We start from the raw sequence: 457,167 nt of genomic DNA, 5'->3' as shown, positions 1-457,167 counted from the left end.
GGAGGCCCAGACGTGTCAACTCCGCATCACGGTCGGGGCCTTGCAACGCGGTCATGACCGCAGTCTCGAACTTTGCTTCCTTCTCATCGGTGGGCAGTGCTCGCACCTGTGCCTGGTCCAGTTTTGTGACCGCACGATCGAGTTTTGAGTAAGCAACGAGCAGAACCCCGAGAGGACTCGTCGCGTTCTGCAGTGCCGGTGCCGATAGCTGGCGCAGCAGTGGTGCCCTCCGGGAGATGCGGTCACCGAACGCGGTGGTCAGTGCATCGGTCACGTCACTCAGCGCGCGTAGCTTCGTCTTGACGGTCTGCAGCAACCGACCAGAAAGCTCCGCGGGGGTCGGTGCGGAGGGCACACGCCGGGGGTTCCAGAGTTGATGGGCACGCTCAGGAGGGATCTGGTCGGTGAACGGATCCTCCCAGAACATCGGCACGTTGTACGGATACGGACTGTTCGGGTCCTGCAGCGCGCGAGCTACGCCAAGCAAGGTGTATGTATGGGCGAGGTTTACGGCAAGCGTAGCCTTCGCCGCATTTCGGACGATACTGACGGCGGGTGCTTCTGTCAGGGCAGGGCTGTCCAGTACCTCCTCCGGAGGGAACAGCCATACCAGCCGCTGCAGGCGACCGCTGGCGAGGATGCGGGCGAGGTGGCGTCCGATGACTCGCGTCATGTGTTCGAACGTGACGGTGTCCCACACATAGACCTGCATCGACTGCGTGCGGTCGTGAGCGGTGCACTCGTCGATGAGAGCAGCGAGATCGTCAAGCAGTCCTGACAGCGCGCCCCATTCGGCATCCGCAGACTTCCGGTCTGTATGGTGCACTCGACTCCGAGCGATGCTGGAGGGCTGCCAGCCCGTCTGCATCCACGACCAGGAGAGACCGAAAGACAGACTGAGGGCGCTACCTGGGTCGAAGTCGGCGGTGATGTAGATACGTAGGCGCGCCCAGGCGGGAATCGCTGCGGTCGTGTACAGAGAAGCGTCGAGGGGCACGACGCTCGTCCCATCTAGGGCCCGCGCACGGCGACTAACGATCTGTCGCTGCCCACGAAGCCGATGATGAAGATCGAAGGTCTCGTCTGTGGTGTCGAGCCCGGCGAGGTCAGTGACCGTGGATGTCCCCCGGTTACGGAGAACCTGGAATGCGCCTCTCGTGAGGAACGGGATTCGCGACAGATGCTGTTCTGTTTCAGCCTGAGGCAAGCAGTGCCGGGGGTCCCATGCGGAACCGCTGGTACCAGGCGTGCTGGCGAACTTCTGCCCGAGGTTCTCGCAGCCCTGGCAAGCAGGAGTAACCGACCAAGGCAGATCAGCGAAACGTTCGCCGAGCACGTGCGGGATATCGGTGCGGAGAACCCTGCGGACCTGTGCGAGGAACGTCCGCATCGGAACCGTCTCGAGGTCCTCATGGAACCCGACATATCGCTCCGCGGCCGACGCTCCCGCATCAGCCGCCACGTGCAGCGCAGATTCCGACTCGCTACCCGGCCAAATCGCCGGGTGAGCGCTCACGAAGTAGCGGTCGTCCAGGCCAACGTCTTCGAGGAACGCCGCGAGGGTCAGCGCGTAGTACGCGAGCTCGGCGAAGTACCGTGGGCCAGGTTCGCTGGTGAGCTTGACGTCAACGACTCGCAAGCCCAGCCGCCTGTCGTCCGCTTCAATTGCGACAATGTCGCCACTAACGCTGACGCCCTTGTCTCCGAGCAGGGACTCACCAGCTCGGACTACTTCGATGACGTCGGGACGCACGCGCCTGAACTGCAACGGTCCGGCCGTCTCAGCGAACGTGATGTTGTCCAACCCGTGAGCATTGCGGAAGGTCGGAGTGTCCGCTCGGAACTCAGTCTCAATGAGAAATTGCCCGGCACTCACACCCGCGACAAGGAGTGGTTCAAGCGGTGACGTGCTGTAGCTCAGGCCGGGCTGAGTTGTGCTCCCAGTGACGGCAAACGATCCGCCAAGCAGGTTTGCCGCACCGAAAGCTTCCTGAAGATCGTGAACCTTCGCCTGGCCCCATTCGTCACCGGCATCTTGAATACCACGGAGGGCGGGGCGAACCTGCCGGTGTGGCAGGTTCAACGCCTCGCGCTCGCGGATGAAGGTTCCACTATCTGGATGCATGGACAGGCGGAGCTGTCGTTCGCAGCCGGAGCCAACGAACTGTGTGATTGTTGTCTTCGCAACGCGAGGCATAGTCGTACCTTGTAGCCGGCGCAGGGTCCATTCCCCGCGAGTGGCTCCACTCTATGCGCGCGCTATGACACCTCGGACACAGCATTGTCGAGGGTTATCACTTCGTCATCCGTCGGGCGGTCGTCGTCCAGGAACGCCGCTACCGCAAATGCTCGTCGAAGGTTTGCGGCATCCGGCTCTGCTAGCTGGAGACTCTCGACCCACCGACCCGTTTCGGTGGCAACCCAGTTGAGGACGGATGATGAGCGCGTGGGATCGTGACGAACGGGTGCCAGCTCGTCCTTGGCCAGCACAAACACGGCGTCCCAGACGCTGGACCCCTGGTGACGGTGAAGGCTCATGTCACTATCTCCTCGGAGCGGAAAGACTGTCACATGGCGGAGACCAGTTGCTCTGAGCGCACCGCCCAACGCTGACCAGGCACCGGGCGATCTGTGCTGGAAGGTGAAGATCAGGCGCCCTCCGGGTCTAAGGATGCGCGCAGCTTCACGGAAGCAGTCGCGCAGGCCAGCTTCGAAGAGCGGGGCATGGTCCTTGCCGCGGCCTTTGGTCGCCAAGCTCGCCGTAGACGGGCCGCCGGGGTCGAGGATGGCACCTGCCGCGGCAAGCCACGGAACAAAGAAGTCCGCCAGCTCCGAATAGTCAATGTTGTCGAGGTACGGCGGGTCAGTGAGGACTATGTCGACGCTGTCGTCGGGGATATCCGTGAGCGTTCGGCTGTCGGTGTTGTACACATGGATGGTTCGTTCACCGTCTGGAAGCGGTGACTCGACGAAGCCTGTCTTGGCATACTCGCGTGGGCTCTTCGCGTAGGAGATTGCGTTCGCGACTTTACGCAGGGCGTTTGGGAACGTACCGCGTCCTGTGCCTCTCAGCCAGGGATTGAGCTCCACTGGCCTGGTCGAGTGAGCGAATGCGCGGAGGGAGAACAAAGGGGTCACCTGGCGCCAGCGTTCGGTATAGCGGGTGAGGTTGCAGTTCGACGTGAGGTGATTGGAGAACGCGAGAGCATATGGCAATCGGTGCTCCTCGGGGAGGACATCGATTGCTGCGAGAAGCCGGTTGGCGTGCAGGAGTTGGCGGTCATTGAACAGCTGCGTGTAGGACGTGTAGCCGTAAGCGGTCAGCCGGTTGTCGCTGCGCCCGAGGCGGGGGATGATGCGAGTCGGGAGGAGGTTTCGTTCCTTGACAAGGTCCGCTTGCGCCGTGGTCAGATTCTTGAAGTCAAGCTCGCTCGGACCATGAATGATCCGTTCTCGCATCGGGACGGCGCGTGCGGAAGGAGAGCCAGCGGCGATTGATTCGACGGCAAACAGTCGGAAAGATGGGCGTTCACCGGTGCGGCGGGCATGTTCGATGAGCGCCTCGGAGTGCCCGCAATGGGGACAGGTGGCGACGCCACGGAGGACGGGGCCGACGGAGATGTTCGTGGTTGTCCCGCAGGAACACTCGAGTGTGGTTGCGGTCGCCCTGATGCGGTGGACTTCACCGCACGTTCGGCAGAGGACTATCTGGTCGTCTCCATCGAGCGCAATCCGGTAATGCGGGTGAGCGTCGAACACCACATCGCAACGTGCGCAGGCCACTTCCTGGACCCAGAAGTAGTGCAGGCCGATGCGATGGTCGCCTTCGGGCCCGATGGTGGCGTACAGCGTCCGTTGGGCTTCAAGACGGTTCGCGAGGTCCTCGAATGCATCCCAGGGGTCGGGATAGCGGTGTGCCGTCAACTCGAACTCGGTGACGGCACAGGCCACAGGGTCGATGTCTGCCCCCACGACGTGTGCGCCCAGTCGTGATGCTTCGTACAAGCTGGTGCCACCCCCGATGAAAAGGTCAGCGACTGTAGCGCCGGTCAGCGGACTGCCCTGCTCGAACATCGCCCAGAAGTCGTCCTCCGTGGACGTCTGTGACCCAACGAGGAGGGCACGCATCGCGGTGCCGAAACGTCTCGCGAACCACTTATGCGCGAGGTACACAGGCCGAGGTCGGTGTGATTCACGGCGTGCGAGTTCCGCGAGCTCAACTAGCGGCAGCGCCGCACTGTCGAGAAGGGTCGGCGCAGGAGCGGGGCAGTGAGTATTCATCGGTTACTCCATTGTGAGGGGTCGCTCACCTATGCGCGTCCTGTCCTTGTCGTGGATCACCGCAGAGGCCGACCCATACCGGTTGGCCGTGGCATCAGGGCTCCGAGCTGTCTTCTTCGCTGCGTGCGGCCCGTCGAAAGCGGTCGCAAGAACCCTCGCAGTTTCAACCACGCCGCAAGCCAGAAGCGAAGACCGTTGGAACACTGCTTTGGGCATGGGAACGCGGGTTGGCAGATTGGTGCCGCCCTCCCCAACGCTGAGGGACTCGTCGGCATGGTGTCGGTGGTTGCTAGGCTCCGCATCATGCGCGTCAACGGGGTTCGATGCTTCGCGGCCGTGGCAACAATTGGAGCCCTGGCGCTTGGTGGAGGGTCACGAATCAGAGCTCTCGCGCTGTGGCCAGCCCTCTTCCTCGGCACGCTCTCCATTGCGCCGTTCTCGCGGATCTACATGACCGAGGATCGGAACGGAACTGTTGCGATTCGGCGACTGGGCCTTGGGCAGTATGTCGTGGCGCTGTTGGCCGCACCGATTCTCCTCATCGCCGTGTTCGCTGTCACTGCTCTGGTGAACCTCGTCTTCCCAGTAGGGGCGATCTATGTTCCGCTTGTTGCCGGCGGAATCCTCTTCATACTGAGCCTCTGGATCCTCGCCGGTCTCGTGGTCAGCCTGCGAGGGCGCCAGAGGGGTGCAAGTCTGCACGAAACAGGGCCCGAGACGCCAAAAGGACGCCGGTTCGCAATCAGCAACCTGGCACAGAGGCCCGGGACCTATTGGACTGCCCTCACTCTCGCCCAGCAGGTCATCGAGCAGTTGCCGCGTGGTTCCGTTCTGTGTGCCGTGGCAAGTGACGAGAAGCTTGCTGCTGTGTACGTCCGTCGAGGTGGATTCACGGCGGGGAGACGCATGCGGGTCTACCGAGTGATCTCGTAGAGAGGCGCGGTCAAAGAACCTGTACCAAAGTACAGGTTCCTACACTGTGGTCGGCCGCGTGCTCGCTTGAGCTTGAATGGTGCCTGTACCCGAGCCTGACCTCACCAAGCTTCGCGAGATCTTCATCACCCGCCGGCATCAGTCGGGCCTGACATTCGACCAGCTGGCGGAGCTGTCGGGGATCGGTAGGCAGACGCTGCTGAACATCTCGAGCGCGAAGTACAACGGCGACCTGCGAACTTGGCTGCGATTGAGCAAAGCGTTCAATGTCAGCTTGGATGAGCTGCTCGCAGACGTGTGGCCCTGACTTAGTGGAGCTGGCCCCAGACTGACTCGCTCGTGTCGACTATCGTTGATGCGGCCGAGGCTGTGCCGCGGTCATCGATGGTATAGGTGACGATCACCTTTGCCTTGCTCTGCATGGTGACCCATTCCTGGCTGAGGGCACCGATCCACTTGTCGCCGTCGAACGTAGTCAAGTAGCGGAACGTGACCTGGCTGTCGACATACGACGGCGGCAGGTACTCCGCGATTTCCGTGTACTTCACGTTCTGGCCCGCGTGGGCGCCTACCTGCAACCCGTCGAGCGGGATGGTGCCGGCGCTGAGTGCTTCCTTCGCTGCGGTCACCGCGGCCTGCTCCGCACCCGCCGTCAATGATGAGACCAGTTCTTGCACCTTCGCGTCGTCCTTTCGTGCTGCAATCGTGGTGCTTTCTCCCGGCATCACAGCCACCTCATCCTCGGCGATGAAGAACGGGAACGGCATGTCCGGTTTCGCGACGCCGTACGTTCCCGGGAACAGCGCGACGGAGCCGCCAGTACTATCGGCGCCCTTCACGCCGGCACGAACCCCCTCCATCTCCGGCAAGGCCACAACTCCGGTAAACGCGGTGGCTCCCGGGACTTGTTCACCCTCGTTCGTCCGAGCAACCGTCAGCACGCCAGTGAACGTCTCGCCGTTAAGCGTGAACGAGTACGGCACGTCCGTCTGCACGACGCCATCCGTCGCGGCGCCCCAATCGCTCACTTCCTCCACCTTGATGGCAGTGATGGGGCTGGTTGCCGCCTCAACATGCTTCACCGCAGCCACGACGCTCTCATCAGAGTCGTCGATGAGCTCGCCCAGCGTCTTCGCATCCGACGCGGACACTGCCTGCAGGAATCGCTGGGCAATGGCGGAGGGGCTCGCGCCTCGTGGGATGGAGATGGCGATGATGATAGCCGCGAGGGCGAGAAAGGCCACGGCTACTCCGCCGATGATCCACGGGAGAGCTCGGCGCTGGCGCGTGTTCGACGTTGACATAGATCCCTCATCATTCGGCCATTGGGCACCAGTAATGCTGCACGGTGCGCGGCACAGCATCTTGTACTCAAGACAGTACAAGATGCTGTACTCAATCTGAAGACGGACCACATACCCGCATCAGGGAGAAGGGTGCGCGTCGTTTGCGACGACCGTGACGGTCAGGTCATCGACGTTCAAGAGCACCGCGTTCATCGGCTGCCCGTCGCATCCGAGAGAGTAGACCTGACGCTCGTCCTTCACCGGACCGATGGCGGGGACGTGCATGTGTCCGTGAAACAGGAGCGCCGGGCGGACAGCGTCCCACACGCTGGTGATGAGTGCTCTGTGCTCCGCTGACGCGCGGAGCGGGCCCGCGGGGAAGCCGTAGGGGTTGTCGCGGAGGATCGCGTCGAGAGCTTCAATCCCACTGCCGTCCACCATGTCGTGGGTGAGCATGATGTGTATGGGGTCGCCCATAATTGCTTCTGCGGCCATGGCGGGCGTGACTGCCTCATCTGGCCACCATGTTTCCCCAGGCGTCCTCCATTCCTGATCCACGGAAACGGCCCCTCCGAGGCTGAGGAAGACGCGATTACGGACAAAGAGCCACTGTGGCCGTTGGAGCAGGTGCACATGGCGTGAAACCGGAACCGCGCCGAGCCACTCCCTCATCTGTGGAGCGATCTTGCCCCAGGGTTCATGATTGCCGAGGGTGACGTAGATCGCTTCGATGCCATACCTGTCACAGATGCGGTCCACCACTGGCAGGATGTGAGCATCTGGCCAGAAATCGCCGAGCTGGAAGATTGTCTTCACTCGGGCGTCAGTGGCCCGAATGGCGCGGATGATCTGCTCGATGTGGGTGGTGTTCCCATGCCAGTCGCCGGCTATCGCAACGACCTCGTCGTCGAGGTGAATGTCTCTCATTGTTTCTCCGTCCGTCGGCGCCGGTGATGCAGCATCCCATGCGCCACGGACATGCGTCGTCGCACTTGCGTCAGACGATTGGCGGTTGGGGCACGTATTACCATCGAGCGATGCCGATGCTGATCGATACCGAGGAGCGCCGTCGCGAGCTCGCGGAGCATGCGTGGGACCTGGTGAGCGAACAGGGGTACGCTGCGGCGTCCGTCCGTGCCGTGGCATCGCGCGCTGGCAGAAACCCAGCTTCCGTGAGGCATGTCTTCCCGGGGCAAGAGGCGCTCTACATTCGACTCTCGCGAATGCTCGGATCGCGCATGCAGCATGAGCTTCGGCGCATGACGGTCAGCGCTTCGAACCCCGGCCAGGCGCTCATCGCCTCCCTGCCCCGAGACGCCGAGACGATTCGGCTGTGGCGCGTTCGACGAGAAGTCGTCACGCACCGCCCGACGGATCCCTCGTCGATACTCGTCGAGCGAATGATCGCCCAAGCGATCGAACGCGTCGGAGCTGCATGCGTCGCGCGGAATATATTCTTGCGGCCATCTGAGGCGGCCGTCACGCACGGGCTGAAGGCTATCTTCGAGGGACTCGTAGAGCAGCTCGTCGCACCCGAGCCCGTCATCACTCGAACGCAGGCCGCCGACGCAATCACCCTTCACGTCAAGCTGATGGAACGCCCACGGACGCGTCGCTGAGCTCGCCACTGCCGACACTCGGCTATGAATGCTGCCGGGTCACGTTCCTGCGGGGCAGATCACGTCTGGGTTGACGTCATGCAGTGCGGGATGGACGTCAGTGATCCCTGAAACATATGCGAGCACGTAGCTCGCCGGCGCCCTGAGCGCATGCGCCGCCCGGACGAGGGCCCCTTGTTGCTCAGCCGTGACCGGGATGACGTGAAGCCCGCCGCGAGCATCCTCGAAGCCGTACTGGCCGGCAATCTCAAGCGCGGCCCGAGCATCGCGCTCTCGAGGAATGTGGAAGATTTCGTTGCCCAGATGGAGGGCGCGCAGGGTGAACTTGGACACAGGGCTGGGTGAAAGAGCGTCGAGTTCGGTGGCTGTGAGGAAGGTGAACGGCATGAGGGTCATGCATGCCTATGCGTCTCGCGTAGCTCGATCGAGCGCTCCGGGGCAGACTTGGTATGCGCTGACGGTCCGTGTGGCTTTCGAGGGTGGGGTTGCCCAGTGTGGCCCAGGGGGTTGCCCAGCTCAAGATCGAAAAATATCCCAGGTCAGCATGCAGAAATTGAAGGGTTGCCCAGGTTGCCCAGTGCGGGGTGTAGATATATAGGGAGATTGAGAGATATATCTCCCCTTACTACTACTTACTTTTACCTTACGTAGAACACTTACTACTGGGCAACCTGGGCAACCCCTCTCGATCTCAGTCGGGAGTATGGCAAACTCCAGCCCAGGGGTGGTGGGCAACCTGGGCAACCATGATCTGGACCGGTTTTCAACAGCGGAGCATCTAACGAGCGTCGGGTGGCGATGTGCCCCGAGTGTCGCGCGCTCGTGAAAGCCCAAATCTGCCAGAAGCGCTGTGCGCCTCTCTAACGCGCTCAAATTACAGGTGGCTACCCGCGGCAAGTGGGTGCCAAAAGCACCTCAGGTGAGCGCTGAAGGCTTCCGAGAGGCATTAGCGAATCCCGGGGGTGGTAACTCGGAGAAGATCGGCGTTCTAGATGGGAATTCCCCATGCTGGTGAACGGCGGCCTCCGCCCGCCGCATGCTGGGATTCTGCGCATCGCCGGGGTTGCCCAGTGTGGCCCAGGGGGTTGCCCAGTCTGAAATCAAACAATACCCCAGGTCAGCATATATAAATTGAAGGGGTTGCCCAGGTTGCCCAGTGCGGGGTGTAGATATATAGGGAGATTGAGAGATATATCTCCCCCTTTACTACTACTTACTTTTCTCTTACGTAGAACACTTACTACTGGGCAACCTGGGCAACCCCTCTCGATCCCAGTTGGGAGTAAGGCAAACTCCAGCCCAGGCCTAGTGGGCAACCTGGGCAGGTCACATCGAAGATCCGCGTGATTCCGCGGAAGTGAGAGATCGACGTTTTATCGCGATCGTGCTCAGGTTCGCGCACTACGGGCGAGATCACGTCTCTGAGCGGAGTGCGATGCGCGCAGAAACCACGGTCAGAGATGAGTCCTAGTCGTCGAGCAAAACGGAAAGTATGGTTGTCGCATGGCAAAAAAGATCATCCACCAGCTCGTCGACGACCTTGACGGCACCGTACTGGATGCGGGAGAAGGCGAAACCGTTCACTTCTCGCTCGATGGCGTGGCGTACGAGATTGACCTGACGGACGAAAATTCAGCAGCGCTACGCGACGCATTCGGGAGTTTCGTCGCAGCTGCCCGCCGAGTGGGTCGCGAAAGCTCCACACGTGTAACCGCCTCAACGCGCAGGACTGGCCGCACGGATCTTGCAGCTGTCCGGGCTTGGGCGAACAGCAACGGCTACTCGGTGTCGGACCGCGGTCGCGTTCCAGCAAGCGTGCTTGACGCCTACGACACCGCTCACTGACGGCCAGAGCGCCCCCTCACGCCGCGTCGGTCGCCGCGGGGATGAGGAGCGGGAGGCGTGGCCGGTAGTTCTGCAAGCTCGTGGGCGACTTTGTCCGGCGGCGTACCTCGACTGAGCTAGCCTTCGTCGCCTCGTTCTTGGCCCACGTGCGAATGAGTCGACCATTCGCTGACGCCATGGCCAGGGCCGCGAAGAGGGCTGCGGCTGCGAATCCTCGTGTGCGACGCAGCGCAGTGTTCTCGAGGTTCTCCTTGCCCTTGTCTTTGATGATGCTGTTGTACCGCTCGATATCGGACCGGTCAGAGCCGTAGACATTGCGCCACTCGCGCGTGCCGTAGCGGAGATGTTGTAGGTAGCGGACGTTGTGGTCTGGAGCGACCTTCACGCTCGACATGGTGCAGATGCGGTCCGGGTGCGCCGGCGGTCGAGTGATGTCCGGCCGCGCCCGGTCCGCTGCCTTGGGGTTTATGCGCCGCAGCGGGCACGTTACAGTGGGGGAGAGGCCGAGGGCAGGGCACTGAACCGGGTACGCGCCATGCTCGTCCGGCTTCTCTTTGCGTTGCACCTCATAGAGTGGCCGCTGTTCTTCAACGCGACGCAGGTAAACGTCGTCGCTGATTTTGCCCGCGTTGCGGTCCTTTGTCGCGTTGACCAAGCCTGTCGGCATCGCGGGGCAGTACATGCGTCCTTCCACGATGATGGCTCCACCCACGTGCCCTTGCATGCCGAGTGTGCTGTGGCGGTCATCGTCGGCGACGCGATAGTCAGTGACAGGTGAGTACCCCAGCGCTCTCACGGGAAGCGCGAGGTTCTCCGGCTTCTGCTTCGCGAAGTAGTCCTTATCGCCTGTTACGCGACCAGCGGGGTAGCCACGGTCAACGATGGACGCGAGCATGGCGACCGTATCGTCTGCCACGTTATCCACAATGGGTGTGGATAACTTCATCCCGACCGCGAGGGTCGGAAACGGGAGCGGCACGGTAGGGTCGTTCGTCGGCTGGGAAGGGACCATGACGGCGATATTCAGTGCATAGCCCCACGTATTTGCTCGCGCGCGTTCCCGTCCGTCGTCTTGCCCACGGTGGTCCGGAGCATGGTTGTACCAGTCGGCGTCCATCTCCATGATGAGTGAGTCCGGTTCTGCTCCCTGACCCACGCCGTTCTTGCGCTTCCATGCGCGGCGCCCACGCGAGCTCACCGCGGGGAGCTTCGTCTGGTCGATAGAGATGTCACCCTGCCAGGCTGAGCGGGCATGCTCGGGAAGCTCGCGAATGGACATGTCGAGGATGGCATTGCACAGCCAATCCAGCCGTGCGCGACGCAGAGCCACGGTGTCCGCGTCGCGAAGCGACCGCTGGTAGTCCCGTTCAGCTGTGTTCATCAGCTGACGTCGTGCGGGATACGGGTCAACGAGTGCCAGAAGCCGGTGCAATGCCGCCTCCGCACGGTCATACCACTTCTGAGACTCGACCTTCCAGGTATCCGCCCGGCGAATCGCCCCCAAGCCGAGCGCCTCACGACTCGCCGGGGCGAGCCGCTGGTAAAAGACGTTGCTGAGCTCCGTCGTCAGCTGCGGAGCCTGCTCATTCCTGAGAAGCAGCATCGCTGCCAGGAGTGCTTCCAGAGAGAGGACGGCAGGGCGGCCCCCGGCACCGGCGCGGTCCATCTTCTGCCAGGTTTCCAGCATCTGTGGGATACCCACGGCGCGCATTGCGTTCAGCACGGTCTGGACGTCCTCATGGGCGAACGTGCTGTTGCGCGGACTGCGTGCATGCAGTGCCCGCTCATCGAGTACCTGGGTCATGAGTGACGCCCATACAGTCGCGCCATCACGGCGTCCGGTTCCTCGTGCGGCAGCGAAGCAAGCGCGGAGTAGCGCTGAAGGTTGCTGGTGCTCGTCCACCCCGAGTAGGCCAGCATTTCCTGCACACTCGCTCCGTGTTCGAGCAGGTCCACGGCCCAGGTTGCCCGCAGTCGACGCGCGCTCAATCGTCCGGATGGGAGATGAGCGAGAAACTCTCGGATGGTGATGCCGGGGTTGCGGTGTCGCTTGCGGCCCGGGAGCACGACGTACCCGTCCGATGCCGGCAGATGTTCCGCAACGGCAGCGCGCCACTCCGGGAGAATGGGCGCGGTTCGAGCCCGGTCGCCGGGGACGTGAATCAGCGTTGGCGTCACGCTGTCGCGCGTGAGCATGCCCATTTCAAGCGCCGTGAGACCGGCACCGCGTCCCAGCAGCAGAATGCGCATCGCGTTCAGCCGCCTGTATTCGGTGCTGTAGGTCTGCACGTCGGACACCAACTCCGCAAGCTCCTCTCGCGAGTACGCGGTGGGGCCGTCATCGGGAGTACGGAGCGTAGCCGGCCGCGACCCGGTGACATGCTCCACAACCAGCGCGAGGGAGCGCGACATTATCGACCGCGTCGCAATGCTCGCCGCGCCCTCCTGAGCGAGAAACTGGGCGACATTAGCGGCGGTGAACAGCGCTGGGATGGACAGCTCGCATGCAGCGACCTGCCAAGCCCACACCACGAACTCATGCGCCGTCTTTGCCATCCGCTGCGCCTGGGTGAGCGAGTCAGGAAGTACCGGCGCTATCGCAGTCAGGACCACGTCACGAACCTCATTCCAGTGGGTGTCATCGCGCGGCCGATAGGTCTGCAGGTTCAGACGAGACGGCGACGCATGGTTATTTATATAACCATGCGCGGGCGACATACGATGGGGCGCATGGTCGGAGTTCCCCGCAGAAGCCCGGCGGAATTGACGCCCGGCTGGCCCGATGGCGTCGGTGTCACCGTTGCAGCTGAGGTCGCTCGCCTCATTGCTGTCGCCGTTCGGGATGCGGTCGCCGAGCGCGGCCTTCGTCCACTCGCTCGCGAGCTGGGGCTCACGCATTCGACGCTCATTGGCGTCATCGAAGGCCGAGCCTGGCCGAGCGTGCAGCTCGTCGCTCAGCTCGAACACGTCTTGGGTCAACGTGTCTGGCCGGACGTTCGGGTCGTGGGGGCGCATGTCACTCCTGGGTCGATGGGCAGTGAGTGACTATGCATGTCGTGTCGCGAACGCCGCCTTGCGGGTGCTGATGTGCGGCTTGGGTCGGCAATCATCAGTGATGATGCCGATCTGTGGCAGTACGGCTGTAGTGCCATGTGACTGTCGCTCCAGGCCACAGTGCCGTCAGGCGAATGTCCGTGGTTATTAGTACAACCAATGCATGACGGAATTGGTTGGCGAACACCTGCTAAACGAAGCGCTTGGCTTGGGGGCGGAAACGCCCTACTCGCCGAACGAGATTCGGATCGCGGTGCGACCGTTCCTGCACTGGTGCATCGACGTCGCCGCGTTGGATGCTGAGCTCACCCCCCTGCTCGATCCACGAGTGATCGAGAGGTTCATTCAGGAGGGTATCCGGGGCTACACGGGCGCTTCCGCAGGGAACATACGTAGCCGTCTCCTGCGTTTGTCGGAGGCTGCATCCCGCCGCAGTCAGGGGCGAGTCTTCCGCTCTCGGGCGCTTCCGCCTGCCCGTCCGCTGCGGCCCTATTCCGACATAGAGATTGCTTCCTTGCGGAGCTGGGCCGGCGCGCAAAGTACCGCAGAGCGGCAGCGTAATGCCGCTGTGCTACTCGCACTCGGGCTGGGAGTCGGACTGTCAGCAGCGGAGATCGCTGAGACACGCGCCCGCCACGTCCAGATCATTGACGGCGTGTGCATCGCCGTGCCCGGCGAACGGGCTCGTGTGGTCTGGGCGCAGAACGAATGGAGTGGTGTGCTCGTCGAAGCAATGGAGCCTCTCCAGCCTGACGACTACCTCTTTCGTTCTCGTCGTACATCCAGCTGGCCAAACGTCATCACGAACTTCGTCGGCTCATCTACCCAGGAGCTGCGTCCGCAAACGCAGCGTATGCGCGCAACGTGGATCGTCACCCACTTGAAAGCAGGGACGAAGGTTTCCATCCTGCTCCGCGCCGCAGGTGTCGATTCCCTCGAAGCTTTCACGCGCTACACGGTCTTCCTGCCGGAACCAACACCAGAGGAAGCGCGAGAGGCGCTCCTCCTGGAAGGTCACGAGTGGATTGTGCGGTGAGAGCCTGCTGTGCCTCGAGTCGTGACGGGACCTCCGGGAAATGTCCATTCGGGCCCAGCGTCACCACAGCGTGCTGACCGCTAATGGCGGGACGGTGACAGACGGTAACGTGAACCCAGTGACTGGGGGTCTTGAAGCTTCTTTGCCTTCATCCGCCAAGGTGTCCTTGGCCCGCACGAAGCGCAAATCGTTCCATCACAATCTGATGGTCGTCCGCGGCACGAGGTGCCTTCTCGGACACCGTGGTCCAGAGCACGTCCCAGTCGACCTTCTCGTAGTTGTGCGCGAGGAAGTCACGTTGTCGAATCATCCCTCTGTAATTCGGAGCAGGGTTGGCGAGGATGAACTCCGGGCTGAGACGTTTCGCTTGCTCCCCGAGGCGAATCAGCACCCCAAACGATGCCATCCGGTTGATCTGGTCACCCGCGTCGTAGGCTTCACGCCCCTGCGCGGCAACCGTCGCGAGGACCCTGAACTCAGCGCCGATATGCTCCAGATGCCTGGCAGTGGCCCCATCCGATGGCTGCACGCTACCGCGGGGATCGGCCAATCCTCCCTCAGGTTCGGATCGAACGTGCCTTGCAAAGCGACCTGAGCGGGGCTCGCGTTCTTGCCCCTTCACAGTGCTTCCGCCAGCGGCCGGAGGGAGCGGCCGAGATCTGATCCGGCGGATACCACCTCGACTGCAGGGCCGAGAAGCTCTTGCACTTCATCTTCGGCATAGATCAGATCGAGTAGTTCGACGTGTTCGTCCGGCACCACGACGAGGTAGATGGTCGCATGTCCACCGCCGCGCGCTGCAACAGACGGATCGGTCAGCCCATAGCGAGTGAGAACAGCGCGCAGAGCACGTTCCTGATATCGGATGTAGTCCAGATGGGAAGCGGTCATACTTCCCTATGCGCGTGGTCACGAGATCGTGAGACGTGTATGCCCGAACCGGCTCACTGAGACGCTCGTGCAGCAAAGGGCTGCGGGGGTACAGGGGTGTGTTCGCGGAACGAGCGCTCCTTACCCGCGCTTGCCGGGATGGGATCCCACGGGGTCGCGAGGGACCAGTCGTCGTAGTGGAGCGCCAACGGGATGTCTGTGAAGCCTGCGACATATGTCATCACGTTTGCCTCCGACGTGCCCAGGTTGTATGCAGCATGAAGGAGGAGGCCACGTTGGGCCGTAGTGACAGAGACGTCCCACTGATCTCCATTCGCATCGGCGAGCAGATACGAGCCGGCGGGATACAGAACTTCGCTGCTCTCCGCGCATACCCCATCAGCCGTGAACCTCTCAGCGATTCGCCGGGCGAGATAGAAGACCGCGCCCCCCACCAGCAAAGGGCGATCTGTCGTCATCTCAAGCAGGTCCGGCGCCAACCTCCGGAGCTCGTCGTGGGTGAAGAACGGGAAAGCCAGCTCGCAATACCTCATGCACCTTCTATGCGCCCCGATGGGGGACAGCTGACGATGTGCTCGTGCTCGTTACATGCCGGTGGTCATGTTTCAGGCCTCGGGGGTAGGTTCGGAGCGGCCGATTCGTGAGCAGCGGGGCAAGTTGGCGAGGATGTCAGAACGACCCGCAGATTGCGATCAGCCCTGGTGTTGCTGTGCCTCAGGCGCGGCAACACCAGCCCCGGCCGTCCTCGGCTGTCCCAGAAAATGAGTCTCGGTTAGCGGTGGCGCTGGGACGTGTACAAGGTCTAGGTTCGCCGGACAGTCCACCGGATCACGCCGGCATCGTGGTATCCCCCCAATGCGGCCACGAGACAAGGACTGTCTGGGAGCCGCGCAGTTCGACGGGTCCTTCCGGCACGGCTCCCTCTTCACGCCCGCTGGGCTGCGAACGTATGAGTCGTGTCTGGGGCGGACGATAGTGGCTTCGTCAGCCCGGTGACGAGATCGACGTGGCCGTGATGCTCGGAGCCGGGGAAGCGCACGGGCGGACGCACTGCGGTGGACCGCGGGCCTTGCCGGTGCACCTCTGTACACGGCTCCGGAAGCTGATGCGATCCGGAGCTTCAGGTCGTCCCGATGCCGCAGCACGGCGACGGGATCCAAGAGGACGCACTTACGAGCCGACTTTCCTGACGACTTCCTCGTCGGGCGGCAAGCGCTTTGAGTCACCATCGTGACGCCACTTCGGGTTCCTCCTGGTGGTGAGCAGAGCGTCTCCGGACGCTCACTGGGCTCGCTCGCTGGAGTACGCGCAAGTTCGACTTCGTGGTCGCGGCGACTCTCATCACACCGGCCATTCACAAAACGCCACGTATGTACGATAACTACTCTCCCTTCCGTCACCGGATCGTGTACCGTCCGGCCGCGACAGGGAACCACCCGTGCTGATCTGGTGTTTTCACGTACGTCGCGAGGCACGTGCAGCCCGGGGTGGATCCGTAGGGATAGTCGTCAGGAGCGGCGCGGCTAGAAATCCGACCGTGTATCACGGTATGTTTTCGGCACGAGCGCGTCAGCGCTGTTAGGAGAGAACTATGCGAATGAGAAACAGGTTTGGAGTGGGGTCGGTAGCCGTCGCGGCGGCCGCCGCGCTGGTGCTGGGTGCTGGGATTGCGGTTCCTGCCCACGCTGAAACGAGCAGTAGCATCAGCGCTGCAACCCGCCAAACAACGCCAGAAGAACTGTTCGAGGCGATCTACTTCCACAGCGGCCCCTTGGGGGCACAGTTTGCTGAGGCCACTGGGTTGCCTTACACCCCCGAATCGGCGGACCAGGTGAAGGTGCAGCGCGAGATCGTGGCGCAGATTGTCGACAACGACCCCGAGTTGCTGGACCACATCTTCGAAGCCGCAGCTAGCCGCAACCTGCCTAAGGTGAGAAGTGCCGTGGAGGAGGGCGCGCGGGCGCTGAGCGATGTTCTTGAGCCAATGACTGAAAGCCCCGAGTTCGAGGCCGCCTGCCTCGTGGTGCCGGTCGTCGCGTTCGTTTTCATCTCGGCATGGGTCTACGTCAACGTTGACAACGTACCGAACCCAGCCCAGCCGGCCCCACAAGCATACGTCGCGCGGATCCCCGACACGAGCGCTGGACTCTCGTTGGATCGAATTGCGCTTGAAGCCGCGACCGTCGCTAGCAAGTGAATAGCCAAGCGTGACAATCAGGACCCAAGCTGGGGCGGGCGAGGCAAGCGCCTCGCCCGCCCTCAAGATGTATTGCGGACTCCTCGTCCTCGTCTTCCTTGTTGGCGGCCTCTATGTTGGGCGCTCAGCAATTCAGGATTCGGCGATGCGACTCCCATTCGACACGCTGATCCAGACTCGCGATGTTCTTCCTCAGGGGTGGGCCTTCTTCACTCGCAGCCCGCGGGAATCATACGCCACGTATTGGCAGGAGACAGATGCCGGCTGGGAGGTTGTTGGCCCAACTGCGGGCGGGGAGGCAGGACGTTTGTTCGGATGGCAGCGCTCCGCTCGCTCAGAGGCACTGTTTGGTGCATCTCTTGTCGCTGAAGCAAGTCGATCGCAGCAAGCCGAACTGCTGCCGTGCGAAGACTTGGACGATGTAAGTTGCATCAAGGCGGCATCTTCGATTCCTATCGATCGCAGCATGTACGACAACTGGGGATTGTGTGGGGAAGTAGCGTCGATATCGCGGGAGCCAGTGCCTTGGGCTTGGGTGTCATCAGGGGCAGACGTGCAGATGCCCGCGCACGTGGTGCGATTTACTGTGGAGTGCTGAAATTGCGTATTCTTGGCCGAATCGACAACTGGACAAGCCGTCGAATTGGAGCGTTCGTTAGTCAGAACCCGTTCACCAACGTCTATGGAGCAGCAAGGAGCATCGTTGCGCTTTCAGGGTTACTGGTGCTCATACTCAACCCCGCAGACATTCTCTTTGTTGCGAGTCCAGCCACCGGGACGGGTGTCACGTGTCCTTCGATCCCGTCGCTCTACTGCGTGATTCCGGATTCCGGGGTCGCAAAGATCATCGCGATAGTCGTCCTATTGGCTGTGATTTCCGGAATTCTGCCGCAGGTGACTGCGCCGTTGCACTGGTGGGTCGCATTCAGCTATCAGGCGTCGGCGACGACCTTGGAAGGCGGCGACCAAATTGCAGCTATCATTACTCTTCTTCTGATTCCAGTTGCGATTCTTGATCCTCGCTGGAACCACTGGATTCCAGTGGGGCGAACGCATCGCGGAACTCAGTATCGGCGCGCGACTGCTCTACTCTTCCTGCTTCTGATTCAGGTACAAGCTTCAGTTATTTACCTCGTGGCAGGGGTTGCCAAGTTCGCGGAACCTGAATGGCAAGATGGAACTGCAATGTACTACTGGCTCACGCATCCAGTCTTCGGTAGCCCCGAGTGGCAGAGTGGAATCTACCTTCTAGTGCTTTCTGGCCCTGTTGTCGTGACGCTGGTTACGTGGGCCGTGCCAGTGTTGGAGATAGTTGCGGCGGGCGCCATATTCATGCAACAAGAGGGGAAGTATGTGGTCCTTGCATTGATCATGGCGATGCACGTTATGATCGCGGTGTCAATGGGGCTTCCGGCATTCTCACTTGTCATGATCGCACTCGATTTGCTGTACTTGTGGCCTGTGTCCAAGCCGTTTAGATTCTCGTGGCGAAGCCGTAGTGGCGCTCAGACTCCGAGTGTGTCGTCCGGGTTCACTCGCTTGGACTCTCGCGCGTACCAGCCCTGAAGGTAAAACTGCAACGCCCCTAGTGCAATCAGGAGCCATCCTTGCCATGAAGAAACATCGATGACAACAACGATAATGCCAGTAATGAGCAGGAAGGCGGCGAACGGATACATCAGCCATCGCAGTTTTACTAGAATCGTGAGGAACATGTTTCCATTGTAGCTAATCCGCAGGCATAACGGGGGTGTTTCCTCGACGCACTGCTCAATGTGAAGTTGGTCGCAACTGGCACGTTCGGTGAGGGAAGTTCTCTGAATTAATGGGCAATTAATCGGGATGTCGCTCGATGAGGAACTTCCAAGCTCCGGTTGAAACAAGCGGAGCTGCTGCGATAGGTCCGTCGCGGATGAAAGTGGGTTTCATTCCGAAGGCCTCGGCGTGATGCAATCAATGCAATGCGTGTGTGCGAAGCAGTTGTCGATTAGCTTCACACGCGCGCACGACAACCTCGCCACTGCAGCGACGTTCGGGTGACCGTACTAGCGAGAACCTGGTGTGGTGAAACTCTGGGTCCAGCGTTGCTCAATTTCGGATGCGGCGAGTCCGAAGTGCTCGAGGTTCGCTTTGACTCGCTCTGCGTCTCGATAAGCGTTGTCGAGGCATACTGCACTGGCGAACCCTCGAACTGCGGTTCGAAGCGACTCGAGCCTGGCGAACGTCATCACTCGCGCAGTCTTTCGAGGAACCGCGTCCCACATCGGGGTCCGCGACGGATGTATAATGATCGGCAACTGCTCGAAGCCTGGGTACTTGTCTTCGAACCAGTCCGCCGAGTGCGAAACCTGTTCGAGATACTCGCGCGAGACCTCAGATGCTTGGGCTTCGCTCTTGCACTCGATCACCCAGTAGCGGCCTTTGCCAATTGCCCACAGGTTGTCGGGTCCAATGCCAGTCTCGGCGTCGGGGCGTCCCGAAGTGAAGCCCAGCATCGACCCAAGCTGCTCCAGCGCTGCTTCGAAGCGCTTGTGGCTGTTCGTCGCCGTGCTGGGGGTGAGATCCAACAGCATCGCATCTACCGCGACTTCTAGCTGGCGCGGAGAGGTGAAAGTTCGCGCGAGGTAGCCGGCGGAGGCGTCTGCCTGGTCTCCCAAGGCGGTCAGTCGTGGGGCGGTCGCTCCAGGGACTTTCAGGATGTAGGGCGAATCCAGCCGCGCGTTCTCTTGGAGAGTGCGGGCGCCGACCGGGTCCTCAAGATCGAGATAGGCGGCGGCTCGCTGCTTGGTCCACGCCCGAAAGCGGGGCTCCTTGATGTCGGCAAAGCGTGCCCGTAGGACCTCGACTGCCTTCGCTTTGCGGCCCGCGCGCACATGTGCAAAGGCATCGCGCTCGGCTGACAAGAGGGCATCGAGCTTCTCTGGCTTCTCGTAGGTGAGCCCCTCCACGGCATGGCGGCTCGCATCAGTCCAGCCCTTGTCGCGCGCGAGGAAGGCCTCTATGGCCTCGTCGAAGAACTGCATGGATGCTCCACGGCCTCCTGCCGAGAACTGGGTCGACAACTCGTACTGCGCCCTGGTGCCGGGGGAGAGCATGTCGCGATCGGCAGCGGCGTACAAGCGGCCGACCAAGCGGGCGTCTAGGAGGATGACGGCGCAATAGTCATCAGTCGCGCGTACCCCACGACCCATGCCCTGCTCGATACGCTGCACCTGTTGAACGCTCATTTCAGGCGTGTCACCGATGGCAGCTGCTTCCACTCGCTCCATTGGCGAGTACCGTTCAGGGAGCCCATCGATGACGAGTACTCGGCAGGCGTCTCCCGGGAGGTCGACGCCGTCGTAACGCGCGACTAACACGACGAGGCCGACGTGGCCCTCCTTCAACCGTCGCACCGCGTCCTTGACGGTGTCCTTGCTGTGGATTTCGTTCGTGTACTGCTTCCACCCATTTGCTTTGAACGTCGAAGGGGCGATGACGACCACATTGTGAGTCTGGGCGAGGCGCGCCGCGCTCTCACGAACGTCACTAACCGTGACCGCACGGCTTGTCTCTACGGGAGTCAGGATGATCCGGTCGCCGATGTCGCTCGCAGATCCAGGCGTGATGGGGTTCAGGACGCATTTCTCGTCCACGCCCATCTTCGTGACCAGGACACCATCATCTGCCAGCGTCGCGGTCATGTAGATCCGTCGGCGCGCACCAACATATGACGGGGAGACGCTTAGATCCGGGTAGGGGAGGCGAATCTCCACTTCCGTGCCTGTGAATGCGACGTCGCACAGTGCAAGGTGCTCGCGGATCAAAGGCCAGCGAAACTGGTGCTCACTGGACTCCTTCTCCGTCACCTTATCGAGAATCGCGTAACTGCTCTCCAGGTCTTTGGACCAGGCCCAGTATGGGACCGGAACTGCGTGAGATGCTCCGCCCGAGTTGATGTCGGTCCACCCAGAGAGAGACTGCTGCTTCAACGCATCTGCGAAACGTGCGCGCAGCTTCTGGTATGCGCTCGTGCTGCTCGGCAAGAGCAACGAAAACTGGGCCTCGATGGCAGGAATGCATGCGTGAGCGTCATCGATGATGATCGTCCCCACGTCGATGCGCCGCACACCTCCCTCAAGCCCGAACTTGCTGCGCCCGTTGTAAATGGTTTGTGCAGTGCACACAAGAACAGCCTCCCCGTGGTGGAAGGCGGGGTCCCGCGGGTCGTCAGTCCAACGAATCCCGAGCGCGTTGGCCGTCTCTGCTACCTGCTCCTGCAGTTGGGTGTTGGGTACGAGGTAAGCTGCTGGACCTTTGCCCTCGTTGAGTGAACTGCGGGCGATGACGAGGCCGATGACGGTCTTGCCGCTACCAGTGTTCAACTTCAGAACGAGATCGCGCTCATCGCGATTGTTGAACCATTGATTCCAAACCTCAGTCTGAATGTCGTGGGGGAACTTGAACTCCGATCCCAGGGGCTTGGGAAGGGCACGGAATAGCCTCTTCGGGTCGAGGGTGGTGGCGGCGGGGTCCGCCGTGGTAAAGCCATCAAAGATCCCCATGATTCCTCCGGTTGCGAGCGCCTTGTCTGTCGTTGGATCAACTCCGCCTGGCTTGATGCCACGCCATCGGGTGTTGTGCGATGTGCAGCGCTCGTGTTGTAGTGCCGCGGTGGCGGCGATCCGGATTCCTTCCCTGTCATCATCCTGTGGGTACCCGCCTAGCTCAGCCAGGAACGGACGGTACCGTTCGCGCGTCGACGCTGGCACTCGCCACCACGAACCCGCGAACAGGCCGCTAGCTCTGCATGCGCTCATGCTAGATGATTCGGCAGGCTTGCGGTAAAACCGTGGACCATGTATGGTTTTCCTCGTCGTTGGTTGAGATTGTGTTCATTTTGTCTCAGATGCATCCCTGTATGTCGGTTTTGCCTGACTCGTTGGTGGTGCGCGCAAGCGGTGAGTCTTCTACAACAGATTCGAGAGCCTTGTATTCGATGACAGTCCTGGCGACCCTGGCGCCATGTTCGCGTACCCGGCCGGGGGCATGGAGAACAACCGCGCGAGTGCTTGCGGCGTACGGCATCGCCCCGGTGCAATACTCCTGCCGCGAGCAGCCCGCGCGACTCAAGGTATAGCGTCATGGCGATAACGAGGGGCGATAGTGCTTACTCCGAGCTGGGCCCCAAGGGCAGAGCTTCGGCAGAAGGGTTCGGATCGGGACTTGAACTCGGAAGATTCAGAAGCGCAGCGTCTGTTGAAGCCTCCGGCTCGCGTGGGTTTCTCGACGTTCTAGGCCCGGCTGAGGGGCGCTACTTTGGCGGCGGCTTCCGCCGGGTCGCGCACGAGGTGCGAGATGTCCGGTCAACATTGAGCAATAGCGAAGTTCTCGTCAACGGCGTAGGGTTTGCGCGATATCCGGATGACTGGTCGTTGGACGCTTCGGGCGCTCCCCGGGCGGTACATCTCAGCAGTTTCGATGCAATCTTGCTGACCGCGGAGCTGCTACTCCGAGGGTCGTTCGACACGAGCCCGCTCCGTGAACTGCTAGATCGCTCGGTCGAGCGTGTCCAAGTCAAGGCTCCAGCGCAGGTGGCCGTCGCGACAGGTGGGATCGCGCTCAATGCCCGATGCTTTACGCCGAAGGAGGGCGGCGCCGGCCCGCGCATCGTAGCCCGAATCGGTCGGTTCGCTGTTGACCTGGTGCTTGGCAAGGACACGTCCCCCTTGGGGGCGGTTGATCGCCAAGTGCATGGCGTGGTGAACCGTGATCCGCTCCTGCCAGGCGAGGTCATCGATGAGGGAACCGGCTGGGTCAGTGCGCGCCAGGAGTTTGCGGCTGCGCCGCGCTCCCTCACATGCCTCGAGGAGCTCGCGATGTTCGGGCAGCTCAGCCAGGTGACGGCATACCTGATCAAGCAATCGGATCGCGCTGCGCTGCCGAACCTGTGGCTACGCCGATTGTCGTTGACACGTTCGCACGCCCTGCCGGCACCAGTCATCGAATCCATCACCGCTGTCGTACGCGACAGGGTGCTCGTAGTAAATGGCGAACGCGTCAACGATCTCAGGCTCGTGTCAGCCACCAGTTACGGTGCGCGGGCTGAGGCGTCATTCGGGTTCCGCGTGCCATGATGCTCAGGCCTGTGTTGCGTGCAACCATGGTTGTGGCGCCGCCGCAGGCGTTAATCGACAGAGGGAGTGGAGTGGCAAAGCAGGAACGCGCGATTGCAACGCGTGAAGCGCTCATTACCGCTGCCGGTAAGGTGTTCGCCCGCCTTCATTTTGAAAGCGCACGAGTGGCCGATGTGCTTGAGGAGTCGTCAGTAACACAAGGGGCCTTCTACTTTCACTTCCCCGAGGGGAAGAAGCAAGTCGCCGAAGTGCTGATCCGACGACAGGATGAGCAGTTCATCCAGCTTCGTGATTCTCTGGCTAGCTCTGGTCTCGATGGTCTCTCCGCAATCCTTGCCCTTTCCGACGCTCTGGGGCAGGCTCTTCGGTCTGATCCGGTGGCGCAAGCGGGAATCCGACTGGTGACGCAGGCATCAACGACGTTTCCTGGTATCGCCAAGTTGCCGGATCCTGCCTGGGTTGACGCCATCAGCGCCTTCCTTTACCAGGCTCGGGGGGAGGGCAACCTCCGCGAAGGGGTTGATGTTCCTCAGGCTTCGCGGGCGATCGTGTACATGTTCACAGGCGCGCAGATGAGCTCGTTCGTCAATGACGCCTGGTCTGATCTTCCATCGGCTCTCAGAGATATCGAGCCGTTCGTGCTGCGGTCACTTGCGGTCGACGACTTCGTCCCGCAGAACCGCTCGACTCAGGCCTAGGTTCGTGACGGGAGCACGTCGATCCTGATGGTTGGATCGAAGCCGTCGCCGAGCTCCTCGGACCCGGTGATCTGGAACGCTGTGCGTACGCCCGTGCGGCTTTCACACTGGAGCGTCAGCATTGTCGAAACGGCTGTGCGGGCCGCAACTTCGGTGCCGGAACGTGATGACAGCCAGCCTCGCGCACGGGTCCCTCCAGCGCCGGTGACTTCGGCGGCTAGGCGCACGCGCGGCGCATCGGACGCAACGTACTTCGGGCCTGACGGGAAGATCGACTGGTGCCGGTTGACCCGAGAAGACGACCACCGGGCCTTTGCCTTGAGGAATGGGAGCGCGAGCCGCAGCAGCCCGACAGGTGCGTCAACGCCGGCTGCGACTGAGATATCGCTCAACTCTGATGAGTGCTGAAGCGCGATCACATCGCCAGTGCCAACGAGGATGCCCGATCTGGGGCCGAGTCCCACGGGCAGCCGCTGAACACGGCCGCGCGGCGTTACGAAGTTCCCCCCGGCGACGGCCAGCGCTGGCGCCGCGAAGACCGCGTCCTGGCTCGCAGTGACACCGGGAGACTTCACAGTGCCGCCCGAAGGAAGCGTGACCAAGAGCGCAGAGACGGGCGAATCAACTCTCGCGATCAGCGCGCCGATCAACCTCTCCGCGTACAAGGTGCCAAAGCCCGCGCCCGGCACAAGGGCAACGCCCGCAGATTGAGCGCGGGCGCTCAGCTCCCAAACAGCGATATGTGTACTCGCCTCGTTGGAAACGTCAACGTAGTGCGCCCCCGTCCGGACGCACGCGAGCGCTAGCGGAAGTGCTGTGTCGGTGAACGGGCCCGCCGCATTTATCACCCCAGCCACACGGTCGGCTGGCGAGAGAACCGTCGCCGGCTCACCCACTCGCTGCGCCGCCCCGGACGCCGCAGCTAGGTCGGCCACGCGTGGCTCGCTTCGCCCCGCCACGATGAGCGGGACTCGCCGGCGTACGAGCAATTCCGTGACGGACCTCGCTACCGCGCCTGTGCCGTAGACGAGTATGGGTGAATCAGCGGCCATGGGTCGCGCGACTTCCTCAGTGATTTCGACTACAGGCTCACAACAGGTGAGTACCTGACGAGAGCAGCATGCGCAGCGGCGACGTTCGCGCCATGACGTTCGTTCGCGAGGTGCCGGCAGGGTGGCCTGCGCGATCGTTCCCTAGATTAAAAACCGTCACACACGAACGATATCAGGCTCGAATGCGTATGCTTCCGGTGGGGACATGCGTCGTGGGCGAAGCATCGCCCGAATGCTGCCACGACACTTCTGGCGGTGGGTCCAGGGTCCCACGACCGAGCGCGCTGAGCGCTGGTGTTGAACTGAAAGGAACCTTGATGCCGAGAACTTCCCTTGCGCTGCGCACGCTCCTCGCGCGCCCGCGAAGCAAGCACGATGAGGGCGGCACCGAAAGTGTCGAGGGTGCCCACCTGCTGGCCCATTTCGGGGACTTTCTCTCCAGGCGCTCCGCCGACGCGATCAAAGACGAGCATCGGGGTCGCTACCTTCGTGTGGTTGACGTGATACCGCGTGGTTACTCTCTTAGGGCGTGAGGAACGAACCGGTGACAACTGATCGTTAGCGCTCAGGGGCGCTGGCGGGGAGGATGTCATCATGCCTGGTCCCTATCCCCAAGAGTTCCGCGAGGATGTCGTCGCGGTCGCTCGCAGCCGTGAGAGCGGCGTCACCATCAAACAGATCGCCACCGACTTCGGCATCAGCGAAGCGACGTTGCAGAACTGGCTCCGCCAGGCCGACATCGAGGAAGGCAACCGTCCCGGTCAGACCGCGGCGGAAGCGGCGGAAGCGCGTGAGTTGAAGAAGCGGATCCGCCTGCTCGAACAGGAAAACGAGGTGCTCAGGAGGGCTGCGGCATATCTGTCTCAGGCGAACCTGAAACTCGGTGGCTCCCCAAAATGACATACCCGCTCGTATCTGAGCTCACCGACGCGGGGATCCCCGTGACGGTGTCGTGCCGGGTCCTCAAGCTCGCAAGACAGCCGTACTACCGGTAGCGCAACGCTCCGATCCGAGACGCCGACGTTCTCCGCGCGCACCGCATCAATGCCCTGCATGACGCGCACCACGACGACCCGACATTCGGATACCGATACCTCGCCGACGAGGCCCGACGGGCCGCGTGGCGGATGAGTAGACGCACCGCGTGGAAGCTGTGCTCGCAGGCGGGGATCCTCTCGTCCGCGCAGCGACGCCGGCGCGGGAAGAGGAAGAAGGCGGGCCCGCCCGTGTTCGACGATCGCGTGCAACGCATGTTCCGTGCCGATGCCCCGAACAGACTCTGGCTCACAGATATCACGGAGCATTGGACGGGCGAAGGCAAGCTTTACTGCTGCGCGATCAAGGACGTGTTCTCGAATCGCATCGTCGGCTACTCGATCTCGGATCGCATGACCGCGAAGCTCGCCGTCGACGCCGTCCGCAACGCCGTCACCCGCCGGACAGAGGTCGCCGGGTGCATCCTGCACGCCGACAGAGGCAGCCAGTTCCGAAGCCGTGCCATGGCCCGGGAACTGCGCCGCCACGACATGGTCGGCTCGATGGGCAGAGCCGGCGCAGCCGGCGACAACGCCGCGATGGAATCGTTCTGGTCACTGCTGCAGACGAACATCCTGAACCAGCAACGGTGAGCGACGCGCCAAGAGCTGCGGCTAGCCATCGTGGTCTGGATCGAGCGGAAGTATCACCGTCAGCGAGCGCAGGACACGCTCGGCGGGTTGACGCCCATCGAGTTCGAAGCCAAACTAACCGAGCCGCTCACACTCGCGGCCTAAACCGAAACTTTCACCGGTTCGTTCCTCACGCCCAAGCAGTCGAGGTCGACGTCGACACTCGGCGAACGCTGGTGGTGAGCCAGTTCTCGCATCAGTTTTCGGGTCGAATGCTGGCGAGCGGAAGGACCACTGGGTGAGTCAGATGGGCGTCGTAAATTATACGAGCGTCAATCGAGAAGACTGATCTGAGCAGATCCGTGGTCATGACCTCGGAGGGTGTGCCCTGGGCAACGACGCGGCCTTCGTGAACCACCACGAGTTCGTCCGCGTAGGCAATCGCCTGGTTGAGGTCGTGCAGCACGAGCACGATAGTTCGTCGTTCAGCCGCGTTCAGGTCTCGCAGCAGTTCGAGGACGTCGAGTTGGTGCGAGATATCGAGATATGTTGTCGGCTCGTCGAGGAGCATCACCGGAGCTCGCTGAGCGAGCAGCATGGCGATCCACACGCGCTGGCGCTGTCCTCCTGAGAGCTCCTCAACCGGACGGTCGGCGAGGGTGTCGACGCGGGTGGCCTCCATCGCCCGACGCACGGCCTCCGCATCGTCGGCGGTCGGCGGGCGAAGTGGTTGCTGGTGAGGAAAGCGTCCGCGTCCGACGAGATCGGTCACCGTGATGCCTACCGGGGCGAGTGAGGATTGCGGGAGCAGCCCGAGCCTTCTCGCGAACTCTTTCGGCGCGTAGGCGCGGACGTCCTTACCGTCCAGGACGACGCGTCCGTCGGTTGGGCGCAGCAGGCGGGCGAGGGCTCGTAGGACGGTCGACTTTCCCGAGGCGTTGGGGCCGATGATGACCGTCACCTTGCCCGGAGGAATGGAGATGTCGAGGTCACGGCTGACCTCGCGTCGGTCGTACGCCAGTCTCAGCCCGGCTCCGGAGAGCGTCCCGAGGAAGGATTCCTCACGGCCCCGGTGCGGTGTCTGCCTTGTTGTTGATGGATCGTTCATGTGTTTCGTTTCCTTCGTTCGGCGTCACGTCTGTCATCTCGTCCGTGAGCTCGAGCAGTCCTCTGATCAGCGCGCGCGCACCGAACCTGAAGGAGCTCTCCGGGTCTCGAGCTTCGCTTCGGCGGGCCGAGGCCGACAGGGCGGGAAACCTCTCGTCTGCGGACATCCGTGCGAGGTCTCGCCGTCGACCGCCGCTCGCATTCACGATGTCCGTAACCGCGAGTGTGTGTTCGGCGACCGTTCCCAGCAGCACCGAACTGCGCGCCAGCGAGAGACCGTAGGCTCCCGCGACCGACTGCTGATGCGCATCCATGGCCCGGACGACAGCGGGGGACACCTCGGCGGATGTGCGCACCAGGAAGCCTGCGATCCCGGGGTTCTCCAGGGCGAGGGCGCGTAGCGAGAGTGCGACGTGCATCAGGTGCTCCGCGAGAGACTCCCCCTGCGGAACGGGTGCCTCCCACGAGGCGAAGATCGCTTCGGCTGTGATCACCTGAATGTCGGCGATCCCCTCGGTGTGCTTGTACAGCGCCCGCACGCCCACGCCGAGCTCATTCGCGACATCGGCGAGCGTCGCCTTCGGGAGTGTGAGTCTCCGTCCGGCGTCGGCGATGGCCTCGCGTGTGATCTTCCGGGGGCGGCCGCGACGAGGTTGAGCGGGTTTCGGCTCCATGGTCTTCATCATTCCAGCCGGGATGCCGGACACGATGATCGCTCGCGGCCGGCATCCCGTTCGGATCATCCCTGCAGCGCCGGGACGATCTGATCGACGATGACGCTCTGGATCACATAGGGGATCGAAAGCGGCGAGGGGTTACGAAGAGCCGTGCTGTCGGAGAGGTCCATCGCGATGTATCCGCCGTTCTTCACCGCGGAGAGCTCCTGGAAGAGCGTCGAGGCCTCCCAAAACGTGCGGGTGTCGGATCCGAAGTATCCGATCATCACGATGTCGGCGTCCAGTGCCGCGATGTTCTCCTCCGAGACGCCCGCGGAACCGGAGCCATCGCCGAGACCAGGAAGCGCCGCCGCTGCCCTGCTGAAGGTCATTCCGAAGGCGTTCATGACCTCGACGCTCGCGTCGGCCGGATCATTCATCACCTTGATCTGATCGGGTGTGCCGAGGGAGAGCGTGTAGTCGTGCCCGTCGGTCACGGAGTTCTCGGCAGCTGCCGTGGTGAGTTGCTTCTCGACGAGATCGATGCGCGCCTCCGCCTCATCTGAGAGGCCCAGCGCGGTAGCGATCGCGCGCGTCTGATCGCGCCAGGGCAGCTGTAGGTAGTTCGCTTCGGACGGGCCGAGCACCGGCGCGATGGCGGACAGCTGATCGTAGTACTGACCGAGCTGCGAATACGTCGTCGCGATGATGACGTCGGGGTTCAGCGCCGCGATCGATTCGACATCGAGCTCTGCGCCGTTCGCGCCGGTTGTGGTGGTATCGATGATCTCCGGCACTTCATCGAGTTCCGGCGCAAGCCACGGCGCGACTCCGTCCGGGGTGGCGAAGAACTTGGCGATAGCGATGGGGGTGATGCCGAGGTCGACGGAGACGTCTGTCTCGAGCAGGCCGAGCGTGACGACTCGCTCGGGCGGGGAATCGAGCTCGAGGGTGCCGTAGGCGTGCTCGATCACGATGGCGTCCTCGCTCGCTGTGGTCGGCACCGGCTCGGGGATGTTCGCAACGCATCCAGAGAGGGTCACGGCGGCACTGATGGTGAGCGCGATCGCGCGCATCGCGCGGTGCTGATGGCCTTGCATGTGTCTTCCTTCGCACTTAGAGGTAAGGTAAGGGCAACCTTATTGCACAAATAGATGGAACAGGAATGATCGAACCCACCGAAGGTGTCTACGGCGGTCGACACCGCCGCGTTCTCGAACATCCCGATCACCGTGCGGGCATCAACCACGGCACGATGACGATCGCGGCGATCACCGACATCACCCCTTCACTGACACGCGTCGAGGCCGCTCTGGACCACGAAGGAGATGCGTCGAGATGGCTGGTCACGAATCCGGCCATACGGCTGGAGCTTCCCGATCCGGAGGGCTCGTCCACGGTGTCCCGCGTCTACACGGTTCGCTCCTACCGAGAGGAGGGGGAGCGGCGCGTCATCGAGGTCGATATCGTCAGGCACGAGGGAAGCAGTCCCGTGATGCTGTGGTTGTCGGGCGCGCGCATCGGCACTTCTGTGAGAATCCTCGGGCCCCGTCCTCACTTCTGCCCGCCTTTCATTGAGGAGCGTCCCGCGCTGCTGTTCGCGGACGAGACGGCCATCCCCGCGCTCGTCACGATTCTCCGCGACTGGCCGGAGGATCGCATCGGTCTCATCTGGGCCGAAGCGCCTGACCGTAGGGTGCTCAACGAACTCCCCTTCCCGAACGGGGTCGAGATCCACTGGCTTCCACGCGCGGAGAGCGAGCCGCCGGGGAGCACCGGTCGCCTGGTCGATGCGGCACTCGAGGCGAGCGCCGCACACCCCGAGCCGATCACCGTGTGGGCATGCGGTGAGCATCAGGAAATGCGGCGGATCCGCAATCACTTCCGACGCGATCGCGGGATGGCACGCGACGAGGTCCAGGTCTTCGGCTACTGGCGGCGCGGGCGCACGAGCTCCCAGATCGACGAAGCCCGTCTGCAGCGGTACGAGGAGGCCCTCGCGCTGAACCCACGGATGACCGTGCTCGATGACTTCGACGTTGACGACTGAGCCGTTGAGGCCGGCTCGTCACTCTCCTCGCACGCCCCTCACTGTCGCGGCATCCTTCGCCCTGCTCGTCGCGGCGACCCTGGTAGGCCTGTTCGTCGGTGGCCAGTCGACGATACCTGCCGAGGTGCTCGGCGCGCTGACGGGCGATGCCGAACTGCGCATCTGGGCGATCGTGGTCGAGATCCGTCTGCCCCGCACGCTCGCCGCGGTGATCGCAGGGCTCGGGCTCGGGCTCGCGGCATCCCTGCTGCAGACGGTGACCCGTAACCCTGTCGCGGACGCCGGGCTGCTCGGAACGAATGCGGGTGCCACGGTCATGATCGCGATCGGCATGGCGACAGGACTTGCCACCGACTTCGCTGCCCAGGGCGCGTGGGCCTTGACCGGAGCGCTCATCGCGACAGCTCTTGTCAGCGCCATCGGCCTGGGCGGAAAGATATACTCGCCGACCAGGCTAATCCTCTTCGGCGTCGCGCTCGGCGCCGTGCTGACGGGGATCACGACCGGCATCATGCTGGCCGCGCCTGACGCGTTCGACGGCATGCGCAATTGGCTGTCCGGCTCGATGGTGGGGGTGCCGTTGGAGTCCACGCTGCTCGGAGCGCTCATGATCGCTGCTGCCCTCGCACTCGCACTGTGCATCGCGCGGCCTCTGGAAGTCACGCTGATGGGCGACGACCTCGCACGAGCACTCGGCACGCGTCTCTTCATGACCCGCTCCCTCACCACCATCGCGGTGGCCATCGCCGCGGGGACCGCGACAGCGCTCGCCGGCCCGGTCGGATTCGTGGGACTCATCGCAGCGCACTCCGCAGCCCTCGCCGCGAACCGACTGGGCTTGAGCGCCGCGGGCCGGCACCTCACTGCCGCTGCATTCTGCGGCGCGATCCTCCTCCTCGCAGACCTCGTCGGCCGTGTCGCGCTGTGGCCCGGAGAACTACCGGCGGGGATCGTTGCCGCGATCCTTGGAGCGCCCTTCCTTCTGTGGATCATCCGCCGAACCCGGAGCCTGACATGACGCCCGCCCGCATCTCCGTACACTCGGCCGTGGCCGTCATCGGTCTGGTAACGCTTCTCCTGGGAGCCCTCCTCGGCAGCTACGCGGTCTCACTCGAACACATCTGGGGCGTTCTCACCGGGCAGATCCAGGGCTTTGAGCGCACCGTAGTCCTCGAATGGCGCATCCCACGCGCCGCAGCCGCCCTGCTCGTCGGCGCATGCCTTGGTCTCAGCGGTGCGATCCTGCAGACGGTTACCAGAAACGCGCTCGCCTCGCCCGACCTGATCGGAATCTCGGGTGGCGCATACACCGCGGTGCTCATCCTCGTCGTCCTCGTCAGCGCGGATTGGGCGTACGTTGCGCCCGCCGCGCTGATCGGCGCCCTCCTGGCCGCCGCGGCGCTGTTCGCCGTGTCCGGATCACGATCGCAGCAACGAGGAAGTCGATTCCTGCTCGCGGGTGTTGCCTTGGCCGCCCTGCTGGGCGGAATCAACAGCTGGATCGTCGTGTCGGCCTCGCTGGAATCGGCGATGGCCGCAGCGACGTGGGGGGCGGGATCCCTCGCCGCCTCAACCTGGAGCACCGTGTGGCTCTCGGGAACGACCCTCGCGCTCGGCGCCGCGCTGTGCGCTCTTACCGTGCGCCGACTTCGTGTGCACGCACTCGGTGACGACCTCGCCGCGAGCCTCGGGGCAGCGCCACGCTCACTGCGCATCCAGCTGATCGCGATCGCCGTCGCGCTCGCGGCGATCGCCACCGCCATATGCGGACCGATCGGACTCCTGCCCCTCGTGGCACCCCCAATCGCGCGAGCGCTGTCGCGCACCTCAGAGACGCCGCTCGCCCTCTCCGCCATGCTCGCCGCCGTGCTCCTGGCGATCGCAGACCTCATCGCCCAGCACATTCTTCCAGGAGGGCCTCCGGCAGGGTTGGTGACGACGGTGCTCGGAGGCGTCTACCTCATGCTGATGCTGCTTCGGCGGTGAGTCGATGTGAAGTCGGCGGTGAGTCGATGTGAAGGCTGAACGCATCGTCCTCGGCTAACTCCCTGACACCCGCTCAGCGCTGGTGTCCCAGGTGAGGTTGTCGAGTGGATGATGATGCAGCTATCGACTCAGCAGAGGCTTTTGGCACTAGACCTAGGCGCGCGGGGTTCTCTCGACGGCAGGCCAGACGACGAGTAGGAACGCCCCGATCGAGCCGAGGAGAAGCACGAGAAGGAACCATGCCCATGCCGAGCGATTGCGGGGTCGTGCAAAACCTCCAGCGAGAATCGCGAGGGTTATCCACATTGTGGACTCGAGTCCTGCGACGTACTCAATTCGCATGTGCGTGAGGTCATGCCCCGCACGCCTCACCGCATATTCCCTGGGTGCTCGCGAGCCTTTGCTACGGCGAACACCCTGATGAGTCCCCGGGCCAGAGTCGTCAGCTTCGGTCGCCGTGGTGCACTGTAGGTCATCCTTTCCGGCGCCACCCGCATCCCTGCCGCAGCATAGATCTCGGCCTGTCGAGAGCATCGTGCATCTGGTTGCCGAGTGACTGCCTGTGGCGAGCCCCCGGCAGGACCGCGCCTCCGAGTAACTGCGCCTTCTCGTGCAGGTCACGTCTACGCGAGGGTGGAGGCCTGGTATACGACCGCAGCTCGACGGGCTTCTCGTGATGAATTCGGGGTGATGAGTGAGGTGAGGTGTGGGAGGCAGGAGTCGGCGAAGGCGATGGCGATGATGCTCAGCAGCGTTTCCGCAGCGGACCCGCCGGTACTCCTCGGAGCGGCCTGCTCGATGGCTGCAACCATCCGGCTGCAACCGACGGCACGCGATTCCGCTGAGACGGGTCCGTCGAGCTCGAGACTCTCCCAGAGTAGGAGGCGTGTGAGTTCGGGGTGCTCGCTCGCGCGATCGTGCAGATCGCCTGCAAGAGCGCCGAGTGCGGCACCGCCACGGCCCGAGAGGTCGATCCCGTCGAGTAGTCGGTTGACTTCAGCGTCGAGTACCGCAGCAAAGAGGCCGGCTTTGTCGCCGAAGTACTGATAGATCCGTTCTTTGTTGACGCCGGCATCGCGCGCGATCGCATCGACGCGAGCCCCAGCGAACCCTGACCGCGCGAAATGTTCGGTCGCGGAGGTAAGAAGCTTCCGGCGAGTCTCCGCTGTATCCCAAGCCATCATCTGATCCTAGTCCAACTGAACGGTTGGAATGTGTTAGCGTAAATCCAACTGAACGTTTGGAGATGCTCATGCGACCGCTGCCCCGACCTGTGCAGGCCCTGGTGACGTGGGCGGTGATCCTCCCTCTTGTCCTCGGGGTGTCGGCTCTCATCGCCCCGGTGACCGTCGGCTGGCCGGATGCAGTGAGGACCGCCTTGGTGATCACGATTGTCGTGCCGCTTGCGGTCTTCTGGGCAGTGCCCCTGCTCGCTCGGGCGGTGCAGCGACTGAGGGGCACTCCAGCCGCCGTGATCGACGCGTCGTGCCCTGCCTCCGGCCCCGCGGGCATAGCCGCGACTTCCCCTTCGATGTGCTCCGCCGATCCGGACGATGGTTCCGCGCCTGGACATGGAGCTCGACAGTGAAAGCGCTCGTGTTGGGTGGTCGCGGAGCCGTGGGAATGGCTGCGGTCGCCGCGCTGCGAGAGCGTGGGCACGAGGCCCGTTCAGCTGGCCGCCGCCCTCACCCGAGAGGAATCGTCATCGACGCGACCACCCGGGCTGGACTCCAGGTCCTGGCCGAGGAAGCTCGGCACATGGACATCGTGCTCGACCTCAGCGGGCTAGAGGTGGAGGATATCCAGCAAGCGGTCGGATTGACGCCACTGGTCGACGTCTCTGCAAGCAGCGCCCATTTGGGGCGACTGTCGGCCAGTGTTCCCCACGGAGGTTCCGTGCTCCTCGGCGCCGGGATCGCGCCTGGAGCGAGCACCGTCCTTGTCCGCGCCCTCGATCCCCAGCCCGGTGACGAGATCGACGTGGCCGTGATGCTCGGAGCCGGGGAGTCGCACGGGGCGGCGGCACTGCGGTGGACCGCGGGCCTTGTCGGTGCACCTCTATACGCGGCTCCGGAAGCTCATGCGATCCTGAACTTCCGGTCGTCCCGACGCCTCAGCACGGCGACGGGATCCACGAGGACGCACTTACGAGCCGACTTTCCTGACGACTTCCTCGTCGGGCGGCCTTCCGGGGTCGAGGTGCGCAGCTGGCTCGCCCTGGACAGCCGGACCGCGACGCTTGCGCTCCGGCTGCTCGGTACCGCCCCTTCACTGGCTCCGTTGCTGAACCGCGCTCCGCACATTGGCGGGGAGCGGTGGAGCGTCACTGCGGTGCATCGACGGACAGGCCGAAAACTCGGAGTCTCTGGCATCGGACAGTCCGTTGCCACCGGCCGTCTGGCCGCCCTTGCCGCCGAACGCATTGTTCTGACAAACGTGCGCGGGGCACTGACCATGGATGCGGTGCTTCACCCACGAGATCTCGAACTCGCCGGGGGGATCCGGCTGCACGCAGGAACTCACAGCGGCCGATAGAGATGGCTATCCGGCGCGCGCGGACGGCTCCTGCTTCCCAAATCGCTGACACCAATGCTCCAGGGCGCGAGGGTAGGTTCAGAACGGCCGATTCGTGAGCAGCGGGATAAGTTGGCGATCTCGTCAGAGCGACCCGAAGATCGCGATCCGCCCTGGTGTTGCTGTGCGCGAGGCATGGCAACACCAGCCTGGGCTGTGAGGGACTCCGCTCGGTTAGGTCTCAAGCTGGCAGGTCAGGGGGCTAGTGGCCCGCCACTGTTCCAGTAGGCGAGGAACGCCACCTGCCGGCGGTCGATGCCGAGTTCGGCGGTGAGGTAGCGGCGGATGCTCGTCGTGGCGTTCTTCTCGCCCGCGATCCAGGCGTAGGAAGCGGGGGTCCGCACCCATTCCGCGCCCTCGTCCTGTCCCCACGCGCGGATCGCTGCCTCAAGTCCGTCGTGCTCGGAGGTGACCCGGTCGACCACTTCGATGCGTAGGGCCGGTGACGGGGAGGGCAGCAGATTGTCTGCGGGGTTGCGAACGTCGACGAAAACCTGTGCGCGAGTGCCGTCTGGAATCTCAGTGAGGATGTTCCTCATGGCGGGTATGGCGGACTCGTCGCCGACGAGAACAATCGTCTCGGGGCGCATGGGCGGTGTGTAGTGGATGCCGTAGCCGGTGTATCCCGCGCGGATGTCGGGACCGGTGATAACAAGGGCGTCGCCGGCGCGGCAGGTGAGTGCCCAGCGTGAGGCGGGACCGGCCGGCTCGTGGATGAAGACGTCGACGTCGAGTTCGCGGTCTTCGGGGCGGATCGCGGCGGGTGTGTAGGTGCGCAGCACATTCCGGCGGTCTTCGGGGAGTGCCTTCCAGCGGGTGTACCAGTGGGTCGGGTGTGGTGTCGGTTGGTCAAGGAGTCCGAAGTCGGCCGTGGTGCCGTCCGGCATGGGGAGCACGAGCTTGATCCGCTGATCAAGCCCCCAGGGTGCGAAGTGGCGGAGGTCGTGGCCGGTGAGCGTGATGCGGACGAAGCCGGGGGATAGTCGCGCGGTGCGCAGCACGGTCACGGCGAACGCGCTGTACTCCCAGGGGTGCGTAGTCATCGTCACTGGTCGTTCTTGTGGGTGAGGGTGGCGCCTCCGCGCGGCACGACGAGCGGCCCGCCCGAGATGGGATCTGGGATGACGACGTTGGGCAACCCGTACACCTGCTCTACCATTTCGCTGGTCACGACTGCTTCAGGCGTCCCCGTGGCGAGGATTTCACCGTCACGCATGGCGATGATGTGGTCGGCGTAGCGCGCCGCCTGGTTGAGGTCGTGAAGGACGGCGATGATCGTGCGACCTTCCCGGTTGAGATGTGCGAGCAGCTCCATGAGTTCGACCTGGTGTGCAATGTCGAGATACGTCGTTGGCTCATCCAGCAGGAGCAGATCCGTCTGCTGGGCCAGCACCATGGCGACCCAGACACGCTGGCGTTGTCCTCCGGAGAGCTCATCGACGCGGCGTGCGGACAGGGAGATCGTTGCCGTGGCCTCGAGTGCCTCCGTCACCGCTGCCTCGTCCGTGGCGGACCATTGCCGCAGCAGGCCCTGGTGTGGATAACGGCCCCGAGCGACGAGGTCGGCGACGGTGATGGCGTCGGGCGCGATCGCCGTCTGGGGAAGGAACCCGAGTCTGCGGGCGACGTCCTTGGCACTGTAGGAGTGGATCGCTTTCCCGTCGAGGACGATCTGGCCCGCGCGCGGTGCGAGCAGCCGGGAGAGCCCGCGAAGCAGGGTTGACTTCCCGCAGGCATTGGGGCCGATGATGACGGTGAACGAGCCGTCGGGAATCTCCACGTCTAGCTCGGAGATGATCGGGTTGCCCTCGTAGCCCAGTGACACCCCGGAAGCGGACAGGCGCGGGGCGGTCGAGGTTCGAGACAGTGTCGTGTCGGCGGATTCAAGCACGGCGGCGGATCTCCTGGATGAGGGTGGCGACGAGGTAGATGCCTCCGATGGAGACGGTGACGACTCCTACGGGCACAGTGACCGGGAGGACGTGTTGGGCGACCAGATCGGAGACGAGCAGTAGCGTCGCTCCGACCAGACCGGAGAGTGTGAGGGACAGATAGGGTGTACCTGCGAGACGCCGGGCGATCTGTGGGGCGGCGAGGGCGATGAACGCGACCGGTCCGACGACGGCAGTGGCGATTGATACCAGCACCACAGCGATCAGCAGCGCGAGCGTGCGCACTATGGATGGCCTTGCACCGGTGACCTGGGCAACGTCGTCACCGAGATCGAGCTGGCGCAACCTTGGAGTCAGCGCGATCAGCAGCATCGTCAGTGGCGCGGCGATCGCAACAGCCCCGACGAGCGGCGCCGCGGTGACCCCGTTGAGCGACCCGGCTCCCCAGGCGGACGCGAACATCGCCGTTTCCAGCTCGATGGTGAGAAGCATCCACGTGTTCACCGCGGACAGGATCGCTGCGACGCCGATCCCGATGACGATGAGCCGGAAGCCCTGTACCCCACCCCGAGCAGCGAACGCCCAGATCAGTGCCGCGGTGAGAAGACCCCCGGCGACTGCACCTGCCGTCATCATCGGCCAGCTCGCGGAGAGCAGGACGCTGGTGAGCAGCATCCCCGTGAAAGCCCCGTTCGACAGGCCAAGGATGTCGGGGCTTGCCAGAGGATTGCGAGTCACGGTCTGGAAGAGCGCGCCAGCAATTCCCAAGACGGCGCCGAGCACTATGGCTGCGAGTGCCCGCGCCATCCGCCAGTCGAACACGATGGTGCGATCAAGCGGCTCGCCACCGCCGAGGAGGACGTCGATCACCTGCGTGGGTGTGAGGGGATAGCTGCCGAGTCCGAGCGCCCAGGTACCGAGCACGAGGATCGTGATGACCAGCGCCACCGCAAGGATCGCGCTGCGAAGTCTCACCGGCAGTGAGGATCGTCCGAAGCGGATCACCGTGCGGCGGTAGCCCATGTCCAGCGGGGCGCCGATGCGTGAGGAGGTCATGACAGCGTGCTTGCTTTCCGCCGACGTGCTAGCGCGATGAGGACAGGCGCGCCGACGAGCGCGCTCATGATGCCGACGGGGACTTCCGCCGGGGCGATGACGATGCGCCCGAGAATGTCCGACAACAACAGGATCACCGGTGCTAGGACGACGGACGCGGCAAGGATCCGCCGTTGATCAGGGCCGAACACCCATCGGGCAACGTGCGGGACCATGAGACCCACGAACGCGATCGGACCGGCGATCGCGGTCGCGGTTCCGGCGAGCACGGTGACGGTGGCGATGACACCGATCCTGATCCCGGCGACGTTTGCGCCCTGCGCCTGTGCCACGTCGTCGCCGAGCGCAAGGGAGTTGAGCCCGGGAGCCAGCGCGAGCGCGGTCAGCAGCGCGATCAAGAGGAGCGGGAGCGCGGGCAGGAGCACGTCGAAGCCACGTCCCAGCAGTGACCCGGCGTTCCACGAGCGCATCTGATCGAAGGCGTCGGGGTTGCTGAGAGTCATGCCAGTCGTCATGCCGGAAAAGACGGCACCGAGTGCCACGCCGGCGAGAGTGAGGCGAATCGGGTCCGCGGCGCCCCGGCCGGCGGAGCCGATGACGTACACGGCCGCGGTGACGATGAGGGCACCGAGGAATGCCAGCCATACGAACTGCGAGATGTCCCGGAGCCCGAAGAACGCCACGCCGACCGCAACGGCGAAGGCTGCGCCGGCGTTCACCCCCAGGATTCCCGGGTCGGCGAGCGGGTTCCTGGTGAACGCCTGGATCAGCGCCCCCGAGACACCGAGCGCTGCCCCCACCAGGAGGCCAGTGACGGTGCGGGGTATGCGCAGTTCCACGACCACGTAGCGGGCCTCGGATGTTCCGCCTCCGCTGAGCACATCCGCGACGGTGGACACAGACAGCGGGTTCGAGCCCACCGCAAGCGACAGGACCACCGCCACAAAGAGGAGCAGGAAAAGTGCCGCGAGGCCGAGCCGTGCTCGGCCTCGCGGTGTTTCAGAGTTCGCCACGACGGCACGGCTGTGCCGTTCGCCCAGGAGCGAGGTCACTGCTGTGCTTCGAGGAACTTCTCAAGGTCGTCGAGGACCAGCGCGCCGCCCTTCGGGCCAACGCCGGAGACCCAGTAGCTCGTGTCGACGAGCGTGACGGACGGGAACTCGCCGAGATTCTGCGTGATAGCGGCAGGGATGGTCGAGGTGTCATTCACGTCTGAGGTCACCACGAACAGGTAGTCGGCCTTGGCATCGGTGATGTTCTCTGGAGAGATGTCCGCCTGGAGTCCGTCCTGCCAGTCCTGATCGGGAATCGTCAGTCCGACGCACTCGATGGCGCTTCCCGCGAAAGAGACGGGACCGTACAAGCTCATGGTCGTCTCATCTCGCGGACGCAAGAGGTTGGCGGTCTTGCCGTCCACGGTGAACTCGTCCGCGATCTCCGCGCACCGGTCGTTGTATCCCGCCAGGAGCTTCTTGGTCTCGTCGACCTCACCGAGGGCCTCGCCGATCAATTCCACGTTCTCCTGCCACGGATCAGCCTGAGTGGCCATGAACACAGTCGGTGCAATGGCTTCCAGTTGCGCGTACAGCTTCGAATGGCGTGCCTCTGTGCCAAGGATGAGGTCTGGCTTCAACGCGGCGATGGCCTCCAGATCAGGCTCAGGTACCGTACCGACGGCCTCAACGCCGTCGACGCCCAAGTAGGCGGGAACGCCAGCGACGTTACTCGCCACGGCCGCGCCTACCGGGGTCTTACCCAGAGCCACGGCAGTGTCCAGCTGCACCGGCTCCAGCACCACGATGCGCTGCGGATCATCCGGCACCACGGTCGTCCCACGCGCGTGCTCCACACTGTGCGTGCCCGATGCCGTCGGCTCAGTGGACGACTCAGTGGTCCCTGCCTCAGCTTGTGAGCATCCCGCCAGGAGGAGTCCCGCCACAATGGTGGCCGACACGACCAGAAGACCTCTGCGGTATGTGGAAGACAGCATATGAAACCTCTCGAACAGACGGGGAAGGGCGCAGTAATCGCAACAGCCCCAACTCGTTATACTTAGGTGAGGCTCACCTAAGTATAACGATCATCAGATGAAGGGCACTACTCGGCCCATCTGGTGCAGCGCCAATCAGCATCATCCACTCGCTCCATCTCGCAGCTCGCGTGCGATACGACACGGGCGAGCGCCTGACGGGTGACATCTCCGAATTAGGCTTCGGAGGAACCAAGATGAAGACCCTCGAGAAGGAGTCCTGCCTGGGGGACCGGCTCGCCACCGACATCCCCGACGTCGGTGACGGCACATATGGCAAGACGCGCAATCGGGAAGTGCTCTGCTCAGAAGTCGTTGATGGTGGGCTTGCGTACCACTCAAGCGAACTCGTGTCTCCCGCGGTCGCGCGCACGGAGAACTGGCAGCTATCAACTGCTTCGAGGGTCGGCTGGTACGAGTAGGTCACGCAGTACGTGTTCGGTGCAGACGGCTCCAGCAGAGTCCGTCTCGGAGCCACCGGTGGCCTCTCGCCGCTCGACTACACCGACAAGAACCACGGCTCCGCAGTCGGGGAGGGCGACCACGATCACGCCGCAAGTCACTCCCGCAACGCCGTGTGGCGCGTGAACTGGGCGCTCGGCGGACCGGACGGCAAGGCCGTCGAGCATCTGGTGCACGCCCCGAGCGCAAGCGTTCAACGGAGAGTGCAAGAGGTTGTCCGCGACAAGTCGCTATCGAGCTCGTCTCGGCGGCTGGCGGCAGTGTCTGCAACTCGAGCCAGTTTCAGGCGGCGTCAGAACGCCCCACCCCGTCAGCCTCAGGTGGAGAGGTTGGCTTTGACCCACTCTCGTAGGGTTGTCGTCGAGATACCATGGTGGGCATTGAAAGTGTCCGCCTTGTCCCAGGCGACGCCGCGTCCCAGCGCGAATGCTGCGCGGTACTTTCGAGTCATGTTTTCGGGATCGGCGGCTAGCTCCGCCATAAGGGCTGGCGCGGACGATACCTGTAGTTTGAACGGGCGACCGAGTACCTCCTCTAGGGTCTCAGCCAGTTGGCCGTAGGTGATCGTGTCGCCAGCAACGTAGACAATCTCATTCTGAATGCGCGGCTCGGCGAAAAGGATCTCCGCGGTGAGTGCCCCAATGTCTTCCGGGGTGGTCACCGTTACCGCGGTTTCGGCTGTCCCGAGTGCGATGACGGTGTCGTTCGGGAGATCGACCATTCCGGACCCCGGCTCGAAGAGGTAATTCATGAACATACCTGTAGAGATGATCACCCACTCGGTCTGATGTTGCGACCGGAGAAGGTCTCGCACGTCGAGCTGGGAGTCGAAGATATCCTGGGGACTACCTCGACCGATGACGTCGAAGTCGACGCCGAACTGCCACGGGAAGTATCGCGGGAGTTTCGCCAGCAATGCAGCCTGTGCGACCTTCATCGGGGCATCAAGGCCAGCTGTGATTCCGGTGCAGCCGATAACGGTGTCGTAGTTCGAGAAGAGCTCGGCAAGGTCGTCGATTGTGCTTTCCACCAGATCCCCCTGGACAATGCCGATCCCGAGTTCGCGGATCTCGGCAACGTCGCGCCGTTTCGACGACGCCGCGGAGCCGAGGGTGGAGCCCCGTAGCAATACGTCGACAGAGGATCCCTGAACATCCCTTGCTCGTCGGACGACACTGCGCAGAACCGGCATACCCAGTTCCCCTGCCCCAATGATGAGGATGTTACGCGAGACGCCGTTCCAGGTCGTTTGACCCATCATGTGCTCCTTCCTCCGGCCCCTCACGCGAGAGAGACCGGACACACCCTCGAGAGTAAACTTTGACATTACTGACAAGGTCAAGTGAGCATCGGCGGAGGACAGAAGAGATGAGGATCAGCGAGGCAGCGGCTGCGGTCGGAGCTCCGGCGCGTATGCTCCGCTACTACGAGCAGCAAGGGCTCATCGAGGCATCTAGGTCACCTAACGGATATCGCGACTATTCCGAGGCCCAGCTCGAGCAGGCTCGTCGCGTCCGCGCTCTCATTGAGGCGGGCCTCTCCACACGGATGATCAAGATTGTGCTGAGTATCGAACGACCCGAACCAGGCCGGGAGTCACAGCCTTGTAGTCGCGCCTTGGCGATAGAGCTTACACGTGAGCTGCAGGTCGTTGAAAGCCGCATCGCGTGTCTCGAGAAGAGCCGGGATGCGGTCATCGATTACATCGCACGCAGCGCGCACGCGGACCTGCTGGCCCCACGAACGGGCGTGCTACGCACGCTGGCCGAGGCCCCCGAGTAACCTACACAGGCCGCGGCCCGCCTGAGGGGCGGCGACAGACTGTCGGCCCTTGATGCTGCGACCTGCAAGAGCCTGACGCCAACGACGCGGCTCAGAGATCTCCTTGTTCGGACTACACGGTGCCGCTCGCCATAGCGTGAGGTTGGGATCGACTTCGGAGCCGCCACGCACGAAAACCTAGAGGAGCCAGCGCGTCCATCCCAGAGCCGAGCCTGAAATGAGATTGCTGGCGACATGTGCTGCGGCAAGAGAAGCAAAGCCGATTGCCCAGGTGATCCATACTCGGCCGTTGGATCTGTGGACGCGCACGCTGGTGAGCACGATGATGACGAGAAGTGCAACAGGAGCAACCCACCCGAGGATGTCCCCGGCGTAGCCCATTTCGTAGTTGCAGCTGTTTGTGTAGCCGCACTGTTGTCCCATGTGCAGGAAGTTGTGCCACCAGGCTAAGGTCCCGCCGGCGGCCAGAAACACCACGGACGCGGCAACCGTCAGCAGGGTGAATCTGACGGTGTGACGCGTCTGCGGTGCTTTGGCGTGTGCCTCGGACATGCGCCTCAGCTTAGCCCCGCCCTGATAACCCGACTCCCTCCTGGCACCAGCGGTCGTACGAGTATCAAATAGGAGGGGAGTCGCTACTGACCGTGGAGGTCGCCGTGGTCGACGGTGTGGACCTCATGCTCGCGATGGACGCTGGTCGGCTCACGCGGACCGATCCCCGGGTTCTGAATCAGGAGGACGGGGCGTTCCGGGAGACGTTCATGGTCGCCCGTGCCCTGCATTCTTTTCCATGACCCACAAGGCCAACTCAAGGAAGAGGATGGAGACGAGCATGACGCCTAAGCGACGCACTGTCGTCACGCCGCTGGCGGGCTTCAAAGGCTGCGACAACATGCGCGGGCACCGCACCGCGTGAGTTGAGCCGGGCCGTGGAAAGAAGTGTGCGGTTGCCGTCATCGGCTGCTGGCGGTGCCGACGCTACTTCGCCAGCAGCCAGACGCGTTGGAGAGGAAGATCTGTGCGGATCTCTTCAGGCAGCTTCTCGTATGTGCGAAGGACGGCGTTGAGGACATCCAACGAGTTCCATAGGCGGACGCGAAAACGCTCACGCTGCAGCGATTGCCGCGCGGGGCCCGAGACGCCGTCCCATGCCACGAGAAGGCCCTGCTCGGCGCCGACGTGGTGCATTGTTCCCAATAAGTCGCGAACGACGGAATCGGAGACTTGTCCACCGGACTTCACTTGCACGATGAGCTTCGGTGAGTCCATGCCCAGGATTCCGCTACCAGCAACAATGTCGACGCCACCATCGGCACCACCCGTGGATGCCTCGCAGACGAAACCTTCCGCTTCGAGCACGGCTGAAACGAGGGCTGTGAGCTGATGCCCTGTGAATGTCTCAGAGATGTGGGTCAGTATCTGGTCTCGTGCTTGCTCAGCGATGTTCGGAGCATTCTCCGGCTCGTCAACATCATCGCTCGGCGCTGGCCCTGACTGCAGTGACGGGGATGGTTCGTACGGCAACTGGCCCGGGTCGGTACGAGTGGCCATGAGGACTTCAAGCCGCTCCACGGCGTGCCCGCGGCTGGGCGCGAAGATCGTGAGTGCGCTTCCCAGCGTGAACCGTAGGTCTTCCTTGATGGCCGAGCGTGGCAGGTCGGTTACAGTCCACTCCACCCGAATGACATGCCGTCGGCTAGGGTCTTTCTCCTCGGCCTGATAGGCGTACCCATGAGTGACTCGCCCGATGGCGACCTCGCCTGTCGTCTTCAGCGGCAGGGCCATAATGTCGCCGGGTTCAATGCGTCCACGGAGTGCCCAAAGTTGGCCGGTGTAGTTCGCCCGTAGCGCGGCAGAGCTGTTCGGAAGCGCACCGTCGACGACCTTCTGAACGTCTCCCCGTGACTGGCAGCGAGTCAGGTCTGGGATTTCGTCCCAACCACCACCCGTGATACCTCCGGCCAAGGCCCATGCGTCGCGTTCGCCGTACTTCCCGGTGCGCACCACCCATGCTGATGTCATCGTCAACCTCCCATGATGAGCATGGCATGCCCGAGGCAGCCAGGTCCGATCGTGGCGCGTAGGAGAGCGCTCCGCATGTGGGCCTGCGCTTCGCGACCTCTGGGTCCCAAGGTGCTGGTCCAACCGCTGGATGCAGCACGGAGTAGTGCGCCGGAAAGCCGGCACTCAAAGTTGGCCCCTTCGGCCGGGAAACTGCTGTGCGGATGAAGAGCGCGAGTGCCTGTGCGTCTCCATCCAGACGCTCACCCACCGGTGATCGTGTCAACAACATCATGAGGGAACTCAGCTAGCGGATGCCCGCCGTGAGGGTTTCGATCTGTTTCGCGTCTTGCTCGGCCGTTTGGGGGAGCCCGGTTGCATCGGGGCGGGTCTGCCACGGCTGCGGCCCCCGTTGGGGCCGATACTCGACTCCGAGCGCCTTGAGGCGCTGGAGGTGACCAGACAGGGCATTTTGGAACTGGTCATAGTAGGGGGTGCCGTCGCGCCAGAGCGCGTCGGCGATGGCGCACAGCCGTGGGAAGGCCATGTATTCGAGCGTGCGAATCGAGTCGATATTCTCAGTCCAGATGTTTGCTTGCCCACCAAGAATCAAGTGGTGGGCGTCGGGAGAGAGCCCGTCGGGGATGGGCTCGAACGAGTAGGTGCGGTGCAGGTCGACAACGGATCCGAAGGGGATGGGTTCGTTCGGGTCCTCTGACTGCCGGTAGTCGAGGTAGGTGGTTGTCGTCGGGGCAGCGATCACGTGGTGCCCGCGTTCCGCGGCGATCCGTGCGACTCGTGTGCCACGCCATGCGGTGATGGCGACGCTAGTGGAGATGTCTGTTTCGAGGAGCTCGTCCCATCCAACGAGCCGGCGGCCGTGGGCTTGCACGTGCTCGGCGATCTTCTGTGTGAACCAGCCTTGCAGTTGCTCAACGGAGGAGAGTCCACGGTGCTCTAAGAGTTCCTGGGTGCGGGCATCTGCGCTCCATTGGGTGGTGGGGCATTCATCGCCCCCGATGGATATGTAGGGGCCGGGGAAGATGCTAAGCACATGGTCGACGACGGAGAACGCGAACTCGATCGTTGCCTCTTCCATATTGAGGACATGGTCGCTGACTCCCCACCGGGTTCCGACCGCGACGGGTGAGCCAGTGACCCCGAACTCGGGGTAGGCGGCCAGGACAGATTGCACATGCCCAGGGAGGTCGATCTCGGGCATGATCGTGATCGCACGCTGCGCGGCGTAGGCGACGATCTCCCGAAGATCGGCGTCGCTGTAGTAACCGCCATGAGGTCGACCGTCAGAGGCGGCGGTCTCGCCGGCACCCAATGGCGTCTCGGTGCGCCAACTGCTCACCTGGGTGAGGAGCGGGTACCCGGGAACTTCCATCCGCCACCCCTGGTCATCCGTGAGGTGCAGGTGCAGAACGTTCATCTTGTGCAGGGCGAACAGGTCGATGAGGCGGAGCAGTTCGTGCTTCGGGAAAAAGTGACGTGCAACGTCGACGAGAACGCCCCGCCAGGGGAAGCGTGGCTCGTCCTCAATGGTCACCGCTGGGATCGTGTACGCCCGCTTCGCGCGTCCCGCTCGGAAGACCTCCGGGGGGAGGAGCTGCAGGAGCGTGGTCGTTCCAAAGAGCAGACCTTCGGCGCTGCCCCCTGTGATCTTAATGCCACTGTCTCTCACAGTCAGCGTGTAATGCTCTGGGGCGAGGAAGGCGTCAACCTGCAGGTGAATCGAGCCCTGATCCGGTTGGGGCACTGCGCTTGGCGCTCCCAACGGTAGCCATTGGGTCAGCCAGTCGACGGCCATGGAGCCGGCGTCGTCGGCGATCACAGGCGTCAAAGGACTCAGCACGAATTCTCCGCGTTCGGCGCGCATGGATCTCGGGCGGGGGATCACGCTCTGCACTGTCGTCCGTCCTTTCTGTGGGGTCGTGTCGGCGTCGACGGATTTGTATCTAGTTGAAGATATTACGACAGATCGACATGGGAGCTGGCTGGTGCCCAGCGTTGGTGGCGCTTGCAATAAGTTCCGATCTGTGTTTTATTCAGTGACACGCGAACGAAGGAGTGAGTGGTGAGCAGCACGACACGGGCACTTCCTGCCCATCCGATCAGGGAACTTCGAGTGACCCGCTCGCTGTCGCAGGAGAAGACGAGGGCGCAGAACAAGACGGTTCTTCTGCAGTCGCTTTTCCGGGACGGCGCGAGTACACGGGCGGAACTCGCCCGTCAGCACGGTTTGTCTCCTGTTGTCGTGTCGGACCTCGTCACCGAGTTGCTGGTCGACGGGATTGTGGAAGACATGGGGGTGCGACCCAACCGGGGGGCGGGGAAGCCCGCCACGTTGTTCTCGCTTCGGGATTCTGCATTCCAAATCGTCGCCGTCAGCATCGCCGATGAGGAACGGTTCGTCGGCGTAGTCACAAACCTGCGAGGGCACGTCTTGCACCGGGCGGAAGCAGAGGTGGGAACCAGAGACGCGGAGGGGGCGCGGGTTCTCGTCGCGGACCTTGTGGCCCGGCTGGTGGAAATGGCGACGGCGCCCGTGCTGGGGGTCGGGATCGGCACACAAGGTGTGGTCACCAACGAGCAGGTCGTGCGGGTGAGTAGTGCCTTCGGATGGAGCAACGAGTCGCTTGTCGATGATGTGCGTCGCACTTACTCCGGCCCCGTCCATCTCATCAACGATGCGCGTGCGGCTGCGTTGGCGGTGCACACCTACCGGGAGACGCCCGAAGATTCTCTGCTTCTCATCACCTTGGATCGAGGCGTGGGGGCGGGGCTCATCATCGGTGGTGCCCTCGTCCAGGGAACGCATTCGTTGGCGGGAGAGATTGGTCACATCGTCATCGACGAGAACGGGCCGCGATGCCCCTGTGGGCAGAATGGCTGCCTCGACCTGGTCGTGTCCGTCCCGCATCTTCGACGCCGGATGACCGAGTCCCGCTCTTCCGCGGCACTGGAGAGTGCAGCACGCGTTCTGGGCCGCGCTCTCGCCCCGATGATCGCCGTGACGGGAGTGTCCGACATCTACATTGCCGGTGCAGTGGACGTCGTGACGTCCTCGTTCCTCCACACTGTGCGGGAGACCGCGTCGACACGAGTGTTCGGGATCCTCGCCGACACGGTCTCCGTCTCGGCGGCACCCGGTGGCGAGGATCTTGTGCTGCTCGGGGCGGCAGCAACAGTGCTGTCGGCAGAGCTCGGCGTGTCTTGACATCCCTACCGCAGCACCCCATGACGTACCAAAACCATCTGTCCTCATAGCAACCTTCGCTGTACATCGATTGCACCCGCCTCACACCAAGGAGTATTCATGCACGCACGCACGATCCGACTCGCTTCTGCCGCATCCCTGGGAGTACTTCTCCTCGCCGGTTGTGCTCCCGCCGGCGCGAACGACGCCAGCTCCGAGGGCACGCTCACTTACTGGTCGATGTGGACCGAGGGGGAACCCCAGGCGAAGGTCATCCAGACCGCGATTGACGACTTCGAGGACAAAACCGGTGTCACCGTTGATGTTGAATGGCAAGGTCGAAAAGTTCTCGACCAGGTCACAGCAGGATTGGCGGCGGGCACCGCTCCGGACCTCGTCGACCAGTCGTTTGATCGCCTCGGGCCGGCACTCAATTCTCAGAACGCGCTGCTGAGTCTCGACTCCGTCTGGGCTGCGAAGAACGCAGACGGTGACACCGTCTCCGACGCAGTTGATCAGACCTATGTGGAGAATCTGCCGACCTTCGGGGGCGACGCGGCGGACTACCTTTTCCCGTACACCGTGTCCACGATCTCCCTGTTCTACAACGGTGCCAGCCCTTACGTGTCAGCGCCACCGGCGACATACCAGGACATCCTCGACAGTTGCGCCGCAGCGAAAGCAGACGGTGTCGGATGCATTGTGAGCGACGCCGATGCGATCTGGGCGGCCGAATACTGGTTCGACTATCTGTACAACCGCAATTCGAACGACGCGAGCTTCGCGGATCTCACCTCAGACGAATCCGGCAAGCTGTGGGACGACGCTGCAGCCCAGAAGACGGCCGAACAGATCGCTGAGCTGATCTCGCTCGGGTACATGGTGCCAAGCTATGACGCGAGCCAGTATCCCGCGGGCGGCAACAACTGGGCTCAGGGGCAGGGAGATCCTTCGTCTCTGCTGTCACCCAGCTGCCCGTCAGGTAGAAGACTCTGGATGCCGGGAAATTGGCGCCGACATACTCCCAATTGGCGCTGACGAGTGAGGGCGCTGACGCACTGTCCATCGTTCCGTTCGGGTTCGCGGTGCCCCAGGCAGCAAAGAACAGTGACGCTGCGAAAGACTTCATCGCCTTCTTCTCCACGCCGAAGTACGAGGGGGCAATCGCGACCGATGCGGGAAACCTGACTGCAATCAAGGACGGTCCGGCGCCTACGAACCTCGAGAGCGTCCAGACGCTGCTCAACAACGTTCCTACGCGCACGGTGTTCGATGGCGTGTCTGGGGAGTACTTCGCGAAGGTCTTCGATCCCGCGTTCGGCGATCTCTGGCTCGGCAAGTCCACTCCCGCACAGTTCCTCTCCACGCTCGAGGGAACGCAGGCGCAGTTCTGGGAGACTCAGCCGTGACCGTTCCTGCCGCGCCTCTGGTGAGGGGTGCGCACGTTCGCTCGCGTCGTACTGCTCGTCAGGGGCCTGCATCACCCTTGGAGCGTCTGCGTCGGCCCATCTTCTGGCCCTTCGTGACCCCGGCGCTGCTGATCATGGTTCTGTTCTACCTGGCACCCATCGTCTTCGTCGTGTGGTTGAGTCTTCACCGGTGGGCGGGGTACGGCCCCATGGAGTATGTCGGTTTTGCCAACTATGTCACGATCTCGAAAGATCCTACGTTCGTGACATCGATCGTGAACACGCTGAAGATTCTGTTCATCGTCGGCATCGTCACTTTCGCCCTGGCATTCGCGCTCACCATGGCCCTACGCCGCATGCGCGGTCGTTTCTTTGCTCGCTCCGTACTCTTCTTCCCCAACCTCATCAACTCCCTCGTCTTCGCCGTCTTCGCGGGAATGCTTTTCAACCCTCAGGGCCTCGTGAACAACGTTCTCGCTGCCTTGGGGGTTGATACTCCACCGAAATGGCTTGCCGCCGACAATCAGTTCACACTGATCATGGTGATCCTCGCGTGGGGAGCTACCGGCTACTTCACAAGCATCATCATGTCTGCTGTTGACCAGATCCCGGACTACTACTACGAGGCCGCACAGTTGGATGGGGCTGGCCCCCTGCGACAATTCTTTACAGTGACTTTGCCTCTCTCGTGGGATGTCGTCACGGTGTGTGCCGTGCTGTGGACGATGAGCTCCGTCAAAGTCTTCGAACTGATCCTGGTCTTCGGCGGGAGCCGGGCCTCAACCCCTAACGCGGGCAACTGGACGACGTCCCTGTACGTGTATCTCAGCGCGTTCCAATCGAATGGTGGTCGCGCTTTCGGTGTCGCGGCTGCCGCAGCTCTGGTCAGCTTGCTCATGGTCGTCGTGCTCACGTTTGGTCTTCGACGTGCGATGCGCCGCGAATCCCTGGAGTTCTAACACGAATGATTCCCACAACAACGCAGCTCGACACGCACGCGGTCACCACGGCCCAGAACAGGACCCGGCGCCCTCTCGGTCGGCATCGTATCTCGCCCGCCGCGGTTCTGGGGCGGACCTTCATCTGGTTGCTCGTGGGCTTCAACATTTTCCTCGTCGTCTGGCTCGGTGTGAACGCGTTCCGATCGACCGCCGACTATCTCAAGAGCCCCCTGGGGCTCCCCAGCCCGCCAACGACACGGAACTTCGCCGCAGCGTGGGATGTGGGAAGTTTCGGAACGGCGTTCGTCAATTCCGTGACCGTCACAGTGCTCACGGCCTTGATCTGCCTCGCCATCTCCGCCCCGGCCGCCTACGTTCTGAGTAGATCCGCCCGCCGAATCTCTTCTCGGCTGACTCTGGTTTTCGTGCTCGGACTGGGAGTCCCCAGCCAGGTGCTGCTCATCCCCATCTATGTCGGTCTCGCCCAAACTCAGCAGGCCACGGGGATCCCGCTGCTCAATAGCTTGCTCGGTCTCACGATTGTCAACGTCGCCCTCAACGTCCCGTTCACGGTGTTCCTTCTCACCGGCTTCTTCGCATCCCTGCCGGGCGAAATCGAAGAGGCTGCCGCGCTGGACGGCGCGAGCGCCCTGCGCACCTTCCTTCTCATCATGTTGCCGCTCGCACGCAACGGGCTCACCACGGCGGGCATTCTCGCGGCGATTGGAACATGGAACGAGACTATGTTCGCCCTCGTACTTCTCACCGAACAGCCCAGTCGTACCCTCCCTATCGCACTGATTCAGCTCATGGACTCCGCTACCTTCAACGGGGCGGATTGGGGCATGGTCTTCGCCGGGATCACTCTTATGGTGTTCCCCATGCTGCTGGTGTACACCTGGCTTGGCCGACGCATCGTCGAAGGCATGACGGTTGGAGCGGGGAAGTGACACTCGCCACTCACCGCGAACGTCCGACAGGGGCGAGCATTCTGCTTCTCGTCTTGCCTCTCACCCTGCTCGAATGCTCGGCCGCTCCGACCCCGCCCGGCACGGACGACGCTGCGGGCCCGGGGGAGGGGCTCTCTCTGTCCGTCATCGTAGACCCCGCTAACCCGGACTCCCGGTCCCAAGTCGTTGTCGCCCTCAGCATGGCCTCGCAGTTCGACGCCCAGGGGCTCACCGTCAACTTCGTCCCGGCTACGCCCTATCCGGGTACCAGCGATGACTGGATGAATCTTCAGTACGACTGGGGTCTGAACAGAGAGGGCGTAGCGATCCTCCCTCTTCCAGATGACCCGACCGACAACAGCACGATGGCCGACCTCGCAACACTGCGAAACGCGGACGGCACCGTGATCACCCAATGGACCCTCAACGCACTCGCTCGGCACGCCAACTTGTCGACGTCGCAACTCACGCGACTGTTCAACGCATCGCTCGGCGCGCCACCTATCGCGGTGATTCAACGCATCCGCGCCGAACGAATGGCGGACTTCCTCGTCAACACGAACATGAGCGTCGCGGAATTCGCAGCCTAGTGAGCCCAGACACCGAGGGCAGTTGAACTGCCCTCGACCCCTCGCGCGCAGGATCACGGATCGGAGTTCTGGCCCGGAATATCAGCGATCTGGAGCATCTGTGCCGGAGACAATTACATCGAGATCCATGCACCTATACGATGCTTAGCACCTGAGTTAGCACTTCCGTCCCTACCACGCGTTGGGCTGGGAGCGGGGCTGGGCGGATCAGCAAGGGCCAGATGGCTCGCTGGTCTTGGATTCCCTAGAGCTTTCGACAGCGGCCAGAAAAGTTCCACCCGTGGTTGGCATCGCACTGACGAGGCGTCTTCATAGCGTTGAAGTGGATCGAGATTCACTGTGTGAAGTCGGAGGTTGTCGTGAGCATTCAGGTGCGGTCGTTGAGCAAGCGGTATGGGAAGAACTGGGCGGTTCGAGATCTCTCGTTCGAGGTGCTGCCGGGCCGGGTGACCGGGTTCCTCGGGCCGAACGGTGCGGGCAAGTCGACGACGATGCGTTCGATCGTTGGTCTGGCTCGGCCGACCTCGGGTGATGCGCTGATCGGTGGGCAGCGGTATGCGAGCCTGCGCGCGCCGCTGCGCGAGGTTGGCACCCTGTTGGATGCGAAGTCCGCGCACCGCTCCCGGCGAGCGGTCGATCATCTGCATACCGTCGCAACGACGCACGGGATATCCCGACAGCGCGTCGACGAGGTGATCGGACTGGCGGGGCTTGAGAGCGTCGCGAAACGCAAGGCCGGGAAGTTCTCGCTCGGCATGAGCCAGCGGCTCGGGATCGCGGTCGCGCTGCTGGGCGATCCGCACACGCTGATCCTCGACGAGCCGGTGAACGGCCTCGATCCCGAGGGCGTGACCTGGATGCGCAACCTGCTCACGCGTCTGGCGGCGGAGGGGCGCACCGTGTTCCTGTCCTCGCATCTGCTCAGCGAGCTGGCGCTCGTGGCCGAACACGTCGTGGTGATCGGGCGCGGTGAGTTGATCGCCGATGCACCGATCTCGGAGTTGACCGCGAAGGATGAGCGCGTGCGTGTGCGCACCGGACGGCTCGGCGAGTTGCTGCGGCTGCTCGCCGGGCCAGGCGTGACCTCGACTTCCCGTGACGCGACGTCGGCGGAGATCACGGGGGTGCCGGTCGAGACGATCGCGCAGCAGGCCGCGGCTGCCGGGATCGTGCTGCTCGAACTCGCGCCAGTTCAGCGCACGCTGGAGGAGGCGTACACCGAACTGACGAGCGATGCCGTCGAGTATCGGGCCGGTTCCGACCGCGGGAGCGCCTCGTGACGATGACAGCGACGGAGCGCGTTCGGATGACGCCGGGTCGTGTGATGCGGGCGGAGTGGGTGAAGTTCGGCACGCTTGTCTCGAATCCGCTCACGGTGCTCGTCGCGTTCCTGCTGATCGCGGCGCTCGCGGTGGTGCTCGTCTGGGCGCGCAGCACCGAGTCGGCGGTTCCGACGATGACGGAACTGCTCACCGGGGCGTCGTGGGCTCAGATGCTCGTCGCGGTGCTCGCGGCCGTATTCGCCTGCACCGAGTGGTCGTCCGGCACGAGCCAGGTGACGTTTCTCGCCGCGCCGACCCGGTGGCCGGTGCTGGTCGGCAAGGCGATCGTGATGGGCGTGACCGCGTTCCTCGCCGGTTCCCTCGGAGCCGCGGCAGCACTCATCGCCGGCGCTGCCGGTGGCGTCGATGTCGAGGCGGACCTTCAGCTCACGACCCGGCTCGTGTTCGGCACCGGCGTCTATCTGGCAGGGATCGCGATCCTTGCCGTCGGGATCGGCGTGATCGTGCGCAATCTGATCGCGGGCATTTTGACGGTGATCGGATTCATCTGGGTTTTGCCACTGGCGATCACCCTCATCCCGTGGGAGCCGCTGCAGCACATCGTCCCGTATTTGCCCTCTCCCGCCGGCGGCCTGCTGATCGCCGCCGAGAACCCGGTCTCGAATCTCACCCCCTGGGGCGGCGGCCTAGTGCTGCTCGCCTGGGCGGCCGCCGGACTGGTCGCCGCTGCACTCGTGCTCCGTCGCCGCGACGTCTGAGCCGGAGGAAGGAACTCACCATGAATCGTGGAACCACGCACACCACAGGGCGCTCCGCCTGGGTTGGCGCGATCAGCGCGGAAGTCCTGAAGCTCTGGTCGCTGCTGTCCAATCGCATCCTGCTCCTGGCCGCCGTGATCATGATTGTCGGCTCCGGCGGCATGCTCTCGCTCGGCATGGTGGCACGACTCACCGATGACCGTTTCGCGGGGCAGGAGATCGCGGCAACGCCGATGATGTTCGTCGACAGCGTGCTCTGGGCGCAGGTCATCGTCGCGATCGTCGCCGTGCTCGCCGTCACCAACGAGTACACCTCCGGCCAGGTCCGGCTCTCGCTCCTGGCGCTGCCGACCCGCATCCCCTGGTTGGCTGCCAAGGCGTTCGTGCTCGGCATCGCCGGGTTCCTCGTCGGCGTCGTCGGCTCGGCGATCGCACTCGGCATCTCCGCCGCAGTGCTCACCGGCACCCAGGTGCACTACGAGATCGCCTTCGACGAGACCGCCGTCCTGAGCCTCAAGTCTGGACTGTATCTCGCGGTGATCACGATCCTCGCCGTCGGCGTGACCGCGCTGGTCCGACACGTCGTCGCCGGGCTCATCGCTGTGCTGGCGCTGCTGATCGTGCTGCCGCCGGTGCTGTCCTCGATCCCTGGGATCAGCGATGCCGCCGACTTCCTCCCGACCATCGCCGGGCGCCGCCTGATCTCCGATTTCGAGACCGTCGCACAGCTCGCCCCGTGGGCCGGCTTCGGCGTGCTCGCCATCTGGGCCGCCGCCGCGCTCCTCCTGTCCGGCGTGCTGCTGAAGACCCGCGACGCCTGACCCTCGGAACGACCAAGAAAAGGACTGAATCCCATGAACCCCGTCGACCTCATCGGACCCGCCATCGCGATCCTCGCCGGCCTGCTCATTCTGTGGTGGGGCATCGCATGTCTGACCGCGCGGTTCCCGCGCAATCTGGTGCTCGGCTACCGCACCCGCGCCGCACTAACCAGCAAGGCCGCCTGGGATGCCGCGCACCGCGGCTACGCTCCCTTCCTAATCGGCGGCGGCCTCCTGCTGGCGCTGTCCGGCGCGATCGCGATCATCCTGGTCCTCGCAGACGCCACTGAGCTCGTCGGACCTGCGATCACGGTCGGGATCATCGCGCTCCTGGCCGGGCTCATCATCGGCGGGATCCTCGCGCACGGAGCGCTACGTCGGCATCTCACGCAGACTGAATAGATGACGACGCGATCGGCACCTCGCGGGCTGGAGAGGGGGCGGGCATGACCGAGAGTCAGAGCATGCGCCTCGCCGACTTACAGCGACCGCCGTGGGCGCCGCTGGCCTGGCTGCGGCGGCATCCGGTCGTAGTCGATGTGATCGTGGTGCTCGTCGCCTGCGTTCCGTCCTTGGTTGCGATGATCTACCGCTCGGGCGACCTGGGCTGGTGGGGCTACCCGCTGCTCGCGATCACGGCCGCCGCGCTGCTGTTGCGCCGCCGATGGCCGCTGACGATGCTCGTCGTCGTCGCGATCTCCTGCGCCGCCAGTCCGCTGGCCCAGCCGGGATTTGGCTACCCGATGATCCCGTTCGCGTTCGCTCTCTACGCCGTCGCTTCGCTCCAGCCCCCGACCCGTGCGTTCATCGGGTATGGCGTCGGCCTCGCTTCAACGGTGCTCGCGACGATCCCGTACTCGCTGAGCGGCACGACTCCGCCACTTGTCGCGCTCCTGGACCCGTTCGCGCTCATCGCCCTGATCATCGGGCTCGTGGTGCGAGGGCAGCGTGAGCGCCGTATCGCACTCCACAAACTCGTGAACGAGCGCATCGAGAACGCCGCGAGCGCGGAACGTGCGCGGATCGCCGCCGAGATGCACGATGTGGTGGCGCACTCCATCTCCGTCATGGTCGCCCTCGCCAACGGTGCCGACGCAGGGTGGAGCGCCCACCCGGAACGAGCCCGCGCCGCAGTCGGCAAGATCGCCATCGTCGGCAGGGACGCGCTCACTGACATCCACCGCGTCCTGCACATCCTCCGAGGCGCGGATGCCGAGCTGCACGACAGCCTGCACGAGTCCGGGCTGAACCTGCCTACCTTGGAAGCACTCGCCGCGACGTATCGAGACGCCGGCCTCCCCGTCGAGCTGACTTGGCACGGTCGCCAACTGCCGGACGACCCCGCGTTGCGGATCGCCGTCTACCGCATCGTGCAGGAAGCCCTCACGAACACGCTCCGCCACGCGACCGGCGCGAGTGGAGCCACCGTGACGGTCACCACGACGGAGGATGAGGTCGCCGTCGAGGTGACCGACGACGGAGCGCCGTCCCGCGGCGAGCGCGCGACCGGGCACGGACTGACCGGCATCACCGAGCGGGCTCGTCGCCACGGCGGGGACAGTGCAGCGGGCCCGCTGCCCGGTCGTGGCTGGCGCACTCATGCGACTCTCCGCATCGGAGGGGCAGATGCCTGAGTCGCCCGGCATTACCGTGCTCGTCGTAGACGACCAGCCGCTCGCCCGCGAGGGCAACGCGCTCGTGCTCGATTCCGCTCCCGGCATCCGCGTAATCGGTGAGGCCGCCGACGGTCACGAGGCTATCCGGATGGCGGCCGACCTCGAACCCGACATCATCCTGATGGACGTGCGGATGCCGGGCATGGACGGCATCCAGGCCACCCGCGGCATCATCGACCGCGGGTTGCGCAGCCGCGTGATTGTGCTGACCACGTTCGACCTGGACGAGTACGCCTTCGGCGCGCTCCGCGCCGGAGCCAGCGCCTTCCTCGTCAAGACCGCGACCCATCAAGAGCTCGTAGGCGCCGTGCGCGTGGTGGCAGGAGGCGCCGCGATCGTGACGCCGCGCATCACCCGGCAGCTCATCGACGCCTACACCGGCCGGGATCGGCCCGTCGCCACCGATCAACCCCTCTCGGTGCTGTCTCCCCGAGAGCGCGATGTGTTCGAGGCGATCGCGGCGGGGCTCTCCAACAGCGAGATCAGCGCAACGCTGCATCTGTCGCCCGCGACCATCAAGACGCACGTCAACCGCATCTTTGCCAAGCTCGGCCTCCGCGACCGTGTGCACGCAGTCATCTTCGCCCACCAACTCGGACTTCCCATCGGCTCTGCCACAGACCCCTCGACCCTGACTTAGCCCGCGCTATCTGCTGCTCTCCAAGCTCCCATCCGACTCACGCCTTCATCACCTGCTCCTCTGAATGGGCGCGGGCTACGACCCGTATTGGATGGTCTTGCGTCGAGGTGCGAAACACCCGGTCAGGTCGACGATCTTGGGCCGAAAATGTAGGTGGGATTGCGGCGAATACCACATGCAATCTCTGACGCCACTACCGGGCATCAGCGGTGGGGGAGGTGAACTGTTCCGTTCCCCCTCGCACGAGATCGTGAATAGTTGTTCTGCCGCATGATCCCGCGGATTCTGCGGCGCACGCCTGTGGATACCTCCACCGCGATACCCCGACCTACAGGTTGCTTAGCACTTTCGTTAGCACTTTCGCGCTGATGTGGTCCTGGGTCACGGACCGGCTTCGGCGCTCAGGCGGCAGGCAGGGCTGACGTATGACGGCTTCAAACCGCGACGCGGGTACGGCATCTGGGCTGATGTGTGGGGTACGGGTCAATCGTCTCCGTTCGTATCGCGGAGTGCCATGATGACGGTTGCGACGAGTGGGGTGGCGATCGTGATGAGCAGGATCGGCAGCCAGGGTACGGTCAGCGCCCATGCCCCCTTCTCGACGACAGCGTCGGCCGCGATGCTTGCGGCGATTGTGACCCCAAGGATGATCCCGGCGAGGCTGCCGGTGACGCTCCCCAGCACGCCGACGATGAGTGTGGTGAAGCCGCTGATCCGGCGGCGGCTTCCGCGGGGCGCTCCGACATCTCGGAGGACGCGAAGGTCGCGCCGCATGTCGGTCAGGGCGATGCGAGCTGTGCCGATGGTCGCAGTGAGGGCGATCAGGGCTGCGCTGACTGTCAATGTGGTGAGCGCGGTTGAGAGTCCGGCATTGACGTAGTCGCGAGCGGTGGCGACATGGTGGACACCGAGTAAGAGCAGCCGGCCTCGGAGTTCATCGACTTCGGTCTCCGCGAGCACGGTGGTCGCGGTGGCGATCATCCCGACGCGCTCGACCACGGGGCCGTGATCGGAGAAGGGCTTCTCGGAGAGCATCTCTGGCGGGATGAATGCCGCCCATTGCTGCGAGGGCCAGTCCATGACGATCGCATCCGCGATCAGAGTGTCGATGGTGATAGGTTCTGGCGGGTTCTCGTAGAAGTTTTCGCCGCGGTCCCGGGCTTGATCCAACTGCTCTCGCCATTGGGTGAGGCCATCGTGGTCGTCTTCCATGATGCCGAGGTGGGCGGTGCCGTCTGGCCAGAGGTCGATGGGGCGGGTGAGGACGATCTGGCCGGAGCGGAGTGCTTGGGCTGCTTCCTCGGCGCCGGGCAGCCCGAGGCCGGTGACCAGGGTGCCGTCGTCGACGACGAGGTTCGTGTGGTCTGTCGAGTCCCAAGTGGGCTGTTTGTTGATGTCGGAGAGCGGCTTGTCAATCAAGCAGTTCATCCCGTTCACGTCGGCTCGGCCGTCCTGATCGGGGCTGCTGGCGTTGTACTGGTTGTATTCCTCAGTGAAGTCCGCCCATACGGGACACTCGGTGTCCGGGTCGATGAGCAGGCGCGGGAAGGCGTCGCCGTTGAGGCTGAGCATGTCGACGTCGATGAGCTCGGTTCCGGGAAGGAACTCAGCGAGTACATTGGCGATCCGTGCCCGCTGTTCGGCCCCGGTGACGGTCGACTCCGCGCCAGCGCTGCTTTCACTGCTTGAGGTCTCGAACGGGTTCTCACTTCCCGATGAGTCCGTGTAGAAGCCGTCGTAGATCATCACGGTCCCGGTGGCGGCGCGGGGATGCCATTCCGCGGCGGCGGTGGCGTACTGGGTGGCGGTGACGACCGAGACAGCGACAGCGAGGGCGACCGCGGCAGCGATCCCGGTGATCGTGGGAATCGTCCGGTCAGCGCGACGGGCCGTGTCACGGATCGCGATCCGCTCGGGAGTGGGCGTGTGACGCGCGATCCTGCTGAGCACGGGCAGAAGGCCGCGGACAGCGAGGATCAGCACGATCGTGGCGAGCGGCCCGACCAACAGCAGCCAGACGCGAACACCGGTCACCGCCGTCACCACGAGAAGAGCGATGGTCAGAGCCGAGAGAACCACGATGAGTACGCCTCGGGTGCGGGGCTCGCGGTCCGTCACCTCGGCAGTGTCACGCAGGGAGGCGACGGGGTCTTCTTGGGCGGCACGTCGCGCAGGTCCACGCGCAGCGACAAGGGCGACAAACACACCGAATGCGAGTAACAGAACCAGATCGATGCCCGGCACGATCAGGTTCGGAAAAGCTGTGCTTCCTGCCGATTGAGCGACGGCGACCACCACCCCGGCGACAGTAACGCCGAGCAGCACGCCGATGACCGAACCGATCACTGCAACGATGAACGTGCTGCGGAGCATGACCCCGACGATGTCGCGCCCGGTCGCGCCCTGCGCGGCGAGCAGCCCGTAGTCCCGGCGAGACTGTCGAGCGCCGATCGCGAACACCGGCCCGATCAAGAGCGCGACGAGAGTTCCGCCGACCAGCACGGCTACGGTGACGAGAATCGCTACGCCCAGGCGGGCGTCCGCTTCGACGGCGGCTCCGTCCCGGTACATGGGCACGTCCGTCGCGGCGGGAGGGTCGAGGACCACATCGCGACTGATGGTGACGAACCCGGCATCGTTCAGTGCCAGCACGCCCGACCAGCCCATTGGCGCGCCGTCCACGAACCACACCGGTCGTGCGCCGTCGAGATAACTCGACCCTTCCACCAGAAGCGACGCCTCGGCGAGCGCAATGTCGAAGCCGAGGGGGTTGTTCTCGTGGATGCCGACAAGCGTCAGCGATGTCATACGATCGGCAGAGTCGGCGCTGCCCTCGAACGGGTCGCCGACGGACAGATCAAGCCGTTCTGCGACTGTGCGGCTCACTGACACCTCACCGCGGGTGTCTGGGAGGCGGCCCTGCCAGATGTCGATCACTCCATTCAGGAGTGGATCAGTCAATGGTCCTTGCAGAGCCACCATCCCATCGGTGAGGGAAGCGCCCGACCGCAGCACGACGACTCCAGTGTGCGTCTTGAGCAGGCGAGTGTCTGAAGGAAGAAGGTCTTGTAGTCGCGTTTCGACCGCAGTGACGGGAGCGTCTGCGCCAGCGGTGATTCCCGCATCCGCGCGCGGTGTTTGCTGCTGTACCTCGTCGCCCCACCACTGCACACGAGCGGCGGCACTGTCGCCCAGGGTGCGCTGGGCGTAGCCGGCGTCGCTCACCTCTGCCGAACGCCACAATACGTCCACGGCCGTTCCGGCGCCAACCGTAATCGCGATGACCAGCACCGCGAGCACGAACCGCGGAAGATTCCGGCGGATGTCCCGCCGCGCGAGGCGAAACATCAAAGATCGGCGACCACGGCGACCGCTTCCCCTGGTCGCATCATCCCGAGCGACCACGCTCACGACGCGGCACCAGATGCCTGGTCACTGATCGGGCCAGTCAACGACTCAACTTTCACCAAGGGAGCGGTGCCGGCGACGATGCGACCGTCTTTGAGGAACACGGTCCGGTCGGCCCACGCTGCATATCGCGGATCGTGAGTGACCAGGATGCCGCCGCACTCCGGTCCAATCTGAGCGCGCAGAAGCTCGATCACCTCCTCGCCGAGCACCGAATCGAGTGCCCCCGTCGGCTCATCCGCCAGGATCAACGACCGTGTCCCGATGACCGATCGCGCGATCGCGACCCGTTGACGTTGCCCGCCCGAGAGCCGATCCGGGAACTCACTACCCCGATCCGCGAGGCCCAGCCGTGCCAGCAGCGCCGTGGCCTGAGCGGACGCCTGCCGGGGCGCGACATCATCCAGTTCCAATGGAAGCGCTACGTTCTCCCGCACCGTCAGCGATGACACCAGGTTGTAGTCCTGAAACACCAGCCCGATCGATCGACGGCGCAACCGGGCGCGTTCGTCCGGCGACGCCGTCGAAAGGTCGACACCTGCGACGACAACACGACCTGACGTGGGTGTGTCCAACGCACCCGCCAGATTCAACAGATTCGTCTTTCCCGACCCACTCGGCCCCATCACCGCGACCAACTCGCCGTAATCGACACGCAGGTCGACCCCCTGCAATGCGTGCACCTGCGTGCCGCCCGACGAATGCGTGCGTGTCACATCCTCGAACTCGACCAGCGCCGAGGTCACTGTCGCGCCCCGGTGGATCGTGCGGTCGGTACTTCTTTCTGATCGTTCCCGGACGTGGGGGCAACCAACCGACGATCGCGCATCACCGTGGCCTCGACGTGATCGAGCCAACGAACCTCCGCCTCCGCCTGGAAGATCAGCGAGTCCAACAACAGCAACCAAGCCCGGTCACCCGAGCCGGATGCTCGACCATCGGCCTTCAACCGGGTGTACTCATGCAGCATCCGCATCGACTCCGTCCGCTGACTCTGCACGACCCGGGCGACGTCCACGTCCGCCGCTGTCACCGCAAGCGTCAACTTGATCGCCAGCTCATCGCGCGCCGGACGCGAACGTTCCACCGGCGACTCCCACCACGCGCGCACCGCGGCGACCCCGTTCTCAGTGAGCCCGAACACCTCCGAATCCTCGTCCGGATGCGGGACCACCAGCCCGTCCCGCTCCAGACGCTGGAGAGTCGTATATGCCTGCCCGATGTTCAACGGCCACGTCGCGCCCGTCCGCGCCTCGAACTCAAACCGCAACTGATAGCCATTCATCGGACGCTCGGCCAGCAGCACGAGGAAAGCTTTAGGGATCGACATACCTGCAACTCCTTACTCAGTAAGCATCGCGGACTAGCTTACCCGGTAAGTATCGATTTCGACGACGCACATTGCCCCAGCGTCAGCTCCCGTCCCTCGTTGGTCACTACCTGTTCTTCTGAAGGGGTGCAGACTACGAGCCGTCGAGCGTGCGTGCGCAAACCCTGAATCACCTGGTCAGACCACTTATTCTGAACTGAAAGTGTAGGGGGATTGCAGCGTTGACAACGTGACTGTCGCCACAGCGCGTATGTCTGGAACGCCCTCGAGGGCCACTGTAGGAGGTAGTACTGCACGTAACTGAGCGTTCTCATCCCTCAGCGCGGATACGGTGTCCTTGAGCACGTCGACGTGAGCGTTGGCAGCAGACAGCTCCTGCGTTAGCGTCGCGATGTTCTGATCGCGTTCGAGAAGGGTCTGCTCGCGTGCTGCGATTGGGTCGTCTCGACGTTCGATGTTTGGTTAGCCCAGCCCCATACGGTTCCCCCGATGCTCAAGAGTGCTGTGACGAGCATGATGATCCCCGTCCAGAAGTTGGAAATCGACGCACGCAGATTGAAGCGAGCGCTTCACTGTTCGGCTCTTGTCATGCGTCACAGCGTAGGGGGGGTGCAGAGCAGGCTGCTCAGCTATCGGGACGTCGGTTTGCGCCGATCAGAGGTGTAATTCGCGCCGCGATCTGGGTCGACCGAGGCCCTGCGCTCCGTGTTCACCATCCTCAAGGCACGAAAGCGCGTCTTCACCAATCCCATGACAGATCTGCCGACGGTGAGCGCGCGGCAGACAATCCCGATGCCGCTCGATCCCGCCGCGATCCGCGCAGCGCTGAGCCAAGCGGCGCGGGTCCACCTGTGAAGCCTGCGGATTCGAGATGTCTCTGGCGGAGGCCGAGCGTGGCCCCGCGCACGATGAATGCCCGTTCTGACATAGGTGCACGCCCAGCCTTCGCGAGCGACGCGGGCGCTTCGCGCACGTCGACCGCGCGGGACACAGGAACTCGTTCCCGTCGTCGCGCCGCGCGGCACTTTGCAGGGCTATGGTGCCTGCTCGCAGGAGCAAGCCACAAGCACAATGAAACGCGGGGAGCTGTTGAGCGAAGTGCGGGCCCGCACTTCGCTCAACCTCCCATGATGAATAGGGCATGCCCGAGGCGCGCATGTCCGATCCCGGCGGATCGGAGAGGGCTCCGCACGTGGGCCTGCGCTTCGCGACATTGTCGGTCCCAAGGTGGTGGGTTCGACCGCAGGGATGCAGCACGGAGTAGTGCGCCGGAAAACCGGCGCTCAAAGTTGGGAAAGCGGGCCCCTTCGGCCAGGAAAGGGCGCGATTTGAGATGCTGGCGTAGCCAGTGCGGAGAGGGCTGCGCGGGAGTTTCCCAAACACGCCACAGACGGTGTGTTTGGGAAACTCAACGCATCTATTTGGCAAACTGGCCCCGTGTTTCTTGGGAAACTCGGGGCCAGAGTTGTTCTTACTGGGGCTAGCAACGCCGCTTGGGTTCCAGGGTGAGAATCGGCGGTCGGGGAAGCTCGACGTGGCGCCGGACATAGCGCGCTGGCATCCTGTGCGGGCGCTCGCGACACCCCAGATGCTGACGTTTGCGCTGCAGGACGGACTTGAAAACATCAGCGCTGCCCAGTCGGCCGAGACTCCTTGTGGGCGCGAGGCTCGCTGCACTGTTGGTAACGGGCACCAAGGACGAAGCACTGGAGCGACCGCTGGAGAGCCTTGGGAAACAACAACCCATAGTTCGGAAACTCGCGTCACGATCCCTGCGTCACGGAATGCCACCGGGTGAGTGCGCAGACGTGTGTGTCGGATCACACGCCCGCCACGAGATGTCTTGTGCTTGGTGCACGCTCTTGCCCAATGGTCGGAGGTTTGGGCGGGAGGGACATCGCATGGGCTGGGGTGCGCCGGGGGGTGCATCCCAGCCCACTCCTCATTGGGTTGACGGTCAGCCTCACCTCGCGAGGACAGATTCTCTGGTTTCGCGTCACGATTCGAGCGAGGGGAGATGCCCTATGCATAAGACGACGTTTGCAGTACTGTGACACGCAGCTGCAACGTTTCATCGAGTGAACATCCGACACCCCCGACTCAGGAGCTCTAGCAATGAACGCAGTACCTTCGTGGCGCAGTCGCGCCAGGAAAGCGACCAAGTATCCGCCCGGGCCCCGACCGGCCCCCGCCGCCCACACAACCGCGCGGCGCTTCCTGTCCGCGCTGACCGCCAGTTCTCTCGCCGCTATGACACTCATCGGCGTTGGTCTCGCGATGCCCGGCGCTGCGTACGCCGCTCCGGGGGACCCTTTTGACCCTGCGGCTCCTGTGGTGTTTATCGCCCAGGGGGCCCCTTCCCAGCTCCAGCGAGCAGAGACAACGGGCGATGGATCTTTCACCTTCAGCGCTGAAGGTGGTCCTGCGCCGGTGTCATATAACGCGATCGGATTCAATCCGGCGGACAACTTCATTTACGGCATCGTGGCCGCAGGTCAGGGAACCGCGGCGTTCCCCGATGGGGCGCTTGTTCGGGTCGGTCAGAACGGCGTGACGACCCGCGTCGGTTCTGTGGTGTACACCCACCCCGTTACCAACTCGGTGCGCTGGTACGCGGGCGCGTTCAACCCAGCAAACGGGTACTTCTACATCTCGGACTCGGGACCGAACACGACCGTGCGGGCCATCCGAGTGAGCGATGGCGCAATCATGCAGACCATCAATCTTGGTCAGGCTCCCGGTGTCCAGGATTTTGCGTTCAAAGACGGGTTCGCTTGGGGTGCGAACAACTCGGGCGATGTCCGTCGCATCAACCTCTCCACGGGAGCAATCGACACCTTCCCCAACGTGCTGGCTGATGCCTCAGGCGGCTACGGTGCGGTCTGGAACTTCGGCAATGGGAATCTGGGATTCTCCTCGAACGTTGACGGCATCGTCACGCAGCTCCAGATCACGAATGGCGCGACCGCAACTCCGTCCTTCGATGTGATCTCCACGGTACGAGGCCCGATCTCAAACCTGAACGATGGCACCTCTATCCTGGGGCTTCCGGCGGACCTGGAGATCGAGAAGACCGGGCCTGCTGTCTTCGAGTCTGGTGATCGCCTCACTTACGAGATCACCGTGACCAACAACGGAGCCGGTGTCTCCAGCGGATGGACCGTCACAGACACTCTGCCGGCTGGCCTGTCGAACGCAACTGTGGTCGGCAACGTGACGAGCAGCATCACCGGCTCGGAAGTCACCGTCAGCGGCGGACGTCTCGGCATCGGAGAGTCTGCGAGCTTCCGGGTCGAGGCCGATTCGAACGTGGCACCGGGAGCGTGCATCACCAACGTTGCGTCGGTCTTCGGAAACGAGGAAGACCCTGACGAGTCGAACAATGAGGCAACCGCAGAGTCCTGCGATCAGCTCCTCCTGGTGGAGAAGACGTCCGACGCGACGGCCGACTCGCGCCCCGGCGACGTCATCAACTACACGGTGACGGCGACCAACGCTGGAGAGGGGCCGTTCACCGCCGCCAACCCGGCGGTCGTGTTTGATGACCTTTCCGGTGTGCTGGATGACGCGAGCTACAACGGGGACGCACAGGCGTCCGTATCGGGTTCGCTCGGATATCAGGCGCCGTTGCTGTCCTGGTCTGGTGCGCTTCCGGTCGGCGGCTCAGTCGTCATCTCCTACTCGGTAACCCTTCAGCCTGGTGGTGACGGTGATGTCGCCAATGTGACCTGGGTGCCGGATGACCCTGGGGTGACGACGCCACCCACCTGTGATCCTGCGACTGACGGCATCGACGATGTAACGGGCCAGGCCTGTGCGACTGAGCAGTTCGATCTTCCGCGTCTGACGATCAACAAGATCGTCGACCGGACCGATCTGCCCGCGATCGGTGAGCAGGCAACGTTCACCATCACCGTGCACAACGACGGGCCAGGCGTGTACACGGCGACGAGCCCGGCGACGGCGACCGATGACCTCAGCGATGTCCTTGACGACTCGACATTCGACGACGCTTCCCTGACGGCAGATGTCGGCTCTGTGAGCCGTACGGGATCGACGATTTCATGGAGTGGGGCGCTCGCCGCAGGCGAGACCGCGACAATCACCTACGCAGTGACCTACACGGGTGAAGGTGACCAGATCCTGCGCAACCAGGCGTGTATCCCTGCCGACGACACGCTCCCTGGCGCGGCGAGCTGTGCCGATGTACAGGTTCCGGGTGCGCTGCTGACGCAGTGGAAGACAGCAGAACCGTCGTCCTCTCCGGTCGTTGCGGGCTCGACCATCACTTACACGCTCCACTTCAAGAACGATGGAAAGTCGGCGGCAGATGTTGATGCCGTCGACAGCCTCATCCATGTTGTTGACGACGCTGCGGTCAGCGTGGAGCCGACATCGGCCGACGGCTTGACTGCCGTGCGAGCCGGCGTCCAGATCTATATCACTGGATCCGTGCCCGCGGGCGAGACCTACACGGTCACCTACACCGTGACGGTGAGGCCCGATCTGCAGCGTGGCGACAGCGTGGCGACGAACTTCCTGCTGAAGCCGGGGGAGACCCCGCCGACGGACGGACAGTGCACGCCCACAGACGCACAGCTGCCCAACTGCACGAGCACGCCGATCACGGGTATTACCTACGCCAAGTCCGTGGTGGCATCCGAGTCCCCGGTCCGGGCAGGGACCGAGCTGACCTACACGATCACCGCCACGAACATCGGTGCCACGGTGGTCGACGTGGAACGTGACGACTACCTCGCGGACGTTCTCGATGACGCCACGGTTACCGGCGTGCCGTCTTCGGACACGCCGTCGGTGAGCGTGAACGGCCCGACCGACGATGTGGTCGAGATCCGCGGCACACTGGCGGTGGGTGCGACAGCGACCGTGACGTATACCGTGACGGTCAAGGAGGCATCGCAGCGTGGCAACAGCTCGGCGAACAACTTCCTCATGGCGCCCGGATCCACACCGCCTGAGGAATGCCGCCCGCCCTTCCCGCCGCCCGGACCATGGGTGCCTGGTCGGCCTTTCCCGACCGCTCCGCCTTATCGGTGCACGGTGACGCCGATCCAAGGCTTCATGGTCGCCAAGTCGGCTGACCAGGCCTCGGTGCTCCCGGGTGACATGGTCACCTACACGGTGACGGTGACCAATACCGGCGCGGTGGACTACACGACTGATGCGCCGGCCTCGTTCTCGGATGACCTGTCGGGTGTGCTGGATGACGCGACCTACAACGGGGATGCCAGCAGTGGTGCCACAGTGGCGGGTGATACGTTGACGTGGTCTGGACCGTTGGCCATCGGCGAGACTGTCCAGGTGACCTACTCGGTGACGGTGAACGATCCGCTCACCGGTGACCAGAACCTGGCGAACGCCGTCGTGCCGACGGGACCGACCGGCGAATGCGATCCGGAAGGCGAGTGCGCCACCAACACGCCAGTCGCGTCGTACATCGTCTCCAAGACTGCGGACCAGACTTCGGTACTCCCGGGTGACGTGGTCACGTACACGGTGACGGTGACGAACACGGGTGACGTGGACTACACGGTTAGTGAGCCTGCGTCGTTCTCGGACGATCTGTCGGGTGTGCTGGATGACGCCACGTACAACGGGGATGCCAGCAACGGTGCCACGGTGTCCGGCAACACGCTGGCCTGGTCTGGACCGTTGTCCGTTGGGGAGACGGTCGACGTGACTTACTCGGTGACGGTGAACGATCCGCTGACCGGTGACCAGAACCTGGCGAACGCAGTGGTCCCGACGACTCCGGGCGGCAGTTGCGACCCGGAGGGTGAGTGCACGACGACCACGCCTGTTGCGTCGTACACGGTCTCCAAGACTGCGGACCAGACTTCGGTACTCCCGGGCGGTGTGGTCACGTACACGGTGACGGTGACGAACACGGGTGACGTGGACTACACGGTTAGTGAGCCTGCGTCGTTCTCGGACGATCTGTCGGGTGTGCTGGATGACGCCACGTACAACGGGGATGCCAGCAACGGTGCCACGGTGTCCGGCAACACGCTCACCTGGTCTGGACCGTTGCCCGTTGGTGGATCGCGTACGATCACCTACTCGGTGACGGTTGACAGCACGGTGACGGGGGACTTCACACTCCGCAACGCCGTCGTGCCGACCTCGCCAGGTGGCGGATGTGCCACCGACGGGGAGTGCACGACGACAACCCCCGTGCAGGCGCTCAGCGTTGTGAAGACGACATCGGCGACGTCTGTGCTTCCGGGTGAGGTTATCGACTACACCATCACGGTCACCAACATCGGGCAGCTCGACTACACCGATGCCGCGCCCGCCTCGTTCTCGGACGATCTGTCTCGCGTTCTCGATGACGCCACGTACAACGGCGACGCGACCAGCAGCAGTGGCGCCGGTATCGGTTACGAGGCTCCGACACTGTCATGGTCCGGACCGCTGGCCGTGGGGGAGACGGTGACGGTTACCTACTCCGTCACGGTCAACGACCCGGCGAGCGGCGATGGGCAGCTGAACAACACGGTTGTCACTCCCCCGAACACGGGCGGCAACTGTGAGGAAGGCTCCACTGATCCTTCGTGTGTGGCCAATGTCCCCGCCGGCTCCTACACCGTGCTTAAGGAGGCATCCCAGGAGACCGCGCTCCCGGGTGATGTCGTGACATACACGATCACGATCACGAACACGGGTCAGGTCGACTACACCGACGCGGAGCCAGCCTCGTTCTCTGATGACCTTACGCGCGTGCTGGACGACGCCCGTTACAACGGAGACGTTTCTGCAGGCGGTTCTGTGGATGGTTCGACCCTTCGTTGGTCCGGACCGCTGGCCGTAGGCGAGACGCTCCAGGTGACTTACAGTGTGACCGTGGACGACCCCGTACGTGGGGACTTCCAGCTGCGCAATGTCGTGGCACCGACCTCTCCGGGCGGTGCCTGCGTAGAGGGAGGTTGTGTGACGCAGACTGAAGTTGCCTCGTACACCGTCAGCAAGACCGCTGACACGAGCGACGTTGTCCTCGGTGGGCGCGTGACGTACACCCTGACTGTTTCCAACACCGGCCAGGTCCCGTATACGACTGAGATGCCGGCATCCGTCAGCGACGATATGTCTGGTGTGCTCGATGACGCCACGTACAACGGTGACGCCTCCGCGGGCGCCGAAGTCGCAGGCGACACCCTGCGATGGTCCGGTGCCCTCGGGGTTGGCGAGTCCGTCACGGTGACGTACTCGGTGACCGTCAACAGTCCAGCCACAGGAGACGGTGTCCTGCGCAACGCTGTCGTCAGCGATGGCCCCGGTGGCGGATGTGCGGAAGCAGGCGGCTGTGTCACTGAGACGCCAGTGGCAAGCTTCACCGTCGCCAAGACGGTGTCGACACAACGGGCAACTATTGGTGAGCGCGTGACGTTCAGCATCCTTGTCACCAACACGGGTGCGATGGACTACACAGAGGAACGCCCTGCCACCTTCACCGATGATCTTTCGTCCGTGCTGGAACATGCCCGTTACAACAACGACGCGACGAGCGGGGCCGTGTACGAGCAACCGGTGTTGTCATGGGCTGGTGCGCTGCCTGCGGGCGAGAGTGTGACGATTACCTACTCCGTGACCACACGGTCGGCCGGTGAGATGCGCAACGTGGTGGTGACCCCGCCTGAGGTGGGGGCGAACTGCTCGCCCGACTCGGACGATGCAGATTGCCGCACGGTGACCACGGTGACGCCGCCACTGCCCACGACAGGAACGACGATCTGGACAGGCGGTGCGTTGCTCGGAATCGCGGTACTCGCGCTCGGGTTCTGGCTCATCGCGCGCCGTCGTGCCCGGGAGGTGAACTCCTGATCTGGCGCTAACGCGCTGATGGTGACGGGCACGGTGCTTCGACCGTGCCCGTCACCCTTGTGTATGTCAGGCGGAGTCCCAGAGAGAACTACGAGTGAACGACGATCCATTCGGTCTAGAAGCATCCGACGATGATCTGCTGCGACAGGTGCGTGCGGGAGACAGCACCGCATTCGGTGAGCTTTGGAGACGCCATGCCGGCGTAGCGATGTCGGTGGCGCGGAGCTTTTCGACCCTTTCTGCGGAGGACATCGTCTCCGAGAGCTTCGAACGGCTTCTGACCGCGCTTCGTCAGGGTAAGGGCCCGCGAGGTGAATTTCGGGCCTATCTAATCGCCACTGTTCGCAACACCGGGCGCCAGCACTACAACAGGCACATCGCTCGCGCCGAATACTCCTACTCGGAAATCCAAGACGCCGCCGACCCAACGGCGGCAACTACTGAACAAGTCATGATCACCATGGAGGAGAACAACGCGGCAGCTCAGGCATTCGCCACACTCCCTCCACGATGGCAGGGGGTGCTCTGGTACAGCCACGTCGACGGGGTGCCGCCACGCGAGATCGCTACGCGATTGGGACTGACCGCGAACGGCGTTTCAGCGCTCGTCGTTCGAGCCAAGCGAGCATTTCGGGACGCGTGGCTCTCAGCTCAACTCACGCGCGCCAGCAGTGAAGAGTGCCGTGCAACGATCAGATCGCTCGGCGCATACACCCGCAACGGACTCTCCACGCGAGCACGGGTAAAGGTCGAAGCGCATCTGGCCGACTGCGATCAGTGCACTCATGCGCTTGCTGAGGCGCGGCTCGTTGCCCGCAATCTCGCCCTCGTGCTCCTTCCCGCGGTGGCAGGCGTAGCGGGTGCCTCGCACTATTTGTCGACCATGTCCCCGCCGCCTGTGCCCGAACATCTCGCGTCACAGCTCCCCGCCACGCCCACACAGGGCGACATCAGAGGCCCACAGCCCACACCCGCGTCAAGACGGGCGTCACTCGCCGTAGCGGCACTCGTTATCGCGGGTGCGGGCGGGATGATCGCGATCTCGGCGCTGGTTCAGAACTCAGCAGACCGCCCGGACGCTGCCTCCGCGGCAACAGATTCGACTTCCCCGGCGCCTCCACCGGCAGAATCCACAGAGACTCCCCAGTCCCGCACACCAACTGCATCGCCGGTCCCCGCACCATCAAAGAGCGAAGCCCGAACTGAGGACGAGCAGCCCCCGGGCACTATGCCGACAACGAACCCGACGAGCGCGCCGGTGCCGCCTACCACTCCACCGACGATGACGCCCACACCGGTTTCCCCACCGGCTGAACAGCCAGCCACCATAGAAGCACCGGACGCTGAAATAGAGCAGAGCGATCCCCGGCTCTACCCCTGGCTGTCAGGTACCTCGTCGTACCCGGGAGCCAAGATCACCGTGATCGATACCCACGGGAAAGCCATTGCACAGACCACAGTGGATGCTTTCGGCGACTGGTCTGTTCACCTGTCGAGCAGTAGTCCCGGAGACCACAGCGCAGCTGTTTTCCAGACAGTGGGTACGGCTGTCTCCGCGCCCACTCCGCGTCTGGAGTACTCCCTGGCCGCGCCACCTATCCCCGACACACCCCGCGACCACAGCGTCGTGAACGGAACGAGCTTTCGGTTTCAGATGTCAGAGAACCCCGACACTATAATCCAGAGAAAAACCTCGGCGACACACGTTATTCAGACTCTTACTGTCCCTGCATCCGGTCTCTGGAACGAGTACTTCACCCTCCCGCCCGGGCACCAGTCGATCCAACTCCGCTACGCCGATGCATCGGGAAGAAACTTCGGTCCGTGGAGCTCCACCACACTCGACGTAGAGAAGTAGAAGCGGAGTCTGGGGTAGGCCCGAAATATCCGGCGATTCCGCGTCGCGGAAGGTCAGAAACCCCATCCGTATGATGGTGGTGCGCAGGGCGGGTGAATTGCGCGACCCGCCACCTAGGAGGAAGCTCCCCAACCCCAATTCCGGGCTGACGCGCGGCGGGAGGCGCCCCTCGGCCCCACCGCTCAAGCCTCGATCTGCGCACGACACAGTTATCGGTGGCACCGCGAGATTCAGAACTCGAGTGTCCCAGAGTTTGTCGTCCTTGTCACGAGCTTAGGACCGTGACCGGTGGCGTGCGACGATCATGCCGGCAACGCCCACCAGGAGTGCAAGCACCGCAAGCCCGAACGGCGGATCCATCGACGCGACTCCGGTAACCGGGAGATGCGGCTTCGTGCTCGCGGACGACGTCGATCGTTGACTCATCGGACAGCCGGACGAACTGCATTATGGACCAGGGCACGGGTGCTAGAGGGCGACCCAGGATCCCCTGGCGCGCAATCCGTGTCTTCCCGTCCGGCAAGTCAGGGTCGAGACTGAAGGCTCGCAATCAGCTCCTCGACGCGTCCCTTGATCTCGTCACGGATCACGCGCACCGGCTCGATTCCCTGCCCCGCAGGGTCGTCGAGCTTCCAGTCTTCGTAGCGCTTGCCCGGAAAGAACGGGCAGGCATCGCCGCAACCCATCGTGATGACGACGTCCGACTCCTGGACGGCCTCGGTGGTGAGCACCTTCGGTGCCTGCGAGGCGATGTCGATCCCGACCTCGGCCATCGCGTCGACAGCCGTGGGGTTGATCTGGTCGGCAGGGATGGAGCCCGCGGAGAGCACCTGGATGCCGGGGGCGAGCTCGCGCAGGAATCCGGCGGCCATCTGGGAGCGGCCGGCGTTGTGCACGCAGACGAACAGGACTGTGGTCATGATGGTCGCTTTCCGAGGGTGGTGAGGAGGGTTTCGACGCGTGCAGCGATGTCGTCGCGGATGGCCTCGATGCCGGCGGGGGAGGCGAGCGCGGGGTCGCCCACGGGCCAATCCTCGTAGCGGACGCCGGGAATGACGGGGCAGACGTCACCGCAGCCCATTGTGATGACCACATCGGCAGCCCGCACCGCGTCATCGGTGAGGGGTTTGGGGAACGGGTCGGATGTGGGATCGATCTCCTCGATCAGCGCACGTACCCGGGGCTGAACGCGTCCCGCCGGAGCTGATCCGGCGGAGCGGGCGATGACGCGCCCGCCCGAGCGCTCGGTGAGGAGCGCCGCGGCGAGCTGTGAGCGTCCGGCGTTCGCGACGCAGACGAACAGAACGTGCGGCGCGTCCGTCGTCGTGTCGCGCGAGAGGTCGTCGAGGCGCTGGCGGGCGAACTTCTCGGTCAGCGGGACGAGTGGGCGCGAGACGGTGGTGCGGCGGGCGAGGCCCGCGTAAGACTCGCGAACCACGTGCACAACGAGCTGCGGATCGAGTGCCGGGTGGTTGTCATGCATATCCGCGGCGATGCGGGTGAGCTCGGCATCGACATCCGCAAGGCGGGTGTCGGTGGGCTGGTCGGCGTCTACGGCAGTGGGCGCAAAGGAATCCAGCAGCATTGTCACCGCTGGCCGCAAGCTGGGCGTGATCCGGTAGTACACCCACGTGCCGCGCCGCTCGGATTCGAGCACTCCAGCGTCACGCATGACCTTCAGATGGTGCGAGATGGTGGGCTGTGAGACGTCAGCGAGGGCTTCGAGATCGCAGACGCACGCCTCGCCGCGAGAGTCTGTCGAGATCGCCGAGAGCATGCGCACGCGCAGCGGATCGGCGAGCGCCTTCAGAATTGCCGCCAGAGCACCGGCGGCCGGTTCACCCATGGCGTGCATCGTGGTGGGAGTGCATCCTTCGGTCACGCGAGAATCTCCGACGTCGCCCGGGCGCTGGTCGCGGAAGCGAACGGATCGGTTCGGAACCAATGACGGGCTGCCCACAGGGAGACGTAAACGAGGCCGACAAGAACCGGTACTTCGATCAGCGGACCGACGACGCCGGCGAGAGCCTGGCCCGATGTGGCCCCGAACGTCGCGATCGCGACGGCGATGGCGAGTTCGAAATTGTTCCCGGCGGCGGTGAAGGCGAGTGTGGAGGATCGAGCGTAGCCCAGCCCCACAGCCCTTCCGACGCCGATACCGAGGAACCACATGATCGCGAAGTATGCCAGCAGGGGAAGAGCTATGCGTGCGACATCCCACGGACGGGAGGTCACCTGGTGCCCCTGTAGCGCGAACAGCAGGGTGATGGTGAACAGCAGTCCACAGAGTGCCCACGGTCCGATCTGTGGCAGGAACTTCTCCTCGTACCATTCCCTGCCCTTCGCCCTCTCGCCGATGAGGCGCGACGCGAAGCCCGCGACGAGCGGGACACCGAGAAAGACCAGCACGTTGAGGGCGATCTGCCAGACCGAGACGTTCAGGCCCTGACTGCCGAGTCCGAGCCAGCCGGGGAGCACGGTGAGGTAGAACCAGCCCAGGAGCGAGAATGCGAAGACCTGGAACACGGAGTTGATGGCCACGAGCACGGCCGCTGCTTCGCGGTCCCCGCAGGCGAGGTCGTTCCAGATGACCACCATCGCGATGCAGCGGGCGAGTCCGACGATGATGAGTCCCGTCCGGTACTCCGGGAGCTCAGGGAGGAAGATCCACGCGAGTGCGAACATCAACGCGGGGCCGACGAGCCAGTTCAGGACAAGGGACGAGACGAGCAGCTTCTTGTCGCCGGTGACGGCGGCCACCCTGTCGTATCGGACCTTCGCGAGCACGGGATACATCATCACGAGGAGTCCCAGTGCGATGGGGGCCGAGATTCCACCGACCTCAAGGCGGGCGAGCACCTCGGAGACGCCAGGGACGAATCGTCCGAGCAGGAGCCCCGCAAGCATGGCGAGCGCGATCCACAGCGGGAGCCAGCGATGGAGCGTCGATAGGTGCCGCCGCGCCGTCGTATCTCCGCATACTGCCGACCCCTCAACCTCTGCCGGGCCGCCTCCTTGTATTGACATACGTCTATATTGAAGAACTTCGATGCAAACCACAAGTGAAGCCCTGCGAGTCCGTTGCCGGACGAACCGGGATGGGCCGCGGATCGGGTCCGGTGCGCGCAGATTGGCGAACTGGCCTCGTGCCCCGGGGGCACGAGGCCAGAGCCGCCACGTGAGCAGGTGTGCTCAGGTGGCGCTCGGCTATCGGAATCTGCGCCGGTGGCCGACCTGCTGTGTCAGGAGCTGATCTCGTCCTTCGAGAGGAAGCTCGTCAGCGCGGCGTTCACCTCGTCGGCGTGCGTCCACAGCAGTCCGTGCGGGGCGCCGTCGACCTCGACGTACTCCGCCTCCGGCACCGCCTGGTGGAAGCGGCGCGCGGTGGCGTCGATCGGGAGGATGTTGTCCTTGGTGCCGTGCAGGATCAGGGTCGGCTTGCCCGATGCGCGGACGGCCTCGACGTCGCCCCGGAAGTCCTCGATCCAGGACGGGACGACCGCGTACGCGGCGACGGGTGCGCTGGTCACCGAGAGGTTCCAGTTGGCGTCGACGACCTGCTGGCTGATGCGGGTGCCCAGGTTCTCATCGAGGTTGTAGAAGTCCTGATAGAACTGCGTGTACCAGGAGTAGCGATCGCTCTTGGCGGCTGCGGCGATGCCGTCGAAGACCTCCTGCGGGACGCCCTCGGGGTTGTCGTCGCGCTGCACGAGGAACGGCTCGAGCGATGCGAGGAAGGCCAGCTTCGCGACCCGATCGTGTCCGTAGGTGCCGACGTAGCGGGCGAGCTCGCCGGTGCCCATCGAGAAGCCGACGAGGACGACGTCGCGCAGGTCGAGGGTTTCGAGCACGGTGTTGAGGTCTGCGGCGAAGGTGTCGTAGTCGTAACCCGTGCCCACCTTCGAGGACTGACCGAAGCCGCGGCGGTCGTAAGTGATGACGCGGTAGCCCTGGCTCAGCAGCTCGCGGGTCTGGCGCTCCCAACTGTGCCCGTTCAGCGGGTAGCCGTGGATCAGGACGACTGGCTGCCCCTCGCCCTGGTCCTCGTAGTAGAGCTCGATCGGGGTGGTGTTCTCGGTGCCGACGGTGATGAATCCCATGATCTTGTTCCTCTCAATCACGAGCGAGAACGGTCGTTCTCACCTGATGCGTCGACCATATGAGAACGACCGTTCTCTTGTCAAGTAGACTGAGCGCATGACCGAATCGGAAGCGCGGGAGAAAATCCTCGCTGCGGCGGAGGACCTCTACTACCGCAAGGGATACGCGGCCGTGGGAATGGACGAGCTGCGCACCGCCGCCGGCGTGTCGCTCCGGCGCCTGTACGCACTCTTCCCGTCCAAGACGGACATCATCGCGGCTGTGCTGCAGCGCAAGCACGAGGAGTGGGAGTCCGGGCTGGCCGCGGCGGTGAGCGCGGCGGGGGAGGAACCGCGGGCTCGCATGCTCGCCGTCTACCGTCACCTGGAGGACTGGTTCTGTGCCGATGACTTCCGCGGCTGCGCCTTCATCAATGCGTTCGGAGAGCTCGGTGGCACCCATCCCGAGATCGCGCAGATCGTGCGAGAGCACAAGGCGTCGTTTCAAGAGCAGATGGCAGCGCTCGCGGCAGAGGCCGGAGCGTCTGCTGCGCTCGCCTCGCAGCTCTCCATCCTCGCCGAAGGTGCTCAGACCACAGCGGCGATATCGTCGGACCCTCGCGTGGCGACGGAGGCACGGGCCGCAGCCGAGACGCTGATCGACTCCGCACTCGCGCGCTAGTTGCCGGATTCGACGGGGGCAGGGGAATGCAGATCACGGGGCTTGCCCATCTCGCGCAGTGTCCCCGCGCCGGTCATCCCGCCGCCGGCGCGCTGCGGTCCCAGCCGAGGAAGAGGCGGCCACGACCGAGCGCGAAATCTCGATAGCTGATCCGCAGGCTGGGGATGCTGAAGTCCGTCACGAGTCGTCTGTCGAGGTCGATGTCGATGTGACCGGCGCCGGCCCGGTCGCGGTTCGGTGCCAGTGTGACCCGGGCGGTTCCGTCGTCTCGGACATCCACCGCACTCATCCGATGACTGTCGATCGATCGGCCCCAGATCGGCAGTTCTAGTGGGAAGGCCAGGCGCGCGGCGAGTGCGCGCCAGACGATCATCCGCGGGTCGTACCGGAGTGTCTCCTCGCCGTCGGTGACGGCCCCGAGAGAGGCGATGTAGGCGGCGACGACCTGCCCCTCGGCGCCCACGACCTCATAGGAGTCGATCCACGGCTCCGCATGCAATCGGTAGACGGATCGCACATCGCCGAGGATGACATCCGCGGTGCAGTCGACGACGCGTACCGACCGGTAGTCCGTCAGAAGGGCGACGACTTCCAGGAGATCCAGCTTCATTTGGCGATGCTAGCCCGTGCTGCGCTCGGCGGACGCTGGGCAGGCACCCCTTCGGCGGAGACGTAGCTCCCCGCCGAAGGGGTATGACTCAGGGGACGAGGCCCGCGATGGCGGGCTTGAAGCCGAGTCGCCGGTTCTCGCAGCACCCGGGCCGGCACACGTCGAACCAGGGACCGATCGTCGTGGTGTTCTTCCGCTGCTCGACGGGGCGTCCTTCGAGGCGCTCCTGCACGAGGTCGACGAGCGCGCCCACGAAGGCGGGGTGCACGCCGGGGGTGGGGGTGCGGGTCACCCAGAGTCCGCGGTTCTCCGCCGTCTCCGTCGCTTCCTCATCGAGGTCCCACATGACCTCCATGTGGTCGCTGACGAAGCCAAGCGGGACGATGATCACGGCGGTGCGGTCGGTGAGCGCCTCGATCGCGTCGTTGATGTCGGGCTCGAGCCACGGCTGGGATGCGGGACCGGAGCGCGACTGGTAGACGAGCTGCCAGGAGATGTCCGGCGCCACTCGTGCGACGATCTCCCGCGCGGCGGCGAGGTGCTGGGCGGCGTATCCGCCACCGGGGGAGTCCGGGAACAGCGACGCTCCGGAGAGCTCCGCATCCAGGGTGGGGATGCTGTGTGTGGCGAAGAGGACCTCGATCTGGTCGCGGCTGTTGCCGGCGGCAGCGGCCTCGCGCAGCGCGGAGGCGAGTCCTTCGACGAACGGTTCGAGGAATCCGGGGTGGGAGAAGAACTGCCGAACCTTGTCGATTCGCATGTCCTCCTGAAGTCCGGATGCCTCCAGCGCGTCCGCCCAGTCCTCCCGGTACTGCCGGCAGGACGAGTACGACGAGTACGCGCTCGTGGGAATCGCCAGCAGGTTCCGGACGCCGTCAGCGGCGGCCGCCGTCAGCGCCTCGTCCAGGTACGGCGCCCAGTTCCGGTTGCCCCAGTAGACGGGCAGATCGACCCCCGCTGCCTGCAGCGCATTGCGGAGCGCCTCCAGCAGCCGTCGGTTCTGATCGTTGATGGGACTGACGCCGTCGAAGTGACGATAGTGGTGCGCGACCTCTTCGAGACGCTCGTCGGGGATGCCGCGGCCGCGCGTGACGTTGCGCAGGAACGGGAGGACATCGTCCTGGCCCTCGGGTCCGCCGAAGCCCGAGAGCAAGATCCCGTCGTAGGCGAACGGCTGGGTCGTGTGCTCCGGTCCGTCGGCGGTGGCGGGGGTGGCGCTCGCCACCCGGGCTCCCGGATCGAAATGAGCGTGTGAGGCCGGCTCCGGCTTGCGCTCTCGCGGCGCCTGCTCGCCCGTCTCGGGCGCGGTGCCCCCGCGAGGCGACTCGTGGTCTTCTCTCATGGCATTCCTCCGGTTGAGTTCCTGCGCCATCATAGCCTTCATCTGATGAAGGACTGCTCCACGGCGCCGGGTCGGCCCTCTCGACGGGATCGGCCTTCCCGGTCCCGGCCTGGGGCGCGCGGTTCCTGTCATGAGAGACTGCGGGACGAAAGGGGCGGCGCGGTGTCGGTCGACGCGGCACTCGCCGCATGGACTGTGCGATCCCGGGGAGGCCCCGCCGAAACCCGGGAGAAATGAGAGAGCCATGAGCGAGCCTCGACCGATTCCCGTCACTCCCCGGCGCTGGACGCGCCCTCTCTATCTCGTTCTGGTCGTCGCGGCCCTGGCGGCAGTGATGTTCGCCTGGTTTCACACCCCGGTGGTCGAGGTCGCGTCGGCCACGGCAGGGGAGAGCACGACGATCCGGTGCGCCAACGCCGGCCCGTCGCGATGGGACCCGCCCACGGTGAGCCGCGGCCAGGAGCTCGCTGACGGAACGGGCCCCGCCATGCAGTTCCTGAACCAGCAGATCATCAAGAACGACATCGAATCCCTCCGGGTGGACCTCGCGTGCGGGCGGGCCCGCGACGCGCACACGAACACCCTGATCGTGACCGCTTTCGCATCCGGTGCCGTGCTGTTCTTCGGGCACTCCGCGCTCTGGGTGCGCCGCACACGCTCGCAGCCGGCGACGAACGCCGCGTGACCCCGGCACCGGACGGCGGCCCGAGGAGATCGAGACGACGGGCGCTGCTGGGCTGGAGGGGAATCGCCGTTCTTCGCACGGGCGTCCAGCCGGGCGGGACGTCCGTGAAGATGGGCGTATGACAGACCTCGATGCGGTCCTCTCCACGGGTGATTCCGGTGAGCGCACCCCGGGCGGCGACCCGTCCGCGGCAGCCCCGGCCGCCGTGCGCACAGAAACCGGGGCGACTGCCGAGAACCACCGTGTCGCGGTCCTCGTCCTCGAGGGCGCGAAGCCGCTGGATGTCGGAATCCCCTCGCAGGTGTTCGCGCATCGGGCGAGCATGCCGTACGAGGTGCGGGTGTGCGGAGCCGAGCCCGGTCTCGTCACCGGCGGAGACGGCCTTTCGTATCACGTGGCCGAAGGGCTCGAGGCGCTGGAGCATGCGGACACCGTGTTCGTGCCCGGGTACCGCGAACCGGCGAACACGGAGCCGCCGGCCGCGGTGGTCGCTGCTCTGCGCGCCGCCCACGCCCGCGGCGCTCGGCTGGCCGCCATCTCGACCGGAGCCTTCGCGCTTGCGGCCACGGGCCTGCTCGACGGACGTCGTGCGACCACGCACTGGCACTACACGCGCGCTCTGGCACAACGGCACCCGCTGATCCGGGTCGATGAGAACGTGCTCTTCATCGACGAGGGCGACGTGCTGACGTCCGCGGGGGCCGCCTCGGGCATCGACCTCTGCCTGCACCTCGTCCGGCGTGATCACGGTGTGGCGCTCTCGAACCGGGTGGCGCGGCGCCTCGTGGCTGCGCCCTACCGGAGCGGAGGACAGGCACAGTATGTCCCGCGGAGCGTGCCGGAGCCGCTCGGCGATCTCTTCGCGGAGACCCGCGCGTGGGCTCTGGGACGGCTCGACGGCTCGCTGACGCTCGCTGATCTGGCGCGCAACGCGAACGTCTCAGAGCGCACTTTCTCCCGCCGGTTCGTCGAGGACACCGGCTACACCCCGATGCAGTGGGTCCTGCGGGCACGCGTGGATCTCGCGCGGGAACTGCTCGAACGCTCCGATCTCGGCGTTGAGCAGATCGCTCACCGGGTGGGCCTGGGCACGGGCGCGAACCTGCGGCTGCATTTCCAGCGGATCCTCGGCACATCTCCGACGGAGTACCGGCACACGTTCTCGGCCTAGGCCGACCCGGTGGCGGAATCCTCGCGCCCCGTGGCAGGAAGCGTGGCGTGATACTTGCGCATGCTGTCCTGCAAGCCACTGTCCCGGTCCGTCGACTGTCCCGAGCATGGAAGGCGGCACAGGAAACGAGAGGACAGCCATGACCCGTATCGCCATCAACGGCTTCGGACGTATCGGACGAAACACCCTGCGCGCACTTCTGGAGCGCGACACCGACCTCGACGTCGTCGCCGTCAATGACCTGACCGCGCCCGATGCCCTCGCTCAGTTGCTGCGCTTCGACAGCTCGCTCGGCCGTCTCGGCCGGCCGGTCGACGTGGAGGGTGACAGCCTGGTCGTCGACGGTCGCCGCATCCAGGTTCTCGCCGAGCGCGAGCCCGAGAACCTGCCCTGGGCTGAACTCGGCGTGGAAGTGGTCCTGGAGGCGACCGGACGATTCACGTCAGCGGAAGCCGCCCGGGCCCATCTGCGTGCCGGCGCGAAGCGCGTGCTCGTAAGCGCCCCCTCCGATGGGGCCGACGTGACCCTCGCCTATGGCGTCAACACCGAGCAGTACGATCCGGCGGCGCACACGATCGTCTCCAACGCCTCGTGCACGACCAACGCTCTCGCCCCGCTCGCGAAGGTCCTCGACGACCTCGCCGGGATCGAGCACGGCTTCATGACGACCGTGCACGCCTATACCCAGGAGCAGAACCTCCAGGACGGTCCGCATCGCGATCCGCGCCGCGCTCGCGCCGCCGGGGTGAACATCGTGCCGACCACGACCGGTGCCGCGAAGGCCATCGGGCTGGTGCTGCCGGGTCTCGACGGCAAGCTGTCGGGCGACTCGATCCGTGTGCCGGTTCCGGTCGGCTCGATCGTCGAGCTGAACACCACCGTCGCGCGCGAGGTCACTCGCGACGAGGTCCTTGCCGCCTATCGAGCCGCGGCTGAGGGTCCGCTGGCGGGCATTCTGGAGTACTCGGAGGATCCGCTGGTGTCCAGCGACATCACCGGGCAGCCGGCATCGTCGATCTTCGACTCGGCTCTCACGCGCGTGGACGGCAAGCACGTCAAGGTCGTCGCCTGGTACGACAACGAGTGGGGCTTCTCCAACCGGGTGGTGGACACCCTGTTGCTGCTCGCCCAGTCCTGAGCTGTGTGGTCCGGGGCGCTCGCGGGTGCCCCGGACCGTCCTGGGATCAGCGCAGGCCGTCGACGCAGGTGGCCCCCGGGCGTACTTCGTGCCACAGCTCGTACTCGGACCCGTGCTCCGTCTCGATCTGCCACGGCGGAAAGTCGATGTACTCGTCCATCGCGAGGGCCCACGATGCGTCGGGCCTCGTGGATCGCGGATCGTCCGCGGGGATGTCATCCTGGGTCGTCCAGGACTCGGCGGGGTGGGTCTTCGCCCACTCATAGATGAGCTGGCCCGTCTGCGACCAGTCCCGCGCGTTCATGTTGTCGGCGACGGAGGTGGGCATCGGCAGGCGGTCCGAGGTCCGGTAGTCGTACGTGCAGGAGTACGTCTTCCCGTCCTCGCCCACGTAGCTCAAGGGGATCGTCACGTTGGTGTGGAGCCACGGACGCTGACCCACCACGAGCATGGTGGCAACGATGGTGATGACGCCGGCGCTCGCGATCACTGCGGCCAGCCACCAGGCGCCGCGCCGCCGGTGCGTGGTCCTCACGGGCGGGGGTGCGGAATGCGTCACGAGCGGCTCCTTTCGATCGCGCGTGCCTTCCCCCATCGTGCACGTACCGGCCGCGGCACGCCAATCCGCCGGCACTGGCTCGCAGATGCGGTGGCTCGCACGGAACGGGTGACAACGCCTGTGCCGCGGGTGAGACGCACCGTTCATTCCTCGCTGACTTCTCTGCCCGCGGCGTCCGCGTAGCGGGAGGCGAGAAGCTCGAACGCCGCGGCGAGCTCGGGAGGGCCGACGACCCGCATCGGCGCATCGAACCGGCCGAAGGAGGCCGCGAGTGCGCTCCACGACCACGAGCCCGCGTACAGCGTGCAGCGCGCAGAATCGAGCGCGGTCACGATTCCGTCGCCCGCGAACGGGCGAACGTCGTCGGCGGGCAGATCGAGGATGACGGTGCCGTGGCACGCCCATTCGTTCACGTGGTTACCGCGGAACCGCGCCGCCACGAACTCGCCCGCGTCACCCCCGGGCACCGCGCGAGGGGTGAAGCGCGGGCCGTTGGGCGTTCGCGGCGCCAGGCGATCCACGCGGTACAGACGCCAGTCCTCGCGATCCCTGTCCCAGCCGAGAAGGTACCAGCGCCCGTCGGAGGCGATCAGCTGCACGGGTTCAGTGCGGCGCGGCGGAGTGTCATCATCGGGATGTCCCGGAGACGCGTAGTCGAAGCGCAGTACCTCGCGCGATCGTATGGCGCGCGAGACCGCATCGAGCACGGCGGGCGCGGCGGTCACGGCGGGGCCGCCGCCCATGCGTGGCAATGCTGTGACTTCGACGGCATCGAGCCGGTGGCGAAGCGGAGACGGCATGACCTGGCGGATCGTGGCGAGGGCACGCAGTGCAGCATCGTTCACCCCCGCGCCCGTGGTGGAGACAGTCTGCAAGGCGATGGCGATTGCTACCGTCTGGTCTTCGTCGAACAACAGCGGCGGCAGCTCACTCCCTGCGGCGAGACGGTAGCCGCCGTCCGGTCCCCTTGTTGCGTCGATGCGATAGCCCATCTCCCGCAGGCGGTCGATGTCTCGACGCACGGTGCGCGCGCTGGTGTCCAGGCGGGCGGCGAGCGCGGGGCCCGGCCAGTCACGGTGCGTCTGGAGCAGCGACAGCAGCGACAGCAGCGCGAGCAGGCGCGAGGTGGTGGTCATGAGACGACCGTATTTCCCATCGAGGACAAAAACTGACCTATATGGCGAGAAGAGTGAGGTCTGCGGGCCGGTGCGGCTCGCGAACCACAGGAGTTGCCATGAGCCTTCAGACCACCACCCACCTCAACTTCCGCGGAGATGCGCGAGAAGCGCTGGAGTTCTACCAGTCCGTCTTCGGCGGACATCTCATCCTCAACACATATGCCGATTTCGGCATGCCGGCAGACCTGCCGGGAGCTGACCGGATCGTGTTCGGTCTGGTGACCGCGTCGAACGGGTTCCGCGTCATGGGGTACGACGCCCCGGGCGCGGCCGGGGGAGGCATCGTCGGCGGCGGGGCGACGCGCCGGGAGAACAACGCCACGATGACCGATCAGGCGCTGTTCGTCTCCCTCGGATCCGACACCCTCGACGAGCTCCAGGGGCACTGGAACCTCCTGAGGGAGGGCGCGACCGTCGTCGAGGCCCTCGCCGCGTCCGCGTGGAGCAGCGGGTTCGGCATGCTCACCGACCGATTCGGCGTCACATGGAGCTTCAGCGTGAGCGTCTGACCGATCCCGGGGGAGGCCGCCTTCCTCCGGGGGGCTCCTCCGGTGGGCGCCCGGACCCCCGGCCCGGGCGCCCGGCGGTAGGCTCCGACGCATGACGGACGACGTTCGCAACCTGCACGACGCTCTGGCCGCGGTTTCGGGTCCCTGGCAGCCGCATCGGCTGGTCAGCGTCAACGACTACGACGTGAAAGTCGTGAAGCTGCTGGGTGAGTTCGTCTGGCACACGCACCCTGACACCGATGAGCTGTTCCTCGTCGTGAGCGGCGAGCTGACCATCCAGCTGCGCGATCGTGATGTGGTGCTGGGCCCACAGGACGTGTTCGTCGTGCCACGCGGCGTCGAGCACTGCCCGAAGGCGTTGGAGGAGGTGCAGGCGGTGCTCTTCGAGCCGAAGGGCACCGTGAACACCGGCGATGCGGGCGGAGAGCTCACCTCAGAACTGCGGGAGCTGCCCTGAGGCATCACGTCTGCACTCGCGTGAGACGATACGGGCATGCTGGAACTTGCGCTCTTCGATCTCGACGGCGTCATCCGGCACTTCGATGAGTCGCTGACGCTGTCCATCGAACGTGAACACGGCCTGCCGTCGGGGTCGATTGCGGACGCCGCGTTCTCCGGCCCCCTGATCTCCGCGGTCACCACGGGGCGTGTGTCCCGCGCGGAATGGGTGGCCGATCTGGCCCACCGCATCGGAAACGCGTCGGCGGCAGAGGCCTGGGCGGCTCAGTGCCCAACGGTGGATACGAGCATGCTCGAGCTCTCCGACCGCCTGCGACGGGGAGGAACCCGCACGGCGATCCTCACTAACGGCACGGACACCATCGGTGCCGAGGTTGCGGCACAGGGCATCGACACCCACTTCGACGCCATCTTCAACTCGGCGCAGATCGGGTTCGCGAAGCCCGACATCCGGGCGTTCGAGCACGTCATGTCGGCCCTGGCGGTGGACGCCGCGCGAACGTTCTTCACCGACGACTCACCCTCTCAGCTCGCCGGCGCCACGGCGCTCGGGATGATCACGCACCACTTCCGGGCGCAGGGTCCCCTTCTCGACGCGCTCCGTGACGCCGGAGCACGCATCTGATCCGACGCCGCAGCCGCGGCGCCTCGTCCCGCGTTCCCACCAGCCCTTCGTGCTGAGGACGGTCGTTGTGCATTGCCGACACGCCTGCGCGAGTGAAACACACCATGTTGTGTTCCAATACCCGCGCAACCACAAGATATAGACTTTCGTGTGAGCGTTGAGGGGGTTGTGGTGCCCGTGAGACGCGATGCGGAAGGTCGGAAGGGTGGTCAACCGTGACGGTCGGCGAGAACGGGAGAAGCGTTCGAGGGGCGGCGAAGGGTGCGAAGCGGTGAGGCTGACATGGCGTCCCGGCAGCACACAGCCGTCCGGCCAGGTGGAGGCACTGGAGATGCTGCGCCGTGAGTTCTCCGGCCGGCCCCTACACGATGTCCGCGTGGCACTCGCCTCCCGCTGGGCCGCCATCGACGCGGGGTCGCGTCTGGCGGAACCGGACCTCACCCGCGTCGCCGTTCTCATCAGCGGCGGGAAGCGCTTCCGGCTGGAGCCCGACGGCCGTCTGGTGATCGAGGACTGACCCGTCACGGAGGGAAAACGCACCTCCGGAGCACGTGAGAAGGGCGTTCTTCATCTCTCACCGCGGGCGGGAGCCGAGATTCTTCCGCGTTGCGCGTCATAGTCCGGGTGGACTCGCGTCTCTTTTGATGCACACCACGCACGGTGTGCCGTTCGCCCGTGGGGACGCGGCGGACGACGTACTGGGGAGGGCATCATGGCGGAGACTTCGCTTCTTGTATCGCTGCACGAGGTCAGCGCGCTCATCACGACCGTCGGGGTGGTGGCGGGCTTGCTGGGAGCACTGGGCATTTTCGTGTTGTTCGTGCTCGGTCACGCCGAGCTCAGTCTCGTGCCGCTGGGATTCTGGCTGATCGGGGCGCTCGCGTGCGTGCCGGGGCTGGCAGCTGGTGATGTGACACCGCTGATCCTCGTGTTCGGCATCGGGATTGTGGCGATCACCGCGGGGGTCGTCGTCGACACCGTACGTCGCCGTGCGCGTCAACGACGGGCTTCGGTCTGGCTGTGGAGCCACGACAGCGGCTGGTGATCCCGGGGCCGGATCGGGCGATGCGCGCGGCAGGCGTGAACCGCGGATCTACCATTTCAGGTGATGTCTGCTTCTGCCCCTGTCTCCGCTGACGTCGCCCTGGGCGACCTCGGTGCCCTTCTGCTGGATGCGGGGGTGTCGGTCACCGACGTGCGGGGCACGCTGGAGCGCGTGCGAGAGGTCACCGCTCCCCGCACCGAGCTGACGTTCGCCGTGTTCCCGGAGCATGTGTTCGTGAGCAGGCCGGGTGTTCCGGGCGCCACGACGATCGCCGCGGGCAACGGCCCGGGGCTCACCTTCCGCCAGACCGCGCACGCGTCACGCCTGGCGAGGAGGCTGGAGACCGGGCAGGTCGGGCTCGATCAGGTGCCCGACCATGTCAGCCGGATCCGCGCCTTGCAGCGTCGTCATCCCGCACTCCAGATGGCGCTCGGTGGCGCTCTGCTGGCGGCGGGCCTGGCGGTGCTGTTCCGCTGCCCGTGGTGGGCCATCCTGCTCGCGCTGTTCGTGGGGGCGCTCGTGGCGAGCATCGCCATCGTCACGGAGCGAGTGCGCGCCGCATCGGCGATCGTCCCCTTCGTGGCTTCGCTGATCTCAACGCTGATCGTGGGGGTGATCGCCGCCAGTCTTGATTTCGGCGCGGTGCCGCTCTTCGCCGTCTGCGCGCCGGTCGCGCTCCTCGTTCCCGGAGCGCTGATCACCAACGCGCTGCTGGAACTGACCTCGGCCGACATCGTGACGGGAGCATCCCGGCTGGTTTACGGACTGATCGTCCTGGCATTCATGGCCGCCGGCATCTACCTCGGAGCCGCACTCACCGGGCTGAGCGTGGATCCGGAGTCGGCCGCGCTCGTGGGCGAGACCTCGCTGGTCACCGGCCACGGCGGCTGGGAATCCGTGCCGCCGCTCGCGTGGAGCTGGATCGGCGTGGTGGTGCTCGCCATCGGGATCGGTCTGAGCTTCGGCTCGGGCTTCCGCCTCACCATCGCCACGGTCATCGTCATGATCTGCACCTACGGCGCGCTGATGCTGCTGAGCCCGTTCACCGGAAGCACCATCGCGACGGGCGTGACCGCGGGTCTGCTGTTCATCGCCGCTCGTGTGCTGGAGCGGGTGACCCTCGCCGTTCCCGCCACGGTGTCGTTCCAGCCGGCGTTCCTGCTCCTGGTTCCCGGCACCGTCGGCCTCGTCGCGCTCGCGTCCTTCGATGCCACGGCGCTCGCGGCCGCTCCGATGATCTTCATCAGCCTGTGTATCGGCACCAAGGTGGGTGCCCTCATCGCCGACGCGCTGCGGATCACGCGGCCGGTTCCGGTGACCACGGCCACGGGATCGATCACCGTCATCCGCTGACGCGAGGTGGACCGCGGTACCATTCTGGTATGGCGATGACCGTGCGACTCCCCGAAGATCTCGATGTCAAGCTCACCGAGATCGCTCGTGAGCGCCACACGTCCAAGCACGCGTTGCTCATCGAGGCCGCCGAGCGCTTTGCAACCACCGAGTCGAAGACGGCGCGGGTCGTGCGTCTTGCCGACGATATCGGGTCTCGCTACGCCGACGTGATCGAACGACTCGCCGACGCCTGATGGTCGAGTACCTCGAACCGGAGCAGGCCATGGCCGTGGCCGCACGTTTCGGGCTTCACGTTCGAGACCACGGGCTCTTGTTCTCCGCACTCGCTCGGCCGTCGGCCAGCATGTTCGGAGAGGACGCGTACCCGAGCATCGAGGAGAAGGCCGCCGCGCTGCTCAGCTCGCTGAGCCAGAACCATGCGCTTTTCGACGGCAACAAGCGGATCTCGCTGATTCTCACGTTCGTCTTCCTGGAGCTCAACGGGTATGACGTCGTGTTCGGTGATGACGACGCGTTCGACCTGGTGATGGCGGCCTCGCAGAGCCAGCAGGACGTCGGTGCGCTTGCAGCGCGCATCGCAGAGAACATCCGCCCGCGCGAGTGAGGGTCGGCATCCGCCGGATGCCGACCCCCGTGTCACGTTGCGAAGGCGCGGACCACTCGGCCCAGAACTGGATCACCACGGGCGCGTCCCCTATATCGGCGCGGCGTCCAAGCCTGCTCTGTCGACAGCGAATCTCACGATATGTCCTCTCTCTCGGGTGTGCACCAATCTCCGGCCGCTCACCCGTGAGGCGTTCGGGTCTTGCGGATTCGGCAAGGCGTGGTCGGCAGCGGGAGCGGACCCGTCTTAGGGTGAGAACTCCGAGAGGTCTGCTGGAGAGGGAACGATGACGAGCGAAGGTGTCGCCCCGGAGGTCTCAGATGACCGGCCCCTCTCGGTGAGAGTCCCCGCGACTGCGGAGGCTGTGCTGCCCGGCATCGGATCAGACCTCATCTGGCGCCGCGCGGATCGAGGCGACCTCGTCGCCCTGTTCGAACTCGATCGTGCCTGCGGGGCGATCGACCATCCGCGGATCGTGCACGCGCTGGACGTCTTCGAGGAGGCGTTCGCGCGTTCCGGCTTCGACCCTGCGCAGGACACGGCGCTCGCCGTCGATGCCACGGGCCGGGTCGTGGCATACGGCGAGGCCTACCGGGAGCCCGAAGCGGCGACCGCGGTGAAGGTCCGTCTGAACGGGCAGGTCCATCCCGATCGTCGCGGCGAGGGAATCGGCACGGCGCTCCTGGCCTGGCAGGAGGCGCGCGGCCGGCAGCTGCTCGCCGGGTCTCCTCACACGTTGCCGGGCTGGTTGAACGCCGGAGTCGAGTCTGCGGCAGCCGGTCAGCTTCGTCTGTTGCAGCGCGCGGGCTTCGCCCCCGCGCGCTGGTGGTCGACGATGAGCCGCGATCTCGCGGAGCCCATCCCCGTCGTCGCGATGGAGGCTCCTCTGCACATCGCGCCATATGAGCCCGAGTGGTCAGAGGATGCTCGAATGGTGGTCAACGATGCGTTTCGTGATCACTGGGGCACGCAGCCCATCACCCCGGAGGAATGGCGTTCCTTCGAGCGGCTCGACGCGTTCAGCGCGGAGCTGAGCTCGGTGGTGCTCGCCACGGACGCCGATGGCGCGAAACAGGTGGTCGCTGCGCTGTGGACCATGGTGAACCAGGAGGAGTGGGAAGCGAATGGCTTCAGCTTCGGGTACATCGAAATGCTCGGCGTCGCCCGCACCTGGCGGGGTCGTCGCATCGCGCAGGCGCTCCTCGCTCACACGTTGACGCAGTTGCGGGCGCGCGGGCTGGAGCGAGCGGTGCTCGATGTGGACAGCGACAGCCCGACCGGGGCTTTCGGTCTGTACGAACGGGTCGGGTTTCGAGAGTTCGACACATCGGTCACCGTTGTGAAGGTGTTCTGAGCCGAGGAACGACGCCGACTTTCAGCGATCCGCTCTGAGTTCCGCCTCTCCTTCTCCGGCAACGCGCTTCGTGCGCCCCCCCCCGGACATGGGATCGTGGAGTCCGTGACCCTCCCCGCCCCGCGCCACATCGACCCGTTCGCCGTTCCCTCGCTGCGGTGGGGGGTGATCGGCACCGGGTGGATCGCGGGGTATTTCGTGGACGCACTTCGCGAGCACACCGGTCAGCGGGTGAGCGTCGTCGCCGCGCGTGACGCCGAGCGCACGGAGGCATTCGCCGCCGCACACGGGATCGAGCGGGTGCTGACGCCGCCCGAGGCGGTCTTCGACCTCGCTGACATCGACGTGGTCTACATCGCGACCCCGCACGCCTCCCACCGCGACCTCGCTCTCCGCGCGATCGCGACGGGAAAACATGTGCTCGTGGAGAAGCCGTTCGCCATGACCGCCGCCGAGGCGGCCGAGATCGCGGCTGCTTCGCGCGCCGCCGGGGTGCTGGCCATGGAGGCGATGTGGACCAGGTACCTGCCGCAGAGCGACGTGCTGCGCCAGCTCATCGCGGAGGGTGAGCTGGGCGACATCACCCAGGTCGTCGCCGACTTCGGCTCGGCGGCCTCCTACGATCCCGCCAGTCGGCTGTGGGATCCCGCGCAGGGCGGCGGAGCACTTCTGGACATCGGTGTGTACCCGATCTCCTTCGCCTCCTCCATCCTCGGCACCCCGGAACGGGTGCAGGCTTCCGGGCTGATGACCCCGGATGGCATCGACCTGCGAGCCACCGCGCTCCTCACTTCTGCCGGAGGTGCTGCCGATGCCGTCGTGTCCACCTCGCTCCTGGCGAAGACCCCGGCGTCGGCGATGGTGGTCGGCACCCTCTCTCGCGTGGACGTGCTCCCGGCGTTCTTCGCGCCATCGGGTCTTCGGCTGACACGCGGTGAGCAGAGCGAGGAGTGGATCGACGATCGCTTCTCGCAGCGCTACGACGCCCTCGGATATCAGGCCACGGCGCTGGCGTCCTTCGTCGCGGAGGGCCGACTCGAGTCGCCGCTGCATCCGCTAGACGAGGTGACCGCCGTGCTGGGCACGGTGGAACGGATCCGCCACCAGCTCACCGTGACGGACGTTGCGTTTTAGCCGGCGGTTCCTGATCGATCCGGCGTGACAGGATCGACCCATGGGTCAGGGGGAGAAGGCCACCGGGAAGAAGGCCACGTCCGGCGTCAGCGCGCTCGGTGCGTGGGGCATCGTCGTGCTGGTGGGGGTGGGGATCTGGGCGGTGTTCTTCGGGCTGCCCGCCGGCATCCAGATGCTCAAGACGCCCGCCATTTCTGAGGATTTCGGTCTGGAGGATGCGGTGGTCGCGCTCCGGCTCGACGCCGATCATCAGTCGTATCTGACTCTCGTGAACGACGCCGGTGAGACGCGGTCGGTGCGACTGGACGAGCGCGGATCCGGCGACTCCCGCGTGCTGTGGACCCAGGACGGGCTGAGCACCGGGGGACCGGACGAGGAGTACGTCCTCGGTGCCGACGGCCTCACCTCCTTTCCTCTGGATCAGACCGTCGAATCCTCATCGGAGCGCGATCGCGTGGCCACCGCCGGCGGATTCGCCGTGCTGACCGGGTCGGCCGAGGGCGCCCAGCTGTCTTTCGTCGACGTCGAGGCTGGCCGCCTCACGGAGCGAGACGCCGGCTACACCAGCGCGATGCTCACCAGCTGCGATGGGGAGGCGGTTCTGGTTGACGGCGACCGCGGCATTCGTGCGGTCACTGCTGCCACCGACGACTTCAGCGGCAGCCGGGCCTTCACCGGCGTGGGCAGCGTCACGTGCGATGGCGACCGCGTGTACGGCCTGGACGAGATCGTCGACCACGCGGACCACTCGACCCAGGTCCTGCGGATCTGGGATCGAGCTACCGGCGAGCGCCGCGAGGTGGAGATCCGCTATCCGGAGTCCATCAACGCCTGGATCTCGGGGACGCCGTTCGTCTGGGAGGGGCGTCTGTACTGGGCCGCGTGGTCGATGCTGTGGTCGGTTCCCGTCGGAGCGGAGCTCGGCGACGCGGTGGACGTGACCGAAGTGGCGGACCTCGGCGGGTTCATCGATGACGCCAATGTCGTGGCCGGGACAGATGAGGGCGCGCTCGCGGCCGCGGGTGGCCGGGTCTACGGGGTCGCCACCGAGGAGAAGTTCATCAATCCGCGCCGGGGGAGTGCGTACGACCGGCTCGACCGGATGGTGATCTTCAGTGCTGATACCGCGAGCGGCGATCGTCGCGTGGAGCTGGAACTGCGCGGCATCGACTTCCCGAAGCGGGATCTTCTGGTCGAGGCCATCGCAGTGAACCCGCAGTGGGCGGCGGAGCGCTGAGTGCGCTCTACGAGATGTCGTCGCGTTCCGCGATCCGGCGTTCCCGCGAGCGGCTGACGGTACGGATGCCGTAGCCGAGCGCCGTGGCACCGGCGGCGATGGGCACTGCCGGTGTCGATGCGGGGTCATGAAATCATGACCGGGCGCCGGATCCAGGAAACATTCGCCGGATTCGTCATGGATTCGGTGCAGCGTCATGAACTCGTCGCCAGCGCGCGGGCCCGGCGGACTGACGCGCGGCGGTTCGTGAGTGTGCGTCGCGTGTCCCGAAACGATGACCCGGTCACCAATCCATGATGAATCCGCCGGATTCATCATGGATTCGAAGCACGGTCATGGCGTGGAATGACGGGTTCTCTGATGGCTGCGGCTGGAAGTTGGCTGCGGGTGGAACCGGCCGGCCACGCAGCGACAGGAGACGCCACCTGCCCTGCGCGAGATGCGCAGGAGACGGCACCGGCCCCGCGCGAGATGCGCGGGGCCGGTGGCGTGAGCGTTCGGGTCAGGCGATCCACACCGTCGTGTCAGCGGGAATCGCGCCGTCGGTGAGCGGCGCCGTCGTCAGCACCACGTTCTCGTCTGCCAGCGGGAAGGGTTCGCCGCCGAAGGTGGTGATGACCTCCCACCCGTTGGGACGGCGGAAACGCAGCACGTCGTCGCGGCCGGTCTCGATCCACTCGAGGTCCTCGTCGGTCTGCAGACCGTGCCGCAGCTCCAGCGCCTTCCGGTACAGGTTGAGGGTGGAATCGGGGTCCGCGTCCTCCACCGCGACGGCGTAGTCGGCGAACCACGACGGCTGCGGCAGGTGTGCACCGCCGGGGCCGAAGCCGAACGAGGAGCCCTCGGCGGTCCAGGGGAGCGGGACACGGCAGCCGTCCCGGCCGAGTCGGTCGTACTCGGAGCCGCGGAAGAATCCCGGGTCCTGGCGCTGATCGGGGGCGATCTCCGCCACCTCGTGAAGACCGAGCTCCTCTCCCTGGTACAGGTATGCGCTGCCGGGCAACGCGAGCATGAGCATCGTCGCCGCCCGCGCCCGGCGGATACCGCCCTCGCGGTCCAGCCAGTCAGCCGGACCGCCGGCCTCGACCCACTCTGTGCCCTGCTTCACCGGGCGCCCGTTCAGCGGCTCCAGCCCGTAGCGCGTGGCGTGACGGGTGACGTCGTGGTTGGACAGCACCCACGTGGTGGACGATCCGGTCGCCACCGCCTGGGCGAGGTTGTCCGTGATGATCCGGCGGAAGGAGGCCGCATCGAAGTCGGCCACCAGCAGGTCGAAGTTGAACGACTGCCCCAGGCTGTCCGGGTGCGCGTACTTGGCGCGCCGCTCAGGGGTGCTCACCCAGGCTTCAGCCACGGCTGTGCGCGGCGGATCGTAGGAGTTGAACACCGCGCGCCACTCGGCGTACACCTCGTGCACGTCGTCACGGTCGATGAGCGGGTGGTTCCCGTCCTGCGGCATCGCGTCAAGCTCCGCCTGCGAGGGCAGCGGCTCGCTGAGATCCTTGGTGAGCATGTGCGCCACGTCGATGCGGAAGCCGTCGACTCCCCGGTCCGACCAGAAACGCAGCGTCTTCACGAAGTCGGCGCGTACCTCCGGGTGGTCCCAGTTGAGGTCGGGCTGCTCCACGGCGAAGTTGTGGAAGTACCACTGACCGTCCTCGACGCGCTCCCACGCCGATCCGCCGAACACCGATCGCCAGTCCGCCGGCGGCAGCTCGCCGTTCTCGCCCCGGCCCTCACGGAAGATGTAGCGCTCGCGGGCGGCCGATCCCCGACCGGCGGCGAGAGCCTCCTGGAACCACTCGTGCTGGTCTGAGGTGTGGTTGGGGACGATGTCCACGACCACCTTGATGCCCCGCTCATGCAGCGCCGTCACCATGTCGTCGAAGTCGTCCAGGGTCCCGAGGCGAGGGTCCACGTTGCGGTAGTCCGCCACGTCGTACCCTCCGTCGGCGAGCTCCGACGGATAGAACGGGCTCAGCCACACCGCGTCGATGCCGAGCGCGTGCAGGTAGTCGGCACGCGAGACGATGCCGGGGATGTCGCCGATGCCGTCACCGGTCGCATCGGCGAAGCTGCGGGGGTAGATCTGGTACACGGCGGCCTGACGCCACCAGGGGGCGGTGGTGGGTGTGGTGTCGGACATGACTGCTTTCTCGGTTGTGCTCCGGGGGAGGGAGCGCGGACAGGGGCGCGGGTGATCCGATCACCATCGGATCACCCGCGGGGTGGATCAGCCCTTCACGGCTCCCTGGGTCACGCCCTCCATCACCCATCGCTGGGTGAAGAGGTACGCGACGATGGCGGGGGCCATCGCCATGAGGTACGAGGCGAAGGACACGTTGTAGTTGTTGCTGAACTGGTTCTGGAACAGGTTCTGCCGCACCGGAAGCGTCTGCAGCGCCGGGTCCGAGATGATCAGCGAGGGCATCATGAAGTCGTTCCACGCGTAGAGGAACGCGAAGATGCCCACGGTGGCGCTCATCGGAGCGAGCAGCGGGAAGATCAGCCGCCAGAACGTCTGCCAGGTGGATGCGCCGTCGATGCGCGCCGCCTCCTCCAGCTCCATCGGAATCGAGCGCAGGAACGCCGTGAACAGGAGCACACTGAAGCTGAGCTGGAACATGGTCGCAAGGATCAGCACGCCCAGCGGGTTGTCCAGGTGCACCAGGCCCGTGAGCTGGATCTGCGGCAGCGCCACCACCGGGAACGGGATGAACATCGCCGCCAGCAGGTAGAAGAACGACCAGCGGAACAGGCGCTTGTCCCAGTTGCGCACGATCGCGTACGACGCGAACGCGGAGAGCAGGATGGTGAGGATCACGGTGCCGGCGGTGACGAACATCGACACCGCCGCCCCCACCGGGAACTTGGTGAGGTTCCACGCCTCGACGAAGCCGTCGACGGAGAACGGCGCGGGCAACGAGAAGGCGTTGCCGTCCACCGCCTGCGCGCTGGTCTTGAACGCCATCGATACGGTGACGTACAGCGGCAGCAGCACGGTGACGGCGCACAGGATGAGGATGATCGTCCCCGACCAGTTGACGCGCTCCATCGCCGCGCGGGGCGACTTTCCGGGCTTGCCGCCCAGGACGATCGTGCTGGTGCTCGGTGCGGGTGCGGATTGAATGGCCATCAGAGTGCGTTCCTTCCGCGCGTCAGCGACAGCTGGAGGAGGGAGATGAGGATGGCGACGACGAAGAAGATCGTCGCGTTCGCCATCTGGTAGGCGTAGTCACCGCCGTTGAAGCCGGTGATGATCGTCATCGCGACGCTGCGCGTGGACGTACCCGGGCCGCCGTCGGTGAGGCCCTTGATGATGTCGTAGGCGTTGAGGAAGCCCTTGAAGCCGAGGATGAAGTTGATCACCACGTATCCGGCCACCAGCGGCACCGTGATGCGGGTGAGCTGCTGGAACTTGCTGGCGCCGTCGATGTCGGCGGCCTCGTACACGTCGCCGGGGACGGAGAGCAGTCCCGCGATGTAGATGAGCAGCGTGCCGGGGATGGCCTGCCAGGCGGTGACGATCACGATCGCGACCCACGCGAAGTCCGGGCTGGAGAGGATGCTCGTCTGCAGCCACTCGATGCCGGTCGCCTCGCCGAACGCCGGCAGCGAGTTCGAGAACAGGAACTTGAAGACGTAGGAGATGATGATGCCGGAGATCACCATCGGGATCACGAAGATGGTGCGCAGGCCCGTCTTGAAGCGGATGCGGGAGGTGAGTCCCACCGCCAGCAGGAAGGCCAGGACGTTGACCACGATCACCGTGGCGATGGAGAAGCCGAACGTGAAGAGGTAGCTCTGCACGATGGCGGGGTCCCCGAACGCCGCGATGTAGTTGGTCAGCCCGTTGAAGCTCCAGTCGCCGATGCCGATGGAGTCGGTGAAGCTGAAGAAGATGCCCATCACGCCCGGGACGGTGATCGCCAGGGTGAACAGGATGATGCTGGGAAGCAGGAACAGGTAGTAGATCGGCTCGACGCGGCGCGTGGAGCGCGGCGGCTTGGTCTTGCCCGCCGTGACGATGGTGGACGTCGTTGTCATTGCTCCGTCTCCTTCTTCGCGGGTGCGCGGAAGGCCAGCCGTGCCCAGTCCGCATCCAGCGTGCTCAGCGTGTTCTTCACGCTGCCGCCGAGCGCGATGGTCTGCGCGTAGTTCATGACCGGGATGGTCTTGGGGACGAGCACCGAGGCGCCCTGGTAGACCTTGCCCTCGTCGACGTAGGGGATCATTCCCGCCACGCGCGGATCGGACGGTGGTGCTGCGGTCTTTGTCGGCGTGAATCCGAGCTGTGACTCGTTGTAGGCCTCGATGATCTCGGGCTGGTAGAGGTACTCCAGGAAGTCCCGCGCCGCATCCTTGTGGTGCGATCCCTCCGGGATCATGGCCGCGAGGTCCAGGTTGACGCGAACGGCGAGGTCGTCGGGGTCATCGGTCATCGGGAGCGGGAAGGTGCCGAAGTTGCCGTCGGGGGCCGTCTTCGCGATCTCGCTAAAAGCCCACGGTCCCTGCAGATACATCGCGGCCTTGCCCTCCGCCATCGCGGTGTTGCCGTCGTTGTAGCCGCGGCTGCGGGCATCGGCGTTGATGTAGGTGCCGAGCAGCTGCTGCATCTTGTCCATCGGCTCGGCGAAGTCCTTCGAGAAGGAGACCTCCGAGTCCGGACCCACGTCGGCGCCTTCGGCGGCGAGGTCGTTGTAGAAGTCGACCACGTTCAGGGAGCCGCCCACCGCGTAGTCGAACCAGCCCTGGCCCACGGTCCAGGCGTCGGCGGAGGCCAGCGTGGCGTAGAACGGATCGATGCCCGCCGCCTTGAGCTTGTCGCACGCGGCGATCAGCTCATCCCACGTGGTGGGAACCTCGATGCCGTTCGCGTCGAAGATGTCCTTGTTATAGATGACGGACGCCGCCATCACCGAATAGGGCAGCGCGCTCTGACGGCCGGCGCAGACGCCGTACTGGTCGAGCAGGGACTGATAGGTGTCGGTCATCTGCGAGGCGGCCGTCGTCTCGCTGAGGTCGCTGAGCGTGCAGCGATCGATGAACCGCGCAATCTCCATGTTGTAGTTGGCCAGCATGAGATCCGGCGGGTTGCCGCGCACGAAGCTCGCCGAGACCACGTCCACGCCGGAGGTGTCGATGACGACCTCCACCTTGTCCTGCGACGCGTTGTAGTCGTTGACCACCTGCGTCATGAACTCGATCGCCTCGCGCTTGCTGAACGTGAAGCGGATCGTCTCCGTCCCGTCGCTCGAGCAGCCGGCGAGCAACGCCGCGCTCACCCCGATGCTCACCCCCGCAGCGATCGCGCGCATCGCGCGTCTTCTGCTTCCTGTCACCGTCGTCTCCGTCCGCTTCTTTGCGCCCGTTCGGGGCAGAACCTTCGGATATTAGATTTACTAGCGAAATCAATATCTGGAAGGCATCATGACAGAACGATCCCGGAGAGGTCAAGACCCGTGAACCCCCTTGCCGCTGCACCCTCGCGCCCTGCACGCCTCGATTCCGTGCTGGCGTTCGCCTGGGATTCGGGGGAGTTCACCGCCTCGGACGCCATGGCTGCCACCGGGCTGACGCGGTCCACTACGATCGAGGCGCTCGACGAGCTCGTGGATCTCGGCCTGCTGATCGAGCTGCCCAATGCGCGCGAGGTGGGCGAGTACAGCAAGGGGCGGCCCGCGCGCCGCTTCAGCCTGGCTGGTGACGCCGCGGTGCTGGTCGGCGTCGACGCGGGCGAGCGGCACATCACGGTGCGGGTGGCGGATCTGCGCTCGCAGCCCCTGGCCACGCTGTGCATCGAGGTGGATTCGGACACCGACGCCGCTGATGCGCGCTCGACGCTGCTGGTGGACGCGATCGACACGGCGCTGTCACGCGCACATTGCAACCGCTCCGACGTGCTTGCGGTGTGCATCGGCGTGGCCGCGCCGGTGGGCGTCGACGGTCGCTCCCCCCAGCACCCCCTCGGGTACTGGGGGCGCACCAATCCCGGTTTCGTCGACGTCGTGGACTGGGCGCCCATCGTTCGCATCGACAATGACGCTTCACTCGCCGCCGTGGCCGAGGGATCGGTCGGCGGAGCCGTCGGGAGCGACAACTACATCGCCCTGCTGGCGGGCGGTCGCCTCGGCGCGGGCGTCGTGGTGGACGGACGCCTGTTGCGCGGGACTCACGGCGGTGTGGGGGAGATGGTCGCCTTCGACAATGTTGTGGGGGTCGGCGGCTCGGACGGTATCGGAACGAGACTCACGCGGTGGGCCGTCGATGCCCGCGCGCATGGCGAGTACGCGGTCGACGCTCCGCTCGCGCGCCTCTCCGTGGAGGAGCTGACCGGTCGCGCGATCCTCGACCTCGCGGCCGCGGGGGACCCGGACGCCCGCGCGCTGGCCGAGAGGGCGGGCGTCGTGCTGTCCCGGATCGTCAGTGTGATGGCGGGGATGTTCGACCCCGCCCGGTTCGTCGTGTCCGGTGCGATCTCCGCCGGCATCGCGCCCGTCGTCGATGCGGCGCGGCAGCATCTGCCGAAGGACATGCACCTCCCCGCGCCCGAGCTGGTGATCTCCCCGCTGGGTGCCGACGTCGTGGTGCTCGGCGCGCTGGCTGCTGCCTCCGTCGCCGCCCGGGACCGCGTGCTGGATGTGTGGGTCGAGCGTTCGCCCGTCGGCTGACGCCGCTTCCGCTTCATAGCGCGCACGTGGACCCTTCGGCGGCCGAAGAGGCGCCGTTTGCGCACGATGAATGGACATCGTATCGATTCGATTCAGGGTTGACGATGTCGGCCGCGGAGTGGTTGAGTAGACGCAATCGGCGTTGATTTGCAATCCGAATCTACTGGGACAGCGCCGTCGACGAGAAGGAACATTGTGACCACGGATCTGAAGGTCGGCGTGATCGGCCTGGGCTGGGCGGGCCAGCAGCACTTGGACGCGTACAGCACCATCGACGGTGTCGAGATCATCGCTGTGGCGGCGATGGAGCAGGATCTGCTTGCCGCCGCCGCGGAGAAGTACGCGGTGGCGAACACGTTCGCCCGCTGGGAGGACCTGCTCGAGCTCGAGGGGCTGGATGCCATCAGCGTGGCCGTGCCCAACTTCCTGCACGCGCCCATCGCCATCGCCGCGCTGGAGCGGGGAATCCACGTGCTGAGCGAGAAGCCGATCGCGCGCAACGGTGACGAGGGTCAGCAGATGGTCGACGCGGCCCGCGCCGCGGGCCGCGTGCTCGACGTGGCGTTCAACCACCGTCGCCGCGGCGACATCCAGGCGCTGAAGGGCGCCATCGACCGCGGTGAAGTGGGACGGCCGTACTTCGCGAAGGCGGCCTGGCTGCGCCGGCAGGGCATTCCGATGCTGGGCAGCTGGTTCACCAACCCCGCACTCGCGGGCGGCGGCCCGCTCGCCGACATCGGCGTGCACGTGCTCGACTACGCGCTGGACCTGCTCGGCGAGCCGGAGGTGCTGGCCGTGTCGGCGAGCACCTACTCCGAACTCGGTCCGCGCGGCCTCGGCGGCAACGCGCAGTACAGCGCCGCGGCCACCGACCATGCGTTCGGAGTCGAGGACTTCGCCACGGCGTTCCTGCGTCTCGAAGGTGGCGCCACCCTTCTCATCGAGGCGGGCTGGGCCAGCTACCGCAACCCGGACGACGAGATGAACTTCCTCGTGTACGGCACCGACGGGGGCGCCGAGCTGCGCGTGGCGGGGGACCCGGGCGAGCTGCGCATCTTCCGCGACAACGGCGCCGAGAACGCCGACTACTCGCCCGAGGTGGGGGAGAGTGGCATGCACCTGGGCGTGGTGATCGACTTCGTCGCCGCGGTCCGCGCCGGGGAGGAGGAGTGGAAGCGTCACGACGGTTCGCTCGCCCTGAAGCGCACGCGGGTGATCGATGCCTGCTACGCATCGGCTCGCGAGGGCCGGGAGGTGCAGCTGTGACCCGCACGGAGAAGCTGAACATCCTGGTCTGGAACGAGGGTGTGCACGAGGCGCGCAATGAGCCGGCCACGATGGCGGAGATGTACCCCGAGGGGATGCACGGCGCGATCGCTGCGGGTCTGCGCGCCCACTACCCGAACGCCGACATCTCCACCGCCACGCTCGTCGACCCGGAGCACGGTCTCTCGGAGGAGACGCTCGCGCGCACCGACGTGCTGCTGTGGTGGGGGCACATCGCCCACGACGAGGTCAGCGACGAGATCGTCGAGCGTGTGCAGCGGCACGTGCTCGGCGGCATGGGGCTGATCGTGCTGCACTCCGGCCACTTCTCGAAGATCTTCATCCGCCTGCTCGGAACCACCTGCTCGCTGAAGTGGCGCAACGAGGGCGAACGCGAGCTGGTGTGGACCGTGAAGCCCTCGCACCCCATCGCCGCGGGGGTCGAGAGCCCGCTGATCATCCCCGAGCAGGAGATGTACGGTGAGCTGTTCGACATCCCCGACCCCGACGACCTGATCTTCATCAGCTCGTTCACCGGGGGTGAGGTGTTCCGCTCTGGTGTGACGTTCACGCGTGGCAAGGGGCGGATCTTCTATTTCAGCCCGGGCGACCAGGAGTATCCGGTCTACCACCAGCCCCAGATCCATCAGGTGCTCGCCAACGGCGTCGGCTGGGCCGCCCAGCCGGCTCTGCACCGCGCCGAGCCGAGCGTCGCCAATGCGGCGCGCGACTGGTACGTCTGAGTCTTCGCTCTCCCGAGGACGAGGGAATGCCGCCGCAACGGGGTCGAAACAGGCGTTTCGTCGCCGTTCGGCGGCGTTTCCTTTCCGGCGCTGTGCCGGCGCGGTGTCAGCCCAGGGCCAGCGGAAGCACCGCGCACGCGACCACGAGCGGGCCGGCCAGGCAGCCGAGGAGGATGTAGCGGTGCCACGGGACGGCCACGCCGAGACTGCTGAGACGCGAATGCCACAGCAGCGTCGCCAGCGATGCCCACGGTGTGATCAGCGGGCCCGCGCCCACCCCGATGAGCAAGGCGGCCAGGCGGGCAGGTGAGCCCGCCGTGGCCTCCAGAGCCAGGTACGCGGGCAGATTGTTCACCAGATTCGCGCTGAGCATACCCACTCCCGCGACCTGCCAGAGCGAGAGCAGATCGTCCCCGCTGCCGACGACGGAGGCCAGGAGTGCGGCTGATCCCAGCTGCTCCAGCACGGCCACCGCGAGGAACAGTCCGGATGCGAACACCACGAGCTGCCAGGGGACCAGCGTCCACCGCACCGTGCCGGGCGCTCGCCGGGTGAACACGGCGAGCATGAGCATGGCGGCGAGCGTCGCGGGCAGCCACGGCGGGAGGATGACCAGGAGGGGCATCATCACGACCAGGACCACGCTGCACAACCGCAGCAGCGTGAGATCGCTGACGGCGACCGGTCGTGCAGGGACGAACGTGCCGCGCAGCGAGCGTCGGCTGATGATCCAGAGCAGCCCGACGGTGACGAGGACCGCGACGGCCGCGGGCCAGAACATCAAGGTCACGAAGGTGCCCGCGTCGCCGCCGTCGAGCGTATGAGCCGCGAGCAGATTGGTGAGGTTGGACACCGGGAGGAACAGTGACGCGGTGTTGGCGAGCCAGACGGTGACGAAGGCGAACGGCAGCGGTCGCAGTCCGTTGGCGCGCGCCACGGAGATCACGACGGGGGTGAGCAGGACCGCAGTCGTGTCGAGCGACAGGAAAGCGGTGACCAGGACGGCAAGAGCGACCACCAGCAGCCAGAGCACGACCACGCGCGCGCGGGCCCACCGTGCCAGCCGGGAGGCCAGCGCGTCGAAGACGCCGGCGAGGGCGGCGAGCTCGGCGACGATGGTGACGGAGAGCACGAACAGCAGGACGGGCCACACCCGATCGGCGACGAGCAGGGCGTCGGCTGTGGGCAGAACTCCGGTCGCCACCGCGGTGAGTCCGGCGACGAGCAGCACGCCGCCGACGAGGGCAAGGATCACAAGGATCAATCATGAACCCCGCCGGCGTCGCCGCGAAACAATGGCCCCGCGAAGCGGGGGTGCCGCGAAACGAGGAGAATGTCGCCAACCGAGGACCAAACCACGGTTTCCGTCCTCTTTCGGCGACATTCTCCTCGTTTCGCAACGCCGAGCGTCGGGTCAGAGCACGCGTGGAAGCATCGCGGCGGCGGCCGCGACCAGGAGAGCCAGGTAGGTCCAGGCGTGGACGCGGTCGGGGATGCGCGGCGGGCGGCGCCGCAGCAGGATGATCGTCGGAATCGCTCCGAGGAGCAAGAGGGAGGCGGCGCCCGCGTCCACCGCACCGATCATCAGCATCCCGCCCGGCACGGCGGCAGCATTCGCGGTGAGGAAGACGACCGTCGCGGGGATGCTCACCGCGAGGGTCAGCGGATTCGCCAGTGCCGTGGCGACGCTCATCGCCAGCCCTGACCTGCGCAGGAGGGGAACCGTCATCACGCTGCCACCGACACCGAGGAAGGCGGCGACGGTGCCGATCGGAAACCCGAGCACATCGGGGATCGCGCGGCTTCGCCGATCCGTCGACGCGGCGGGACGCAGGAAGCCCGGTCGGACGAGCACATCGACGATGGTCACCGCCAGGTAGACGACGAACCCGACCGACGCGATGCGGGCGGGGAGGTGCAGTGCAATGGCGGCACCCGCGGCCCCACCGGCACCGAGCAGCACGAGCAGCAGCCGGCGCCCCCGCAACCGGCCGAGCACATCCCGCGGTGTTGCGAGAGTTGCGACGGCGGCGCCCGTGACCATCACCACGGCGGACGTCGCCACGGCGACGCGCCCGGCGTCTGCTCCGGCGGCGAGCTCCACCCACATGATGACCGGCACGGTGACGAACCCCCCGCCGAAGCCGAAGAGCACCGTGGTGAGACCGGTGAGAACGCCGATGAGGAGGAGAAGAAGCATCACTGAACCCAGTACACCGGGATCCGGATCGTCTGGCATTCGAATGACGGGCGGAAACATGTGAGTTCCGGCGCCTATGCTCAAGGCGTGCGTAACGTGTCGCTCTCCGTGGTCGATCACCTCCCGGTACCGGTGCTGCCAATCGCCACCGACTACCCGCCGGGACACCTGCTGGACTGGCATGAGCACCGCCGTGCGCAGTTCCTGTATGCGGCCACCGGAACCATGCTGGTGGATACCGACGACGGCGCGTGGACCGTGCCCGGCGAACGCGCCGTGCTCATCCCGCCGCGCACCCCGCATCGCGTGAGGATGCTCGACGTGCAGACGTCCAGTCTCTACATCGAGCCGTCGGCGGTTCCCTGGTGGCCGGCTTCGTGCCGGGTGGTGGGAGTCGGCCCGATGCTGCGTGAGCTTCTGCTGGCAGCCTCCGACCTCCCCGCGGGCTACGTCCCGGAGGGCCGGGACGGAGCCCTCATCGCCCTCATCCTGCATGAGCTCGCGACGCTTCCCGAGACGCCGCTGCACGTTCCGCTGCCGGTGCACGCGCCGTTCGCCGCGCTGTGCCGAGCCTTCGTCGCGGACCCCGATGCGGCGGTCACCAACGCCGTCTGGGCCCGTCGCGTCGGGATGAGCGAGCGCGCGCTCACGCGGCGCTTCGTCGCCGAGACCGGGATGAGCCCCGCCGCCTGGCGCACCCGCGCACTGCTGCTGGCCTCGATCCCGATGCTGCGTCATCGCAGTGTCTCGCAGGTGGCGGCCGATCTCGGTTACGCGTCACCTTCGGCGTTCTCGGTGGCGTTCACTCGTGAGTTCGCCGCGACTCCGTCGAGTCTGAGCGCCCGCCGCTCCTGAGGAGCGCGGGCGCTCGGGCCGTCAACGCGCTGTGGCGGCGGACTCTTCGGCGGACAGCTGCACGACGCCCGTGGTGAGGACGGGTGTCAGCACTTCGCGTACCCGACCGGTCAGCAGCACGGTGGCTGTGGCGGGCCGGTCGGCCACGGAGAATCCCGCCGACAGGACGATCTCGCCCGGCTCCACGATCCGGCTTCGAGACAGCCCCGTGAAAGCGAAGCGGTCCGCGTGCAGGGTGAATGCGACTCGTGTCCGCTCGCCCGCTGCCAGCGCGACCCGGGCGTAGCCGACCAGCTGCTGCACGGGCCGGGTCACCTGAGCGACGGGATCGGAGCTGTACAACTGCAGGACGGTCTCGCCGGCGCGATCCCCGGTGTTCGCCACCTCGACTGAAGCGACCACAGTTGCGTCCGTGGCGATCTCGGCGTGATCGGTCGAGAGGTCGCCGAGCTCGAACGTGGTGTACGACAGGCCGTGTCCGAAGGGGAAGGCGGGAGCGATCGAGAGATTGCTGATGCGATCGCCGTCCTGCCCCAGCGGTGGAGCGAGATACGTGTGGGGGAGCGCGGTCGGCTCCGCCGGGATCTGGACGGGGAGATGACCGCTGGGGTTCACGTCGCCCGAGAGCACCCGCGCCAGTGCTCCGGCGCCTTCGACGCCGGGCATGAACGTCTGCACGATGGCGGCGGCGCGACCGACGAAGCCGCCCAGCGCATAGGGGCGACCGGACAGCACCACCAGCACCACGGGAACGCCCGTCTCAAGGATCGCCTCGACGAGAACGCGCTGATCACCTGGGAGCTCGAGTGAGGGCGCATCCGACCCTTCGCCGGAAGTGCCCTTGCCAAACATCCCGGCATGATCTCCCACGACCACGATGGCGACGTTCGCTGCGCTGGCTTCGGCGACGGCGCGGGACAGCTCTTCGGGGTCGTGTGGCAACTGCAGGGGTACGCCGCGCGCCACGGTCACCTCGGTGACGGGGAAGAGCTCGCGCAGTGCATCGGGGAGGGACTGCGCGTCCAGGCCGAGGCCACGCTCCGGATGGCGGGGCAGAACGTGCACGGGGAACGAGTATGCGCCCATCAGGGCGCTCGGATCGTCCGCGCACGGCCCGATCACCGCGATGCGGGACGTCGCGCGCGACAGCGGGAGCGCACCGCCCGGGTTGTCGAGAAGAATGACGGACTTCTCCGCCAGCTCTCGTGCAATCCGCCGGTTCTCCGCGCTGTCGAGGTCGTGATCCGCGGGATCGGCGGGGGCCCATCCCTCATCCAGCAGACCGAGTTCGATCTTCTGACGCAGCACCCGACGCACAGCCGTGTCCACGTCCGCTGCTGTGCGCTGCGGGGTGGAGTCGCCCGCCGAGAGCTCCAGGAAGGCAGAGATGTCGGGGAGCTCCACATCGAGCCCCGCGCGCAGGGCCAGACGGCCGGCTTCGGCCATGGTGGCCGCCACGCCATGCTTGGATTTGAGGAAGGCGATGGCCCAGTAGTCCGAGACCACGGTGCCCTCGAAGCCCCATTCGCCGCGCAGGAGATCGGTGAGCAGCCATCGGTCCGCCGCCGCCGGAACGCGGTCGGTCTCGGTGTAGGAGTTCATCACGCTCCGGGCGCCGGCCTCACGCACCGCCATCTCGAAGGGTGGGAGCACGAGGTCGCGCAGTTCCCGTTCGCCCATCGACACCGGTGCATGATTGCGGCCGCCGCGCGAGGTGGCGTGCCCGGCGAAGTGCTTGAGCGTGGCGATGACGCCCGCGCTCTGCAGGCCCGAGACGTACGCCGCTGCGAGCGTGGCCACCACGTACGGATCCTCGCCCATGGTCTCCTCGACGCGCCCCCAGCGATAATCGGTCACCACGTCGAGCACGGGGGACAAGCCCTGATGCACGCCGACGGCCGCGAGGTCGCGCCCGATGGCGGTGGCCATCTCCGCCACGAGGTCCGGCGAGAATGTCGCGCCCCACGCGAGTGCCGTGGGGTAGACGGTGGCGCCCAGCGTGGTGAAGCCGGTGAGGCACTCCTCGTGGACGACCGCCGGGATGCCGGTGCGCGTGTTCTCGATCAGGTGGCGCTGTGACTGCTGGACCCGGATCATCCCCTCCCGTGCGCTCACCGGCGCCGTGCCGAACACGCGGGTGAGCTGGCCGATGCCGTGACGGGTGACGTGCTCGAAGGGGGACCGCCCGTCCGAGAAGACGTCCTGCATCGGGGCGATGATGTCGTCCGAGGTGCGCTGGTCAGCCCAGAATCCGCCCAGCTGGGCAACCTTCTCCTCCGGGCTCAGTGCGGCGATCACCGCGTCGAGCCTCGTCTCGATATCGACCGCGGGGTCGCGCCAGATCTCGCCTGACATGGGTTCTCTCCGTCCTTCGCTTTCACCGATCGCCCGCGATGACTTGCGCGACGGGGAAGATCGTGGATACTGATATGCAACGTTGTAAATCTATGGCGGAACAGCATCGTTCTGTCAAGGAAGATTGCGATCCCGTCGGTATCAGGCGGAGTTTTCGTGATCGACACACTCGACGTCCGTCGTCGCCGCCGCCGGCGAAGAACTCACCGTCGAGGCATCACTTCAAGGAAGAAAGTGCAATGACCGATCGAGCCCGAGGAACCGCCCTCGCATGAAGAAGCTGCTCTACAACCAGCGTCTCGCGCCCTACCTGTTCATCCTGCCGTTCCTGCTGACGTTGCTCGTCTTCTGGCTGATCCCGGTCGCACGCTCGGTGATCATGAGCTTCCAGGAGGTGCTCTACGGCGAGGCGACGTTCATCGGAACCGCCAACTATGAGCGGCTGTGGAAGGACCAGGTGTTCTGGAAGGCGATGTTCAACAGCCTTCGCTACATGGTGCTGACGCTCATCCTGCTCGTGCCGATCCCGATGATCCTCGCTGCCATCATCAATGCGAAGGTGGGCAGCAGCCGGATCAAGAACTTCTTCAAATCCTCGCTGTTCGTCCCCGCGCTCACGTCGGTCGTGGTCGCCGGCATCGTCTTCCGCCTGATGTTCGCCGAGACGGATTCCGGTCTCATGAACCAGATCGCCGACTTCTTCGGCTTCGGCCCGGTGCGCTGGCTCCGGGAAGACCTCACCGGTCTCGGCGCGCTGCTCCTGCTCGCCCTCTGGCGGTGGGCCGGTGTCAACACCATGTACTTCCTCGCCGGCATGCAGGCGATTCCGACGGAGTACTACGAGGCGGCATCGATCGACGGCGCAAGCAAGATCCAGCAATTCTTCAACGTCACCCTTCCCGGACTCAAGCCCACCATCGTCTACGTCACCACCATCAGCGTGTACGGCGGTCTGGCGATGTTCCTGGAGAGCTTCATGCTCTACGCCGGAAACAACTCCCCGAACAACCAGGGGCTCACCATCGTCGGCTACCTCTACCGCAAGGGCATCCAGGAAAACGACCTCGGCTTCGCCTCCGCCGTGGGCGTGGTGCTCCTCGTGCTGGTGCTCGCGATCAACCTCACCCAGCTCACCGCGACGGGAACGTTCAAGAAGGAGTCCACACGATGAGCCGGCCCACCCTCACCGACATCGAGACTGCCGCGATCCCCGCAACCCGGCGCCCGCCGCTGAGTCGTCGCGCCGTCGGACTCATCCAGAGTGCGTTCCTGATCGTCATCGCTCTGATCTCCCTGGTGCCGGTGTTCGCGATCTTCGTGGGCACGTTCCAGGACGGCAACGATGTGATCCGCAACGGCATCTCGTTCGCCATCGACTTCTCCGAGCTGAGCGTTGACAACTACACGATGCTCTTCACCGACTCGGGACTGTACTTCCAGTGGTTCTGGAACAGCCTGGTACTGACCATCGTGCAGGTGGTGGGAACACTGCTGGTGAGCTCGTTCGTCGCATACGGATTCGCGATGTACGAGTTCCGCGGCAAGAGCCTCGGCTTCATCCTGGTGATCATCCTGATGACCATCCCGTTCGAGATGCTCATGCTGCCGCTGTACGTGCAGGTGAACGACCTGGGCGCTGCCGACCAGTACTGGATCGTCGTGCTTCCCTTCCTGGCGCAGGCGGTCACGATCTTCTTCTTCCGTCAGTACTTCCTCGGGATACCGAAGGAGATCCTGGAGGCCGGACGCGTGGACGGAGTGTCCGAATTCGGCATCTTCTTCCGGCTGATCATCCCCATCGCGAAACCCGCTTTTGCGGCGATGGCGATTCTCAACGCCATGACGATCTGGAACAACTTCCTCTGGCCGCTGCTGGTGCTGCGCTCGCCGGAGAAGTTCGTGCTGCCGATCGGTCTCAACACGCTGCTCACGCCCTACGGCAATAACTACGAGCTGCTGATCATCGGATCGTTCTTCTCGCTGATCCCGATCCTCATCCTCTTCCTGGCATTCCAGCGGTTCTTCGTCGAAGGAATGACCGCCGGAGCCGTGAAGGGCTGAGGGCCCGCGCCATCGGCTTATCGACCCCCCCTTGCAGTACCCCCAACACACAGTCAGGAGTATCACTATGCGCATTCGACAGATCGCCACGGCGGCCGTCGTGGCCGGAGTCGCCGTCGGAGTCCTCTCCGGTTGCGGCGCCTCCGGAGGTCCCGCCGGCGGAGGCGACGATGCCGCCGCGGGTGGCGCCACGAAGCTGGACATGTGGGTGTTCGCCGAACTCCACGGCCAGGTCTACGAGGAGATGGCCGAGAAGTGGAACGAGGAGAACCCCGACAAGGCCATTGATCTCGACATCACCGTCTACCCGTACCAGGACATGCACGACAAGCTGCTGCTCGCCGTGAACTCGGGGCAGGGCCTTCCCGACCTGGCCGACATCGAGGTCGGCAAGTTCCGCAACTTCGTCAAGGGTGACAAGCCGCCGCTGGCCGATCTCACCGCGGCGGCGCAGCCCTACGTGGACGACATCGTGCAGGCCCGCCTGGACCTGTACAGCCGGGACGGAAAGATCTACGGCTACCCCACGCACGTGGGTGCGTTCGTGGCCTTCTACAACACCGAGCTGCTCGAAGCCGCGGGAATCGACTACACCACCATCAAGACCTGGGACGACTTCGCGAAGGCCGGCACCACCTACAACTCGTCGACGGGCAAGGCGTTCAGCGTGGCCAGCACGGGAGTCTTCTTCACCGAGCCGCTGGCGATCGCGCAGAACGGCGGTCAGCTGTTCACCGACGACGGCCTGGGGGATGTGGACGTCACCAGCCCCGAGGTGGTCAAGACCATGGAGATGTTCCAGGGGATGAAGGAGGCGGGCGCGCTCTCGACCATCCCCGGCGGCAGCCCCGACAACGAAGAGGCCTTCGGCGCCATCAACAAGGGCGACTTCGCGGCGATCGTGTACCCCGCCTGGTACACCTCGCGCTTCGTGGACTACATGCCCGACCTCGAGGGCAAGATCGCGATCGCCCCGGCGCCGCAGGTTCCGGGCTCCGACGTGCTCACCATCGGTGGTGGCGGGACGGGAACCGCGGTGATGGACAAGAGCGAGAACAAGGAGCTGGCGAGCGAGTTCGTGGCCTACGCGAAACTCTCCCGCGAGGCCAACGTCGCCGTGTGGGAGGTACTCGGCTTCGACCCGGTGAACATGTCCGTGTGGGAGGACGAGGCCGTCACGCACAACCCGGACAACAAGTTCAACAAGTACTTCCAGACGAACCTGTTCGACGTGCTCAACTCGGTGAAGTCCGGGATCGGTCACTTCCAGTCGTTCTCCAACCAGAACCTCCCCAAGGTGGACAACCAGTTCCGCACGGTGACGCTCAACGAGATCTACGAGACCGGCACACCGGCGAAGGAGGCGCTCGAACAGGCGCAGTCCGACCTGAAGAACGAGCTGGGTCAGTAACCAGCCACCCCGAGGTGCGGGCGGGCGACGCTTCGTCCGCCCGCACCTTCTTGACTCCCCACGAAGGAATGAACCACCTCATGCTCACCGCTTCCCTCACCGTCGACCCCGCATTCGTCGTCGGCCCCGTCCGTCGTCGCACGTTCGGCGCTTTCGTCGAGCATCTGGGTCGGTGCGTGTACACGGGCATCCACGACCCCGACCACCCCCGAGCTGACGCGGACGGGTTTCGCGAGGATGTGATCGAGCTGACGCGTGAGCTCGGGGTGTCCACGGTGCGGTACCCGGGCGGCAACTTCGTCTCGGGCTATCGCTGGGAGGACGGCACCGGCCCGGTGGCGGAACGTCCCGCGCGGCTGGATCTGGCCTGGCACTCCATGGAGCCCAACACCGTGGGCGTCGACGAGTTCATGCGCTGGGCCGCGAAGGCCGGGGTCGAGCCGATGATGGCGGTGAACCTCGGGACCCGGGGAGTTCAGGAGGCGCTGGACCTGCTGGAGTACTGCAACGTGCCGGCGGGCCCGGCGTGGGCGGAACGACGTCGCGCGAACGGCACGGCCGACCCGCACCGGATCCGGATGTGGTGCCTCGGCAACGAAATGGACGGTCCGTGGCAGGTCGGTCATAAGACGGCCGAGGAGTACGGCCGCCTGGCGGCGGAGACCGCGCGCGCCATGCGCATGATGGATCCGGGACTGGAGCTGGTGGTGTGCGGCTCTTCGGGATCGGCGATCGCGACCTTCGGTGAGTGGGAGCGCATCGTGCTGACCGAGACGTACGAGCAGGTGGACTACATCTCCGCGCACGCCTATTACTGGGAGGAGGACGGCGACCTCGCCTCCTTCCTCGCCAGTGCGGTCGACATGGACCACTTCATCGATTCGGTGACGGCGACAGCCGACGCGGTGCGCGCGGCGGGCAAGCACACGAAGACCATCAACATCTCCTTCGACGAGTGGAACGTCTGGTACCAGCACCGCGCGGAGTCGCAACCGCCCACCGGCGATGACTGGCCGGTGGCGCCCGTGCTGCTCGAAGACCGGTACAACGTCGCCGACGCGGTGGTGGTCGGCGGGCTGCTGATCTCCCTGCTGCGCCACAGTGATCGCGTGCACGCCGCGTCGCTGGCGCAGCTCGTCAACGTGATCGCGCCGATCATGACGGAGCCGGGTGGGCGGTCCTGGAAGCAGACGATCTTTCATCCCTTTGCGCTGACCTCGCGGTTCGCCCAGGGTGATGTCCTTCGCCTCGCCATCGAATCGCCCCGTATCCCCACGACCAAGTTCGGCGAGGTCGACGCCATCGACGCGGTCGCCACACACGATCCGTCGACCGGCGAGGTCGTGATCCTCGCGGTGAACCGGTCCACGACCGACGAGCTTGCGCTGGAGGCACGCCTCGGCGGATTCAGAGCGCTGCGCATCGTGGACTCACTCACGCTGTCCCATCCCGATCACACCTGGAGCGCGACCGCGGACGACGACAGCTCGGTGGCGCCACGGCCGAACACCACGACCGGGATCGCCCACGACCGCCTGCACGCCGTGCTGCCACCCGTGTCCTGGTCCGTCATCCGCCTGGCGCCGGCCGACTCCTGATCCCAGCCGAGACGCACCACTGCGGGGTCCGTTCACGGACGGGCTCCGCCGTGGTGCGTCTCGGCGTGCGGGTTCGGCGGTGCGGCGACGATAGAGTGAGAGGACGTCCGCAGACGCGTGGGGAGTGATGCGATGGAGCCGACGATGCACGACGTCGCACGTCTGGCGGGAGTGTCGATCAAGACGGTCTCGAACGTCATCAACGACTATCCGCACGTCCGTCAGCAGATGCGCGACCGCGTCCGAGCTGCGATCGCCGAGCTGGGTTATCGCCCGAATCTCTCCGCCCGTGGTCTCCGGTCCGGACGCACGGGAGTCATCGGGCTGGCTGTTCCCGCTCTGAGCGAGAACTACTTCGCTGAGCTCGCAGACGCGGTCATCCGGGCCGCGGACACCCATGGTCTGGGCGTCGTGGTGGAGCAGACCAGCGGCGATCGGGAGCGCGAGCTCCAGGTGATCAGCGGAGGCCGGCTCCGTCTGACCGATGGTCTCCTCTTCAGCCCGTACGCGCTCGGTCAGGCCGATGCGGAAGCCCTCAACACCGGCTTTCCGCTGGTCCTGCTCGGAGAGCGCATCTTCGGTGGACCGACGGACCACGTCACCATGAACAACGTCGCCTCCGCGCGGGCAGCCGTCGAGCATCTGCTGGAGATCGGGCGTCGACGAATCGCGATCATCGGAGCCGAGGCCGATCCCACCATCGACACCAGCTCGGCGACCCTGCGTGTCGCGGGGTACGAGGAGGCGCTGGCCGCGGCGGGTGTCGAGCTCGATCCCCGCCTCGTGCGCATGGCTCCGCACTGGAACCGGACCGCCGGCGTGCTGGCGGTCCGTGAGCTGATCGCATCGGGCGTGCCCTTTGACGCCGTGTTCGCCCTCAACGACGCTCTGGGGCTCGGCACGTTGCGGGCGCTCGGCGAGGCGGGGCTCCGCGTCCCCGAGGATGTGGCGGTCATCGGGTTCGACAACATCGACGAAGGGCGCTTCTCCATGCCCTCGATGTCCAGCGTCGACGCCGGGAGCAAGCAGATCGCACGCGACGCCGTCGCCCTCCTCATCGAACGGATCGAGGAGAAGGGCGATCGGCGTCCGCCACGCACGGTGCAACCGGGCTTTGAGATCGTGCGGCGGGAGTCCACCGGCTTCCCCGGTCCCGCGACCGACGCCGTGCCCACGATCTAGGCCGGAATGGCCTCCCGCTCGGAATTGCGCGCTGCGGCCACGGCCGCGTCGATGGCGGCCTGCACACGCGCGGCCGAGCGCTTTCGCTGCCGACGGATGAGCCACCATGCCAGCACGGTGAGCAGCAGGACCCCGAGATGGATCCACGGCGGGGTCCACACCGTGACGGCGGTGGTGCTCGTGCGCAGGGCGACGTCGATCTCATCGGAGCCGACCGGCTGCGGCTGCAACGTGATCTCCCCGAAGCCGAGCAGCAGCGGCCAGACCGGTAGCGACGCCTCGGCGTGCGCCGTCTGCCCGGGGAGGATCTCCCGCCCCGTGGCGATATCGGCACGGACGGGAAGCATCCCGAACGGACCCGTCAGTGTGACGGTGCTGGAGGCCGCGAGGCGTACGTTGCCGCGATTGGCGATGTCGAAGGAGAGGGCGACCGCGCCGGGAGCGAGCGGGTTCGCGGAGGGACGGTACTGCACGTCCACATCCTTCGCCGCCAGCGATGCCACGACCTCACCGCTGACACGGAGGTGAAGGCGCACGCCCACGCGCGTCGACAGGTGAACCTGGGTCTGGGCGTCCGCCAGCAACTCGGCCACGATTCCGGCCGGATGATCGCCCGGCGCGGCATCGGAGGGGACCGCGATGCGGATCGGGATGATGATCGAGGCGCCCCCGGCGACATCGATCGTGAACCCGCCGCCGTCGCGCGGCTGCGCCGCAGCGACATCGCCGAACGCCACCCAGGAGCCGCCGTCGGTCGGGGCCTGGTCGCTCGGGAGCAGATCGAAGCTGCCGCGGTCGGTGACCACGCCGTCGCTCGCATACACCGCGAAGCGCGCCGCGTCGGCGCCGTGGTTGGTGAGGGCGAGGTGCTCGTCGACCGTCGCACCGGGGTCGACGTGCTGGCGGAGCGATACCCGGCCGTCGGCCGCTTCGGACGAGGCGGGTTGCAGAGACCAGGTGGTGCCCGCGGGCGGGTCGGCAGCCGCATCGTCTGCGGTTGCGGGGCCGGCCCCGAGGAGCACCCCGAGGCCGACGAGAAGGACGGTGATCGCGGTGGCGATACGTGTGGACATGGGAACTCCCCGGCGCGGCCGATCGGTGTGGGGACCGATCGGCCGCGCGTTGTCGGGTTCGCGGTCAGTCGACCGGGAACAGGGAAACGGACAGGACGCTGGTGTACTGGCCCGGCTGAACGTCGACCGGGACCTCCAGCCTCAGCTCGGCGTCGAGCTTGGCCTGTCCGAAGCGCCCCGCGGCGTTGGCGCTGGCGAGTTCACCCGGTGTCGCCAGGCCGAGCCCGCCGTCGAGCACCGAGGCGACTGGCGCTCCGGCGGTCACACCGTCACGCGGCGTGAGCACCCGAGGTGTCCACCCGAGGTGGCCCGCGTCGATCGTCCGACCGGCTGACGTGAACGCCCGCGCCTGTGCGGCAACGGTCCATCCGCCGAGACCCGCCTGCTGCGCGGTCCGCGAGTCCGTCACCTCGACTTCGGGCAGCGCTCCGGTCAGGCGCAGGCGATCACCGGCGTTCTGAGGCGCCGACAGTGCCACGCCGTCGCCGAAGTCGGCCACGGTGAGCGCGAGCACGCCGTTCTCGCCCTCGGCGATGGACGCCGTCACGGGGATCCCGGAGCTGGTGTCCGCCGTGAAGAGCTTCGGCAGGTAGTCGATCAGCGCCTTCTGCCAGACATCCCAGCTGTGGGGGCCGGGGATCGGCGGGTTGAACTCATGCGCGATGCCCCGCGACTCCAGGGCATCCACCAGGGTGAGGGTGTTCTGATAGGTGAAGTCCTGCATGTCGCCGGTGTAGATCGACAGCAGCTTCGTGCCGGCATTGATCGCCGCTACGTCGGCGTTCGCCGGTGGGGCGCTGAAGGCGGAGAAGCCTGCGATGTAGGCGAACTGACCCGGCTTCGCCCACAGGGTGCCGAGCGCGTGCCCCGAGCCCATGGAGAGTCCCGCGATGCCCCGTCGCTCCGGGTCGGAGCTCACGTTGTACCCGGCGAGTGAAGCGGGGACGATCGCGTCGGTGATCTCCCGCGGGAAGTCCACTCCGTTGCCGTTCGCCATCACCACGACCATGGGCACGATGTTGCCGAGCGCGTAGTGGTTGTCCAGGATCTGGGCCGCGCGGCCCACCTGGATCCAGTCGCTCCACGTCTGCCCGCCGCCATGCTGCAGGTACAGCACCGGGTAGGCCTCGGCGCGGTCGGGGTCGTAGCCCGGAGGCGTCCAGACGTACGCGGAACGGCTCTCGGCGTTCGCGGTGCTGGTGTAGCTCATCGTCGTCACCTCGCCACGCAGCTCGGGAGCCACGTCCCGTGTGAACTGCGCGCGCAGCGTGTCGCCGTCGACGTAGAAGGTGCTCCAGTTCGGCTCGGAGTTGACCACCGTGGGGTTGCCGGTGTCCTTGCGGTCCACGCGGTCGCCGGTGAGGCGGTAGTAGTACGAGCCACCCTCCAGGCCGGCCACCGTGAGCCGCCAGCGGTCACCGTCGCGGACCATCGGGATGCGCAACCAGCCGCCGGCCGGTCCCCAGTTCGCCCACACGTTCACGTTCTTCGCGGTGGCGAACTCCGCGGTCTCGAACGTGACCACGCCGTTCTCCTCGATCCACGGGGTGGGGGTGGTGCCGGGGGCAGGCAGCGAATGAGCCTCCGTCAGCGCGCTGTGGCCCTCACTCATGCCGTGCTCGTCCACCGGTGTGAACACGCGCGACGCGAAGTCGTGCAGGGCACGCTGCCAGGTCTCCCAGACATCACCCGAGGCTGGGTCGGAACCGTCCGATTCATACTCGACCCCCGCGGCGTCGAGCTTCGCTGCCAGCGCGACGTTCTGGTTGTACGAGCGGTCGGTGACGTTTCCGACGTACAGACGCAGCAGATCGGTGCCCTCGTTGATGAGCGCTGCGCGGGAGGCGCTGATGCTGCTCAGGAGACTCCCGGAGAAGGACCCGACCTTCGAGAAGGTGCCCGGATCGGTCACCATCAGGCTCAGCGCCTGCGTGGCGCCGCGTCCGATGCCTGCGATGGCCCGGTCGGCGGCATCGGTGGATGCGTTGAACTCGTCCTGCACGGCCGGGACCAGGCTGTCGAGGATCTCGGTGCGCACATCCGACGACGTCCCGTCGGCCATCACGACGATCATCGGCTCCGCCTGCTGCTCCACGGTGAGGTTGTCCAGGATCTGGGCGGCACGCCCCACCTCGGTCCACTCGCTGTACGCCTGGCCGCTGTCCTGCAGCAGGTACAGCACCGGATACGGCTCGGCGCGACCGGGATCGTAGCTCGGCGGCGTCCACACCTGCGCGGACCGCTCCCCGTCCTGCACCACGCTGTCGTAGGTGAATGTGGTCAGTTCACCGCCGGCGGGGACGTCTGCCTGCCAGGCCGCCGATGCACCCTCGACGAAGAACGTGCTCCAGGTCGGCTGTGCGGTCACGGTCTGCGCGGTGTCGGGGTTGCGGAATCCGACTTCGGTCTCGCTTCCCGCGATAGTCGCCTCGTACTGGAAGTAGTACTGGCCGGGCGCGAGCGGGCCGATGTTGGCCACCCAGTTGTTGCCGCTGCGATCCAGGTTCAGCAGTGACATCTCGTGGCCGGGTCCGAAGTTCCCCTCCACTCTCACGGTGGCGGGGGTGGTGCCCACGGCGGCGAGAACCGCGCTGTGGGGGACGGTGAAACGGTGCACCCCGTCCGCGGGCTGCGAGATCCACGGATCGCTGCTGCCGTCGGTGTCAGCGAGTGCGGGCTGGGCGACGAGTAGCGCGCCGCAGCTCACCGCCGCGACGGTGAGCGCGGCTGCGATTCGTCGCCTCCGGTTCGCGGTGTCTCTGCGAGTTTTCATCAACGTTGATTCCTCTCGTTCCTCATGAATTTACAACGTAGTAAATTCGGCACTCACAGAATGGCGGCGTCCCGCGCCGGTGTCAAGGGTCGCGAAGGCCCTGGAGGAAAACGAAGGACAGGGGATCCCGCCCGAGGGTGGCGGGATCCCCTGTCCTGCTGCGGGTGTCAGCCGTTGATCACCTGCGGTACCGCCACGGATTTCAGGCCCTCCACGCCGAACTCCAGGCCGTACCCCGACTGCTTCACCCCGCCGAACGGGATGAGCGGGTGAACCCCGCCGTGCGAGTTGATCCAGACCGTTCCGGCTTGCAGCCGGCTCGCGATCTCCCGCGCCCGATCCCGGTCGGCAGTCCACACCGATGCGCCGAGGCCCACCGACACCCCGTTCGCGAGGGCGATGGCCTCCTCCACATCGCGATAGCGGACGATCGGCAGTGCCGGGCCGAACTGCTCCTCCAGCACCAGCGGGTTCTCGGGTGCGATGTCGGCGACCAGTGTGGTCGGGTAGAAGTTCCCGGGTGCCTGCCGGTCGGGATCCCCGCCCATCACGATGCGTGCTCCGCTGTCACGTGCGGCCTCGACGAGGCGGTCGACCACCGACCACTGCATCCGGTTCTGCAGTGGCCCGAGAACGTTGGCCTCATCGGTTCCCACACCCATCGGCATGCCCGCGGCCACCTCGTGGAGGGCTTCCACCACGGCGTCGTAGACGTCGTCGTGGACGTAGAGCCGTTTCAGGGCGGCGCACGTCTGACCGGTGTTGATGAACGCGCCCCAGAACAGGTCCTCGGCGATGGCTCGTGGGTCGACGTCGGGCAGTACGATGCCCGCATCATTTCCCCCGAGTTCCAGGGTGAGCCGGGTCAGGTTCGGCGCGGACGCCGCCACGATGCGCTGCCCCGTCGCCGTGGATCCGGTGAACATGATCTTGCCGAAGGCGGGGTCCGCCACCAGTGCGGCACCAACCGCGCCGTCGCCGGTGATCATCGTCAGGACGCCGTCCGGGAGCACCTCGTTCATGACCGCGGCCAGCGCGAGTCCGCTGAGCGTGGTGTACTCCGACGGCTTGGCGACCACCGCATTGCCCATCCGCAGCGCGGGCGCGATCTGCCAGATGGCGATCATCATCGGCCAGTTCCAGGGTGTGATCGCTCCGACGAGGCCGATCGGCCGGTAATGCAGTTCCGCGTATGTCTCTCCGTCGTCCACGACCGTCTCCACCGGCAGCGGCGTCGCAGCGGTGGCACGCAGCCAGGCCACGCACGCGCCCACCTCGAAGCGGGCGTTCGGTCCGTTCAGCGGCTTCCCCTGCTCGCGGGAGAGCAGGAGGGCCAGCGCTTCGGCCGACTCCTCGACCGCATCCGCTACTCGTGACAGCGTGGCGCATCGGTCGTCGTCGGACAGTGCTGCCCACGCCGGCTGAGCGCGGCGCGCGCGCTCGATCGCCGGTGCCAGCTGGGAGGCATCGCCGGCGGGAGCGCGGCCGATCACCTCGCCCGTGGCGGGATCGAGAACCTCGCGCGCGGGGTGGTGGGCCGAGGCGACGGCATCAAGCAGGTCGTCATAGGTGTGCATGGCTGGTGTCCTCCGTGTGGTGGTCGATCGCGGTCGTGCGCGTGCTGCTGGGCGAGCAGCCGAATTCCGCACGGTAGACGCGGCTGAAGTGGGCGGGGTCGGTGAAGCCCCAGTCGGTGGCGATGCTCATCACCGAGCGGTGTGCCAGCGCGGGGTCGGCGAGACGCACACGACACTGCTCGAGACGGCGTCGGCGCACCCACGTGCTCACCTTCCGCCCGTTCTCCTGGAAGAGGGCGTGCAGCAGGCGGGGCGAGATGAAGTGCGCCGCGGCGATGTGCGCGGGATCCAGATCGCTCTCGCGCAGGTGCTCCTCGATGTAGAGCAGCACCTCCTCGAACAGCTGCCGGCGGGGATCCGCCGCGGCGGGAGCGTGGGCGAGTTCCTGTGAGAGCAGGGCGACGATGAGCTCGACCGTGCTGCGGGCGAGGCGCGAGCCGACCGGACCCGTAATGGTCCCGGGGTCTGCGGCGAGGGAGCGAAGGAAGCCGGTCACCAGCGAAGCAGCGCCGCCCGCTCGGTGCAGCGGCGCTGCCGTGAGGTGGGACACGGCATCCAGCGGCAGTTCGATGCGATCGGCAGGGATCATCACCACGAAGTTGCGGAACGGGCCGTCGAAGGCCAGCGAGTATGGCCGCGAGGTGTCGTAGATGCTCAGCGAACCCGGCTCGAGAAGAGTCTCACGACCGTCCTGCACCAGGATTCCGCGCCCGTTCAGCTGCATCCCGACCTTGACGCAGTGCCGTTGCTGCGCGGCGATGAGGGCGGGTGTGCGCTCCACCTGGTGCGCTGTCGCCTCCACGAGCGAGAGGTGGACGCCATCGCGCTCGGCATGACGGATACGGCCCGCGAACGGGTCGGGGTGGTCGGAGGTGACCTGCAGCGGGACGAAGGAGTCGTTCACCGCGGTGCGGAACTGGGAGAAGTCCAGCAGAGGCTCCCGGACTGTCGTGGTCACGGGATCAACGCCTCAGGTCGGCCAGCAGTCGCCGGGCTGTGGTGATGCCGGTCTCGATGGCGCCGTCCACCACCACGCCGTTCCATCCCGACGCCCAGTCGGCTCCGGCGAATCGCAGCCGCGTGCTGGTGTCCCGGAACAGGCTCCAGCCATGGAGGAACTGCCCCGATCGGGGCGTTGCCCAGGTCTGTCCGGACCAGGGGTCGGCCACCCAGTCATGACCGGTCGTCTCGATCACCTCCAGATCGGGACGCCAGGCGCGGATGATCTCCTGCACGCTCTGTGGGTCGTGCAGGTCGATGCGCGAGTGGTCCGGCCCGAATCCCACGAGGATCGTGGTGTCGTCGTCGAGAAAGTACTCGCTGCGGATCAGGGCCAGGGGGTGTCCGGTGGGTGCGTAGGCGATCAGGGAGTGATGGCCGCGGACCTTGATCCAGATCTTGAAACCCGTGGAGTTGAACCCGGCGTCGATCACCGCACGTGCCTCCGCGGGAAGCTCCGGCACGAACGCGATGCGGTCCAGCGCTCCCAGCGGTGCCGTGACGATCACGGCGTCGGAGTCCACGACCGTGCCGTCGGCGAGGGTGACGGCGGCGCCGGATTCGGTGTGAGCCACGGCGGTGACGGCGGTGTTCAGCGTGATCGGGGCGCGGAGGTCGGCGGCGATGGCCTCGTAGATGCCGCGCATGCCGCCCACCAGCTTGTACCGCAGGGTCTGCTCGTCCAGCAGGGAGAGCCGGTGATCGCTGAGAGCTGCCCAGTGCTTGGCCATTAGCGGGGACGCGCTCGCGGTGTGGCCGTTGTACCCGGCCGACCAGTACGCATCAGCCAGGTCGATCTCCTCCTGGCTGAAGTCGCCGTCGCGGAGCGCGTCGAGCACGCCGCCCTCATCGGCGGCGCGGAAGCGATCGATCAGGTCCGCATCGGCGCTGTCGAGGATGTGCAGCGGGTCGTGCGGGAAGGGGAAGAACTCGCGGGAGCCGGCGAAGATCTCCGTCTGAGGGCGTTCGAGCTTCGCGTCCAGTTCGGCCTCCGTGCCGGAGTGCACCTGACCGGCGCTGATCCAGTAGGCGGTGTCGGCCACGGGGCTCGGGTGGATCGAGCGGTCGTAGCGCGCGATCTCCGTCCAGATGAACGGCTGCATCCAGTGCACCCAGGTGGCGCCCATCTCCAGCGCGTGTCCCAGGCGTTCGTCCGTCCAGGCCCTGCCGCCGATGCGATCGCGAGCCTCGAAGATCGAGACGTCGACGCCGTTCGCCTCCAGTTCGCGCGCGGCGACCAGACCGGAGAAGCCGGCGCCGACGATGGTGACGTGAGGGGAGCGCATCGAGTGCATGGAAAACCGCCTTTGGTTCGTTCTCAGTGGAGCCGAGACTAGGACTATCCAAATGGATAGTCAAGCGATTTCCGCGGGCGTTCGACGGCCTCTGACGGTGTCAGCTGGTGCGCGCGACCTCCGCGATCAGGCGTCTGATGCGTGCGAGAGCCCGCTCGATGTCCGCACTCTCGCCGAGCACCAGCTCCTTGAGCACCATGCCGTCCAGGGCGAACCAGATCGCGGCGATCAGATCGTCGTCGTGAATGCCGAGCTCGTGCATCCGCTCGGTGGTCGCGCGCCGGTACGCCTCGTAGTAGCGCGTGACGTGCTCGCGCAGCTCGGGGCGCCGGCGCGATTCGAGGAGCAGTTCGTACTGGAACGCCTCGACGCTCATGTCCCGGCCGGTGGCCGACTCGATGCCGGAGGCGAACTCCGCCGCCGTCATCGAGGGCGTGCGCATGCTGGTCTCACGCAGGCTCTCCTCCACCGCGTACTCCAGGGCCGCCGTGATGAGCTGGTCACGGGAGCCGAAATGGTGGCGGACCAGGCCGTGGGAGACCCCCGCATGGGCGGCGACGGCGCGATAGGTGAGTGCTCGCAGCCCCTGATCGGCGACGACCGCGATGGTCGAGCGCAGCAGGGCTTCACGTCCAGGAGAATTGACCACGACATCACCCTACGGGCGCGAACTCACCCTGCGAGTGTGGTCAACAGCCGTGCGGAAACGGACAACGCCCGTGGTGCGCGGCGCACGAGACTGACGGCACCCCACCTGCACTCGATGAACACTGGAGTTCCCATGAGCGCCTCGCCCGATCTGCTGACCGCCGCCCCCGCCGCCACGCGCCGTCGCCTGGGCGCGCCCGCGATCACGATGATGATCATCGCCGCCTCTGCGCCACTGACCGTGATCGCCGGGGGAGCGACGACCGCGTATTCGGTGACCGGCTCGGTTGCGATCCCCATCGCCTACGTCGTCCTCGCGATCGCCCTCGCGACGTTCGCGGTCGGGTACGCGGCGATGAGCCGATTCGTGACGAACGCGGGAGCCTTCTCCGCCTATGCTGCGCAGGGCCTGGGGCGGCCCGTCGGCGTGGGGGCTGCGCTCATCGCCCTCGTCTCGTACAACTGCATGCAGATCGGCATATACGGCATGTTCGGCTTTCAGGTCTCCACGCTTCTCGCCGAGAAGCTCGGCTGGGACGTGCCGTGGTGGATCCCCGTGCTGGTGTGCATCGCGGTCGTCGCGGTGATGGGCGTGAATCGCGTCGACCTCTCGGCGCGCGTGCTGGGTCTGTTCGTGCTGCTCGAGTTCGCGGCCGTCCTGGTGTTCGACATCGCTGCGTTCGCGAACCCTGCCGAAGGCTTCACCGCCCGGCCGATCTCGCCCGCGGAACTGTTCACGCCGGGGATCGGCGCGGTTCTGGTCTTCGGCATCGCGGCCTTCATGGGCTTCGAGTCGGCCGCCATCTACGGCGAGGAGGCGAAGGATCCGAAGCGCACCGTGGCGCGGGCGACGTTCAGCGCCGTCCTCATCATCGGGGCGTTCTACGCCCTCTCGTCGTGGGCACTCGCGCTCGCCGTGGGATCGGACAAGATCACCGGAAGCGGCATCACACCGGAGGAGGCGGGTCCGCCGTTGTTCTTCGGGTTCATCGGAGCTCAGTTCGGCAGCCTGATGGTGGATCTCATGTCGGTGCTGTTCATCACGAGCCTGTTCGCCGCCCTGGTCTCCTTCCACAACGCCGTGGCGCGGTACCTCTTCTCCCTCGGTCGCGAACGCGTGCTTCCCGGGCGCCTCGCCGCCCTCCGCCGTCGTCACGGCGCCCCGTGGGCCGGGTCTCTTACCCAGAGCGCGATCGCGGTGGTCGTGGTTCTCGTGTTCGCGGCCTTCGGGGCCGGTTCGGAGCTGGGTCCGCTCTTCCCCGTCGTGACGCTCTTCTCCTGGCTGACGAACACCGGAGCGCTGGGGCTCGTGCTCCTGATGTTCGTGGTGGCTCTCGCCGTGATCGGCTTCTTCCGCCGGGACGCGCGTGACGTGGGTGCGGGAAGCCGCCTCATCGCTCCGGTCGTGGCGGGGGCGGCGCTCTTCATCGTGCTGGTCCTGATCCTCGTGAACTTCAACGTCCTGCTCGATCAGGACGAGCCCACCGCGGCCACCTTCGTCTTGCCCGCGCTCGTCATCGTGCCCGGATTCGCCGGGATCGCGTGGGCGCTGCGCATCCGGCGCACCGACCCGGCGGCGTACGAGCAGATCGGCCGCGGCGGCTCCGTGGCGGAGTAGCCCCCCGGTTTCATTGCGCGCACCTGGCTCCAATTCCGCGCGAATAGGGTTCAATCGCGCGCAATGAACGGGGTTCCGGCTCAGGCAGCGAGCGTCACGCCGACGTAGGCAAGGCCGGTCACCAGCAGCGTCGACAGGGTTGCGAGGGCGAATGAGCGGGCGCCCACGCGCAGCAGGCTGCGGAGACGAACGCCACAGCCGAGCCCGAACATCGCGGCAGCCAGCAGCGTGGTCTGCACCGCACCGCCGACCGCGAGAACGGGCTCGGGCACCGGAACGAACGACCGGACGAGCACCATCAGCATGAAGCCGATCACGAAGGCGGGAACGATCGGGGGAAGGTGTCTGCGGGACGGCCCGTCGGTGCGGTGGAGGCGGCTGAGACGGCGCTCCCGGACGCTCAGCGCCGCCATCACCGGGGCCAGCAGCAGCACCCGGGCGAGCTTGACGACGACCGCCACCGTGAGCGCTCCGCCGCCGATGATGCCGCCCGCCGCGACGACCTGCGCGATCTCGTGGATCGAGCCGCCCGCCCACATCCCCGCAATTCGGGGATCGAGCCCCAGCAGCGCGGAGGCGAGAGGGATGAGCCCGATCATGAGCGTGCCGAAGATCACGACCAGCGCCACGGCTGTGACAGTATCCTGCTCGGCCTCATCGTCCGGATCCGTGACCCCGGCGGCACCCGCGACCGCGGCGGCTCCGCAGATCGAGAAGCCGCAGGCGATGAGCAGCGTCAGACCGGCGGGCACTCGCAGCAGGCGTCCGAGCAGCAGGGTGCCCAGGAGCCCGCCCGCGACGATGCCCGCCACCACGATCAGGACGGGTACGCCGAGGCCCGCGATGTCCGTGAGAGCCACCTGCAGCCCGAGAAGCACGATGCCCGCACGCAGCAGCTTCTTCGCGGAGAAGTCGATGCCGCCCGTGAGCGCCGTCGGGATCGGAACCGTGTTCGTGACGACCACGCCGAGGACGATCGCGACAATCAGGGCGCTGGCACCCGGCACGACACGGCTGACCGCGTACGACACGCCTGCGGCGAGGAGACACACGCCCACTCCGGGAAGGGTGGACCGAACGACGGGGGAGATGGTCATGACTCCAGGCTTGTGCCGACGGGGGTCGGGCGGCAGTCCGCGTTCGCGTTCAGGTCACAAGCTATGGTTGTGACCGAAGGAGCGAACATGGCTGCAGAACCCGACCTCGACGCCGTACGTGCGCTCACGCTCGCCGCGACCGGCGGCAGCATCTCCGCTGCCGCCGCGCACCTGGGCATCAGTCAGCAAGCGGTGTCCGCGCGCATCCGGGCGCTGGAGTCGTCACTGGATGCCGTCCTGCTCGTACGCTCTGCCCGAGGGTCCCGATTGACGACGGCCGGTGAACTCGTGGTGGGGTGGGCGGCGCCGCTGCTCGCCGCCGCCGATGACTTCGCCGCGGCCACCGCGGCACTCCGCACCGACCGGCGCGGCACCGTCCGGGTCGCGGCCAGCCTGACGATCGCCGAACACCTGATGCCTGCCTGGGTGGCCGCGTGGCGTGTCTCGACGGGCGACGACGGCCCCGCCATTCGGCTGGAGGCCGCGAACAGCACGGCCGTCATCGAGGCGGTGCGCTCCGGCTCCGCGGACCTGGGCTTCGTCGAGACTCCCGTCGCCCCCGGCGATCTCGGATCCGTCGTCGTCGCCCGCGACGCCATCGTGGTGGTGGTCCCCCGTGGGCATCCGTGGGCGACGCGCGGTCGAGTGTCTGCCGCCGACCTGGCGGCCACGAGCCTCGTGGTTCGAGAAGTGGGAAGTGGCACGCGACAGGCGCTGGAGGACGCGCTGGCCCATGCCGGTCACGGCGACTTCGCGGCTCCTGCCGCGGTGCTCTCGACGACCCTCGCCGTTCGCAGCGCTGTGATGGGTGGGCTCGCCCCGGGCGCCCTCAGCGCCCTTGCGGTGGCCGATGACATCCGTGCCGCCCGGCTCGTGCCGGTGCCGATCCGTGGGCTGCGGATCGAACGTCCTCTCACGGCTGTGTGGCTGGGGGCCGAGCCCTCCGCCACGGCGCGCAAGTTCTTGGAGGTCGTCGCCGCCGTAACGGCGTCGGGCTGACGCCGTGGCGGGCGCTCCGAGTTTGACCGGGCTCCCGAGGGACTGGCACTTCGTCATATCCGCAGCGATCACCGATCGGGCCGACGAGGTCCATATGCCCGTACGGGCATATGGACCTCGGCGTCCCCGCGCCCGCGAGAGCATGCCTGCCGGCCGTCCTCCCGCGTTCGCTCCATGACGCGGGGTGAGCGTGCCGCAGGACGGTGGCTATCCGCGCCCGCGGAGATCCGCGAGACCGAAACGTCCGGCGTCGGGCAGTGCGGCACGGATGGCGTCGGTGTCGAAGAGTCGACGAGGGGCGAGATCGTCGGGCAGCTCGTCGGCGGGAGGTGCCGCCTCCACAACGCCCTCGGCGAGCATCATCGCCTGGGCCTTGGCCAGCAGCGGTACGCGCATCGTCCACTCGGCCAGCTGCGCGAGGACGTAGTGGAAGGCGATGGGTGCGCGCAGAACCCACACCCGTCGTCCGATCGTGGCGGCCACACGCCGGACGGCGTCGCTGAGCATCAGGGTCTCGCCGCCCCGCACCGCCACCGTGCTCCGCGGGAGCCGGCCGTCGATGGCGGCGACGGTGACGTCGACGAGCTCTTCCACCGCGATCGGTGCGATCGGCTTCTCGTGGAGACCGACCGCCGCGAACAGCGGCAGGGTCTGGACCGTGCGGCTGAGGTGGTCCACGAGGTGGTCCCCGCGGCCGTAGATCATGCCGGCCTTCAGGATCGTGTAGTCCAGCCCTGATGCACGAACCAGCTCCTCTGCCTCCCACTTCGACTGGTGGTACCCGGAGTTCGTCCCTGGCCGGGCACGGAGGAAGCTAAGCAGAATGAGCTTGCGCACCCCGGCTCGCCGCGCGGCGTCGATCACGGCGGCAGTGCCGTCCACGTGCACGCGCTGGAACGTCTGGGAGCCGATCTCCCGGTTGATCCCGGCGAAGTGCGCGACCACATCGCACCCCTCGAAGGCGCGCGCCAGCGATTCGGCATCGGTGACGTCCACGCCGCTCCGGCGCGATGCCAGCACGACCTGTTCCTCCGGGTAGCGACCCGCCAGATGCCGGCCGACGAAGCCGGTGCCGCCGGTGATCGCGATGCGAGGCGATCGTGAATTACTGAACATGTTCAAAAGCGTACGCTCCGCGCCCTCCGGAGGCAACAATCTCCTTGACCGGTGCGCTGGGCCGGCCTCTCGCGGTACTCGCCTGAGTCAGCTGGGCAACGGTGTGCCGATGAGCCCTTCCGACACCTCCCAGATGCGCTCCGCATCGGTGACGCTGCGCAGCGGCCGGTAGAGGCGCTGCTCCGCGGGCATGCCGCCGAGGTGCCCGAGGCCGCGGGGGCCGAAGAGCAGACCCCCGCGGCCGGATGTGGCAGCCAGCAGGGCGGGAAGGGCCGCCGTCTCCGGCGTTCCGACGACCAGTCCGCGTGCCGAGGCCCAGCGGATCATCCGGACCTCCGGCGTGTCCGTCGCGCGACCGAGCTCAGGTCGCGCCGACAGCAGGCTCGTGGGCGCGACTCCCGGGTGGGAGAGGTTGCTGGTGATGCCCCAGCCGCCGCGCGCGCTCCGGCGGTCCAGCTCCAGGGCGAACAGCCCGAGCGCGATCTTCGACTGCCGGTAGGCACGCATGCCGTCATAGGAGCGCGTGCTGTTCAGATCGTCCCACGCGATCGTCCCGCGGCTCGCGGCCACACTCACCTGCGAGGTGATTCGTGCGCGGCCTGCGCGAAGAAGGGGGAACAGCTGGGCTATCAGCGCCACGTGGCCCAGGTGATTCGTCCCCAGCTGCACCTCGAAGCCGTCGCCCGTGCTCTGCCGCGCCGGCGGTGTCATGACGCCCGCGTTGTTGATCAGCAGGTGGATCGGCTCGCCCCGGTCCCGCATCATCGCACCGAACGAGGCGACCGATGCCAGCTCTGACAGATCCAGCTGTTCGCTACGCACCCGTGCGGCGGGGACGGCGGCGCGGATCGTGTCCATCGCGGCCTCTCCCTTCGCGGAGTTGCGCACGGGGAGCACGATGTCGGCGCCCGCTTCGGCGAGGCGCGTGGCGATACGGAGGCCGATCCCATCGCTCGCGCCCGTGACCACGGCGCGCTGGTGGGTGAGTGACGGCAGATCGAGATGCGAGTTCATGGCTCTCATCCTGTGCCGGCACTTCCGCGTCATCCAGGACTTCCCAGGTCGTGGATACGCCGCCGCATGGATGCGAGGATCGTGCTGATCGAGGGGAGATCCGATGACGGTGAACAGAACGGCTCTGGCCGAGTTCCTGCGCACTCGGCGCGGGTCGCTGCAACCAGAAGACGTCGGGCTGGCGCGAGGTTCGCGGCGGCGCACCGAGGGGCTGCGACGCGAGGAGGTCGCGGGGCTCAGCCATATGTCGCCCGACTACTACGCCCGGCTGGAGCGTGGCGACGGTCCGATCCCTTCCGAGCAGATGCTCGCCGCGATCGCCCTGGGCCTGCACCTCAGCGTCGACGAACGCGATCATCTGTTCCGGCTGGCCGGGCACCAGCCACCTGCGCGCGGCGCCGACAGCGAGCATGTCAGTCCCGGCATGCTGCGGATCCTGGATCGGCTGGCCGACACCCCGGCTGAGGTGGTCACGGAACTGGGAGAGACCCTGCGGCAGACACCGCTGGGCGTCGCGCTCACGGGCGGTACGGCACTGTTGCGCGGGCCGGAGCGAAGCCTCGGGTATCGGTGGTTCAGCGATCCTCGCAGCAGGGACCTGTACGAACCGAGCGAGCACGAGTTCCTGTCCCGCCTGTGGGTGTCGGGGTTGCGCGAGGTGATCGCCCGGCGCGGCGATGACTCGCGCGCCGGGCAGTATGGACGCGCCCTTCGTGAGCTCAGCGCGGAGTTCCGGTCCATCTGGGACCGGCAGGAGGTGGGGTTGCGACCCCGCGCCGTCAAGCGGTTCCGCCACCCGCAGCTGGGCGAGATCGTCCTCACCTGCCAGACCCTGCTCGATCCCGAGCAGGCGCACGCCCTGCTGGTCTACACTGCGGCGCCAGGCTCGGAGAGTCAGGAGAAGCTGCGGCTTCTCGGGGCGATCGCACCGCGGACGCCGCTGACCGTCGCGTGACGCCTCGCACGGCTGTCCTGCGGGATCGCGGGCGGAGGGTCATGGCGCGACTCCCCATCCCGGTGAGGGCGTGCGACCTCTACTCCCACGAGGCCGCATCGGGGTCGATGCCGTGGGTCCGCGCGCTGGCGTCGATGATGGTTCGCAACCACGAAGCCAGGCCGGTGCGGATCGCGTCGTAATGGGCGGCGTACTCCGGATTGGCTTCATACATACGGCCGAGGACGACCTGCATGCGCCGGGTGATCGGGAAGTAGGCCGAGAACACCGCGCGGTGCTGTTCCACGAGAACGTCCGCAGCGGGGCTCCCCGGCTCGACTCCGGCGTCCATGGCATCGGCCAATGTCTGATCGAGCGCCGTGGCCCCATCGGCGACGGCCTGCCACTCCTTTGCGGTACGTGACGCAGAGCGTTCGGCATATTGCCTCCACTCGGGAGTATCGCCGTAACGGTGCCGCGCCTCGACCGGCCACTGCGGATCCCACCCCGGCCCGAACGTCGCGGTCTGTTCCTCAGGAGTGAGGAGCAGACCGCGTTCGTGGGCAGCGGCCATTCGGGCCAGGTCATCGCTCAGGGCGTTGAGATGCTCGATCCGTGTCGCCAGCTGGTCTTGCTGGGCACGCAGCGCATCGACAACGGCCGCATCCGGATCGTCGAGGATGCTCCGGATGGCGTCCAGGCTGAGCCCCAGCTCGCGGTAGACGACGATGCGCCGCAGCCGCTCCAGGTCGGCCTCGGCGTAGAGCCGGTACCCGGCAGCTGACCGTGACGACGGCTTCGCGAGGGCGATCTCATCCCAGTGATGCAAGGTCCGCACCGTCACGCCCACGCGGGCCGAGGCCTGACCCACGGTCAGATCCACGGCGTCGCGGTGATCAGGCATGCGCTCCATTCTTCTCCCCGTCGGGCTCTGGCGCGGTGATGCCGATCGCTTCGAGGTTCCTGGCGGTCTGGCTGGCGGGGTCGAACGGCTTCGCGGCAGTGAATACGACTCGAACGCGCTCCGGCGTGATCACGTCGACATCGCGGGTGCCCCACGGCGTGTCCCGGGGCTCACTCACCACGCCCGCGCCGTGGGCGCGGCACGTGGTCACCAGGCCGTCGACCTGGCTCAACACGCACGCGAAGCTGAAGCTCACCGCCGGCACCCGATCCGGAACGGACGTGGTCGGGACCAGCAGGACATCCTGGAACGCCCATCGGCGCAGGTGCACGAGCTGGCCCGGCACGCTGAACAGCTCGAAGAAGTCCAGGCCGCGGGTCCAGAAGTCGACGGACGCGGTCAGATCGGCCGTCGGGATCGTCACGAAGGACGGCATCCCGTAGATCCCGTGGAAAGGCTCGGGGGCGACCGCGTCGGGACCGGGGGCGGGGACCGGGCTCACCTCGAAGGCGTTGTAGTAGGTGCTCATGGACTCCACGCTCTGCCCTCACGCAACGTGAGGGTCAAATCGGGGAGCTCGCCGGCCACCTGTCGGCCGGTACCGCTAGGCGGGCGTGTCACCTGCTTCGCCGTCCTTCGGAGCAGCGAAGGCCATTCTCATGTGATCGCTGGTGAGGAAGTCGGCCACCCCGATCATGATCAGGCTGAAGACGATCTGCTCGGTGACCATCCACGCGGGATACAGTCCCGGAATAGCCGCCATCACGAGCGTGATGACGGGGAAGATCTGCGAGAACAGCCGCAATCGGAGATAGGCCCACCGCCATCCGCGCGCAGCGCGCCACGCGAAGTAGAACAGTGTGACCGTCATCGCGAAGACGATGAAAGTTCGCATCCAGACCGCGAACGGCACGGATTCCCCGGCGGCCGCCTGGGCCACGGCGAACACGACCGCAGCGGCACCGAGCACGAGCTCGGCCACCAGAAGCCACATGATCCAGGTGAAGGCGCGGCGCGTGCGCGGGTGCGCGCGGTGCTCCGGGGAGATGAGGACGCCGGCCTGACGTCCGCCCGCGATGCGGTCGAGCCGGAGCAGGAGGTCCTCGAGGGTCATGCGGCCGAGCCTAACGCCGTCAGGCGACCGCGGCGACGTCGGCGGTGCTGTCGCTCACGGCTCGCCGGAGCGCGACGAAGAAGATGATGAGTCCCGCGGTGATGAGGATGTGACCGAGGCCGGCGATTCCGGCGATCATCCCGCCCGCTTCGCGACCCAGGACCGTGAGGATCCCATGCCAGACGAGCATCGCGGAGGTGAGCACAACGCCGGCGTTGTAGAGCCAGAAGAACCAGGCGAACAGCTTCGGACTGCGAGACAGTGAGAACACCTTCTCGATGACGAGCACGATCAGCAGCACGATGAATCCGAGGGTCAGCAGATGCGTGTGGGCGAGCCCGAGCTGTGTGGCCGCGCCCTCGGGGAAGTCGTTCGCCTTCGTGAATTCCCGGTAGAACAGTCCGGAACCGACTCCGATGAGAAGGTAGCCGAACGCGGCGTAGAGCAGTTTCTTCATGGGACGTCCTGTCTTGCGGTGAGGGAGGGGAGCCGTCATCCACTTCAGCAGCAGGGCGCACCCGCCGCATCGTGAACACGGGTGAACTTCGCCTCATCATTTCGGACGAGGGCCGCGCGCTTCGTCCTGATCTGCTAGAGTTGTGCGTTCAGGCAACTGAAGTCGCGTTTCTCCCCCGAAGATCTTCGGACCGGCTTCATGGCTCGTTTTACTTCGAGTGGGTGTTCCTCGGATCACCTGCCCCGCGGCACCAGAGTCGGTGCACGCCCCGTCACTTTGATTGGCTGTTTTCATCACTTTTCCTGCATTTCCTCCTCCGCCGACGTCTGCCCAGCTGGTGTGGCGTCAGGCCGACCACGACGTTCACGTCGCGACCCTGCACGGCGAATTCGCCGGCTTCGTCGCTGAAGACGCCGGACGATTCGTCACGCACGACGCCCACGCCGTGCCGCTCGCGTACGCCGCCACCCTGGCGGAGGCTCGCGATGCGCTCGATGCCGCCCACGCTCTCGTATCCGCGACATCCACTCCCCCGGCGAGCGCTCATTCGCGTATCGCCCGCAAAGCTCCGCGGCGGCATCGTCACGGTTACGGGGATCGCACACGCGGTCCCAAGCACAGAAGGAATGACGTTATGGCCACTGGCACCGTCAAATGGTTCAACTCCGACAAGGGCTTCGGCTTCATCGCTCCCGATGACGGCTCTGCCGACCTGTTCGCGCACTTCAGCGCGATTGCGGGCAACGGCTACCGCAGCCTTGAGGAGAACCAGAAGGTGGAATTCGACGCCGAGCGCGGCCCCAAGGGCATGCAGGCTGCGAACATCCAGGTTCTCTGAATCTTGAGACAGCGGGAGGGCGCGAGTATTCGCGCCCTCCCGCTGTCGTATTCCGGGACGTATTCGATCGGCGGCATGTGCTGCCACGTAGCGTGAGGGGGAAGCCGCCGGCACATGCCCGGCGCTTCCGCACCAGTCGCGCAACGGGGCTGCTCACAGAATCGATGTCCTCATCTCCTCCATCACCGCCGACCCGGTCAGCACCCTCGGTCCCATCCGTCAGACGTATGCGCGAAGCGAGGACTTTCCCCCGATCGCTCGCGCCTACACCGAACTGGCCCAGGTGGTGCGCGAGACGGGCCTTCTCCGCCGCAGCCGCTGGTTCTACGCGCTGACAGCGCTGGCCATCGCCGTCGGCTTCGGTGGCGCGATCACCGGTTTCATCCTGCTCGGCGACAGCTGGTTCCAGCTGCTGATCGCGGGTGCCCTGGGCATTCTCTTCACGCAGGTCGCCTTCCTCGCGCATGAGGCGGGGCACCGGCAGATCCTCGCCACGGGGCCCGCGAACGACCGCCTCGCCAGCGTGCTGGCCGCGGTCGTCGGCATGAGCTACTCCTGGTGGAACAGCAAGCACAGCCGCCACCACGCCAACCCCAACCGGGTGAGCAAGGACCCGGACATCGACGTGGACACGATCTCCTTCCTCGAGGTCGACGCGGTGCAGGCCCGCGGGCTCCGCCGGTGGATCACGGCGCGGCAGGGATGGCTGTTCTTCCCATTGCTCACGCTGGAGGGGCTGAACCTCCACTCCCAGAGCCTGCGTCACCTGCTCTCTCGCGGTCCGGTCACGGATCGCTGGTCGGAGCTCTCGATGATCGTGGCACGGTTCGCGCTGGTGCTGATCCCCGTCTTCCTGGTGCTGCCGCTCGGGATGGCGTTCGCTTTCATCGCCGTGATGCTCGCCGTGTTCGGCGTCTACATGGGAGCCTCGTTCGCGCCGAATCACAAGGGCATGCCGGTGATCGCCCCGGACGCGAAGCTCGACTTCTTCTCCAAGCAGGTGCGCACCTCGCGCAACATCCGCGGGGGATGGTGGGCCACCATCCTCATGGGTGGCCTCAATTACCAGATCGAGCACCACCTCTTCCCGAGCATGGCCCGCCCCCAGCTCGCGCGCACGCGTGAGATCGTGCGCGAGTACTGTGCAAAGCACAGCGTGCCCTATGCCGAGACGTCGTTGTGGCGCTCGTATGCGATCGTGATCGACTACCTCAACACGGTCGGTCTCGCTGCGCGCGATCCGTTCGACTGCCCGATGGTCAGGCAGTACCGCCGCGTCTGATCGGTCACGGTCACGGCAGTGAGGACGACGCGTCTGCGCTCAGGTCGACGGACGTGATCCCGTAGTCGTGACGCAGTGCCGAGCGCGCCGCGTACCAGCCGGCAAGACCGTGAACACCCGGACCCGGAGGCGTCGACGACGAGCACAGATACACCCCGGGCACCGGTGTGCGCCACGGGTCCGCCGACAGTGTCGGACGTGCCAGCAGCTGCCGCAGGGTGACCGCCCCTGCGCTGAAGTCACCGCCGTGATAGTTCGCGTTGTACTGGGAGAGTTCCTCCGCGGTGGTGACGCGCATGGCGACGATCCGTTCCCGAAAGCCCGGCGCGAAGCGCTCCAGCTGGGCGAGCACCGCCTCGGAGACGTCCACGTCGGACCCGCGCGGGACGTGCGTGTAGCTCCAGATCGCCTCTGTCCCCGCGGGATTGCGGGATGGGTCGAACCGGGCGGTCTGCGCCAGCAGCACGTACGGCCGCTCGGGGTGACGTCCGCGTGCGACGTCGCGTTCCGCGCGTGCGATCTCGGATCGATCACCGCCCACGTGCACCGTGGGCGCCTCTGCCACCCGCGGATCCCTCCACGGTGCAGGTCCGTCCAGCACGAAGTCCACCTTGGTGGCTCCGTTCCCGTACCGGAGATTCAGCAGGCGGCGCCGGTAGGCGGTGGGAAGCGCCCTTCGGGCGATCCGTGCCAGGCCCCGCGCGGACGTGTCGAAGAAGATGGTGCGATACCCGGCGAGCTCGCGCACATCCTCGATCTCGCGGGAGGTCTCGATCCTCCCGCCGTGCGCACGCAGATCGGCCTCGAGGGCGTCGCTGATGACCCGCGAGCCCCCGATCGGCACCGGCCATCCGCCCGCATGTCCGAGCGCCCCCAGCACCAGGCCGACCGCTGCGGTGGACAGGCGCGGCATCGGTCCGATGCTGTGCGCCGCTACTCCGGCGAGGAGGGCGGGTGCCGCGGAGTCCCGGAAGCGCACGTCCCACAGCGCGCTGCCCTGCTCCAGGACACGCGCAGCCAGCGTGGCCGCCGCCACGACGTCGCGCGGTACCCGCAGCATGCTGCCGCCGAGGGCCACGTCGGTGACGCCGTCCAGCGAACGGAGCAGCGGACGGTACAGGTTCCGGTAGGCGTCGCCGTCGCGCCCCAGTTCGGCGGCGGTCCGGTCGAGATCGCGATAGGCCATCGCCGCAGGCCGGCCGTCGAGCGGATTCGCATACGACGCGTCGGGGACGGCGAATCGCACGCGACGCTCCAGCTGGAATGCGCGGAAGAACCCGGTGGCCAGGGCCATCGGATGGATGGCGGAGCACACATCGTGCAGCACCCCGGGCTGAACGATCTCCATCGTGCGGGTACCGCCGCCGATCGTTCCGGCGGATTCGAACACGGTCACCGCCAGCCCGGCCCGAGCCATCGTGACGGCCGCGGCGAGGCCGTTGGGTCCCGATCCGACCACCGCGACACCCTGATCCCGCGTCACGAGGAGGCCTCCTCCTCCGCCGCCGTGGCCCCGAGGATCCCCACCCGGTACGCCACCTGGATCGCCTCCTGACGGTTGGAGACACCGAGCTTGCGGTACGCGGACTTGAGCTGATCGCGCACGGTGTGCGGGCTGAGGAACAGTGAGCGGGCCGCGCGCACGGCGTTTCCGGCGATGTCGACCTCGCGGAGGGCGCGCACTTCGGCGGGGGACAGCGCGCGGAAGTTGTACGGGGTGGCGATGGCCGCCTCCGTCGCGTCGGCGGGCCCGGACGACGGGCGGATCACGGTGGTGCGCAGTCCGCAGGTTTCCGCCAGAGCCGCCGCGTGGGTGGTGAGGTCGCTGGCCGCGCCGCCTTCTTCGGTCGCGGCCTCGGCCTCCGCGCCCACCAGGAGGGCGTGGAGCTGACGACGGGAGTCTCCCCGTCGCGTGGACTGCACCGCCACGCCGGCGGCGATGTTCGCGGCGCGATGCGGGTCGCCTTCGGCGAGTGCGCGATACGCTCCCACCAGGTTCTCGCCCGCCGGGAGATCGGTCTCGAAGTGGATCATCGAAAGCCGGAAGCTCAGCCGGGCGCGCAGTTCGTCCAGCAGCAGCTGCCACTCGGACAGCAGCGGGGCGTGTGGTGATCGCAGCTCGAGATGGCGCTTGAGGCGAGCCAGCGCGTCGTGGGGACCGATCATGGACTCGATGAGGACGGTGTCCAGCCACACGACGTACGGCCAGAACTCGAAAGCGAGCGCGTCGTCGCTGAGCAGGTGGGCCACCACGCCGGCGGCATCCTCGTACCGGCCGGATTCTCGCAGCCACAGCGCCCGGGCGACCGCATGGGGAGCCGTGGCCGAGGCGAGGTCGTCGGCGGTGCGCTCGGCGAACGCGGACTCGCACGCACGGAGACGGATACCGGCGGTTCGCATGTCGCCACGCCAGGCGGCGATCAGCGCGGACATCGCCATGGCGCGCAGCACGGCGGAGGTGACCCCCGTGGTGCTCGTGGTGGTCACTCGCCGGGTGATGGCCTCGGCCCGGTCGAATTCGCCGAGGTAGAAGAGCCCCGATGCCTGCTGGTTGGCGGCCGATGCGAGGGTGCGTTCGGCACGACGAAGCTCCTCACCCGACAGGTCGGTGAGGATGTCGTCGATGCGATCGCTCATCGTGCGGATCAGCGCGGGTTCGCCCGCGAAGCACGCCGCCGTGAGTCGCGCCGCGGAGGCGACCACCCCGTGGGGTCCGTCGTCGGCGGTGAACGGCTCCATATCGATCATGATCCGCTGCAGCTTCGCGAGGATGAGTCCTTCACGCCCGCGGGGCCGGTACATCTCCTCGAAGGTCTCGAGGGCGCTGAAGAGCGGATAGTCACGCATGACGTCACGGGGAATCTGCGGAAGGAGCGGGGCGAGTGGACCGCCGGGGGCGAGCATCGCCTCCGTGAAGTCCGCGTGCAGGATTCTGTCCACCTCGTCCCAGCGGCCGAGCTCACCCGCACCTCGCAGGGCCAGCGCCGGGTCGTACGCGTGGAGGAGCGCGATCATGCGGTCCGCCTCGACGCTGTCCGCAACGGTGGAGCCGTGCTCGGGCATGCGGCGAACGTGTTCGCGTACGGCATCGTGGTGCCGGTACCAGACCGTGCCGTCGGCATCTCGTCGCGACAGCAGCAGGTCGGTGGACAGATGCGGCAGCACCCGCGGAGAGGCGATCTCCGTGGCGGCGACGCGGCTCCACACCTCGGCGGACAGCTCCCCGGCGAAGGCGACGGCGTGGATGGCAGCCGCACTCGCCGGATCGGCCTCGCGCAGCCGCCGTCGCAGCACGGCCCGGGGGAAGCTCTCATTCACGTGCGCCGAATGGTCCTCCGCGTGCAGACCGTGCGGCATCGCCAGGGCCGCCTGGGTCGCGGCCGGCCACCCGCGCAGCCGGCGGTGGACCCGGCGGGTGATGCGCGCGGCGGCGTCGGCGTCGGCGTCGGGGCGCATCCGCCGCACGAGTTGTGCCACCTCGGTCTCCGTGAACGCGAGTGCCGCATCGTCGAACACCCGGGCCGCCAGCCGCGAGCGCAGCGGATCGCTGCCGAGTCCGGACAGGTCCCGTCCGCAGATCAGCATCCGCACGCGGGGAGCCGCCTCGAGGGCATGGGTGACGAACTCGGTGAAGCGCGAGTCCGGGCGCCAGATGAGGTGGTGATCATCGATCACCAGGAGGAGCTCGTCGATCTCCGCTCTCGGATACCACGCGTTGCGTTCGGTGAACGGATCACCCGGCGCCGGTGCGGTGAGCTGGCCGGGTCGCACGACACCGGCCCTCGCCAGGGTGTCGACGATGAGGTCCCAGGCGGTGTCGCATTCACGCTGGTCCCTGCTGAAGGACACCCAGACGGTTTCCGTACCGCGGCGTGCCGCTTCGTGCGCGATCTGGCTGGCGAGGACTGTCTTTCCCATACCGCCGGCGGCGTCGAGAACGGTCAGCGGGGCAGGCTGACTGAGCGCAGCCTCAACGAGTGCCGAGCGATGGACTTGATCGGCGCGGAGGTGCGGAACGAAGTGTGCGTGAGCCATGGCGGGGGGACCTGGTTCTGGGAGGGGCGGGGGCCCGTCGGGGGTGCGGGGGCGGGCCGAGGACACGGAGGGTGCGGGCGGTGCCGGGCGGTCCTCCTCGGGTGCAGGGCCGAAGGAGGGCGCGGCGGTGCGTCGCTGACCTGCGACATCGTGGCCTCGGAGTGGATCCGTGACGGGCGGGCGACGCGTGCATACGAGCAAGAGGCGCAGTCGGGTACGCGCCCCGGGGACCACGAACCATAGCCGATCGTCCCCCCAGACACTCTTCACACGCTTGCCGGATCGGGTCGATCCGGTCGGTCATCGCCCCGTCCTTTCACGCGCGCAATGGTATGCGCACCGTGAGATGCTGCGAGCCGGACTGGGGGATTCCGCATCTCCAGTTATAGCGACCCCAGTGCCCGATTCCCGACACCGCGTCAAAATCCCCCACTCGTACCCTCACTTCTCGGTTCCCCCAGTAATCCCCCCACTGCCCCGCGCGGTTGGTGTGCATGCTCCATACGGTGGGGATCAGCTGCCTCTCAGGAAAGCGCGCGCCGGATCCGACCCGGTGGTCGCGCGCGGGGCTGCTTCCCACCCACGCAACCAGGAGGGGCGTCACATGACGCGACAGACCCACGCGAAGCTCAGCGAGCTTCATCGCAAGAAGGGCAGAAGGGCGGTCGCCGTCGGCGCCGCCACTGCCACGATCATCGCGACGGCCGGAATCCTCGGTCCTGTCGCGTTCGCCGACGACCAGACGGTGACGTCGGTCTCGGCTGCCCACGGTCACGGCCTCTGGGCCGACGTGGTCGGCCTCGATGTCGCAGGCACCGCCTCCGCGCTCGCGCAGTGGACGCCCGACGGGTCGACCAGCCATGACCAGGACGCTCTGAACCTCAACCTGCTGGGTGTCGAGGTGGACCTCGGCGGCGGGCTTCAGCTTCCGCTGATCGCGCAGCCGGGCGAGCCCGGACTCCTCGACCTCGGCTCGCTGGGGCTGCTCTCCAGTCGTGCCGACACCCCGTTCCAGAGCGTGTCCGAGGTGTCCTCGGGCCTGCTGACCTCGGACGGAGCCCTCGCGATCGACGCCGCCGAGGACCCGGACTTCCAGCCGGCCACGCTCAACGTCAGCGATGTGATCGAGCAGCTGCTCGGCGCCACGGTGCGCGAGGAGCTGCTCAACACCGCATCGGTCGAGATCGGTGCTCTGGGCTCGCACCTGAAGCAGTCCGGCGCCGACATCACGAGCGAGTACATGCTCAGCGCGGTCTCGATGGACCTGCAGAGCAACCTGATCGCCGGCCTCACCGACACGGTGGATACGACGCTGGAGAGCACGTTCGGCGTACTGAGCAACCTGCTCGACCTCGATGGCGGAGCACTCGCGGGTGTCATCGGCACGCTCACCGGTGCCCTCGACGCAGCGCTGAAGCTCGCCACCCTCGGCGCCGGCGGCGTTTCCCTGGATGCCGCAACTGTCGACCTCGACCCGCTGTTCGAGTCGGTCCGCACCGAGCTGCTCGCCAACCCGCTGACCAACGCCGATGAGTCGCTGTCGATCAGCCTGGCTGACGGCTCGATCCACATCGACCTGGCCAAGATCCTGCTGGACGCCACTGGCGCAACCGACCTGAACTCGCTGCCGGCCAACACCGAGGTGCTGTCCGGCACGGTGGTCAACGCGATCACCTCCGGTCTGCTCGACCTCCTCGTGGGCTCGAGCGAGAACTCGCTGATCGGCAAGATCGTCGCCCTCATCAATGACGGCATCTACGACTCGTCGATCAACATCAGCCTGACACTGGACGGCGGTGCGCTGCTGGGCTCCGGAACTCTCGCGCTGCAGGGTTCGCTGGGCTCCCTTCTGGGTGTCCCGGGCTACCCGGCCGTGACGCCCGTTCCCAGTGGCGGCAGTGGTCTGCTCGACATCGTCCTGCCGCTGGTGAGCAACATCGTCGCCGGTCTCGCCGGTGTGGTGGGCCCCGTTGTGAGCCCGATCCTCGACGGCCTGCTGGCCAACCTGGCACCCACGCTGAGCGCCGTTCTCGACCCGCTGGTCACCGGCCTGCTCGATGACGCCGTTGGCCCGGTGCTGTCGAACCTCGTGGCGCTGACGATCAACGAGCAGCCCACCGCGGGCGACTTCGGTGGCGACAGCCGCACCGTGCGCGCGCTGGCCCTCAGCGTTCTGCCCAACGCGGCCCAGCCGCTGGTGTCGGTGCAGCTCGGATCCGCGACCGTTCAGGCCGACGCGGACGCCCCCAACCCGGGTGACGTGAACACGAACGCCTCCGCTTCGGCATCGGCCTCGGGTTCCGCGAACGGCGACAACGAGGCGGCCGCACAGGGCGCAGCGCAGGCTGCCGCGATGGCCGACGCGTCCACCTCGGCCAACGCCGCGGCGACGGCGAACGCCGAGGCCGCCGCCAGCACGGCAGCCAACGCCGACGCGTCGAACGACGCATCGGCCACCGCCGGCGGTTCGGCCCAGGCCGCCGCCGAGGGTGCGAACGACTCCGCGTCGAACACCTCCTCGAACGCGAGCGCTTCGGCTGCCGCCAACGGCAACCCCGACGGTGGCGCAGCGGCCTCGGTCGCAGCGCAGGCGACGTCGTCCAACGACGCCAGCGCCGACGCCGCCGCGAACGGTGCGGACGCTACGGCCGCGGCTGACAGCACTGCTGCGGCTGACGCTACGGCTGCGGCTGACAGCACGGCTGCCGCTGACAGCACGGCTGCCGCTGACGCTACGGCTGCGGCTGACGCTACGGCTGCGGCTGACGCTACGGCTGCGGCTGACGCTACGGCTGCGGCCGACAGCACTGCTGCGGCTGACAGCACTGCTGCGGCTGACGCCACGGCTGTGGCTGCGGCGGACGCTACGGCTGCCGCTGACAGCACCGCTGCGGCTGCGGCTGACGCGGCGGCTGCGGCGGACGCTACGGCTGCCGCTGACAGCACCGCTGCGGCTGCGGCTGACGCCACGGCTGCGGCGGACGCTACGGCTGCCGCTGACAGCACCGCTGCGGCTGCGGCTGACGCGGCGGCTGCGGCCGACGCTACGGCTGCCGCTGACGCCACGGCTGCGGCTGCGGCTGACAGCAGCGCTTCGGCCAGCAGCAGCGCTGCGGCTGACAGCAGCGCTTCCGCGAACAGCAGCGCTTCCGCGAACAGCAGCGCTTCCGCGAACAGCAGTGCTTCCGCGAACAGCAGCGCCTCGGCGTCGGCGTCGGGATCGTCTGCGAACCAGAACGCGAACGGCAGCTCCTCGGGCCTTCCCACCACGGGTAGCGGCGACTTCACCGCCCTGTGGATCCTGGGAATGCTCCTGCTCGGCGCTGGTGTGTTCGCCCTGGTGGCTCGCCGCCGCCAGGCAATCGGGGCCGCTGAGTAAGGACCCTTCGGGTCCCAGCGGTTGGGCCGGTGACTTCCACGGGGGGAGTCACCGGCCCTCCGGCATCCCGCGGGCGGCTGCCGTCCCCGGTCACGTTGAAGGAGCACCATGACCGACCACCTCGTCATCGATGCGGGGAGCGACTCGTCGACGACCCCCGCTGAGCCCGGGGCCGACTCGGCCGTGACGGCCGTGACGAAGCCTCGCTCCGAACCGTTGCAGCGCTCCGGCACGCCGGCGCCGCCGCGCCGATGGGTGCGCGCCGTCGCGTTCGTCGCGGTGCTCTTCACCGCCTGGCACGTCTTCGCTTCCTTCCTGTGGATCGCGCCCCCGTCTCCATTGCGGGAGGTGGTGCCTGGGAAGGCGCTGTCGTCGTACATGCTGCCGTTCTTCGGACAGTCCTGGAGCGTCTTCGCTCCCGAGCCCATCAACGGCGACTACCACTTCAACGTCCGCGCGGTGATCGTCGAGGGCGGCGAACGGGTGGAGACGGGCTGGGTGAGCGCCACCGACGTGGAGCTCTCCATGATCCGCTACAACCTCACGCCGCCGCGTGCGGGCATCCAGTCCAGTGAGCTGGCATCGGACTTCAAGAAGGCGTGGGACGCGTTGGGCGATCAGCAGCGTGCGATCCTGGCCGAGCGCTACGTCGGCAACGCCGATCAGCTGCGCGCCGACCTGGAGGGTTCGATCACCGAAGGCGAGGGGGCATCGGTCACCGCCGACCAGGTCGATGCGTATCTGCAGCAGGAGCAGCGATCCGTCGCCTACGCCACCCAGGTGGCGCGGGCGATCTGGGGGCCGTCGGTCGAAGAGGTGCAGGTGCGTGTGAGCCGGCAGAACATCATTCCCTTCGGGCAGCGGCACAATCCGGAAGCGAAGAGACCCGAGCCCAAGATCTCGCTCGACGGCTGGCGCGAGCCCCGGGTGAACCCGGGGCAGAACGAGGACAACTTCGCTCGGGTCTTCCGGGAGCAGTACGAGAGGATGCGTCAGCAGTGAAGCAGATGATCCTGCCCGCGATCGCGCACGTCTGGCGCTTCGTGACGGCCGCCGTCCGCGCCGCGGTCAACACGTTCCTGGAGATGCTGGGTTCGCTCGTCGAGATCGGCGAACGCTGGCTCTTCAGCAGCAAGAAGGCGCTGCACGGGCTCGCCGTCACCCGTATCCTGCTGGGCAGCACCGCCTTCGGCCTGTTGCTGGCGAACTTCAGCACACGGCTGTACACGTTCGGGTCCGGATCGGCCTGGAACGGCGAGCTGGCCGAGCCCCGGAGCGACTTCGTCAAGATCTGGCTGTTCAGCAGCTTCCATCGCGTCGCCGGCAACGACCTCGCATTCACCGCCCTGTACATGCTGCTGATGATCCTGGCCGTGCTGTTCGTGCTGGGCTGGCGCTTCCGGCTCGTGCTGCCGGTGTTCTTCGTGCTCTGGGTGAGCTTCATCGAGATGAACGACATGGTCGGCGATCAGGGCGACAACATGTTCCGCATCACCCTGATGATCCTGTTCTTCACCGATCCCGCGGCGAAATGGTCGCTGGATGCCCGCCGCCGCGCCAAGCGCGAGTGGTTCCCGCCGGGGACATCGGGCGCCTACATCGGGACGGTGCTTCACAACCTCGGCCTCGTGGCGCTGACGGCGCAGGTGTGCTTCGTCTACGCGGCCGGTGGTCTGTACAAGGCGCAGGGACAGCCGTGGGCCGGCGGATGGGCGGTCTACGATCCGCTGCACACCATGCGGTTCGGCACCTGGCCGGTGCTCAGCGATCTGATCACGCAATGGGGTCCGATGGTGACGATCGCCACCTGGGGGTCGATCATCATCCAGGTCGCGTTCCTGCTCATGTTGCTGAGCACGTTCACCCGCCGCATCGCCCTCATCGCGATCCTGAGCTTCCACATCGCCATCGGGGTACTGATGGGCCTGCCGTGGTTCTCGTTGACGATGATCGCCATCGACTCGATCTTCATCCGGGAGAAGAGCTGGGCGCGCCTGGATGCGGCGGCCCGGCGTCTCTGGCGCGGTACCGCGCCGAAGGAGGCTGCGGACGGTGCGGGGCAGGACGCGGCGCCCGCCGCGACAGAAACCGTCGGCGCGCGCTGAAGCGGGCCCGCGGGCACGGGTTGACGTGCTTCCCTGCTGAGTGCGGGTCCCCCGGGGCCGCAGCTCGTCGCCGTGCCGTTATGCGGGCGACCTCGTGCCGAACACACGTCCATCCATGCCCTCGGGGACTGTGACCCCGAGGGCATGGAGCGTGTGGACGGCGATGTCCGCGTGCGTGACCCCAGTGCCGGAGGCGGCGTCGATGCCGGGGCCTGACGCCGCGATCCACGCGGTGCGTTCGGCATCGCTGTCTCCGCCGTGGTGTCCCGCGTCGCGGTGGCCGTGATCGGTCACCACGATGACGGTCCATTCTTCGTTCACGCGGTCGGGGCGGGCGTCGATGGCGGCCAGCAGCACGCCTACCTGCTCGTCGGCGCGCTCGATCGCCTCGCGGTAGCGGTCGGTGACGCCCTCGGCATGCGCGACCATGTCGGGCAGGAGCAGGTACGTGAAGATGGCGGAGTGGCCGCGGGCGAGAAGCTCCCGTGCCGTGCGGGAGGTCACCACCTCGTCCATCACGGCGATGGCGGTCAGCGCGGCATCGTCCGTACCGTCTTCGATGCCCGCGGGCAGGTCGGGCCGGAACCCGCCGGGCGCGAACACGGGGCCACCAGAGGCGTCACCCACGAGCGGAGCCCACGCAGCAGCGGCGAACGTCGTCACCGCGGGATCATGGGCACGGATGCGGGAGAGGAAGTCCGGATACTGCTCCAGCCGGTGGCCATGCAGGTCGTTGTCATCGATGCCATGGCGATCGCGATGCACCCCGGAGGCGACCGTCCCCCAGACCGGAGCGGAGATCGTGGGATTGCGCTCGTCCACCCGGACGTCCTCCCAGAAACCGGCGTCGCCGATGGCGGCGATGTGGGGCACGTGTGCGTCCCGCAGCACGTCGGCGCGCACGCCATCGACTCCGACCACCAGCACATGCCGCGTCATCTGCACCCTCCTCATCCGATCCGCGCCCGCCGGACGTCTTCACGTCCTCTCACGCGGGGGCCGCTGCCCCTCGATCATCGCGCGAGAGCTGCGAGCCGCGGCGGAGCAACAGGCGAACTCACCTGATTCTGCTGTCCTCGTGTCCGCCACGCAGTAGCGTGGCGGACACGAGGAAAGGGAAGCGCATGCCTGACTACGAGATCGTCGAGATCGGTGCACCGGAACGCTGGCACGAGTATGTGGGCGGCTTCCGGCCGGAGACGACGTGGGCCGGCCGGCACGTGGTCGATCACGATCTGCAGATGCAGTACATCGGGATGACGGCGAACGCGCTCCAGCCGGGGGACTCGGCCACCTACTGGCACCGTCACGCGCGCATCGAGGAACTGTACGTGTTCCTGCACGGGCACGGCCAGATGGGCCTCGACGACGACGTGATCGACGTCGGCCCGGGGTCGGTGGTTCGGGTGGGTCAAGGGGTGTGGCGCACGTGGCGCGCGCGGCCGGACAGCGCGGAGGAACTGCGGTGGCTGTGCATCCGATCCGGTGGCGGCGAGCTCCCGCATCTCCCCGACGACAGCGAGCGAGCCACCGACCGACCCCTTCCGTGGTGACGGAGTCGTCTTCCGTGGTGACGGAGTCGTCGCGGATTCGCGTCTGCGGGGTGCGCGGCACCAGGATGAGGGAGTGATCCCGACCGCCGTCCGAGGCCTCCGTCTCAGCCGCCAGGAGTGGGTGCTGATCGCCATCACCTTCCTGTGGGGCGCCACCTTCCTCGTCGTGCACTTCGCCGTCACCACGACGGGACCCTGGTTCTTCGTCGGCGTGCGGTTCCTCGCCGCGGGGCTCATCGCCGCACTCGTCCTGAATCGCGGACTTCGGGGCCTGCGTCCGCGAGAGATCGCCGCGGGCGCCGCGATCGGCGTGATGGTGTACCTCGGGTACGGGCTGCAGACCGTGGGGCTGCAGACGATCGACTCCAGTACCTCGGCCTTCATCACGGCGTTTTATGTGCCCCTCGTTCCGCTGCTGCAGTGGGTGGTGTTCCGCAAAGCTCCGCGGTGGACGGTGTGGATCGGCGTCGTCCTTGCGTTTACCGGCCTGATCCTGGTGGCGGGTCCGTCGGCGGCGGGATTCTCGCTGGGGCAGGGTGAGGTGGTGACGATGATCAGCACGCTCGCGATCGCCGCTGAGATCATCCTGATCAGCGTGTTCGCCGGACGCGTGGACGTCGGGCGCGTCACCGTGGTGCAGCTGATCGTCGCGAGCCTGCTGGCCTTTCTCACCATGCCGGTCACCGGAGAGGCCGTTCCCGCGTTCTCCTGGGTGTGGCTGCTCGCCGCGGTCGGTCTGGGGGCGATGAGCGCGGCCATCCAGTGGGCCATGAACTGGGCCCAGCGTTCCGTGTCGCCCACTCGCGCCACCATCATCTACGCCGGCGAGCCGGTGTGGGCGGGGATATTCGGCCGCCTGGCTGGGGAGCGCCTGCCGGCGCTCGCCATCGTGGGAGCCGCGCTGATCATCGCGGGCATGGTCGTGAGCGAGCTCAATCCCCGCCGCCGTCGTCCGAATTAGCCGCGAGACTTCTCTGTGGGCGAGAATGCCCGCGTTGCGGCGCTTCTCGCGCACAGACGGAAGTCTCACGTGTCGACCGAAGGGGAAGACACGGCGTACGGGGCGGGAACGGCGGACGGAAGTTTCGCGGGTCAGCCCCGCAGACGGACGCGAACGGTGCGGTCGTCGAGGTCGACGATGTCGCCGTCGCGCAGTTGCCGGCCGCGGCGCATCTCGATCTCGCCGTTGACGGCCACGAGGCCTTCCGCGATGACCTCTTTGCTCTCGCCACCGGATTCGATGAGATCCGCGAACTTCAGGAACTGGCCGAGACGGATCATGCCGCCGTCCACCTCGACGTCGGGGATGTCTGCGGGACTGGTCACTCAACGATCGTATCCGCCGTCGACATAGGCTGGTCGCATGGAGCGTGTCCCCTCGCCGAGCTGGCGTCCCGAGGTGGCCGATCTCGTCCGCAGGTTCGATCGCGACGGCGAGATCGTCGTGCGGAGCAGCCGGACCTGGATCCTCATCCGCTGTGCTCTGGTGCTGCCGTGCGTCATCCTCGTCGCGCTCGGCGGCTTCCTCGATCCGTCGATCGGCATCGCGCTGATGTCCGTGTTCGGCGTCGTCTGCCTCGTGGGCATCATCTGGATCCTGCGGCTGGCGTGGCCACGCACCCGTGCTCGCATCGATCGCGCGGGAGTGCACTATCGCCGCCGAACGGTGCCGTGGTCGCAGATCCGTGAGGCCACCACGGGCGTGGTCTCCGGCCGGGGCGGGGTGCTGTCTTCGACCTACGTCTGCCTGGTGCTGGTGGGTGACGGCCTGCACTCGGGGCCCGAGGTCCGGATGGCTCCGTTCCTGGATCCCGACGGTGCGACACTCGCGGCGACGCTGAACATCCTTCTCCCCGAGCTCCGCACTGCCGGAGGTCCGCCCTCTCGTCCGACGGTGTGGCCCGCTCAACCCGGCGGCCGGAGCGCCTCCTGACGCGAGAAACCCCTGCAGGTCCGAGAGAGCCGGCAACGCGGGGATCTCAGACTCGCAGGGGCTTCTCGCGTGCGGGTCAGCCCTCGAATGTCGCGGGGTGGGGGCCGGTGCGGCCGTGCACGTCGAGGGCGTCGATCGCGGTGAGCTCGTCATCGGTGAGGTCGAAGCCGAACACGGCGAGGTTCTCGGCGATCCGCGCGGGGGTGACAGACTTCGGGATGATGATGCGTCCCTGCTGCAGGTGCCAGCGCAGTACCACCTGAGCGGGGGTGACGCCGTGGGCGGCCGCGGCGGTCAGGACGGGCTCGGAGCCGAGGGCGGCGCCCTGCGCGAGCGGGCTCCAGGCCTCCGTGGCGATGCCGTGCTCGGTGTTCGCCGCGACCACCGCCCGGTTCTGGAACGCCGGGTGAAGCTCCACCTGGTTGACGGCCGGAACGACCTCCGCGGATGCGAGCAGGCGATCCAGGTGCTCGGGCTCGAAGTTGGAGACGCCGATGGCACGAACCCGGCCGTCGGCGTGGATCCGCTCCAGCGCACGCCAGGTGTCGCGATAGAGGTCCTGCGCCGGAGCGGGCCAGTGGATGAGGTACAGATCGAGGGCATCGACGCCCAGCTTCGCCAGCGTCGTGTCGTAGGCACGCAGCGTGGCGTCGTATCCCTGGTCGGAGTTCCAGACCTTGGAGGTGAGGAAGAGGTCGTCGCGGGCGATCCCGGACTCGGCGATGGCGCGGCCCACGCCCGCTTCGTTGCCGTAGATGGCGGCGGTGTCGATGGAGCGGTAGCCGGCCTGGAGCGCGGCGGTCACGGCGGTGGTCGTCTCCTCGTCGGGCACCTGGAAGACGCCGAATCCGAGTTGGGGCATGGACACGCCGTTGTTGAGCGTGATCGTGGGGATGTCGATGGACATGGTTCTCCTTGTGGGATGAGCTGGAGGGGATGAGTTAGACGGTGGCGGGAACGGCGGGAGCCGGTGCCGTGCGCGGAGTGCGGGCGGTGAGGGCGGCGGCGACCATCACGACGAAGGCCACGATGGTGATCGCAGCGCCGATCCACAACGGCGAGGTGAAGCCGAGACCGGCACTGATGCCGAGACCGCCCGCCCAGGCTCCCAGGGCGTTGCCGATGTTGAACGCGCCGATGTTCGCGCCGGAGGCCAGCGTGGGCGCCGTCTCGGCGTAGGCCATCACGCGGCTCTGCAGGCCGGGAACGGTGCCGAATCCGAAGCCGCCCATCAGTGCGAGCAGCACGACCACCGCCGGCTGCCAGCTGGCGAGGAGTGCGAACGCCGCGAGGATGACGACCAGTGCACCGATGAACCAGAGCAACGTGGCGTCGCGGTGCTTGTCGGCGAGACGGCCACCCAGCGCATTGCCCACGACGAGGCCCGCGCCGAACAGCACGAGCAGCCACGGCACCGCGCCGGCGGCGAAGCCGGACACCTCCGTCAGCGTGTACGCGATGTAGGTGAAGGCGCCGAACATCCCGCCGAAGGCGAGCGCCGTGACGATGAGGGACAGCCAGACCTGCCCGGAGCGGAAGGCGGCGAGCTCGCGACGAAGGCTCGGCGCCGACGTGGGGCCGGAGGCAGCGGGCACGAGAGCGACAACACCGGCGAACGCGATCACGCCGATGGCGGCGATGGCCCAGAACGTGGAACGCCAGCCGAACTGCTGGCCGAGGAACGTGCCGAAGGGCACCCCCAGGACGTTGGCCGCCGTGAGACCGGTGAACATGATGGCCACCGCCCGGGCCGCACGATCGGCCGGCACGAGGGAGGCGGCGACCACCGAGCCGATGCCGAAGAACGCACCGTGGCAGAGGGCGGCGATGATGCGACCGACCAGGGCGATGCCATACTCCGGGGCCAGCGCGGTGATGACGTTGCCGACGATGAAGAGCACCATCAGCCCCAGCAGCACGGTCTTGCGTGGCAGCCGGGTGGTGGCGGCGGTGAGGCCCAGGGCGCCGACCACCACGGCGAGGGCGTAGCCGGAGATGAGGCCGCCCGCGGCGGCCTCGCTGACACCGAAGTCGCGTGCGACCTCGGGCAGCAGGCCCATGATGACGAATTCCGTCAGTCCGATTCCGAACCCGCCGATGGCGAGTGCGAGAAGTCCGAGAGGCATGTGTGGAGCACTCCTGTAAGATAGTTGCAAACGCGGGATATTGCGTTGCGAGTAATAATGATTGCACACGCAACTATCCAGCGCAAGCAACTACTTTGAGGAGGAGTGTCATGGGGATCTCCGACGACGCCGTCGAAGTCCGCGCCCAGGGGTGGCGCACGCTCGCCGCTCTGCACGGCCGCATCGAGTCCGAACTTGAACGGGCGCTCGGTGCGCACGCCGAGCTGTCGGTCGTGGAGTACACCGTGCTGGATGCTCTCAGCCGCCAGGCCGGCTGGCACATGCGGATGCAGCAGCTCGCGCATGCCACGGCCCTGAGCCCCAGCGCCACCACGCGCCTCGTCACCCGGCTCGAGGACCGGGGCCTGCTCACGCGCATTCTCTGCACCGACGATCGTCGCGGCATCTACACCGAGCTCACCGCCGAAGGATGGAAGCTCTACGAGCACGCCAAGCCCGTGCACGACGAGACGCTGGAGGACGTGCTGCGGGTGGCGGGTGAGGAACCCGAGCTCGCACCGCTGGCCGCGCTTCTCGCGGGGGAGCGGGTCTGAGCGTCTCGGATCGCGGCGGGGTCGTCGCCGGTCACTGAAGCGGCACCGGTGCTCAAGCCGGTGTGCTGCCCGGTCGCGTGCTGAGCGGTCGGGTGACGGTCGTCGCGCTCGGGGCGACCCCAAGAGTGGGGTCTTTCTGCCATGGCAGTGCCCTCGTCGCGCCGCTGCCGCGCGCTTGCCTCCTATTCTCAAAAAGTCCCCACCGCGAGAGCGACTCGGCAGCCTGCCCGAGGCTTGTCAGCGGTCCCGATGGTCGCCTCCAGGCTGAGCACACCTCCACGGTTCGTCAGCAGCGAGCGCCCCGGTGGCGGGATGCGCTCGGCCTCTGCGGCGCCGTCTCCAACGGCGCGCCGTATGAGCCGGGCGGATGCCGAGGTGGCCTGAGACGAGGAAGCGGAGGGACGCGTGGCGCCGCTCAGACGGCGGCCTGTCCAGGTCGCGATCATCGAGCGGCGGCTGTTTCAGCGTCTCGGGCTGACGAGCTATGTCCAGGGGCTGGTGCGCTTCACCGTGGTGTTCAGCGGTGATGATGCCCAGGAGCTGCTGGAACGACTCGAGAGCGAGATCGACACCGCGGCACCCGGGATCGCCTTCTTCGACCCCGTGGACGCCGGTGCGCCGGATCTCACCACGATCACCCGACTGAACGCGGCAGGGTTCCGGGTGATCGTCCTCGCCGACTTCGATCACACGCGCCATGCCCGATCCGTTCTCGCCGCGGGTGCGCGCGCTCTGGTCAGTCCTCGCGACAGAGAGGAAGACGTGCTGAACGCCATGTCCGCCGTCGTCGCCGGTCGAAGCTGGGTCACGCCCCGCCTGACCGAGCGCCTCGCGGTGGGAGAGCCTGCGCCGCCGAAGCTCAGCATGCAGGAGGAACGCGCTCTGGTCCTCTACTCCTCGGGCCTCACGATCGGTCAGGTCGCGGAGCAGATGAACATCGGATGGGAGACGGCCCGGCAGTACCTCGACCGTGTCAAGCTCAAGTTCCGCAACGCGGGAACGCCGGTGCGCACCAAGGCCGACCTCATCCGCGTGGCGATCCGCGACGGCTTCGTGCAGTAGGAGCCACGGAGCCTCACCCGGTGCTCGCTAGTGTTGCACCTCGGCGCGCTGGGCGATGCCGCGCCGCCTCCCCAGGCCGTAGTAGTGCCGGAAGCTGTAGATCAGCGGGTGCCACCGGCTCGGGTCGATGTACGACGTTCCGGCGAGTGTGATGGGGTCATCGACATGCACTGCCGTCGACCGGGCGTGGACGACGACGAGCCCACCGTCCTCCTCGTCGACCCGTGTGGCCCGTGCTTCGATGTGCACGGGCAACTCGGCGACTCTGGCTGGCCGGACCGTCGTCGCGGCGAGCGGGTGCCAGCCCACCTCTTCGAACTTGTCGTGCACGTACGTCGTGCTTGCAGGCTTCGCCGCGGGCACCGGCGATGCTCCTGTCGTCCGCCCCAGTGTCTCGACCTCTTGCCAGTGGGAATCATCGGGCAGGTTGATCACCAGCTCGGGGCGCTCGCGCAGGTTGGCGACCGTGTGTCCTTCGGCGCCGAGCCCCAGTACCAGGAGGTCATCGAGCGCCCAATACGACGACACCGGCGCCAGGTTGGTCGTACCGTCCATGTTCACCGTGGAGATCACGGCGACGGGAGTGCCGAAGTAGAGGACTGACGGCGTGATTGTTCGATGGCGGCGCATGGCACCCATGGTTGCAGCCGGGGAGTTCGGCGCTGACCGAAGTGTTCTCGCGAGAGACTTGCTCCATGGACGACCGGGCGAATGGGCGGGCTCTGGCGAACGTGGCGGCCGTGATCGCCGAGCCGAGTCGGGCGACGATGCTGCTCGGGATGCTGGATGGGCGTGCGTGGACGGCCACCGAACTCGCAGCACACGCGGGCGTTGCCCGATCGACCGCAACGGAGCATCTTCACCAGTTGGTGGCCGGAGGGCTCGTCGAAGAGCGGCGTCAGGGGCGGCATCGCTACGTGCGGTTGGCTGATCCTCAGGTGGCCGCCCTCATCGAACAATTGGCCTCCGCCACCTCGCCGGCGGCACCGGCGGCCTCGCTGCGCGGCGTCGAGAGAGACCAGCGCCTTCGCGCGGCGCGCACCTGTTACGACCACCTCGCCGGGGCTCTGGGAGTGCGCGTCTGTGACGCCTTCACCTCCCGCGGGTACATCGACGTGACGGCATCTCCCTCCCTCACCGCGGAAGGCGAAGCGGCGTGCTCTCGTCTGGGCGTGCCCCTGGGCGCGTGGCCCCGCACCCGACGACCACGTGTCCTCCTGTGCCTGGACTGGACCGAGCGCCGGGACCACCTCGCCGGCGCTCTGGGGGCCGCGATCCTCCGATCCTTCGGTGAGAACGGCTGGGTCCGTGGCGATCGCACCACCCGGGCGATCCGGGTGACGGACGCGGGAAGGGCGGCGCTCGCAGAGCACCTCGACCTGAGCTTCGAGCCCGAGGGCCGTTAGGGCATGTGCTGCCGGGAGGCGTCGCGGAACTGCGTCGGTGAGGTGCCGTTGATCGCCCGGAACTGGCGGGAGAAGTAGAACGCGTCCGAGTAACCCACCTGCGCCGCGATCTCCGCGACCGACAGGTCCGTGGTCACCAGCAGCTCTCGCGCGCGTGCGCTTCGCAGCCGCTTGAGGTAGTCCACGACGCTGTATCCGGTCGATGCCTTGAACAGCGCGGAGAAGTGCGAGGTGCTCAGCTCCGCCAATCGTGCGAGCTCCGAGACCGGCACGGCTGAGGCGAGATTGTCGCGCAGATACTCCTGCACCACGTGGATGCGATCGGCGGTGTGGCGTTCGCGTCGCAGCCGGTCCGCAGCGAGGATCGCCAGCAGGTGCCAGGCCGCTCCGGCCGCGCGCAGGAGAGTCCCCGTGGTCTCATCCGCTTCCAGCAGGGCGACCGCCTGCTCGATGAGGGCCACGGCGGTGAACACGTCGTGCAGATGCACGACCGGATCGTCCTCCGGGCCGCGAATCTGGGCCACGAGCTCGGGGACGTCGGTGCCCGTGGCGTGCAACCACCAGATGGTCCAGGGGTCGTCTTCATCGGCCAGGTAGGAGTGCGCCCGATCGGGCGGCAGCACCACGGCGTCACCGGGGCCCACGGGCACGCGCCGGCCGTCCTGCATCACCCAGCCTCCGCCGTGCGTGCACACGATGACGATGGCCTCCGCGGCGCCGGACGGCCGGATCCGCCCGTGCGCCGCTGCGCGCGGGAAGTAGCCGGCGTCGGTCACCAGCAGGCGCTGCGTCACCGGCAGCGCCCGTGCCTGGCGGGACAGCGGCACCGGGAGCACGCGCAGGCGCTGACCGGGGAACCCATCGCGGCGGAGCATGCGCCGACGATAGCACTTGTCGGAGAATCGTCCAGGTATGCCGGAGAAACCAGCATTCCTTCGCCGTGTTGACCGCGGATATCGTGGCGACATGCTCACAGGAGAGATGACGCCATCAGCCGATCGGACAGGTCGCTATGTTCCCGTGCCGCCACGTGATGGTGTTCCCGATCGCCTCGCCATCACCCTGTGGGACTTCTCCTGGTATGTCCGCACCGGGGCGGGTGAGCCCTTCGAGAACCTCGACCGGGCGGCCGCGGAGGCCGTCGAGCGCGGCTACAACACCATCCGCATCTGCGCCATGCCGTTCCTCCTGTTCGGCTCGGGTCTCGACACCACGGCAGTGGAACTGGACCGTCTCGGCGGCGACTACGCGCAGAACGTGCGCTGGTACGACGTCGGCTCTCCCACGGTGATCGATGGGCGCGCGCACCTGCGCGAGCTGTTCGAGGTGTGCCGGCGTCACGGACTGTTCGTGATCCTGTCGTCGTGGGAATACCAGCAGTCATCGTCGTTCGCGGCCAGCTCCGACTGGTGGGATGCCCTGCGCGCCGTCGATCCGGAGGAGCGCGCCGAGCGTTTGGCGGAATCGTTCGCCGCGCTGATCGACTTCCTCGCGGAGCACGGTCTGGACGATCGCATCGCGTTCACCGAGCTGCACAACGAGGTCCAGATCGGCCATCTGAGCGACGGGCTCACCAGCTGGCTCGTGGATGACGCCCGCACCGTCGTCGAACTGGAGCCCCGCCTCACCCGCGGACTCGCCCGCTTCCACGAGCTGCAGCCGGATCAGCCGGTGACGGTCAACTACGCGCATGTGCCGGTGGCGTCGATGCGTGCCATACCGCACAACATCGATGTGCTCGTCGTTCACCCCTACATCTACGGCGTGCTCGACGAGGTGACGCAGGCGTTCGATCTGCGCGGCTCGCTCGCCGACTTCCCGCGAGCCGCCGTCGAAGCCGCCGGGATCCTCCGCGCCGACGCACCCGACGCGGAGAGCTGGGTGCTGCCGCCGGAGCGGGCGTGGAAGGCGGAGGCGACCATTGTCGGCAAGCCCGAGATCTTCCTGCACGACTGGGTGGACGCCGAGGCGTTCGACCGGTTCCTCTACGAGCGCTATCAGGGGCATCGCGTGGAGATGGACCGTGTGTTGCGGATCTGGCTCGACGTCGCGGCCGATGTGTCGCGCTCGCGCGGTGTCCCGCTGGCTTTCGGGGAGGGGTGGATCGGCTACACCCCGCTGCACGGCACCTTCGAGGAGGGGCCGGTGGGCAGCGAGTTCTGCCGACGAGCGGTGCGGGAGTCCGCTCGCGTCGGGGCCTGGGGCACCATCGTGTGCTCCAACGCGGCTCCGCATCATCCGATGTGGGCCGATGTCGCGCTCCAGATCGAATGCAACCGGATGTTCACCGAACATCTCACCCACTAGGCGCACGCGCCCCATCCATCGGTCGTCGAGGAGGACACCATGGCACCAGAACTGCAGGTCACACGTCGCACCTTCCTCGCGGGTGCGCTCGCACTGGGAGGCGCATTCGCCCTCTCCGGCTGCGTCACCGGAGGCTCCCCGGGTACGGGCGGCAGCGGCGGCGCCGCCAGCGGCACCCTCACGCTCCAGTCGTCGCTGTCCGATCCCGCCCCCAAGGCTGCGCTCACCGCCGTGATGGACGCGTACACCGGCGGCAAGGTCACCCTGAACACGGTGGCGATCGAGCAGTTCCGCGCACAGCTGTCCACCTACCTCTCCTCCAGCAATCCCCCCGATGTGCTCACGTGGTATGCGGGGTCGGTGGCGCGGGACTACGCCAGCAAGGGATATCTGCTGGACCTGTCGGAGATGTGGACCGGCAGCGGCGCGGCCGCGAACTTCTCGCCCGCGCTGAAGGCGCTGTCGACGGACGACAGCGGCAAGCAGATATTCCTGCCCACCTCCTACTACTGGTGGGGCGTGTTCTACCTGAAGGACAACTTCGCGAAGTGGGGCGTCTCCGAGCCCAAGACCTGGGACGAGTTCATCGCCATGTGCGACAAGCTCAAGGGGATGGGCATCAACCCCCTCGCCAACGGCATCGGCACCACGCCGTGGATGGCATCGGGCTGGTTCGACATCCTCAATCTCCGGGTCAACGGCGCCGCCTTTCACCGCGAGCTGCTGGCCGGAAAGCACTCGTTCGACAGCGCCGAGGTGCGCAAGGTGATGTCGTACTACGCGCAGCTGGTGCCGTACTTCGACCCCAACATGACCTCATACGCCTGGCAGGATGCCGTCACGCCGTTGGTGCAGGGCAAGGATGCGATGTACCTCACGGGTGCGTTCATCAGCCAGAACATCACCGACAATCCCGACAACCTGGACTTCTTCAGCGTTCCCGTGATCGACCCGTCGGTGCCGACCGCCGAGGAAGCCCCCACCGACGGCTACTTCGCCAGCGCGAAGACGAAGGATCCGAAGGGGACCATCGCGATGCTGTCGTACCTGGCCAGCCCGAAGGCGCAGCAGGAGTTCATCGAGAAGGCCGGCTCCTCGAATCTGCCGACCTCGCCGGATGTGGACGCGACCCAGTTCAGCCCGCTGGTGCAGAAGGGCCTGAAGATGCTCAACGAGACGGAGGAGATCACCCAGTTCTTCAACCGCGACTCGTCCGACGCGCTGCAGACCACCGCGGACACCGCCCTGACGAAGTTCCTCGCCAAGCCGGATGATGTCGACAGCATCCTCAAGGAGTGGCAGACGGCCGCAGAGAAGGTGTGGAACTCGTGAGCCGCCCGGTGGGCGCGGCGACCGCGACGATCGTGGCCGGACGCCGGCGGCGAAGCGCAGTCCGTCGTGTCCCACCGATCATCTGGGGTTTCCTCCTCATCCCGCTGGTGGTGGAGCTGGCCCTGGTGTTCTGGCCGGCGGTCAACAGCTTCTACATCTCGCTGACCAAGTGGAACGGTGCCGGTGCCCCGGAATGGGTCGGTTTCCGCAACTTCGAGAACCTCGCCACCGATCCGGTGTTCATCCAGGCGCTGCTGAACAACGTCTACTGGGTGGTCGGGTTCGGCGGTGCCTCGGTGGTGATCGGGCTGCTCCTGGCCCTCGCACTGAACCGGCCGCGTCGGGGCGTGGGCTTCTACCGCAGCGCCATCTATCTGCCGATGGTGTTCTCCCTCGCGGTCACCGGGTTGTTCTGGCGGCTGCTGTACCAGCCCGACGGTGCGGTGAACTCGGCGCTGGACGCCATCGGGCTGGGCGATGTCGCCCGCCAGTGGCTGGCCGATCCGAGCACTGCCCTCACCGCCGTGCTGATCGCCGCGGTGTGGCGGCAATGCGGCTACATCATGGTGCTCTACCTGGCCGGCCTCAAGGGCGTGGATCCCACGCTCGAGGAGGCGGCCCAGGTGGACGGCGCGAATCGCTGGCAGCGGTTCTGGCGCATCGTGATGCCGCAGATGAAAGGCGTCAACTCCGTGGTGTTCGCCGTGACGGTGATCGACTCGCTGCGCACGTTCGACATCGTCTGGACCATGACGCGAGGCGGGCCCTACAACTCCACCCAGCTGCTGTCGACATACATGTACCAGACGGCCTTCTCCACGGTCGATCTGGGCTACGGATCGGCGATCGCCGTGATCATCTTCCTGCTCGCGATCGTCTTCATCATCGGTTACCTCGCCAGCGCCGCACGATCGGAGGACTGAGATGAGCACACACACCGCCACGCTGCACCAGGTCACGGACACCCGCCCCCGTCGTCGCGCATCCTGGGTGTTCCACGCCGTGATGGCCCCGGTGTCTCTGCTGTGGATCGCACCGCTGATCTTCGTGGTCTTCGTCGCCTTCCGCTCCTTCTCCGACATCACGGCCAACGGCCTGGGCGGCCTGCCGCACTCGTTCTCGCTGGACGGGTTCGTCACCGTCTTCACGCAGGGGCTCGCGGGCAACGCGCTGTGGAACAGCGTCATCGTCACGGTGTTCACCGTGCTGCTCTCGCTGCTGCTGTCCTCGTGGGCGGCGTTCGCGCTGAGCCGCTACGAGATTCCGCTGCGGCGCACCATCCTGTTGATCATGCTCGCGGGCAACCTCCTCCCCGCGCAGATCCTGCTGATCCCCGTCGCCCGCATCACCGAATCGCTCGGCATCGCCGACACCCTCTTCGCGCTGATCGTGGTGCAGGTCGCCTTCGGCATCGGGTTCTACACCTTCGTGCTCTACGGGTTCATGCGCTCGATCCCCGCGGAGATCTTCGAGGCCGCTCGTGTGGACGGCGCCGGGGAGCTCCGGGTGTACCTGCAGCTCGTCCTGCCTCTCACCCGCCCGTCACTCGCCGCGCTCGGAGCGCTGGCCACCACCTGGGTGTGGAACGACCTGATCTGGGCCCTCACCGTGCTGCGGACCGAGTCCAAGTTCCCCATCACCGCGGAGCTGCTGAACATCCAGGGCGGGTTCGTCAGCCAGTGGAACGTGGTGGCGGCCGGGGCCATGATCGCCGCACTCCCCACCGCGATCGTCTTCTTCATCTTCCAGAAGCAGTTCGTGTCGGGCCTCACGCTCGGCACGGGCAAGTGATCCACCGAAGGAGCACCATGCCGCAGTGGCACCTGCGCACCCGCCGCACATCGTACGTGCTCAGCACGACTCCGGACGCGTCCGGTGCGGTGTCCGACTACTGGGGCCCCGCGCTCGCGGACGGGGAGGACCCCGAACCCTGGTCAGAGCCCGACCGCTTCGTGGGCTATGCGGCCGACGCGGACGCTCAGCCGCTCGAGTACGCCAGCGACGGTCAGCGCCACACCGCCTTCAGCGAGCTGCTCGTCGACCGTGGCGATGCCCGTACCGGCGCGCGGTGGGAGCTGCATGGGACGCCGCAGTGGAACTCGGGCCCGCAGGGTGACGAACTGGAGCTGGCGTTCCGGGACGAGACGGGAACGCTGGAGCTGTACCTGGGCTATCGCAGCTCTCGCGAGCACGATGTGATCCGCCGATGGATACGCGTCGCGAACCGCGGTTCCGGCACCGTCACCCTGCCACGGGCGTTCTCCGCGGCCTGGAACGCCCCGGTGGGCCAGCACGTGCGCATCGACTATCTGGCGGGGTCGTGGGCGCGGGAGTTCCAGCAACGCAGCACCGAGGTGCACTGGGGTACCTTCAGCATCGGCAGCAGGCAGGGTGTCACAGGAATGAGCTTCAGCCCGGTGGTGTGCGTGAGCGCGCTGCCGGACGACGACGATGTCGCGACACGGTCGGGCACTCACGTCTACGGCGTGGCGCTGGACTGGAGCGGATCGTGGCGGCTGCAGGTGGAATCGGCCGCGGTCGGCTCGCATGCGCGGGTGTCGACAGGCGTGGACGACGACGTCACCACGATCACCCTGCTTCCCGGCGAGGAGTTCCGCACCCCCGACAGCCTGGGAGTTCACGCCGCCGGGATGACCGAGCTCCCCTCACGATGGCACGAGTTCCAGCGAGGGCTGGCACGAGAGCGCGGTCCGCGGACGCAACCGGTCGTCTACAACTCGTGGATGGCCACCACCTTCGACGTGGACATCGCCCAGCAGCTGGAGCTGGCACGCCGGGCGGCGGCGATCGGGGTGGAGACCTTCGTGCTGGATGATGGCTGGTTCCGCGGGCGCACGTCCGATCGTGCGGGTCTCGGCGATTGGCAACCCGATCCGGCCAAGTTCCCGCGGGGCCTCAGCGAGCTGGCGGACGGCGTCGAAGCGCTGGGCATGAGGTTCGGGCTGTGGGTCGAGCCCGAATGCGTGAATCCCGACTCCGATCTGTTCCGCGCTCACCCCGACTGGGTCTACCGCGCCGAGGGGCGTCCGCTGCTGACGATCCGCAATCAGTACGTGCTCGATCTCGGGCGCGAGGAGGTCGCGCTGTGGGTGATGGCCACCCTCCGGGAGCTGCTGTCCTCGGCGCCGATCGGCTATCTCAAGTGGGACATGAACCGGCCGGTGACCGATGGCGGGCGTCCCGGCGACCCGCACGGGCGGGAGTGGAGCGTGCAGCACACGCGGAACTACTACCGAGTGATGGACATGCTGCGTGCGGAGTTCCCCGACGTCGTCGTCGAGGCGTGCGCGTCGGGAGGAGCCCGCATCGACAATGCGGTGCTGCAGCGCTCCGACGTGGTGTGGACCAGTGATCAGGTGGGTCCGCGCGACCGGCTGGTGATTCAGCACGGATTCCTCAGCGCCTACCCGTCGTGGACGATGAGCTCCTGGGTGGCGGAGGACGATGGCCATCGCGATCGTGAGGCGGCGTCGCTCGGCTACCGGTTCGCGGTGGCGATGTGTGGCGTCCTGGGTATCGGGCTGGACCTCTCCCGGACATCCGACGAGGATCTCGACGAGTGCCGTCGCAGGATCACCGCCTATCGGGGAATCCGCGACATCATCCTCGCGGGCCACGTGCGTACGCACGGCGATCCGCGTCGAGGGCTGTACAGCGTGGAGTACTCGACGGATTCCCGGACGGTGCTGTTCGTGTTCGACCGGGACCGTGACCGGACCCGGGATCGCGACGCGGCGCGGGTGTACCCGGCGGGGCTCCGCGCTCGTACCCGCTACAGCGTGCTCGACGGGTACGGGCGAGCGACCGGCACGCGGATCACGGCGGAGGAGGCCGTTGTTCGCGGAGTGCCGGTGGCCTTCACGTGGGCGCCGGACGCCGACATCCTCATCCTCGACGCCAACTGACGATGATCGTCCAGGTGCGCGAATAGGTCCGCTGCAATTTCAGTGCACTATGCGCGTTGAGATCAGTGAAAAGTCCAGGCGCATCAGACGTTCGGCCATTCAGCCGGGCGGGCGGCGCTCCTAGCGTATGAGCATGCAACCTGACATCCGCATCGACCCCTACCGCACCGAGCCGCCCGCGCATCTGCGCGCGCAGCTCGAACGGGGCGAGGTGATCGCCTGGGAGGACGAGGTGGTGCTGCCCACCTATCTGCCCGATGCCCCGTCGCACCTGCCGATGTTCCTGGACCAGCGGGTCTATCAGGGCTCTTCGGGGCGGGTCTACCCGCTGCCGTTCATCGAGGGCGTTGCCCGGGACAGTGCGGAGCGTGCATGGCGCGTGGTGCACCTGGAGAACGCGTACCTGCACGTGACCGTGCTGCCCGAGCTGGGCGGGCGGATCGCCACCGGTTTCGACAAGACCACCGGATACGACTTCCTGTACCGCAATGACGTCATCAAACCCGCGCTCGTGGGACTCACCGGGCCATGGATCAGCGGGGGGATCGAGTTCAACTGGCCGCAGCATCACCGACCTGCCACCTTCCTGCCGGTGCAGTTCTCCATCGAGGAAGGTGCCGACGGATCGCGGACGGTGTGGTGCTCCGATCACGATCCGTTCACCCGCATGGCCGAGGCACACGGCATCCGGCTGCACCGGGACACCACGGCGATCGAGATCGCCGTGCAGATGCACAACCGCACCCCGCTGAAGCAGACCTTCCTGTGGTGGGCGAACGCCGCGGTGCGTGTGCACGAGGACTACCAGTCCTTCTTCCCGCAGGACGTGCACTACGTGGCAGATCACGCGCGTCGGGCGATCACCGCCTTCCCTGCGGCGGATCGTCCGTACTACGGCGTCGACTATCCGGCGCGGGGCCGCGAATGCCCGGGCGCCGACCGTATCGACTGGTACCGCAACATCCCGGCTCCCACCTCGTACATGGTCGTCGATACCGAGGAGTCGTTCTTCGGTGGCTACGATCACGCGGCCGGCGCCGGCATCGTGCACTGGGCGGATCGGCGAATCTCTCCCGGCAAGAAGCAGTGGACGTGGGGGAACTCGCCGTTCGGCCACGCATGGGATGCGCACCTCACCGACGACGGTGGACCCTACGTCGAGCTGATGGCCGGCGTGTTCACCGACAACCAGCCGGACTTCGCCTGGCTCATGCCCGGCGAGACCAAGCGCTTCGAACAGTTCTGGTACCCGATCCCCGCCATCGGTCCCGCACATGCGGCGACCCCGCGGGGTGCGCTGAACGTGGACGCGTCCGGCGACGACCTCGTCGTCTCCTGCGCCGTGACTTCTCCCGCAACCATCGTGCTGCAGGTGCTTGACGCCGGCTCGGTCGCCGCCGAGGAGCGCGGGCACCTGACACCCGGTGACGTCATGCAGGTCCGTGCGGCGAGCACCGGCGCCGATGTGCGAGTGCTGGCGCGTGATGATGCCGGCGAGGTCATCGCCGAGTGGCGTCCCGCCACGGGAGAGCCGGTGGAGCCGTGGGTGGCCACCGCGCCCGCGTCGGCGGAGGAGATCGCCAGCGTGGACGAGCTCTACCTGACCGGACTGCATCTGGAGCAGTACCGTCATCCCACACGCCGCGCCGAGACCTACTGGAACGAGGCGCTGCGTCGTGACCCGGACGACGCCCGCACCAATCTGGCGCTCGCCGAGCTGCTCCTGCGGCGCGGGTCGTATGGGGAGGCGCGCGATCACGCCGCGCGCGCCATCCGTCGTCTCACCGCGCGCAACGAACGGCTGCGCGATACCGAGCCCTACTACCTGATGGGGCTGATCTGCGAACGGCTGCGGGATGACGATGCGGCCCTGGACTGGTTCGCGCGCGCCGGCTGGGACGTCACCTGGGCCGCCGCCGCGGGGCTACGGGCAGCGCGGATCGCCCTGCGACGCGGCGATCTTCGCGGCGCGCTGGCCGATGCCGAGGCGCTCGCGGTCACGCGTGCGGACGATGCCGCGCTGGCCGCCGTGCGCGCCGTCGCGCTGCGGGGGCTCGGTGACGACGAAGGAGCCGAGGACGTCATCGCTCGCGCCGTGCGCGTCGCTCGCGGCGACGTGCTGCTGTCGTTCCTGACGGACGGCGCCGTGCCGGACGATGCGTGCCTCCGGCTCGATCTCGGGCTGGACCTGCGCGATCTCGGACTCCTCGATGATGCTGTCACCGTTCTTCGGGCGGCCACCGCGCCGGCCCCCACCAGCGCAGGAAACCCGGCGCCCGTGGCCTGGTACGTGCTGGCCGAGGTGCTCGACGACCGCGGTGACGTGCCCGGAGCCGCCGAAGCCCGTCGTCAGGCGCGAAGCGCGGACAACCGGTGGTGCTTCCCCGCGGGGCTGGATGCGCACGACGCCCTGCTCAGCGCCCTCGCCGCGGACCCGGCCGATCCGGTGGCGGGCGAGCTGCTGGGAATGCTGCTGTACGACGCCCATCGCCGAAGCGAGGCCGTAAACCGGTGGCGTGACGCGGCACGGCTCGGCGATGGCGCTCGTCTTCACCGCAACCTGGGCCTCGGGCTGTTCGAGGTGGAGCACGACCTCGCCGGTGCCTGGGCGCACTACCTCCGCGCGGCGGAGACGGACCCCCGGGATGCGCGTCTGCTGTTCGAGCTGGATCAGCTCGCCGCCCGCCTCGGGCACGCGGTGAGCGAGCGGCTCGATCGGCTCCGAGCGCGGATCGATGTGGTCGAGACGCGCGATGATCTGACGGTCGAGTACGCCCGTCTCCTCACCGCCGCGGGAGATCCGGGTGGCGCGCTGGAGCTGCTGGAGAGTCACCTGTTCCAGCCCTGGGAGGGCGGCGAAGGGCGCACTCTCGCGGCCTGGGATGAGGCACGTGCCGCTCAGGGCCTCACGCTCGCGGATCCCCCCGCCAGCCTCGGTGAAGCGCGTCCGCAGGTGACCGCGCCGGTGGCTCAGCACGAGGACGGCAGCACGGACTACTTCGCCACCAGCCTTCCCGATGTCCTGCTGTTCACCTACGACCCCCGTGCCGAGCACGCATGACCCTGCTCCTGGTGCTTCGCTCCGGCGACCTCGTCGCTACGGTGGCCCCCGAACTCGGCGGACGCATCCTCTCCCTCACGCGGGAGGGGAGTGAGGTGCTGTGGCGCAACACCGACCTCCTCGGTCCCGATCTGCAGCCACGCGCAGCGGTGCCATCCGAGCCCGCGGCCGGTTTCGGTGACTGGCGGAACTGGGGCGGGGACAAGTCCTGGGTGGCACCGCAGGGGTGGGAGGGGCCGGAGCAGTGGCATGGTCCGCCGGACCCGACGTTCGACGGCGGGGCGTTCGCGGTCAGCGACGAGCACGCGGATGCCGTCGGCCTGGTGAGCGGCGACGACCCTGCCACGGGGCTCAGGATGCGGCGGGACATCGCCCTGCACGGTGACGGTGTGACCGTGCAGACCACGCTCACCAACGTCAGCGCGGTGAGACGCAGGTGGGCGGCCTGGGAGGTGGTGCAGCTGCCCATCGACGACGATGACCTGCGCTCCGGCTCGGTACGCGTGTGCACGTCGAACACGCGACCACCACGTGTGCTGCGTCGTCTGGTCGGCGACCTGCCGGTCTCGGTCAGCGATGGGTTCACCGAGGTCTCGATCGCGGAAGCGGTGGGCAAACTCGGATTCCCCGACTACGACGGGTGGATCGAGTACCGCCGGGCCTCGGGAACCGGGCTGCGCCTGTCGAGCGCGCTCCACACCGGCTCCCACCCGGACGACAGTCCGGCGCAGCTGTGGATGCAGACCCCGGTGCCGCAGCCGATCGCCGAGCTGGGCGGGTTCCATGCCACGGCGGCGCTGCTGGAGCTGGAACTGCTGAGCCCGCTGGTCGAGCTCGCTCCGGGGGAGAGCGTCACCCTCGCGGTGCGCTGGACCCTGTTCTGACTCCACTTCGGCGCAGGCGCGGGAACCAGCAGTTGACACTGTCGCGATAGCGGCGGAAGGGCTCACCGAAACGTGCTTCCAGATCCGCCTCCTCGCCGGGACGCACCAGCCAGTTCCAGATGAGAGCGCCGGCCAGCGCATACAGCACCACGAGCCAGGACCCGAGGATGAGTCCGGAGGCCACGCCCTGGCCGATGCCTGCCACGGCCATCGGATTGCGCACGACGCGGTAGGGTCCGACGACCACCAGATCGCGAGCGGCGGCAGCGGGCAGCGGAGTCCCCTCGCCGAGGGACGCCATCACGGCCGCCGACCACAGCCCGACCGGAGCCGCGGCGGCGAACAGGACGACACCGGCGATGCGGACCCAGCCGGGGACGGGAAGATCCAGTCGCCAGCGCTCCTCGATGAAGCGGATCGCGATCGGCACCAGCCAGAGCAGCACCGCCCAGAACACCACGATCTGGGCCGCCGTGTTGAGGAGGTGGTGCCGCGCGCCGGTGCCGCGTGCGGGCCGGATGCGAAACGGCCCCTGGAAGATCCACTCCGCCGGCACCCGGTTCAGCAGCAGGACGACGCCCGCGGCCACCGATCCGGCGCTGGCGGCGACCATGAGGAGGGCGCCCCATCCGGCCTGCGTGGTGAGAGTCGCATACAGCGCCATGCCCGCGGTGACCAGCAGCGTCCACGGCGTGATGATCCAGGCGCTCCAGCGCGGACCGCATACGGCGAGCAGCGATCCGCCCACGAACAGCGGAATGTCCGCCAGCGCGATCAGCCCGGCATCGAGATCGCCGAGCGTCGCCGCGCGCACCGGCGGGATCGTGAACACAGCGATCCACCACAGCGCGCCCGCCAGGGCCTGAACGGCGAAGTAGCCGCGCGCCCACCGCGCGTCGATCATCGACACGTCGAAGCGGCGGACGCCCACCCTCAGAGGCCGAACCGCGTGCGCCAGTGGCGCAGGAACGCGGCGCCCGCTTCGTCGTGGATGAGGTCCCCCTCCACGATCACGCGATAGGGCTTGTCGAGCACGCCGTCCGACGGGCGCACGTCCACGTGCGCCACCTCGAATCCGTCGGCGTGCAGCTGGTCGGCCATCTTGTAGTCGGAGCGGGAATCGCCCACCGAGCGCCAGGTGCGCGGCAGGGGTCCACGCTCGGCGAAGTGCTCCAGGGCGCGAACGGCGCCGCGGTCCTTGTCCAGCAGAACCGACTCGATGTCGGTGGAGATGACGGTGGGGTCCACCCGGAACGGTACGGCGCCCGTGTTGTCGGCCTGCTCCCGCTCGCCGTAGCGCAGGCCGACGCCGCGGCCGGTCAGCAGTGCGTAGGCGTCGTTCTGGAACGCCGACTGCGCGGCGTAGTACCGGGCGGAATCGACGTCGGTGCGCTGCTCGACCGAGATCATGGCGCGCTTGGTCTCATCGAAGAACATCGTGTCGCCGTAGGTGCCCTCGGCGAGCTCGCGGATGGCGGCGATGTCCGCGGGGCGGAAGGCAACCGACTCGTCGACCGTGATCTCACCGAGCCCGTTCTCGTCGATGGGCGCCCACACCGCGCCCTTCTCGAACACCCCGAACATCCGGGCGCCGGGAACGCGCAGCGCGTCGGCCAGGCCATGCGCCATCAGCGGCGCCACCACCTGGGCATCGATGAAGGCGTCGGAGCGTCCGGTGACGAAGGCGATGGGAACGCCCGCGGCGGTGAGCGCAATCAGGTCGTCGATGATGGTCGGGATTGCGATGGTGCGGCTGACCGGCGAGGCGATGGGGCCGTCCACGTCGAGCAGGAGTCCGAGATCGGGTGCGTCACTCACGCTCCCACCCTAGAGGTTGCCGATGCGCGATCTCTCGCGGGGGTCACGCCGCGGACACGAGCGCCGCCGCCGTGCGCAGACAGCCGATGAACGCGTGGCGAGCGGCGTCCTCGTCTTCGCTCTCGCGCCAGGCCGCCAGCAGGCGCGTGGTCGGGGACCCCGTGATCGGCACCACGGTGATCGAGGGCGGTGCGAGCTGGCGCACCGACTCCGGGAGGATGCTGGCGCCCACGCCGGCCGCGACGAAGGCCAGAGCGGTCTCCTGGTGCACCACCTCCTCCACCACGCGCATGGCGCCGGCGGCGATCCCCAGGGTGTCGTCGACGCGCGCCACGAACCCCGCCATGAGCGTGCGGGGGTACGAGATCATGGGCACGTCGAGCACCTCGGACACGCTCACCTCGGCGCGGACGGTGAGCGGATGATCGCGCGGCAGGCACATCACCAGTCGCTCCTCGAACACCACCTCGGTCGCCAGCACGGGACCGGAGACGGTGCGGGGAAGATCATCACGGACGATTCCGATGTCCAGGGTGCCATCGCGCAGCCGCTCGAACTGCTCCCCGGAGGTCAGCGGGAACAGCGAGAGGGAGACGCGCGGGCGTTCGGCCCGGAAGCGACGCGTGACCTCCGGCAGAACCGTGTAGTTGGCGGAGCTGACGAATCCGACCGCCAGTTGCCCCGCCATTCCGTCGACGAAGTCGCGCATCTCGGCGCGGACGCCGTCGACCTCATCGATGATCCGTCGCGCGCGCTCCTGCAGGTGACGCCCGGCGGGAGTGAGGGTGACGCGCCGCGTGCTGCGCTCGAAGAGCGGGACGCCCACCTCCTGTTCCAGCCGGCCCACCTGGACGCTCAGCGGAGGCTGTGACATGTGCAGTCGGCGAGCTGCCCTCCCGAAGTGGAGCTCGTCGGCCACCGCGAGGAAGTAGCGCAGCTGACGGAGTTCCATGCCGGCACGATACGCGCCTCGTATTACCGAGACGTTTCGGGGCGATTGCGAGCAAAACGCTATCAATCGGTGCTGGAAAAGGTATTTGACCGGGGGTTGTTCCGGCGGTTTCGCTGAGGGGGAAGGACTCGATGAAAGGCCGCCACCATGACCGCACAGACCGCTGCTGACACCCGGATCGACATGCTCTACCTGAGCGAACCCGAGGTCATCGCCGCCGGGGTGAAAGACATGGACCGCTGCATGGAGGTGATGGAGGAGGTGCTCATCCTGGTCGCGAACGGCGACTACCGGATGGCGGGCAACTCCGCCAACTCCCACGGAGCCCAGATCAGCTTCCCGCAGTCCTCCCCGTTCCCCACCATGCCGCTGGATGCCGCCGACCGACGGTTCATGGCGATGGCGGCCTATCTCGGCGGGCGCTTCGACACCGCCGGCGTCAAATGGTACGGCTCGAACGTCGACAATCGCGAGCGGGGACTGCCGCGCTCGATCCACCTCATCGTGCTGAACGACAAGGAGACCGGCGCGCCGTTCGCCATCATGTCGGGCAACCTGGAGAGCGCCTACCGCACGGCGGCGGTCCCCGGCGCGGCAGCGAAGAAGCTCGCTCCGGTGAACGCCACCTCGCTCGGCATCATCGGTCCCGGTGCCATGAACAAGAGCGCGCTGCACGCGATGACGGCCGCGCGGCCCACGCTGCACACCATCCGCATCAACGGCCGCCGCCGCTCCACGGCGGAGGCCTTCGCCGACTACGTGCGCGAGCACTACCCGCAGTTCACGACGATCGAGATCGCCGACACCGTGGAGGCCGCGGTGCGCGACAGCGACATTGTGTCCGAAGCCGTGACAGGGCTCGTCGGATCGGAGAACTACCCCTACATCGACGGCGACTGGATCAAGCCGGGAGCATTCCTCAGCCTCCCCGCGAACCTGCGCATGGACAAGGAGTACACCCTGTCCGGCAAGGCGCGGCTGATCGCCGACGCGAAGAAGATCTACGAGGCGTGGGCCGAGGAGTATCCGTCGCCGTCACATGAGACCGCTTTCGGCATGATCGGGCTGTACTGGCAGGACCTGATCGATGCAGGCGAGCTCGACGAGTCCCGGGTCGTGAACATCGGCGACGTCTTCCAGGGCACGGCCGCCGGTCGCGAGTTCCCGGAACAGCCCGTGCTGTTCAGCGTCGGGGGAATGGGCGTCGAGGACGTCGCGTGGGCGAAGACGGTTTACGAGAACGCCCTTGAGCTCGGCATCGGCACCCAGCTCAACCTCTGGAACACGCCGGATCTGGCCTGATCATGCACGGTTCTGTTTCCGCCCGCGCGGAATCCGCCACCTACGCGGTCATCGGCGCAGGCCTCACCGGGGCCTCGGCCGCCTGGCGACTGGCTCAGTCGGGTGCCGATGTCATCGTGCTGGAGCGCGACGTCCCGGCGTCGCCAGCGGGCAGCTCCCACGGGTCCGCGCGCATCTTCCGCTACGGATACCGGGATCCGTTCTACGCCGGCCTCGTGGTGACGGCGCGTCGCTCCTGGGACGAGCTGGAGGCCGCGAGCGGCCGCCGCCTCATCACGCCCAGTGGTGCTCTGGACTTCGGGACGGTGCGCGATCCGCGTGGCCTCGCCGGCGTCCTGGACGACGTCGGCGTGGAACACGAGTTGCTCGCTCGCGACGAGGCCGCGTCACGCTGGCCGCACCTGGACTTCGACACCGACGTGCTGTGGCACCCCGGCGCTGGCGTGATCGACGCCGAGGAGTCGGTGCTCGCGATGCTCGAGCTCGCGACGGCCGCCGGCGCGCAGGTGCGCACGGGCTGGGAGGTGGTCTCGGTGGCGCATCGCGGCGGCGGGTACGTGCTCACCTCGGCCACCGGGGAGACGCTGTACGTCGAACAGGTCATCGTGGCCGCCGGCGGGTGGCTGCCCGCCCTGCTGCGAGACCTCGATCTGCCGAGCACCTTCGCCCGGTCCCTCCCGGAATTCGAGGTACGCCAGGAGAACGCCTTTCACTTCCCCTACCGTGCGCTCGCGGACCAGGGGGAGCCGGCACCCGGGGAGTCCACGTCCTGGCCCACCTTCATCTACAAAGGCGAGAGCATCCAGACCTATGGCCTCCCGGGTGGCCGGGACGCGCACTTTCGCGGACAGAAGGTCGCGGAGTACAACGGCGGCAGGCGGATCGTGTCCGCCTATGCGCAGGACGGCGTCGTCGACCCGGCGAACCGGGCGCGTGTCGCCCGTTTCGTCGCGGCCTTCGCGCCGGGTCTGGTCGCGGAGCCGTACGCGGAGACCACGTGCCTGTTCACCAATGTCCCGCGCGACGACATGATCATCGACCGCGCGGCCGGCATCACGGTGGTGTCGCCGTGCTCGGGGCAGGGAGCGAAGTTCGCGCCGCTGTTGGGTGAGATCGTGTACGACCTCGTCACGGGCAGGGCGTCCGTGAGCGAGCGCTTCCGCGCGACCGGTCAGCGATTCGCGGCGGTGGTGTGATGACGACACACGCCGACGCCAACGCCCTCCTCGCCGAGATCGCCGTCATCGGCGTCGACGCCGAGCGTGGCGGATACTCCCGCCCGGTGTTCTCGGAGGCAGAGCGGGAACTGCGCTCGTGGTTCCGCCGCCACGCCGAGCAGCGCGGGCTGGCGGTGGAAACCGACGGCAACGGGATCCTCTGGGCGTGGTGGGATGTCGAGGGCTGCGACCGCACGGACGTCATCGTCACCGGATCGCACCTGGACTCCGTGCCCGGCGGCGGCAACTTCGACGGCCCGCTGGGTGTTGCCAGCGCCCTCGCCGCCGTGGACCTGCTGCGCGAGCGCGCTGTGGAGCCATCGCGGCCGCTTGCCGTCGCCGTCTTTCCCGAGGAAGAGGGGTCGCGGTTCGGCGTGGCCTGCCTCGGCTCCCGTCTTCTCTCCGGCGCGATCACTCCGGAGCGGGTGCGCGCGCTGACAGACGGATCAGGTCGTGACTATGCGTCGGTGTCCGCAGAGGCGGGCCTCGATCCGCGTGCCCTGGGCGCCGACTCCGCTCGCCTCGCCGCGATCTCGGCCTTCGTCGAGCTGCACGTCGAACAGGGGCGCGGGCTCATCGACCTCGATCAGCCCGTCGCGCTGGCCGGCACGATCATCGCCCACGGCCGCTGGCATGTGCGCGTCGAGGGGCGCGGCGACCACGCCGGTGCCACCCGCATGGCGGACCGGCAGGATCCCGTGGTCGTCGCGGCCGAGACGATTCGCGCCCTGCGGGTGCACACGCTCGTCATCGACGATGCCCGGGGGACAGTGGGGCGGATCGCGGTGACCCCCGGCGGAACCAACGTGATCGCGTCCGCGGTCGATCTGTGGATGGACGTGCGTCATCGCGAGGAGGACGCCGTGCGGCGCATCGTCAGCGAGGTCAGCGCCGCCACCGAACGCGCCGCCGACGCCGAGGGCTGCATCGTCACCGTGACGGAGCAGTCCTTCTCACCCACGGTCGCCTTCGACCCCGCCCTGCGCGATCGCATGCAGGGCGTCCTTCCCGAAGCTCCCGTACTCGACACGGGTGCGGGCCATGATGCCGGTGTGCTCGCGGAGGTCATCCCCACCGGGATGATCTTCGTCCGCAACCCCACCGGGTCTTCGCACACCCCCGCGGAGACCGCCGAGGCGGCAGATGTCACGGCGGGCGTCGCGGCGCTCACCGCCGTGCTTCAGGACCTGCTCACCTCATGACACCCGCCCGGAGCGCCCGAACGCTCCCGGGCCACCCGACTCGCCTCACGAAAGGAACGACATGGACATCACCTCACAGGTGAATACCGGCTGGATGCTCACCGCAACCGTCGCCGTGACGCTCATGCTCCCCGGACTCGCGCTCTACTACGGCGGGCTCTCCCGCACCAAGAACATCCTGAACACCATGATGATCGTGCTCGGCGGCTTCGCCGTCACCGCGGTGCTCTGGGTGCTGTTCGGCTACGGTCTGACGCTCGGGAACTCGATCGGCGGCGCCGGCCTCCTGGGGGATCCCACCGACCTGTTCGGCATCCAGTCGCTGCTCGGCGCCGAGACACCGGAGGGTGCCGTCCCCGCCATCCTCATCGCCGTGTTCCAGCTCATCTTCTCCGGTCTCACGGTCGGGATCATTGGCGGCGCGGTCGAGGGCCGCATGAAGTTCTCGGCCTGGCTCATCTTCTCCGGCCTCTGGGCCACCCTGGTGTACTTCCCGGTGGCGCACTGGGTGTTCGCGTTCGACTCCGCCGACGGATCGACCACGGGTGGCTGGATCGCCAACGGGCTGCACGCCATCGACTTCGCCGGCGGCACGGCGGTGCACATGAACGCGGGTGTGGCGGCCCTCGTGCTCGCGTTCTTCCTCGGCAAGCGCCGGGACTTCCCGCACGTCGGCCGGCCGGGCAACCTCCCGATCGCGGTAGTGGGCGCCGGGCTCCTGCTGGTGGGCTGGTACGGGTTCAACGGCGGGTCGTCGGGAGGCATCAACGACAGTGCCGGCGTCGCCGTGACCAACACGCTGATCGCGGCCTGCGCCGGACTCCTCGGCTGGATCGTGATCGAGCGCATCGTCCGCAAGGCGGCCACCTCCCTCGGCGCCATCTCCGGCGTCCTCGGTGGCCTGGTCGGCATCACCCCCGCGGCGAACTCCGTCTCACCGGGGGGTGCGGTCATCATCGGCCTCCTCGCCGGAGTCGTGGCCTTCGCAGCCCTGGGGCTCAAGGAGAAGCTGGGATACGACGACGCCCTGGACGCGGTGGCGATCCACATGTTCCCCGGCATCTTCGGAACCCTCGCCATCGGGTTCCTCGCCGACCCGGCATCTCCCGCCGGCGCCACCGGCATCTTCTTCGGTGGCGACTGGAGTCTGCTCGGCACGCAGGCGCTCGCGATCGTCGCCGTGTTCGCGTACACATTCATCGTGACGGCTCTCATCGCCTGGCTGCTGAAGATCACGGTGGGGCTCCGCGTCAGCAAGAGCACGGAACGCGCGGGTCTGGACACCACGCTGCACGCCGAGACCGCCTACGACCTGGACGACGTGCGCTCCTGAGCGCCGCGACCGAGACAAGGACACGATCATGAAGCTCATCACCGCAGTTCTGCAGCCGAGTGCGCTGGAGCCGGTTCGCACAGCGCTCGCGGAGGTCGGGATCACCGGAATGACGATCTACGACGCGAAGGGACACGGCGCACAGGCCGGAAAGGTGGAGGTGTACCGCTCTCAGCGGGTGCGCGTCGACTTCCTCCCCAAGATCTCGCTGGAGATCGTCGTCGCCGATGAGGAGGTGGACGCCGCCGTCACAGCGATCCAGGACGCAGCCCGCACGGGCGCCATCGGCGACGGGAAGATCTGGGTCACCGACGTGCTGCAGGTCATCCGCGTCCGCACCGGAGAGACCGGACCCACCGCGATCCGCTAGCTCCTCCCGTTGCCCGCGAGGCTTCTGCCTGGGGCGAGAATCGCTTCGCGCGGTTCTCGCCCCCCGAGGTCTCGCGGGGTATTCGTGTGCGGGTCGGTCAGAGGCGGGCTTCCCCCAGGCGCCAGTACCCGGAGAAGGTGATCCGGTCCTTCCCGACGCCGTGCTCCACGAGCAGGCGGCGGATCTCCTGCACCGCCAGACGTTCGCCGCAGACCCAGGCGTAGTCGATCCGGTCGGCGAGTTGCGCCTCGCGCACCGCGGCCACGAGGCGATCGCCTGGCCGCGCGTCGCCGCGGAGGACCCACGCGACATCCCCGGCCAATGACTGGATGTCGTCGGGGTCGCCGATCTCGACGAATACGCGGGTGTCATCGCATGACGTGTCCTCGAGGATCCGCGCGATGGCAGGCAGTGCGGTCTCATCGCCCACGATGACGCGCGTGCGCGCCTGCGGCAGTGCGGCATACAAGGCGGTGCATTCGCGGACGCCGAGCACCGAGCCGGCCCGAGCGCGCAGGGCGAATCGCGTGCCGGGGCCCTCGTCCCCGTGCACCACGAAGTCCACATCGATCTCCTGCTGCTCCGGCCGGTGTTCGCGCAGCGTGTACCAGCGCAGGTCGGGCCTCTCGTGGTCGGGGATGTCCGCCACAGCGGCGCGGATGTTCTCGCCGCCCTCCGGGGGAAGGCGCAACGGCGCAGCCTCATCGCGCGGCATCAGGAGCCCGAGGTATTCGTCCGGACCGATCGGCGCGTAGTCGGCGAACTCCGCCGCCGTGAGCGTGAGGCGACGCATGTGCGGGGTGAGCTGGCGGGTCCGCGTCACGGTGGCGGGGAAGACGCGCGCGCCGATGCGGCGGGGCCGCTGCGGGGCGCGGGCGGTGCGGGTGGGATCAGTCACGACGGGCTCCTTCTCTGAACAGCAGCCACAGGAAGAACCCGCCGCCGAGGGTGATGGTGACCGCGCCGACGGGGATCGGGGCGGGGAAGGCGTAGAGGGCGAGCAGGTCGCTGGCCAGCAGGAGCACGGCGCCGGTGAGCCCGGCGACGATCAGGCTTGTCCGACCGCACAGCAGGCGTGCGATGTGCGGCGCGACGAGTGCGACGAAAGACACGGGGCCCGCCGTGGCCACGGCGATCGCGACCAGCAGGGTGGCGCAGCTCAGCAGCACCCATCGTGCACGTGTGAGCCGCACACCCAGCGCGGTGGCCAGCTGGTCGCCGAGCGGCATCATCCTCACGGCGGGCGCCGTGGTCGCGATGATCGGGACCAGCACCACCAGGGTCGCGGCGGCCGGGAGCAGATCCGACCAGCCGCGACCCTGGAGCGAGCCGACGAGCCAGGTCTGTGCGGTCGTCGCACTGGCGACGAAGACCTGTGTGAGCACGTAGTCGACCACGGCCATCGCGATCGCCGAGAGTGCGACGCCGGTGAGGACGAGCTGCACCCCGTGCAGACCCGATCGCGCGGTGAGCAGCATGATGACGCCCGCCATGACGACCGCACCCACGATCGCCCCGAGGGCAGCCTGGTCGATCGACCCGCCCCACACGAGGAACACCGTGACGGCACCCACCGATGCGCCGCTGCTGATGCCGATCACGTCGGGGCTGGCCAGCGGATTGTGGGTGAGGGTCTGGAAGACGGCGCCCGCGACGGCCAGGCAGATGCCCACCACGATGGCCACCAGAGCGCGGGGGAGCCGGCGGCCCAGTACGAAGAAGCCGTCGAGGCGCGCGGGCGGATCGCCGAGGAGGGTGCGCACCAGCGCCTCCGGCGTCACCACGTACTCGCCCACCATGAGCGCGGTGACGCAGAGCGCCATCAGCAGCAGACCCATCGCCACGGCGCACAGTAGTGCGCGCCTGCTGGCGCGCACCGACCAGCGCCGCCGCGTCAGAACGAGGTCGTCGGGCAACAGTGCGGTCATGACAGCCCCGCCCGTCGTCGGCCCACGACGAAGGCGATCAGCAGCGGCGCACCCACGAAGGCCATCACGATCCCGACCTGCACCTCGGCGCCGCGCCCGATGAGCCGCCCCACGGTGTCGGCGAGCAGGAGCAAGGCCGGTGCGACCACGAGTGCGAGCGGCATGACCGCGCGCAGGTCGGGGCCGACCACGCGTCGCAGCAGGTGCGGCACCACGAGGCCCAGGAACGAGATCGGGCCTGCGATGGCCGTTGCGGTCCCGCACAGCACCGTGACGGCGATGAGCCCGAGAGCCCGCACCAGTCCGGGGCGGACGCCCAGGGCGATGGCGCTGTCATCGCCCAGCGACATCAGGTTGAGCACCGGTGCCAGCAGCAGGGCCAGGACGGCACCGACGATGACGAATGCGACCAGCCCCAGCACCTCCTCCGCGGGACGCGCTGTGAGCGAGCCCACCCGCCAGAAGCGGAACACGTCGAGAATGCGCTCGTCGGTGAGGACCAGCGCCTGGGTGGCACCTCCCAGGATGGCCGAGAATGCCACTCCGGCCAGGACGAGACGTACGGGGGACGCTGCCGCGAAGCGGGAACCGGAGAACCAGAAGATCACGGCCGATGCTGCAGCGGCACCGGCCAGTGCCAGCCACACCGTGCCGCCGACGCCGAGGGTGCCGAACATCGCGAGCCCCGCCACGACGCCGAAGGACGCCCCGGCGTTCACGCCGAGCATTCCCGGGTCCGCGATCGGATTGCGGGTGAGTGCCTGCATCAAGACTCCCGCGGCGCCGAGGGCCACGCCGCACAGCAGGCCGGTGATGGTGCGTGACACGCGCAGCTCGCCCACGATGTTGAGGACGTTCTCATCCCCGGTGCCGACGAGCGAGCGCACCACCTCGTCGAACGGGATGAAGCGGGCGCCCACCGCCAGGCTGAGCACGATGGCGACTGCGAGGAGAATGATGCTGAGAAGCGTCGCCGGCCATGGCCAACGCAGCCCGGTGCGATCACCGGCCTCGGCGCGCCTGCTGATCAGGGACGAAGAGCTCATATTTGGTTAGCCTATCCAAACCTTCATAGGATGAAGTCCCATGAAGACAATCACCCTGCGCCGCCTTCGAACCTCCACCGTGCTCGCCGGCATCGCCGCACTCGCCCTGCTGGCCGCCGGTTGCAGTGCCCCCGCGTCGGGCCAGCCCGAAAAAGCCGAGGCGACGACGACGGGGTACACCGTCACGCACGCGATGGGGGAGGAGGAGTTCGACCAGGTGCCCGAGCGCATCGTCGTGCTCGACTCGCCGCCGCTGGATGCGCTGGTCGCCCTCGGGATCACGCCCGTCGGCGCGCCGGAGATCGGTGCGGGTCGCGGCTTCCCCGCCTATCTCGCCGACGAGCTGAGCACCACCGAGCCGGTGGGATACATCGCCGAGCCCGACATCGACGCCATCGCCAACCTCGCCCCCGACCTGATCATCGGCTCCAAGGTGCGCCACGAGGCCCTCTACGAGGAGTTGTCGGCGATCGCTCCCACCGTCTTCTCGGAGGACACCGGCACCAACTGGACCGAGCAGGCAGAGCTCACCGCCGCCGCCGTCAACCAGACGAAGGAGATGGATCAGCTCATCGCCGGTGTCCAGGAGCGCGCGAAGAGCGTCGGCGAGACCGTCGGTGCGGCGGGCAAGACCGCCTCGATCGTGCGATTCCGCTCCGACAACTTCCGTTTGTACGGCCCGGGAACCTTCTCCGGCACCCTGCTCACCGACATGGGCTTCGACCTCGGCGCCGATCGCGACTGGAACGAATACTCCATGATGGAGCTCAGCCCCGAGCTGTACGAGCAGATCGACGGCGACGTCGTGTTCTACACGAGCCCGGGCGGCGACCCCGCCGCCACCACCGAGCAGAAGATCACCGGCCTCTGGGGCGGGCTGCCGGCGGTCAGTGCGGGCAACGCGCACTCCGTTGACGATGACACCTGGATGGTCGGCATCGGTGTGGTGGGTGCCGGACTCGTCATCGATCAGGTCGAGAAGCTGCTCGGCTGACCCGCTGTTCCGCCCGTGTGCGCGATACCGCGCTCACGGGCGGCCTTCCCGAAGGAGATCATGTCCTCATCCGTTCCCGCGCTCGAGGCCCGGAACCTGGTGGTCGCCTACGACCAGCGCATCGCGATCGACGGCATGGACCTCGAGCTGCCCGCCGGTGCTTTCACCGTGATTCTCGGGCCGAACGCCTCGGGGAAGTCCACCGCGCTGCGGGCGCTGGCCCGCGTTCTGAAACCCGCCGCCGGGCAGGTGCTGTTCGACGGGCGGGCGCTCGCGGAGTACGGCACGAAGGAGCTGGCCCGCCGCATGGGCCTCCTCCCGCAGGACGCCATCGCACCCGACGGCATGCGCGTCGCCGATCTGATCTCCCGCGGACGCTATCCGCACCACACCCCGCTGCAGCGCTGGACGGCGGCGGATGCCGTGGCCGTGCGGGAGGCGATGACGGCCACGCGCACGGCGGAGCTCTCCGAGCGCGCCGTCGATGAGCTCTCCGGCGGTCAGCGTCAGCGGGTGTGGGTGGCGCTGCTGCTGGCACAGCAGGCCCCCGTGATGCTCCTGGACGAGCCGACGACGTTCCTCGACATCGCGCACCAGTTCGAGCTGCTCGATCTGCTGCGCACGCTGAACGGCGAGGGCAAGACCGTGATCGCGGTCCTCCACGACCTCAACCAGGCGGCCCGGTACGCGGATCACCTCGTCCTCATGAAAGAGGGACAGGTGGTGGCCACCGGCTCTCCCGCCGAGCTGATGACCGCGGATCGTATCCGCGAGGTGTTCGGCATCGACTCCGTCGTGATCCCCGATCCGGTCACCGGCACCCCGCTGGTGGTGAGGCGCTGAGGCGCCGGCGCACGCTGGTGCCGCGCCCCCATCGACGTGACCTCAGCGATCGGCGGGGAGCGGGATGAGTGCTGTCCTCATCGAGCCCTCAACCATGCTGACCGTCACGGGGACTCCGCTCAGCCGCTCGGCGAAGGCGAACACTCCGGAGGCGAGGTGCGCCAGGAACTCCGCGTCGGCCGCTTCGTCGCCGTGTGCCGGGGTGTCCTCGAGGCGGAGTCCGCACTCGATCGCTTGCGGACGCCAGTGCGCCGGCACCGGGACCGCCTCGGTTGCGAGCAAAGGCTCCATGTCCAGCGCCATCACGCCGTCCGACCAGCAGGTGAGGCGATCCAGCGCGTTGACATTCGTGAAGTGCGAGACGATCGTCGTGCCTCGCGACAGCGGGCGCATGAGAGCATCCAGGGTGCCGAGATAGCCGTTGTGCTCCATCATGAGGGTGGCCGCCGGCGTCTCGATGAAACCGGCGAGCATGGTGGGACGACCCGCCAGCTCCGCGTTCCACTCCTCATCCGCCCGCGCGGCCAGCCCCTCGATCCCGATGGCCGATTGTCGCTCGGCGCCGCCCAGGGACTCGATGATCTCCGTGGCCCCTCGATCGCGGATCACGGCAAGGCAATAGGCGTCGCCGAGGAAGAAGTCGTCCATCCAGGCGTAGTCGCTCGGGAGTGCGGTCATCGCAACATCGTAGATGTGCGCCGCCTGACACAGCGAGGCATCGACCCCCCGCGTGGGGGTTCTTCGTCAGTGCATCCGCGCGAGGGTCTCGGTGACGCGCGAGGTGGCCAGAACGTGCGCGTGCGCCTCGGGAGCCAGAGTCCGCAGGCACTCCAGCATCGCCTGATGCGTCGTCGGGACGTCGATCGTCGAGGGCAGAAGCGGCTCGTGATGCGCGATGCGGTTGCGCAGGGTGTTGATCGCGGCGATGTCGCGATCGATCAGGCGGCGGGAGGTCCGGCGCGGATAGGCGCGGTGAAGGTAGGGAACCCACACCGTCTTCTCCATCGCCGCAGTGGTCAGCTGACGCCAGAACCCGAACGACAGCTCCGCGATCACCTTGCCGGGGGTCGCACGCCCGTAGCCGCTTCGGGCGATCGCCTCGTCCACGCTCTTGCGGTTCGCCTCGTTGACGTCGGTTCCGCGTTTGATGCCGTTGATCTCGCGGGTGCGCCAGATCGGGGTGACCGCGGGGGAGTCGGGATGCAGCAGCCAGTGGGTGGGGTGCGGCCAGGACTGCATGATGGCCGCATCGTAGGCGTTGCGCAGCGCGACCTCGAAGTGCGAGATGTCGTGCATGATGACGTGCGAGAGCTCTGCGTTCCACTCGTACAGTCGCAGCGCCGCGCTGCGATCACCGGAGCATTCATCGACGTAGCGCTGGAAGCGCGGCCCGCTCAGCCAGGAGTCGATCCAGAGGTCGGACATGCAGCCATCGTCGCTCACCGGCGATGAGGGCCGAAGGCCCCTGTGGACAGAGCAGAGCCCCGGCGACGTGGTCGAGATCCAGCGGTCCACTCGGGGCTTGTCCCGTCATCGTAGACCACTCGCGTGCACGGCGCAGGGGATCCACAGACGGAATCGGCCCGCCGGCCTCGCCGACCGCGTAGCGTGGGAGCATGGCGACCAAGGACCTGACCCTCTCCGACTTCGAGTCGACGGTGAACGACAACGAGATCGTGCTCGTCGACTTCTGGGCATCGTGGTGCGGTCCGTGCCGCATGTTCGCGCCCATCTACGACAAGGCCTCCGAGGCGCACCCCGACGTGGTGTTCGGCAAGGTCGACACCGAGGCCGAGCAGCAGCTCGCCGCCGGGTTCCAGATCACCTCGATCCCGACACTGATGGCCTTCCGCGACAACATCCTCGTCTTCGCGCAGCCCGGAGCACTGCCCGAGCCTGCGCTCGAGCAGGTCATCACCGCAGTGAAGGGTCTCGACATGGACGACGTCCGCCGCCAGATCGCCGAGCAGGAGGCCGGGACCGCCGACGGGGCACAGGTCTGATCTTTCTCCGAGAGCGGATGAACGCCGCGCGGATGGCTCCTGCGCGGCGTTCCCCTTTCCCCGGTGGCCGATCACCACGTCACGCGGCGTCATCCTCGTCGGCAGCGGCCCCGCCCGCGCCGGGGGTTCCTAGGCTGGATGCATGACTGAGACGATCACTGTGGGCCCGCTCATCCTCGGCGGCAATGTCTTCGGGTGGAGCGCAGACCGCGACACCTCCTTCCGCATTCTCGACGCTTTCGTGGACGCCGGCGGCACCACGATCGACACCGCTGATGTCTACAGCGCGTGGATCCCGGGCAACTCGGGTGGTGAGTCGGAGACGATCATCGGCGAGTGGCTGGCCGCGCGGCCGGGCGTGCGCGATCGCGTGCAGATCGGGACCAAGGTCTTCTCCCTGGAATCGCGCCCCGGGCTGTCAGCGGCCAACATCGCCGCGGCGCTCGATGACTCGCTTCGTCGTCTGCAGACCGATCACATCGACATCTACTTCGCCCACCGCGACGACCCGGACGTGGAGCAGGCCGAGGCCTTCGGCGCCTTCGACGCGGCTGTTCGCGCGGGCAAGGTCCGCACGGTCGGCGTCTCCAACTTCGAGCCGGCGCGCATTCGTTCCGCCGCAGCCGTCATCGCCGAGAACGCGCTCACCCCGATCTCCTTCGCACAGGACCAGTACAACCTGGTCGAGCGCGACGCCGAGACCGAGCTGATTCCCACCCTGCTGGAACTGGGCATCGGCGAGGTGCCGTACTTCGCCCTCGCAGCGGGCTTCCTCACGGGCAAGTTCCGTCCGGGCGCTGACGTCGACACGGCGCGCTCGAACTCGGCACGGTACCTCGACGACCCGCGCAACCTCGCGCTGCTGGAGGTGCTGGACGGTGTCGCCGCCGCGCACGACGTGCCGGTGACCGCGGTGAGCCTCGCCTGGCTGCGTTCGCGTCCGTCGGTCGCGGCGCCGATCGCCTCCGCCCGCACGCCCGAGCAGCTTCCGGCACTGGTCGCCTCGTTCGACCTCGCGCTCACCGATACGGAGCTCGACGCCCTCACGGCCGCGTCCGCTCGCTGACGCGACACGCCCGCCGACCCCGTCGGCGGCGATACGGCAACAGGCCCATCCCGAGGCTGGTCTCGCGGGTGGGCCTGGTTGCGCCGGCCCGCGGGCCTGGCGGCTGTCGCCTACCCTGAGGAGGTGTCCGAACCCGTCCAGAACCCGACCGGCCGCGAGCACGCGGCATCCCCGATGACCGTCCCCGGTGCCCCTGCCCCGCAGGCACTGCTGGAGCGCGAGCTGCGCAGCCGGCTGCGCACGTCGACGATCCTGAACGTGATCCTCGGGCTGGTCTCGCTCGGCCTGCTGATCGCGGTGATCCTGCTGGCGCTCCGTCCCGCGGCCCCCGAGGCCGCACCCGCGCCGCAGGCGACGGCCACGTCGGCTCCCACTCCCAGCAGCAGCACCGCGGCCGCGGGAAGCGATGCGGCGCCGCTGGCCGAGCAGGTCGCTCGCCGCACCGCAGACGACCCGATGGCGTTCGGTGACATCGACGCCCCCGTCACCATCGTGGAGTGGGTCGACTACCGGTGCCCGTTCTGCGCAAAGTACACGAACGAGACGATGCCGGCCATCATCGCCGACTACGTGGACACCGGCGCTGTGCGCTACGAGGTGCACGACGTCTCCTTCTTCGGCGAGGACTCGACCGCGGCGGCCGTGGCCGCCCGCGCAGCGGCTGCACAGGGCCGCTTCGGCGAGTTCCTCCGTGTGCTCTATGCCGCCGCTCCCGCCTCGGGGCACCCCGACATGCCGCGCGAGACCCTCGTCGGCTTCGCGCAGAAGGCGGGAGTACCGGATATCGCCGCCTTCACCGCGGCGCTGGACGATCCCTCCCTCGCCGCCGCTGTCACCGCCGACACCGCTCGCGCGCAGCAGATGGGCGTGACCAGTGTGCCGTTCTTCGTGATCGGCGACGAGGTGCTCTCCGGTGCCCTTCCCGAGGCCGACTTCCGCAAGGTCATCGACGCGCAGGCCCCATAGCCCGGTTTCGTATCCCATTCGGGCTATTCGTATCCCATTCCGGTCACGTTTCGGTCACCATCCGAGACGGGGCTCTGTGATATGGGAATCGCTTCCACTAAGTTGGGACCACAATCCCCAAAGGTGCGCGACAGGAGTGCACCCGAAAGAACGGTAAGTAATGAGCACGACAGGCACCGTCAAGTGGTTCAATTCGGAGAAGGGCTTCGGCTTCATCTCTCCCGACGAGGGTGGCGCTGACGTGTTCGCACACTACTCGGCCATCGAGAGCAGCGGCTACCGCAGCCTGGAGGACAACCAGCGCGTCGAGTTCGACGTCGCCCAGGGCCCCAAGGGTCTGCAGGCGGAGAACATCCGCCCCCTCTGAATCTCGGATTCGCCCCGAATCTCAGATCCGATGCGCTCGCCCGAATGCGGCGAGCGCATCGGCGTCTTCGGCGTGTCTGACGGCACGGCGCGCCGCGTCCAGCGCGGCCACCACGTCGTCCGCGTTGCGCGCTCGCGCGAGTTCATCGCGAGCGGATGCCAATCGGATGCGAGCCTCGGCCGATGACCCCGCCGCCACCGCTTGCTCGGCGCGCCCGATGAGCATGCGTGCCGTCGCCAGGGTCCCCGGCAGCGCGTTCTTCGCGCCGTCGAGTCGCGCCCGGGCCGTGCGTGCATCGCCGGCGGCCAGGTCCAGCCGATCGCGCACCCGGGTGACGCCCGCGATCACCGCACTGGGCTCGGTCGCTGCACGCGGCTCCAGCGCGTCCACCGCGGCGGTCGCCGCCTCGGCCGCCTCGCCGAGCCGTGCCGCTGCGACGGGCGGGACCTCGCGCTGAAGCGCCACCACTCGACGGATCTCCGCGCGCACCGAGGCGATCTCTGCCGGTGCCGCGTTGGCTGCGGCGCGCGTCTGCTCGTACGCCTGATCCGCCGACTGCATGGCGCGCTCGGCATCGCGCAGCGCGCGCTCGGCGTCCGTGAGGCGTTCGAGGATGGGCTGAGTGGGGTCGGTGCGCATCTCCTCGGCCGCGAGCAGCGCCTGCTCTGCGGCCTCGAGGTGCCGGCGTGCGGCTCCCAGCGGTTCAGTGGTGTTCTTCGCCTCGTCCTGGGCGAATCGCTCGGCCAGCTCTCGCTCGCGCACCCCGGGTTCGCCGAGCTGCTCGGTGACCTCGGTGATGCGCCGCCGCAGCGCCGTGATCTGGCGCGGCGCATCGGCGTTGCGACGCAGCCAGGCGGCGTGCTGCTCACGCGCGGCTTCGAGCTCCGCGACAGCACTCTCGGCCTCGGTCCGCAGCCGTTCCGATCGCTGTCGGAGCGTGGGGACCGCGGGCGGTGCATCGGAAAGCTCCCGATGGCGGGCAAAGCCGTCGTCGCGCACCTGCACAGCCCGCAGGCGTGCACGGGCCAGCAGAGCCGGCTCTCTGCCGCCGTAGACGGCTCCCGCGAGGCCCAGCTCGATGTCCGCCTCGGCGATGGCATCGTCCAGGCGCACCAGCGCGCCGCCGGCATCTTCGCGCGCGGCCTCTGCGGCGACCGCAGCCGAGGGACGACGCCGAACGCGTCGCACGATCCAGGTGAGGGCGGTGATCGCCACGGCCGTGCCCCCGAAGATGATCAGTGACGGGTAGATCGCCTCCCACATGTCATTCCCCCAACAGCAGTGCGCGCAGCTCCAGCGCATCGTGTGCGACGGCGATCGCGCCGTCTGACTCGTCCGGCTCGCTGAATCCCCACGACACGAAGATCACCGGAACACCGGTCTCCGCGCCGCCGTCGACGTCGTGATGACGATCGCCGACGAGCACCGGACGCGAGATGTCGGCGCCCTGCGCTTCGAGACGCAGCAGCGCCTCCCGGATCACGTCGGTCTTGCTTGCGCGGGTGCGCTCATCCGGAGACGAGCCCACCGTTGCGGTGAGGTGTCCGTCGAGGGCGAAATGGTCCATGAGGGCCACCACCTGCGGCTCCGGCTTGGAGCTGGCGGTGGACTGGGGAATCCCGGCAGCGGCGATGTCCGCCATGAGGTCCGCGACACCGTCGTACAGACGCACGCCAGTGGCATATCCGTCGCGCTTGTTGAGCGTGCGGTAGAAGGTGACGGCCCCGGTCGCCTCTTCCGAGGTCATCCCGAGACGCTCCTGGAAGGACTGGTACATCGGCGGGCCGATCCAGTGGATCAGGTCGTCGTGCGTCGGGGGTACGTGGCCGAAGTGCTCGTGGGCCTCGATCAGGCGGCGGAGGATCCCCTCGGACGCGTCCACGACGGTTCCATCCACATCCCAGAGCACGCAAGACCAGTTCGCCACCTCCCCAGCGTAGCGGCGGTCATTGCGCGCGCATGGATCCACGGCGGGGCACAGGGTTGCGCGCGTGGGGGAGCACCCGATGGTGTTGGGATCATCGCGAGAGCGAGGCGAAGTACTCGCTCAACGTGTGTGTGCCGTAGAGGCTTCCCACCGAGTCCGTCTCCATGCCCTCCAGGAAGAAGCGCGTCAGCGAGCCGGTCCGCGGGCTGATCCGGTCCGCCGTCCAGACAGCCGCCGTGGCCACTGGTCGCGGAACGCTCATGTATCGCGGTTTCCGTCCCGCGGCGGCGAACGCACGGAGCACGATGTCTCGATAGGTGAGCGCCTCGGGGCCACCGACGTCCCACGTGCCTCGGCCTGCATCGAGACGCGTCACACAGAAGTCAGCCAGATCAGCCCCATGGATGGGTGTGAGGACCACGTCCCCGTCTCCGAGGCCGAGTGCCACGCCGCGCCGGGCAAGATCGTAGATCTCGGTGAGGTCGGAGAAGTAGCCCGACGGGTTGACGATCTGCGCCGGCACCGGGGACCGTGTCAGAGCAGTCATGAAGGCGTGCTTCGCGCGGCTGACCGCGGACGTGCCGCGCGCGGCGTTCATGACGCCAACGTAGAGGAACGAGGACACGCGAGCCTGCTCGGCCAGCTCGAGGTAGCGAAGGTTCACGAGGAAGTCGATGTCCCAGGGATCCGCCTTCTGCCGAGTGACTCCGAGGGTTGAGATCACGTGATCGACCCCATCCATCGTGGTGTCGCGCACATCGTCGAGTCCGTCGGGTGCCAGTACCCATTCGTCCACCAGTCCGTCCAAGGCTGGTGCCCCGAACCGTCCCGGGCGGGTGGCCCGCTTCATGTCTCGGACCACCGCACGCACGAGGAAGTTCTCTTCATGCAGTCTGGCGATGATGTGCCGGCCGACATATCCCGTCGCGCCGGCGACGAGAACGCGCCTTCTCGTTTGAGTCATGACGGTTCCGTTCCGCTCGCCTGCGGGGGCGCGTCCAGCTCGAGCCACATGCCCAGGGCCATCAAGACCTCGTTCACCGGCGTGCTCTCGTCGACCGCTCGCTGAAGCAGCAGACCGTCGAGCAGTGCGGCCAGCAGTGCGGCGACTCCGACCACCCGCTCGGTCGGCCAGTGCGGACGCTGTCGCGCAACCCATGCCGTGAGAGCGGCGCGTGCGTCGACAAGTTGCGCTCGAAACGACTCGCCGAGAGCGGGGTCGTGTCCTGCTCCCGCTACCAGCTCGGTTGCGAGCTTGACTCTGCGATCGTCGGACGCCAGGGCTGCGATGGCTGAGCGCAACGAAGCGAGCGCGCTCGTAAAGTCGTCGCTCTCCAGGAAGACTCCGATGATGGGGCCGATGGCGATCTCTCCCGCGTACTGGGCGATCGCCACACGCAGGCCCGCCAGCCCGCCGAAGTGATAGTGGATAAGGCCTGCGTTCGATGAGGCCAGGGCGGCAACCGCACGAGTCGTCACCGCCTCCCAGCCGCCATCGGCGAGCAGGTTCGTACCTGCCAGGACGAGGGCTTCTTTCGTGCGTTGCCCACGCGGCGAAATTGGCCGATCGGCTAAATTGCTCATGTGGCCAACTTTAGCACCGTTCTTGGCGGGCCCCGCGCTGCGAGGCCCGCCAAGACGATCAGCCCCGAGCGGAAGCGAAGCGCCGGGTCACGTCTTCCCAGTTCACGATGTTCCAGAACGCCTTCACGTAGTCGGCGCGGACGTTCGCGTAGTCCAGGTAGTACGCGTGCTCCCACACATCCAGCTGCAGCAGCGGAGTCACCCCGAGCGGGGCGTTTCCCTGCTGGTCGAACAGCTGGAAGATCACCGGACGCTGGCCGAGGTCATCCCACGCGAGCACGGCCCACCCGGACCCCTGTACGCCAAGGGCGGTGGCCGTGAAGTGGTCGCGGAACCGCTCGATCGAGCCGAAGTGCGACCCGAGCGCCTCGGCCAGCTCGCCCTCGGGCTCGCCGCCGCCGTTCGGGGAGAGGTTCTCCCAGAAGACGCTGTGGTTCAGGTGTCCGCCGAGGTTGAACGCGAGGTCCTTCTCGAGCTTGTTGATGTTCGCGAAGTTCCCCGACTCGCGGGCTTCGGCGAGCTGCTCCAGTGCGGTGTTCGCACCGGTGACGTATGCCTGATGGTGCTTGGAGTGGTGCAGCTCCATGATCCGCGCGGAGATGTGCGGAGCGAGAGCGCTGTAGTCGTAGGGGAGGTCGGGGAGGGTGTAGACGGACATGTCCGTTCCTTTCATCGGTTGTCGCGAGCCGGATGGCCCGTGGCCAGGAAACGTCGGTGAGATCAGATCGGATCGCCGACGGCTCGGAAGGTGCGGTCGTGGTAGATCAGCGGAACGCCGCCTCCGGGCTGTTCCGCGGTGTGGATGTCGAGGACTTCGGACACCACGAGCATGGATGAGCCGACCGGCACCTGCTGCAGGCTCCGGCAGCGCAGGGCCACCCGGGCCTCCGCGAGGTGTGGTTCACCGGTCGCCAGCGTCGCCCATCCCTGCTCCGGCGTGAATCGCTCCCCGCCCGAGACGGCGAACGCGCCGGCGATGGCGGCATGCCTGGCATCGAGGAGATGAACCAGGAACGACTCCGCCGCCAGGATGAGACCCGCGCTGCCGGTGGTGCGCGTGACGGAGAACACGAGGGCCGCCGGGTCGATGGCGACCGAGGCGACGCTCGATGCGGTCAGCCCCACCGGCCCCTCCGGCGAGCGTGCGGTGATCAGCGCGATGCCGGCGGGGTGCTCGCGGAACGCGGCCTTGAAGTCGGTGGCGAGGTCGACGGTGGTGGGGGTCATCGTGCGTGCTCCGTGGTGCGGGCGTGGTCGAGGAGGAGGTCGCGGTCGACGATCTTGGTGCGTTCGCGACCGCGTTCGGCGCCGAGCAGGCGCTCGGCCGTGTCGATGCGCAGCCACCCGTCCCAGTCGACGACCCCGGCGAGGCGGTCACGTAGTCGCGCTGAGCCCTCCGGCCCGACGCCGGCCTTCCCGCCGAGGTCTGAGATCAGGCTGTCGACCGTCTCCGCGGCGTCCGACTTCGTCGAACCGATCAGACCGACGGGGCCGCGCCGGATCCATCCCGTCGCATACAGTCCCGGGATGGGCGATCCGTCCGCGCCGAGCACTCGCCCGGCCGCGTTCGGCACGCGGCCGGTGGCCTCGTCGAACGGAACGCCCGGGAGGGGGGAGGAGCGGTAGCCGATGGTGCGGTACACCGCTCCGACCTCGTGGCGCATGATCTCGCCGGTGCCCGCGATACGCCCGAGTTCGTCCGGGCGGGTGCGCTCCATCTCGATCCCGGTGACGCGATGCTCACCGAGGATGCGTGCGGGCTGCTGATAGAAGTGGAGGTGGATGCGGCGGGAGGCGGTTCTCGTGGCGGGGTCGATCGCAGCCCATTCGGACAGCGTGCGCACGACGATGCGGCGCTGGGAGAACTGGGCGATCATGCGCTCCGCGTGCTCATCGAGCACGAGCTGGGCGGGGTCCACGATCACATCGACGTCCCGGCGGGTGCCGAGCTCGCGCAGCTCCAGCGGGGAGAAGCGCACATCTGCCGGGCCGCGACGGATGAGCAGATGCAGGTCGGTCACGGGATTGTGGACGAAGCCGCGCTCGACATGGTCCGGGATGTCCGTGTGGGCGAGGTCCTCGGCGTGGGTGATCAGCATGCGGGCGACGTCGAGCGCGACGTTGCCCGCGCCGATCACGGCCACCGCCTGGGCATCCAGAGGCCACTCGCGCGGAGCATCGGGGTGGCCGTCGTACCAGGCGACGAAGTCCGCCCCGCCGAAGGATCCGGGCAGCTGCTCGCCCGGGATGCCGAGGTCTGCATCCCGATCCGCCCCGGTGGAGACGATCACCGCGTCGTAGGCGGCACGCAGCTCGTCCATCGATACGTCGGTTCCGACTTCGACGTTGCAGAGCAGACGGATTCCCGGGTGCTCGAGAACCTCGTGCAGCGCGTCCTGGATCTTCTTGATGCGCGGATGATCCGGCGAGACGCCGTAGCGCACCAGGCCGTAGGGCGCCGGGAGCTTTTCGAACAGATCGATCTGCACGTCGGGCACGCGGGTGCGGAGGATGTCAGCGGCGTACACCCCGGCGGGGCCCGCGCCGACGATCGCGATCACGGGGTTGGTCATTCGGTCTCCTGGGGTGCGAGGGCGGCGACGAGCGGGTGATCGCGCGGGATGAGACCGGTCTTGGCTGCTCCGCCGGGGGAGCCGAGACCGTCGAAGAACTCCACGTTGGCCTTGTAGTACGCGGACCACTCGTCCGGCAGGTCGTCCTCGTAGTAGATGGCCTCCACCGGGCACACCGGTTCGCAGGCTCCGCAGTCGACGCACTCGTCGGGGTGGATGTAGAGCATCCGCTCGCCCTCGTAGATGCAGTCGACGGGACATTCGTCGATGCACGCGCGATCCTTCACGTCCACGCAGGGCAACGCGATCACATAGGTCACGCAGACCTCCCTCACGATGATCCGGGACCTTTCGGGTCCCACAACGGCTACGCTAGAACCTCAAGTGAAGTTGAGGTCAAGTCAAGGGAACGCCATGGAAGCCGCGCATCGTCCGGACGAGCTGCTGAGCGTCGGCGAGATGAGTCATCGCACCGGTGTCGCCGTCTCCGCGCTGCACTACTACGAGCGGCTGGGGCTCATCGCATCCCTGCGCACGTCGGGAAACCAGCGTCGCTACCCGCGCCACATGCTCCGCCGCGTGGCGCTGATCTCGGTGGCCAAGCGGCTCGGCATCCCGCTGGAGAACGTCAAGGAGGCGTTCGAGAGCGTGCCGCTGTCGAGCACGCCCACCCACGAGGACTGGCAGCGGGCGTCGCGGCGGTGGAAGAAGGTGCTCGAACAGCGGCGCCAGGGAATCGAACGCCTGGAACAGGAACTCACCGGCTGCATCGGATGCGGCTGCCTCTCCATGAAGGCGTGCAGCCTGCTCAACCCGGATGATCAACTGGGCGACTCGGGCTCGGGCGCCCGCCGCATCCCGGTCTGATCAGAACAGCGTGGGGGCTCCGGAGTCCACGCCCTTCATGGCGTCGTAGTCCAGCAGCAGCACCTCGATGCCGCGGTCCACCGCAAGAGTCCGCGCCTGCGGGGCGATGGACTGCGCCGCGAGGATGCCGCGCACGGGGGCGAGCACCGGGTCGCGGTTGAGGAGTTCGAGGTAGCGGGTGAGCTGCTCGACGGCGTCGATGTTCGCCTTGCGCTTGACCTCGATGGCGATGTGGTTGCCGTTGATGTCGCGCACCATGTGGTCTACGGGCCCGATGGCCGTGGGGTACTCGCGACGCACGAGCTGTGCGCCGTCCTCCACCAGGCCGATCTGCTCGGCCAGCAGCCGCTGCAGATCCGCTTCGACGCCGTCCTTCTGCAGCCCGGGGTCGACGCCCAGGTCGTGGGCCGAATCATGGATCAGCTCGAAGATGCGCACCGTGAGCGCGTCGCCGGACTTCTTGTGCACCACGCGCCAGCGTTCCACGACGCCCGCGGCGGTGTCGTCGTCATCGAGATCCTCGACGGAGAACGAGCAGGGCGGGCTCATCCAGTTGAGCGGCTTGTAGGAGCCGCCGTCGGAGTGCACGAGCAGTGAGCCGTCGCCCTTGTGCATCAGCAGACGCGTCGCTTCGGGCAGATGGGCGTTGAGCCGACCGGTGTAGTCGACGCTGCAACGGGCAATGACGAGGCGCACCGGAAAAGCCTACGTCACCGTCGTCGCTCAGGAGCCGACGGCGAGCTCGAAGTCCTCCTCGACGAGGGCGGCGTTCACCGCTGACCCGGTGAACGCGCCGGCGCCTGCCACGAGGGGAACCGTAGCGAACGGGACCACCACGTTGCCCGCCGCCCAGATGCGGGGGTGGCTGGTGCGCTGCATCGCGTCCACGATCAGCGCGCCGCCCTGCTCGCGCGGGGCGCGCGTGAGCTCCAGGCCGTCCAGGAACGCGTCACGGGTCACCGGAGTGCTCGCCGTGAACACGGCGTCGATCGGATGCTCGGCGCCGTCCGCGGTACGGACCGACCGAATCGCCTCGGCACCGCCCACCACCTCGACCACCGGTTCGGCCACCAGCCGTACGCCGCGTGCCTCAAACCCGCGGATCGTGTTCTCGTCGAGCTCACCGAGGCCCGCGGTGAACACCGTCACGTCTTCGCTCCACTGACGCACGAGCCGGGCCTGGTGCATCCCCGCCGGCGAGGTCGTGATCACGCCGAGCCGACGGCCGCGCACCTCCCAACCGTGGCAGTACGGACAATGCAGCACGCTCGCGCCCCAGTTCTCGGCGAGTCCCGGGATCTCGGGCAGCTCATCGCGCACACCGGTGGCGACGATCAGGGCACGCGTGGCGATCGTCTCGCCGTCGGCGAGCTCCACGATCACTCGCGCCAGGCCGCCGTCCCCCTCGCGCACGTCCGTGACCGAGCCGGTGTGGAACTCAACGCCGTAGCCCTCAGCTTCGGCTCGTCCTCGGGAGAGGATCTCAGCCGGCGATCTCCCGTCGTGTCCCAGCACGTTGTGCATGTGCGCGGCGAAGCGATTGCGGGGCTCGCCCGCGTCGATCACGAGTGTGGCGCGCAGGGATCGTCCCAGTGCCTGCGCGGCGCTGAGCCCGGCTGCTCCGGCTCCGATGATGAGGGCGTCCCAGATGCGCTGTGTCATGGCACCAGTCTGCGCGCCTCATGCGACAACGGCACGTCTTCTTGCAGTATCGGCAAGAATGGACGGGTGGAAGAACTGCTGAGGCTGGGACCGCGCCTCCGGGCCGCCCGCAAGGATCGCGGCTGGACGCTGGACGAACTTGCTGAACGTGCCGAAACGTCCGCCAGCACGCTCTCGCGCCTCGAATCTGGAAAGCGCCAGGCCAGCCTGGAATTGCTCATCCCGCTGACGCGGCAACTGGGAATCCGGGTCGACGATCTTCTGGAGCCCGCGGATCGCGATCCGCGGGTGCGGCAGGTCGCCGTGCGGCGCGATGGGATGACCGTGGCGCCCCTCACGCGCGAGGAGTCGGAGGTGCGCGCCTACAAGCTCACCTACCATCCGGGTGCGCCGGAGCGGCCGCTTCAGGTGCACGACGGTCACGAGTGGATCTACGTGCTCTCGGGGCGGCTCCGCCTCGGGCTCGGGGATGCGGAGTTCGTGCTGCATCGCGGAGAGGTGGCGGAGTTCGCCACGACGACGCCGCACCGCATGCGGGCGGACGGATCCCAGCGCACGGAGGTCATCAGCATCTTCAATTCGATCGGCGAGAGGCTGCACCTGCATCCCCTGGAGTGACGCTGGAGCAGGGGAATCCGCCGGTGAAGCGTGGATGCGCCGTCTCGTTGCGTAAACGTGATCGAAACGCTGATTGCGCGATCAGTCTCGATCACATACAGTCGTCTCATTCATGAGGCTAATCGATTAGCTAACCTAGCAAGGAGTCGAGCAGCCACGGTCGAAGGAGATGACGTGAAGCGCAGGATCATCGCCGCGGGAGCGGCTGCCGTTCTCGGTCTGGGGTTGGCCGGATGCGGTGCATCGGAGGGCGGTTCGGCGGACGGGACCGGGGGTGCGGGAGGGTCGACGACGATCACCTACGCCATCTGGGACGACACCCAGAAGGACGCGATGCAGCAGATCGCCACCGCGTTCGAGGCGGAGAACGAGGGCGTCACCGTCAAGGTGGAGGTCACACCGTGGGACAGCTACTGGACCAAGCTGCAGACGGCCATGACCGGCGGCGGCGGTCCCGACGTGTTCTGGATGAACGGGCCGAACCTCGGTCTCTACGCCTCGAACGGTCAGCTCGCTGAGCTCACCGATCTGGACACCTCGAAGTACCCGCAGGGCATCGTCGACCTGTACACGCTCGACGGCAAGACCTACGGAGCGCCGAAGGACTTCGACTCGATCGCGCTCTGGTACAACAAGCGCCTGTTCGAGGCGGCCGGTGTGGCCGAGCCCACCGCGGACTGGACCTGGGAGGACATGCAGGAGGCGGCGAAGAAGCTGACCACGGCTGATGTGAAGGGCTTCGCCTCGGTGGCCGCATCCCAGCAGAACGTCTACCCGGCCATCTACTCCGCCGGCGGCGACCTGATCGCCGGAGGCAAGAGCGGGTTCGCCTCCGCCGACGCGCAGAAGGGCATCGAGTTCCTTCTCTCCTTCATCAACGACGCCACCTCGCCCACCCAGGAGCAGATGACCGACACCGCCCCCACCGAGATGTTCGGCTCCGGGAAGGTCGCGATGATGTTCAGCCAGAACACCAACGCCAACTTCTTCCTGAAGAGCGCCGAGGGGGAGAACATCCAGGTCGCGCCGCTGCCGAAGGGTCCCGCGGGCTCGATCTCCGTGATCCACGGCCTCGCCAACGTCGCGGCGGCCAAGGGCAAGAACGTCGACATCGCCGTGAAGTTCGCCGAGTTCGCCTCGGGGAAGGCCGCCGCGGACATCCAGGCGAAGGCAGGCAACGCCCTTCCCGCCTACGAAGGCACGCAAGATGCCTGGCTCGCCGGCTTCAGCTCACTGAACATGCAGGTGTTCCTCGACGCGGCCGAGACGGCCGAGCCGTACCCCTCGACGCTGGCCGGCGCCGACTGGCACACGGTGGAGGATGAAACGCTGACGCAGATCTGGACGGGTGCCACTCCCGTGGCCGAGGGGCTGACGAAGATCTCCGACGCGCTCCAGGCTTCGCTGGACGGCGAGAACTGAGGCCTCCCGCATGACCGGAATCTCCTTCGCGGGGCGGGGCTCGGCGCAGCCGGGCGCCGCCCCGCCGGGCCTGCGCCGCGACCGTGGTCGCGCGCCCGGCCAGTCCGGGTGGTGGGCACTGCTGTTCGTGGGGCCCGTCGGCATCGGGCTCGCGGTCTTCTATCTCTGGCCCATCGTCCGCACGGCCTGGATGTCGCTGACCGAGACCGGCCCGTTCGGTGGATCGACTTTCACGGGACTGTCGAACTACGAGAAGCTGTTCTCCAACCCGGATCTGCCGCAGGCGCTGCTGAACACCCTGATCTACACGCTCATCGCCCTGCTCGTGATCCCGATCGCCATGGTGATCGCCGCGCTGCTGAACACCGCGGGGCTGAAGGGGCGGGGCATCTATCGCACGCTCTACTTCCTGCCCGTGGTGACCATGGCCGCCGCCGTCGCAGCGGTGTGGAAGGTCATCTACAACGGCGACTACGGCGTGCTCAACCAGCTGCTGGGCTTCTTCGGCATCGCGGGGACCAGCTGGCTCACCAACCCCGCCACGGCGCTGGGGGCGATTGCGGCCGTCGGCATCTGGTCGGGCATCGGCACCACGCTGGTGATCTTCCTGGCTGCGCTGCAGGGAGTGCCCGGACACCTGTACGAGGCCGCGCAGCTCGACGGCGCAGGGCCTGTGCGCCGCTTCGTGTCGGTCACGGTGCCGATGATCTCGCCCAGCGTCTTCTTCGTCGCTGTGACCACCGTGATCGGCGCCTTCCAGGCGTTCGATCTCATCTACGTGATGGTCGCCAAGACCAGCCCGGCCATGCCGCACGTGAAGACCATCGTCTACCTCTTCTACGAAGCCGGCTTCATCGACCACAACCCGGGACTGGCGGCTGCCATCGCCTTCGTCCTGCTGCTGATCATCCTGGTCGTGACCGTGCTGCAGTTCGGCATGCAGCGAAAGTGGGTGCACTATGAGTGACACGCTCGCCACCGCAACGCTCGTCACCGGAGACCGGGTTACGCCCGGACCACCCCGACGGCGTCAGCCGTATCTGATCCACGCGATACTCATCGTGGGCGCCATCATCATGGTGTTCCCGTTCTTCTGGCAGCTGATGACGTCGTTCAAGACGCTCGCCGGTGCGACGGCCGTGCCCCCGCAGGTGCTGCCGAACCCGTGGGACTTCAGCAACTACGCTCGCGCGTTCGAGGCGATGCCGTTCGGGCAGATGTTCCTCAACTCGGCGATCATCACCGTGTGCCGCACGATCGCGCAGGTCATCCTCTGCACCATGGCGGGCTATGCCTTCGCCCGCATCCCGTTCCGTGGTCGCGGCTTCGTGTTCGTGCTGTTCCTGTCGGTGCTGATGGTGCCGGGACAGCTCTTCCTGCTGCCGCAGTACGAGATCATCCAGAGCCTGGGGCTGCTGGACTCCCTGCCGGGCATCATCATCCCCGGGATGTTCGCCGCGTTCGGCACGTTCCTCATGCGCCAGTTCTTCCTGGGGCTGCCGGTGGAGCTCGAAGAAGCCGCCCGCATCGACGGGGCCAACCAGTGGCAGATCTTCCAGAAGGTGATGCTGCCGCTGGCGAAACCCGGCATCATCGCGCTGGCGGTGTTCACCTCGCTGAACTCGTGGAACGACCTGCTGTGGCCCCTCGTGGTGACCTCGACGTCGGAGAACATGCCGCTGTCGGTGGGGCTGGCCACGCTGAAGGGGATGAACTTCACCGATATCCCGGTGCTCATGGCAGGCTCGGTGCTGGCGACCATCCCGATGGTGATCGTGTTCATCGTGCTGCAGAAGCAGTTCATCCAGGGCATCGCCTTCACGGGCGGAAAGGGCTGACGTGACCGGTTCTCAGCGTCCCACCCTGCAGACCGTCGCACGCGAGGCCGGGGTGTCCTCAGCCACCGCGTCGTACGTGCTGCGGGGGATCGAACGCGGTGCGTCGGCCGAGACCGCGGCCCGTGTGCGCGCGGTGGCGGAGCGGCTCGGCTACCGGGTGAACACCGCAGCGCGAGCGGTGCGCACTGGCCGCACCGGCGTGGTCCTGCTGTCGTTGCATCGCGCGTTCGATCCCTGGGCGGTGGCGCTCACCGACGCCGTCAAACGCGCGGCGCGGGAGACCGGTCGCTCCACGATCGTGCTGCCGGGCGAGGCCCGCGGAGAGGACTGGTACGACTCGGTGGCGGAGCTCCGGCCCGACGTCGCATTCATCGAGGTGCTCGATGACCTCCCCCAGACCCGTGCGTCTGCGCGAGAGCTGACCGCGGCGGGGCAGCGCATCGTCGTGCACCACGAACTCATGCCCTCGGAGGGCTACGACGTCATCCGTCCTCGCCCGGAGCCCGGTGCCGCGCAGATCGTGGCGCACCTGGCCGAGCAGACCGACGACATCGCGTTTCTCACCACCGAGCCGCACAGCCTCGCCGACAACTCGCGCGCGCGTCCCTATCTCGCGGCTGTCAGCAGCGGCGTCATCCGCCCGCGTGCGGTCACGGTGTACGACGGCAGCCGCGCGGACGCGTTCCGCCAGGCGGTGGCCCTGCTGCAGAGCGACGGCGCGCCGCGTGCTGTCATGTGCCACACCGACGATGCGGCGCTGCAGGTCATCCAGGCCGCCTACTTCCTCGGAAAGCGCGTCCCCGATGACGTGCTGATCGCCGGCATGGACAACACGCAGGACGGGCAGGAGTCCACGCCGTCGCTCACCTCGGCGGGCCCGGACGATGCGTTCACGCGTGAGGCCCAGCTGATCATCGCGGCCGCCGACCGGCCGCCCGGGACGGGGCGCGTCCACGAGTTCGACTGGTCGCTGCGTGCCCGAGCCTCCACATCCATTCCCGACCGCGCAGCGCACGCGCGAGTGCACGGAGAGTCAGAGTAAATGTCACCCTTCCCTGCGGCCGCTGAGGCCGCGATCAGACGCGTGCTCGGAAACGGCGCAGCCACCGTCGACGTCAGCATCGAGGAGTCCTCGCCGGACTTCTTCGAGGTCTCTGCCCGCGACGGGCGCACGGTGATCCGGGCATCGTCTCCGGCCCTCTCCCTCGCGGGTCTGCGCGCCTGCCTTGCGACCACGGGCGACCAGTTCGATGAGATCCTCACGGGTGCGCGCGGGGCCGTGCCGCATCCGCCAGCGCAGCCACTGCGTCGCGTCTTCACGCTTCCTCACCGGTTCTACGGCAACGACACGGAAGACGCCTACGTCGGGCCGTACCGCGACTTCGCCGCGTGGGAGGACCTGATCGACGGCATCGCCGCACGCGGCTACACCGAGCTCTTCGTGCCGGTGGGGACGGAGAGTGCCTACGTCGATCTGCTCACCGCGTACGGGTACTCGCGCGAGGAAGCGCTCGCCTGGATCCCGCTGCCCAGCCATCAGCCCTGGTGGCTGCTGCAGAACATGTCCGGATATCCCTCGGGGATGAACGAGCGACTGCTCGCACAGCGCACGACGCTGGGACGACGGATCGTCGAGCGACTGCAGGAGCTCGGGATGCGCGCCGTGCTCCCCGGCTATGGCGGGACGGTGCCTCGCGACTTCGGCGAGCGCAATTCCGGCGCCCACGTCACGGTTCCCTCCGGCGACTGGCAGGGCTTCGACCGGCCCGGGTGGCTGGATCCGTCCGATCCGATGTTCCCGGCCCTCGCCGCGACCTTCTACGCCTCCTCCGCTCGCCATCTCGGTGCGGTCACGATGTACAAGACGGATCTGCTGCACGAGGGCGGACAGCCCGGCGACATCGATGTGAGTGCGGCAGGCGTCGCCGTTCAGCGCGCGATGCTCGCGGCGGCGCCGGAGTCGACCTGGGTGATGCTCGGCTGGCAGCACAACCCGCCGCGCGAGGTGCTGGCCGCCGTCGAGCGGGATCGGGTGCTGGTTGTGGATGGTCTGTCCGATCGCTACGAGGACACGGATCGTGAGGAGGAGTTCCTCGGGACCGACTACGCCTTCGGCGGGATCTGGAACTTCGGCGGCGACACGGCCATGGGTGCGCAGGCGAGCACCTGGACCCAGCGCTTCACCCGCTGGCGGGATCGGCCTGGTTCACACCTGCGCGGAGTCGCCGCGATGCCCGAGGGCGGGTTCAACAATCCGCTGGCCATGGACCTGCTCGCGGAGTTGAGCTGGCGTGCCGATGCCGTGCAGCTGGAGCCCTGGGTCACCGAGTGGGTCCGGCAGCGCTACGGCAGGCCTCACGCGGCCGCCGAACAGGCCTGGCGCCGGATCGTCCGCACCGCCTATTCGCTGCCCGACGACAACGGCTTCTCCGAACCGCACGATTCGCTGTTCGCTGCGTGGCCGTCGTTCACCGTGGGCACCTCGTCCTCGTTCTCTCCCGCGCAGGACACCTACGACCTGCCGGCATTCGCCGCGGCGCTGCCGGTGCTGCTCGCTGCGGCCGAGGAACTGTCAGCGCACCGCGCCTACCGGTTCGATCTCGCCGACGTCGCCCGTCAGGCCGTCACGAACACCGCGCGCCAGCTGCTTCCGGTTCTGGCGGAGGCCGCGGCGACCGGAGAGCTCGCGCGGTACGACCATGCCACCGACCTGTGGCTGTCGGCGATGGATCTGCTGGACCGGATCGCGGGAACACAGCAGCTGTGGTTGCTCGGGCGTCTGCTGGATGAGGCTCGCGCGGCAGGCGAGGATGAAGCCGAGAGTGATCGGCTCGAACGCAGTCAGCGCCTGATCCTCACGAGCTGGGGTCCGGAGCGCGCCGCCACCCAGGGTCAGCTCTCCGACTACGCGGGGCGGGATGCCCAGGGCCTCGTCGGGACGCTCTACCGGTCACGCTGGTCGGCCTTCCTCGCGGCGGCGCGGCCGGGAAGCGGCGCCGCGCCCCTCACCGAAGCGGAATGGTGGGCTCGCGACCAGAGCTGGGTGGACAGCGTGGACCGCCACGGAATCCACAGCACGGCGGAGGGGGACATCATCGCGCTCGCGGACGAAGCCGTCGTGCTCCTGGCGTGCGTGCAGGACGCCACACGAATGATCTCCGCCGCGGCGGGGGAGGACGGGAAAGACAGATGACACTTCGGATCGGTCTCATCGGCTACGGCCAGCGGGCGCGGCTGGCCCGCGAGCTGGAGCGGGACGGCAACGCCGCCGCCGTGGTCGCGGTGTGCGAGGTGAGCGAGCGGGGAGCGGCCGATGCGCGTGCTGCATACCCGGACGCACTCGTCACCGCGGAGCTGGACGAGCTGCTGGCACTCGATCTGGACGCGGTGATGATCTTCACTCCCGATGATCTGCACGCCGCTCCCGCGATCGCAGCCCTCGAAGCGGGAGCCGCGGTGTTCGTGGAGAAGCCGCTCGCGGTGACGGTGGCCGATGCCGACCGCGTGCTCGAGACGGCGCGCCGGACGGGCTCCCGGCTGTACATCGGCCACAACATGCGTCACATGCCGGTGATCACGCTGATGAAGCAGCTGATCGACGACGGGCGCATCGGTGACGTGAAGGCGGTGTGGTGCCGCCACTTCGTGGGGCACGGCGGCGACTACTACTTCACGGACTGGCACGCCGACCGCCGGCGCACCACGTCTCTGCTGCTGCAGAAGGGGGCGCACGACCTCGATGTCATCCACTGGCTGGCCGGCGGATACACCCGCAGCGTCGCGGCGATGGGGGACAACGTGCTCTACGGTGCCATCGCGGATCGCCGGGATCGCTCCGGCGAGCGTATGGGCGACTGGTTCAGCCTCGACAACTGGCCGCCCGCCTCCCTCACGGGCCTCAACCCGGTGATCGATGTGGAGGACATCTCCCAGCTGAACCTGCGGCTGGACAATGGTGTGCTGGCCTCGTACGAGCAGTGCCATTTCACACCCGACTACTGGCGCAACTACACGATCATCGGAACCGAGGGGCGCATCGAGAACTTCGGAGACGGTGCCGGCGAGCGTGTGGGGCTGTGGAACCGGCGTCATCGCGGGTGGGCGGAGCCGGACGAGTCCTTCGAGATCCCCGACGCCGAGGGCGGTCATGGCGGAGCGGATGCCCTTCTGGTGGCGGAGTTCTGCCGCTTTGTCCGCGAGGGCGGGCGCACGCAGACCTCGCCCGTGGCCGCTCGTGAGGCCGTGGCCACGGGTGTGCTCGCCACGGAATCGCTGCGCGCCGACGGGTCGGCGCGTGCGGTGCCCGCGCTGGATGCCGATCTGGTGGCCTACTTCGAGCGGGGGCAGACCGCCTGAGTCACCTCGTGATCGTGTCGAGCGCGGAGAACAGCCCCAGCTTGTTTGCCGCATCGCGGGCGATGAGCAGGCCGATGATGGCGAGGATCCACGCGGTGGTCTCGGCGCCGGATCGCTGCATCCAGCCCGCGATCGTCTCCAGGGGGCGTCGCATGGGGCCGGCGGCCACGGCACGCAGCACGAGCAGGACCACCGCCGGAAGGATCATCACGGCGCAGTAGGCGACGAGACCGAGGCCGCGTGCGAACAGCGGCAGGTCCGCCTCCGCCATCATGGTCATGCCCACGATGTACGGGAGCATCGTGGCGACTTCCACGATGCCCGCCGCCAGGGCGATGCCCATCACGGCGAGGGGGGAGGTGCGTGCGTCCAGCAGCGCGTCGCGCCACCGCAGCAGCCGAGGCGCACGCGGCGGGGTCGTCGGCGTCGTCGGTGCTGGTGCGGGCGGCAGCAGCGGGTCATCACCGCCGGCGGTCGCTGCCGTGGCTACGGCTTCCCGCTCCCTCTTGCGTTTGCCTGTGGGCATCAGGATGCCGATCAGCAGGAGCGCCGCCCCCGCGATCAACCGCAGTACCAGCCCGGCCGTGGAGTCGAGGAACCCGGAGGCCACCGATACGAGGTTCACCAGGCCGAGCGAGAAGAGCACTCCCACCAGCAGGTAGAACACCGAGATGGTGACCAGGTACAGGGCGATCCTGCCGGTCCGCAGCCGCCCGGGTGCCAGGAGCAGAAACACCGGGATGAGCAGAGTCCCGATGCTCAGCCCGTCCAGCAGGGCCAGGCCCAGCAGCGGGAGCGAGAGTGAGGCGTCGAGGAGTGCGTCCATGCTCCCAGCGTCCGCCGTCGCGCGCGCCCGCAGATCCGGCATCGGATCGAATGCCCCTCATCCTTTGGTCGGAGGTGCGCCGCCGGGCCGTGTGCTTGCATGGGCGAGTGGGCACAGGGATCAGCGGCTGGTACGCGCGTCACCAGGCGCCGGTGGATGCCGCGGGCATCGCGGGCATCACCGTTCTTGCGGCGTCGCTCGGAGTCCGCGCCCTCTGGGACGTGTTCTCCGTGCTTCCGGCCGAGCCCGATCCGTGGTGGGGGCTCGTCACGGCGTTGCCCGGATGCCTGCTGATCCTCGGCAAGCTGCGCGCTCCGATGGCGATGCTCGTTCTCGGGTCGGTGCTCTGGCTCATCGATCTGGTCACGGTGGGCAGCCTCGGCACGATGGTGATGCTCATGGACCTGCTGTGGAACGCCACTCGACGTGCCGATCAGCGGGGACGGCGACGGATCCTGGTGACCGTGGTGATCGGGGTGGCTGCGCTCGTGCTCATCGGCGGTGTGCGCTCGGGAAACGTCCAGCTGGCGGTGATGCTGGCTCTCGGCCTCGGTTCGCTCTTCGGCGTCACGTTCGCCACCGCCATGTCGCTGGGTCAGGCGCATGAGCTGGCCGACCTGCAGGCCCGCCTGCGCCGGGAGGATCAGGCGCGCGCCCGTGTCGAGCTGGAGTCGCAGCGGGCGAGTGACCGGCGTGCCATGGCGCGCGAACTCCATGATCTCGTCGCCGGTCACGTCTCCGCCGCGGCACTGCGCGCCGAAGCGGCGCTGGTGGCCGACACGGATCTCGACGGTGCGCGCACGGCCCTGCGATCGGTGCGCGGCGCCAGCCTCGATGCCCACGCGGCGCTGCGGCGGATGATCGACGTGCTCGCTGATCCGGCCGCTGCGCCCGAGTCAGGGGCGAGGGAGCTGGCGAGCGTGATCGGTGCGGCGCGGGACCAGGGGCTCACCGTGACTGCCGACATCGCGGCCGCGCCCGCGCTGCCCGAGTCCGCCGGGCGCGCGCTGGCACGAGTCGTGCGCGAGAGCCTCACCAATGCGTCGCGCTATGCCGGAGCGGGCATCGTCGAGGTGGACGTCACGGCCGACGTCGACTTCGCACGTGTGCGGGTGGTGTCACCGCTCGCGGCGGAGCCGGTGCCGCGGCTGCCGGGAGGCGGATGGGGGCTGCGGTCCCTGGATCAGGATGTCCGCGCGCTCGGTGGTGATTTCCGCGCCGGGGCGCAGGGGGAGTCGTGGGTGGTGGAGGCGTCGGTGCCGTGCGCCGCGGTCGCAGCGGAGGAGTCATGACGGTTCGGGTGCTGATCGCGGACGACCACGCGGCCATTCGGGAGGGTCTGCGCCTCATCCTCGAGGCACAGGGCGTCGAGGTCGTGGCGGAGGCCGCGGACGGAGCGGTCGCCATCCGCAACGCGCGTGCGCTGCGTCCGGACGTTGTGCTGATGGACCTGCGTATGCCGGGCACAGACGGGATCGCCGCCACGGCGCAGATCGTCGCCGAGGCACTCGCGGACGTGCTGGTCCTCACGAGCTTCGACGAGGATGAGCTGGTGCTCGGCGCTATTCGTGCGGGTGCCGTGGGCTTTCTGCTGAAAACCACGGACGGCCCCGCCCTCGCCGACGCGGTGCGGCGGGTGGCGGCGGGTGAGGGTGTGCTGGATCCGGTGGTCACGAGACGGGCCCTCGCCGCGGTGTCCGCGGCGCCCGAGCCGGTCGCCGCCCCGGAAGGGCTCACCGTGCGTGAGAACGAGGTGCTGGCCGGCATCGTCGCGGGGCATTCCAACGCCCGAATCGCCCGTCAGCTGGGCATCAGCGTGCCGACGGTGAAGACCCACGTGTCCAACGTGCTGGCAAAGCTCGGCGCGGAGAGTCGCACGGAGGCAGCCGCGATCGCTCGCGACCCCCGTTCATAGCGCGCAATCGGCTCCCAAACCCGTGGGATGGGAGCCAATCGCGCGCAATGAAACTAGTTCTTGATGGGCTTCGCGGCGTTCGACGCGAGGCCGGACACGAGAGCGAGGCCGGCGATGATCAGCAGCGTGTTCAGCAGCCCGATGTGGTCGGCGATGAAGCCCAGCACTGGCGGGCCCGCGAGGAACGCCACGTAGCCGATGGTCGACGCCGCGGCGACGCGGGAGGCTGCCTTGGACGGATCGTCGGCGGCGGCCGACATGCCCAGCGGGAAGCCGAAGGAGACGCCGATGCCCCACAGCACCGTTCCGACCATCACCAGCGGCATGTTCGGTGCGTAGATGAAGATCAGGAGGCCGACGACGGCGAGAGCGGCCAGCGTGCGCAGCGTGGCAACTCGGCCGAACCGATCGACCAACGGGCCGCCCAACATCCGGGCGATGGTCATTGCGCCGGAGAAGACAGCCAGGCCCACGGCGCCGAGTGAGGGTGAGCCGTCGTGACCCTCGACGATGCCGAGCGCGAGCCAGTCGTTCGCGCCGCCCTCAGCAAAGGACATGCCCAGCATGACGAGGCCGAGGCCGTAGGTACGCGGTTCTGTCCACGCCGATAGCGCCACCTTGAGACGCGCGCCGAAACTCTGGTGCCCCGCGCCTTCGTCGGGTGCCGTCTCAGCATCCGTCGTGGCAGGGATGTTCGCGACCGCCCACAGCGCGCAGGCCACGATCAGAGCGCCAATGACGCCGGTGTGCACGCTCACCGGGAGACGGATGCCCTCCGCGATGGCGCCGAGTCCGGCACCGGCAAACGTGCCCAGGCTGAAGAAGCCGTGCATCATCGGGAGGACGGTCTTGCCGCCGTGCTTCTCGACGCCGGCGCCCTCGACGTTCATGATCACGTCGCAGCAGCCGTTGCCGAAACCGAACAAAGCCAGACCCACGATCACGACGCCGAACGAGTGGAACACGTCGACCCCGAGACCGATGGTGGTGATGCCGGCGGCTGCCACCAGCAGCAGTCCCAGCATCGCCCGGCGCGCGCCGAAGCGGAGCATCAGGACGGACGACACCGACAGTCCGATGATCGAGGCGATGCCGCTGGAGACCAGGAGCAGGCCCACCTCGGACTTCGTGATGCCGAGGCCCTCCTTGATCGCGGGAACGCGCGATGCCCAGGTCGCGAAACCGAGGCCGCAGGCGGCGAAGATCACGAATATGGCCGCGCGCCAGCGCACGAACTGCGAATGGGTGAGGGTGACCTGCATAGGCAACACCCTACATCGAATCGATTCGATCCTGAAAGTCGTCGTGTGAACGCTCGGGCTACACTGGCGGAATGACGCGCAAGCCGACGCTCGCAGACGTGGCCCGCCGAGCGGGGGTGTCCGCCTCGACCGCATCCGTGGTCTACAGCGGCAAGGTTGCCGTCGCGGAGACCACGAAAGACAAGGTGCTCGCCGCCGCCGCCGAACTCGGCTATGCCGGGCCCGACCCGCGCGCCGCCTCGCTGCGGCGCGGTCGCAGCGGCATCGTCGGGGTCGTGGTCGGCTCCGACCTGCGCAGCGCATTCGCGGATCCCATCCTCACCGTCACCATGGACGGCGTTGCGGAGTCCATCGCCTCGTCCGGGGCGGGCATCCTGCTGCTGCGTGATGACCCGGAATGGGGCGGTCCCACACTGGCCACGGCGCCCATCGACGCGGTCGCGCTCATCGGCTGCAACCCCACGCTTCGTGACTCGCTCGATGCCGCGCGCTCCCGCGGCATTCCGATGGTCGTGATCGAGGGAGACGCGGGACCCGACGTTCCGCAGATCACGATCGACTCGCTGGAGGCCCAGCGTCAGCTGGCACGTCACGTCCGCTCCCTCGGGCATGAGCGCGTCGCGCTCGTCACTCTGCCGCTGAGCCGCCGGACCGGGATGTCGGTGGCCGGTGCCGCACACGCCGTCCAGGCCGAGGTCGACGTCACGCGTGAACGTCTCGAAGGGGCCCGCGAGATCTTCCCCGACGCGGTGGTCGTCAGCACGGCACGCTCGACCATCGACAACGGCTATGAGGCTGGCCGGCTCCTCTTCGGCTCGGGCGAACGCCCCACGGCGGTGCTCGCGCAGAGCGACATGCTGGCGGCCGGCGTGCTGCGCGCCGCCCTCGACGCCGGGCTCCGCGTGCCGGAGGAGGTCTCCATCACCGGCTTCGACGGCATCACGGTGGACGGCATCGCGCCGTACCGGCTCACCACCATGGCCCAGCCGGCACTCGACAAGGGTCGCGCTGCCGGTGAGGCCCTCGCGCGCCTCCTCGCCGACGAACCGGCCGCCTCCTTCCGCTTCACGTGTGAGTTCATCGAGGGCAACACCACCGGCCCGGCCCCCGTCTGACCGCGGGCGTCCTCCGTCCTGGGTGCCCACCGCCCTGCCCCTCGTCTGGGCTGAGGCCGGCGGCGGTACGGGTGTCGTCAAACGAGGGGATTTCGCTCAGATGAGGACGGAATCTTGGACAGAGTCCTTGTTCGGCGTCATTCTCCTGTTTTCGCGACGGTTCTTCGCGGGCCGGAGGGGCAGTGGTGCTTCAGCAGGCCGGCACGGGCTGAGTTCGGCGGCGACACGGGGTCGTGAAACAAGGAATTCTTCCTCAAACGAGGACGGAATCCTGGATGTGGTCCTTGTTTGGCGCCATTTTCCTGTTTTCGCGACGGTTCTTCGCGGGCCGGAGGGGCAGTGGTGCTTCAGCGGGCTGGCATGGGCTGAGTTCGGCGGCGACACGGGGTCGTGAAACAAGGAATTCTTCCTCAAACGAGGACGGAATCCTGGATGTGGTCCTTGTTCGGCGTCATGTTCCTGTTTTCGCGACGAGTCGCTGGGGGACCAAGGGGGAAGCGGTGCCTCAGCGGGCTGGCTTGGGCTGAGTTTGGTGGCGGTGCGGGTGTCGTGAAACGAGGGGATTTCGCTGAAATGAGGACGGAATCCTGGACCTGGTCCTTGTTTGGCGCCATTTTCCTGTTTTCGTGACAGTTCTCCGGGGGCGGGGTGGGGCAGGGATGCCTCAGCGGGCCGGTATGGGCTGAGCTCGACGGCGGTGCGGGGTCGTGAAACGAGGGGATTTCACTCAACTGAGGACGGAATCCTGGATGTGGTCCTTGTTTGGCGTCATTTTCCTGTTCTCGCGACAGTCCTCCGGGGGCGGGGTGGGGCAGCGGTGCCTCAGCGGCTGCGCTTCCGCTGATGTCTGGCCTGATACCGGGGTCGTCGGTCGAGGAGGTTTCGACGAATCGGGGACCGATGCCGATGCCGATGCCGATGCTCGATGCCGTCGCCGAAGCGATGCCGATGCCGGTGCCGGTGCCGGCGCCGGATGCCGGATGCCCGATGTCCGATGCCAACGCCTGATGCCGCTGGCGACGTCCGATGCGGATGCCGTCGCCGAAGCGATGCCGATGCCGATGCGGTCGCCGTCGCCGACGCGATACGGACGGGGCGGCGAGCTTCGGACTACTCGTACTCCGACATCCGCTGGTCGAAGGTCTGCACGTCGCTCTCGCTCAGCAGCTTCTCGGCGCGCAGCATGATGGAGAGCCCCTCCAGAGGCACACCGGTGCGGTCGTGATCGGCCTGCCTCTCGGTGCGGAACCGACCCGTCGTGTCCTTGGACAGGTCATAGAGATCGCCGTAGAACCAGCCGCCCGTGTCGTAGTCGTAGGAGGCCCACTCCCATTGCGCCTGAAGATCGGGATCGGTGGAGCCGAACATCTTCTCGATGATCGACGGATCGATGGTCGACTCGGCGGGATCGTTCACCGGGTAGAACTGCGACATGCCGTAGGGGTACAGCACCTCGTCAATGGTGTTCATCATCTGCAGCTTCAGCGAGTTGTCGGTGATGGCCTCGTTCGTCGACCAGATCGTCGAGGTGTACGTGCGCAGCATCGACTCCCCGCCGTAACCATTGCGCTCGGGTGAGATGTCCTCGGGCACGGGCTGCTCGACCCAGGTGACGCCATAGTCCGCGCTCAGCCTCCCGCGTACGGCGGCGAGGATCTCCTCGGTGCGGGCGCGCACCTCCTCGAGCGAGGGCTGAGCCTTGATCTCGGAGGCCGACATCCCCTTCACGCCCGGGTACTTCTCCCAGAACTTCTGCTCGTCGCTCTTCTGCCCCTCGTAACTGCCCTGAGCCGCGGTGCGAACCGCGCTCACTCCGCCGATGGTGACCACGTTGAAGACCAAGGCGATCGCCAGTGCGATGCCGCCGAGCCGTCGTGCATCCTTGAGGGCGATGGCGGCGATGATCACGCCGACGATCAGCAGCTGGATGACCACCACGTTGAGGTTGAACAGGAAGTCCGTCGCCGAGACCGCCAGCGCGCCGAGGAGCACGACCGCCCATCCGATGGCCACGACCAGCGCGGCCACGCCCACGCGAGCGAGGGGACGAGGCCCGTTGGCCATCGGGGGTGGCGCCGCCACGGGACGCGCCAGCACGTCCAGGGGCGAGACGAGGGCGTGACGGGCCTTCTCTAGCTCGGGATTGCGCGCGCCGCGATAACCACCGGGCGGGGGCACGGGAGGGGCACCCTCGGAACTGGTCACATAGCGGGTGCCCGGACGCTCGGGCCCATCCGGCACCGCGACGGAGGACCCGCCATCCGGCCTCTGCCCGGCAAGAGGCACGGGTGGCATGCCGACCGCAGCGGACGGCGGGGCCGGGGCCGGTTCCGGGACCGACTCCGATGGCACGGAGCTCAGCGGTGCGGCGCTTGCCGGGTCAGGGCGCGCTGGCGCACCCGGTGTGGTCGCTGACTCCGCACGCGATCGTGCACCGGAAGCACCGGAAGCGCCCGAAACATCACCCATGCGGCCCGCGCCCTCGATGCCTTCCGGACGCGGATCGGAGTCGTTCACCATGGCTTCTCCGTTCCGCCGCCGCCCGTGCCGTCGTCCCCGCGCTGGTCACGCTCCTGCTGGCCCTCTTCGAGCTTCCGCTGCAGTTCGTCCAGTTGTTCCTGCGACGGCTGGTCCTGCTGCTTCTCCTCGTCCGGCTCGGTGGGCTGCTGCGGGTCCTGTTCGCCGTTCTGCTGCCTGTCCTGCTGCTGCTGATTCTGCTGCTGCTTCTCCGACAGATCCTTCTGCTGCTGCTCGAGGGTGTCCGACATGTCGCGGTTCGGGTCGGGTGACTGGTCCTGCGCCTCGTCGCTCTTGCACTCTTCCGGTGTCTCCGCGTTGACGGTGAGCGCCTCCGCGTAGAAGGCCTGCGCCGACTTCAGGTCGCCAGCCTCGGTGGCGGCGTCTCCCTGGCGCTCGATCACGAACGCCAGGTTGATGCGCACGGCGCATACCTCCAGGCCGCGGGCCAGGGAGAGGGCGTCCTCGAATTCCGCGCGAGCCTCGGGCAGCTTCTCCGACAGCGCGTATCCGTCACCGGCGTTGTACGGCGCCTTGTAGGGCTCGAACCAGTTCAGCGGCTTCTGCCAGCCGGCGTTGCGCACGGTGCCCTCGCCGTCGCCGCCGACGTAGTCTGTGATCGCGAAATGGGCGAACACGAACATGCTGAACAGCTTCGCCACCAGTACCAGTGCGGCGATCGTCAGCGGGAGCGTCCCGATCGCGACCCAGAATCGCACGCGCCGCCGGGTCCGGTTGCCGCGGATCAGCGCGTCGGCGGTGGAACGGGGATCCGTCATGATGCACCCGCCTTCGTCGCGCGAAGTCCGCGCATGCGCGTGACCAGCAGCGCCGCCCGCGCCAGCTCGAAGGCGAGCAGAGCCACCACGGCCAGCGCGAAGACCCAGAACAGCTCGGTGACGTTGCCCGTGCTTCCCGCCTCCGAGTAGTTCGTCGACGACTGCGGCGCGTCCGGCAGCGTGATCGCCGTGTCGGCGGTGCGGTGCTCGTACTCCAGACCGAGATCGGATCCGATCTGCTGGAGGTTCGCCTCGTCGATCACCGACATGGCGTTGGCGCCCTGGTACTCGATGTAGCCCGGGTCCTCGCCGTCGGCGCGGCCGGAGGTGATCTTCATCGGCCCGCCTTCCGCGGTGCCGTACCCCAGCACGCGCCCGCCGTCGACGTACTTCTTCGCGCCCGAGAACGACTCGACCGATTGGCTCACGGTCTGCTCGCCGTCACCCAGATAGAACAGCATGCGCGAGCGATCGCGCCCCGACTCCGCCTCTGCGGCGCTGCGCAGGGTCTGCTGCACGAGCTGCGCGGCGATTCCCACCGAGCTCCCGCGCGACTGCCCGGTGACCTCGGGACGCAGCACATCGATCGAGCTCATCAGCGCGTTCGCGTCGGTGGTGAACGGCAGGCGCAGAACCGGTTCCGCATCGAAGGTGATCAGGGCGAAGCGCGCACCCGGATAGGCATCCACGATGCTCTGGACATCCTGACGGACGCCCTCCAGTCGTGGCTGTGCGTCGCCCCAGTCCTCCGCGACGATGCTTGCCGTGGTGTCGACGGCGATGAGGATGTCCGTGTTGGTGGTGAGCGTCTGGGTCTGCCCGCCCGGCACCGCCGGACGCAGCAGCATCACGAAGCAGAGCAGGACGAGCAGGGTCCGCTCGGCCCACAGCCAGCGCCGCGCCGCCGTCGGTGCGGTCACGATGTTGCGCACCGCCACGAACACGCCGCCGCCGACGAGGACGATCAGCACGAAGACGTTCAGGACCGGGTGGAAGATCACAGCCGCACCCTCCACATCAGTGCCACGAATCCGATCGACAGCACGGCCAGCACGGCGAGCGCGAGGTTGGGCGAATCGCTCCAGATGATCTGCACCTGCCCCTTCAGCTGCGTGGCCGCCTGCTGCTGGACTTCCGTCACGATGTCGTCGACGGTGGTGGCATCGCGCAGTTCGTACGCCTTGCCCCCGGTGAGCGTCGCCGCGTCGGCGAGCTCCTGTGTGATCGCGGCGTCCTTGCCCGCGACCGGGTTGATGGCGAACACCCGAACACCCATCGACTTCGCGAAAGCCGCCGCCTCAGGAACCGACACGATGGACGCGCCGTTCACCTCGTTGTCGCTCGCGAAGATGATGGTGCGTGATCGCTCCTCTTCGACATGATCGAACCGCATCGCGCAGGCGGTGAGCCCATCGCCGATCAGCGAAGCGCCCGGTCCGTTGAGCGTGCCGCTGTAGTGCTCCGGCACGCTGTCCGTGTAGTCGAAGCTGCGACGCAGGCTCTGCAGGTGCTCACGGATGAAGTCGTAGTCGTCGGTGAGCGGGAAGACCTGCACCGGTGACGAGTTGAAGATCGTTAGTCCCAGCCGCTCACCCTGGAAGCCGTCGAGTAGGTTCTCGAAGACGTCGATGATCTCCAGGTCGACCTCGCTCATCGACCCCGACACATCCAGGCACAGCATGATGTCCCGGTTGGTGCTCACCGGCTGGATGGTCTGCGCGGTCATCGGACGTGCCGCAGCGATGCCTCCCGACAGCACCGCGAGCGCGCCGAGCACGAGGATGCCCGCAAGCGCGATCCGCCGCGTGCGCACCGCCCGGGAGAACGAGGGCAGCGCTCGCAGACGTTCCGCGCGCGCCAGCTGGGCGCCGCCGCCGCTCGCGCGCCGGGAGGTACCGGCCAGGCCGATGGCCACGCCGATGCCGATCGCGACCACGAGCACCCCGGCCACGATGAGGAGCATGAAGGGCCAGTTCAACGCCATGACCGCACCACCGTTCGCGCGGCCTCTGCGCCGGCCACCGGGTCCACGGGCGGGCCGCTGCGGAAGATGCTGGGGTAGTAGTGGCGGCGAAGCGCGTCGATCAGAGATGGATTGACGCCGAGCTGCTGCAGATCCTGCAGCGAGAGCACCGGGGCTTCCAGACCGCTGTACTCGTTCACGTAGCGGCGCACGAGCCGGCTGAGCCGGACATTGGCCTCGCGCGGCGGGAGCGTGCGCTCGCGGTAGGCCCGCTCGATCGCGTCGATCTGATGGAGGTAGTCGCCCTGCAGCCGCGCCACGACCTCGGGCAGGGTGAGCTGCACCTCCGGCTGATCGGCGATCGCATCGGCGACCCGCTTCGGGCGCGTGAGCAGCACCAGCAGGATCGCCGCGATCACGATGAACAGAATGATCCCGAACGCCAGCAGCAGCCAGCCGCCACCGTACTGGGTGGGCGGGTAGAGGTCGTCAGGAGCGGGCACGCGACCTCCGATTCAGCATCTGCAGGATTTCGCCGACGGCATAGTCCTGATTGCGGAGCACGGTGTGATCGATCTCCCAGCGCTTGAAGAACTCGCGGCGGTGATCCTCCGCCTGCTCACGCAACTCGGTGAGCTCAGCCAGTACCTCGGCGTCCCCGTTCACGAAGTCGGGCACCCGCCAGCCACTGACCACGTCACTGCGCACCGATGCGGACCGGTGCGCCAGCACCACGTCGGCATCGGCCACGGTGATCCACAGCAGATCGTGCTGCAGGCGCAGCCGACGGATCAGTTGCTCGGTTCGTTCGGTGAGCGGATCCTCATCCGCGATGACCACCACGATCATCCGCTGTGCGATCGTGCGCGCCACGAAGTCGAGCAGATTGTCCACAGAACCGGGCGCGGTCGCAGCCGCGGTGGTCGTCTCGATCGTTCGGAGCATGTGCTCCAGCGCGGCTTCGCTGCTTCCCGTCTGCATGCGCCGCACCCGATCCGCATCGCCGGAAACGAGGCCGACGTCATCGCCGTGGCGGACGGTGAGATAGCCCAGCGCTCCCATGGCGAGGATCGACAGCTCCTGCTTGGGGGCGCCATCCTCCGCCAGTGCAGCCATGGTGCGACCGGTGTCCACCACGAACAGCACGGTCTGTGCTCGCGTGGCGCGCGTGCGCTTGACCACGAGGTTGCCCAGGCGAGCCGATGCACGCCAGTCGATGTCGCGCACCTGATCACCGGTCTCGTACCGTCGCAGGTCCTCGAAGTCGAGGCTGCGCCCGTGCAGCAGCGACTTGTAGGCGCCGTCGAGCTGGTGCATCGACGATCGCCCGGAAGAGATGAAGAGCTTGCTCTTCACCTGCGGGAGGAGACTGGCCATGGGAGGTTTCGCGTCCGGTTACGGGGTGGGCACGGCGCCGAAGATCGCGTCGATCAGGTCCTCGCCGCGCACGCCGTCGGCCTGACCCTCGAAAGTGAGCAGCACACGGTGGCGAAGGATCACGTGACGCAGTGACCGGACGTCCTCGGGAATCACATAGGCCCGCCCCTGCAGCAGTGCGAACGCGCGGGCCGCCTGCAGGAACGCGATGCTCGCCCGGGGGCTCGCTCCGTACTTGATGTAGCGGGCGCGGTCCTCGCCGATGTACGGCGCCGGGTTCCGCGTGACGTACACGAGCGAGACGATGTAGTTGCGGATGGCCGGATCCACGTGCACGCGGGAGGCGATCGACTGGAGGTCGCGCACGTCGTCGAGGGTCACCTTCCCGTCACCCGGATGGTCGGGGTCCAGAATGCCCGCATCGATGCGATTCAGCACCTCGAGCTCCTCCGCGGGGCTCGGGTAGTCGACGATCTCCTTGAGGAGGAAGCGGTCCATCTGAGCCTCGGGCAGCTCGTACGTGCCCTCCTGCTCGATGGGGTTCTGCGTCGCGATCACCAGGAACGGCCGCGGGAGCTTGTGGAGCTCGCCGCCGATCGTGGTCTGCCTCTCCTGCATCGCCTCCAGCATCGCGGACTGGGTTTTCGCGGAAGACCGGTTGATCTCGTCCAGCAGCACGAAGTTGGCGTGCACCGGCCCCAGCACCGTGCGGAAGGTGCCGTGCGCCGCGTCGTAGATCTGGCTTCCGGTGATGTCGCTCGGCAGCAGGTCGGGCGTGCACTGGATGCGCTTGAAGTCGGCTTGAACGGTGGCCGCCAGGGTGGAAGCGGCCGTCGTCTTCGCCAGGCCCGGCACGGACTCCAGCAGGATGTGGCCGCCGGCGATCAGCGCGATCAGAAGGCTGGTGCGCAGCCGCTCCTGTCCCACCATGCGCGCCGAGTAGGCATCAGACACGATCTTCAGGACGTCGCGCGCCCGCGCCATCTCCTGCTCGGTGGGTGCGGCGGCGGACTGCTGCATCGTGATCCCTTTCAGTGCGCGGGGACGGCAGACACCTTTCCCCCTTGACGACCACGCTACCCGCACCCCGCCCGGGACGCATGCGGTTGCCGCTGTGGTGTTGGTGTGTGTCGGTGGGCTCGCGGCGGCTTGCATATCGCAGACGCCCCGCCGAGCTGGGCTCGACGGGGCGTCTGCGGTGTATCCGGGATCAGCGCGCGGCGGCGCGTGCCTGGGCGATGAAGTCCGTGACGGTGAACATCACCTGCGGACTGGTGATGGTCGACGACATCGAGGCGCGCAGGCCCACCGAGCCCGCCTTCTGGAAACCGTCCGTCTTGTCGGTTCCCGTCAGCTGCCATCTGGTCGGTTCCGTCGTGCCATCGATCCACGCCTTCGCCGACACCGTCGTGGTGCCCGTTCCGGTGACCATGACGGAAGCGTGGATCAGCGTCCCGGGGTTGTACTTCCCCGGCAGCACGTAGCTTGCTCCGCCCAGCGCCGCCTCGTCCCGGAGGATGTAAAGGCGAGCTGTGCCGTTCGGCTCGATCCGCACGCGTGCCTGGTAGGCGCCCGTATCCGTCTGCCGCCCGACCACGGTCAGGGCGACCGCGCCCGTGCCGGCCGGAACGGCGTCGGCACGGAATGCCGTCGACACCACGACCGAATCGGTCTGCACAGCGGACAGCAGCGCCGAACGCGTCCAGGACGGGGCGACGGTCATGGTGCCACCGATGCCGTTGGCTACGGCGAAGGCCGAATCACCGCCCAGCGTCTGCCACACCCCGCCGGTCGCCGCGGTGCCCCACTGTCCGGCCTCCGAGCGTGCGAAGGAGTCCTGTCCCAGCACGTCGCCCGGCGGCAGTGCGGTGACGGAGACCACCTGCGAAGTCTCCGAGGTCGCGCCGGTGTTGTCCGTCACCGTGAGCTTGACGGTGTACTGCCCCTCGGCGGCGTAGGTGATGGCGGTCCTGGTGACGCCCTCATCGTCCTCGCCCCACTGACCGTCGCCGAAGTCCCAGGAGTACTTCACGATCGGGCCCTCGACGTCGGAGGACTCGCTCGCATCGAACGCCACGTCCAGGCCAGTGGTGGTGGCGGTGAAGGCGGCGACCGGCGGGTTGTTCTGACCGGGCACGACCAGCGGCTTGCCGTCGGTCACGGAGTAGTCGTCGAACCGGATCACCGATCGCGGCACGGTGGACAGCGAGCTCACCGAGCCCATCAGCCCGACGGCCCCGGGAGTCTGCAGCTCGTTCGTCGAGTCGATCGCGGCGATCTGCCACGTCACCGGCTCCACGGTCGACGCGTACCACATCTTGGCCCCCAGTTCTGTGGGCGAAGAGCCCCGGACGCTCACGGAGACGAAGACGTCGGTTCCCGGCTTGTAGTCGGTCAGCACGACGCTCTTGCCGCCCAGCGGAGTCTCGCCCTGCAGCAGGTACAGACGCACTGTTCCGCCTGGCTCGAACCGCACGCGCGCGGAGTAGTTCATGCCGTTGACCACGCGTCCGAGGACCGTCGCGCTCACCACTCCGCCGACGGGTGCCGCGGGCAGCGACACACGCACCGTGGAGATGGTGTCGGCGGCGGACACCGACTTCAGCAGCCCGGTGCGCGTCTGCGCTGCGGCGAGCGTCATCGTGGCGGCCTTGCCGTCCACATCGAACGACGTGCTGCCGTTTGCCGTCGCCCAGGCACCGCCGGTGTCGGCGGCACCCCAGGCCGCGGTGGTCGTACGCTCGAAGGCGTCTGCGGCCACCACGTTCTCCGCGATGATGCCCGTCTCGTCGACGGTGACGGTCTGCGTCACCTTGTTCGTGGCGCCGGAGTCGTCCGTCACGGTCAGGCTCACCGGGTAGCTGCCTGCCGCGGCGTAGCGGTAGTCGACCTTGGCGCCCTCACCCGTCAGGCCGTTGCCGAAGTCCCACGAGTACTTGACGATGCCGCCGTCGGGATCGACCGACGTCGTGCCGTCCACGGAGACGAGCCCGTCGGTCACGGAGGACGTGAACGCGGCCTTGGGGGCGACGTTGCTTCCCGCCGAGGTCGTGGCGGTCATCTTCACCCACGAGCTCTGGGCGCTGTTGCCGTACGGGTCCGTGGCGGTGATCCGGTATTCGTACGCCGTGCCCGGGGTGAGGCCCACATCACGGAAGGTCAGCTGCGGCCGGTTCCAGCGCGTCGAGGTCGCCTTCGTCGTGTAGACGGGGGCTGCGACGCCCTTGCGCGTGACGGTGTAGGTGAGCTCGGCGTCGTCCGGGTCGAAGTTCCCCGTCCAGGTGAGCAGCACCTGTCCCCGCTTGGGGCTGCTCGCCTTGAGGGCGAACGATGCCGGATCGGTGAGCACGGGACCCTGTTTGTTCGGTGCGACCTCGCGGGTTCCGAATCGGACGATGCCCTGCTGCGGCGTGTTGTTCACGGCGAGGAACTCGCCGCCGTAGATGACGTAGTCGCCCCCGCCGGTGACCGTCCAGGTGGCCTGGCGCTGACCGGTGTACGTGCCGATCGTGAAGGCGGGGTTGAAGTGCATCAGCTTCGCGGCCGGCTGACCCGGGAAGCTCTTGTACCCGTACCGCGACTTGGTGAGGGTTGCCTCGGTGGGGCGCATGTCCCAGGCGAACGCGTGGAAGAAGGTCTCGGGGCTCGTGCGCAGGTAGCCGGTGGGCACGGTGTCGCAGGAGTGCTGGTGGGTGGCCTTGTACATCAGGCCCCGGAAGAGCGCCACGTCGTAGGAGTCGCCGTGGCAGTCCTCCATCGTGATCATGGATCCGTCATCCCAGCTGGCGTAGAAGGTGCCCTCGCTGCCCGCGCCGGTGGCGAACTGGTACGAGGATCCGTACACGCCGCGATCGTCGGACGCGAGGCCCATGAAGCCGTCGGACGATCCCGCGTTGTAGATGATCGAGTTCATCGCCCACGGACGCAGCGCTCCGGTCGTGGCGTCGAGGGCGGCGATGCCACGACCCGGGTTGGTCGAGCCGTTCGTGCGCTCGAAGCTTCCGGCGACGACGACCTTGGACCGGTCGGGGGAGACGACCACGCTGCGCGCGATCCCGTTCCCCGTGAGGGTGGCCTGGAAGGGCAGGACCTTGCCGGTGGTGGCGCTGACCGCGCCGACCCGGGTGCGGGCCACATTGTTCAGCGTGCTGAATCCGCCGGCCAGGTACACCGTGTCGTCCGTGGCTGCGATCCCGTACACCGCCGCGTTCGTGCCCACGTTGAGGGCGTTCACGGCGCCGGTCGCGGTGTCGATGGCGGCGAGACGGTAGCGCTGCTGGCCGCCGATCTGCGTGAACGCGCCGCCGACGTAGAGCGTCTTCCCGTCGGGCGACAGCTCCGTCGCGTAGACCGCCCCGTTGACCGGCAGGTTGAAGTTGGGATCCATCTCACCGGTCTGGAGGTTGTAGCGCAGGAAGTTCTGACGCGGGGTCTCATCGACCCCTCGTGCCGCACCGGCGGGCCGCGCCTGCGTGAACTGCCCGCCGGCGTACACCCAGTCGCCGACGACGGTCTGCGACCAGACGACGCCGTTGATCTGGACGGTGGGCAGCGGATCGGCGGAAACCGTCGCGGGAGACGGATCGCCCGCTGCCACCGGCGCCGTCTCCGCTGCCGCGGACGTGGGATTGTTGATGTTGACGATCGTCCCGGCGGCCAGCGCCAGAACGATGCCGAGTGCGGCGCCGAGATGCCGTCTCGGGCGCGCGACAAGTCGCATGTGAGCCACTGCTGTGACCTTTCCCCAGGGTTGTGAAAATAGCCGCGTCCCCACACGGCTGCGACGACTCGGGCGAATCGTCGATCGGATCGTACGTGTATGTGAGGGTCCTCATTTAGTTGTGCATCCACCATGTGGAGAAGTGCCGGAGGAGGCCGCGTGCTCCGCCCGAGGTGACGATCTGCGGCGGGCCATCGTGTCCGTCTTTTACCGCGATCCTGGTTTTTTCGCCGGAGACAGGCAGCCAGCCTGTAAAATGGTCGTACCCCGCCCGCCTGTGTCGACGTACTGCCGACCGACGAGTCCGGAGGTCGCCCATGCTGCTTCTTCTCACCGCGTTCGCGGTGGTTCCGTTGATCCTGCCCGCGGTGATGAAGCGCTGGCGTTCTGATGGCTTTCTCATCGGAGCGGCGCTGTCCGCTGCCGCGTTCGTCCACGCCGCCGCGCAGGGACCGTCCGTGCTCGCGGGCGGCGAGGTGGACGAGAGCCTGACCTGGATTCCGGAACTCGGCATCTCGCTCTCGATGCGCATGGATCTGCTCGGCTGGATCATGGCGCTGATCGTGACCGGCGTCGGCGCGCTGGTGCTGCTCTACTGCCGGTGGTACTTCGCGGGAAAGGAAGCGCGGGGCCTGGGCCTGTTCGGCGCGGTTCTGCTGGCCTTCGCCGGTGCGATGTACGGGCTGGTCCTCACCGACGATCTGATCGTTCTGGTGATGTTCTGGGAGACCACGAGCGTGCTCTCCTACCTGCTCATCGGCTACTACCACAGCCGCTCCGCCAGTCGCCGTGCGGCACTGCAGGCGCTTCTGGTGACGACACTCGGCGGACTGGTGATGTTCGTCGGCGCGGTGATGCTGGTCGTCCAGTCCGGCACCACCAGCATCACGGCGATCCTGTCGGATCCGCCCCAGAACGCCTGGCTGGGCCTCGCACTCACGCTCATCCTCGTGGGCGCGCTCAGCAAATCGGCGATCTTCCCCTTCCACTTCTGGCTTCCGGGAGCCATGGCCGCCCCCACGCCGGTCAGCGCCTATCTGCACGCTGCGGCGATGGTCAAGGCCGGCATTTACCTGCTCGCCCGCTTCGCCCCGGCGTTCGCGGACGTGATGCCGTGGCGGCCGGTCGTCGTGATCCTCGGCATCGTCACGATGCTGCTCGGCGGTGCGCAAGCGCTGCGGGAGACGGACCTCAAGCGCATCCTGGCCTTCGGCACGGTGAGCCAGCTCGGCATGCTGACCGCGATCCTCGGCTACGGCACGCGCGACGCGGCGCTGGCCGGAATGGCGCTGCTCATCGGGCATGCGCTCTTCAAGTCGGCCCTCTTCCTGGTGGTGGGCGTGATCGACCGCCAGCTGTCCACCCGCGACGTCTACGAGCTCTCCGGTCTCGGTCGTCAAGCGCCCGCCCTCGCGACGGTGTCGATCATCGCGGTGGCCTGTATGGCAGGACTTCCGCCCACGATCGGCTTCGCGGGCAAGGAGGGCGCGCTCGCCGCCTTCTGGGATGAGGCGTTCGGCGGATCGGTGTGGGGATGGATCGGCCTGGTCGGCCTCGCGGTGGGTTCGGCGCTCACCGTGGCCTACGGCATCCGCTTCGTCTGGGGCGCGTTCTGGAGCAAGCGTGATGAGTCAGGCGTGGCCGTGCCCACGATCTCCTGGCCGCGGCCGCCCTTCGGCTTCGTGCTGGCCCCGGCGATCCTGGCCACGCTGAGCCTCGTGGCCGGCCTCGTCGCGCCTCTGCTCGATCACCCCCTGGCGCTCTACGCGGACACGGCGCCGCGCTCGTCGAGCGGTATTCCCGAACCGGCATATGACGCGCATCTGTCCCTGTGGCACGGATTCGAGGCTCCACTGTTCATCACCATCGGCGCGATCGTGATCGGTGCGCTGGTGTTCTGGTGGAGCCGGGCCGCCACCTGGGATCGTCGTCCGCACCTGCTGCCGTTCACGGGCGTCGATGCGTATGTCGGCACCCAGCACGCCGTCGACCGGCTCTCCGTGCTGGTCACCGCACTCTTCCAGCGGGGTTCGCTTCCCATCTACGTCGGCACCATCTTCGTGGTCTTCGTCGGCGCCGAGATCCCCGCGCTGCTCGCGTCGCCATCGTGGCGCGGTGCGATCGATGCCTGGCAGCATCCCGTCCAGCTCGTCCTCGCCCCGGTGATGATCATCGCCGGCATCGTGGCGGTGCGCGCCCGCAAGCGCTACACCGGCGTGGTCCTGGTCTCCGTCACCGGCCTCGGGATGGTTGTGCTGTTCGCCACGATGGGTGCCCCGGACCTCGCACTCACCCAGGTGCTCGTGGAGACCGTGACCCTCGTCACCTTCACCCTGGTGCTCCGCCGTATCCCGGCCCGGATGGGTGATCGCCACGCCAGCGTCTGGCCGGTCACCCGCGCCATCATCGGTGCCGCCGTGGGTCTGACCCTGGCGTTCATCGTGGTGGTGGCCACCGACGCCCGGAGTCTGCGGCCCGTCTCCGACGACTTCCCCGCGCTCGCCTACGAACTCGGCCACGGCAAGAACGTGGTCAATGTGGCGCTGGTCGACCTGCGCGGCTGGGACACCATGGGGGAGCTGTCGGTGCTGGTGCTGGCGGCCACCGGTGTGGCGTCGCTCGTGTTCGTCACCAACCGCACCGATCTGCTCTCGCAGGTGCGCGCCGTGCCCAAGGCGCGCAACCGCAAAGCCAGGCTCCGCCCGTTCGTCGAGACCACCACCGGCAGCATCGCCGTGCAGAATCCGAGCAACGCTCTCGCGCCGCGCGCCTGGCTGGTGGGCGGTTCCACGATGGACCCCCGGTCCCGCTCGATCATGCTCGAGGTGATCGTCCGGCTGCTCTTCCACACGATCATCGTGGTCTCGGTGTATCTGCTCTTCGCCGGGCACAACCTCCCCGGCGGCGGCTTCGCGGGCGGTCTGGTCGCAGGAATGGCGCTCGTGATGCGCTACATCGCCGGTGGCCGGTACGAGCTCGGCGCCGCCGCTCCGACCGATGCGGGACGACTCCTAGGCGTGGGCATGCTTCTCGCGGTGGGGTCGGCGCTGATTCCCATGCTGTTCGGCCAGGCGGCACTGACCTCATCGTTCTGGAGTGTGGATGCCGGCTTCCTCGGGCACATCGAGTTCGGCTCGTCCACCATCTTCGACCTCGGTGTGTACCTCGTGGTCATCGGCCTGGTGCTGGACGTGCTGCGCAGCCTCGGCGCGGAAGTCGACAGGCAGCTGCACGAGAACGACGACCCGGCTGATGACGTGGTGATCGCATGACCGTATCCGGAGTGCTCATCATCGTCATGGCCGTGCTGGCCGCGGCGGGCGTCTACGCGATGCTCGAGCGCAGCCTCACCCGCGTGCTCATCGGCTTCCTGCTGCTGGGCAACGCGATCAATCTGCTGTTGCTCATCGTGATGGGAGCGCCCGGGATCTCCGCCTTCTACGATCCCGACAACCCCGCCAGCGCGGACGACATCAGCGATCCGCTGCCCCAGGCGCTCACCCTCACCGCCATCGTGATCACGTTCGCGGTGAGCGCGTTCCTCCTCGCCCTGATCTACCGCTCGTGGCAGCTGGGGCAGGCCGACACCGTCGAGGACGACGAGGAGGACCTTGCGGTGCGCGAGCGCTCGGACGCGGAGGAAGACGTCATCCACGACGACGCCGACCTCAGCGCCGACGACGCCACCACCGACTTCGTGGGCGTCGACACATCGCCCATCACCATCCTGCACAGCTGGGACGTGCCCGGAATCGACGAGGACGCGCCGGTCGACCGGCCCGTTCCCGTCACGAAGGCCGATGACGACGACTCGCGGGAGGGGAACGCATGACCGCTCACGCGCTCGTCCCGATGGTGGTGATCCTGCCGCTGCTGGGCGCTGCCCTCACGCTGGTGTTCGGTCGCCAGCGACGTACGCAGATCCTGGTCTCCGTCATCACGCTGTCCGCGGTCTTCCTGGTGGCCGCTGCGATGCTCATCATCGTCGACCAGGGAGATATGCCGCTTGCGGTATCCGTCGGCGGCTGGCCGGTGCCGTTCGGCATCGTGCTCTACGTCGACCGGCTCTCGGCGCTGCTCGTAGCCGTCTCCGCGGTCGTGCTGCTCGCCGTCCTCCTGTTCTCCGTCGGACAGGGTGCGGCGGATCGGGATGAGGACACCCCGGTGTCGATCTTCTTCCCGTCGTATCTGATCCTCGGCGCCGGCATCTTCGACGCGTTCATCGCCGGCGATCTGTTCAACATGTACGTCGGCTTCGAGATCCTGCTCGTGGCCTCGTTCGTCCTCATCACACTCGGCGGCACGGCGGCGCGCATCCGCACCGGCGTGGTCTACATCGTGGTCTCGCTGGTGTCGTCCATCCTCTTCCTCGCCGCGATCGCGATGATCTACGGCGCCGTGGGTACGGTGAACCTCGCGCAGCTCGGCGAGCGCCTGGCCACGCTGCCGCAGGAGACGCAGACCGTGCTGCACGTGATGCTGCTGGTGGCGTTCGGCATCAAGGCCGCCGTGTTCCCCATGTCGTTCTGGCTGCCGGACTCGTATCCGACTGCGCCCGCGCCGGTGACGGCCGTGTTCGCCGGCCTGCTCACGAAAGTCGGCGTGTACGCGCTGATCCGCACAGAGACCCAGCTCTTCCCCGACAATGACATGTCCCTGGTGCTGGGCGTCGTGGCGGTGGCCACGATGGTGGTCGGAGTGCTCGGCGCCGTCGCGCAGGCGGAGCTCAAGCGCATCCTGTCGTTCACGCTCGTCAGCCACGTGGGTTACATGGTGCTGGGTATCGCGATCGGAACCTCGGCGGGCTACGGCGCGACGGTCTACTACACCGTGCACCACATCATCGTGCAGACGACGCTGTTCCTCGCGGTGGGGCTGATCGAGCGGCGGGCCGGGTCCACCTCGATCCTGCGCGTGCGGGGCCTCATGACGGCCGCTCCACTGCTGGCCGTCCTCTACTTCCTCCCGGCGATCAACCTCGGTGGCATCCCGCCGTTCTCGGGGTTCATCGGCAAGTACGCCCTGTTCGTCGCCGCAGCGGACGTGGGCACACCGCTGATGTGGGTGATGATCGCCGCCGGCGTGATCACCTCCCTCCTCACGCTGTACGCGCTGATGCGCGCCTGGAACCTCGCGTTCTGGCGCGAAGAAGACGACGCGGCCGAGATCGAGCCGCGCATCCGGCACCTGGGCGACGCACCCGCGGCCGACGACGCGTCCGAACAGCGCGCGAACTCCCGGATCATGACCGCGGCGACCGCGGGACTGGTCGCCGTCACCATCGCGCTGACGGTGTTCGCCGGTCCCCTCTTCGAGCTGTGCGATCGGATCGGATCGGCACTCACCACACCCGTCACGCTCTCGCAGCTCGAGGAGGAGGTGCCCTCATGAGTCCGGAGACCCGTCGCACGTTCGGCCAATCACTCTGGCGGCAGCTGCCGTTCTTCGTCTGGCTGATCGTGGTGTGGATGCTGCTGTGGGGAGAGTTCTCCGCGTTCTCACTGGTGAGCGGCGTCATCGTGGCCTTCGTCGTCACGCGCATCTTCCTGCTGCCGCCGGTCGAACTGTCCGGGCGCGTGAACGTCTGGTACCTCGCGGTGCTGGCCGTGACCTTCAGCGTGGCCGTGGTGGCGGGTTCGCTCCATGTGACGCTGCAGGTGCTGAACCCGCGCCGCTATCCGGGCACCGCGATCATCGGCGTCCAGCTGGAGACGGACGACGACCTCATCATGACCCACGTGGGCGTCACGGCCTCCCTGATCCCCGGCTCCCTGGTGGTACAGACCGATCGCACCAACCGCATCCTGTACCTGCACGTGCTGGACATCGACGATGAGGAGAGCCTGCGCAAAGCGAAGGCCGAAGTGCGCAGGTGGGAGCGGCGCATCGTCCGTGCGGTGGGCTCCCGAGACCAGATGGACGCATTGCGACGAGCGGAGGCGAAGGCATGAATCCCCTGCTGATCGTGATCATTGTGGTGTTCGGCATCGCGGCGCTGCTGACGCTCGTGCGCATCGTGCGCGGACCCTCCATCCTCGACCGTGCCGTCGCGTCGGACGTGCTGCTCACCGAGGTGCTGTGCGTGCTGGGTGCGGAGATGGCCATCAACCACCACACCCGCAACCTGCCGGTGTTGCTGATCGTCGCCGCCGTCGGGGTGTTCGGCTCGATCGCCGTCGCGCGATTCGTCGCCCGGAGGGAGAAGCCGTGAGCTGGGACATTCTCTGGGACACCGCCGCTCTCGTCCTGATCCTGATCGGAGCGCTGCTGTGTCTGGTGGCCGCCATCGGTCTGCTGCGCTTTCGCGATGTGCCCACCCGCTTGCACGCCGCCACCAAGCCGCAGGTGCTGGGCCTCGTGCTCATCGCGCTGGCCGTGGGCATCTCCGTGCGGTCCTGGCCGGCGGTCGGGATGCTCGTGGCGATCGTGCTGATGCAGTTCGCCACCGCTCCGCTGTCCGCGCACATCATCGGGCGTCAGGCCTATCGCAACCGCACTCTCGACCAGGACTCGCTTCTGGTGGACGAGCTCGCCGACGCGCAGTCCTCGGACAACGACGACTGACACGAGACGTCCATCTGCGGGTGAGAATCACCGCAACGCGCCGAGTCTCGCCCGCAGAGAGAGCTCTCGCGGCACGATGGAGAAGACGACAGGGGGAAGAATGAGCGCGCAGCCAGGATGGTACGACGCTGAGCAGCCGGGACTCCAGCGGTGGTGGGACGGTGCGGGGTGGACGGAGCACGTGCGAACGACACCGGCACCGCCGGCGCCTCTCGGGTCGCCGGCACCTGGGTTCGGGGCAGGCCCGATATCAGCGACCGGCACCGCAGCACCGGATATGAGGATCATCCCGGGCTGGTACCGGATGCCGAGCACCGGCGAGGTGCGCTGGCACACCGGCACGATCTGGTCGGGCTATTCGCTGCGTGACGGCGTTCCCAAGCCCGATCGGATCACCGGCTCGCAGCGCTCGTCGCAGGGCCTGATCCTCGCGATCCTCTACCTGATCGTCGGGATGATGCAGACATCGCTGGCGATCAGCAACCGCGGGTTCATCGCGAGCGGCGGCCTGTTCCTGGTGCTCGGCGCGTTCTGGCTCTATGGCGCGCTGCGGGCTCGCAAGCGGGAACGGGCACCGCGACCCGTGGACGCCGCAATCGTGCTCGATGCTGTTCGCCCTCTGCCGGGCGAGGCCGAGGCCGCCGGCGCAGGCTGGTATCCCGGCGATCAGCCCGGCCGCACACGGTGGTGGACGGGAGCGCGTTGGTCGCAGTACGTCGCCAAGAACGGCGAGGTGGAGCCGATCTACGGCGTCGAGCGCTCGCTTCGCATCGCAACGCGAATGGGCATGTGGCTGACCATCGCGGGCGCTGTCCTCCTGGCGCTGGGCATCGTGCTCCTGAATGCGACACGGGCCGACGGGATCGCCATCTTCATCGCCTCGATCGGCGGTGCGTTCCTGGTGGCCGGTGGGCTGCTGTGGATCATCTTCGGCTACCGTTCCCGCGCACTGGAGCGCTCTCAGCACCGCCCCGTCCCCTGAGACGCCCGTCCGTGGGCGAGAACCGCCAACAACGCGCTGTCTCTCGCCCACGCGGGGAAGTCTCGCCGGATCAGGGCCGCAGGATGAGGGTGTCCGTCGCGGCCGCGGCGACGGCGTCGGAGCTGAAGGCCCAGGGGCGCTGTACGCCCACCGACCAGTCCGGTGTCTGATCCACGTAGTTGGGATGGAAGGCGTGGCCGCTCGCGCCCGTGAGGTGGATCCACGTGGATTTGTCGAAGTCCGAGACGTCCAGCACCATCCGCATCGACGGCACCGACGTGGTGGCGAAGCTGGAACCGAGGTTCCACCCCGTCGCGTCCACAACGGACGAGCCGCCGCCAACGGCGTACGGGCCGCGGTTGAAGAGCCATTCGATGGGAGCGATGCCCGACTTCCCGAACGTCGCGCTGGTCAGCGTGATGGCGTGCAGCGAGCCCCAGTTCCACTTCGTGACGTCCTCACCCTGCAACGCGGCGAGTCGGTCGTAAGCGCGGTTCGCCACGGCCGTGAGCACGGCGTCCCGGCCGGTGGCCCCGGAGACCGGGTCCACCCACCAGGGTGAGTCGGGCTGCTCCAGCAGCGTCGAGACCACCTGGAACATCCGGCCCTGACCGCTCACCGGCGCGGGGGCCGGTTCGTGATCCCGGAAGAGCGCCGTTCCGAGGGTGTCCCACAGCACGTTCGCGTATGCCGCAGCGGGGGAGTCGATCGAGTTCTGTGCGTCCCACTCGCCCAGGAGCGCAACCGCCGCCTGCGGGCCCTTCCGGTCGATCGGCAGGTCGGCGATGGCGGATGCCAGCTGCGGGCCGAGCCAGAACTGCTTGTCGTTCTGGATCTCCTGCATCCGGCTCGCGTCCATCTTGCCTTCGGCGAGCGTCTGGGTGATCAGCTCGGTGATCCGCGCTGCCCGGTAGCCGTGGTCCCAGTCCTGGCTGAGGAAGTACGGGTAGCTGTCATCCACGATGGCGTTGTTCGCGGTCACGATGAAGCCCTGCGCAGGGTTCTTCACCATCGGCATCTCATCGAAGGGGATGTAGCCGGTCCAGTCGTAGGAGCTGTCCCAGCCCGGAGCGGGCACGGATCCGTCACCGGCCCCGCGGATGGGCTGCAGCCCCGGAGCCTGGTAGCCGATCGTGTTCTCCTTGTCGGCGTAGATGAGGTTCTGGCCGGGAACGTCGAAGACCGATGCTGCCGCGCGGAAATCGTCGAAGTCCTTCGCGGTGTTCAGCACGAAGATCGCCTTCGCGGTGTTGCCCGGCTGAAGGGCTGTCCATCGCAGGCTGACGGCGTATGCGTCACCGGCGGGGGCTCCCGCGATGTCGGCATGCTCCGCGATGGAGGTGAAGTCGCCGGTGAGGCCGGAGAGGATCGGGCCGTGCACCGTGGAGCGGATCGTCAGCGGCACATCGGCGCCGCCGGCGACCGTGATGACGTCCTGCTTCTCGGTGATCGGAACCAGTGCGCCGTCGCGCCAGTACTGATCGCCCTGCAGCCGTTCGATGTAGAGATCGGCGACGTCGGTGGTCAGGTTCGTGAAACCCCACGCCACCTGGGCGTTGTGGCCGATCACCACACCGGGAAGCCCGGAGAAACTGAACCCGCCCACATCGAACGGGCATTCCTCCGACACGGTGGAGCACCGCAGCTGCACCTGGTACCAGACGCTGGGGAGCGCCGCGCCGAGGTGCGGGTCGTTGGCGAGCAGCGGAAGACCGGTGTCGGTGAACTCGCCTGCGACCACCCAGGAGTTGGATCCGATCCCCTCGCCCGGGTCGCCCAGCAGCGCGTCGGCGGCTTCGATGACTGTGCCGACCTCGCTCCACTCGATGCCGGTGTCCGACACCGACGGCACGCGAACGGCACCGGTGCTCTTCTGCTCGGGCAGCGGCGGCACGATCGTGGGGTTCTGATCGAACGGGTAGGCGGGGTAGAGCTCGGCGATCTGCTCGGGCGTGAAGTCCTGCGCAAGGATGGCGCGATCGGTCTCATCCTCGATGTTGGTGCGCAGATCCCACGCCATGGCCTTGAGCCAGGCCACGGAATCCGCCGCCGTCCACGGCTCGATCTCATAGTCCGGGTTCTGCAGGCCCAGCACCGCGTACTCGAGCGACACGTCTGCACCGTGGTGCTTTGCCAGGTACGCGTTCACGCCCTTCGCGTACGACTCGTAGTAGCTGCGGGTGGTGTCATCGAGCGCCGCCACCTCCTGCTCCGCGATCTCGTGCCAGCCCAGTGTGCGCAGGAACTTGTCGGTGTCCACCTGCGATTCGCCGAAGAGCTCCGACAGGCGCCCGGATGTGGTGTGCCGGCGGAAGTCCATCTCCCAGAAGCGGTCCTGCGCGTGCACGAACCCCTCGGCGAAGAAGAGGTCGTCGGTGGTGTCGGCGGTGATCGTCGGCACGCCGGCCGCGTCGCGTTGCACGGTGACCTCGGCCGACAGCCCGGACAGCTGCACCTCACCGCGCACCTGCGGGAATGAGCGCTGGATGGTCCAGCTGATCAGCACCCCCGCCACCACGATGATCGCGACGACGGCCGCCAGTAGTATCCACAGCGTCCGGGTCACGATGATGCGGGCGCGCCCTCGGGTACGCGTGCCGCCAGGTGTCTTCGCCATTGAGAACTTCCCTCCCCGCTGCTCCCCACGAACAGCAGTGCGCCAGGGGCGCCCATTCTCGATGTTAGCGATCACGGGCGCCCCCGGCGACTTTGTGCGTTCAGTTCCCGGTGGTGCGGGGCTTGCTGGCGGCGGACTCGTTCCACAGGCGATCGAGCGCCGTCACCACGTAGGTGTACGTGGTTCCGGCGATGGCCGTGGCGTCGACCCAGCGCTGGACGGTCCCGCCCTGGGTGCGCACGGTGGCGATCAGGTTGCGCGCGTCATCCGTGTCGATCGAACGCACCGATCCGGCGACGCGGTAGATCGCGAAGGAGGTGGCCTTGGTGCGAGCGGGACCGGTGTCCTGCCACTGCAGCTCCACGCCGCCGGCGGAGGCGGCGGCACGGGACAGCACCGGCTGGCGGACGGCGACCGCGGGTAGGTGCGGCATCGTCGGGATGATCGCGGGGTGGGCGTAGTGGTCCTCGCGAACGCGGGTCATGGCGCCCAGGGCGTTGGTGCGGACATCGCCGGACGAGTAGTAGACGTTGCCATGCACCGGCCGGCCGCTCGCGGTCAGCTGGGCATCCAGCGCGAGGTGGTTGCTGAGCTCGGCAGGGTCGGTGAACGCTCCGCTGGTGACCTTGTAGACCGCTTCGCCGATGTACAGCTGCGTGTTCGACGCCTTCGCCACATCCGCCCACCAGGGCGCGAGCTTCGCGTAGTCGGCGACGGCGAGGCCGATCTGCCAGTAGATCTGCGGGTTGATGTAGTCGAGCCATCCCTCCAGCACCCACTTGCGGCTGTCGGCGAACTGCCCGTCGTACGACTGGGAGCCGTTGGTGTCCGAGCCGAGCGGGTCGGTCGCGCGGTTGCGCCAGATGCCGAACGGCGAGATCCCGAACTTCACCCAGGGCTTGGTCTGCTTGATCCGCTCGCTGATGGTGCGGACGAAGGTGTCGACGTTGTGGCGGCGCCAATCGCCGATATCGGTGAATCCGCCACCGTGAGCAGCGAAGGTCGCCGCATCCGGGATGGTCTGACCGGCCACCGGGTAGGGGTAGAAGTAGTCATCGAAGTGAACGCCGTCGATGTCGTACTTGGCGACGGAATCCAGGATGGCGGCGTAGATGTGCTCCTGCACCTCCGGCAGGCCCGGGTCGAAGTAGAGCTTGCCGCCGAACGCCCACACCCATTCGGGGTGCACCCGCGCGGGGTGCTCCGGCACCAGGGCATCGCGATTGGTGTCCATGGCCACGCGGTACGGGTTGTACCAGGTGTGCAGTTCGAGGTTGCGGGCGTGCGCCTCCTCCACCATGAAGGCGAGCGGATCGAATCCGGGGTCACCGCCCTGCGTGCCGGTCAGGTACTTCGACCAGGGTTCGAGAGGACTCGGCCAGAACGCGTCGGCGGTGGGCCGCACCTGGATGAAGACCGCGTTGAGGCGGTAGGAGACAGCGAGATCCAGCCACCCGATGAGCTCGGCCTTGAGCTCGTCGGCCGACAATCCCGTGCGCGATGGCCAGTTGATGTTGACGACGGAGGCGATCCACATCGCGCGCAGCTCGCGCTTGCGGACGGTGGTGCCGGGCGTCACGCCGGCGCTCGTGGAGTCATCCGCGTGGGCGACGGACAGCGGACCGATCGCGACGCTGAAGAGAGCGCCGGCGGCACCCGCGGTGGCCAGTGTGAGGAACCCGCGGCGGTTCATGGTGGGGATCGATGGGGGCGTCATTGCAACTCCGTAGATGAGGACTGGTTAATCTTTTTCAGATCATCCCGTGATCGTGGGAGTAATTTTCACACGGTCTTGGGGCAACCGCAACGCGTGCTCTCCTGCGCCTAGGCTCAGAGCATGGGTTTCGTCCGGGGTGCCGCGCGGGTCATCAGCGGGATCGGGTTGGCCGGTGTGGGAGTGCTTCACCTCTGCTGGTCGGCCGGATTGAACTGGCCCGCGAAGAACCGCGCTCGCCTCGCCTCAGCCACCGTGGGAAACGCCCGCGCGATGCCGGCGCCCGGGCCCACCGCGGTGGTGGGGGCGGTTGCGCTCGTCGGAGGAGTGGTGACGGCGGGCGCGCTCGGCGAGTCTCGCCTCATCGTGTCGGGGCGCCGGCTGATCGGCCTGGGGTTGCTCACACGCGCGGTTCTCGGCGGCGAGGTCGCGCTGCGGGTGCTGGGCATGGGGCCGGCGGATCCGCGCTTCCGCCGACTCGACGCGCGTGCCTACCGGCCGCTATGCGCTGTGCTCGGTGCCGCCGTCCTGCTCGGTTCCCGGCGCACGTCGTCTCGCCACGATCGGTCGGCGACCGCGTAGCGAGACGACGCGCGCGAGGCGCAGATCAGCCGATCAGACTCGGGGCGAGGTCGCGCATCGTCCGGCGACGCGTCATCCGCGAGACCCCGAGGATCGCAAGCACCACGGCTCCGATCAGCCACATGAGCAGCACGCCGATGTCGCTCCACACCCGGTCCCAGCCGCCGGAGCCGTACATGATCTGGCGCATCGCATCGACCACGTAGCCCATCGGGAGGATGTGGTGCAGCGATGCCAGTGGGGCGGGCAGCGTCTGCCACGGGAACGTGCCACCGGCGGTCACCAGCTGCAGGACCATCAGGATGAGGCCCATGAACTGGCCGACCGATCCCAGCCACACGTTCAGCGCGAGGATGATCGCCGTGTAGGTGGCCGAGGCGAGTACCAGGAGCCCGAGCGCCGCCGCCGGGTTCGCGAAGTTGAAGCCGAGCGTGATGGACAGCACGGCGAACAGGCCGACCATCTGCACGGCGCCCAGGAGTGCGGGCGTCGCCCAGCCCGCCAGGGTCACGCGTACCGGCGAGTGCAGTGCGGTGACAGCGCGGCGCGAGATCGGCTTCACGATGAGGAACAGGGCGTAGATGCCGATCCACGCGGCGAGCGCTGCGAAGAACGGTGCGAGGCCGGCGCCGTAGTTCTGGGCCTGCGTGAGCGTGGTCTTCGCGATCTGCACGGGGGCGCCGAGTGTGTGCGCTTGGGCGGAGCGGGTGGCGTCGTCGCTGTTGGGGATCTGCTCGACACCGGCGGCGAGGCCGTCGCGCAGAGTGACCTCCCCGTCGTGCAGCTGGGTGAGGCCGTCGGCAAGCGTTCCCACGCCGTCCTTCAGCGTCACCGTTCCGGTGTGGAGCGTGACGGTGCCGTCGCGGAGGGTGGCGGCACCGGTGCTCACCTGGGAGGCGCCGTCGGCCACCTGGCTCGCACCGTCGCGCAGCGCAGCGGCGCCGTCGGCGGCGGTCACCGCCCCGTCGTGGAGCTGTGAGGCGCCGTCGGCCACCTGGACCGCGCCGCTGTTGAGCGTGTCGATCTTGTCGCGCGCCCCCTGCACCTTGTCCACGGCGTTCGTCAGCTCGGTTCCCACGGGGTCGAGGGCCGCCAGCACGCGATCGATCTGATCGGCGGTGAGGCCCTGCTCGGTGAGGCGTGTGCGGATGTCCTCACGCACGGCGGGAAGCTGATCGGCCGCGTTCTGAGCCGCATCGCCGATCTGGTCGGCGATGTCGGCGAGCTGACCGGTTCCGCCGGCCACCTGGCTCGCACCGTCCGCGAGCGTGGCGAGCCCGTCACGCAGCTGCACGGTGCCGTCGGCGAGGGTTCCGGCACCATCGCGCACGCTGGCGGATCCGCTGGCCACCTGGCTCGCGCCGTCCGCCAACGTGGTGGCACCATCCGCAAGGGCCTGCGAGCCGTCGACCAGCTGCTGAGCTCCATCGCCGAGCTTGCTCGTGCCGTCCTGCGCCGTGACCAGACCATCGACCAGCTGGGTGGCGCCGTCCGTGGCGTCGACCAGCTTGGTGCGGATCTCGTGCAGCGCATCGAGCATGGTGAGGCCGGCCTCCGACACCACCTTCTCGGTGACGGTGCGCTGGATGGTCTCGATCGCCGTCTTGCCGATCGTGGAGGCGAGGTAGTTGTTGGCGTCGTTGGTGCGCAACACGAGGTCGGCGGGGTGGGGATCATCGGTGGCGATGGATGCGATGCCCTCGGTGAAGTCCGCGGGGATCTCGACCGTGAAGTCGTAGGCGCCGGCATCGAGGCCGCTCTCCGCCTCCGCGGCGGACACGCGGTGCCAGTCGAAGGTGTCGGAATCCAGCAGCTCCTTGGCGACCTCATCGCCGATGTCGCGCTGTTTGCCGTTCACCTCGGCGCCGTTGTCGTTGACCACCAGGGCCACCGGGACGTTGGTGAGGTTGCTGTACGGGTCCTGGTTGGCCCAGAGGTACAGCCCGCCGTAGAGGATGGGGACGCAGAGCAGCGCGATGAGGGCGATCACCGACATCTTGGTGGAGAACAGCCGACGGAACTCGGCTGCGATCATCTGGGGCATTTTCATCGTGCATCCTCCGCGTCGTCGCCGGCCGTCTCCGGTCGCGCTGCGGACAGGTCGTTCGTCTCCCCGGAGGACAGATCCTCCGGGAGCGGGGTGTGGGGGTGCGGAAGGGCTGCCGCGTCTTCGGCGGCGTCATCCATCGCGGTGGCGAGCTGCTCGTCGAAGTCGAGCGCACCGAGGGCGTCGGTGGCGTCGTCGGTGGCGTCGTCGTCTGCGGAGGCGTCCTCGGGCGAAGCCGCCGTGGCGTCTTCAGGATCGGGGAGCGCTTCGCCGACGTCGCCCGCACCGGGAGCGTGCTCGGCGACGGCCTCCTCCTCGTCGGGTGGGTCGCCGGCATCGGTGAGCGCTTCGTCGAAGTCGACGGCACCGAGAGCGTGCTCGGCGATCGCCTCCTCCTCGTCGGTGGCGGCATCGGACACGATCACCTCGGTCTGGCTGAAGGCGGCGAGAATGGCATCTCGCTCGTCGTCGGCCAGCCCGACCGTGTCGGTGCGGTCCTCGTGGAGCACCTGCCAGGACGCGCGCCCTGCGATCACGAGGACGGCGAAGTCGCGGCGGGCGAAGTCCTCCGCGACGGCCCACCACGTCTGCGGACGGCCGCCGTGACGGTCGGGCGACACGATCACCAGGCCCTCGACGCCCTCCCGCTGCGAGGCGAGCTCAGTGAGCAGACGAACGCGTCGCGACGGCTCGACACTGCCGATCGGCATCATCGTGAGGTCGGCGAAGCCGTGCTCGCCCATCCACTTGCGTGCGGAGATCGGATTGGACGGCAGTCCCGCGAACATCAGCTCCTCCGCGACGACTCCCACCGTGATGACGTTGGGATCGGGGTCGCTCACATCCGGCGCGTCGATGAGGGCGACCTTACGGCGCAGCTCCCCGGCGCGGTGGCGGCCGTTGATCAGCACCTCTCCGGCGTCCGGCTTCATGCGTCCGCTGGCGATGAGGCCGAGCACCGTGGGGCGCTGTTCGGTCTCGGCTTCCACCAGCACTGCCTCACCGGTGGCGTATCCGGTGGTCGTCGGGGCCAGGATGGGGGATCGCTCCGATCCCTTCGCAACGCCGATCAGCTCGATCCGCAGCGGGTCGGTGGACGCCCGGCGGGCGCGAAAGAGGGGGCGGCGCTTCATGCGCGAACCTTCGTTCCGGTGGTCTCGGTGGTCGATGTGGTTGATGCAGATTCTGCACGGTCGGCAGACTCTGTGGCGTCGTACTCGCGAACGAGCGTGTCGACCTCGCGCCAGGACAGGCCTGCTGCACTCAATGCTGCGCGGGTCGCCAGGCGGGTGGCGTCGGCCTCCTGGGAGTCCACGTGGGTGATGACGCCACGGGCGGCCTCCTCGACGAGACGCGCCGTGAGGTGGGGCGGCAGATCCTGACGGAGCACCCCGCGCTCCGCGCCGCGCTCGCAGATCTCGATCAGCCGACGACGCAGCGGCAGGATGGCCTCGGCCGTCTGCGCGACCAGCTTCTCGTTCAGGGCCAGAGCTGCGGCCGCGTGGACGTGGCGGGCCTGCGCCCACAGTGCCGCAGCGAGGTGAGCCAGCGCTGCCCGGGGATCGTCGTCCTGCACGGTCTCAGCGATGCCGTTGAACTTCTCGGCCCCGGCGGCGATCACCGCGGCGACGATCGCATCGCGGTCCTCGAAGTGCCCGTACAGCGCGCGCCGGCTGAGTCCCGCTTCGCGTGCGATGGCGTCGACGGACGCCGCCGGGTCGGAGGCGAGAACGCCCACCGCGGCGGCGAGGATGCCGGCGCGGTTCTCCTCGGCGTCGCGTCGGCGCGGGATCGAAACGGTGCTCATGTACCCAGCGTATGAATCTGCACAGTCCTGTGCAAGTTAAAGTGCACTCACTTGTGCAACTTCTCGGCAACCTCCGAGCGAAGCCGCTCCGTCACCGCTCCTCGCGGATGAGGAGCGCCGTCTCAGACGCGCTTGGTGTCGCGGCGGAACATCAGCACTGCCAGTCCGGTGAAGACGATGAACCAGGCGAAGAGGTTCACCCAGGCCATCGGGTCCAGCGGCGCTCCGATGATCGCCTTCTGTGAGAGATCGGCGATGCCCCACAGCGGCGTGAAGGTGGCCGCGGTCTGCAGGCCTTCGGGCAGCAGTGCGAGGGGGACGAACAGGCCGCCCATGAAGCTGAGGATGGGCAGGAGCGGGCCGAGGTAGCGCATCGCGTTCTGGGCCGGGAAGGCGTAACCCACGGCCAGGCCGAGGCTGGTCATGCTGAGCGCGGTGAGCCAGGCCAGCAGCGCGGCGGGAATCAGGTGGTCGAGCGGCGCGGTGATGCCCAGGATGGCACCCGCGATCAGCGTGACCGCGACCGCGATGGCCCCGAGCGCGAGGCCGGTGATCACCTTGATCAGCATGTAGACCAGCGGATTGAGGGGGGTGAGCCGCAGCTGACGACTCCACCCCTGTGCGCGCTCGGCGGCCACCGAGACGCCGGTCATCGACGCGGCGACCATCGATCCATAGACCGCCATGGAGATCATGATCGGCACCGCGGCCGAGATGCCGCCGTCCGCGACCGGCACGTCCGTGGCCGAGTAGCCCTTGTTCGGCAGGGCGATCGCGAACAGCATCGCGATGGGGAAGATCAGCGTGAAACCGACCACCGAGAAGTTGCGGAACACGCGCTTCAGCTCGATCCCGAGGAACGTCCAGCTGAACCCTCCCAGCGGAGGAACCCGGCGCGTGGTGGGATCGATGCGGTCCCTGCGCTGCGAATCGATGGACATTCAGGCCTCCTGCTGCTCGTCGCCGGTGAGGGCGAGGAACGCCTGCTCGAGGTTCTGGCTGGTGATGGTGACGTCGCGGGCCTCGGTCTGCGTCAGCAGGTGTCGGGCCACGATGTCCGAGTCGGCGGCACGGATGATCACGCGATTGCCCTGGACCTCGACTGAGTCGATGCCCGGGAGGGCCGCGAGTGAGGCGGGATCAGCGCCCGGGAGCTCCGCCTCGATCGTGCGCCCCGAGGCCATCGCCTTGATCTCCGCGGTGGTGCCGTCGGCGACGATCTGACCCTTGCGGATGAGGATGATCCGGTTCGCGTAGCGGTCCGCCTCCTCCAGATAGTGGGTGGCAAACACCACGGTGCGCCCGCGCTGGGCGTCGGTGTGGATCGCCTGCCAGAACGAGTGGCGGCCCTCCACATCCATGCCGGTGGTCGGCTCGTCGAGCACGATCAGTCCCGGATCGCTCAGCAGCGCCATCGCGAATCGCAGCCGCTGCTGCTGCCCGCCCGAGCACTTGCCGACCTTGCGGTCGGCGATCTCGCTGATGCCCGCACGCTGCAGCGCCGAGTCGACCGAGGTGGAATGGGCGAACAGTGACGCCGTCATCCTCAGCGTGTCCCGGACAGTGACATCGTTCAGGAGCCCGCCGGTCTGCATCACGGCCGACACAAGGCCGCGGCCGATGGCGGCGCGCGGTGTCTCGCCGAACAGCTCGACCGAGCCCTGATCCGGCTGGGACAGCCCCAGCAGCAGGTCGATGGTGGTGGTCTTTCCCGCGCCGTTCGGCCCGAGGAAGGCGACCACCTCGCCCTGCTCGATGTGCAGGTCGACACCGTTGACAGCCGTGAAACCGCCGAATCGCTTCACGAGTCCGCGAGCTGAGATGGCGGGTGGGGCCGCGGTGTCCATGGCGCGCGAGACGGGCGCGGGGTTCGTCATGACTCCATCCTCTCTCCGTGGCGGGCCTTCGTTGTGCGCTCGGCGGGCTGGGGAGATCGAAAACGCATCGCGCGGGGGCCTGCGCGATGCGAAATGCATCTCCGCTGAGGTGCGGAGCGGGTCACCGAGGTGCGGCAGACTCCACGCCCGGGTGCGTCGGGTCCCGCCGAGGTGCGGGGCTTTGTTCCGGTGCGGCAGACGGCGCGCGCCGGGCCGTGTCGGAGGTGCGTGACACGATGGAAGGCCCGACCTGGAGTTGTCTCATCCACGCCCTGAACCGCCGTGCGCGAAGCGCTGTTCGCCGACCCGTGAGGCGGCGCAGACGTACCGCGATTCCCCCGATCGCTGTCATCGTGGGGATCATCGTGGCCGTCGCGGTGCTCGGTGGGATGCGAGTGGTGCTGCCGGAACTGATTCCGGACGCCGGGCCGACGTCGTCGGTGGGTGCCACGGCGCCGGCCGACACGGCGACGACGCCCGCGGGCGAGCCCGGTGGAGGGCCCTCGTCGCCGACGGGCGCGGCCACGCCGAGCGCCGACGGCTGGGCGAGCCAGCATTCCTCCCCGGCCGAGATCCTCGCCGCGCTCGCGGTCCTCGACACGATTCCGGCCGGTCCTGCCCTCTCCTCGGGTCTGCCATATGACCGTGACGCGTTCGGTCAGCGCTGGGCCGACACCGACCACAACGGCTGCGACACCCGCAATGACGTGCTGCGCCGCGACCTGCACGATGCGGTGGCGAAACCCGGTACCCGCGAGTGCGTCGTGCTCACCGGAGTGCTCGATGACGCCTACACCGGCGAGCGTATCGAGTTCCGCCGTGGCCAGGGCACGAGCGAACTGGTGCAGATCGACCACATCGTCCCGCTGGCGTGGGCGTGGCGTCAGGGTGCCGATGGCTGGAGCCCCGAACGCCGGCTGGAACTGGCGAACGACCCGGCCAACCTGCAGGCCGTCGACGGTGCGGCGAACCAGTCGAAGTCGGCGTCGGGACCCGCCCGCTGGCTCCCCCCTGACGCCGCCTATCACTGCACCTACGCCACACGTTTCACCCAGGTCGTGGCCGATTACGGGCTCGCTCTGCCCGCTGATGACCGTGCCGCCGTGCGCGCGGTGCTGCTGCACTGCTCCTGACCGTCCCGCCGGGGCGTTATTGAATCGTGACCTTTCTCTTCCAAGAAATCTCGTGACAGCGAACGCGCGCCTCTGTACGTTGAGTCGTCATGAGACGTTATAGAACGTGTCATGACGAATTTCACTGGAGAAAGGGTCACTCTTGACTGCCACCGCCCCCTTCGTTGACGCCGAGACGATCGAGCAGCAGCTCACCGCAGCCCGTGCGGCCGTTGCGGCGCGTCCGAGCGTCGCCCGCATCATCCTCACCGCGTGCGGCGGCTCGTACGCCAACATGATGCCGATCGAGTACTTCCTCGACACCCGTGCCGCCTCGGTCGAGTCGCGGGCGATCAACGCCGCCGAGTTCACGTCGCGGAACTCGTCGCGCATCGACGCCGACACGGTTGTGATCCTCTGCTCGCACTCCGGCACCACTCCCGAGACGGTGGCCGCCGCCAAGCACGCCCGTGAACGGGGCGCGCTGACGATCGCGTACACGTTCGACCCCGCGTCACCGCTCGCCCGGGAGTCGGAGTACGTGATCGCGTACCAGCACGGTGAAGGTAAGAGCGAAGCGCACATCGGCCCGACGCTGCTGCTCCGCCTCGCCGCCGGCATCGTCGACGACCGCGACGGCACGTCCCTCTCGGCAGACACCGACGCCGCCGTCGCGAGCCTCGCCGAGCGCGCGCCCGCTCTCCGGCAGGCCTATGCCGACCGCGCGAACGACTGGGCGTTCGCGAACCGTCGCGAGGAGCTCATCTACACGATGGCCTCCGGTTCGAACTACGGCAGCGCCTACTCGTTCGCGATCTGCCTGCTGCAGGAGATGCAGTGGGTCCACTCCGCCTGCATCCATGCGGGTGAGTACTTCCATGGGCCGTTCGAGGTCACCGACGTCGACGTTCCGTTCATCGCGCTGCTGGGCCTGGACGCTACGCGCCCGGTCGAACAGCGCGCGATCGATTTCGCGACCGCCCACTCCGGCAACGTCCTCGTCATCGACGCGAACGAATTCGGTCTCGACGATGTCGCCGAGAGCATCCGCGGCGACTTCGCTCACATCCTGTTCAACATCGTGCTCCGCACGTACGCCGACGCTCTGGCCGACCACCGCGGCCACCCCCTGAGCGTTCGCCGGTACATGTGGCGCATGGAGTACTGAGAAGAAAGGCACGCAACGATGCGTATCAAGACCCGGATCGCGACGGCCGCCCTGGCGGTCGCCGCGCTCACCCTGCCGCTCGCGGCCTGCTCCGGAGGAGACTCCTCCGGAGGTGGCAGCGCCGGCGGCCAGGTGGAGCTGAACTTCTTCCACCGCTGGCCGAACGAGCCGAAGAAGACCTACTTCGACAACCTGGTGAAGGAGTTCGAAGCCGAGAACCCCGACATCACGATCAAAACCGAGAGCGTCCTCAACGACAACTACAAGGACAAGATCAAGGTCGTCGCGGGGTCCGCGAACGCGCCGGACGTCATGTTCACCTGGAGCGGTTCGTTCATCGCCGAGCTCGTGAAGGGCGACGCCCTCATGGACCTCGGCCCGTGGCTGGCGGAGGACACCGACTTCCGCGACAGCTTCTACGAGAGCCAGCTGCCGCCGTTCGCGGAGGGGGACGCCCAGTACGGCCTGCCGATCGGCATGCACTCGAAGGTGTTCTACTACAACACGGAGATCTTCGACGAGTACGGTCTCACCGCTCCGAAGACATGGGACGAGTTCCTCACGGTGCTCGACACCATCGAGCAGAAGTCGGGCAAGCACGCGATCGAGTTCGGTGCGGTCGACACGTGGACCATCGCGCACTACCTGGGAACGCTCAACCAGCGCGTCGTGGACCCCGCGGTCTTCGTCGCGGATCAGGATCCGGCGAAGGGGGAGTTCACCGATCCCGGGTACGTCACGGCGCTCGAGCGACTCGCCGAGATCTCGAAGCACGTCAACGCCGACTTCCTCGCGATCGACCATGAGATGGCGCGAAACGCCTGGATGTCGGGGGAGGGCGCCCCGCTGTTCTACGCGCAGAGCGCTGAGATCGGCTACTTCACGGACGTCGCGTTCGACTATTCGGTGTTCAACTTCCCCGCCGTCGCGGGCGGCAAGGGCGACCCGGATCAGCTGACCGGTGCGCCCGAGGGCTTCGCGATCTCGAAGAACACGAAGCACCCCGAGGAAGCGAAGAAGTTCCTGAAGTTCATGCTGAGCAAGGCCAACGGCATCGCCTACACCGAGACCACGGGCGAGCTCAGCGCGGTGCAGGGAGCGGTCGACGAGGCCGACGTCTCTGACACGACGAAGGAACTCGCACAGCAGATCCTCGACGCGAGCGAGATGACGGCCTGGCTCGACAACGCCTACGACCCGCAGATCGTGGCGACCTACCTCACCGAGACGCAGCTCATGCTCGGCGGACAGCAGACGCCCGAGGGCGTCATGGAGAAGGTGCAGGAGACCGCGAAGCGCGTGCGCGACGCGTCCTGAAACCCGGGCCGCCGGCGTCCCTCCTGCCGCCGGCGGCCCGCCCCGGACACCGCTTCGCCGATGGCGAAGCCCATACTGAAAGAGGAATCGACGATGAAGCCTCGCCTCCGTGCTCTCGGCAGCTGGCTCTATGTGCTGCCGGCCCTCATCCTCATCGCACTCTTCGTCTACTACCCGCTGCTGGCGAACCTCGTCTACAGCTTCTTCTCGTTCCGCGCGGGTTCGGGCGGCATGAGCCCCGTCGGGTTCGACAACCTCACCCGGCTGATCACCGATCCGATCGTGCACACGGCGCTGCTGAACAACGTGATCTACGCCGTGGTCTCGATCATCTGCCAGGTGGGCGGCGGCCTCGTGCTCGCCGCATGGCTCACGCACCTGCTCGGCCCTCGTATGGCCACCTTCCTGCGCAGCGTCTACTTCATGCCCGCGGTCATCTCGATCACCGTGATCGCGCTGATGTTCACATTCATCTACAGCTCGCGCGGCGGGCTGCTCAACGCCTTCCTCGAACTCATCGGGCTGGGCGGGTTGCAGACGGCCTGGCTCGCCGACGTCGACACGGCCATGGGGGCGGTGATCGCCGTCTCCCAGTGGCAGAGCATCGGCTACATCTGCATGCTCTACATCGTCACGCTGCAGCAGATCCCGGCGGACTACTACGAGGCCGCCGCGCTCGACGGCGCCGGCCGCATCCGTCAGTTCTTCAGCATCACCGTTCCGCAGGCGAAGGAGATGATCTTCGTCGCGATGATCCTCACCGTCTCGGGGGCGTTCACGGTCTTCAACGAACCGTTCATCCTCACGGGAGGTGGACCGGGAAACACCACGCAGGTGCTCGCCACCTACATGTACAACCAGGGGTTCTTCCAGAACCAGATGGGGTATGCCTCGGCCATCGCGACCCTCATCTTCCTCATCACCCTGATCCTGTCGCTCGTGCAGATGATCTCGTTCCGCACGGGAAAGGACTGAGCCATGTCGACGACCACTATCTCGACGATCCACGACAAGCCCAAGCGCACGCGGGAGCACGTGTGGAACAGCCCGGTCTATCTGCTCCTGGCCGTCTACGCGATCGTGATCGCCTATCCGCTGATCTGGATGGTGATCTCCTCCTTCAAGACGTCGGCGGAGATCTACGGTGATCCGTGGGGTCTGCCACAGACCTGGCTGGTGCAGAACTACGCCCAGGCGTGGGAGAAGGGCATCTCCGGATACTTCGTCAACTCCCTCGTGGTCACCGTCGTCACGACCATCGCGACGGTGCTGCTGGCGGCCCTGTGCGCGTACGGCATGGTGAGGATGGCCAATCGGGTGGCAGGCGTGGTCCTCATCCTGGCCATGGGAGGCCTGGTCGTCGCGCCCCAGGTGAGCCTCATCCCGCTCTACCAGATGCTCGATGCGCTGGGGCTGCTCGATACGCTGTGGGCGATGATCCTGCCGTACGTGGCTTTCCGCCTGCCGATGGCGATCCTGCTGATCCGGTCGGTGTTCCTCGCGATCCCGCTGGAGCTGGTAGATGCCGCCACCATAGACGGATGCCGCTCGCTGGGGGTGTTCCGTCACGTGTACCTCCCGCTCAGCCGCTCCATCCTCGTCACGGCCGGGGTGCTCACCGCCTACTTCGCGTGGAACGAGTTCCTCTTCGCGATCGTCTTCGTGAACTCGGATTCCAGCCGCACGATCCCCGCCGGCCTCATGTCCTTCCGCGATGCCCTCTCGACGGAGTGGGGCGTGCTGCTGGCAGGACTCGTCATCGCGGCGCTGCCGATCATCATCGTCTTCCTGCTGCTGCAGCGGTACTTCGTCGCGGGCATCGCGGCCGGAAGCGTCAAGGGATAGGAACCACAAACGATGTACTCCTCCGATCAGCTGCGCGAACTGCTGAGCACGGTGCCGGCGCCGTCACTCGTCGGCATCGGCGACAACGTGCTGGACTGCTACCTTCACGAGGACCTGGCGTATCCGGGAGGAAACGCGCTCAATGTGGCCGCCTACTCCCGGCTGTTCTTCGGCGGGGACGCCGGGTTCATCGGGATCATGGGGGACGACCGGTTCGCGGATCACCTGCGGGGCGTGCTCGATGAGATCGGGGTCGACCGGCAGAGGGCGCGCACCGCGCACGGGTGGAACGGCATGGCGTTCGTCGCCCTCGACGACGACGGTGATCGTCGGTTCGTGGGTTCCAACCGGGGCGGGGTGCAGCACGAGCTCCGGCTTCGCATCACCGAACAGGACCACGACTACATCGCACGGTTCACGCGCATGCACACCTCCGTGTACTCGGCGATCGATCGCGAGCTCGCGGGCATCGCGGAGCGCGGCACGCGGATCTCCTACGACTATTCTGACGACGCGCGTCGTGACGATGTCGCGGCATCGGCACCGCACGTCGAGGTCGGCTTCTTCTCCGGGGGCTCCCTCTCCGAGGGTGAGCGCGACGATCTCGCAGACTTCGCTCTGGCCAGCGGAATGGGGATCGTGGTGATCACGCGCGGCGCGCAGGGGGCGATGGCCTACGAGCGCGGTCGTCGCACCGCGGTGGGGGTGAAGCCGGTGACCGCGGTCGACGCGCTCGGCGCCGGCGACGCGTTCATCACGGGGTTCCTCGCCGCCACCGCCGCGGGGGCGGAGCTTGATGCCTGCCTCGACATCGCCGCCACCACCGGTGCCCTCGCCTGCACCCTGCGCGGGGCCTTCGGATATCCTGTCGGAGCGGGAGAGGACGCGCGGGTACAGCTCGTGAAGCGTCATCCTGTGGGCCGACGAGAGGCGCGCAGCGCGTCGTAGGGGAGGGGTCGCCGTGGTGATCGGATCGACGGCGTCGTTGCACGAACAGGTCCGCGCAGCCCTTGCGCAGGAGATCCAGGACGGTCGCTACGACGACTCGGGGCGCATTCCGTCCGAGCCCGAGCTGTGCGAGCGTTTCGGGGTGAGCCGGATCACCGTGCGGCGCGCGGTGTCCGACCTCGAAGAGCTCGGGATCGTGCGTCGTCGTCAGGGCGCGGGCACGTTCATCACGAAGCGCAGCGACGTGCTCGGAACGATGGCGATCGGTGGATTCGCCGATCAGATCTCCGAGGGCGGCGAGAAGTCCCGGGCCATCATGCGTGCCGTGACGACGACCGCGGACGCGGCGCGGGCGTCGGCACTCGGCATCGCGACAGGTTCCCCGATCTTCGTGCTGGAGCGCGTGTTCCGCATCGACGGGCTCCCGCTGGCCCTGGACCGCAGCGTCTATTCGCTCGATCGATACCCGGGCTTCGCCGAGCGGATCTCCGATGACACCTCCACCTACCGCGTGCTGCGGGAGGACTACGGGGTGCACTTCGCCGAGGTTCGTCGTGAGGTGCGTCTCGGCTACACGACGGCGCAGACCGCCGAATGGCTGCAGCGCCCCGAGCACGAGCCCCTGATCGTGATCGAGAAGGTCGCGCTCGATCGTGACGGCGCCGTCATCCACACCTCCCACATCGAATCCGTGCCCAGCCGGGTCACGCTTCGCACCGTCGCCTACGAGGAGCGCCCCGCCTGACGCCGACCGAGACGGGGAAGCGGTCCGCCCTGATCGTCCTCGTCTCGCGTCATGCGCGCCGGCCGGAACCCCCGTGTCCACGACCCGATCGGGAACGTAGGCTCGAGGCATGGTGGATGCACGGTACGAGCGGGTCATCGGCGACTGGACCGGAGCGGACGAGTTCGTCGACGGGTCGGGAGCGGTGAGCGGAGTGCTCTCCATCGCCCCGGGGCCGGGCGGTGTGGTGATCGACTACGTTCGCCGGGGCGGCGGTCACGACCTGGCGGCGCATGCGGTGATCTCGGGCGAGCGGCTGTGGTGGTTCGACTCCGACGGCGCGAGTCCCGATCAGCCGGGTGAGGCCGGCTGGCAGGATGACATGCTGGTGCTCGACCGAGAGCACGACGGCGTGCGACACGTGCTCGGACTGATCGCGCGCTCCGACCGCATCGACCTGCACCTGGCGACAGCGGCCGCCGGCGGCGGGCTCGCACCGGTGATGAGTGGCAGCTACTCCCGGCGAGCGCTCTCGTAACGGCGTGGGCCGCGTGCGTCCGCGCATCAAGGTGGCTAGCGTGAGGGCATGACGACGATGTCCCCTCCCCAGCACTGGCGCACCAACACCGTGGACGGAGTGCTGCGACGAAGTGCTGCCCGCACGCCGCTCGTGACTGCTCTTCGCTTCGAAGGCCGGGAGTGGACCTATCGAGAGCTGGACGACGCCGTCAGCCGTGGGGCCGCCCTGTTGCGTGCGAGTGGATTGGCGCCCGGGGATCGGGTGGTCACCTACGGAACGAACTCCGATGCGTACGTCATCGCCTTCCTCGCGATCGCGCGGGCCGGGTTCGTGCATGTGCCGGTCAATTACGCGCTGCACGGCGCCGAGCTCGCCTATCTCGTCATGCAGTCGGGCGCGCGTGCGGCGCTGGTCGATCCCCAGCTGCGGGCACATTTCGATGCGGTGCGCGCGCAGACCGCCGTCGAACAGGTGCGCGCGCTGCGCGACGAGGAGGACTCGTTCCTCGCGGCGGCCACGGCGGGTGAGGTCACGGACATCCCGGCGGATGTCGACGGTGACGATCTCGTTCAGCTGCTGTACACCTCGGGCACCACCTCGCAGCCGAAGGGCGCGATGCTCACGCATGCCGCGCTGGTTGCCGAGTACTCGTCGGTGATCGTGGCACTCGACCAGAAGCCCGACGATGCCCCGCTGGTGTGCATGCCGCTGTATCACTCGGCCGCGATGCACGTGTTCATGCTGCCCTATCTGGCCATCGGCGCCACGATCCGGCTGCTTCCCGCCCCCGACATCGCGCGGATCCTCCGGACGGTCGCGGAGGAGCGCATCGGCTCGCTCTTCCTCGCGCCCACCGTCTGGGTGCCGCTGGCCAATCATCCCGACCTCGAGACGGCGGACCTCTCGTCGCTCACCAAGGCGCAGTACGGGGCCTCCATCATGCCGGTCACGGTGCTGGGCCGACTGCGCGAGCGCTATCCGGATCTGGGGTTCTACAACTGCTTCGGCCAGTCGGAGATCGGACCGCTCGCCACGGTGCTGCGTCCCGAGGAGCACGAGCAGCGACCGGCGTCCGCGGGGCGTCCGATCCTCTTCGTGGAGACGCGCGTGGTCGACGAGAACGGTGCCGACGTGCCCGACGGCGAACCCGGCGAGGTGCTCTATCGCTCGCCGCAGCTCGCGCTGGGCTACTGGGACAAGCCCGAGGAGACCGCCGAGGAGTTCCGCGATGGGTGGTTCCACTCCGGTGATCTGGTGGTCCGCGACGAAGAGGGATACCTCACCGTGGTCGACCGGATCAAGGACGCGATCAACACGGGGGGAATCCTGGTCGCCTCCCGCGAGGTGGAGGATGCGATCTACACCCACCCCGCGGTCGCCGAGGTCGCGGTGATCGGTGTGGCCGACGAACGGTGGATCGAGGCGATCGTCGCCTGCGTCGTGCTGAAGCCCGATTCCTCCGTGACCGAGAGCGAGCTCATCACCCACGTGAAGGACCGGCTGGCGTCGTTCAAGGTGCCCAAGGCGGTGCGCTTCATCGAGGCGCTGCCACGCAACCAGAGCGGGAAGATCCTCAAGCGGGAGCTGCGCGACGGCTGATCCGTGCTTTCGCTCACCGTGAACGCTGCTGACGCCGCGGCCGGCCCGGGAGAGGATGAGCGCATGCGGATGCTTCTTCTCGGTGGGACGGCGTGGCTCGGGCGGGAGATCACGAGGTCCGCGCTCGACGCGGGTCATGAGGTCACGTGTCTCGCTCGCGGCACGGACGTCGTGGACGGCGCCCGGCTGGTGCGGGCGGATCGCGAGGATCCGGCCGCGTACTCGCCGGTGGCGGAAGAACAGTGGGATGTCGTCGTCGACGTCTCCCGGCAGCCGGGTCAGGTGCGGTCGGCGGTGGCTGCGCTGGCGCCGAGAGCAGACCGGTTCGTATTCGTGTCGACGTGTTCGGTGTACGCCACGCATGCCGCAGGCGGGCAGAACGAGGACGCGCCGACACTGGCTCCGCTCGACGCGGACGCCATGGCGTCGTTGGAGGAGTACGGTCACGCGAAGGTAGCGTGCGAACAGGCCGTCATCGGCGGATTCGGCGCCGGGCGATCGCTGGTGATCCGCCCAGGACTCATCGGCGGACCGGGGGACGGCTCGGGTCGCTCGACATACTGGCCCTGGCGTTTCGCGCATCCGTCCAACGAGGCCGGTGCCGTCCTCATCCCGGATGCACCCGACCAGCCCGCCGCCGTCATCGACGTCCGGGACCTCGCCGAGTGGATCGTGCGGGGCGCTGCCGCGGGGCTCTCCGGTGTCTTCAACGCCACCGGCGACGTCGTCACGCTGGCAGAACACCTGCGCGTGGCCCGCGATGCTGCCGGTCATGAGGGGGCGGCGGTCGCCGCGCCCGCGGACTGGCTCGTGGCCCACGAGGTGCACGGCTGGGCGGGGCCGCGCTCGCTGCCGATCTGGCTGGACGACGCCGCCGACATCGGCATCCACCTTCACAGCAACGAACGGGCGAAGGCCGCTGGCCTGCTCCTGCGCCCGCTGAGCGAGACCCTCGGCGACGTGATCGTCCCGGACAAGCCGGCGTCCGGGCTCACCGACGGGGAGGAGCGCGCCCTCCTCTCGGAGCTCCTGCCCTCGGGGGCCTGAGTCCCCGCGACGCCACCGTCGGCGGCGGCGGGGCGATGCGGTGCCGGTGCTGGCCGTCGGCGGGGTGGAGTGGGGCGGTGCTAACCGTCGGCGGGGCGGTGCCAGCCGTCGGCGGCCGAGGCGGTGGCAGCCGTCGGCGGGGTGGAGTGCGTCTTGGGCGACGACGGCCCGGCGACCGGTGGCGAGAGCTGACGACGGTATGTCAGCAGCCGGGTGCGGGGGTGGTGGTGCAGGTGGTGCGTACGGTGGCGGTGTGTGCGGCGAGGATGCGTATGGTCGGTCCGGGGGTGGTGGTGGTGATGGTGCCGCGGACCGGGCGGGGGATGCCGTCGGGGAAGGTGACGGTGGCGGTGTAGGAAGTGGTGACGGTGGTGGGGTACTGGCCGCGTGCCGTGTAGGTGTGGGAGACGGTGGCGGGGTTGTCTGCAGTGTGGGTGGGCGCGGTGTTGTCGCCGTGGTCGAGGGTGTAGCCGGTGGGAGTGAATGTGACGGTGACGGGGTGGGTGAGGAGGGTGCCGGTGAGGGTGTGTGTGGTGGTTGTGAGGGTGATGGGAAGGGGTGTGTTGGTGAGGGCCATGGCTTCGTTGGGTGCGGTGGCTGTGGGGTCGTGTGGGGTGAAGCTGATGAGGTCGGTGTTGTAGATGGTGTCGGGGTAGGTGGGTTGTGTGGGCGTGGGTGTGGGTTCGGTGGGTGCGGGTGTGGTGCAGCCGAGTGGGGTGAGGTTGTCCCAGCAGAGATCTCCAGGTCCGGGCGGCGCCGGTACGGGGTTCGGAGTGGTGTTATCACCGCCGCCATCGTTGCCCACCTCGGGGTTGGTCGCATCGGGTGGAGTTTCGGTCGGTGAGCTGGGGACAGGCTCCCAGCCTCCGCCCGTGATGTCGACCTGGTCGCCACCATTGTCAATGCAGAACCCACGGCGGCAATCGGAGGACTGTGCGGAGGGCACCTCCACCGAGGGTGACGTGGACATGGCGACGGCGATAAGCACAAAGGAGCGAAGCGCTCTGATTGCGGAGGCTCGCATCACGGTGTGCTTCCGTCACAAGCTGGACCCCATTCACGAGAGGATGTATCGCTCACCAGCCATCCCGTGCTGGTGTCGCCACGTACCATGACTGCTTCGAGTGCTTGTATCTCCTTCTTTCCCGGAGGTACCCACTCGGTGCCTGTTGCATCGTAGAAACGGACATCTGCTCCTGCTTCGCAGATGTCAAGCGTGATCTGATCCGCCGCAGGAGGTTTGCTTTCGCTGGAGACCGCCAGCGAAACGTGCGAGGCACCTGTCATCGAGAGCCCCATCTCGATCAGCTTGCTGAAGAAGTCTGTTTCAAACTCGCGCTGCTCACCCGTGGTGAAGGCGAGTGCCTGCTCAACAGTCCCGGGATCGCTCAATACGATCGCGTTGCCCGCGTCGACATAGGCGAGGTAGCTCGCGATCGCCGCCTCCACATCCGCGTCCGACACCGGCGCCGGTGTGGCGGGGTGATATGTCGGTGTCACTGGGGCCGACGTCGGCACCGTCGGTCCCTCCGCCGCACACCCCGCGAGCATGAGTGCCGCTGACGCTAGGCACAACGCGGGACCGAACCGGGGGCGAGGTCGTGTCAGCATCCCCCGAAGCTAGACGTAACTGCGGGTGTCGGGCCGGGCCTGTCCACAGCATCGCGCCGGGGGAGGAGCCATCACCCGGCTGCGGGGAAGGCTTCGCCGCCGCCGGCGGCCAGGGCATCGGCCACGATGCGAAGGTGCTCCTGCAGCAGCTCATCGGGCATGGCGGGAAAGCACTGTTCCCAGTAGGGCAGGATGGCGCCTCGCCCCTGCATCATCCCGAGCGGCCGGGCGTACGCCCACAGGTGAAGGTGGGCGGAGCCGTCGTTCCACCGGGAGAAGTGGCACCGCGCCACCGACGGGATGGCCTTCGTCGCTTCGGAAACGCGCTGCAGCACCGGACCCAGCGTGGTCAGGACATCGAGGGGCGCGTCCTCCAGCCGGACGTGCTGCCGGGGCGAGATGGCGCCGACGAACGGCAGGCCGGTGCCGCCGTCGAATCCCGCGCTCACGCGCCAGAGGTCGTCCTGCCAGATCGTGTACCGGGAGGGCTTGCAGTGATGGCACTCGGCGGGGTCCGCTTCGCCGCCGCGGGGCTTCTCGGGCACCAGCATCTCGGCCAGCGGGCGCAGAGCGAAGGCGGCGATGCTCGGTGCCTGTCCGCTGTCCGGGACGCCGGTGGCATCCAGGGTCTGCCCGATGGGGGCCCAGCGGTGCCAGGCGGTGTCGGCGGGGTGCTGCTCGAGGTCGCTCATCGGCCCATGCAACCACATGCCGACCACAGAGGCGGACCGGGCGCGTGCCCGATCCGCCTCTGTCGTCATGCGTTCAGTCGGTGCCGGCGTCGAACGCCGCAGCCTCGCCCACCGGGTCGAACTCGGCCGCAGCGGCCTTCTGCTCGGCCGTGCCCTCGGCGATCTCCTGCGCGTCACCCGTGGTGTACCCGCCCACGAGCTCGCCGGTCGGACCGCCGATGAGGCCCAGCGTGGCGTACTGCTCCAGGCGCGAACGGGAATCTGCGATGTCGAGGTTGCGCATGGTCAGCTGACCGATGCGGTCGACCGGGCCGAAGGCGGCGTCCCCGACGCGCTCCATCGAGAGCTTCTCCGGAGCGTAGGACAGGTTCTTGGACTGGGTGTCCAGGATGGTCCAGTCATCACCACGGCGCAGGCGCAGGGTGACGGTGCCGGAGATCGTCGATCCGACCCACTTCTGGATGGACTCGCGCAGCATCAGCGACTGCGGCTCCAGCCAGCGGCCCTCGTACATGAGGCGGCCGAGACGGCGGCCCTGCTCGTGGTAGGTGGCGAGGGTGTCCTCGTTGAGGATGCCGTTGACGAGGCGCTCGTATGCGATGAACAGCAGAGCCATACCCGGAGCCTCGTAGATGCCTCGGGACTTGGCCTCGATGATGCGGTTCTCGATCTGGTCGCTCATGCCGAGGCCGTGGCGGCCACCGATGCGATTGGCCTCGAAGACCAGGTCGACGGGATTCGCGAACTCCTGGCCGTTGAGGGCGACAGGGCGACCGGCCTCGAACGTCACCGTGACGTCCTCGGTGGCGATGGCCACCGACTCGTCCCAGTACTTGACGCCCATGATCGGGTCGACCGTCTCAAGCGAGACGTCGAGGTGCTCCAGGGTCTTGGCCTCGTGCGTCGCGCCCCAGATGTTCGCGTCCGTGGAGTACGCCTTCTCGGCCGAGTCGCGGTAGGGGAAACCGTGTGCGACGAGCCACTCGCTCATCTCCTTGCGCCCGCCGAGCTCCGAAACGAAGCGTGCGTCGAGCCAGGGCTTGTAGATGCGCAGGGCGGGGTTGGCCAGCAGGCCGTAGCGGTAGAACCGCTCGATGTCGTTGCCCTTGTAGGTGGAGCCGTCGCCCCAGATGTCGACGCCGTCCTCCTTCATGGCGCGCACCAGCAGCGTGCCGGTGACCGCGCGCCCGATGGGAGTGGTGTTGAAGTAGGTCTTGCCGCCGGAGCGGATGTGGAAGGCGCCGGTCTGCAGCGCGACGAACCCCTCCTCGACCAGGGCGGTCTTGCAGTCGATGAGGCGCGAGACCTCGGAGCCGTACTGCGTGGCGCGGCCCGGGATCGACTCGATGTCGTCCTCGTCCGGCTGACCGAGGTCACCGGTATAGGTGCACGGCACCGCGCCGTTGTGGCGCATCCACGCCACTGCGACGGAGGTGTCGAGACCTCCCGAGAAGGCGATGCCGACGCGCTCGCCGACGGGAAGGGATTCGAGGACCTTGGACATGCCGTCCAGTCTACCGGCGGCTCGACCGCTCATTTTCGCCGTTGGAGCGGCGATGTCGGAGGCTTCGGGCATCATCGTGACCACCGATGACGAGGGGGAGAGCATGCCGGGGCGGATGACGAAGAGCCAGATCGCGGACCTCCAGCGCGTGCAGCGACGACTGAGCGCGCGCGGGCGCACACTCCACGAGGCTGAGGTGCAGGATGTCCTCTCGGTGATCGTCGCCACGCGCATCCGCGTGCTCCTCACAGCCCTCGCTCTGGCGCTCACCCTCATCGCCGCGCTCGGCGCTCTGGCAGTGAGTGGCCCTCCCGCCGATGCGGTGCGTTTGCCGGGCCTGCTCTCGGTGTTCCTCACCGTGTTTGTCGTGGGCCTGTTCGCCTACGTCGCCACCTGGGGGCTGAGCCGGGTGCTGGCGGTGGAGGAAGCGGTCATGCACGTCGAGCTGGGTGCGCGGGAGGATGCCAGAGTCCTGGCGGGGCTCAGCCCGCGTCGGCGGCGTGCGGCGGCCCGGTTCCTGGCTTCGGCCACACCGCCGTGGCGGCCACCCGGCGCATCGTGAAGCACATCAGGCACGGGCGCGGTGACGGCGGACGGCCGCGCGATTGGCGCAGCGCACCGAGCAGTACCGCTGCCGGCCGTTGCGGGTGACGTCGACCACCACGTTGCGACAGGGGGCGGCCTCGCACCGTCCCAGCCGTGACATCCCCCGCGTGGTCAGATGCAGGGCGGTGCCGACAGCGAACACCGCGGCCAGCACGTGGGCCAGTCCCTGGTCGCTGCTGCGATAGTGGAGGTGCCAGCCCTCGTCGTCGTGATCGGTGAGGCGGGGAAACGCGCTCGCCGCCGCCATCTGCGCGTTGAGGATGGCGGCCCGCTCGGCGGGGACATCGGCATCCACCACCCGGAGCCAGGCATCGAGGACATCGCGCACATCGGCGTGCTCCGTGGCTGAATGCTCGAAGGCCATGGTCATCCCGAACTCGCGCGTGCGCTCCTCGACACCGGCCGCGTCTGCGGGCCAGTCGTTGGCGAGCGACGCCGCCAGCAGCACCGCGTACTCGCCGTAAGGGTTGAGTTGCATAACGGCATTACATCACGCTTGTCCCATGATCGCAGCAGAACCCCTCACCTCCCCGATCCGCACCCACGAGCACGGCTGGATCACCGAATCCCGCCACCGGACATCCGAAGGCCTCGTCATCTACGTGCGCTGCGTCGACTGCGACGCGCACCGCATCGACATGGTGCCGTCGGCGGCCGCCACTCCGGCAGCGCTCTCCACGGTGGTCACGGGAGCATGACCCGTTCATTGCGCGCGATTGGCTCCAAAACCGGCCGTGAAGGAGCCATGTGCGCACAATGAAACGAGGTTGACCCTGACCCCGGGGGCAAGGTTTAGCGTGTGGGCATGAGGATCTCCGAAGCCGCCGAACGCGCCGGCGCCACGGTCAAGGCCGTCCGGTACTACGAGCGTCTCGGGCTGGTCAGTCCGGAGCGTGCGCACAACGGCTATCGTGTGTACGACGCCCAGCACGTCGCCACCGTTCGCGAGCTGCGGCGCCTGGCCGAGCTGGGCATTCCGGCATCCCGCGCCCGCCCCTTCGTCGACTGCCTGCAGACCGGCCACGAACACGGTGACACCTGCCCTTCGGCGCTCGCGGAGTACCGCGATACCATCGCCGATCTCGACGCGCGCATAGCCGCTCTCCGCGAGCGGCGGGTCCGGCTCGCCGACCGCCTGCACGACGCGGCCGAAGGCCGCACTGCGGCACACGGCGCTGCGGGGAACGACGCTGCGCGAAACGACGCTGCGCGAAACGGTGCTTCAGGAAACGACGGCGTCGGGATGCGCGGTGCCGAGGTCCGCCGCGCGGGAGGCGCCAGCGCGGATGCCGAGAATCACGCCGCGGGAAGCGACGGTAGCGGAGGGCGCGGTGCGAGGGAGCGCGGTGCGCGAAGCGACCGCGACCAGGGCGATGAGACGCAGCTGCCGTCCGGTCTACCTGTCCCACTCGACGACGGCGGCGCCGATCACCTCCCGGGACTCGCTCTGCCTGCGCTGTCGCTCGTCTCCACAGCCGGGGGATCGGTGGACGTGTCTGCGCAGGACAAGGCGCGATCCGTCCTGTACTTCTATCCCCTGTCGCGGCGTCCCGGCATCGATCTGCCGGAGGGCTGGGACACGATCCCGGGGGCGCGCGGATGCACCGCCGAGGCGTGCGACTTCCGCGACCACGCGGCTCTCCTTCGAGAGGCCGGAGTCCGCACCGTGCACGGCATCTCGAGCCAGCACCCGGAATACCAGGGGGAACTCGTGGACCGTCTCGGGCTGCCGTTCTCGATGCTGTCCGATGCCCGATTCGAGCTCGCAGACGCGCTGCGGCTGCCGACGATCTCCGCGCCGGGGTGGCCGCGGCTGCACGCGCGCCTCACACTGGTGGTGCGGGAGGGCCGGATCGAGCACGTCTTCTATCCGGTGTTCCCGCCGGACCGCCACGCCCATCAGGTGCTCACCTGGCTGCGTGAGCACCCGGTCTGAGCCGGATCAGCCGGTGCCTTCCACGCCGGCCGAGCAGGTCTGCTGCTCCGCCGTCTGCCCGGATGCGCTCCACCCCAGTTCCACCGGACCGGTCGGCTCGGCGGACGGCACGTCCGTTCCGGGCTGCGAGCCCTCGTCCGTGCCGGGCTCGGACTCGGTCGGCGTCGAGCCGTCGGGGCCTGCCGTAGCCGCCTCCGTCGGGGCCGTCTCATCGACCACCCCAGCGCCGGTGCGCGACAGGACGATCGGCTGGTTCGCGGCGATGGCAGCCATCAGCGATGCGGCGGTGGCCGAGTCCGCCGCGAGGTCACTCGTATTGGGGATGTCCACCACCGGGTACGAGACGAACACGAAGTCGGAGAACGGGACGTCCTTGACGGCGAGGGCCAGCTGCACCATCCGCACGGGATCGGCGAGTCGGTCGTCGGTCTGGATGTTGCGGGCCACGACGGAGGCCAGCTTGAGCAGGGTTGCGGGGTTGGAGAGCACCTCGGTGCTGCGCAGCTTGTTGATGAGCCGTGACATGTACTGCTGCTGATTACTGATCCGCGCGAGATCGCTCTCCTGGTTCAGCCCATGCCGGGTGCGGAGGAACTGCAGTGCATCGCCGCCCGAAATCGTGTACTCGCCCGGGGGCAGGTCGAGATTGGTGTGCCGGTCCTTGATGCCGTCGCCTGCCACACACACCGTGACGCCGCCCACGGCGTCGGTGATCTTGATCACGCTCAGGAAGCTGAGCTTGGCGGCAAAGTCCACGCTGAGGCCGGTGAGCTCTTCGACGGTCTTCGCCACACACACCAGGCCGCCTGCCTCATAGGCGGTGTTGATCTTGGCTGTCCCGCCGGCGTCCACGTTGCCCTCTTCGTTGGTGCACTCGGGGCGTTCCACGAGAAGATCCCGCGGGAAGGACAGCACGGTGACGCGACGCGGGGCCTCCGAGACGTGGACGAGGATGTTCACGTCGTTGAGATGGTGTGCGGCCTCTTCCCCCGAGCACCGGTCGGCGCCGATGAAGTCCCTGATCGACTCGTCGCACTCGTCGGTGCCGATCACCAGCATGTTGAACGCGCCGGGGTAGGCGGCCAGCTCGGGAGGTGCGATCGGATCGTTCTGCAGGCTCACCGCGTTGTCGCGGATCGCGCCCGTCAGATCGTTGTAGTTGTAGACGATCACGCCGACAGCCGCGAGGGCGATCGCGGCGACACCCGCGAGGACGCGGACCAGGATGCCGGTGAGCGCGCTGCGCCGCGGCAGGTTGGCGTGCCGTGCAACGGTGCGACGACGGGAGCGGCGGGCGGATCGGGCCATGCCGCAACACTACCCGCGATGACTGACCGATCCCGGGCAGACCATCTCCACCCGATCTCCACCCGCGGGTGGTGGGGTGGGCACTGCGACGACGGGAACCTGGATTCACGGCCGCATCGGGCCGCCTCGAAAGGTTCGCACATGTCTCCGCAGCTCCTGTTCAACGGGTTCGTCATCGTCCTCCTCATCGGTTACATCGGCTATCGCCAGACGCAGTGGCGTGCCTTCGAGCCGAGCCGGATCTGGCGCGGGCCGATCGTGCTGGCCGTCGTCGGTCTCGGCTCCCTCGTCTCGACCACCACGGCGATCGGCACCCTGGATGTCGCGGTCCTCGCTCTCGAGCTGGCCATCTCCGGAGGCATCGGTGCTCTGATGGGCGCGATCGCGAGGTTCCGTCCGCTGGAGGCCGAGGATCGCGTACGTGATCCCCGCGCCCAGTGGGCCTCGCGGACCGGAGCCGTGGGCATCGTGCTCTGGGTGGCGATGATCGCGGTGCGTATCGGAATCGACGTGCTGGCAGGCATGGCCGGCTCGCACCTCGCGAGCAGCACCGGGGTGATCCTGCTGGCGTTCGCAGCCAACCGAGCGGGTCGCGCGATCACCATGGGCGCGCGTCTGCAGAAGCTGGCCCACGTCGGCGCATGATGGTTCCATGACCGAGCGCCCTCTGCTGTGGAGCGCCGCCATCACCATCGCCGTCGCGGCGTTCGTGGGAGCGGCGCTGCTCTCGGCGACGTCGCCCGCGGGAGCGGTGGCCGGGTTGGTCGCGGTCATCGCGTGGCCCATCGCGACCGTGCTGCTGCGCCTGGGGCGATCCAGGACGGGGGCCGCGTTCGCCGTGGTCGCCGTGCTGAGCGGCTCGCTCGCCGGCGGGCCCAGCGTGGGGCTCTCGCTCGTCCCCGCCGCGGTGTGCACGATGCTCCTGATCGCCCGGCTTGAGCTGCCAGTATGGCTCGGGCCGGTGGCCGCGGGGGTCGGGGTCGTCCTGGTGTGTGGGGGCATCGCCCTCCTGTCCCCGCAGCTCGGCGTCAGCGCGATGCTGACCATGAGCCTCGGGCTCTCGGTCGGCGTGCTTGGCGGCTTCCTCCGCCGCACCACGCGCCTGTCCGCGCGCGAGGCGGAGAGGGCGCGCGAGGAGCGCATCGTCGCCCGGGAGGCCGAAGCCCGCATCGCTCTGGCCCGCGACCTGCACGATGTGCTGGCGCACTCTCTCGGCGGACTCACGGTTCAGCTGGATGCCATCGACGCGCTCCTGGAGGCGGACAGGATCGATGAGGCGAGGACGCGCGCGACCGAGGCACGCCGGCTCGCGGCGCAGGGCCTGGCCGACGCACGCGGGGCCGTCGCGGCCCTGCGCGAGGTCCCGCGGCTCGATGACGCGGATGTCGACCCGTCGGAAGCCCTCGATGAGCTCATCCGTGCGCACCGTTCGCTGGGCGCAACGGTGTCGGTGACGGAAGGCGGCGAACCGCGCCCCGTCCCGCACGTCGTCGCCACCGCACTGGTACGCGCGGTGCAGGAATCGCTGAGCAATGCGCGTCGTCACGCGCCGGGAGCTCCCGTTGCACTCGGCATCGACTGGCGACACGATCGTGTGACCCTGCGGGTGACGAGCCCGCTCCCCGCGGAGCGGCAGCCACGAGGCGGCGGGTACGGACTGACCGGGATGCGCGAGCGCTTCGACGCTCTGCCCAGCGGCGGGCATGCGCGGGCAGAAGTACGGGAGGGAGAGTTCGTGGTGGTTGCGGAGGCCACGCTGTCCCCGGGAATCGACGAGAAGGGCGGACGATGACGACGACACCGATTCGCGTGGTGATCGCCGACGACCAGGACCTGGTGCGCGACGGCCTCAGCACGATCATCTCGCTGCTGGCGGACGTCGAGGTGGTCGGGCAGGCCGCTGACGGGGCCGAGGCGGTGGCACTGGCGGTGGCGGAGCGACCCGACGTGATGCTGATGGATCTGCGGATGCCCGTGATGGACGGCACCACGGCGACGCGGCGCATCACGGCCGATGCGCCGGAGACCGCGGTGCTGGTCCTCACCACCTACGCCGACGACGACTCCATCCTCGGAGCGCTCCGCGCGGGGGCTCGCGGCTACCTCACCAAGGACGCCGGCCGTGAGCAGATCGCCGCCGCCATCCGTGCCGTGGCGGGCGGGCAGGCCACGTTCGCCGCCGACGTCGCGGCGCGTGTGGTCTCCGCGACGACCGTCACCGCTCCGGCTCCCGCGGCAGAGCTGCGCAGTCGTTTTCCCGAGCTCACACCGCGGGAGGCAGACGTGCTCTCCCTCCTCGCCGACGGACTCAACAACGCCGAGATCGCTCGTCAGCTGTACGTGGGGGTGTCCACGGTGAAGACCCATATCAATGCGATCTTCGCGAAGCTCGACGTGCGCGATCGCGCTCAGGCGATCACTCGCGTCCGCACCCGTTCCTGAAGGCCGTCCGGTGTCCGGACGCGATGCCCGGCACTCAGGATGCGGGCGCCGCGATGGCAGCGGGCGACTCCGCCGGCTCTGCGGTGGCCTCGACCCCGGTCTTGCGTCGCGACCACCAGATCGCCAGCGAGGCGACCGCGATCACCGCCACCGAGATCCCGACGACGTACCCGGCCACACCGATGTAGCCGTTCGGCACGGTGTAGGGATTGAGGAACGGGTAGGGGTACCACCACGGCTGGCCGGTGACCGGGTTGGTGATCTGCTCCCCGCGGATCATCGTGTAGATCACCCAGACGATGGGAAAGCCGACCACCACCCACAGGGAGCGCCAGCTGATCGGGCGGACGCCCACCCGGAGGATGAGCTCCAGCAGCATCATCGCGGGGCCGGCGACGTGCAGGACCTCGTTCGACCACGCGACCGTCCCGCCCGGCTCCAGAGCGATCCCGCGCAGCATCGTGTTGTAGACCACGCCCGTGATGACCATGTAGGTGCCGACCGAGAGCAGCAGTACGCTCAGCGCTCGGGGCTGGAATTCACGGCGACGTCCACGGCTGAGCAGCCAGAGCCCGCACACCAGCAGCGTGATCGCGGCGAGGACGTTGGAGAGGATCGTGAAGAAGCTGAAGAAGTTCGTCAGCACGGTCAGGAAGTCGCGATCCTTGTCGATGGCGAATCCCAGCGTCCGGATCAGCTGGGCGACGATGGCAGCGACGATCAGCGCGGCCATCGCGAGGCGCAACAGGGCCCAGAGCAGGCGCGGGGTCGTGCGGACGGTGGCGGGGGACGACGGCGGTGTCACACGCTCACACTAATGGAGCGAGCCCGATCCGCATCGGGATCGGGCTCGCTGATGTCGTCAGGCGGCGATTCGCTTCACTGCGCCGTCGTGGCGGACGTGATGGTCACGGTCTCGGCAGGGGCGCCGTCCTGGCGTCCGCCGGCCACGCCCTTCGCGGCGATCGCCTGCACGACGGCGACACTGGCCTCGTCCATGTGACCGAACACGGTGTAGTCCGGCGGAAGGCCCGTGCTGTCGTCGTAGACGAGGAAGAACTGCGACCCGTTGGTGTCCGGGCCGGCGTTGGCCATCGCGACGGTGCCCGTGGGGTACGACATGTCGGGGCTGGTCTCGTCGGCGAACGAGTACCCGGGCCCGCCTGCCCCGGTTCCGCTGGGGTCGCCGCACTGCAGCACGAAGATGCCCTGCGTGGTGAGACGGTGGCACTTCGTGTCGGCGAAGTACCCCTGCGTGATCAGCGAGACGAAGCTGTTCACGGTGCACGGCGTCTTGTCGCCATCGAGGGTGATGGTGATCTCTCCCGCGGACGTCGTGAGCGTCGCGGTCTTCGCCAGCTCGGGCTCGCTGGACGGTGCGGAGGCGGGCTTGGCCGGCGTGCCGGAAGCGGGGTAGGAGCACGTGCCGCTCGGCGTGGCCGCGGCACTCGCGCTCGCGCTGTCGTTCGCGCTCGCGCTGTCGTTCGCGCTCGCGCTCGCGGCCGGCTTCGCCTCGGGGGCGGAGTTCGTTGAGCACGCGGCCAGGCCGGCCAGCAGCACGGCCACGACGGGAAGGACCAGGAGACGTTTGCGCATGCGTCGAGCGTACTGGCCGCGGCGGGACCACGCAGAAACCTGTGGATGATGCATGGCACGCGCCCGCGGCGTCGTCCCCGCGGCGTCCCCCTCGCAGCGTCGGTAGGCCCGCGAGACTTCCGCGTGTGGGGTGAGAATCACCGCAGCGCGCTGATTCTCACCCACAGAGGGAAGTCTCGTGGGTGAACGAGGGGAGCAGGTGCCGGATCAGTCGAAGATCGGCAGCAGCACCGACGGGGTGGGCGCGGGGGTGCTGAACCGGCGTCGTCCGGGGATGCCGCTGCGTTCGTCGATGGCCAGCGACACGACTTCGTTCGAGCGCTGGCCGGCGACGAGGAGGGTGTCGGAGACCAGGATGTGGTGCCGCGGCCAGTCCACGTGACTTTCGACCGTAGCGATCGACTCCACGCGGGAACCGTCCCCCAGGACGCGCAGCGCGGCGATGGCGTTGATGCCGCGCACTCCCGCATAGAGCAGACCGGCGTCGGCCGAGGCCGAGAGTTCTCCAGGGAAGTCGGCTCCCACGCTCGCCTCCGGGGAAACCGGCGCCGCTGAGACGATCCGCCACCGTCCGGTGGCATCGGGGGCGAGGACGTAGACCTCGCACGAGTACTCGGTGACCACGTAGAGGTGTCCGCTGGGGTGCCAGACGGTGTGGCGAGGGCCGGTGCCGAAAGGCAGGACGACCTCCTGCTGGAGCTGACCGTCGCGCCACAAGCGGACCAGGTCGAAGCCCAGATCGGTGGTGGCCACGAGCCCGCCCGAGACATGACGCGCCTGGTGCGCGTGCGATGTGCGGGGAGGGGCGACGGGGTCCGGATCCGTGAAGGTGACCGCCGATTCGATCCCCTCGGGCAGCACCGGCTGTTCGGGCAGCAGGTGCGCGAACTCGTCCCCGACGGCCCCGCGCAGCGCCGCGGTCGCGGCAGCGAGTTCCGCGGCCGTCGTGGCGTCGGCGCCGAGATCGTCCGGCAGACGCGGGGCCCGGGAGTCCGCGTACGGGTCGACGGCGGCCGCCCCGAATTCCGGGGCTCCGGGAACGCCGTCGTCATCGAGCCGGTAACGAGCGACCGTGCCGTCGCCGTAGCCCGTGGCGGTGAGCCAGCGCCCGTCCGGCGATGCGACGACATGACAGGTGACGTCGCCGGCGGGCTGCTCGGTACCGATCGGTGCCAGGGTGGCAGGTCCGGTGCGCGTGAACGCGCGCACGCCACCCGAACCCTCGAGCGCCGCGTAGACGACGTCGAGGGTCGGGTGCTGCGCGAGCCAGGACGGGGAATCGACCGCGACGGCCGTTCCCGCGAAGCTCAGCGGACCACCGGCGGACGGGGCGTCGGCATCGCCGGCGAGCAGGACTCCGATGCCGGCACCGTCTCCGTCCATGTCCGCGGTGTAGCCGCCGAGCCAGAACCGCATGTCAGCCGATCAGGTCGTGACGCACGATCACGGCGTCGCGGGACGGGCCGGTGCCGATGACGGAGATGCGCGTACCGCTCATCTTCTCCAGCGCCAGGACGTAGTCCTGCGCGTTCTGCGGCAGGTCCTCGAAGGTGCGCGCCGTGGAGATGTCCTCGGTCCAGCCCGGGAAGTACTCGAAGATGGGCTTCGCGTGGTGGAAGTCCGTCTGGTTCACCGGCATCTCGTCGAAGCGGACGCCGTCCACGTCGTACGCCACGCACACCGGGATCTGCTCGATACCGGTGAGGATGTCGAGCTTGGTGAGCACGATGTCCGTCAGACCGTTGACGCGCGTCGCGTAGCGGGTGACGGGGGCGTCGTACCACCCCACGCGGCGGGGCCGGCCGGTGGTGGTGCCGAATTCGAAACCGCGCGAGCGCAGCATGTCGCCGTTCTCGTCGAACAGCTCGGTGGGGAACGGACCGGCGCCGACACGCGTGGCGTAGGCCTTCGCGATGCCGACGATGCGGTCGAGACGGTTGGGACCAACTCCCGAGCCGGTCGCAGCGCCACCCGCAGTGGCGGAAGAGCTCGTGACGAACGGGTAGGTGCCGTGGTCGACGTCGAGCATCGTGGCCTGACCGCCCTCGAACACGACGACCTCGCCGCGCTCCAGTGCCTGATCCAGCAGCAGCGACGTGTCAGCCACCATCGGGCGCAGCCGCTCGGTGTACGACAGCAGCTCCTCCACGATGGCTTCCGCGTCGATCGCCTTGCGGTTGAACATCTTCACCAGCAGGTGGTTCTTCTGGTCGAGGGCGCCCTCGACCTTCTGGCGCAGGATGTTCTCGTCGAACAGGTCCTGGATGCGGATGCCCACGCGGTTGATCTTGTCGGCGTAGCTGGGGCCGATGCCGCGACCCGTGGTGCCGATCTGGCGCTTGCCGAGGAAGCGCTCGGTGACGTTGTCGAGCGTGCGGTGATAGGGCGTGATGACGTGGGCGTTGGCGCTCACCTTGAGCTTGGACACGTCGACGCCACGGGCGGCCAGCGCCTCCAGCTCGCCGAAGAGCACTTCGATGTCGATGACGACGCCGTTGCCGATGACCGGCGTCACGCCGGGCGACAGGATGCCCGACGGCAGCAGGTGCAGCGCGTACTTCTCATCGCCCACGACGACCGTGTGGCCGGCGTTGTTGCCGCCGTTGAACTTCACGACCCAGTCGGTGCGTTCACCGAGCAGGTCCGTGGCCTTGCCCTTGCCCTCGTCGCCCCACTGGACGCCGACGATCACGATTCCTGGCATTTGGGATCACCCCCGTAAAGGGACCCGAGCGGGTCCACCCCATCCTATCGGAGGCGCGTTTTCGCTTCTGTTCGCGCATCCCGGCGGGGTAGCGTCGGGGGCATGCAGCTCGGAATGCACTTCGCCCTGACCGATGCCCTCGCTGAGCGCCTGCAGGCCGCCGCGGGGGACGACGAGGCGCTGCGCGCCTTCATCGCGGAGGTCGAGGAGGCGGGGGTGCCGTCGTGCGGGACGGACAAGGCGTGGGATCCGATCTCCTGCGCGCTGGCTCCGGCGTCGGCTCCGGATCGTGACCCCGAGGAGTGGCCCGCGTACGGGGTGATCCTCGGCGACGAGGATCTGCAGGAGGACTCCGACGAGCTGCTGGTGACGTACCTGTCGGCCGAGCACGTGCCGGAGGTGGCCGCGTGGCTCGACACCCTCGACGAGGAGACGTTCGCTGCCGCCTACGCCGTGATGCCCGAGGAGCTGCGCAACCCGGAGTACGGCGATGAGGAGCGCGACTACGCGTGGGGGCACCTCGACGAACTGCACGCGTTCCTGACCGAGGCCGCGCGCGCCGGATCGCACGTGGTGTTCCACGTCGAGCACTGAGCGACCGCTTTATGCTGGGGGCATGAGCCAGATCGAGGATCCCACCGCCACGCTGCTGCGGCTGCGGGCGACCATCGACAACATCGATGCCGCGCTGATCTTCATGCTGGCCGAGCGCTTCCGTGCTACCCAGCAGGTCGGGGTGCTGAAGGCCACGCACGAGATGCCCGCTTCGGACCCGGCGCGGGAGGAGCAGCAGGTCGCTCGCCTGCGGGAGCTGGCCGAAGCCGCACATCTGGACCCCGAGTTCGCGGAGAAGTGGTTCAACTTCGTCGTGGCCGAAGTCATTCGCCACCACACCGAGGCCGGCGCTCCGAGCTGACGGCCGTCACGGCGTGATCGCGCCGTCGTGGTGCGGTCGGGGCCGCCGTTGCCGCGCGTCTGACACCCCTGCGTCGCGAAACGAGGGCATCGTCGCGAAAACAGGACGGATCCTCGTCGCGACTCCTCTTTTCGCGACGCCATCCTCGTTTCGAGACTTGGTTGACGCTCGGGGGAGGACTCTCAGGCATTCATAGCCGCTCGCCGTCCCGGTTCGGAGGGGCCGGGCGTACCCTGACCGCGTGCAGGGCAGGACGAGGTCATCGGAGGGCGCGGCGCGGGTTCCCAGCGCCCGGGTGGTGCTCGCCGCGGGGCTGGTGGCGCTGATCGCCACGACGGTGAACGCCCTCGGAGCGTGGATTCCGTCGCTCTGGGGCGACGAAGCGGCCACGCAGCTCTCCGCCACCCGGCCGTTGCCCTGTCTGATGGCGATGCTCGGCAACATCGACATCGTTCATGCCGTGAATTACATAACGATGCACTTCTGGATCCTGATGGCGGGGAGCAGTCCGTTCGCTCTCCGCTTCCCCTCTGCGGTGGCCATTGGCCTGTGCGCGGGAGTGGTCGTGTGGATCGGTGCGCGGTTGAGGTCCCTGCCCTTCGGGGTGCTCGCGGGCGCCCTGACTGCGGCTCTGCCGCGCCTCACGCACGCGGCCGTCGAGGCGCGTGCCTACGCCTTCGACGCGCTCTTTGCCACGGTGCTGATGGCGATCATCGTGGAGGTGCTGCGGCGTCGGCGGCCCTCCGTCTGGTGGTGGGTGGCGTACGGCGCCATGCTCGCCATCGCGACGGTCACGTTCCTCTATGTCGGGCTTCTGGCGCTCGCGATCGGGGTCGTGCTGTGGTGGCGCGGCGTGGATCGACGCACCTGGGCAGGGTGGGCACTGTCCTCCATTGCGGGGCTTCTGCTCGCGTCCCCCGTGGCGTGGATCGCGTTGCATCAGCGCGGGCAGATCGCCTTCCTGGCGACCGCCGGCCACACCAATCCGCACGCCATCCTCGTGGAGATGTGGTTCGTGGTGGATGCATATGCGTGGATCGCCTGGGCGCTCATCGCCATTGCCGTGGTGGGGTGGGTGCGGTCGCGTCCCCGGCGAGGGTCTCCGATCGACCCGGTGAGCATCGCGCTGCCATGGGCGGTGCTCCCGCTGGCGCTGGTGCTCGCCAGCGATGCGGTGCACCACGATTACACGCCTCGCTACCTCACCTTCGCGGGGCCTGCGGTAGCGCTGCTGCTGGCATCGGGTATCGCGGAACTGGCGCGTCTTCGTGTTGGCCGCGTCCCGGTGGCTGCGCTGTGCGTCACGGTGCTGGTCCTCTGCGTCACGGTGCCCGTGTGGTCGGGGCAACGAGGGCCGTGGTCCAAACGCGGCTCGGACTGGAACGACGTCGCCGCCCTGGTCAGTGCGCAGTCGCAGCCCGGAGACGCGATCGTCTTCGATGAGAGTGTGGATCCGTCGTGGCGCCCGCGGCTGGCTCTCGACACCGACCCGGCTGCGTTCGCGCAGCTGCGTGACGTGCAACTCGTCACCCCGTATGCCCAGAGCCCCACCTGGCACGCGCAGACCCGCTCGACCGCGGAGGCGCTCGCGGCAGGTGCGCTCGAGGGCGTGTCACGCGTGTGGGTGGTCGAGGCCGTCGTCGACGGCGTGGTGGGCACCGACGAGACCTCGGATCTGCGTGCGGCGGGATACGAGATCGTCGAGCACCAGAGGATCAACGTCTCCGATGTCTCCCTCTGGGTGCGCGTCGGCTGATCTCTCCCAGTCATCCACAGGATGTGAGTTATCCACATGGGGATATGTGGATAACTCCGGTGGCCGTACGAGTGCCTCGGAAAAGCGCGCGGAACTACGCCCGTGTAATTCCATCCCCAGGTGTGGACAGTCCTGTGGAGAAGTGGATCATTCGCCGAAACGACGCGGAACGGCGCGGCATGATTCTGCTCCTCGCGGGTTAACGCGGCTGTTAACGACGGATGTCCGGTTCGCGGCGAATCCGCGGCCCGGCCCGGGGTGCCGTGCCGGAGTAGCGGCGTATGGCTGCGGAGGTTGGGGCGTCCGGTTAACCGCGGGAGCGCTGTTGTGTCATCGGCGGAGTTAACCGGGCGACGGCAGCGTCCCCGTGGCCCGCTCGCCGGCGGTGCTCACCCGGCGCGGTTAACCGGCTCGCCGTGTCATTCCGTGGTTAACGCACCGGCAGCACCATTCTCATGGTCTCTCCACTGGTGATGTTCGCCCGGCGGCGTAACCGGCTTGGCGCGGTTCCTCGCGCGGTTAACGCACCGGCGGCGTCCGCGTTCCCGCGATCATGTCACCGGTGGCGTTCGGCCCCGCGTGGTTAACCAGCCGATCGGGCCGCGCGGCTCGCCAGACCGACCGCGATCGGAGCCAGCGCCGCGGCGATCACCCACGCGGATGGGGCGGAACCGGCGAGCAGCGCCAGCACCACGGCGGCAGCCGCGATCACGGTGGCAGCAGCCGCCCAAGGGGCGCGCACGCCGGTGGCCGGAGAGGGGCGTCGCGCTTCCCGTCGTCCCACCAGCGCCACGAGCGCAGCGACGGCGATCACGACGCCGGCCAGCCACAGCGGACGCGTCGCCCACCAGTCGGTGCTCAGCGGTGCGGGAAGGTCCATCGGCAGGAGGAGGAGCGAGCCGGCGAGTGCGACCACCACCAGCATGTGCCAGGAGTAGATGGTCATTGCGCGGGCGTTGACCCAGGTGATGACGGCTGATGCGCGTCCGTCGGCCACGCGGCGCAGGGCGGTGCGCAGGAGCAGGAAGAGCGACAGCTGGGCGATGCCGAGCAGGACCAGCGCGCCCATCGGCGGATTCAGCGCGGACAGCAGATCGGCGGGGTAGAAGCCGGTGAGCATCGTGATCGCGAGCGTGAGCACCGCTCCGGCGCCGACCATCGCGACGCGTGACGGCCGCACGCGATCGAAGCGCTGATCGGCCAGGGAGAAGCCGATCTGCTGCATCAGGAGCCACACGAAGGCCATGTTGACGAGGCCGATCGCCGCAGCGCCGGTGGCGACGCGCACGATGTCGACGGTCACGGCGCCGGCGGCGAGCACGGCGAGGGTGAGGAGGCGATGGCGCTCATGCAGGCGGACCATCGCGGGAACCAGTGCGCTGCAGCCGAGGTAGACCGCCAGGAACCAGAAGGGCTGCCCGATGCGGAATCCGGCCACCGACACCACCTCGGCGGGAACACCGGAGATGACGAGGGCCGCCAGGAAGACCGCGATCGCGGTGATGGCGCCTCCGGCGGGAATGAGGAGCCGCCGGACCCGCGCCGCGACATAGTCCGACGCCGTCGTCCCCCGCTCTCGCAGCCGGGTCCACTGAGTGAAGCTCGCGAACCCGCCCAGGACGAAGAACAGCGGCATGATCTGGACCACCCAGGTGAGGGCGGGGAATCCGGCCCAGTGCTCCATCGCGTTCTCCAGGAGCGGGGCTCCGGTCTCGTCGCGGCCGACGCCCACCATGAACGCGTGCAGCAGCACCACGATGCCGAGCAGGACCGCCCGCACGGCATCGACCGAGCCGTCACGAGATGACGCCGGACGAAGCGCTCCGATCGCTGCCGCCGTGCTCGCGCGAGGTGAGACGGGGCGCGCCACCGAGACGGACGGGGAAGCGATGAAGGGGGAGACGAGTGCCATGCAGACACTGTCTGATCCGGGTGTCCGCCAGCGCGTCCCGCCCCGGTCTCGATCGGCCCCCTACCGGGGTATGACGTTGACCCCGTTCATAGCGCGCAAATTGCTGCTATTCGGCTGGAATACGGCCCTTTTGCGCGCTATGAAGCGGCTTTGCTCAGTCGGCGGGAGCGACGAGCCCCGCGTCGTAGGCGAGGATCACGGCCTGCACCCGATCCCGCAGATGCAGCTTGCTGAAGATCCGGCTGACGTGCGTCTTCACGGTCTGCTCGGCGAGGAACAGCTGTGCGGCGATCTCCCCGTTGGACAGGCCCTGACCCACGAGGATCAGGATCTCGTGCTCGCGTTCGGTGAGGTCGTTGAGGCGCAGGGTGTGCCGGTTCACAGCCGGGCGCGTGGCGGCGAATCTCTCGAGAAGGCGCTTGGTGATGCGCGGTGCGAGCAGCGCATCGCCCGCCGCCACGATCCGCACCGCCTGGACCAGCTCGTCGGGAAGGGCATCCTTCAGCAGGAAGCCGCTGGCACCGGCCCCGAGCGCGTCGTGGACGTACTCGTCGGCGTCGAAGGTGGTAAGGATGAGGATCGCGGGAGCGGTGCGACCATCGCGCTCGGCCGCGGCGAGAATCTGTCGCGTCGCCTCGATGCCGTCCATCGTGGGCATACGCACGTCCATCAGCACCACGTCCGGGCGTAGCGACCGCGCCTGCGCGGTGCCATCTGCCCCATCGCCCGCTTGACCCACCACGTCGATCCCGCTCTGGGCCTGCAGGATGGCGGCGAAGCCGGCGCGCACCATCGCCTGGTCGTCCACGATCAGCACACTCGTCATCGGCTTCCCTTCGTCCGAGTCCATTCTGATTTCATCGCGCGCAAAAGGACCCCAAACCCGCGCCGAAGGAGCCAAGTGCGCGCAATGAAACGGGGATCACGCCCGCGGGAACGTGACACGCACGCGGAAACCGCCGGCGGCGTCCGCGACGGGAGACGCGGACACGGTGCCGCCGAGCGCGAAGACGCGCTCGCGCATGCCGCGCAGCCCCTGGCCGGCGCCGTCCGAGCGAGCGGCAGCGGGGTGCTCCGGGGCGTCATTGGTGATGGTCACGATCCGATCACCGGGCTCGTCCTGCCAGTCGATCCGTGTGGCGGCTCCCGGCGCATGGCGGGCGGCGTTGCTCAGCGCCTCCTGAACCACGCGATAGACGGTGAGCCCGAACACCGGATCCGACTGCTCGGCCTCGCTCAGCTCCCAGCGTCCGCTCTCGGTGACGGGGGCGAGATCACGGGCGCGGCCGATGAGGGCGCTCAGATCGGCGAAACCCGGCTGTGGGGCGCGCTGCACGCTCGACTCCTCGTCGCGGAGCAGTCCGAGGATCGTGCGCATCTCGGCCATGGAGGTGCGGGCTGTCGCGGCGAGATCGTCGAATTCCGCTGCGGCCTCGTCCGACAACCCCGTGAGCCGATAGCGCGCGGACGCGGCGCGGATCTGGATGGCCGACATGCCGTGTGCCACCACATCGTGCAGCTCCCGGGCGATGCGCGCCTTGTCCTCCACCGCTTCGCGTCGGGCGTGCTCGGCGGCGGTCATCGCCTGCTGCCGGGTGAGCTCGGCGCGGATGAGGGTCCAGTTGCGGAGCATGACGCCCACGCCCACCCCCAGCAGCGACACCGATGCGAACACCACGAGATCGGCTACGACGGTGCCCACGGCCACCCGCTGGCCGTACTCGCTCGCCGTCATCAGGGCGATGAAGTTCGTCAGCGCCCACCCGCTCGCAGCCACCCACCAGCGCGCTCGCATCCCGACGATGATCCAGGTGAAGGTCAGCGCGATCATCGTGGGAACCGCCACCGGCCACGGCGCTGCGGTCTCCGGCGAGGCGAGCGCGGTCAGCGAGGCTGCGGCGAGCACAGCAGCGGCGGTCGCCCAGTGCGGGGCGATGAGAGCACCCGGGATCGCGGCGGCGAGCATCGTGGCGAAGATCACGATGGCCCCGGCGGGCGTGCGGTACTCCGTCGCGCCCAGCGTTGCGGTGACGGCGAGAAGGGAGATCGCGGCGGCTGCGGCGAGGATCCAGATGATCAGCGCCCGCCGTCCCGGAAGGACGCGGTCGGTCATCACGCCCCAGCGGCGGAGGGAAGCAGCGGTGTCGTTCATGCTGCTCCCACGCTAGGCGCCGGGCGGGCGGCGCGCATCACCCCGTGGTAGGGGTCACCGACGCGCCGTGGCGGCGCTGCTCTCACGGGCTCGGCGACCCAGCAGCACGGCGGCGATCACGCCGCCGACGGCACCGAACAGGTGTCCCTGCCAGGAGATCCCCTGCTGTCCCGGGAACACGCCCCACAGCACCCCGCCGTACGCGCCGAGCACGAGGACGCCCACCACGATCTGCAGGGCGCTGCGGGCGAAGACGCCTCGCAGCACGAGGAAGGTGATCCATCCGAAGATCAGCGAGGAAGCACCGATGTGAACGCTGTTCGGCTGGGCGATGAGCCACGTCCCGACACCCGCCACGACCCAGATGATCGCGGTGGCCTCCGCCCACAGAGCGAGGCCGGAGAGGGCGATGACGAAGGTCAGCACCAGGGCGGGGCCGGAGTTCGCGAGCAGATGCTGCCACCCGCCGTGCAGGAGCGGCGCCCACAGGATGCCCCACAGCCCATCGATCTCGCGCGGCTGGATGCCGTAGTAGTCGAGGCGGTTGCCGAGGACGGTGTCGACGATCTCGACCGCCCAGAGCAGGGCGACGAATCCGGCGCTGGCGATCGCCGCAGTGGCGATGCGCCCGCGGGCGGATGCCGTTCGGGCGGGGGTGAGCTCGCTCATGCTGCCAGCGTAGGGCGTGGACCTTCGCGTGACCCAGACGCGGGATCACGATGCAGCGGGGTGGCCGGTGGGGTCGCTGCGCAGAGCGGCTGTGGCGATGACCATCGCGGCCACCACCAGAACGCTCACCGCGAGGATCACACCCCACCAGTTCCCGTCGTGGAAGGCCAGACCGACCAGCCAGCCGAACAGGCTGGATCCGCCGTAGTAGGCGAGGTTGTAGAGGCTCGACGCCTGGGCCCGTCCCGTGCGCACCAGGGCGGGCACCCAGCTGGAGGCCGTGGCATGTGCCGCGAAGAAGCCGGCGGTGAACAGCAGCAGACCCGCGATCACCGCGACCAGGGCGGGGATCGCTGTGAGCAGGAGCCCACCCAGCATCACGCCGGCCGCGCCGAGCAGCACCGTGAAGCGACCCCGCCGCAGCGCGATGCGCCCGGACTGCGCGGACGACCACGTGCCGGAGAGATACGCCAGGAACAGGAGCGACGACACCGCCACGGGGAGGAAGAACGGCGGCAGCTGCAGCCGGAATCCGAGGTAGTTGTACACCGCGACGAAGCCGCCCATCAGGAGCCCGCCCTGGCAGAACAGGGCAACCAGGCGTCGGTCGCGCAGGCATGCGAGGAGCTTTCGCCCCAGGGGCACATCGCGCTGCGAACCGCGGACCACGGGGACGAATCCGCGCGGCGTCGGCGCGGTCACGAAGAAGACGGCTGCGGCAACGGCCGCCAGCAACGACACCACGAGCATGCCGATCCGCCACGTGAAGACCTCACTCAGCGGCCCGGACACCAGCCGGCCGCACAGCCCGCCCAGCGACGTCCCCGAGATGTACGTCCCACCGGCGACGGCGGACGCGAGTGGTGACACCTCTTCGGCGAGGTAGGCGAGTGCCACCGCCGGAATCCCGCCGAGGGCCAGTCCTTCCGCGAAGCGCAGCGCGAGCAGCGCCTCGAACGTCGCCGAGAACGGCACCAGGACGCCCAGCACCACCGCCGCGACGATGGAGACGCGCATGGTGGTGCGCCGACCACGCCGATCCGCCAGCAGCGACCACGGGATCACGGCGATCGCCAGTCCGAGCGTGGCGAAGGACACCGACAGGGCGGCATCGGCCGAGGAGACCCGCTGGTCTTCCGCCAGTTCGGGCAGCACGCCCTGCACCGAGTAGAGCTGTGAGAACGTCGCGACCCCGGCGGCGAAGAGAGCGAGGATCATCCGGCGGTACCCGCGGCTGCCGCGCTCGTGACCGGTCCAGATCGGGCCCGTCATCCCAGGCTCCGCACCACAGACCACATGGGATCAGGCTAATGCGCGCTCAGTCGCGGTCGTGCACGTTGTCTTCGCTGCCCGCCTGGTCGTCGCCGCCCGCATGGTGGTCTCACAGCAGGTCGATGTGTCACACGACGGGACGACTTTGTGAGACCAGCGGTGTCGGCGGTCTGACTCATTGTGGCGATCTCGTCGAGGATCCGCAGAGCCTGAGACCAGGGCGAAGCCGGGCGGGCTGCACTGGCACCGCAGCCCACCACGCAACCACGGAATCACGGGGAGTCGGGGGAGAAGAGGGCGGTGACGGCGGCGGCGGCTTCACCGGCGGCCCCGGCGCGGGCGAGCTGACGTAGGCGCACGGTCGGGCGGTGCATCAGGCGGCCGAACGCGTGCCGAAGCGCCGCCTCGATCTCATCTGCGCTGTCTGCGCTGCGACCGCGCAGGCGAGCGATCTCGTCCTCCATGACTTCGGTGACGAAGGCTCGCATGTCGCGCAGCGCGGGAACGACGTCACGCTCCGCGCGAAGCGCGGCGAACTCCGCCGCAGCGGTACGCACGATGTCTCGGGCCTCCAGCTCGGCGCCCAGTTCCGGAATCGGCGCGTGCAACGCGATGGTCTCCAGATCCAGGAGCTCGATGCCTGCCTCCTCGCCGACGTCGGGCGAGATGTTGCGTGGCAGTCCCATGTCGATCAGCACCCGCGGGCGGGTGGTGCCGCCGAGGTGCTCGCGGGTGAGGACCGGTTCGCTGGTACTGCTGCAGGCCACGACGACGTCTGCGCGGCTGAGCTCTGCGGCCAGATCTCCGGCGGGAATTGGGCGGAGATCGTGGCTGGCAGCGAAGACCTCTGCCCTGCCGGACGGTGAGAAGACGCCGATGTCGTCCACGCCGCGCACCCGCAGGGCGGCCAGGCTCGCGCCGGCATAGGCGCCGGTGCCGATGAGCACGACGCGCGCCGTGCTCCAGTCGGTCACCCGGGTGTCGACGAGGGTGAGGGCGAGCTGCACCAGGGAACGCCCGCGGGTCTGCAGTCCCGTGCGGTTCTTGACCTCTTTCGATACGGCCATCGCGTGCTGGAAGAGCTGCTCCAGATCGGTGCTGGTGCGCCCGGCGGTGCGAGCGCTCTCCCAGGCCCGTCGCACCTGACCGGCGATCTCCCCCTCGCCGACCGCTGCGGACTCCAGGCCGCTCGACACCGCGAACAGGTGCTCCGCGGCCGCGTCGCCGTGATGGACGGCGAAGGTGTCGGCGAGCTCGGCCGGGGTGAGCTGCGCGGCGCGCGCCACGGCTTCGAGCGCGGGACCCGGTCCGTGATCCGGGGCGTCGACGTAGGCCTCGAACCGATTGCACGTGGAAAGCACCACCACGCCGCGCGCGGTGTTCTCGCTCAGGGCGGCCGTCACCGTCTCCGCGCGGCGCTCGATGCGTTCGAGCATGTCGAGATCGGCGGTTCGATGATCAACGGAAAGGCAGAGCAGCATGATCTTCTCGAGAGAGTCGTGAGTGTGAAGGGGAGGCATCGGGGCGAGGCTGGACGCCACGTGGATGGAACCCGCAGATGTGTAAGTTAGCATCTTCATCTGATGAACACTCTCCAGGCTTCCCACCCGCTCGTCGACGGCCGCACTGCCGATGCCCCGCTCGTGCGCGCCCTCCGCGGCGATCGCCCCGACCGGCTTCCGGTGTGGTTCATGCGTCAGGCTGGGCGTTCCCTGCCGGAGTACCGCAGCATCCGGGCCGATCACCGCATGCTCGACGCGTGCGTGACGCCCGAGCTTGCGAGCGAGATCACCCTGCAGCCGGTGCGCCGTCATGGCGTCGACGCCGCCGTGTTCTTCAGCGACATCGTGGTGCCGCTCTGGCTGGCGGGTGTCGACGTGGACCTCGTCGCCGGACGCGGTCCGGTGTTCGAGAACCCGATCCGTACCGCGGCGGACGTGGCCCGTGCCCGTGCGGAGTTCACCCCCGAACGGCTGCGCGAAGCGCTGGAGCCGGTGCGCGAGGCGGTGCGCCTCACGGTCGCCGAACTGGGCACCACCCCGCTGATCGGCTTCGCGGGCGCGCCGTTCACGCTTGCCGCCTACCTGGTGGAGGGCGGCCCGTCGCGCGACCACCTGCGGGCGCGGACGCTCATGCACGCCGATCCGGACACCTGGCGCGAGCTGCTGGAGTGGGCCGCCGACCTGTCCGGCACCTTCCTGCAGGCTCAGGTGGAGGCCGGAGCCAGTGCGGTTCAGCTCTTCGACTCCTGGGCGGGATCGCTGAGCGCCGCCGACTATCGCGCCCATGTGGCTCCCGCCTCGCGACGCACGCTCGATGCGGTGCGGGACGTGCGTGTCGCAGCCGACTCCGCCGAGCGCGTGCCCACCATCCACTTCGCCGTGGGATCCGGGCACCTGCTGGAGGAGCTCGCCCAAATCGCCCCGAGCGCGCTGGGCGTGGACTGGCGAACGCCACTGGACGACGCCAGCCGCCGGCTCGGTGATGCGTTCCCGCTGCAGGGGAACCTCGACCCCGCCTACCTGGGCGCGCCGGCAGCGGTGCGCGAGGCTCACCTCGACGACGTCATCCGCCGCGGTGAGCGCGCCCCGGCTCACGTGCTGAACCTGGGTCATGGCGTCCCGCCGGAGACCGACCCGGACGTCCTCACCCGCATCGTGGAACGGGCACATGCTCACTGACGCCGCGCAGCGGTCGACGGCATCGGGTGCTCCTCTCGAGGGACACGATGCGGTCGCCGTGATCGGCGGCGGCATCGCCGGGCTGGTCGCCGCGCGCGATCTGGCTCGCTCGGGTGCCCGGGTGGTGCTGCTGGAAGCCGAGGACGACCTCGGCGGACGGGTGCGGGGGGAGAGCATCGACGATGTCGCTCTCGACATCGGGGCAGAGTCGTTCGCGACCCGCGGCGGTGCCGTCGCGGCCCTCCTGGCCGAGCTGGGGATGTCGGAGGACATCGTGAACCCTGCGCACCTGGGCTCGTGGGTCGTCACCGCCGACGCGATGCGTGCCGTTCCGCTTCCGCCTGCGGGCACCATCGGCATCCCGGCGACGCCGTTGTCGTGGGCCACGCTCCGCGCGCTGGGCGTGCTCGGGGCGTGCCGCGCCGCCGTGGAGCCGCTGCTTCCGCCGTCGGTCGGCCGCACGGGCGCGCTCGACGAGGTGATCCGCGCGCGACTCGGAGTTCGCGTGCTCGACCGGCTGGTTCGGCCCGTGGTGCTGGGCATCCACTCGACCGATCCCGCTGAGATGACGCTCCGATCCGTCCCCGGGCTTGCCGAGGCCTACAAGCGCCGCGGATCGCTCATCCTCGCCGCGCGCGATCTTCGAGCCAGCCGCACTGCCGCCGGAGGTGCGGTCGCAGGCCTTCGCGGCGGGATGGCGAGCCTGGTGACGCGGTTGCGCGACGAGCTGGATCAGCTCGGTGTGACGGTCCGCACCAGCACTCGCGTCGTGGCACTCCATCGCGACGATACCCCGGCTCCTGCGGCATCGGGTCCTGCGGTACCGGAAGGCAAGCGCACTCCGGGCCTCTGGCGGATCAGCACCGCCGACACGGCACAGCTGCACGCTGATGCCGTCGTGCTCGCCGTGCCGGAGCACATCGCGGCCCGTCTCCTCGGTCATCCTGAGGTCACACCCGCAGAGGTGGAGGTCGTCGCGCTCCTGGTCGAGGACCCGCGACTGGACACCGCGACCCGCGGCACCGGAGCGCTGGTCGCCGAAGTCGCCGACGCACCCGTGATCACCGCGAAGGCGCTGACGCACGTCACCGTGAAATGGCCGCAGCGCGGCGCCGAGCGAGCGGCGGGACGACATGTGCTCCGGCTCTCCTACGGTCGCCTCGGACGAGCGCCCGAGACGCGCGAGCTGGACGACCGGGCCGCCACCGCGCGTGCTCTCATCGACGCCTCTCGCATCCTGGGCCTGGAGCTGTCGCCGTCGGCGGTCCGCGGGATGCGCCGCCGGGTGTGGACGAACTCCACGATCTCGCGCGCGGAGACGCCCGGCCCGCTGCCGCCCGGCATCACTCTCGCGGGAGACTGGGTCAGCGGCACCGGACTGGCCTCCGTGATCCCCGGTGCGCGTCGCGCCGCGGCCGACACCCTCGGAGCACTTCACCGGAGCGTCTCCGGTTCCACCCCGACCGGAGAGGTACATCCGCAGAGATGAATGACACCACGCCCACGGTGAGCGTCCACCGATCGGAGGCGCCGCTTCCCGCGCGTCCGGGGCTGCTCCGGATCGGTACCCGGGGCAGCGCGCTCGCGGTCGCGCAGACCACCACGGTGGCCGAGGCGATCGCGGCCGCCACCGGCCTGGATGTCGTCCTCGTGCTGGTGACCACGCACGGCGACACCTCGCGCGCCCCCCTCTCGCAGCTCGGCGGCACCGGTGTCTTCGTCAGTGCGCTGCGGGATGCTCTCATCGACGGGGAGTGCGACATCGCGGTCCACTCGCTGAAAGATCTGCCCACCGGTGCGTGCGAGGGGATCGTGATCGGCGCGATCCCGGAGCGTGCGGACGCGCGCGATGCCCTGTGCGCGCGGGGCGGTCTGACGCTGGCGGATCTCCCCGCCGGAGCCCGGGTCGGCACCGGATCGCCCCGCCGCGCCGCCCAGCTGCTCGCCCGCCGTCCGGATCTGGACGTGCAGGACTTGCGCGGCAACGTCGACACCCGGCTCGCCCGTGTCGACGCCGACCTCGACGCCGTGGTGCTCGCCTGCGCCGGACTGGATCGCCTCGGCCGTTCGTCGGTGATCACGGAGCGCTTCTCGCTGGAAGACGCACCCACCGCTCCCGGTCAGGGGGCGCTGGCCATCGAGGTGCGCGCGGCCGACGTGGCCGTGGAGCCGTACGCCACCGCCCTCGCCGCCATCGACGACAGCGCGACTCGCGCGTGCGCGCTCGCCGAGCGTGCGCTGCTCGCCGCGCTGGAGGCGGGTTGCGCTGCGCCCGTCGGCGCACACGCGTCGATCGCCGATGGACGACTCACCCTCAGCGGGCACGTCTACGCACTCGATGGCGGCTCGCGCCTCACCGGGACCGCGGCGCATGACTGGCACCCGGGCGACTCCGCCGCGGCGGAGGAGCTGGGTCGTGTGGTGGCAGCCGACCTGCTCGCCCGGGGTGCGGCGGAACTCGCACCGCTGGGTGCTGCGCGATGACGCCCGCAGGCGTCTCATCGATCAGAGGACAAGAAGGAAATCGCATGACCCCCACCATCCGTCCGCGCCGGCTGCGCACGACCCCGGCGATGCGCCGGCTGGTCGCGGAGACCCGGCTGAACCCGGCGGAGCTGATCCTGCCGGTCTTCGTCCGCGAGGGCATCGACCAGGCGCAGCCGATCGGCTCCATGCCGGGAGTGCAGCAGCACACCATCGACTCGCTCCGGCGTGCCACCGCCGAGGCGGCGGAGGCGGGCATCGGCGGCATCATGCTGTTCGGCGTGCCGGCGGTTCGCGATGCGCACGGGAGCGCCGCGGATGACCCGGATGGCATCCTCAACGTGGCCACGCGTGCCGTGGTGGCGGAAGCGGGCGATGCGCTGGTGGTGCAGACGGATCTGTGCCTGGACGAGTTCACCGATCACGGGCACTGCGGCGTGCTGGACGGTGCCGGTGCCGTGGACAACGACGCCACCCTGGAGCGCTATCGCTCGATGGCTCTCGCCCAGGCGGAGGCGGGCTCTGCCCTTCTCGGGCTGTCCGGCATGATGGACGGCCAGGTGGCATCGGTACGGGAGGCGCTGGATGCGGCGGGCCATCAGGACACCGCGATCCTTGCTTACTCGGCCAAGTACGCATCGGCGTTCTACGGTCCGTTCCGCGAAGCGGTGGACTCGCAGCTCACCGGAGACCGGCGTGCCTACCAGCAGGACCCGGCCAATCGTCGCGAGGGGCTGCGCGAAGCCGAGCTCGACATCGCCGAGGGCGCCGACATCGTCATGGTGAAGCCGGCGATGAGCTACCTGGACGTGCTCTCCGACGTGGCCGCCGTCAGCCCGGTCCCGGTGTGGGCCTACCAGGTCTCCGGCGAGGCCGCGATGATCGAGGCCGCCGCCGCGAACGGCTGGATCGATCGTCGTCGGGTGATCGAGGAGTCGGTGCTCGGGATCCGCCGCGCGGGAGCTGATGCCGTGCTGACCTACTTCGCCGTGGAGCTTGCGGGGTGGCTGCGATGAGCATGGACACCACACGCAGTGCCGCCCTGGCCGCTCGTGCGTCACGTGTGATCCCGGGCGGGGTCAACTCCCCGGTGCGCGCCTACGGCTCCGTCGGCGGGACGCCGCGATTCCTGGTCTCCGGGAGCGGGGCCTACGTCACGGACGTGGACGGCAACGAGTACGTCGATCTGGTGGCGTCGTGGGGGCCGGCTCTGCTCGGGCACGCGCACCCCGCGGTGGTCGACGCCGTGCAGCAGGCCGCCGGTCGCGGACTCGGCTTCGGAGCGTCGGTTCCGCAGGAGGCGGAGCTGGCCGAGGAGATCATCGCGCGGATGCCCGACATCGAACGGCTCCGGCTGGTCTCGACCGGCACGGAAGCCACGATGACCGCCATCCGCCTCGCTCGCGGCGCGACGAACCGTCCGCTCATCGTGAAGTTCGCCGGCCACTACCACGGCCATTCGGACGGACTGCTGGCCGAAGCCGGTTCGGGACTCGCCACCCTGGCGATGCCGGGTTCCGCCGGTGTGACCGCGGAGACGGCGGGTCAGACGCTGGTGCTGCCGTACAACGATCTCGCGGCGCTCGAGGCGGCCTTCGCCCAGCACGGCGAGCGGATCGCCGCGGTGATCACCGAATCCGCGGCCGCGAACATGGGCGTGGTCCCTCCGATGCCCGGATTCACCGGCGCGCTGATCGAGCTCGCTCACCGCAACGGTGCCCTGGTGATCGTCGACGAGGTGCTCACCGGCTTCCGCGCCAGCCGCTCGGGGTACTGGGGCATCGAGAAGGAGCAGGTGCCCGCCGGGGTGGCCCCGGATCTGTTCACCTTCGGGAAGGTGGTGGGCGGCGGTCTTCCGCTCGCCGCACTCGGTGGTCGCGCCGAGATCATGGACCTGCTGGCACCGCTCGGTCCGGTGTACCAGGCGGGCACGCTCTCCGGCAATCCGCTGGCGGTGGCCGCCGGTCTCACCACGCTGCGTCACGCCGATGACGACGCCTATCGTGCCCTCGCCCGCGCGGCCGACGCCGTCGCCTCTGAGGTATCGGCCGCTCTGACCGCCTCCGGTGTGCCCTTCCACCTGCAGCGCGCGGGAACCCTGTTCAGCGTCGTCTTCGGTGAGTTCGCTGAGGCACCCCGCGACTACGCCACCGTGCAGCGGCAGAACGTGGCGCAGCATCGAGCGTTCTTCCACGCGATGCTGGAGGCCGGGGTCAATCTGCCGCCCAGCGCCTTCGAAGCATGGTTCGTCACGGCGGCTCACGACGATGCGGCTTTGGAGCGGATCGCCGCGGCACTCCCCGGCGCGGCCCGCGCCGCCGCGGAGGTCTGACGCCCGCGCTTCCGTCCGCCCGCGCCGTTCAGGTGCTCTGGAGCACGATGCGGCGCAGGACGGGATCGTCGGCGACGCGCTGAACGAGGGCCTCGCTCTCCGCGGCGGACAGCGAGGGCAGCGGGGCACGGCTGGATCCCATCTCGATGCCGCGCAGCTGGAGCATCTGGCGCAGGAAGGCCAGGAAGTTGTAGTCGTTCATCGCGTGGATGAAGTGGTTGGCCTCGGCCTGATGCGTGCGGGCACCGGCCAGGTCGGCGTCGTGGAACGCGCGCCACAGTGCGAGATAGACGCCCGGGATCGCGTTGTACGTCGAACCGATCCCGCCGTCGGCGCCCAGCGCGAGTCCGCCGAGAAGCACTTCGTCGGAGCCGTTGTAGACGAGGAACCCGGCCGGCGTGGAGCGCCGGATCTCCGCCAGCTGGTACAGATCCGTTGCGGTGTACTTGACGCCCTGGATCACGCCGTCCGCGGCGAGGTCGAGGAACCAGGAGGTCGGCAGCTGCACCCCAGACCGGCCCGGGATGTGGTACGCGATCAGCGGCGCGTTCGTGGCGTCCGCGAGGGCGCGGAAGTAGTCCGCATGGGATCGCTGATCCAGCGCGTAGTAGATCGGCGTCACCGCGGAGACCGCGTCGACACCGAGGCCGTCGGCGAAGCGCGCGAGGCTGAGCGTGGTCGGTGTGTCGAGCGCGCCGACGTGCGCGATCAGCGGGATGCGACCTGCGACGTGCTCCGCCGTCGCCTCCAGCGCGGTCATCCGCTCGTGCGGGCTCTGCAGGAGGGATTCGCCCGTGGAACCGGACACGAAGAGCCCGTGGACGCCGTCCGCGATGAGCCGGTCCACGAGCGTGTCGCTGCGTCGGCGATCGAATGCTCCGTCCGCGTCGTAGGCGGTGAGCAGAGCGGGGATGATTCCGCGCATGTGTTCGTCCTTTCCGTCAGCTGTCGATCGTCGTTGCGCCGCGCGGGAGGGCGGAGAGGGAGCCGACGTTGTGCTGGATGTCGGCGAAGTGGTCGACGACCGCGGCGCGCATGGCCGCGGTATCGCCCGAGCGGATGGCGTCGACGATCGCCGCATGATCCTCGGCGGTGTGATGGACGTGGAGTGAGCGGACGTCCGCCGTCGCCCGGTCGAAGATCGTCCAGAAGATGTCGATCATCTGCAGCACCAGCGGGTTGCCGAGGCAGCGGAACACCCCCTGGTGGAATGCGCGATCGATCGTGGCCGGCACCACGCCGTCCACGGCCTCGCTGCGCATCCGCTGGACGAGCACGTCGAGCTCGTCCAGGTCCTGGGCGCTGAGCCGCGCCGCCGCCTGCTCGATCAGTCCCTCTTCGAGCGCGCGGCGCACCTGCAGTACATCGCGCAGCGGAGCATCGTCGGTCAGGAGGCGGTAGGGGAGCTGATCCAGGATCGGGTCGAAGCTGAACTCGCTGACGAAGAGCCCCGTGCCGTGGCGCACCTCGACGAGACCAAGGCTCTGCAAGGCGCGGACACCCTCGCGCACCGAGGTCTTCCCCATGTCGAGCAGGGCGGACAGCTCGCCTTCGGAGGGGAGGGCGTCGCCGGGCCCGAGCCGGTGATCGACGATGTACTGCCGGATGGCCCGCTGTGCTTGCTGTGACAGTGGCTCGCGCATATCCCATCCAATTCCTGCTGCTCCTGACACCTTTATATCCCAGATATCAGATATCTGCTAACCATTCCTACCGAAACGCAAACACGTCCGAGATGCCCCGGATGCAGGGTCTCTCGGACGTGTTTGATATCTCGCGGTGTGGGGCGAGGACTACCCCGAGACGAGAGTCAGAGACTGGGGTTCGCGCAGCGCCTTCACCACGGGGCAGGTCGCCTCGGCCTCGGCGATGAACGCTCGTCGTTCCTCCGCCGACAGCGTGGGGGCGTCCAGCTCCACGTGGATGCGGATGTCGTGGGGCTGGGTGGGGCGGTCGCTGCTCACGCCGAAGAACCCCGCGTCGTTGTTGTTCGCCTGCACGCGGACCTCGACGCGATTCAGCGGCAGGTCCCGCATCGCCGCGAGGCAGAGGAACGTGTGCGTGAGGCAGGTGCTGATCACCCCGAGCAGGTACTCGGGCGAGGACGGACCGAGGTTCCAGCCGCCGATGTCGGCACCGCCGTCGCCGAGGAAGGAGAACTCCCGGATGGCGAGTTTGCGGACGCCGGTGTGGTCGTCCGCGACGCATCGCGCCTCGATGACCTCGTCCCAGTCCTCTTGTGCGGGCCGGGCGACGGCGGCGGCGCGCATCGCGTGTCCCTTCTGCACGAGGTGGGTGGCGAGGGAGCGCTCTGCGGCGAGTTCGGCGGTCGGTTCGGTCATGTCATCTCCTGGATGGTGGCGATCCGGCCCCGCCGTTGGAGTGGCCAGGGCCGGATCGGATCAGTCGTGATGTGCGAGAGCGTCGCGGGCGAGGATGCAGGCGCCGATCAGCGCCGCGCGGGCGCCGAACGCCGACACCACGACCTCGGGCGGGTACGGCAGGGCCGATGCGAGCCGCCCGTGCAGCGGATCGATCAGCGCCCGGCCGGCGCGCACCATGCCGCCGCCGAGCGTGACGCGCTCCGGGTCGATGGTCAGCGTGGCGGTGACGAGGTGGCGTGCCAGCTCGTCCACGGCGTCGAGCCAGAAGCGTGTGGCGCTCTCGTGCCCGCTGGTGGAGGCGGCCACCAGGGAGGGGACGTCGGCGATTCCCAGACCCGATGCCGTCACCCGTCGCAGCAGTCCGCCGCCTCCGGCGTACTCCTCGAGCGGGGCGCCGCCGCCGGACCAGTCCGGCAGGGGACCCACCACGCCGTAGCCGATCTCGCCGGCTGCGCCGTGTGCGCCGCGCAGCACGGCACCGCCGAGCACCGGCGCGATCGCGATGCCCGTGCCCAGATTCACATAGAGTCCGGGGTCTGCATCCACCAGCGTGCCCTGGCGGGCCTCCGCGAGGGCAGCCGCCTTCACATCGTTCTCCACCACGATCCGCTCGGCGCCGAGCCCGTCGCGCAGCCGGTCCGACAGCGACAGGTCACCCCACCCCACCACGTTGGGGGCGAGATCGACGCGGTCATCGAGGACGATGCCGGGCGTGGAGACGCCGACGGCGTCCACCCCGCCCGCCGCGTCGACGAGGGCGCGCGCGATGTCGAAGGTGCGCCCGAGCACGCTGTCGGCCGATTCGCCCGCGCCGATCTCCAGCCGGACATCGGCGGAGGGCGTGCGGTGCGCAGCGTCGGGATCGGGAACGACCCGTCCGTCCGGACCTGTCAGCGCGGTGCTGAGCAGGCCCAGCGGAATCGGCGTGACCGAGCCGGGTTCGCGCTCGATGCGCAGCTCCACCTTGGTGCCACCGAAGTCGATCCCGAGGACGGTACCCGCCGCCTCCGGCACGGATGCAGTCACGATGTCGCCGTCAGCCGCGCAGCGCCGCGGTCTCATCGCGCAGGCGCTGGTCGACGCTCGCGAGGTGAGAGCGGACATCGTCCAGCCAGCCGCGGAACTCGGTGGCGACCTCGGCGCGCTCGGCCGCCATGCGGGCGACCTCGCTCGGCGCGGCACCGCCCGTGGAGGTGCGCACCGCGACGAAGTTGTCGGCGTTGAGCGCGCGCGCCATGTCTGCCGGCGTCAGCGCCACGTCGTGCCCAACCACCTCGCGAGCGATGGCGTGCACGCGCTCGGGGTCGATGGTGCGCACGTCGGTGATGCCGGCCGCGTCCGCCTCACGGACGACACGCGACACGATGGTGTGCGCCTGCGTGAACGTCAGGCCGCCGTCGCGGACGAGGGTGTCGGCGAGCTCGGTCGCGTTGGCGAACGATGCCAGTGCACGCTCACGCATCACGTCGGTGTTGACCTGGATGGTGCCGAGCACGCCGGTGAGCAGCTGCAGGACGTTCGTGAGGATGTCCACCGCGCGCCAGATGTGCGGCTGCAGGTCGTCCTCCGTGTCGACGATGTCGCCGTACGGCGTGTTGTGCATCATCGTGAGCACGGTCGCCGCGCTCGCCGAGGCCGCGGACAGCAGCGAGCGGGAGTGCTCGATGGACACCGGGTTGCGCTTCTGCGGCATGATCGAGGAGATCTGCACGTAGGGGGCGGCCACGCGGTAGAGACCGAACTCGGCGGTGCACCAGTTCAGGAAGTCGACGCAGCTGCGGCCGGTGTCCACCGCCATGAGCTGCAGCGTGATCGCGGAGTGTGCGATGTAGTCGGTGGCGGCCACGGCGTCATAGGAGTTCTCCACGAGGCCGCGGAAGCCGAGCAGCTCGGCCATGTGCTCGCGGTTGATCGGGAAGCCGGTGCCGGTGAGGGCCGCGCCGCCCATGGGGGAGTAGTCCAGCGAGGCGTACGCCTGCTGCACGCGACGGATGTCGCGCCCGAGCACGTCGGCGATGGCGAGGAAGCGATGGCCCAGGATCGAGGGCTGCGCGGGCTGGGTGTGGGTGTGCTCGAGGTTGAGCGTGTCCGCATGCTCGGCCCCCAGACGCACGAGCGTCTCATAGAGCTCGCCGGCGGCCTCCAGCACGCGCACCAGCTGGTGGCGCATGACCATGCGGTACAGCGTCATGCCCATGTCGTTGCGGCTTCGAGCGGTGTGCAGGCTACCGGTGACGTCGCCGCCGATCTCCATCATGCGGTGTTCCACCGTGAAGAACAGGTCCTCGTACTCGCCGGTGTACTCACTGGCGGCCAGGGCGTCCAGGTCGAGCTCGTCGAGGGAGCGGGCGATGGTGGCCGCATCCGTGTCGTTGAGGATGCCCGCGGTGTGGAGCATGAGGAGATGGGCGCGGTGGATCTGCATCATCGACGGCAGCAGCATGCGCTTGGCCTCGTCGTAGGCGGGGCGCAGCACAGCGGTGGTGTAGCTCGCGCCGGGGAAGACGTCGCCGTCGCGCTGGACGATCTCGTCGCGGTTCATTTCGTTGTTTCCTTCGGTACTTCTGATCGGTTCAGAGGGCGGCAGGTGCGCCGTTTCGCGCACCCATGCGGTTGGTGACGGCCAGCACGATCAGCACCAGGAAGACCTGGATCATGCCGTAGACCGAGCCGATGCCGATGTTGCCCTGGTAGTTCTCGTTGTTGACGGCGATCGACAGGGGCACCCAGTCGGGGGTGTAGATCAGCACGCTGGCGACGAACTCGCCGACGCCGTCGACGAAGGCGAGCAGCGCGCCGGCCATGATGCCGCGGGAGATCAGCGGGAGCACGACCCGGCGGAAGGAGTACCACCAGGTGGCTCCGAGGCTACGGGCGGCATCTTCGAGGTTCGGGTCGAGCTGGCTGAGGGAGGCGAACGTCGAGCGGAAGATGAGCGGATTGAACCGCACGAAGTACGCCAGCGGCAGGATCGCGAAAGTCCCGACCAGCACGTTGCCGAACGCGAACGGCGAGGGGCTGGAGAACGCGGTGATGAGGTTGATCGCCACCACCGTCCCCGGCAGCGCCCACGGCAGCATCACCGCGATGTCCAGGGCCAGCTTGCCGCGGAACTTCATGCGGCTCATCACGTACGCCGCGCCCGCGCCCAGGAGGATCGCACCGCCGACGGCGATCACGCTCATCAGCAGCGAGTTGGTCACCGGGCGCCAGAAGTCGAAGCCGGTGAACATACGCGCCCACCACTCGAGCGTCCATCCGGTGGGCAGCACGCTCATCAGCCAGCCGCCCTTCGCGGTGACGGAGAGCACGGCGATCATGATGATCGGCAGCACCAGGAAGACGGTGACCGGGATGGAGATCACCAGCAGCACGACCTTCGCCGGTGTGCTGGTGAGTGTCGACCGCTTGCGACCGCCGCCCTTCGACTGCGTCCGGTACACCTTTCGCTGCTCGTAGGAGCGGATGATGGCGAGGAATGCGATCGAGATGATGGCCAGGGTGGTCGAGATGATCGAGGCCAGGCGCATGTCGCCGTTGGTCTTGGCTATGACGATCTGCTGTGTCATCACGTCGGTGTACTGGAACAGCAGAGGCGCCGTATAGGAGCTCATCGCCGACATGAACGTGATGAGGGACCCTGCCACCAGGGCGGGGGTCAGCATCGGCAGGATCACGCGCATCCAGATGCGTGCCTTGCCTGCGCCCATCGATGCTGCAGCCTCCTCCAGCGAGGCGTCCGCGTTGACCAGGGCGGCCGAGACGGTGAGGTAGAAGTACGGGTACATCGTCATGGCGTGCACGATGAGCACACCCGCCATGCCCTGCAACCAGAACATCTTCTGATCCAGCCCGAACCACTCCTGCATGGCGAACGGAATGCGACCGCCCACGCCGAACAGGAGCTTGAACGACCACACGCCCATGAGCGGCGGGAGGGCGATGGGCAGCATCGCCAGCACCTGCAGGATGCGCCGGCCCGGGAACTCCCACCGGGTGAGGAGGATGGCCACGGCGGTGCCGAGCACCCCGGCGCAGATCACCGAGAGCACGGAGACCAGGATGGATCCGCCGATGGCCGAGGTCTGCGCCGGATTGGCGAAGAAATCGCCCCAGGCCTTGAAAGAGAACCCGAGGACGGCCGCCTTGTCCTGGGAGACGCTGCGCCGCGCCGTGGCGATCATCGGGCCGATGACGTAGCCGAACAGGACGATGAGCAGGACGGCGAGCGTCAGCACGGTGGACCAGCGGCGGCGGATCCACGAGGGCCGCTTGCTGGGGCCGGTGACGCGTTGCGCGTGGGTGAGGGAGGCCATCAGTCCTCCGCAGGGACGGTGTAGACGGCGTCGACCGGCAGCACCACACGCATCGTGTCGCCGCGCTCGGGGCGGCGGTGAGAACCGGTGAGATCCACCTTGATGCGCCCGAGGGCGCTGTCCAGCTCACAGGAGAGGGAGTAGCCGATGAAGTCGACGTCGGCCACCGTGCCGCTGACCACGTTGGCGGTCTCGCCGTCCTGCGCCACGCGCACCGACTCCGCGCGCACGGTGGTCACCACGCGGCCGCCGGGGGTGAAGTCGACGCCCGGGGCGGCGTTGACGGTGCGCGCCTCCAGGGTGGAGCCGTTGTTCAGCACCAGGGTCGCCGTGCCGTCCGCGACGGTTGCCACGGTGGCCGTCATCAGGTTGTTGCGACCGAGGAAGCCGGCGACGAACGCCGTGGTCGGGCGGGAGTACACCTGGTCCGGGGTACCCACCTGGTGCACCACCGCGGTGTTCATCACCGCGATGCGCGTGGACATCGCCAGGGCTTCCGCCTGATCGTGCGTGACGTACACCGAGGTGATGCCCGTCTCCGCGTGCAGGTCGCGCAGCGCCCCACGCATCTCCAGGCGCAGTTTCGCGTCCAGGTTCGACATCGGCTCGTCCAGCAGCAACAGCTGCGGACGGAAGACCAGCGCTCGGGCGAGCGCAACACGCTGCTGCTGCCCGCCCGAGAGCTCGTCGACACGGGCATCGCGCTGCGCCGTGAGGCCCACCTGGGCCAGCACGTCGCCGATGCGCCGATCGGCCTCGGCACCCCGCACGCCGCGCACGTCCAGCCCGAAGCCCACGTTCTTGGCGACGGACATGTGCGGGAACAGCGCGTAGTTCTGGAACACCAGACCCACGTCCCGCTTGTTCGCCGGGGCGAACGTCACATCGCGCTCATCGAAGTGGATCGTGCCCTCGTCCGGCTCCTCGAACCCGGCGATCATGCGCAGGGTGGTCGACTTGCCGCAGCCGGAGGGGCCGAGCAGCGTGAAGAACTCGCCGTCCTCGATCACGAGATCGAGGCCGTTGACGACGGTGCCCGAACGGGCGAATGACTTGTGCAGATTGTGCAGGGTGACCGAGACCATGGATCAGCTGTTGCCCTTGCCCTTGATGTTGTCAGCCCAGTACGTCATCCACTCGTCCTGGTGCTCGGCGAACACCTTCCAGTCGATCTTCGCCTCGTTGATGTTGAAGCCGTCGGCCTTCATCCAATCGGGCTGCTGATCGGTCGGGATGTCCATCGCCGGGATCTGGTAGTAGTCGGTGGCGAGCTTGGCCTGCATGGTCGGATCCATCAGGAAGTCCATGAAGTCCTTCGCCGCGGCCTCCTGCTTGTCGTTCTTGATGATGCCGACACCGTCGACCAGCACCGGAGCGCCCGAGGAGGGCATGATGTAGCCCCACGGCCGGTTGTTCTTCAGCGGCTGGATGAGCGCGTCCTGCATGTTCCACACCGTGACCTGACCCGTGCCCTGGTCCAGCTGCGTGTACATGTCGTCCGGGTTGGCCGCGTACGAGACGGTGTTGGCGTCGATCTGCTTCAGCAGCTCGTAACCGGCGTCGGGCGAGCCGTCCTTGGCGAACGACGAGTAGACGATCGATGCGTAGATGGTGCGCATCGTGCCGGAGGCCATGACGTCGCGGATGACGATCTTGTCCTTCCACTCCGGCTTGCCGAGGTCGGCCCAGTCCTGCGGGGCGGTGTCCTTGGTGAGCAGGTTGGAGTTGTAGATGATCACCTCCGGCAGCAGCATCTCGGCGATCCACTGGTGGTTCGGATCCTTGTACTTGTCGGGCACGGCGGAGTCCGACTTCGGCGTGTACGACGCGAGGAGACCCTCGGCCGCGGCCTGCTCGAACTGCTGCTGGGTGCCTCCCCAGAGGAATCCGGCCTGGGGGTTCCCTGCCTCGGCGCGCATGCGGTCGAGGTTGTCCTGGGCGCCCGCGATGACGGTCTGGACCTTGCCCGCGTATGCGGGGAACTCCTTCTCGAACTCGCTGACGACCCAGGCGACCTCGTCCTTGTCACGACCGGTGAGGATCGTGAGGCCATCGGAGGGAGCCGTGGTGCCCTCGGGAGCGGCGCTGCTGGCGCCGGCCTCCGGAGTGCCGGTGTTCTCGGCGGGAGCGACGTCGCCGGCGCATCCGGCGAGGGTGAGGCCTGCTGCGGCGGTGAACGCCACGCCTGCGATCAGGCGAGGCAGTCGGTTGAGTGCCATGTGACTTCCTTGTCTTTCGATGTCTGTTGTCGGGTTGGGGACGGTGAAGCTGGGGGAGCGGGGTCGTTTCATAGGCCTCCCGCGAGCACGTTGCGCCAGCACCGATCGCGTGCCGCATCCAGCACGGCGGCGGGGCCGTGCTGGGCGAACATCACCTCGGGCCGGAAGGGCAGGTGCGATCCGAGGGAGGCGGCGATCTCCGCTCGCTCGGACTCCCGGAAGGAGCGGGCGTGGCCGCCGAGGAGCACGGCTGCCGGGTCGAGGATCGCGGTCATCAGCGTGACCGCATGAGCGAACGCCGCGATGATGTCGCGGCGTACGGCGATGGCGAACTCGTCTCCGGCATCGGCCAGATCGAGCAGTGCCGGGATCACGGGACCGGTGATGTGGTGGCCGGCCGCATCCAGGCGGGCCGCGATCGCCATGGTCGACACGTTGTCCTCGAAGTCCGACAGCTCGGCGCCGCCGAGTCCGAGGGGGATGAGCCCGATCTCTCCCGCACCGCCGTGGGATCCGCGAACCAGCCGGTCGCCTGCGACGAGGCCGGCGCCGATTCCTCGTGCGCCGAGATAGAGGTACACCGCGTTGCGACGGATGGGATCGGGCAGCGTCTGGCGCTCGGCCGTCACCATGAGGTTCACGTCGTTGTCGATCGTGACCGGCACGCGGAAGCGCTCCGCGAGCATCGCACGCAGCGGCACGGTGCCGCTCCAGCCGAGGTCCGGCGCTTCGCTCACGTCGCCGGTGTCGGCATCGACCACACCGGGAACGGCCACGCCGATACCCATCAGCGAGGGAGTGCGAGCGGTCACGGCGCCGATGAGGTCCACGAGTGCCTCAGGGCTGGGCGGTGCGCTGCCGTCGGGGGAGGCCAGTTCGCGCAGCGGCTTTCGATGCAGATCGCTGCTGCGGATCTGCACGCCATCGGCGGTGCAGGAGACGGCGATGAGAGCCCCGTAGCCGCGGGAGAGTTCCAGCTGCATCGGCGGGCGCCCGACACTCGGCGTCTGCACGCCCAGCTCGCGGACCAGGCCGTCATCGAGCAGGCCGCGCACCACGCGGGTGATGAGCGCGCCGCTCACGCCGAAGCGCTCCACCAGCTGCGAGCGGCTCATGCGCCCGTCATGGAGCGCGCCGACCACCGCCGCGCGCTGGGCACGGCGGTCGGCGACGGCAAGGGTGGGCCGGGGCATCTCAGCCCGCCGCGATCACGGATGCGGGGATCAGCTCGCTCTCGTAGGTGTCGGACGTGCGATGCCCGCCGCGCACCCGGATGAACCACTCCCGGTCCTGGATACGCATGCCGCGTCCCGAGGCGAGGACCCAGTACGGGCCCTTCACCGTGAGCTGCGTGCGGTGGCGGTCCAGGGCCGCGGCCTTGAGATCGAGCACATCCGCGACGTCGTACTCGACATCGATCTCGGCGTCGTCGTGGACGCCGTCGGGGTACTCGGCGGGATCGGGGTCCACCCACAGTCCGAGCTCGTCGGCGTGCTGGGCGAGCTCGGTCAGCTCGGCCACGATGAGCTCACGCGGCACGGCGGTCCAGTACACCAGCGGAACCCGCCAGGGCTCGCCCGCGACGTCGGCGTCGGCGTCCTCGGCGAGCTCCACACCCCGCATCGCAACCCGGTGGGTCTGGATGTGATCGGGGTGGCCGTATCCGCCGTTGGTGTCGTAGGTGATGACCGCGTGGGGACGGGTCTCCCGGATGATCGCCGCCATCATCGCGCCCGCCTCGTCGAGATCGGCCTGCCAGAAGGCGTCGGGGCGGTCGTTGGCCGCGATGCCCATGCGGCCGGAGTCGCGGAAGCGGCCGGCGCCGCCCAGGTAGCGGTGATCGGTGACTCCCAGTGCCGACATGGCGTCGGCGAGCTCACGTGCGCGCTCCGGGCCGAGGGCATCGTCCTGGTCCACGTGCAGGTGGGCGAGTTCGGGGACCGCGATCTTGCCCTGCTCGCCCTGGGTGGAGGTGACGACGGTGACCGCTGCGCCCTCGCTGAGAAGGCGCGCGATGGTTCCTCCGGTGGCGCAGCTCTCGTCGTCGGGGTGGGCGTGCGCGAGCAGGACTCGTGCTCGGCCGGCGGCGGTCTGCGCAGACATCGGGATCTCCTTCGATCAGGTCGATGAGGGGTGTGAATTTGATTCTGGCAGAAAGAATATGGTTAAGACAGGCGAGAAAATAAATGTCTGATCTGCGAATTCCTCAATCGTTACCAATCGCGGAGGAGAATCGCTCCATGGGATTGCGAGACCTCTTCCGCCGACCGAGCGCCCCGGCGGGCGTCACGCCGAGCGTGCCGACGCACGTGGCCGCGGAGCCGGGCGGCCCTCGTTCCGAAGCCGGTCCGCCTCCGGCGCGGCTGCGCTCCTTCCCTCTGAAGCTCGCCGTGATGCAGCGCCTCATGTACGACGAGGGTGCGGTGCTGCCCGCCTTCACGATGCCCGCGAGCCTGCACCCCGGCGCCCCGGTGGAGGACTGGTTCCGCGGCTATCAGCTGCCCGCCGCCCTCGTTGCTGAGGTGGCGATGCTGCGGTTCTCCCGCACGAACGAGGTCCTTCGTCAGCTCGATCCCCGCTGGGGCGCCGATGACGCGCGTTTCGACATCGAGGAGCTCACCGACCGCGATCTCGATCAGCTGCCCGCACTGGCGGAGGTCTCGGATCCGGAGGCCATGCTCTCGGCGGCCGCGCGAGATGCGCTGGCGAAGCGCGGGATCCGGATCGTCTGAAGCCCGACGTCAACGCCGCGGGCCCCGCACCGGAGTGCGGGGCCCGTGGCGTTGACGTCAGTTGGTGGCGGAGGGAGCCGGTGCCACCGGAGTCTCGGAGCCGTCCGAGGTGGGCTCGACCGCGGGAGCCACCTCGCCGGACGGGACGAACGGTGCCTCGCCCTTGACCACGGCCTGCCAGTTGTCGGGGAGCACGTAGTCGGTGTAGCCGCACTCCTTCAGCTCCTGCGGGAGCTGCAGGGTCAGGCGGGCCTTGCCGTCGGCCTGGGCCTGGGCGATCGTGCCGGCGTGGATGGTGTTGTCCGCCGACTCCTTGTTGACCGCCGACGCCTCCTGGCACAGGTGGTAGACCGAGCCGGACGTGGTCCAGTACACCTTGTCGCTGCCGGTGATGTCCTGCACCAGACCGGCCTGGTTCGCGTACTCCTCCTGAGATGCGGGCGAGTAGTCGATGTTCGAGGCCACCGCCGCACCGGCGATCACGATACCGATGATCCCGGCCAGGGCCTTCTGTCCGCCCGTCATGTTCTTGTTCGTGAACACCAGGATGATGAGCGGGAGGAACGCCACCACGGAGATGATCGCGCCCAGCTGGTTCTGCACGAAGAAGCGCACCGGATCCTTGCGGGAAGCGGGATCGAGGTCGTTCGCCTTCTTCCAGAGCTGACCGCCGATGATCGCCAGCGCGCCGATCACCACGAACATCACGATGAGCAGCCACATGATGACGGGGTTCTGGCGGAGCACCCAGAAGATCGCGAACGCCTCGCCGGCGATGGCGAGCGCCCAGAGCACGGCTGCGATGATCCGGAAGCGCGTGGCTTTGCTCTTCGCCTCGGCTGTCGGGCGCCAGGTGGGAGCCGACGCATCCGCGGCAGGGGTCTCGACGGTCGACTCGACGACCTTCTTCTTCGGGCGCTGCTCGGCCACGGGGTCCTCCAGAAGCAATGGGGCGGGACGCGGTCATCGATACGACGACCATCCACATTGTGCCCGATCGGGCCCGAAACCCTGGAGAAATCCGGCTCAGCGCAACGATCGAGACGGTTTTGACCCCCTTTTTTTCGCGAATCGCGGAAAAAAGGGGGTGAAACCCGCGTATTTCCGCGTTTTCGGGGGTGCGGTTGATACTCTCATCCCGGTCGAACGACTCTCCGGGGGCTTCCGCCTCCGGGGTGAACAACTCACGACGCGGCGATCCTCGCCGCTGGAGGATCATCACATGGCTGACAAGTCCATCACCAAGACCGAGCTCGTCGCGAGCATCGCCAGCGCCACCGGTCAGAGCCAGGCTGCTGTTTCGGGTGTGCTCGACGCTCTCTTCTCCACCGTCTCCGAGGCCGTCGCCAAGGGCGCCAAGGTCTCGATCCCGGGCTGGATCGCGTTCGAGCAGGTCGACACGGCTGCTCGCACCGGCCGCAACCCGCAGACCGGCGCCGAGATCAAGATCCCGGCCGGCAAGCGCGTCAAGGTGACCGCTGGCTCCAAGCTCAAGGCTGCCGTCAAGTAATTCCGTCGAAGGGGCGGGGTGCATCACGCACCCCGCCCCTTCGCGTTTTCGCGAATCCATGATCGTGCGCTGGAAGCATGAGGTATTCGCTCCTTCCGTCATGATTTCGGCGCATGATCCTGCGCCGGAGACAACCGTCCTCGGCAGTGACTCCCAGGCCGCGAGCCTAGGCTGGTGGGGTGGATTCCCGCTCCCTCCGCCTCATCGGTCCGATCATCCTCGCCGCCACCGCGCTCGTCGGCGTGCTCTGGGCGCTGGGATTCGGCGGCGGCGCCGCGCCACTGCTGCTGGCCGACGCCGGTCCTGTGGTGCGGTGGGGCATCCCGATCGCCAAGCTGGTCGTGAACCTCTCGGGTGCGGGCATGGTGGGATCCGTGGTGATCGCGCTGTTCGCGCTGAAGCCCGGCCAGAAGTCCTTCGAGCGTGCGCTGGATGTGACCTCCATCTCCGCTGCCGTGTTCGCGGCCGCGGCCGCCACCGTCGGCATCTTCAGTTCTGCCAGTGCCGTAGGGGCCCCGATCTCCCTCGATGACACGTTCGGCAGCACCCTCGGCCGCTTCCTGGGCACCGAGGCCGGTATCACCTGGCTGATCACGACGCTCGCGGGAGCGGCCATCTCCGTGCTCGCCTTCGCCGCTCGCGGCTGGTTCGTCTCCGCCGTGACGGCGGCGCTCGCGATCGCGGCGATGGTTCCGATGGCCACCCAGGGTCACTCCGGTGACCTCGCCAACCACACCATCACGCTCACGGCGATGGTGCTGCACACCGTCGGTGCCGCGGTCTGGGTCGGTGGCCTGCTCACCCTTGTGATCATCCGGCCGCTGATGCGCAAGCGCATGGTCGATGTGCTCTACCGCTACTCCACGCTCGCGCTGGTGTCGTTCATCGTGGTCACGCTCTCGGGCGTCGTGCGCGCCTACGTGGCCGTCGGCGACTGGTCGGCGCTGGCCACCCCGTACGGCATCCTGGTGCTGGCGAAGACCGCGCTGCTGGTGTTGCTCGGCGTGGCCGGTGCGATGTATCGCCGCCGGCTCATCGCTCAGGGCGGGGCCGACAGCACGGGCGGACCGTTCTGGACGCTCGTCGCCGTGGAGCTCGCGCTCATGGGGCTCGCGAGCGGGATCGCCGCTGCGCTCGCCCGCTCCGAGCCGCCGACAGGTCTCGCTCCGACCCCGGTGCAGACGCCCGCACGCATCATGACCGGCTCGGATCTGCCTCCCGAGCTCACCCCGATGCGCTGGCTCACCCAGTGGGACGTCGACATCCTCTGGGCGCTGGCCATCATGTTCGGTGCCTTCTTCTACATCGCCGGCGTGGTGCGACTTCGCCGTCGCGGGGACTCCTGGCCCATCTATCGCACCGTTCTCTGGTTCGTCGGGCTGCTCCTGCTGCTGTGGGTGACCTGTGGCCCGGTGAACGCCTACGGCGACTACCTCTTCAGCGTGCACATGCTGGGCCACATGCTGCTGACGATGGCGATCCCGCTGTGCCTGGTGGCCGGTGCTCCCGTCACGCTGGCGCTGCGCACCATCCACAAGCGCACCGACGGGACCCGTGGCGGCCGCGAGTGGATCCTGTGGGCCGTGCACTCGCCGTTCTCGCGCATCATCACGCATCCGATCGTCGCTGCGGCGATCTTCGTCGCCTCGCTGTGGGTGTTCTACTTCACCGATCTGTTCCGCTGGTCGCTGTACGACCACCTCGGCCACGAGTGGATGACCGTCCACTTCCTGATCTCGGGGTATCTGTTCGTGCTGTCGCTGATCGGCGTGGACCCGATCCCCTACCGCTTCCCGCACGCCGGACGACTGATCACCCTCATCGCGGTGGCCGCCATGCACGCGTTCTTCGGCATGGCGATCATGATGAACACCGGGCTGATGGTGGCCGAGTGGTACGGCTCGATGGCGCGTCCGTGGGGTCCCACTCCGATGGACGACCAGTACATCGGCGGCGGCATCGCGTGGTCGATCGGCGAGATCCCCACGCTGATCGTCGCCATCACGGTGGCCATCCAGTGGAGCCGGTCCGACGCCCGTGCCCAGAAGCGCAGCGATCGGCACGCCGATCGCACGGGCGATCAGGAGCTGGCCGAATACAACGCACGCCTGGCTCGCCTCGCCGAGCGCGACAGCGTGGATCAGAAGTAGGAGAATCCGCCGAAACGAGGACGATTCCGGCGTGATGCCCTCGCGCCGGCGTCGTTCTCCTCGTTTCGCGACGCGGACGTCAGCGGGTGTCGGGTCCCGTGACCACGATCGAGGCGCGCCCGTCGGGGAGGATCGTGATCGTCCCGTTGATCACGAACGGGACATCCTCGCTGAGGTGCTGCTTGGTGTCGTCGGCGATCATCGTGACGTCCACCTCGATGTGTGCCGTGCCCTCGGTGTTCGGGATGATCCAGTTCTCCCCGGATGGCAGTACCGTGACCTGTGGCATCTTCACGATGCTCCAGGTGGGCGGTCCGTCGATGCGGTTCTGGACGAACCGTCCGAACGGGCAGCTGGTGGGCTGGAGCACCTGCTGCTCGGCGCACTGGGTGAGGAAGGCGTCGACCTTTTCCTGCACCACCTGCACGAAGCTCGTGGTGGGCTGGGCCTGCACCTCGATCGGCAGCTGCGTGAGCGGTGAATCGGCCAGGACGGCGACGCCGGGAGTGGCCGAGATGCTGGTGTCCACGGAGATGGAGTAGAGCCCGGGCGTGAAGACCAGCAGCGGCACGGGGGCAGCCGGATCGGCATCCACACCCGCCGCCGAGACCTGGCGCTTGTCCATCGTGAACCCGTTGACCGTGAACTGCATGGCGCCGAGGACCGTCAGATCCACCACGGCGAGCGGCGTCTTCGCGAAGCGCCAGGACGGCAGGAACCCGATCCACCCGTCCTGCTGCACCTCGAACACGGTGCTTCCCGCGTGCCCGCCGGCCTGATATTCCACGTGTACCCGGGTGATGTCGCCATCCGCTTGTTCGTCCACGACGTGCACGTCGGTCAGCGGAGCGAGTGCCGTGCTGCGTAGCAGCGCATCCGAGGCTGCGACGTCCACGCCCGCAGCTTCGAGATCCGCTGAGTCGATGCCGACGCCCGGCACCTGGAGGGCATCGGCTGCGCGGCCACCGGCGAGCAGATCGAGGTAGTTGACCACGAAAGCGCTGGGGCTGTAGAGCGACTGGTAGGCGGCCCGGTAGCCGACGACCCCCGCTGCCGCCACGACGACCACGGCGACGGCGATCAGCGTGAGATCCATCGCGAGAGGACGCTGGCGATCGCCATCTCCCCTGACCCGAAATCCCACCCTGCCAGTCTAGGAAGGCACGGTGCGAAACCGCCGTGATGGGACCGTATCGATATCTCCCCAGCCGCGGTGGGGCATGCCGCAGCCTCCGGGATCCTACGATGGAAGGGTCGTCCGGATCGCGGAGCGCGGGGTCACCGGCACGCGACACACCCATCATCGCCACCGAGGAGTCATGTGAGCGTCCCGTCCCTGTCCGCCGAGCAGGAAGCCCTCTTCCGGCTGATCGAGGACACCCGGGAGCATGTGTTCGTGACGGGCCGTGCGGGTACGGGAAAGTCCACGCTGCTGCAGCACCTCGCCTGGAACACCTCCAAGCAGATCGCGGTGTGCGCCCCCACCGGGGTCGCCGCGCTCAACGTGGAGGGGCAGACGATCCACTCCCTGTTCCGGCTGCCGATCGGTCTCATCGCCGACGGGGAGATCGAGCAGAACGACGCCACGCGCAAGATCCTGAACGCCATCGACACCCTCGTCATCGATGAGGTCTCCATGGTGAACGCCGATCTCATGGACGCGATGGATCGTTCCCTGCGACAGGCGCGGGGCCGGCGGGGCGAGGCGTTCGGCGGGGTGCAGGTGGTCATGTTCGGTGATCCGTATCAGCTCGCCCCGGTGCCTCCGCGCGGGGACGAGCAGCGGTACGTCAACGACCACTACCGCTCGTTCTGGTTCTTCGACGCGCATGTCTGGTCCGGTGAGGACCCGGGTGCGGACGGCCTGCTCGATCTCGGCCGCCACGGCGCCCAACTGCACGTGCGCGAGCTGGTGGAGATCCACCGGCAGTCCGACGACGGGTTCAAGGCGATGCTGAACGCGGTGCGCTACGGACGCGTGACCGCCGACATCGCGGGCGTGCTCAATCGCACGGGCGCACGCGTGCCTCCGGAGGATGCGGATGAGCCGATCATCACGCTCGCCACCCGCAACGACATCGTCAACCGCATCAATGCGCGCCACCTCGCCGCGCTGAATGGGCGGGAGCAGACCGCGGTCGCGGAGATCAACGGCGACTTCGGCCGTGGTGAGGCGAACTATCCGGCCGACGCGGAACTCAAGCTCAAGATCGGCGCGCAGGTGATGTTCCTGCGCAACGACACCCAGGCCTTCCCGGAGCCGCCGCGCTACGTCAACGGCACGATCGGAACGGTGACGGCCATCTCGGGCGATAGCGTGCGGGTGGACGTGGACGGCGACGAGTTCGACGTGGAGCCGGTGGTGTGGGAGCGCTACAGATACGTCTACGACCCGGGATCGAAGAAGCTCAACCGGGAGATCGTCGCGGAGTTCACCCAGTTCCCGCTGCGCCTGGCGTGGGCGGTCACCATCCACAAATCGCAGGGAAAGACGTACGACCGCGCGATCATCGATCTCGGCTCCGGCGCGTTCGCGCCCGGGCAGACCTACGTTGCGCTGAGCCGGCTGACCTCGCTCGACGGGCTGTATCTCTCACGTCCACTGCGCCCCAGCGACATTCGGGTGGACCCGGATGTGCGTCGATTCATGATGAACGCGCATCGGGGAACTCCCGCTTCATAGTGCGCACATGGCTCCCCTGGCCGGTGGGGGGAGCAATGTGCGCGCAATGAAAGGTGTCAGGCGGCGGCGGATTCCTTCGCGCGCTGCAGGTCCACGAAAACATCGGTGTTGAACTGGTACGCCACGAGGACCTCCTCGATGACTCGCTCCTTCTCGGCGTCGTCCCACGGAGCCGCATCCAGCTGCTCGCGATAGGTGTCCTTGAAAGCGGACGGGTCGGCGATGTCGCCGAAGATGTAGAAGCCGATGCCATTGGTCTCGAAGCCGAACTGGCGGGCCATCACCTTTCCGATGAACTGTCCGCCGGACAGGTCGCCGAGGTAGCGGGTGTAGTGGTGCGCGACGAACCCGCCCACCCAGGTGCTGCCGACCTGGTTGATGCGGTCCACATAGCGGCGCGTGGCCGGGAGGGGCTCGATCTGCGTACGCCAGTCGGGTCCGAGCAGGAACTCGAGATCCGCCTCGAGCGCCGGCATGCGGGTCAGCTTCTCGCTGATGAACGTGGCCGCGACAGGATCGTGCCGCATGCGCTCGGTGGCAGCCTCCAGCGCCTCGTACATGAAGTAGTGCTGCGCGACGAGGGCGATGTAGTCCTCGCGGGTGCCCTGTCCGCGCATCAGTGCGGACATGAAGCCCGCCCCCTCGCTGTCGGAGTGCGCACCGTGAGAGCGCTCGCGGATGGCGGTGGAGAGGGAGATGATGTCGGCCATACGGCAAGTGTAAGGCAAACCTAAAAACCTTCACATCAGATGAAGGTTGTTCCCAGGAAGGGTCAGTGCTGATGCGTTCCGGGGCCGGGGCCTTCGGCGCGCCGGGGCTTCACTCCCATGACCTTGCATGCGGCGACGTACAGTGCCACGACCTGCTGCCGTACGGCCGGCCGCTCATCGATGGGACCGTCCGGCCAGGCGATGCGCAGCGCACGGGTGCCGTCCGGCGTCTGCACGCTCCAGTCCGAGCCGTCGCCGTCGAAACCGGTCATCTCCACGGCGGTGGCTTCCGGGGCGCCGAACGCATGCGCGATCACGAGGTTGTCGGCGGTGTGGTCGTCGTTCATGTGCGCGAGCACGGCGGTGATGACGGAGGAGTCGAACTGGTGGGTCACCCTCTCAGCGTACGCTCGGCCCGCTCACGGGCGGTTGCATAGACTGCTCCATGTGATCCGTACAGTTCCGCGCGCCCGCGCGATGCGACGCGCCGCGGCTGCGGCCGTGGCATCGGTGCTCGCGATGACCGTCTTGGCCGGCTGCACCTCGGGAGAGACGGCGAAGGTGGACGTCCCGGCCCTCGCCGACGGCAAGCTTCCCGCCGAGACCGTTTCACAGCTCACCGACATCGTCACGAACACCGCTGCTCAGTACGGCGCAACCGGTGCCATCGTCGGCGTGTGGGTCCCCTGGTCCGGCAGCTGGGTGGCCGGCATCGGCACCGACGCCCAGGGGGCCGACGTCTCCGCCGACATGTCCTTCCGTGTGGGAGGCATCACGCGTGAGATGACGTGCGACGTGCTGCACGGCATGGTTGACGATCACATCGTCAAGCTCGACGACGCCGTGAACACCTACGTGGTGGGCATCCCTGGTGCTGCATACGACGGCATCACCCTCGGGATGCTGTGCGACGGCACCTCCGGACTCCCGAACGTCCCCGGCTCTCTGCGCGAGTCCAACTACGACACCCTCGACCGGGTGTGGCAGCCGCGCGAACTCGCGAGCTTCGGGCTGAGCCTGGCCGGCCGTGGCGAGCCGGGCGCCGCCTATGACGGAGCCGACACCGGTTACCTGCTGCTCGGCATGGCCCTGCAGCAGGCCTCCGGGCTGAACGCGTCCGAGCTCTACGCGAAGTACGTCACCGCGCCGCTGGCGCTCGCGTCCACGCAGCTTCCCGACGTCGTCGGTGCCGATCCCTCCCCGGCGCCCGCTCTGCAGGGCCTGTACTCTCCCCTCACCGAGAGCGGCATGCGTGCGTGCGACGCCTCGATCGATGTGACCGAGTCCTCCTCCAGCGCAGGATTCACCGACAGCGGCGTCACCTCGACGATCACGGATCTCGGCCGCTATGCGATCGCCGTGGCATCGAAGAGCGACAAGAAGACGATGCCGGCGGAACGCTTCGAGAACCCTCTCGCCGTCTCGGCGGACGGTCCCAGCTGGTACGCCGCGAAGGGCGGGTCGTTGTTCGCGGGAAGTCTCGTCGGGCAGAAGGGTGCGGCGCCCGGGTACTCCACTGCCGCCTTCTCCGACCCCACGACGGGACTGACCGTGGCGGTGGCGCTGAACAACGGCACGGCGGGCGCGGACATCGCCCAGTCCGTGGCGTTCGCGCTGGCTGCCGTCGCCTCGAAGGCGCCCGCCGCGAGCGGGCAGACCGCACCCGACACCGGCATGCCGTGGACGGTGGAGGAGATGATCCAGCCGCTCGCCGCCCGGGCCATGTGCCCGCAGCCGCAGGGATGACCCACCGCATCAGCGGGTGCGATGACGCGCCCGCGGTGACACTCCCGTGAAGCGAGGCGGGTCCAGCTCCGCCATCGCCCTCGTCTGTGCCGGGATGATCGGCCAGGAGTGCGGTGCCGCGATCGCCGTGATGGTCTTCCCTCAGGTGGGCCCGCTCGGCATGGTGGCCCTGCGCCTGTTCTTCTCCGCCATCGTCCTGCTCGCGATCGCCCGTCCCACCGTGCGGGGACGCACCGCCGCGCAGTGGCGCTCCGTGGTGTTCTTCGCGCTCGCCCTGGCGTTCATGAACGGGCTGTTCTATCTGGCGCTGGCCGAACTGAGCCTGGGCGTCACCGTGACGATCGAGGTGCTCGGCCCGCTCGCGCTGTCGATTCTCGCGGCTCGACGCCGATCCGCGTGGGTGTGGGCGGGCATCGCCCTCCTGGGCGTGATCGCACTCGGTGGCGGCGGGTGGGACTCGCTCAACCCGGTCGGTGTGATCTGCGCGCTCGGCGCAGCCGTCAGCTGGGCGTGCTACATCCTCGCCTCGGCGCGGGTGGGAGCGGAATTCGCCCAGCTGGATGGTCTCGCGCTCGCGATGAGCCTCGGCGCCGTCATCGCGCTGCCCTTCGGCATCGCCTCGGCGGGCGAGGTGCTGCTGCGCCCGGAGGTGCTCGGCCTCGGCCTTGCGGTGGCTCTGCTGAGCTCCACCATCCCCTACACGCTGGAGATGATCGCGCTGCGCCGGCTGCCGGCCTCGGTCTTCGCCATTCTGATGAGCCTCGGGCCGGCGACCGCGTCACTGGCCGGATTCCTGCTCCTGGGGCAGCACCTGAGCCTGCTGGAGATCGCGGGAGTGGTCCTCGTGATCCTCGCCTCGATCGGCGCCGTGATCACGAGTCCGCCGAAGGCCGTGCCTCCGGCGGAACCCGTGGGCTGAGGCGCCGGATCAGCGGACCTGCGTCACCTCGAACTGCAGGCGCGGGTGTGCATAGGCCTCCTGCGACTCGACGAGCTGCAGCTCGCGTTCGCCGGAGTCGAGGGTGTTCTGCAGCAGATCGAAGACACTCGACACCGTGCGCGCGAGTGCGGTGGCCGCCGAGCGGGTCTCCAGGTAGTGGGCGGTGAACAGCGCTGCCGTCACATCGCCCGAGCCGTTGGCCTTCATCGGCAGGTGCGGAGTCTGCACGATCCATGCACCAGAGTCGTCCACGGCGAGCATCTCGATCGTGCCTTCGGGCCGGTCCGGGCGCTCCACGCTGGTGACCAGGACGATGGAGGGGCCCATCGCGCGCGCGGCGTCGACGGAGGCGAGGGTGGACTCGAGCGTGTCCGGTTCGGTGCCGGTGAGGAAGCCCAGCTCGAACTGGTTCGGGGTGATGATGTCCGCCGCCGGTACGACCTTCTCGCGCAGCAGCACTGGGATCGCGGGGGCTACGAAGCATCCCGACTTGGCGTTGCCCATCACGGGGTCGCACGCGTACAGCGCATCGGGGTTGGCCGCCTTCACGCGGGCCACGGCGTCGAGGATGACGTCACCGATGCCCTCCCCGCCCTGATATCCGCTCAGCACGGCATCGATGCCGCCGAACACGCCCCGCTCCTCGATGCCGGTGATGATGTCTCGGACCTGCTCCGGATCCAGCAGGGGGCCGCGCCATGCGCCGTAGCCGGTGTGGTTGGAGAAGTTGACGGTGGGTACCGGGAGCACTTCGACGCCGATCCGCTGCAGCGGGAAGACGGCCGCGGAGTTGCCGACGTGCCCGTAGGCGACCGCGGACTGGATCGAGAGGATCTTCATCCCTCCATGATCCCACTCGTCGCGCGCACCCTGCGCCGGTCTCACGAACTGCGGATGCCGCCGGTGATTTCGGTATGTTCTGAGAGCACGGCCGCCCGTGGTCTCAGAAAACGCATGGCGCCGGAGCATGGACAGCAGGAAGTGGGACCAGACGGAGGGCAGGGGCGCTGACGAGGGCGGGGGGGCGTAGCGTGAGGGCATGACGTCGCGACTGCCTGCCCTGCTCGGAATCGACTCGCCGATCGTCCTCGGGGCCTTCGGCGGGCTGTCATCGGTGGAGCTCACCGCCGCGGTGAGCAATGCGGGCGGCCTCGGCTCCTATGGTCTCTACGGCTACGACGCCGACCGGATCACCCGCACCGCGGCCGAGCTGCGGGCGCGGACGGATCGGCCCATCGCCCTCAACCTGTGGATGCCCACGGGCGACGAGGTCTCGCCGGACGACGTCGACTGGGAGGCGGCGACAACCGCCCTCGCCCCGCTGTTCGAACAGGTGGGGCTGGAGGTGCCCGAGCGTCCGGCGCGGTTCTTGCCCGATGTGGACGAGCAGCTCGAGGCCGTGATCGCGGCCCGCCCCGCCGTGCTCAGCGTCGTGTTCGGCGTGCCGGACCGGCAGACCATGGAGCGCCTCCACGAGGCCGGCATCGTCGTGGTGGGTACCGCCACCACCCCGGCCGAAGCGGTGTTCCTGGAACGTGCCGGAGTGGACGCCGTGGTGGCGACCGGGCCGGAGGCCGGAGGGCACCGGGTCTCGTTTCTGGCACCCGCCGAGGAATCGCTCATCGGGACGATCGCCCTGGTGCCGGCTGTCACCGACGCGGTTTCAGTGCCCGTGATCGCGGCGGGCGGGATCGCCGATCGTCGCGGGGTCGCCGCGGCGTTCGCGCTCGGCGCCGAGGGGGTCCAGATCGGGACGGCGTTCCTGCGCGCGGCCGAGTCTGCCGCGCCGGCCTCGCACCGCGCCGCGCTCGCGGGCGTGGCCGAGTCGGGAACCGTGCTGACCCGCGCGATGAGCGGTCGCCTCGCACGCGGGGTGCGAAACGTCGCCGTCTCGGCCATCGAAACCGGCGAGTCCATCGCCCCGTTCCCCGCGCAGAACTGGCTCACCGGCCGCTTCCGCTCACGTGCCGCCGAACTCGACCGCGGAGAGCTGCTGTCGCTGTGGGCAGGGCAGGGTGCGGCCCTGCTGGCCTCGTCGTCGCCGGCCCCCTCTGCCGCGGACGTGTTCGCCGAGCTCGCCGCCGGCCTCCCACACTGAACCGCGCCGCCATCAGACCGTGCCGTCATCAGACCGCGTCGTCATCAGACCGCCGGTCGCCGCGCTGCTCGACGGTGCCCGTGATCCGTCGCCTCACCGTCCCGCCCGGGCATCGTCCCCGCCGTCGCTGTCGTCCCTGGCGTCTCTGTCGTCCCTGGCGTCGCTGTCGTCCCCGCCGTCGCTGTCGTCCTGGCGTCGCTGTCGTCCCCGCCGTCGCAGTCGTTCCTGGCATCGTCCCCGCCGTCCCTGTCGCCCCGGCGTGGCCGCGGGACGTTCCGAACGTGGGCGAGAACCGGCGCAACGCGGGCACTCTCGCCCGCAAAGGGAAGTCCCGCAGGGCTTCGTGACGGGAATTGACGATGGATCGATCCCGCGGGGTCCGGGCGGGGATACGGTCGAAGTATGAGTCCGGACTTTCCCGATCAGCTGCACGCGGACGCGCCCCATGTGGACGCCGAGGTGACGGCCGAGCTGTTCAAGCTCGCGTTTCGCGGGCACCCGGGTGGCGTCGCCGTCATCACGGCGGACGCCGGAGCGGGACCTGTGGCGCTGACGGCGACCTCGGTCGCATCGGTGAACGCCGACCCGCCGCTGCTCATGTTCTCCGTCACGACGCTCTCCTCCGCCACGAAGGTCATCGTCGAGGCCGACACCGTCGTGGTGCACCTCCTCGATGCCCAGGATCTGGAACTCGCCCAGATCGGCGCCACCAAGGGGATCGACCGCTTCGCCGACACCGAGTCGTGGACGCGTCTGTCCACCGGCGAGACCGTGTTCCACGGGGTGCGGGCGTGGCTGCGCTGCCAGATCATCGACACCATCGACGCCGACGGATCCACGGTGATCGCGGCACGGGTGCTGCAGGTGGGGATGAACCGCGACATCACCGCGGGCGACACCACGGATTCCCTCGCGTACGTCAACCGTCGCTGGCATCGTCTCGGCGACCACTCCGCCATCGACGCTCCCACCACGCGTCCCCCGGCGTAGCCGGAGTCCCGAAGCCGTTCATAGCGCGCAAATGGCTCCCATTCGGGGTGAATTCGAGCGATGTGCGCGCGATGAAAGCACGACCTCCGTCGCGACCGGGGGCCGTGCGAGACGGCGATAGGGTCGAGGGGTGCTGGGCGTCGAGGAACTGACCTGGGGAACCCTCATCCTCATCGTGCTCGCGGGCTTCGCCGCGGGCTGGATCGATGCGGTCGTGGGCGGAGGCGGGCTACTGCAGTTGCCCGCTCTGCTGCTCGTGCCCGGTCTCGCCCCGGTGCAGGCGCTGGCCACCAACAAGCTCGCCTCGATCTTCGGGACCACCACGAGCGCTGTCACCTTCTACCGGCGCGCGAAACCGGACCTGCGCACCGCACTGCCGATGGCCTTCGTCGCGCTGTGCGGATCGCTGGGCGGCGCCTTCGTCGCCACCGTGCTGCCATCGTCGGCGTTCAAGCCGATCATCATCATCGCCCTCATCGTGGTCGCGGTGATCACCGCCGTGCGCCCGCAGCTGGGCCGCGAGGCGGCGCTGCGTTTCCACGGCCACCGCCACTACGCGATCGCGATCGGCGTGGGCGCTGCGATCGGCTTCTATGACGGGATGATCGGCCCCGGCACGGGCAGCTTCCTCGTGATCGCTCTAGTGGGCCTGCTCGGCTATGACTTCCTGCAGGCGAGCGCGAAATCGAAGATCGTCAACGTCGCCACCAACCTCGGTGCGCTGCTGCTGTTCATCCCGCACGGATCGGTGATCTGGGCCCTGGGCATCGTGCTGGGCGTCGCCAACATGGCGGGAGGCTATCTGGGCTCACGGATGGCGATCGCCCGCGGTACCGGCTTCATCCGCGCGGCGTTCCTCATCGTCGTCTCGGTGCTGATCATCAAGCTCGGCTTCGACGTGTGGAACGAGAACGTCGCCCCGGCCCTGGCGGGCTGAGGCGACGTTCCGGGCCTGCTCAGGACGCGGCGGCTGCGCGCTCGCGAGCGCGCAGGTCCTTGCGCAGGATTTTGCCGGCGGACGACTTCGGCACCGCCTCGATGAACTCGACGCGGCGGACCTTCTTGTGCGGCGCGACGTGCTCGGCGACGAACGACATCACGTCCTCCGCGGTGAGACCCGAGTCCGGAGCCGCCACCACGAACGCCTTCGGGATCTCCTGGTGATCCTCATCGTCCACGCCGATCACCGCAGCGTCCATGATCTTCGGGTGCTGGAGCAACAGGGCCTCCAGCTCGGCGGGGGCGATCTGGTACCCCTTGTACTTGATGAGCTCCTTCAGGCGATCCACGATCGTGTAATAGCCGTCGCGGTGCGCCTTGGCGATGTCACCGGTGTGCAGGAAGCCGTCGGCGTCCAGCGTCTCCGCGGTGGCGTCGGGGCGGTTGAGGTAGCCGACCATGACGTTCGGGCCGCGCAGCCACATCTCACCGGGTTCGGTGAAGCCGTCCTCCCCGAACTCCGTGAGCTCCGCACCGGTCTCGGCGTCCACGAGCTTGCACTGCATGTTGGGAACGAGGCGGCCGATGGAGCTGATCGGGCTGATCTCGTCGTCGAAGCCGATCATGTGCGAGGCCGGGCTCATCTCGGTCATGCCGTAGCCCTGCCGGATCTTGGAGTTCACGCGCGTCGCGGCGAGCGTCGCGGTGTCGCCGTCCAGGGCCGCAGCGCCGGAGAACAGCATCCGGATGCTCGAGATGTCGTACTGGTCGACGATCGGGTGCTTCGCGAGCGCCACGGCGATGGGCGGTGCCACGAAGACGTAGGTGCACTGGTGCTTCTGGATCAGCTCGAGGAACTGGACGAGGTCGAACTTGGGCATCGGCACCAGCGCCGCGCGCTGGATGAGCGCCAGATTCAGCAGCACCGTCATGCCGTAGATGTGGAAGAACGGCAGCACGGCCAGCACGCGGTCCTCGGCGGACACATCGAGCAGGGTGTCCGCCTGCTGGACGTTGGCGACCAGATTCCGGTGCGTCAGCATCACGCCCTTGGGAAGTCCCGTGGTTCCCGACGAATACGGGAGCACCGCGATGTGGGTGGCGGGGTCGAAGGTGACGTCGGGGGCGGGTCGCTGCTCGACGAGCAGGTCGCGCAGGCTGGGGTGGCCGTCCGCGCCGTCCATGACGACGAGGTGGTCATCGTCGATGCCGTGTTCCGCGGCGGCAGCCTTCGCCTGGGCCAGGAAGGGGGAGATGGTGACGAGCCACGTGGCGCCGGCATCCCGCAGCTGGTGCGCGATCTCGTCCGCCGTGTACAGCGCGTTGACGGTGGTGACCGTGACACCTGCACGCAGCGCGCCGTGGAACACCGTGGCGAACGCCGGGATGTTCGGGCTCAGCAGGGCGAGGGTCGTGCCCACGCCCGCGCCGCGGGCCGCCAGCGCGCCGGCGAAGGCGTCGATCTGGCCGCGCAGTGCGCCATAGCTGGTCTCGGCGCCCGTGGCCGGGTCGATGAACGCGATGCGGGCGGCGTCCTCGTCGGTGAGGTCGGCGAAGAGATAGTCGTAGACGCTGACATCGGGAATGTCCACGTCGGGGAAGGTGCTCTCGAACACAGGGAACTCCATCGTTCAGGCGGCCTCGGTGCCGCTACCCAGGATTCAAGCACGTCAGGCGGCGGATTCGACCCGTCGGCGGCACGAAAATGTGCACGTTCATCCGTCCGATCGTCGGTGCGCCGGCGGGTCCACTAGGGTCGGGGAATGGTCGTGCGTGTGGTCTGCTGGGATTGGAACGGCACCCTGCTCGACGACGTGGACCGTTGCCTGGGGGCCATGAACCATGTGCTCGCGGCCTACGGGCTCGCGACGATCGCCGATGTCGAGGCGTATCGGGCGAGCTTCGGCTTCCCCGTCGCCGACTTCTACGCGCGCCAGGGCATCACCCCCGCGCAGTTCCGTGATGCTGCCGATCTGTATCTCCGTGTGCTCGACTCCTCGGCGCGCACGGCGCAGCTGCGACCGGACGCGCGCGAGACCATGCGGCTGCTGGATGAGCGCGGGGTCCGCCAGGTGCTGGCGTCGGCCACGCTGTCCGATCTCCTCCACGAGCAGCTGCGGCCCTTCGAACTGGCCGATCGGTTCGAGGCGGTGCTCAGCATCACCGACCCGTACGCCGCGTCCAAGCACGACGTCATCGCCGCGTGGGTGGATCGAGCCGGGGTGGATCCGGCGGACATGCTGATGGTGGGCGACACGAATCACGATCGCGACATCGCTCACGCGCTCGGCGCGCGCTTCGTGCACTTCGGCGGCGGACATCAGCATCTCGCCGATGCCCAGGCGGACCGCATCGGCGAGTTGCGGAGTCTTCTCGATCTGCTCTGAGCCGGCTAGGACGACAGCCGCAGGCCGAGGTGACCGGGCGGGGCCTCGGCGGCGCGAACGGCGGTGGCGTCGTCGATGAGCTGGCGGTTGCGGAGATCCGCGATGGCGCGGAGGAGATCCTCACGGATGGCGGCGAGACGCTGCGCCGGAAGAGCTGCCAGCCGCGTCGCGAGGGCGGTGGGCCGGCGCCTCGTGCTGAGCCAGCGCCGGTGGCGCTGCGGGTGCGGATCGCTGTCGAGGCAGTCCAGCACCTCGGGTTCGGCGTGGAATGCTGCGGCCTCGATCCGGCGCCAGTCGTCGGGTTCGAGCCGGCGCAGCCCACGCGCCAGTGTGGTCGCCGGTCCCACGTGCTCCATCGACATGCCGGGGAGCGTAGCGGGTGTGAGAGTCCGTGGGATGAACGATGCACGAACCTGACGGTGGGGTGGGAGTGGGGCGCAACGCTGTCGCGTCTTGTGCACGTGCACGATGCACGACCTAGGCTCGGACAACGAAGACGTGAGGAGTGATCATGGCGGAGAAGATCGACGTGACGGCCGTGGATGCGGTGGATCTGGTTCGGTATGCGGGGCTCTGGTACGAGATCGGCAGGCTCCCGCTGCTGCAGGAGCCCACCGATGGTGCGGACGTCACGGCGGAGTACACCCTGCAGGACGACGGCACGGTCCGGGTGGACAACCGCTCCTTCGACGGCGATGCCCGTCCGCGCCAGGCCGTCGGGGTCGCGCGGCCGACCGGCGGCGCGTTCAGCCGTCTCAAGGTCTCGTTCCTGCCGCAGGCGCTGCGGTGGATCCCCTTCACGGAGGGTGATTACTGGGTGCTGAAGCTCGACCCCGACTACACCGTCGCGCTGGTGGGCACGCCCGATCGCAAGCACCTGTGGCTGCTCTCGCGCACGCCGCGGCTCTCCGGCGAGGTGGAGTCGGAGTTCCTCATGGAGGCGCAGCGGCAGGGCTTCGACCTGTCGGGATGGATCCACACGCTGCAGACCGGCGGACGCGTCACCGACGACATGGTCGAATGAGCTTGCGTCTGCCCCTGGGGCAGGGCTGATCCTCGTGTTTCGGCGGTCTTTCGCCGACGCGATGAGGAAGAGGACATGGCGCGATTCACGATCGGCGAGTTCGCCGCACTGACCGGGCTCACCCCGAAGGCGCTGCGGATCTACGACCGGCTCGACCTGCTCGCCCCCGTGGCGGTCGATCCGCTCACGGGGTACCGCAGCTATGCGCCGGAGCAGGTGGAGCGGGCACGGCTGGTGGCGGCGCTGCGCCGTGTCGGCGTCCCGCTGGCACGCATCCGCACCATCACCGATCTGCCCGCGGCCGCAGCCGCCGCCGAGCTGACGTCGTACTGGCGCCAGACCGAGGCGGACCTGCGGTCGCGGCGCGTCGTCGTCCACGAACTCATCGCTGACCTTCGCAGACAGGAGATCGAGATGATGACGACGACGACGCCCGAGGTGCAGGCGGAGACCCTGCTGCTGCAGGGATCCCGAGCCGACCAGGCCGATGCGGTGATGGCGGGGGACGAGGTCTGGGCCGTGGCGGACGGTTTCGGGCCGGCCGGCGCGGCGGCCGCACGCCGCGCGGTCGGAGCCGTTCGATCCGCCGGGCACCGGGCTGATGCGCTGGAGGCGGCTTTCGCAGCCGCGGCGGCTGACAGCGGCGACGCGGAGAGCGGCTGCACCCTGACGGTGATGGCGCTCGCGGGTGACGTGGTCACGATCGCGCACCTCGGCGACTCGCGGGCCTGGCTGATGCGTGAGGGCGTGCTGCGTCAGCTGACCTTCGATCATTCGGAGGTGGCGGCGCTGGTGGAAGAGGGGCGGCTGAGCGATGAGGAGGCGCGGCTCCATCCGCGGCGGGCCGTCCTCAATCGGGCCGTCTCCGCAGCGCTGGATTCGGAGCCGGACATCACCGGCGTCCGCGTGGTGCGCGGCGACCGGCTGCTGCTGACGACCGACGGCGTGCACGCCACGCTGCCCACGGTGCGCATCGAGGAGATCCTGGCCGCAGGGACCAGCGTGGTCGCCGCACGGGACGATCTTGCCGCAGCGATCCAGGACGCCGGCGCTCCCGACAACGCGGCCGCGGTCATCATCGAGATCCGCGACTGAGCCCCGGGTCAGGACGGCAGGGAGACCTCCACGTAGAGTCCGCCGCCGGGGCGCGGATACAGCTGGAGCGAGCCGCCGTGCGCACGCACGATGGAGGCCGTGATGGCCAGCCCCAGCCCGACCCCGGCGGTGTCGCCCTCCGCGCGACGTGCGGTGCGCTCACCGCGCGCGAACGGCTCCGTGAACGTCGCCACGGCATCGGCGTCGAGCTCCGCCCCGGTGTTCTCCACGGTGAGCACCGAACGGGCGCCGGGACGGGTCTCCGTGCAGACCCACACCGTCGGTTCCACCGTGCCGCTGTACGCGATCGCGTTGCCCACGAGATTGGCCGCGAGGCGCACCAGCAGCACCGGGTCCCCGATCACGGGGGCCGGGTCGCAGCGTTCGATCAGGGTGACCCCGCGCTTCTCGGCCAGGGGCAGCGCGGATTCCAGCGCCTCCTCGGCCGCCAGCGACAGATCCGCGGGCACACGGGTGACGGCCGTGTTGTCGACGCGGGAGAGCAGCAGCAGCGCTTCGATCGTGGCGGATGCGCGATCGTTGATGCTCGCCAGGCGCTGGATCAGCTGCTCGGTGTCCGCCTGCGGATCTGTGGCCGCCACCTCCAGCATCGTCCGCGTCACCGCCAGGGGCGTTCGCAGCTCGTGGGACGCGTTCGCCGCGAACCGGCGCTGTTCGTTGAGCCGGCCCTCCACCTGCGCCACCATGTCGTCGAAGACGTCGGCCAGGTCGTGCAGCTCGTCGCCCGCGCCGGGCATCGCGATGCGGTGCGACAGCGAGCCCTGGCTCACCAGCCGGGCGGCGTCGGTGATGGCGTGGACGGGGCGGAGCACGCGTCCGGCGAGGAACCATCCGCCGATGAAGCCGGCGAGCACGACGATCGCATACGCCAGTGTGGCGCGGGGCAGGAAGGCGTTGAGAAGATCCTGCTGATTGGGGATCCATCCCCGGTTCGCATCGTTCAGTGGACCCGTCGGCACGTACCGCACGGCGTATGCCAGAGCGACCGCCCAGATCACCCCGCCGGCGAGGGCGGCCACGCCCGCGTAGGTGAGCGTGAGCTTCATGCGGATGGACAGGCCGCGGGGGCGGTACGGGGCGTTCATGCGTTCTCGCCGAAGCGGTACCCCACACCCGGCACGGTGTGGATGAGCCCGGGCTCGCCCAGGCGCTTGCGTAGCGCCGAGATCGTGATGCGCACCGCGTTGGTGAACGGGTCGGCGTTCTCGTCCCAGGCGCGTGCGAGCAGATCCTCCGCGCTCACCACCCCGCCCTCGGCGCTCATCAGGACCTCCAGTACGGCGAACTGCTTGCGTGTGAGGGGGATGTAGCGCCCGTCGCGATAGACCTCGCGCCGGAACGTGTCCAGGCGCAGCCCCGCTGCCTCGTGGACGGGCGGCAGGGTGGCGCGAGGCCGGCGGGCGAGTGCCCGCAGGCGCAGCACCAGCTCGCGCAGGACGAACGGCTTGGTGAGGTAATCGTCGGCGCCCAGTTCGAAGCCGCTCTCCTTGTCATCCAGCCGGTCAGCCGCCGTTGCCATCAGGATCCGCGTCCCGGCGCTCGAAGCGATGATCTGGCGGGCGATCTCGTCGCCCGACGGCCCCGGGATGTCACGGTCGAGTACCACTGCGTCGTAGGCGTTGATCGCCAGCAGCTCCAGCGCCGCGTCGCCGTCGAGGGCGAGGTCCGCAGCGATCGCCTCCAGGCGCAGGCCGTCGCGAATGGCCTCGGCCAGGAACGGCTCGTCCTCCACGATCAGTACTCGCATGCTCCGAGCCTACGGACCCGGGCATATCGCGGGCGTATCGATTTCGGCATACGCCCTCGCAACACGCGCCCGCGTGGAATGACCACTATGAACCGCACCCAGACACGCCCCCCGTTCCTGCTCCGCCTCGCCCTCGTGGCGCTCGTGCTCACGCTGATCACCTGCGTGGTGGCTGCGGCGGTGTCACAGGCGCTGTCCCCGCGCCCGCAGGTGGCGGGGCAGGTCGAGCCGGCCGGTGAGATCGGGGAGGCCGACGGAATGGTGCCGGACGGTGAGCCGCTGGACCCGGACGGATCGGAGGCCGCGATCGCCGGTCTGAACCGGGAGCTGCTGGCGGCGCTGCGGGAGGCAGCGAAGGCCGCGGAGTCCGACGGCATCGACCTCCGCGTCACGAGTGGGTGGCGCACCGAGCGGTATCAGCAGAAGCTGCTGGACGACGCCGTGGCGGACTACGGCAGCCTCGAGGAGGCGGCACGCTGGGTCGCGACGCCGACCACGTCCGCGCACGTCCGGGGGGAGGCGGTGGACGTCGGGTTCACCGACGCCTACTACTGGCTCATGCAGTACGGAGCGCGCTGGGGTCTGTGCAACGTGTACAACAACGAGCCCTGGCACTTCGAGCTCACCGGAACGGACGAGTCGGGCGCCTGCCCGGTGCCCTACGCGGATCCCACCGAGGACCCCCGGCTGCAGGGCTGATCAGCGGACGACGGCGACGACGGACGTGGGGCGCGCGAGCACCTCGGTGCTGACCGATCCGAGCAGGAAACGGGCGATCGCGCCGCGACCGTGGCTTCCCACCACCGCGAGACGAGCCGTGCGTGCGTGGCTGAGGATGACGGTCGAGGGGAATCCCGCCTCGACCTCCACTCGCACGTCCAGCTCCGGGTGCGCGTCCCGGATCCCCGCGACGGCCGCCGTGACGGTCTCCTCCGTGAGGGTCTGCAACGACGCCTTGTACTCGCTGGTGATGAGCACGGGGCTGGAGACCGCCTGCAGCGGGGTCCACACGCCCAGGGCGATCAGCGGCTCGCCGAGACGAAGGGCCTCACCGGCGGCGAACGCGATCGCCGCCTCGGAGATCGAGGATCCGTCGACGCCCACCACCACACCCGAGCGCTCCCGCTCGACGATCTCGGCGACCACGACCACGGGGCAGGCGGCCCCCGCCGTGATGCGCGAGCCGTGCTCGCCGCGAGCCCGCTGGTCGTCAGCCAGCCGGTCGCTGCCGATCACGAGCAGAGCGGCGTCCTTCGAGCGCTCCAGCAGCACCCGCACGGGGTCGCCGCTGATCGCCTCCGTGGCGATCGACAGTCCCGCCTCGCGCCGAGGGCGCACGATCTCCATCAGCCGCTGCTCGGTCTGGAACTCACGTTCGTCGCGCGCGGCCCGATCTCCCACGCTTCCGGTGGCGCCGCCGACGACGGAGATGACGTGGAGCTCCTGGCCCAGCGCTGCAGCACGGTCGGCTGCCCAGTCGAAGGCCCGCAGGCCCGCGTCGCTGTCGGTGATCCCCATGAGGATGGTGTTGCTGCCCATGATTCCCGTCCCTTCATGACGAGCCTCTCGCATCGGCTGACGGGGGACGATGCCCCGAGCCGTGAATATGGACGAGAGTCGCTCACGGATGGACACCGGCTTCGACAGACGACGAACGGGAGGTGTTGGAACCTCCCGCTACATCCAGGATACGTCAGGGAGGGGGCCTTGCCGCAAGGGCCCCTGCGGGGTGCACAATAGGGGACTCTGCGCCGACGCGGACACGGTGCGCACCCGTTCGGCACCGCGTCCGCCGGCTCGTGTGAAACCGGAGTTGATGCCTTGTCCCATTCCCCGTTCGCCCTGCCCGACTCCCTCTCCTTCAAGAACACCCCCGCTCTCATCGGACCCGATGAGCAGCGCTTCGCCGAGATCGCCGCGGCGATCGACGACCAGCTCCTCGACACCGCGCGCCGCCTGGCGGATGCCTCCCGCGGCGGCGGGAGCAACAATCAGGAGCGCCTCGACCGCGACTTCGCCGTGCGCCGTCTCGGCGCGCGGCTGCGCATGCTCCAGCGCTTCGGGGTGGACCTCTGTCTCGGGCGGATGACACCGGCCGATGGGTCCGAGCCCGTCTGGATCGGGCGCCTGGGCCTCGCCGACGCCGACGGTAAGCGTCTCCTCATCGACTGGCGCACCCCCGCCGCCGAGCCGTTCTTCGGCGCCACGCACCTCGACCCCATGGGACTGGCCAGCCGTCGACGCTATCGATGGACCAGTGGCCGGATCACCGACTACTGGGATGAGGGCTTCACCCCCGACGCGCTCACGGATGCGGCGGCGCTCGACGATCAGTCAGCCTTCATCGCCAGCCTCGGCACGAGCCGTTCGGCGCGTATGCGCGACGTCCTCGGAACCATCCAGGCCGATCAGGACGCGATCATCCGCGACGAGTCCCATGGCGCGCTCGTGGTGGACGGCGGCCCCGGAACCGGCAAGACCGTGGTTGCCCTGCACCGCGCCGCGTACCTGTTGTACGCCGATCCCCGCCTGGACGAGCGACGCGGCGGCGTGCTGTTCATCGGCCCGCACCAGCCCTATCTGGCCTACGTGGAAGACGTCCTGCCGAGCCTCGGGGAAGAGGGGGTCCGCATCGGAACGCTGGACGACCTCGTTCCGGAGTCGGCGGATGCGATCCCTGAAGCCGATCCGCGCGTGCGGGCGCTGAAGCAGTCGCTGCCCCTGGTGGGCGCGGTGGAGGACGCCGTTCGCTTCTTCGAGCAGGTCCCCGCGCAGGACACCGTGATCGAGACCGAGTGGGCCGACATGCGCATCACCCCCGCCGACTGGGAGCGCGCGATGCAGGCCGTCGAGTACGGGGAGGTGCACAACGAAGCCCGTGGCGCGGTGTGGGAGGAGGTGCTGCGCATCCTGGTGAATCGCTACGGCGAGGATGCCGCCAATGCCCGGTACCTCCGCCGTGCTCTGGAGCGCGACGACGAGCTGGCCACGGCGTTCGATGCCGTGTGGCCCATCCTCGAAGCCGGCGACGTGCTGGCACGGCTGTTCTCCGATCCGGTCGCGCTCGCGGCCGTGGCGCCGTCGCTGTCCGCGGACGAGGTGGCGCTGCTGCAGCGGGATGATCCGCGGGCGTGGACCGATGCGGATCTTCCGCTGCTGGACGCGGCCCGTCTGCGGGTGGGGGATCCGGGCCGGTTCGCAGCACAGCGCGAACGTGACGCGGCGGAGGCCGTCGAACGTCGCTATCGAGCCGAGATCGTGGAGTACCTCGTGGACGCCGACGATGACGGCGAGGGCGCGATCATGATGCTGCGCGGTGAGGACAGCGCGGCCCTCCGCGAGAAGCTGGTGGACTGGGACGCGCTGCCCGGTCTTGCGCGCGACGAGGTGTCCCGGCAGTTCGCGCACATCGTGGTGGACGAGGCGCAGGAGCTCACCGACGCCCAGTGGGCGATGCTGCTGCGCCGCGACCCCTCACGCAGCTTCACGGTGGTGGGCGATCGTGCGCAGGCGCGCGCCGGGTTCACGGAGTCCTGGCGCGAGCGGCTGGAGCGCGTGGGCATCCGCGATGTGCGCGAGCGTGGGCTGACGGTCAACTACCGCACCCCCGCCGAGGTCATGGCCGCGGCCGCACCGGTGATCCGCGCGGTGCTTCCGGATGCGAACGTGCCCACGTCGGTGCGGGAATCCGGCATCCCGGTACGCCACGGCTTGGTGTCTGAGCGCGATGACGTGCTGCGGGCGTGGCTGGACACTCATCCGCAGGGGCTCGCCGCCGTGATCGCCGACGACTCGTTTGCCTCGTCCGCCTTCGCGTCGCACGAGCGGGTCCGCTTCCTCACACCGGTGACGGCCAAGGGGCTGGAGTTCGACCTGGTGGTCATCATGCGACCCGACGCCTTCGGCGACGGCGTCACTGGCGCCGTCGACCTCTACGTCGCGATGACCCGCCCCACGCAGGAGCTTGTGCTCCTGTCGTAGCCCCTCACCCGTTTCATTGCGCGCAAAACGCTCCTATTCCCCGTGAATAGGAGCGTTTTGCGCGCAATGAAACGGATGTCAGGAGACAGCTCGGGTGACCAGCGCGGCGATGCGCTCCTCGTCGGCGGCCGAGATGTCGGTGATGGCGTAGACGATGGGCCACATCGTTCCCTCATCGAGCGCGGCGGCGTTCTCGAAGCCGAGGGAGTTGTAGTGGTCGCGGAACTTGCTCGCGTTCTTGAACCAGCAGATGACCTTGCCGTCGAGCGCATACGCCGGCATCCCGTACCACGTGCGAGGCTGCAGCTGCGGGGCCGTGGCGAGCACGACGGCATGCACCCGCTCTGCCACGGCGCGCTCGTCATCGGGCAGCTTGGCGATCGCATCGAGCACGTCCTGCAGCTCGGCAGCGGCCTTGTCCTCGGCGGCGGCGCGCTTCTGCTCCGCTCGGAGCTCGGCTGCGCGTGCCTTCACGGCGGCGCGTTCGGTGGCGGTCATGCGTCCTGCGCTGGTGTCGCTCATGGCTTTCCCTTTCGTCTGACGCCACGTTACAAGTGCTCCACCCCGGTGCGCTTCTCCGAATCTGCCCGCTCCTCAGCCGGCCCGACTCCGGTGGGAGATCGAAAACGCACCCCGGAACGCGATCCGGGGTGCGTTTTCGATCTTTCCGGTTCAGTCGTCGTCGCCCTCGGCTTGCGAGGGGTGGCCGGCGGGGCGCGGATCGGCGGAATCACCGTCCCGGTCTGAATCCTCACCCTCGGCCTGGCTGGGGTGCCCGGCCGCGGCATCGTCGAACAAGGCCGGCTCCAGGATTCCGGCGTGTTCGCGTGGCTCGTCAGCTGCGGTGTCCATGTCAGTCCTCTCCTTCTGCTCCGGCGCCGAAACCCACGCCGGGAGCACTCTCCACGTCGTCGGGGAAGCCCGTCGGACGTTCGTCATCGGGGAAGCCGGGATCCGGATCATCGTCGATCCCGCGCTCGTCGGCATCAGCGGGCTCGGGGGCGATGGTCGGATCGGGGCTGAGGAAGTCCGCGTCGTCCGCGGACGGGGCGACGCGATCGGGGCCTGGGATATCGGTCATGCTGCACCTCCGTTCGCCGGGTGCGACCCGTGTGTATTTTGCACCCGGTCTCTCCACGTTACGCCGCTGAATCGCAGGCCGACACCCCCCTCGCGAAGCCCGGGCGAGCGCGAGACGGTGGAAGGTCAGTGGATCCCGCGAGAGAACGGAGAGGACATGCCTCAGCGCAACTCATCGATCAAGGACGAGAAGGTCTACCGCGCCCTGCGGCGTGGGGGCGCATCGGAACAGAAGGCGGCACGGATCGCCAACGCGTCCGCGCGCGATGGCCGATCCGCCGTGGGGCGACGCGGCGGCGACGCCGAGCCGTACGACGAATGGACCGTTCCCGAGCTGCGCAAGCGAGCCAAGGAACTCGGCATCTCGGGCTACTCGGGAAAGCGCAAGGGCGAGCTCATCAGTATGCTGCGCAACTCGTAGCGACGTCCGGCGACGGCCCGGATGACGGACGAAGGGCGCCCCGTGGGGCGCCCTTCGTTTCGGAGGCTCGGAGCCGGGGGCTACTCCGAGCGGTGAGTACGACGACGCGTGAGGGCGAACAGACTCAGACCCGCGAGGAGCAGGACGATCGCGACCGGGGCTCCCGACACCTCTGCACCCGTCGACGGGAGAGGGGTGGCGGAGGGCGAAGCCGGCACCGCGGGAATCGAGCGCGTGGGCGTCGGCGACGCCGTTCCGCTCGGCACCGGGTCGGTGGGCGTCGGGGTTCCCGGATCCGTCGGTGTTGGTGTCGGTGTCGGTGTCGGCTCCACGGAGCGCTCGGCGACGGTGATCACCAGCGTCTGTTGCACCGCGCCGTCGACGGCGTCGGCCTGCGCCGTCGCGGCGGCGAGCAGGCTTCGCAGCACGCCGGCCGTGGGAAGGGCGCTCCGCGTGGCCGTGATCGTGACCGCGTAGGTGCCGGGGGCGGTCGGAGTCCCGGAGATCGTCGCCGAACCGTCACCGGCGTCGTCGAAGCTCAGACCCGCAGGTAGCGCCCCCACAGCGAGCGATGCAACGGGGAAGCCCTCGGTGTGCACGGTGAAGGATCCGGCCTCGCCTTCGCGGAAATCAGCCGCTGCGGGCGAGGTGAACACGGTCGGCGCCGTCACCGTGATCCGCAGCAGCTGCAGGGCGGAGCCGGTGGAGTTCGCCGCGGTGAGCACGACGGCGCTCGTTCCGGACGTCGTCGGGGTTCCGCTGATCGTGGCGGTCCCGTCGTGGTTGTCTGTCAGCGTGAGGCCGGCGGGCAGCCCGGCATCTACGATCGATGCCGCCGGGAAGCCGGTCGTCGTCACGGTGAACTGCACGTCGTCCCTGATCTTCGCTGTGAGGGTGTCGGCGCTCGTGAAGGCCGGTGCCTCCTGCACGGTGAGGGTGAACGACTGGTCCGCTGTTCCCACGACATTGGTCGCGTGCAGCGTGAACGTGTACTCACCGCCGCGAACGTCCGTTCCGACGAGCGCCGGCGATCCATCCACGTCGGTCAGCTCGACGCCCTTCGGCAGACCGTCTGCGCTGAGCTCCGGTGCGGGGAAACCATCGGTGGTGATGGGCAGCACGAACTCTGCACCGACCACGGCAGAATCCGCGGAGGTGATCGCCGGATCCTCCGTCGAGGTCACCACGACTTCGACGGCGTCGATTCCTCGCGCGTTCTGCGCGGTGACCGAGATCGTGAACCGGCCGCCGTCGGTGGTCGCGCCGGAGAAGAGACCGGTGCCATCGCCGTTGTCGGCGAAGGTGATCCCGTCGGGGAGTCCGGCAACGCTCAGTGCCGCTGCCGGGTATCCGCTCGTCGTCACCGGGACTGCGATCGCGTCACCCACGTGGGTGTCGATGGTGGTGCCGCTCGTGATGCGCGGCGAATCCTCCACCGTGAGGGTGAAGAGCTGCGTGGCGCGATAGGCCGTGCCGTCGACATCGGCGTGCAGCGTGATCTCGTGCACACCCCGCGCCGCGTCGGATCCGACCAGCGCGATGCCATCCGCGTCATCGACCAGAATGACTCCCGCGGGCAGATTCTCAGCGGTCACCGTCGGCACCGGGAAGCCGGAGACGGTGACGGGCAGGCGGAAGTCGATGCCCACCGTTGCGGTGTTCGCCGAGGTGATCAGCGGCAGCTCCGTGACGGTGATGGGAATGGTGCGATACGCCGCTCCCCGCACGTTGGCCGCGCGGACCTCGAGGTCGCTCGCCCCGCCCGCGACCGGGATGCCCGACAGCGTGGCGGTTCCGTCGTGGTTGTCGACGAAGACCAGCCCGTCGGGAGTTCCGACGGCACTGAGCTCCGGCACCGGGAAGCCGGTCGTCGTGATGGTGACCTCGCCCTCGACACCCGCGCGGAAGCGCGCGTCCGCCGGGCCGGTGATGGCGGCGGGTTCGGTGACGGTGATCGTCAGCTCCTGCGTGACGTCCTCGGTGCCGTTCGCGGCGGTGAGGGTGACGGGGAATGCGCCGCTCTGCGTCGGAGCGCCCGTGATGGTGGCGGTGCCGTCGGCGTTCGGCCAGAACGAGAGGCCATCGGGAAGCGTGGAGGCGGTGAGCGCCGCGTTCGGGTAGCCCGTCGTCGTCACGGTGAACGTACCCGTCTCGCAGAGGGCGAAGGTCGCCGCGTCGAGGGAGGTGAACTGCGGCACGGCGTCGATCACGAGGGCGATCGGCACCAGCCATGCGGGAGCGAAGCCGTTCTCGGCACGGACGAGTGTGAACGTCGTTCCGACCTCGGTCGGAGTGCCCGAGATCTGCCAGAGCAGATCGTCGATCCGTGTCAGGCTCAGCCCGGCCGGCAGGGCGTCCACGGTGATCGTCGGAGCGGGGAAACCGGCCGTCGCGATCTGCACGGTCATGGGCTGACCGACGCGGTACCGCGGATCGACGGGAACCGCAGCGACCGGTGCCGATCCGACGGTCATCGTGGGCTGTGCTGTGACGGTGCCGCGGTCGTTCGTCGCGGTCACGAGGGGGTGGTACAGCCCGGGCAGCGTCGGCGTGCCCTGGACACGCACCCCGGTGGGGGTGCTTGTCGCCGTGAGTCCATTGGGGAGACCCGCGACGGTGACGACCGGTGCCGGGTAGCCGCTGGCCGTGATCGTGATGTCGACCGGCTCTCCCACGGGCAGGTCGTAGGAGGCATCAGCCGTGATCGCCGGTTCGTCGGTGACGTCGATCTGCAGCGGCTGCACGTCCATCAGGGAGTTCGCCGCGGTGACGGTCGCGTACCAGGTGCCCGTGCTCGTCGGCCGGCCGGAGACCGTGCCCGTTCCGTCGCCGTTGTCGACGAAAGTGATGCCGCTGGGCAGCGATGCGATGGAGAGGTGCGGTGCCGGATACCCCGAGGTCGTCACCAGGAAGGTCGAATCCTGGCCGAACGGGAACTCGACCCGGGGCGCCGAGGTGATCCGCGCAGGTTCGTTGACGGTGATGCGCAGCTGGTCGTGTGCGGGAGTGGTGCCATTCACAGCCGTGAGGTCGACGACGTGCTCACCGTTCTCGGTCACCGTGCCGCGCACCCAGGTGCCGTCCCCGTCGGTGACGATGCTCAGCCCCTCCGGCAGACCCGTGGCGGCGACCGAGGGCTCGGGATATCCGGTCAGTTCGATCTTCCGGTCGATCTCGTCGCCGATGGTGACCAGGATGTCGGCGCCGGCGTTGATCGTCGGGGCCTGTGTGATGGTGAGAAGAACCTCGTGGGTGGTCGTCACGCCGAACTGAGTGGCCGTCACCAGGAGAGTGGAGGTGCCCGTGCTGGTCGGGGTGCCGGAGAACGTCACCTTTCCGGCCTCCTGCGTGACCTGGAGGCCATACAGGTCGCCGATGACGGTGACGCCGGTGTTCGGGGCGGGAACCGGATCGCCGCTCACGGTGAGGATCACCGGGGTGAGCGGGACGCCGACGGGAGCGGTGATCTCCGTGGAGCCGGAGATCGAGGGACCGACGAAGGGCCTGACCACGGTCTCGCTGCTCCCTGAACCCCACCGGTTCGTCGCTGTGACCGCAACGGTGACCGGGACGCTGGAGGCATCGGGGGTCGCGACCAGCTCCCAGCCGCCACCGGGATTCTGGGCCAGTGCGAGCCAGGACGGCAGCGCTGCGTCACCCGGGGAGGACACGGCGGTCACTGTCGGTGCCGGCGAGCCCGCGACACCGATCGCGATGACGGTGCGCTCGCCGACCGGGGCGTTGGTGTTACTGACCAGATTCGTGATGCCGGCGGCGGCCCCGATCACGACGATGACCGGGAACAGCGTCTGCTGGGTGGAGTTGGTGGCACGGACCTGGAACGTGAAGGTACCCGTGGCCTGCGGAATGCCCGAGACCGTGAGGCCGGATCCGCTGGTCGTGGCGGTGAGCCCGGCCGGCAGCGTCCCGACGACGTCCATGCTCGGAGCGGGCCACCCAGCCGAGGTGTACGTCTGCGAGAAAGCGGTGTTCACGGCCCCGTCCGCCGACAGTGCCCCGGAGATCACGGGGGCGGAGAGCACGTCGATGGTGAGTGTCTGGGTGACGTCGCCGGGAAGCGTGAGGGGGACGATGAAACGACCGTCCCGTGTCGGTATCCCGGTCAGATGCAGGGAGTTGTCGCCCTGCTCCGACACGATTCCGTCGGGGAGGGTGCCGCCCACGGTGACCGGAGTGTTCGCCGGGCCCTCCCAGCGCACGGTGAAGTCGGCGGGCTGATTGATCGTGAACGAGACGCTGGGGGAGGTGACGAAGCCCACCGCGTTGACGGTGATGGTCACGGCGGCCGAGGGCGATCCGAGCGCGCTGGATGCGGCGATGGACGACGTGAACGTGCCGGCCTGGGTGGGGGTGCCGGAGATCAGACCCGAGGACGAGAGCGACGTCCCGGGCGGAAGCTGGCCGCCCGACACCGAGAAGCTCGGTGCCGGGGTGCCGGTCGCGGAGAGCTGCCGGCTGAAGGCCACCCCGACGATGGCGGTGGCGGTGAGGGGGCTGATCGTGGGCGCGGTTCCCTGGGCGATGGTCACCGGGTCACTGAGTGCAGCGCTGTTCGACTGCGCCCAGTTGTCGGTCACGATTCCCGCGGGAGCCCGCAGCGCGATCGTTCCCGCTCCGGACACGGTGGTGGTGTAGCGGTAGCGTCCGTTGCCCAGGTTGGTGAGCGTCGCACCGCCCGCCGAGACCGTGCCGGTGGTCTGGACGGCGAAGGAGGTGGCTGCGGGCCCGGTCGTCAGGCTGGCGGGCTGGCCGTCGGAGAGGATCGACACATCCCAGGAGAGTTGCCCTGTCCCTTCGATCCACCGCGGGCTGGTGGCGCCCACCGGGGCGAAGGTGACGGCGGGAGCGCCGGGCTGGGCGCCACCGGTGGGAGTGGTGCGGATCTCCGTGAGGCGGATCGTGGTGACGTCGGGGGAGAGGTTGCGCGGGGAGTAGAACGAGACCGTGATGGATGCCACGCTGTGAAAATCCGGCGACGGCGTGAAGCATGCCGACATGCCGTTGCAGCTGAAGTTCATGATCTGGTTGAAATCGGTCACTACCGGGTATCCGGTGTTGTAGACGCCGGTGGTGCCGTTGGTGTCGGTCACCGAGATCGCGGCTGTGACCGCGCTTTCCCACTCGGGAGCGTTCCCGGTACGGGTGACGCTCTCAACGCCGATCATGAACTCGGTGTTGTTGCCGTTGGAGGTGAGATCGAGCGCTGAGCCGAAGGTGTACTGCAGGGTGGTGCCGGTGACCGAGCCGCCGTTCGGCGAGTACGTCTGCACGATTCCCACGCCTCCGGATTCGGTGAAGCCGTAGCCGGACGGGCTGGTCGAGTCGACGGAGCGCGTGCCGGTGACCGTCCCGCTGAAGTCGTCGATCACGATCGGTGCGACCGCCGACGCCGCCACCGGAACGGCGACGATGCCGAGTGCGACGGTGAGGGCGGCGACGATGCCGAGTGCCGCGGTGCGAAGGGACGACGAAGCGGTACGACGAACGCGCATGGGGGCCACATTTCGGGGACGACCGGAGAACCGGCGGAGGGGGTGAGCGGTCGGGGACTCGGGTGAGAATCCGCTCATCCCGGATTATGCCGCGTTTTCGACCCCCGCGGAATGCATGATGCAGATCCGTGACACGCCGGTGTTCCCGGGGTGCATCATGCGGTGGTCTGTCACGAAATCATGATCATGTCGCCAACCCATGATCCATCCGCCGGATCGGTCATGGTTCCGCGACGTGCTCCTGCGTTCGCGGCAGGCGATGATGAGTCAGCCGGCGGCGCGCTCGTGCAACTCGGTGGTGAACAACTGCCCGTTGAGATCCAGGTACAGCTGGCCCTCGGTGACAGAGACGATCATCGTGCTCCGCCGCTCCACCGCCGCGACCGCGGACTCGATGAATCCGGGATCGAAGCTGCGCACGCGGATGTCCTCGGCGCGGTGCAGCGGCTTGCCCGCCCATGTGGCGATCACCTTGGCCGGGTCGCGATGCGTCCACACCACGGTGCGGTCGGCCAGCTTGCTGCCGAAGTGGACGCGGCCGGCGTCGGGGGAGCCCACCTCGATCCACGCCGTGATGCGCCCGGTGAGGTCCTTCACGAGGATGGCGGGCTCGTCCACCGAGGAGATGCCCGCGGTGAAGTCGATGCCCTCTTCATACTCCAGCGCATAGGCCAGCACCCGGGTGAGCATGTACGCGGCCGTCTCGGACGGATGCTGCGCGACGCGGAGGGAGAGCTCCTCATAGACGCCGCGGTCGACGTCGGCGAGGGAGACCTGGAAGGTGTGGATCGTCGCGCCTGCAGCCATCCCTCGAGCCTATCGGCGTCGTCAGTGGCGGATTTCCGACGGCGAGCCGCTGCGACCAGGCAGGCGTATTCTGTCACGCCGACGGCCGGACACCGGGCGCCGAATGGAGACCATGAACATCACCACCCACCATCGCGTCGACGAGGTGCTCATCGAGCGGGACTTCACGCTGGGAGACATCGACGGCGTGCTCTGGACACCGGCGGCTTCGGCTGGGGCCCCGGCTCCTCTCATCCTGCTCGGACAGCCCGGAGGGTTCGCGCTGGAGCGCATGCGGCCGGGTCTGCGCGCGCGTGCGCGCAGCGCGGCATCGTCGGCAATCGCCTCGATCGCGATCGAACAGCCCGGCGCGGGTGCGCGGCCGCCGCTTCCCGGAGCGGAGCAGGTGCGCGCGGAGTTGCGCGAGGCGCTCGCAGCCGGGCGGCCGCCGGGCGATGACCTCGTCGATCGACTCATCCTGCCGCTGGTGGATCGCGCCGTACCGGAGTGGCAGGCCGCCCTGGACGCGGTGCAGCAGCGTGACGACATCGGGGATCGAGTCGCCGTCTCCGGGGGCGTCGTCTCGATCGCCATCGCTCTCGCACTCCGCGATCCGCGGATCGTGGCAGCCGGGCTCTTCGCGGGCAGCTTCGTGCCTCGCAGCGTTCTCGACGCCGCGCACCGGCTCACGATTCCGATCCACATGCTGCTGCAGTGGGATGACGAGGGGAACGACCGGCAGATGGCTCTGGACCTGTTCGACGCCTTCGGGTCGTCCGAGAAGACACTCCAGGCGAACCTCGGCGGTCATACGGGTGTGCCGTCGTTCGCAGGCGAGGATGCCGCACGCTTCTACGTCCGTCACCTCTTTCCCGCGGGCATCTGATCCCGCGGGCATCTGACTCTTTCCCGTAGGCATCTGACGGGGGGGGGGGGGGGACATCCGTCCGCGGGTGGGAATCCACACAGTGCGCCGGTTCTCGCCCACCGGCGCACGTCTCGGGGAGGGGGTCAGGACTCGATCCGAACCCACGTGCTGCCGGCCGCGGAGCTCGCCTCGACGGCATCCAGCACGCGCTGGATGTGCAGGCCCTCGGCGAAGCTGGGCGATGCGGGAGTCCCGTCCGCGATCGCGGTGACGAAGTCCACCACCTGGTGGCTGAAGCCGTGCTCGTAGCCGAGCATGTGCCCGGTGGGCCACCAGGCCCCCGCGTAGGGGTGCTCGGCCTCGGTGACGAGGATCCGCCGGAAGCCCAGCTCCAGCTCGGGCGCGGTGGCGTCGTAGAACTGCAGCTCGTTCATGCGCTCCATGTCGAAGGACAGGGCGCCTCGCGTGCCGGAGATCTCGAACCGGAAGGCGTTCTTGCGCCCGGTCCGGAAGCGTGTCGCCTCGAACGATCCGAGCGCCCCGCTGTCGAAGCGTCCGGTGAACAGCGCCACGTCATCGACGGTGACTTCGCCCCGCTCATCCGATGCGGTGCCGCTCAGCCCGACGCCGGAGGCGAGCAGCGGACGCTCGGTCACCAGGGTCTCCAGCAGTCCGGACACCGAGGTGAGGTGCGCCCCGGTGACGAACTCGACCATGTCGATGGCGTGGGCGCCGATGTCGCCGAGGGATCCGGATCCGGCGCGCTCCTTCTGCAGTCGCCACGTCAGCGGCGCTTCGGGGTCGGTGAGCCAGTCCTGCAGGTACTCGGCGCGGATCTGGCGGATTTCGCCGAGGCGGCCGTCTGCCACGAGCTGGCGGGCGAACGTCGCTGCGGGCACCCGGCGGTAGGTGAAGCCGACCATCGATCGCACACCGTTGCGCTCCGCCTCCTCGGCCACCGCGGTCATCTCGGCGGCCTCTGCGACGGTGTTGGCCAGCGGCTTCTCGCACATGACGTGCTTACCGGCGCGCAGGGCTGCCAGGGCGATCTCGGCGTGGGTGTCGCCCGGGGTGACGATGTCGACCACGTCGATGTCGTCGCGTGCGATCACGGCACGCCAGTCATCGGACGCCTCGTCCCAGCCCCAGGTGTCCGCCGCGGCGCGGGCGCTGTCGAGATTGCGGCCCACAAGCACCTGCATCCGCACGTCGGCGGGCAGGTCGAAGAACCGCGGCGCCACGCGCCATGCCTGTGAGTGGGCGGCCCCCATGAAGCCGTGACCGATCATCGCCACCCGAAGTGCCTGGGGCATCGTTGCTCCTCCGCTAAAAAGTTGTTTCGCACAACATATTCCACCGACGTCCGTTCGTCCACCCTCCGGACAACGGAAGGGTCTCGAAGTTCCCGCTCGCGCGAAGCGCCGAATACGCTGGTGCCATGAGTCAGCAGCGCAGGGGGAATCGCACAACGACACGGGGCCGTCGCCTTCGGAGCTGGGGCATCGCCGCCCTCGCCTCGATCGTCGTGCTGAGCGGCTGCTCGGCCTCGGGGCCGGTGGATGAGACCTCCTCCGGCACCGACTGGGCAGATGACGGCTGCACCAGCGTCGTGGTGGCCACGAGCTCGGAGAAGGTCAACATGCTGGACGCGCTCGCGGACGCATTCAAGGAGTCGTCCGAGGCGAAGTCGCTGAAGACCTGCGCGACCGTGCGGCCGATCAACGTGACCTCCGGCGATGCGACCCGCTACCTCACCGCCGGTGGCGACTGGCCGGATGAGGACCCCCGCCGCTGGCCGACGATGTGGTCACCCGCCTCAACGGTGTGGACCTCCCGGGTGGCCGCTGCGGCGTCGCCCGCCATCGTCGGGGAGCCGAAGTCCTTCACCCACACCCCCATCGTGTTCGGCATGCCCGAGACGATGGCGAAGGCGCTCGGCTGGCCGAACAAGGACATCGGCATCGCCGACTTCGCGAAGCTCTGCCAGGACCCGGAGGGCTGGGGGAGCGTCGGCAAGCCGGTCTGGGGCGCGTTCAAGATCTCCAAGACCAACCCCAACACCTCCACCACGGGTCTGTCCGCCATCCTCATGCAGTCCTACGCCGCTGCCGACAAGACGGCGGACCTCACGACCGCGGATGTGGCAGCGGCGGCCGACTTCTCGCGCGTGTTCGAGGAGTGCGTCATCCACTACGGCGACACCACCGGCAAGGTGCTGAACACCCTGTACAAGGGCACGCAGAACGGCACGGGCGGCTCCGGCTACGTCTCCGCCGTGGCGCTGGAGGAGACCTCGCTGCTCAACTACAACCAGGGCAACGCCGATTCGCACACCGTCGAGCCGGGGGAGAAGCTGACCCCGCCGAAGGAGAAGCTGGTCGCCGTCTACCCGAGCGGCGGATCGATGTGGTCGGACAACCCCATCACCGTGCTGGGCACCTCCTGGGTCACTCCGGAGCAGCGCGCCGCCGGCGAGGCGTTCGCCGCCTTCGTGCAGACCGAGACCGCGCAGCGGATCCTGCCGCAGTTCGGCTTCCGCCCGCTCGACGAGTCGGTGCCCCTGGGCGACCTCTTCACCGCCGCCTACGGCGTGGACCCGGCGAAGCCGACCGTCTCGCTCCCCCAGCCCGCGGTGGACGTGGTGTCCGCGGCCATCGACCAGTGGACCACCATCCGCAAGCCGTCGAGCGTGCTGGAGCTCATCGACATCTCGGGTTCCATGGACGAGCCCATCGGCGACGGCCGCTCGCGCCTCGATGGCGCGATCCAGGGAGCGCAGTCCACGCTCGGCCACTTCCGCTCCACGGACGAGGTCGGCGTGTGGGCCTTCACCACCGGTGTCTCCTCCGACGCCGGCAACGGCATCGTGGCGCTGCGTGACGTGGAGGCGCTCGCCGACGCGAAGGAGAGCATCAATACCTCGCTCGATGACCTCCGCTACGCCCAGCGCAACGGCACGCCGCTCTACGACGCCATCGCCACGGCGTACGACGAGATGCGCAGTCGCGCCGAGCCCGGTCGCATCAACGCGATCGTGGTGCTCTCCGACGGTGAGGACACCGACTCGTCCATCTCGCTCGACTCGCTGATCGCCAAGATCCGCCAGGACTCGGGTGAGGGATCGGGGGCAGCGCCGGTGCGCATCTTCCCGATCGCCTACGGCAACAGCGCCGACACGGGCGTGCTGCAGCGCATCGCCGAGGCCACCGGTGGTCAGTGGTTCGACGCCTCCGACTCCGCCAAGATCGACCTGGTGTTCGCCTCGGTCATCAACAACTTCTGATCGGAGAGCGCACGTGCCGCATCTGCTCCCGTTCGACTACGTCAGTGACGCGATCGATCATCTCGCGAGCCAGCAGGTGTACGTCGACAAGGGCGTCCCGGACTGGCAGACGCTGCAGGCGAGCCTGGAGGAGCAGGTCGCGGGAACCGACATCGCCGTGGTGGTCTACCCGGAGTCGGTGAAGGACCTGGTGGGACGCTCCTCGGAGATGCTGGATCGCATCGCCTCGCGGGATGGGCACGACACGCTCGTCGTTGCGGTGGGGGACGACCTCGCCGCGACGTCGGACGTGGTGCCTGCCACCGACGCGCTGCGCATCGCGAACGAGCAGGAGCAGCAGGGGCCGATGACCGAGTCGCTGCCTGCCACGATCCAGGGGATCGTCGCGCTCACCCCCTCCGGCGACGACGCGGGCGGCGGTTTCGGCGGCGGGCTGGTGGCCGGCGTGACGGTGGGAGCGGTGGCGCTCGTCGCTGCCGTGACGGTTCCGCTCGTGATCGCTCGGCGTCGGCGAAAGGCGACATCCCCGGCCAGGCCCACCGCGCTGCCGGGGCCGATCCTCGCCGACATCGCCACCCTCCGCGGATTCATCCCGGCCTACGCCGCAGCGAGCGATCCCGTCGCGCAGCGGGCGGCGCGCGGCATCGATGCGCTCGCCACGAACACGGGGGAACTGTTCATGCGGCTGGCGCGTCGTCCCGACGACGGCCAGATTGCCACCGCGGGAGTGGAATACGACGCGAAGCTGCGCAAGCTGATCGCGGCGCTGCATCCCGACTACCTGCTCGACATCGTCCGCAACCCCCATCTCTGGGACGACCCCCAGGAGCGCATCGCCGAGGTCGAGCGCGCTCTCGGTGCCGTGTCGGACGAGGTGGTGGAGAACATCAAGCAGGTCAACGCGTTCCGCGCGCTTCACTTCCAGGTGACGCTGGACTCCCTGGTGGGCGGTCGCAAGGAGCTGCAGGACTGGGACCGCGACTTCCGCGCCGCCTCCGGCGACGCCTGACTCGGCCCATCAAGGAAGATCGCGCTCATCGGGCTCCTTGTCAGGCCGTTGGTGCTCGCCGAGCCTGGTGCGTAGCCAGCTGGTGAGGAGACCGACGAGGACGCCGACGAGGACGCTGATCGGGATCCGGACCCACACGTTTAGGTCGAATTCCAGAGCCAGAACCGCGTTCATTGCAAGAGCGACGAGCGCGGTGATCAGCGAGATGACAACGGTGCTCGCAAGCGGGGTTCCGGGTTCTGTCTTGACCATGCCGTGCAAACTAGGTTCGGATCATCCGAACGCGGTGGGAAACGGACATCATCGAACACCCCGGCCGGGCGCGACAGGCTGTCATTGGGCGGCGTCGGGGCACAGCGAGAGTGCTGAGCGAGGCGTGGGGGCGGTCAGGCGCCGACGATCTGCTCCGTCCGGGTGTTGTTGGTCTCGTCGATGTCGCCCGGCAGGTCCACGATGGTGGACGTGATGCCTCCGCTGTAGCTCGGATCGATCTGCGCCGTCACCGTCGCCGGGGCATCGCCCGGGTTCAGGAGAGTGTTGGTCTCGCACGTCACGACCACGGTCTCCTCCCAGGCCCCACCCGTGTTCAGCGAGGTGGGCAGGGGAGAGGGGGTGCAGGTCAGGCGGGGATCGATCGCCCAGGTCGCGGTGGCCACGCCGCCGCCGTACACGTTGTTGACGATCGTGAACTGGACACTCGATCCCACCGGGATGGCGCCCGTGGATGCTGCACTCGGACCGAAGCTCCCCGAGAACTGGATGCCCGACGTTCCGCTGGCCCCGTCGAAGTCGTAGTCCATGGCGGCAGTCACTTCGCCGTCGATCACCGTGGGTGTCGACGTGGGCGTCGGCGTGGGCGTCGGTGTTGCCGTGGGTGTGACGGTCGGCGTGGGGGTGGGCGTCGGCGTGGTGGTAGGCGTGGGTGTCGCCGTCGGTGTCGGCGTGGGTGTTGCAGTCGGCGTCGGCGTTGCCGTCGGTGTCGGGGTGGCCGTCGGCGTGGGGGACGCCGTGGGCGTGGGCGTCGGCGTGGGTGTCGGCGTTGCCGTTGCCGTGGGCGTGGGCGTGGGCGTGGGCGTGGGCGTCGGCGTCGCGGTGGCAGTCGGCGTCGGCGTCGCCGTCACCGTCGGCGTCGAGGACGGCGTGGGATCCGGCGTCGTCGTCGGTGTCGGAGCCGGCGTGGCCGTGGCCGTCGGAGTCGCAACCGGCGGTGCCGGAGTCGGCGACGGGGCGCAGTGAACATCGGCGACCGCCGGCTGAGGCGCCACTACGGCGAACGCCGCAGCTCCCATCAGGATCCCGCCGAGCACGAGGGCGCCGCCAACGGCGCGCGACCGCGTCCGCCACAGCACTAGTGCAGCGCCGAGCGCGAGGATCGCGACACCCGCGATCACCAGGAAGACGCTCGGTCCACCACCGGTCTCCGCCAGCACACAGTCCATGGACAACTCCTTCAGTAACGCGATCGCTCAGCGAGTGCTGCCTGGCTGAGCAAGGCGCAGCAGATCGCGGGCAGCGATCAGCAGCGAAGACTCTCGGGCGACTCTCCTGAGGCGGGATGGGGCCACCGCACAAGACGGTGGTGGCATCCACCCTCCCCCGGCGGATGCCCTGTGCGCCCGACGTGCGAACGTCCGGCGCACACCATCGTGTCACACGTTGTTGGACCGGGTCTACCTTCCGCGGGGGATCAGATCGCGGCGAGCTCGTCGGCGATCGCACGCAAGTGTGCGACAGGGATCGACAGGACCGCTGCCAAGCCGTAGAGGGTCGTGCTTCCGAGCATCCCGAGCAGCTCGCTCTGCGCGAGCATCGGCAGGTGCCGGGTGACCACATCGCGGGAGCGGGGGTGCGCGAGCAGGTCGGGAACGCTCGTTCCCACACCGAACGTCCCCGTCGCGAAGTCCGCCAGCGGGGGAAGCGGCTCGGCGGCCGCGGTCGCCCGGTCGCGCTGTGCGTGTACCAGCAGATGCTCCGGGCCCGGTTCTCCCGTCGCAGGGATGCCGAGCCGTTCGAACTGGCTCGCGGGGGCGTCGTTCTCGCGGAGCTGGACGGCGAGCAGACGCAGCATGCGCAGTTCCAGCTCGGGATCGTCGAGCGGATGCTCTTGTTGCGGGTCCGTTTCCAGATCGAACAGCAGCGACCCGAAGACGTACGGATTGATCTGCGCGCGGCCGCTCAAACGCAGCGGGCGGATGCCCTTCGTGAAGGAGAACGGCGGAGCCAGCTCGGCGTCTGCGAACTCCGCGGGCGCGAACCGGCCGCGCATGTGCGTGGGCATCAGCGTGAACTCCTCCAGCGGAGCGTTTGTGGCATCCGCGCACGCGCGCATGTAGACGTAGCGCCCGTCGGTGATGTTGACGTGGCCGCCGTGGATGCCGAACAGGGCTCCCTCACGCTCCACATCCTCCAGTGGTGCACCGAGCATGTCGGCGGTGGCGTCGATTCCGAAGAACTCCAGGAGGGTCGGCGCGATGTCGATGGTCTGCACCAGGCGGGCGCTGCGTTCGCCGGCGCGGCGCGTTCGCGGATCCCACAGGAAGGCCGGCAGATGCACCAGCTCGTTGAACCACGGCTGCACGCTCTTGGCCCACCAGCCGTGTTCGCCGAGGAGGAAGCCGTGGTCGGTGTTCACGATGAGGAGGGTGTCCTCCCACATGTCGTGCGCGTCCATCGCGTCGAGCACGCGTCCGAGGGAGCGATCGCACATGCTGACCAGCGCCTTGTACTCGAACCGGGCGTGTTCGACCTGGTCTTCCTCCTCCGTCACCTTCGCGTACGGGGGCCAGTCGAATTCGGGTCCGTCGTAGTCGTGCGGATACAGTCGCCGGTACTCCTCGTAGGTGAAGAACGGCTCGTGCGGGTCGAAGCACTCGATCTGGACGAACCAGCGGTCGGCATCCGCGTTGGTGTCGATGAACTCGATCCCGGCGTTGAACGTGAGTGTCTGCGGGTGGTCGGCTTCGCGACGGAGGTAGCCGCGGTTGATGGCGTCCTGCCGGTGGAGCCTGCCCTTGAAGCCGCCGACGACCTCGTCTGGTGCGGGGACATGACCCTTCCACGGGTCGCCCTCCTGTCCGCGGAAGAACTCCCAGGTGGTGTAGCGCGGGTGATAGGTGGCCCCGCCGTCCTCCCAGTAGTGCGGGTGATCGCTCGCCAGGTGGGTGTGCACTCCGTGCTGTCCGAGCATCTCCGGCATCGAGTCGTCGAACGGCTCCAGCGGACCCCAGCTGCGATGGAGGAAGTTATGCCGGCCCGTGTGCAGTTCGCGGCGCGCGGGCATGCAGGGCATGGATCCGGCATAGAAGTTGTCGAACGTCAGGGTGCGCTCGGCGAGCCTGCGGAAGTTGGGAGCGTCGATCTCCTCCGAACCGTACGGCGGCAGCATGTGCCGGTTCAGGCTGTCGAACATCACCATGATGGCCCGCATGTGCGTGTCTCCTCGTCCGCTGGTGCGCGTGCACCATGACACTTGTGGAATAGTGCCGCCACTCAATCACGGCACTGGGGCCGATGTCAATGCGTGCTCGCGTTGACCGTCGATGACACTTGTGTCATTCTTCGACGGGACACCTCTTTCGCGGTACGGAGTCGGCATGAAGCTCGAGCACATCCTTCTGGGGCTCCTCGGCGAGCACCCTCGCACCGGCTACGAGATCAAGAAGTTCCTCGACACCCATGGCCGCTTTCTCCGCTCGAATACCACGATGAGCCAGGTCTATCGCTCGCTGTCGGCGATGACTGATCGCGGCTGGGTCGCGTACGCGGTGGACGAACGGCCGGGGGCGCAGGACGCCAAGATCTACCGCGTCACGCCGGAGGGGATGACGGTCTTCCGCGACTGGCTGGAGGGTCCCTATGTGCCGCCGAGCCGGTTCCAGGATCCCGAACTGTCTGCGCGGCTCGGGTTCGCGGGGTATCTGACCGCCGACCAGCTCATCGCCCTGATCGAGGTGGAGCTGGAGGCCCGGCGCGATCAGGTGGCGAAGTACCGGTTCCGTGATCGCTCGATCGCGCCGGGCACCACGGTCGAGTTCGACCGTGCGCTGGCCGCCGCCGTCGGTGAGCGTCTGCATGTCAATGGCACGAAGCAGATCGACCTGTACATCGCACAGCTCGAAGAGCTGCGGCGCGACCTGCTGGACGGCGCGCTGCCCGTCCCGGAGTCGGCATCTCGCGCCGACGCGCCACGGGGCTGAATCGTGATGCCCATCGCCACCCCGGGTGGCGATGTCCGACGTGCCGCCGAGAGAATCGTTGTTGACAGGAGGATTCCACTAGTGGAGTATTTCTCCATTCCACTTGTGTACTACTGAGCACTCGCCGTGGACCATTTCAATGACGAAAGGGATTCATATGAATACGGCCATCTCGGCGCCGCCGGAGCGCAGCACCCCACGGCGGGCAGCGGGCGTCGCGGGACGGTGGCGGAACCTGTCCACCCTCGTCGGCGTCACGGTGGTCGAAAGCGGCGAAGGCAGCCTCACCACGACGTTGTTCCCTGCGATCGCGAAGACCCTCGGGCTCGGAAACACCGAGCTCGGACTGCTGTCCACACTCGGACGACTCATCGGCGTCCCGTTCGGCCCGTTCTGGGTCTGGTACGCCAATCGCACCTCCCGTCGTCAGGCGATCTTCGTGAGCACCCTGCTGAGCGGCGCACTCGCGGCCGCCTCCGGTTTCGCCGACAACTTCCTCATCCTCCTTCTGCTGCAGACGCTGCAGGCCGGCGCCGTCATCGGCCTCACCCCCATCACCAACGCGGTGATCGCCGACTCCTTCGACGACAAGGCACGAGGCCGCGCCGTCGGCATGCTGTACGGCATCTCCGCCATCCTGAGCTCGGTCATCGGCCCGATCATCGGGCTGCTCTCGATCTGGGAATCGGGCTGGCGCTGGGGGTTCTGGGGAGTGGGCGCACTCCTGGTGCTCACCGGCTTCCTCGTGCTCGTGCTGTTCCGCGAGCCGCAGGTGGGGGCGGCCGACTACGGAGCCGCGGCGCAGCGCGTGGAGTATGTCCGTCCGAGGTTCGCCGACTCCGTCAAGCTGATGCGCGTTCCCACCTTCAGCATCATGATGGCGTCACGCCTGCTGTCCGGGCACCTGCTGATCGGTGTCTTCGGCGTGCAGTTCCTGGTGACCGAGCGCGGCTTCGACAACGCCGTCGCAGCCCTGGTCGCGCTGCCTTTCGGCATCGGCTACTTCCTCGGCACCGTCGGGGGAGGGTTCGTGGTCTCGGCGATCGACCGCCGAGCCGGCGGCAACGGACGCGTGGTCTTCCTGCAGGCGGCGCAGGTGCTCTTCGCTGTCGTCGCCTTCTTCGCCACGCAGTTCGACGTCGGAGCCATCGGCTTCTACATCGCCCTCTGGGGTCTGATGGGGCTGGCGCAGGGGCTCAACCCCGGCGTCAACCGGCCCATCCTGATGTCCGTCATGGCGCCGGAGCTGCGAGCGCAGGGGTTCGTCATCTACCTGACCATCTTCGAGGTGATCGGCTGGGCGGCCTTCACGTTCGTGGCCGGTGTCCTTGCCGACGCCTTCGGGTTGCAGGCGGTGTTCTTCTGGATCCTCGTCGTGCTCATGCTCGTGAACGCGGGCGTGCTGGGCCTGCTGTACCGCTTCTATCCCCGCGATCGGGCCCGCGTCGACGCCCTGATCGCCGCGCGCGTGCAGGAGGAGAGCAGGTAGCTGTTGCTCGGACGGTGTGGTCGCTACGATGCGCCGTATGGTCGCCTCCGGCTTCTCCGACAGTGACGTGGGTCGCGGTGACCCCGTCGCGCCGCGACCGCCGGGCTCCGGCATCGTGGCGCTGCTCGCCGTGCTGGTTCTGCTGCTGGCGACGACGACCATCGGATTCGGTGCCGCCGTAGCGTGGCTCACCACGACGGCGGGAGCAGCGGCAGGACAGACGATGCCGCCGACAGCCCCCTCCGAGCCGGCACCGCGCACATCCTCTCCCACCGCCACGCCCACCCCCACGCCGACTCCGGATCTGCCACCCGTGCCGCTGCAACGGGTGCAGGGTTTCGACGTGGGGGTGGTCTCGGCATTCGAGCTCGGCGACGTCGTCATCGCGCGGGCCGAACCGGGTGAGATCAGCCTGGTCCACGCGTTGATCACCAACCCGCTCGACACCGCGGCCTCGCCGACTTTCGACGTGACCTCCTATGACGCGGACGGGCGGATCATCACGCGTCACGTGAGCGTCCTGTATCTGCTGCCGCATCAGCAGACGCTGTTTCGCGGGTTCCTCTCGCGCGATCTGACGCAGGTCGATCGCATCCTCATCGAGCAGACCGGACCGGCTTCCGAAGAGCCGACGGCGACAGGCGGCGACCTGTCCATCACGGCGCTCGAAGGTGACGGCGGCTCGCGCGCCACGGTCACGATCGCCTCGACGCTGGACACCGAGGCGAAGCTCGCCGACGTGTACCTCGTGGGATCCGTCGACGGTGAGATCGTCGTCGTGGGCAACACGGTGGCCGACATCCCCGCCGGGCAGACGTTCACGGTCGACATGACGGTGTACCTGGCCACCCGCGACGATCCGAAGAAGTATGCCGAGGGCGTGCCTGCGGATGCGGATTACAACGTCTTTTTCGAACTGGTGGACCCATGATGAGCCGGGATCGGTCCCTCGGACCTGCGCGGGGACGCGTCGCCGTTCGCATCCTGGCCGTCGCGTCCGTCGTGCTGCTGCTCGCTACCATCACGCTCGGCGTGATCACGTTCCGTCTGCTGGACCAGCGCGCCACCGCCGCACCGTCGGGTCCGTCCAGCGCGCCGCCATCGTCCAGCGCGAAGCCCTCCTCCTCAGCGATATCGACCCGTTCGCCGGGGCCGTCACCGACCCGATGGCCGACTGCGGCACCGTTGCCGGAGACGCAGCCCCGGCTCATGTCGCAGGGCGTCCCGGTGCTGGTGCGCTCCGACTTCACGGTGCGCGAGCTGGCGATGACGCGGTGGGAACCCGATGTCTACACGGAGCTGCTCGCCCCGGTGGAGCGCACGGACGGGGCCGAGATCTCCGGCACGGTCTACGTGGACGTGACCGCGTACGACGAGGACGGGAACATCATCGAGCGCTCGCCCACCACCTTCAGCTGGCGTCCCGGCCAGACACTCGGCGTGATCAGCCTCGCGATGATGGCGGATCTGCCGAGCGCCGCGCGATTCGTGATCGAACAGACAGCGTTCGAAGAGCAGGCGTTCGAGGTCACGGGGGAGCTGACGGTCGGGTCGGTGACGGTTGGTGAGGCGTACGGGCTGGAGACGGTGGCCGACTTCTCGCTCACCTCGACGCTGAGCGCCGGCATCGACATCGCGGAGGTCGGCATCCTGGGCTCCGTGGACGGCCGCCTCTTCGCCGCATGCGTGTCGCCCGTCGAGGTTCCGGCAGGCCCCGTGTTCACCGATGACTGCATCTGGAAATCGGTGAGCTCGGAGTTCGTCCCCGATGCCCCGCCGACCCCTCCCGCCGGGGCGACCTACGAGGTCACGCTCTCGTTCTAGGACAACATTCGTTTCATCGCGCGCACCTGGCTCCCATTCGAGCCAGATAGGCGCCAAGTGCGCACGATGAAAGGGTGATCGCCCCTCACCGCTTCCGGGACGCGTCCTTCAGGAAGAGCTTCGGAAGCAGCCACGACCCGAGCGCCGTGACCACCCAGCCGATGACGGTGGCCAGAACCCAGGAGCCGATACCGGTGATCACCAGCCCGCCGGGGAAGAGCGAGGCGATCAACAGCGCCGCGAAGGTGGACACCAGCCCCACGCCGCCGATGAGCGCCGGCGCGTGCTCGCGTGTGAGCTTGTCGGCGAGTGGAGCGAGCAGGCTCTGCGCCACGGCGAACACGAGCACCGCGATGATGAATCCGGCCACGGACAGCTTCGCTCCGGGGACCAGCAGGGCGATCAGCAGCAGGGCGATGGCGGCGGTGCCGAGGAAGATACCGGCGCGGATGAAGAAGCGGACCATACGGGACTCCTGTTCGGAACGTGGGGTGTCGCGGCCAGCCTAGGGGGCGGTGGGCGTTCCGGCACCTGTGGAGGGTCGAAGCGCCGATCTCCGCCGGTGGCTATGGTCGGTGCGGGCGCGGGGGACGGACGGGCCCACGGCCCAGCGCGAAAGTGAGAAGGCGTATGACGAAACACACACTCGAAGGCAAGAACGTCCTGATCGCGGGCGGAGGGAAGAACCTCGGCGGCCTGATTGCGCGCCAGGCGGCGGCTGCCGGCGCGAACGTCGCGATCCACTACAACTCCGCGTCCTCTCGCGCGGAGGCGGAGGAGACACTCGCGGCCGTGGTCGCCACCGGCGCGAGGGGAGTCGTGACCGCGGGCGATCTCACCGTTCCCGCGAACGTCACCACGCTGTTCGCCGAGGCGGAGACGGCGATCGGGACCATCGACGTCGCGGTCAACACAGTGGGCAAGGTGCTGCGCAAGCCGATCGCGGAGACCACCGAGGCCGAGTACGACGAGATGTTCGACGTGAACGCCAAGGCCGCCTACTTCTTCCTGAAGGAGGCGGGAGCGCGTCTGGCCGACGGGGGCAAGATCATCACCATCGTCACGTCCCTGCTGGCGGCGTTCACAGACGGGTACTCCACTTACGCGGGCGGGAAGAGTCCCGTCGAGCACTTCACGCGGGCCGCAGCGAAGGAGTATGCCGGTCGAGGGATCTCGGTGACTGCGGTGGCTCCCGGCCCCATGGACACGCCGTTCTTCTATGGCCAGGAGACCCCCGAACGCGTAGCGTTCCACAAGTCGCAGGCGATGGGGAACCAGCTCACCCGGATCGAGGACATCGCCCCGATCGTGACGTTCCTCGCGACCGACGGCTGGTGGATCACGGGGCAGACCATCTTCGCCAACGGCGGCTACACCACCCGATAAAACCTGGACAGGAAGAGAAGAGACATGAGCAGCAGCAACGTTCCCGACCCGATCGCCGCTTTCATCGACGCCGTCAACCGGCACGACGAGGACGGATTCCTCGACGCCTTCACCGCAGACGGTGCCGTCGACGACTGGGGTCGGGTGTTCTCCGGTCGCGCCGCCATCAAGGGCTGGAGCGACAAGGAGTTCATCGGCGCGCGCGGCACCCTCACCGTCGAATCGGTGTCCATCGCCGATGGCGAGATCACCGTGGTCGGCGACTGGCGCTCGAACTACGCGAACGGGCTGTCGAAGTTCGTCTTCGACGTGCATGGCGACAAGATCACCCGGATGACCATCCGCGAGGGCTGATCCGGGATGCCCTTCGCTTCGGCTCCGCCGAGGCGAAGGGCATCTGCATGTCTTCGCGGGAGAAGATGGACCATGCCCACCCTGAACAAGGACACCACGCTCTGCATCTCGCTTGCCGGACGTCCGTCCAACCTCGGCACCCGCTTCCACAACTTCCTCTACGCCGAGCTCGGCATCGACTTCATCTACAAGGCCTTCACCACGGATGACATCGAGGGTGCGGTGCGGGGCATCCGTGCCCTCGGCATTCGCGGGGCGAGCATCTCGATGCCATTCAAAGAAGCCGTCATCCCTCTCGTCGACGAGCTCGAGCCGTCAGCGGCCGCGATCCAGTCGGTGAACACGATCGTCAACACCAACGGGCGCCTGGTCGCCGCCAACACCGACTACGAGGCGATCGCCGAACTCATCGCGGCGAACCAGCTCGATCCTGCGGCGTCTGTCCTCGTGCGCGGTTCGGGCGGTATGGCGAAGGCCGTGGTGGCGGCTTTCCGGGACGCGGGTTTCACCGATGTCACCGTGTGGGCGCGCAACGCGATATCGGGTCAGGAACTCGCCGCCCACTCCGGCTTCGGGTGGCGCTCCAGCGATCCCCATCCGGGCGCACAGATCATCGTCAACGTGACGCCGCTGGGGATGACCGGCGACACAGAAGAGGTGCTCGCCTTCTCCGCGCCCCTCATCGCAGCGGCGAGCGTGGTGTTCGATGTGGTCGCCTTCCCCGCGGACACGCCCCTGATCCGGGCAGCCCGCGCCGCGGGCAAGCGGGTGATCTCCGGAGCGGAGGTTCACGCTCAGCAGGCGGCGCGACAGTTCGAGCGCTACACGGGCGTGACGATCACCGCGGATCAGGTCGCGCGCGCCGCAGCCTTCTCCCGCGCGGAATAGGGGCGGTGCGACCGGATCGATCAGCACCGCCCCTATTCGAGCCGGACTCAGCTACGCCGGCGCGGAGCTGTGCGCCACAGAGCAGCCGTCACACCAGCGACGAGGAGCAGCACGCCCGCGCCCAGGATGCCGCCCATCGGTGAGGTCACACCGGTGGTGGGCAGCGCGCCGGATCCTCGGGGCGTGACCGGTGCGGGCGCCGACGACGACATGGTCGCCGTCGGCGCGCCGGTCGGAGTCGCCGTTGCCGTTGCTGTCGAGGTTGCCGTTGCCGTTGCCGTTGCCGTTGCCGTTGCCGTTGCGGTTGCGGTCGAGGACGGCGTGCTGGTGGGCGTCGCCGTCCCGGTCGGTGTGGGTGTTGTGCTGACGGTCGGTGTCGGTGACACCGTGCCGCTCGGGGTGGGCGTCGGCGTCGTGGAGCTCGTCGGCGATGGCGTGCCGCTCGGGGTCGGCGACGGCGTGGCCGTCCCGCTCGGTGTCAGTGTCGGCGTCGGTGTCGGTGTCGGTGTCGGCGTGGGTGTCGGTGTCGGTGTCGGCGTCGGCGTGGGCGTGGGCGTTCCGGTGGGCGTCGACGACGGCGACCCTGACGGGCTCGTCACCGGTGTCACCGTGAGCGTTGCGGGACCGCTGACGGCCGAGCCTGCGGAGTTGGTGGCGGTGGCGCGGTACTGACGTCCATCGAGGCTGACATCGGGAGGTGTCACCGTGAGCGTCGTGCCGTCGGCGGAAACGACCGCAGCGGCGTCACCGGAGACCGGAAGCCAGGTGACCCCGCCATCCGGGGAGTACTCCCAGGTGATGGCCGGGGCGGGGTATCCCGTCGCGCTGACGGTGAAGACGGCCGGAACGCCCACGGTGGTGGTGCGATCCGGCGGCGTCGTCACGGTAGGCGCCGCCACGTACGTGTAGCCGCCGGCGTAGGTGACCGGGGTCTGCACCACTCCGTTGAGCGTCCACTCCACGACCACGTCGACCGGGCCGGCAGCGTGGGGCGGCGTAACGACGCTCCAGTCTCCGCTGCCCGCGTCGGCGAGCGATGTGCCGTCAAGACCATCGAAGCTCACGCGTGTGACCGTCACCTGCGGCCAGAACAGCGCCGGGACGTTGGTGCCGTATCGGTACGACCACGCGTAGAGCTTGCCATCGGACCCGATGGCGAGCGAGCGCTCCTCGCTCGATGCCACCGTCTCCAGCGAGACGCCGGCAGGGCTCTGGACCACCACCGGGGTGGTGCGCTGCACGTTGGAGCCATCGCCGATGATCCACAGCCCGTTGGCGCCCCAGCCGTAGGTGTTCCCGTCGGAACCGGTCGCGAAGCTGATGTCGTATCCCGCGCTGATGTTCGAGAACGTCACACCGGCCGGAGCCGTCACGGGGGTGGGCACGTTTCGGGACGTTGTACTCCCGTTGCCGAGCTGGCCGGAGTCGTTGTTGCCCCAGCTGTAGAGCACGCCGTCGCTGCCGAGACCGAGGGAGAAGTAGGCGCCGGCAGCGAACTCGGTGAATGTGACACCCGCCGGTGCCGTCACGGGCACGGGTGTCGTCGACGTCGTGCTGGTGCCGTTGCCGAGCTGGCCGAACCCGTTCTGCCCCCACGCATACAGCACGCCGTCGGAGGCGAGGGCGAGGATGTGCGCGTTCGAGGCGCTGATCCGCGTGAAGGTGGCGCCGCCGGGGGCCGCGGTGGCCACCGGAACGGTTGCGGCGCCGCCCGGCGTGTATGCGGTCCCGTACGGCTGACCCCACACGTACACCTGTCCGTCGGAGCCGAGAGCGGACGAGGTGTACTGACCGGCCTGCGGCTGGGTGAACGTCACGCCCGGGGGGGTGAGCACCTTGGCCGGGGTCGTCGTGTTCGTCGTGGTGCCGTTGCCGAGCTGACCGCGGTCGTTACGGCCCCAGGAATAGACGCTGCCGTCGGAGCCGATGGCCAGGGACCAGCCGTAGCTGACGGCCGGCTCGCCGAGCGTGACCCCGGCCGGGGCGAGCACCGCGACGGGTGCCGTTGCAGCGGTCGTGCCCCCGGTACCCAGCTCGCCGAAGCTGTTGGACCCCCAGGCGTAGAGCTGCCCGTCCGAACCGACGGCGAGCGCGTGGTCGCGGCCCTGCGCGATGTCCGTGAACGTGATCGACGGCGGTTCCGGAACCAGCACCGTCGTCCCGCCGCTGGTCGGCCCGCTGTCGGGCGTGGGGACGGTGACCGTCGAGGCGTGCGCGCCCAGCGCCCCCACCAGCGTCACGACGACCGCCGCTCCTGCCGCACTGAACCAACGCCGAACACCGCTTGATCGCTTCATCGCCCGTACGCTCCCTGTACACGTGGGTCTCGAAAAGGCACGCCCAGCGTCATCGGGGCGACGCGTGGGGATGTGCTCCCTGCAAGTTTCAGGGACGGCAGTTCAGCAGGGAACGCGGGGGGACGGTTTGACCCCAGTTCTGTGGTCAGGCTCTCGCGGGCGCCCCTGCTCAGGCGCGTCACCAGGTCGGACGGGGCAGCGGTCGGCGCGCCGCATCACGGATATCGCGGGGAGATCCGTCCGCTCAGATGCCGGTGGCGGCGTCGCTGATCTGGCGCAGACGCGCGCGTGCGATGGCGGGGTCGGCCACCAGCACCGCGTCCAGGAGCTTGCGCGTGTACGGATGCTGCGGGTGATCGAAGATCTCGGCGGTGGGTCCCTCCTCCACCACCTGACCGCGGTACATCACGGCGACGCGCGTGGCGATCTCTCGCACGACGGCGAGATCGTGCGAGATGAAGAGGTATGTCAGGCCCAGCTCGCGTTGCAGATCCCGCAGCAGGTCGGTCACCTGCGCCTGCACCTGGACATCGAGTGCCGAGACGGGCTCGTCGGCCACGATCAGCGCCGGTGCCACTGCGATGGCGCGCGCGATGGCGATCCGCTGGCGCTGGCCACCGCTGAACGATCGGGGGAGGCGGTGCACGGCATCGCCGGTGATCCCGACCTGCGCGAGCGCCGCCGTCGCGACGGCCTCGGCGTCCTTTTCGGGCGAGAGCACGCTCACCGGCTCCGCCACCTGCAGCAGCGCGGAACGCACCGGATTGAGCGAGGAGTACGGGTCCTGGAAGATCACCTGCATCGATCGTTGCGCGGTTCGCCGCCCCGCGCGGCCTGCCCCCACGAGCTCCTCACCGTCGAACCGGATGGACCCGGAGGTCGGTGACTCCAGCTGGAGGATGAGCCGGCCGAGTGTCGATTTGCCGGAGCCCGACTCGCCCACCAGAGCCAGCGTCTCGCCGCGGTGGATGTCCAGACTCACATCGTCCACCGCGCGCACCGTGCGCTTGCGCCCGCGCTCGCGGACCGTGAAGTCCTTCACCACACCGCTCACACCCACCAGGGGCTCGCTCATGATGCCTCCTCCCGTGTCGCGGCGCCGGGAGAGGCTGCCAGCAGCGAACGTGTGTAGGGGTGTTTCGGGGCCGCGAACACCTCGTCGACCGCTCCCGTCTCCACCACGGCGCCGTCCTTCATGACGGTGACCTGATCGCAGAGTGCGGCCACCACACCGAGATCGTGCGTGACGATCAGCACGCTGAGGTTGCGCTGCGCCTGCAGGCGATGGATGAGGGCGAGGATCTGCGCTTGCACGGTCGCATCCAGCGCGGTGGTCGGCTCATCAGCGACGAGGAGCTCCGGTTCGGCGAGCAGAGCCATCGCGATCATCGCGCGTTGGCGCATCCCGCCGGACAGTTCGTGGGGGTAGCTGCGCATCACCCGCGCGGGATCCGGAATGCCCACATCGGTGAGTGCCGCGATGCACGCCCGTTCCGCGTCCGCCCCGCGCAGCGCGGTGAAACGCCGGACCACCTCGCGCAGGTGCCCGCCGATACGGCGGAGGGGGTTGAAAGAGGTCAGCGGGTCCTGGAAGACCATCGCCATCGCGGGACGAGCGGGCCGGGGGGCCGTGAGGTCGACGCCATCCACGAGGCAGGTGTCCCAGCGGCGCTCGGCACGCTGCGGCAGGATCGACATCAGTGCGCGCAGCAGCATGGTCTTGCCCGAGCCGGATTCGCCCACCACACCCATCACGGTGCCGCGCTCGATGGTGAGGTCGACGTCGTGGAGGATCGCGATGCGCTCCGCCCGGGGCGGCACGATGTCGACGTTCAGGCCACGGATCTGCAGGATCGGATCGGTCATCGCTCATCCTCCCGGGTGACGGCGGCGCGGATGCCGTTACCCACCACGTTCACGCAGAACACCGTGGTGGCGATCAGGAGTCCCGGCACCACCGCGAGCAGGGGCGCCTTCTGCAGCGATCCCTGCGCGGTGGTGAGGAGTGAGCCCCAGGACGCCAGCGGCGCCTGGATGCCCAGCCCCAGGAAGCTCAGCGCCGACTCGGTCAGGATGGCGCCGGAGATCGTCGCGGTCGCGGCCACGATGATCGTGGGCACCACGGCAGGCAGCACGTGGCGCAGGATCACGCGAGGGGAGCGGACGCCGATGAACGCCGCATAGCCCACGAACGTGCGCTCGCGCACCGACAGGGTCTCGGCTCGCACCAGTCGCGCCGTGGTCATCCACGACAGCGTCCCGATGATCAGCACCATCGTCCACAGCCCCGGACGGAAGAACACGCTCGCGACGATCACGAGGAGCATCCAGGGAATCGCCGAGAGCAGGTCCACCAGCCGCATCAGGAGGTCGTCGACGATGCCGCCGAAGTAGCCGGCCGCGAGCCCGGCGAACATCCCGATGAGCGTCGCCGCGAGGGCCGAGGAGAACCCGACGAACAGAGAGATCCCGCCGCCGCTGAGCACGCGCGCCAGGTAGTCGCGCCCGAGGTTGTCGGTGCCGAGGAGATGGGCCGGGCTCGGGGCCGCCCACCGGTCGGACATGTCGGAGGTGGTCCCGTCCAGGCCGAACAGCGGCGAGATGACGCACACAACGGCGATCACCAGGATGATGATCAGCGCGGTGACGGATCCGCGACGCTGGAGGAAGCGGCGCCAGACGGTGGCATCGGCGGAGCGGACGGTGGTCATTTCGCCCCCTGGGTGAGCCGGATGCGCGGATCGGCGGCCGCGTACAGCACGTCGGCGATGAGGTTTCCGAGCACGGTGAGTACGGCGGACACGAGCACCACGGCGAGGATCACGGGGTAGTCGAGTGCGGCCGAGGAGGTGAGGATGTACTGCCCGATACCCGGCCAGCCGAAGATGCTCTCGGTCACGATCGCTCCGGTGACCAGGATGGGAAGGGCCAGCCCCAGCTGCGTGATGATCGGCAGCAGCACGTTGCGGCTGACGTGGCGGGACAGGATGAATCCCCGGCTCGCGCCGTAGGCCCGCTGCACGAGCACGTAGTCGTCGTCGAACTGGGCGATGGTCGAGGCCCGGACGTAGCGGGTGAGATCGGGAAAGAGCGCCACCACGAGGACCAGATAGGGCATCGCGAAGTGAGCGAGGAAGTCGGCGGGATCGCCCTGCCTTCCGACCGAGTGCATGCCGAGAATCGGGAACAGTCGCAGCTGATAGCCGAACAGGTAGATCACCAGCAGCGCGAACCAGAAGGTCGGGGTGGCGATGGCCACCGAGCAGATGCCGTCGATCACCTTGTCGAGGCGGCCGCCGCGCCGGGAGCCGGCGATCAGGCCGAGGACGATGGCGAGGATGAAGGCGGTCAGGTAGGCGGGACCGATGAGGGAGAGCGTGTTCGGGATGCGTTCGGCGAGATCGGCGGCCACGGAGTGGCGGCTGACGAGGGAGAAGCCGAGGTCGCCACGCACGGCGTTCCACAGCCACAGGCCGTACTGCACGATCATCGGCTGGTCGAGGCCGAATTTCTCGCGCATGAGCTGCTTGGTCTCATCCGACATGGACGGCGTCGTGATCGCGTCGATCACGTCGTACGGCGCGAGGTGGATGAGCACGAACACGATGAGCGTGATGACCACGAGCATCGGCACGAGCTGCGCCATGCGTCGCAGCACGTAGCGGAGCATCCGGCGATCCTCTCTCAGAAGCGGGCTACCCCGCGAGACTTCCCTCTGCGGGCGAGAATCCGCGCATTGCGCCGATTCTCGCCCGCATGCCGAAGTCTCGCGGGGCGTGACAGGGATGAAACCGACGTTACTTGACGGTCAGCTTCTCCCAGTGCTCGAAGGTGTAGATCGGAACGAGGACGGCCTCATCCACGCCGCCGACGCGCGGGCCGGTGGCCAGGATCTTGAGGTTGTCGGCCAGCGGGTAGAAGACCGCGTCATCCGCGATGGTCTTCTGCAGGTCGGCGTAGATCGCCTTCCGCTTGGTCTCGTCCAGCTCGGCCGTGCCCTGGTCGAACAGCGTGTCGACGGCCGGGTTCGAGTAGGCGAAGTAGTTCGCCGAAGCGCCCGTGCGGAACAGCGCCGAGTACGCGTCGGGGTCGTTGCCCATGATGTAGCCGCCGAGGAACGCGTCGAACGAGGAGCCCGCGCCCTTCTCGATGTCCGCATACAGCGCCGATCCGTCCACGGCCTGCAGCTGCACGGTGATCCCGGCCTTGCCCGCCTGCTCCTGGATCAGCGTGGCCTCGGTCTCCTGTGCCGGGTCGCCCGCGGTGTAGCCGAGCGTGATGGTCGGCTTCGCACCGGCGAGCAGCGTCTGCGCCTTCTCGAGGTCCGTCTCGTACTTCTGGACGTCCTCGGTGGCGAACGGGTTGCTCGGCGGGAGGATCGAGTACGCCGGCTCGTAGTAGTCCGTGCTGAGGAATGCACCGTCGTCGATCTGCTTCTTGTCCAGCGAGTAGAACAGCGCCTGGCGCACGTTCACATCGGGGACCTTCGCGGCGATGACGCCGAGGTAGGCGACGCGGCCCTCGGCGTAGGGGTGCACCGTGACATCGGTGCCCTCGAACTCCTCGACCTGCGCGGCGGTGACGAAGGAGGCGTCCACCTCTCCCGTCTGCAGCGCGGTCTTGACCGTGTCGGCGTTGCTGACGATGCGCAGGGTCAGATCGCTGACCTGCGGTGCATCGCCGGCGTAGTTCGGGTTCGGCTCGAAGCGCAGGTACTCGCCGCGCTTGTACTCGGCCAGCTGGTACGGACCCGATCCGACCGCGGCGGGGTCGAGATCGGAGGTGGAGAAGTCCGTGATCTTGCCGTAGACGTGCTCCGGGATGATGTAGGTCTCGGTGGCGATGTTCGACAGCGCAGCGGCACTGATCGAGGGCAGGTGGAAGACCACGGTGGTGTCATCGGTCGCCTCGGCGGTGATCGGCTTGTCGCCCACCCACAGCAGGTCGGCGTTGCCGTTCTCCTTCTTGGCCTTCTCCGTGTACGTGAAGACCACGTCCTTCGCGGTGAGCGGCTCGCCGTCGGACCACTTCAGGCCGGACTTCAGCTTCACGGTCACCGAGAGACCGTCCTCGGCGGGGGTGATGGTGTCGGCCAGCTCGTTGACGACGGTGCCGTCGCCCTCGACGCGCGCGAGCGGCGAGTAGACGATGTTGGCGAAGGTCAGTCCCCAGCGGTCGTTGAGGTTGATGGGGTTGGTGGAGGTGGGGTCCGAGGAGATGACGTAGGTCAGCGCCCCGCCGGTGCTCGCGGAAGTGGCGGAGCCATCCGACGTGCCCTCGGAGGGCCCGGACGCGGGCGCGCACGCGCTGAGCATCAATCCGGCGGCCGCGACGAGGGCGAGGGTCGATGCGATTCTGCGACGTGACATGGGCATAGCTCCAGGGTTCGGGGTGAGTCCACTGAGGGTAGGCATGCGCGTGCATACATCGCACATCCTGTTTCGGTGTGTGTCAGCGCACAGCGGTCCGTGTCTATTCCCGCACCGACCGGGAGGACGGCGAAGCGGTGAGAGAACCCTCACGCTGCGCGCGGTGGAGAATGCGCGGGAGGGCGGATGGCCGACGCTACGATGGCTCCATTCCGAACGGGGAGGAACCCATGAGCACCTCGGCTGACAGCATCTCCGACGGGGGCGAACCCCGACTGCAGCGCGCGCTGAGCAACCGCCACATCCAGCTCCTCGCGATCGGTGGGGCGATCGGCACGGGCCTGTTCATGGGCAGCGGCAAGACCATCTCGGTGGCTGGTCCATCGGTGATCTTCGTCTACCTGATCATCGGGTTCATGCTCTTCTTCGTCATGCGGGCCATGGGCGAGCTGCTGCTGTCGAATCTGAAGTACCGCTCGTTCAGCGACTTCGCCGGCGACCTCCTCGGTCCATGGGCGAGCTTCTTCACCGGATGGACGTACTGGTTCTGCTGGGTGGTGACAGGCGTCGCCGACGTGATCGCGATCGCCGGCTACGTGAAGGTCATGATCCCCGACGTGCCGCTGTGGATTCCCGGGCTGCTCGTCGTCGTCGTGCTGCTCCTGCTGAACCTGCCCACGGTGGCCGCGTTCGGGGAGGTGGAGTTCTGGTTCGCGCTGATCAAGATCATCGCCATCGTCGCGCTCATCGTCACCGGTCTCGTCATGATCTTCGGAGGCTTCCAGTCCGACGCGGGCACGGCGTCTTTCGCCAACCTCTGGAGCCACGGCGGGTTCTTCCCGAACGGGTTCATGGGCTTCGTGGCGGGTTTCCAGATCGCGGTCTTCGCGTTCGTGGGCATCGAGCTGGTGGGCACAGCGGCCGCGGAGACCAAGAACCCCCGGCGCAACCTGCCGAAGGCCATCAACGCCATCCCGGTGCGCGTGATGCTGTTCTACGTCGGTGCACTGATCATCCTGATGTCGGTCACGCCGTGGACTCAGTACGAGGCCGGCAGCAGCCCGTTCATCGCGATGTTCTCGCTGGCAGGCCTCGGAATCGCCGCCACGGTGGTGAACCTCGTGGTGCTCACCTCGGCGATGTCCAGTGCCAACTCCGGTATCTACTCCACGTCACGCATGGTGTTCGGACTCGCGCAGGATGGAGACGCACCGCGTCTGTTCGCTCGGCTCTCCCGGCGTCGCGTGCCGCAGAACGCCCTGTTCCTGTCCTGCATCCTGCTGCTGGCGGGCGTCGTGCTGCTGTACGCGGGTGACGACATCGGAACCGCGTTCGACATGGTGACCACCGTGTCCGCGGTGTGCTTCATGTTCGTGTGGACCATCTTCCTGCTCAGCTACCTGGCCTACCGGCGCAAGCGCCCCGAGGCGGTGGCGCGCTCCGCGTACCGGATGCCGGGCGGCCGGTTCATGGTGTTCGTGGTGCTGGCGTTCTTCCTCTTCATCCTCTGGGCTCTCACCACCCAGCCGGACACGCTCACCGCACTGCTGGTGACGCCCGTCTGGTTCGTGATCCTCGTGGTGGCCTGGCTGTTCGTGCGACGCTCGCCCCATCACCTCGAGCGTCACGCCGCGCACGTGACGTACCTGCGGACGCCCGACGCCGAGGAATGAAGGAGCCGGCGAAGCGGATGAGAAGGCTGTCATGATCCCCGACGCTCGTCGTAGGGTGGAGTCACCTCCCGCGTGATGCTCGGGGCGGGGATTCTGAGGGGTATGGCATGGGTTTCTTCGACAAGTCCACCGGGAGCGCGGGCGCGCTCGCACCGTTGAGCCGTGACCGCATCACCGCGGTGCTCGATGCGGGCGGCATGCACTACAGCATCGACAGCGACGGCGACGTCGGCGGCTGGTGGGATGGCCACCTGTTCTACTTCTTCCTGATGGGACAGGACAAGGAGATCCTGCAGGTACGCGGACGGTGGAACCGCACGGTGAACCCGGACCAGTACGGCAACCTCGTCCGCCTCGCCAACCAGATCAACACGGAACGCATGTTCCCGCGTGTGTCCGTGCTCATCGATGACGACGGCGATGTGAACGTCTTCGCGGCGCACGGAGTGGACTACGAGAAGGGCGTCACCGACGACCAGCTCGACGTTCACTTCGCCACCGCGATCGGCTCCACGCTCAGCGCGTTCGGCTTCCTCGACGAGCAGTACCCCACCGAGGCTGCAGCGGCCGCAGCGGCGTTCGCCGAGGAATGAGTCGCGCGTTCGCGGTCGACCTGCGCGGCATGGTCGACCTGCTGGCGCGCCACCTGTACTCCGGTCCGCGCGTCTACCTGCGTGAGCTGCTGCAGAACGGTGTCGACGCCGTCCAGGCGCGGCGGGCGCAGGACGCGCACTCTCCGGCATCGATCCGTCTGATCGCCCGGGGCGAGACGCTCGAGGTGATCGACTCCGGTGTCGGTCTCTCCGCTGCGGAGGCGGATGAGTTGCTCGCCACGATCGGTCGCAGCTCGAAGCGGGACGAACTCACCGGTCGCACCGACTACATCGGGCGCTTCGGAATCGGCATGCTCGCGGCGTTCATGGTGGCAGAGACCATCGAGGTGATCTCGCGCTCCGCTTCCGGCAGCCCGCCGGTGCGCTGGCGGGGCCGGGACGACGGCACGTTCGAGATCGAAGAGGATCCGGCGGACATCGGCGACGTCCCCATCGGAACCCGCGTGCGACTGCATGCCCGTCCGGAGGCCGCGCACTGGATGTCCACCGACACGGTGACCGCTCTCGCCGCCGAGTATGGCGAACTGCTTCCCGTGGACATCAGCGTGGAGGTTCCGGTCGGGAACACGGTGCTCCCGCGTCGGATCTCCCGCGATGAGCTGCCGTGGCAGGAGACGCATCCCACACCTCGTGCGCGAGAGCAGGCGCTGATCCGCTACGGGGAGAGCCTGTTCGGCTTCACGCCGCTGGGGGTGATCGATCTCAGCGTGCCGGAGGTCGGACTCACCGGGGTGGCCTTCGTGCTCCCCGCCGCCGTCGCGCCCACGGGCGCTCGTCATCGCGTCTACGTGAAGCGCATGCTGCTGGGTGACCGCGTGGACGGACTGCTGCCGGACTGGGCGTTCTTCGTCCGTGCCGTGGTGAACGCCGATGGACTCAATCCGACCGCCTCGCGCGAGCAGCTGCACACCGACGAGGTGCTGGTCACCGCTCAGGAGCACCTGGCCGCCGGGCTCCGGGCCTGGGCGACACAGGCGCTGTCGGAGGACACCGCCTTTCGGGGACGATTCCTGCGGACCCATCACCTCTCCCTCCGTGCCCTGGCGGCGGGGGACGACGACATGCTGGATCTCGTCGCGAAGACGCTGCCGTACCAGACGACGGACGGTGAGCTGACCCTCAGCGAGGTGGGGGAGCGCAGCGGTGAGATCCTCTACGCGCCCACCACCGAGGCGTTCCGCCGCGTGGCCGATGTCGCGCGGGCACAGGGTCTTGTCGTGGTGAACGCCGGCTACGTCTACGACGCGGACGTGCTCGCACGCCTCAGCGGCCGTTCCGGATGGCGCGTGCGTCAGCTGCGCGTCGAGGATCTGGTGCGTGCGCTGAACCCCCTCGATCCCTCACGCGAGCTCGCCACCCTGGACGGTGTGGCGGCCGCGCAGGCCGTGCTGGCCGACGCCGATGTGGACGTCCTGATCCGCACGTTCCTTCCGGAGGACACCGCTGCCGTTCTGCTGCGCGATGCCGAGGCCGAGCATCAGCGCGACATCGCCGCAGAGCGCGAGTTGGCCGACGCCGCCTGGGGGGACGTGCTGGCCGCATTCGCCCGCCCCACGGCATCACGGCAGCTGGTGCTGAACGATGCGAATCCGCTGGTGCGGCGCCTGTTGAGCGCCGACCGCGGCGAGGTCTTCCGCGCCGGCGTCCGCACCATCCACCTGTCCGCGGTGATGCGCTCCGGCGAGGTGCTGCGGGCCGCCGAGGCGACCCAGCTCAACGACTCCCTGAACGTGCTGCTCACCGCCGGGCTGAGCGCTGCACCCGACGAAACGCCGTGAGCACCGCTCCCGAACCCGAATCGGAGATCACCCGTGACCCGCGATATCGATGACATCCTTGCTGCGGCGCAGAACGCCGACAGCATGCCGTACGGCCCCGCCCGAACCGAGACCATGGTCCGGCTCCTGGACGAGGTGGACCGGGACGGCCAGCATGACGCGGAGGCGTACGTTCTGATCTGTCTCGTGGAGGCGCACTTCTTCGCGGGGGACACCCCGCGCGCGCTCGTCGTCTTCTCGCGACTGCGTCGCCTGTGGGCCGAGCATCCCGAACGATTCGACAAGTGGGACCGCGAGGCGTTCTTCGCCGCCATGAACTGGGTGGTCGGCGGTGTGCAGGATGACCCCTCGGTCTCGGCCGCACAGATCCTGCCGCTGCTGGATGACATGACACAGCTCGCCGCCGTTGCGGGCCTCGCCGCCGACGCCGCGGCGTACGAGCGGTTGCGATGGGCGATCCGCTCCGAGTCCGACGACGTGGAGGCACGGTTCGAGGAGTGGCGGCATACGCCGCGCACCACGGCGGAGTGCGAGTTCTGCGAGCGCACTCGCGTGGCCATGGTGTTCGCCCGCGACGGCCGGTTCGCGGAGACGGTGACGCTGGCGAGCGCACCGGGTGCACCGGATCGGCGCTGCACCACCGACCCCGCCGATCTCTATTCCCTGCATGCGCAGGCACTTCTGGAAGTGGGCGACGCCGCGGGCGCGGCACGTCTGCACCGTGACTTCGAAGCGGCACTGCCCCGGCAGTCGGCACATCTCACCATGGCGCGCGGCCGGCGGATCTGGACCCTCGGTCGCGGTGGCGCGCTCGATCTGGCCGTGGCTGCCATCGAAGAGGATCAGGACTACCTGACCTCCGGTATCACGGGATGGCTGCACCTCTCCTTCCTCACGTCGGTCGCCGCAGGCACCAGCGCACTGGTGCGCGCCGGACTGGACGCGCCGCTGCGGCTGCGGACCGTTCCGGCGGACACCGTCGCCGAGCTCGCCGCGTGGACGCGTGAGCGCGCTCTCGAACTCGCCGACGCATTCGGCGCGCGTGCCGGCGGAGATCGTCTGCGGGCCCGGACGATCGCGGACATCGAGCGTCCGCTGCCCCCGCACCGGCTGGAGTTCCGCGTCGCCGTTCCTTCCGCTGTCGCACCGGAAGCTTCTGTCGCCGCGCCGGCGGATGCCGTCGGCACGGCGACCGGCGAATCCGGTGCCGAGACCTGGCAGCAGGCGCTTGCGGCCGCGGAAGCCGCCGTATCGACCGATCTCGCGACCGCGGCGGAGGCCTACGGCCGTGCAGCTGTTCTCGCCGACGCCGCCGGCGCGCTTGCGGATGCCGGCTTCGCCTACGCGGAGCTGGGGCGAAGCGCCGACCTCCTCCGCGATCCCGTCGCCTCGCATCACGCCTATGGGGAGTCCATCGCGCGCCTTCTCGCGGCGGGGGTCGAGCCGGAGCTCATCGTGCAGGTGATCGAGGCGTGGGCGCCGGTCGCCGCCGATCGCGACGACACCGGTGACGTCATTGCGGCGGCAGCGCGTGTCCACGAGCTGCTGGCCGTTGCCAATGACGACGACGTGCGGGATGAGCGATTGCGTGCCCGTCGCGGCCACCGCCGTGCCAGCGCGCTCGCGGTGATCTCCGAGACCCGCGCCCGCCTCCTGGCCGGCGACGACGCCGATCTGGCCTTCGATCTCGCCACCCGTGCGGCTGAGCTGCACCGCGACACCGGCCGTGCGGACGCCGCGGCTGAGGCGCTGTGGCTGGCCGCGCGCATCCGGGAGTCGGTGGGCGCGGCAGATACGCCCGATGTGATGCGCCTCGCATTCGACGCCTCATCGGGCAGCCAGCGTTCGGTGCTCGGCGCCGCGCTCGTGGAAGCACTTCGTGGCGCCGGACGCCACGGCGACGCCGACGACGTGCTTCGTGAACTCGGCGGCAGCTGAGTCGCGAGGCCTCAGCGGCGCGGGCTGATCGATCCCACGGCGAGGATCGCGAGAGCCACGGCGAGCAGCCCATAGGCGACCACGTCCGACGTCGCGATCCGCTCGCCCAGGAGGAGCGCCGCCACGAACATCAGGACGGGTTCCACGTAGCTGAGCAGCCCGAAGACCGCGAGGGTGAGCAGACGCGATGCCGCCAGGTAGAGCGTCATCGCCACCGCGCCGCCGAGGCCGACAGCGATGACGATGCCCTGTTCCCCAAACGTCGCCGCGCCACGGCTCCACGCGATCAACGCAACGGCGGGAAGGCACAGGATCGCCACCTCACCGCCGAACGCGGCCTGGGTGTCGAGCCGGAAGCGCTTGCGCAGGGCGAAGTACGCGGCGTAGCCGAGGCAGACCAGGACCGTCACCCACGAGAAGGTCGCGGAGAAGACGATCTTGATCGCCACCGCGACCACGGCGACCGCCACCGCCCACCACTGCATGCGCGTCACGCGCTCGTGGAACACGAAACGCCCTGACAGCACGAGCACGATCGGCAGCAGCAGGTATCCGAGCGACGCGTCCAGCCCGTGACCGTGCATCGGCGACCAGGCGAACAGCCACATCTGCACGCCGACCAGCGCTGCCGTGCAGAGCAGGACGAGCGGCGTCCACCAGCGATGACGAAGCAGGGCGACCAGATCGGCGAGCGCCGCGCGCCCCGGTGCCCAGAGCAGCGCGATGAGGAAGCACGCCCCCGTGACCAGCATCCGCCAGCCGAACATCGACTCGGCGGAGACGTCGAGCAGCCCGGATACCAGGAACATCGCGCCGAACATGGCGCTGGCGACGAGGGAGCTCGCGACGCCGCGCGCGGAGTGGCCAGCGGTCGCATCCATGACGCCGCCCATCGTATCCGCGAGCGACAGTCACTCCTGCGACGCCACGGACGGCAAAGCCGCCTTTATATGGCAAGCATGGTGTTGTGTGCCAGACGCGGCTCGCCCCGGCTGCGATTGTCCACAGAAAATGACCCCACTATTGGGGTCATTTTGGGAGTGGTGATCGGACGGGATTTTCGGCCGACCTAGTGTCAGTTGATTGGGGGAATGGTGGCTGCACCCGAAGCAGTCACGACCTTTTCAGGGAGAGAAGAATGGGGTCATCCGTGAAGAACCGAAACCCACGGTTGCGGACGAAGATCGGCGGCGCCCTCGCGGCTGCGGGGCTCGTCGCACTCGGCATCGTCGCGCCGCAGATCGCCAGCGCAGCGCCCGCACTCCAGGCGGGAGACAGCGTCTGGGTCGGGGGGAGCATCGGCTATAACGGCGCTGTGGCGCACGCGGTGTATCCGCAACGGCCCGCCGACGCGCCGGACGCCGAGAGCGGCCCGCAGTCGTACTGGGAGGCAGCGGACTTCTGGGCCTACTGCGTCGAACACAACATCTCGGCGAATCCGGGGGCCACCGGTGTGCTCGACGACTTCGACGGCGCTCTCGCCGACAGCCTGTTCACCGGGCCCAATGCACAACTGGTGCAGGCCAAGGTCATGTGGGTGCTCACCCACTCGCTCCCGGTGATCTCGCTGGACGACTTCCACACCGCATCCGGACTCACGAACGTCACGACCGACGATCTGGTGATGGCCACGCAGTACGCCATCTGGCGCTACACCGACCTCGGTTTCGACGCGGAGTGGCGTGCCTGGGTGGATGACCCGGCCACGTACGGCAACGCGCGAGACGCGTACTGGTATCTCGTCAACGGCGCCAACGCCGACACGGCGACGGCCCCGGTCGTTCCGGCGCCGATCACGGTGTCCGTCGACGCTCCTCCCGCGGGTCAGGAAGCGGCCACGCTGGTGGGCCCGTTCACGGTGCACACCAACCAGGCGACGGTGAGTGTGACGACGGAGTCCGGTCTGTCCATCGTCGACGCCGCGGGCAACGCCATCGACGTGTCGGCCGTCGTCGACGGGCAGCAGCTGTACCTGGATGCCACGGGTGTCGTCGACGCCGGCTCTGCGACGATCACCGCGACCGCGGAAGGCTCCAGCGCCACCGGCTATGTCCTCAACGTCCCGTTGGACAACGGTTCGATGACGCCGGACGCGCACGCTCAGACCATGATCCTCGCCGCCAAGTCCACGGCCAACACCACCGCCTCCGCCGACACCACCTGGGTCGCGGTGCCGCAGCCCACGATCGGTACGACGCTGGTCGACTCGGCTGACGGTGACAAGGTGCTGGGGTGGAATGGTGGCACCGTCGTGGACACCATCGCGTACGAGAATCTGACGCCCGGTGTGGAGTACACGGTGACGGGTGAGCTGATGCTGAAGTCGGATGGCTCGGCTACCGGCATCACGGGTACGACGACGTTCACGCCGGCCGAGGCGAACGGGACGACGACGGTGACGTTCGCTGTTCCGGCTGGTTTCGGTGGTGAGGTGCTGGTGGCGTATGAGGAGCTGTTCGAGTCCGCCGATCTGACCACGCCGATGGCGGTGCACCAGGACATCAACGACGCGGCTCAGACCGTGACGGTGCAGACGCCGCCGACGGTGGAGGAGCCCGCCATCGGAACGTCGCTGGTGGATTCGGCTGACGCGGATCATGTGCTTCCCGCTGAGGGCGGCACGCTGATCGACACGGTGGCGTACCAGAACCTGACGGTGGGTACCGAATACACCATCACGGGTGAGCTGATGCTTCAGGGCGACGGCACCGCCACCGGGGTCACCGGTACGGTGACGTTCACTCCGGTGGCCGCGGACGGTTCGGTCGAGGTGACGTTCGAGGTTCCCGCCGGGTTCGCCGGCGAGGCGCTGGTGGCGTACGAGGAGCTGTTCGAGTCCACGGACCTCACCACTCCGGTGGCGGTCCACCAGGACATCAACGACGCGGCCCAGACCGTGACCGTGGAGCAGACCACGACGCCGACTCCCACTCCGACCCCGACGACGACGCCGAGCGCCACGCCGAGTGCCACGCCGACGACGACGCCGAGTGTCACGCCATCCCCGACGACGACGCCGAGCGCCACGCCGTCCCCGACGACGACGCCGAGTGTCACGCCGTCCCCAACGTCGACGGCGAGCTCTCCGGTCGTCCCGGGCAAGCCGGGCAAGCAGAGCGGTCCGACGGGGCTGCCGACGACGGGTATGGATCTCAGCCCGGCGCCGTTCGTCGGCGCGATGGCGCTGCTCGGCCTGGGAACGTTCATTCTGATCGCTCGTCGCCGGGCGACTAGCCGACGCTGATGTGCTGACATGATCGACGGGCGTGACCTCCGGACGGAGGCCACGCCCGTCGTCGTCTGCCGGGGATGTCAGTGGACCGACTGCACCAGGGTGGCGTTGCGCTGACGGATGAGGCGCCGTAGGTACGGCACCAGCACGAGGCGTTCGGCGAGGATCCCGAAGACCGGAGATGCGAGTGTGATCGTGTCGGTCATCCGGGAGCCGTCTGCGGTGTCCTCGAACAGGTGCTCGTGGACGAAGGAGCGGAACGGGCCCGCCACCTGCTGATCCACGAAGCGGCGCGGCTCGTCCAGCGCGGTGATCTGCGAGGTCATCCGGAACCAGATCCCGAAGTGGCGGGCGCGCCAGGTGACGCTCTCGCCGAGCCCGATGCTGCCCGAGCACACGCCGTCGATCGCGGTCTCCCCGGAATCACGCATCGACTCGACATGCAGATCGATGTCGAGTGATGCCGCGAACATCGTGCGCGCGGGCACCGGACACTCCGTGACAAGCGTGAACGCCGAGACCATGTCTCCATTGTCGCCGGGTCCGGGATGCCCGGCCGCCGCCACCCGTGGGACTTATTTTCCGGCGTTGACGAAGGTGGGCGCCGCCGATGGAATGGAAACGGCCCCGATATTTTCCGAAGGAACGAAACTCGGAGGGCCTTTTCTCGCAGCCACTAGTGGGGCGCCACATTGTCGTGCGCCCAGACGGAAGGATGGTCACGACCATGGAGGTCACTGCTTCCCCCGGAGCCACGGATTCCCCGGGTACCTCGCCCGCGGGCTCACCGCAGAAACGGGGAGTCACCCGGCGGACGGTGCTGATGTCGGCCGGAGCGATCGGAATCGCCGGCGCCGCCTTCGGGCTGGGCGCATTCGCCGGTCGATCCCCGGCGTCCGCCGGAAGCACGCTCACCCCCGAGGAAGCCGCGCTGGCGGCTCCCGGCGGTGCACACAAGCTCAACGTGCTGTTCATCGGTGCCCATCCCGACGATGAGGCGGGCAACCTCGGCGTGTTCGGGCAATGGAACGAGTTCCACGGCATGCAGATCGGCGTCATCACGGTGACCCGGGGCGAGGGCGGCGGAAACGCCGTCGGGCTGGAGGAAGGTCCGCCGCTGGGCCTGATGCGCGAGGCCGAGGAGCGCAAGGCTGTGGGCTTCGCCGGGGTCGAGCGCGTGTTCAATCTCGACGGACTCGACTTCTACTACACCGCCAGTGCACCGCTCTCGCGTGACGTCTGGGGTGGTGACGCCGTGCTCGCCCGCATCGTCCGCGTGGTACGGGCGACGCGACCGGATGTCATCGTCACGATGAATCCGTCCGCCGTGGAAGGAAACCACGGCAACCACCAGCAGGCCGCGATGTTCGCGGTAGAGGCCTATCTCGCGGCCGGGGACGAGAAGCGCTTCCCGGAGCACCTCGAGGAGGGGTTCGGAGTGTGGCAGCCGCGCCGCATCCTTCGCGCCGGCGCCAGTGGAAAGGGAGCGAACGGACCGGACGGCGTCGCCGGCGGGTACGAACCCCAGGTGGCATCGGACGTTGTGTTCGGCTGCTGGAACGGCACCCGCAGCGAGCGTCATGCTCGCCCGTGGTCGGAGATGCTCGACAACGCCAAGTGGGCCTACGTGACGCAGGGATGGGCAGAGATGTCCGCCAGCCCCACCGACCCGGCGGAGATCCCGACCTCCTGGTTCACGGTGATCCACTCCCGATCGCCGATCGTGGACCCCACCTCCGGTGGCGATGCTGCTCTCCGGGGCGCCGCCCTGCCCATCGAAGGCGGGCTCCCGCTCGGCACGCTGATCGACGTGCGCCCGAAGCGGTTCGAAGCGGTGGCGGGTGAGCCGCTGGAAGTCGAGGTCATCGTGACCGCCTCGCCCCAGGTGGGACTGGACGCGGGCGAACTCAGCCTGGACGCACCCGCGGGGTGGAGCACGTCGAAGCCGGCTTCGGTGCCGGCGTTGAAGCCGGGGGAGGCTCACACTGCCGTCTTCACCGTCACCGCCGGTGACGATGAGCCCGGCACCCAGGTGCGCGTCGAGGCGACACTGACCGCGGGGTCCGCATCGGGGATGTCCTTCGCGCAGCTTCGCGCGGCGGGCGCGGTGGAGGCGACGATCGAGCCGCTGGAGGAGATCCAGAGCTTCCGTGAGTGGACGGCCGGACTCGGCATGAAGCATCTCGACGTCCTGGTTCCCGAGCTGTTCGCGGTGGGGCAGGGGCGGACGCGCGAACTCGCCGTGACGGTGGAGAACCTCTCCGGCACCGCTCAATCCGGTGCCGTGAGCATCACGCTTCCCGCCGGGTTTTCCGCACAGCCCGCTGAGCAGAAGTTCGCCGACCTGGCTGCAGGCAAGACCGAGTCGGTCATCTTCGAGGTCCGCAACGACGACACCTCGATCCCCACGGCGAACCGTGCCGAGAACAAGGGTGAGTGGCCGGTCATGGTGGCCGCGACCAGCGGTGCCGGAGTGGCGGAACGCGCGGTCACGATGAACCTCGTGCCCACGTACGCGGTCACCCGGACCAGCAGTCCGCCCGTCATCGATGGCGTGCGGCGTGACGGCGAGTACCCCGGTGAGCCCATCGCGATCGACACCATCTGGGACGGCAAGCCGATGGGCGGCACGACGCCGTCCATCAGCGCGCAGACCTGGATCACCCACGACGACGCCAACTTCTACCTCTTCATCGCGGTGAAGGACGACGTGCGCGGCACGATTCTCCCGGCGACCGACAACAAGCGGCAGCGGCGCACGGACTCAGTGGAGATCTACTTCGATCCGCGTGGCACGGCGCCGAACACCGCTCACACGTTCATCGGCGGCATCATGCCGTCCATGGACTCCTTCACCGGCGCCCCGGGCGTCGGCCGGGACCGGGACAACTGGCAGGGGGAGGCGAAGGTCACCGCCCCGGGGATGGAGGTCGCCGTGGTGGAGGCGAGTGACGCCGCCTCGTACACCGGCTACGACATGGAGGTGAAGATCCCGTTCACCGTGCTGCCCGACAACCTCGACCCGCAGCACGTGGGATTCAACATCATCGTCAATGACTCGGATACCCAGAACAAGGCAGCCCAGAACCGCGTCGGCTGGTCCACGTTCCCGGGCATGCGTGCCGACCCGTGGCGGTGGGGGATCATCACCCTCGACGGCATCGAGGATGCCGGGGCCCAGCCGAAGGAGCCGACCCTGCCCGACACCGCTGCCCGTTCGGTGGAATCGCCGCAGTCGATCCTGCAGTCCGCGATCGACGGTGTCCCCCTGGGCGGGTTCCCCACGGGCCCTGACCCACTGCGCGTGGTGTCGTCGTCGGTGGCGCTCGGCATCGTCACAGCCGAGGTCGACGTTCCGGTGGCGGGCACGGCACGCCTGTTCCTCTGGGACGGAACCCAGGCCGTCGGCGAGGCGAAGACCGATGTGACCGCCGGCCGGGCGACGCTCTCGTTCAAGGCGCGCACGGCTGCCACCGGCACCGCGGACAGCCTCACCGGCACCGTCGCATCGCCGGTGATCCTCATCTCGCTCGATGCGAAGGACGCGGTGTACGCGACGCGCGCCCCGCTCGGCGGTGCCTCCGTGTGACGGCGACTCCGTGCGACGGCGACTCCGTGTGAGGGCGCCGACGGGGTCCGTGGATCGACGATCCGCGGACCCCGTCGTTCGTCACCGCCGCGGGAACCGCCATGCGATCACGACGGCTCCCACGAGAACGATTCCGGCGCACCACGCGATGGCCCAGAGGGGTTGCAGGCCCGGATCGGTGCCGAGAAGCAGCGCGCGTATGGAATCGACGATCGGAGTGACCGGCTGCGCCGCCGCCACCGGCGCGAGCCACGACGGCAGCGAGCCGATCGGCACGAACGCGTTCGACAGATACGGCAGGAACAGCACGGCGAAGCCGTATCCGTTGGCCGCTTCCGGGCTGGAGGCGAGCAGACCGATCGCGGCGAACACCACGGTGACCGCAATGATCCACGCCAGCACGATACCGGCGACACCGAGCCATTCCGCCGGACCGGCGATGGGGCGGAAGCCCAGGAGGAACCCCACGCCCAGCACGATGACGGTGGCCACCAGGTTCCGAAGGACACTCGCGACCACGTGGCCCGCGAGGCACATGGCCGCGACCGTCGGCAGGGTGCGCAAGCGCAGCATCGCGCCGCCTGTGACGTCGCGGTTGACCGATACCGCCACGGACGCGGCGCCGTAGCCGGAGCAGAGCACGATGATGCCCGGGATGACGAAGTCCAGGTAGCCGCCGCTCGGATCGATAGCCCCGCCGAACACGTAGGTGAACATCAGCATCAGCAGCACGGGAAGCGCGATGGCAAGCACCAGCCCTTCGCCGTCGCGCAGACTATGGCGCAGGCTCCGACCGACGAATACCGCGCTCGCGGTCAGCGGCCCGCTGCCGGGGTGAGCGGAGCGAGCGCCCTCCGCGACGATCGCGCTCATGCGGCCACCGCCTCGGCTCGCTGCGCAGTGAGCGCGAGGAACGCGTCGTCGAGAGTGGGCCGGTGAACATCAACGCGCAGCGTCCGCTCCTCGGCCGACAGTCCGGCCAGCGCCGCCGCCAGACCGCCGGCGGTCGCCCTCGCAGGAAGCGTGCGCACCGTCTGTCCGGCCTCGTCGACGAGGGCCACGGTCTCCTCGCCCACGCGCGAGAGGATCTCGGGAACCGTGCCGTCCGCGACGATCCCACCGTTCGCGATGATCGCGACGCGGTCAGCCAGTTCCTCTGCCTCGTCCAGCATCTGCGTGGTCATCAGCACCGTGCAGCCCCCCGCGGAGAGGGAGGCGACGTCTTCCCAGATCTGTGCCCGGCTGGCGGGATCGAGACCGGTCGTGGGCTCGTCCAGAAAGAGCACGGCAGGGGTTCGCATGAGTGAGGCCGCGAGGTCCACACGCCGACGCATACCTCCGGAGAAGTCCGCGACGCGTCGGTCGGCGGAGGCCGACAGGCCGAATCGATCGAGCATCCCCGCGGCGCGCTCCTGCGCGTGGCTGCGTCCGAGCCCGAGCAGGCGACCGATCATTCCGAGGTTCTCGCGCGCGGTGAGCTGATCGTCCACGGAGGCGTACTGACCGGTCGCGCCGATCATCCGTCGCACCTGAGCCGGCTCGCGGACGACATCGTGGCCGCAGACGCGGGCTGTGCCGGAATCGGGGCGCAGCAGAGTGGTCAGGATCGAGACGAGCGTCGTCTTCCCGGCGCCGTTCGGGCCGAGCAGGGCGAAGATGCCGCCCTCGATCTCGAGGTTCAGACCGTCGAGCACGGTGCGCTCGCCGAAGCTCTGGCGGAGCTGGCGGACGTCGATGATCGCCGACATGGGTTCCTCCTTCTGTGTTCGTGATAAACAGTATGCACAATAAACAGTAAGATGGACGGAGCGTCAAGTCCGGCGTCGAATACCGTGGGGAGTGGAGGTGGAGATGGCTGATTCGGAGATCTCGCGGACCCTTGCGCTCGCGTGGGGGCTGGCGGCCGCGCCGCAACGCGGTCCCAAGCGGGAACTCTCGCTGGAGCGGATCGTGGAGGCTGCAGTGGCGATCGCCGATGCCGAAGGACTGGCCGCGGTCACCATGCAGCGCGTGGCGCAGACCTTCGAGTTCACGACGATGGCCCTCTACCGCTACGTCGCCACCAAGGACGAGCTGTACCGCCTCATGCTCGACGCCGCGATCATGCCGCGGGAAGCCGCGCTGGAATCGGGCGACTGGCGGGAGGGGTTGCGGACCTTCCTCTTCGAATTGCTGGACGCGTATCGCGCTCACCCCTGGATGCTGGAGACGCCGCTGTCGCCGGAGATCCACCTCATGCCGGGTCAGCTCCAGGTGGCCGATCGGGGGTTGCGTGCCATGCGCAGTCTGCCGGCAGCCGACGATGCCAAGCTCGCGGTGCTGATGGTGTTCTCGGCGTTCGCGCGCGGGCACGCGGCCGTGGAACGCGAGGTGCTGCACGGCGAACCGGTGTCCGCCGACACCCGGGCCCTCCTCGTCGAGGCGGTCACGGCCGCACGGTTCCCGGACGCGGTTGCGCTCGTGCGCAACGGAACGTACTTCGGCGACCCGGAGCCCGGGCATCCGGAAAGCGCGATCGCGGAGTTCCGGCACTTTGCAGCGGGCGCACTTCTGGCCGGCCTCGAAGCGTTCTTCAGCGGCGCAGCGACAGCGTCGCCGGCACAGCCGCCGGTGTCCCTGAGCGCACAGGAGGCGTTCGAGGTCGCGGAGGCGGAGCTGCACGCCGCCACGCTGCTGCGCAAAGCTGCACAGCAGCGTGTCCGAGCGGCCGAACATGCAGAGAACGCGGCCCGGAAGGCTCGCGATCGAGCGAAGGAGCTCGCCAAGGCCGACCAGAAGCGCGCTCGTACCGACGGCTGAGCCTCGTCCCGGCTCGACGTCGCGGGAACGGACGAAACGGGCGCGATTCCATCGTGGAATCGCGCCCGTTGCTCATGCGTGGCTGGTGAGCCGACCGTCCTTCATGTGCAGCAGGGTGTGCAGGTGCGGCGTCAGGCTGAGGTCGTGCGTGACCAGCAGGGTGGCGATCGAACTGCCCGTGGTCAGCTCGACGAGCAGCTCCATGATCTGCTGACTGCGCTCGCTGTCCAGGGCGCTGGTGGGTTCGTCGACGATGAGCACGCTCGGATCGTTCGTCAGCGCTCGTGCGATGTTGACGCGCTGCCGCTGACCTCCGGAGAGCTGATGCGGGCGCTTGTGGCGGTGATCGCTCAACCCCACGCGGTCCAGGAGTTCATCGGCGCGCGCCGTCACCGCCGCTTTCGCCCGGCGGCTGCCGCCGAGCTCGTTCATCACGGTGAGCTGCTCACGAGCGGTGAGGGAGGGAAGCAGATTGGACTGCTGGAAGATCAGCCCGATCCGCTCTCGACGCAGCTGCGCGGCACCGGCGAGGTCGAGGCCCGCGGTGTCGACGTCGTCGATGACCACCCTTCCGCTGTCGGGGCGGATGAGGGTGGCGGCGACGGCCAGCAGACTCGACTTCCCGGACCCGGACGGGCCGGTGAGCCCCGCGATGGTGCCGGGGCGGACGGTGATGCTGACGTCGTCGACGGCGCGGATGCGCGTGGCGCCATCGGGGAAGGTGAGGGTGACGGAATCGAGGGTGATCATCGGTTGCTCCCGAGTGCGGTGAGGGGATCGGCGGTGGTGACGGCGCGCAGCGAGAACATCGCTCCCGCGAGTCCCACGACGACCATGAGCGCCGCGGGCAACAGGGTGGTCAGCGGGCTGAGGATGAACGGCATGCGCCCCTGCAGCGCGAGACCGGCGGCGGTGACGATGGCGAGCCCCAGTCCGGTGCCGATGAGCAGCACCACCAGCGCCTGACCGAGGGCGTCGAGGCGGACCGCCCGGTTCGTGGCACCCAGCGCCTTCAGGATCGCCACGTCCCCTCGCCGCTGCATCGACCAGACGGTGAAGAAGGCGCCGATCACCAGGGCGGAGATGCCGAACAGCAGCCCCACGATCAGCAGCAGCGAGCCGATCTCGGAGCGGAACGCCGGCAGATTCATCAGGGTGGACAGCGGCGTGGCAGTGACGGTTCCGGTGTCGGCGTCGAGTGTGGCCGCATCTGGTGCACCGGTCACGAGCAGCGCCGTTGCGTGCGCATCGGGAACCCCCATGCGTGCGCTCACCGACTGCCAGTCGGTGAGCGTGGTGTGGATCACCGGTGTGTGGCTGTACCAATCGTCGCCCGTCACGCGCTCGACCGTGTACTCCTCGCCGACGAGGGTGATCGAATCGCCCGCGCTGACCTGCAGCGCCGCTGCGGCACCCTGCGAGAGCACGACGTCGCCGTCGGCCGACGGCTCCGTCTCGCCCGCGACACCGCCGAACAGCGTCACCCCCTCGCGATGGTCGGCGCTCTGCGCGCGCACCTGGCTGATCCCGATCGGGGTGACCGAGACGACGCCGGCCGCAGCTGTCCAGGCGTCCGTCTGCTCCGGGGTGATCGTGGAGTCCGACAGCGTGGGAGTGGCGTCCGCGGCAGAGGGCGCCAGAACGATCCGATCAGCCGGCAGCGCCAGCACTCCCGACACGTTCTGCCAGGCGAGCCCTCCCGTGAGTCCGGACAGGAAGCCGACGAGCACGCTGACGAGCACGACGACCACGGTGATGAGGGCGAAGCGTCCTCGGGCGAAGCGCAGATCGCGCCAGGCGACGAACATGTGGGGTCCTTCCGGTCGTTTCGCCCACTCTCGTCGCGATCCTCATGCCCGGCATCGGCTGACGGTCGGATCCTCACCGGCTGATGGGGCGAGGGGATTCTCGATCTTTTGGGGGATGCACCAAGCTGAGCCGAGGTCTAGCGTGAGGGGGTGATGCCCCACGCCCACCCGCCCGTGAACCGGATCGTCGTCGGCGTGCGCATCGGCCTGCAGTTCGTCTTTCTCGCGCTGCTCGTCTTCGCGGTCGTGATGACGGTGGCGTCTCCGGGGCCGGGGCCGGGGACGGGGATCGTGATCGGGCTGGGGGTGGTGATCACCGCCACCTACGTCGCGGCGATGTTCGTGCACGGCTGGGCCGCGGTGCGGCTGCATCGTTCGTGGCGGTGGATCTGGGTTCTCACGCTCACCATCGAATGGGCGGTACTGGTGTGGCTCACGCCGCACGCCGCCTATCTCGTCTTCCCGGTCTTCTTCCTGCAGCTCGAACTGCTGCGCCCACCGCTCGGGGCGCTGGCGGTCTGGCTGAGCGCGGGGTGGGCGGTCGTCGCGCTCGGGCTCGCCGCGGGCTGGTCTCTGGGCGGCGTCATCGGTCCGCTGATCGGTGCAGCGGTGGCGGTGCTGCTGGGAAAGGCGTACAGCGCGCTGCGCGAAGAAGCCGCCGAGCACGAGCGTCTGTATACGGAGCTTTCCGGCACCCAGCAGCGGCTGGCGGCTGTGGAGCGTGAAGCCGGTGTGGCGCAGGAGCGTGCGCGAGTGGCGCGGGACCTTCATGACACCGTGGCGCAGAATCTCTCCAGCATCGTGATGCTGCTGACGGCGGCAGAGCGCGAAGGCGAGGCAACGGGCACGGTTCGGCTGGCGCGGCAGACAGCGAGCGAGACCCTGGCGGAGACGCGCGCGCTGATCGGTGCGCTCACCCCGCCGCTGCTCGACGAGCACACCCTGGGCGGTGCCCTGCGGCGACTGGCCGCGAACACCTGGCGAGCACCCGGGCTGAAGGTGGAGGTCCGGGTGGCGGATTCCCTCGTACTGTCGATGACTCTGCAGACGGCGCTGCTGCGTATCGCTCAGGGAGCGATGGCGAACGTGCTGCTGCACGCTCACGCGTCGCTGGCCTGGATCGAGATCACGCGCGACGAACACAGCATCCGGATGGTCGTCGGAGACGACGGCGTGGGAATGGACCCCGACACGATCGACACCGACGCTGCGGCGCAGCGGGGCGGATTCGGCATCCGGGCCACGCGTGAACGCGTCAGCCAGCTCGGAGGTCAGGTGCGCATCGACAGCGCGCCCGGCGCGGGAACGGTGATCATCGTGGAGGTGCCGGAATGAGCGTTCGCGTCCTCATCGTCGACGATCACGCGATCGTGCGGGCGGGGCTGCGAGCCCTGCTCGCCGCGGACGACGGCATCGAGGTGGTGGCGGACATCGAGGTCGCGGAGCAGGCCGCCGACCTCGCCGCCGAGCAGGCCGTGGACGTGGTGCTCATGGACCTGCAGTTCCACGGACGCAGTGCGGGTGTGGACGCGACCCGGGCCGTGCGCGCGCTGCCTCATCCACCCGCGGTGCTGGTACTGACCAACTACGACACGGACTCCGACATCCTCGCGGCCATCGAAGCGGGGGCGAACGGCTATCTGCTGAAAGACGCGCCCCTGGACGACCTGCTTGCGGCGATCCACGCCGCAGCACAGGGCGAGAGCGCACTGGCGCCGGCGATCGCCTCCCGGCTGATCGAGCGGATGCGCACCCCTCAGCGGACGCTGACCGCTCGCGAGCTGGCGGTGCTCGAACTCGCGGGTGCCGGTCTCAGCAATCGCGAACTCGCCCAGCGGCTGCACGTGACGGAGTCGACGGTGAAGACGCACCTCGCGAACATCTACACCAAGCTCGGCGTGGCCTCGCGTACGGCCGCGATCGCGGCGGCACGGGACAGCGGGATGATCCGGTAGCCTTCCTCTCACCCCATGAGCTAGCGTGCACAGCATGACGACGGAGTTGACGAACCGAAGGGCGCTGGTCACGGGCGGGGCGAGCGGGATCGGGCTGGCATGCGCACGAGCGCTCGCCCGTGCGGGAGCCCAGGTGATCGTCGCCGATCGGGATGGGGACGGCGCGCGTGGCGCCGCCGCAGAAGTCGGCGGGGAAGCGCTGGTCATCGATTTGTCCGACCTGGAAGCCGTCGCCGACCTGAGTGTCGACGTCGACGTCCTGGTCAACAACGCCGGCGTGCAGACCATCGCGCCGGTGGAGGAGTTCGACCCGCTGGTGTTCCGCCGCATGATCGACCTGATGGTCACGGCGCCGTTCCTGCTCACCCGCTCCGCGCTGCCGCAGATGTACGCGCGCGGCTGGGGACGTGTCGTGAACATCAGCTCCGTGCACGGCGTGCGCGCGAGCCCCTACAAGGTGGCGTACGTCACCGCCAAGCACGCGCTGGAGGGCATGTCCAAGGTCGTGGCGCTCGAGGGCGGTGCGCACGGCGTCACCAGCAACTGCGTCAATCCCGGCTATGTGCGCACCCCACTCGTGGAGAAGCAGATCGCCGACCAGGCGCGCGTGCACGGGATCGCGCCGAACGAGGTGGTCGAGCGGATCATGCTCACCGAATCCGCGATCAAGCGGCTGCTGGAGCCGGAGGAGGTGGCAGCACAGGTGCTGTGGCTGTGCAGCGAAAGCGCGGGCATGGTGACGGGGACCTCGCACCTCATGGACGGTGGTTGGAGCGCGCGGTGAACCTCGCCGATCGGCGACTCAGGCCCGTTCGGTGGGAGGGGCCTCGGGGAGCCGGGCGTCCGGGTTCCCGCGCCGCGTGATCCACCAGCCGGTGAGAAGGCCGATGCTCAGCAGTACCCCGCTCCCACCCAGCCACATCCAGAGACTGGTCTCCACGCCGACGAGCGACGTGTGCCAATCGCGGCAGTACGAGCGGGAGGTGTCTTGCGCGTCGACGCAGATTCCGGCCTGAAACAGCGGTGCGAAGAGTACGAAGGCGACCAGCAAGGCACCGATCCCGGTCCACAGCAGGGCATTCCGACGCGCCGACATGCCTCCTTCTTACACCCCCCCGGCTCGTCACGAGGGAGGCCTGTGCACGGAAGACGGCGGCGCGCAGACTCCTCCGAGGCGGCACCGCATAGGCTCGCGGGGTGTCGCAGCCTCACCCTCGTCCGCAGCCCACCGGGCGCGCCCCGATCCGGGCCGGCCTGGTCGCGGCTCTCATGGTGCTGCTCCTGGTCGTCATAGCCGGAGTCGCCGTGCCGGGGCTGGCCGGGACGCTGTCGGCCGTGACACTGCCGTGGCTCTGGCTGCCCGCGGCGCTGGTGGTGGTCGGGGGATTCTGCTGGTGGCGCCGCCGTTGGATCGCGCTGATCCCGGCGGTGGTGTGGACCATCGCGACAGCCTCGTCACTGACCTGGTTCCCGGTCGGTGCCGCCGAAGGCGATGGGGTCATCGTCGCCGCCAGCCAGAACGTCGAGGCCGGTTCGGGGACGGCGGCGCAGTCGGCGGCAGCGCTCGTCGATCGCAGCGCCGACGTGATCGCACTGACGGAGCTGGACGCGCAGTCCCGTGACGATGCGATCGAGGCGCTCGCGCAATCGCATCCGTACCGGTATGTGGTGGGAACGGTCGGCCTGTGGAGCACGTCTCCGATCATCGATGCCGAGGCGCTGGATCTGGGCCTCGGGTGGCATCGCGCACTTCGGGCGGAGATCGAGAGCCCCGCCGGGCCGATCAGCGTTTACGTGGTCCATGCCGCCTCATTCCGGCCGGGGGCACAGGGCGAACGCGACGCCATGCTGAGTGCACTCGGAGACCTGATCGCCCAGGACGACCATGACCGGATCCTCGCTCTCGGCGACTTCAATGCCGCCGGTGCGGACCCGGTGCTGGCGAGCATCCGCTCCCGCCTGACGGAGCCGCGTCAGGCGTCGTTCGGGTTCGGCTTCACCTGGCCCGCGAACCTGCCCTCCACACGCATCGATCACATCTTCCAGCGAGGTTTCGACGCAGGAGGTGCCGAGACGCTCCGCGCCGGCGCCAGTGATCATCTCGCCATCCTCGTCGGCCTCCGTCCGCGTTCGTAGCCTCGCTCTGGCGAGGGACCGTGCCGACGCCCCGCGCCTGTGCGCCGCCGGTCCTGCTTCGCCCCGCGCCTGTGCGCCGCCGGTCCTGCTTCGCTCGGCGGCTCGTCCTGACATCGCGACTGCGGCATGCGTCTCGGACGCTCCGCGGCTCGTCTTCACGCCTTCCATGGCTCGCCCCCTCACGGCGGTCCGTGCGGGGGCGACTGCGCCTCAGCGGCGGGACGAGACCGCGGCCTCGGTGCGACTGGAGACGCCGAGCTTGCGCAGGATCGCGGAGACGTGGACGCTCGCCGTCTTCGCGCTGATGAACAGGCGCTCTCCGATCTGCCGGTTGGTGAGTCCTTCGGCGATGAGGTCGAGCACCTGCTGCTCACGTGCGGTCAGCTCCGTGGGCGCGGCGGCGCCGACGGATTCGCCGGGACGTGTGACGCGTGCCAGACCGGCATCCCGGCTGAACGCGAGCACGCGCTGCTGCAGCGGTCGGTGCCCGAGCGCGTCGGCATACTGCGCCGCGACCATCGCGTGCTCTGCCGCCGCCGCGCGATCCCCATCCGCCAGATGCAGACGCGCGAGCTCCAGCTGGAGGACGGGGCGGAATATGGCGGGCACATCGTCGTTGTCGACGACCGGCAGCGCCGCGCTCAGTGCCGTGGCGTCGCCGCTCAGCATGGCGGTGAGCACCGTGTCCCAGTGCGGAATGCGCAGCGCTTCCGGTCGAGCGTTCCAGGCCGCGGCGACCGCCCGCGCGGTGTCGTCGGCGAGAGCCTGACGGCCGTCCACCCGAAGGTCGGTGACGACCCGGGCGCCCTCCAGCAGCAGCCGGGAGACCTGAGCCAAGTGCGGCCCGCGGTCTTCGATGACTTCGGCGAGCACGCCCGCTGCCCGTGTGGGATCGCCGTTCCCGAGACTCGCCAGCAGCTCCACGTTGCGCAGCGAGAACCAGACCTGGCGCTCGACCTGGGAGATGGCGGCGGCGACGGGACGCCATTCCTTCAGCAGGCGAGCGGCCTCCGCCATGCGACCGCGCCAGACCAGGATCCGGATACGCGACATGGTGGAGTACACCCGGAAGATCGGAAGCGTCCGCAGCGCGAGGTCGCGAGACATCGCCTCCTCCGCGCGGTCGATCTCGCCCAGTTCGATCAGCGGTTCGACGAGGTTGTGCGCCAGTACGGAGCCGGTGGCCCGTTCGACACCCAGGCGGCGCGAGTGTGCGACCCCGAGTTCGGCCACCTCGACCGCCTCGTGGAAACGCCCGAGATTGTGCAGCGCGTCCGCAAAGTTGACGCGATACCGCAACTGGGCATCGTGATCGGAGGCGTGCTGCCAGGAGAGGCGGAGATCGGCGAGGCCGGCGTCGACGTCGCCGAGGTGGATGCGGCTACAGCCGCGCAGGTTCGCCGCGACCGACATGGCGTTGTCGAAGCCAGCGGCCTGCGCGATGGAGAAGGCTTCGTCGGCGGTCTCGATCGCGTCGGTCAGCCGGGCACTGGTGAGGTAGCGTCCGCTGAGGTAGTTCAGGAGCGAGGCTCGCAAGCGGTCTTCACCTGGGCTGCCGTCCAGGACCGCCAGGGCCTCCCCGAGGGACTCCACGGTGCCGGTCTTCCCGAGATTCTGGAGGTAGAGGGCGCGATCACGCAGCAGCCGCGCGTGCACGGCCGGTTCGGCGGTCTGCGGGTCGAGCTCGTCAAGGGCGAGGGTTGCCACCGTGAGGGCACGTTCCGCATCGCCGCCGTTGCGCAGGATCGATCCGAGACGCGCGAGGAAGGGGATGCGTTCGATGCCGGCGACATCGTCGGCATCAGGCACCTGGTCCCACAGCTCGAGTGCCAGCTCCCCGAAGCGTGCTGCCGTGGAGAACGCGTAGCTGTCCTTCGCCTGCTGCATGGCGTCCACGGCCGCGCGGAGAGCCTGTTCCGGAGCGTGCGCCTGATACCAGTGGAAGGCCAGGCTCGATGCCGCGCCGCCGGCTGCCTGGATCGCTTCGGCGTAGGCGCGGTGCAGGCGCGCTCGTTCGCCGGGGAGGAGATCGTCGTGGATGGCTTCGCGCAGCAGCGCATGACGGAACGCATAGCTCTCGTCGTCTCGCACCGTGAGGATGCCCGCGATCACCGCTTCACGCAGTGCTTCGTCCAGGCCCTCGCCACCGCGCCCGGAGACGGCGGCGAGCAGGTCGTGGGCGATTGCACCGTCGCATGCCGAGGCCAGCCGCACCGTGCGGCGGGCCTCTTCGCTCAGAGCGTCGAAACGGGCGAGGAGCACGTCGCGCAGCGTGTCCGGCAAGGGGCCCTCCGCGTTGCACACCAGCTCTTCGACGAAGAACGGCACGCCCTCGCTGCGCTGCACGAGGTGCGCGATCGTGGCGTCGTCGAGCGGGCCTCGCAGGCCCACCGCCAGCTCGCGCACGGCACCCGCGTCGAGGCGGGCGAGCGAGATCCGCTCCAGGAGCCGCGCTCGCTCGGACTCGGCGAGGAAGGTGCGGACGGCCCCGCCCCGGCGCACTTCGTCGGTGCGGCACGTGAGCACGAAGAGCACACGCCGGCCCGCGAGAGCGCGCAGGAGGAACGAGAGCATCGACAGCGTCGCGGCGTCTGCCCAGTGCAGATCTTCGACGATCACCACGACCGGTCGTACCGAGGACGCGGCTTCGAGCAGGTTGGCGATCGTCTCACCGAGCGCTTCCGGATGCACGGTGGAGCGGTCCAGAGGAGTGCCGGCGGGGTCGGGGAGCAGCAACTGGAGCGCGTTGCGGCTGGGGCCGGCGGCATCATCGGCGCGCTCACCGAGCTCTGCGAGCACACCGCGCAGGATCGCGGGAAGCGGGCCGAAGGGGGCGGGTGTGGAGCCGTAGTCCAGACACCAGCCCGTGAGCACGGTGGCGTCATCCGCGAGCCGCTGACGGAACTCCGTGGTCAGCCGGGACTTGCCGATGCCGGCTTCTCCGGCGACGAGGAGGGAGGCGGGCTGGCCCTCTTCCGCGCGACGCAGCGCCTCGTGGAGAAGCGCGAGCTCGGCATCGCGCCCCACCATCTCCGGTGCTGCGGTGGCTGACATGGGTTCATCATGCCAGCCGCCTCGGACATCGGATGGCGGGGCGATCACGCCGCGTGCGGGGTGCACTCCGCGAGCTCGCGTGCGGCTCGCCGGGTCGTCGGGGCGGTCGCGGGCGCCGTCCGCGCGAACAGCCGGCGCAGCAGACCCGGACGCGGCGCGAGACGCTCGGCGACGACGCGGGCGCGCTCCGCACGGATCACGGCCTGCTCCAGTTCCGCGGCGACCACGTACGGGTTCACGTAGGTGTTGAGATCCATGGCACTCTCCTTCTTCGGTACCCCTACGCTCCTCTCTGAGGAGGGGGTGCCTCATCGGGCAGATGACCTAGATCCGCGCCGCGGCACCTCAGATCCGGTGGTGTTCCGGTGGAGTCTCCGGCATGGAGCTCAGGCTTTTCCACGGCGCTCGCCGAGATGGCGCGGCGCTGCGCGACCTACTCTGACGGTGACGGGCCCGCGGCGGACGTCCGCAACGAGAGCCGAGATTCGGTGATTGCGCCCGGAAGGAGAGAGGCAGCGATGATGAAGGCAGCACGATTCCACGCCCGCGGCGACATCCGGATCGAGGACGTCCCGGAGCCCTCCTTGCGCCCGGGGGCCGTGGCCATCGACGTGGCCTGGTGCGGCATCTGCGGGACTGACCTGCACGAGTATCTGGACGGGCCGATCTTCTGCCCGGCGCCGGGGCACCCCCACCCTCTGTCGGGGGAGGAGAGCCCCGTCGTGCTGGGGCATGAGTTCTCCGGCACGGTCGCGGCTCTCGGCGACGGCGTGACGGACATCGCGGTGGGCGACTCCGTCGTCGTCGAGCCGTACTTCGTCTGCGACGAGTGCGCTCCCTGCCGTGCCGGCAACTACCACCTGTGCGAGAAGATGGGCTTCATCGGGCTGTCGGGAGGCGGCGGCGGCCTGAGCGAGCGGATCGTGGTGGACCGGCGCTGGGTGCATCCCGTCGGTGACATCCCCCTGGACCAGGCCGCACTCATCGAGCCGCTCTCCGTCGCCCACCACGCTGTGCGCCGTTCCGGTGTGCGTCCGGGGCAGGTCGCCCTCATCGGAGGCGCCGGACCCATTGGTCTGCTGGTGGCGGCTGTGCTGCACGCCGAAGGCGTGACGGTGATCATGAGCGAGCTCAGCGAGGCCCGAAAGCAGAAGGCCCGGGACACCGGTGTGGCCGATCACGTCGTCGATCCCTCTGAGGTAGACGTTCCCGCCCAGGTGCGGGAGCTCACCGGTGGCGTCGGGGCGGATGTCGCATTCGAGTGCACGAGCGTGAACGTGGTGCTGGACCAGCTCCTGGATGCGGTGAAGCCCACGGGAGTCGTCGTCAACGTGTCCATCTGGGGCAAGCCCGCGCAGATCGACATGCAGAAGCTGGTTCTGAAGGAGATCGATCTGCGCGGCACGATCGCCTACGTGCGCGATCACGCGGCTGTCATTCGCCTCGTGCAGGACGGAAAGGTCGACCTCGCGCCGTTCATCACCGGCCGCATCAGCCTCGACCGCCTGATTGATGAGGGTTTCGACACTCTCATCAATCACAACGAGACCGCGGTGAAGATCATCGTTCACCCGTGAGAGCACGAGGGGCGCGGCACCGGTCGGCGCCGCGCCCCTCGTCGTTCTCAGTTCGCGAGGCCGCCGGAGGCGTAACCCTCGATGAACTTGCGCTGCAGCAGCAGGAAGACGATGACCACAGGGATCGCCATGATGAGGCCCGCGGCGCTCACCAGCGACCAGTCCGTGGTGAATCCCTGCTGGAACGCGTACACCGAGAGCGAGGCGGGCATCGCGTCGCGGTCCTGGAGGAACGTGACGGCGAGCATGAACTCGTTGTACGCCTGCAGTCCTGCGACGAGCGCGGCGGTGAGGATGCCGGGCCAGATCATCGGAACGATCACGCGGAAGAACAGTCGCAGCTCGCCGGCGCCGTCCAGGCGCGCTGCCTCCTCGAACTCGACCGGCAGGCTCACCAGGAACGAGCGGATGAGCAGAGTGGCGAACGGGCTGAAGACGGCCCAGTAGATGATGATCAGGCCGATGCGCTCGTTGTAGAGACCGAGGAACGACCACCACGCCACGAGCGGCACCAGGAACAGCTGCAGCGGCAGCGAGGAGGACACCAGCAGCCACAGGATCCACCCGCCCTTGGCCGGCAGGTCCAGCCGCGTCATCGCGTAGGCCGCCATCGAGGCGATCAGTGCGACGCCCACGGCCGTGGCCACGGCGATGATCGCGCTGTTGAGCAGTGCCCCGCCCATGCGGGCCTGCTCCCAGGCGGTGACGAAGTTCTCCCAGTTCCAGTTCTGGGGGAGCCCGATCGGGTTGGCGGCGATCTCCCGCGACGACTTGAGCGAGTTGCTGGCGAAGACGAGCAGCGGGCCGACGGCGTAAATGCTGAGCAGGCCGACGATCAGCCACGTGATGAGGCGGGGGCGGCGGCGGGCGCGGCGGGCGGGCGCCACGGCGGGTGCGGCGGTAGACATCAGACGTCCCATTTCAGCTTGCGGCGAAGCACCAGGTAACCGATCACGGTGATCGCACTGATCGAGGTCAGCAGCATGGCCACCGCGGACGCGTAGCCCTGGCGGCGGTTCTCGAACGCCTCGCGGTACAGCACGGTGCTGAGCACATCGGTGGAGCCGGCGGGGCCTCCCTGCGTGAGGACGTAGATGTAGTCGAACACCAGGAAAGACCAGATGATCGTCATCAGGGCGAGGAAGACGAAGGTGGGCCGGATGGCGGGGAGCGTGATGCTCCAGAACTCGCGAACGGGGCCGGCGCCGTCCAGTTTCGCTGCCTCGTAGAGCGAGGGATCCACGGCCTGCATGGCGGCCAGGAAGATCACCAGCAGGAAGCCCCACCACTGCCAGGTGTTCACGAAGGCCACCGATCCGAGCGCGAGCGACGGGTTTCCGAGGAAGTTCACGTCGGCCAGGAACGGGATGCCGATGGTGGCGAGGGCGTCGCCGATGCCGCCGTCGGGGTCCATGATCTGGCGCCAGATGGCGGCGGAGATCACCGTGGCCAGCACGTACGGGATGAAGAAGAGGACGCGGAACAGCATCTGACCGCGGCGCAAGCGCGAGAGCAGGAAGGCTCCCACGAGGCCCATCGCCATGGGGACGATGAGGAAGAACACGGTCCAGATGACGTTGTGCCAGAGGGCGTTCAGCACGGCGGCCGAGGTGAACAGCTCGGCGTAATTGTCCAGACCCACGAAGCTCGGCGAGTTGAGCCCGTCCCAGTCGGTGAACGACAGCAGGATCGAGGCCGTGCCGGGGCCGGTGATGACCAGCAGGTTGACGAGGAGCAGCGGCGCCACGAACGCCCAGGCGATCAGACGGCGACGGCGGCGCAGTGCGGAACCCCGGCGACGGGCGGGCGCCGCAGCGCCCGCCCGTGCCGAGGTGGGGGAGCTGATGGTCACTCGCGTCCCGCCGGGGTGAACGGGGTCAGTGTGCTCCCCGCGTCATGCTCCTTCTGGAACGCCTGCTGCAGGCCCTCCAGGTACGCAGCGGAGGTGACATCGCCGGTGACGACCTTGTCGAACTCGCTGATCAGGTACGCGTCGGTCTTCGGTGGGAAGAACGTCCAGGTGGCGTAGCCCACGTTCGTGGTCTCCGGGATCGCCGTGTACAGCTCGACCGTGCGCTTGTCGATCTCGGCGGGGAACTGGTCGGCGGTGATCGCCAGCGGAGGCGGGTTCTCGCCGGTGCGCGCGGTGTACTCCAGCGCGCGGTCGGCGTCTCCCACGAGGTAGTCGATGAAGGACGCGGCGGCGTCGGCGTTCTTCGACTCCGCGTTGATCGACAGTGCGGTACCGATGGCGAGCGGGTAGACCCCCGGCTCGACGGCGTCGCTCAGCGACGGCAGCGGTGCCCACGCCCAGTCCTCGGGGTCCTCGAACACCTGCGACATCGAGTTGAACGCCCACGTTCCGCTCATGTACATCGCCGTGGTGCCATTGGCGAGGCCGGTGATGTTGGCGGTGTCGTCGGTGGTGAAGTACGACTCCGAGCCGCCGGCCAGCCAGCCCTTGTCGATCCAGCTCTTGACGAGGTCGATCGCGCCGACGAACTCCGGATCGGTGAACGCGGCGTCGCCGGTGAGCACGTCGTAGAGCTTGTCCGGTCCCACGGCGGCGTTCAGCACGGCCGTGAGCAGCCACTCGCTCATGCCCTGGTAGCCGGCGTTGCCGCCGCCCAGCGGTACGAGGCCCGCCTCGGCGGCGGACGCGGCCACCGTCTCGAACTCGGACAGCGTGGTCGGAGCCGTCCAGCCGTGCTCGGCGAACACGCTCTTGTTGTAGTAGAGCACCATCGACCCGTAGCCGGTGGGAACGGAGGACAGCTTGTCGTCGACCTTGCTCAGCTCATACGCCCACGGCAGCAGCTTGTCCTGCCAGTCGTACTTCTTCGCGTACTCGTCGAGCGCGATGGTGCGTCCGGCACGGGCGAAATCGGAGGCGGAGGACGGGCCGTCGGCGTAGATCACGTCGGGCGCCTGACCGGCGGCCACCGCGGTGTCGGTGAGCTTACCGATGGTGGTCAGCTCCTTGACCTCCATCTTCACCGGCGTCTGGGCTGCGCCGTTGTAGCCGTCGACGAAGATCTCCTGGAACGCCTTCTCCGTGTCGGGGGAGTAGAAGGCGCCCCAGTAGGTGAGGTCGGAGCCCGAGCGGCCCCCTCCGGTGCAGGCGGTCAGCGCGAGCGCGGTGGCGGCGACGGCGCCGACCGCGGCGAGGATGCGCGTGGTTCGTTTCATGTCTCTCTCAGATCGGGATTCAGGGGTGGGGGATCAGGCGGATTCGCGGATGATGAGGCGGTGGGAGAGCACGACCGTGCGCGTCACGTCGGTGACGTCGGCGTCGAGTCGCTCCAGCAGCAGGCGGGCGCAGGCGCGCCCGATCTCGCGAGCAGGGTTCTCGATGGTGGTGAGGGCGGGACTCACGAGCGAGGCGGCCTCGATGTCGTCGTAGCCGGTGATCGCGAGGTCGGCGGGAACGGACAGGCCGTGCTCGCGGGCCGCGTCCAGCGCGCCGATCGCGATGAGGTCGTTCGCGGCCACGATGGCGTCGGGACGCACCTCACGAGCCAGCAACTCGGAGGCCGCACGGTGGCCACCCTGTCGCGTGAAGTCTGCGAACACCACGTCGGCGGCCTCCGCGTCTCGGCCGGCAGCGTGCAGCGCGCCGCTGTAGCCCTCCAGTCGCTCCTGCGTGGGAGTGGCGTCTTCGTCGCCGCCGATGAAGGCGATGCGCCGGTATCCGCGCTCGATCAGGTGCTCGGTGATCTCGCGGGAACCCGCGACGTCATCGGTGTGCACCACGTCCCCGGCGCCACCGCGTGGCGAGCCGAGGAGGACGAAGGGGATGTCGGCGCCCTGGAGCGCGGCGAGGTCTTCGTCGGTCAGCCCGAACGGGGCGGCGACCATGGCGTCCACTCGTCGCGACATCAGCTGGTGGATCGTGGTGCCCGGGCGGTGTCCGCTGCCCACCTCGGTGATGGTGAGCAGGATGTCACGGTCCAGGAGCACGTCCTGCATCCCGGCGCCGACCAGCGGATAGAAGGGGTTCGTCAGACTCGGCACGATCAGTGCGATGGTCCCGGTGCGCCCGCCGCGCAGTTGCGACGCGCCCGGGTGGGGGCGGTAGCCGAGACGAGCGATGGCCTCCTCGACCCGGGCACGCGTCGCCGGGGCGACGGGGCGCTTGCGGGTGAGGACCTGGGACACGGTGGACACGCTCACACCGGCCGCCTCCGCCACATCGCGGATCCCTGCCATCTCGTCCTCCCGTGACGCTCAGCACGCAAAAGGTTTTGCACTACGATGCATATTATCGGCAGGTCCTGAGAATGCAACACCGTCGTTTCTTGGAGTCTTGACCGTCCCCATTCGCAAAACGTAATGAGCGGAGACCTCATGACTCTGGATCGTGCGCGCGGCTCGCTGCTCGGGCTGGCGATCGGCGACGCCATGGGCGCCCCCACCGAAGGCATGACCCTGCCCGCCATCCGCGAGCGATGGGGGCGCGTCACCGGCTTCCTCGAGGAGGATGCGGCCGGAACGGATGACACCGAGTACGCGGTGCTGTGCGCTCGCGGTGTCCTCGCTGCCGGCTCCGCCCTCACCTCGCAAAGCGTCGCGGCCACGTGGACGGACGCGCTCCAGCACCAGAGCGGCGGGTTCCACGGTGCCGGCTTCAGCGAGATGATCGCGATCGCCAATCTCCGTGCCGGGCTGCAACCGCCGCAGAGCGGACAGCGAAACGCCGAGATGTGGAGTGACGGGGCCGCGATGCGTGTTGCCCCCATCGGCATCTACGCCGCGGGGGATCCGGACCTGGCGCGGCGTCTGGCCGCGGCCGATGCCGAGGTGAGCCACTCCCGCGACGGCGTCTTCTGCGCCCAGTCCGTGGCGGCCGGCGTCGCCGTGGCGATGACCGCCGATTCCGTCGACCCCGTCATCGACGCGATGGTCGACGCCCTGCCCACGGACTCCTGGTCGGCGCGCCTGGTGCGCCGTGCGCTGCAGATCGCAGAAGACGCCCCTGATCTGCTCGCCGCCGAGGAGGCGCTGTTCGACCAGATCCCGCTGCGTCACTACATCTGGGCCGATGTCGCGCCCGAGGCCGTGGCGCTGTGCGTCGGTCTCCTCCGTGCCACGAACGGCGGTCTCGACGTCATCGAATCGGGCGTCAACATCGGCCGCGACTCCGACACCATCGCCGCCATGGGCGGCGCCGTCGCCGGTGCGCTGCACGGGATGAGCGCGCTGTCCGCCGCGCAGGTGGAGCAGGTCCGCTCCGTGGCCGGCCGCTGCATCGCGGCGACCCGCGGCACCGACCTCATCGATCTCGCGGACGCGCTGGTGCAGCGCTCGATCACCGACCGGACCGGCCAGGAGGCGGCACGATGACCGAATCGATCACGATGGAACGCGCCGTACGCGCCGCCCACGGCCTCGCCCTCGGCGACGCGCTGGGTCTGCCCGCCAGCGAGCATCGGACGGTCCGCGATCCCTGGGTGCGATCCATGCTGCGTCAGGGCGCGAGCGATCTCGACCGCGCGCGCGTGCTGCGTCCGGTCGCGCCGTTCGTGCTCTCCGCCACGGGCGCCGCACCAATGACACCCACCGATGACGCCGAGACATTCGCGGTGATCGCCCGGGTGCTCCTTGCCGTGGGCGCCGATGCCGATGCCGACGCCATGTTCGACGCGTGGCTTCCGCAGGTGTCCGGGGACGATGTCTGGATGAGCGCCGCGCAGCGCTCCGCGGTTCTCAACGCCGCCGCCGGGCTCCGCCCGCCCCAGACCGGTGCGGACAACCCCGCCTTCTACGACGACAGCGCCCTCCCCGGCGCCGTTGCCGTCGGCATCGCGGTCACCGATCCGGCCCGCGCGGCGCAGACCGCGCGCGCCCTGGCATCTGTGACGCACGACGGTGGGGGAGTGGTCGCTGCCGGTGCTGTGGCCGCACTCGTCGCAGCGCTCGTGGGTGGTGCCGCGCTCACGCACGCCATCGCGCTCGCGGTGGGGGAGATGGAAGCGGACGACTGGCTTGCCGACGGCGCACGCGACGCGTTCGCGATCCTCGGGGAGGCGCCGACTCCGTTCGCGGCGATCCCGGAACTGATCGCCCGCTTCGCTCCGCGCACCTACAGCCACCCCGGCACCGTGGCGGAGACGCTGCCGCTCGCGCTGGCGCTCGTGAGCGCCACGGAGGGCGACCACGAGCGGGCGCTTCCGCTGGCCATGACGGTCGCGCGACACCAGGACAGTCTTCCCGCCCTGGTCGGCGCCATGTGTGGTGCGGCGGGAAGCGCCATCGACGGTGCACTGATCGACGAGCTGTCCGGCGTCACCGTGCCGGCTGTCGCCGGCGTCTCCCTCGCCGCGGTGGCGCGGGAGCTCAGCTCCCTGCGCTGAGCCCCCGCTCGCGCGTATCGCTCGTCCAGTTCGGGTCGTCGAAGTCGGAACGATTCCCGACGACCTGGCCGGACAGCGCATCCAGCGTCCGCAGCTGCTCGTCCGTCAGTACGAGATCCGCTGACGCCGCGTTCTCATCCACGCGGGAGGGCTTGCGCGTACCGGGGATCGGCACGACAGGAAGGCCCAGCAGCGTCCCCTGGGCGCGAAGCCACGCCAGCGCGACCTGAGCGGGAGTGGCCCCGAGTTCGGCGCCGATCCCCCGGAGTGCGCGGACGACCGCCTGGTTGGCGTCGAACGCGTCGCCGCGGAATCGTGTGAGCCCAGCGCGCCAGTCATCGGCGAACGTCGCGGGATCGCTCAGCGTCCCGGTGAGGAATCCCCGGCCCAGGGGCGAGTACGGAACGAACCCCACCCCGAGTCCCGCGGCCATCGGCGCGACCTGACGCTCGACGTCACGGCTCCACACCGACCACTCGCTCTGCACCGCCGCGATGGGGTGCACCGCGTGGGCGGCGTCGAGCTCGGCCGCCGTCACCTCGGAGAGTCCGAGATGGCGCACCTTGCCGGCTGCGACCAGATCGGCCATCGCGCCGACGACGTCTTCGATGGGGACGGTCACGTCGCGACGGTGGAGGTAGTAGAGGTCGATCGTGTCCACCTGGAGCCGAGCGAGGGAGGCGTCGATCGCCTGCGCCACATACGCGGGATCGTTGCGGGCGCGCATCGTCTTGCGGGCGATGGATCCGGTGATGCCGAACTTCGTCGCCAGCTGCACCTCGTCCCGGCGGTCGGCCAGTAGGCGTCCCACCAGACGTTCGTTGTCGCCGTCGCCGTAGATATCGGCGGTGTCGATGAAGGTCACCCCGGCATCGACGGCGTGATGGAGCGTCGCGAGGGCCTCCTCGGGGTCGGCGTCACCGTAGACACCGGAGACGGCCATCGCTCCGAAGCCGATGGCGCTGACGTCGAGGCCATCGCCCAGGATCGTTCGGGGAGTGGTCATGCGGGCATTCCTTTCCTTTGCTGGACGGCGATCTCGGCCGAGACCGGGTCGCCATCGCAGTCGAGCTGTTCCGAGATCAGATGCCGATAGTGGGCCGCCTTGTCATCGAGCGCACGGAGCGCATCGTTCAGCGCGGCCTGACGCTCCTCGATGCGGCGCCGGTGGCGCTGCAGGAGATCGAGGCGGCGACCATGAGTGGCAGCGCCGCCGGCGACGAGTCGTGCGAACTCGCGCATGTCCTCGGTCGGCATGTCGCTGTCGCGGAGCTTGGCGAGCATCACCACCATCGCCACATCACGCTCGGAGTACGCTCGTCGTCCGTCCGGGCGGCGGGGAACCGTGGGGAGAAGGCCCTCCTTCTCGTACCAGCGCAGCGTGTCCTGGGACAGTCCGCTCAGCTCGGCGACGTCCCGGATCCCCAGGGACGGGGCGTGCGCCACGGGTGCCGTGGCGCTCGTGTCAGTGCTCATGTCGGCCACGCTAACTCCTGGAGCGCACTCCAGCGCAAGGCGCTGATTGCGGTACTAGCTCCATGCCGCCGGGATCGTCTTCTCCGCGTTCCCTCGCCCGAAATCCTGCAACCCGTGTCCCCGCGGGAACAGCGCGTCCGCGGGCTCGCCCGGCACGTCCGGGAATGCCTGCCGCACACTGTCCATGCTCCGGGGGATGTCCACCGGCAACCGGCCCGCAGGCACCACCTGCCCGGAGAGGCCGGCGAGCAACGCAGCATCGGAGACGCCGAAACACGCCACGATCGCGCGGGCGAACGCCGTGAACGGTGTCAGGATGCCCGGGCGGTCCATATCGACGACGAGCACGAGCGGGCACGTCTCGGCGATCCGCGCCAGCCTCGCGACCAGGCCGGGCCGGAACTCCAGGGATCCCTGACGGAATCCGCTCTCGAGCAGAAGATCGTCGCGGGGCTCGTAGGGCGCCGGAATACGGACGAGTGCGAGGTCCGCGTCGTCCGGAGACGCCACCTGCTCGCCGTACCGGGCCACGACGTCGGAGGCCACCCCTTCGACGTAGAGCCGGGGCCGGGAGCCGTCACCGGCGAACGGCAGCACGCCGTCGTTCGTGAGCACGACCTGCGACCGGGCCTGAGCGAGAAGTCCCAGGCGGCGGAACTCCTCGTTGCCGACGATCTTCTCGGCGGCGGTCTCGTCGACGTACGGGTCGTCGAAGAGGCCGAGCTCGAACTTCGTGCGGAGGATCCGGCGCGCCGACGCATCGATGCGGTCCTCCGCCACCAAGCCGCGCTCGACCGCCTCGATCAGCAGTTCCACGCACTCCTCGCCGCCGAACTGGTCGACTCCCGCGTGCAGCAGCTTCACCATTCGCTCCAGCGGAGTCAGCTCCTCCACGCCCCAGGCGCGCGCCGGGAGCAGTTTGTCACCGACATGGTTGTCGGTGATCAGCTCCCAGTCGGAGACGATCACGCCATCGAACCCGAGCTGCTCGCGCAGCAGGCCGGTGAGGATCTGGCGGTTGTAGGCGAACCCCACCTCCTCGATGGGCTCGCCGTCCAGCACCAGCCCGACGGGCATGCCGTAGTACGGCATGATCGCGGTGGTTCCCGCGGCGATCGCATCCCGGAACGGGGCGAGGTGTGCCTCGAAGTTGCCGCCGGGATACACCTGCTCGCGTCCATAGGGGAAGTGCGGATCCTCGCCATCGAGCTGCGCGCCGCCACCCGGGAAGTGCTTAGTCGTGGTCGCGACGCTGTCCGGCCCGAGGCGCGGGCCCTGGAAGCCCTCAACGTAGGCGCGGGTGTACGCACGCACCCGCTCGACGTCGCTGCCGAACGTCTGCAGCTGGCGGCCCCATCGCGCCTCGGTCGCGAGGTCGACCTGCGGATGCAGGGCCATGCGCAGGCCCACGGCGCGGTACTCGGTGCGCACGATCTCGCTGAAGCGGGTGATGAGAGCGAGGTCACCGAGCGCAGCGAGGCCGAGCATGTCCGGCCACTGGGAGAACGGTCCGCTGGTGAAGGCGACGCCGCTGTTCTCGGTGAAGGAGTGGCGGGGATCCGTGCTGAGGGTGACCGGGATCCCATGCGGCGTTTGCTCCGCGAGAGCCTGGATCCGGTTGTTCCAGCGTGCCGCGGCGCGGGAGGAGGGGATGGCGTGGATGTTGAACGCCGAGAGGCCCTTGTCCACCACCGCGGTCCTGGTCGCGGACTTGGCGAAGACGCCGACGTCTTCGAGGAGCTCACCGTTCGGGCCCATCTCGATGACGGTCTGGAACAGCAATCCGGCCTTCTCCGCGAGGGAGAGACGGGAGAGCAGGTCGGCGGTGCGCTCCTCAGCGGTCAGTCGCGGATCCTCATAGGGATCCAGCACGCCGTTGCCGTTGAGGTCCCGGAACGGGGTTCCGTCCGGGGCGGTGCGCCGATGAAGCCGGCCGGTCGTGTCGGTGTCGGTGTCTGTCATGAGTCGCCCCTCGCTCATTTCAGGCCCGTCGTCGCGATGCCCTGGATGAACCACCGCTGCAGGAAGGCGAACAGCACCAGGATGGGAGCGATCACCAGCACGGACCCGGCCAGCAGCAGCCCGTAGTTCGTCGAATGCTGACCGGTCGAGTACAGCGAGAGCGCGATGGGCAGCGTGTAGAGGTCGGCGGACTGTGAGACCACCAATGGCCACAGGAAGTTGTTCCACGATGCCAGGAAGGTCAGGATCGCGAGCGTCGCCAGTGCGGGCCCGCAGAGCGGAAGCACGACGCGGGTGAAGAGTCGCAGTTCGCTGGCGCCGTCGATGCGCGCGGCCTCGAGCAGCTCGTCCGGAATGTCGGAGATGAACTGCCGCATCAAGAAGACGCCGACGGGGCCGGTGAGGAAGGGCAGTACGAGTGCGGCGTAGGTGTCCAGCAGCCCCAGTTGTGCAGTCTGCACGAACAGGGGGACGAACGTCACCACCCCGGGGACCATGAGCGTGAGCATCACGAGCCCGAAGAGCAGACGCTTTCCAGGAAAGCGCATCTTCGCCAGCGCGTAGCCCACCATCGAGCAGAACAGGAGGTTGCCGATCACCGTCACCGTCGCCACGATGACGCTGTTCAGGAAGAACTTCGAGAAGTCGAGCTCGGCGAACCAGGTCACGTAGTTCTGCCCGGTGACCTGTTCGGGCCAGAACGTCGGCGGGCGACGGAGGATCTCGCCCTGCGTCTTGAGGGACCCGAGCAGCATCCAGGCGAACGGGATGATCCACACGACCAGGCCGACGACGAGAACGGTCGTGACCAGCGTGCGGGCCCGGGGCCGACGCCGGTCGCGACGTGGGCTGGCGGTGTCGCTCGCCCGGGAATGGGGTGCGGTGAGAGTCACGGGTTACTCCTTCGTGCGCAGCAGCCGGAACTGCAGCAGGCTGAGCAGGGCGACCAGCAGGAACAGGATGTAGCTGGCGGCGGATGCGCGCCCGTACTGTCCGACGCCGAACTGCTGATAGGTGTAGAAGGCGACCGACAGCGTGCGATCCAGCGGGCCGCCGCCGGTCATCACGAATGCCTCCTCGAAGAACTGGAGGTAGCCGACGGAGATGAGCACCGCGCCGAGGAGGATGGTGGGGCGCAGCATCGGCAGGGTGATGCTGTAGAAGCGTCGCCAGGCGCCGGCGCCGTCCACGGTCGCGGCCTCGAGCAGATCACGCGGGATCGATTGGAGACCGGCGAGGAAGATCACCATGAGGGTGCCGACGTTGCGCCATACGGCGAGCATGATCAGTGACGGCAGTGCCCATACCGGATCGTTCAGCCAGTTGACGCCGGGAATGCCGAACACTCCGAGGGTGGCATTGAGCAGCCCATCGGGCTGGAGGATGTATTTCCAAGCGACCGAGACGGCCACGATGCTCGTGACGGCCGGTGCGTAGTAGCCCACACGCAGGACCGTGACGATCCGCCCGCGTCCGGTGTTGAGCCCGACGGCGAGGGCGAGAGCGGTGATGATCGTGACCGGGATCCCGATCACGACGAACAGCCCGGTGACGGACAACGACGTGAGGAAGCGGCGATCGGTGAGCAGGGAGGCGTACTGGTCGAGTCCCACGAAGTCGACCGCGAGAGGGGACTGCAGATCGCGGGAGGTGATGTCGGTGAACGACATCGCGAAGGACCCGCCGATGGGCGTCAGCATGAAGACGGCGAAGATCGCCACGAAGGGCAGGCAGAACATCCAGGCGACAAGCGCCTGCCGGTGCCGGTGAGATGAGCGGCGGCGCCCGACCGGCGCCGTGCCCCGCGGGAGCGGGCACGGCGGGTAGTGCTGGGGAGCGTCATCTAGCCGAGCCCGATCTGATCTGCTTGCTGCTGCAGACTCTCCAGCGCGTCCGGAATCGAGACCGTGCCCTTGCGGATCTGCTCGAGGGTGCTGTCGCCGATCGCGAAGACCTGCTCCAGCGTCGGCGGGGTCGGGATCGCGAGCGCCGTCTTCAAAGCCTCGCCGACGGCGGCGATGCGAGTGTTGTCCGTCAGGGCGGGCAGTTTCCAGGCGGCAGGTCCCGGCGGCAGGTCGCCGGTCGCCTCGAAGAAGCGGGCCTGGATCTCCGGCTCGCTCAGCCAGTGCACCAGCTTCCACGCCGCGGTCGGGTTCTTCGCCTTCTCGAAGACACCGAGATGCGATCCGCCCACCACCGAGACCTGCGTGCTGTCGTAGGGCAGCGGTGCCAGCGCGTACTGGCTGTCGAAGTCGGCACCCGCGATCTGCGTTATCGCTCCCTGCCCTGCCGGCGTGGCGACGAACATGGGGGTGGCGCCCGACACGAAGTCCGCGGGCATCTGGGCCGGGGCGGGGTCGGAGTTCGGATCGACGAGGCCCTTGTCGAACCAGCTCTTGTAGAACTCCATCGCGTGCTGCCACTCCGGCGTGGTGAAGGTCCACTTCTCGCCGTCCTCGAGCGTCGCGCCTCCCGTGAACGGGATCCACAGGTTGCCGAGGAAGGAGCTCGGCCCGGTGTACAGGCGCATGCCCCACTGCGCTCCGGCCTTGCTCTGGTAGGCGGCGGCCAGCTCCTGCACGTCGTCCCAGCTCTGCGGCGGGTGGTCCCATCCCGCCTTCTCCGCCAGGTCGGTGCGGTAGTACAGCATCGGGACGTCGGCGTACCACGGCACGGCGGCCCACCGATCATCCACGGTGGTGCCCTCGATGGTGCCGGGGAAGTAGTCGTCCGCCGAGAAGTTGTCGGGCACGGTGGCGAGAGCCGGGGCGAACTCCGACATCCAGCTCGATCCGATCATGGCGACATCCGGCGTCGCGCCGCCCGCGATCGCGGTCTGCAGCTTCGAGTGGCCCGCCGCCCACGGCACGGCGGTGACGTTCACCGTGACGTCGGGGTTGAGCTTCTCGAATTCCGCGATGAACGGCTTCAGCGCGTCGGCCTCGGACCCCATGGTCCACATGGTGACCGTTCCCGTCGCGGGGCCGTCGTCGATGGCGGTCGCGGGTGCGGACTCCGAGGAGGTCCCCTCCTCGGAAGCCCGCCCGCAACCGGTCAGCACGAGCGCCGTCGCAAGGATCGCGGCCCCCACCGCGAGCGTGCGTTCCTGATATCTCATAACTCCTCCTTGAGTTCGAACGTGTGGACGCGGATCCGCGGCTCGCGGTTATGCGCATAAACGTTTATGCGCATAACTTACGATGAGGCGCTCATCGAGCGCAAGCCCGGGTTGGTGGTTCGTCCTCGCCGCGGGTCAGCAGCCGCAGCTGCCGCGGGTCATCAGCGAGACCCCGAGCGTCACCGTGGGCTTGGCCGTGGGCTCCGACATCAGCAGATGCGCGGCGACGCGGCCCATGAGCTCGAATTGCTGGCGGACGGTCGTCAGCTGCGGCTGGCACAGCTGAGCGGCGAGCACGTCATCGAAGCCCGTCACCAGCACGTCGTCCGGAACGCGCAGCCCCGCCGCATGCAGGGTGTCCATTGCCACCAGCGCCGATTGGTCGCTGCCGCAGACCAGGGCATCCGGCAGTTCACCCGCTCGCGCTGCCCGTTCCACCGCGGGGAGGGCCGGATCGATGTCGAGACTGTGCTGGTCGAGGACATGCATCGCGAGGCCGGGGTGCATGTCGACGGCCTCTTCGAACGCGCTGAAACGCTCGCTGAAGTCGAACTGGCCAGAGGTCTCGCCGACCCAGCCGAGAGAGCGCGCCCCGTGCACGGTGACCAGATGATCCACGATGTCGCGCATGCCGCTGCGATTGTCGGAGTTCACCTGTGCGGTGCGCGGATCAGGTCGGCTGCTGAACAACACGACGGGGCGACCGCCGAGAAGCTCGAGCAGTTCGTCCGTGTCCGAGCGGCCCGGAAAGATCGCCAGCCCGTCGACGCGCCCCGCGGTGCTCGCCACATCGGACTGGTCGGTGCCGCCCTGGCTCAGCACGACCGGCCGCCCGCGATCACGACACTCGATCACGAACCCACGCTGGATCTCGTCGACGTAGAGCGGGAACACCCGCGGGTCGTGGTCAGCGGTGTTCGCCGCGGGGAACCACGCGGGGGCAGCGCCCTGCTGAGCGTCGGACACGATGGAGGAGAGCAGCTCCGATCCGGCGGCCTCGGTGGCCGCCTGCCGCTGCGGCAGCAGCAGGTGGAACAGGTGCAGCCCGAGAGCGCCGGTGGAGCCGTGCGCGAGGGAGCGGGCCGATCCGCTGGGGGCGTAGCCGAGTTCGCGCGCCGCTGTCAGGACCAGCTCGCGGGTCTCCGGGCGGATTCGATCGGGCCGGCGGAACGAGTGCGAGACCGTGGCGATGGAGACACCGGCACGCTCGGCGACGTCGTACACCGTGGGTCGTTTGGCTCCCATTCGCCGCTTCCCTTCGCATCCGGCCCCGTAGGCGGAGCGACTGAAGTCTATTCCGGGCTGCGGAGCGAGCGCCCGTGCGCGCCGAGCTCCATCACCGCGGTATGCATTATGCGCACGCCAGGGTGAATTCGGTCCGAAACGAACACCGAGCCGGCGAGCCACGGCGAAAGTGAAGATGTCTGGTCGTGCGCCCTGCGCGGCCGGCGCATCCACCCGACCTCCGCTGAATCCGATCGGCGTCGCAGGTCGGATTTACAGGGGAGTAACAATGAGCCATGCATTCGGCGTGCCCGCACGCCCATCGCCGGCAGGAGCGCGCAGGTGGCTGGCGGCCGCCCTCGCGCTGCTGCTGGCACTCGGATCCATCATCGGAATGTCCGTCGCGGCGCACGCGGCGACGGCGGGAATCACATCCACGCTCCTGCTCAACGGGGCCACCTACAACGGCACACCCGTGGTCGCCGAAGGTGACCGGCTGACGTTGCGTGTGCAGTACAACGACGCGGTGGCACCGGGAAGCACCGTGGTGTTCGATCTCGGCACGAACGTGTCCGTGACCGGGGTCCCCGCAGGCAACACCGCCATCGCGGGGGTCGTCCAGGACGGCAACACCGTTTCGGTCACCTTCGCAGATCCCTGGCCCGCGGATGTGAATCAGGGCGTGTTCGATCTGATGCTGACGGTGAAGTCCGTCGAGCACAGTTCCGAGGAGACGGTCAGCTGGCGCATCGACGGCGAGGAGAACTCGGTACGTGTCATCGTCCGCGATGCAGATGACGATTTCGCCAACGTCTCGGAGAGCTACGCGAAGAGCGTCTCGCCCGGCAACCTCGACAGCTTCGTCGTGGTCGAGGACGGCGTCGTCAGCCTCAAGCCCACCATCGTCGATCAGGTTCTGACGTACGCGCTCAACATCAGCACCCCGGTGGCTCGCCCGGGCTTCGCGCTCGGTGATCAGCTCCCGGCCGGACTCGCCTATGTCGATGACTCCTTCTCCTTCACCCAGACCACGTGGGACGCGCAGGGCCTGAATCGGCGGATGTCCGCGGCGGAAGGCATCACACCGGTGATTGAGGGCAACGCGTTCACCTGGACCACGGACCTGCCGGGGCCGTCCATCACGCGCCTGACCTACGCGGTCACGGTGAGCGATCCGGAGATCCTCGTCGCCGCACTGCAGGCGAAGTACGACGCGCTGCCGAACGGCATCGGAGCTTTCGAGACCTCGCTCGTCAACACGGCCACCTTCGGCGGCGACGAGCACACCCGTACCGCGGGCGTTCGCGTCCGCGGTAGCGTGGCTGACCCGAATCCCGGCCCCAACCTGGGCGCCGCATTCGCGAAGAACGCCTCATGGGACGCCCGCAACGTCGTGACCGCCGAGGACGGCACGCTGACCCCGCCGGCGGAGATCGTCTACGGGCTGAAGGCCGATCTCCGGGGCTGGGACGGAACCAATCCCAACAAGCAGCTGAACCGTAACGTCGTCATCAGCGACGTCCTGCCCCCGCAGGCGGTCTGGCTGGCCGGGACGGATGACTTCATCACGGCCGACGGAGGACTGACGCTGACGCGGGCCGCCTCCTGCCCGGCGGATGTCACCGGCTTCTCCGCTGATCAGTTCGTGAACCAGTACTGCGTCGACGGGCAGCGCCTGCTGATCAACGTGGGCAAGGACTCTGCGCTGGCTGCGAACATCTCCGTCCGGGCGCAGGTGACCACCGTCGCCGGACTGGCGCAGGCGGGGTGGACGCCCGTGAAGGGTGGTGTCCCGTACCTGCTGCGCAACTCGGCGGACTTCACGTACCGTGACGGCGCCCCGTTCACGCGGACCCGGGATGTCACCGTGGTGGTGCTTCCCCAGGGCGAGGAAGGAATCAACGACCCGAGCGCCTTCACCAAGTCGGGCACCGCGAAGGACACGACGGTGAACCCCGGCGAGCGGGTCGCGGTCGACTACACGTTCGCGGTGACCGCCGGCGCCGGCGTCGACGCGCGCACCAGCCGCATCGTCGATCAGGTGGACGCCACGGTCTTCGACACCCGGGACCTCGCCTCCGTCGACGTCACGGGCACCTACGACTGGCAGCGGCTCGCGGCATCCGACTTCGCCCTCAGCACCGACGGCGACGGCAACCTGATCATCGAGCTCAGTGACGCGGGCAAGTCCGTCGTGGCCCAGCGTGGACCCGACAAGGACTACCGGGTCTCCATCACGCTGACCACGCGCCCGTTCGATGGCAAGGAGACCAAGGAGATCAAGAACAAGGCGGTCCTCTTCGGCTCCGACGACAAGCCGGTGTACTGGTCGGACACCGAGACCGAAGCCACGTCGTACGGGGATGAGGCCGAGGTACGCAAGCGCGTCTTCGATCGCTCCAGCCAGGAGTGGGTGCAGACGCTGAAGGCGGCGATGGACGGCCACGGCAACCTGGTGGAGGACACGTATGTCTACCGCGTGGAGTTCATTCCGCACGGCAGCTACAACCATGTGACCATCGTCCCGGTCGATGACGTCCTGCCGCAGGGGACAGAGTTCCTCGGCTTCGTGACCGCGGAGGATGCCGCGACGGCGAACGCGCCCGCCGCCGGACCGGTCGAACTGGGCGGCAACCTCGTGGCCTCGTACGATGCCACCGCCCGAACGGTGTCGATCAGCCAGAAGGAGGGAACCCTGCTGGATTCCGCGGTCGCGATCCCGGCGTACTTCGCCGTGCGCGTCACCGACGCGAGCACACCCGTCGTGAACCGGATCGGCAGCACGTTCGCCGAGGTCGTCCCCGTGAAGTCCGTGTCCGTGGGTGACTTCGTCTGGGTCGACACCAATCTCGACGGTCGGCAGGACGAGGGCGAGCCCGGCATCCCCGGTGTGGTGCTCACACTCGTGGGGCCCGACGGCGAGCCGGTGACGGACGTCCATGGCAACCCGGTCGCCCCGGTGACCACCGGAGACCACGGCGAGTACACCTTCGCAGATCTGCCCGCGCTCACCGGCGGCGAGGTGTACACCGTCCGGATCGATCGCGACGCGTCGGAGGAGGCGCTTCGCCCCTACGTCCCCACGGTGGCGAGCAGCGGTGATCGTGCCGGCGACTCGTCGACGTGGGAGGCCACGACCGAGCCGGGTGACCTTCACGATGACGGCGACCGCGACCCCACCCTCGACTTCGGGTTCGTCTCCAAGACGTACGCGATCGGTGACTTCGTGTGGATCGACATCGACAAGGACGGCGCGCAGGGCGCCGGGGAACAGCCGCTCGCTGGTGTCACCGTCGAGCTGATCCGCGACGGCGAGGTCATCGCGGATACGGAGACGGACGCGCACGGCCGATACGTCTTCGACGAACTCCCCGCCGGAACGTACAGCGTCCGCTTCACGCTGACCGCGGAGCAGGCAAAGCTCTACCGCTTCACCAGCTGGGAGGCGGGAGCGGACGGGAGCCGCGACTCGAACGCGGATCCGGCGAGCGGGCTGACTCGCTCGTTCCTGCTCGACGACACCAACTCCGCGCTCGTGCGGGAGTACGAACACCGGGACATCCGCGCCACGGAGGGCATCGACCCCACCTGGGATGCGGGCGTGATCGTGATCGACCCGCCCGTGGAGCCCTCGCCTGAGCCGACTCCCACGCCTACGCCGGAGCCGACGGTGACGCCGGAGCCGACTCCCACGCCGGAGCCCACTCCGACGCCGGAGCCCACTCCGACGCCGGAGCCGACCACGACGCCGGAGCCGACTACGACGCCGGAGCCGACTACGACGCCGGAGCCGACTACGATGCCGGAGCCGACTACGACGCCGGAGCCGACTACGATGCCGGAGCCGACGGTAACCCCGGAGCCGGTGCCGTCCGACTCCTCGTCGCCGAGCCCCGTGACGACGCGTCCGGCACTTCCGTCGACCGGTGCGCCCCTTCCCCTCGCGGCAGGGGGACTCGGGCTGCTCGCGGTGCTGGTCGGACTGACCCTGACCGTGGCGCGCGTGCGCAGCCGGAGAGTCGGGTAGGCCTGTGCGGGGCGATGGCTGTCGTCGCCCCGCACAGATGAGCTGGTCGCGCCGGTGGCTGTGACCAGCCTGTGCCGGGGTCTTCCCCCACCCTCGGCACGGGTATGGCCGGGAGAATTCCCGGCCATACCCCTTTCATATTTGTCGGCGATCACTCCCGGGCGATCGAATTCGGCTCACGCCCACCCTTCGAGCCGTGCGCGATGAACTGCTTCCTCCCGGGAGGAAACATCCAGCTTCTTGTAGAGGCGGGTGATGTGCGATTTGAGTGTGTTCAGCGAAATGTACTGCTGTGCGGCGATCTCATTCCGGGAGAGATCAGTGGCGAGCAATTCGATGATCTCCCTTTCCCTATTCGTGAGCGAAACCGCATCGGAATTCGCGGGTTCCGGTACCTCCTCGGTCGGTGAGGCGATATGAGGCCACCCGGGGATCTCGGACTCCGCCAGCGCCTGGATCTTCGGCGAGAACATCGCTGCCTCTTCGGCGCGTACGCCCTCTTCGACCTTCATCGCAGACATGAGGGCGGTGATTGTCGAGCGTCTCTTCTGGAGGGCCTCGAACACGTCCGCGAGGATGGCCTGTCGATAGAGGTGCACCTTTCGGAGTGCTGTGTCCGTGTCGACGGCGGAGGCGGCCTTCACCGCGTTTTTCGCGCGGCCGTCGGCGAGTTCCCCACGTGCGCTGAGCAGTTGCGTAAAGGCGAACTCCGGATCGGCCTGTGCGAGGAACATCCCCGCCTCCCGCGTGTTCCCCTGGCGCAGGTGCATGTCCGCGCGCACCAGCGGGAAGACGCTGCCCGTGAGTCCTTCGCCCTCGACCCGGGGAAATCCGAGCTGCTCGAACACGGCGATCTGCTGCTTGAGGGTGTGCGTGTCGGCGGGCGCGCGCATCACGTGGTGCATGCACAGGACGTAGAAGGGCCACATCTCGCCGACATCGCGGATCTCGATGGATCGCAGGATCGCACGGCCGGATGACCGATCCGGTGCGAGTCGCGCGTGCGTGAGGGCGATGTGGGCATCGATCAGCGGCTCCGCCCAGCTGATCGTGCGCGGGAGCTGTGCGGCTTCGTCCAGCAGGGCGCGCGCCTCGGCGGAGTCGCCGAAGAAGGCGTGGATCAGCGCCGACTTCACCAGGGCGTCGCGAGTCAGGAAGACGAGTTCCGGGATGACCGGGTGGATACGTGCCGCGAGGAGGTAGCGCAGTGCCTCGGGGAAGCGCCCGGCCAGCATCGCGGTGATTCCGCATTGAAGGGAGAGGACCAGCTGCAGTCCCGCCGTGGTGTCGAACAGCGGGGTGATCCGCAGGGCGCTCTCCTCCAGCTCGCGCAGGAGGTCTGCGGCGACGTGAGCTCGCCCGCGCAGCCGGAGATCGATCACCCGCGCCGTGCGAACCACGGCGAGGGCGATCGAGTCGTGTGAGCCGACGAGGGCGTGCAGTGTCTCAGGCGAGATCTGGGCGGAATCGCCGGCGGTCACGAAGAGGTGGAGCTGCTGAGCAAGCGGTGTCTGTTCCGCACCGCTGGCGATTGCGCCTTCGAGTATGGAACGCAGCCGCTCCGGCCGGAGTCCGTACCATATGGCCGGGCCCTGATTACGGATGAGCGTCAGCGCGCCATCGTAATCCCCTGCAGCGGCGTCTCTGGTGACCTGATCACAGAGGTGCTGCAGTTCATCCCCGGACATGGCGATTTTCGGGATTTCGCTATGTACCATGCATTTAGTTTATGGGACAGGGTTCTTCCTCCGGTTGCGGGAGGCATAGGAATAGCGCCGGAATTGGTATACATTTCGCGGCCGGATATGGTCCGCCGACGTTCGGATGAATAGCGTTCAGACGATCGGGGGTATCGGCCGGGCGCCGCCGGTGACGGTGATCCCACCGCTCGGAGGAATCTGCACCGTCAGCAGACTCGGCCGCCCCACATGGCTGCCCTGGTGGATCCGCACGGTGCCATCGGCAGGGACGCTCGCGATGGCGCGCAGGTAGGCGCCGGTGGCTGCTGCGGCCGAACCCGTGGCGGGGTCTTCGGTGATCCGGCCGACGGGGAAGATGTTGCGCGCGAGGAACTCGGATTCCGACTGCCGATGCAGCACGGTGATCGTGCCGCTCCACCCCTGCTCGCGCATGAGACGGGCGACAGGTTCGGGCGAGAAGCGGAACTGATGGAATAGCTCGGCGTCGCGCAGCACGATCATCGGGTGCCAGTTGCCGGCATAGGCCTCCCGAGCCGGGTAGTCACTGTCCAGGTCATCGGCATCGAGGCCGAAGAGCGCAAGGGTCCGTGCGAGGACGTCGGCGTCGAGGTCCCGGACGTCGGGTTCCACGCTCGTGAAAGCGATGTTCACACCGTGGTCGCCGCGCGTCGCTTCCACGGTCACGTCGCCGGCCCGCGTCTGGAACGTCATCGTCCCCGTCCCGTCCCGCTCGGCGAGCACCACGGCGCTCGCCACCGTGGCGTGCCCGCAGAACGGCACCTCCGCGCTCGGCGACCAGTAGCGGATGGCGTAGCGGCGTTCGCCTTCATCGTCGTTGCGCGCTCCCACGAACGCGGTCTCCGAGTATCCGACCTCGGCGGCGATGCGCAGCATGTCTGCATCTTCCAGCGCCTCGGCATCGAGGACGACCCCTGCCGGGTTACCGCCCTCGGGTGTTGCGGCGAAGGCCGAATAGCGGAGGATCTGCGGCGCGGGCACGGCACTCATGCGACGAGCCTACTCAGGCGCAGTCCCCCAGTCGCCGCGCGCCGTGGTCGCCGCGGTCGGTGGCCGAGCCGTGGTCGGTCGCCGCGAGCCGTGGTCGCCGCGGGCCGTGGTCTCAGCATCTGCCGTTCGCGACTGCGGTGCGGCCACTTTCTGAGACCGGTCGGTGGTGTGGTCTCGCGGGATGCAGCGACGGGGAGCGCGTCGTGCACTCTCTGAGACCACGAGGTGGGCCGGCCCGGCTCACGATGTCCGGGCGTCCTCCGCCACCTGGAGGGCCAGCTCGCAGAACATGGAGTCCGCCCACGAGAACCACGGGCGGGAGAACTGCGACGGATCATCGACATCGACGCTCTCGTGGATGTGACCGGTGCCGCCGTCGGAGGCGGCGATGAGATCCAGCATCCGGACGCGCTCGTCGGCCGTTCCCACCAGGCCCTGGACCGCCAGTGCGATCGGCCACACCCGCCCCGGAAGGGAGTGCGGGCTGCCGATACCCCGCAGCACGCTCCCGCTGTACCAGTAGGGGTTCGCCGGGCCGAGGATCACGGCGCGCGTGGCCTCCCAGACCTCGCGGTCGATCAGGTCGGGCGCGATGAGGGGCAGGGACAGCAGCGAGGGAGTGTTCGCATCGTCCATGATGAGCACGCCGCCGCGCCCGTCGACCTCGTATGCGTAGATCGGCGCGCCCTCCGGGCCTTCGACGATGCCGTGCGCACGCACTCCGTCACGGATCTCGGTGGAGAGCGCCTCAGCGGCCTCCGCGAGCTGCGCATCGCCGAGCACGTCGCGAGCGATCGCGGAGATCGCGCGCAGGGCCTGCGCCGCGAACAGATTCGCGGGGATGTTGTACCCGTAGGTGCACGCGTCGTCCGAGGGGCGGAACCCGCCCCACGTCATGCCGGTGCGGGCGACTTCGGACCCGCGCCCCTCCCGGATCAGGGTCTCGGTGGGGATCGTGGTCGAGCGCTCGAACCGGTATGGCGAACGATCGTGGTCCTGCTCGAGACGGAGCTGGGCGACGATCGTCCGCAGCACCTGATGCAGATCGTCGTCGATGAAGGCGGTGCGGCCGGTGCGCTGCCACAGGGTGTGCGCCAAGGTCGCGGGGTAGCAGAGGCTGTCGATCTCGTACTTCTGCTCCCAGACGTTCGGATCGTCGCAGACATCCTCCGGGTCGTAGTGCGCGCCGGTCGGCCCGTCGTTGAAGGCGTTGGCGTAGGAGTCGTGCGCGATGAAGCCGAACTGCCGGCGCACTACAGCCTCGACCAGGTCGGCCAGCTGCGCGCTGCGATCGAGGTAGCGCAAGTATGGCGTGAGCTGGGTGGTGGAATCGCGCAGCCACATCGCCGGGATGTCGCCCGTGATGATGAACACGCGGCCGGACTCATCGAAGCCGACGGTATCGGTCAGGGTGCGCAGCAGCGCTGCCTCGACCAGATCCCCGATGCGCGCACCGCTCACCCGCCGCGTCTCGTCTGCGGCGCTGCGGACGATCTCCCGGGTCTCGGCATTCGGAACGAACGGGATCCTGGTGCTCATCGAGTGCATCCTCCACAGTCTGTCATCGCATTATGGCCGGGACCGCGCGCCCGTGTCGCCTGACCGCGAGACTTCCGTCTGCGGGCGAGAACCGGCGCAACCCGGCGGTTGTCGCCCACGGTGGAAGTCTCGCGGCGGATTCGGCGACGTCCGTAGGATGCACGCATGTCCTCCGCACCCGGCACCATCGACCTTCCCGACCCTCGCCAGGGTGGCATCGACCGCTACAGCGTGGCGATCATCACGCAACCCGCATCGCTGACGGAGCTCCTTGCCGCGGTCGTGCGGATCGGTGAAGGGCAGCAGGGCCGGACTTTCGCCCTTCTCGATGATGCGGATCAGTGCCTCTACACCAGCGGTCACGCCATCAATGGGCATGACCTCGATACCGGAGTGACATATCCGGAGGACGATTCCGCCGCGGCGGTCGACCAGTATGAGGCGGAGCTGTTCGCCGCCGTGCTGTCGGCGTTGCGGGGGTCCGACCCTGAGGCGGCGTGGGCGAGCATCCCGGAGGGGTTCGCGACCGACGCGGGTGACATTGACGCGCTGGTGTCGCTCCATCGCGACCCGTCCCCGCTGCTGGAGGCGGCGCACGTCGTGCAGCGGGTGCCGGAGGCGAGCGTCGACGGCCCGCTGGCCGACGTTCCCAACGGATACTTCAGCGGCGACTGGACACCGTTTCAGAGCCTCGCCGTGACACGGCGCCTGCATGAGCGCCACGGCTACGAACCCTGGGCGATCGGGGCGCGCACCCTCGCCTTCCACCGGCCCGTGGATGCGCCGGCGCTCAACGTCGACGCCCTGATCGCCGACCTCCAGCACCTGTATGGACAGCCGGAGTCCCCGGCCTGGGGCGAGCTGGCGGAACTCCTGCGATCGTCGACGTTCCTGGTTCTCGGCTACACCGAGGACTTCGCCGAACTGGTGACGGTGGTCTGACCTCGCGGCGGAGTGATTCGGTGATCCTCGACGGTTGAGCGAATACCCCCCTAGGGTATATGGTTGACCGAGAGGTACCCCGGTGGGGTACGGCTACGCAGATGAAGGAGAACGAGATGACCACCACGAGCGAGTTCCAGGTGACCGGCATGACCTGCGGGCACTGCGAGATGGCGATCCGGTCCGAGGTCGCTCGGATCCCCGGCGTCGACGACATCGACGTGAGCGCCCAGACGGGCAAGCTCGTCGTGTCGAGTGCCACGCCGCTCGATGACGCCGTGATCCTCGCCGCCGTCGACGAGGCGGGGTACGAGGCGGTGCGCATCTGATGAACACCCCCGCGCGCCTCGGGCTGTACGGCGCCGGTCTCCTCGCGGTGTTCGGCGTCGCATTCGCCGCCGGGGGAGTCCTGGTGCCCGATGCAACCGTCGCCGCCTGGCAGCACAGCGCCGCCTACGGCGCCACCCATACCCCCGACCCTTCCGCCAGCACCACACAGGAGGCAGATGTGAACGGCACGTCCATCGCCCAGGCCGGCTTCACTCTCAGCGAGATCCAGGCTCCCCTCACCGTCGGCGAGGAGGGCACGCTCTCCTTTGCCATCGTGGATCGTGACGGAACGGCGGTCACCGAATACGAGCGTGCGCACGGCAAGGACCTGCACCTCATCGTCGTCCGCAGTGACGGTGCCGGCTATCGCCACGTGCATCCGATCCTGGACGCGACGACCGGCACGTGGTCGCTGCCCTGGACGTGGGAGCGCGCCGGCACCTATCGCGTGTACGCAGACTTCACGAGCGGAGGCACCAGCGTGACGCTGTCGCGTTTCGTGACCGCCGGCGGCGAGCTCACCCCGGAGCCCCGCACGAGCGTCGTCACCGACACGCGGGTCGACGGCATCGACGTCTCTGTCAGCGGTGAACTCGTCGCGGGGGCGGCGAGCGACCTCACCATCGACATCACCCGCAACGGCGCACCCGTCACCGAGCTGGAGCCCTACCTCGGCGCGTTCGGCCACCTTGTGGCGTTGCGGGACGGCGATCTCGCGTACTTGCACGTCCATGCGCACGGGGAGGAGCCCGCGCCGGGCGAGACCTCGGGGCCCACGGTGAGTTTCACCGCGCAGGCTCCCACCGCCGGCCGCTACCTCCTCTACCTGGACTTCCAGGTGGCGGGAACGGTCCACACGGCCGAGCTCGTGATGGACGCGGTCGCCGGTACCACGGACACGAGCACGGATGCCGGCCATGGCGGTCACTGATCGGATCATCGGCGGCACGTACGAGGAGAAGGAGTCATGACGGATCTGCAGCAGGCCGGGTCCAGCGTCGAGCTGGAGATCGGCGGCATGACCTGCGCTTCGTGCGCGATGCGCATCGAGAAGAAGCTGAACAAGCTCGACGGTGTCAGCGCCACGGTGAACTACGCCACCGAGAAGGCGAAGGTCACCGCGCCCGCGGGGTACGACCCCGCCCTGCTGATCGCGGAGGTCGAGAAGACCGGCTACACCGCCGTCCTTCCGGCCCCGCCGCGCGGCGATGACCCCGTGAATGACGCGGAAGCCCCGGATGCGGAACTCACCTCCCTGCGTCACCGGCTGATCGGCTCGATCGTGCTCACGGTGCCGGTCATCGCGATGGCGATGATCCCGGTGCTCCAGTTCACGTACTGGCAGTGGCTGTCGCTCGCGCTCGCGGGACCGGTCATCATCTGGGCGGCGTGGCCGTTCCACAAGGCCGCGTGGATCAATCTGCGTCACGGCGCCGCCACGATGGACACGTTGATCTCGATGGGAACGCTGTCGGCGTTGCTCTGGTCGCTGTACGCGCTGTTCTTCGGGACGGCCGGTGTCGCCGGGATGACGCACCCGTTCGAGCTGACCGTCGCGCCGAGCGATGGCGCCGCGAATATCTATCTGGAGGTCGGCGCCGGCGTCACCATGTTCATCCTCGCGGGCCGCTACTTCGAGAAGCGGTCCAAGCGGCGGGCGGGTGCCGCCCTTCGAGCGCTGCTCGAGCTCGGTGCGAAGGACGTGGCGGTCATCCGTGGCGGGGTGGAGACCCGCATCCCCACGACCGACCTCACTGTCGGCGACGAATTCGTCGTGCGGCCGGGGGAGAAGATCGCCACCGACGGCGTGATCGTGTCGGGCAGCTCTGCCGTGGATGCCTCCATGCTCACCGGGGAATCGGTGCCGGTGGAGGTCGCGGAAGGCGATGAGGTCACGGGAGCCACCGTGAACGCGGGTGGCCGTCTCGTGGTGCGAGCCACGCGGGTCGGATCCGACACGCAGCTCTCGCAGATGGCGCGACTCGTCGAGGATGCGCAGTCCGGAAAAGCTGAGGTCCAGCGCCTCGCTGATCGGGTGTCGGGCATCTTCGTACCGATCGTGATCGCGATCGCAGTCGGCACGCTGGCGGCCTGGCTTGGCGCGGGATTCCCGGTGTCGGCGGCGTTCACGGCCGCGGTCGCGGTGCTGATCATCGCGTGCCCCTGCGCCCTCGGCCTCGCCACCCCCACGGCGCTGCTCGTCGGCACCGGGCGCGGTGCGCAGCTGGGCATCCTCATCAAGGGTCCGGAGGTGCTCGAATCCACGCGGAAGGTCGACACGATCGTGCTCGACAAGACGGGCACCGTGACCACCGGCCGCATGACCCTCACCGATGTGCTCCTGGAGGAGGGCGTCGAGCGCGCCGAACTGCTGAGGCTCGCGGGAGCGGTGGAGGACGCCTCCGAGCATCCGATCGCGCAGGCCGTCGCGAAGGCGGCCAGGCAGGAGCTCGGCACGCTCCCCATCGTGGAGGGGTTTCAGAACCTGGAGGGCACGGGCGTGCAGGGCATCGTCGATGGTCACGCGGTGATCGTCGGCCGGACCTCCCTGCTCGCCGACTGGGCCCAGTACCTCTCCGCAGACCTCGCCGCGGCGAAGGAGATTGCCGAAAGACAGGGCAAGACGGCGATCGCGGTGGGGTGGGACGGGGAGGCCCGCGGCGTGCTCGTGATCGCCGACACCCTCAAGCCCACCAGCGCCGAGGCCATTGCGCAGTTCCGTGAACTCGGGCTGACCCCCGTGCTCCTCACTGGCGACAACGCGGCCGTGGCCGCGCAGATCGCGGCGGAAGTGGGCATCACCGAGGTGATCGCCGAAGTGCTGCCGCAGGACAAGGTCGACGTCATCACCCGCCTCCAGAAGGAGGGCAAAGTCGTGGCCATGGTGGGCGACGGTGTCAACGACGCCGCAGCGCTCGCGCAGGCTGACCTCGGCCTCGCGATGGGGACGGGAGCCGATGTCGCCATCGAGGCCTCCGACATCACCCTCGTGCGTGGCGACCTGCGCAGCGCCGCCGATGCCATCCGGTTGTCGCGGCGCACGCTCGGCACGATCAAGGGCAACCTGTTCTGGGCGTTCGCGTACAACGTCGCGGCCATCCCCCTCGCCGCCCTCGGCCTGCTGAACCCGATGCTCGCCGGAGCCGCCATGGCGTTCTCCAGCGTGTTCGTCGTCGGCAACAGTCTCCGTCTCCGGTCCTTCCGGAGTCGAGCGACCACCGCCCCCTGAACCCCATCTCTGCGAAAGGAACCCCATGTCCGACTCGTCCGCAGCCTCCTGCTGCAGCATGCCCGCTCACGCCACCGTCTCCGCCGACGGGCGCGTCGATCTGCTGGCGACCTCCGGTGACCACGTCGAGTGTCCGGTGATGGGCGGCACCGTCGTCCGCGCGCAAGCGGAAGCGGCCGGCCTGTTCCGCGACTACGACGGCACGCGGTACTACTTCTGTTGCGCCGGTTGTGCCCCGCGCTTCGACGCCGATCCCGCGCGCTACGCGGCGGTCGCGTAACGCTCACACAACGCACGAGACCCCTGTCCGGTTCCTTCCGGGCAGGGGTCTCGTGCGTTCCGGTGTGCGGGGCGCCGCGGTCGAGCCGACGCGACGAGGTCGCGGCAGGACCGGGTTGCGTGGGAATACCATACCCCCCTAGGGTATTGAACGAAGCGAAGTCAATCTCGATCGAACGGAGCACCGGTGACCACGTCATCCTCAACAAGTACTGCGCGGTGGTGGGGGCTCGCCCTCATCGCCCTCGCCCAGTTCATGGTGATCATGGACTCATCCATCATCGGCGTGGCGTTGCCGCGCATGCAGGCCGATCTCGGTTTTACGCCGCACACCCTGTCGTGGGTCTTCAACGCCTATGTGATCGCGCTCGGCGGACTGCTGCTGCTCGGCGGCCGCCTCTCGGATCTCTACGGCCCTCGTCGCATGTTCGCCATCGGCTGGGTGGTTCTCGGAGCCGGCTCGCTGGTCGCGGGATTCGCCGGTGACGTCACCGTGGAGCTCATCGGGCGGGTGCTGCAGGGGATGGGCTCCGCGCTCATCGCCCCCGCGGCACTGACGCTCCTGATGATGCTCTTCGGCTCCAATCCAAAAGAACTCACGAAGGCGATGGCCTTCTATGGTGCGGCGGCTCCGGCGGGCGGTACCGCCGGAGTCTTCCTCGGCGGGGTGATCACCGAGTTCGCGTCGTGGCCGTGGGTGTTCTTCATCAATGTGCCGATCGCGATCCTTGTGTTGCTGGTGATGTGGAAGGCGCTGCCGGGTGGCAGGCTGGGCGCTCGCGGATCCGTCGATGTGATGGGCGCGCTGACTGTCACCCTCGGTCTCGCAGCCCTGGTCTACGGCATCGTTCGCGCCGAGGTGGCGGGCTGGGGCTCGGCCGAGACCTGGATCGCCGTCGGCGGCGGCATCGCGCTGCTCGTCGTGTTCGTCCTCGTGCAGCGCTCTCGTCGCGAACCTCTCATGCGCCTGTCGATCTTCCGCGCGACTAACCTCGGGGCGGCCAACCTCGCCCAGGTGATGCTGGGTGCCGCCTGGATCCCGATGTGGTTCTTCCTCAACCTGTACCTGCAGCAGGTGCTCGGCTTCTCGGCGTTCCCTGCCGGAGCGGCCCTGCTGCCCATGACCGTGCTGATCATGATCGGCATGATCGTGCTCGCACCGCGTATCATGTCCGCCCTCGGCCCGAAGGTCCCGATCGTGCTGGGCTTGATCATCCTGGCCGCCGGTCTCGGATGGATGGCGTTCATCCGCCCGGAGGGGAACTACTGGGTGGATGCGTTCGGTCCGTCACTCGTGGTGGCATTCGGTCAGGCGCTGGCGTTCATCCCGTCACTGCAGATCGCGATCTCCGCCGCTCCGCCGCAGGACGGCGGTCTCGCGTCCGGAATCGTCAACACCAGCTACCAGGTCGGCTCCGCGCTGGGGCTCGCCGTGGTGTCGGCCATCGCTGCCGGATTTGGCGCGGGAGAACTCGATGACCCGGTGGCCCTCACCACCGGGTACTCGGCTGCATTCATCGCCGCGGGGGCGATCGCGCTGCTCGGCGCGGGGGCCGTGGGAATCTTCTTCCGTGGGAAGAGCTCTGTCGGCGCGGTTTAATTCACTCGACGGCGGGCGGGGGATGCTCTCGCCCGCCGTCAGCGCTGGGCGGGGGTTGTGGTGCGGTTCGCGGTGGTCGACGTGATGGGTTGGGATCCTGAGCCTCATTCTGCCTGGGCCCGGCGCCTTCCGCCGACGACATCGGTTTCTCGGGCACGGCGCTCCGACCGTCGCCGCCTGGTGACGACGCTCCACCGGTCCGCACCCGGGAGGGCGAGGATGAGCGCGGAGAGGACCACCATGACCGGGTACTGGCTGATGAGCTGGTCCGAACCCCAATAGAGCATCAGCGTGCCGATCGAGAGGAAGGCGACCCAGCGGGGGAAGAAGCCGATCAGGAGGGTCACCCCGAGCAGCAGTTCGAGGAGGGGGATCGCGATGCCCATGAGGGCGGGTGCGCCCTGCATGATCGCCTCCACGGGCGGGTACCACCACGGGGTGCGCGAGTTGCCGCGGGTGCTGTCCGCCACGAGCAGGATGTCTGCGGCGCCGAAACCCGACCGGTACTTCACGAACGCCTCCGCGAACCAGAGCGCACCGACCGCGACGCGCGCCGCGATGGCGATCACCATCGCGGCGCGGCCGCTGAGCTGTCGGACGTTCACGACAGTGCTGCCGCCCCGAAGACGGCCTTCGCCTTGTCGCAGTGGATCACCACGTCGGTGTACTTGCTGAGGTCGACGCCGGAGAGTGCGAACGTCTGGTCGGCCTTGTCGAACGCGACCTTGTCGATCATCATGCCCGCCGTCACCGCTGCCTCATCCGTGCCGTTGGTGAGGTAGACGTGCAGGTCCGGGCCTTCGTCCGAAGAGAATCCCGACAGCGTCAGCTTTCCGTCCTCGATCGTGACCGTGCCGCTGACCATCTTGTCGTTGAGGCCCATGAAGGTCCCGGACTTCATCATCGTCACCGCGTCGTCCGTCGTGCTCATCGCCGACGGCTGAGAGGCGGACATCGTGCTCATCGCCGTCGGCTCGGAGGCGGACATCCCCGATCCGGAATCCGCCATGGACGTGCAACCGCTGAGACCCGCCGCCAGGACGATTGCCGCGGCCGCCGTTCCCAGTGCCATTCGTGTACGCATCACATGCTCCATTCGTCTGTGTCCCGGGCATTCGAGTGATGCCCGGGAAAACGCTAGGAACCGGTCGCACCCCACGGAGCAGTTCTTTCAGGACCGTAAGGAACGGTCGGATCGCGCGGTCGGCGGATTATCGTCGTGGTCATGGACACGGCCGAACGAGTGATGGTTGTGGAGGACGATGCCGCCGTTCGACGTGCCGTCGTGCGATATCTCACCGAGACCGGATACGCCGTGTCCTCGTTCGACAACGGGATCGCCGCGCTGGCGGCGCTGGAGCGAGAGCTGCCGGATCTGATGGTCGTCGACCGGATGCTCCCGGGGCGCAGCGGAGACGAGCTCGTGCGCGACGCTCGTTCGCGCGGCGAGCTGCCGATCATCATGCTGACCGCACTCAGCGATGTCGAGTCGCGTGTCGAGGGACTCGAGCTGGGGGCCGACGACTACGTCACGAAGCCCTTCTCCTTGCGTGAGTTGACGCTCCGCATTCGTGCGCAGCTTCGGCGCACGCACGCGGCGGCGGAGCAGCCGGCGACGTTCCGATCGGGAGCATTCGCGATCGATCCCGCCCGTCGACGGGTCTGGTTGCAGGGCGAGGAGGTCCTCCTCAGCGGGCGCGAATACGAGCTGATGCTGTTCCTGATGGAGCACCCGAACGAAGTGCACTCGCGAGACCATCTCATGCAGGAGGTGTGGGGGTGGGGGTTCGGTGATGCATCGACGGTCACGGTCCACGTGCGGCGGCTGAGAGAGAAGATCGAGGCCGAACCGTCAGCACCTCGGCACCTGCGGACCGTGTGGGGCGCCGGTTACGAGTTCTCACCGGACGGGATCGAATCATGATGGTGCTCGCTCCCTCAGACGTGGCGGTCATCGCCCTGACGAGTCTCGTCTGCACGGGTGTCGTGGCGCTGATGGCGCTTCTGTTGTTGCGACTGCTCCGACGTCGCCCCCTGTTCATCCAAGTCGTCGTGATCGGTGTCTCCGGTGTCGTGGCCACCGTGGCATCGGTCATCGCGATCTCGGTGGAGATGTACTTGTCGGAACACGATCTGACCGTGCTGATCTGGGTCATCGCGATCGCGGCTGCGCTGAGCGTCGTGCTCGCCTGGGTGCTGACACGATCGTTGCGACGTTCGATCGCCTCGGTTTCCCGCGACATCCGCCAGGTTCCCGCGGAACAGCCGGAGCTTGCCGAGGCGGTCGGTGTGGCGGAGCTTGCCGGCCTGCAGGCGGAACTAGCGCTGGTTGCCGCGCGAGTGCGCGACGCTCGCACGGAACTGGAGGAACTCGACTCCGCGCGCCGACGGTTCTTCGCGTGGATCTCACACGACCTGCGCACACCCCTGGCCGGTCTCCAGGTGGTGGCCGAAGCCGCGGAGCTCAGCCCGCACGAGGATGTTCGCGCCCTCGCGCAGAGCGTCGGAGCGCAGACGCTCAGCATGACGCGGCTCGTGGATGATCTTTTCGAGCTGTCACAGCTCAGCTCGGGGCAGTTGGTGCTGCGTACGCAGCAGGTGGATCTGCACGACATCGTGTCCGATGTCGTCAGCGAGATGCGTGTGGCAGCCGATCGTAGACGCGTGCGCATCGAAGCGCGCGGCATCGGGGGCCAGACGCTCTGGGCCGACCCGCGAGGGCTGTCGAGGATCGTCTCCAACCTGGTCGCGAACGCCGTCCGCCATGCTCCTGTGGGATCCACGATTCTCATCACCGTCACAGACGTGGACAATTCGCTCGTCCTCGGCATTCTCGACGAGGGCAGTGGCGTGGCGAGCACAGACCTGGATCGCATGTTCGACGTGGGCTGGAAACAGGACGATGCCCGCGGCCCCGACGATGCGGCGGACCTCCCGCAGTCCTCCGGAGCAGGGCTCGGGCTGTCCATCGCACGCGGCTTTGCACGTGCGCACGGCGGGGACGTCACGGCCGAGAACACCGGGCGGGGGTTCCGGATGAACGTCGAGCTTCCGCGCCAGGCACCGGGACAGGCCCGCGAGAGGGCGCGGACGCAGGCCTGAGGCTCGCTGGTGCTGGTGCTGGTGCTGGTGCTGGTGCTGGTGCTGGTGCTGGTGCTGGTGCTGGTGCTGGTGCTGGTGCTGGTGCTGGTGCTGGTGCTGGTGCTGGTGCTGGTGCTGGTGCTGGTGCTGGTGCTGGGTTCGGTCGCCGGAGGCAGAGGGTGCTCGTGCTGGCCTCTTGGGTGAGGGCCGATGGCGTTGGTGAAGTGAGTGCGCGGGAGTGGATCGCAGTAGTTCATAAGTTCGAATGTATGCCCGCGATCACGAAAGCGCCTGTCGTTGTCCACAGGTGCTCTCGCGCGGCGATCGGTCTCCCTCTGCCTTTGTTACCAGGCGCGTCTCCGGCCGCTTCTCATCGAGCTATCATCAAGTTCTCATCCCATGCGCTAGAACATAACTTCGAAAGATGAGATGATGACAGCATGACGATCACGGCGACAAGGCACATACTCCCGGAGGGTGGCACGGGCCCCTTGATGGTGCCGGATGCGTCGGGCATGGTGACGGCGCTGCCGCACACGCTCGCCGTGCGCGGAGTGCTCTCGCCTCCGGCGGCATCCGATTCAGTGTCCTTTCCGGACGCACCCATGGGTGAACTGGCCGCCTTGCTCGAGCAGGCCCGCCGGTTGCAGCGAGTCATCGCAATGCTGACGGCAACGCAGGCGACGGTGTGGGCGCGGGTGCTGGATCGAGTGACGGAACCGGATGCGCCCACCGCACGGTCCTCATCGGCCGTGGAGCTGGCCGTGCGTTCCGTCGCCGCGGAGTTCGGGGCAGCCCTCAATCTCAGCGATCATCAGGTCCAGCGTCAGCTCAACGACGCCTACACCCTCGTGAATCGCTTCTCCACGACGCACGATGCGCTGGATCGGGGGCTGATCACCGCCGCCCATGCACGAGCGATTGTCCAGGCGGGGACGGGGATCTCCGACGACATGGCGCGTGCCGTGTATGAGGAGGCTGCGGTCGTACGAGCGCAGTCCACGACGCCGTGGCGCTTGAAGGGGATGCTCTCCGTACTCGCGGAACAGAAGATGACGATCACGCTCGATGATCGTCACCGCGAAGCGCGCCGGGCTCGTTGCATCACACTGACGGAGGAGGGCGACGGAATGTCGACACTCTCCGTGCTCCTGCCGACGTTGCTCGCACATGGTGCGTTCGATCGGATCATGGGCATGGCTCGCACGATCAAGCATGATCCCGAGCCGCTGGACACTGGCACGATTCAGACCACGGTTCAGAAAAACAACGCGGTTCAGAAGGAGGTGGGTCAGGCGGAGTCCCGCACGCTACCGCAGATCGCGGTCGATGTGCTGTGTGACCTCCTGCTGGGAGCTGCCCCGGTGGCTGCGTCCGATGCGGTTGCCTCTATCCGCGGGCGTGTTCAGGTCACGGTGCCGGTGACCACGCTCGCCGGCCTCACCGACACGGGCGCCATCCTCACCGGCGCGGGCCCGATAGATGCCGAAAGTGTGCGAATCCTGGCCGCGCATCAGCCAGGGTGGGATCGCCTCATGACTGACGCTGCAACCGGCGTCGTCCTGACGGTGGACCGGTACACACCGTCATCCGCGATGCGCCGCTTCCTCGCGGCTCGTGACGAGCACTGCCGCTTCCCCGGCTGCCGTCGCCCGGTGCATCGATGCGACCTCGATCACACCCTGGCGTGGGAGCACGGTGGCGGAACTTCCACTGACAACCTTGCGCACCTCTGTCGTCGTCACCACGTGCTCAAGCACAACTCCGCGTGGAAAGTCGAGAACCTGGGTGCCGGAGTCCTGCGCTGGACGAGCCCGCTCGGGCACGAGTACGTCGATACTCCGCCTCGCCGGTTGGTGGCCTTCACGCCCGCCTCCGTCGACGAGCCAGCGCCGGAGCACCGACGTGTGCGGCCCGCGGGCGACTCCGCCCCGGCGTGCCGACGTGTGCGGCCCGCGGGCGACTCCGCCCCGGCGTGGACCGGATCAGTGACGGCAGATCCACCTCCTCCGCCCTCAGTCCGGCCTCTCTTCCCGTTCTAGTACCCGTTCTAATACCCGTTCTTGCCGCGCTGCCAGCGGTGCGGTGCGCGGGTCAGCTCTCGGCGGGTAGGCTCGCGACGCGAAATCTCGGGCAGTCCTGCTCTGTATGGGATCCTGACGCTGTGAGCGGACCAAGAGAGTATTCGGCGGGCACACGGGCAGCGCTTCCGATGCTCTCCGCGGGTCGGTGTTACTTCCCGGGCTGCATGGTGCCGATTCTGCGATTCATCGACGATCCCTCGAAAGGGATAGCGCCAGAGCCGTACATCGACTATCAGATCGCACACATTCGTGACGCGAAGCCCGGCAACCGATACGACCCGACGATGACAGATCCGCAACGGGCGGCATTCTCGAATCTCATCCTCCTCTGCAAGCCCCATCACAACCTGGTCGACAAGACCCATCCGGAGGAGTACTCCTCGTCGGACCTGGAGAGCTGGAAGGTCGCACGCGAGAGCAAGCGACGAGCGGCACTTGCGAATCTCGGCGTCGTTGGCGAGGAAGAGCTGGCGTCGCTTCTCCGGGAGACAGCACGCGAGCAGCAGCATGAAGCGGCGATGCGTGATTTGACGGGTACCGCAGCGGATGACACAGCAGGGTTGGTTCGCCACCTGGGCGCCGCCGTCGTGACGCTCCCATCCTCCAGCGATGAGGCGATTGCCGACTTCCTTCGTCGGCTCGGCGACCTCGACTGGATCCGCCAAGACTGGAACGCCGTCAGGGACAGCATGTTCACGCGTACGAGATTCCTTCGAAGCGCAATCGATCGGCTGAACCCCGTGCTTGATGTATTCGCTGATGCGATATCGGAAGCGAACGGGTATCGGCGCGCGAGCTCTTTCCTCGCTTCGCGCTCCCTCTGCCAGGCATTCATCGACGAAGGACTGAGTGACAAGTTCGTCGTCGAGATTCGGCAGCGCCTTCGCAGCCTCATCGTGCATCGTTCGGTAGCTCAGACACTGCTCCTGCGTGCGCAGGGCTTCGCACAGCACCCCACCTGGGGTGACAGGCCGTTGGAGAGTCTGTGGGACGCCCCGGCAGCCGACACCTCGGGCGAGGAGCTCTGGCGCTTCGCCGTGTCGTCGACGGCGACGGGCTTCTCCTTCCGCGCGACCACGATGGTCAACACGCTCGATCTCTACGGACTTCGCGAAGGGTGGCAGTTCCCGGCTGCGGAGCCGCTCGTGACAGCACTCGTCGATCCTCCGTATTGGTGGATGGTTCTCGTCCCCTGTGGCGTGGAGGCTGCTGTTCAGGCTGCGGTGATCCGGAGTGAACGATCGATCGACGCGGAACCTGCACTCGATTCGATTCGCGAACTCGTCAATCCGGGCAACTTCGTCGTGCAGTAAGCCTGAGAGAATTGGTGGTTCGCTGTCGCTGTGGCTATGGGCGGACACAGATCAGCGATCGTGCAGTAAGCCTGCGAGGGTCGGTGGTTGTGGCTGTGGCTGTGGCTGTGGGCGGACACAGATCAGCGGCCGCAGTGGAATGCCGTGCGGCGATTGCGGCGCCTGCGGCGCAGCGAAGGTGCCCGCTGCCTCAGCTGGTCCAGTGCGCGGGGCGCGGCAGCGAATGGTCGGCGATCACGACACCGTCGGGCGTGACGGATGCCGTCGCATAGAGCAGGGACTGCGTGGGGTACCCGTGCGGGCGGTTGTCGCGGATGATCGCCCGGTCGTCCTCGGGGTCGAGCTGTGCTGAGGTGGCAAGCAGGGCGACCCACTCGCCGACCCAGTCGGCGCTCTGCGCTGTAGGACCGAGCGCGCGGAACTCGGGGAGCCATGCCGCGATCCGTGGAGTGGTTTCGTCGTCCAGATCGTCGTGCGCGATCATGTGGGTGCCGGGGCTGATCGGGGTCTCGCGCAGCGAGACGCCGTTCCAGCTCAGCACCCGAGCGCCCTCCGGACGTACCTCGAGCAAGTTGAAGCCGTGCATCGACAACGGGGCGACGGGTGAGCGGCCGAGCACCGATTCGAGCGCGAGCGTTCCCCGCGTGAGCGCGCGGTCGTTGGGGAGATCGACGACATCCGCACGGTTGAGGAGCACGGCGAGGCGCCGCTCCCGCGGGTTGACCGCGAGCCATGCGCCGCCGGCGCGACGATCACGGATGCCGAGCACGCCGGGGTGCGTCTCGGGCCACCATTCGCCGAGGGCGTCCCATGCGCGCAACGGGTCCTCGTCTCGCACCGCGAGCAGGCGAGCCGTCGCAGTGTCCGTCACATCGATCACGACCGTGCACACCCGGGCAAGTCTACGGCGGCCCCGGTGGGCCGCGGCTGCGGCAGAATCGGACGTGTGAACATCGTCGTCGGAGTCACGGGCGGCATCGCCGCATACAAATCGGTGCACCTGGTGCGACTGCTGATCAAGGCCGGTCATGAGGTCACCGTCATCCCCACCGAAGATGCGCTGCGCTTCGTCGGCATGCCGACCTGGGAGGCCATCAGCCGGCATTCGGTGACCACGAGCGTGCATGACGACGTCGCTCGCGTACGGCACGTCGCGCTCGGTCAGAACGCCGACCTCGTCATCGTCGCACCGGCCACCGCGAACACGATCGCCCGGATGACCGCGGGAATCGCCGACGACCTGCTGGGAACCACGCTGCTGGCGACCGAGGCGCCCGTGGTCGTCGCCCCGGCGATGCACGCCGAGATGTGGCGGCACCCGGCGACTCAGGCGAACGTCGCGACGCTCCGTTCCCGCGGGGTGCACATCGTGGGCCCGGCCGACGGAGAGCTCGCCGGTGGCGACAGCGGACCAGGGCGGATGGTCGAACCCGACGACATCGCCGCGGCGGGACTCGCCCTCCTCGCCGCCGGGGATCTCGTCGGTCTGCGCGTGGTCGTCTCGGCCGGAGGAACTCGGGAGCCGATCGACCCGGTGCGGTACCTCGGCAACCGGTCGAGCGGGCGGCAGGGCGTCGCGCTCGCCGCAGAGGCGGCGGCGCGGGGTGCCGCGGTGACGCTGATCGCCGCGAACATCTCGGGTGACGTGCTCGCCGAAGCGCAGCATCCGTCCGTCCGCATCGTGTCGGTCGGCTCGGCGGCCGAGCTTGGTGAAGCTCTCATGGACGTCGCCGCAGCGGCCGATGTCGTCGTCATGGCCGCCGCGGTCGCGGACTACCGGCCGGTCGAGGTCGCGGCCCGCAAGCTCACGAAGGACGACGGCGAACTGAAACGGATCGAGCTCGTCGAGAACCCCGACATCATCGCGGGACTGACTGCCGCGCGACGGGAGGGGCAGCTGTTCGTCGCCTTCGCCGCTGAGACTCCATCAGAGGAGGGCGGCGAGGAGGAGATGCTCGTCCGAGCTCGGCGCAAGCGCGAGCGCAAGGGCGTCGACGTGCTCGTGGTGAACGAGGTCGGATGGGAACGAGGATTCGAAGCCCCCGACAACGAGGTGCGGGTGATCGGTCCCGACGGCATCGTGATTGCTGCGGCGTCGGGAAGCAAGCGTCGAGTTGCGGCGGAGATCTGGGACTCGCTTGTGGCGGTGCGCTCGCAGGAGGGAACCGTGGCTCACCGAACGTGAGAACTCTGTGGAGGGGCTGACGGGAATCGAACCCGCGCTGTCTGCTTGGGAAGCAGAAGTTCTGCCATTGAACTACAGCCCCGTACCGGCCCCGCGTGATCACGCGGGTGAACGGGTGTTGCAAGCCTAGCCCGCGGGCGGTGTTCGGGCAAACGACCCGCGTCAGCCTGCCGTCAGCACCTCGAGTTGCCGGTCGAAGATCGCTGTCGCCTGGGTCGCGAGAGCAGACGTGAGCGTGGCCATCCCGGGGCTCACCTGTGCCATCACGATGCCGTCGTCGTACTCGGCCCAGTAGAGGTCCTCGTTCTCGCCCACGTTGTGCAATCCGGACCATCCCTCGACCGCGGGTGCGGGCTCCTGCAGTGTCTCGCCGGTAGGAGCCGCCCCGACGCAGGAGGTGAGCTGGTGCTCCAGCGCGTCGAGGTTCTTCGTGAGTTCCGGGGTGGTGAATGGGAGGACGGCGATCACCAGACTGGGTGCGGGGCGCTCCGTCGAGGTCGCGAGGAAGGTACCGCTCGCCGACGTCGCCTTCTCCGTGAGCGCGAGGACCGTCCAGGCGCTGTCGTGGCAATCGCCGCCGTAGTCGTACCCGTCCGGCGGGGTGACGAATCCGCGGAACCGGCCGCCTTGCCACAGCGGAGCGATCACCGAGACCGCGGTCTCGGTGAGTACACCGTTCGTCGCGGTCGGCGCGGGTTGCGTGGTGGACTCGATCGCCGGGGCGATGGTCGACGGTGCAGGAGAGGGGCGTGCAGGGGTGCCGGAGGTGCAGCCGGCCAGTGCGACCGTGACGAGGAGGGCGGCGAGCGCCGCCGTCTGTCGTCCACGGTTCATGCCTCCATCACACCACGATGCGCAAACCGGGGGAAGAGAGGGCGGCGCCGCACGTTCGTGCAGAGTTCCGCCGTGTCGAAACGGCGGTGTTAGCCTGCGAGCGGCGGCGCGCGGAAGCGTCGTTGGAGGAGGATCCATGGCTCTCAAGGAGATCGAGTTCCCGTCGCGCAACGGCCGCGACACCATTCACGCGTGGGTGTACGAGCCCACCGTGCCGGCCCGCGCCGTGGTGCAGCTGGTGCACGGACTGGGGGAGCACTCCCGGCGTTACATTCGGTTGATCGCGAAGCTGCTCGACGAGGGATTCGTGGTTGCCGCGGATGACCACGCCGGCCACGGGAAGACGGCGATGACTTCGGGCATCTGGGCCGATGCGGGCGACGACGCCGGGGCCGTGGTGGTGGCCGACGAGCAGACGCTGCGCGCGCGGGTGCGCGACCTGTACCCGAATCTGCCGTACATCGTCTTCGGCCACTCCTGGGGGTCGATGATCGCCCGAGGACTCGCGGGCGAGTCCTCCACGGAGATCGACGGACTGATTCTCGGAGGCATCGCCGCGCAGATGGAAGGCCTCGAATCGCGGCTCGACCGTGCCGCGCTCGCGGCCGAACCCGACGCGACCGCCTTCGCTGACGCCTACATCGGCGACGTGTTCTCCGGGTTCGTCTCGCGCTTCGGACCCGATGCCGGTCCGACCGCGTGGGTCGCCCGCAATGTCGACGTGGTGCGTGACCACCTCGCCGACCCGCTCAACAACTTCGGGGCACCGATGACGGTGCGCTTCCTGCGTGGTTTCGTGGACCTCTACGACCGTGCAAACGGCGACGACTGGTACACGAGCGTGCGCTCCGACCTGCCGATCCTGATCCTCGCGGGCGACCAGGACCCGGTCGCCAACTACGGCGAAGGGGCCTACCACGTGGCCAACCGGCTGATCCGGACCGGGCACCCCGACGTTCAGGCGCACGTCTACCCGGGCTTCCGCCACGAGGTGCACAACGAGCCGGAGATCCGTGACGAGGTCGCCGGCGAGATCATCGACTTCGTGGAGCGCGTGATCTCGGCACGCTGAGACCGGCACCGGCGGCGGGTCTGTCCCGTCGCCGGTGCTGCAGACTCTCTGCTGTGAGCGGATTTCCTGGCGCCCGGTGGGCTCGCGATTCCTAGAATGAGGCATGACCGACACCACCGCCCAGGACACCGCACCCGGTCCGAAGCCGCGGGACCCGCTGTGGCGACACCTGCTCGGCGGATCGCTGCGTGACCGCCGCAAGGCGCTCGGCGACACTCTGGACGACGTCGCTCATCGCGCGGGCGTCTCGCCGCAATACCTGTCCGAGATCGAGCGCGGGCTCAAGGAACCGTCGAGTGAGGTCGTCGCCGCGGTCAGCGCAGCGCTGGGGGCGTCTCTCCTGGATCTGACCCTCGACGTCGCCCGTTCCCTGTCCGCGGACGCCCCCGCACCGGCGCAGCTCTGCGCCACCCGGTCGAGTTACGCGCTCGCGGCCTGACGCCGCAGCGGAACGGCGACACGGTGGACCCACTCCGCGGTATCGCCGTTCCGTTCGTCAGCGCGTCGCGAGGACGTGATCGAGCAGTCCGTAGTCGCGCGCGGCCGCGGCGGTGAAGACGCGGTCGTGATCGGTGTCGGCGCGCAGTCGGTCCACGGGTTGTCCGGTGTGACGAGCGAGAACCTCCTCGATGTCCGAGCGCAGCCGGATCACCTCGTCGGCCTGCAGGATGAGATCGGGGATCGTTCCGCGTCCCTGGGCCGCCGGCTGATGCAGGACGACGCGACCGTGGGGGAGCGATGCCCGTTTCCCGGCGGCTCCGGCGGCGAGCAGCACGGCGCCGACCGCCACGGCCTGGCCCACGCAGGTCGTGGCGACCGGGGGCTTGATGAAGGTCATCGTGTCGTAGATCGCGAGCATGGCGCTCGGATCGCCGCCCTCACAGTTGATGTAGAACTGGATGTCCTGATCGGGGTTGTCGGCCTCCAGGTGCAGCAGCTGGGCGATCAGCGTGTTCGCGACACCGGCGTCGATCGCGGTGCCGAGATACACCACCCGCTGGGTGAGCAGGTGGGAGTAGACATCCATGATGCGCTCGCCGCGCGGGTGCTGGGCGATCACGTTCGGCACGGTGTAGCTGCTCATCGACGTACACCTTCCGTCGCGTGGGAGAAGCCTGCGGAGACGCGCTCGCGAGGCCGGTAGTCGTCGAACGACGTCACGATCCGATCCACGAAGCCGTAGTCGAGAGCCTGCTGCGCCGAGTACCAGTGATCGTGCAGCGAGTCCTCGAAGATCCGCTCCATCGGCTGACCGGTGTCCTCCGCGATCAGCCCGAGCACGGTGTCGCGGGTGTGGCGCAGGTCATCGGCCTGGAGGGCGATGTCGACTGCGGCGCCGCCGATGCCGGCCGAGCCCTGGTGCATCAGTACGCGTGCGTGCGGCAGCGCCTTGCGCTTGCCCTTCGTTCCCGCCGACAGCAGGAACTGCCCCGCGCTGTAGGCGATGCCGAGGACCATCGTCGAGACGTCGTTCGGGATGGTGCGCATGATGTCGCGGATCGCGAGCATCGCGGGCACGGATCCTCCGGGGGAGTGGATCCAGAGCGAAATGTCGGCGATCGGGTCATCGGACGCCAGCGTGATCAGCTGCGTGGCGAGGAGGGTTCCGTTGTCGTCGTCGAGCGGCCCGTCGAGGACGAGCACGCGGCGCTCGTAGAACTCCCGCCGCACGGTATCGGTGAACAGGGGTGGCTTGGGTGAATCGCTCATGGGGACATCGTGGCTCCGGCGAGGGGCGGCGGGGTGCGGTCTCTGCTGCGGGCGGATCTGCTGTCAGTGGAGGGGACTCGATCTGCGTGGGGCCGCGTCCAATGTCGGAGGCCGGTGGTTGGATGACGGCATGAGCATCGCAACGTCGGCAGACGGCACTGCCATCGAGTTCTCGGCGACCGGCGACGGTCGCACCATCGTGATCGTGAACGGCGCGCTGTCGCGGGGAGAGGACGCCGCATCTCTCGCGCACGCCCTCGCCGATGCCGGCTTCCGTGCCGTCACCTGGGATCGCCGTGCTCGGGGCGGAAGCGGCGACCGCCCGGGGTCCACTCCGGACGACGAGGTGGCCGATCTGGCTGCGGTGATCGCCGCGGTAGGCGGGGCGGACGCCGTGCTCGGTCACTCTTCCGGCGCCGTGCTCGCGCTCTATGCCGCGTCTCAGGGCGTTCCGACCGGAGCGCTCTTCCTCTCCGAGCCGCCGATCGACGTCGAGGGTTCCGGCGCGCAGACGCCGGAACTCGCCGAGCGCCTGCAGTCCTTCGTCGACGACGAACGCCCCGGCGACGCGATCGAGACGTTCCAGCTCGAGGCCGTCGGCCTGCCTGTCGCGATGGTCGAGGCCGGCCGTACGAACGGGATGCTCGCCGCCCTCACGCCGCTCGCACAGTCCACCGTGTACGACACCCGATTGGTGCACCGGATGCGCCGACCGGACGCCGAGCTGCTTGATGTGAATCGTCCCGTCACCGTGCTGCGCGGCGAGCAGACCTTCCCGTTCCTGATCGCCGCGTCTGACTGGGCCGCGGAGCACATCCCGGGTGCGGAGCTCGTCGTCGTTCCCGAGTCGATCATGCACCGGCTCGACCCGGCCGCGACGGCGCGTGTGATCTCCGCGCGACTCTGACGCCGGGCCGGGGATTCCGGATCCCACCCCTTGACACCCACCCCCGCACGCCGTAACGTACAACCAAATGGTTGCACAACGAGAACTCAGCGAAGCGGAGGTCGACCGTGTCTTTCACGCACTGGCGACGTCGACGCGGCGCGACATCCTGCGCCGGACCATCGAGGGCGAGCAGTCCGTCACCGCCCTCGCGTCCCGGTATGAGATGTCGTTCGCGGCGGTGCAGAAGCACGTGGCAGTGCTCGAAGCGGCCGAGCTCATCATCAAGCGCGCCGAAGGACGCGAGCGGCTGGTCCGCGCCAATCCCGAGATGATCGCCCGTGCGCGGGCGCTTCTCGCCCAGTACGAAGAGCTCTGGCGATCGCGCATCGCCCGGCTCGATGCCCTGCTTGCAGAACCTCACGAAGGAGAATGACATGCCCGTCACCGACGTCGTCACCGATGCCGACAACCTGACCATGACCGTGATCGCCGATCTCGCCGCGCCCGTGGAGCGTGTCTGGAACGCGTACACGGACCCCGAGCAGCTCAACCGGTTCTGGGGACCTCCCGGATGGCCGGCGACGTTCACGGTCTGGAACCCTGTCGTGGGCGGCCGCGCGCAGTACACGATGAACGGTCCGCGCGGTGAGAAGTCGTCCGGTGCGTGGGAGTTCCTGGCCATCGACGCACCGCACAGCTTCGAGGTGATCGACGCGTTCGCCGATGAGGACGGCACGCCGCTCGAGGGGTTCCCGTCGATGCGCATGACCTTCACGTTCGAGCCCACCGACGACGGCACCCGCATGGTCAACACCAGCTACTTCGATTCCGCGGAGGCGCTGGAGCAGGTGGTGGCGATGGGTGCGGTCGAGGGCACGCGCATGGCGATGGCGCAGCTGGATGCCGTGCTGCAGGGGCTCCGGGAGTTCGCCCAGGGCAAGGGCACGGTCGTCGAGCTGCTCGACGACACTCACGTGCGCATCACTCGTCTCGTGGAGGGGCCGCGCGAGCTGGTCTGGCGCGCCTACAACGAGGCCGATCTGGTGAAGCAGTGGATGCTGGGTCCCGACGGGTGGGAGATGACCGAGTGCGTCATCGCCACGGAGCCGGGTGCCTCGTTCCGCAACTCCTGGGCACCCGTCGGAGACACCGAGGGTGAGCCGTTCGGATTCGAGGGCGAGGTGCTGATCTTCGATCCGCCTCGCCGTGCGGTCACCACCGAGCGCATGCAGGGGATGCCCACCGAGACGCTTAACGACCTCAACCTCTATGAGGAGGATGGCGCCACCCTCATCACCGTGCTCATCGAGTACCCCGACAAGGAGACGCGCGACATGATCCTCGCCACCGGCATGGCCGACGGCATGGAAGCGTCGTACCAGCGTCTCGAGCGTGAGGTGCTCAGCGCCTGACACGCACCGGCAGCCCGCGGATCACGATGATCCGCGGGCTTGTCGTGAATCCATGAGCGTGCGCCGAATCCATGACAGATTCGCCATATTCCTCATGTACTGAGCGCATCGTCATGCACTCGCGTCACATCTGCGCACGCCGAATGCGGAGAGGGCCGTAGGCTGTGGACGTGCTGCTTTCGGATCGCGACATCAAGGCCGGACTCGCTGACGGGCGCATCGCCCTCGATCCCTTCGACCCGGCGATGGTCCAGCCGTCGAGCGTGGACGTGCGCCTGGACCGGTACTTCCGTCTCTTCGACAACCACAAGTACCCGTTCATCGATCCGTCGCAGGACCAGCCGGAGCTCACGCGGCTCATCGAGGTCGACCCGGATGAGCCGTTCATCCTCCACCCCGGCGAGTTCGTGCTCGGCTCGACCTACGAGCAGATCACACTGCCGGACGACATCGCGGCCCGGTTGGAGGGCAAGTCCTCGCTCGGCCGACTCGGACTGCTCACCCACTCCACCGCCGGCTTCATCGATCCCGGATTCTCGGGTCACGTGACGCTGGAGCTCTCCAACGTCGCCACCCTGCCGATCAAGCTGTGGCCGGGGATGAAGATCGGCCAGGTCTGCTACTTCCGCCTCACGTCGCCGGCGGACAACCCCTACGGGTCGGGGCCATACGGCAACCGGTATCAAGGTCAGCGCGGCCCGACCGCCTCGCGCTCGTTCCAGAACTTCCATCGCACCGACGTGTCCGCCACCGACGCGGGATCGGCTGGGGCGTAAGACAGCGGCGGGCAGGGCTCATGCCCCGCCCGCCGCTGTCTCTATCATCAGCTGCCCATGTAGGCGCGGCGGTTCACTCGGTCGGTGAGCCAGATCCACCGGCGCAACTGCTCGCCGGTGAACTGACGGGCGCCGTCGAACGCACGCCCCTGCAGTGTGCGCAGTCGCTCGACGGGCAGGTGCTGGTGGTCGTCCAGTTCCTGCATGATCGAGATGAACTCGTCGGCTGCTCCCCGCCCGCCGAGCCGCGGAGCAACGTCCTGGTCCAGGAATGCGTCCCAGCTGAGGTCCGCGTCGAAGCCGAAGCGTCCGAACGCGAGATAGCTCAGCTCCGAGGAGACGTGGAACGGACTTGGTTCGCCCCATACGGTGAGGCCCTGCATGCCCATGTCGAAACAGTGCCGTGACAGCTCGGCGAACACCGGGGCGTTGAACGCGTAGAGTTCGGTGCGCTCGTCGCCGTTCCACTGGCAGGCGAACTGCGCGCGGGCGACGTTGGTCCGGGTGGGAAGATCCGCGACGGTCTGCGGTGTCAGCTCGGCCCGCACCCGGTTCCAGTAGCCGCGGTTGTAGGTGTGCTGGTAGATCGCACCGTCCGGCAGCGTCGTCAGCGGGGCGTGGGCCTCGCTGTCCAGCAGGTTGTCCCACTGCAGCTCACAGTAGATCCAGAGGTCGTCGCGGCCGCCGCGCGCGGCCTCGAACAGGCGGGGGAAGTTGTCCGCCATGTCCGCGTGCGACCAGAACTCCGCGTCGTCGTCGCGCCGGTTGGGGTCCTCGCGATCACCGCGCCGCGTCATGCACCGCTCGCAGCCGCAGACCCCGTAGTCGCCGCCTTCGATGTTCACCCCGCCGGGTTCGACCGTCTCCACGAGCCAGGAGAGAGCGTCGGCCATCCAGTCGATGGTGTTCGGATCCGACGGGCACGCGGTGCGGGTGTAGTCGCTGCGCGGGAAGTTCAGCGGGAACGACAGATCGGCCAGCTGGAATCCCACGCCGCGCTCCATGTCGGCGGCGCGGTCGGGGTGCGCATCCAGGTAGGTGGAGAGGTTGTACGGGTGATCGCCCTCCCAGTACACGCCGCCGTACGCGCCGATCGCGACACCCGGCAGGATGCGCACCCCGCGCTCGCGGGCGTAACGGGTGAGCTCCTTCGCGTCGTCGACACCGCCGTGGTTGTCGCGGAAGAAGCCGTAGATGACGATGGCGGCGATCTGGTTCTGGCTGCAGAAGTCGACCATCCGCTTGTAGTCCGCCAGGAAGCCCGACGGCGGCTTCCCGTACGGGTTGAACACGCCGATCTCCTGGTGGCCCACCTGGCTGAGTTCCCAGTTGGTGGAGTGGTCCCACGTCCAGAACGTCCGATATGCGAGGGCGGGGCGGCGTTCGACGTGTGTGACCGGCACCGACACGCCGGTGCCCGGGGCCGGACGAACAGCGCGGAGCAGCTCTTCCACCGCGTAGATCACGCCGGAGAACGGGCCGCCGACGATCTCGATACGAGGTGCTGCGCCCTCCGTCCGTGTGTCGATGCGGAAGGAGCCCTCGGGAAGCCGGGTGTCCTCGCGTAGTGAGATGACCGGAATGGAGTCGGGTCCTTCGCCGCCCGGCGGCACGGTGAGCCACTCCAGTCCGGAACCCGCGGTGGCAAGACGGCCCGCGGCGTGAGGATGGCGGTCGGCGCCGATCACGGCGACGCGGCCGTTCAGCGTGATGAAGTCGGACTCAGACATCGATCGTCTCCTTGGATGAGGGTCAACGGTGACCAGAAACGATCGACAGAGCGAACGATGGAATGTTCTGTACTATAACCGTCATCATGAATGAAGACCAGCCCGTATCGCCGCTCGCCGACAACATCCGCAAGTGGCGGGAGCGGCGCGGACTGAGCGTGTCCGCCCTGGCGCGTGAAGCGGGGATCTCGAAGTCCACGGTCTCCGAACTGGAGCGGGGAAACGGAAATCCCTCCCTCGACACCCTCTGGTCGCTGGCCCGTACGCTCAATGTCCCGCTCGGCGGTCTGTTCGCGGTCGCGGTCGGGGCCGGTGACAGTGAACTGCGACGGCTGGTCGATGCTCCGGTCATCGCCCGCTCCGGCGATGACTTCATCGCGCAGCTCATGGCGAGCTGGCAGGGTGCCGGTGAGGTGGAGGTGTCCGTGGTGACCCTCGCCCCCAATGCGGAGCGCAACTCCCGCGGGAACGCGCCCGGTGTCGTCGAGCGCGCACTCTGTGCTGACGGGATCATCGAGGTGGGGCCGGCGGACAAGCCCGTCGTGCTCACTCCGGGGGACATGCTGACCTTCCGCGCCGACCAGCCCCACATCTACCGCGCGCGTGAAGATGGCGGGCGGTTGTTCGTCGTGCAGCAGTATCCGCCGGCGATCTGAGCGACTCCGCTCACGCGGGGGCTTGCGCGCCGCCGCGAGGGTCTGCTTCAATGTGACTGTTCGACAGAGCGAACGATGGACCTCTCTGTAGAACGACACGAGTCGAAGGAGACCGAATGGACAACGCGACGACGCAAGTCGCGTCCTCAGCCCCGCAGCCGATCGTTCGCGTCCGTGACGTCGCGAAGAGCTTCGGGCACGTGCGCGCCCTCCGCGGGGCGAGCCTGGACATCTACCCGGGCGAGGTCCTCGCCCTGATCGGCGACAACGGCGCGGGAAAGTCGACGCTGTCCAACGTCCTCGCCGGCGTGCTCGACCCCGACCAGGGCGAGGTTCTCGTGGGCGGCGATGCGATGACTCTCGGCAGCGTCGCGGCTGCTCGTTCGCACGGCATCGAGATCGTGTATCAGGACCTTGCGCAGGCGCCCGACCTCTCGGTGACGCAGAACTTCTTCCTCGGGCGTGAGCTCGTGCAGCCGGGCCCTCTGGGGTTGCTCGGCAAGCTGGACGAGAAGACGATGCGTGCTCGCACCAAGGAGGCCATGTCGCTGCTCGGTGCCCAGGTGCCATCGCTCACGGCCCCGGTCAGCGCACTGTCGGGTGGGCAGCGCCAGGCCATCGCGGTGGCGCGCGCGGTGATGTGGGCCAAGACGGCGATCCTCATGGACGAGCCGACCGCCGCCCTCGGGGCGCGGCAGACCGCCATGGTGTACGACGCCGTCCGTGCCGCCGCGGAGCGCGGACTCGCCGTGGTGCTGGTGTCCCACGACATCCCCAAGATGATCGACTTCGCCGACCGGATCGCCATCATGCGCCACGGCCGGGTGGTCGAGCAGATGACGACCGGAGGGCTCCAGCTCGTGGATGTCCTCACCACGATGCTCTCCGCGAAGGAGGAAGCGGCATGACCACCACCACCGATCTCCCCGCCGCGGCGGCCACGTTCGACAGCAGCGAGCCCACGTTCACCAGGCGGCTGTTCACCTCCACGGCCTTCCTGATCGCGATCGTCGTGGTCGCGCTGATCATCCTCTTCGGGGCACTGTCACCCAACTGGGTGTTCCTGGGCGCGACGAACTTCCGCAACCTCGCGCTCGACTCCGCGCAGCTGGTTCTGCTCGCCATCGGCATGACGTTCCTGCTCGGCGCCGGAGAGCTCGACCTCTCCATCGGCGCGAACGTCATCCTGTCCTCTGTCGTCGGCGCGAAGGTCATCACCGCCGTAGGCGGCAGTCCCGAGCAGGTCCTCGCGGGGCAGTACGAGAACGCGGGCATCGCGATCCTGCTCGGCCTACTGGCGTCGCTGGCAACCGGATTGCTGTTCGGTCTCGTCAACGCCACCCTCATCAACCTGCTGCGCGTGAACTCCTTCGTCGTCACCCTCGCGATGATGAGCGCCGGCCTCGGCCTGGCGTACATCGTGACCAACGGCGTCAACGTCAGTTCGCTGCCCCGCGACATGCAGCGCGGCTTCGGCACCGCGAACCTGTTCGGGGTGATCCCGGTCCCCGCCCTGATCGCGGTGGCCGTGGGCATCATCGCCTGGTTCGTGATGACGCGACTCCGATTCGGGGTGCACACCCTTGCGCTCGGATCGTCGATCCGCTCGGCCGAGCGCGCCGGCATCAACGTACGGGCGCACCGCATCAAGCTGTTCATGATCATGGGCGGCATCTGCGGTCTCGTCGGCTTCGTGGAGATCTCGCGATTCCTCACCACGAACATCCAGGGCCACCAGGGCGATGCCCTCGCAGCCATCGCCGCCGTCGTGATCGGCGGCACCAGCCTCTTCGGCGGTCGCGCCTCGGTGCTGGGTTCCATGGTCGCCGCCATCATCCCCGCCGTCCTCATCAACGGACTGGTGATCCTGCGCGTCGGCTCGTTCTACCAGCTGGTGGTCACCGGAATCATCCTGCTGATCGCCGTCGGCATCGACCAGCGACGCCGCGCGCAGACGAAGTAGTCATCCCGCAGTACCCGAACCGCCGATTCCGGCACGAGACATCCAATGGAGGAGAAGTGCTCATTCGCAACAAACGCTCCCGCATCGCCCCGTTCATCGCGATCGGCGCGGGCCTGGCCCTCGCCCTCGCGGGCTGCACGTCGCCCGACGACGAAACGCCTGCGGCAACGGGAGGCGCCGAGCCGGGCGCCCAGCCCACTGTCGCATTCGTCGCCGCACAGATGACCGCCACCTACTTCCAGGTGATGCAGTGCGGCGCACAGGAGGCGGCCGAGAAGTACGACGTGCGCCTGGACTGGCAGGGCGACGCCAACTGGGACCTGCAGACGCAGACGCCGCTCATCAATGCGGCGATGCAGCTCAAGCCCGCCGGTCTCGTGCTCGTCCCGACCGACCCGGCAGGGCTGGTCGGCACGGTGGAGGACATCGCCACGGCAGGCACGCCGGTGATCACCGTCGACGGCTCCCTGGACCAGCAGGTCGAGCTTCAGAACATCCGCACCGACAACGTCTCGGCGGGTGCGCTCGCCGCCGATGCGCTGGCGCAGTCGATCGGTGAGAAGGGCACGGTCATGGTGATCGCCTCGTTCCCGGGCGTCGCCGCCAACGCCGAGCGCGTCGACGGATTCACGGCGCGCATGGCCGAGGCCTACCCCGACGTGACGGTGCTTCCCACCGAGTACTCCGAGGCCGATCAGGCCAAGGCGTCGCAGAAGGCGTCGGCGGCGCTCACCGATCCCGATCTGAAGGGCATCTACACCACCCTCGCCCCCGCGTCCGCCGGTGCGGCCGCAGCGATCGAGGGTGCGGACAAGGTGGGCCAGGTCAAGCTCGTCGCATACGACGCCGATCCCTCCCAGATCGAACAGCTCAAGAGCGGTGTCTACGAGGCCCTGGTGGCGCAGGACCCCTATGGGCTCGGTTACGACTCCGTGGAGCGGATCGCGAAGATCGTCTCCGGCGAGGCGAGCGCCGATGACCTCGAGTACCAGGAGTTCGTGAACGCCTTCATCATCACGAAGGACAACGTCGACTCCGAGGAAGCTCAGCGCTACATCTACAAGCCCACCTGCTGACCCTCGCACGAAAGGACCCGCGATGACCCTCCGCCATCCATCCGCCACTCCGCTGCGCGTCGCCGTCGTGGGCGCGGGTCCTTTCGGGCGCGCGCACGCCCTCGAACTCGCTCGCACCCCCGCAGTGGAGCTCGCGGCCATCGTCGCGCCATCGGCCGAGCGCCGCGACGCACTCGCCGCCGAGACGGGAGCCGCGCTGTCGCTCGCCGATCTCCGGCCTCTCCTGGACGGCGCCGTCGACGCCGTGGTGATCAGCGCCGCCGCAGCGGTGCAGGCGGGGATCGCCGTGACGGCGCTCGCCGCGGGCGTTCCGGTCCTGGTGGAGAAGCCCGTCGCCATCGATCAGGCGGCGCGCGAGCAACTGCGCCGTGCCGCTGCGCAGTCCTCCGCATGGCTCATGCCCGGGCACATCCTGCGCTTCTCCGCGCCGCATGCCGAGGTCCGCGAGGCGGTGCGCTCGGGGGCGGTGGGCCGCGTGCGCTCGCTGTCGTTCCGCCGTCATCGCGGGCTCGATCACCAGGCACTGTTCCCGGCGGTGCACCCGGTGCTGATGACGATGATCCACGACATCGATCTCGCGCTCTGGCTGACCGGCGATCGCATCGAGAACGTGTCCAGCACGGAGATCCGTACCGCGGCTCATCCGCAGCCGCTGGCGGTCTCGGCACGAGCCCGCACGAGCGCGGGAACGGAACTGTCGTTCGAGGTGTCGTGGTCGCTGGGCGCCGGGCAGCATCTTCCCGATGCGCTGGAGCTCATCGGAGAGGACGGCACTCTTGCCCTTCGCCAGGACGCCCGCGTCATTGGGCCCACGGGACCCGCCGACGATCACCTCACCCCCGCTCATCCGTATGGCGCGCTCGCCGCAGAGCAGCAGGTCTTCCTCAGCGCCGTCCGATCCGGCAACGCGCCCACCGCCGTGACGCTCGACGAGGCACTGCACGGCCTCGAGGTCGCCGAGCGGATCATCATCGCGGGAGCCGTGACGTGAGCGGGCGCTTCGATTCGCACATCCACCTCTTCGAGCACGGATACAGCGGTGATCGTCCGGCCGGTGCCGAGCTGGCCGACTACCTCGCGCTGCGACGGGAGCACGGGATCGACCGCGCTCTCGTGGTGGGGTACGAGGGAGAGCCGGCGTACGCGGGCAACAACGATCACATCGTGGACCTGGCCGTCGAGCACCCCTGGATCCATCCGGTGCTCTACCTGGCGGAGACGGCCCGGCGCCTGCCCGACGCCGTCCGGGCGGGCAGAGCCGACGGCGTCTCCCTGTATCCGACCCGTCGCGTCGCGGCCGAGCTCTGGGATGAGCTCGACGGGCTCGGCGCGGTCGTGTCGGTGAACGTTCCCGCGGATCGCGCGGATCTGATCCGCGATGCCGTGCACGTCGAGCGCGCGGCAGTCCTGGTGAGCCACCTGGGCCTGCCGGGTGCCGCCGGAGCGGCCGGGGACCCGCTTCAGGACCGGTTGCGCGCGATCCTGGACCTCGCTGTGAACCCGCGGATCTTCGTGAAGCTGTCCGGTCTCTATGCGATCGACCCGCGTTTTCCCCATGCGGGCGCCCGCGCGGCGTTCGAACTGATCGCGGACGCCTTCGGCCTGGAACGGCTGTGCTGGGGGTCCGACTTCTCTCCGGTCCTCGGTGCGGTCAGCGCCGAGGAGGCCATGACCCTTCCGGACTGGGTTGCCGGGCAGCTGCGGACGAGCGAACGGGACGCGGTGCTCGGCGGCAACCTCCATCGCCTGATGGGCGGGGCCGGATGACCGCGTTCTGCTACGTGTTCGAGCTGCTGCCCGGCGTCGACGACGAATACGACCGTCGCCACGCCGAGCTCTCCCCGCTCGTGGTCGACGCGATGCACGCGGCCGGAATCGACGATTTCCGGCTCTTCCGCCGCGACCGGCTGGTGATCGCCGTCGGATCCGCGGATCGCCCGGTGCCGGAGGTCTTCGCAGCGCTGGAACGTGACCCCGCGAACCGCGAGTGGAGCGACTCCATCCGCCGCCTGATGAGCCGGGCGACCGATGAGACCGGCTCGCTGCTGTTCGCCGATGAGATCTGGCGTCTGCCAGGAAAGGACTCTGCATGACCCCCCACGCTTCTCCGGGCGCACGAGCGCTGATCCCGCGGGATCACTTCATCGGTCTATCCGACGACGTGAGCTACCTCTACACCGGCGCCCACGCCCCCGCCCTGCGCGTGGTTGAGGACGCGATGGTGACCGCGTACCGGGCGAAGAGCCGTGCCGAGGACGGACGCTCGATCCTGTTCGGCGCCGAGGCTCAGGCCCGCGCCGACGTGGCGCGGCTGGCGGGGATGCGGGCGGAGGACGTCGCCTTCCTCGGCGACGCCTCCACGGCCTGGAGCGCGATCGCCAACGGCTGGGCCTTCCGCCCCGGCGACAACGTGGTCGTCAACGAGTACGAGCATCCCGCGGTGTTCGCGCCGTTCCTCCGGCTGCGTGAGCACGGGCTCGACGTGCGCGTCGTGCCGCGCGGTGACGACTGGGAGTTGTCGTCGCAATCGTTGCTCGATGCCTGCGACGAGCGCACGGTCGCCTTGTGCGTCAGCCACGTGGGCTACATGACCGGGCTGAAGCACGATCTGAGCGCGCTGGGCGAGGGGGCTCGCGAACGAGGAATCCCGTTCCTCGTGGACGTGTCGCACTCGCTCGGGGTGTCCACGATGGATCTCTCCCACGCAGCGCTCGTGGTGAGCGCCTCCTACAAGTGGACGCTGGGACCGTATGGCGTGGGGATCGTGGGCTGGAATCGCGACCTGCTCGCGGACTTCCGCCCGGGGGCCGTGGGCTGGCGTTCCCTGGAGGACATCTTCACCGATCGTCGCTTCGAGGAGCTCAACTGGAACGCCGATGCCTCGCGCTTCCAGATGGGCGCTCCCGCCCTCTCCGACATCGCAGGACTGGGTGCGTCGAGCGCGCTGCTGGGCGACATCGGCATCGAGCGGATCGAGGAGCACGTCGCCGCGATCGTCGCCGACGCGGACCGGCGGCTGCGGGATGCGGGACTGAACGTGATCACGCCTGCCGACCCCGCACGCCGTGCGGGGAACCTGGCTGTTGCGGTGGCCGACGGCGAAGGAGTAGCCGCAGAGCTCGCGCGCCGGGGCGTACTGGCCTGGGGCGGCGACGGGCGGGTGCGCGCCTCGTTTCACGCGCTCAACGACCTCGGCGACGCCGAGCGCTTCGCCCACGAACTGGCGGCCGTGGTGAAGGAGCGCTCATGACCGACGGAGCACTCACGCCTGATGGAGCACTCACGCCTGATGGAGCACTCACGCCTGATGGAGCACTCACGCCTGATGGAGCACACGCCTCCGATGGAGTTCTGATGACCGATGCCGTCTCCCGTGTCGATGCCCTGCTCGCAGAGTGGGAGGGGGAGCTGATCACCACACTGTGCGAACTGATCGCGATCGACTCCCAGATCCCTCCGTTCGCGGATGAGCGGGCGATCATCGCGGATCTTCGCGCTCGCTGCGAAGCGTTCGGCATCGCCGATGAGGTCACGGTGCTGGGACCTGCCCCCGAGCGTCCGAGCATGCTCGTGCGTCATCGCGGCGTTGGCGGAGGACCGGCTCTGATGCTGAACGGACACGTCGACACGAAGCCGGTGGGTGAGGCGCGTGCACTGTGGCGGAGCGATCCTCATCAGGCCACCCGCCGTGGGGACGACATCGTCGGCCTCGGCGCCAACGACATGAAATCCGGGGTGGCTGCGATGCTGTTCGCGGCGCGCGCGGTGCGGGCGGCGGGCTTGCGCCTGCGCGGTGACCTCGTTCTGGGGTTCGTCGCGGACGAAGAGGACGGTGCCAATGAGGGCTCGCGCTACATCGCCCCGCTGATCGAGGACGTCGACGCGGTCCTCATCGGTGAGCCGAGTGGCTGGGAGCGCGACTGGCAGCGCGTCCATCTGGTCTCGCGCGGCGTCTGCTGCTTCCGCATCATCGTCACCGGCACCCAGATGCACTCGAGCCTGTCGGACCGGATGCGGAGCGTGAACGCGTCGGTGAAGGCTGCCGGGCTCATGGATCGCATGCGCGACGCACTGCGGCTCTCGCACCGGCCCCACCCGCTGGGTGATGTCGGCCCGACCCTCAATGTGGGCGTCATGATCAGCGGCGGCACCTACTTCGGCGTCGTTCCGGGCCACGCGGAGTTCGCGTGCGATGTACGCACCGTTCCCGGCATGACCCAGCAGTCCGTGGCCGCGGATCTGGACGCCTGGCTCGCCGCCGAGCGTGCCGCGGACCCCGACCTGGAGGTGAGGTTCGAGTTCGACGAGACGCTCGCCTGGATCCCCTACAGCGAGATGGAGCCGGACCATCCCCTCGCCGCTGCGACGGCGCGCGCGGCCGCAGACGTGTTCGGAGAAGCACCGGAGTTCGGCGTCTTCCCCGGCGGCACCGATGCTCCCTGGTACAGCCAGGCCGGCATCCCCGCGCTGCCGTCGTTCGGGCCGGGCATGCTCACCAGCGCGCACGGACCGAACGAGTTCGTGAGCGTGCGCAGTGTGCTGGAGGCCGCGCGCATCTACGCCCGCATCATCGTCGACTTCTGCGGCATCGCAGACGAGAAGGAAGGACCCCTGTCATGAGCGCACCGCGACTGATCAGCACCGACACCGCCCCCGCCCCGGGCGGACATTACTCGCAGGCGGTCGCCGTCGGCGACGTGATCTTCACCGCCGGTCAGGTGGGGCTGGACCCGGTGACGGGGGAGAAGGCCGCGACGTTCGCCGGTGAGGTGCGTCAGAGCCTGGAGAACCTGCGCGCGGTGCTTCAGAGTGAAGGACTCGAGCTGACCGATGTGGTGCGGACGATGTGCCTGCTCACGGACACCGCAGACTTCGCCGAGTTCAACGCGATCTACGCCGAGGTGTTCGGAGAGCATCGACCGGCGCGATCGACGTTCGCCGTGGGACTGGCCGGTGGCTTCCGCTTCGAGATCGAGGCGATCGCATCGCGCTGATCGGTGCCCGAACCGCCACGAACCGCCTCCGGGGCACGCAGGTGCCGGAGACGGTTCGTGATGGTTCGCGCAACTGGAATCACCGGACGCGCTTCCGGTAGACGGCGATGGCGAATGCGTAGGCCACGATCAGGAGCCCCACCAGCCATGCGAGCGCCACCCAGATCGCGGAGCCGACGGGTTCGCCGGCGAACAGGGCGCGGATCGTGTTCACGATCGAGGTCACCGGCTGGTACTCGGCGAACCAGGCCACGGGGCCGGGCATCGTCGAGGTGGGAACGAAGGCGGAGCTGATGAAGGGCAGGAAGATCAGCGGGTAGCTGAAGGCGCTGGCCCCGTCCACCGTCTTCGCGGAGAGCCCGGCGATCACGGCCAGCCAGGTGAGCGACAGCGTGAACAGTGCGAGGATGCCGACGACCGCCAGCCATGCGCCCACAGAAGCGCCGGTGCGGAAGCCGAGCGCGAACGCCACGCCCACCACGATCGCGACCGACACCAGGTTGGCCACCAGCGAGGTGAGCACGTGCGCCCACAGCACGCTGGAGCGGGCGATCGGCATGGACTGAAACCGCTCGACGATGCCGCCCTGCAGATCCAGGAACAGCCGGTACGAGGTGTACGCGATGCCCGAGGCGATCGTGATGAGCAGAATGCCCGGAAGCATGTAGTCGATGTACGAACCGGGTGCCCCGGTGCTGATCGCGCCGCCGAGCACGAACACGAACAGCAGCATCAGGGCGATGGGCGTCACCGCGGTGGTGATGATGGTGTCGGGGCTGCGCAGGATGTGCCGCAGGGAGCGACCGGTGAGAACGGCGGTGTCGCCGAGGACGTGACTGGTCATCACGCGACCTCCTTCTGAGTCGTGTCGGTGCCGGCGCCGGGGCCGACGAGGGCGAGGAAGACCTCCTCGAGGGTGGGGCGCTTCTCGACGTACTCGACCTTGGCCTGCGGCAGCAGGCCCGTGAGTTCGGCGAGGGTGCCGTTCTGGATGATGGTTCCCTCGTGCAGGATGGCGATCCGATCCGCCAGCTGTTCCGCCTCATCGAGGTACTGCGTGGTCAGCAGCACGGTGGTACCGCGCTCGGCGAGCTGCTTCACCGTCTGCCACACCTCGATCCGCGCCTGCGGGTCCAGGCCGGTGGTCGGCTCGTCGAGGAAGATCACCGGAGGGTTTCCGATGAGGCTCATCGCGATGTCGAGCCGACGACGCATACCGCCGGAGTACGTGCCGGCGCGGCGGGAGCCGGCGTCCGTGAGGGAGAAGCGCGCGAGCAGGTCGTCGGCGATCGCCCCCGGGTCGGGCAGGTGGCGCAGCCTCGCCACGAGAACCAGGTTCTCGCGACCCGTGAGCACCTCGTCCACGGCGGCGAACTGCCCGGTGAGGCTGATCGACTCGCGGACCTGGTCGGCGGCCGTGGCCACATCGAAGCCCTGGATGGTGGCCGATCCGCCGTCGGCCGTGAGGAGCGTCGAGAGGATGCGCACCAGGGTGGTCTTTCCCGCGCCGTTCGAGCCGAGCAGGGCGAAGATGCTGCCGTGCTCCACCTCGAAGTCGACGCCGCGGAGCACGCGAAGCTCACCGAACGACTTGGTGATGCCCCGGACGCTGATGGCTGGGCCGGTCATGATCGGGTTTCCTTTCCTGCGGCCTCGTCGATGGCGCGGGTGAAGCGCGCGCGCTCCTTGTCGATCCATTCCCGTCCGGCGTAGGCGCGGGCGAACGTCTCGGCGAAGTCGACCGGGTCGTCTCCGACGATCGCGCGCACCGGGGTGCCGTCCACCGATGCGGTCTCCCACAGGTCGGCGAGGTCGGTGAACATGCGGGTCATGGTGTCGCCGTCGGTGATGCCGCTGGCGTACATGAGGTAACGGTGCATCGCCTCCGCCGCGGTGGCGTACGGCTGGGGGAGGGCCTCGATGCGGGCCTTGTCGGTGCGGTACTGCTTCTTCTGCTCGAGGGATCCGGTGATCACTTCGATCCACTTGGCGGCCATGTCAGGCTCCTTCGTTCGTGTTGCTGCGGGTGTCGGTGTGGCGGAGCTGTTCGATGTGCTCTGCGAGGAAGCTCCACGTCCTCCAGAACTCGGCGAGCTGATCCCGCCCCTGTGCGTTGAGGGAGAAGACCTTGCGCGGTGGCCCCTTTTCCGAGGGCACCTTCTCCACATCCACCAGGCCGCGCTGCTCGATGCGCACCAGGAGTGCGTACACGGTGCCCTCGGCGATGTCCGTGAAGCCGCCGTCGCGCAGTCTGGTCGTGATCTCGTATCCGTAGGCCGATCTCTCGGCCAGGATCGCCAGCACGATGCCTTCGAGCGTGCCCTTGAGCATCTCGGTCATCTGACTTGCCATCGCGATCGCCTCCTCTACTCAGCGTTATTGACTACCGGTAGAAAGTAACACTGAGTACCGGTACTTAGCAACAGTGAATTGCAACTTTTTTCGGCTGACCCCGGCCCTACGATGGGAGCCGTGACCACCACCACCCGCCGCATGCTGGATCTCACCGTCGACGACCACGTCATCACTGTCCCGCTGGTGTGGGGTGACGACTCCGACACGCGCACCCTCGACGTCCATGCCGCGGTGATCACGCGCGAGGGCGGGGAGAACCTGCCGTATCTGACGTTCCTCCAGGGCGGGCCGGGCAACGAGGCGCCGTCGCCGTTCCATGCACCGCTCGCCCCCGGATGGCTGGATGCCGCGCTCCAGGACTACCGCGTGGTGATGCTCGACCAGCGCGGCACCGGCAAGTCCACGCCGGTGAGCGATGCGATCCTGGAGTCCGGCATCGATGTAGCCGAGTACCTCACGCACCTTCGAGCCGATGCCATCGTCCGCGACGCGGAGGCGATGCGTGAGCACCTCGGCGCCCGCACCTGGAACACCCTCGGGCAGTCCTTCGGCGGGTTCACCACTCTCGCGTATCTGACCACGGATGCGGCTTCCCTCGACGACGTGTACATCACCGGAGGGCTCAGCGCCGTCGGCCGTCACCCGGACGACGTGTACGCCCTCTGCTACGACAAGATGCGCGTGATGACCGAGCGCTACTACCGGCGCTTCCCCGAGCACCGCGACGCCATGCGCCGCCTGGTCGACCTCGCCGATGCGGGGGACATCGTCCTGCCGGGCGGCGAGGTGGTGTCGGTGTCGCGGCTGCGCTCCATCGGCTCAGCGCTGGGCGACGACAACGGCTGGCAGCGCCTCTGGGGTGTGCTGGACGCCGACCCGAGCACCAACGCGTTCCGCTACGACCTCGCAGCCCTCATGCCGTTCGGCGGGCGAAACCCGCTGTACTACGTGTTCCACGAATCCAGCTACGCCGACGGATTCGCCACGAACTGGTCGGCCGAGCGCACGGAGCCGCAGGACTACCGCGAGGACGTCACGCTCTTCACGGGTGAGCACGTGCGACGCGACTGGGTCCGCACCGTTCCCGCCTTCCAGCCGTGGGCCGATGTCGTGGACACCCTCGCCGCCCACGAGTGGCCGAAGCTGTACGACGCAGCCGCCATCGCGGCGTCCGACGCGACCGGGGCGGCATCCATCTACGTCAACGACGTGTACGTCCCGGTGGAGTTCTCACTGGAGACGGCGGATCTGATCCCGGGTGTGCACACCTACGTCACCAGCGCGAACGAGCACTCCGGGCTGCGCACCGGATCCGCCGTGCTCCCGCACCTCATCGACCTCGCCCGGGGTCGCGCCATCCGCTGATCCGCAGTGCGCGTGGCGTCAGGTCGGGACGGGGGACTGTCGCGAAAAGAGGGGATTGTCGTGAAAAGAGGGCAGAACGCAGCGCAGCATCCTGTTTTCGCGTGAATCTCCTCGTTTGGTGACGCCGCGCTTCACTCCGGCAGGGCGGGGTGCGCTTCCCGGTGGCCGCGACGCGGAATGCACAGCGCCAGCACGAGGGCGATGACCGCCGCCCCCGCGCCGAGGGCGAAGGAGATCCGGAATGCCTCCGGGCTCGGGACGGCGGAATCGCCGAACGGAACGGTGTCCGCCGCGAGCACCGCGGCCACCACGGCGGCGGCGATGCTCGTGCCGAGTGAGCGAAACAGCGAGTTCAGCCCGTTCGATGCACCCGTCTCGCTGGCCGGCACCGAGCGCATGATGAGCATCGGCATGGCGGCGTAGCCGAAGCCGATGCCGAAGCCGATGAGGATGTTCGCCACCAGGATCTGCCAGATCTCGGTGCTCCACAGCAGGGTGAACACGTAGGCGGCGATGATCGACGCGGATCCGAGAACGAGGAGGAGCTGCGGCCCGACGGCTCGCGAGAGGCGGCCCGACAGTGGCGACAGGATCATCATCACGATGCCCGACGGCATCACGATAAGGCTGGCTGACAGCAGGGAGAGACCGAATCCGGAGCCGGACTCGACGGGCAGCTCCAGCATCTGGGGATAGACGACGTTCGAGGCGAACAGCCCGAATCCGAGTGCGATGGAGGCCAGGTTCGTCAGCAGCACCGGGCGACGCGCGGCCACGCGAAGATCGAGCAGCGGCTCGGGCGTGCGCAGCTCGTACCATCCCCAGGCCAGCAGTACGACCACACCGCCGATTCCGGAGGCCAGCGTGGGAGGCGACAGCCAGCCCCACGAGGCGCCGCGGGAGATCGCCAGCAGGATGCCGAGCAGGCCGGCCGCGAGGCCCACCGCGCCCACCACGTCGAAACGCCCGCCGGAGCGCAGCACGCTGACCGGGATGATCCAGGTCACCAGGACGAACACGATGGCACCGAGCGCGGCGGCGATCCAGAACAGCAGGTGCCAGTCGGCGTTCATGGTGATGAAGGCGCTCACCGGCAGCCCGATCGCGCCTCCCACGCCGAGCGTGGCGGAGATCAGCGCGATCGACGAATCGATGCGGTCCTCATGCAGCACGTCCCGCAGTACCGAGATTCCGAGCGGGATCACGCCGGTGGCGGCGCCCTGGAGCACCCGTCCCAGCACCATCCAGGTGAGGTCGTGCGACAGGGCTGCGATGACCGATCCGGCGATAAGGATCCCGAGCAGCACCAGGATGATCCGGCGCTTGCCGTACATGTCGCCGAGCCGGCCCGCGATCGGGGTGATCACGGCGGCGGAAAGCAGCGTCGAGGTGACCACCCAGGCGGTGTCGTCGCGGCTGGCGCCCAGCAGCTCCGGGAGGGCCGCCTGAATCGGCACCACGAGCGTGAACATGAACGACGAGGACAGTCCCGCCACGGCGAGCACGGCGACCACGGCGGCCGGATTGGGCATTCGGGTCAGATTGCGTCGTTCGTCTCGTGCCACTGATCCACCCTATGCGCGCCCGCGACGCCGCCGGCCCGATGGCGCGGGGCCGGAGGGGCGTAGCCGAGTGCCGGTGCTGCGCGTTCAGCCAACCACGGTGTTGTTCGACGAATAGGTGCCGACGCCCGTGGCGAGATCGGGGCGCACCAGCTCGGTGATGCCGCGTCGGGCGAGTGCGGCGGGATCCGCGGCGGTGGCCGAGGTGACGAAGGTCGGGTCCGCGCCCGCGGTGGTGGCATCCACCCAGGCCTGGAAGATCGCGCCCCCGGGGCTCATCGCACCGCGGCTGACCGGGATCTCCTCCTCATCCACTTCGATCACGATGCCGAGTGATCGCGGCGGAACCGGACGGCGCTCGCGAAGCTCCGGGAGGATCTCCGCGAACCGGCGACCGATCGGCTTGGCGGCGCCGTCGTTGTCGATGAGCCCGAGCGAGTACTCCAGCTCCGGGTAGTCCGCGAGGCTGCGGCTGACGTCGTGCGAGCACCACCAGGTGATGCCCCACAGGTTCTCGGTTCGCAGAGCCGAGCGCACCGTGGCTTCCAGGAAGTCCGGCGTCTGGGAGGGCTCCAGGCAGTTGGAGGGTGCCCCCACCTCTTGCAGCCAGATCGGACGCTGCGGGTCGGTGGCGAAGGCGCGGGACAGCTCGATCATGTACTCGGCGTGCCGGTCGGAGGCGATCGAGCGGCCGCCGTATCGCTGCGCGGTTCCGTTGAAGATCCACGAGTGGATCGTCGTCATCGCTCCCAGACGGGCGGCGTGGGTGGGGACGAATCCGTGCCCGTCCATGTACCAGGCCGCGTCGTATTCGCTGTGCACGTGCTGCTGCCCGGGCGCGGCACGGTCGGCCGCAGCGAGCAAGGTCGTGATCCAGGTGCTCGCCTCAGCGGGGGTGACCGGCCACTGATGGGGGTGGGTCTCGGCCGAGAACTGATTCGTCTCGTTGCCCAGCGTGAAGCCGAGGAAGTTCCCGGCGTCGCCCAGCGCTGCGCCGAGCCGCTCGACCAGCGCCACCTGTCCGCTGAGTGCATCGGGGTGGGTGAACATGTTCTTGTCGTGCCAGGTGAACAGCCACGACGGGATGAAGTCGAAGCTGGACAGGTGGCCCTGGATGACATCGACACTGGCATCGAGGCCGAACTCCGCCGCCACGTCGACGACCGCTCGTACATCGGCTACGGCGCTCTCGCGGATCAGGGTGCGGTTGGGCTGCAGCACCGTCCAGAGCGGGAAGATCCGCACGTGATCGAGTCCGAGCTCGGCAAGGCCGGCGAAGTCACGGCGCACGTCATCGAGGTCCAGATCGAGCCACGAGTGCATCCACTCCATCGCGGGAGTGTAGTTCGCGCCGAAGCGCAACGGGGTGTCGAGCGGCATCTGAGGCTCCGGATCCACGGGTCGGCGAGCGGGAACGGTTTGACTATAGCGATTTAGTTGAGGTGTCGGAAGGCGCCGATCGATCCGGGGGTGGAACACACATGGACGGCGGGTCGGGCGGGGGAGGGGAACGGGTTGCCGGTCCGCCGTCCCGGGTAGACTCAGACAGGCGCGGCCTCCCGCGCCTCTCCCGCGTTCTCGCACCGTTCCCGCGTTCGCGCACCACAAGACGACCATTGGAGCCACCGTGGCCGAGCAGTCCCGCCTCGACAAAGTCATCGCCCTCGCCCGCCACCGCGGGTTCGTGTTCCAAGCGGGTGAGATCTACGGCGGTTCGCGTTCGGCTTGGGACTACGGCCCCCTCGGTACCGAGCTGAAGGAGAACATCCGTCGGCAGTGGTGGCAGACCTTCGTGCGCGGCCGCGGCGACATGGTGGGCCTGGACTCCTCGGTGATCCTTCCCAAGCGCGTCTGGGAGGCGTCCGGTCACGTCGCCACCTTCACCGACCCGCTCGTGGAGTGCCTGAGCTGTCACAAGCGGTTCCGCGAGGACACCATGATCGAGGACTTCGAAGCCCGCAAGGGCCGCACCCCGCAGGGCGGCCTCGCGGAGATCGCCTGCCCGAACTGCGGTACGCGCGGTCAGTGGACCGAGCCTCGGGCGTTTTCCGGTCTGGTGAAGAGCTATCTCGGTGTGGTCGATGACGAGTCCGGCCTGTACTACCTCCGCCCCGAGACGGCTCAGGGCATCTTCGTGAACTTCGCGAACGTGGTCACCGCGGCGCGTAAGAAGCCGCCTTTCGGCATCGGTCAGGTGGGCAAGGCGTTCCGCAACGAGATCACGCCCGGGAACTTCATTTTCCGCACCCGCGAGTTCGAGCAGATGGAGATCGAGTTCTTCGTGCCGCCGGCCGAGGCGGACGAGTGGTTCCAGCACTGGGTGGAGGCGTGCTGGAACTGGTTCATCGACCTGGGCCTCAGCCCCGAGAACATGCGCCAGTTCGACGTCCCCAAAGACGACCGCGCGCACTACTCGGCGGGCACGATCGACTTCGAATACCGCTTCGGCTTCCCCGGCAAGGAATGGGGTGAGCTGATGGGCGTGGCCAACCGCACCGACTACGATCTCTCCAGCCACACCGAGGCCTCGGGCACGAGCCTGACCTACTTCGACCAGGCATCCGGCGAGCGGTACACGCCGTATGTGATCGAGCCCTCGTTCGGTCTCACGCGCTCGATGATGGCCTTCCTCGTCGACGCGTACGAGGAAGAGGAAGTGCCCAACGCCAAGGGCGGCACCGACACCCGCACGGTGCTGAAGCTGGACCCGCGCCTGGCCCCCGTCAAGGTGGCCGTGCTCCCGCTCAGCCGCAACGAGAAGCTCTCGCCCCTCGCCCGTCGGGTGGCAGACGAGCTGCGCGGTCGCTGGGTGATCGACTTCGACGACGCCGGTGCGATCGGTCGTCGTTACCGCCGCCAGGACGAGATCGGCACCCCGTTCTGTGTGACCATCGACTTCGACTCGCTCGAGGACGACGCGGTCACCGTGCGCGACCGCGACACCATGGCGCAGGAGCGCGTCGCGCTCGCCGATCTCAACGCATACCTCTCGGAGCGTCTCAAGGGCGCGTGACCCGGTAGCCGGAAAACGCCTCGCCGCATCGCCGGCGGGGCGTTTTCGTTTGCTCGTGGCGGGTTTGTGGCTCGGCGAGCGTTGGATCGCGGGGGCGGCGCGGGGTGTGCGTGTGTGCCACGGCGCGTAATCGGATGCGGTGTCGGGCGGGTGGCTCGGCTAGCGTCGAATCAGCCCCCCGCGAGAAGGAGAGACATGGCCGAGATCGAGAGCTTCACCCTGGACCACACCGCCGTCAAGGCGCCGTACGTGCGGCTGATCGCCGTGGAGCGGGGACCGAAGGGGGATGCGATCTCGAACTTCGACGTGCGCTTCGTGCAGCCGAACGAGGGCGAGATCCCGACGGCCGGTCTGCACACGATCGAGCACGTGCTCGCCGGGCTTCTGCGCGACCACGTCGACGGTGTCATCGACATCTCGCCGTTCGGCTGCCGCACCGGTTTCCACCTGATCGTGTGGGGAGAGCCCCTAGTCGCCGACATCGTCTCGGGTATCGCGCAGAGCCTGCACGCCATCGCGGAGACCGTCACCTGGGAACAGGTGCCCGGCGTCTCCGCCGTGGAGTGCGGCAACTACCGCGACCACAGCCTCCACTCGGCGCGTGAGTGGTCGCGCCTGATCCTCGAGCGCGGGATCAGCAGCGACGCCTTCGAGCGCGTCGACGTCGTTCACTGACGCGACGCCCCCTGACGGGAGGGAAAACGCAGCGCAGACAGGGTTCTGTGCTGCGTTTTCCTCTCTGACTGGGGCATGACGTTCACAACGGCCCCGACGCTCTCGGCTGCTGGCAGGATCGGAGCATGGCGACGGATCACAGTGGGGCCGCGAACGAGATCGGGGATGACAGCGCCGCCGTCATCGCGCGGGCCCAGCTGCTGCTGGCCGCTGGAGAGGCATCGGCGGCGAACCACGTGCTCGACCGGTACCTTCGCGCGCATCCGCATGACGGGCAGGCGCTGATCGAGCTGGCGCAGGTGCTCGTCATGCAGGGCGACGCCGACGCCGCCGAGCGCACTGTGGCCGAGGTGGTGGACGATCCCCGCTTCGCTCCGTGGGCGCGTGCCATGCTCGCGCAGATCATCGCGCTCGATCCTGAGCGTGCGGGGGAGTCCCTGGAGTGGTCCCGTTCGGCGGTGCACGCCCTTCCCACGGCGCCCGGTCTGCGGATCCTGCTCGCGCTCCGTCTCGGATCCGCCGGCCAGACCGAGGAGGCGCTGCGGGAGATCGACGCCGCTCTCGCCCTCGCGCCCGACGATGCCCTGGTACGCGCCGACCTGCACGTGCATGCGGCGCGTGCGCTCGTCGACGCGCCCGGCGGGCGGGCGGAGGCCCGGACGCACCTGGTCACTGCGCTCCAGCTGGATCCGAGTAACGAACTCGCTGCACGCCTGGTGGCCGCGCTGGGCTGACGGCCGGGCATATCTGCGTGATGGGCTGACGCCCGCGCGCATCTGATTGCCGCGCTCCCGCTCGGTCCGAGTGATGAGCTCGCTGCACGCCTAGTGGCCGCGTTGGGCTGACGCCCGCGTCGATCAGCGGGAACGGATCGACGCGGACGTCAGCTGCGTGACCGGCCGGTGCGGGGGCAGAGGGCCGACCGGTCATCCCCCGGGCCAGCCGTTCGGGTTCGGCTGGCACGGGTGGTCTATTCGGAGGTGTCCGCCACGGGCGTCCTCATCTCTTCGGGGGGTGTCAGGATCCCGACTGCGTCACGGGTGCGCAGCGGGAACCAGAGGAAGCAGAGCCACGCCAGCGCCGACAGCGCCGCGGGGATGATGCCCACGAGGGCGCGGATGCCCCCATCGACACCCGGCGCCTGCGCATCGCCGGCTGCGGCGTCGTAACCGCACACGGCGAGCACCACCGCGAACACCACGGCCTGCACGATTACCGAGCCGCGCACCACGAATCCGTTCACGCCGAAGTAGACGCCTTCGCGCCGCAGGCCGGTGCGCTCGGCGTCATCGTCGATCACCTGGGACAGCGCGATCTCCAGCAGCTGCAGGATGCCGGACACCCCGACTCCCACCACGGCACCGACGCACATCGCACCGATCAGCCCGGGAACCAGCGCGTACCCTGCGGCGGACACCGTGAACACCGCGACCGATGCGAGCAGAGCCGATCGTGGCGTCGTGCGGCGTACGAACCAGGACCACAGCGGCAGGGTGACGAGAGCTGCGAGGAAGACGGACGCCAGCAGCAGCGTTCCGGACGTATCCGGCTCGGACAGGCTGTAGCGGACGTAGAACGGCAGCGCAGCGATGAGGACGGCCAGCGCAGACTGCATGAGGAGCGAACCGAGCACATACGGGACGAACGCGCGATTGCCGAAGGTGTAGCCCAGCTGCTGACGCCATGTGAGGGGCACCGCTTCGGGCTGAGCGGTCTGCGTCGCGGGGCGCTCGATCATGCCACGGAACGACCACGCGAAGAACGCGGCGCACACCCCGATGAGCACGCCCGCCATCCCGGCCCATCCGATGGTGCCGTACAGCAGGGGAGCCAGAGCCGTCCCCAGGATCATGCCGAGCAGCCCGAAGAGCTGGCGCGGTGTGTTCCCCCGTGCCCGTTCCGCCGTCGTGCGGAAGAGCTCCGGGAACAGCGCCGAGACGTTGAGCACGACGGCGACGAAGGCGATGTCGTAGAGGGCGACGACGACCACGAACCAGGCGACCAGCGCGCCTGCGGGCAGCTCTGGCGGAAGCCAGATGAGGGCGAACGAGACCAGCAGCGGAACGACCCCGAGGCCGATCCACGGCACGCGGCGGCCCCAGCGGGTTCGCGCGCGATCGGAAACCGCGCCCACCAGCGGGTTCAGCAGGGCGTTGAGGATGCCATGGGCGACCATCGCAGCGCCGATCCAGGCGGCCGGCACGCGCAGATGGTCGACGTAGAAGAACACCACGAACGCGGCGAAGGTCTGCGACATCAGCTGGATGGGGAAGGCCGAGGCGCCGAACGCCACCGCGCGTTCGCGGCTGATGGCGCCCGTCAGCCGGCGGTCACGGAGGCGGGAGATCAGGCTCATCGGCCCGACTCCGCCCGTTGCAGGCTGCGCAGGCGCCGCCATCCCACGCGCACGAGTCGTTCGTCGGTGATCGCCGCGATGACGGCGGGATCGGCGAGCAGACGATGCTCGAAGCCGCGCTTGGTGGCGGCGTAGTCCACCGTGGCGTGCAGCTCGTCGTCATCGATCATCGGGTGCAGGTAGAGCTCGGTGAGTCCGGCCGGCACCGCCCGCAGCAGCTCGATGAAGCCGTCGCGCACGCTCTCGTACGTCTCTTCGTCGGCAGTGCCTTCGCCCACGAGTTCGAACGGATGCGACCACAAGCGATCCGGGATGACCACGCCGAGTGCGTCCGCAGCGGCCGCCGCGGCGTCCAGCCGTGCCTGCTCCGCCTCGGGCAGCCCCATGCCGTCGATGAAGCGGGGCAGACGGAACGGCAGACCGTGCTCGGCGGCCAGGCGCAACACCGGTGCGAGGAAGTCGCGTCCCGTGGTGAGGCCGTACACCGAACCCATGTGGTTGTCGAGGTGGGTCACGTCGACGCCCGCTTCCAGAGCGGTGCGCAGCTGCGCCCGCAACTCGGCCTCGACATCCGCGTCGGCCGCGCGCAGCTCCACCTCGCGCACGCCCATGGGGAAGTGGCCGGAGGCATCCACCAGCGTGGTGCCGATGCCGGTGAGCGGGCGCCAGCGATAGCTGCGCCATTCACTGGTGAGCACCAGGTGCACTCCCACGTCCCAGGCCGGACGAGCCGCGGCGAAGGCGAGTGCCTGTGGCGACCAGGCGCACGGGGTCATGAGCGTGGTGGAATCGAGCGCGCCGGCATCGAGGAGGTCAGCGATCGCCGTGTTCGCGGCGCGGCACATGCCGAAGTCGTCGGCATTGATGATGATCGCGCGGGCGTCTGCGCCCAGTCCGAGGCGCTGCGTGAGGGGTGCGGTCATGGGGCGCTCCTTCGCGGGGCGGGGCCGTCATCGAGCAGACGCGAGAAGACGAGATCCACCAGCAGTTCGGCGAGCTGGGCTGCTGCTCCCTGCAGCGGGCCGTCTTCACCGAGCGTCGAGGTCTCGATCGGGATGCGGAGCGGCCCGGCTTCCCGGCGGACGGCGGCGATCACGCGCTCCGGCAGCGAGCCCATCGCGGCGTAGTCGGCCAGGACAACGGCATCGGGATCCAGCATCAGGGTGAGGGAGCCGGCCGCGAAAGCCAGTCGCCGGGCGATCTCGTCCAGCACCCGGTCGGCGCCGCGGTGTCCTGCCTGCGCCGCAGTGAGCAGGTCGGGCAGGAGCTCGGGGGCATCGGCCGCACGGGCGAGGTGCGCGATCACCTGCTCGCTCAGTGCGGGGGAGCCGATCTCCACACCCGGTTGCGGAACGTAGGCGACCTCACCGGCGAGCCCGCGACCGCCGCGGTGGACTCGCCCGTCCACCACGAGCCCGGCTCCGAGCCCATCGCGCAGCGACAGCACGGCGAAGGTCCCGGACCGAAGGGCCAGCTTCGCGCGAGCGAGAAGGGTCAGGTCGTTGTCCAGCATCACCGCACAGCCCAGTTCCTCGGCGAGGCGGTCGTGCAGGCCGGTGCCCGGCGGGAGGTAGCCGGGAAGCTGAGCGATGGTGCGGCCATCGGCGGCGATCACGGCGGGAGTCGCGACGACGACGGCCTCGGGGACTCGGCCGGCAGCCTCCGCTGCCGCACGGACGGTGGCCACGGCCGTTGTCGCCACGCGGCCGGCATCGGCCTCCTCGGTTCGCGCGCGGCCCAGCTCGGTGCCGGCGAAGTCATGCACGGCGGCGGTGACGTGGTGGCGCGTGATGTGCACCACCGCTCCGGCGGCAGCATCCGGGGCCACCTCGTACAGCGTCGCGGCCGGGCCGCGGCGGGCATGGTCGAGGCCGGCGTCTCGCACCACTCCCGCGGCCACGAGGCGGGAGAGGGTCTGCGTCACCGTGGTGCGGGAGAGGCCGGTCGCCGCCACCAGCTCGGGACGGCCGAGAGGGGAGCGCCGAGCGATCTCCGCGAACAGCGCGCGTGCGTTCAGCTCCCAGAGCACGCCCTGATCGCCGGACAGCGTTGTTGCGAACACAGCGGACTCCCTTCCGTCCGAGTGAGTATGACGGAAAGTGTCATACTCGCGCAAGAGGCGTCACGATGCGTCACCGGATGCGGTGCTGCGGCCCGTGCCGCCTAGCCTCGGAAACATCCCCACACGAGAGCGAGGAACGATGTTCGAAGAACTGCGCGAGCGCACGGTGCTGGTGACCGGCGGCGGGTCGGGCATCGGTGCCGGGATCGTCGAGGCGTTCCTCGAACAGGGTGCCCGGGTGATCAGCGCGGACCTGTCCTTCCCCGAGGGCCTGGCCGCGACGGCGCGGGATCGCGAATGGCGCGTGCGGCTGGACGTTTCGGATGCCGACGCTGTGGCGCGCGTGGTGACAGAGGCAACCGAGACCGTCGGGGTCATCGACACCGTCGTCACGGCAGCGGGGACCTCCACCATGGACTTCGCCGTGGACACGGCGGAGGCCGACTGGGACCGCAACCTCGACGTGAACGCGAAGGGCTCCTTCCTCGTGGCCCAGGCCGTGGCGCGCATCCTGGTGCAGCGCGGGCTGCCGGGCCGCGTGGTGTTCATCTCCTCGCAGGCGGGCAAGAACGGCTACCGCGGCATGACCGCGTACGTCGCGTCCAAGCACGCGGTGCTCGGGGTCACCAAGTCCATGGCGGTGGAGCTGGCGCCGCGCGGCATCACCGTGAACGCCATCTGCCCGGGCATCATCGAGACGCCGATGAAGCATCGCGAGCGCATCGAGGGTGGCGCGCTGCGCGGCATGACGGCCGAGGAGATCGCCGCGGAAGACCGCTCTCAGGTACCCCTCGGGCGCACCGGAACGGTGAAGGACGTTGCCGGCGTCGCCCTGTTCCTCGCCAGCGACCTGGCCGGTTACATGACCGGTCAGGGTATCAACGTCACGGGCGGCATGACGATGCACTGACGCTCGAGCACCCGGGGGTGCCGGGGCCGCGGCATAGGCTGGAGGCATGACCGTCACGCCCGCCGCCATCCGTCACGCCGAGGACCTCGCCGACTTCGTCGCAGCCTCACCGTCGAGCTTCCACGCCGCCGCGGAACTGGCCGGACGCCTGCAGAGCGCGGGCTTCACGCACCTCGAGGAGGGCGATGCCTGGCCGGCGCAGCCCGGTGGCCGCTTCTTCATCGTGCGCGATGGGGCGCTGATCGCGTGGATCGTTCCCACGGGGGCCACGACGACCACGGCCGTGCACGTCCTGGGTGCGCACAACGACTCCCCGGGCCTCAAGCTCAAGCCGAAGCCCACCACGGGGTCGCGTGGCTGGCTGCAGATCGGCGTGGAGGTGTACGGCGGTCCGCTGCTGAACTCCTGGCTGGATCGGGAGCTGCGTCTGGCCGGACGTCTGGCGATGGCCGACGGCTCCGTCGTGCTGGCGGACTCCGGGCCGCTGCTGCGCCTGCCTCAGCTGGCCATTCACCTGGATCGTCAGCAGAACGACGGACTCTCCCTCGACAAGCAGACCAGCACCCAGCCGGTCTGGGGTCTCGGCGACCCCGCCCAGGAGGACATCCTCGCGGTGATGGCGGCATCCGCCGGTGTCGAGGCGGCAGACATCCGCGGTTTCGATCTGATCACCGCGGACAGCGCGCGCGGCGTCGTGTTCGGCAAGGACGACGCCTTCTTCGCCAGCGGGCGCCTGGACGATCTCGCCTCGGTCCACGCCGCCGTGGTGGCCCTCATCGAGGCCGCGGACGGGTTCGACGGCGAGCACATCGCGATGCTCGCAGCCTTCGACCACGAGGAGATCGGCTCCGAGACCCGCTCCGGTGCGGCGGGACCCATCCTCGCCGATGTGATCGCGCGGGTGCGGGACGGCCTCGGTGCCGATGCGCAGGACGCCCACCGCGCCATGGCATCGTCGTGGTGCCTCTCCAGCGACGTGGGCCACTCTGTGCACCCCAACTTCGCGGGCCGCCATGACCCGGTGGTCCAGCCGCTGCTGGGCTCCGGCCCCATCCTCAAGATCAACGCGAACCAGCGCTACGCCACCGACGCCGTCGGCGCCGCCGCCTGGGCCGGCTGGTGCGAGGCCGCGGGAGTGACGTCGCAGGAGTTTGTCTCCAACAACGACGTCCCGTGCGGCTCGACCATCGGTCCGATCACCGCGGGCCGCCTCGGCATCCGCACGGTGGACGTCGGCATCCCGATCCTGTCGATGCACTCCGCACGGGAGCTGGCCGGTGTCGCCGACCTGCACGCCCTCTCCCGCGTCGCGGGCATTTTCTTCACGTCCTGAACCCAGCCTCCGGTTCGGCCTGGGGTCCCGTCGTCGCCGCTCGCCGCCGTCGCCGCTCAGATTCCGTCGCCGGGGGACGGTGCCGGCGCAGTTGTTGAGACCAGCCGAGGCGTGGGGCGGCGAAGAAGAGAGCGGCGAAACAAAGGGCGGCGAAAGAACAGGCAGCGAAGGGGCCATCCCGGGGGAAAGCTATGGGTTCGCCATGTGGTTGACCCCGTCAACTTGTGCTGCACGGCCCGGGAGGAGCACCATTCTCCTTTGGGTTTCGCATCGACAAGCGGCCCGGGGGAGAAGTATGAGCACGACGGCGACAGCGGTCGACACGGGGAACGGGTCCGGGACGCCCGTGATGAATCATCGGCAGATCCTGCTGGTGATCTACGGGCTGATGGCGGGGATGTTCCTCAGTTCGCTGGATCAGACGATCGTCGGCACGGCGATCCGCACCATCGGCGACGACCTGCACGGACTCGATCAGCAGGCGTGGGTGACCACGGCGTACCTGATCACCTCGACCATCACGGTTCCCATCTACGGCAAGCTCTCCGACATCTTCGGACGCCGCCCGCTGTACTTGTTCGGCATCGTCGTCTTCATCGTTGGCTCCCTGCTGTCCAGCTTCTCGACGTCGATGATCATGCTCGCGGGGTTCCGCGCCTTCCAGGGCCTCGGTGCGGGTGCGCTGATGTCGCTGCCGCTGGCCATCATGGGGGATATCCTCGCCCCGCGTGAGCGCGCCAAGTACCAGGGCTACTTCCTGGCCGTCTTCGCGGTGTCCTCGGTGATCGGCCCATTGGTGGGCGGCGTCTTCGCGGGTGCCTCGGAGATCCTCTGGGTGACCGGCTGGCGGTGGGTGTTCCTCATCAACGTCCCGATCGGCATCATCGCCCTCGTGATGGTGTGGACGTTCCTGCATCTGCCGAAGCTCCACGACCACGCCAAGCCCCGCATCGACTGGTGGGGTGCGGCGGCCGTGATCATCACGCTGGTCCCGCTGCTGCTGGTGGCCGAACAGGGGCGCGAGTGGGGCTGGGGATCGGTCGCCGCGCTGGCTTGCTACGGGATCGGCGCCGCGGGACTCGTCGCGTTCCTGCTGATCGAGCGTGCGATGGGCTCGGACGCGATCATTCCGCTGCGTCTGTTCCGCTCCGGCGCGTTCACGATGTCCACCGTGCTGGGCTTCCTCGTCGGCTTCGGCATGTTTGGCGCGATGCTCACCCTCCCGCTCTATCTGCAGATCGTCACGGGGCTCACGCCCACCGAATCCGGTCTCGCCATGCTGCCGATGGTCCTCGGTCTGATGATCTCCTCCGTGGCCACCGGCCAGATCATCGCGAAGACCGGCAGGTACGGCATATTCCCCGTGACCGGGACATTGATCGTCGCACTCGGCTACGTGATCTACACCTTCCTGCACTGGGACACCCCGTTCTGGTACCTGTGCATCGGGATGTTCGTCACCGGTCTCGGATTCGGCCAGCTCATGCAGTCGCTCACCCTGGCGACCCAGAGCGCGGTGGAGGCACGCGACATGGGCGTCGCCACGAGCGCGTCCCAGTTCTTCCGGCAGATCGGCGGGACCCTGGGCACCGCCGTGCTGCTGTCCGTGCTGTTCACCGCCATGGGACCGAACATCACGACGGCGATGGGCGACAAGGCAGATCTCACCGCCGGCCTCGACGCGGCGCTCGATCCCGCGGTGGCGGGTGCGGCGAACAACGCCGGCGTGATGGAGCAGATCTGGACGCCGATCGTCGACCCGATCCGTGCGAGCGCACCCGGCGTCGACTGGGCCGACGCGGATCAGCGAGCCGCCGTGGTGGAGAAGGCGGTGCCCACCATCATCGACCGCCTCGAATCGGGCGACGGCACGCAGGGAGCGTCCAGCGACGCCACGAGCGACACGTCGTTCCTGATGGGCGCCGATCCGGTGCTGGCGAAGCCGTTCCTCGTCGGGTTCACGAGGTCTGCGGTCACGGTGTACTGGGTGGGGCTCGCCGCGATGGCGCTCGCGTTCATCCTGTCGCTGTTCTTCCGGCCGCCGCCGCTTCGCCAGCGGTCCGCTCTCCAGGAGGCCGCAGACGATGCGGCGGCCGCCGCCGGGGGTGCCGACGCGGAACTGGAGGTCTCGGCGACGATCGCGTCCGAGACGCCGCCCCGCACGCGCCGGGAACTGCGGGAGCGACGGGAGGCCCCGCCCGCTTGAGCGTGGCCCGATCGCGCCATTATGACGCGATTGGGTCACGACCCCGGAAAATGCGCAATCGGGGCCGGGGATTCTGCCAGGATGTGTGACACCACCCCTTTATTCGGCGAGCCTCGGAGGCAGGTCGTGTCAACAGAAGCAGTGCAGTCGACCCTGATCGAACGCAACGGAATCGACCTGGTTCCAGAGGCGGAACGCACCGCGAAGCCCCGCGATCTGTTCTGGCCCTGGTTCGCCGCGAACGTGTCCGTGCTGGGCATGGGCTACGGGGCCTGGATCCTCGGATTCGGCATCTCGTTCTGGCAGGCGACGCTCGTCGCCATCGTCGGAATCGTGTTCTCGTTCTTCCTGTGCGGCGTGATCGCGATCGCAGGAAAGCGTGGGTCGGTGCCCACGATGGTGCTCTCACGCGCCGCTTTCGGCGTGCAGGGGCAGAAGCTCCCGGGGATCATCTCCTGGATCACGTCGATTGGCTGGGAGACGGTCCTCGCCATCACGGCGGTTCTCGCCACCGGCACCGTCTTTCGCCAGCTGGGCTGGTCCACCGATGGCACGGGCGGCGTGGTGGTCAACATCGTCGCCACCGTGGTCGTCGCCGCGCTCATCATCGGTGCTGCGGTGCTCGGGTATCACACGATCATGAAGCTGCAGTCGGTCCTCACCTGGATCACCGGCATCATGACGGTGATCTTCCTCGTGCTCACGTTCGGGTACATCGACTGGGGAACGGCGTTCAGCCACCCGGACGGCAACCTCGCGCAGATGATCGGTGCGCTCGTGTTCACGATGACCGGCTTCGGGCTCGGCTGGATCAACATCGCGGCCGACTGGACGCGCTATCAGAAGCGCGAGACGCCCGGCAGCAAGATCGTCGCCTGGAACACGTTCGGCGGATCCGTCGCGCCCATCATCCTCGTCGTCTTCGGCCTGCTGCTCGTCGCCTCGAACAAGACGGTCACCATCGCTGGTGAAGAGGTGGGTCTGGCCGACGCCATCAACAGCGACCCCATCGGCGCGCTCGCCTCGATCCTGCCCGTCTGGCTGTTGTTCCCGTTCCTCATCGTCGCGATCCTCACGCAGGTCTCCGGCGCGGTCCTGGGCATCTACTCGTCCGGCCTCACGCTGCTGAGCCTCGGCATCAAGATCCCGCGCCCGACCGCCGCAGCGATCGACGGGGTGATCCTCACGGTCGGAACCATCGCGGTGGTCTTCTTCGCACAGGACTTCATCGGCCCGTTCCAGACCTTCCTCACCACGCTCGGCGTTCCGCTGGCGGCGTGGGCGGGCATCCTCATCGCCGACATCCTGCTGCGACGCAAGGACTACGACACCGAGGCGCTGTTCGACGGCCGCGGCCGATACGGTTCGGTGAACTGGACGGCGATCGTCATCTTCGTCGTGGCCATCGCCGTCGGCTGGGGCTTCGTGGTGAGTTCCCTCTTCACCTGGCAGGGCTACTTCCTGACGATGTTCGGCTGGCTGGATGACTGGGGCTACGCGAACCTCGGCGTGCTGTTCGCGCTGGTGATCGGCTTCATCGCCACCCTCGTCCTCTCGAAGGGCGCCGTGCGCCGACAGGAGCTCGCATGAGCACCCCCGACGACGCCTGGCTCGTCGTCATCGATCCGCAGGCGATCTTCGCGTCGCCGGACTCGGACTGGGGCTCGCCGTTCTTCGCGGCGGCGATGCCCCGGATCCGGGAGCTGGCCGACGCCTTCGGTCCCGAGCGGACCATCGTCACCCGCTGGCTGCCCACGGCCGATCGCGCGTCCTCCTGGGGTGCCTACTTCCAGGCGTGGCCGTTCGCCGACCAGCCCGCCTCGGACCCGCTGTTCGCGCTGGTGCCCGAAGCGGAGGGGCTGACCGCGCTACCGACGCTGGATCTGCCGACGTTCGGCAAGTACGGGCCCGAGCTGGAGGCGATCACCGGTGCGGCACCCCGGCTGGTGCTGGCGGGGGTGTCGACGGACTGCTGCGTCGTATCCACGGCGCTCGCGGCCGCCGACGCCGGAGCCTGGGTCACGATCGCCGTCGACGCGTGCGCCGCGTCCACGGCCGAGAACGGCACCGCCGCGCTCGCGGTCATGTCGCTGTACCCGCCGCAGGTGTCGCTGACCGATACCGCGACGATTCTCGGTGCCTGATCGATGGGAGATGAAAAACGCTCCGCGGACGATGGTCTGCGGAGCGTTTTCCATCTCTGCTCGCTCGGGCTTGAGCCCTCGGAATAGGGTGAGTGCGTGATCGACGCACGCGGAGCTGGACGACGAGCGCTCGATGCCGCCCGTCGCGCGGCTCCGGCGTGGGTCGCGGCGGGCATCCTGCTCGTCGTGGGCGCCGTGCTCGCCGCGACCGGCGCCTTCACCACGGCCGTGCACGAGCCGGAGCGTCTGACGGTGGGCGACGAGGTGCGCCTGTCGACCTATACGGTGTCCGTGCGCGACGTCGAACTGGCCGACGCCGTCGAAGACCAGCACGTCGAGGCCGACCCCGGTGAGACGCTCCTGCTGGTGACGGTGCGGCTCGAGAACCTCACGGATCGGGCGGTCGGGGTCGGTACGACGGCGGATCGCATCACCTCCCGGCTGGTGAACGCGACCCAGGCACTGCTGGCGCTGTCCGGGGTCGACGATCTCGAGAGCGCACGAATCTGGCACGACGAGACGTCGGTGCGTTCGCCGTTGCTGCAACCCGATGTCCCGGCCGACATCACGCTCGCCTGGCGGATTCCTACCGCGGCTCTCGACGCGGAAGACATCGCTCTCGACGTGTACGACGCGAAGGTGCGCACCGGGAAGATCATCCTCTCCTCGGACGTGGTGACCTGGAGACGGGGCGAGCACGTCGCCCGCATCGATCTGGGGCTCGGCGGATGAGAACGGCCCTCGTCTGGATCACCGGCGCGGCGCTCGTCATCGCGGCCGGCGTCGTCACCGTGGTCACCCCCGACCCCGATGCGCAGGTCGATGCCTTCCTCGTCCACGGGGCGGTGCACGAGACCATCGGCTCGCGGAACCTCACCGTCCGGGTCGAGGATGTGCGCTTCGCCGATCGGATCACAGTCTCCGAGGATGACGACTGGACGGCCGAGGGGAACTGGCTGGTGGTGGACCTGTCGGCTGCCGCGACGCGGACGGAGGTCGACGCCACCATGCGCCTGATCAAGCTGATCGTCGACGGCCGGGACTTCATCGCGAGCGAGCGGCCATCGACCTCGCTGGTCGGCGCCGATCTGCGTGTCGGGCTGGAGACCCGGGGGATGGTGGCCTTCGAGCTGCCCGCGGACCTTGCCGCGGAGACGGCGGAGCTGAGGTTGTCGCTGCCGTACAGCACCCCGCATCTGGACGACGTGATCGTGGTGCCTCTCGACCTCGGCCGAGCACCGCGGGAGGGCGTCATCGACATCGTCGAGCCGACCACACCGGAGGTGCCATGAGCTGGGTGCGCACCCAACGCGTCGCGCTGATCGCCCTGCTGTGCAGCGCGCTCGCCACCGCCGGCGTCTACCTCTGGCTGGACGTGCTGCCGGTCGCCGAGGCCGGTGACGAGACGATCGTCACCGCGTCCGACGGAGCGGCTGCGGTCGCGGGCCAGGAACTCGTCCTGGGCGAGGTCCGCTGGAATGAGTTCCCGGCACCCGCGGGCTCGCGATCGCTGAGCATCCGGATGCGGTCCTCCGGGGGGCCGGACGCCGCCATCTGCGGCACCGTCACCCTGTCCGAGCAGCACGGAGAGCGCACGTGGCTCGATGCCGACGATCTGATCGACATTCCCTCTGAGGACGGGGAGCCGTACTGCATTTCGGAGTCAGCCCCGTACGACATCGTCTCCGTGTTCGCCCTCCCTGCCGATGCCGACGGGCCGTTCTACCTCGACATCGCCGGCGAGGACCACCGGGCCGCGCGGTTCCTCATCGAACCCTGATCCCGAGTCGAGGCCGGCCGAGGGGCGGGCGATCACCACGTCGTAGCAGGTTGCCAGCAGCGCCACCCGCAGTGGCTCGGCGATGGCAGCGACACCCACCAGGATGAGGGGCAGATACGCCTCCCAGAACGTCTCGTCCTGTCCGCCGATCAGCTCCAGCACGGCTCGTCCTCCCACACGATCCAGCAGGATCCACAGCGCGTACGCGAGCGCGGTCGCCCCGAAGAGCGCGGGTCCGCCCCGCCAGATGACGGCTGCCGCAGCCCACAGACTCTCCAGGCGCATGATGACGGGCCGTGCGATGGATCGCACGGTGCCGCGCATCGTCCGCCCGCTCCAACGGCCGAGCTTCGTCTCGGTCTCGAACGATGTGCCGTAGATCACGCCGACGACGATGAGCCAGGCGGCGGGCACGACGATCGCCGCGATCACGATGCCCAGTGCCCAGCTGGCGCCCTCCCAGAGGCCGGCGATCGGTGGCAGGTGCGCGGCGAACCAGTCCCCGATGCCGCGTAGCCAATCAGCACCGGTGCGATGCGACAGCCATTCGCGCACGCCACCCCACCACTGGGCCACCAGGGTGAACAGCATGAAGGTCCACAGCACCTCGGCGTACACGGCGACCAGACGCAGCCCGGTCCCGAGCCGGGCTTCATGACGGGCGAGCACGATGCGAAGAACGAGGGCGATCACGAGCACGGTGACCGCAAGCGGGCCGGCCGCGATCATCCCTCCACGATCGCCGAGCGCCTCCGTGCCGTAGCCGGACTCGGCGAACGCGATGGCGTTGGCGATGCGGAGGAAAGCGTCCCTGTCGGCGTCGAGCATGCCCCAGGCCTCGTAGAAAGCGAAGAACGGCAGGATCGAGACGAGCACGGCGTGGGCGAAGTCGCGCCGGCTGAGGCCATCCGATGCCGCGTGCGGCAGGGAGGGCCGCACGGCGAGGTACATCGCGACGTACGACACCATGCGCGCCGCGACGGCGAGCGGGAGGATCAGCAGTCCGCCGAGGGTCGTGTACCCGCCGACCGTGCCTGCCAGTTGCAGCAGCAGACGGTGCACGACCTCGCCGCTGAGGTACCAGGCCATCAGGGCGGGCCAGTGCGCCGCCACGACGCGCCCGAACGTGCGGAAGGCCTGCTTCATGCCTCTCACGGTAGCGTTTCGGTCCCGCTGACGGTGGTGCGGGCGGACGAGAGATCGAAGACGCTCGCGAACGGCGAGCTGCGGAGCCCTTTTCATCATGCCGAGGGGTGTCCGAGGGCCGTGGGAGGATCGGCGCATGACGCAGGAGCTGGCGCAGGCATGGGTTCGGGGGTGGGCCACGTCGCGGGGCGCCGCAGTCCGCCGCGAGGGAGACGCGTGGCACGTCGCGGTGCATGCGACGACGCGCGACGAGGAGTACGTGCTGATCGAACCGTCGCCGGCACAGATCGAGCGGACGCGCACACTGGTCACCGGTCCCCGTATCTGGCTCACGGTCCTCGGGGCGCACGAGGGGGCCATCGAGGGCTGGGAGGTGCAGTCACGGGTGGAGACCCTGATGGACGCACCGCTGCGCGCGGGCACCCTGCACCCCGACGTCGCGATTGAGGTCATCGACGATGTCGCCCACGCGGCGATGATGCACGACGGCGTCGTCACCGCACGCGGCCAGGTCGCGCTCGCCGGGGAAGTGGCGGTGCTGGATCGCATCGAGACCCACCCCGACCACCGGCGCCAGGGACGGGGCCGGCTCATCGTCGAAGCACTTCAGGCCTGGGTTCACGAGCGCGGCGCGCGTCACGGCGTGCTGCTGGCGTCGCCCGACGGCCGGGCCCTGTACTCCGCTCTCGGCTGGCACGACACCATGCCGGCGGCGACGTTCGTGCGGCCCTGAGCTCAGTTCCCCCGAAGTCGGCGCAGCCCGACCACGAGCAGCCAGAGGCCGATGGGCAGTGGCGACACGATGGCGAACACGAGCAGCGCATGCCAGGCCATCAGGTTCTGTCCGCTGAGCACGGGAATGAGCCCGGCGATCACCGCGGCGGCGACGGGGGCCAGCGTGACGATGAGCTTCTGCGTCCGGGTCCACACCGGCGACAGCCACATCATGATGACACCCGCCACCCAGCCGAGGACCGGCACGAGATAGCTGCCGACGGCGATCGCGAGACCGATGGCGATGACCATCGACGGCGTCGCGAGGCTGTCGCGTCCGTAGAGTCGGCCCGAGGGCACCGGCTTCTCAGCTGTCATGATCACCCATCATGCTCGAACCGGGGCCTGCGGTGCACGGCGGCCGCGCTGGATCTCGATGAGCAGCCAGGCGGCGACCAGTGCCGCCGCAGCGGGCAGGACCGGCCACAGCGCCAGAGGAACGTTCCACTGCAGCAGCAGAGGCTGGTCGAGCATCGGGTTCGGGACCTGGAAGCTGCCGGTGGGATCATCGACGATCCCCGGCGCCTGCGTCGCGACGACAGCGCTCGCGACGATCGCGGCTGTGGCCGCTGAGATCGGGACGATGACGGCAAGCACCTTCTGCCACCGTCGCCACACCCCCGACGCGCAGACCATCGCGACCCCGGCGAACCACCCGATCACCGGGAGCACGAAACCGCCGAGGGCGAGCACGAGGGCGGATGCCGTTGCGAAGCCGGTCGATGCGGGCTCGAGCCTTCCGATGCGCATGAGTCCCCGGACGAGCAACCAGATCGCCATTCCCGACGCGGCGAGCGGCAGCACGATCCAAGCTGAGACGACCGCGCTCCAGAAAATGTCGTAGGCGGCCGGGAAAAGCGGGTTTGGTTCTTCGGTATAGGTCGCATAGCGATGAGGGATGCCGGTCGCGGCGCCGACGGCGGCGGACAGGCCGAACCCGAGCACGATGGTGCATACGGCGAGGGGGATCAGCGTGGCAGCCCACTTCTCGCTGCGGCGCCAGATCGGCGAGACCCACAGCATCACGACCCCGCCGATCCACCCGATCACCGGGATCACGAACCCGGCCAGGGCAAACACCGCGAGGGCGGACAGGAGATAGGCGAGGGAGGAGGTGCCCGTGCGGGGGAGGGGAGCTGGACCCACGGCCGCCACGTCGGCGAGCGCGCCGCGCGCGGACGCGGCGACGAACGCGGGGTCGCCGAGCTCGGTGATGTGCGCACGTGCGGCGGCATCATCCAGACCCTGCAGCGACTCCGCGATGCCGTCGCGGAGTTCCGCCGCCGTGGCAGGATCCACACCGGCGAGGGCCTGATCCAGCTCTCGCAGGTAGTCGCGCGCCGGTGGCGTCAGCTGTGCTTCGGTCATCGTGTGCTCCCATCGATCATGTTCCCCACCGCACGGGTGAAGGGACCCCACTGTGCACGGAAGGCGTCGAGCTCCTGCCGCCCGGCGTCGGTGAGTCGGTAGTACTTGCGAACAGGGCCGGCGTCGGACGCCTGCTCGTAGGTGGCCACCACGCCGCGCTCGCGCAGGCGCGAGAGCACGGGGTAGAGCGTGCCGATGCCGGCGATCAGCCCGGGACCTGTCAATTCCTCCGCGAGTTGCCAGCCGTACATCGGCTCGCGCGCGAGGAGGCCGAGGATGCAGTGCTCGACCACGCCCTTGCGCAGCTGCGCTCCGATGTCAGGTGTCATGCATCGCAAGCTACCTTGTGATGCAAGAGTCCGCAACCCGGGTAGCGCCCGGTGCTAGGCGGCTCCAGTGTTCTCGTGCCGTGAGTTCAGGAGCATGTGCCGGATTCATGAGACTTCTCGCGGATGGGTCATTGTCTGGGTGCATGGTCCTGGACTCGCCGCATCATCAGCGCCGGCTCAGATGGCGGCGGCGAGCGCCTCGCGCACGGCGCGGACGGCCGGACGCTGCGCGGCGGCACGGCGGGCGGCGGAGAAGACGACGCGTTCGGGTGCACCGGGAAGATCGCGAAGCTGGACGGACGGTTGCTCACCCGCCCACACCAGATCCGGGAGCAGACCCACCGCATGCCCCGATCGGATGAGCCGGATGTGCGCCATCAGATCGGCGGTCTCGAAACGCACGTCGGGCTCGAACCCCGCGGCTCGGCACACTTGCAGTGCCCACTGGCGCGATGCCGTGTCGGCCGGCTCCAGCACCCAGGGACGGTCCGCCAGCTCGGCGAGGGTGCGGGCGGGATCGTCCGGCCCGAGCGCTGCGCGGATGGTGTCGTGCGCGAACGCGACGTGATCGAGGTCGGGCAGACGCGGGCGCAGGTACCCGGGATACTCCTCGGCGATCGCGAGGTCGAAGCCGCGAGCCGCCACCTCGAACAGCCCCTCCTCCGGGGCTCGCTCGCTCACCTCCACACGCAGGTCCGGATGGGCCTCCGCCAGCCACGTGAGTGCGGTGGGCAGCACGGCGTGCGCCGCCGACTGGAACACGGCGATGCGCACGGTTCCGCCCACTCCGGACACCGGGCGGGTGAGGTCGTCCTGCGCCTCGGCGAGCCGGTCCAGGATCGCCTCCGCATGCTCCACCAGCACCCATGCCTGCGGTGTCAGCCGCACGCGCCTGCCCGACTGCTCCAGGAGGGGGACTCCGGCCTCGCTCTCCAGGACCTTGAGCTGCTCGGACACCGACGACGGGCTGTAGCTGAGCGCCTCGGCTACGGCAGCGAGGGTGCCTCTGCGGCTCAGCTCCACCAGCAGGCGCAGCCGTCTCGGATCGAGCATGTGACTCCTTGGAATCATCGGGAAAGGCGAACGGTATTCATCGAAATCATTCGCTGTACCGAACATACCCTGTGGCACCACACTGAGATCATCCCCACCCCTGACATCCGCCCAGGAGGCACCGTGTCCGAGAGCATCACCACCACCGACGAGGTCCGCACATCCGATGTGGTCGCGACCGTTCGCCGCTGGCTCGACGAGGCAGCCAAGCACCCCGTCGACCCCGCCGCGGAGCGTCTGGCCGGCGTGCTCAAGGATGAGCACGGGCTGGACTTCACCGTGGGATTCGTCGACGGCGTCATGCGCCCGGAGGATCTGGACGTCGCCGCCGCGAAGCTGAAGGAGCTGCGCAGCCTCACGCCGTCGTTCCTGCCCGCGTACCTGCGCGGAGCGATCGGCCTCGGCGCGGCGTTCGCCCCGATCGTCCCGGGCATCGTCATCCCCACCGCGCGGCGCGTGCTGCGCGGCATGGTCGGCCACCTCGTTCTGGACGCGACGCCGGCGAAGCTGGGTCCTGCGATCGCGAAGCTGCGCCAGGGGGGCAACCGCCTGAACCTGAATCTCCTCGGCGAGGCGGTGCTCGGCGAGAACGAGGCAGCGCACCGGCTGAAGGGCACGCACGAGTTCCTCGCGCGCGATGACGTGGACTACGTGTCCATCAAGGTCTCCGCCGTGGTCAGCCAGCTGTCGATGTGGTCGTTCGACGAGGCCGTCACCAAGGTGGTCGAGAAGCTCACCCCGCTCTACGAGACGGCTGCGGCGGCGGAGAAGGCCGGCAAGGCGAAGTTCATCAACCTCGACATGGAGGAGTACCGTGACCTCGACCTCACCATCGCGGTCTTCACGAAGCTGCTCGACCAGCCGCAGCTGAAGGACCTCGAGGCGGGCATCGTCCTGCAGACCTATCTGCCCGATGCGCTCGGTGCCATGCAGCACCTGCAGGAGTGGTCGGCGCAGCGCGTCGCCGCCGGCGGCGCCCCCATCAAGGTGCGCGTCGTGAAGGGCGCGAACCTGGCGATGGAGCACGTGGACGCTGCGGTGCACGGCTGGCCCGTCGCCACCGTCGCCAGCAAGCAGGACGCCGACACCAACTACAAGCGCGTGCTCGACTGGGCCATGACCCCGGAACGCATCGCCAACCTCCGCCTCGGAGTTGCGGGGCACAACCTGTTCGACGTTGCACACGCCTGGCTGCTCTCGAAGGCGCGGGGCGTGCAGGCCGGTGTCGAGTTCGAGATGCTGCTCGGCATGGCCACCGGTCAGGCAGAGGCCGTGCGCGGCGACGTCGGCCAGCTCCTCCTCTACACGCCGGTCGTCAACCCGAGCGAGTTCGACGTGGCGATCGCGTACCTGATCCGTCGCCTGGAGGAGAACGCCTCGCAGGACAACTTCATGTCCGCGGTGTTCGAGCTCGACTCCGATGCATCGCTGTTCGCCCGTGAGCAGGCGCGCTACGAAGCGTCGCTGGCGGAGTTCCTGCGGACCCGCGACGAGGTCCCCTCGCCCAACCGCGTGCAGAACCGTCAGGACGAAACGCCGGATGCCCCGTCCAGCGGCTTCCGCAACGAGCCCGACACCGATCCCGCCATCGCGGCGAACCGCGCCTGGGGCCGCGCGATCCTCGAGCGTGCCAAGACGAGCGAGGAGGGCGTGGCGATCATCGCCGACGCGCACGTGCCCACGGCCGCGGCGCTGGAGAGCGTCATCGCCGGCGCCCACGACGCCGGGGCCGGCTGGGGCGCGCTGTCCGGTGACGAGCGGGCCGAGATCCTGCACGGCGCCGGCCGCTCGCTGGCTGCCAACCGCGGCCGGCTGATTGAGGTCATGGCCTCGGAGGCGGGCAAGACCATCGCCGAAGCGGATGTGGAAGTCAGTGAGGCCATCGACTTCGCCCACTACTACGCCGAGCTTGCGCGCGGCCTCGACCACATCGACGGCGCCACCGCGGTGCCGTCGCGTCTCACGGTCGTCGTGCCGCCGTGGAACTTCCCCACCGCCATTCCCGCCGGTGGAGTGCTCGCCGCTCTCGCAGCGGGCTCGGCTGTCATCATCAAGCCGGCACGACTCACCAAGCGCACCGGTGCTGTGATGGTCGATGCGCTCTGGCAGGGCGGTGTGCCGCGCGATGTGCTCCGTCTGGTCGAGCTCGCCTCGGGGGAACTGGGCTCACAGCTCGTCGCCGACGAGCGGGTGGATCGCGTGATCCTCACCGGCTCGTCCGAGACCGCGGAGCTGTTCCGCTCCTTCCGCCCGGACCTGCCGCTGCTCGCGGAGACCAGCGGAAAGAACTCGATCATCGTCACGCCCTCCGCCGATCTCGATCTGGCCGCCGCCGATGTGGTCAAGAGCGCCTTCGGTCACGCGGGCCAGAAGTGCTCGGCCGCATCGCTCGTGATCCTGGTGGGCTCCGTCGCCACCTCCGAGCGGTTCCGCCGTCAGCTGGTCGATTCCGTGCGCTCGCTCCGCGTCGGCTACCCCACCGACCCCACGACGGTCATGGGCCCCATCGTGGAGGAGGCCAAGGGCAAGTTGCTCTCGGGTCTGACTACGCTCGGCAAGGGCGAGAAGTGGCTCATCGAGCCGAAGCAGCTCGACGACACCGGCAAGCTGTGGTCGCCCGGCGTTCGCACCGGTGTGAAGAACGGCTCCGAGTACCACCTGACCGAGTACTTCGGCCCGATCCTCGGCATCATGGAGGCGGCGAACCTCGAGGAGGCCATCGCGATGCAGAACGCGGTGGACTACGGCCTCACCGCCGGCCTGCACTCGCTCGACCGCGACGAGGTGGCCACCTGGCTCGGTAAGGTCCAGGCGGGAAACCTGTACGTCAACCGCGGTATCACCGGCGCGATCGTCCGGCGCCAGCCGTTCGGCGGCTGGAAGCGCTCCGCTGTGGGTGCGGGCGGGAAGGCCGGCGGGCCGAACTACCTGCACGGCCTGGTCGACTGGCGAGACGCTGCTCCCGAGTCGCGTCCGGTGACCCTCACCGCGGCCATCGAGACGGTCGTCTCCGCTGCGGATGACGCGTGGCTCCGTGCCGCTGTCGCCACCGACGAGCGGGCCTGGCAGGACGAGTTCGGCGTGGCACGCGATGTGTCCGCCCTCGGAGTGGAGCGCAACGTGTTCCGCTATCTGCCGACGCCGGTGACGGTCCGCGTGGCCGGGGACGCCCCGGAGATCCAGGGTGTGCGTGCTGTGCTCGCGGGCGTGCGCGCCGGATCTGACGTCACGGCGTCGTTCGCCACCGCTCCGTCGAAGAAGGTCGCCGCGGCGCTCGCTGCTGCCGGCGTCCAGGTCTCCGTCGACAAGGACGCCGCCTGGCTGAAGACGCTCGCGAAGAAGGGCTCATCCACCGGGCGCATCCGTCTCGTGGGCGGATCGGCGGCCGACGTCGCCGCCGCGCTGCAGGGCTCCATCGACGTCGCCGTGTGGTCGCACCCCGTCACTAGCGCCGGGCGTGTGGAGATGCTGCCGTTCCTGCACGAGCAGGCGGTGTCCATCACGAACCACCGCTTCGGCAACCCCACGACGCTGTCCGACGGCCTCCTCTAACCTTCGTTTCATAGCGCGCGATTGGCTCCAAACCTCGGGTTTTGGAGCCAATCACGCGCTATGAACGCGGTGTGATGGTGATGCGACCCCGCGTGAGGGCATCCTCTGTGGGGTTGCCGCCATCCGGGCTGGGTACCTCGATCGGAAGCTCCTGCTCGGCGTCCCAGATGGCGCGCGCCTGGGCGGCGGATGGCGCCCACACCTCGTCGAACATGCCGATGGTCGCGCCCGAGGTCGATCCGCGTCGTCCGCGGTTGAAGAAGAACCCCACCACGAGGGAGACGAGCACCAGCAGCGGCAGCGCCACTGTGAACCACCCCAGGATGTCCTTCATGTCTTGAGGGTAGGACGCCTCCGCTGGCCGGGCAATCGGGTCAGCGGACCTCGAGGGTCATTCCAGGGATCCCGTCCGAGAGAGCGATGGCGTGGGACCGCTCCAGAATGCGACGGAGCACGGCGAGGTCGACGGCGGCGAGATCCTTCAGGTACAGGCAGCCCTTCGTGAACGTATGCGGACCGAGTTCGCCCAGGTCGTCCGCGTGCGGGTCTGCACCCTCCAGGAGGTAGATCGTGCTGGCGGCTTTTCGCGGAGCGAACGCAGCCAGAGGCATATCGCCTTCGGTGCCGGTGGGATAGCGGTAGTGGCAGGCGCCGAAGCCCACGATGGTTCCCCAGAGCGCCGGCTCGTGGCCGGTCACCTCTCCGAGCATGGCAACGAGCGTCTCCGCGTCGCGGCGTCGCCTGTCAGGCGTGACCGCCGCGATGAACCCGGCCACATCCCCGCCGGTGGGCCTCACCGGGGCGCCTTGGCCGCAGCCTTCACGGACTTCTTGAACTCGCGCACCTTCACCAGGGATTCGGGAGAGGTGATGTCGGCAACGGAGCGGAACGACCCCTCGTCGCCGTATGCGCCCGCGGCCTCACGCCACCCCGCGCCGGTGAATCCGTACTGCTTGCCCAGCAGCGCCAGGAAGATGCGCGCCTTCTGGTCGCCGAATCCGGGCAGCGCCTTGAGCCGCTTGAGCACGGTCGCACCGTCGGGGGAGTCCTTCGTCCAGATCTGCGACGCGTCGTCGTCCCACTCCGTCGCGATGACTTCGCACAGGGCCTGGACCCGTCCGGCCATCGACCCCGGATAACGATGCACGGCGGGCGTCTGTTTGAACGCTTCCGTGAAAGCCTCGGGATCGTACCCGGCGATCGTCGCCGCATCCATCGTCCCCACGCGCTGCTGGATCTTCAGCGGGCCGGAGAACGCCGTCTCCATGGCGACCTGCTGATCCAGCAGCATGCCGATGAGCAGTGCGAGCGGGTTCTCGGTGAGCAGTTCGTCCGCCGCGGTGTCGTCCGTGATGTGCAGTGCCATACGCCCAGTCTTCCATCGGCGCTCCGGCACGGGAAGGCGGATGGGAGGATGGTGGAGTGTCCGACGTCTCCGATCTCGTAGCAGCCGCCCAGCACACACCCGTCGTGGTGATCGGGGGTGGGATCGGCGGGCTGGTCGCCGCGTATGAGTGCGCCAAGGTCGGCATGCCCGTGACGCTCCTCGAAGCTTCTGAGCGTCTGGGCGGATCCGTTCGCACCGTGGACGTTGGAGGGGTGCGCGCGGACGCTGGAGCCGTGTCCTTCGCCGCGGACGGGGCGGTCGACCGGCTCATCGACGCTCTCGGGCTGGCCGAACTCGGGCTGGACGGCGGGCGCGTCGCGCAGCGCACCGGTGTCCGCTCGACGACGAGCGCACGCGGGCTGGTGCCGCTTCCCGACGGCGTGCTGGGCATTCCGGCCAACCCGTTCCTCACGGACGCGGTGCGCATCATCGGCTGGGGTGGCGCCTGGCGCGGCTACCTGGACCGGTTGCGCCCACCGCTGACGATCGGGCACGAGAACCGCCTGGGCGTGCTGGTGCGCAAGCGCATGGGCGCGAAGATCGAGCAGCGCCTGGTCGCCCCGGTCACCCGTGGATCGCTGGGCCTCGCACCCGACGAGGTCGACGTCTCCATCGCTGCCCCTGAGCTTAACCCCGCGCTCACCCGTCAGGGATCGCTCTCCGGCGCGGTCGCGGAGATCCTCGGCGACGCGTCCGCCCGGCCCCGGCTCACGCTCGCGAACGGGATGGAGACGCTCGTCGCCGCGCTGGAGCGCCGCATCGCCGAACTCGGCGGGCGAGTCCTGCTCGCGACGGCTGCCGAGTCGATCGTTCGCACCGGTGACACCTACCGTGTGACCGGCTGCCGCACCACCGACCACTCCGAGGATCCCGAGGGCGACGCCGCCGCGCCGGAGGAGTTGACCGCCGCTGTGGTCGTCCTGGCGGCCGATGAGCATGCGGCGCGACCGCTGTTGCACGGAATCGTCGAGCTTCCCGCGGAGTTCACCCCCCGGTCGCGGCTGACCACCCTCACCGCGATCGTCGATGGGGCACCCGCGTGGGGAGCAGGGGTGTACCCCCAGCCGGCTGACTCGGACATCGTCAGCATCGACGACCTCACCGCGCAGTGGGACGTCGGTGCTGATGCGGGTGCCCGGGTCGTGCGTGCCCGCCTCGCCGGGGTCCACACCCCGGCGGAGGCCACCGCGCAGCTGGAAGGCGTGCTGGGAGTCTCGGTCCGCGACGCGGTGATGGCCGATTTCGATGCCGCCCCGCATCGCGAACAGCGCGGGTTCGCCGCCGCAGCCGCACGTCTGCACGATCCGAATCTCTGGCCCGCGGGCCTGGGTGCCACCGGGGCCTGGCTCGCCGGTGCCGGACTGGACCTCGTGGTCGCGGACGCACAGAGTACGGCGGAGCGGCTTCGGCGAGGCGCGCTGTTCTCCTGAGCTCCGCTCGGCCAGTCCGTGTTCGATGGCGGATGGAAAAGCACACCCGGGGGAGTCGATCGGCGGTGCGTTCTCCATCTCCCACCGTGCAATCCCCGCCGGTCCGCTGCGCTGCGCTGGCTGACAGAGCAGTGGATGCCGGAATCGGAATATAGGGTTACGCTGGTCTCGCACACCAGCAGACGCTGCGGGGGAGGACCCATGAAGGGCAAGATCGGACTGGTCGTCGGCATCGGCATCGGATACGTACTCGGAACACGCGCCGGGCGAGAGCGGTACGAGCAGATCAAGGAAGCCGCGGGCAAGGTCTGGAACCTGCCGCAGGTGCAGACCCAGGTCGCCAAGGTCGAAGATCTGGCGAAGTCCGCGGCGCTCGCGCTGCCGCGCACGCTCTGGAACACCGGCGTCAAGGTGGCCCAGGCGGCCGCCGGCTCCGGCACCACCGGGCAGAAGCTGGATCGAGCCACCGCCACGGCGCGCGCTGAGGCACCCACGGTGAAGCGCGCCGCCGCCGAGTCGATCGACGAGGTGGTCGAGGCCGCCGATGAGGTCGCGGAGAAGCTCAAGAAGCCCCGCACGAAGAAGGGCTGACATGACGACTCCACGCGGATTCCGCGATCGCGCGGACGACGGCCTGCTCACCCTGCTCGGGGAGGTCCCGGAGCTTGTTCGCAATCTGGTCATCGCCGAGTTCAACGCCGCCAAGGCGTGGGTCACGCGCACGGCCAAGCACGCCGGCATCGGTGTGGCGTGGTTCCTGGCCGCCCTCTTCTTCCTGTTCTGGTCCATTCCGGCGCTGGGCACGTTCTTCATCGCGGGCCTGGCGTCGTGGATGCCGGTCTGGCTGTCGGCGCTCATCGTCTTCGTGATCATGCTGCTGATCGCCGCCGTGCTCGCCGTGCTCGGAGTCTTCCGCATGAAGAAGATCGCTGCCGACGAGAATCCGGTGCAGGCCGCACAGACCGATGTGAAGATCGTGAAGGATATCGCTGATGAGCTCTGATCGTTCCGCCGCTGTTCCGCGCACCGCCGTTCCGCTGGGGATCAACGACCCCGTCGAGGCCGCACGCGCCGAGCTCAAGGCTGCGCTGAGCGCCATCGAAGAGAAGGTCAACGTGCCCAAGCAGGCGCAGAAGGCCACCGTGAAGGCTCAGCTGTTCGCCCGTCGTGAGCCTCTCAAGGCGGCCCTGGTCGCTGTCGGAGTGGCGGTCGCGGTCGGCGGCATCGTCTGGTCTGTGGTGCGTTCGGTCACCGACCCTCGCGGCTGAGTTTCGCGGTCGCTCAGCGCCGGCGGAAGGTGCCCGGACGGGTCAGATAGCCGATCCCGACGCCCACCACCACGCCGATGATCGTCTCGATCCCGCGATCCAGGATGAGCCCGGCTGTCGGAGCGGGTGAAGCCAGGTGCACCATGAGCAGGGCCAGCGGTGTGATGAACAGCAGTGCCAGGACGTAGTTGCGCCCCACGAGGAGCTCCACGGCGAACTGCAGCACGATGACGATGACCAGCGCCACCAGTGTGGGAGGGCTCCACCACAGCAGGAGCGCCGCGAGGGCCAGGCCGATCACGGTTCCCACGATCCGCTGCACGCCGCGCACGAGCTGCGGCACGAACTCACGTGACGCCAGCGGCACCACCGCCGATACCATCGCCCAGTAGGGGTGGCCGATGCCGATCGACGTGGCGATGGTTCCCGCGATCAGCACTCCCGCTGCGGCACGGATCACGTGGCGCAGCTCGATCGGATGCGCCTCGGGCCGAGCCCCGGTGAGCGAGCGCCCGCGCCGCAGGGCCCCCGTTGCGCCCAGCAGGATCGAGAACGCCGCGACGGAGACGCTCACCACGGTGGCGGGAACGACCAGGGCGGGTGTCGCGGGGATCGATGCACAGGCAGTGAAGGCGAAGATCGGGAACAGCGCCCCCGGGGGATGCCAGCGCTGACGATCACTGAGCGCGGCAGAACCTGCGGCGAGGAGGGCGGCCAGAGGGATCACCAGCCATGATCGCGCCGGTGACAGCCCCACGAGCACCCCTCCGATGACGGAGGCGACCAGCACGCCTCCGGCCACGGACTGCATGCGCAGGCGGCCGGCGTAGTCCGACGAACGGCCATACAGCGAAGTGAACGCACCGAAGGCCGCATAGATCGACCACTCCACGTGGTCGATGCTGAACAGAACGAGCAGTGGCACCGCGATGGAGAGCCCGGCGCGCAGGGCCACGCGGTGCGCACCGGAGTGCGGACCGAAGCCGAGCAACCCCTGGATGAGCGGATGCCGATCGGTCATCGTTCCATTGTCTCTCATGCGTCTGAATGCATCATGGAAACCCCGGATCACGAGCGAATGCGACCCGGAACCACGAGCGGAACCGGGCAGGGGGGAAACGAAACGCCGGATCGGGGGTATATTCAAGGGAAACAGGCAGTTGCAATGGTGCGGACACTGCCGGTGGCGTGCGCCCATGCGCATCTTTCGCCCGGGTCCGCCACTCTCCCTGAGATCGTCATCCTCCCGGCGATCCACGCCCCTGAGAGAGTTGTCATGACTACAGCCAACGAACATCACGAGAAGCCGCTGACCGGCTGGCGCGTTCTCGTTCCCCGCGGTGGTCCCTGGGGCGACGGCGTCGCCGCGAGCCTCCGCGACCAGGGAGCCATCCCCGTGGTCGCCCCTCTCATCAACTTCGCTGCGACGACGGATGCCGCAGCCCTCGATGACGCGCTGCGCCGGCTGCAGGACGGCGAGTTCGACTGGCTCACCGTCACCAGCGCCACAACGGTCGACGTCCTCTACGCCCAGCGCACCGTCGTTCCCGCGAAGACGCGGATCGCGGCCGTCGGCGAGACCACGGCTGCGGCGCTCCAGGCGGCGGGCTATACGGTGGACCTCGTGCCGGCGGAGGACAACTCCTCGGCGGGCATGGCGGCTGATCTGATCGCGCTGGAGACGGAGCCGAAGAAGTTCCTCACGCTGCGAAGTGAGCAGGCGAAGCCGGTCCTCACTGAAGCGCTGCTGGGTGCCGGGCACCACGTGCATCAGGTGGTGGCATATCGCACGGTGGGCGTGCCGGTGACGGAGCGCATCGCCCGCGACGTCGCCAACGGGCGCATCAACGCGATCCTCGTCACGTCGGGTTCGGTCGCGGCCCAGGTGCGCGAGCAGTTCGCGGTGATTCCGGAGGAGACGATCATCGCGGCGATTGGTCCTCGTACCGCCAAGGACGCGCGTGGTATCGGACTCAACGTGGACATCATCGCCGACCAGCAGACCGTCGATGCGCTCATCGCCGCGGTCTCCAAGTTCCCGCTGCCGCACGCCGCGGACGAGTTCGCCCGATGAGGCGGGTCGTGATCCTGGCCGGCGGCGTCGGCGGATCACGATTCACCCTCGGGGTGCGAGAAGCGCTTCGCCGCCGTGGTGAGGCGCACCAGATCACGGTCATCGCCAACACCGGCGACGATCTGTGGCTGAGCGGCGTGCGGCTGCAACCCGACATCGATTCGCTGCTGTATGCGCTGGCCGGTGTGAACGACACCGAGCGCGGGTGGGGCCGGGCCGGGGACACGGAACGCGTCAACGCGGAGCTGCAGGCGTGGGGCGGCGGATGGCCGTGGTTCACTCTCGGCGACCTCGATCTCGGCACCCACCTCGCCCGAACCGGATGGCTCCGCGACGGCGCCACAGTGTCCGAGGTGGTGGCCCGTCTCAACGGACGGTGGGACCTCGGTGCGCGAATCCTCCCGATGACCGATGCCGAGGTGGACACCATCGTCCACCTTCGCGACGGATCCCGCATGCACTTCCAGGAGTGGTGGACGCGTCACCGCGCCGCCCGTGCCCCGGAGCGGTTCGTGAACCCGGGAATCGAGCAGGCTCATCCGGCGCCCGGTGTGCTCGAGGCGCTCGCCGAGGCCACGGATGTTCTCATCGCGCCATCCAACCCGGTGGTCTCCCTCGGGCCGATCCTCGCCGTGCCCGGCATCCGCGAGGCGCTTGCGCTCGCTCCGGCCCCCGTGGTGGGTGTATCGCCGGTGATCGGCGGCGCCGTGGTGCGAGGCATGGCGGATGTGTGTCTGCCCACCATCGGGGTCGAGACGTCGGCGGCCGCGATCGCGGGACACTACGGCGCACGTGATCGCGGCGGCCTGCTGGATGCCTGGTTGATGGCCGAAGAGGACGTGGCGCTCGCACCGGGTGTGGCGGCCGGAGGTATCGACGTGTCGGTGGTTCCGCTGTGGATGCGGGACGCCGACACCTCCGCTGCGCTCGGGAACGCCGCGCTGTCGGTCCGCGACGACGAGGGCTTCGCGGGCTGAAGCCTGCCGACGGTGCCGATCGGGGACCGGCGCACCTGGTGGCGCCTCCTCCCCGCCCCGCGGGCAGCTCAGCCCCGTGTCGCCGGGCCCGTTCTTCAGCCGGTCAGGGCGCGAGTGCGCGGGCCCAGGGTGAGCTCTGGTGCGTCGCGAGCGGCGTTCAGCTGCACCGGGGTGTCCACATCGCGGCGCAGCGACGGGGCGGCCGCCAGCGGTGTTGCACCCGCAGCCAGGTGCCGGGCGAAGGAGTCATGGCCGAACGAGGGCTGCAGAGCATGCGGATGCTGCGCGGTGAGCATGACGGTGCCCACTCCCTCGCTGTCAGACACCGCGCCGTACGGTATGTCGGCGGCGAGGAGCAGGGCAGCGTCCAGATCATCCGGATGCAGAGCGGGAAGGTCGGCGTGGATCACCGCGACGAACCCGCCACCGACGCTGTTCAGTCCGGCACGGACGGCGTCGTTGAGCGCATGCTCGACCGCATCCGCCCGGTCCGCGCGAGCGGTTCTCACCGATTCCGGCGCTGCGGTCTCTTCGGCGACGACGTCCACCGCTGCGCTCGTGATCTGCTCCCGAGCCGCATCCGCGAGCGCGGCGTCGGATGTCACCAGCACGATCCGCTCCACCCGCCGGGCGGCGGCGATGCGCTCCAGGGTGTCGAGCGCGATCGCCCGCGCGAGCTGCGCATCCGCCCGCAGGCGTGATTCGCCGTGCGAGGTGTGTTTGACGGGGACGACCACCGTCCACCCCGCGGGTGCCGCAGCGCTCACCGGCGCGCAGCGGCCTCGCGTGCGCGGAGGCGGGGCAGCACTTCTTCGCCGTAGAGACGCAGGAAGGCCTCCTGGTCCTCGCCGGGGTCATGGAAGACCAGGTGGCGGAATCCGAGGTCGCGGTAGTGCTCGATGGCGGCGACGTGCTGGTCGACATCGTCGGACACGATGAACCTCGAGGCGGCGCGCTCGATGGGCAGCGCATCGGCGAGCCGTTCCATCTCCACCGGATCGTGAACGCTCGTCTTCTCTTCGGGAGACAGCGCCAGGTTCGCCCAGAACCGCGTTTTCTCCTGGGCTTGCGCGATGGTCGGCGCCAGGGAGACCTTGACCTCGATCAGCGTGTCGATGTCGTCCCTCGTGCGCCCCTGCTTGCCGAGCCCCTCGTCGAGCGCGGGGAGGAGAGTATCCGTGTAGAGCGTGTCGTCCTTGCCGCTCGTCGTGATGAACCCGTCCGCGATCCGGCCGGCCAGGCGTGTGGCCGCCGGTCCCGCGGCGCCGATGTATATGGGCACGCGCTGGTCCGGGCGGTCGTAGATCGTGGCGTCGTGGGTGGTGTAGTAGGTGCCGTCGAACGTGACACGCTCTTCGCTCCACAGCCGGCGGATCAGCGTGATGGCCTCTTTCAGGCGCTGGAAGCGCTCGGGCGAATCGGGCCAGGGCTGTCCCAGCGTCACCTCGTTCAGTGCCTCCCCGGTGCCCACGCCCAGGATGATGCGGCCCGGGTTCATCACGCCGAGTGTACCGAACGCCTGAGCGATGACCCCGGGGTGATACCTCAGCGTCGGGGTGAGCACAGAGGTTCCGAGCAGGACGCGCTCGGTGCGCTCGCCGAGGGCTCCCAGGAGCGGGATCGCGGCCGGTGCGTGACCGCCTCGGTGCCGCCAGGGCTGGAGGTGATCGCTCACGAACACGGAGTCGAAACCCACCTGCTCGGCGATACGACCGAAATCGACCAGCTCGCGCGGACCGAACTGCTCCGAAGACGCCTTATAGCCCAGCCGCAGCGGAACGCTCATCACGACTCCCTTCCTCTCCCGCCATCCTTCCACCCGCGACCGACAGCGGGGCGTCCCCGATCGTTAGGGCTTCGTAGCGATTCTCCCTGCCGCCTGTCGGTGGACGCTGGCAGACTGAGGGCATGGTGACGCTGCTGCTGGACTCTGCGAATCTCGAGATCTCGTTGTCCGTCACCGAGCGTGCCGCCGCCTTCGCACCCAGCAGCACGATCCGTGTCTCCCGCTCGGACATCACGCGGGTGCAGCTGACCGATGACCCGTGGACGTGGCTGCGCGGCGTCCGCAAGCCGGGTACGCAGATTCCCGGTGTGATCGCTGCGGGCACATGGAACTCCATCGCCGGCACCGACTTCGTCGTCGTGCGCGGTCACCGCGAGGGCGTCGTCATCGAGCTCACGGAGGATGCGCCCTACCAGCGGTTACTGCTGACCACCCGTCACGGGCTCGCTCTGGTGAACGCACTGAGACTGGACGCGTCCGAGCAGCCGGAAGAGGTATCGGAGATGGTGGCGCACGCCGAGCCGAAGGCGCCGCGCAAGCGCAGCCCGAAGGGTGCCGCCCGCCCCGCTACGGCGTGACGTCGAGCTGCGCCGCGATCCAGTCCGCGGCCTCGGACGGGGCGTAACGGGCGCGCATCGTGCCGGAGTGGTGGGAGGGCCACCAGCGCCCGGTGAGCTCCGCTCCCGAACGTCGATACGTCTGCATGAGCGCCGCCGTGGAGATCGCGGGAGCGACCTCGTCGAACCGCGCCGCATCGATCCGTACCGGCGAGCGGAATCCGCGCAGGGCGGCCACGTCGTTGGCTCGGAAGGAGCGGTACAGGAGCCGGAAGAGCTCGTCGCCGGATCGTCCGCCGATCCGCGCAGGTGCGATGTCTCCCCAGGAGCCGGGGGCGGACAGCTCCGTGAGG

Annotated in this window: 424 protein-coding genes, 1 tRNA gene and 2 pseudogenes (2 of these 427 only partly in view); 223 read left to right on the top strand and 204 right to left on the bottom strand. The window is 68.0% G+C overall.

The window, feature by feature from the left end:
• A protein-coding gene (locus LQ566_RS08995; protein WP_231091277.1) for a bifunctional RecB family nuclease/DEAD/DEAH box helicase crosses the window boundary here: on the bottom strand, positions 1–2,197 show its 5' portion. 2,015 nt of this gene lie to the left of the window's left edge; the window shows 2,197 of its 4,212 coding nt (coding positions 1–2,197); it begins with the start codon at positions 2,195–2,197; the stop codon falls past the left edge of the window.
• 62 nt (positions 2,198–2,259) lie between these two features.
• The gene (locus tag LQ566_RS08990) at positions 2,260–4,074 is read right to left on the bottom strand and encodes a hypothetical protein (protein ID WP_231091276.1); all 1,815 of its coding nucleotides are present in this window, start codon (positions 4,072–4,074) and stop codon (positions 2,260–2,262) included.
• A 510-nt stretch (positions 4,075–4,584) separates the two neighbouring features.
• Here LQ566_RS08990 and LQ566_RS08985 point away from each other — a divergent pair.
• The gene (locus LQ566_RS08985) at positions 4,585–5,214 is read left to right on the top strand and encodes a hypothetical protein (RefSeq protein WP_231091275.1); all 630 of its coding nucleotides are present in this window, start codon (positions 4,585–4,587) and stop codon (positions 5,212–5,214) included.
• A gap of 79 nt (positions 5,215–5,293) precedes the next feature.
• Positions 5,294–5,521, top strand: a complete 228-nt coding sequence (locus LQ566_RS08980; RefSeq protein WP_231091274.1) for a helix-turn-helix transcriptional regulator — start codon at positions 5,294–5,296, stop codon at positions 5,519–5,521.
• A gap of 1 nt (position 5,522) precedes the next feature.
• Here the strand turns inward: LQ566_RS08980 and LQ566_RS08975 are convergent, their stop codons facing one another.
• Complete coding sequence (locus LQ566_RS08975; protein WP_231091273.1) at positions 5,523–6,458, bottom strand: hypothetical protein; 936 nt, start codon at positions 6,456–6,458, stop codon at positions 5,523–5,525.
• Positions 6,459–6,638: 180 nt separating this feature from the next.
• On the bottom strand, positions 6,639–7,427 hold the full coding sequence (locus LQ566_RS08970; RefSeq protein ID WP_231091272.1) for a metallophosphoesterase: 789 nt from the start codon (positions 7,425–7,427) through the stop codon (positions 6,639–6,641).
• A 110-nt stretch (positions 7,428–7,537) separates the two neighbouring features.
• On the opposite strand from LQ566_RS08970, the gene LQ566_RS08965 reads away from it, so the two are divergent.
• Positions 7,538–8,119: a TetR family transcriptional regulator gene (locus LQ566_RS08965; RefSeq protein WP_231091271.1), complete on the top strand. Its 582-nt coding sequence runs from the start codon at positions 7,538–7,540 to the stop codon at positions 8,117–8,119.
• Positions 8,120–8,158: 39 nt separating this feature from the next.
• On the opposite strand, the gene LQ566_RS08960 is transcribed toward LQ566_RS08965, so the two are convergent.
• Positions 8,159–8,515, bottom strand: coding sequence for a hypothetical protein (locus tag LQ566_RS08960; protein WP_231091270.1), 357 nt, complete (start codon positions 8,513–8,515; stop codon positions 8,159–8,161).
• Positions 8,516–9,622: 1,107 nt separating this feature from the next.
• On the opposite strand from LQ566_RS08960, the gene LQ566_RS08955 reads away from it, so the two are divergent.
• Positions 9,623–9,964: a histone-like nucleoid-structuring protein Lsr2 gene (locus LQ566_RS08955; RefSeq protein WP_231091269.1), complete on the top strand. Its 342-nt coding sequence runs from the start codon at positions 9,623–9,625 to the stop codon at positions 9,962–9,964.
• Between the two features lie 16 nt (positions 9,965–9,980).
• Here LQ566_RS08955 and LQ566_RS08950 read toward each other — a convergent pair whose 3' ends face one another.
• Positions 9,981–11,768: a hypothetical protein gene (locus tag LQ566_RS08950; protein ID WP_231091268.1), complete on the bottom strand. Its 1,788-nt coding sequence runs from the start codon at positions 11,766–11,768 to the stop codon at positions 9,981–9,983.
• Positions 11,765–12,862: a site-specific integrase gene (locus LQ566_RS08945; RefSeq protein WP_231091267.1), complete on the bottom strand. Its 1,098-nt coding sequence runs from the start codon at positions 12,860–12,862 to the stop codon at positions 11,765–11,767. The genes LQ566_RS08950 and LQ566_RS08945 overlap by 4 nt, the downstream gene beginning before the upstream one ends.
• A gap of 319 nt (positions 12,863–13,181) precedes the next feature.
• On the opposite strand from LQ566_RS08945, the gene LQ566_RS08940 reads away from it, so the two are divergent.
• On the top strand, positions 13,182–14,054 hold the full coding sequence (locus tag LQ566_RS08940) for a hypothetical protein (protein ID WP_231091266.1): 873 nt from the start codon (positions 13,182–13,184) through the stop codon (positions 14,052–14,054).
• Between the two features lie 148 nt (positions 14,055–14,202).
• On the opposite strand, the gene LQ566_RS08935 is transcribed toward LQ566_RS08940, so the two are convergent.
• The 3 genes from LQ566_RS08935 to LQ566_RS08925 form a co-directional block, all read right to left on the bottom strand.
• On the bottom strand, positions 14,203–14,604 hold the full coding sequence (locus LQ566_RS08935) for a HepT-like ribonuclease domain-containing protein (protein WP_231091265.1): 402 nt from the start codon (positions 14,602–14,604) through the stop codon (positions 14,203–14,205).
• 68 nt (positions 14,605–14,672) lie between these two features.
• Positions 14,673–14,945 (bottom strand): hypothetical protein, encoded by a 273-nt coding sequence (locus LQ566_RS08930; RefSeq protein ID WP_231091264.1) that lies wholly within the window; start codon positions 14,943–14,945, stop codon positions 14,673–14,675.
• 53 nt (positions 14,946–14,998) lie between these two features.
• Positions 14,999–15,478, bottom strand: coding sequence for a hypothetical protein (locus LQ566_RS08925; RefSeq protein WP_231091263.1), 480 nt, complete (start codon positions 15,476–15,478; stop codon positions 14,999–15,001).
• Between the two features lie 1,058 nt (positions 15,479–16,536).
• Between LQ566_RS08925 and LQ566_RS08920 the strand changes: the two genes are divergently transcribed.
• The 3 genes from LQ566_RS08920 (at position 16,537) to LQ566_RS08915 (ending at position 18,708) form a co-directional block, all read left to right on the top strand.
• Positions 16,537–17,142 (top strand): sporulation delaying protein family toxin, encoded by a 606-nt coding sequence (locus LQ566_RS08920; protein WP_231091262.1) that lies wholly within the window; start codon positions 16,537–16,539, stop codon positions 17,140–17,142.
• Between the two features lie 67 nt (positions 17,143–17,209).
• On the top strand, positions 17,210–17,740 hold the full coding sequence (locus LQ566_RS17775) for an SdpA family antimicrobial peptide system protein (protein WP_372459795.1): 531 nt from the start codon (positions 17,210–17,212) through the stop codon (positions 17,738–17,740).
• Positions 17,734–18,708: a sporulation-delaying protein SdpB family protein gene (locus tag LQ566_RS08915; RefSeq protein WP_231091261.1), complete on the top strand. Its 975-nt coding sequence runs from the start codon at positions 17,734–17,736 to the stop codon at positions 18,706–18,708. Before LQ566_RS17775 ends, LQ566_RS08915 begins: the two co-directional genes overlap by 7 nt.
• A 479-nt stretch (positions 18,709–19,187) precedes the next feature.
• Here LQ566_RS08915 and LQ566_RS08910 read toward each other — a convergent pair whose 3' ends face one another.
• Positions 19,188–21,686: a helicase C-terminal domain-containing protein gene (locus LQ566_RS08910; protein WP_231091260.1), complete on the bottom strand. Its 2,499-nt coding sequence runs from the start codon at positions 21,684–21,686 to the stop codon at positions 19,188–19,190.
• 579 nt (positions 21,687–22,265) lie between these two features.
• Here LQ566_RS08910 and LQ566_RS08905 point away from each other — a divergent pair.
• Together LQ566_RS08905 and LQ566_RS08900 are read left to right on the top strand one after the other, a co-directional pair.
• Positions 22,266–23,258 (top strand): AvrD family protein, encoded by a 993-nt coding sequence (locus LQ566_RS08905; RefSeq protein WP_231091259.1) that lies wholly within the window; start codon positions 22,266–22,268, stop codon positions 23,256–23,258.
• A gap of 71 nt (positions 23,259–23,329) precedes the next feature.
• Positions 23,330–23,956, top strand: coding sequence for a TetR/AcrR family transcriptional regulator (locus LQ566_RS08900; protein WP_231091258.1), 627 nt, complete (start codon positions 23,330–23,332; stop codon positions 23,954–23,956).
• On the opposite strand, the gene LQ566_RS08895 is transcribed toward LQ566_RS08900, so the two are convergent.
• Positions 23,953–25,008, bottom strand: a complete 1,056-nt coding sequence (locus LQ566_RS08895; protein WP_231091257.1) for a saccharopine dehydrogenase NADP-binding domain-containing protein — start codon at positions 25,006–25,008, stop codon at positions 23,953–23,955. The two genes, LQ566_RS08900 and LQ566_RS08895, sit on opposite strands and share 4 nt — an antisense overlap.
• Positions 25,009–25,602: 594 nt before the next feature.
• On the opposite strand from LQ566_RS08895, the pseudogene LQ566_RS08890 reads away from it, so the two are divergent.
• Positions 25,603–26,780, top strand: a pseudogene (locus LQ566_RS08890) (IS3 family transposase).
• Between the two features lie 91 nt (positions 26,781–26,871).
• Here LQ566_RS08890 and LQ566_RS08885 read toward each other — a convergent pair.
• The 3 genes from LQ566_RS08885 to LQ566_RS08875 all read right to left on the bottom strand — a co-directional run bounded on the left by LQ566_RS08885 (position 26,872) and on the right by LQ566_RS08875 (position 29,478).
• Positions 26,872–27,723: an ABC transporter ATP-binding protein gene (locus tag LQ566_RS08885; RefSeq protein WP_231091256.1), complete on the bottom strand. Its 852-nt coding sequence runs from the start codon at positions 27,721–27,723 to the stop codon at positions 26,872–26,874.
• Complete coding sequence (locus LQ566_RS08880) at positions 27,677–28,396, bottom strand: TetR/AcrR family transcriptional regulator (RefSeq protein WP_231091255.1); 720 nt, start codon at positions 28,394–28,396, stop codon at positions 27,677–27,679. Before LQ566_RS08880 ends, LQ566_RS08885 begins: the two co-directional genes overlap by 47 nt.
• A 65-nt stretch (positions 28,397–28,461) precedes the next feature.
• Positions 28,462–29,478, bottom strand: a complete 1,017-nt coding sequence (locus LQ566_RS08875; protein WP_231091254.1) for an ABC transporter substrate-binding protein — start codon at positions 29,476–29,478, stop codon at positions 28,462–28,464.
• 65 nt (positions 29,479–29,543) lie between these two features.
• Here LQ566_RS08875 and LQ566_RS08870 point away from each other — a divergent pair, with 65 nt between their 5' ends.
• From LQ566_RS08870 to LQ566_RS08860, 3 genes are read left to right on the top strand one after another with little or no spacing between them, the layout of a single operon-like run.
• The gene (locus tag LQ566_RS08870) at positions 29,544–30,428 is read left to right on the top strand and encodes a siderophore-interacting protein (RefSeq protein ID WP_231091253.1); all 885 of its coding nucleotides are present in this window, start codon (positions 29,544–29,546) and stop codon (positions 30,426–30,428) included.
• On the top strand, positions 30,406–31,446 hold the full coding sequence (locus LQ566_RS08865; protein WP_231091252.1) for a FecCD family ABC transporter permease: 1,041 nt from the start codon (positions 30,406–30,408) through the stop codon (positions 31,444–31,446). Before LQ566_RS08870 ends, LQ566_RS08865 begins: the two co-directional genes overlap by 23 nt.
• A complete protein-coding gene (locus tag LQ566_RS08860) occupies positions 31,443–32,414 on the top strand; it encodes a FecCD family ABC transporter permease (RefSeq protein WP_231091251.1) in 972 nt (323 codons plus the stop codon). The genes LQ566_RS08865 and LQ566_RS08860 overlap by 4 nt, the downstream gene beginning before the upstream one ends.
• Before the next feature lie 623 nt (positions 32,415–33,037).
• Here the strand turns inward: LQ566_RS08860 and LQ566_RS08855 are convergent.
• Positions 33,038–33,595, bottom strand: coding sequence for a TetR/AcrR family transcriptional regulator (locus LQ566_RS08855; protein ID WP_231091250.1), 558 nt, complete (start codon positions 33,593–33,595; stop codon positions 33,038–33,040).
• A 65-nt stretch (positions 33,596–33,660) separates the two neighbouring features.
• Here LQ566_RS08855 and LQ566_RS17785 point away from each other — a divergent pair, with 65 nt between their 5' ends.
• Both LQ566_RS17785 and LQ566_RS08850 read left to right on the top strand, forming a co-directional pair.
• The gene (locus LQ566_RS17785) at positions 33,661–34,002 is read left to right on the top strand and encodes a putative antibiotic biosynthesis monooxygenase (protein WP_504754695.1); all 342 of its coding nucleotides are present in this window, start codon (positions 33,661–33,663) and stop codon (positions 34,000–34,002) included.
• Positions 34,003–34,172: 170 nt separating this feature from the next.
• Entirely contained in the window at positions 34,173–34,949 is a 777-nt protein-coding gene (locus tag LQ566_RS08850; protein WP_231091249.1) for a hypothetical protein, read from the top strand.
• A gap of 233 nt (positions 34,950–35,182) precedes the next feature.
• On the opposite strand, the gene LQ566_RS08845 is transcribed toward LQ566_RS08850, so the two are convergent.
• Genes LQ566_RS08845 through LQ566_RS08825 form a run of 5 tightly spaced genes read right to left on the bottom strand, consistent with a single transcriptional unit; the run spans position 35,183 to position 39,926 of the window.
• Entirely contained in the window at positions 35,183–36,031 is an 849-nt protein-coding gene (locus tag LQ566_RS08845; protein WP_231091248.1) for a siderophore-interacting protein, read from the bottom strand.
• 2 nt (positions 36,032–36,033) lie between these two features.
• Positions 36,034–36,879, bottom strand: coding sequence for an ABC transporter ATP-binding protein (locus LQ566_RS08840; protein WP_231091247.1), 846 nt, complete (start codon positions 36,877–36,879; stop codon positions 36,034–36,036).
• On the bottom strand, positions 36,872–37,936 hold the full coding sequence (locus LQ566_RS08835; protein ID WP_231091246.1) for a FecCD family ABC transporter permease: 1,065 nt from the start codon (positions 37,934–37,936) through the stop codon (positions 36,872–36,874). The genes LQ566_RS08840 and LQ566_RS08835 overlap by 8 nt, the downstream gene beginning before the upstream one ends.
• Entirely contained in the window at positions 37,933–38,949 is a 1,017-nt protein-coding gene (locus LQ566_RS08830; RefSeq protein ID WP_231091245.1) for a FecCD family ABC transporter permease, read from the bottom strand. Before LQ566_RS08830 ends, LQ566_RS08835 begins: the two co-directional genes overlap by 4 nt.
• A 35-nt stretch (positions 38,950–38,984) precedes the next feature.
• Entirely contained in the window at positions 38,985–39,926 is a 942-nt protein-coding gene (locus tag LQ566_RS08825) for an ABC transporter substrate-binding protein (protein WP_231091244.1), read from the bottom strand.
• A 236-nt stretch (positions 39,927–40,162) separates the two neighbouring features.
• Here LQ566_RS08825 and LQ566_RS08820 point away from each other — a divergent pair, with 236 nt between their 5' ends.
• Complete coding sequence (locus LQ566_RS08820) at positions 40,163–40,387, top strand: hypothetical protein (protein ID WP_231091243.1); 225 nt, start codon at positions 40,163–40,165, stop codon at positions 40,385–40,387.
• 356 nt (positions 40,388–40,743) lie between these two features.
• Here the strand turns inward: LQ566_RS08820 and LQ566_RS08815 are convergent, their stop codons facing one another.
• Positions 40,744–41,685, bottom strand: a complete 942-nt coding sequence (locus tag LQ566_RS08815; RefSeq protein WP_231091242.1) for an aromatic alcohol reductase — start codon at positions 41,683–41,685, stop codon at positions 40,744–40,746.
• Between the two features lie 110 nt (positions 41,686–41,795).
• Here LQ566_RS08815 and LQ566_RS08810 point away from each other — a divergent pair, with 110 nt between their 5' ends.
• Positions 41,796–42,209 (top strand): MerR family transcriptional regulator, encoded by a 414-nt coding sequence (locus LQ566_RS08810; protein ID WP_231091241.1) that lies wholly within the window; start codon positions 41,796–41,798, stop codon positions 42,207–42,209.
• 177 nt (positions 42,210–42,386) lie between these two features.
• Here LQ566_RS08810 and LQ566_RS08805 read toward each other — a convergent pair whose 3' ends face one another.
• The 3 genes from LQ566_RS08805 to LQ566_RS08795 all read right to left on the bottom strand — a co-directional run bounded on the left by LQ566_RS08805 (position 42,387) and on the right by LQ566_RS08795 (position 46,125).
• A complete protein-coding gene (locus LQ566_RS08805) occupies positions 42,387–42,761 on the bottom strand; it encodes a hypothetical protein (protein WP_231091240.1) in 375 nt (124 codons plus the stop codon).
• Between the two features lie 426 nt (positions 42,762–43,187).
• The gene (locus LQ566_RS08800) at positions 43,188–44,231 is read right to left on the bottom strand and encodes a restriction endonuclease (RefSeq protein ID WP_231091404.1); all 1,044 of its coding nucleotides are present in this window, start codon (positions 44,229–44,231) and stop codon (positions 43,188–43,190) included.
• A 286-nt stretch (positions 44,232–44,517) separates the two neighbouring features.
• Entirely contained in the window at positions 44,518–46,125 is a 1,608-nt protein-coding gene (locus tag LQ566_RS08795; RefSeq protein WP_231091239.1) for a beta-N-acetylhexosaminidase, read from the bottom strand.
• 219 nt (positions 46,126–46,344) lie between these two features.
• On the opposite strand from LQ566_RS08795, the gene LQ566_RS08790 reads away from it, so the two are divergent.
• From LQ566_RS08790 to LQ566_RS08735, 12 genes are all read left to right on the top strand, one after another.
• Complete coding sequence (locus LQ566_RS08790; RefSeq protein ID WP_231091238.1) at positions 46,345–47,436, top strand: ROK family protein; 1,092 nt, start codon at positions 46,345–46,347, stop codon at positions 47,434–47,436.
• A gap of 99 nt (positions 47,437–47,535) precedes the next feature.
• A complete protein-coding gene (locus tag LQ566_RS08785) occupies positions 47,536–48,453 on the top strand; it encodes an ABC transporter substrate-binding protein (protein WP_231091237.1) in 918 nt (305 codons plus the stop codon).
• Positions 48,454–48,500: 47 nt separating this feature from the next.
• On the top strand, positions 48,501–48,824 hold the full coding sequence (locus LQ566_RS08780) for a type 2 periplasmic-binding domain-containing protein (RefSeq protein WP_231091236.1): 324 nt from the start codon (positions 48,501–48,503) through the stop codon (positions 48,822–48,824).
• Positions 48,821–49,783 carry a carbohydrate ABC transporter permease gene (locus tag LQ566_RS08775; protein WP_231091235.1) on the top strand — a complete coding sequence of 321 codons (963 nt, stop codon included), beginning with the start codon at positions 48,821–48,823 and terminating at the stop codon, positions 49,781–49,783. The genes LQ566_RS08780 and LQ566_RS08775 overlap by 4 nt, the downstream gene beginning before the upstream one ends.
• 134 nt (positions 49,784–49,917) lie before the next feature.
• The gene (locus LQ566_RS08770; protein ID WP_231091234.1) at positions 49,918–50,715 is read left to right on the top strand and encodes a carbohydrate ABC transporter permease; all 798 of its coding nucleotides are present in this window, start codon (positions 49,918–49,920) and stop codon (positions 50,713–50,715) included.
• Positions 50,712–51,305 carry a helix-turn-helix domain-containing protein gene (locus LQ566_RS17650; RefSeq protein ID WP_231091233.1) on the top strand — a complete coding sequence of 198 codons (594 nt, stop codon included), beginning with the start codon at positions 50,712–50,714 and terminating at the stop codon, positions 51,303–51,305. The genes LQ566_RS08770 and LQ566_RS17650 overlap by 4 nt, the downstream gene beginning before the upstream one ends.
• Before the next feature lie 317 nt (positions 51,306–51,622).
• Positions 51,623–52,585, top strand: coding sequence for an ABC transporter ATP-binding protein (locus LQ566_RS08760; RefSeq protein ID WP_269142797.1), 963 nt, complete (start codon positions 51,623–51,625; stop codon positions 52,583–52,585).
• Positions 52,582–53,346, top strand: coding sequence for an ABC transporter permease (locus LQ566_RS08755; protein WP_231091232.1), 765 nt, complete (start codon positions 52,582–52,584; stop codon positions 53,344–53,346). Before LQ566_RS08760 ends, LQ566_RS08755 begins: the two co-directional genes overlap by 4 nt.
• A gap of 20 nt (positions 53,347–53,366) precedes the next feature.
• Positions 53,367–54,167: a hypothetical protein gene (locus tag LQ566_RS08750; protein ID WP_231091231.1), complete on the top strand. Its 801-nt coding sequence runs from the start codon at positions 53,367–53,369 to the stop codon at positions 54,165–54,167.
• 33 nt (positions 54,168–54,200) lie between these two features.
• The gene (locus LQ566_RS08745) at positions 54,201–54,569 is read left to right on the top strand and encodes an SdpI family protein (protein WP_231091230.1); all 369 of its coding nucleotides are present in this window, start codon (positions 54,201–54,203) and stop codon (positions 54,567–54,569) included.
• Between the two features lie 44 nt (positions 54,570–54,613).
• Complete coding sequence (locus tag LQ566_RS08740) at positions 54,614–55,801, top strand: sensor histidine kinase (protein ID WP_231091229.1); 1,188 nt, start codon at positions 54,614–54,616, stop codon at positions 55,799–55,801.
• Complete coding sequence (locus LQ566_RS08735; RefSeq protein WP_231091228.1) at positions 55,794–56,483, top strand: response regulator; 690 nt, start codon at positions 55,794–55,796, stop codon at positions 56,481–56,483. Before LQ566_RS08740 ends, LQ566_RS08735 begins: the two co-directional genes overlap by 8 nt.
• A gap of 483 nt (positions 56,484–56,966) precedes the next feature.
• Here LQ566_RS08735 and LQ566_RS08730 read toward each other — a convergent pair whose 3' ends face one another.
• From LQ566_RS08730 to LQ566_RS08720, 3 genes are read right to left on the bottom strand one after another with little or no spacing between them, the layout of a single operon-like run.
• On the bottom strand, positions 56,967–59,831 hold the full coding sequence (locus LQ566_RS08730; RefSeq protein ID WP_231091227.1) for an FtsX-like permease family protein: 2,865 nt from the start codon (positions 59,829–59,831) through the stop codon (positions 56,967–56,969).
• 59 nt (positions 59,832–59,890) lie between these two features.
• Positions 59,891–60,637, bottom strand: a complete 747-nt coding sequence (locus LQ566_RS08725) for an ABC transporter ATP-binding protein (RefSeq protein WP_231091226.1) — start codon at positions 60,635–60,637, stop codon at positions 59,891–59,893.
• Positions 60,634–61,197, bottom strand: coding sequence for a PadR family transcriptional regulator (locus tag LQ566_RS08720; protein WP_231091225.1), 564 nt, complete (start codon positions 61,195–61,197; stop codon positions 60,634–60,636). Before LQ566_RS08720 ends, LQ566_RS08725 begins: the two co-directional genes overlap by 4 nt.
• Positions 61,198–61,926: 729 nt before the next feature.
• Between LQ566_RS08720 and LQ566_RS08715 the strand changes: the two genes are divergently transcribed.
• From LQ566_RS08715 to LQ566_RS08705, 3 genes are all read left to right on the top strand, one after another.
• A complete protein-coding gene (locus tag LQ566_RS08715; protein WP_231091224.1) occupies positions 61,927–62,076 on the top strand; it encodes a hypothetical protein in 150 nt (49 codons plus the stop codon).
• Positions 62,077–63,336: 1,260 nt separating this feature from the next.
• The gene (locus tag LQ566_RS08710) at positions 63,337–69,063 is read left to right on the top strand and encodes a DUF7927 domain-containing protein (protein ID WP_372459783.1); all 5,727 of its coding nucleotides are present in this window, start codon (positions 63,337–63,339) and stop codon (positions 69,061–69,063) included.
• Between the two features lie 94 nt (positions 69,064–69,157).
• Positions 69,158–70,921 (top strand): sigma-70 family RNA polymerase sigma factor, encoded by a 1,764-nt coding sequence (locus tag LQ566_RS08705; RefSeq protein WP_231091222.1) that lies wholly within the window; start codon positions 69,158–69,160, stop codon positions 70,919–70,921.
• Positions 70,922–71,445: 524 nt separating this feature from the next.
• Here the strand turns inward: LQ566_RS08705 and LQ566_RS08700 are convergent.
• From LQ566_RS08700 to LQ566_RS08685, 4 genes are all read right to left on the bottom strand, one after another.
• Positions 71,446–71,841 (bottom strand): arsenate reductase ArsC, encoded by a 396-nt coding sequence (locus tag LQ566_RS08700; protein ID WP_231091221.1) that lies wholly within the window; start codon positions 71,839–71,841, stop codon positions 71,446–71,448.
• Positions 71,838–72,767, bottom strand: coding sequence for a metalloregulator ArsR/SmtB family transcription factor (locus LQ566_RS08695; RefSeq protein WP_231091220.1), 930 nt, complete (start codon positions 72,765–72,767; stop codon positions 71,838–71,840). Before LQ566_RS08695 ends, LQ566_RS08700 begins: the two co-directional genes overlap by 4 nt.
• A 32-nt stretch (positions 72,768–72,799) precedes the next feature.
• Positions 72,800–73,948 carry an ACR3 family arsenite efflux transporter gene (gene arsB, locus LQ566_RS08690; RefSeq protein ID WP_269142795.1) on the bottom strand — a complete coding sequence of 383 codons (1,149 nt, stop codon included), beginning with the start codon at positions 73,946–73,948 and terminating at the stop codon, positions 72,800–72,802.
• 215 nt (positions 73,949–74,163) lie between these two features.
• Positions 74,164–75,021, bottom strand: a complete 858-nt coding sequence (locus tag LQ566_RS08685; protein WP_231091218.1) for an alpha/beta fold hydrolase — start codon at positions 75,019–75,021, stop codon at positions 74,164–74,166.
• 97 nt (positions 75,022–75,118) lie between these two features.
• On the opposite strand from LQ566_RS08685, the gene LQ566_RS08680 reads away from it, so the two are divergent.
• Positions 75,119–75,682, top strand: a complete 564-nt coding sequence (locus LQ566_RS08680) for a TetR/AcrR family transcriptional regulator (protein WP_231091217.1) — start codon at positions 75,119–75,121, stop codon at positions 75,680–75,682.
• Positions 75,683–75,755: 73 nt separating this feature from the next.
• Here the strand turns inward: LQ566_RS08680 and LQ566_RS08675 are convergent, their stop codons facing one another.
• Both LQ566_RS08675 and LQ566_RS08670 read right to left on the bottom strand, forming a co-directional pair.
• Positions 75,756–76,292: a hypothetical protein gene (locus LQ566_RS08675; protein WP_231091216.1), complete on the bottom strand. Its 537-nt coding sequence runs from the start codon at positions 76,290–76,292 to the stop codon at positions 75,756–75,758.
• A gap of 88 nt (positions 76,293–76,380) precedes the next feature.
• Entirely contained in the window at positions 76,381–77,634 is a 1,254-nt protein-coding gene (locus LQ566_RS08670; RefSeq protein ID WP_231091215.1) for a ferrochelatase, read from the bottom strand.
• Positions 77,635–77,878: 244 nt separating this feature from the next.
• Between LQ566_RS08670 and LQ566_RS08665 the strand changes: the two genes are divergently transcribed.
• The 3 genes from LQ566_RS08665 to gap all read left to right on the top strand — a co-directional run bounded on the left by LQ566_RS08665 (position 77,879) and on the right by gap (position 80,628).
• A complete protein-coding gene (locus LQ566_RS08665) occupies positions 77,879–78,319 on the top strand; it encodes a hypothetical protein (protein WP_231091214.1) in 441 nt (146 codons plus the stop codon).
• A gap of 118 nt (positions 78,320–78,437) precedes the next feature.
• On the top strand, positions 78,438–79,490 hold the full coding sequence (locus LQ566_RS08660) for a GlxA family transcriptional regulator (protein WP_231091213.1): 1,053 nt from the start codon (positions 78,438–78,440) through the stop codon (positions 79,488–79,490).
• Between the two features lie 139 nt (positions 79,491–79,629).
• On the top strand, positions 79,630–80,628 hold the full coding sequence (gene gap, locus LQ566_RS08655; protein WP_231091212.1) for a type I glyceraldehyde-3-phosphate dehydrogenase: 999 nt from the start codon (positions 79,630–79,632) through the stop codon (positions 80,626–80,628).
• A 46-nt stretch (positions 80,629–80,674) separates the two neighbouring features.
• Here gap and LQ566_RS08650 read toward each other — a convergent pair whose 3' ends face one another.
• Both LQ566_RS08650 and LQ566_RS08645 read right to left on the bottom strand, forming a co-directional pair.
• Positions 80,675–81,187 carry an ABC transporter permease gene (locus LQ566_RS08650; RefSeq protein ID WP_231091211.1) on the bottom strand — a complete coding sequence of 171 codons (513 nt, stop codon included), beginning with the start codon at positions 81,185–81,187 and terminating at the stop codon, positions 80,675–80,677.
• Positions 81,188–81,330: 143 nt separating this feature from the next.
• Entirely contained in the window at positions 81,331–82,323 is a 993-nt protein-coding gene (locus LQ566_RS08645; protein WP_231091210.1) for a helix-turn-helix transcriptional regulator, read from the bottom strand.
• 98 nt (positions 82,324–82,421) lie between these two features.
• Here LQ566_RS08645 and LQ566_RS08640 point away from each other — a divergent pair, with 98 nt between their 5' ends.
• From LQ566_RS08640 to LQ566_RS08590, 11 genes are all read left to right on the top strand, one after another.
• Positions 82,422–82,874, top strand: a complete 453-nt coding sequence (locus tag LQ566_RS08640; RefSeq protein WP_231091209.1) for a VOC family protein — start codon at positions 82,422–82,424, stop codon at positions 82,872–82,874.
• Positions 82,875–82,965: 91 nt separating this feature from the next.
• On the top strand, positions 82,966–83,331 hold the full coding sequence (locus tag LQ566_RS08635; RefSeq protein WP_231091208.1) for a cupin domain-containing protein: 366 nt from the start codon (positions 82,966–82,968) through the stop codon (positions 83,329–83,331).
• 36 nt (positions 83,332–83,367) lie between these two features.
• Positions 83,368–83,958 (top strand): HAD family hydrolase, encoded by a 591-nt coding sequence (locus tag LQ566_RS08630; RefSeq protein WP_231091207.1) that lies wholly within the window; start codon positions 83,368–83,370, stop codon positions 83,956–83,958.
• 271 nt (positions 83,959–84,229) lie between these two features.
• On the top strand, positions 84,230–84,475 hold the full coding sequence (locus LQ566_RS08625) for a hypothetical protein (protein ID WP_231091206.1): 246 nt from the start codon (positions 84,230–84,232) through the stop codon (positions 84,473–84,475).
• 195 nt (positions 84,476–84,670) lie between these two features.
• Positions 84,671–85,003, top strand: coding sequence for a hypothetical protein (locus LQ566_RS08620; protein WP_231091205.1), 333 nt, complete (start codon positions 84,671–84,673; stop codon positions 85,001–85,003).
• Between the two features lie 63 nt (positions 85,004–85,066).
• Positions 85,067–86,356, top strand: coding sequence for a threonine/serine exporter family protein (locus LQ566_RS08615; protein ID WP_231091204.1), 1,290 nt, complete (start codon positions 85,067–85,069; stop codon positions 86,354–86,356).
• A gap of 29 nt (positions 86,357–86,385) precedes the next feature.
• Positions 86,386–86,592 carry a ribbon-helix-helix domain-containing protein gene (locus LQ566_RS08610; RefSeq protein WP_231091203.1) on the top strand — a complete coding sequence of 69 codons (207 nt, stop codon included), beginning with the start codon at positions 86,386–86,388 and terminating at the stop codon, positions 86,590–86,592.
• Positions 86,592–86,963: a type II toxin-antitoxin system death-on-curing family toxin gene (locus LQ566_RS08605; RefSeq protein ID WP_231091202.1), complete on the top strand. Its 372-nt coding sequence runs from the start codon at positions 86,592–86,594 to the stop codon at positions 86,961–86,963. The genes LQ566_RS08610 and LQ566_RS08605 overlap by 1 nt, the downstream gene beginning before the upstream one ends.
• 286 nt (positions 86,964–87,249) lie before the next feature.
• Positions 87,250–88,317: a GNAT family N-acetyltransferase gene (locus tag LQ566_RS08600; RefSeq protein ID WP_231091201.1), complete on the top strand. Its 1,068-nt coding sequence runs from the start codon at positions 87,250–87,252 to the stop codon at positions 88,315–88,317.
• A 105-nt stretch (positions 88,318–88,422) separates the two neighbouring features.
• Positions 88,423–89,451 carry a Gfo/Idh/MocA family protein gene (locus LQ566_RS08595; RefSeq protein ID WP_231091200.1) on the top strand — a complete coding sequence of 343 codons (1,029 nt, stop codon included), beginning with the start codon at positions 88,423–88,425 and terminating at the stop codon, positions 89,449–89,451.
• 40 nt (positions 89,452–89,491) lie between these two features.
• The gene (locus LQ566_RS08590; RefSeq protein ID WP_231091199.1) at positions 89,492–90,688 is read left to right on the top strand and encodes a hypothetical protein; all 1,197 of its coding nucleotides are present in this window, start codon (positions 89,492–89,494) and stop codon (positions 90,686–90,688) included.
• A 502-nt stretch (positions 90,689–91,190) separates the two neighbouring features.
• Here the strand turns inward: LQ566_RS08590 and LQ566_RS08585 are convergent.
• The 4 genes from LQ566_RS08585 to LQ566_RS08570 all read right to left on the bottom strand — a co-directional run bounded on the left by LQ566_RS08585 (position 91,191) and on the right by LQ566_RS08570 (position 96,006).
• Entirely contained in the window at positions 91,191–92,834 is a 1,644-nt protein-coding gene (locus tag LQ566_RS08585; protein WP_231091198.1) for a glycoside hydrolase family 13 protein, read from the bottom strand.
• An 87-nt stretch (positions 92,835–92,921) separates the two neighbouring features.
• On the bottom strand, positions 92,922–93,743 hold the full coding sequence (locus LQ566_RS08580; RefSeq protein WP_231091402.1) for a carbohydrate ABC transporter permease: 822 nt from the start codon (positions 93,741–93,743) through the stop codon (positions 92,922–92,924).
• Between the two features lie 80 nt (positions 93,744–93,823).
• The gene (locus tag LQ566_RS08575; RefSeq protein ID WP_231091197.1) at positions 93,824–94,735 is read right to left on the bottom strand and encodes a carbohydrate ABC transporter permease; all 912 of its coding nucleotides are present in this window, start codon (positions 94,733–94,735) and stop codon (positions 93,824–93,826) included.
• Positions 94,732–96,006 (bottom strand): ABC transporter substrate-binding protein, encoded by a 1,275-nt coding sequence (locus LQ566_RS08570; protein ID WP_231091196.1) that lies wholly within the window; start codon positions 96,004–96,006, stop codon positions 94,732–94,734. The genes LQ566_RS08575 and LQ566_RS08570 overlap by 4 nt, the downstream gene beginning before the upstream one ends.
• 144 nt (positions 96,007–96,150) lie before the next feature.
• Between LQ566_RS08570 and LQ566_RS08565 the strand changes: the two genes are divergently transcribed.
• The 3 genes from LQ566_RS08565 (at position 96,151) to LQ566_RS08555 (ending at position 99,368) form a co-directional block, all read left to right on the top strand.
• Positions 96,151–97,359, top strand: coding sequence for an ROK family protein (locus LQ566_RS08565; protein ID WP_231091195.1), 1,209 nt, complete (start codon positions 96,151–96,153; stop codon positions 97,357–97,359).
• Positions 97,360–97,554: 195 nt separating this feature from the next.
• Positions 97,555–98,625 carry a Gfo/Idh/MocA family protein gene (locus tag LQ566_RS08560; RefSeq protein ID WP_231091194.1) on the top strand — a complete coding sequence of 357 codons (1,071 nt, stop codon included), beginning with the start codon at positions 97,555–97,557 and terminating at the stop codon, positions 98,623–98,625.
• A complete protein-coding gene (locus LQ566_RS08555; RefSeq protein WP_231091193.1) occupies positions 98,622–99,368 on the top strand; it encodes a ThuA domain-containing protein in 747 nt (248 codons plus the stop codon). The genes LQ566_RS08560 and LQ566_RS08555 overlap by 4 nt, the downstream gene beginning before the upstream one ends.
• A 106-nt stretch (positions 99,369–99,474) precedes the next feature.
• On the opposite strand, the gene LQ566_RS08550 is transcribed toward LQ566_RS08555, so the two are convergent.
• Both LQ566_RS08550 and LQ566_RS08545 read right to left on the bottom strand, forming a co-directional pair.
• Positions 99,475–100,623 (bottom strand): SLC13 family permease, encoded by a 1,149-nt coding sequence (locus LQ566_RS08550; protein ID WP_372459794.1) that lies wholly within the window; start codon positions 100,621–100,623, stop codon positions 99,475–99,477.
• A gap of 159 nt (positions 100,624–100,782) precedes the next feature.
• The gene (locus tag LQ566_RS08545) at positions 100,783–101,568 is read right to left on the bottom strand and encodes a sulfite exporter TauE/SafE family protein (protein ID WP_231091191.1); all 786 of its coding nucleotides are present in this window, start codon (positions 101,566–101,568) and stop codon (positions 100,783–100,785) included.
• 87 nt (positions 101,569–101,655) lie between these two features.
• On the opposite strand from LQ566_RS08545, the gene LQ566_RS08540 reads away from it, so the two are divergent.
• Positions 101,656–102,423, top strand: a complete 768-nt coding sequence (locus LQ566_RS08540; RefSeq protein ID WP_231091190.1) for an AraC family transcriptional regulator — start codon at positions 101,656–101,658, stop codon at positions 102,421–102,423.
• 21 nt (positions 102,424–102,444) lie between these two features.
• On the opposite strand, the gene LQ566_RS08535 is transcribed toward LQ566_RS08540, so the two are convergent.
• Entirely contained in the window at positions 102,445–104,778 is a 2,334-nt protein-coding gene (locus LQ566_RS08535) for a glycoside hydrolase family 3 N-terminal domain-containing protein (protein ID WP_231091189.1), read from the bottom strand.
• 271 nt (positions 104,779–105,049) lie between these two features.
• On the opposite strand from LQ566_RS08535, the gene LQ566_RS08530 reads away from it, so the two are divergent.
• The 5 genes from LQ566_RS08530 to LQ566_RS08510 all read left to right on the top strand — a co-directional run bounded on the left by LQ566_RS08530 (position 105,050) and on the right by LQ566_RS08510 (position 111,030).
• Positions 105,050–105,949 (top strand): carbohydrate ABC transporter permease, encoded by a 900-nt coding sequence (locus tag LQ566_RS08530; RefSeq protein ID WP_231091188.1) that lies wholly within the window; start codon positions 105,050–105,052, stop codon positions 105,947–105,949.
• Positions 105,946–106,839, top strand: coding sequence for a carbohydrate ABC transporter permease (locus LQ566_RS08525; RefSeq protein WP_231091187.1), 894 nt, complete (start codon positions 105,946–105,948; stop codon positions 106,837–106,839). The genes LQ566_RS08530 and LQ566_RS08525 overlap by 4 nt, the downstream gene beginning before the upstream one ends.
• 67 nt (positions 106,840–106,906) lie before the next feature.
• The gene (locus tag LQ566_RS08520; protein WP_231091186.1) at positions 106,907–108,250 is read left to right on the top strand and encodes an ABC transporter substrate-binding protein; all 1,344 of its coding nucleotides are present in this window, start codon (positions 106,907–106,909) and stop codon (positions 108,248–108,250) included.
• 80 nt (positions 108,251–108,330) lie between these two features.
• Complete coding sequence (gene arfA, locus LQ566_RS08515) at positions 108,331–109,848, top strand: arabinosylfuranosidase ArfA (protein ID WP_231091185.1); 1,518 nt, start codon at positions 108,331–108,333, stop codon at positions 109,846–109,848.
• 132 nt (positions 109,849–109,980) lie between these two features.
• A complete protein-coding gene (locus LQ566_RS08510) occupies positions 109,981–111,030 on the top strand; it encodes a LacI family DNA-binding transcriptional regulator (RefSeq protein ID WP_372459782.1) in 1,050 nt (349 codons plus the stop codon).
• Here the strand turns inward: LQ566_RS08510 and LQ566_RS08505 are convergent.
• From LQ566_RS08505 to LQ566_RS08480, 6 genes are all read right to left on the bottom strand, one after another.
• Positions 111,027–112,103, bottom strand: coding sequence for a COG1470 family protein (locus LQ566_RS08505; RefSeq protein ID WP_231091183.1), 1,077 nt, complete (start codon positions 112,101–112,103; stop codon positions 111,027–111,029). The genes LQ566_RS08510 and LQ566_RS08505 overlap by 4 nt on opposite strands.
• A gap of 64 nt (positions 112,104–112,167) precedes the next feature.
• Entirely contained in the window at positions 112,168–114,876 is a 2,709-nt protein-coding gene (locus tag LQ566_RS08500) for an alpha/beta hydrolase (protein WP_231091182.1), read from the bottom strand.
• 167 nt (positions 114,877–115,043) lie between these two features.
• Entirely contained in the window at positions 115,044–116,453 is a 1,410-nt protein-coding gene (locus LQ566_RS08495) for an aldehyde dehydrogenase family protein (protein ID WP_231091181.1), read from the bottom strand.
• Positions 116,440–117,411, bottom strand: a complete 972-nt coding sequence (locus tag LQ566_RS08490) for an AraC-like ligand-binding domain-containing protein (protein ID WP_231091180.1) — start codon at positions 117,409–117,411, stop codon at positions 116,440–116,442. Before LQ566_RS08490 ends, LQ566_RS08495 begins: the two co-directional genes overlap by 14 nt.
• A 4-nt stretch (positions 117,412–117,415) precedes the next feature.
• Positions 117,416–118,738 (bottom strand): NAD(P)/FAD-dependent oxidoreductase, encoded by a 1,323-nt coding sequence (locus LQ566_RS08485; protein WP_231091179.1) that lies wholly within the window; start codon positions 118,736–118,738, stop codon positions 117,416–117,418.
• A 109-nt stretch (positions 118,739–118,847) separates the two neighbouring features.
• Positions 118,848–119,396, bottom strand: coding sequence for a TetR/AcrR family transcriptional regulator (locus tag LQ566_RS08480; protein WP_231091178.1), 549 nt, complete (start codon positions 119,394–119,396; stop codon positions 118,848–118,850).
• 132 nt (positions 119,397–119,528) lie between these two features.
• Between LQ566_RS08480 and LQ566_RS08475 the strand changes: the two genes are divergently transcribed.
• Positions 119,529–121,013 (top strand): APC family permease, encoded by a 1,485-nt coding sequence (locus LQ566_RS08475; RefSeq protein ID WP_231091177.1) that lies wholly within the window; start codon positions 119,529–119,531, stop codon positions 121,011–121,013.
• 80 nt (positions 121,014–121,093) lie between these two features.
• Here LQ566_RS08475 and LQ566_RS08470 read toward each other — a convergent pair whose 3' ends face one another.
• Positions 121,094–122,110 (bottom strand): YeiH family protein, encoded by a 1,017-nt coding sequence (locus LQ566_RS08470; RefSeq protein WP_231091176.1) that lies wholly within the window; start codon positions 122,108–122,110, stop codon positions 121,094–121,096.
• Positions 122,111–122,197: 87 nt separating this feature from the next.
• On the opposite strand from LQ566_RS08470, the gene LQ566_RS08465 reads away from it, so the two are divergent.
• Positions 122,198–123,109: a LysR family transcriptional regulator gene (locus tag LQ566_RS08465; protein ID WP_231091175.1), complete on the top strand. Its 912-nt coding sequence runs from the start codon at positions 122,198–122,200 to the stop codon at positions 123,107–123,109.
• A 207-nt stretch (positions 123,110–123,316) separates the two neighbouring features.
• Here the strand turns inward: LQ566_RS08465 and LQ566_RS08460 are convergent, their stop codons facing one another.
• The gene (locus tag LQ566_RS08460; protein WP_231091174.1) at positions 123,317–124,225 is read right to left on the bottom strand and encodes an NAD(P)H-binding protein; all 909 of its coding nucleotides are present in this window, start codon (positions 124,223–124,225) and stop codon (positions 123,317–123,319) included.
• Between the two features lie 87 nt (positions 124,226–124,312).
• Positions 124,313–125,248 carry an SDR family oxidoreductase gene (locus tag LQ566_RS08455; protein ID WP_372459781.1) on the bottom strand — a complete coding sequence of 312 codons (936 nt, stop codon included), beginning with the start codon at positions 125,246–125,248 and terminating at the stop codon, positions 124,313–124,315.
• 94 nt (positions 125,249–125,342) lie between these two features.
• Between LQ566_RS08455 and LQ566_RS08450 the strand changes: the two genes are divergently transcribed.
• Positions 125,343–126,194 (top strand): helix-turn-helix transcriptional regulator, encoded by an 852-nt coding sequence (locus LQ566_RS08450; protein WP_231091172.1) that lies wholly within the window; start codon positions 125,343–125,345, stop codon positions 126,192–126,194.
• A 79-nt stretch (positions 126,195–126,273) separates the two neighbouring features.
• Here LQ566_RS08450 and LQ566_RS08445 read toward each other — a convergent pair whose 3' ends face one another.
• The 5 genes from LQ566_RS08445 to LQ566_RS08425 form a co-directional block, all read right to left on the bottom strand.
• Positions 126,274–127,077, bottom strand: coding sequence for a MerR family transcriptional regulator (locus LQ566_RS08445; protein ID WP_231091171.1), 804 nt, complete (start codon positions 127,075–127,077; stop codon positions 126,274–126,276).
• Positions 127,070–127,606 (bottom strand): VOC family protein, encoded by a 537-nt coding sequence (locus LQ566_RS08440; protein ID WP_231091170.1) that lies wholly within the window; start codon positions 127,604–127,606, stop codon positions 127,070–127,072. The genes LQ566_RS08445 and LQ566_RS08440 overlap by 8 nt, the downstream gene beginning before the upstream one ends.
• Before the next feature lie 75 nt (positions 127,607–127,681).
• Complete coding sequence (locus tag LQ566_RS08435) at positions 127,682–128,191, bottom strand: hypothetical protein (RefSeq protein ID WP_231091169.1); 510 nt, start codon at positions 128,189–128,191, stop codon at positions 127,682–127,684.
• Positions 128,192–128,210: 19 nt separating this feature from the next.
• Entirely contained in the window at positions 128,211–128,648 is a 438-nt protein-coding gene (locus tag LQ566_RS08430; protein WP_231091168.1) for a DUF2871 domain-containing protein, read from the bottom strand.
• 271 nt (positions 128,649–128,919) lie between these two features.
• The gene (locus LQ566_RS08425; RefSeq protein ID WP_231091167.1) at positions 128,920–129,153 is read right to left on the bottom strand and encodes a hypothetical protein; all 234 of its coding nucleotides are present in this window, start codon (positions 129,151–129,153) and stop codon (positions 128,920–128,922) included.
• 129 nt (positions 129,154–129,282) lie between these two features.
• Here LQ566_RS08425 and LQ566_RS08420 point away from each other — a divergent pair, with 129 nt between their 5' ends.
• Positions 129,283–129,486 carry a cold-shock protein gene (locus LQ566_RS08420; RefSeq protein ID WP_231091166.1) on the top strand — a complete coding sequence of 68 codons (204 nt, stop codon included), beginning with the start codon at positions 129,283–129,285 and terminating at the stop codon, positions 129,484–129,486.
• 172 nt (positions 129,487–129,658) lie between these two features.
• Positions 129,659–130,768 carry a fatty acid desaturase family protein gene (locus LQ566_RS08415; protein WP_372459793.1) on the top strand — a complete coding sequence of 370 codons (1,110 nt, stop codon included), beginning with the start codon at positions 129,659–129,661 and terminating at the stop codon, positions 130,766–130,768.
• Between the two features lie 10 nt (positions 130,769–130,778).
• On the opposite strand, the gene LQ566_RS08410 is transcribed toward LQ566_RS08415, so the two are convergent.
• Complete coding sequence (locus LQ566_RS08410) at positions 130,779–132,251, bottom strand: phytoene desaturase family protein (RefSeq protein WP_231091165.1); 1,473 nt, start codon at positions 132,249–132,251, stop codon at positions 130,779–130,781.
• The gene (locus LQ566_RS08405) at positions 132,248–134,803 is read right to left on the bottom strand and encodes a helix-turn-helix transcriptional regulator (protein ID WP_231091164.1); all 2,556 of its coding nucleotides are present in this window, start codon (positions 134,801–134,803) and stop codon (positions 132,248–132,250) included. The genes LQ566_RS08410 and LQ566_RS08405 overlap by 4 nt, the downstream gene beginning before the upstream one ends.
• 604 nt (positions 134,804–135,407) lie before the next feature.
• On the opposite strand from LQ566_RS08405, the gene LQ566_RS08400 reads away from it, so the two are divergent.
• From LQ566_RS08400 to LQ566_RS08390, 3 genes are all read left to right on the top strand, one after another.
• Complete coding sequence (locus tag LQ566_RS08400; RefSeq protein WP_231091163.1) at positions 135,408–138,182, top strand: choice-of-anchor G family protein; 2,775 nt, start codon at positions 135,408–135,410, stop codon at positions 138,180–138,182.
• A gap of 108 nt (positions 138,183–138,290) precedes the next feature.
• Entirely contained in the window at positions 138,291–139,184 is an 894-nt protein-coding gene (locus tag LQ566_RS08395) for a DUF5819 family protein (protein WP_231091162.1), read from the top strand.
• Between the two features lie 5 nt (positions 139,185–139,189).
• On the top strand, positions 139,190–140,287 hold the full coding sequence (locus tag LQ566_RS08390) for an HTTM domain-containing protein (RefSeq protein ID WP_231091400.1): 1,098 nt from the start codon (positions 139,190–139,192) through the stop codon (positions 140,285–140,287).
• A gap of 78 nt (positions 140,288–140,365) precedes the next feature.
• Here LQ566_RS08390 and LQ566_RS08385 read toward each other — a convergent pair whose 3' ends face one another.
• Entirely contained in the window at positions 140,366–141,226 is an 861-nt protein-coding gene (locus LQ566_RS08385) for an alkaline phosphatase family protein (RefSeq protein ID WP_231091161.1), read from the bottom strand.
• Positions 141,227–141,411: 185 nt separating this feature from the next.
• Between LQ566_RS08385 and LQ566_RS08380 the strand changes: the two genes are divergently transcribed.
• Positions 141,412–141,840, top strand: a complete 429-nt coding sequence (locus LQ566_RS08380; protein WP_231091160.1) for a cupin domain-containing protein — start codon at positions 141,412–141,414, stop codon at positions 141,838–141,840.
• A 73-nt stretch (positions 141,841–141,913) separates the two neighbouring features.
• The gene (locus LQ566_RS08375) at positions 141,914–142,801 is read left to right on the top strand and encodes a DMT family transporter (RefSeq protein ID WP_231091159.1); all 888 of its coding nucleotides are present in this window, start codon (positions 141,914–141,916) and stop codon (positions 142,799–142,801) included.
• A 131-nt stretch (positions 142,802–142,932) separates the two neighbouring features.
• Here the strand turns inward: LQ566_RS08375 and LQ566_RS08370 are convergent, their stop codons facing one another.
• Positions 142,933–143,166, bottom strand: coding sequence for an RNA-binding S4 domain-containing protein (locus tag LQ566_RS08370; protein WP_308070686.1), 234 nt, complete (start codon positions 143,164–143,166; stop codon positions 142,933–142,935).
• A 37-nt stretch (positions 143,167–143,203) separates the two neighbouring features.
• Here LQ566_RS08370 and LQ566_RS08365 point away from each other — a divergent pair, with 37 nt between their 5' ends.
• Positions 143,204–143,773, top strand: coding sequence for a hypothetical protein (locus LQ566_RS08365; protein ID WP_231091158.1), 570 nt, complete (start codon positions 143,204–143,206; stop codon positions 143,771–143,773).
• A 76-nt stretch (positions 143,774–143,849) separates the two neighbouring features.
• On the opposite strand, the gene LQ566_RS08360 is transcribed toward LQ566_RS08365, so the two are convergent.
• Together LQ566_RS08360 and LQ566_RS08355 are read right to left on the bottom strand one after the other, a co-directional pair.
• A complete protein-coding gene (locus tag LQ566_RS08360; protein WP_231091157.1) occupies positions 143,850–144,680 on the bottom strand; it encodes an aldo/keto reductase in 831 nt (276 codons plus the stop codon).
• Between the two features lie 34 nt (positions 144,681–144,714).
• Entirely contained in the window at positions 144,715–145,899 is a 1,185-nt protein-coding gene (locus LQ566_RS08355; RefSeq protein ID WP_231091156.1) for an MFS transporter, read from the bottom strand.
• Between the two features lie 110 nt (positions 145,900–146,009).
• On the opposite strand from LQ566_RS08355, the gene LQ566_RS08350 reads away from it, so the two are divergent.
• Together LQ566_RS08350 and LQ566_RS08345 are read left to right on the top strand one after the other, a co-directional pair.
• Positions 146,010–146,453, top strand: coding sequence for a MarR family winged helix-turn-helix transcriptional regulator (locus LQ566_RS08350; RefSeq protein ID WP_231091155.1), 444 nt, complete (start codon positions 146,010–146,012; stop codon positions 146,451–146,453).
• A gap of 405 nt (positions 146,454–146,858) precedes the next feature.
• A complete protein-coding gene (locus tag LQ566_RS08345; RefSeq protein WP_231091154.1) occupies positions 146,859–147,515 on the top strand; it encodes a helix-turn-helix domain-containing protein in 657 nt (218 codons plus the stop codon).
• A gap of 27 nt (positions 147,516–147,542) precedes the next feature.
• On the opposite strand, the gene LQ566_RS08340 is transcribed toward LQ566_RS08345, so the two are convergent.
• Positions 147,543–148,145: a flavin reductase family protein gene (locus LQ566_RS08340; protein WP_231091153.1), complete on the bottom strand. Its 603-nt coding sequence runs from the start codon at positions 148,143–148,145 to the stop codon at positions 147,543–147,545.
• Between the two features lie 65 nt (positions 148,146–148,210).
• Here LQ566_RS08340 and LQ566_RS08335 point away from each other — a divergent pair, with 65 nt between their 5' ends.
• Complete coding sequence (locus tag LQ566_RS08335; protein WP_231091152.1) at positions 148,211–148,921, top strand: ArsR/SmtB family transcription factor; 711 nt, start codon at positions 148,211–148,213, stop codon at positions 148,919–148,921.
• Here the strand turns inward: LQ566_RS08335 and LQ566_RS08330 are convergent.
• Entirely contained in the window at positions 148,918–149,796 is an 879-nt protein-coding gene (locus LQ566_RS08330) for an AraC family transcriptional regulator (protein WP_231091151.1), read from the bottom strand. The two genes, LQ566_RS08335 and LQ566_RS08330, sit on opposite strands and share 4 nt — an antisense overlap.
• 91 nt (positions 149,797–149,887) lie before the next feature.
• Here LQ566_RS08330 and LQ566_RS08325 point away from each other — a divergent pair, with 91 nt between their 5' ends.
• From LQ566_RS08325 to LQ566_RS08295, 7 genes are all read left to right on the top strand, one after another.
• Positions 149,888–151,228, top strand: coding sequence for a cellulase-like family protein (locus LQ566_RS08325; RefSeq protein ID WP_231091150.1), 1,341 nt, complete (start codon positions 149,888–149,890; stop codon positions 151,226–151,228).
• 39 nt (positions 151,229–151,267) lie between these two features.
• Positions 151,268–152,560 (top strand): ABC transporter substrate-binding protein, encoded by a 1,293-nt coding sequence (locus tag LQ566_RS08320; protein WP_231091149.1) that lies wholly within the window; start codon positions 151,268–151,270, stop codon positions 152,558–152,560.
• Positions 152,557–153,483, top strand: a complete 927-nt coding sequence (locus LQ566_RS08315; RefSeq protein ID WP_231091148.1) for a carbohydrate ABC transporter permease — start codon at positions 152,557–152,559, stop codon at positions 153,481–153,483. Before LQ566_RS08320 ends, LQ566_RS08315 begins: the two co-directional genes overlap by 4 nt.
• Position 153,484: 1 nt before the next feature.
• Positions 153,485–154,351 (top strand): carbohydrate ABC transporter permease, encoded by an 867-nt coding sequence (locus tag LQ566_RS08310; protein WP_231091147.1) that lies wholly within the window; start codon positions 153,485–153,487, stop codon positions 154,349–154,351.
• A gap of 17 nt (positions 154,352–154,368) precedes the next feature.
• Positions 154,369–156,486 (top strand): alpha-galactosidase, encoded by a 2,118-nt coding sequence (locus tag LQ566_RS08305; protein ID WP_231091146.1) that lies wholly within the window; start codon positions 154,369–154,371, stop codon positions 156,484–156,486.
• A gap of 133 nt (positions 156,487–156,619) precedes the next feature.
• Entirely contained in the window at positions 156,620–159,547 is a 2,928-nt protein-coding gene (locus LQ566_RS08300) for a DUF5107 domain-containing protein (RefSeq protein ID WP_231091145.1), read from the top strand.
• A complete protein-coding gene (locus LQ566_RS08295; protein WP_231091144.1) occupies positions 159,544–160,431 on the top strand; it encodes a DUF4380 domain-containing protein in 888 nt (295 codons plus the stop codon). The genes LQ566_RS08300 and LQ566_RS08295 overlap by 4 nt, the downstream gene beginning before the upstream one ends.
• On the opposite strand, the gene LQ566_RS08290 is transcribed toward LQ566_RS08295, so the two are convergent.
• The 3 genes from LQ566_RS08290 to LQ566_RS08280 are packed head-to-tail and all read right to left on the bottom strand — an operon-like array spanning position 160,400 to position 163,201.
• Complete coding sequence (locus tag LQ566_RS08290; RefSeq protein WP_231091143.1) at positions 160,400–161,362, bottom strand: methyltransferase family protein; 963 nt, start codon at positions 161,360–161,362, stop codon at positions 160,400–160,402. The two genes, LQ566_RS08295 and LQ566_RS08290, sit on opposite strands and share 32 nt — an antisense overlap.
• A 2-nt stretch (positions 161,363–161,364) precedes the next feature.
• On the bottom strand, positions 161,365–162,249 hold the full coding sequence (locus LQ566_RS08285; protein ID WP_231091142.1) for a Cof-type HAD-IIB family hydrolase: 885 nt from the start codon (positions 162,247–162,249) through the stop codon (positions 161,365–161,367).
• 43 nt (positions 162,250–162,292) lie between these two features.
• The gene (locus tag LQ566_RS08280; protein WP_231091141.1) at positions 162,293–163,201 is read right to left on the bottom strand and encodes a LysR family transcriptional regulator; all 909 of its coding nucleotides are present in this window, start codon (positions 163,199–163,201) and stop codon (positions 162,293–162,295) included.
• 147 nt (positions 163,202–163,348) lie between these two features.
• Between LQ566_RS08280 and LQ566_RS08275 the strand changes: the two genes are divergently transcribed.
• The 5 genes from LQ566_RS08275 to LQ566_RS08255 all read left to right on the top strand — a co-directional run bounded on the left by LQ566_RS08275 (position 163,349) and on the right by LQ566_RS08255 (position 168,625).
• A complete protein-coding gene (locus tag LQ566_RS08275) occupies positions 163,349–164,503 on the top strand; it encodes a tyramine oxidase subunit B (RefSeq protein WP_231091140.1) in 1,155 nt (384 codons plus the stop codon).
• A 2-nt stretch (positions 164,504–164,505) separates the two neighbouring features.
• Positions 164,506–165,699, top strand: coding sequence for an FAD-dependent oxidoreductase (locus tag LQ566_RS08270; RefSeq protein WP_231091139.1), 1,194 nt, complete (start codon positions 164,506–164,508; stop codon positions 165,697–165,699).
• Entirely contained in the window at positions 165,699–166,922 is a 1,224-nt protein-coding gene (locus LQ566_RS08265) for an allantoate amidohydrolase (RefSeq protein WP_231091138.1), read from the top strand. Before LQ566_RS08270 ends, LQ566_RS08265 begins: the two co-directional genes overlap by 1 nt.
• Positions 166,923–166,983: 61 nt before the next feature.
• Positions 166,984–168,255 carry an ammonium transporter gene (locus LQ566_RS08260; RefSeq protein ID WP_231091137.1) on the top strand — a complete coding sequence of 424 codons (1,272 nt, stop codon included), beginning with the start codon at positions 166,984–166,986 and terminating at the stop codon, positions 168,253–168,255.
• 28 nt (positions 168,256–168,283) lie between these two features.
• Entirely contained in the window at positions 168,284–168,625 is a 342-nt protein-coding gene (locus LQ566_RS08255; RefSeq protein ID WP_231091136.1) for a P-II family nitrogen regulator, read from the top strand.
• A 97-nt stretch (positions 168,626–168,722) separates the two neighbouring features.
• On the opposite strand, the gene LQ566_RS17645 is transcribed toward LQ566_RS08255, so the two are convergent.
• From LQ566_RS17645 to LQ566_RS08240, 3 genes are read right to left on the bottom strand one after another with little or no spacing between them, the layout of a single operon-like run.
• Positions 168,723–169,523 carry a siderophore-interacting protein gene (locus tag LQ566_RS17645; RefSeq protein ID WP_231091135.1) on the bottom strand — a complete coding sequence of 267 codons (801 nt, stop codon included), beginning with the start codon at positions 169,521–169,523 and terminating at the stop codon, positions 168,723–168,725.
• Positions 169,516–170,553 carry a FecCD family ABC transporter permease gene (locus LQ566_RS08245; RefSeq protein ID WP_231091134.1) on the bottom strand — a complete coding sequence of 346 codons (1,038 nt, stop codon included), beginning with the start codon at positions 170,551–170,553 and terminating at the stop codon, positions 169,516–169,518. The genes LQ566_RS17645 and LQ566_RS08245 overlap by 8 nt, the downstream gene beginning before the upstream one ends.
• A complete protein-coding gene (locus LQ566_RS08240) occupies positions 170,550–171,599 on the bottom strand; it encodes a FecCD family ABC transporter permease (RefSeq protein ID WP_231091133.1) in 1,050 nt (349 codons plus the stop codon). The genes LQ566_RS08245 and LQ566_RS08240 overlap by 4 nt, the downstream gene beginning before the upstream one ends.
• A gap of 40 nt (positions 171,600–171,639) precedes the next feature.
• Here LQ566_RS08240 and LQ566_RS08235 point away from each other — a divergent pair, with 40 nt between their 5' ends.
• Together LQ566_RS08235 and LQ566_RS08230 are read left to right on the top strand one after the other, a co-directional pair.
• Positions 171,640–172,593, top strand: coding sequence for an ABC transporter substrate-binding protein (locus LQ566_RS08235; RefSeq protein ID WP_231091132.1), 954 nt, complete (start codon positions 171,640–171,642; stop codon positions 172,591–172,593).
• Between the two features lie 60 nt (positions 172,594–172,653).
• Positions 172,654–173,436 (top strand): ABC transporter ATP-binding protein, encoded by a 783-nt coding sequence (locus LQ566_RS08230; protein ID WP_231091131.1) that lies wholly within the window; start codon positions 172,654–172,656, stop codon positions 173,434–173,436.
• A gap of 42 nt (positions 173,437–173,478) precedes the next feature.
• Here LQ566_RS08230 and LQ566_RS08225 read toward each other — a convergent pair whose 3' ends face one another.
• Positions 173,479–174,114: a DUF6461 domain-containing protein gene (locus LQ566_RS08225; RefSeq protein ID WP_231091130.1), complete on the bottom strand. Its 636-nt coding sequence runs from the start codon at positions 174,112–174,114 to the stop codon at positions 173,479–173,481.
• Between the two features lie 66 nt (positions 174,115–174,180).
• Positions 174,181–174,861 carry an Abi family protein gene (locus LQ566_RS08220; RefSeq protein ID WP_231091129.1) on the bottom strand — a complete coding sequence of 227 codons (681 nt, stop codon included), beginning with the start codon at positions 174,859–174,861 and terminating at the stop codon, positions 174,181–174,183.
• 191 nt (positions 174,862–175,052) lie between these two features.
• On the opposite strand from LQ566_RS08220, the gene trxA reads away from it, so the two are divergent.
• The 4 genes from trxA (at position 175,053) to LQ566_RS08200 (ending at position 177,838) form a co-directional block, all read left to right on the top strand.
• Entirely contained in the window at positions 175,053–175,439 is a 387-nt protein-coding gene (gene trxA, locus LQ566_RS08215) for a thioredoxin (RefSeq protein WP_231091128.1), read from the top strand.
• A 142-nt stretch (positions 175,440–175,581) separates the two neighbouring features.
• The gene (locus LQ566_RS08210; protein ID WP_231091127.1) at positions 175,582–176,505 is read left to right on the top strand and encodes an aldo/keto reductase; all 924 of its coding nucleotides are present in this window, start codon (positions 175,582–175,584) and stop codon (positions 176,503–176,505) included.
• A 123-nt stretch (positions 176,506–176,628) separates the two neighbouring features.
• Positions 176,629–177,471, top strand: a complete 843-nt coding sequence (locus LQ566_RS08205; protein ID WP_231091126.1) for a DsbA family protein — start codon at positions 176,629–176,631, stop codon at positions 177,469–177,471.
• A gap of 160 nt (positions 177,472–177,631) precedes the next feature.
• Positions 177,632–177,838: a cold-shock protein gene (locus LQ566_RS08200; RefSeq protein ID WP_231091125.1), complete on the top strand. Its 207-nt coding sequence runs from the start codon at positions 177,632–177,634 to the stop codon at positions 177,836–177,838.
• Positions 177,839–177,859: 21 nt separating this feature from the next.
• Here LQ566_RS08200 and LQ566_RS08195 read toward each other — a convergent pair whose 3' ends face one another.
• From LQ566_RS08195 to fdxA, 8 genes are all read right to left on the bottom strand, one after another.
• Positions 177,860–179,101 carry a coiled-coil domain-containing protein gene (locus LQ566_RS08195; protein WP_231091124.1) on the bottom strand — a complete coding sequence of 414 codons (1,242 nt, stop codon included), beginning with the start codon at positions 179,099–179,101 and terminating at the stop codon, positions 177,860–177,862.
• 1 nt (position 179,102) lies between these two features.
• Entirely contained in the window at positions 179,103–179,765 is a 663-nt protein-coding gene (locus LQ566_RS08190; protein WP_231091123.1) for an HAD hydrolase-like protein, read from the bottom strand.
• 91 nt (positions 179,766–179,856) lie between these two features.
• The gene (locus LQ566_RS08185; protein ID WP_231091122.1) at positions 179,857–180,729 is read right to left on the bottom strand and encodes an SDR family oxidoreductase; all 873 of its coding nucleotides are present in this window, start codon (positions 180,727–180,729) and stop codon (positions 179,857–179,859) included.
• Positions 180,726–181,349, bottom strand: a complete 624-nt coding sequence (locus tag LQ566_RS08180; RefSeq protein WP_231091121.1) for a TetR/AcrR family transcriptional regulator — start codon at positions 181,347–181,349, stop codon at positions 180,726–180,728. The genes LQ566_RS08185 and LQ566_RS08180 overlap by 4 nt, the downstream gene beginning before the upstream one ends.
• Before the next feature lie 58 nt (positions 181,350–181,407).
• The gene (locus LQ566_RS08175; protein ID WP_231091120.1) at positions 181,408–182,007 is read right to left on the bottom strand and encodes a superoxide dismutase; all 600 of its coding nucleotides are present in this window, start codon (positions 182,005–182,007) and stop codon (positions 181,408–181,410) included.
• 62 nt (positions 182,008–182,069) lie between these two features.
• Positions 182,070–182,576: a flavin reductase family protein gene (locus LQ566_RS08170; RefSeq protein ID WP_231091119.1), complete on the bottom strand. Its 507-nt coding sequence runs from the start codon at positions 182,574–182,576 to the stop codon at positions 182,070–182,072.
• Entirely contained in the window at positions 182,573–183,922 is a 1,350-nt protein-coding gene (locus tag LQ566_RS08165) for an FAD-dependent oxidoreductase (protein ID WP_231091118.1), read from the bottom strand. Before LQ566_RS08165 ends, LQ566_RS08170 begins: the two co-directional genes overlap by 4 nt.
• The gene (gene fdxA / locus LQ566_RS08160) at positions 183,919–184,242 is read right to left on the bottom strand and encodes a ferredoxin (protein ID WP_231091117.1); all 324 of its coding nucleotides are present in this window, start codon (positions 184,240–184,242) and stop codon (positions 183,919–183,921) included. The genes LQ566_RS08165 and fdxA overlap by 4 nt, the downstream gene beginning before the upstream one ends.
• Positions 184,243–184,336: 94 nt before the next feature.
• On the opposite strand from fdxA, the gene soxR reads away from it, so the two are divergent.
• A complete protein-coding gene (gene soxR / locus LQ566_RS08155; RefSeq protein WP_231091116.1) occupies positions 184,337–184,789 on the top strand; it encodes a redox-sensitive transcriptional activator SoxR in 453 nt (150 codons plus the stop codon).
• Here the strand turns inward: soxR and nucS are convergent, their stop codons facing one another.
• Positions 184,790–185,485, bottom strand: a complete 696-nt coding sequence (nucS, locus tag LQ566_RS08150; RefSeq protein WP_231091115.1) for an endonuclease NucS — start codon at positions 185,483–185,485, stop codon at positions 184,790–184,792.
• Positions 185,486–185,512: 27 nt separating this feature from the next.
• The gene (locus LQ566_RS08145; protein WP_231091114.1) at positions 185,513–186,451 is read right to left on the bottom strand and encodes an NAD(P)/FAD-dependent oxidoreductase; all 939 of its coding nucleotides are present in this window, start codon (positions 186,449–186,451) and stop codon (positions 185,513–185,515) included.
• A gap of 66 nt (positions 186,452–186,517) precedes the next feature.
• Between LQ566_RS08145 and LQ566_RS08140 the strand changes: the two genes are divergently transcribed.
• From LQ566_RS08140 to LQ566_RS08110, 7 genes are all read left to right on the top strand, one after another.
• Positions 186,518–187,069: a helix-turn-helix domain-containing protein gene (locus tag LQ566_RS08140; RefSeq protein WP_231091113.1), complete on the top strand. Its 552-nt coding sequence runs from the start codon at positions 186,518–186,520 to the stop codon at positions 187,067–187,069.
• A gap of 174 nt (positions 187,070–187,243) precedes the next feature.
• Positions 187,244–188,491, top strand: a complete 1,248-nt coding sequence (locus tag LQ566_RS08135; RefSeq protein ID WP_231091112.1) for an ABC transporter substrate-binding protein — start codon at positions 187,244–187,246, stop codon at positions 188,489–188,491.
• A 10-nt stretch (positions 188,492–188,501) separates the two neighbouring features.
• Entirely contained in the window at positions 188,502–189,458 is a 957-nt protein-coding gene (locus LQ566_RS08130; protein WP_231091111.1) for a carbohydrate ABC transporter permease, read from the top strand.
• Positions 189,451–190,329: a carbohydrate ABC transporter permease gene (locus LQ566_RS08125; protein WP_231091110.1), complete on the top strand. Its 879-nt coding sequence runs from the start codon at positions 189,451–189,453 to the stop codon at positions 190,327–190,329. Before LQ566_RS08130 ends, LQ566_RS08125 begins: the two co-directional genes overlap by 8 nt.
• A 1-nt stretch (position 190,330) precedes the next feature.
• Entirely contained in the window at positions 190,331–191,371 is a 1,041-nt protein-coding gene (locus LQ566_RS08120; RefSeq protein WP_231091109.1) for a LacI family DNA-binding transcriptional regulator, read from the top strand.
• Positions 191,372–193,522 (top strand): alpha-N-acetylglucosaminidase, encoded by a 2,151-nt coding sequence (locus LQ566_RS08115; protein ID WP_231091108.1) that lies wholly within the window; start codon positions 191,372–191,374, stop codon positions 193,520–193,522.
• Positions 193,519–194,685: a Gfo/Idh/MocA family protein gene (locus LQ566_RS08110; RefSeq protein ID WP_231091107.1), complete on the top strand. Its 1,167-nt coding sequence runs from the start codon at positions 193,519–193,521 to the stop codon at positions 194,683–194,685. Before LQ566_RS08115 ends, LQ566_RS08110 begins: the two co-directional genes overlap by 4 nt.
• A 1-nt stretch (position 194,686) precedes the next feature.
• Here the strand turns inward: LQ566_RS08110 and LQ566_RS08105 are convergent, their stop codons facing one another.
• A complete protein-coding gene (locus LQ566_RS08105; RefSeq protein WP_231091106.1) occupies positions 194,687–195,511 on the bottom strand; it encodes a GAP family protein in 825 nt (274 codons plus the stop codon).
• 107 nt (positions 195,512–195,618) lie between these two features.
• Between LQ566_RS08105 and LQ566_RS17640 the strand changes: the two genes are divergently transcribed.
• Together LQ566_RS17640 and LQ566_RS08095 are read left to right on the top strand one after the other, a co-directional pair.
• A complete protein-coding gene (locus LQ566_RS17640; RefSeq protein ID WP_231091105.1) occupies positions 195,619–196,803 on the top strand; it encodes a sensor histidine kinase in 1,185 nt (394 codons plus the stop codon).
• Positions 196,800–197,426 (top strand): response regulator, encoded by a 627-nt coding sequence (locus tag LQ566_RS08095; RefSeq protein ID WP_231091104.1) that lies wholly within the window; start codon positions 196,800–196,802, stop codon positions 197,424–197,426. The genes LQ566_RS17640 and LQ566_RS08095 overlap by 4 nt, the downstream gene beginning before the upstream one ends.
• 53 nt (positions 197,427–197,479) lie before the next feature.
• Here LQ566_RS08095 and LQ566_RS08090 read toward each other — a convergent pair whose 3' ends face one another.
• A complete protein-coding gene (locus tag LQ566_RS08090) occupies positions 197,480–198,688 on the bottom strand; it encodes an MFS transporter (RefSeq protein WP_231091103.1) in 1,209 nt (402 codons plus the stop codon).
• A 71-nt stretch (positions 198,689–198,759) separates the two neighbouring features.
• On the opposite strand from LQ566_RS08090, the gene LQ566_RS08085 reads away from it, so the two are divergent.
• On the top strand, positions 198,760–199,803 hold the full coding sequence (locus tag LQ566_RS08085; protein ID WP_231091102.1) for a LacI family DNA-binding transcriptional regulator: 1,044 nt from the start codon (positions 198,760–198,762) through the stop codon (positions 199,801–199,803).
• Between the two features lie 1,110 nt (positions 199,804–200,913).
• On the opposite strand, the gene LQ566_RS08080 is transcribed toward LQ566_RS08085, so the two are convergent.
• The 8 genes from LQ566_RS08080 to LQ566_RS08045 all read right to left on the bottom strand — a co-directional run bounded on the left by LQ566_RS08080 (position 200,914) and on the right by LQ566_RS08045 (position 211,159).
• A complete protein-coding gene (locus LQ566_RS08080; protein WP_231091101.1) occupies positions 200,914–201,981 on the bottom strand; it encodes a hypothetical protein in 1,068 nt (355 codons plus the stop codon).
• A gap of 335 nt (positions 201,982–202,316) precedes the next feature.
• Positions 202,317–203,099 carry a hypothetical protein gene (locus tag LQ566_RS08075; protein WP_231091100.1) on the bottom strand — a complete coding sequence of 261 codons (783 nt, stop codon included), beginning with the start codon at positions 203,097–203,099 and terminating at the stop codon, positions 202,317–202,319.
• Positions 203,096–204,100, bottom strand: a complete 1,005-nt coding sequence (locus tag LQ566_RS08070; protein WP_231091099.1) for a VWA domain-containing protein — start codon at positions 204,098–204,100, stop codon at positions 203,096–203,098. The genes LQ566_RS08075 and LQ566_RS08070 overlap by 4 nt, the downstream gene beginning before the upstream one ends.
• Positions 204,097–205,083, bottom strand: a complete 987-nt coding sequence (locus LQ566_RS08065; protein WP_231091098.1) for a vWA domain-containing protein — start codon at positions 205,081–205,083, stop codon at positions 204,097–204,099. The genes LQ566_RS08070 and LQ566_RS08065 overlap by 4 nt, the downstream gene beginning before the upstream one ends.
• Entirely contained in the window at positions 205,074–205,565 is a 492-nt protein-coding gene (locus LQ566_RS08060; protein ID WP_231091097.1) for a hypothetical protein, read from the bottom strand. The genes LQ566_RS08065 and LQ566_RS08060 overlap by 10 nt, the downstream gene beginning before the upstream one ends.
• The gene (locus tag LQ566_RS08055) at positions 205,552–206,439 is read right to left on the bottom strand and encodes a DUF58 domain-containing protein (RefSeq protein WP_231091096.1); all 888 of its coding nucleotides are present in this window, start codon (positions 206,437–206,439) and stop codon (positions 205,552–205,554) included. Before LQ566_RS08055 ends, LQ566_RS08060 begins: the two co-directional genes overlap by 14 nt.
• Before the next feature lie 18 nt (positions 206,440–206,457).
• Positions 206,458–207,459 carry an AAA family ATPase gene (locus LQ566_RS08050; RefSeq protein WP_231091095.1) on the bottom strand — a complete coding sequence of 334 codons (1,002 nt, stop codon included), beginning with the start codon at positions 207,457–207,459 and terminating at the stop codon, positions 206,458–206,460.
• Positions 207,460–207,649: 190 nt separating this feature from the next.
• Positions 207,650–211,159: a PKD domain-containing protein gene (locus LQ566_RS08045; protein WP_231091094.1), complete on the bottom strand. Its 3,510-nt coding sequence runs from the start codon at positions 211,157–211,159 to the stop codon at positions 207,650–207,652.
• Between the two features lie 317 nt (positions 211,160–211,476).
• On the opposite strand from LQ566_RS08045, the gene LQ566_RS08040 reads away from it, so the two are divergent.
• The 8 genes and pseudogenes from LQ566_RS08040 to LQ566_RS08010 all read left to right on the top strand — a co-directional run bounded on the left by LQ566_RS08040 (position 211,477) and on the right by LQ566_RS08010 (position 218,705).
• Positions 211,477–214,431: a Na+/H+ antiporter subunit A gene (locus LQ566_RS08040; protein WP_231091093.1), complete on the top strand. Its 2,955-nt coding sequence runs from the start codon at positions 211,477–211,479 to the stop codon at positions 214,429–214,431.
• Positions 214,428–214,991: a Na(+)/H(+) antiporter subunit C gene (locus LQ566_RS08035; RefSeq protein ID WP_231091092.1), complete on the top strand. Its 564-nt coding sequence runs from the start codon at positions 214,428–214,430 to the stop codon at positions 214,989–214,991. Before LQ566_RS08040 ends, LQ566_RS08035 begins: the two co-directional genes overlap by 4 nt.
• Positions 214,988–216,550: a Na+/H+ antiporter subunit D gene (locus LQ566_RS08030; protein WP_231091091.1), complete on the top strand. Its 1,563-nt coding sequence runs from the start codon at positions 214,988–214,990 to the stop codon at positions 216,548–216,550. Before LQ566_RS08035 ends, LQ566_RS08030 begins: the two co-directional genes overlap by 4 nt.
• Positions 216,547–217,110, top strand: a complete 564-nt coding sequence (locus LQ566_RS08025; protein ID WP_231091090.1) for a Na+/H+ antiporter subunit E — start codon at positions 216,547–216,549, stop codon at positions 217,108–217,110. Before LQ566_RS08030 ends, LQ566_RS08025 begins: the two co-directional genes overlap by 4 nt.
• Positions 217,107–217,370 carry an MrpF/PhaF family protein gene (locus LQ566_RS08020; protein WP_231091089.1) on the top strand — a complete coding sequence of 88 codons (264 nt, stop codon included), beginning with the start codon at positions 217,107–217,109 and terminating at the stop codon, positions 217,368–217,370. The genes LQ566_RS08025 and LQ566_RS08020 overlap by 4 nt, the downstream gene beginning before the upstream one ends.
• The gene (gene mnhG, locus LQ566_RS08015) at positions 217,367–217,723 is read left to right on the top strand and encodes a monovalent cation/H(+) antiporter subunit G (protein ID WP_231091088.1); all 357 of its coding nucleotides are present in this window, start codon (positions 217,367–217,369) and stop codon (positions 217,721–217,723) included. Before LQ566_RS08020 ends, mnhG begins: the two co-directional genes overlap by 4 nt.
• Before the next feature lie 76 nt (positions 217,724–217,799).
• Positions 217,800–217,919: pseudogene (locus LQ566_RS17770) on the top strand (DUF2510 domain-containing protein); the annotation flags it as partial.
• 81 nt (positions 217,920–218,000) lie between these two features.
• The gene (locus LQ566_RS08010) at positions 218,001–218,705 is read left to right on the top strand and encodes a DUF2510 domain-containing protein (protein WP_231091087.1); all 705 of its coding nucleotides are present in this window, start codon (positions 218,001–218,003) and stop codon (positions 218,703–218,705) included.
• Positions 218,706–218,775: 70 nt separating this feature from the next.
• Here the strand turns inward: LQ566_RS08010 and LQ566_RS08005 are convergent, their stop codons facing one another.
• Positions 218,776–221,322, bottom strand: a complete 2,547-nt coding sequence (locus tag LQ566_RS08005; protein ID WP_231091086.1) for a penicillin acylase family protein — start codon at positions 221,320–221,322, stop codon at positions 218,776–218,778.
• Between the two features lie 100 nt (positions 221,323–221,422).
• Positions 221,423–223,039 (bottom strand): glycoside hydrolase family 10-like protein, encoded by a 1,617-nt coding sequence (locus LQ566_RS08000; protein WP_231091085.1) that lies wholly within the window; start codon positions 223,037–223,039, stop codon positions 221,423–221,425.
• 120 nt (positions 223,040–223,159) lie between these two features.
• Here LQ566_RS08000 and LQ566_RS07995 point away from each other — a divergent pair, with 120 nt between their 5' ends.
• A complete protein-coding gene (locus LQ566_RS07995; protein WP_231091084.1) occupies positions 223,160–223,618 on the top strand; it encodes a DUF3995 domain-containing protein in 459 nt (152 codons plus the stop codon).
• A gap of 25 nt (positions 223,619–223,643) precedes the next feature.
• Here the strand turns inward: LQ566_RS07995 and LQ566_RS07990 are convergent, their stop codons facing one another.
• From LQ566_RS07990 to LQ566_RS07970, 5 genes are all read right to left on the bottom strand, one after another.
• Complete coding sequence (locus LQ566_RS07990) at positions 223,644–225,668, bottom strand: YhgE/Pip domain-containing protein (protein ID WP_231091083.1); 2,025 nt, start codon at positions 225,666–225,668, stop codon at positions 223,644–223,646.
• A complete protein-coding gene (locus LQ566_RS07985; protein ID WP_231091082.1) occupies positions 225,665–226,798 on the bottom strand; it encodes a hypothetical protein in 1,134 nt (377 codons plus the stop codon). The genes LQ566_RS07990 and LQ566_RS07985 overlap by 4 nt, the downstream gene beginning before the upstream one ends.
• Positions 226,795–227,472 (bottom strand): TetR/AcrR family transcriptional regulator, encoded by a 678-nt coding sequence (locus LQ566_RS07980; RefSeq protein WP_231091081.1) that lies wholly within the window; start codon positions 227,470–227,472, stop codon positions 226,795–226,797. The genes LQ566_RS07985 and LQ566_RS07980 overlap by 4 nt, the downstream gene beginning before the upstream one ends.
• Before the next feature lie 122 nt (positions 227,473–227,594).
• On the bottom strand, positions 227,595–228,413 hold the full coding sequence (locus LQ566_RS07975; RefSeq protein WP_231091080.1) for an ABC transporter permease: 819 nt from the start codon (positions 228,411–228,413) through the stop codon (positions 227,595–227,597).
• A complete protein-coding gene (locus LQ566_RS07970) occupies positions 228,414–229,349 on the bottom strand; it encodes an ABC transporter ATP-binding protein (RefSeq protein ID WP_231091079.1) in 936 nt (311 codons plus the stop codon).
• A gap of 353 nt (positions 229,350–229,702) precedes the next feature.
• Between LQ566_RS07970 and LQ566_RS07965 the strand changes: the two genes are divergently transcribed.
• From LQ566_RS07965 to LQ566_RS07920, 10 genes are all read left to right on the top strand, one after another.
• The gene (locus tag LQ566_RS07965) at positions 229,703–230,482 is read left to right on the top strand and encodes an HNH endonuclease family protein (protein ID WP_231091078.1); all 780 of its coding nucleotides are present in this window, start codon (positions 229,703–229,705) and stop codon (positions 230,480–230,482) included.
• A 142-nt stretch (positions 230,483–230,624) separates the two neighbouring features.
• Positions 230,625–231,629 (top strand): SIS domain-containing protein, encoded by a 1,005-nt coding sequence (locus LQ566_RS07960; protein ID WP_231091077.1) that lies wholly within the window; start codon positions 230,625–230,627, stop codon positions 231,627–231,629.
• 18 nt (positions 231,630–231,647) lie between these two features.
• Positions 231,648–232,946 (top strand): ABC transporter substrate-binding protein, encoded by a 1,299-nt coding sequence (locus tag LQ566_RS07955; RefSeq protein WP_231091076.1) that lies wholly within the window; start codon positions 231,648–231,650, stop codon positions 232,944–232,946.
• Positions 232,947–233,039: 93 nt separating this feature from the next.
• Positions 233,040–233,921 (top strand): carbohydrate ABC transporter permease, encoded by an 882-nt coding sequence (locus tag LQ566_RS07950; protein WP_231091075.1) that lies wholly within the window; start codon positions 233,040–233,042, stop codon positions 233,919–233,921.
• A gap of 3 nt (positions 233,922–233,924) precedes the next feature.
• Entirely contained in the window at positions 233,925–234,791 is an 867-nt protein-coding gene (locus tag LQ566_RS07945; RefSeq protein WP_231091074.1) for a carbohydrate ABC transporter permease, read from the top strand.
• 12 nt (positions 234,792–234,803) lie between these two features.
• Complete coding sequence (locus tag LQ566_RS07940) at positions 234,804–235,739, top strand: PfkB family carbohydrate kinase (protein WP_231091073.1); 936 nt, start codon at positions 234,804–234,806, stop codon at positions 235,737–235,739.
• Between the two features lie 13 nt (positions 235,740–235,752).
• Complete coding sequence (locus LQ566_RS07935; RefSeq protein WP_231091072.1) at positions 235,753–236,484, top strand: GntR family transcriptional regulator; 732 nt, start codon at positions 235,753–235,755, stop codon at positions 236,482–236,484.
• Positions 236,485–236,593: 109 nt separating this feature from the next.
• Entirely contained in the window at positions 236,594–237,001 is a 408-nt protein-coding gene (locus LQ566_RS07930; protein ID WP_231091071.1) for a hypothetical protein, read from the top strand.
• Positions 237,002–237,058: 57 nt separating this feature from the next.
• Entirely contained in the window at positions 237,059–238,582 is a 1,524-nt protein-coding gene (locus LQ566_RS07925) for a fatty acyl-CoA synthetase (RefSeq protein WP_372459792.1), read from the top strand.
• Between the two features lie 63 nt (positions 238,583–238,645).
• A complete protein-coding gene (locus LQ566_RS07920; RefSeq protein ID WP_231091069.1) occupies positions 238,646–239,629 on the top strand; it encodes an NAD-dependent epimerase/dehydratase family protein in 984 nt (327 codons plus the stop codon).
• A 202-nt stretch (positions 239,630–239,831) separates the two neighbouring features.
• On the opposite strand, the gene LQ566_RS07915 is transcribed toward LQ566_RS07920, so the two are convergent.
• The 4 genes from LQ566_RS07915 to argG all read right to left on the bottom strand — a co-directional run bounded on the left by LQ566_RS07915 (position 239,832) and on the right by argG (position 243,436).
• Positions 239,832–240,599 (bottom strand): hypothetical protein, encoded by a 768-nt coding sequence (locus LQ566_RS07915; protein ID WP_231091068.1) that lies wholly within the window; start codon positions 240,597–240,599, stop codon positions 239,832–239,834.
• Between the two features lie 53 nt (positions 240,600–240,652).
• Entirely contained in the window at positions 240,653–241,093 is a 441-nt protein-coding gene (locus LQ566_RS07910; protein WP_231091067.1) for a hypothetical protein, read from the bottom strand.
• 218 nt (positions 241,094–241,311) lie between these two features.
• The gene (locus LQ566_RS07905; protein ID WP_231091066.1) at positions 241,312–241,932 is read right to left on the bottom strand and encodes a hypothetical protein; all 621 of its coding nucleotides are present in this window, start codon (positions 241,930–241,932) and stop codon (positions 241,312–241,314) included.
• Positions 241,933–242,005: 73 nt separating this feature from the next.
• Positions 242,006–243,436, bottom strand: coding sequence for an argininosuccinate synthase (argG, locus tag LQ566_RS07900; protein WP_231091065.1), 1,431 nt, complete (start codon positions 243,434–243,436; stop codon positions 242,006–242,008).
• Positions 243,437–243,488: 52 nt separating this feature from the next.
• Here argG and LQ566_RS07895 point away from each other — a divergent pair, with 52 nt between their 5' ends.
• A complete protein-coding gene (locus tag LQ566_RS07895; RefSeq protein WP_231091064.1) occupies positions 243,489–243,998 on the top strand; it encodes a hypothetical protein in 510 nt (169 codons plus the stop codon).
• Between the two features lie 6 nt (positions 243,999–244,004).
• Here the strand turns inward: LQ566_RS07895 and LQ566_RS07890 are convergent, their stop codons facing one another.
• Positions 244,005–244,520: a CGNR zinc finger domain-containing protein gene (locus LQ566_RS07890; RefSeq protein WP_231091063.1), complete on the bottom strand. Its 516-nt coding sequence runs from the start codon at positions 244,518–244,520 to the stop codon at positions 244,005–244,007.
• Positions 244,521–244,545: 25 nt separating this feature from the next.
• Here LQ566_RS07890 and LQ566_RS07885 point away from each other — a divergent pair, with 25 nt between their 5' ends.
• On the top strand, positions 244,546–244,740 hold the full coding sequence (locus tag LQ566_RS07885) for a hypothetical protein (RefSeq protein WP_231091062.1): 195 nt from the start codon (positions 244,546–244,548) through the stop codon (positions 244,738–244,740).
• 107 nt (positions 244,741–244,847) lie between these two features.
• Positions 244,848–245,978, top strand: a complete 1,131-nt coding sequence (locus LQ566_RS07880; RefSeq protein ID WP_231091061.1) for a MerR family transcriptional regulator — start codon at positions 244,848–244,850, stop codon at positions 245,976–245,978.
• A gap of 6 nt (positions 245,979–245,984) precedes the next feature.
• Here LQ566_RS07880 and LQ566_RS07875 read toward each other — a convergent pair whose 3' ends face one another.
• Positions 245,985–247,286, bottom strand: a complete 1,302-nt coding sequence (locus LQ566_RS07875) for an LCP family protein (RefSeq protein WP_231091060.1) — start codon at positions 247,284–247,286, stop codon at positions 245,985–245,987.
• Between the two features lie 141 nt (positions 247,287–247,427).
• On the opposite strand from LQ566_RS07875, the gene LQ566_RS07870 reads away from it, so the two are divergent.
• Genes LQ566_RS07870 through LQ566_RS07860 form a run of 3 tightly spaced genes read left to right on the top strand, consistent with a single transcriptional unit; the run spans position 247,428 to position 249,728 of the window.
• Positions 247,428–247,931, top strand: a complete 504-nt coding sequence (locus tag LQ566_RS07870) for a hypothetical protein (RefSeq protein ID WP_231091059.1) — start codon at positions 247,428–247,430, stop codon at positions 247,929–247,931.
• Between the two features lie 7 nt (positions 247,932–247,938).
• Positions 247,939–249,078 carry a sensor histidine kinase gene (locus LQ566_RS07865; protein ID WP_231091058.1) on the top strand — a complete coding sequence of 380 codons (1,140 nt, stop codon included), beginning with the start codon at positions 247,939–247,941 and terminating at the stop codon, positions 249,076–249,078.
• Positions 249,075–249,728 (top strand): response regulator transcription factor, encoded by a 654-nt coding sequence (locus tag LQ566_RS07860; RefSeq protein ID WP_231091057.1) that lies wholly within the window; start codon positions 249,075–249,077, stop codon positions 249,726–249,728. Before LQ566_RS07865 ends, LQ566_RS07860 begins: the two co-directional genes overlap by 4 nt.
• A gap of 34 nt (positions 249,729–249,762) precedes the next feature.
• Here LQ566_RS07860 and LQ566_RS07855 read toward each other — a convergent pair whose 3' ends face one another.
• The 4 genes from LQ566_RS07855 to LQ566_RS07840 all read right to left on the bottom strand — a co-directional run bounded on the left by LQ566_RS07855 (position 249,763) and on the right by LQ566_RS07840 (position 254,028).
• Positions 249,763–250,533 carry a Pr6Pr family membrane protein gene (locus LQ566_RS07855; RefSeq protein WP_231091056.1) on the bottom strand — a complete coding sequence of 257 codons (771 nt, stop codon included), beginning with the start codon at positions 250,531–250,533 and terminating at the stop codon, positions 249,763–249,765.
• Between the two features lie 74 nt (positions 250,534–250,607).
• A complete protein-coding gene (locus LQ566_RS07850) occupies positions 250,608–251,324 on the bottom strand; it encodes a peptidylprolyl isomerase (protein ID WP_231091055.1) in 717 nt (238 codons plus the stop codon).
• 207 nt (positions 251,325–251,531) lie between these two features.
• Positions 251,532–252,740 carry a lactonase family protein gene (locus LQ566_RS07845; RefSeq protein ID WP_231091054.1) on the bottom strand — a complete coding sequence of 403 codons (1,209 nt, stop codon included), beginning with the start codon at positions 252,738–252,740 and terminating at the stop codon, positions 251,532–251,534.
• Between the two features lies 1 nt (position 252,741).
• Positions 252,742–254,028, bottom strand: a complete 1,287-nt coding sequence (locus LQ566_RS07840; RefSeq protein WP_231091053.1) for an adenylosuccinate synthase — start codon at positions 254,026–254,028, stop codon at positions 252,742–252,744.
• A 102-nt stretch (positions 254,029–254,130) separates the two neighbouring features.
• Between LQ566_RS07840 and LQ566_RS07835 the strand changes: the two genes are divergently transcribed.
• The 3 genes from LQ566_RS07835 to LQ566_RS07825 all read left to right on the top strand — a co-directional run bounded on the left by LQ566_RS07835 (position 254,131) and on the right by LQ566_RS07825 (position 256,700).
• Positions 254,131–254,622: a DUF1877 family protein gene (locus LQ566_RS07835; RefSeq protein ID WP_231091052.1), complete on the top strand. Its 492-nt coding sequence runs from the start codon at positions 254,131–254,133 to the stop codon at positions 254,620–254,622.
• A gap of 22 nt (positions 254,623–254,644) precedes the next feature.
• Positions 254,645–254,944, top strand: coding sequence for a chorismate mutase (locus LQ566_RS07830; RefSeq protein WP_231091051.1), 300 nt, complete (start codon positions 254,645–254,647; stop codon positions 254,942–254,944).
• A 241-nt stretch (positions 254,945–255,185) separates the two neighbouring features.
• Positions 255,186–256,700, top strand: coding sequence for a glycosyltransferase family 39 protein (locus LQ566_RS07825; protein WP_231091050.1), 1,515 nt, complete (start codon positions 255,186–255,188; stop codon positions 256,698–256,700).
• Positions 256,701–257,283: 583 nt separating this feature from the next.
• Here the strand turns inward: LQ566_RS07825 and LQ566_RS07820 are convergent.
• The 6 genes from LQ566_RS07820 to LQ566_RS07795 all read right to left on the bottom strand — a co-directional run bounded on the left by LQ566_RS07820 (position 257,284) and on the right by LQ566_RS07795 (position 264,186).
• Positions 257,284–258,612, bottom strand: coding sequence for an acyltransferase family protein (locus LQ566_RS07820; RefSeq protein WP_231091049.1), 1,329 nt, complete (start codon positions 258,610–258,612; stop codon positions 257,284–257,286).
• 154 nt (positions 258,613–258,766) lie between these two features.
• The gene (locus LQ566_RS07815) at positions 258,767–259,438 is read right to left on the bottom strand and encodes a response regulator (RefSeq protein ID WP_231091048.1); all 672 of its coding nucleotides are present in this window, start codon (positions 259,436–259,438) and stop codon (positions 258,767–258,769) included.
• Positions 259,439–259,534: 96 nt separating this feature from the next.
• The gene (locus LQ566_RS07810; RefSeq protein WP_231091047.1) at positions 259,535–260,764 is read right to left on the bottom strand and encodes a sensor histidine kinase; all 1,230 of its coding nucleotides are present in this window, start codon (positions 260,762–260,764) and stop codon (positions 259,535–259,537) included.
• A 54-nt stretch (positions 260,765–260,818) separates the two neighbouring features.
• Positions 260,819–261,433: a rhomboid family intramembrane serine protease gene (locus tag LQ566_RS07805; RefSeq protein WP_231091046.1), complete on the bottom strand. Its 615-nt coding sequence runs from the start codon at positions 261,431–261,433 to the stop codon at positions 260,819–260,821.
• 45 nt (positions 261,434–261,478) lie between these two features.
• Positions 261,479–262,705 (bottom strand): MFS transporter, encoded by a 1,227-nt coding sequence (locus LQ566_RS07800; RefSeq protein WP_231091045.1) that lies wholly within the window; start codon positions 262,703–262,705, stop codon positions 261,479–261,481.
• 272 nt (positions 262,706–262,977) lie between these two features.
• On the bottom strand, positions 262,978–264,186 hold the full coding sequence (locus tag LQ566_RS07795; RefSeq protein ID WP_269143020.1) for a glutamyl-tRNA reductase: 1,209 nt from the start codon (positions 264,184–264,186) through the stop codon (positions 262,978–262,980).
• Positions 264,187–264,288: 102 nt separating this feature from the next.
• Between LQ566_RS07795 and hemE the strand changes: the two genes are divergently transcribed.
• From hemE to hemL, 5 genes are read left to right on the top strand one after another with little or no spacing between them, the layout of a single operon-like run.
• Positions 264,289–265,386 (top strand): uroporphyrinogen decarboxylase, encoded by a 1,098-nt coding sequence (gene hemE / locus LQ566_RS07790; RefSeq protein ID WP_231091043.1) that lies wholly within the window; start codon positions 264,289–264,291, stop codon positions 265,384–265,386.
• The gene (locus LQ566_RS07785) at positions 265,376–266,875 is read left to right on the top strand and encodes a protoporphyrinogen/coproporphyrinogen oxidase (protein ID WP_231091042.1); all 1,500 of its coding nucleotides are present in this window, start codon (positions 265,376–265,378) and stop codon (positions 266,873–266,875) included. The genes hemE and LQ566_RS07785 overlap by 11 nt, the downstream gene beginning before the upstream one ends.
• Positions 266,872–267,870, top strand: coding sequence for a hydroxymethylbilane synthase (gene hemC / locus LQ566_RS07780; protein WP_231091041.1), 999 nt, complete (start codon positions 266,872–266,874; stop codon positions 267,868–267,870). Before LQ566_RS07785 ends, hemC begins: the two co-directional genes overlap by 4 nt.
• A 44-nt stretch (positions 267,871–267,914) precedes the next feature.
• Positions 267,915–268,886 (top strand): porphobilinogen synthase, encoded by a 972-nt coding sequence (gene hemB / locus LQ566_RS07775; RefSeq protein ID WP_231091040.1) that lies wholly within the window; start codon positions 267,915–267,917, stop codon positions 268,884–268,886.
• Positions 268,883–270,202: a glutamate-1-semialdehyde 2,1-aminomutase gene (hemL, locus tag LQ566_RS07770; protein WP_231091039.1), complete on the top strand. Its 1,320-nt coding sequence runs from the start codon at positions 268,883–268,885 to the stop codon at positions 270,200–270,202. The genes hemB and hemL overlap by 4 nt, the downstream gene beginning before the upstream one ends.
• A 28-nt stretch (positions 270,203–270,230) precedes the next feature.
• Here hemL and LQ566_RS07765 read toward each other — a convergent pair whose 3' ends face one another.
• The 10 genes from LQ566_RS07765 to mshB all read right to left on the bottom strand — a co-directional run bounded on the left by LQ566_RS07765 (position 270,231) and on the right by mshB (position 281,224).
• The gene (locus LQ566_RS07765) at positions 270,231–271,127 is read right to left on the bottom strand and encodes a dihydrodipicolinate synthase family protein (protein ID WP_231091038.1); all 897 of its coding nucleotides are present in this window, start codon (positions 271,125–271,127) and stop codon (positions 270,231–270,233) included.
• A 16-nt stretch (positions 271,128–271,143) separates the two neighbouring features.
• The gene (locus tag LQ566_RS07760; RefSeq protein WP_231091037.1) at positions 271,144–271,845 is read right to left on the bottom strand and encodes a FadR/GntR family transcriptional regulator; all 702 of its coding nucleotides are present in this window, start codon (positions 271,843–271,845) and stop codon (positions 271,144–271,146) included.
• Between the two features lie 150 nt (positions 271,846–271,995).
• A complete protein-coding gene (locus tag LQ566_RS07755; RefSeq protein ID WP_231091036.1) occupies positions 271,996–272,544 on the bottom strand; it encodes an OsmC family protein in 549 nt (182 codons plus the stop codon).
• A 60-nt stretch (positions 272,545–272,604) separates the two neighbouring features.
• Positions 272,605–273,612, bottom strand: a complete 1,008-nt coding sequence (locus LQ566_RS07750) for an ROK family protein (RefSeq protein WP_231091035.1) — start codon at positions 273,610–273,612, stop codon at positions 272,605–272,607.
• Between the two features lie 10 nt (positions 273,613–273,622).
• On the bottom strand, positions 273,623–275,128 hold the full coding sequence (gene argH, locus LQ566_RS07745; RefSeq protein WP_231091034.1) for an argininosuccinate lyase: 1,506 nt from the start codon (positions 275,126–275,128) through the stop codon (positions 273,623–273,625).
• 31 nt (positions 275,129–275,159) lie between these two features.
• Complete coding sequence (locus LQ566_RS07740) at positions 275,160–276,902, bottom strand: ABC transporter permease (RefSeq protein WP_231091033.1); 1,743 nt, start codon at positions 276,900–276,902, stop codon at positions 275,160–275,162.
• Entirely contained in the window at positions 276,902–277,987 is a 1,086-nt protein-coding gene (locus LQ566_RS07735; RefSeq protein ID WP_231091032.1) for an ABC transporter ATP-binding protein, read from the bottom strand. Before LQ566_RS07735 ends, LQ566_RS07740 begins: the two co-directional genes overlap by 1 nt.
• A 3-nt stretch (positions 277,988–277,990) precedes the next feature.
• Entirely contained in the window at positions 277,991–279,121 is a 1,131-nt protein-coding gene (locus LQ566_RS07730; protein WP_231091031.1) for an extracellular solute-binding protein, read from the bottom strand.
• Between the two features lie 68 nt (positions 279,122–279,189).
• The gene (locus LQ566_RS07725) at positions 279,190–280,314 is read right to left on the bottom strand and encodes an ROK family transcriptional regulator (RefSeq protein ID WP_231091030.1); all 1,125 of its coding nucleotides are present in this window, start codon (positions 280,312–280,314) and stop codon (positions 279,190–279,192) included.
• Position 280,315: 1 nt separating this feature from the next.
• Complete coding sequence (mshB, locus tag LQ566_RS07720) at positions 280,316–281,224, bottom strand: N-acetyl-1-D-myo-inositol-2-amino-2-deoxy-alpha-D-glucopyranoside deacetylase (RefSeq protein ID WP_231091029.1); 909 nt, start codon at positions 281,222–281,224, stop codon at positions 280,316–280,318.
• Between the two features lie 137 nt (positions 281,225–281,361).
• Between mshB and LQ566_RS07715 the strand changes: the two genes are divergently transcribed.
• The gene (locus LQ566_RS07715; RefSeq protein ID WP_231091028.1) at positions 281,362–281,853 is read left to right on the top strand and encodes a DUF6892 domain-containing protein; all 492 of its coding nucleotides are present in this window, start codon (positions 281,362–281,364) and stop codon (positions 281,851–281,853) included.
• 57 nt (positions 281,854–281,910) lie between these two features.
• Here the strand turns inward: LQ566_RS07715 and LQ566_RS07710 are convergent, their stop codons facing one another.
• Positions 281,911–282,783: a hypothetical protein gene (locus tag LQ566_RS07710; RefSeq protein WP_231091027.1), complete on the bottom strand. Its 873-nt coding sequence runs from the start codon at positions 282,781–282,783 to the stop codon at positions 281,911–281,913.
• Between the two features lie 292 nt (positions 282,784–283,075).
• Between LQ566_RS07710 and LQ566_RS07705 the strand changes: the two genes are divergently transcribed.
• A complete protein-coding gene (locus tag LQ566_RS07705) occupies positions 283,076–283,363 on the top strand; it encodes an HU family DNA-binding protein (RefSeq protein WP_231091026.1) in 288 nt (95 codons plus the stop codon).
• Positions 283,364–283,542: 179 nt separating this feature from the next.
• Positions 283,543–285,513, top strand: a complete 1,971-nt coding sequence (locus tag LQ566_RS07700; protein ID WP_231091025.1) for a bifunctional copper resistance protein CopD/cytochrome c oxidase assembly protein — start codon at positions 283,543–283,545, stop codon at positions 285,511–285,513.
• A gap of 79 nt (positions 285,514–285,592) precedes the next feature.
• Here LQ566_RS07700 and LQ566_RS07695 read toward each other — a convergent pair whose 3' ends face one another.
• Positions 285,593–286,657 carry a hypothetical protein gene (locus LQ566_RS07695; RefSeq protein ID WP_231091024.1) on the bottom strand — a complete coding sequence of 355 codons (1,065 nt, stop codon included), beginning with the start codon at positions 286,655–286,657 and terminating at the stop codon, positions 285,593–285,595.
• A 177-nt stretch (positions 286,658–286,834) separates the two neighbouring features.
• Here LQ566_RS07695 and LQ566_RS07690 point away from each other — a divergent pair, with 177 nt between their 5' ends.
• Complete coding sequence (locus LQ566_RS07690) at positions 286,835–288,196, top strand: ATP-dependent DNA helicase (protein ID WP_231091023.1); 1,362 nt, start codon at positions 286,835–286,837, stop codon at positions 288,194–288,196.
• A gap of 56 nt (positions 288,197–288,252) precedes the next feature.
• Here LQ566_RS07690 and LQ566_RS07685 read toward each other — a convergent pair whose 3' ends face one another.
• Positions 288,253–288,906 carry a biliverdin-producing heme oxygenase gene (locus tag LQ566_RS07685; protein WP_231091022.1) on the bottom strand — a complete coding sequence of 218 codons (654 nt, stop codon included), beginning with the start codon at positions 288,904–288,906 and terminating at the stop codon, positions 288,253–288,255.
• A 62-nt stretch (positions 288,907–288,968) separates the two neighbouring features.
• Positions 288,969–289,301: a DUF2470 domain-containing protein gene (locus LQ566_RS07680; RefSeq protein WP_231091021.1), complete on the bottom strand. Its 333-nt coding sequence runs from the start codon at positions 289,299–289,301 to the stop codon at positions 288,969–288,971.
• Positions 289,302–289,353: 52 nt separating this feature from the next.
• Here LQ566_RS07680 and LQ566_RS07675 point away from each other — a divergent pair, with 52 nt between their 5' ends.
• Both LQ566_RS07675 and LQ566_RS07670 read left to right on the top strand, forming a co-directional pair.
• Positions 289,354–290,652, top strand: coding sequence for a serine hydrolase domain-containing protein (locus tag LQ566_RS07675; RefSeq protein WP_231091020.1), 1,299 nt, complete (start codon positions 289,354–289,356; stop codon positions 290,650–290,652).
• A 94-nt stretch (positions 290,653–290,746) separates the two neighbouring features.
• Entirely contained in the window at positions 290,747–291,571 is an 825-nt protein-coding gene (locus LQ566_RS07670) for an EamA family transporter (RefSeq protein WP_231091398.1), read from the top strand.
• 9 nt (positions 291,572–291,580) lie between these two features.
• Here the strand turns inward: LQ566_RS07670 and pdxY are convergent, their stop codons facing one another.
• Complete coding sequence (pdxY, locus tag LQ566_RS07665; RefSeq protein ID WP_231091019.1) at positions 291,581–292,432, bottom strand: pyridoxal kinase PdxY; 852 nt, start codon at positions 292,430–292,432, stop codon at positions 291,581–291,583.
• Positions 292,433–292,631: 199 nt separating this feature from the next.
• On the opposite strand from pdxY, the gene LQ566_RS07660 reads away from it, so the two are divergent.
• The 3 genes from LQ566_RS07660 to LQ566_RS07650 all read left to right on the top strand — a co-directional run bounded on the left by LQ566_RS07660 (position 292,632) and on the right by LQ566_RS07650 (position 295,617).
• Positions 292,632–293,690: an NAD(P)H-dependent flavin oxidoreductase gene (locus LQ566_RS07660; RefSeq protein WP_231091018.1), complete on the top strand. Its 1,059-nt coding sequence runs from the start codon at positions 292,632–292,634 to the stop codon at positions 293,688–293,690.
• 402 nt (positions 293,691–294,092) lie between these two features.
• A complete protein-coding gene (locus tag LQ566_RS07655) occupies positions 294,093–294,680 on the top strand; it encodes a flavin reductase family protein (RefSeq protein WP_231091017.1) in 588 nt (195 codons plus the stop codon).
• A gap of 130 nt (positions 294,681–294,810) precedes the next feature.
• Positions 294,811–295,617, top strand: coding sequence for a sulfite exporter TauE/SafE family protein (locus LQ566_RS07650; RefSeq protein ID WP_231091016.1), 807 nt, complete (start codon positions 294,811–294,813; stop codon positions 295,615–295,617).
• A gap of 19 nt (positions 295,618–295,636) precedes the next feature.
• Here LQ566_RS07650 and LQ566_RS07645 read toward each other — a convergent pair whose 3' ends face one another.
• Positions 295,637–297,235, bottom strand: coding sequence for an AMP-binding protein (locus LQ566_RS07645; RefSeq protein ID WP_231091015.1), 1,599 nt, complete (start codon positions 297,233–297,235; stop codon positions 295,637–295,639).
• A 147-nt stretch (positions 297,236–297,382) separates the two neighbouring features.
• Between LQ566_RS07645 and LQ566_RS07640 the strand changes: the two genes are divergently transcribed.
• Positions 297,383–298,006 (top strand): HAD family hydrolase, encoded by a 624-nt coding sequence (locus LQ566_RS07640; RefSeq protein WP_231091014.1) that lies wholly within the window; start codon positions 297,383–297,385, stop codon positions 298,004–298,006.
• A gap of 5 nt (positions 298,007–298,011) precedes the next feature.
• Here LQ566_RS07640 and LQ566_RS07635 read toward each other — a convergent pair whose 3' ends face one another.
• Positions 298,012–298,368 (bottom strand): hypothetical protein, encoded by a 357-nt coding sequence (locus LQ566_RS07635; RefSeq protein ID WP_231091013.1) that lies wholly within the window; start codon positions 298,366–298,368, stop codon positions 298,012–298,014.
• A 149-nt stretch (positions 298,369–298,517) separates the two neighbouring features.
• On the opposite strand from LQ566_RS07635, the gene LQ566_RS07630 reads away from it, so the two are divergent.
• Positions 298,518–299,030, top strand: a complete 513-nt coding sequence (locus LQ566_RS07630) for a lipocalin family protein (protein ID WP_231091012.1) — start codon at positions 298,518–298,520, stop codon at positions 299,028–299,030.
• A gap of 75 nt (positions 299,031–299,105) precedes the next feature.
• Positions 299,106–300,125 (top strand): MerR family transcriptional regulator, encoded by a 1,020-nt coding sequence (locus tag LQ566_RS07625; protein ID WP_231091011.1) that lies wholly within the window; start codon positions 299,106–299,108, stop codon positions 300,123–300,125.
• 8 nt (positions 300,126–300,133) lie between these two features.
• On the opposite strand, the gene LQ566_RS07620 is transcribed toward LQ566_RS07625, so the two are convergent.
• Together LQ566_RS07620 and LQ566_RS07615 are read right to left on the bottom strand one after the other, a co-directional pair.
• The gene (locus LQ566_RS07620; RefSeq protein WP_231091010.1) at positions 300,134–301,231 is read right to left on the bottom strand and encodes a sensor histidine kinase; all 1,098 of its coding nucleotides are present in this window, start codon (positions 301,229–301,231) and stop codon (positions 300,134–300,136) included.
• Entirely contained in the window at positions 301,228–301,893 is a 666-nt protein-coding gene (locus LQ566_RS07615; protein WP_231091009.1) for a response regulator transcription factor, read from the bottom strand. Before LQ566_RS07615 ends, LQ566_RS07620 begins: the two co-directional genes overlap by 4 nt.
• A gap of 87 nt (positions 301,894–301,980) precedes the next feature.
• On the opposite strand from LQ566_RS07615, the gene LQ566_RS07610 reads away from it, so the two are divergent.
• Positions 301,981–302,592 (top strand): M15 family metallopeptidase, encoded by a 612-nt coding sequence (locus LQ566_RS07610; protein WP_231091008.1) that lies wholly within the window; start codon positions 301,981–301,983, stop codon positions 302,590–302,592.
• Here LQ566_RS07610 and LQ566_RS07605 read toward each other — a convergent pair whose 3' ends face one another.
• Positions 302,593–303,432 carry a universal stress protein gene (locus LQ566_RS07605; RefSeq protein ID WP_231091007.1) on the bottom strand — a complete coding sequence of 280 codons (840 nt, stop codon included), beginning with the start codon at positions 303,430–303,432 and terminating at the stop codon, positions 302,593–302,595.
• A gap of 282 nt (positions 303,433–303,714) precedes the next feature.
• Here LQ566_RS07605 and helR point away from each other — a divergent pair, with 282 nt between their 5' ends.
• On the top strand, positions 303,715–305,874 hold the full coding sequence (gene helR, locus LQ566_RS07600; RefSeq protein WP_231091006.1) for an RNA polymerase recycling motor ATPase HelR: 2,160 nt from the start codon (positions 303,715–303,717) through the stop codon (positions 305,872–305,874).
• Positions 305,875–305,952: 78 nt separating this feature from the next.
• On the opposite strand, the gene LQ566_RS07595 is transcribed toward helR, so the two are convergent.
• The 3 genes from LQ566_RS07595 to LQ566_RS07585 form a co-directional block, all read right to left on the bottom strand.
• Entirely contained in the window at positions 305,953–306,396 is a 444-nt protein-coding gene (locus LQ566_RS07595) for an iron chaperone (protein ID WP_231091005.1), read from the bottom strand.
• Between the two features lie 150 nt (positions 306,397–306,546).
• On the bottom strand, positions 306,547–306,726 hold the full coding sequence (locus LQ566_RS07590) for a hypothetical protein (protein ID WP_231091004.1): 180 nt from the start codon (positions 306,724–306,726) through the stop codon (positions 306,547–306,549).
• Position 306,727: 1 nt separating this feature from the next.
• Complete coding sequence (locus LQ566_RS07585) at positions 306,728–306,955, bottom strand: hypothetical protein (protein ID WP_231091003.1); 228 nt, start codon at positions 306,953–306,955, stop codon at positions 306,728–306,730.
• 156 nt (positions 306,956–307,111) lie between these two features.
• On the opposite strand from LQ566_RS07585, the gene LQ566_RS07580 reads away from it, so the two are divergent.
• Positions 307,112–307,375, top strand: coding sequence for a DUF7218 family protein (locus LQ566_RS07580; protein ID WP_231091002.1), 264 nt, complete (start codon positions 307,112–307,114; stop codon positions 307,373–307,375).
• Positions 307,376–307,455: 80 nt separating this feature from the next.
• Here LQ566_RS07580 and LQ566_RS07575 read toward each other — a convergent pair whose 3' ends face one another.
• Both LQ566_RS07575 and LQ566_RS07570 read right to left on the bottom strand, forming a co-directional pair.
• Complete coding sequence (locus LQ566_RS07575; RefSeq protein ID WP_231091001.1) at positions 307,456–312,888, bottom strand: beta strand repeat-containing protein; 5,433 nt, start codon at positions 312,886–312,888, stop codon at positions 307,456–307,458.
• 267 nt (positions 312,889–313,155) lie between these two features.
• Positions 313,156–313,695 carry a YaeQ family protein gene (locus LQ566_RS07570; protein ID WP_231091000.1) on the bottom strand — a complete coding sequence of 180 codons (540 nt, stop codon included), beginning with the start codon at positions 313,693–313,695 and terminating at the stop codon, positions 313,156–313,158.
• A gap of 112 nt (positions 313,696–313,807) precedes the next feature.
• Here LQ566_RS07570 and LQ566_RS07565 point away from each other — a divergent pair, with 112 nt between their 5' ends.
• Entirely contained in the window at positions 313,808–314,560 is a 753-nt protein-coding gene (locus LQ566_RS07565) for an alpha/beta hydrolase (RefSeq protein WP_231090999.1), read from the top strand.
• Between the two features lie 125 nt (positions 314,561–314,685).
• Here LQ566_RS07565 and LQ566_RS07560 read toward each other — a convergent pair whose 3' ends face one another.
• Complete coding sequence (locus LQ566_RS07560) at positions 314,686–315,831, bottom strand: Gfo/Idh/MocA family protein (RefSeq protein ID WP_231091397.1); 1,146 nt, start codon at positions 315,829–315,831, stop codon at positions 314,686–314,688.
• Positions 315,832–315,980: 149 nt separating this feature from the next.
• On the opposite strand from LQ566_RS07560, the gene LQ566_RS07555 reads away from it, so the two are divergent.
• Positions 315,981–317,825 (top strand): substrate-binding and vWA domain-containing protein, encoded by a 1,845-nt coding sequence (locus tag LQ566_RS07555; RefSeq protein WP_231090998.1) that lies wholly within the window; start codon positions 315,981–315,983, stop codon positions 317,823–317,825.
• Positions 317,826–317,838: 13 nt separating this feature from the next.
• Positions 317,839–318,834 (top strand): hypothetical protein, encoded by a 996-nt coding sequence (locus LQ566_RS07550; RefSeq protein WP_231090997.1) that lies wholly within the window; start codon positions 317,839–317,841, stop codon positions 318,832–318,834.
• Positions 318,835–318,843: 9 nt separating this feature from the next.
• Here LQ566_RS07550 and LQ566_RS07545 read toward each other — a convergent pair whose 3' ends face one another.
• On the bottom strand, positions 318,844–319,086 hold the full coding sequence (locus LQ566_RS07545; RefSeq protein WP_231090996.1) for a hypothetical protein: 243 nt from the start codon (positions 319,084–319,086) through the stop codon (positions 318,844–318,846).
• A 134-nt stretch (positions 319,087–319,220) separates the two neighbouring features.
• On the bottom strand, positions 319,221–319,634 hold the full coding sequence (locus LQ566_RS07540; RefSeq protein WP_231090995.1) for a hypothetical protein: 414 nt from the start codon (positions 319,632–319,634) through the stop codon (positions 319,221–319,223).
• Between LQ566_RS07540 and LQ566_RS07535 the strand changes: the two genes are divergently transcribed.
• Positions 319,633–320,070: a hypothetical protein gene (locus LQ566_RS07535; protein WP_231090994.1), complete on the top strand. Its 438-nt coding sequence runs from the start codon at positions 319,633–319,635 to the stop codon at positions 320,068–320,070. The two genes, LQ566_RS07540 and LQ566_RS07535, sit on opposite strands and share 2 nt — an antisense overlap.
• Positions 320,071–320,521: 451 nt before the next feature.
• On the opposite strand, the gene LQ566_RS07530 is transcribed toward LQ566_RS07535, so the two are convergent.
• Positions 320,522–322,261 carry a sulfatase gene (locus tag LQ566_RS07530; protein WP_231090993.1) on the bottom strand — a complete coding sequence of 580 codons (1,740 nt, stop codon included), beginning with the start codon at positions 322,259–322,261 and terminating at the stop codon, positions 320,522–320,524.
• A 166-nt stretch (positions 322,262–322,427) separates the two neighbouring features.
• On the opposite strand from LQ566_RS07530, the gene LQ566_RS07525 reads away from it, so the two are divergent.
• The 4 genes from LQ566_RS07525 (at position 322,428) to LQ566_RS07510 (ending at position 326,343) form a co-directional block, all read left to right on the top strand.
• Positions 322,428–323,030: a PadR family transcriptional regulator gene (locus tag LQ566_RS07525; RefSeq protein ID WP_231090992.1), complete on the top strand. Its 603-nt coding sequence runs from the start codon at positions 322,428–322,430 to the stop codon at positions 323,028–323,030.
• Positions 323,031–323,187: 157 nt separating this feature from the next.
• Positions 323,188–324,519 (top strand): MFS transporter, encoded by a 1,332-nt coding sequence (locus LQ566_RS07520; RefSeq protein WP_231090991.1) that lies wholly within the window; start codon positions 323,188–323,190, stop codon positions 324,517–324,519.
• 37 nt (positions 324,520–324,556) lie between these two features.
• A complete protein-coding gene (locus tag LQ566_RS07515) occupies positions 324,557–325,450 on the top strand; it encodes a hypothetical protein (RefSeq protein WP_231090990.1) in 894 nt (297 codons plus the stop codon).
• Positions 325,450–326,343 (top strand): hypothetical protein, encoded by an 894-nt coding sequence (locus tag LQ566_RS07510; RefSeq protein ID WP_231090989.1) that lies wholly within the window; start codon positions 325,450–325,452, stop codon positions 326,341–326,343. The genes LQ566_RS07515 and LQ566_RS07510 overlap by 1 nt, the downstream gene beginning before the upstream one ends.
• An 85-nt stretch (positions 326,344–326,428) precedes the next feature.
• Here LQ566_RS07510 and LQ566_RS07505 read toward each other — a convergent pair whose 3' ends face one another.
• A complete protein-coding gene (locus tag LQ566_RS07505; protein WP_231090988.1) occupies positions 326,429–326,809 on the bottom strand; it encodes a phage holin family protein in 381 nt (126 codons plus the stop codon).
• A 164-nt stretch (positions 326,810–326,973) separates the two neighbouring features.
• On the opposite strand from LQ566_RS07505, the gene LQ566_RS07500 reads away from it, so the two are divergent.
• From LQ566_RS07500 to LQ566_RS07490, 3 genes are all read left to right on the top strand, one after another.
• The gene (locus LQ566_RS07500; RefSeq protein ID WP_231090987.1) at positions 326,974–327,729 is read left to right on the top strand and encodes an SDR family oxidoreductase; all 756 of its coding nucleotides are present in this window, start codon (positions 326,974–326,976) and stop codon (positions 327,727–327,729) included.
• Positions 327,730–327,753: 24 nt separating this feature from the next.
• Positions 327,754–328,083 carry a nuclear transport factor 2 family protein gene (locus LQ566_RS07495; RefSeq protein WP_231090986.1) on the top strand — a complete coding sequence of 110 codons (330 nt, stop codon included), beginning with the start codon at positions 327,754–327,756 and terminating at the stop codon, positions 328,081–328,083.
• A gap of 72 nt (positions 328,084–328,155) precedes the next feature.
• Complete coding sequence (locus LQ566_RS07490; protein ID WP_231090985.1) at positions 328,156–328,971, top strand: shikimate 5-dehydrogenase; 816 nt, start codon at positions 328,156–328,158, stop codon at positions 328,969–328,971.
• Positions 328,972–329,018: 47 nt separating this feature from the next.
• Here LQ566_RS07490 and LQ566_RS07485 read toward each other — a convergent pair whose 3' ends face one another.
• From LQ566_RS07485 to LQ566_RS07460, 6 genes are all read right to left on the bottom strand, one after another.
• Complete coding sequence (locus tag LQ566_RS07485) at positions 329,019–331,268, bottom strand: hypothetical protein (RefSeq protein ID WP_231090984.1); 2,250 nt, start codon at positions 331,266–331,268, stop codon at positions 329,019–329,021.
• Between the two features lie 244 nt (positions 331,269–331,512).
• Positions 331,513–332,343, bottom strand: a complete 831-nt coding sequence (locus LQ566_RS07480) for an ATP-binding cassette domain-containing protein (protein WP_231090983.1) — start codon at positions 332,341–332,343, stop codon at positions 331,513–331,515.
• Entirely contained in the window at positions 332,340–333,134 is a 795-nt protein-coding gene (locus tag LQ566_RS07475) for an ABC transporter ATP-binding protein (RefSeq protein WP_231090982.1), read from the bottom strand. Before LQ566_RS07475 ends, LQ566_RS07480 begins: the two co-directional genes overlap by 4 nt.
• Complete coding sequence (locus LQ566_RS07470; protein ID WP_231090981.1) at positions 333,131–333,979, bottom strand: ABC transporter permease; 849 nt, start codon at positions 333,977–333,979, stop codon at positions 333,131–333,133. Before LQ566_RS07470 ends, LQ566_RS07475 begins: the two co-directional genes overlap by 4 nt.
• Entirely contained in the window at positions 333,976–334,938 is a 963-nt protein-coding gene (locus LQ566_RS07465) for an ABC transporter permease (RefSeq protein ID WP_231090980.1), read from the bottom strand. Before LQ566_RS07465 ends, LQ566_RS07470 begins: the two co-directional genes overlap by 4 nt.
• 127 nt (positions 334,939–335,065) lie before the next feature.
• Entirely contained in the window at positions 335,066–336,637 is a 1,572-nt protein-coding gene (locus LQ566_RS07460) for an ABC transporter substrate-binding protein (protein ID WP_231090979.1), read from the bottom strand.
• 230 nt (positions 336,638–336,867) lie between these two features.
• Between LQ566_RS07460 and LQ566_RS07455 the strand changes: the two genes are divergently transcribed.
• The 4 genes from LQ566_RS07455 (at position 336,868) to LQ566_RS07440 (ending at position 342,640) form a co-directional block, all read left to right on the top strand.
• Positions 336,868–338,310 (top strand): amino acid permease, encoded by a 1,443-nt coding sequence (locus LQ566_RS07455; protein ID WP_231090978.1) that lies wholly within the window; start codon positions 336,868–336,870, stop codon positions 338,308–338,310.
• A 107-nt stretch (positions 338,311–338,417) separates the two neighbouring features.
• Positions 338,418–338,903, top strand: a complete 486-nt coding sequence (locus LQ566_RS07450) for a type III secretion system chaperone family protein (protein WP_231090977.1) — start codon at positions 338,418–338,420, stop codon at positions 338,901–338,903.
• A complete protein-coding gene (locus LQ566_RS07445; RefSeq protein WP_231090976.1) occupies positions 338,900–340,702 on the top strand; it encodes an HSP90 family protein in 1,803 nt (600 codons plus the stop codon). The genes LQ566_RS07450 and LQ566_RS07445 overlap by 4 nt, the downstream gene beginning before the upstream one ends.
• A 33-nt stretch (positions 340,703–340,735) precedes the next feature.
• Positions 340,736–342,640, top strand: a complete 1,905-nt coding sequence (locus LQ566_RS07440; RefSeq protein WP_231090975.1) for an ATP-binding protein — start codon at positions 340,736–340,738, stop codon at positions 342,638–342,640.
• An 11-nt stretch (positions 342,641–342,651) separates the two neighbouring features.
• Here the strand turns inward: LQ566_RS07440 and rarD are convergent, their stop codons facing one another.
• Positions 342,652–343,521 carry an EamA family transporter RarD gene (rarD, locus tag LQ566_RS07435; RefSeq protein ID WP_231090974.1) on the bottom strand — a complete coding sequence of 290 codons (870 nt, stop codon included), beginning with the start codon at positions 343,519–343,521 and terminating at the stop codon, positions 342,652–342,654.
• A gap of 269 nt (positions 343,522–343,790) precedes the next feature.
• Here rarD and LQ566_RS07430 point away from each other — a divergent pair, with 269 nt between their 5' ends.
• Positions 343,791–345,884 (top strand): VaFE repeat-containing surface-anchored protein, encoded by a 2,094-nt coding sequence (locus LQ566_RS07430; protein ID WP_231090973.1) that lies wholly within the window; start codon positions 343,791–343,793, stop codon positions 345,882–345,884.
• Positions 345,885–345,952: 68 nt separating this feature from the next.
• On the opposite strand, the gene LQ566_RS07425 is transcribed toward LQ566_RS07430, so the two are convergent.
• Positions 345,953–346,396, bottom strand: coding sequence for an SRPBCC family protein (locus LQ566_RS07425; RefSeq protein ID WP_231090972.1), 444 nt, complete (start codon positions 346,394–346,396; stop codon positions 345,953–345,955).
• Between the two features lie 203 nt (positions 346,397–346,599).
• Here LQ566_RS07425 and LQ566_RS07420 point away from each other — a divergent pair, with 203 nt between their 5' ends.
• The gene (locus tag LQ566_RS07420) at positions 346,600–349,461 is read left to right on the top strand and encodes a PIG-L family deacetylase (RefSeq protein ID WP_231090971.1); all 2,862 of its coding nucleotides are present in this window, start codon (positions 346,600–346,602) and stop codon (positions 349,459–349,461) included.
• 81 nt (positions 349,462–349,542) lie between these two features.
• On the opposite strand, the gene LQ566_RS07415 is transcribed toward LQ566_RS07420, so the two are convergent.
• Positions 349,543–350,334 (bottom strand): ABC transporter permease, encoded by a 792-nt coding sequence (locus tag LQ566_RS07415; protein ID WP_231090970.1) that lies wholly within the window; start codon positions 350,332–350,334, stop codon positions 349,543–349,545.
• Positions 350,331–351,209 carry an ABC transporter ATP-binding protein gene (locus tag LQ566_RS07410; protein ID WP_231090969.1) on the bottom strand — a complete coding sequence of 293 codons (879 nt, stop codon included), beginning with the start codon at positions 351,207–351,209 and terminating at the stop codon, positions 350,331–350,333. The genes LQ566_RS07415 and LQ566_RS07410 overlap by 4 nt, the downstream gene beginning before the upstream one ends.
• 103 nt (positions 351,210–351,312) lie before the next feature.
• Here LQ566_RS07410 and LQ566_RS07405 point away from each other — a divergent pair, with 103 nt between their 5' ends.
• Positions 351,313–352,260, top strand: coding sequence for a TetR/AcrR family transcriptional regulator (locus tag LQ566_RS07405; protein WP_231090968.1), 948 nt, complete (start codon positions 351,313–351,315; stop codon positions 352,258–352,260).
• Between the two features lie 72 nt (positions 352,261–352,332).
• On the opposite strand, the gene LQ566_RS07400 is transcribed toward LQ566_RS07405, so the two are convergent.
• Both LQ566_RS07400 and LQ566_RS07395 read right to left on the bottom strand, forming a co-directional pair.
• Positions 352,333–353,010: an ABC transporter ATP-binding protein gene (locus tag LQ566_RS07400; protein ID WP_231090967.1), complete on the bottom strand. Its 678-nt coding sequence runs from the start codon at positions 353,008–353,010 to the stop codon at positions 352,333–352,335.
• Positions 353,007–354,068, bottom strand: a complete 1,062-nt coding sequence (locus tag LQ566_RS07395) for an ABC transporter permease (protein WP_231090966.1) — start codon at positions 354,066–354,068, stop codon at positions 353,007–353,009. Before LQ566_RS07395 ends, LQ566_RS07400 begins: the two co-directional genes overlap by 4 nt.
• A gap of 153 nt (positions 354,069–354,221) precedes the next feature.
• On the opposite strand from LQ566_RS07395, the gene LQ566_RS07390 reads away from it, so the two are divergent.
• Genes LQ566_RS07390 through LQ566_RS07380 form a run of 3 tightly spaced genes read left to right on the top strand, consistent with a single transcriptional unit; the run spans position 354,222 to position 356,807 of the window.
• The gene (locus LQ566_RS07390; protein ID WP_231091396.1) at positions 354,222–355,403 is read left to right on the top strand and encodes a sensor histidine kinase; all 1,182 of its coding nucleotides are present in this window, start codon (positions 354,222–354,224) and stop codon (positions 355,401–355,403) included.
• Complete coding sequence (locus LQ566_RS07385; protein WP_231090965.1) at positions 355,400–356,023, top strand: response regulator; 624 nt, start codon at positions 355,400–355,402, stop codon at positions 356,021–356,023. The genes LQ566_RS07390 and LQ566_RS07385 overlap by 4 nt, the downstream gene beginning before the upstream one ends.
• 34 nt (positions 356,024–356,057) lie before the next feature.
• Positions 356,058–356,807, top strand: coding sequence for a 3-hydroxybutyrate dehydrogenase (locus tag LQ566_RS07380; RefSeq protein WP_231090964.1), 750 nt, complete (start codon positions 356,058–356,060; stop codon positions 356,805–356,807).
• 18 nt (positions 356,808–356,825) lie between these two features.
• Here the strand turns inward: LQ566_RS07380 and LQ566_RS07375 are convergent, their stop codons facing one another.
• Entirely contained in the window at positions 356,826–357,119 is a 294-nt protein-coding gene (locus LQ566_RS07375; RefSeq protein WP_231090963.1) for a hypothetical protein, read from the bottom strand.
• Between the two features lie 101 nt (positions 357,120–357,220).
• Here LQ566_RS07375 and LQ566_RS07370 point away from each other — a divergent pair, with 101 nt between their 5' ends.
• Entirely contained in the window at positions 357,221–358,159 is a 939-nt protein-coding gene (locus LQ566_RS07370) for an endonuclease/exonuclease/phosphatase family protein (protein WP_231090962.1), read from the top strand.
• Positions 358,160–358,369: 210 nt separating this feature from the next.
• On the opposite strand, the gene LQ566_RS07365 is transcribed toward LQ566_RS07370, so the two are convergent.
• Positions 358,370–361,213 (bottom strand): helix-turn-helix transcriptional regulator, encoded by a 2,844-nt coding sequence (locus tag LQ566_RS07365; protein WP_231090961.1) that lies wholly within the window; start codon positions 361,211–361,213, stop codon positions 358,370–358,372.
• A 44-nt stretch (positions 361,214–361,257) separates the two neighbouring features.
• On the bottom strand, positions 361,258–361,470 hold the full coding sequence (locus LQ566_RS07360; RefSeq protein ID WP_231090960.1) for a hypothetical protein: 213 nt from the start codon (positions 361,468–361,470) through the stop codon (positions 361,258–361,260).
• Positions 361,471–361,734: 264 nt separating this feature from the next.
• Here LQ566_RS07360 and LQ566_RS07355 point away from each other — a divergent pair, with 264 nt between their 5' ends.
• Positions 361,735–362,790, top strand: a complete 1,056-nt coding sequence (locus LQ566_RS07355; RefSeq protein ID WP_231091395.1) for a 2,3-butanediol dehydrogenase — start codon at positions 361,735–361,737, stop codon at positions 362,788–362,790.
• A 47-nt stretch (positions 362,791–362,837) separates the two neighbouring features.
• Here LQ566_RS07355 and LQ566_RS07350 read toward each other — a convergent pair whose 3' ends face one another.
• Genes LQ566_RS07350 through LQ566_RS07335 form a run of 4 tightly spaced genes read right to left on the bottom strand, consistent with a single transcriptional unit; the run spans position 362,838 to position 366,999 of the window.
• Entirely contained in the window at positions 362,838–363,698 is an 861-nt protein-coding gene (locus LQ566_RS07350) for a carbohydrate ABC transporter permease (protein WP_231090959.1), read from the bottom strand.
• Complete coding sequence (locus LQ566_RS07345; protein ID WP_231090958.1) at positions 363,698–364,642, bottom strand: carbohydrate ABC transporter permease; 945 nt, start codon at positions 364,640–364,642, stop codon at positions 363,698–363,700. Before LQ566_RS07345 ends, LQ566_RS07350 begins: the two co-directional genes overlap by 1 nt.
• A complete protein-coding gene (locus LQ566_RS07340; RefSeq protein ID WP_231090957.1) occupies positions 364,639–365,979 on the bottom strand; it encodes an ABC transporter substrate-binding protein in 1,341 nt (446 codons plus the stop codon). Before LQ566_RS07340 ends, LQ566_RS07345 begins: the two co-directional genes overlap by 4 nt.
• A gap of 33 nt (positions 365,980–366,012) precedes the next feature.
• Positions 366,013–366,999, bottom strand: coding sequence for a LacI family DNA-binding transcriptional regulator (locus tag LQ566_RS07335; RefSeq protein ID WP_231090956.1), 987 nt, complete (start codon positions 366,997–366,999; stop codon positions 366,013–366,015).
• A gap of 138 nt (positions 367,000–367,137) precedes the next feature.
• On the opposite strand from LQ566_RS07335, the gene LQ566_RS07330 reads away from it, so the two are divergent.
• Positions 367,138–368,133, top strand: a complete 996-nt coding sequence (locus tag LQ566_RS07330; protein WP_231090955.1) for an ADP-ribosylglycohydrolase family protein — start codon at positions 367,138–367,140, stop codon at positions 368,131–368,133.
• Positions 368,130–369,143, top strand: a complete 1,014-nt coding sequence (locus tag LQ566_RS07325) for an ADP-ribosylglycohydrolase family protein (RefSeq protein WP_231090954.1) — start codon at positions 368,130–368,132, stop codon at positions 369,141–369,143. The genes LQ566_RS07330 and LQ566_RS07325 overlap by 4 nt, the downstream gene beginning before the upstream one ends.
• Here LQ566_RS07325 and LQ566_RS07320 read toward each other — a convergent pair.
• The 7 genes from LQ566_RS07320 to LQ566_RS07290 form a co-directional block, all read right to left on the bottom strand.
• Positions 369,127–370,149, bottom strand: a complete 1,023-nt coding sequence (locus tag LQ566_RS07320; RefSeq protein ID WP_231090953.1) for an aldo/keto reductase — start codon at positions 370,147–370,149, stop codon at positions 369,127–369,129. The two genes, LQ566_RS07325 and LQ566_RS07320, sit on opposite strands and share 17 nt — an antisense overlap.
• On the bottom strand, positions 370,146–370,619 hold the full coding sequence (locus LQ566_RS07315) for a MerR family transcriptional regulator (RefSeq protein ID WP_231090952.1): 474 nt from the start codon (positions 370,617–370,619) through the stop codon (positions 370,146–370,148). The genes LQ566_RS07320 and LQ566_RS07315 overlap by 4 nt, the downstream gene beginning before the upstream one ends.
• Positions 370,620–370,673: 54 nt before the next feature.
• The gene (locus LQ566_RS07310; RefSeq protein ID WP_231090951.1) at positions 370,674–372,581 is read right to left on the bottom strand and encodes a glycoside hydrolase family 3 protein; all 1,908 of its coding nucleotides are present in this window, start codon (positions 372,579–372,581) and stop codon (positions 370,674–370,676) included.
• A gap of 14 nt (positions 372,582–372,595) precedes the next feature.
• Positions 372,596–373,474 (bottom strand): carbohydrate ABC transporter permease, encoded by an 879-nt coding sequence (locus LQ566_RS07305; RefSeq protein ID WP_372459780.1) that lies wholly within the window; start codon positions 373,472–373,474, stop codon positions 372,596–372,598.
• 3 nt (positions 373,475–373,477) lie between these two features.
• A complete protein-coding gene (locus LQ566_RS07300) occupies positions 373,478–374,302 on the bottom strand; it encodes a carbohydrate ABC transporter permease (RefSeq protein ID WP_308070624.1) in 825 nt (274 codons plus the stop codon).
• Positions 374,303–374,424: 122 nt separating this feature from the next.
• Positions 374,425–375,699, bottom strand: coding sequence for an extracellular solute-binding protein (locus LQ566_RS07295; RefSeq protein ID WP_231090949.1), 1,275 nt, complete (start codon positions 375,697–375,699; stop codon positions 374,425–374,427).
• A 135-nt stretch (positions 375,700–375,834) separates the two neighbouring features.
• Complete coding sequence (locus LQ566_RS07290; RefSeq protein WP_231090948.1) at positions 375,835–376,944, bottom strand: LacI family DNA-binding transcriptional regulator; 1,110 nt, start codon at positions 376,942–376,944, stop codon at positions 375,835–375,837.
• A gap of 268 nt (positions 376,945–377,212) precedes the next feature.
• Between LQ566_RS07290 and LQ566_RS07285 the strand changes: the two genes are divergently transcribed.
• Positions 377,213–380,950 carry an SdrD B-like domain-containing protein gene (locus LQ566_RS07285; protein ID WP_231090947.1) on the top strand — a complete coding sequence of 1,246 codons (3,738 nt, stop codon included), beginning with the start codon at positions 377,213–377,215 and terminating at the stop codon, positions 380,948–380,950.
• Between the two features lie 176 nt (positions 380,951–381,126).
• On the opposite strand, the gene LQ566_RS07280 is transcribed toward LQ566_RS07285, so the two are convergent.
• The 3 genes from LQ566_RS07280 to LQ566_RS07270 form a co-directional block, all read right to left on the bottom strand.
• The gene (locus LQ566_RS07280) at positions 381,127–382,668 is read right to left on the bottom strand and encodes a helix-turn-helix transcriptional regulator (RefSeq protein ID WP_231090946.1); all 1,542 of its coding nucleotides are present in this window, start codon (positions 382,666–382,668) and stop codon (positions 381,127–381,129) included.
• 117 nt (positions 382,669–382,785) lie between these two features.
• A complete protein-coding gene (locus tag LQ566_RS07275) occupies positions 382,786–383,658 on the bottom strand; it encodes a PhzF family phenazine biosynthesis protein (protein ID WP_231090945.1) in 873 nt (290 codons plus the stop codon).
• 240 nt (positions 383,659–383,898) lie between these two features.
• Positions 383,899–385,197: a glycoside hydrolase family 125 protein gene (locus LQ566_RS07270; RefSeq protein WP_231090944.1), complete on the bottom strand. Its 1,299-nt coding sequence runs from the start codon at positions 385,195–385,197 to the stop codon at positions 383,899–383,901.
• A gap of 165 nt (positions 385,198–385,362) precedes the next feature.
• Here LQ566_RS07270 and LQ566_RS07265 point away from each other — a divergent pair, with 165 nt between their 5' ends.
• From LQ566_RS07265 to LQ566_RS07240, 6 genes are all read left to right on the top strand, one after another.
• A complete protein-coding gene (locus LQ566_RS07265; RefSeq protein ID WP_231090943.1) occupies positions 385,363–386,139 on the top strand; it encodes a hypothetical protein in 777 nt (258 codons plus the stop codon).
• A gap of 116 nt (positions 386,140–386,255) precedes the next feature.
• Positions 386,256–386,468, top strand: a complete 213-nt coding sequence (locus tag LQ566_RS07260; RefSeq protein WP_231090942.1) for a heavy-metal-associated domain-containing protein — start codon at positions 386,256–386,258, stop codon at positions 386,466–386,468.
• Positions 386,468–387,400 carry a DUF8832 domain-containing protein gene (locus LQ566_RS07255; protein ID WP_231090941.1) on the top strand — a complete coding sequence of 311 codons (933 nt, stop codon included), beginning with the start codon at positions 386,468–386,470 and terminating at the stop codon, positions 387,398–387,400. The genes LQ566_RS07260 and LQ566_RS07255 overlap by 1 nt, the downstream gene beginning before the upstream one ends.
• Before the next feature lie 36 nt (positions 387,401–387,436).
• Positions 387,437–389,698, top strand: coding sequence for a heavy metal translocating P-type ATPase (locus tag LQ566_RS07250; protein WP_231090940.1), 2,262 nt, complete (start codon positions 387,437–387,439; stop codon positions 389,696–389,698).
• A 25-nt stretch (positions 389,699–389,723) separates the two neighbouring features.
• Positions 389,724–389,978: a YHS domain-containing protein gene (locus tag LQ566_RS07245; RefSeq protein ID WP_231090939.1), complete on the top strand. Its 255-nt coding sequence runs from the start codon at positions 389,724–389,726 to the stop codon at positions 389,976–389,978.
• A gap of 186 nt (positions 389,979–390,164) precedes the next feature.
• Positions 390,165–391,577: an MFS transporter gene (locus tag LQ566_RS07240; RefSeq protein WP_231090938.1), complete on the top strand. Its 1,413-nt coding sequence runs from the start codon at positions 390,165–390,167 to the stop codon at positions 391,575–391,577.
• 104 nt (positions 391,578–391,681) lie between these two features.
• On the opposite strand, the gene LQ566_RS07235 is transcribed toward LQ566_RS07240, so the two are convergent.
• Together LQ566_RS07235 and LQ566_RS07230 are read right to left on the bottom strand one after the other, a co-directional pair.
• On the bottom strand, positions 391,682–392,182 hold the full coding sequence (locus LQ566_RS07235) for a DoxX family membrane protein (protein WP_231090937.1): 501 nt from the start codon (positions 392,180–392,182) through the stop codon (positions 391,682–391,684).
• Positions 392,179–392,661: a DM13 domain-containing protein gene (locus tag LQ566_RS07230; protein ID WP_231090936.1), complete on the bottom strand. Its 483-nt coding sequence runs from the start codon at positions 392,659–392,661 to the stop codon at positions 392,179–392,181. Before LQ566_RS07230 ends, LQ566_RS07235 begins: the two co-directional genes overlap by 4 nt.
• Before the next feature lie 141 nt (positions 392,662–392,802).
• On the opposite strand from LQ566_RS07230, the gene LQ566_RS07225 reads away from it, so the two are divergent.
• The 5 genes from LQ566_RS07225 to LQ566_RS07205 all read left to right on the top strand — a co-directional run bounded on the left by LQ566_RS07225 (position 392,803) and on the right by LQ566_RS07205 (position 398,055).
• Entirely contained in the window at positions 392,803–393,501 is a 699-nt protein-coding gene (locus LQ566_RS07225; protein ID WP_231090935.1) for a response regulator transcription factor, read from the top strand.
• Positions 393,498–394,679 (top strand): sensor histidine kinase, encoded by a 1,182-nt coding sequence (locus LQ566_RS07220; RefSeq protein ID WP_231090934.1) that lies wholly within the window; start codon positions 393,498–393,500, stop codon positions 394,677–394,679. Before LQ566_RS07225 ends, LQ566_RS07220 begins: the two co-directional genes overlap by 4 nt.
• Before the next feature lie 9 nt (positions 394,680–394,688).
• Positions 394,689–394,862 carry a hypothetical protein gene (locus LQ566_RS07215; protein ID WP_231090933.1) on the top strand — a complete coding sequence of 58 codons (174 nt, stop codon included), beginning with the start codon at positions 394,689–394,691 and terminating at the stop codon, positions 394,860–394,862.
• A 236-nt stretch (positions 394,863–395,098) separates the two neighbouring features.
• On the top strand, positions 395,099–396,700 hold the full coding sequence (locus LQ566_RS07210; RefSeq protein WP_231090932.1) for an HNH endonuclease signature motif containing protein: 1,602 nt from the start codon (positions 395,099–395,101) through the stop codon (positions 396,698–396,700).
• Positions 396,634–398,055: a hypothetical protein gene (locus tag LQ566_RS07205; RefSeq protein ID WP_231090931.1), complete on the top strand. Its 1,422-nt coding sequence runs from the start codon at positions 396,634–396,636 to the stop codon at positions 398,053–398,055. Before LQ566_RS07210 ends, LQ566_RS07205 begins: the two co-directional genes overlap by 67 nt.
• A 190-nt stretch (positions 398,056–398,245) precedes the next feature.
• On the opposite strand, the gene LQ566_RS07200 is transcribed toward LQ566_RS07205, so the two are convergent.
• Entirely contained in the window at positions 398,246–398,947 is a 702-nt protein-coding gene (locus LQ566_RS07200; RefSeq protein ID WP_231090930.1) for an NRDE family protein, read from the bottom strand.
• 54 nt (positions 398,948–399,001) lie between these two features.
• On the opposite strand from LQ566_RS07200, the gene coaBC reads away from it, so the two are divergent.
• Positions 399,002–400,240 carry a bifunctional phosphopantothenoylcysteine decarboxylase/phosphopantothenate--cysteine ligase CoaBC gene (gene coaBC / locus LQ566_RS07195; protein ID WP_231090929.1) on the top strand — a complete coding sequence of 413 codons (1,239 nt, stop codon included), beginning with the start codon at positions 399,002–399,004 and terminating at the stop codon, positions 400,238–400,240.
• 8 nt (positions 400,241–400,248) lie between these two features.
• Here coaBC and LQ566_RS07190 read toward each other — a convergent pair.
• Positions 400,249–400,322 (bottom strand) — tRNA-Gly (locus LQ566_RS07190).
• An 80-nt stretch (positions 400,323–400,402) separates the two neighbouring features.
• Positions 400,403–401,074, bottom strand: a complete 672-nt coding sequence (locus LQ566_RS07185; RefSeq protein ID WP_231090928.1) for a hypothetical protein — start codon at positions 401,072–401,074, stop codon at positions 400,403–400,405.
• Positions 401,075–401,210: 136 nt separating this feature from the next.
• Here LQ566_RS07185 and LQ566_RS07180 point away from each other — a divergent pair, with 136 nt between their 5' ends.
• Together LQ566_RS07180 and LQ566_RS07175 are read left to right on the top strand one after the other, a co-directional pair.
• Positions 401,211–402,146 carry an alpha/beta fold hydrolase gene (locus LQ566_RS07180; protein ID WP_231090927.1) on the top strand — a complete coding sequence of 312 codons (936 nt, stop codon included), beginning with the start codon at positions 401,211–401,213 and terminating at the stop codon, positions 402,144–402,146.
• 103 nt (positions 402,147–402,249) lie between these two features.
• Positions 402,250–402,585, top strand: coding sequence for a helix-turn-helix domain-containing protein (locus LQ566_RS07175; RefSeq protein WP_231090926.1), 336 nt, complete (start codon positions 402,250–402,252; stop codon positions 402,583–402,585).
• A 57-nt stretch (positions 402,586–402,642) separates the two neighbouring features.
• On the opposite strand, the gene LQ566_RS07170 is transcribed toward LQ566_RS07175, so the two are convergent.
• Together LQ566_RS07170 and LQ566_RS07165 are read right to left on the bottom strand one after the other, a co-directional pair.
• Positions 402,643–403,230 (bottom strand): ClpP family protease, encoded by a 588-nt coding sequence (locus LQ566_RS07170; RefSeq protein WP_231090925.1) that lies wholly within the window; start codon positions 403,228–403,230, stop codon positions 402,643–402,645.
• Positions 403,227–403,856: a ClpP family protease gene (locus tag LQ566_RS07165; protein WP_231090924.1), complete on the bottom strand. Its 630-nt coding sequence runs from the start codon at positions 403,854–403,856 to the stop codon at positions 403,227–403,229. Before LQ566_RS07165 ends, LQ566_RS07170 begins: the two co-directional genes overlap by 4 nt.
• Positions 403,857–403,986: 130 nt before the next feature.
• Between LQ566_RS07165 and LQ566_RS07160 the strand changes: the two genes are divergently transcribed.
• The 4 genes from LQ566_RS07160 (at position 403,987) to dcd (ending at position 406,933) form a co-directional block, all read left to right on the top strand.
• Positions 403,987–404,763 (top strand): alpha/beta fold hydrolase, encoded by a 777-nt coding sequence (locus LQ566_RS07160; RefSeq protein ID WP_231090923.1) that lies wholly within the window; start codon positions 403,987–403,989, stop codon positions 404,761–404,763.
• Positions 404,764–404,830: 67 nt separating this feature from the next.
• Positions 404,831–405,178, top strand: coding sequence for an ArsR/SmtB family transcription factor (locus LQ566_RS07155; protein ID WP_231090922.1), 348 nt, complete (start codon positions 404,831–404,833; stop codon positions 405,176–405,178).
• A 1-nt stretch (position 405,179) separates the two neighbouring features.
• Positions 405,180–406,157 carry an SRPBCC family protein gene (locus tag LQ566_RS07150; protein WP_231090921.1) on the top strand — a complete coding sequence of 326 codons (978 nt, stop codon included), beginning with the start codon at positions 405,180–405,182 and terminating at the stop codon, positions 406,155–406,157.
• 170 nt (positions 406,158–406,327) lie between these two features.
• Positions 406,328–406,933: a dCTP deaminase gene (dcd, locus tag LQ566_RS07145; protein WP_231090920.1), complete on the top strand. Its 606-nt coding sequence runs from the start codon at positions 406,328–406,330 to the stop codon at positions 406,931–406,933.
• Positions 406,934–406,980: 47 nt separating this feature from the next.
• Here the strand turns inward: dcd and LQ566_RS07140 are convergent, their stop codons facing one another.
• Positions 406,981–408,663, bottom strand: coding sequence for a hypothetical protein (locus LQ566_RS07140; RefSeq protein WP_231090919.1), 1,683 nt, complete (start codon positions 408,661–408,663; stop codon positions 406,981–406,983).
• 86 nt (positions 408,664–408,749) lie between these two features.
• Between LQ566_RS07140 and LQ566_RS07135 the strand changes: the two genes are divergently transcribed.
• From LQ566_RS07135 to LQ566_RS07090, 10 genes are all read left to right on the top strand, one after another.
• Entirely contained in the window at positions 408,750–409,319 is a 570-nt protein-coding gene (locus LQ566_RS07135) for a helix-turn-helix domain-containing protein (RefSeq protein WP_231090918.1), read from the top strand.
• A 116-nt stretch (positions 409,320–409,435) separates the two neighbouring features.
• The gene (locus LQ566_RS07130) at positions 409,436–410,227 is read left to right on the top strand and encodes an ATP-binding cassette domain-containing protein (RefSeq protein WP_231090917.1); all 792 of its coding nucleotides are present in this window, start codon (positions 409,436–409,438) and stop codon (positions 410,225–410,227) included.
• Complete coding sequence (locus LQ566_RS07125) at positions 410,224–411,282, top strand: ABC transporter permease (protein WP_231090916.1); 1,059 nt, start codon at positions 410,224–410,226, stop codon at positions 411,280–411,282. The genes LQ566_RS07130 and LQ566_RS07125 overlap by 4 nt, the downstream gene beginning before the upstream one ends.
• Before the next feature lie 56 nt (positions 411,283–411,338).
• Positions 411,339–412,358, top strand: a complete 1,020-nt coding sequence (locus tag LQ566_RS07120) for a substrate-binding domain-containing protein (RefSeq protein ID WP_231090915.1) — start codon at positions 411,339–411,341, stop codon at positions 412,356–412,358.
• Between the two features lie 22 nt (positions 412,359–412,380).
• Entirely contained in the window at positions 412,381–413,349 is a 969-nt protein-coding gene (locus tag LQ566_RS07115; RefSeq protein ID WP_231090914.1) for a Gfo/Idh/MocA family protein, read from the top strand.
• Positions 413,346–414,125: an amidohydrolase family protein gene (locus LQ566_RS07110; RefSeq protein ID WP_231090913.1), complete on the top strand. Its 780-nt coding sequence runs from the start codon at positions 413,346–413,348 to the stop codon at positions 414,123–414,125. Before LQ566_RS07115 ends, LQ566_RS07110 begins: the two co-directional genes overlap by 4 nt.
• The gene (locus tag LQ566_RS07105; RefSeq protein WP_231090912.1) at positions 414,122–414,451 is read left to right on the top strand and encodes an L-rhamnose mutarotase; all 330 of its coding nucleotides are present in this window, start codon (positions 414,122–414,124) and stop codon (positions 414,449–414,451) included. Before LQ566_RS07110 ends, LQ566_RS07105 begins: the two co-directional genes overlap by 4 nt.
• The gene (locus tag LQ566_RS07100) at positions 414,448–415,608 is read left to right on the top strand and encodes an aminotransferase class V-fold PLP-dependent enzyme (protein WP_231090911.1); all 1,161 of its coding nucleotides are present in this window, start codon (positions 414,448–414,450) and stop codon (positions 415,606–415,608) included. Before LQ566_RS07105 ends, LQ566_RS07100 begins: the two co-directional genes overlap by 4 nt.
• Positions 415,609–415,712: 104 nt before the next feature.
• Positions 415,713–416,978, top strand: coding sequence for a M20 family metallopeptidase (locus LQ566_RS07095; protein WP_231090910.1), 1,266 nt, complete (start codon positions 415,713–415,715; stop codon positions 416,976–416,978).
• Positions 416,975–417,352 (top strand): RidA family protein, encoded by a 378-nt coding sequence (locus LQ566_RS07090; RefSeq protein ID WP_231090909.1) that lies wholly within the window; start codon positions 416,975–416,977, stop codon positions 417,350–417,352. Before LQ566_RS07095 ends, LQ566_RS07090 begins: the two co-directional genes overlap by 4 nt.
• Positions 417,353–417,431: 79 nt before the next feature.
• Here the strand turns inward: LQ566_RS07090 and LQ566_RS07085 are convergent, their stop codons facing one another.
• From LQ566_RS07085 to LQ566_RS07070, 4 genes are read right to left on the bottom strand one after another with little or no spacing between them, the layout of a single operon-like run.
• Positions 417,432–418,196 (bottom strand): ABC transporter permease, encoded by a 765-nt coding sequence (locus LQ566_RS07085; protein ID WP_231090908.1) that lies wholly within the window; start codon positions 418,194–418,196, stop codon positions 417,432–417,434.
• Positions 418,196–418,981 (bottom strand): ABC transporter ATP-binding protein, encoded by a 786-nt coding sequence (locus tag LQ566_RS07080; protein ID WP_231090907.1) that lies wholly within the window; start codon positions 418,979–418,981, stop codon positions 418,196–418,198. Before LQ566_RS07080 ends, LQ566_RS07085 begins: the two co-directional genes overlap by 1 nt.
• Positions 418,978–419,349, bottom strand: a complete 372-nt coding sequence (locus LQ566_RS07075) for a DUF1048 domain-containing protein (RefSeq protein WP_231090906.1) — start codon at positions 419,347–419,349, stop codon at positions 418,978–418,980. The genes LQ566_RS07080 and LQ566_RS07075 overlap by 4 nt, the downstream gene beginning before the upstream one ends.
• Position 419,350: 1 nt before the next feature.
• Complete coding sequence (locus tag LQ566_RS07070) at positions 419,351–419,704, bottom strand: PadR family transcriptional regulator (RefSeq protein ID WP_231090905.1); 354 nt, start codon at positions 419,702–419,704, stop codon at positions 419,351–419,353.
• 111 nt (positions 419,705–419,815) lie between these two features.
• Between LQ566_RS07070 and LQ566_RS07065 the strand changes: the two genes are divergently transcribed.
• Complete coding sequence (locus LQ566_RS07065) at positions 419,816–421,072, top strand: alpha/beta fold hydrolase (protein WP_372459779.1); 1,257 nt, start codon at positions 419,816–419,818, stop codon at positions 421,070–421,072.
• 131 nt (positions 421,073–421,203) lie between these two features.
• Here the strand turns inward: LQ566_RS07065 and LQ566_RS07060 are convergent, their stop codons facing one another.
• Together LQ566_RS07060 and LQ566_RS07055 are read right to left on the bottom strand one after the other, a co-directional pair.
• Positions 421,204–422,604, bottom strand: coding sequence for an MFS transporter (locus tag LQ566_RS07060; RefSeq protein WP_231091393.1), 1,401 nt, complete (start codon positions 422,602–422,604; stop codon positions 421,204–421,206).
• Between the two features lie 117 nt (positions 422,605–422,721).
• Positions 422,722–424,014, bottom strand: coding sequence for a glycoside hydrolase 5 family protein (locus LQ566_RS07055; RefSeq protein WP_231090903.1), 1,293 nt, complete (start codon positions 424,012–424,014; stop codon positions 422,722–422,724).
• A gap of 247 nt (positions 424,015–424,261) precedes the next feature.
• On the opposite strand from LQ566_RS07055, the gene LQ566_RS07050 reads away from it, so the two are divergent.
• The 3 genes from LQ566_RS07050 (at position 424,262) to LQ566_RS07040 (ending at position 427,056) form a co-directional block, all read left to right on the top strand.
• On the top strand, positions 424,262–425,647 hold the full coding sequence (locus LQ566_RS07050) for a glycine--tRNA ligase (protein WP_231090902.1): 1,386 nt from the start codon (positions 424,262–424,264) through the stop codon (positions 425,645–425,647).
• A gap of 195 nt (positions 425,648–425,842) precedes the next feature.
• On the top strand, positions 425,843–426,322 hold the full coding sequence (locus tag LQ566_RS07045; RefSeq protein ID WP_231090901.1) for an S-ribosylhomocysteine lyase: 480 nt from the start codon (positions 425,843–425,845) through the stop codon (positions 426,320–426,322).
• 125 nt (positions 426,323–426,447) lie between these two features.
• Positions 426,448–427,056: a tetratricopeptide repeat protein gene (locus tag LQ566_RS07040; RefSeq protein ID WP_231090900.1), complete on the top strand. Its 609-nt coding sequence runs from the start codon at positions 426,448–426,450 to the stop codon at positions 427,054–427,056.
• A gap of 236 nt (positions 427,057–427,292) precedes the next feature.
• On the opposite strand, the gene LQ566_RS07035 is transcribed toward LQ566_RS07040, so the two are convergent.
• Genes LQ566_RS07035 through LQ566_RS07025 form a run of 3 tightly spaced genes read right to left on the bottom strand, consistent with a single transcriptional unit; the run spans position 427,293 to position 430,740 of the window.
• A complete protein-coding gene (locus LQ566_RS07035; protein WP_231090899.1) occupies positions 427,293–428,678 on the bottom strand; it encodes an MFS transporter in 1,386 nt (461 codons plus the stop codon).
• Positions 428,675–429,601 (bottom strand): polysaccharide deacetylase family protein, encoded by a 927-nt coding sequence (locus LQ566_RS07030; protein ID WP_231090898.1) that lies wholly within the window; start codon positions 429,599–429,601, stop codon positions 428,675–428,677. Before LQ566_RS07030 ends, LQ566_RS07035 begins: the two co-directional genes overlap by 4 nt.
• Complete coding sequence (locus tag LQ566_RS07025) at positions 429,598–430,740, bottom strand: ROK family transcriptional regulator (protein WP_231090897.1); 1,143 nt, start codon at positions 430,738–430,740, stop codon at positions 429,598–429,600. The genes LQ566_RS07030 and LQ566_RS07025 overlap by 4 nt, the downstream gene beginning before the upstream one ends.
• Before the next feature lie 139 nt (positions 430,741–430,879).
• Here LQ566_RS07025 and LQ566_RS07020 point away from each other — a divergent pair, with 139 nt between their 5' ends.
• From LQ566_RS07020 to LQ566_RS06985, 8 genes are all read left to right on the top strand, one after another.
• Positions 430,880–431,650: an SDR family NAD(P)-dependent oxidoreductase gene (locus LQ566_RS07020; RefSeq protein WP_231090896.1), complete on the top strand. Its 771-nt coding sequence runs from the start codon at positions 430,880–430,882 to the stop codon at positions 431,648–431,650.
• Between the two features lie 46 nt (positions 431,651–431,696).
• Positions 431,697–432,983, top strand: coding sequence for a M18 family aminopeptidase (locus LQ566_RS07015; protein WP_231090895.1), 1,287 nt, complete (start codon positions 431,697–431,699; stop codon positions 432,981–432,983).
• A gap of 349 nt (positions 432,984–433,332) precedes the next feature.
• Positions 433,333–435,189, top strand: coding sequence for an MDR family MFS transporter (locus tag LQ566_RS07010; protein WP_231090894.1), 1,857 nt, complete (start codon positions 433,333–433,335; stop codon positions 435,187–435,189).
• 81 nt (positions 435,190–435,270) lie between these two features.
• The gene (locus LQ566_RS07005; protein WP_372459778.1) at positions 435,271–436,779 is read left to right on the top strand and encodes a purine-cytosine permease family protein; all 1,509 of its coding nucleotides are present in this window, start codon (positions 435,271–435,273) and stop codon (positions 436,777–436,779) included.
• Positions 436,776–437,333, top strand: coding sequence for a cysteine hydrolase family protein (locus tag LQ566_RS07000; RefSeq protein ID WP_231090892.1), 558 nt, complete (start codon positions 436,776–436,778; stop codon positions 437,331–437,333). Before LQ566_RS07005 ends, LQ566_RS07000 begins: the two co-directional genes overlap by 4 nt.
• Positions 437,334–437,429: 96 nt before the next feature.
• Entirely contained in the window at positions 437,430–438,065 is a 636-nt protein-coding gene (locus LQ566_RS06995; protein WP_231090891.1) for a DUF4352 domain-containing protein, read from the top strand.
• Complete coding sequence (locus LQ566_RS06990) at positions 438,062–438,625, top strand: hypothetical protein (protein ID WP_231090890.1); 564 nt, start codon at positions 438,062–438,064, stop codon at positions 438,623–438,625. Before LQ566_RS06995 ends, LQ566_RS06990 begins: the two co-directional genes overlap by 4 nt.
• On the top strand, positions 438,622–439,113 hold the full coding sequence (locus LQ566_RS06985; RefSeq protein WP_231090889.1) for a hypothetical protein: 492 nt from the start codon (positions 438,622–438,624) through the stop codon (positions 439,111–439,113). Before LQ566_RS06990 ends, LQ566_RS06985 begins: the two co-directional genes overlap by 4 nt.
• Here LQ566_RS06985 and LQ566_RS06980 read toward each other — a convergent pair.
• Entirely contained in the window at positions 438,997–440,259 is a 1,263-nt protein-coding gene (locus LQ566_RS06980) for a hypothetical protein (protein WP_231090888.1), read from the bottom strand. The two genes, LQ566_RS06985 and LQ566_RS06980, sit on opposite strands and share 117 nt — an antisense overlap.
• Before the next feature lie 136 nt (positions 440,260–440,395).
• Here LQ566_RS06980 and LQ566_RS06975 point away from each other — a divergent pair, with 136 nt between their 5' ends.
• Positions 440,396–440,992, top strand: a complete 597-nt coding sequence (locus tag LQ566_RS06975) for a GNAT family N-acetyltransferase (protein ID WP_231090887.1) — start codon at positions 440,396–440,398, stop codon at positions 440,990–440,992.
• Between the two features lie 2 nt (positions 440,993–440,994).
• Here LQ566_RS06975 and LQ566_RS06970 read toward each other — a convergent pair whose 3' ends face one another.
• From LQ566_RS06970 to LQ566_RS06955, 4 genes are all read right to left on the bottom strand, one after another.
• On the bottom strand, positions 440,995–441,351 hold the full coding sequence (locus LQ566_RS06970; RefSeq protein WP_231090886.1) for a hypothetical protein: 357 nt from the start codon (positions 441,349–441,351) through the stop codon (positions 440,995–440,997).
• A gap of 9 nt (positions 441,352–441,360) precedes the next feature.
• Positions 441,361–442,401: a hypothetical protein gene (locus LQ566_RS06965; protein ID WP_231090885.1), complete on the bottom strand. Its 1,041-nt coding sequence runs from the start codon at positions 442,399–442,401 to the stop codon at positions 441,361–441,363.
• A complete protein-coding gene (locus LQ566_RS06960) occupies positions 442,398–442,730 on the bottom strand; it encodes a PadR family transcriptional regulator (RefSeq protein WP_231090884.1) in 333 nt (110 codons plus the stop codon). Before LQ566_RS06960 ends, LQ566_RS06965 begins: the two co-directional genes overlap by 4 nt.
• 177 nt (positions 442,731–442,907) lie before the next feature.
• A complete protein-coding gene (locus LQ566_RS06955) occupies positions 442,908–443,783 on the bottom strand; it encodes a LysR family transcriptional regulator (protein WP_231090883.1) in 876 nt (291 codons plus the stop codon).
• A 123-nt stretch (positions 443,784–443,906) separates the two neighbouring features.
• Between LQ566_RS06955 and LQ566_RS06950 the strand changes: the two genes are divergently transcribed.
• Positions 443,907–447,335, top strand: a complete 3,429-nt coding sequence (locus tag LQ566_RS06950; protein ID WP_231090882.1) for a bifunctional proline dehydrogenase/L-glutamate gamma-semialdehyde dehydrogenase — start codon at positions 443,907–443,909, stop codon at positions 447,333–447,335.
• Between the two features lie 58 nt (positions 447,336–447,393).
• Here the strand turns inward: LQ566_RS06950 and LQ566_RS06945 are convergent, their stop codons facing one another.
• The 3 genes from LQ566_RS06945 to LQ566_RS06935 are packed head-to-tail and all read right to left on the bottom strand — an operon-like array spanning position 447,394 to position 448,701.
• Positions 447,394–447,669, bottom strand: a complete 276-nt coding sequence (locus LQ566_RS06945; RefSeq protein ID WP_231090881.1) for a hypothetical protein — start codon at positions 447,667–447,669, stop codon at positions 447,394–447,396.
• A gap of 40 nt (positions 447,670–447,709) precedes the next feature.
• Entirely contained in the window at positions 447,710–448,132 is a 423-nt protein-coding gene (locus tag LQ566_RS06940) for a DUF1801 domain-containing protein (protein WP_231090880.1), read from the bottom strand.
• The gene (locus LQ566_RS06935; RefSeq protein ID WP_231090879.1) at positions 448,129–448,701 is read right to left on the bottom strand and encodes an HhH-GPD-type base excision DNA repair protein; all 573 of its coding nucleotides are present in this window, start codon (positions 448,699–448,701) and stop codon (positions 448,129–448,131) included. Before LQ566_RS06935 ends, LQ566_RS06940 begins: the two co-directional genes overlap by 4 nt.
• Before the next feature lie 56 nt (positions 448,702–448,757).
• Between LQ566_RS06935 and LQ566_RS06930 the strand changes: the two genes are divergently transcribed.
• From LQ566_RS06930 to LQ566_RS06915, 4 genes are all read left to right on the top strand, one after another.
• Positions 448,758–450,152 (top strand): protoporphyrinogen/coproporphyrinogen oxidase, encoded by a 1,395-nt coding sequence (locus LQ566_RS06930; RefSeq protein WP_308070607.1) that lies wholly within the window; start codon positions 448,758–448,760, stop codon positions 450,150–450,152.
• 201 nt (positions 450,153–450,353) lie between these two features.
• Positions 450,354–450,743, top strand: a complete 390-nt coding sequence (locus tag LQ566_RS06925) for a hypothetical protein (RefSeq protein ID WP_231090878.1) — start codon at positions 450,354–450,356, stop codon at positions 450,741–450,743.
• A 1-nt stretch (position 450,744) separates the two neighbouring features.
• Complete coding sequence (locus LQ566_RS06920) at positions 450,745–451,155, top strand: phage holin family protein (RefSeq protein ID WP_231090877.1); 411 nt, start codon at positions 450,745–450,747, stop codon at positions 451,153–451,155.
• Entirely contained in the window at positions 451,145–451,420 is a 276-nt protein-coding gene (locus tag LQ566_RS06915) for a hypothetical protein (RefSeq protein WP_231090876.1), read from the top strand. Before LQ566_RS06920 ends, LQ566_RS06915 begins: the two co-directional genes overlap by 11 nt.
• Before the next feature lie 13 nt (positions 451,421–451,433).
• Here the strand turns inward: LQ566_RS06915 and LQ566_RS06910 are convergent, their stop codons facing one another.
• Positions 451,434–452,441 (bottom strand): FUSC family protein, encoded by a 1,008-nt coding sequence (locus LQ566_RS06910; RefSeq protein ID WP_231090875.1) that lies wholly within the window; start codon positions 452,439–452,441, stop codon positions 451,434–451,436.
• A 255-nt stretch (positions 452,442–452,696) separates the two neighbouring features.
• On the opposite strand from LQ566_RS06910, the gene LQ566_RS06905 reads away from it, so the two are divergent.
• Together LQ566_RS06905 and cofD are read left to right on the top strand one after the other, a co-directional pair.
• Positions 452,697–453,494, top strand: a complete 798-nt coding sequence (locus tag LQ566_RS06905) for a uroporphyrinogen-III synthase (protein ID WP_231090874.1) — start codon at positions 452,697–452,699, stop codon at positions 453,492–453,494.
• Positions 453,491–454,471: a 2-phospho-L-lactate transferase gene (gene cofD / locus LQ566_RS06900; protein ID WP_231090873.1), complete on the top strand. Its 981-nt coding sequence runs from the start codon at positions 453,491–453,493 to the stop codon at positions 454,469–454,471. Before LQ566_RS06905 ends, cofD begins: the two co-directional genes overlap by 4 nt.
• A 95-nt stretch (positions 454,472–454,566) precedes the next feature.
• Here cofD and LQ566_RS06895 read toward each other — a convergent pair whose 3' ends face one another.
• Positions 454,567–455,238, bottom strand: a complete 672-nt coding sequence (locus tag LQ566_RS06895; RefSeq protein ID WP_231090872.1) for a glycosyltransferase family protein — start codon at positions 455,236–455,238, stop codon at positions 454,567–454,569.
• Positions 455,235–456,257, bottom strand: coding sequence for a glucose-6-phosphate dehydrogenase (coenzyme-F420) (gene fgd, locus LQ566_RS06890; RefSeq protein ID WP_231090871.1), 1,023 nt, complete (start codon positions 456,255–456,257; stop codon positions 455,235–455,237). The genes LQ566_RS06895 and fgd overlap by 4 nt, the downstream gene beginning before the upstream one ends.
• A gap of 122 nt (positions 456,258–456,379) precedes the next feature.
• On the opposite strand from fgd, the gene LQ566_RS06885 reads away from it, so the two are divergent.
• Positions 456,380–456,835 carry a hypothetical protein gene (locus LQ566_RS06885; RefSeq protein ID WP_231090870.1) on the top strand — a complete coding sequence of 152 codons (456 nt, stop codon included), beginning with the start codon at positions 456,380–456,382 and terminating at the stop codon, positions 456,833–456,835.
• Here LQ566_RS06885 and LQ566_RS06880 read toward each other — a convergent pair.
• Positions 456,825–457,167, bottom strand: the 3' end of a protein-coding gene (locus LQ566_RS06880; RefSeq protein ID WP_231090869.1) for an alpha/beta hydrolase. The gene runs 689 nt beyond the window's last position; only the last 343 of its 1,032 coding nucleotides appear in the window; its start codon lies beyond the right edge, outside the window; its stop codon occupies positions 456,825–456,827. The genes LQ566_RS06885 and LQ566_RS06880 overlap by 11 nt on opposite strands.

The organism is Microbacterium nymphoidis (assembly GCF_021044885.1).
Lineage (GTDB): Bacteria > Actinomycetota > Actinomycetes > Actinomycetales > Microbacteriaceae > Microbacterium > Microbacterium nymphoidis.
This window is presented reverse-complemented; position numbering and strand designations above follow the sequence as displayed.

Bases quoted from the DNA above. Each gene is read 5' to 3' on its own strand.
- LQ566_RS08130 (WP_231091111.1), top strand. From the start codon at position 188,502: ATGACCGGAATCTCCTTCGCGGGGCGGGGCTCGGCGCAGCCGGGCGCC.
- LQ566_RS08085 (WP_231091102.1), top strand. From the start codon at position 198,760: ATGACGCGCAAGCCGACGCTCGCAGACGTGGCCCGCCGAGCGGGGGTG.
- LQ566_RS07320 (WP_231090953.1), bottom strand. From the start codon at position 370,149: ATGACCACTCCCCGAACGATCCTGGGCGATGGCCTCGACGTCAGCGCC.
- LQ566_RS07540 (WP_231090995.1), bottom strand. From the start codon at position 319,634: ATGGACTACGACTTCGACGGGGCCAGCGGAACGTCGGGCATCCAGTTC.
- LQ566_RS08945 (WP_231091267.1), bottom strand. From the start codon at position 12,862: ATGCGTGAGCCCCAGCTCGCGAGCGAGTGGACGAAGGCCGCGCTCGGC.
- LQ566_RS07220 (WP_231090934.1), top strand. From the start codon at position 393,498: ATGATGGTGCTCGCTCCCTCAGACGTGGCGGTCATCGCCCTGACGAGT.
- LQ566_RS07135 (WP_231090918.1), top strand. From the start codon at position 408,750: ATGAATGAAGACCAGCCCGTATCGCCGCTCGCCGACAACATCCGCAAG.
- LQ566_RS07375 (WP_231090963.1), bottom strand. From the start codon at position 357,119: ATGTCGGCGCGTCGGAATGCCCTGCTGTGGACCGGGATCGGTGCCTTG.
- hemB (WP_231091040.1), top strand. From the start codon at position 267,915: ATGACCCCCACCATCCGTCCGCGCCGGCTGCGCACGACCCCGGCGATG.
- hemC (WP_231091041.1), top strand. From the start codon at position 266,872: ATGAATGACACCACGCCCACGGTGAGCGTCCACCGATCGGAGGCGCCG.
- LQ566_RS07590 (WP_231091004.1), bottom strand. From the start codon at position 306,726: ATGGACACCGCAGCTGACGAGCCACGCGAACACGCCGGAATCCTGGAG.
- LQ566_RS08485 (WP_231091179.1), bottom strand. From the start codon at position 118,738: ATGCGCTCCCCTCACGTCACCATCGTCGGCGCCGGCTTCTCCGGTCTG.
- LQ566_RS08545 (WP_231091191.1), bottom strand. From the start codon at position 101,568: ATGCTTCTTCTCCTCCTCATCGGCGTTCTCACCGGTCTCACCACGGTG.
- LQ566_RS08970 (WP_231091272.1), bottom strand. From the start codon at position 7,427: ATGAGAGACATTCACCTCGACGACGAGGTCGTTGCGATAGCCGGCGAC.
- LQ566_RS06990 (WP_231090890.1), top strand. From the start codon at position 438,062: ATGAGAACGGCCCTCGTCTGGATCACCGGCGCGGCGCTCGTCATCGCG.
- LQ566_RS08905 (WP_231091259.1), top strand. From the start codon at position 22,266: ATGGCGATAACGAGGGGCGATAGTGCTTACTCCGAGCTGGGCCCCAAG.
- LQ566_RS08355 (WP_231091156.1), bottom strand. From the start codon at position 145,899: ATGCCTCTCGGACTTCTCGCACTCGCCATCGGCGGGTTCGGAATCGGA.
- LQ566_RS08535 (WP_231091189.1), bottom strand. From the start codon at position 104,778: ATGTCAGGCGAGATCTGGCGCGACCCCGCGGTCGATATCGAGACGAGG.
- LQ566_RS08000 (WP_231091085.1), bottom strand. From the start codon at position 223,039: ATGACGCCCCCATCGATCCCCACCATGAACCGCCGCGGGTTCCTCACA.
- LQ566_RS07295 (WP_231090949.1), bottom strand. From the start codon at position 375,699: ATGAGATATCAGGAACGCACGCTCGCGGTGGGGGCCGCGATCCTTGCG.
- LQ566_RS08710 (WP_372459783.1), top strand. From the start codon at position 63,337: ATGAACGCAGTACCTTCGTGGCGCAGTCGCGCCAGGAAAGCGACCAAG.
- LQ566_RS08405 (WP_231091164.1), bottom strand. From the start codon at position 134,803: ATGGCTCACGCACACTTCGTTCCGCACCTCCGCGCCGATCAAGTCCAT.
- LQ566_RS08610 (WP_231091203.1), top strand. From the start codon at position 86,386: ATGGCGATGACCGTGCGACTCCCCGAAGATCTCGATGTCAAGCTCACC.
- LQ566_RS08620 (WP_231091205.1), top strand. From the start codon at position 84,671: ATGGCGGAGACTTCGCTTCTTGTATCGCTGCACGAGGTCAGCGCGCTC.
- LQ566_RS08475 (WP_231091177.1), top strand. From the start codon at position 119,529: ATGAGCGCCTCGCCCGATCTGCTGACCGCCGCCCCCGCCGCCACGCGC.
- LQ566_RS07085 (WP_231090908.1), bottom strand. From the start codon at position 418,196: ATGACCAGTCACGTCCTCGGCGACACCGCCGTTCTCACCGGTCGCTCC.
- LQ566_RS08580 (WP_231091402.1), bottom strand. From the start codon at position 93,743: ATGGAGCGCGTCAACTGGTCGGGGACGATCATCCTCATCCTGTGCGCC.
- LQ566_RS07495 (WP_231090986.1), top strand. From the start codon at position 327,754: ATGAGCAGCAGCAACGTTCCCGACCCGATCGCCGCTTTCATCGACGCC.
- LQ566_RS07830 (WP_231091051.1), top strand. From the start codon at position 254,645: ATGAGCCAGATCGAGGATCCCACCGCCACGCTGCTGCGGCTGCGGGCG.
- LQ566_RS08450 (WP_231091172.1), top strand. From the start codon at position 125,343: ATGACGGTGAACAGAACGGCTCTGGCCGAGTTCCTGCGCACTCGGCGC.
- LQ566_RS08400 (WP_231091163.1), top strand. From the start codon at position 135,408: ATGACGCGACAGACCCACGCGAAGCTCAGCGAGCTTCATCGCAAGAAG.
- LQ566_RS07310 (WP_231090951.1), bottom strand. From the start codon at position 372,581: ATGACAGACACCGACACCGACACGACCGGCCGGCTTCATCGGCGCACC.
- LQ566_RS08785 (WP_231091237.1), top strand. From the start codon at position 47,536: ATGCACGCACGCACGATCCGACTCGCTTCTGCCGCATCCCTGGGAGTA.
- LQ566_RS07975 (WP_231091080.1), bottom strand. From the start codon at position 228,413: ATGTCCATCGATTCGCAGCGCAGGGACCGCATCGATCCCACCACGCGC.
- LQ566_RS07845 (WP_231091054.1), bottom strand. From the start codon at position 252,740: ATGCGGTTCTGGCTCGGCGGCTACACCGCGGACATGGACGGAGACGGT.
- LQ566_RS07250 (WP_231090940.1), top strand. From the start codon at position 387,437: ATGACGGATCTGCAGCAGGCCGGGTCCAGCGTCGAGCTGGAGATCGGC.
- fgd (WP_231090871.1), bottom strand. From the start codon at position 456,257: ATGAGCGTTCCGCTGCGGCTGGGCTATAAGGCGTCTTCGGAGCAGTTC.
- LQ566_RS08510 (WP_372459782.1), top strand. From the start codon at position 109,981: ATGGAGCCGACGATGCACGACGTCGCACGTCTGGCGGGAGTGTCGATC.
- LQ566_RS07480 (WP_231090983.1), bottom strand. From the start codon at position 332,343: ATGAGCGAGCCCCTGGTGGGTGTGAGCGGTGTGGTGAAGGACTTCACG.
- LQ566_RS07945 (WP_231091074.1), top strand. From the start codon at position 233,925: ATGTCGACGACCACTATCTCGACGATCCACGACAAGCCCAAGCGCACG.
- LQ566_RS08880 (WP_231091255.1), bottom strand. From the start codon at position 28,396: ATGGAGCCGAAACCCGCTCAACCTCGTCGCGGCCGCCCCCGGAAGATC.
- LQ566_RS07335 (WP_231090956.1), bottom strand. From the start codon at position 366,999: ATGGCAGGGATCCGCGATGTGGCGGAGGCGGCCGGTGTGAGCGTGTCC.
- LQ566_RS08815 (WP_231091242.1), bottom strand. From the start codon at position 41,685: ATGGGTCAAACGACCTGGAACGGCGTCTCGCGTAACATCCTCATCATT.
- LQ566_RS08500 (WP_231091182.1), bottom strand. From the start codon at position 114,876: ATGAAAACTCGCAGAGACACCGCGAACCGGAGGCGACGAATCGCAGCC.
- LQ566_RS08305 (WP_231091146.1), top strand. From the start codon at position 154,369: ATGCCGCAGTGGCACCTGCGCACCCGCCGCACATCGTACGTGCTCAGC.
- LQ566_RS07725 (WP_231091030.1), bottom strand. From the start codon at position 280,314: ATGCCCCGGCCCACCCTTGCCGTCGCCGACCGCCGTGCCCAGCGCGCG.
- LQ566_RS07670 (WP_231091398.1), top strand. From the start codon at position 290,747: ATGATCGGCCAGGAGTGCGGTGCCGCGATCGCCGTGATGGTCTTCCCT.
- LQ566_RS07080 (WP_231090907.1), bottom strand. From the start codon at position 418,981: ATGACCGGCCCAGCCATCAGCGTCCGGGGCATCACCAAGTCGTTCGGT.
- LQ566_RS07820 (WP_231091049.1), bottom strand. From the start codon at position 258,612: ATGGCACTCGTCTCCCCCTTCATCGCTTCCCCGTCCGTCTCGGTGGCG.
- LQ566_RS08885 (WP_231091256.1), bottom strand. From the start codon at position 27,723: ATGAACGATCCATCAACAACAAGGCAGACACCGCACCGGGGCCGTGAG.
- LQ566_RS07980 (WP_231091081.1), bottom strand. From the start codon at position 227,472: ATGAGCACCGTTTCGATCCCGCGCCGACGCGACGCCGAGGAGAACCGC.
- LQ566_RS07255 (WP_231090941.1), top strand. From the start codon at position 386,468: ATGAACACCCCCGCGCGCCTCGGGCTGTACGGCGCCGGTCTCCTCGCG.
- LQ566_RS07055 (WP_231090903.1), bottom strand. From the start codon at position 424,014: ATGCCGCTCGACACCCCGTTGCGCTTCGGCGCGAACTACACTCCCGCG.
- LQ566_RS07640 (WP_231091014.1), top strand. From the start codon at position 297,383: ATGGTCGTGCGTGTGGTCTGCTGGGATTGGAACGGCACCCTGCTCGAC.
- LQ566_RS07225 (WP_231090935.1), top strand. From the start codon at position 392,803: ATGGACACGGCCGAACGAGTGATGGTTGTGGAGGACGATGCCGCCGTT.
- LQ566_RS08810 (WP_231091241.1), top strand. From the start codon at position 41,796: ATGAGGATCAGCGAGGCAGCGGCTGCGGTCGGAGCTCCGGCGCGTATG.
- LQ566_RS08380 (WP_231091160.1), top strand. From the start codon at position 141,412: ATGCCTGACTACGAGATCGTCGAGATCGGTGCACCGGAACGCTGGCAC.
- LQ566_RS08340 (WP_231091153.1), bottom strand. From the start codon at position 148,145: ATGCGCCGCCATCGAACAATCACGCCGTCAGTCCTCTACTTCGGCACT.
- LQ566_RS08630 (WP_231091207.1), top strand. From the start codon at position 83,368: ATGCTGGAACTTGCGCTCTTCGATCTCGACGGCGTCATCCGGCACTTC.
- LQ566_RS07210 (WP_231090932.1), top strand. From the start codon at position 395,099: ATGACGATCACGGCGACAAGGCACATACTCCCGGAGGGTGGCACGGGC.
- LQ566_RS07630 (WP_231091012.1), top strand. From the start codon at position 298,518: ATGGCGGAGAAGATCGACGTGACGGCCGTGGATGCGGTGGATCTGGTT.
- LQ566_RS07585 (WP_231091003.1), bottom strand. From the start codon at position 306,955: ATGACCGATATCCCAGGCCCCGATCGCGTCGCCCCGTCCGCGGACGAC.
- arfA (WP_231091185.1), top strand. From the start codon at position 108,331: ATGCTCACCGCTTCCCTCACCGTCGACCCCGCATTCGTCGTCGGCCCC.
- LQ566_RS08010 (WP_231091087.1), top strand. From the start codon at position 218,001: ATGAGGATCATCCCGGGCTGGTACCGGATGCCGAGCACCGGCGAGGTG.
- LQ566_RS08445 (WP_231091171.1), bottom strand. From the start codon at position 127,077: ATGCCTGATCACCGCGACGCCGTGGATCTGACCGTGGGTCAGGCCTCG.
- LQ566_RS07420 (WP_231090971.1), top strand. From the start codon at position 346,600: ATGGAGGTCACTGCTTCCCCCGGAGCCACGGATTCCCCGGGTACCTCG.
- LQ566_RS07270 (WP_231090944.1), bottom strand. From the start codon at position 385,197: ATGAGCACCAGGATCCCGTTCGTTCCGAATGCCGAGACCCGGGAGATC.
- LQ566_RS07815 (WP_231091048.1), bottom strand. From the start codon at position 259,438: ATGACGAGTGTGCTGATCGTGGACGACCAGGCGATGGTGCGCGCCGGC.
- LQ566_RS08950 (WP_231091268.1), bottom strand. From the start codon at position 11,768: ATGACCCAGGTACTCGATGAGCGGGCACTGCATGCACGCAGTCCGCGC.
- LQ566_RS07290 (WP_231090948.1), bottom strand. From the start codon at position 376,944: ATGGGAGCCAAACGACCCACGGTGTACGACGTCGCCGAGCGTGCCGGT.
- LQ566_RS08105 (WP_231091106.1), bottom strand. From the start codon at position 195,511: ATGGACGCACTCCTCGACGCCTCACTCTCGCTCCCGCTGCTGGGCCTG.
- argH (WP_231091034.1), bottom strand. From the start codon at position 275,128: ATGAACCGCGACGAGATCGTCCAGCGCGACGGCGACGTCTTCCCCGGC.
- LQ566_RS07545 (WP_231090996.1), bottom strand. From the start codon at position 319,086: ATGGTCAAGACAGAACCCGGAACCCCGCTTGCGAGCACCGTTGTCATC.
- LQ566_RS08850 (WP_231091249.1), top strand. From the start codon at position 34,173: ATGGACATCGTGCTCGACCTCAGCGGGCTAGAGGTGGAGGATATCCAG.
- LQ566_RS08245 (WP_231091134.1), bottom strand. From the start codon at position 170,553: ATGACCGCACTGTTGCCCGACGACCTCGTTCTGACGCGGCGGCGCTGG.
- LQ566_RS07445 (WP_231090976.1), top strand. From the start codon at position 338,900: ATGAGTCGCGCGTTCGCGGTCGACCTGCGCGGCATGGTCGACCTGCTG.
- LQ566_RS08965 (WP_231091271.1), top strand. From the start codon at position 7,538: ATGCCGATGCTGATCGATACCGAGGAGCGCCGTCGCGAGCTCGCGGAG.
- LQ566_RS07100 (WP_231090911.1), top strand. From the start codon at position 414,448: ATGACCCCCCACGCTTCTCCGGGCGCACGAGCGCTGATCCCGCGGGAT.
- LQ566_RS08200 (WP_231091125.1), top strand. From the start codon at position 177,632: ATGAGCACGACAGGCACCGTCAAGTGGTTCAATTCGGAGAAGGGCTTC.
- LQ566_RS08255 (WP_231091136.1), top strand. From the start codon at position 168,284: ATGAAGCTCATCACCGCAGTTCTGCAGCCGAGTGCGCTGGAGCCGGTT.
- LQ566_RS08570 (WP_231091196.1), bottom strand. From the start codon at position 96,006: ATGCGCGCGATCGCTGCGGGGGTGAGCATCGGGGTGAGCGCGGCGTTG.
- LQ566_RS06910 (WP_231090875.1), bottom strand. From the start codon at position 452,441: ATGACCGATCGGCATCCGCTCATCCAGGGGTTGCTCGGCTTCGGTCCG.
- argG (WP_231091065.1), bottom strand. From the start codon at position 243,436: ATGTCCAAGGTCCTCGAATCCCTTCCCGTCGGCGAGCGCGTCGGCATC.
- cofD (WP_231090873.1), top strand. From the start codon at position 453,491: ATGAGGCGGGTCGTGATCCTGGCCGGCGGCGTCGGCGGATCACGATTC.
- LQ566_RS08895 (WP_231091257.1), bottom strand. From the start codon at position 25,008: ATGGCCGCTGATTCACCCATACTCGTCTACGGCACAGGCGCGGTAGCG.
- LQ566_RS07405 (WP_231090968.1), top strand. From the start codon at position 351,313: ATGGCTGATTCGGAGATCTCGCGGACCCTTGCGCTCGCGTGGGGGCTG.
- LQ566_RS07685 (WP_231091022.1), bottom strand. From the start codon at position 288,906: ATGGCCGACATCATCTCCCTCTCCACCGCCATCCGCGAGCGCTCTCAC.
- LQ566_RS08295 (WP_231091144.1), top strand. From the start codon at position 159,544: ATGACCCTGCTCCTGGTGCTTCGCTCCGGCGACCTCGTCGCTACGGTG.
- LQ566_RS07940 (WP_231091073.1), top strand. From the start codon at position 234,804: ATGTACTCCTCCGATCAGCTGCGCGAACTGCTGAGCACGGTGCCGGCG.
- LQ566_RS07530 (WP_231090993.1), bottom strand. From the start codon at position 322,261: ATGCGGGCCATCATGGTGATGTTCGACAGCCTGAACCGGCACATGCTG.
- LQ566_RS08910 (WP_231091260.1), bottom strand. From the start codon at position 21,686: ATGGGGATCTTTGATGGCTTTACCACGGCGGACCCCGCCGCCACCACC.
- LQ566_RS07350 (WP_231090959.1), bottom strand. From the start codon at position 363,698: ATGTCTACCGCCGCACCCGCCGTGGCGCCCGCCCGCCGCGCCCGCCGC.
- LQ566_RS08385 (WP_231091161.1), bottom strand. From the start codon at position 141,226: ATGACGCGGCATGTGCTGGTGGTCGGAGTCGATGGCGTGCGCGCCGAC.
- LQ566_RS06960 (WP_231090884.1), bottom strand. From the start codon at position 442,730: ATGACACCTGACATCGGAGCGCAGCTGCGCAAGGGCGTGGTCGAGCAC.
- LQ566_RS08495 (WP_231091181.1), bottom strand. From the start codon at position 116,453: ATGCACACCTATGACGACCTGCTTGATGCCGTCGCCTCGGCCCACCAC.
- LQ566_RS08360 (WP_231091157.1), bottom strand. From the start codon at position 144,680: ATGTCCATCGACATCCCCACGATCACGCTCAACAACGGCGTGTCCATG.
- LQ566_RS07155 (WP_231090922.1), top strand. From the start codon at position 404,831: ATGGTTGCACAACGAGAACTCAGCGAAGCGGAGGTCGACCGTGTCTTT.
- LQ566_RS07130 (WP_231090917.1), top strand. From the start codon at position 409,436: ATGGACAACGCGACGACGCAAGTCGCGTCCTCAGCCCCGCAGCCGATC.
- LQ566_RS07955 (WP_231091076.1), top strand. From the start codon at position 231,648: ATGCGTATCAAGACCCGGATCGCGACGGCCGCCCTGGCGGTCGCCGCG.
- LQ566_RS08395 (WP_231091162.1), top strand. From the start codon at position 138,291: ATGACCGACCACCTCGTCATCGATGCGGGGAGCGACTCGTCGACGACC.
- LQ566_RS07890 (WP_231091063.1), bottom strand. From the start codon at position 244,520: ATGCAACTCAACCCTTACGGCGAGTACGCGGTGCTGCTGGCGGCGTCG.
- LQ566_RS07260 (WP_231090942.1), top strand. From the start codon at position 386,256: ATGACCACCACGAGCGAGTTCCAGGTGACCGGCATGACCTGCGGGCAC.
- LQ566_RS08210 (WP_231091127.1), top strand. From the start codon at position 175,582: ATGACTGAGACGATCACTGTGGGCCCGCTCATCCTCGGCGGCAATGTC.
- LQ566_RS08670 (WP_231091215.1), bottom strand. From the start codon at position 77,634: ATGAGAGAAGACCACGAGTCGCCTCGCGGGGGCACCGCGCCCGAGACG.
- LQ566_RS08235 (WP_231091132.1), top strand. From the start codon at position 171,640: ATGAAGACAATCACCCTGCGCCGCCTTCGAACCTCCACCGTGCTCGCC.
- LQ566_RS08420 (WP_231091166.1), top strand. From the start codon at position 129,283: ATGGCCACTGGCACCGTCAAATGGTTCAACTCCGACAAGGGCTTCGGC.
- LQ566_RS07280 (WP_231090946.1), bottom strand. From the start codon at position 382,668: ATGGTACATAGCGAAATCCCGAAAATCGCCATGTCCGGGGATGAACTG.
- LQ566_RS07560 (WP_231091397.1), bottom strand. From the start codon at position 315,831: ATGATCGGTCACGGCTTCATGGGGGCCGCCCACTCACAGGCATGGCGC.
- LQ566_RS07410 (WP_231090969.1), bottom strand. From the start codon at position 351,209: ATGTCGGCGATCATCGACGTCCGCCAGCTCCGCCAGAGCTTCGGCGAG.
- LQ566_RS07595 (WP_231091005.1), bottom strand. From the start codon at position 306,396: ATGAGCGACACCAGCGCAGGACGCATGACCGCCACCGAACGCGCCGCC.
- LQ566_RS07020 (WP_231090896.1), top strand. From the start codon at position 430,880: ATGTTCGAAGAACTGCGCGAGCGCACGGTGCTGGTGACCGGCGGCGGG.
- LQ566_RS07805 (WP_231091046.1), bottom strand. From the start codon at position 261,433: ATGAGCGAGCTCACCCCCGCCCGAACGGCATCCGCCCGCGGGCGCATC.
- LQ566_RS07365 (WP_231090961.1), bottom strand. From the start codon at position 361,213: ATGTCAGCCACCGCAGCACCGGAGATGGTGGGGCGCGATGCCGAGCTC.
- LQ566_RS07005 (WP_372459778.1), top strand. From the start codon at position 435,271: ATGTGTGACACCACCCCTTTATTCGGCGAGCCTCGGAGGCAGGTCGTG.
- LQ566_RS07180 (WP_231090927.1), top strand. From the start codon at position 401,211: ATGGCTCTCAAGGAGATCGAGTTCCCGTCGCGCAACGGCCGCGACACC.
- LQ566_RS07040 (WP_231090900.1), top strand. From the start codon at position 426,448: ATGGCGACGGATCACAGTGGGGCCGCGAACGAGATCGGGGATGACAGC.
- LQ566_RS07015 (WP_231090895.1), top strand. From the start codon at position 431,697: ATGACCGTCACGCCCGCCGCCATCCGTCACGCCGAGGACCTCGCCGAC.
- LQ566_RS08825 (WP_231091244.1), bottom strand. From the start codon at position 39,926: ATGCTGTCTTCCACATACCGCAGAGGTCTTCTGGTCGTGTCGGCCACC.
- LQ566_RS08575 (WP_231091197.1), bottom strand. From the start codon at position 94,735: ATGACAACGACGTCCACCATCGTCACGGCGGGCAAGACCAAGCCGCCG.
- hemE (WP_231091043.1), top strand. From the start codon at position 264,289: ATGAACACTCTCCAGGCTTCCCACCCGCTCGTCGACGGCCGCACTGCC.
- LQ566_RS08435 (WP_231091169.1), bottom strand. From the start codon at position 128,191: ATGACCCTCGAGGACCTCCTGCTCCGGCTCGACCGCATCGCGGGCGGA.
- LQ566_RS07915 (WP_231091068.1), bottom strand. From the start codon at position 240,599: ATGTCCACGTCACCCTCGGTGGAGGTGCCCTCCGCACAGTCCTCCGAT.
- LQ566_RS08025 (WP_231091090.1), top strand. From the start codon at position 216,547: ATGAGTCCGGAGACCCGTCGCACGTTCGGCCAATCACTCTGGCGGCAG.
- LQ566_RS08635 (WP_231091208.1), top strand. From the start codon at position 82,966: ATGACGGACGACGTTCGCAACCTGCACGACGCTCTGGCCGCGGTTTCG.
- LQ566_RS07655 (WP_231091017.1), top strand. From the start codon at position 294,093: ATGAGTCCGGACTTTCCCGATCAGCTGCACGCGGACGCGCCCCATGTG.
- LQ566_RS08870 (WP_231091253.1), top strand. From the start codon at position 29,544: ATGATCGAACCCACCGAAGGTGTCTACGGCGGTCGACACCGCCGCGTT.
- LQ566_RS07875 (WP_231091060.1), bottom strand. From the start codon at position 247,286: ATGGCCCGATCCGCCCGCCGCTCCCGTCGTCGCACCGTTGCACGGCAC.
- LQ566_RS07030 (WP_231090898.1), bottom strand. From the start codon at position 429,601: ATGACCGCACCCCTCACGCAGCGCCTCGGACTGGGCGCAGACGCCCGC.
- LQ566_RS07930 (WP_231091071.1), top strand. From the start codon at position 236,594: ATGGTGGATGCACGGTACGAGCGGGTCATCGGCGACTGGACCGGAGCG.
- LQ566_RS07340 (WP_231090957.1), bottom strand. From the start codon at position 365,979: ATGAAACGAACCACGCGCATCCTCGCCGCGGTCGGCGCCGTCGCCGCC.
- LQ566_RS08335 (WP_231091152.1), top strand. From the start codon at position 148,211: ATGGACGACCGGGCGAATGGGCGGGCTCTGGCGAACGTGGCGGCCGTG.
- LQ566_RS08180 (WP_231091121.1), bottom strand. From the start codon at position 181,349: ATGAGCAATTTAGCCGATCGGCCAATTTCGCCGCGTGGGCAACGCACG.
- LQ566_RS07330 (WP_231090955.1), top strand. From the start codon at position 367,138: ATGACTCTGGATCGTGCGCGCGGCTCGCTGCTCGGGCTGGCGATCGGC.
- LQ566_RS06925 (WP_231090878.1), top strand. From the start codon at position 450,354: ATGAAGGGCAAGATCGGACTGGTCGTCGGCATCGGCATCGGATACGTA.
- LQ566_RS06915 (WP_231090876.1), top strand. From the start codon at position 451,145: ATGAGCTCTGATCGTTCCGCCGCTGTTCCGCGCACCGCCGTTCCGCTG.
- LQ566_RS07415 (WP_231090970.1), bottom strand. From the start codon at position 350,334: ATGAGCGCGATCGTCGCGGAGGGCGCTCGCTCCGCTCACCCCGGCAGC.
- LQ566_RS07565 (WP_231090999.1), top strand. From the start codon at position 313,808: ATGAACATCACCACCCACCATCGCGTCGACGAGGTGCTCATCGAGCGG.
- LQ566_RS08745 (WP_231091230.1), top strand. From the start codon at position 54,201: ATGAACCCCGTCGACCTCATCGGACCCGCCATCGCGATCCTCGCCGGC.
- LQ566_RS07185 (WP_231090928.1), bottom strand. From the start codon at position 401,074: ATGAACCGTGGACGACAGACGGCGGCGCTCGCCGCCCTCCTCGTCACG.
- LQ566_RS07880 (WP_231091061.1), top strand. From the start codon at position 244,848: ATGAGGATCTCCGAAGCCGCCGAACGCGCCGGCGCCACGGTCAAGGCC.
- LQ566_RS08165 (WP_231091118.1), bottom strand. From the start codon at position 183,922: ATGACCAACCCCGTGATCGCGATCGTCGGCGCGGGCCCCGCCGGGGTG.
- LQ566_RS08460 (WP_231091174.1), bottom strand. From the start codon at position 124,225: ATGTTCAGTAATTCACGATCGCCTCGCATCGCGATCACCGGCGGCACC.
- LQ566_RS08225 (WP_231091130.1), bottom strand. From the start codon at position 174,114: ATGACCGCACTCCCGAGCGACTACGCCTGGATGGACGACTTCTTCCTC.
- LQ566_RS08470 (WP_231091176.1), bottom strand. From the start codon at position 122,110: ATGACCATCTCCCCCGTCGTTCGGTCCACCCTTCCCGGAGTGGGCGTG.
- LQ566_RS07390 (WP_231091396.1), top strand. From the start codon at position 354,222: ATGCCCCACGCCCACCCGCCCGTGAACCGGATCGTCGTCGGCGTGCGC.
- soxR (WP_231091116.1), top strand. From the start codon at position 184,337: ATGGAAGCCGCGCATCGTCCGGACGAGCTGCTGAGCGTCGGCGAGATG.
- LQ566_RS08095 (WP_231091104.1), top strand. From the start codon at position 196,800: ATGACGGTTCGGGTGCTGATCGCGGACGACCACGCGGCCATTCGGGAG.
- LQ566_RS08855 (WP_231091250.1), bottom strand. From the start codon at position 33,595: ATGGCTTGGGATACAGCGGAGACTCGCCGGAAGCTTCTTACCTCCGCG.
- LQ566_RS07230 (WP_231090936.1), bottom strand. From the start codon at position 392,661: ATGCGTACACGAATGGCACTGGGAACGGCGGCCGCGGCAATCGTCCTG.
- LQ566_RS07715 (WP_231091028.1), top strand. From the start codon at position 281,362: ATGGGATTGCGAGACCTCTTCCGCCGACCGAGCGCCCCGGCGGGCGTC.
- LQ566_RS07575 (WP_231091001.1), bottom strand. From the start codon at position 312,888: ATGCGCGTTCGTCGTACCGCTTCGTCGTCCCTTCGCACCGCGGCACTC.
- LQ566_RS07925 (WP_372459792.1), top strand. From the start codon at position 237,059: ATGTCCCCTCCCCAGCACTGGCGCACCAACACCGTGGACGGAGTGCTG.
- LQ566_RS08605 (WP_231091202.1), top strand. From the start codon at position 86,592: ATGGTCGAGTACCTCGAACCGGAGCAGGCCATGGCCGTGGCCGCACGT.
- LQ566_RS07490 (WP_231090985.1), top strand. From the start codon at position 328,156: ATGCCCACCCTGAACAAGGACACCACGCTCTGCATCTCGCTTGCCGGA.
- LQ566_RS08960 (WP_231091270.1), bottom strand. From the start codon at position 8,515: ATGACCCTCATGCCGTTCACCTTCCTCACAGCCACCGAACTCGACGCT.
- LQ566_RS08230 (WP_231091131.1), top strand. From the start codon at position 172,654: ATGTCCTCATCCGTTCCCGCGCTCGAGGCCCGGAACCTGGTGGTCGCC.
- LQ566_RS07285 (WP_231090947.1), top strand. From the start codon at position 377,213: ATGAGCCATGCATTCGGCGTGCCCGCACGCCCATCGCCGGCAGGAGCG.
- LQ566_RS08430 (WP_231091168.1), bottom strand. From the start codon at position 128,648: ATGAAGAAACTGCTCTACGCCGCGTTCGGCTACCTTCTCATCGGAGTC.
- LQ566_RS07385 (WP_231090965.1), top strand. From the start codon at position 355,400: ATGAGCGTTCGCGTCCTCATCGTCGACGATCACGCGATCGTGCGGGCG.
- LQ566_RS08590 (WP_231091199.1), top strand. From the start codon at position 89,492: ATGGGTCAGGGGGAGAAGGCCACCGGGAAGAAGGCCACGTCCGGCGTC.
- LQ566_RS08110 (WP_231091107.1), top strand. From the start codon at position 193,519: ATGACACTTCGGATCGGTCTCATCGGCTACGGCCAGCGGGCGCGGCTG.
- LQ566_RS07125 (WP_231090916.1), top strand. From the start codon at position 410,224: ATGACCACCACCACCGATCTCCCCGCCGCGGCGGCCACGTTCGACAGC.
- LQ566_RS06985 (WP_231090889.1), top strand. From the start codon at position 438,622: ATGAGCTGGGTGCGCACCCAACGCGTCGCGCTGATCGCCCTGCTGTGC.
- LQ566_RS17785 (WP_504754695.1), top strand. From the start codon at position 33,661: ATGCTCATGCGACCGCTGCCCCGACCTGTGCAGGCCCTGGTGACGTGG.
- LQ566_RS08045 (WP_231091094.1), bottom strand. From the start codon at position 211,159: ATGCGACTTGTCGCGCGCCCGAGACGGCATCTCGGCGCCGCACTCGGC.
- LQ566_RS08695 (WP_231091220.1), bottom strand. From the start codon at position 72,767: ATGGGTGAACCGGCCGCCGGTGCTCTGGCGGCAATTCTGAAGGCGCTC.
- LQ566_RS07470 (WP_231090981.1), bottom strand. From the start codon at position 333,979: ATGACCACCGTCCGCTCCGCCGATGCCACCGTCTGGCGCCGCTTCCTC.
- LQ566_RS08875 (WP_231091254.1), bottom strand. From the start codon at position 29,478: ATGCAAGGCCATCAGCACCGCGCGATGCGCGCGATCGCGCTCACCATC.
- LQ566_RS08660 (WP_231091213.1), top strand. From the start codon at position 78,438: ATGACAGACCTCGATGCGGTCCTCTCCACGGGTGATTCCGGTGAGCGC.
- LQ566_RS08035 (WP_231091092.1), top strand. From the start codon at position 214,428: ATGACCGTATCCGGAGTGCTCATCATCGTCATGGCCGTGCTGGCCGCG.
- LQ566_RS07475 (WP_231090982.1), bottom strand. From the start codon at position 333,134: ATGACCGATCCGATCCTGCAGATCCGTGGCCTGAACGTCGACATCGTG.
- LQ566_RS07605 (WP_231091007.1), bottom strand. From the start codon at position 303,432: ATGGGCAGCAACACCATCCTCATGGGGATCACCGACAGCGACGCGGGC.
- LQ566_RS08310 (WP_231091147.1), top strand. From the start codon at position 153,485: ATGAGCACACACACCGCCACGCTGCACCAGGTCACGGACACCCGCCCC.
- LQ566_RS07045 (WP_231090901.1), top strand. From the start codon at position 425,843: ATGGCCGAGATCGAGAGCTTCACCCTGGACCACACCGCCGTCAAGGCG.
- LQ566_RS06920 (WP_231090877.1), top strand. From the start codon at position 450,745: ATGACGACTCCACGCGGATTCCGCGATCGCGCGGACGACGGCCTGCTC.
- LQ566_RS07360 (WP_231090960.1), bottom strand. From the start codon at position 361,470: ATGGATCTCAACACCTACGTGAACCCGTACGTGGTCGCCGCGGAACTG.
- LQ566_RS08955 (WP_231091269.1), top strand. From the start codon at position 9,623: ATGGCAAAAAAGATCATCCACCAGCTCGTCGACGACCTTGACGGCACC.
- LQ566_RS07570 (WP_231091000.1), bottom strand. From the start codon at position 313,695: ATGGCTGCAGGCGCGACGATCCACACCTTCCAGGTCTCCCTCGCCGAC.
- LQ566_RS08115 (WP_231091108.1), top strand. From the start codon at position 191,372: ATGTCACCCTTCCCTGCGGCCGCTGAGGCCGCGATCAGACGCGTGCTC.
- LQ566_RS06980 (WP_231090888.1), bottom strand. From the start codon at position 440,259: ATGAAGCAGGCCTTCCGCACGTTCGGGCGCGTCGTGGCGGCGCACTGG.
- LQ566_RS07505 (WP_231090988.1), bottom strand. From the start codon at position 326,809: ATGGTCCGCTTCTTCATCCGCGCCGGTATCTTCCTCGGCACCGCCGCC.
- LQ566_RS17775 (WP_372459795.1), top strand. From the start codon at position 17,210: ATGTATTGCGGACTCCTCGTCCTCGTCTTCCTTGTTGGCGGCCTCTAT.
- LQ566_RS08585 (WP_231091198.1), bottom strand. From the start codon at position 92,834: ATGTCCGACACCACACCCACCACCGCCCCCTGGTGGCGTCAGGCCGCC.
- LQ566_RS07800 (WP_231091045.1), bottom strand. From the start codon at position 262,705: ATGACGGGCCCGATCTGGACCGGTCACGAGCGCGGCAGCCGCGGGTAC.
- LQ566_RS07755 (WP_231091036.1), bottom strand. From the start codon at position 272,544: ATGACCGAACCGACCGCCGAACTCGCCGCAGAGCGCTCCCTCGCCACC.
- LQ566_RS07485 (WP_231090984.1), bottom strand. From the start codon at position 331,268: ATGAAGCGATCAAGCGGTGTTCGGCGTTGGTTCAGTGCGGCAGGAGCG.
- LQ566_RS07355 (WP_231091395.1), top strand. From the start codon at position 361,735: ATGAAGGCAGCACGATTCCACGCCCGCGGCGACATCCGGATCGAGGAC.
- LQ566_RS07860 (WP_231091057.1), top strand. From the start codon at position 249,075: ATGACGACGACACCGATTCGCGTGGTGATCGCCGACGACCAGGACCTG.
- LQ566_RS08985 (WP_231091275.1), top strand. From the start codon at position 4,585: ATGCGCGTCAACGGGGTTCGATGCTTCGCGGCCGTGGCAACAATTGGA.
- LQ566_RS08640 (WP_231091209.1), top strand. From the start codon at position 82,422: ATGAGCCTTCAGACCACCACCCACCTCAACTTCCGCGGAGATGCGCGA.
- LQ566_RS08805 (WP_231091240.1), bottom strand. From the start codon at position 42,761: ATGTCCGAGGCACACGCCAAAGCACCGCAGACGCGTCACACCGTCAGA.
- LQ566_RS07175 (WP_231090926.1), top strand. From the start codon at position 402,250: ATGACCGACACCACCGCCCAGGACACCGCACCCGGTCCGAAGCCGCGG.
- LQ566_RS08320 (WP_231091149.1), top strand. From the start codon at position 151,268: ATGGCACCAGAACTGCAGGTCACACGTCGCACCTTCCTCGCGGGTGCG.
- LQ566_RS07065 (WP_372459779.1), top strand. From the start codon at position 419,816: ATGGGAGCCGTGACCACCACCACCCGCCGCATGCTGGATCTCACCGTC.
- LQ566_RS08750 (WP_231091231.1), top strand. From the start codon at position 53,367: ATGAATCGTGGAACCACGCACACCACAGGGCGCTCCGCCTGGGTTGGC.
- LQ566_RS08685 (WP_231091218.1), bottom strand. From the start codon at position 75,021: ATGGGATTCATCACCGTCGGCACCGAGAACACCACCCCGATCGAGCTC.
- LQ566_RS08930 (WP_231091264.1), bottom strand. From the start codon at position 14,945: ATGACCGCTTCCCATCTGGACTACATCCGATATCAGGAACGTGCTCTG.
- LQ566_RS08020 (WP_231091089.1), top strand. From the start codon at position 217,107: ATGAATCCCCTGCTGATCGTGATCATTGTGGTGTTCGGCATCGCGGCG.
- LQ566_RS07615 (WP_231091009.1), bottom strand. From the start codon at position 301,893: ATGCGAGTACTGATCGTGGAGGACGAGCCGTTCCTGGCCGAGGCCATT.
- LQ566_RS07090 (WP_231090909.1), top strand. From the start codon at position 416,975: ATGAGCGCACCGCGACTGATCAGCACCGACACCGCCCCCGCCCCGGGC.
- LQ566_RS07525 (WP_231090992.1), top strand. From the start codon at position 322,428: ATGAAGCTCGAGCACATCCTTCTGGGGCTCCTCGGCGAGCACCCTCGC.
- LQ566_RS07105 (WP_231090912.1), top strand. From the start codon at position 414,122: ATGACCGCGTTCTGCTACGTGTTCGAGCTGCTGCCCGGCGTCGACGAC.
- LQ566_RS08505 (WP_231091183.1), bottom strand. From the start codon at position 112,103: ATGTCCACACGTATCGCCACCGCGATCACCGTCCTTCTCGTCGGCCTC.
- LQ566_RS07610 (WP_231091008.1), top strand. From the start codon at position 301,981: ATGAACCGCACCCAGACACGCCCCCCGTTCCTGCTCCGCCTCGCCCTC.
- LQ566_RS08365 (WP_231091158.1), top strand. From the start codon at position 143,204: ATGGAGCGTGTCCCCTCGCCGAGCTGGCGTCCCGAGGTGGCCGATCTC.
- LQ566_RS07460 (WP_231090979.1), bottom strand. From the start codon at position 336,637: ATGTCACGTCGCAGAATCGCATCGACCCTCGCCCTCGTCGCGGCCGCC.
- LQ566_RS08680 (WP_231091217.1), top strand. From the start codon at position 75,119: ATGACCGAATCGGAAGCGCGGGAGAAAATCCTCGCTGCGGCGGAGGAC.
- LQ566_RS08270 (WP_231091139.1), top strand. From the start codon at position 164,506: ATGCACGGTTCTGTTTCCGCCCGCGCGGAATCCGCCACCTACGCGGTC.
- LQ566_RS07150 (WP_231090921.1), top strand. From the start codon at position 405,180: ATGCCCGTCACCGACGTCGTCACCGATGCCGACAACCTGACCATGACC.
- LQ566_RS07730 (WP_231091031.1), bottom strand. From the start codon at position 279,121: ATGGCACTCAACCGACTGCCTCGCCTGATCGCAGGCGTGGCGTTCACC.
- LQ566_RS07970 (WP_231091079.1), bottom strand. From the start codon at position 229,349: ATGACGAACCCCGCGCCCGTCTCGCGCGCCATGGACACCGCGGCCCCA.
- LQ566_RS08530 (WP_231091188.1), top strand. From the start codon at position 105,050: ATGAAGAAGCTGCTCTACAACCAGCGTCTCGCGCCCTACCTGTTCATC.
- LQ566_RS07635 (WP_231091013.1), bottom strand. From the start codon at position 298,368: ATGTCGATGGAGCACGTGGGACCGGCGACCACACTGGCGCGTGGGCTG.
- LQ566_RS07840 (WP_231091053.1), bottom strand. From the start codon at position 254,028: ATGCCAGGAATCGTGATCGTCGGCGTCCAGTGGGGCGACGAGGGCAAG.
- LQ566_RS08615 (WP_231091204.1), top strand. From the start codon at position 85,067: ATGTCTGCTTCTGCCCCTGTCTCCGCTGACGTCGCCCTGGGCGACCTC.
- pdxY (WP_231091019.1), bottom strand. From the start codon at position 292,432: ATGAAGATCCTCTCGATCCAGTCCGCGGTCGCCTACGGGCACGTCGGC.
- LQ566_RS07380 (WP_231090964.1), top strand. From the start codon at position 356,058: ATGACGACGGAGTTGACGAACCGAAGGGCGCTGGTCACGGGCGGGGCG.
- LQ566_RS08350 (WP_231091155.1), top strand. From the start codon at position 146,010: ATGGGGATCTCCGACGACGCCGTCGAAGTCCGCGCCCAGGGGTGGCGC.
- LQ566_RS07325 (WP_231090954.1), top strand. From the start codon at position 368,130: ATGACCGAATCGATCACGATGGAACGCGCCGTACGCGCCGCCCACGGC.
- LQ566_RS07705 (WP_231091026.1), top strand. From the start codon at position 283,076: ATGGCTGACAAGTCCATCACCAAGACCGAGCTCGTCGCGAGCATCGCC.
- LQ566_RS08800 (WP_231091404.1), bottom strand. From the start codon at position 44,231: ATGACATCAGCATGGGTGGTGCGCACCGGGAAGTACGGCGAACGCGAC.
- LQ566_RS07510 (WP_231090989.1), top strand. From the start codon at position 325,450: ATGAGCCGGGATCGGTCCCTCGGACCTGCGCGGGGACGCGTCGCCGTT.
- LQ566_RS07735 (WP_231091032.1), bottom strand. From the start codon at position 277,987: ATGGTCTCGGTCACCCTGCACAATCTGCACAAGTCATTCGCCCGTTCG.
- LQ566_RS07140 (WP_231090919.1), bottom strand. From the start codon at position 408,663: ATGTCTGAGTCCGACTTCATCACGCTGAACGGCCGCGTCGCCGTGATC.
- mshB (WP_231091029.1), bottom strand. From the start codon at position 281,224: ATGTCTGCGCAGACCGCCGCCGGCCGAGCACGAGTCCTGCTCGCGCAC.
- LQ566_RS06955 (WP_231090883.1), bottom strand. From the start codon at position 443,783: ATGCTCGATCCGAGACGGCTGCGCCTGCTGGTGGAGCTGAGCCGCAGA.
- LQ566_RS07580 (WP_231091002.1), top strand. From the start codon at position 307,112: ATGCCTCAGCGCAACTCATCGATCAAGGACGAGAAGGTCTACCGCGCC.
- LQ566_RS07795 (WP_269143020.1), bottom strand. From the start codon at position 264,186: ATGCTGCTCTGCCTTTCCGTTGATCATCGAACCGCCGATCTCGACATG.
- LQ566_RS07075 (WP_231090906.1), bottom strand. From the start codon at position 419,349: ATGGCCGCCAAGTGGATCGAAGTGATCACCGGATCCCTCGAGCAGAAG.
- LQ566_RS07985 (WP_231091082.1), bottom strand. From the start codon at position 226,798: ATGAAGCGCCGCCCCCTCTTTCGCGCCCGCCGGGCGTCCACCGACCCG.
- LQ566_RS07835 (WP_231091052.1), top strand. From the start codon at position 254,131: ATGCAGCTCGGAATGCACTTCGCCCTGACCGATGCCCTCGCTGAGCGC.
- LQ566_RS07010 (WP_231090894.1), top strand. From the start codon at position 433,333: ATGAATCATCGGCAGATCCTGCTGGTGATCTACGGGCTGATGGCGGGG.
- LQ566_RS06945 (WP_231090881.1), bottom strand. From the start codon at position 447,669: ATGAAGGACATCCTGGGGTGGTTCACAGTGGCGCTGCCGCTGCTGGTG.
- LQ566_RS08300 (WP_231091145.1), top strand. From the start codon at position 156,620: ATGCAACCTGACATCCGCATCGACCCCTACCGCACCGAGCCGCCCGCG.
- LQ566_RS08240 (WP_231091133.1), bottom strand. From the start codon at position 171,599: ATGAGCTCTTCGTCCCTGATCAGCAGGCGCGCCGAGGCCGGTGATCGC.
- LQ566_RS07245 (WP_231090939.1), top strand. From the start codon at position 389,724: ATGTCCGACTCGTCCGCAGCCTCCTGCTGCAGCATGCCCGCTCACGCC.
- LQ566_RS07950 (WP_231091075.1), top strand. From the start codon at position 233,040: ATGAAGCCTCGCCTCCGTGCTCTCGGCAGCTGGCTCTATGTGCTGCCG.
- LQ566_RS08455 (WP_372459781.1), bottom strand. From the start codon at position 125,248: ATGAGAGCCATGAACTCGCATCTCGATCTGCCGTCACTCACCCACCAG.
- LQ566_RS06935 (WP_231090879.1), bottom strand. From the start codon at position 448,701: ATGGCACTGCACATCACGGACGACACCGCGGCGGACGAACTGCTCACC.
- LQ566_RS07060 (WP_231091393.1), bottom strand. From the start codon at position 422,604: ATGCCCAATCCGGCCGCCGTGGTCGCCGTGCTCGCCGTGGCGGGACTG.
- LQ566_RS07165 (WP_231090924.1), bottom strand. From the start codon at position 403,856: ATGAGCGATTCACCCAAGCCACCCCTGTTCACCGATACCGTGCGGCGG.
- LQ566_RS07660 (WP_231091018.1), top strand. From the start codon at position 292,632: ATGACGTCGCGACTGCCTGCCCTGCTCGGAATCGACTCGCCGATCGTC.
- LQ566_RS07620 (WP_231091010.1), bottom strand. From the start codon at position 301,231: ATGAACGCCCCGTACCGCCCCCGCGGCCTGTCCATCCGCATGAAGCTC.
- LQ566_RS08600 (WP_231091201.1), top strand. From the start codon at position 87,250: ATGACGAGCGAAGGTGTCGCCCCGGAGGTCTCAGATGACCGGCCCCTC.
- LQ566_RS08700 (WP_231091221.1), bottom strand. From the start codon at position 71,841: ATGACCACAGTCCTGTTCGTCTGCGTGCACAACGCCGGCCGCTCCCAG.
- LQ566_RS08675 (WP_231091216.1), bottom strand. From the start codon at position 76,292: ATGAAGCTGGATCTCCTGGAAGTCGTCGCCCTTCTGACGGACTACCGG.
- LQ566_RS07035 (WP_231090899.1), bottom strand. From the start codon at position 428,678: ATGAGCCTGATCTCCCGCCTCCGTGACCGCCGGCTGACGGGCGCCATC.
- LQ566_RS07865 (WP_231091058.1), top strand. From the start codon at position 247,939: ATGACCGAGCGCCCTCTGCTGTGGAGCGCCGCCATCACCATCGCCGTC.
- LQ566_RS08920 (WP_231091262.1), top strand. From the start codon at position 16,537: ATGCGAATGAGAAACAGGTTTGGAGTGGGGTCGGTAGCCGTCGCGGCG.
- LQ566_RS07465 (WP_231090980.1), bottom strand. From the start codon at position 334,938: ATGCTCCGCTACGTGCTGCGACGCATGGCGCAGCTCGTGCCGATGCTC.
- LQ566_RS07000 (WP_231090892.1), top strand. From the start codon at position 436,776: ATGAGCACCCCCGACGACGCCTGGCTCGTCGTCATCGATCCGCAGGCG.
- LQ566_RS08390 (WP_231091400.1), top strand. From the start codon at position 139,190: ATGATCCTGCCCGCGATCGCGCACGTCTGGCGCTTCGTGACGGCCGCC.
- LQ566_RS07515 (WP_231090990.1), top strand. From the start codon at position 324,557: ATGGTCGCCTCCGGCTTCTCCGACAGTGACGTGGGTCGCGGTGACCCC.
- LQ566_RS08845 (WP_231091248.1), bottom strand. From the start codon at position 36,031: ATGACTACGCACCCCTGGGAGTACAGCGCGTTCGCCGTGACCGTGCTG.
- LQ566_RS08170 (WP_231091119.1), bottom strand. From the start codon at position 182,576: ATGACCCCCACCACCGTCGACCTCGCCACCGACTTCAAGGCCGCGTTC.
- hemL (WP_231091039.1), top strand. From the start codon at position 268,883: ATGAGCATGGACACCACACGCAGTGCCGCCCTGGCCGCTCGTGCGTCA.
- LQ566_RS07535 (WP_231090994.1), top strand. From the start codon at position 319,633: ATGGCGGCAGTCACTTCGCCGTCGATCACCGTGGGTGTCGACGTGGGC.
- LQ566_RS06905 (WP_231090874.1), top strand. From the start codon at position 452,697: ATGACTACAGCCAACGAACATCACGAGAAGCCGCTGACCGGCTGGCGC.
- LQ566_RS08265 (WP_231091138.1), top strand. From the start codon at position 165,699: ATGACGACACACGCCGACGCCAACGCCCTCCTCGCCGAGATCGCCGTC.
- LQ566_RS07520 (WP_231090991.1), top strand. From the start codon at position 323,188: ATGAATACGGCCATCTCGGCGCCGCCGGAGCGCAGCACCCCACGGCGG.
- LQ566_RS07995 (WP_231091084.1), top strand. From the start codon at position 223,160: ATGGGTTTCGTCCGGGGTGCCGCGCGGGTCATCAGCGGGATCGGGTTG.
- LQ566_RS08325 (WP_231091150.1), top strand. From the start codon at position 149,888: ATGCTCACAGGAGAGATGACGCCATCAGCCGATCGGACAGGTCGCTAT.
- LQ566_RS08280 (WP_231091141.1), bottom strand. From the start codon at position 163,201: ATGGAACTCCGTCAGCTGCGCTACTTCCTCGCGGTGGCCGACGAGCTC.
- LQ566_RS08990 (WP_231091276.1), bottom strand. From the start codon at position 4,074: ATGTTCGAGCAGGGCAGTCCGCTGACCGGCGCTACAGTCGCTGACCTT.
- LQ566_RS08520 (WP_231091186.1), top strand. From the start codon at position 106,907: ATGCGCATTCGACAGATCGCCACGGCGGCCGTCGTGGCCGGAGTCGCC.
- LQ566_RS07315 (WP_231090952.1), bottom strand. From the start codon at position 370,619: ATGAGCACTGACACGAGCGCCACGGCACCCGTGGCGCACGCCCCGTCC.
- LQ566_RS08730 (WP_231091227.1), bottom strand. From the start codon at position 59,831: ATGTTTCGCCTCGCGCGGCGGGACATCCGCCGGAATCTTCCGCGGTTC.
- LQ566_RS08275 (WP_231091140.1), top strand. From the start codon at position 163,349: ATGACCGCACAGACCGCTGCTGACACCCGGATCGACATGCTCTACCTG.
- LQ566_RS07990 (WP_231091083.1), bottom strand. From the start codon at position 225,668: ATGAAAATGCCCCAGATGATCGCAGCCGAGTTCCGTCGGCTGTTCTCC.
- LQ566_RS08835 (WP_231091246.1), bottom strand. From the start codon at position 37,936: ATGACCTCCTCACGCATCGGCGCCCCGCTGGACATGGGCTACCGCCGC.
- LQ566_RS08065 (WP_231091098.1), bottom strand. From the start codon at position 205,083: ATGGCGTTGAACTGGCCCTTCATGCTCCTCATCGTGGCCGGGGTGCTC.
- LQ566_RS08090 (WP_231091103.1), bottom strand. From the start codon at position 198,688: ATGCAGGTCACCCTCACCCATTCGCAGTTCGTGCGCTGGCGCGCGGCC.
- LQ566_RS08055 (WP_231091096.1), bottom strand. From the start codon at position 206,439: ATGGCCAGTCTCCTCCCGCAGGTGAAGAGCAAGCTCTTCATCTCTTCC.
- LQ566_RS08145 (WP_231091114.1), bottom strand. From the start codon at position 186,451: ATGACACAGCGCATCTGGGACGCCCTCATCATCGGAGCCGGAGCAGCC.
- LQ566_RS08925 (WP_231091263.1), bottom strand. From the start codon at position 15,478: ATGAGGTATTGCGAGCTGGCTTTCCCGTTCTTCACCCACGACGAGCTC.
- LQ566_RS08820 (WP_231091243.1), top strand. From the start codon at position 40,163: ATGAAGACCCTCGAGAAGGAGTCCTGCCTGGGGGACCGGCTCGCCACC.
- trxA (WP_231091128.1), top strand. From the start codon at position 175,053: ATGGCGACCAAGGACCTGACCCTCTCCGACTTCGAGTCGACGGTGAAC.
- LQ566_RS08220 (WP_231091129.1), bottom strand. From the start codon at position 174,861: ATGTCCGACCTCTGGATCGACTCCTGGCTGAGCGGGCCGCGCTTCCAG.
- LQ566_RS08330 (WP_231091151.1), bottom strand. From the start codon at position 149,796: ATGCTCCGCCGCGATGGGTTCCCCGGTCAGCGCCTGCGCGTGCTCCCG.
- LQ566_RS07095 (WP_231090910.1), top strand. From the start codon at position 415,713: ATGACCGATGCCGTCTCCCGTGTCGATGCCCTGCTCGCAGAGTGGGAG.
- LQ566_RS06885 (WP_231090870.1), top strand. From the start codon at position 456,380: ATGGTGACGCTGCTGCTGGACTCTGCGAATCTCGAGATCTCGTTGTCC.
- LQ566_RS07810 (WP_231091047.1), bottom strand. From the start codon at position 260,764: ATGAACGACACCGCTGCTTCCCTCCGCCGCTGGGGCGTGATGACCGAC.
- LQ566_RS08175 (WP_231091120.1), bottom strand. From the start codon at position 182,007: ATGTCCGTCTACACCCTCCCCGACCTCCCCTACGACTACAGCGCTCTC.
- LQ566_RS06975 (WP_231090887.1), top strand. From the start codon at position 440,396: ATGACGCAGGAGCTGGCGCAGGCATGGGTTCGGGGGTGGGCCACGTCG.
- LQ566_RS07425 (WP_231090972.1), bottom strand. From the start codon at position 346,396: ATGGTCTCGGCGTTCACGCTTGTCACGGAGTGTCCGGTGCCCGCGCGC.
- LQ566_RS07400 (WP_231090967.1), bottom strand. From the start codon at position 353,010: ATGATCACCCTCGATTCCGTCACCCTCACCTTCCCCGATGGCGCCACG.
- LQ566_RS07885 (WP_231091062.1), top strand. From the start codon at position 244,546: ATGATCGCAGCAGAACCCCTCACCTCCCCGATCCGCACCCACGAGCAC.
- LQ566_RS08125 (WP_231091110.1), top strand. From the start codon at position 189,451: ATGAGTGACACGCTCGCCACCGCAACGCTCGTCACCGGAGACCGGGTT.
- LQ566_RS08185 (WP_231091122.1), bottom strand. From the start codon at position 180,729: ATGACTCAAACGAGAAGGCGCGTTCTCGTCGCCGGCGCGACGGGATAT.
- gap (WP_231091212.1), top strand. From the start codon at position 79,630: ATGACCCGTATCGCCATCAACGGCTTCGGACGTATCGGACGAAACACC.
- LQ566_RS08050 (WP_231091095.1), bottom strand. From the start codon at position 207,459: ATGCAGCAGTCCGCCGCCGCACCCACCGAGCAGGAGATGGCGCGGGCG.
- LQ566_RS08260 (WP_231091137.1), top strand. From the start codon at position 166,984: ATGGACATCACCTCACAGGTGAATACCGGCTGGATGCTCACCGCAACC.
- LQ566_RS07450 (WP_231090977.1), top strand. From the start codon at position 338,418: ATGGGTTTCTTCGACAAGTCCACCGGGAGCGCGGGCGCGCTCGCACCG.
- LQ566_RS07760 (WP_231091037.1), bottom strand. From the start codon at position 271,845: ATGCGCGAGCCACTGTCACAGCAAGCACAGCGGGCCATCCGGCAGTAC.
- LQ566_RS07555 (WP_231090998.1), top strand. From the start codon at position 315,981: ATGAGTCAGCAGCGCAGGGGGAATCGCACAACGACACGGGGCCGTCGC.
- LQ566_RS08075 (WP_231091100.1), bottom strand. From the start codon at position 203,099: ATGACGGATCCCCGTTCCACCGCCGACGCGCTGATCCGCGGCAACCGG.
- LQ566_RS07850 (WP_231091055.1), bottom strand. From the start codon at position 251,324: ATGCGCAAACGTCTCCTGGTCCTTCCCGTCGTGGCCGTGCTGCTGGCC.
- LQ566_RS07160 (WP_231090923.1), top strand. From the start codon at position 403,987: ATGAGCATCGCAACGTCGGCAGACGGCACTGCCATCGAGTTCTCGGCG.
- LQ566_RS07455 (WP_231090978.1), top strand. From the start codon at position 336,868: ATGAGCACCTCGGCTGACAGCATCTCCGACGGGGGCGAACCCCGACTG.
- LQ566_RS07785 (WP_231091042.1), top strand. From the start codon at position 265,376: ATGCTCACTGACGCCGCGCAGCGGTCGACGGCATCGGGTGCTCCTCTC.
- LQ566_RS07500 (WP_231090987.1), top strand. From the start codon at position 326,974: ATGACGAAACACACACTCGAAGGCAAGAACGTCCTGATCGCGGGCGGA.
- LQ566_RS08860 (WP_231091251.1), top strand. From the start codon at position 31,443: ATGACGCCCGCCCGCATCTCCGTACACTCGGCCGTGGCCGTCATCGGT.
- rarD (WP_231090974.1), bottom strand. From the start codon at position 343,521: ATGGATGCGACCGCTGGCCACTCCGCGCGCGGCGTCGCGAGCTCCCTC.
- arsB (WP_269142795.1), bottom strand. From the start codon at position 73,948: ATGTCAATACAAGGAGGCGGCCCGGCAGAGGTTGAGGGGTCGGCAGTA.
- LQ566_RS07170 (WP_231090925.1), bottom strand. From the start codon at position 403,230: ATGAGCAGCTACACCGTGCCGAACGTGATCGCCCAGCACCCGCGCGGC.
- LQ566_RS07395 (WP_231090966.1), bottom strand. From the start codon at position 354,068: ATGTTCGTCGCCTGGCGCGATCTGCGCTTCGCCCGAGGACGCTTCGCC.
- LQ566_RS07070 (WP_231090905.1), bottom strand. From the start codon at position 419,704: ATGGCAAGTCAGATGACCGAGATGCTCAAGGGCACGCTCGAAGGCATC.
- LQ566_RS07765 (WP_231091038.1), bottom strand. From the start codon at position 271,127: ATGCGCGGAATCATCCCCGCTCTGCTCACCGCCTACGACGCGGACGGA.
- LQ566_RS06970 (WP_231090886.1), bottom strand. From the start codon at position 441,351: ATGACAGCTGAGAAGCCGGTGCCCTCGGGCCGACTCTACGGACGCGAC.
- LQ566_RS08465 (WP_231091175.1), top strand. From the start codon at position 122,198: ATGGCTGCAGAACCCGACCTCGACGCCGTACGTGCGCTCACGCTCGCC.
- LQ566_RS08195 (WP_231091124.1), bottom strand. From the start codon at position 179,101: ATGTGGGAGGCGATCTACCCGTCACTGATCATCTTCGGGGGCACGGCC.
- LQ566_RS07625 (WP_231091011.1), top strand. From the start codon at position 299,106: ATGGCGCGATTCACGATCGGCGAGTTCGCCGCACTGACCGGGCTCACC.
- LQ566_RS08440 (WP_231091170.1), bottom strand. From the start codon at position 127,606: ATGAGCACCTACTACAACGCCTTCGAGGTGAGCCCGGTCCCCGCCCCC.
- LQ566_RS08030 (WP_231091091.1), top strand. From the start codon at position 214,988: ATGACCGCTCACGCGCTCGTCCCGATGGTGGTGATCCTGCCGCTGCTG.
- LQ566_RS06965 (WP_231090885.1), bottom strand. From the start codon at position 442,401: ATGACCGAAGCACAGCTGACGCCACCGGCGCGCGACTACCTGCGAGAG.
- LQ566_RS07740 (WP_231091033.1), bottom strand. From the start codon at position 276,902: ATGGCCTCCCTCACCCACGCGCAACGCGTCACCGGCCCCAGCAAGCGG.
- LQ566_RS08940 (WP_231091266.1), top strand. From the start codon at position 13,182: ATGACGGAATTGGTTGGCGAACACCTGCTAAACGAAGCGCTTGGCTTG.
- LQ566_RS08735 (WP_231091228.1), top strand. From the start codon at position 55,794: ATGCCTGAGTCGCCCGGCATTACCGTGCTCGTCGTAGACGACCAGCCG.
- LQ566_RS08740 (WP_231091229.1), top strand. From the start codon at position 54,614: ATGACCGAGAGTCAGAGCATGCGCCTCGCCGACTTACAGCGACCGCCG.
- LQ566_RS08525 (WP_231091187.1), top strand. From the start codon at position 105,946: ATGAGCCGGCCCACCCTCACCGACATCGAGACTGCCGCGATCCCCGCA.
- LQ566_RS07275 (WP_231090945.1), bottom strand. From the start codon at position 383,658: ATGAGTGCCGTGCCCGCGCCGCAGATCCTCCGCTATTCGGCCTTCGCC.
- LQ566_RS07920 (WP_231091069.1), top strand. From the start codon at position 238,646: ATGCGGATGCTTCTTCTCGGTGGGACGGCGTGGCTCGGGCGGGAGATC.
- LQ566_RS08645 (WP_231091210.1), bottom strand. From the start codon at position 82,323: ATGACCACCACCTCGCGCCTGCTCGCGCTGCTGTCGCTGCTGTCGCTG.
- LQ566_RS07115 (WP_231090914.1), top strand. From the start codon at position 412,381: ATGACCCTCCGCCATCCATCCGCCACTCCGCTGCGCGTCGCCGTCGTG.
- LQ566_RS07905 (WP_231091066.1), bottom strand. From the start codon at position 241,932: ATGAGCGACCTCGAGCAGCACCCCGCCGACACCGCCTGGCACCGCTGG.
- LQ566_RS08665 (WP_231091214.1), top strand. From the start codon at position 77,879: ATGAGCGAGCCTCGACCGATTCCCGTCACTCCCCGGCGCTGGACGCGC.
- LQ566_RS07265 (WP_231090943.1), top strand. From the start codon at position 385,363: ATGTCCTCCGCACCCGGCACCATCGACCTTCCCGACCCTCGCCAGGGT.
- LQ566_RS07895 (WP_231091064.1), top strand. From the start codon at position 243,489: ATGTCGGAGGCTTCGGGCATCATCGTGACCACCGATGACGAGGGGGAG.
- LQ566_RS07870 (WP_231091059.1), top strand. From the start codon at position 247,428: ATGTCTCCGCAGCTCCTGTTCAACGGGTTCGTCATCGTCCTCCTCATC.
- LQ566_RS08865 (WP_231091252.1), top strand. From the start codon at position 30,406: ATGACTTCGACGTTGACGACTGAGCCGTTGAGGCCGGCTCGTCACTCT.
- LQ566_RS08005 (WP_231091086.1), bottom strand. From the start codon at position 221,322: ATGGCGAAGACACCTGGCGGCACGCGTACCCGAGGGCGCGCCCGCATC.
- LQ566_RS08040 (WP_231091093.1), top strand. From the start codon at position 211,477: ATGCTGCTTCTTCTCACCGCGTTCGCGGTGGTTCCGTTGATCCTGCCC.